Origin of the sequence: Nonomuraea sediminis (assembly GCF_018531495.1) — a bacterium.
Classification (GTDB): Bacteria; Actinomycetota; Actinomycetes; order Streptosporangiales; family Streptosporangiaceae; genus Nonomuraea; species Nonomuraea sediminis.
In genome coordinates this window covers 853628-1254967 of record NZ_JAHDTI010000003.1, presented here as the reverse complement: position 1 = coordinate 1254967, position 401340 = coordinate 853628, and the positions used below count along the sequence as shown (strand labels likewise).

Annotated in this window: 360 protein-coding genes, 4 tRNA genes, 1 rRNA gene and 5 pseudogenes (1 of these 370 running past the window's edge); 211 read left to right on the top strand and 159 right to left on the bottom strand. The window is 70.5% G+C overall.

Annotation, left to right across the window (positions count from 1 at the left end; translation table 11 throughout):
• The first annotated feature begins 183 nt into the window (after nucleotides 1-183).
• A 5S ribosomal RNA gene (gene rrf, locus KIK09_RS19855) occupies nucleotides 184-300 on the top strand.
• A gap of 667 nt (nucleotides 301-967) precedes the next feature.
• Here rrf and KIK09_RS19850 read toward each other — a convergent pair.
• Entirely contained in the window at nucleotides 968-1723 is a 756-nt protein-coding gene (locus KIK09_RS19850; protein ID WP_214320672.1) for a carbohydrate-binding protein, read from the bottom strand.
• Between the two features lie 668 nt (nucleotides 1724-2391).
• On the opposite strand from KIK09_RS19850, the gene KIK09_RS19845 reads away from it, so the two are divergent.
• From KIK09_RS19845 to KIK09_RS19750, 20 genes are all read left to right on the top strand, one after another.
• The gene (locus KIK09_RS19845; RefSeq protein ID WP_214320769.1) at nucleotides 2392-3681 is read left to right on the top strand and encodes a bifunctional folylpolyglutamate synthase/dihydrofolate synthase; all 1290 of its coding nucleotides are present in this window, start codon (nucleotides 2392-2394) and stop codon (nucleotides 3679-3681) included.
• Nucleotides 3678-4019 carry a DUF4233 domain-containing protein gene (locus KIK09_RS19840; RefSeq protein ID WP_214320671.1) on the top strand — a complete coding sequence of 114 codons (342 nt, stop codon included), beginning with the start codon at nucleotides 3678-3680 and terminating at the stop codon, nucleotides 4017-4019. The genes KIK09_RS19845 and KIK09_RS19840 overlap by 4 nt, the downstream gene beginning before the upstream one ends.
• An 11-nt stretch (nucleotides 4020-4030) precedes the next feature.
• Entirely contained in the window at nucleotides 4031-6058 is a 2028-nt protein-coding gene (locus KIK09_RS19835; RefSeq protein ID WP_214320670.1) for an ICP22 family protein, read from the top strand.
• A gap of 267 nt (nucleotides 6059-6325) precedes the next feature.
• Nucleotides 6326-6736, top strand: a complete 411-nt coding sequence (gene ndk / locus KIK09_RS19830) for a nucleoside-diphosphate kinase (protein WP_214320669.1) — start codon at nucleotides 6326-6328, stop codon at nucleotides 6734-6736.
• 838 nt (nucleotides 6737-7574) lie between these two features.
• Nucleotides 7575-8606, top strand: a complete 1032-nt coding sequence (locus tag KIK09_RS19825) for a rod shape-determining protein (protein ID WP_214320668.1) — start codon at nucleotides 7575-7577, stop codon at nucleotides 8604-8606.
• A 156-nt stretch (nucleotides 8607-8762) separates the two neighbouring features.
• The gene (gene mreC, locus KIK09_RS19820; RefSeq protein ID WP_250573264.1) at nucleotides 8763-9638 is read left to right on the top strand and encodes a rod shape-determining protein MreC; all 876 of its coding nucleotides are present in this window, start codon (nucleotides 8763-8765) and stop codon (nucleotides 9636-9638) included.
• Nucleotides 9635-10099: a rod shape-determining protein MreD gene (gene mreD / locus KIK09_RS19815; protein ID WP_214320666.1), complete on the top strand. Its 465-nt coding sequence runs from the start codon at nucleotides 9635-9637 to the stop codon at nucleotides 10097-10099. The genes mreC (KIK09_RS19820) and mreD overlap by 4 nt, the downstream gene beginning before the upstream one ends.
• Nucleotides 10096-12138, top strand: a complete 2043-nt coding sequence (mrdA, locus tag KIK09_RS19810; protein ID WP_214320665.1) for a penicillin-binding protein 2 — start codon at nucleotides 10096-10098, stop codon at nucleotides 12136-12138. Before mreD ends, mrdA (KIK09_RS19810) begins: the two co-directional genes overlap by 4 nt.
• Nucleotides 12138-13301: a rod shape-determining protein RodA gene (gene rodA, locus KIK09_RS19805; RefSeq protein WP_214320664.1), complete on the top strand. Its 1164-nt coding sequence runs from the start codon at nucleotides 12138-12140 to the stop codon at nucleotides 13299-13301. The genes mrdA (KIK09_RS19810) and rodA (KIK09_RS19805) overlap by 1 nt, the downstream gene beginning before the upstream one ends.
• A gap of 4 nt (nucleotides 13302-13305) precedes the next feature.
• Nucleotides 13306-13512 (top strand): hypothetical protein, encoded by a 207-nt coding sequence (locus KIK09_RS19800; protein ID WP_214320663.1) that lies wholly within the window; start codon nucleotides 13306-13308, stop codon nucleotides 13510-13512.
• A 20-nt stretch (nucleotides 13513-13532) separates the two neighbouring features.
• Complete coding sequence (locus KIK09_RS19795; protein ID WP_214320662.1) at nucleotides 13533-15443, top strand: TIGR03960 family B12-binding radical SAM protein; 1911 nt, start codon at nucleotides 13533-13535, stop codon at nucleotides 15441-15443.
• Between the two features lie 519 nt (nucleotides 15444-15962).
• Entirely contained in the window at nucleotides 15963-16730 is a 768-nt protein-coding gene (locus KIK09_RS19790; RefSeq protein ID WP_214320661.1) for a TIGR03936 family radical SAM-associated protein, read from the top strand.
• 140 nt (nucleotides 16731-16870) lie between these two features.
• Entirely contained in the window at nucleotides 16871-19588 is a 2718-nt protein-coding gene (locus KIK09_RS19785) for an Rne/Rng family ribonuclease (protein WP_214320660.1), read from the top strand.
• A 198-nt stretch (nucleotides 19589-19786) separates the two neighbouring features.
• Nucleotides 19787-20089 carry a 50S ribosomal protein L21 gene (gene rplU / locus KIK09_RS19780; RefSeq protein ID WP_184973140.1) on the top strand — a complete coding sequence of 101 codons (303 nt, stop codon included), beginning with the start codon at nucleotides 19787-19789 and terminating at the stop codon, nucleotides 20087-20089.
• Nucleotides 20090-20104: 15 nt separating this feature from the next.
• Nucleotides 20105-20362: a 50S ribosomal protein L27 gene (gene rpmA / locus KIK09_RS19775; RefSeq protein ID WP_068925700.1), complete on the top strand. Its 258-nt coding sequence runs from the start codon at nucleotides 20105-20107 to the stop codon at nucleotides 20360-20362.
• Nucleotides 20363-20472: 110 nt separating this feature from the next.
• Nucleotides 20473-21825, top strand: coding sequence for a GTPase ObgE (gene obgE, locus KIK09_RS19770; protein ID WP_214320659.1), 1353 nt, complete (start codon nucleotides 20473-20475; stop codon nucleotides 21823-21825).
• Nucleotides 21826-21861: 36 nt separating this feature from the next.
• The gene (proB, locus tag KIK09_RS19765) at nucleotides 21862-22971 is read left to right on the top strand and encodes a glutamate 5-kinase (protein WP_214320658.1); all 1110 of its coding nucleotides are present in this window, start codon (nucleotides 21862-21864) and stop codon (nucleotides 22969-22971) included.
• On the top strand, nucleotides 22971-24215 hold the full coding sequence (locus KIK09_RS19760) for a glutamate-5-semialdehyde dehydrogenase (protein ID WP_214320657.1): 1245 nt from the start codon (nucleotides 22971-22973) through the stop codon (nucleotides 24213-24215). Before proB ends, KIK09_RS19760 begins: the two co-directional genes overlap by 1 nt.
• A gap of 61 nt (nucleotides 24216-24276) precedes the next feature.
• Complete coding sequence (locus KIK09_RS19755) at nucleotides 24277-24453, top strand: hypothetical protein (RefSeq protein WP_214320656.1); 177 nt, start codon at nucleotides 24277-24279, stop codon at nucleotides 24451-24453.
• Between the two features lie 78 nt (nucleotides 24454-24531).
• The gene (locus KIK09_RS19750) at nucleotides 24532-26454 is read left to right on the top strand and encodes a serine/threonine protein kinase (RefSeq protein ID WP_214320655.1); all 1923 of its coding nucleotides are present in this window, start codon (nucleotides 24532-24534) and stop codon (nucleotides 26452-26454) included.
• An 18-nt stretch (nucleotides 26455-26472) separates the two neighbouring features.
• Here KIK09_RS19750 and KIK09_RS19745 read toward each other — a convergent pair whose 3' ends face one another.
• The gene (locus KIK09_RS19745; protein ID WP_214320654.1) at nucleotides 26473-27495 is read right to left on the bottom strand and encodes a M48 family metallopeptidase; all 1023 of its coding nucleotides are present in this window, start codon (nucleotides 27493-27495) and stop codon (nucleotides 26473-26475) included.
• 96 nt (nucleotides 27496-27591) lie between these two features.
• Between KIK09_RS19745 and nadD the strand changes: the two genes are divergently transcribed.
• The 3 genes from nadD to KIK09_RS19730 all read left to right on the top strand — a co-directional run bounded on the left by nadD (nucleotide 27592) and on the right by KIK09_RS19730 (nucleotide 29328).
• Nucleotides 27592-28206 carry a nicotinate-nucleotide adenylyltransferase gene (nadD, locus tag KIK09_RS19740; protein WP_214320768.1) on the top strand — a complete coding sequence of 205 codons (615 nt, stop codon included), beginning with the start codon at nucleotides 27592-27594 and terminating at the stop codon, nucleotides 28204-28206.
• Nucleotides 28207-28271: 65 nt separating this feature from the next.
• The gene (gene rsfS, locus KIK09_RS19735; protein ID WP_214320653.1) at nucleotides 28272-28667 is read left to right on the top strand and encodes a ribosome silencing factor; all 396 of its coding nucleotides are present in this window, start codon (nucleotides 28272-28274) and stop codon (nucleotides 28665-28667) included.
• Nucleotides 28668-28710: 43 nt separating this feature from the next.
• On the top strand, nucleotides 28711-29328 hold the full coding sequence (locus tag KIK09_RS19730; RefSeq protein WP_214320652.1) for a histidine phosphatase family protein: 618 nt from the start codon (nucleotides 28711-28713) through the stop codon (nucleotides 29326-29328).
• Here the strand turns inward: KIK09_RS19730 and KIK09_RS19725 are convergent.
• Nucleotides 29325-30455 carry an FAD-dependent monooxygenase gene (locus tag KIK09_RS19725; protein ID WP_214320651.1) on the bottom strand — a complete coding sequence of 377 codons (1131 nt, stop codon included), beginning with the start codon at nucleotides 30453-30455 and terminating at the stop codon, nucleotides 29325-29327. The two genes, KIK09_RS19730 and KIK09_RS19725, sit on opposite strands and share 4 nt — an antisense overlap.
• A 315-nt stretch (nucleotides 30456-30770) precedes the next feature.
• Between KIK09_RS19725 and KIK09_RS19720 the strand changes: the two genes are divergently transcribed.
• The 3 genes and pseudogenes from KIK09_RS19720 to KIK09_RS19710 form a co-directional block, all read left to right on the top strand.
• Nucleotides 30771-31667, top strand: coding sequence for a TetR/AcrR family transcriptional regulator (locus KIK09_RS19720; RefSeq protein ID WP_308164195.1), 897 nt, complete (start codon nucleotides 30771-30773; stop codon nucleotides 31665-31667).
• Between the two features lie 62 nt (nucleotides 31668-31729).
• Nucleotides 31730-31802, top strand: a tRNA-Ala gene (locus tag KIK09_RS19715).
• Nucleotides 31803-33339: 1537 nt separating this feature from the next.
• Nucleotides 33340-33636 (top strand): annotated as a pseudogene (locus tag KIK09_RS19710) (pyridoxamine 5'-phosphate oxidase family protein); the annotation flags it as partial.
• 124 nt (nucleotides 33637-33760) lie between these two features.
• Here KIK09_RS19710 and KIK09_RS19705 read toward each other — a convergent pair.
• A complete protein-coding gene (locus tag KIK09_RS19705; protein WP_214320648.1) occupies nucleotides 33761-34570 on the bottom strand; it encodes a DUF4386 domain-containing protein in 810 nt (269 codons plus the stop codon).
• A 211-nt stretch (nucleotides 34571-34781) separates the two neighbouring features.
• Between KIK09_RS19705 and KIK09_RS19700 the strand changes: the two genes are divergently transcribed.
• From KIK09_RS19700 to KIK09_RS19665, 8 genes are all read left to right on the top strand, one after another.
• Nucleotides 34782-38321, top strand: coding sequence for an AfsR/SARP family transcriptional regulator (locus KIK09_RS19700; protein WP_214320647.1), 3540 nt, complete (start codon nucleotides 34782-34784; stop codon nucleotides 38319-38321).
• A gap of 433 nt (nucleotides 38322-38754) precedes the next feature.
• Entirely contained in the window at nucleotides 38755-39957 is a 1203-nt protein-coding gene (locus KIK09_RS19695) for a GNAT family N-acetyltransferase (RefSeq protein WP_214320646.1), read from the top strand.
• On the top strand, nucleotides 39954-40688 hold the full coding sequence (locus KIK09_RS19690; RefSeq protein WP_214320645.1) for a PIG-L deacetylase family protein: 735 nt from the start codon (nucleotides 39954-39956) through the stop codon (nucleotides 40686-40688). The genes KIK09_RS19695 and KIK09_RS19690 overlap by 4 nt, the downstream gene beginning before the upstream one ends.
• A 245-nt stretch (nucleotides 40689-40933) precedes the next feature.
• On the top strand, nucleotides 40934-42427 hold the full coding sequence (locus KIK09_RS19685) for an ABC transporter substrate-binding protein (protein WP_214320644.1): 1494 nt from the start codon (nucleotides 40934-40936) through the stop codon (nucleotides 42425-42427).
• Nucleotides 42424-43395 carry an ABC transporter permease gene (locus KIK09_RS19680; RefSeq protein WP_308164194.1) on the top strand — a complete coding sequence of 324 codons (972 nt, stop codon included), beginning with the start codon at nucleotides 42424-42426 and terminating at the stop codon, nucleotides 43393-43395. The genes KIK09_RS19685 and KIK09_RS19680 overlap by 4 nt, the downstream gene beginning before the upstream one ends.
• Nucleotides 43392-44213 (top strand): ABC transporter permease, encoded by an 822-nt coding sequence (locus KIK09_RS19675; RefSeq protein ID WP_214320643.1) that lies wholly within the window; start codon nucleotides 43392-43394, stop codon nucleotides 44211-44213. Before KIK09_RS19680 ends, KIK09_RS19675 begins: the two co-directional genes overlap by 4 nt.
• Nucleotides 44210-45211, top strand: a complete 1002-nt coding sequence (locus KIK09_RS19670; RefSeq protein ID WP_214320642.1) for an ABC transporter ATP-binding protein — start codon at nucleotides 44210-44212, stop codon at nucleotides 45209-45211. The genes KIK09_RS19675 and KIK09_RS19670 overlap by 4 nt, the downstream gene beginning before the upstream one ends.
• On the top strand, nucleotides 45208-46188 hold the full coding sequence (locus tag KIK09_RS19665) for an ABC transporter ATP-binding protein (RefSeq protein WP_214320641.1): 981 nt from the start codon (nucleotides 45208-45210) through the stop codon (nucleotides 46186-46188). The genes KIK09_RS19670 and KIK09_RS19665 overlap by 4 nt, the downstream gene beginning before the upstream one ends.
• Here the strand turns inward: KIK09_RS19665 and KIK09_RS19660 are convergent.
• The 3 genes from KIK09_RS19660 to KIK09_RS19650 are packed head-to-tail and all read right to left on the bottom strand — an operon-like array spanning nucleotide 46178 to nucleotide 49149.
• Nucleotides 46178-47023, bottom strand: coding sequence for a hypothetical protein (locus KIK09_RS19660; protein ID WP_214320640.1), 846 nt, complete (start codon nucleotides 47021-47023; stop codon nucleotides 46178-46180). The genes KIK09_RS19665 and KIK09_RS19660 overlap by 11 nt on opposite strands.
• Before the next feature lie 55 nt (nucleotides 47024-47078).
• On the bottom strand, nucleotides 47079-48113 hold the full coding sequence (locus KIK09_RS19655; protein WP_214320639.1) for a DUF2207 domain-containing protein: 1035 nt from the start codon (nucleotides 48111-48113) through the stop codon (nucleotides 47079-47081).
• A 58-nt stretch (nucleotides 48114-48171) separates the two neighbouring features.
• Nucleotides 48172-49149, bottom strand: coding sequence for a helix-turn-helix transcriptional regulator (locus KIK09_RS19650; protein ID WP_308164193.1), 978 nt, complete (start codon nucleotides 49147-49149; stop codon nucleotides 48172-48174).
• Nucleotides 49150-49192: 43 nt separating this feature from the next.
• On the opposite strand from KIK09_RS19650, the gene KIK09_RS19645 reads away from it, so the two are divergent.
• A complete protein-coding gene (locus tag KIK09_RS19645; protein ID WP_214320638.1) occupies nucleotides 49193-49645 on the top strand; it encodes a hypothetical protein in 453 nt (150 codons plus the stop codon).
• Here the strand turns inward: KIK09_RS19645 and KIK09_RS19640 are convergent.
• A complete protein-coding gene (locus tag KIK09_RS19640; RefSeq protein WP_214320637.1) occupies nucleotides 49632-50405 on the bottom strand; it encodes a hypothetical protein in 774 nt (257 codons plus the stop codon). The two genes, KIK09_RS19645 and KIK09_RS19640, sit on opposite strands and share 14 nt — an antisense overlap.
• Before the next feature lie 79 nt (nucleotides 50406-50484).
• Here KIK09_RS19640 and KIK09_RS19635 point away from each other — a divergent pair, with 79 nt between their 5' ends.
• Nucleotides 50485-51246 carry an SDR family oxidoreductase gene (locus KIK09_RS19635; RefSeq protein WP_214320636.1) on the top strand — a complete coding sequence of 254 codons (762 nt, stop codon included), beginning with the start codon at nucleotides 50485-50487 and terminating at the stop codon, nucleotides 51244-51246.
• Here KIK09_RS19635 and KIK09_RS19630 read toward each other — a convergent pair.
• Genes KIK09_RS19630 through KIK09_RS19620 form a run of 3 tightly spaced genes read right to left on the bottom strand, consistent with a single transcriptional unit; the run spans nucleotide 51240 to nucleotide 54033 of the window.
• A complete protein-coding gene (locus KIK09_RS19630; protein WP_214320635.1) occupies nucleotides 51240-51689 on the bottom strand; it encodes a hypothetical protein in 450 nt (149 codons plus the stop codon). The two genes, KIK09_RS19635 and KIK09_RS19630, sit on opposite strands and share 7 nt — an antisense overlap.
• Before the next feature lie 9 nt (nucleotides 51690-51698).
• A complete protein-coding gene (gene nhaA, locus KIK09_RS19625) occupies nucleotides 51699-53495 on the bottom strand; it encodes a Na+/H+ antiporter NhaA (protein ID WP_214320634.1) in 1797 nt (598 codons plus the stop codon).
• Nucleotides 53496-53517: 22 nt separating this feature from the next.
• Nucleotides 53518-54033 (bottom strand): hypothetical protein, encoded by a 516-nt coding sequence (locus tag KIK09_RS19620; RefSeq protein ID WP_308164192.1) that lies wholly within the window; start codon nucleotides 54031-54033, stop codon nucleotides 53518-53520.
• Between the two features lie 140 nt (nucleotides 54034-54173).
• Between KIK09_RS19620 and KIK09_RS19615 the strand changes: the two genes are divergently transcribed.
• Entirely contained in the window at nucleotides 54174-54968 is a 795-nt protein-coding gene (locus KIK09_RS19615; RefSeq protein WP_214320632.1) for an SMP-30/gluconolactonase/LRE family protein, read from the top strand.
• Here KIK09_RS19615 and KIK09_RS19610 read toward each other — a convergent pair.
• From KIK09_RS19610 to KIK09_RS19595, 4 genes are all read right to left on the bottom strand, one after another.
• A complete protein-coding gene (locus KIK09_RS19610) occupies nucleotides 54965-56335 on the bottom strand; it encodes a Dyp-type peroxidase (protein WP_214320631.1) in 1371 nt (456 codons plus the stop codon). The genes KIK09_RS19615 and KIK09_RS19610 overlap by 4 nt on opposite strands.
• A 183-nt stretch (nucleotides 56336-56518) precedes the next feature.
• Complete coding sequence (locus KIK09_RS19605; protein ID WP_275956161.1) at nucleotides 56519-57490, bottom strand: lytic polysaccharide monooxygenase auxiliary activity family 9 protein; 972 nt, start codon at nucleotides 57488-57490, stop codon at nucleotides 56519-56521.
• Nucleotides 57491-57560: 70 nt separating this feature from the next.
• Nucleotides 57561-58829: a HAMP domain-containing sensor histidine kinase gene (locus KIK09_RS19600; RefSeq protein ID WP_214320630.1), complete on the bottom strand. Its 1269-nt coding sequence runs from the start codon at nucleotides 58827-58829 to the stop codon at nucleotides 57561-57563.
• Complete coding sequence (locus KIK09_RS19595; RefSeq protein WP_214320629.1) at nucleotides 58826-59503, bottom strand: response regulator transcription factor; 678 nt, start codon at nucleotides 59501-59503, stop codon at nucleotides 58826-58828. Before KIK09_RS19595 ends, KIK09_RS19600 begins: the two co-directional genes overlap by 4 nt.
• Before the next feature lie 94 nt (nucleotides 59504-59597).
• Between KIK09_RS19595 and KIK09_RS19590 the strand changes: the two genes are divergently transcribed.
• The 3 genes from KIK09_RS19590 to KIK09_RS19580 are packed head-to-tail and all read left to right on the top strand — an operon-like array spanning nucleotide 59598 to nucleotide 61009.
• Nucleotides 59598-60017, top strand: a complete 420-nt coding sequence (locus tag KIK09_RS19590; RefSeq protein ID WP_214320628.1) for a hypothetical protein — start codon at nucleotides 59598-59600, stop codon at nucleotides 60015-60017.
• Entirely contained in the window at nucleotides 60017-60583 is a 567-nt protein-coding gene (locus tag KIK09_RS19585) for a TetR/AcrR family transcriptional regulator (protein ID WP_214320627.1), read from the top strand. The genes KIK09_RS19590 and KIK09_RS19585 overlap by 1 nt, the downstream gene beginning before the upstream one ends.
• Nucleotides 60584-60640: 57 nt before the next feature.
• On the top strand, nucleotides 60641-61009 hold the full coding sequence (locus tag KIK09_RS19580) for a hypothetical protein (RefSeq protein ID WP_214320626.1): 369 nt from the start codon (nucleotides 60641-60643) through the stop codon (nucleotides 61007-61009).
• Here KIK09_RS19580 and KIK09_RS19575 read toward each other — a convergent pair.
• The gene (locus tag KIK09_RS19575; RefSeq protein WP_214320625.1) at nucleotides 60985-61479 is read right to left on the bottom strand and encodes a 2-thiouracil desulfurase family protein; all 495 of its coding nucleotides are present in this window, start codon (nucleotides 61477-61479) and stop codon (nucleotides 60985-60987) included. The genes KIK09_RS19580 and KIK09_RS19575 overlap by 25 nt on opposite strands.
• 33 nt (nucleotides 61480-61512) lie before the next feature.
• Here KIK09_RS19575 and KIK09_RS19570 point away from each other — a divergent pair, with 33 nt between their 5' ends.
• The 7 genes from KIK09_RS19570 (at nucleotide 61513) to KIK09_RS19540 (ending at nucleotide 65707) form a co-directional block, all read left to right on the top strand.
• A complete protein-coding gene (locus KIK09_RS19570; RefSeq protein ID WP_214320624.1) occupies nucleotides 61513-61875 on the top strand; it encodes a hypothetical protein in 363 nt (120 codons plus the stop codon).
• Nucleotides 61872-62252 (top strand): hypothetical protein, encoded by a 381-nt coding sequence (locus KIK09_RS19565; protein ID WP_214320623.1) that lies wholly within the window; start codon nucleotides 61872-61874, stop codon nucleotides 62250-62252. The genes KIK09_RS19570 and KIK09_RS19565 overlap by 4 nt, the downstream gene beginning before the upstream one ends.
• A 31-nt stretch (nucleotides 62253-62283) precedes the next feature.
• The gene (locus tag KIK09_RS19560) at nucleotides 62284-62742 is read left to right on the top strand and encodes an SRPBCC family protein (protein WP_214320622.1); all 459 of its coding nucleotides are present in this window, start codon (nucleotides 62284-62286) and stop codon (nucleotides 62740-62742) included.
• Between the two features lie 129 nt (nucleotides 62743-62871).
• Nucleotides 62872-64089: a CynX/NimT family MFS transporter gene (locus KIK09_RS19555; RefSeq protein ID WP_214320621.1), complete on the top strand. Its 1218-nt coding sequence runs from the start codon at nucleotides 62872-62874 to the stop codon at nucleotides 64087-64089.
• On the top strand, nucleotides 64086-64904 hold the full coding sequence (locus tag KIK09_RS19550; RefSeq protein ID WP_214320620.1) for an alanyl-tRNA editing protein: 819 nt from the start codon (nucleotides 64086-64088) through the stop codon (nucleotides 64902-64904). The genes KIK09_RS19555 and KIK09_RS19550 overlap by 4 nt, the downstream gene beginning before the upstream one ends.
• A gap of 54 nt (nucleotides 64905-64958) precedes the next feature.
• Nucleotides 64959-65177, top strand: coding sequence for a helix-turn-helix domain-containing protein (locus KIK09_RS19545; protein ID WP_214320619.1), 219 nt, complete (start codon nucleotides 64959-64961; stop codon nucleotides 65175-65177).
• A gap of 5 nt (nucleotides 65178-65182) precedes the next feature.
• Nucleotides 65183-65707 carry a Clp protease N-terminal domain-containing protein gene (locus tag KIK09_RS19540; protein ID WP_214320618.1) on the top strand — a complete coding sequence of 175 codons (525 nt, stop codon included), beginning with the start codon at nucleotides 65183-65185 and terminating at the stop codon, nucleotides 65705-65707.
• A 549-nt stretch (nucleotides 65708-66256) separates the two neighbouring features.
• On the opposite strand, the gene KIK09_RS19535 is transcribed toward KIK09_RS19540, so the two are convergent.
• Nucleotides 66257-67153 carry an RNA polymerase sigma-70 factor gene (locus tag KIK09_RS19535; protein WP_214320617.1) on the bottom strand — a complete coding sequence of 299 codons (897 nt, stop codon included), beginning with the start codon at nucleotides 67151-67153 and terminating at the stop codon, nucleotides 66257-66259.
• Nucleotides 67154-67230: 77 nt separating this feature from the next.
• Between KIK09_RS19535 and KIK09_RS19530 the strand changes: the two genes are divergently transcribed.
• Nucleotides 67231-67303, top strand: a tRNA-Ala gene (locus KIK09_RS19530).
• A 728-nt stretch (nucleotides 67304-68031) separates the two neighbouring features.
• Nucleotides 68032-68346, top strand: a complete 315-nt coding sequence (locus KIK09_RS19525) for a hypothetical protein (protein ID WP_214320616.1) — start codon at nucleotides 68032-68034, stop codon at nucleotides 68344-68346.
• 222 nt (nucleotides 68347-68568) lie between these two features.
• Here KIK09_RS19525 and KIK09_RS19520 read toward each other — a convergent pair whose 3' ends face one another.
• Entirely contained in the window at nucleotides 68569-69486 is a 918-nt protein-coding gene (locus KIK09_RS19520) for a carbon-nitrogen hydrolase family protein (protein ID WP_308164191.1), read from the bottom strand.
• Between the two features lie 158 nt (nucleotides 69487-69644).
• On the opposite strand from KIK09_RS19520, the gene KIK09_RS19515 reads away from it, so the two are divergent.
• The 5 genes from KIK09_RS19515 (at nucleotide 69645) to KIK09_RS19495 (ending at nucleotide 76440) form a co-directional block, all read left to right on the top strand.
• The gene (locus KIK09_RS19515) at nucleotides 69645-71231 is read left to right on the top strand and encodes a glycoside hydrolase family 13 protein (RefSeq protein ID WP_214320615.1); all 1587 of its coding nucleotides are present in this window, start codon (nucleotides 69645-69647) and stop codon (nucleotides 71229-71231) included.
• Nucleotides 71228-73306, top strand: a complete 2079-nt coding sequence (locus tag KIK09_RS19510; RefSeq protein WP_214320614.1) for an alpha-galactosidase — start codon at nucleotides 71228-71230, stop codon at nucleotides 73304-73306. The genes KIK09_RS19515 and KIK09_RS19510 overlap by 4 nt, the downstream gene beginning before the upstream one ends.
• Nucleotides 73307-73318: 12 nt before the next feature.
• Nucleotides 73319-74536, top strand: a complete 1218-nt coding sequence (locus KIK09_RS19505; RefSeq protein WP_214320613.1) for an MFS transporter — start codon at nucleotides 73319-73321, stop codon at nucleotides 74534-74536.
• A gap of 185 nt (nucleotides 74537-74721) precedes the next feature.
• Entirely contained in the window at nucleotides 74722-76011 is a 1290-nt protein-coding gene (locus KIK09_RS19500; protein ID WP_308164190.1) for an MFS transporter, read from the top strand.
• Between the two features lie 30 nt (nucleotides 76012-76041).
• Nucleotides 76042-76440, top strand: coding sequence for a nuclear transport factor 2 family protein (locus KIK09_RS19495; protein WP_214320612.1), 399 nt, complete (start codon nucleotides 76042-76044; stop codon nucleotides 76438-76440).
• 5 nt (nucleotides 76441-76445) lie between these two features.
• On the opposite strand, the gene KIK09_RS19490 is transcribed toward KIK09_RS19495, so the two are convergent.
• Entirely contained in the window at nucleotides 76446-77492 is a 1047-nt protein-coding gene (locus tag KIK09_RS19490) for a threonine aldolase family protein (RefSeq protein ID WP_214320611.1), read from the bottom strand.
• A 49-nt stretch (nucleotides 77493-77541) separates the two neighbouring features.
• On the bottom strand, nucleotides 77542-78441 hold the full coding sequence (locus KIK09_RS19485) for a LysR family transcriptional regulator (protein WP_214320610.1): 900 nt from the start codon (nucleotides 78439-78441) through the stop codon (nucleotides 77542-77544).
• A gap of 197 nt (nucleotides 78442-78638) precedes the next feature.
• Here KIK09_RS19485 and KIK09_RS19480 point away from each other — a divergent pair, with 197 nt between their 5' ends.
• Nucleotides 78639-79277, top strand: coding sequence for a hypothetical protein (locus KIK09_RS19480; RefSeq protein ID WP_214320609.1), 639 nt, complete (start codon nucleotides 78639-78641; stop codon nucleotides 79275-79277).
• Here KIK09_RS19480 and KIK09_RS59255 read toward each other — a convergent pair.
• Nucleotides 79274-81400: a DEAD/DEAH box helicase gene (locus tag KIK09_RS59255; protein WP_275956160.1), complete on the bottom strand. Its 2127-nt coding sequence runs from the start codon at nucleotides 81398-81400 to the stop codon at nucleotides 79274-79276. The genes KIK09_RS19480 and KIK09_RS59255 overlap by 4 nt on opposite strands.
• Before the next feature lie 122 nt (nucleotides 81401-81522).
• Between KIK09_RS59255 and KIK09_RS19470 the strand changes: the two genes are divergently transcribed.
• Nucleotides 81523-82812 carry an esterase-like activity of phytase family protein gene (locus KIK09_RS19470; RefSeq protein ID WP_214320607.1) on the top strand — a complete coding sequence of 430 codons (1290 nt, stop codon included), beginning with the start codon at nucleotides 81523-81525 and terminating at the stop codon, nucleotides 82810-82812.
• A 34-nt stretch (nucleotides 82813-82846) separates the two neighbouring features.
• Here the strand turns inward: KIK09_RS19470 and KIK09_RS19465 are convergent, their stop codons facing one another.
• Nucleotides 82847-84325 (bottom strand): FAD-binding oxidoreductase, encoded by a 1479-nt coding sequence (locus tag KIK09_RS19465; protein WP_214320606.1) that lies wholly within the window; start codon nucleotides 84323-84325, stop codon nucleotides 82847-82849.
• A 72-nt stretch (nucleotides 84326-84397) separates the two neighbouring features.
• On the opposite strand from KIK09_RS19465, the gene KIK09_RS19460 reads away from it, so the two are divergent.
• Nucleotides 84398-85363 carry an AF_0692 family protein gene (locus KIK09_RS19460; RefSeq protein WP_214320605.1) on the top strand — a complete coding sequence of 322 codons (966 nt, stop codon included), beginning with the start codon at nucleotides 84398-84400 and terminating at the stop codon, nucleotides 85361-85363.
• Here the strand turns inward: KIK09_RS19460 and KIK09_RS19455 are convergent.
• The gene (locus KIK09_RS19455) at nucleotides 85339-85731 is read right to left on the bottom strand and encodes a DUF3224 domain-containing protein (protein WP_250573260.1); all 393 of its coding nucleotides are present in this window, start codon (nucleotides 85729-85731) and stop codon (nucleotides 85339-85341) included. The two genes, KIK09_RS19460 and KIK09_RS19455, sit on opposite strands and share 25 nt — an antisense overlap.
• Before the next feature lie 19 nt (nucleotides 85732-85750).
• The gene (locus KIK09_RS19450; RefSeq protein WP_214320604.1) at nucleotides 85751-86962 is read right to left on the bottom strand and encodes an FAD-binding protein; all 1212 of its coding nucleotides are present in this window, start codon (nucleotides 86960-86962) and stop codon (nucleotides 85751-85753) included.
• A gap of 26 nt (nucleotides 86963-86988) precedes the next feature.
• Here KIK09_RS19450 and KIK09_RS19445 point away from each other — a divergent pair, with 26 nt between their 5' ends.
• Together KIK09_RS19445 and KIK09_RS19440 are read left to right on the top strand one after the other, a co-directional pair.
• The gene (locus tag KIK09_RS19445) at nucleotides 86989-87330 is read left to right on the top strand and encodes a PLD nuclease N-terminal domain-containing protein (RefSeq protein WP_214320603.1); all 342 of its coding nucleotides are present in this window, start codon (nucleotides 86989-86991) and stop codon (nucleotides 87328-87330) included.
• 9 nt (nucleotides 87331-87339) lie between these two features.
• Entirely contained in the window at nucleotides 87340-88221 is an 882-nt protein-coding gene (locus KIK09_RS19440) for an NAD-dependent epimerase/dehydratase family protein (RefSeq protein ID WP_214320602.1), read from the top strand.
• Here KIK09_RS19440 and KIK09_RS19435 read toward each other — a convergent pair.
• The 4 genes from KIK09_RS19435 to KIK09_RS57845 form a co-directional block, all read right to left on the bottom strand.
• Complete coding sequence (locus KIK09_RS19435) at nucleotides 88218-89066, bottom strand: FAD-dependent oxidoreductase (protein ID WP_214320601.1); 849 nt, start codon at nucleotides 89064-89066, stop codon at nucleotides 88218-88220. The two genes, KIK09_RS19440 and KIK09_RS19435, sit on opposite strands and share 4 nt — an antisense overlap.
• A 123-nt stretch (nucleotides 89067-89189) precedes the next feature.
• Nucleotides 89190-89999 (bottom strand): SAM-dependent methyltransferase, encoded by an 810-nt coding sequence (locus KIK09_RS19430; protein WP_308164189.1) that lies wholly within the window; start codon nucleotides 89997-89999, stop codon nucleotides 89190-89192.
• A gap of 72 nt (nucleotides 90000-90071) precedes the next feature.
• Entirely contained in the window at nucleotides 90072-90722 is a 651-nt protein-coding gene (locus KIK09_RS19425) for a response regulator (protein WP_214320599.1), read from the bottom strand.
• Nucleotides 90719-91840, bottom strand: a complete 1122-nt coding sequence (locus KIK09_RS57845) for a sensor histidine kinase (RefSeq protein ID WP_214320598.1) — start codon at nucleotides 91838-91840, stop codon at nucleotides 90719-90721. The genes KIK09_RS19425 and KIK09_RS57845 overlap by 4 nt, the downstream gene beginning before the upstream one ends.
• 131 nt (nucleotides 91841-91971) lie before the next feature.
• On the opposite strand from KIK09_RS57845, the gene KIK09_RS19415 reads away from it, so the two are divergent.
• From KIK09_RS19415 to cutA, 13 genes and pseudogenes are all read left to right on the top strand, one after another.
• Nucleotides 91972-93396 (top strand): MFS transporter, encoded by a 1425-nt coding sequence (locus KIK09_RS19415; RefSeq protein ID WP_214320597.1) that lies wholly within the window; start codon nucleotides 91972-91974, stop codon nucleotides 93394-93396.
• Entirely contained in the window at nucleotides 93339-95366 is a 2028-nt protein-coding gene (locus KIK09_RS19410) for a S9 family peptidase (RefSeq protein ID WP_214320596.1), read from the top strand. Before KIK09_RS19415 ends, KIK09_RS19410 begins: the two co-directional genes overlap by 58 nt.
• A complete protein-coding gene (locus tag KIK09_RS19405) occupies nucleotides 95363-96652 on the top strand; it encodes a serine hydrolase domain-containing protein (protein ID WP_214320595.1) in 1290 nt (429 codons plus the stop codon). Before KIK09_RS19410 ends, KIK09_RS19405 begins: the two co-directional genes overlap by 4 nt.
• Nucleotides 96653-96920: 268 nt before the next feature.
• Complete coding sequence (locus KIK09_RS19400; protein WP_308164188.1) at nucleotides 96921-97973, top strand: hypothetical protein; 1053 nt, start codon at nucleotides 96921-96923, stop codon at nucleotides 97971-97973.
• 247 nt (nucleotides 97974-98220) lie between these two features.
• A pseudogene (locus tag KIK09_RS60620) lies at nucleotides 98221-98391 on the top strand (ArsR/SmtB family transcription factor); the annotation flags it as partial.
• Nucleotides 98392-98556, top strand: a complete 165-nt coding sequence (locus KIK09_RS60615) for a hypothetical protein (RefSeq protein WP_250573258.1) — start codon at nucleotides 98392-98394, stop codon at nucleotides 98554-98556.
• Nucleotides 98553-98774, top strand: a complete 222-nt coding sequence (locus KIK09_RS19390) for a hypothetical protein (protein ID WP_214320594.1) — start codon at nucleotides 98553-98555, stop codon at nucleotides 98772-98774. Before KIK09_RS60615 ends, KIK09_RS19390 begins: the two co-directional genes overlap by 4 nt.
• A 218-nt stretch (nucleotides 98775-98992) precedes the next feature.
• Nucleotides 98993-101215 carry an MMPL family transporter gene (locus KIK09_RS19385; protein ID WP_214320593.1) on the top strand — a complete coding sequence of 741 codons (2223 nt, stop codon included), beginning with the start codon at nucleotides 98993-98995 and terminating at the stop codon, nucleotides 101213-101215.
• Between the two features lie 307 nt (nucleotides 101216-101522).
• Nucleotides 101523-102623 carry a hypothetical protein gene (locus tag KIK09_RS19380; RefSeq protein WP_214320592.1) on the top strand — a complete coding sequence of 367 codons (1101 nt, stop codon included), beginning with the start codon at nucleotides 101523-101525 and terminating at the stop codon, nucleotides 102621-102623.
• Nucleotides 102624-103138: 515 nt separating this feature from the next.
• Nucleotides 103139-103792, top strand: coding sequence for a LysE family translocator (locus KIK09_RS19375; protein WP_214320591.1), 654 nt, complete (start codon nucleotides 103139-103141; stop codon nucleotides 103790-103792).
• Between the two features lie 596 nt (nucleotides 103793-104388).
• Nucleotides 104389-104979 carry an RNA polymerase sigma factor gene (locus KIK09_RS19370; protein ID WP_214320590.1) on the top strand — a complete coding sequence of 197 codons (591 nt, stop codon included), beginning with the start codon at nucleotides 104389-104391 and terminating at the stop codon, nucleotides 104977-104979.
• Nucleotides 104972-105964, top strand: a complete 993-nt coding sequence (locus tag KIK09_RS19365; protein WP_214320589.1) for a CU044_5270 family protein — start codon at nucleotides 104972-104974, stop codon at nucleotides 105962-105964. Before KIK09_RS19370 ends, KIK09_RS19365 begins: the two co-directional genes overlap by 8 nt.
• A 765-nt stretch (nucleotides 105965-106729) precedes the next feature.
• Nucleotides 106730-107059, top strand: a complete 330-nt coding sequence (gene cutA / locus KIK09_RS19360; protein ID WP_214320588.1) for a divalent-cation tolerance protein CutA — start codon at nucleotides 106730-106732, stop codon at nucleotides 107057-107059.
• On the opposite strand, the gene KIK09_RS19355 is transcribed toward cutA, so the two are convergent.
• Nucleotides 107028-108452 (bottom strand): helix-turn-helix domain-containing protein, encoded by a 1425-nt coding sequence (locus KIK09_RS19355; RefSeq protein WP_214320587.1) that lies wholly within the window; start codon nucleotides 108450-108452, stop codon nucleotides 107028-107030. The genes cutA and KIK09_RS19355 overlap by 32 nt on opposite strands.
• A gap of 181 nt (nucleotides 108453-108633) precedes the next feature.
• Here KIK09_RS19355 and KIK09_RS19350 point away from each other — a divergent pair, with 181 nt between their 5' ends.
• The 10 genes and pseudogenes from KIK09_RS19350 to KIK09_RS60610 form a co-directional block, all read left to right on the top strand.
• Nucleotides 108634-108969, top strand: a complete 336-nt coding sequence (locus tag KIK09_RS19350; RefSeq protein WP_214320586.1) for a hypothetical protein — start codon at nucleotides 108634-108636, stop codon at nucleotides 108967-108969.
• On the top strand, nucleotides 108966-109163 hold the full coding sequence (locus KIK09_RS19345; protein ID WP_214320585.1) for a hypothetical protein: 198 nt from the start codon (nucleotides 108966-108968) through the stop codon (nucleotides 109161-109163). The genes KIK09_RS19350 and KIK09_RS19345 overlap by 4 nt, the downstream gene beginning before the upstream one ends.
• A 377-nt stretch (nucleotides 109164-109540) precedes the next feature.
• The gene (locus KIK09_RS19340) at nucleotides 109541-109897 is read left to right on the top strand and encodes a hypothetical protein (protein WP_214320584.1); all 357 of its coding nucleotides are present in this window, start codon (nucleotides 109541-109543) and stop codon (nucleotides 109895-109897) included.
• A 3-nt stretch (nucleotides 109898-109900) separates the two neighbouring features.
• Nucleotides 109901-110113 (top strand): hypothetical protein, encoded by a 213-nt coding sequence (locus KIK09_RS19335; protein WP_214320583.1) that lies wholly within the window; start codon nucleotides 109901-109903, stop codon nucleotides 110111-110113.
• A gap of 6 nt (nucleotides 110114-110119) precedes the next feature.
• Nucleotides 110120-110254 (top strand): hypothetical protein, encoded by a 135-nt coding sequence (locus KIK09_RS59245; protein ID WP_275956159.1) that lies wholly within the window; start codon nucleotides 110120-110122, stop codon nucleotides 110252-110254.
• 31 nt (nucleotides 110255-110285) lie between these two features.
• Nucleotides 110286-110474 carry a hypothetical protein gene (locus KIK09_RS19330; RefSeq protein ID WP_214320582.1) on the top strand — a complete coding sequence of 63 codons (189 nt, stop codon included), beginning with the start codon at nucleotides 110286-110288 and terminating at the stop codon, nucleotides 110472-110474.
• A gap of 15 nt (nucleotides 110475-110489) precedes the next feature.
• Nucleotides 110490-110825 carry a hypothetical protein gene (locus KIK09_RS19325; RefSeq protein ID WP_214320581.1) on the top strand — a complete coding sequence of 112 codons (336 nt, stop codon included), beginning with the start codon at nucleotides 110490-110492 and terminating at the stop codon, nucleotides 110823-110825.
• The gene (locus tag KIK09_RS19320; RefSeq protein ID WP_214320580.1) at nucleotides 110822-112651 is read left to right on the top strand and encodes a cell division protein FtsK; all 1830 of its coding nucleotides are present in this window, start codon (nucleotides 110822-110824) and stop codon (nucleotides 112649-112651) included. Before KIK09_RS19325 ends, KIK09_RS19320 begins: the two co-directional genes overlap by 4 nt.
• 342 nt (nucleotides 112652-112993) lie before the next feature.
• Nucleotides 112994-113326, top strand: coding sequence for a helix-turn-helix domain-containing protein (locus KIK09_RS19315; protein WP_214320579.1), 333 nt, complete (start codon nucleotides 112994-112996; stop codon nucleotides 113324-113326).
• Nucleotides 113323-114327, top strand: a pseudogene (locus KIK09_RS60610) (recombinase family protein); the annotation flags it as partial. The gene KIK09_RS19315 and the pseudogene KIK09_RS60610, both read left to right, overlap by 4 nt.
• Nucleotides 114328-114964: 637 nt before the next feature.
• On the opposite strand, the gene KIK09_RS19300 reads toward KIK09_RS60610, so the two are convergent.
• Nucleotides 114965-115037, bottom strand: a tRNA-Ala gene (locus KIK09_RS19300).
• Nucleotides 115038-115119: 82 nt separating this feature from the next.
• On the opposite strand from KIK09_RS19300, the gene KIK09_RS19295 reads away from it, so the two are divergent.
• Nucleotides 115120-115827: a tRNA-dependent cyclodipeptide synthase gene (locus KIK09_RS19295; RefSeq protein WP_214320578.1), complete on the top strand. Its 708-nt coding sequence runs from the start codon at nucleotides 115120-115122 to the stop codon at nucleotides 115825-115827.
• A 77-nt stretch (nucleotides 115828-115904) separates the two neighbouring features.
• Nucleotides 115905-116342 carry an EF-hand domain-containing protein gene (locus KIK09_RS19290; RefSeq protein WP_214320577.1) on the top strand — a complete coding sequence of 146 codons (438 nt, stop codon included), beginning with the start codon at nucleotides 115905-115907 and terminating at the stop codon, nucleotides 116340-116342.
• Here KIK09_RS19290 and KIK09_RS19285 read toward each other — a convergent pair.
• A complete protein-coding gene (locus tag KIK09_RS19285; protein WP_250573256.1) occupies nucleotides 116332-117756 on the bottom strand; it encodes a vWA domain-containing protein in 1425 nt (474 codons plus the stop codon). The two genes, KIK09_RS19290 and KIK09_RS19285, sit on opposite strands and share 11 nt — an antisense overlap.
• Before the next feature lie 207 nt (nucleotides 117757-117963).
• Nucleotides 117964-118506 (bottom strand): TIGR03086 family metal-binding protein, encoded by a 543-nt coding sequence (locus KIK09_RS19280; protein WP_214320575.1) that lies wholly within the window; start codon nucleotides 118504-118506, stop codon nucleotides 117964-117966.
• Between KIK09_RS19280 and KIK09_RS19275 the strand changes: the two genes are divergently transcribed.
• Entirely contained in the window at nucleotides 118505-118792 is a 288-nt protein-coding gene (locus KIK09_RS19275) for a hypothetical protein (protein ID WP_214320574.1), read from the top strand. The two genes, KIK09_RS19280 and KIK09_RS19275, sit on opposite strands and share 2 nt — an antisense overlap.
• 9 nt (nucleotides 118793-118801) lie before the next feature.
• Nucleotides 118802-119767 carry a helix-turn-helix domain-containing protein gene (locus tag KIK09_RS19270; RefSeq protein WP_214320573.1) on the top strand — a complete coding sequence of 322 codons (966 nt, stop codon included), beginning with the start codon at nucleotides 118802-118804 and terminating at the stop codon, nucleotides 119765-119767.
• On the opposite strand, the gene KIK09_RS19265 is transcribed toward KIK09_RS19270, so the two are convergent.
• Both KIK09_RS19265 and KIK09_RS19260 read right to left on the bottom strand, forming a co-directional pair.
• On the bottom strand, nucleotides 119757-120839 hold the full coding sequence (locus KIK09_RS19265; RefSeq protein ID WP_308164187.1) for a methyltransferase: 1083 nt from the start codon (nucleotides 120837-120839) through the stop codon (nucleotides 119757-119759). The two genes, KIK09_RS19270 and KIK09_RS19265, sit on opposite strands and share 11 nt — an antisense overlap.
• Nucleotides 120836-121162 (bottom strand): ArsR/SmtB family transcription factor, encoded by a 327-nt coding sequence (locus tag KIK09_RS19260; protein WP_214320572.1) that lies wholly within the window; start codon nucleotides 121160-121162, stop codon nucleotides 120836-120838. The genes KIK09_RS19265 and KIK09_RS19260 overlap by 4 nt, the downstream gene beginning before the upstream one ends.
• 89 nt (nucleotides 121163-121251) lie before the next feature.
• On the opposite strand from KIK09_RS19260, the gene KIK09_RS19255 reads away from it, so the two are divergent.
• Nucleotides 121252-121650, top strand: coding sequence for a DUF1707 SHOCT-like domain-containing protein (locus tag KIK09_RS19255; RefSeq protein ID WP_214320571.1), 399 nt, complete (start codon nucleotides 121252-121254; stop codon nucleotides 121648-121650).
• Here KIK09_RS19255 and KIK09_RS19250 read toward each other — a convergent pair.
• The gene (locus tag KIK09_RS19250; RefSeq protein WP_214320570.1) at nucleotides 121647-122759 is read right to left on the bottom strand and encodes an epoxide hydrolase family protein; all 1113 of its coding nucleotides are present in this window, start codon (nucleotides 122757-122759) and stop codon (nucleotides 121647-121649) included. The two genes, KIK09_RS19255 and KIK09_RS19250, sit on opposite strands and share 4 nt — an antisense overlap.
• Nucleotides 122760-122823: 64 nt before the next feature.
• Here KIK09_RS19250 and KIK09_RS19245 point away from each other — a divergent pair, with 64 nt between their 5' ends.
• Complete coding sequence (locus tag KIK09_RS19245; protein ID WP_214320569.1) at nucleotides 122824-125412, top strand: ATP-binding protein; 2589 nt, start codon at nucleotides 122824-122826, stop codon at nucleotides 125410-125412.
• 409 nt (nucleotides 125413-125821) lie between these two features.
• Complete coding sequence (locus KIK09_RS19240) at nucleotides 125822-126352, top strand: hypothetical protein (protein WP_214320568.1); 531 nt, start codon at nucleotides 125822-125824, stop codon at nucleotides 126350-126352.
• 177 nt (nucleotides 126353-126529) lie between these two features.
• Here the strand turns inward: KIK09_RS19240 and KIK09_RS19235 are convergent, their stop codons facing one another.
• Nucleotides 126530-127657: a hypothetical protein gene (locus KIK09_RS19235; RefSeq protein WP_214320567.1), complete on the bottom strand. Its 1128-nt coding sequence runs from the start codon at nucleotides 127655-127657 to the stop codon at nucleotides 126530-126532.
• Between the two features lie 18 nt (nucleotides 127658-127675).
• Between KIK09_RS19235 and KIK09_RS19230 the strand changes: the two genes are divergently transcribed.
• Nucleotides 127676-129799, top strand: coding sequence for a hypothetical protein (locus KIK09_RS19230; protein ID WP_214320566.1), 2124 nt, complete (start codon nucleotides 127676-127678; stop codon nucleotides 129797-129799).
• A 282-nt stretch (nucleotides 129800-130081) separates the two neighbouring features.
• Here KIK09_RS19230 and KIK09_RS19225 read toward each other — a convergent pair whose 3' ends face one another.
• Nucleotides 130082-131032, bottom strand: a complete 951-nt coding sequence (locus KIK09_RS19225) for a GlxA family transcriptional regulator (protein ID WP_214320565.1) — start codon at nucleotides 131030-131032, stop codon at nucleotides 130082-130084.
• Nucleotides 131033-131103: 71 nt separating this feature from the next.
• Between KIK09_RS19225 and KIK09_RS19220 the strand changes: the two genes are divergently transcribed.
• Nucleotides 131104-132567 carry an MFS transporter gene (locus KIK09_RS19220; protein WP_214320564.1) on the top strand — a complete coding sequence of 488 codons (1464 nt, stop codon included), beginning with the start codon at nucleotides 131104-131106 and terminating at the stop codon, nucleotides 132565-132567.
• Nucleotides 132564-133208 (top strand): aminoacyl-tRNA hydrolase, encoded by a 645-nt coding sequence (locus KIK09_RS19215; RefSeq protein ID WP_250573255.1) that lies wholly within the window; start codon nucleotides 132564-132566, stop codon nucleotides 133206-133208. The genes KIK09_RS19220 and KIK09_RS19215 overlap by 4 nt, the downstream gene beginning before the upstream one ends.
• 573 nt (nucleotides 133209-133781) lie before the next feature.
• On the opposite strand, the gene KIK09_RS19210 is transcribed toward KIK09_RS19215, so the two are convergent.
• Nucleotides 133782-134771: a DUF3616 domain-containing protein gene (locus KIK09_RS19210; RefSeq protein WP_308164186.1), complete on the bottom strand. Its 990-nt coding sequence runs from the start codon at nucleotides 134769-134771 to the stop codon at nucleotides 133782-133784.
• A gap of 735 nt (nucleotides 134772-135506) precedes the next feature.
• Here KIK09_RS19210 and KIK09_RS19205 point away from each other — a divergent pair.
• From KIK09_RS19205 to KIK09_RS19180, 6 genes are all read left to right on the top strand, one after another.
• The gene (locus tag KIK09_RS19205; protein ID WP_214320562.1) at nucleotides 135507-136448 is read left to right on the top strand and encodes a hypothetical protein; all 942 of its coding nucleotides are present in this window, start codon (nucleotides 135507-135509) and stop codon (nucleotides 136446-136448) included.
• Between the two features lie 35 nt (nucleotides 136449-136483).
• Complete coding sequence (ftsH, locus tag KIK09_RS19200) at nucleotides 136484-138496, top strand: ATP-dependent zinc metalloprotease FtsH (RefSeq protein WP_308164185.1); 2013 nt, start codon at nucleotides 136484-136486, stop codon at nucleotides 138494-138496.
• A gap of 670 nt (nucleotides 138497-139166) precedes the next feature.
• Nucleotides 139167-139769, top strand: coding sequence for a DUF937 domain-containing protein (locus tag KIK09_RS19195; protein WP_214320561.1), 603 nt, complete (start codon nucleotides 139167-139169; stop codon nucleotides 139767-139769).
• Between the two features lie 436 nt (nucleotides 139770-140205).
• Nucleotides 140206-140787, top strand: a complete 582-nt coding sequence (locus KIK09_RS19190; protein WP_214320560.1) for a Maf family protein — start codon at nucleotides 140206-140208, stop codon at nucleotides 140785-140787.
• A 17-nt stretch (nucleotides 140788-140804) separates the two neighbouring features.
• The gene (locus KIK09_RS19185; RefSeq protein WP_214320559.1) at nucleotides 140805-141539 is read left to right on the top strand and encodes an EI24 domain-containing protein; all 735 of its coding nucleotides are present in this window, start codon (nucleotides 140805-140807) and stop codon (nucleotides 141537-141539) included.
• A 204-nt stretch (nucleotides 141540-141743) separates the two neighbouring features.
• Nucleotides 141744-142808, top strand: coding sequence for a DUF4192 domain-containing protein (locus tag KIK09_RS19180; protein WP_214320558.1), 1065 nt, complete (start codon nucleotides 141744-141746; stop codon nucleotides 142806-142808).
• Nucleotides 142809-143065: 257 nt separating this feature from the next.
• On the opposite strand, the gene KIK09_RS19175 is transcribed toward KIK09_RS19180, so the two are convergent.
• A complete protein-coding gene (locus tag KIK09_RS19175; protein ID WP_214320557.1) occupies nucleotides 143066-143407 on the bottom strand; it encodes a hypothetical protein in 342 nt (113 codons plus the stop codon).
• A 134-nt stretch (nucleotides 143408-143541) separates the two neighbouring features.
• Here KIK09_RS19175 and KIK09_RS19170 point away from each other — a divergent pair, with 134 nt between their 5' ends.
• A complete protein-coding gene (locus tag KIK09_RS19170; RefSeq protein WP_250573253.1) occupies nucleotides 143542-144138 on the top strand; it encodes a DUF1707 and DUF4870 domain-containing protein in 597 nt (198 codons plus the stop codon).
• An 823-nt stretch (nucleotides 144139-144961) separates the two neighbouring features.
• Here the strand turns inward: KIK09_RS19170 and KIK09_RS59240 are convergent.
• Complete coding sequence (locus KIK09_RS59240; RefSeq protein WP_308164184.1) at nucleotides 144962-145312, bottom strand: septal ring lytic transglycosylase RlpA family protein; 351 nt, start codon at nucleotides 145310-145312, stop codon at nucleotides 144962-144964.
• Nucleotides 145313-146262: 950 nt separating this feature from the next.
• Here KIK09_RS59240 and KIK09_RS60065 point away from each other — a divergent pair.
• Nucleotides 146263-146415 (top strand): annotated as a pseudogene (locus KIK09_RS60065) (AAA family ATPase); the annotation flags it as partial.
• A gap of 453 nt (nucleotides 146416-146868) precedes the next feature.
• Nucleotides 146869-147543 carry an AAA family ATPase gene (locus KIK09_RS57825; RefSeq protein WP_308164202.1) on the top strand — a complete coding sequence of 225 codons (675 nt, stop codon included), beginning with the start codon at nucleotides 146869-146871 and terminating at the stop codon, nucleotides 147541-147543.
• A gap of 485 nt (nucleotides 147544-148028) precedes the next feature.
• Here the strand turns inward: KIK09_RS57825 and KIK09_RS19155 are convergent, their stop codons facing one another.
• A complete protein-coding gene (locus KIK09_RS19155) occupies nucleotides 148029-149555 on the bottom strand; it encodes an ATP-dependent DNA ligase (protein WP_214320555.1) in 1527 nt (508 codons plus the stop codon).
• A 333-nt stretch (nucleotides 149556-149888) separates the two neighbouring features.
• A complete protein-coding gene (locus tag KIK09_RS19150; RefSeq protein WP_214320554.1) occupies nucleotides 149889-150263 on the bottom strand; it encodes an FKBP-type peptidyl-prolyl cis-trans isomerase in 375 nt (124 codons plus the stop codon).
• A gap of 67 nt (nucleotides 150264-150330) precedes the next feature.
• On the opposite strand from KIK09_RS19150, the gene KIK09_RS19145 reads away from it, so the two are divergent.
• Nucleotides 150331-151089, top strand: coding sequence for an SDR family NAD(P)-dependent oxidoreductase (locus KIK09_RS19145; RefSeq protein ID WP_214320553.1), 759 nt, complete (start codon nucleotides 150331-150333; stop codon nucleotides 151087-151089).
• A 7-nt stretch (nucleotides 151090-151096) separates the two neighbouring features.
• On the opposite strand, the gene KIK09_RS19140 is transcribed toward KIK09_RS19145, so the two are convergent.
• Nucleotides 151097-152059, bottom strand: a complete 963-nt coding sequence (locus KIK09_RS19140; RefSeq protein ID WP_214320552.1) for a GlxA family transcriptional regulator — start codon at nucleotides 152057-152059, stop codon at nucleotides 151097-151099.
• A gap of 98 nt (nucleotides 152060-152157) precedes the next feature.
• On the opposite strand from KIK09_RS19140, the gene KIK09_RS19135 reads away from it, so the two are divergent.
• Nucleotides 152158-152538 (top strand): hypothetical protein, encoded by a 381-nt coding sequence (locus KIK09_RS19135; protein ID WP_214320551.1) that lies wholly within the window; start codon nucleotides 152158-152160, stop codon nucleotides 152536-152538.
• A gap of 4 nt (nucleotides 152539-152542) precedes the next feature.
• Here KIK09_RS19135 and KIK09_RS19130 read toward each other — a convergent pair whose 3' ends face one another.
• Nucleotides 152543-153982, bottom strand: coding sequence for a GuaB1 family IMP dehydrogenase-related protein (locus KIK09_RS19130; RefSeq protein WP_214320550.1), 1440 nt, complete (start codon nucleotides 153980-153982; stop codon nucleotides 152543-152545).
• A 78-nt stretch (nucleotides 153983-154060) separates the two neighbouring features.
• Here KIK09_RS19130 and KIK09_RS19125 point away from each other — a divergent pair, with 78 nt between their 5' ends.
• Entirely contained in the window at nucleotides 154061-154513 is a 453-nt protein-coding gene (locus KIK09_RS19125; protein ID WP_214320549.1) for a GyrI-like domain-containing protein, read from the top strand.
• A 175-nt stretch (nucleotides 154514-154688) separates the two neighbouring features.
• On the opposite strand, the gene KIK09_RS19120 is transcribed toward KIK09_RS19125, so the two are convergent.
• Entirely contained in the window at nucleotides 154689-155213 is a 525-nt protein-coding gene (locus KIK09_RS19120; protein WP_214320548.1) for a TetR/AcrR family transcriptional regulator, read from the bottom strand.
• A 91-nt stretch (nucleotides 155214-155304) separates the two neighbouring features.
• On the opposite strand from KIK09_RS19120, the gene KIK09_RS19115 reads away from it, so the two are divergent.
• From KIK09_RS19115 to KIK09_RS19090, 6 genes are read left to right on the top strand one after another with little or no spacing between them, the layout of a single operon-like run.
• Complete coding sequence (locus KIK09_RS19115) at nucleotides 155305-156525, top strand: FAD-dependent monooxygenase (protein WP_214320547.1); 1221 nt, start codon at nucleotides 155305-155307, stop codon at nucleotides 156523-156525.
• A 4-nt stretch (nucleotides 156526-156529) separates the two neighbouring features.
• Complete coding sequence (locus KIK09_RS19110; protein WP_308164183.1) at nucleotides 156530-157648, top strand: glycosyltransferase; 1119 nt, start codon at nucleotides 156530-156532, stop codon at nucleotides 157646-157648.
• Between the two features lie 11 nt (nucleotides 157649-157659).
• Complete coding sequence (locus KIK09_RS19105; protein WP_214320546.1) at nucleotides 157660-158376, top strand: hypothetical protein; 717 nt, start codon at nucleotides 157660-157662, stop codon at nucleotides 158374-158376.
• On the top strand, nucleotides 158373-158717 hold the full coding sequence (locus KIK09_RS19100; RefSeq protein ID WP_308164182.1) for a hypothetical protein: 345 nt from the start codon (nucleotides 158373-158375) through the stop codon (nucleotides 158715-158717). Before KIK09_RS19105 ends, KIK09_RS19100 begins: the two co-directional genes overlap by 4 nt.
• A complete protein-coding gene (locus tag KIK09_RS19095; protein ID WP_250573251.1) occupies nucleotides 158717-159784 on the top strand; it encodes a glycosyltransferase family 4 protein in 1068 nt (355 codons plus the stop codon). Before KIK09_RS19100 ends, KIK09_RS19095 begins: the two co-directional genes overlap by 1 nt.
• Entirely contained in the window at nucleotides 159781-160524 is a 744-nt protein-coding gene (locus KIK09_RS19090; protein WP_214320544.1) for a hypothetical protein, read from the top strand. The genes KIK09_RS19095 and KIK09_RS19090 overlap by 4 nt, the downstream gene beginning before the upstream one ends.
• On the opposite strand, the gene KIK09_RS19085 is transcribed toward KIK09_RS19090, so the two are convergent.
• The 3 genes from KIK09_RS19085 to KIK09_RS19075 are packed head-to-tail and all read right to left on the bottom strand — an operon-like array spanning nucleotide 160481 to nucleotide 163394.
• The gene (locus KIK09_RS19085) at nucleotides 160481-161638 is read right to left on the bottom strand and encodes a cytochrome P450 (protein WP_214320543.1); all 1158 of its coding nucleotides are present in this window, start codon (nucleotides 161636-161638) and stop codon (nucleotides 160481-160483) included. The two genes, KIK09_RS19090 and KIK09_RS19085, sit on opposite strands and share 44 nt — an antisense overlap.
• 2 nt (nucleotides 161639-161640) lie before the next feature.
• Nucleotides 161641-162273 (bottom strand): nitroreductase family protein, encoded by a 633-nt coding sequence (locus tag KIK09_RS19080; RefSeq protein WP_214320542.1) that lies wholly within the window; start codon nucleotides 162271-162273, stop codon nucleotides 161641-161643.
• Nucleotides 162273-163394, bottom strand: a complete 1122-nt coding sequence (locus tag KIK09_RS19075; protein ID WP_214320541.1) for a CaiB/BaiF CoA transferase family protein — start codon at nucleotides 163392-163394, stop codon at nucleotides 162273-162275. Before KIK09_RS19075 ends, KIK09_RS19080 begins: the two co-directional genes overlap by 1 nt.
• A gap of 198 nt (nucleotides 163395-163592) precedes the next feature.
• Between KIK09_RS19075 and KIK09_RS19070 the strand changes: the two genes are divergently transcribed.
• From KIK09_RS19070 to KIK09_RS19050, 5 genes are all read left to right on the top strand, one after another.
• Complete coding sequence (locus KIK09_RS19070) at nucleotides 163593-165119, top strand: serine/threonine-protein kinase (RefSeq protein WP_214320540.1); 1527 nt, start codon at nucleotides 163593-163595, stop codon at nucleotides 165117-165119.
• A complete protein-coding gene (locus KIK09_RS19065) occupies nucleotides 165116-166099 on the top strand; it encodes an NAD(P)-dependent oxidoreductase (RefSeq protein WP_214320539.1) in 984 nt (327 codons plus the stop codon). Before KIK09_RS19070 ends, KIK09_RS19065 begins: the two co-directional genes overlap by 4 nt.
• Nucleotides 166100-166229: 130 nt before the next feature.
• Nucleotides 166230-167579 carry an FAD-binding oxidoreductase gene (locus KIK09_RS19060; RefSeq protein WP_214320538.1) on the top strand — a complete coding sequence of 450 codons (1350 nt, stop codon included), beginning with the start codon at nucleotides 166230-166232 and terminating at the stop codon, nucleotides 167577-167579.
• Between the two features lie 3 nt (nucleotides 167580-167582).
• On the top strand, nucleotides 167583-168842 hold the full coding sequence (locus tag KIK09_RS19055; RefSeq protein ID WP_214320537.1) for an SAM-dependent methyltransferase: 1260 nt from the start codon (nucleotides 167583-167585) through the stop codon (nucleotides 168840-168842).
• Between the two features lie 82 nt (nucleotides 168843-168924).
• Nucleotides 168925-169725 (top strand): ArsR/SmtB family transcription factor, encoded by an 801-nt coding sequence (locus KIK09_RS19050; RefSeq protein ID WP_214320536.1) that lies wholly within the window; start codon nucleotides 168925-168927, stop codon nucleotides 169723-169725.
• Nucleotides 169726-169728: 3 nt separating this feature from the next.
• Here KIK09_RS19050 and KIK09_RS19045 read toward each other — a convergent pair whose 3' ends face one another.
• From KIK09_RS19045 to KIK09_RS19035, 3 genes are read right to left on the bottom strand one after another with little or no spacing between them, the layout of a single operon-like run.
• Nucleotides 169729-170166, bottom strand: coding sequence for a type II toxin-antitoxin system VapC family toxin (locus tag KIK09_RS19045; RefSeq protein WP_308164181.1), 438 nt, complete (start codon nucleotides 170164-170166; stop codon nucleotides 169729-169731).
• Nucleotides 170163-170453 carry a type II toxin-antitoxin system Phd/YefM family antitoxin gene (locus KIK09_RS19040; RefSeq protein ID WP_214320535.1) on the bottom strand — a complete coding sequence of 97 codons (291 nt, stop codon included), beginning with the start codon at nucleotides 170451-170453 and terminating at the stop codon, nucleotides 170163-170165. The genes KIK09_RS19045 and KIK09_RS19040 overlap by 4 nt, the downstream gene beginning before the upstream one ends.
• A 23-nt stretch (nucleotides 170454-170476) precedes the next feature.
• Nucleotides 170477-171076 (bottom strand): TetR/AcrR family transcriptional regulator, encoded by a 600-nt coding sequence (locus tag KIK09_RS19035; RefSeq protein WP_214320534.1) that lies wholly within the window; start codon nucleotides 171074-171076, stop codon nucleotides 170477-170479.
• Between the two features lie 67 nt (nucleotides 171077-171143).
• On the opposite strand from KIK09_RS19035, the gene KIK09_RS19030 reads away from it, so the two are divergent.
• The gene (locus KIK09_RS19030) at nucleotides 171144-171878 is read left to right on the top strand and encodes an MBL fold metallo-hydrolase (protein WP_214320533.1); all 735 of its coding nucleotides are present in this window, start codon (nucleotides 171144-171146) and stop codon (nucleotides 171876-171878) included.
• Here KIK09_RS19030 and KIK09_RS19025 read toward each other — a convergent pair.
• Nucleotides 171868-172299: a MarR family winged helix-turn-helix transcriptional regulator gene (locus KIK09_RS19025; RefSeq protein ID WP_308164180.1), complete on the bottom strand. Its 432-nt coding sequence runs from the start codon at nucleotides 172297-172299 to the stop codon at nucleotides 171868-171870. The genes KIK09_RS19030 and KIK09_RS19025 overlap by 11 nt on opposite strands.
• Nucleotides 172300-172418: 119 nt before the next feature.
• Here KIK09_RS19025 and KIK09_RS19020 point away from each other — a divergent pair, with 119 nt between their 5' ends.
• Nucleotides 172419-173222, top strand: coding sequence for an alpha/beta hydrolase (locus tag KIK09_RS19020; protein ID WP_214320532.1), 804 nt, complete (start codon nucleotides 172419-172421; stop codon nucleotides 173220-173222).
• Between the two features lie 39 nt (nucleotides 173223-173261).
• Nucleotides 173262-174068 carry an alpha/beta fold hydrolase gene (locus KIK09_RS19015; protein ID WP_214320531.1) on the top strand — a complete coding sequence of 269 codons (807 nt, stop codon included), beginning with the start codon at nucleotides 173262-173264 and terminating at the stop codon, nucleotides 174066-174068.
• Here KIK09_RS19015 and KIK09_RS19010 read toward each other — a convergent pair.
• Nucleotides 174058-176811 carry a helix-turn-helix transcriptional regulator gene (locus tag KIK09_RS19010; RefSeq protein WP_214320530.1) on the bottom strand — a complete coding sequence of 918 codons (2754 nt, stop codon included), beginning with the start codon at nucleotides 176809-176811 and terminating at the stop codon, nucleotides 174058-174060. The two genes, KIK09_RS19015 and KIK09_RS19010, sit on opposite strands and share 11 nt — an antisense overlap.
• Entirely contained in the window at nucleotides 176812-178347 is a 1536-nt protein-coding gene (locus KIK09_RS19005; protein ID WP_214320529.1) for a long-chain-fatty-acid--CoA ligase, read from the bottom strand. It abuts the gene before it with no gap.
• Nucleotides 178348-178466: 119 nt separating this feature from the next.
• Between KIK09_RS19005 and KIK09_RS19000 the strand changes: the two genes are divergently transcribed.
• Together KIK09_RS19000 and KIK09_RS18995 are read left to right on the top strand one after the other, a co-directional pair.
• Entirely contained in the window at nucleotides 178467-180017 is a 1551-nt protein-coding gene (locus KIK09_RS19000; RefSeq protein ID WP_214320528.1) for a GMC family oxidoreductase, read from the top strand.
• A 33-nt stretch (nucleotides 180018-180050) separates the two neighbouring features.
• Nucleotides 180051-181304, top strand: coding sequence for a cytochrome P450 (locus KIK09_RS18995; protein WP_214320527.1), 1254 nt, complete (start codon nucleotides 180051-180053; stop codon nucleotides 181302-181304).
• On the opposite strand, the gene KIK09_RS18990 is transcribed toward KIK09_RS18995, so the two are convergent.
• Entirely contained in the window at nucleotides 181279-182676 is a 1398-nt protein-coding gene (locus tag KIK09_RS18990; protein WP_214320526.1) for an FAD-dependent monooxygenase, read from the bottom strand. The two genes, KIK09_RS18995 and KIK09_RS18990, sit on opposite strands and share 26 nt — an antisense overlap.
• 90 nt (nucleotides 182677-182766) lie before the next feature.
• On the opposite strand from KIK09_RS18990, the gene KIK09_RS18985 reads away from it, so the two are divergent.
• The gene (locus KIK09_RS18985) at nucleotides 182767-183444 is read left to right on the top strand and encodes a TetR/AcrR family transcriptional regulator C-terminal domain-containing protein (protein ID WP_214320525.1); all 678 of its coding nucleotides are present in this window, start codon (nucleotides 182767-182769) and stop codon (nucleotides 183442-183444) included.
• Here the strand turns inward: KIK09_RS18985 and KIK09_RS18980 are convergent.
• Nucleotides 183386-184723 carry an MFS transporter gene (locus KIK09_RS18980; RefSeq protein WP_214320524.1) on the bottom strand — a complete coding sequence of 446 codons (1338 nt, stop codon included), beginning with the start codon at nucleotides 184721-184723 and terminating at the stop codon, nucleotides 183386-183388. The two genes, KIK09_RS18985 and KIK09_RS18980, sit on opposite strands and share 59 nt — an antisense overlap.
• Nucleotides 184724-184771: 48 nt before the next feature.
• Here KIK09_RS18980 and KIK09_RS18975 point away from each other — a divergent pair, with 48 nt between their 5' ends.
• Nucleotides 184772-185605, top strand: a complete 834-nt coding sequence (locus KIK09_RS18975) for an alpha/beta fold hydrolase (RefSeq protein WP_214320523.1) — start codon at nucleotides 184772-184774, stop codon at nucleotides 185603-185605.
• On the opposite strand, the gene KIK09_RS18970 is transcribed toward KIK09_RS18975, so the two are convergent.
• Nucleotides 185580-186575, bottom strand: a complete 996-nt coding sequence (locus KIK09_RS18970; protein WP_308164179.1) for a methyltransferase domain-containing protein — start codon at nucleotides 186573-186575, stop codon at nucleotides 185580-185582. The genes KIK09_RS18975 and KIK09_RS18970 overlap by 26 nt on opposite strands.
• A 217-nt stretch (nucleotides 186576-186792) precedes the next feature.
• On the opposite strand from KIK09_RS18970, the gene KIK09_RS18965 reads away from it, so the two are divergent.
• Nucleotides 186793-188034 (top strand): cytochrome P450, encoded by a 1242-nt coding sequence (locus tag KIK09_RS18965; protein ID WP_214320522.1) that lies wholly within the window; start codon nucleotides 186793-186795, stop codon nucleotides 188032-188034.
• Between the two features lie 442 nt (nucleotides 188035-188476).
• On the opposite strand, the gene KIK09_RS18960 is transcribed toward KIK09_RS18965, so the two are convergent.
• Entirely contained in the window at nucleotides 188477-190072 is a 1596-nt protein-coding gene (locus KIK09_RS18960; protein ID WP_214320521.1) for a chromosomal replication initiator protein DnaA, read from the bottom strand.
• Nucleotides 190073-190508: 436 nt separating this feature from the next.
• On the opposite strand from KIK09_RS18960, the gene leuS reads away from it, so the two are divergent.
• Complete coding sequence (gene leuS / locus KIK09_RS18955; RefSeq protein ID WP_214320520.1) at nucleotides 190509-192959, top strand: leucine--tRNA ligase; 2451 nt, start codon at nucleotides 190509-190511, stop codon at nucleotides 192957-192959.
• 260 nt (nucleotides 192960-193219) lie between these two features.
• Here the strand turns inward: leuS and KIK09_RS18950 are convergent, their stop codons facing one another.
• The 3 genes from KIK09_RS18950 to KIK09_RS18940 form a co-directional block, all read right to left on the bottom strand.
• Nucleotides 193220-193846, bottom strand: a complete 627-nt coding sequence (locus KIK09_RS18950; RefSeq protein WP_214320519.1) for a hypothetical protein — start codon at nucleotides 193844-193846, stop codon at nucleotides 193220-193222.
• Nucleotides 193847-193965: 119 nt separating this feature from the next.
• Nucleotides 193966-194454 carry a GNAT family N-acetyltransferase gene (locus KIK09_RS18945; RefSeq protein WP_214320518.1) on the bottom strand — a complete coding sequence of 163 codons (489 nt, stop codon included), beginning with the start codon at nucleotides 194452-194454 and terminating at the stop codon, nucleotides 193966-193968.
• An 18-nt stretch (nucleotides 194455-194472) separates the two neighbouring features.
• Nucleotides 194473-194916 carry a protein-tyrosine phosphatase family protein gene (locus tag KIK09_RS18940; protein WP_214320517.1) on the bottom strand — a complete coding sequence of 148 codons (444 nt, stop codon included), beginning with the start codon at nucleotides 194914-194916 and terminating at the stop codon, nucleotides 194473-194475.
• Between the two features lie 142 nt (nucleotides 194917-195058).
• On the opposite strand from KIK09_RS18940, the gene KIK09_RS18935 reads away from it, so the two are divergent.
• Together KIK09_RS18935 and KIK09_RS18930 are read left to right on the top strand one after the other, a co-directional pair.
• Nucleotides 195059-198202: a S41 family peptidase gene (locus KIK09_RS18935; protein WP_214320516.1), complete on the top strand. Its 3144-nt coding sequence runs from the start codon at nucleotides 195059-195061 to the stop codon at nucleotides 198200-198202.
• Between the two features lie 16 nt (nucleotides 198203-198218).
• On the top strand, nucleotides 198219-199541 hold the full coding sequence (locus KIK09_RS18930) for a hypothetical protein (protein ID WP_214320515.1): 1323 nt from the start codon (nucleotides 198219-198221) through the stop codon (nucleotides 199539-199541).
• On the opposite strand, the gene KIK09_RS18925 is transcribed toward KIK09_RS18930, so the two are convergent.
• The 7 genes from KIK09_RS18925 to KIK09_RS60055 all read right to left on the bottom strand — a co-directional run bounded on the left by KIK09_RS18925 (nucleotide 199531) and on the right by KIK09_RS60055 (nucleotide 206513).
• Nucleotides 199531-200595: a MalY/PatB family protein gene (locus KIK09_RS18925; RefSeq protein WP_308164178.1), complete on the bottom strand. Its 1065-nt coding sequence runs from the start codon at nucleotides 200593-200595 to the stop codon at nucleotides 199531-199533. The two genes, KIK09_RS18930 and KIK09_RS18925, sit on opposite strands and share 11 nt — an antisense overlap.
• A gap of 17 nt (nucleotides 200596-200612) precedes the next feature.
• Nucleotides 200613-201128 carry a DUF3995 domain-containing protein gene (locus KIK09_RS18920; RefSeq protein ID WP_214320514.1) on the bottom strand — a complete coding sequence of 172 codons (516 nt, stop codon included), beginning with the start codon at nucleotides 201126-201128 and terminating at the stop codon, nucleotides 200613-200615.
• A 114-nt stretch (nucleotides 201129-201242) separates the two neighbouring features.
• The gene (locus tag KIK09_RS18915) at nucleotides 201243-204068 is read right to left on the bottom strand and encodes a vitamin B12-dependent ribonucleotide reductase (protein WP_214320513.1); all 2826 of its coding nucleotides are present in this window, start codon (nucleotides 204066-204068) and stop codon (nucleotides 201243-201245) included.
• Complete coding sequence (nrdR, locus tag KIK09_RS18910) at nucleotides 204065-204601, bottom strand: transcriptional regulator NrdR (RefSeq protein WP_308164201.1); 537 nt, start codon at nucleotides 204599-204601, stop codon at nucleotides 204065-204067. The genes KIK09_RS18915 and nrdR overlap by 4 nt, the downstream gene beginning before the upstream one ends.
• A 208-nt stretch (nucleotides 204602-204809) precedes the next feature.
• Entirely contained in the window at nucleotides 204810-205931 is a 1122-nt protein-coding gene (locus tag KIK09_RS18905; protein WP_214320512.1) for a hypothetical protein, read from the bottom strand.
• A gap of 79 nt (nucleotides 205932-206010) precedes the next feature.
• Nucleotides 206011-206274 (bottom strand): LysM peptidoglycan-binding domain-containing protein, encoded by a 264-nt coding sequence (locus tag KIK09_RS60060; RefSeq protein WP_214320511.1) that lies wholly within the window; start codon nucleotides 206272-206274, stop codon nucleotides 206011-206013.
• A 23-nt stretch (nucleotides 206275-206297) separates the two neighbouring features.
• Complete coding sequence (locus KIK09_RS60055) at nucleotides 206298-206513, bottom strand: hypothetical protein (protein ID WP_214320510.1); 216 nt, start codon at nucleotides 206511-206513, stop codon at nucleotides 206298-206300.
• A gap of 954 nt (nucleotides 206514-207467) precedes the next feature.
• On the opposite strand from KIK09_RS60055, the gene lexA reads away from it, so the two are divergent.
• Entirely contained in the window at nucleotides 207468-208175 is a 708-nt protein-coding gene (gene lexA / locus KIK09_RS18890; protein WP_214320509.1) for a transcriptional repressor LexA, read from the top strand.
• A gap of 274 nt (nucleotides 208176-208449) precedes the next feature.
• A complete protein-coding gene (locus KIK09_RS18885; protein WP_214320508.1) occupies nucleotides 208450-208638 on the top strand; it encodes a hypothetical protein in 189 nt (62 codons plus the stop codon).
• A gap of 193 nt (nucleotides 208639-208831) precedes the next feature.
• On the opposite strand, the gene KIK09_RS18880 is transcribed toward KIK09_RS18885, so the two are convergent.
• Nucleotides 208832-209074: a hypothetical protein gene (locus KIK09_RS18880; RefSeq protein ID WP_214320507.1), complete on the bottom strand. Its 243-nt coding sequence runs from the start codon at nucleotides 209072-209074 to the stop codon at nucleotides 208832-208834.
• A gap of 38 nt (nucleotides 209075-209112) precedes the next feature.
• On the opposite strand from KIK09_RS18880, the gene KIK09_RS18875 reads away from it, so the two are divergent.
• Complete coding sequence (locus KIK09_RS18875) at nucleotides 209113-209970, top strand: PASTA domain-containing protein (RefSeq protein ID WP_214320506.1); 858 nt, start codon at nucleotides 209113-209115, stop codon at nucleotides 209968-209970.
• A 17-nt stretch (nucleotides 209971-209987) separates the two neighbouring features.
• Here the strand turns inward: KIK09_RS18875 and KIK09_RS59235 are convergent, their stop codons facing one another.
• Nucleotides 209988-212537, bottom strand: a complete 2550-nt coding sequence (locus KIK09_RS59235; protein WP_214320505.1) for a glycosyl hydrolase family 18 protein — start codon at nucleotides 212535-212537, stop codon at nucleotides 209988-209990.
• 118 nt (nucleotides 212538-212655) lie between these two features.
• Here KIK09_RS59235 and KIK09_RS18865 point away from each other — a divergent pair, with 118 nt between their 5' ends.
• The gene (locus KIK09_RS18865; RefSeq protein WP_214320504.1) at nucleotides 212656-214056 is read left to right on the top strand and encodes an MFS transporter; all 1401 of its coding nucleotides are present in this window, start codon (nucleotides 212656-212658) and stop codon (nucleotides 214054-214056) included.
• Here the strand turns inward: KIK09_RS18865 and KIK09_RS18860 are convergent.
• Nucleotides 214007-214486 (bottom strand): TIGR03618 family F420-dependent PPOX class oxidoreductase, encoded by a 480-nt coding sequence (locus tag KIK09_RS18860; RefSeq protein ID WP_214320503.1) that lies wholly within the window; start codon nucleotides 214484-214486, stop codon nucleotides 214007-214009. The genes KIK09_RS18865 and KIK09_RS18860 overlap by 50 nt on opposite strands.
• A gap of 68 nt (nucleotides 214487-214554) precedes the next feature.
• Entirely contained in the window at nucleotides 214555-215034 is a 480-nt protein-coding gene (locus tag KIK09_RS18855; protein ID WP_214320502.1) for a hypothetical protein, read from the bottom strand.
• A gap of 122 nt (nucleotides 215035-215156) precedes the next feature.
• On the opposite strand from KIK09_RS18855, the gene KIK09_RS18850 reads away from it, so the two are divergent.
• From KIK09_RS18850 to KIK09_RS18835, 4 genes are read left to right on the top strand one after another with little or no spacing between them, the layout of a single operon-like run.
• Complete coding sequence (locus KIK09_RS18850) at nucleotides 215157-216353, top strand: amidohydrolase (protein ID WP_214320501.1); 1197 nt, start codon at nucleotides 215157-215159, stop codon at nucleotides 216351-216353.
• The gene (locus tag KIK09_RS18845; RefSeq protein WP_214320500.1) at nucleotides 216353-217129 is read left to right on the top strand and encodes an alpha/beta fold hydrolase; all 777 of its coding nucleotides are present in this window, start codon (nucleotides 216353-216355) and stop codon (nucleotides 217127-217129) included. The genes KIK09_RS18850 and KIK09_RS18845 overlap by 1 nt, the downstream gene beginning before the upstream one ends.
• Nucleotides 217130-217157: 28 nt before the next feature.
• Nucleotides 217158-219593 (top strand): pyruvate dehydrogenase (acetyl-transferring), homodimeric type, encoded by a 2436-nt coding sequence (gene aceE, locus KIK09_RS18840; RefSeq protein WP_250573248.1) that lies wholly within the window; start codon nucleotides 217158-217160, stop codon nucleotides 219591-219593.
• Between the two features lie 31 nt (nucleotides 219594-219624).
• The gene (locus KIK09_RS18835) at nucleotides 219625-220701 is read left to right on the top strand and encodes a PrsW family intramembrane metalloprotease (RefSeq protein ID WP_214320498.1); all 1077 of its coding nucleotides are present in this window, start codon (nucleotides 219625-219627) and stop codon (nucleotides 220699-220701) included.
• Here the strand turns inward: KIK09_RS18835 and KIK09_RS18830 are convergent.
• Complete coding sequence (locus KIK09_RS18830) at nucleotides 220676-222058, bottom strand: MFS transporter (RefSeq protein WP_372455671.1); 1383 nt, start codon at nucleotides 222056-222058, stop codon at nucleotides 220676-220678. The genes KIK09_RS18835 and KIK09_RS18830 overlap by 26 nt on opposite strands.
• A gap of 21 nt (nucleotides 222059-222079) precedes the next feature.
• On the opposite strand from KIK09_RS18830, the gene KIK09_RS18825 reads away from it, so the two are divergent.
• The 3 genes from KIK09_RS18825 to KIK09_RS18815 all read left to right on the top strand — a co-directional run bounded on the left by KIK09_RS18825 (nucleotide 222080) and on the right by KIK09_RS18815 (nucleotide 224055).
• The gene (locus KIK09_RS18825; RefSeq protein WP_214320496.1) at nucleotides 222080-222598 is read left to right on the top strand and encodes a winged helix-turn-helix transcriptional regulator; all 519 of its coding nucleotides are present in this window, start codon (nucleotides 222080-222082) and stop codon (nucleotides 222596-222598) included.
• A gap of 86 nt (nucleotides 222599-222684) precedes the next feature.
• Nucleotides 222685-223314, top strand: a complete 630-nt coding sequence (locus tag KIK09_RS18820; protein WP_214320495.1) for a pyridoxamine 5'-phosphate oxidase family protein — start codon at nucleotides 222685-222687, stop codon at nucleotides 223312-223314.
• Nucleotides 223315-223335: 21 nt separating this feature from the next.
• Nucleotides 223336-224055 (top strand): hemerythrin domain-containing protein, encoded by a 720-nt coding sequence (locus tag KIK09_RS18815; RefSeq protein ID WP_250573247.1) that lies wholly within the window; start codon nucleotides 223336-223338, stop codon nucleotides 224053-224055.
• Here KIK09_RS18815 and KIK09_RS18810 read toward each other — a convergent pair.
• The 3 genes from KIK09_RS18810 to KIK09_RS18800 all read right to left on the bottom strand — a co-directional run bounded on the left by KIK09_RS18810 (nucleotide 224039) and on the right by KIK09_RS18800 (nucleotide 225519).
• Complete coding sequence (locus KIK09_RS18810; RefSeq protein ID WP_214320494.1) at nucleotides 224039-224209, bottom strand: hypothetical protein; 171 nt, start codon at nucleotides 224207-224209, stop codon at nucleotides 224039-224041. The two genes, KIK09_RS18815 and KIK09_RS18810, sit on opposite strands and share 17 nt — an antisense overlap.
• A gap of 324 nt (nucleotides 224210-224533) precedes the next feature.
• Nucleotides 224534-225013: an RICIN domain-containing protein gene (locus KIK09_RS18805; RefSeq protein WP_214320493.1), complete on the bottom strand. Its 480-nt coding sequence runs from the start codon at nucleotides 225011-225013 to the stop codon at nucleotides 224534-224536.
• A 62-nt stretch (nucleotides 225014-225075) separates the two neighbouring features.
• On the bottom strand, nucleotides 225076-225519 hold the full coding sequence (locus KIK09_RS18800) for a carboxymuconolactone decarboxylase family protein (protein ID WP_214320492.1): 444 nt from the start codon (nucleotides 225517-225519) through the stop codon (nucleotides 225076-225078).
• 94 nt (nucleotides 225520-225613) lie between these two features.
• Here KIK09_RS18800 and KIK09_RS18795 point away from each other — a divergent pair, with 94 nt between their 5' ends.
• A complete protein-coding gene (locus KIK09_RS18795) occupies nucleotides 225614-229102 on the top strand; it encodes a WD40 repeat domain-containing serine/threonine-protein kinase (RefSeq protein ID WP_214320491.1) in 3489 nt (1162 codons plus the stop codon).
• A gap of 17 nt (nucleotides 229103-229119) precedes the next feature.
• The gene (locus KIK09_RS18790; protein WP_214320490.1) at nucleotides 229120-232443 is read left to right on the top strand and encodes a serine/threonine-protein kinase; all 3324 of its coding nucleotides are present in this window, start codon (nucleotides 229120-229122) and stop codon (nucleotides 232441-232443) included.
• Here KIK09_RS18790 and KIK09_RS18785 read toward each other — a convergent pair.
• The gene (locus tag KIK09_RS18785) at nucleotides 232440-232892 is read right to left on the bottom strand and encodes a hypothetical protein (RefSeq protein ID WP_214320489.1); all 453 of its coding nucleotides are present in this window, start codon (nucleotides 232890-232892) and stop codon (nucleotides 232440-232442) included. The two genes, KIK09_RS18790 and KIK09_RS18785, sit on opposite strands and share 4 nt — an antisense overlap.
• Before the next feature lie 130 nt (nucleotides 232893-233022).
• Here KIK09_RS18785 and KIK09_RS18780 point away from each other — a divergent pair, with 130 nt between their 5' ends.
• The 5 genes from KIK09_RS18780 to KIK09_RS18760 all read left to right on the top strand — a co-directional run bounded on the left by KIK09_RS18780 (nucleotide 233023) and on the right by KIK09_RS18760 (nucleotide 236272).
• The gene (locus tag KIK09_RS18780) at nucleotides 233023-233766 is read left to right on the top strand and encodes an SDR family NAD(P)-dependent oxidoreductase (protein ID WP_214320488.1); all 744 of its coding nucleotides are present in this window, start codon (nucleotides 233023-233025) and stop codon (nucleotides 233764-233766) included.
• Between the two features lie 90 nt (nucleotides 233767-233856).
• The gene (locus KIK09_RS18775; protein WP_214320748.1) at nucleotides 233857-234102 is read left to right on the top strand and encodes a metallothionein; all 246 of its coding nucleotides are present in this window, start codon (nucleotides 233857-233859) and stop codon (nucleotides 234100-234102) included.
• 9 nt (nucleotides 234103-234111) lie between these two features.
• On the top strand, nucleotides 234112-234594 hold the full coding sequence (locus KIK09_RS18770) for an FAD-dependent oxidoreductase (RefSeq protein WP_214320487.1): 483 nt from the start codon (nucleotides 234112-234114) through the stop codon (nucleotides 234592-234594).
• Nucleotides 234587-235990 carry a Si-specific NAD(P)(+) transhydrogenase gene (sthA, locus tag KIK09_RS18765; protein WP_214320486.1) on the top strand — a complete coding sequence of 468 codons (1404 nt, stop codon included), beginning with the start codon at nucleotides 234587-234589 and terminating at the stop codon, nucleotides 235988-235990. The genes KIK09_RS18770 and sthA overlap by 8 nt, the downstream gene beginning before the upstream one ends.
• Nucleotides 235991-236098: 108 nt before the next feature.
• Complete coding sequence (locus KIK09_RS18760) at nucleotides 236099-236272, top strand: oxidoreductase dimerization domain-containing protein (protein ID WP_308164177.1); 174 nt, start codon at nucleotides 236099-236101, stop codon at nucleotides 236270-236272.
• Here the strand turns inward: KIK09_RS18760 and KIK09_RS18755 are convergent.
• From KIK09_RS18755 to KIK09_RS18745, 3 genes are all read right to left on the bottom strand, one after another.
• Nucleotides 236269-238221 (bottom strand): ABC transporter ATP-binding protein, encoded by a 1953-nt coding sequence (locus tag KIK09_RS18755; protein ID WP_275956156.1) that lies wholly within the window; start codon nucleotides 238219-238221, stop codon nucleotides 236269-236271. The two genes, KIK09_RS18760 and KIK09_RS18755, sit on opposite strands and share 4 nt — an antisense overlap.
• Nucleotides 238222-238285: 64 nt before the next feature.
• Nucleotides 238286-240022: an ABC transporter ATP-binding protein gene (locus KIK09_RS18750; protein WP_214320485.1), complete on the bottom strand. Its 1737-nt coding sequence runs from the start codon at nucleotides 240020-240022 to the stop codon at nucleotides 238286-238288.
• Complete coding sequence (locus KIK09_RS18745; RefSeq protein ID WP_214320484.1) at nucleotides 240022-240645, bottom strand: TetR/AcrR family transcriptional regulator; 624 nt, start codon at nucleotides 240643-240645, stop codon at nucleotides 240022-240024. The genes KIK09_RS18750 and KIK09_RS18745 overlap by 1 nt, the downstream gene beginning before the upstream one ends.
• 74 nt (nucleotides 240646-240719) lie before the next feature.
• Between KIK09_RS18745 and KIK09_RS18740 the strand changes: the two genes are divergently transcribed.
• On the top strand, nucleotides 240720-241649 hold the full coding sequence (locus KIK09_RS18740; RefSeq protein WP_214320483.1) for a DMT family transporter: 930 nt from the start codon (nucleotides 240720-240722) through the stop codon (nucleotides 241647-241649).
• 216 nt (nucleotides 241650-241865) lie between these two features.
• On the opposite strand, the gene KIK09_RS18735 is transcribed toward KIK09_RS18740, so the two are convergent.
• On the bottom strand, nucleotides 241866-242576 hold the full coding sequence (locus tag KIK09_RS18735) for a DoxX family protein (RefSeq protein WP_214320482.1): 711 nt from the start codon (nucleotides 242574-242576) through the stop codon (nucleotides 241866-241868).
• A gap of 119 nt (nucleotides 242577-242695) precedes the next feature.
• A complete protein-coding gene (locus tag KIK09_RS18730) occupies nucleotides 242696-244225 on the bottom strand; it encodes an MFS transporter (RefSeq protein WP_214320481.1) in 1530 nt (509 codons plus the stop codon).
• A 183-nt stretch (nucleotides 244226-244408) separates the two neighbouring features.
• Here KIK09_RS18730 and KIK09_RS18725 point away from each other — a divergent pair, with 183 nt between their 5' ends.
• The 9 genes from KIK09_RS18725 to KIK09_RS18685 all read left to right on the top strand — a co-directional run bounded on the left by KIK09_RS18725 (nucleotide 244409) and on the right by KIK09_RS18685 (nucleotide 257165).
• A complete protein-coding gene (locus KIK09_RS18725) occupies nucleotides 244409-246169 on the top strand; it encodes a tetratricopeptide repeat protein (RefSeq protein ID WP_214320480.1) in 1761 nt (586 codons plus the stop codon).
• Between the two features lie 15 nt (nucleotides 246170-246184).
• Nucleotides 246185-247078 (top strand): haloalkane dehalogenase, encoded by an 894-nt coding sequence (locus tag KIK09_RS18720; protein WP_214320479.1) that lies wholly within the window; start codon nucleotides 246185-246187, stop codon nucleotides 247076-247078.
• Between the two features lie 133 nt (nucleotides 247079-247211).
• Nucleotides 247212-249479: an AAA family ATPase gene (locus tag KIK09_RS18715; protein ID WP_372455670.1), complete on the top strand. Its 2268-nt coding sequence runs from the start codon at nucleotides 247212-247214 to the stop codon at nucleotides 249477-249479.
• Nucleotides 249480-249563: 84 nt separating this feature from the next.
• The gene (locus tag KIK09_RS18710) at nucleotides 249564-250550 is read left to right on the top strand and encodes an ABC transporter permease (RefSeq protein ID WP_214320746.1); all 987 of its coding nucleotides are present in this window, start codon (nucleotides 249564-249566) and stop codon (nucleotides 250548-250550) included.
• Nucleotides 250547-251455, top strand: a complete 909-nt coding sequence (locus KIK09_RS18705; RefSeq protein ID WP_214320477.1) for an ABC transporter permease — start codon at nucleotides 250547-250549, stop codon at nucleotides 251453-251455. The genes KIK09_RS18710 and KIK09_RS18705 overlap by 4 nt, the downstream gene beginning before the upstream one ends.
• The gene (locus KIK09_RS18700) at nucleotides 251452-253485 is read left to right on the top strand and encodes a dipeptide ABC transporter ATP-binding protein (protein WP_214320476.1); all 2034 of its coding nucleotides are present in this window, start codon (nucleotides 251452-251454) and stop codon (nucleotides 253483-253485) included. Before KIK09_RS18705 ends, KIK09_RS18700 begins: the two co-directional genes overlap by 4 nt.
• On the top strand, nucleotides 253482-255164 hold the full coding sequence (locus tag KIK09_RS18695) for an ABC transporter family substrate-binding protein (protein WP_214320475.1): 1683 nt from the start codon (nucleotides 253482-253484) through the stop codon (nucleotides 255162-255164). The genes KIK09_RS18700 and KIK09_RS18695 overlap by 4 nt, the downstream gene beginning before the upstream one ends.
• An 83-nt stretch (nucleotides 255165-255247) precedes the next feature.
• The gene (locus KIK09_RS18690; protein ID WP_214320474.1) at nucleotides 255248-256327 is read left to right on the top strand and encodes a winged helix DNA-binding domain-containing protein; all 1080 of its coding nucleotides are present in this window, start codon (nucleotides 255248-255250) and stop codon (nucleotides 256325-256327) included.
• 10 nt (nucleotides 256328-256337) lie between these two features.
• Complete coding sequence (locus KIK09_RS18685) at nucleotides 256338-257165, top strand: PhzF family phenazine biosynthesis protein (RefSeq protein WP_214320473.1); 828 nt, start codon at nucleotides 256338-256340, stop codon at nucleotides 257163-257165.
• 7 nt (nucleotides 257166-257172) lie between these two features.
• Here the strand turns inward: KIK09_RS18685 and KIK09_RS18680 are convergent, their stop codons facing one another.
• Entirely contained in the window at nucleotides 257173-258618 is a 1446-nt protein-coding gene (locus KIK09_RS18680) for an APC family permease (RefSeq protein ID WP_214320472.1), read from the bottom strand.
• Between the two features lie 85 nt (nucleotides 258619-258703).
• On the opposite strand from KIK09_RS18680, the gene KIK09_RS18675 reads away from it, so the two are divergent.
• A complete protein-coding gene (locus KIK09_RS18675) occupies nucleotides 258704-259369 on the top strand; it encodes a TetR/AcrR family transcriptional regulator (protein ID WP_214320471.1) in 666 nt (221 codons plus the stop codon).
• Here the strand turns inward: KIK09_RS18675 and KIK09_RS18670 are convergent.
• On the bottom strand, nucleotides 259304-259855 hold the full coding sequence (locus KIK09_RS18670) for a TetR/AcrR family transcriptional regulator (RefSeq protein ID WP_214320470.1): 552 nt from the start codon (nucleotides 259853-259855) through the stop codon (nucleotides 259304-259306). The two genes, KIK09_RS18675 and KIK09_RS18670, sit on opposite strands and share 66 nt — an antisense overlap.
• 76 nt (nucleotides 259856-259931) lie before the next feature.
• Here KIK09_RS18670 and ureA point away from each other — a divergent pair, with 76 nt between their 5' ends.
• The 3 genes from ureA to KIK09_RS18655 are packed head-to-tail and all read left to right on the top strand — an operon-like array spanning nucleotide 259932 to nucleotide 263249.
• Nucleotides 259932-260609 (top strand): urease subunit gamma, encoded by a 678-nt coding sequence (gene ureA, locus KIK09_RS18665; RefSeq protein WP_214320469.1) that lies wholly within the window; start codon nucleotides 259932-259934, stop codon nucleotides 260607-260609.
• The gene (locus KIK09_RS18660; protein ID WP_250573244.1) at nucleotides 260606-262252 is read left to right on the top strand and encodes an urease subunit alpha; all 1647 of its coding nucleotides are present in this window, start codon (nucleotides 260606-260608) and stop codon (nucleotides 262250-262252) included. The genes ureA and KIK09_RS18660 overlap by 4 nt, the downstream gene beginning before the upstream one ends.
• Before the next feature lie 16 nt (nucleotides 262253-262268).
• The gene (locus KIK09_RS18655) at nucleotides 262269-263249 is read left to right on the top strand and encodes an agmatine deiminase family protein (RefSeq protein WP_214320744.1); all 981 of its coding nucleotides are present in this window, start codon (nucleotides 262269-262271) and stop codon (nucleotides 263247-263249) included.
• Here KIK09_RS18655 and KIK09_RS18650 read toward each other — a convergent pair.
• From KIK09_RS18650 to KIK09_RS18625, 6 genes are all read right to left on the bottom strand, one after another.
• Nucleotides 263246-264097 carry a 5-oxoprolinase subunit C family protein gene (locus KIK09_RS18650; RefSeq protein WP_214320468.1) on the bottom strand — a complete coding sequence of 284 codons (852 nt, stop codon included), beginning with the start codon at nucleotides 264095-264097 and terminating at the stop codon, nucleotides 263246-263248. The genes KIK09_RS18655 and KIK09_RS18650 overlap by 4 nt on opposite strands.
• Nucleotides 264094-264714: a 5-oxoprolinase subunit B family protein gene (locus KIK09_RS18645; protein WP_214320467.1), complete on the bottom strand. Its 621-nt coding sequence runs from the start codon at nucleotides 264712-264714 to the stop codon at nucleotides 264094-264096. The genes KIK09_RS18650 and KIK09_RS18645 overlap by 4 nt, the downstream gene beginning before the upstream one ends.
• Complete coding sequence (locus tag KIK09_RS18640; protein ID WP_214320466.1) at nucleotides 264711-265466, bottom strand: LamB/YcsF family protein; 756 nt, start codon at nucleotides 265464-265466, stop codon at nucleotides 264711-264713. Before KIK09_RS18640 ends, KIK09_RS18645 begins: the two co-directional genes overlap by 4 nt.
• 19 nt (nucleotides 265467-265485) lie before the next feature.
• Nucleotides 265486-266247: a thioesterase family protein gene (locus KIK09_RS18635; protein ID WP_214320465.1), complete on the bottom strand. Its 762-nt coding sequence runs from the start codon at nucleotides 266245-266247 to the stop codon at nucleotides 265486-265488.
• A gap of 19 nt (nucleotides 266248-266266) precedes the next feature.
• Nucleotides 266267-267739: a hypothetical protein gene (locus KIK09_RS18630; RefSeq protein ID WP_214320464.1), complete on the bottom strand. Its 1473-nt coding sequence runs from the start codon at nucleotides 267737-267739 to the stop codon at nucleotides 266267-266269.
• 123 nt (nucleotides 267740-267862) lie between these two features.
• A complete protein-coding gene (locus KIK09_RS18625) occupies nucleotides 267863-268051 on the bottom strand; it encodes a hypothetical protein (RefSeq protein WP_308164176.1) in 189 nt (62 codons plus the stop codon).
• Nucleotides 268052-268299: 248 nt separating this feature from the next.
• Here KIK09_RS18625 and KIK09_RS18620 point away from each other — a divergent pair, with 248 nt between their 5' ends.
• The 3 genes from KIK09_RS18620 (at nucleotide 268300) to KIK09_RS18610 (ending at nucleotide 273019) form a co-directional block, all read left to right on the top strand.
• The gene (locus tag KIK09_RS18620) at nucleotides 268300-268869 is read left to right on the top strand and encodes an HhH-GPD-type base excision DNA repair protein (RefSeq protein ID WP_214320462.1); all 570 of its coding nucleotides are present in this window, start codon (nucleotides 268300-268302) and stop codon (nucleotides 268867-268869) included.
• A 194-nt stretch (nucleotides 268870-269063) separates the two neighbouring features.
• Entirely contained in the window at nucleotides 269064-271157 is a 2094-nt protein-coding gene (locus KIK09_RS18615) for a SpoIIE family protein phosphatase (protein ID WP_214320461.1), read from the top strand.
• 215 nt (nucleotides 271158-271372) lie between these two features.
• Nucleotides 271373-273019: an RNA polymerase sigma factor gene (locus KIK09_RS18610; RefSeq protein WP_214320743.1), complete on the top strand. Its 1647-nt coding sequence runs from the start codon at nucleotides 271373-271375 to the stop codon at nucleotides 273017-273019.
• 75 nt (nucleotides 273020-273094) lie between these two features.
• On the opposite strand, the gene KIK09_RS18605 is transcribed toward KIK09_RS18610, so the two are convergent.
• Nucleotides 273095-273658, bottom strand: a complete 564-nt coding sequence (locus KIK09_RS18605; RefSeq protein WP_250573242.1) for an ArsR/SmtB family transcription factor — start codon at nucleotides 273656-273658, stop codon at nucleotides 273095-273097.
• Between the two features lie 78 nt (nucleotides 273659-273736).
• On the opposite strand from KIK09_RS18605, the gene KIK09_RS18600 reads away from it, so the two are divergent.
• The 4 genes from KIK09_RS18600 (at nucleotide 273737) to KIK09_RS18585 (ending at nucleotide 278288) form a co-directional block, all read left to right on the top strand.
• Nucleotides 273737-275128, top strand: a complete 1392-nt coding sequence (locus KIK09_RS18600) for an alpha/beta hydrolase family protein (protein WP_214320459.1) — start codon at nucleotides 273737-273739, stop codon at nucleotides 275126-275128.
• Between the two features lie 148 nt (nucleotides 275129-275276).
• Nucleotides 275277-276008 carry a peptidylprolyl isomerase gene (locus tag KIK09_RS18595; RefSeq protein ID WP_308164175.1) on the top strand — a complete coding sequence of 244 codons (732 nt, stop codon included), beginning with the start codon at nucleotides 275277-275279 and terminating at the stop codon, nucleotides 276006-276008.
• 246 nt (nucleotides 276009-276254) lie between these two features.
• Nucleotides 276255-277640, top strand: a complete 1386-nt coding sequence (locus tag KIK09_RS18590; protein WP_214320457.1) for an APC family permease — start codon at nucleotides 276255-276257, stop codon at nucleotides 277638-277640.
• Nucleotides 277641-277646: 6 nt separating this feature from the next.
• Entirely contained in the window at nucleotides 277647-278288 is a 642-nt protein-coding gene (locus tag KIK09_RS18585; protein ID WP_214320456.1) for a GPP34 family phosphoprotein, read from the top strand.
• A 1-nt stretch (nucleotide 278289) separates the two neighbouring features.
• Here the strand turns inward: KIK09_RS18585 and KIK09_RS18580 are convergent, their stop codons facing one another.
• Nucleotides 278290-279006 (bottom strand): YaaA family protein, encoded by a 717-nt coding sequence (locus KIK09_RS18580; protein WP_214320455.1) that lies wholly within the window; start codon nucleotides 279004-279006, stop codon nucleotides 278290-278292.
• A 30-nt stretch (nucleotides 279007-279036) separates the two neighbouring features.
• On the opposite strand from KIK09_RS18580, the gene KIK09_RS18575 reads away from it, so the two are divergent.
• The gene (locus tag KIK09_RS18575) at nucleotides 279037-279717 is read left to right on the top strand and encodes a GNAT family N-acetyltransferase (protein WP_214320454.1); all 681 of its coding nucleotides are present in this window, start codon (nucleotides 279037-279039) and stop codon (nucleotides 279715-279717) included.
• A 45-nt stretch (nucleotides 279718-279762) separates the two neighbouring features.
• Here the strand turns inward: KIK09_RS18575 and KIK09_RS57800 are convergent, their stop codons facing one another.
• Nucleotides 279763-279993, bottom strand: a complete 231-nt coding sequence (locus KIK09_RS57800) for a DUF7455 domain-containing protein (protein ID WP_308164174.1) — start codon at nucleotides 279991-279993, stop codon at nucleotides 279763-279765.
• A gap of 246 nt (nucleotides 279994-280239) precedes the next feature.
• On the opposite strand from KIK09_RS57800, the gene KIK09_RS18570 reads away from it, so the two are divergent.
• Together KIK09_RS18570 and KIK09_RS18565 are read left to right on the top strand one after the other, a co-directional pair.
• Nucleotides 280240-282306 carry a DNA gyrase/topoisomerase IV subunit B gene (locus tag KIK09_RS18570; protein WP_214320453.1) on the top strand — a complete coding sequence of 689 codons (2067 nt, stop codon included), beginning with the start codon at nucleotides 280240-280242 and terminating at the stop codon, nucleotides 282304-282306.
• A 398-nt stretch (nucleotides 282307-282704) separates the two neighbouring features.
• Nucleotides 282705-283238: a pyridoxamine 5'-phosphate oxidase family protein gene (locus tag KIK09_RS18565; RefSeq protein WP_308164173.1), complete on the top strand. Its 534-nt coding sequence runs from the start codon at nucleotides 282705-282707 to the stop codon at nucleotides 283236-283238.
• Here the strand turns inward: KIK09_RS18565 and KIK09_RS18560 are convergent.
• From KIK09_RS18560 to KIK09_RS18550, 3 genes are read right to left on the bottom strand one after another with little or no spacing between them, the layout of a single operon-like run.
• Nucleotides 283167-283970: an ABC transporter permease gene (locus tag KIK09_RS18560; protein WP_250573241.1), complete on the bottom strand. Its 804-nt coding sequence runs from the start codon at nucleotides 283968-283970 to the stop codon at nucleotides 283167-283169. The two genes, KIK09_RS18565 and KIK09_RS18560, sit on opposite strands and share 72 nt — an antisense overlap.
• A complete protein-coding gene (locus KIK09_RS18555; protein ID WP_308164172.1) occupies nucleotides 283967-285472 on the bottom strand; it encodes a DUF1349 domain-containing protein in 1506 nt (501 codons plus the stop codon). Before KIK09_RS18555 ends, KIK09_RS18560 begins: the two co-directional genes overlap by 4 nt.
• Nucleotides 285469-286383 carry an ATP-binding cassette domain-containing protein gene (locus KIK09_RS18550; RefSeq protein ID WP_214320452.1) on the bottom strand — a complete coding sequence of 305 codons (915 nt, stop codon included), beginning with the start codon at nucleotides 286381-286383 and terminating at the stop codon, nucleotides 285469-285471. The genes KIK09_RS18555 and KIK09_RS18550 overlap by 4 nt, the downstream gene beginning before the upstream one ends.
• Before the next feature lie 135 nt (nucleotides 286384-286518).
• On the opposite strand from KIK09_RS18550, the gene KIK09_RS59230 reads away from it, so the two are divergent.
• Nucleotides 286519-287736 (top strand): sensor histidine kinase, encoded by a 1218-nt coding sequence (locus KIK09_RS59230; RefSeq protein ID WP_214320451.1) that lies wholly within the window; start codon nucleotides 286519-286521, stop codon nucleotides 287734-287736.
• The gene (locus KIK09_RS18540; RefSeq protein WP_214320450.1) at nucleotides 287733-288389 is read left to right on the top strand and encodes a response regulator; all 657 of its coding nucleotides are present in this window, start codon (nucleotides 287733-287735) and stop codon (nucleotides 288387-288389) included. The genes KIK09_RS59230 and KIK09_RS18540 overlap by 4 nt, the downstream gene beginning before the upstream one ends.
• A gap of 193 nt (nucleotides 288390-288582) precedes the next feature.
• Here KIK09_RS18540 and KIK09_RS18535 read toward each other — a convergent pair whose 3' ends face one another.
• Nucleotides 288583-288957, bottom strand: a complete 375-nt coding sequence (locus KIK09_RS18535) for an ester cyclase (RefSeq protein ID WP_214320449.1) — start codon at nucleotides 288955-288957, stop codon at nucleotides 288583-288585.
• 87 nt (nucleotides 288958-289044) lie between these two features.
• Here KIK09_RS18535 and KIK09_RS18530 point away from each other — a divergent pair, with 87 nt between their 5' ends.
• A complete protein-coding gene (locus KIK09_RS18530; RefSeq protein ID WP_214320448.1) occupies nucleotides 289045-289503 on the top strand; it encodes a MarR family winged helix-turn-helix transcriptional regulator in 459 nt (152 codons plus the stop codon).
• Nucleotides 289504-290048: 545 nt separating this feature from the next.
• Here the strand turns inward: KIK09_RS18530 and KIK09_RS18525 are convergent.
• On the bottom strand, nucleotides 290049-290546 hold the full coding sequence (locus tag KIK09_RS18525) for a beta-class carbonic anhydrase (RefSeq protein ID WP_214320447.1): 498 nt from the start codon (nucleotides 290544-290546) through the stop codon (nucleotides 290049-290051).
• Between the two features lie 138 nt (nucleotides 290547-290684).
• On the opposite strand from KIK09_RS18525, the gene KIK09_RS18520 reads away from it, so the two are divergent.
• Complete coding sequence (locus KIK09_RS18520; protein ID WP_214320446.1) at nucleotides 290685-290999, top strand: hypothetical protein; 315 nt, start codon at nucleotides 290685-290687, stop codon at nucleotides 290997-290999.
• A gap of 414 nt (nucleotides 291000-291413) precedes the next feature.
• On the opposite strand, the gene KIK09_RS18515 is transcribed toward KIK09_RS18520, so the two are convergent.
• A complete protein-coding gene (locus KIK09_RS18515; protein ID WP_214320445.1) occupies nucleotides 291414-291977 on the bottom strand; it encodes a thioredoxin family protein in 564 nt (187 codons plus the stop codon).
• Between the two features lie 42 nt (nucleotides 291978-292019).
• Between KIK09_RS18515 and KIK09_RS18510 the strand changes: the two genes are divergently transcribed.
• On the top strand, nucleotides 292020-292391 hold the full coding sequence (locus tag KIK09_RS18510) for a VOC family protein (protein WP_214320444.1): 372 nt from the start codon (nucleotides 292020-292022) through the stop codon (nucleotides 292389-292391).
• Here the strand turns inward: KIK09_RS18510 and KIK09_RS18505 are convergent.
• Complete coding sequence (locus tag KIK09_RS18505) at nucleotides 292377-295343, bottom strand: glycoside hydrolase family 3 N-terminal domain-containing protein (protein ID WP_214320443.1); 2967 nt, start codon at nucleotides 295341-295343, stop codon at nucleotides 292377-292379. The genes KIK09_RS18510 and KIK09_RS18505 overlap by 15 nt on opposite strands.
• A gap of 486 nt (nucleotides 295344-295829) precedes the next feature.
• Nucleotides 295830-296834, bottom strand: coding sequence for an aldo/keto reductase (locus KIK09_RS18500; protein WP_214320442.1), 1005 nt, complete (start codon nucleotides 296832-296834; stop codon nucleotides 295830-295832).
• Nucleotides 296835-296890: 56 nt separating this feature from the next.
• Between KIK09_RS18500 and KIK09_RS18495 the strand changes: the two genes are divergently transcribed.
• Nucleotides 296891-297166, top strand: coding sequence for a hypothetical protein (locus tag KIK09_RS18495; protein WP_214320441.1), 276 nt, complete (start codon nucleotides 296891-296893; stop codon nucleotides 297164-297166).
• Between the two features lie 115 nt (nucleotides 297167-297281).
• Nucleotides 297282-298472, top strand: coding sequence for an RNA-guided endonuclease InsQ/TnpB family protein (locus tag KIK09_RS18490; protein WP_214320440.1), 1191 nt, complete (start codon nucleotides 297282-297284; stop codon nucleotides 298470-298472).
• 39 nt (nucleotides 298473-298511) lie between these two features.
• Here KIK09_RS18490 and KIK09_RS18485 read toward each other — a convergent pair whose 3' ends face one another.
• On the bottom strand, nucleotides 298512-299303 hold the full coding sequence (locus KIK09_RS18485; RefSeq protein WP_214320439.1) for a scabin-related ADP-ribosyltransferase: 792 nt from the start codon (nucleotides 299301-299303) through the stop codon (nucleotides 298512-298514).
• A gap of 298 nt (nucleotides 299304-299601) precedes the next feature.
• The gene (locus KIK09_RS18480) at nucleotides 299602-300063 is read right to left on the bottom strand and encodes an SRPBCC family protein (RefSeq protein ID WP_214320438.1); all 462 of its coding nucleotides are present in this window, start codon (nucleotides 300061-300063) and stop codon (nucleotides 299602-299604) included.
• Between the two features lie 147 nt (nucleotides 300064-300210).
• Here KIK09_RS18480 and KIK09_RS18475 point away from each other — a divergent pair, with 147 nt between their 5' ends.
• Nucleotides 300211-300714, top strand: coding sequence for a hypothetical protein (locus tag KIK09_RS18475; protein WP_214320437.1), 504 nt, complete (start codon nucleotides 300211-300213; stop codon nucleotides 300712-300714).
• A gap of 179 nt (nucleotides 300715-300893) precedes the next feature.
• Here the strand turns inward: KIK09_RS18475 and KIK09_RS18470 are convergent, their stop codons facing one another.
• Nucleotides 300894-303341 (bottom strand): DNA gyrase/topoisomerase IV subunit A, encoded by a 2448-nt coding sequence (locus tag KIK09_RS18470; RefSeq protein ID WP_372455669.1) that lies wholly within the window; start codon nucleotides 303339-303341, stop codon nucleotides 300894-300896.
• A gap of 84 nt (nucleotides 303342-303425) precedes the next feature.
• Here KIK09_RS18470 and KIK09_RS18465 point away from each other — a divergent pair, with 84 nt between their 5' ends.
• From KIK09_RS18465 to KIK09_RS18455, 3 genes are all read left to right on the top strand, one after another.
• Nucleotides 303426-304250 (top strand): TauD/TfdA dioxygenase family protein, encoded by an 825-nt coding sequence (locus KIK09_RS18465; protein WP_214320435.1) that lies wholly within the window; start codon nucleotides 303426-303428, stop codon nucleotides 304248-304250.
• A gap of 524 nt (nucleotides 304251-304774) precedes the next feature.
• Nucleotides 304775-306874 carry a RecQ family ATP-dependent DNA helicase gene (locus KIK09_RS18460; protein ID WP_250573239.1) on the top strand — a complete coding sequence of 700 codons (2100 nt, stop codon included), beginning with the start codon at nucleotides 304775-304777 and terminating at the stop codon, nucleotides 306872-306874.
• Nucleotides 306875-307053: 179 nt separating this feature from the next.
• Nucleotides 307054-308238 carry an RNA-guided endonuclease InsQ/TnpB family protein gene (locus KIK09_RS18455; RefSeq protein WP_308164171.1) on the top strand — a complete coding sequence of 395 codons (1185 nt, stop codon included), beginning with the start codon at nucleotides 307054-307056 and terminating at the stop codon, nucleotides 308236-308238.
• 276 nt (nucleotides 308239-308514) lie between these two features.
• Here KIK09_RS18455 and KIK09_RS18450 read toward each other — a convergent pair whose 3' ends face one another.
• Nucleotides 308515-309408 (bottom strand): carbohydrate kinase family protein, encoded by an 894-nt coding sequence (locus KIK09_RS18450; RefSeq protein WP_214320433.1) that lies wholly within the window; start codon nucleotides 309406-309408, stop codon nucleotides 308515-308517.
• A 100-nt stretch (nucleotides 309409-309508) separates the two neighbouring features.
• Here KIK09_RS18450 and KIK09_RS18445 point away from each other — a divergent pair, with 100 nt between their 5' ends.
• Nucleotides 309509-312163, top strand: coding sequence for a bifunctional acetate--CoA ligase family protein/GNAT family N-acetyltransferase (locus KIK09_RS18445; protein ID WP_214320432.1), 2655 nt, complete (start codon nucleotides 309509-309511; stop codon nucleotides 312161-312163).
• Nucleotides 312164-312677: 514 nt separating this feature from the next.
• Here KIK09_RS18445 and KIK09_RS18440 read toward each other — a convergent pair.
• A complete protein-coding gene (locus KIK09_RS18440; protein WP_214320431.1) occupies nucleotides 312678-313397 on the bottom strand; it encodes a hypothetical protein in 720 nt (239 codons plus the stop codon).
• 221 nt (nucleotides 313398-313618) lie between these two features.
• Here KIK09_RS18440 and KIK09_RS18435 point away from each other — a divergent pair, with 221 nt between their 5' ends.
• From KIK09_RS18435 to KIK09_RS18425, 3 genes are all read left to right on the top strand, one after another.
• Nucleotides 313619-314209 carry a DUF5998 family protein gene (locus KIK09_RS18435; RefSeq protein WP_214320430.1) on the top strand — a complete coding sequence of 197 codons (591 nt, stop codon included), beginning with the start codon at nucleotides 313619-313621 and terminating at the stop codon, nucleotides 314207-314209.
• A 665-nt stretch (nucleotides 314210-314874) separates the two neighbouring features.
• The gene (locus KIK09_RS18430; RefSeq protein WP_214320429.1) at nucleotides 314875-315996 is read left to right on the top strand and encodes an alkaline phosphatase family protein; all 1122 of its coding nucleotides are present in this window, start codon (nucleotides 314875-314877) and stop codon (nucleotides 315994-315996) included.
• Nucleotides 315993-316772 (top strand): sulfurtransferase, encoded by a 780-nt coding sequence (locus tag KIK09_RS18425; protein ID WP_214320428.1) that lies wholly within the window; start codon nucleotides 315993-315995, stop codon nucleotides 316770-316772. Before KIK09_RS18430 ends, KIK09_RS18425 begins: the two co-directional genes overlap by 4 nt.
• 222 nt (nucleotides 316773-316994) lie before the next feature.
• On the opposite strand, the gene KIK09_RS60050 is transcribed toward KIK09_RS18425, so the two are convergent.
• From KIK09_RS60050 to KIK09_RS18405, 4 genes are all read right to left on the bottom strand, one after another.
• Nucleotides 316995-319757 (bottom strand): CHAT domain-containing protein, encoded by a 2763-nt coding sequence (locus KIK09_RS60050; RefSeq protein ID WP_214320427.1) that lies wholly within the window; start codon nucleotides 319755-319757, stop codon nucleotides 316995-316997.
• Complete coding sequence (locus KIK09_RS18415) at nucleotides 319754-320200, bottom strand: hypothetical protein (protein ID WP_214320426.1); 447 nt, start codon at nucleotides 320198-320200, stop codon at nucleotides 319754-319756. Before KIK09_RS18415 ends, KIK09_RS60050 begins: the two co-directional genes overlap by 4 nt.
• Nucleotides 320197-320718, bottom strand: coding sequence for an RNA polymerase sigma factor (locus tag KIK09_RS18410; protein ID WP_214320425.1), 522 nt, complete (start codon nucleotides 320716-320718; stop codon nucleotides 320197-320199). Before KIK09_RS18410 ends, KIK09_RS18415 begins: the two co-directional genes overlap by 4 nt.
• A 74-nt stretch (nucleotides 320719-320792) precedes the next feature.
• A complete protein-coding gene (locus tag KIK09_RS18405; protein ID WP_214320424.1) occupies nucleotides 320793-321791 on the bottom strand; it encodes a S8 family peptidase in 999 nt (332 codons plus the stop codon).
• 174 nt (nucleotides 321792-321965) lie between these two features.
• On the opposite strand from KIK09_RS18405, the gene KIK09_RS18400 reads away from it, so the two are divergent.
• Entirely contained in the window at nucleotides 321966-322460 is a 495-nt protein-coding gene (locus KIK09_RS18400) for a DUF3145 domain-containing protein (protein WP_214320423.1), read from the top strand.
• Between the two features lie 260 nt (nucleotides 322461-322720).
• Here the strand turns inward: KIK09_RS18400 and KIK09_RS18395 are convergent, their stop codons facing one another.
• From KIK09_RS18395 to KIK09_RS18355, 9 genes are all read right to left on the bottom strand, one after another.
• Entirely contained in the window at nucleotides 322721-324145 is a 1425-nt protein-coding gene (locus tag KIK09_RS18395; protein ID WP_214320422.1) for a carboxyl transferase domain-containing protein, read from the bottom strand.
• 136 nt (nucleotides 324146-324281) lie between these two features.
• Entirely contained in the window at nucleotides 324282-325514 is a 1233-nt protein-coding gene (fabF, locus tag KIK09_RS18390) for a beta-ketoacyl-ACP synthase II (RefSeq protein ID WP_214320421.1), read from the bottom strand.
• Between the two features lie 35 nt (nucleotides 325515-325549).
• Nucleotides 325550-325786, bottom strand: a complete 237-nt coding sequence (locus KIK09_RS18385; protein WP_214320420.1) for an acyl carrier protein — start codon at nucleotides 325784-325786, stop codon at nucleotides 325550-325552.
• Nucleotides 325787-325874: 88 nt separating this feature from the next.
• A complete protein-coding gene (locus KIK09_RS18380; RefSeq protein WP_214320419.1) occupies nucleotides 325875-326831 on the bottom strand; it encodes a beta-ketoacyl-ACP synthase III in 957 nt (318 codons plus the stop codon).
• Complete coding sequence (locus KIK09_RS18375; protein ID WP_214320418.1) at nucleotides 326828-327724, bottom strand: ACP S-malonyltransferase; 897 nt, start codon at nucleotides 327722-327724, stop codon at nucleotides 326828-326830. The genes KIK09_RS18380 and KIK09_RS18375 overlap by 4 nt, the downstream gene beginning before the upstream one ends.
• 103 nt (nucleotides 327725-327827) lie before the next feature.
• Nucleotides 327828-328952, bottom strand: coding sequence for a PucR family transcriptional regulator (locus KIK09_RS18370; RefSeq protein ID WP_214320739.1), 1125 nt, complete (start codon nucleotides 328950-328952; stop codon nucleotides 327828-327830).
• 149 nt (nucleotides 328953-329101) lie between these two features.
• Complete coding sequence (locus KIK09_RS18365; protein WP_214320417.1) at nucleotides 329102-329533, bottom strand: DUF350 domain-containing protein; 432 nt, start codon at nucleotides 329531-329533, stop codon at nucleotides 329102-329104.
• A 1-nt stretch (nucleotide 329534) separates the two neighbouring features.
• Entirely contained in the window at nucleotides 329535-330680 is a 1146-nt protein-coding gene (locus tag KIK09_RS18360; protein WP_214320416.1) for a glutathionylspermidine synthase family protein, read from the bottom strand.
• Entirely contained in the window at nucleotides 330680-331081 is a 402-nt protein-coding gene (locus tag KIK09_RS18355) for a hypothetical protein (protein ID WP_250573236.1), read from the bottom strand. Before KIK09_RS18355 ends, KIK09_RS18360 begins: the two co-directional genes overlap by 1 nt.
• A 114-nt stretch (nucleotides 331082-331195) precedes the next feature.
• On the opposite strand from KIK09_RS18355, the gene KIK09_RS18350 reads away from it, so the two are divergent.
• Entirely contained in the window at nucleotides 331196-332206 is a 1011-nt protein-coding gene (locus tag KIK09_RS18350; RefSeq protein WP_214320415.1) for a PHP domain-containing protein, read from the top strand.
• Here the strand turns inward: KIK09_RS18350 and KIK09_RS18345 are convergent.
• From KIK09_RS18345 to KIK09_RS18330, 4 genes are read right to left on the bottom strand one after another with little or no spacing between them, the layout of a single operon-like run.
• Nucleotides 332199-333389, bottom strand: coding sequence for an ABC transporter permease (locus tag KIK09_RS18345; RefSeq protein ID WP_214320414.1), 1191 nt, complete (start codon nucleotides 333387-333389; stop codon nucleotides 332199-332201). The two genes, KIK09_RS18350 and KIK09_RS18345, sit on opposite strands and share 8 nt — an antisense overlap.
• Nucleotides 333386-334078 (bottom strand): ABC transporter ATP-binding protein, encoded by a 693-nt coding sequence (locus KIK09_RS18340; protein ID WP_214320413.1) that lies wholly within the window; start codon nucleotides 334076-334078, stop codon nucleotides 333386-333388. Before KIK09_RS18340 ends, KIK09_RS18345 begins: the two co-directional genes overlap by 4 nt.
• Nucleotides 334075-335115 (bottom strand): efflux RND transporter periplasmic adaptor subunit, encoded by a 1041-nt coding sequence (locus tag KIK09_RS18335; RefSeq protein ID WP_214320412.1) that lies wholly within the window; start codon nucleotides 335113-335115, stop codon nucleotides 334075-334077. The genes KIK09_RS18340 and KIK09_RS18335 overlap by 4 nt, the downstream gene beginning before the upstream one ends.
• Nucleotides 335112-335594, bottom strand: a complete 483-nt coding sequence (locus tag KIK09_RS18330; RefSeq protein ID WP_214320411.1) for a hypothetical protein — start codon at nucleotides 335592-335594, stop codon at nucleotides 335112-335114. The genes KIK09_RS18335 and KIK09_RS18330 overlap by 4 nt, the downstream gene beginning before the upstream one ends.
• Before the next feature lie 102 nt (nucleotides 335595-335696).
• Between KIK09_RS18330 and KIK09_RS18325 the strand changes: the two genes are divergently transcribed.
• The 4 genes from KIK09_RS18325 (at nucleotide 335697) to KIK09_RS18310 (ending at nucleotide 338634) form a co-directional block, all read left to right on the top strand.
• Nucleotides 335697-336341, top strand: a complete 645-nt coding sequence (locus tag KIK09_RS18325; protein ID WP_214320410.1) for a response regulator transcription factor — start codon at nucleotides 335697-335699, stop codon at nucleotides 336339-336341.
• Nucleotides 336338-337456, top strand: coding sequence for a sensor histidine kinase (locus tag KIK09_RS18320; protein ID WP_214320409.1), 1119 nt, complete (start codon nucleotides 336338-336340; stop codon nucleotides 337454-337456). The genes KIK09_RS18325 and KIK09_RS18320 overlap by 4 nt, the downstream gene beginning before the upstream one ends.
• A 10-nt stretch (nucleotides 337457-337466) precedes the next feature.
• On the top strand, nucleotides 337467-338192 hold the full coding sequence (locus KIK09_RS18315; protein WP_214320408.1) for a helix-turn-helix transcriptional regulator: 726 nt from the start codon (nucleotides 337467-337469) through the stop codon (nucleotides 338190-338192).
• A gap of 79 nt (nucleotides 338193-338271) precedes the next feature.
• On the top strand, nucleotides 338272-338634 hold the full coding sequence (locus tag KIK09_RS18310; RefSeq protein WP_214320407.1) for a VOC family protein: 363 nt from the start codon (nucleotides 338272-338274) through the stop codon (nucleotides 338632-338634).
• 123 nt (nucleotides 338635-338757) lie between these two features.
• On the opposite strand, the gene KIK09_RS18305 is transcribed toward KIK09_RS18310, so the two are convergent.
• Both KIK09_RS18305 and KIK09_RS18300 read right to left on the bottom strand, forming a co-directional pair.
• The gene (locus tag KIK09_RS18305; protein ID WP_214320406.1) at nucleotides 338758-340263 is read right to left on the bottom strand and encodes an alpha/beta hydrolase; all 1506 of its coding nucleotides are present in this window, start codon (nucleotides 340261-340263) and stop codon (nucleotides 338758-338760) included.
• A 165-nt stretch (nucleotides 340264-340428) separates the two neighbouring features.
• Entirely contained in the window at nucleotides 340429-340884 is a 456-nt protein-coding gene (locus KIK09_RS18300) for a hypothetical protein (protein WP_308164170.1), read from the bottom strand.
• 630 nt (nucleotides 340885-341514) lie between these two features.
• On the opposite strand from KIK09_RS18300, the gene KIK09_RS18295 reads away from it, so the two are divergent.
• A complete protein-coding gene (locus tag KIK09_RS18295) occupies nucleotides 341515-341718 on the top strand; it encodes a hypothetical protein (RefSeq protein WP_214320405.1) in 204 nt (67 codons plus the stop codon).
• A 4-nt stretch (nucleotides 341719-341722) separates the two neighbouring features.
• Here the strand turns inward: KIK09_RS18295 and KIK09_RS18290 are convergent.
• The 7 genes from KIK09_RS18290 to KIK09_RS18260 form a co-directional block, all read right to left on the bottom strand.
• Nucleotides 341723-341797: transfer RNA gene (locus KIK09_RS18290), tRNA-Val, on the bottom strand.
• 16 nt (nucleotides 341798-341813) lie between these two features.
• Nucleotides 341814-342758, bottom strand: coding sequence for an ROK family protein (locus tag KIK09_RS18285; RefSeq protein ID WP_214320404.1), 945 nt, complete (start codon nucleotides 342756-342758; stop codon nucleotides 341814-341816).
• 55 nt (nucleotides 342759-342813) lie between these two features.
• Nucleotides 342814-343053 (bottom strand): hypothetical protein, encoded by a 240-nt coding sequence (locus KIK09_RS18280; protein ID WP_250573235.1) that lies wholly within the window; start codon nucleotides 343051-343053, stop codon nucleotides 342814-342816.
• An 83-nt stretch (nucleotides 343054-343136) separates the two neighbouring features.
• Complete coding sequence (locus KIK09_RS18275) at nucleotides 343137-343565, bottom strand: peroxiredoxin (protein WP_308164169.1); 429 nt, start codon at nucleotides 343563-343565, stop codon at nucleotides 343137-343139.
• A 10-nt stretch (nucleotides 343566-343575) separates the two neighbouring features.
• Nucleotides 343576-344004 (bottom strand): DUF3052 domain-containing protein, encoded by a 429-nt coding sequence (locus KIK09_RS18270; protein ID WP_214320401.1) that lies wholly within the window; start codon nucleotides 344002-344004, stop codon nucleotides 343576-343578.
• A gap of 102 nt (nucleotides 344005-344106) precedes the next feature.
• Nucleotides 344107-344514 (bottom strand): secondary thiamine-phosphate synthase enzyme YjbQ, encoded by a 408-nt coding sequence (locus KIK09_RS18265; RefSeq protein ID WP_214320400.1) that lies wholly within the window; start codon nucleotides 344512-344514, stop codon nucleotides 344107-344109.
• 9 nt (nucleotides 344515-344523) lie between these two features.
• Complete coding sequence (locus KIK09_RS18260; RefSeq protein ID WP_214320399.1) at nucleotides 344524-344706, bottom strand: DUF1918 domain-containing protein; 183 nt, start codon at nucleotides 344704-344706, stop codon at nucleotides 344524-344526.
• A 489-nt stretch (nucleotides 344707-345195) separates the two neighbouring features.
• Here KIK09_RS18260 and aceE (KIK09_RS18255) point away from each other — a divergent pair, with 489 nt between their 5' ends.
• Entirely contained in the window at nucleotides 345196-347943 is a 2748-nt protein-coding gene (gene aceE, locus KIK09_RS18255; protein ID WP_214320398.1) for a pyruvate dehydrogenase (acetyl-transferring), homodimeric type, read from the top strand.
• A 121-nt stretch (nucleotides 347944-348064) separates the two neighbouring features.
• Here the strand turns inward: aceE (KIK09_RS18255) and KIK09_RS18250 are convergent, their stop codons facing one another.
• The 3 genes from KIK09_RS18250 to KIK09_RS18240 form a co-directional block, all read right to left on the bottom strand.
• A complete protein-coding gene (locus tag KIK09_RS18250; protein ID WP_214320397.1) occupies nucleotides 348065-348478 on the bottom strand; it encodes an alpha/beta hydrolase in 414 nt (137 codons plus the stop codon).
• An 876-nt stretch (nucleotides 348479-349354) separates the two neighbouring features.
• The gene (locus tag KIK09_RS18245) at nucleotides 349355-350569 is read right to left on the bottom strand and encodes a helix-turn-helix domain-containing protein (protein WP_214320396.1); all 1215 of its coding nucleotides are present in this window, start codon (nucleotides 350567-350569) and stop codon (nucleotides 349355-349357) included.
• Between the two features lie 4 nt (nucleotides 350570-350573).
• The gene (locus KIK09_RS18240; protein ID WP_214320395.1) at nucleotides 350574-351119 is read right to left on the bottom strand and encodes a flavoprotein; all 546 of its coding nucleotides are present in this window, start codon (nucleotides 351117-351119) and stop codon (nucleotides 350574-350576) included.
• Between the two features lie 681 nt (nucleotides 351120-351800).
• Here KIK09_RS18240 and KIK09_RS18235 point away from each other — a divergent pair.
• Nucleotides 351801-353210, top strand: a complete 1410-nt coding sequence (locus KIK09_RS18235) for an MFS transporter (RefSeq protein ID WP_214320394.1) — start codon at nucleotides 351801-351803, stop codon at nucleotides 353208-353210.
• On the top strand, nucleotides 353207-353623 hold the full coding sequence (locus KIK09_RS18230) for a MarR family winged helix-turn-helix transcriptional regulator (RefSeq protein WP_214320393.1): 417 nt from the start codon (nucleotides 353207-353209) through the stop codon (nucleotides 353621-353623). Before KIK09_RS18235 ends, KIK09_RS18230 begins: the two co-directional genes overlap by 4 nt.
• An 11-nt stretch (nucleotides 353624-353634) precedes the next feature.
• Here KIK09_RS18230 and KIK09_RS18225 read toward each other — a convergent pair whose 3' ends face one another.
• The 10 genes from KIK09_RS18225 to KIK09_RS18180 all read right to left on the bottom strand — a co-directional run bounded on the left by KIK09_RS18225 (nucleotide 353635) and on the right by KIK09_RS18180 (nucleotide 364777).
• The gene (locus tag KIK09_RS18225) at nucleotides 353635-355392 is read right to left on the bottom strand and encodes an ABC transporter substrate-binding protein (RefSeq protein ID WP_214320392.1); all 1758 of its coding nucleotides are present in this window, start codon (nucleotides 355390-355392) and stop codon (nucleotides 353635-353637) included.
• 17 nt (nucleotides 355393-355409) lie between these two features.
• Entirely contained in the window at nucleotides 355410-355685 is a 276-nt protein-coding gene (locus tag KIK09_RS18220; protein ID WP_214320391.1) for a DUF2160 domain-containing protein, read from the bottom strand.
• Between the two features lie 2 nt (nucleotides 355686-355687).
• Nucleotides 355688-356497 carry a carbohydrate ABC transporter permease gene (locus tag KIK09_RS18215; protein WP_214320390.1) on the bottom strand — a complete coding sequence of 270 codons (810 nt, stop codon included), beginning with the start codon at nucleotides 356495-356497 and terminating at the stop codon, nucleotides 355688-355690.
• Entirely contained in the window at nucleotides 356494-357363 is an 870-nt protein-coding gene (locus KIK09_RS18210) for a carbohydrate ABC transporter permease (RefSeq protein WP_214320389.1), read from the bottom strand. Before KIK09_RS18210 ends, KIK09_RS18215 begins: the two co-directional genes overlap by 4 nt.
• Entirely contained in the window at nucleotides 357360-358442 is a 1083-nt protein-coding gene (locus tag KIK09_RS18205; RefSeq protein WP_214320388.1) for an ABC transporter ATP-binding protein, read from the bottom strand. The genes KIK09_RS18210 and KIK09_RS18205 overlap by 4 nt, the downstream gene beginning before the upstream one ends.
• Nucleotides 358435-359526 (bottom strand): ABC transporter ATP-binding protein, encoded by a 1092-nt coding sequence (locus KIK09_RS18200; RefSeq protein WP_214320387.1) that lies wholly within the window; start codon nucleotides 359524-359526, stop codon nucleotides 358435-358437. The genes KIK09_RS18205 and KIK09_RS18200 overlap by 8 nt, the downstream gene beginning before the upstream one ends.
• Nucleotides 359527-359618: 92 nt before the next feature.
• Nucleotides 359619-360713 (bottom strand): rod shape-determining protein RodA, encoded by a 1095-nt coding sequence (gene rodA, locus KIK09_RS18195; RefSeq protein WP_308164168.1) that lies wholly within the window; start codon nucleotides 360711-360713, stop codon nucleotides 359619-359621.
• Nucleotides 360710-362566, bottom strand: coding sequence for a penicillin-binding protein 2 (gene mrdA / locus KIK09_RS18190; RefSeq protein WP_214320386.1), 1857 nt, complete (start codon nucleotides 362564-362566; stop codon nucleotides 360710-360712). The genes rodA (KIK09_RS18195) and mrdA (KIK09_RS18190) overlap by 4 nt, the downstream gene beginning before the upstream one ends.
• A gap of 435 nt (nucleotides 362567-363001) precedes the next feature.
• A complete protein-coding gene (gene mreC, locus KIK09_RS18185; protein WP_214320385.1) occupies nucleotides 363002-363721 on the bottom strand; it encodes a rod shape-determining protein MreC in 720 nt (239 codons plus the stop codon).
• Nucleotides 363722-363745: 24 nt separating this feature from the next.
• On the bottom strand, nucleotides 363746-364777 hold the full coding sequence (locus KIK09_RS18180) for a rod shape-determining protein (protein ID WP_214320384.1): 1032 nt from the start codon (nucleotides 364775-364777) through the stop codon (nucleotides 363746-363748).
• Between the two features lie 313 nt (nucleotides 364778-365090).
• Between KIK09_RS18180 and KIK09_RS18175 the strand changes: the two genes are divergently transcribed.
• From KIK09_RS18175 to KIK09_RS18155, 5 genes are all read left to right on the top strand, one after another.
• Nucleotides 365091-366500, top strand: coding sequence for an amidase (locus KIK09_RS18175; protein ID WP_250573234.1), 1410 nt, complete (start codon nucleotides 365091-365093; stop codon nucleotides 366498-366500).
• Between the two features lie 59 nt (nucleotides 366501-366559).
• Nucleotides 366560-367876, top strand: a complete 1317-nt coding sequence (locus KIK09_RS18170; protein ID WP_214320382.1) for an FAD-binding oxidoreductase — start codon at nucleotides 366560-366562, stop codon at nucleotides 367874-367876.
• Nucleotides 367877-367922: 46 nt separating this feature from the next.
• On the top strand, nucleotides 367923-370640 hold the full coding sequence (locus KIK09_RS18165) for an AfsR/SARP family transcriptional regulator (RefSeq protein ID WP_214320381.1): 2718 nt from the start codon (nucleotides 367923-367925) through the stop codon (nucleotides 370638-370640).
• An 82-nt stretch (nucleotides 370641-370722) separates the two neighbouring features.
• Nucleotides 370723-372054, top strand: a complete 1332-nt coding sequence (locus tag KIK09_RS18160) for a M1 family metallopeptidase (RefSeq protein WP_214320380.1) — start codon at nucleotides 370723-370725, stop codon at nucleotides 372052-372054.
• A 143-nt stretch (nucleotides 372055-372197) separates the two neighbouring features.
• A complete protein-coding gene (locus KIK09_RS18155; protein WP_214320379.1) occupies nucleotides 372198-372506 on the top strand; it encodes a hypothetical protein in 309 nt (102 codons plus the stop codon).
• Between the two features lie 143 nt (nucleotides 372507-372649).
• Here the strand turns inward: KIK09_RS18155 and KIK09_RS18150 are convergent, their stop codons facing one another.
• Nucleotides 372650-373765: a dipeptidase gene (locus KIK09_RS18150; protein ID WP_214320378.1), complete on the bottom strand. Its 1116-nt coding sequence runs from the start codon at nucleotides 373763-373765 to the stop codon at nucleotides 372650-372652.
• Between the two features lie 371 nt (nucleotides 373766-374136).
• On the opposite strand from KIK09_RS18150, the gene KIK09_RS18145 reads away from it, so the two are divergent.
• Together KIK09_RS18145 and KIK09_RS18140 are read left to right on the top strand one after the other, a co-directional pair.
• Entirely contained in the window at nucleotides 374137-375033 is an 897-nt protein-coding gene (locus KIK09_RS18145) for a siderophore-interacting protein (RefSeq protein WP_250573233.1), read from the top strand.
• Nucleotides 375030-375986, top strand: a complete 957-nt coding sequence (locus KIK09_RS18140) for an ABC transporter substrate-binding protein (RefSeq protein WP_214320377.1) — start codon at nucleotides 375030-375032, stop codon at nucleotides 375984-375986. The genes KIK09_RS18145 and KIK09_RS18140 overlap by 4 nt, the downstream gene beginning before the upstream one ends.
• A 230-nt stretch (nucleotides 375987-376216) precedes the next feature.
• On the opposite strand, the gene KIK09_RS18135 is transcribed toward KIK09_RS18140, so the two are convergent.
• The 8 genes and pseudogenes from KIK09_RS18135 to KIK09_RS18100 all read right to left on the bottom strand — a co-directional run.
• A complete protein-coding gene (locus tag KIK09_RS18135; protein ID WP_214320376.1) occupies nucleotides 376217-378844 on the bottom strand; it encodes a DUF5682 family protein in 2628 nt (875 codons plus the stop codon).
• Complete coding sequence (locus tag KIK09_RS18130) at nucleotides 378841-379944, bottom strand: ATP-binding protein (RefSeq protein WP_214320375.1); 1104 nt, start codon at nucleotides 379942-379944, stop codon at nucleotides 378841-378843. The genes KIK09_RS18135 and KIK09_RS18130 overlap by 4 nt, the downstream gene beginning before the upstream one ends.
• A gap of 9 nt (nucleotides 379945-379953) precedes the next feature.
• Nucleotides 379954-381201, bottom strand: a complete 1248-nt coding sequence (locus KIK09_RS18125; protein ID WP_214320374.1) for a VWA domain-containing protein — start codon at nucleotides 381199-381201, stop codon at nucleotides 379954-379956.
• Nucleotides 381198-382529, bottom strand: coding sequence for a hypothetical protein (locus KIK09_RS18120; protein WP_214320373.1), 1332 nt, complete (start codon nucleotides 382527-382529; stop codon nucleotides 381198-381200). Before KIK09_RS18120 ends, KIK09_RS18125 begins: the two co-directional genes overlap by 4 nt.
• Entirely contained in the window at nucleotides 382529-382999 is a 471-nt protein-coding gene (locus KIK09_RS18115) for a hypothetical protein (RefSeq protein ID WP_308164198.1), read from the bottom strand. The genes KIK09_RS18120 and KIK09_RS18115 overlap by 1 nt, the downstream gene beginning before the upstream one ends.
• A gap of 75 nt (nucleotides 383000-383074) precedes the next feature.
• Entirely contained in the window at nucleotides 383075-383986 is a 912-nt protein-coding gene (locus tag KIK09_RS18110; protein WP_214320372.1) for an oxidoreductase, read from the bottom strand.
• Nucleotides 383987-384047: 61 nt separating this feature from the next.
• On the bottom strand, nucleotides 384048-384122 hold the full coding sequence (locus tag KIK09_RS60605) for a hypothetical protein (protein WP_372455676.1): 75 nt from the start codon (nucleotides 384120-384122) through the stop codon (nucleotides 384048-384050).
• Nucleotides 384123-384159: 37 nt separating this feature from the next.
• Nucleotides 384160-384555, bottom strand: a pseudogene (locus KIK09_RS18100) (flavodoxin-dependent (E)-4-hydroxy-3-methylbut-2-enyl-diphosphate synthase); the annotation flags it as partial.
• A gap of 102 nt (nucleotides 384556-384657) precedes the next feature.
• On the opposite strand from KIK09_RS18100, the gene KIK09_RS18095 reads away from it, so the two are divergent.
• The 5 genes from KIK09_RS18095 to ppk2 are packed head-to-tail and all read left to right on the top strand — an operon-like array spanning nucleotide 384658 to nucleotide 390939.
• Nucleotides 384658-385689, top strand: a complete 1032-nt coding sequence (locus KIK09_RS18095; RefSeq protein ID WP_214320371.1) for a polyprenyl synthetase family protein — start codon at nucleotides 384658-384660, stop codon at nucleotides 385687-385689.
• Between the two features lie 9 nt (nucleotides 385690-385698).
• Nucleotides 385699-386625, top strand: coding sequence for a 4-hydroxy-3-methylbut-2-enyl diphosphate reductase (locus KIK09_RS18090; protein ID WP_214320370.1), 927 nt, complete (start codon nucleotides 385699-385701; stop codon nucleotides 386623-386625).
• Nucleotides 386626-386640: 15 nt separating this feature from the next.
• Complete coding sequence (locus KIK09_RS18085; RefSeq protein ID WP_214320369.1) at nucleotides 386641-387999, top strand: family 2B encapsulin nanocompartment shell protein; 1359 nt, start codon at nucleotides 386641-386643, stop codon at nucleotides 387997-387999.
• The gene (locus KIK09_RS18080; protein ID WP_214320368.1) at nucleotides 387996-390143 is read left to right on the top strand and encodes a terpene synthase family protein; all 2148 of its coding nucleotides are present in this window, start codon (nucleotides 387996-387998) and stop codon (nucleotides 390141-390143) included. The genes KIK09_RS18085 and KIK09_RS18080 overlap by 4 nt, the downstream gene beginning before the upstream one ends.
• A 7-nt stretch (nucleotides 390144-390150) precedes the next feature.
• Nucleotides 390151-390939, top strand: a complete 789-nt coding sequence (gene ppk2, locus KIK09_RS18075) for a polyphosphate kinase 2 (protein WP_214320367.1) — start codon at nucleotides 390151-390153, stop codon at nucleotides 390937-390939.
• On the opposite strand, the gene KIK09_RS18070 is transcribed toward ppk2, so the two are convergent.
• The 4 genes from KIK09_RS18070 to KIK09_RS18055 form a co-directional block, all read right to left on the bottom strand.
• Nucleotides 390926-392077: an alpha/beta hydrolase gene (locus KIK09_RS18070; RefSeq protein ID WP_214320366.1), complete on the bottom strand. Its 1152-nt coding sequence runs from the start codon at nucleotides 392075-392077 to the stop codon at nucleotides 390926-390928. The two genes, ppk2 and KIK09_RS18070, sit on opposite strands and share 14 nt — an antisense overlap.
• An 85-nt stretch (nucleotides 392078-392162) precedes the next feature.
• Nucleotides 392163-392825 (bottom strand): response regulator, encoded by a 663-nt coding sequence (locus KIK09_RS18065; RefSeq protein ID WP_308164167.1) that lies wholly within the window; start codon nucleotides 392823-392825, stop codon nucleotides 392163-392165.
• Entirely contained in the window at nucleotides 392810-394669 is a 1860-nt protein-coding gene (locus KIK09_RS18060; RefSeq protein ID WP_214320365.1) for a sensor histidine kinase, read from the bottom strand. Before KIK09_RS18060 ends, KIK09_RS18065 begins: the two co-directional genes overlap by 16 nt.
• Nucleotides 394670-395499: 830 nt before the next feature.
• A complete protein-coding gene (locus tag KIK09_RS18055) occupies nucleotides 395500-396036 on the bottom strand; it encodes an NUDIX hydrolase family protein (protein WP_214320364.1) in 537 nt (178 codons plus the stop codon).
• Nucleotides 396037-396410: 374 nt separating this feature from the next.
• On the opposite strand from KIK09_RS18055, the gene KIK09_RS18050 reads away from it, so the two are divergent.
• Genes KIK09_RS18050 through KIK09_RS59220 form a run of 3 tightly spaced genes read left to right on the top strand, consistent with a single transcriptional unit; the run spans nucleotide 396411 to nucleotide 399788 of the window.
• Complete coding sequence (locus KIK09_RS18050; protein WP_214320363.1) at nucleotides 396411-397916, top strand: sugar ABC transporter ATP-binding protein; 1506 nt, start codon at nucleotides 396411-396413, stop codon at nucleotides 397914-397916.
• The gene (locus tag KIK09_RS59225) at nucleotides 397903-398847 is read left to right on the top strand and encodes an ABC transporter permease (protein ID WP_214320362.1); all 945 of its coding nucleotides are present in this window, start codon (nucleotides 397903-397905) and stop codon (nucleotides 398845-398847) included. The genes KIK09_RS18050 and KIK09_RS59225 overlap by 14 nt, the downstream gene beginning before the upstream one ends.
• Nucleotides 398844-399788 (top strand): D-ribose ABC transporter substrate-binding protein, encoded by a 945-nt coding sequence (locus KIK09_RS59220; protein WP_214320361.1) that lies wholly within the window; start codon nucleotides 398844-398846, stop codon nucleotides 399786-399788. Before KIK09_RS59225 ends, KIK09_RS59220 begins: the two co-directional genes overlap by 4 nt.
• On the opposite strand, the gene KIK09_RS18035 is transcribed toward KIK09_RS59220, so the two are convergent.
• Nucleotides 399783-400325 carry a YdeI/OmpD-associated family protein gene (locus KIK09_RS18035; protein ID WP_214320360.1) on the bottom strand — a complete coding sequence of 181 codons (543 nt, stop codon included), beginning with the start codon at nucleotides 400323-400325 and terminating at the stop codon, nucleotides 399783-399785. The two genes, KIK09_RS59220 and KIK09_RS18035, sit on opposite strands and share 6 nt — an antisense overlap.
• 158 nt (nucleotides 400326-400483) lie before the next feature.
• Between KIK09_RS18035 and KIK09_RS18030 the strand changes: the two genes are divergently transcribed.
• The gene (locus KIK09_RS18030; RefSeq protein ID WP_214320359.1) at nucleotides 400484-400873 is read left to right on the top strand and encodes a hypothetical protein; all 390 of its coding nucleotides are present in this window, start codon (nucleotides 400484-400486) and stop codon (nucleotides 400871-400873) included.
• Nucleotides 400874-400947: 74 nt separating this feature from the next.
• Nucleotides 400948-401340 carry the 5' portion of an SAM-dependent methyltransferase gene (locus KIK09_RS18025; RefSeq protein ID WP_214320358.1) on the top strand. It continues 405 nt past the right edge of the window, so the window shows 393 of its 798 coding nt (coding positions 1-393); the start codon lies at nucleotides 400948-400950; its stop codon lies beyond the right edge, outside the window.

Below are 401340 nucleotides of genomic sequence, written 5' to 3'. Positions count from 1 at the left end.
TGGAAGCGCGGTAACGTGTGGAGCTGACCGGTACTAATAGGCCGAGGACTTGACCACAAAGCAACGCTTGGTTTCTGCAGCGTTCTGTACTCTTCGCCGGGTCCGGAGCAGCGCGAAACCAAGGTCTTTGCTCGCGTCCACTACGCAATTCTGAGACAGCAAGCAATGGCTGTTTCGAGGGGTTGCGGTGGTTATGGCGGGAAGGAAACACCCGGTTACATTCCGAACCCGGAAGTTAAGCTTCTCTGCGCCGATGGTACTGCACTCGGGAGGGTGTGGGAGAGTAGGTCGCCGCCGCACAAATTTTCATATCGGAGAGGCCCGCCCTGGGTATGGGGTGGGCCTCTCCGCGTTTCCGGGAGTTGTCTTAGGTACCCGGGGGCCGGCCCTGTCTACGCGTGTTTCGAGGGGGCCATCCGGGGTGCGGGTGGCCTTTTCCTGTTTTCGGGGCGCCGCTCGTGCTTCGGCAGCTCAGGCGTGGGGTGGGTCGTCTACTATGGGCGGCCCTTCCGCGTTTCTGGGAACGCTCGCGTCGCGGGCTGCATGCTCTCCATGCGGCCGACCGGGGCCAGACCAGGGGGTGGGGTGGGTCGGGCGGCGTTTCCGCGGGGCCGCCCACGGTGTGAGTGACCCCTCGCGCGTTTCGATGAGGGCCGTCCACCGCGCGGGCGGCCCTTTCGTGCTTCCGGGGCACCGCTCGCGTCTCACGACGTACTCACACCGGGCCATCCCAGGTGGTGGCGTCGGCGTGCAGTTCGTTCTGAGGGCTGTCCACCGTGGGCATGCCTCCGCTGCGCTTCGGCAGGGTGCTCCCATCGGGGTCGGCCCAGGTGGTGGGGTGGGTTGGGGAGCGTTCCCCGTGGGGCTGTCCACGTTGTTCCCGTCCGTGCTGGCGCGTTGCTTGGGCGGTGGGCTCTGGGGTGTTTGTGGGGGTGGGGCCACTCCGGGGTGGGGAGTGGCCCACGGGTTACAGGCGTTGCCAGAGGGCGGGGACGTTGGGGGGTTCCCAGCCTGGTTGTGCGGTGTGGGATTGGAGGCAGCGGTAGGTGGCGCCGCCGTACGTGACCTGGTCGCCTGTTTGGTAGCTCTTGCCCGCCTGCCATGTTCCCCCAGGTGGCGGGGTGGGAGTGGTGGGCGGTGTGCCCTGGACGTTGAGGATGAAGTCGAAGGTCCCCTCCTTTCCCGAGCCAACGGTTCTGACGTTCATCAGGAGTGCGGGGTTGAAGATGGTGTCGGTGTTGTTGCGGGGCTCGCCGGGGAAGTAGAGCTGGGTCGTGAGGATGGGCTGGTGCGGGGCCTGCACCTTCACGTGGATGTGGCGGGTCCTGCCCGGGTAGAGGCCGGGCACGATGGTCGTGAGGTTGAAGGCGCCCTGGGCGTTGGTGTACTGGTGGCCGCGGAAGGTGTAGCCGACGTTGTCGTAGTTTCCGTAGGTGTCGGCCTGCCAGAAGTCCATCAGGACGTTCGCGAGGGGCAGGCAGTGCATGCCGAAGACGAAGCCGCTCACGGTCAGGGGTGTGCCGGGGCCGGTCAGGACCGTGCGCTCGGGGGAGTTCGGCTTGAAGTACGGGCCCTCCGTCTGGTCGGGCGTGAGGTCGTCGCCGTCGTCGCACGACGGGGTGGGGGTGACGGTTGCGCGCGCCGGGAACTGGCCGGCCACGAAGGGAAGAGGAGCCGCGACCAGGGCTGCCTTGAGCAGGGTCTTGCGCGAGATATCGGGCATGGATGCAACGTCGCATCCGATCGTCAAATGGAATACCCTCCAAAATTATATACGATCAGCGATATGGTTCGAGGCTCCTCGAGTGCGTTCCGCAGCGCGTGGGTGTGGCCGGGCGGGCACGGTGGAGACCCGGGCGGTTGCGGATTCGGCCGGATGCCCTTCATCCGTCGGCACGCCCTCGTCGCGCCGGCGCTGTTCATCGCGTTCGTCAACGAGTCGTGGGAGCAGCTCGCCTGCGAGGGGGCTGACGAGGCGGGTGACCGTACAGCCTGAGCGCCGGGACAAGGCGGCTGGCCGTACACCTGGTGTCTGACGACGCGGGCGCCTTACAGCCTGGTGTCTGACGACGCGGGCGCCTTACAGCCTGGTGTCTGGCGACGCGGGCGCTTGCGGCCTGGTGTCTGACGAGGCTGGTGACCGTACAGCCTGGTGCTGCGCAAGGCGGGAAGGCGTACAGCGCCAGGCTGTATGGCTCCCAGTCCGGTGATGGACAAGGCGGGGAGCTGTACGGCCTGACGCGGCTGGTGGCCCTACAGGCTGGAGTCGCACTTCGGGGGCGCGTGCGGAGCGCTGAGGGGAGGCTGCAGGGGGGATGGGCGGGCGGTGGGAGGGGGCTGTGGGGAAAGTAGGGTTGAGGGGTGGACTATCGAGCGGTTGAACGCGCGATCATGGAGCGCGGCGTCGAATGGGACTTCGAGCCGACGCTGGACCGGATCGCGGCCCTCATGGACCTGCTCGGCTCGCCCCAGCGGTCCTACCCTGTCGTGCACATCGCCGGCACCAACGGCAAGACGAGCACGGCCCGTCTGGTCGAAGCGCTGCTCCGGGAGCGGAACCTGCGGGTGGGCCGCTTCACCAGCCCGCACCTGGTGTCGATGCGCGAGCGCATCTGCGTCGACGGCGAGCCGCTGAGCGAGGAGCGTTTCGCCCAGGTCTACGAGGAGCTCGCGCCGTACGTCGAGCTGAACGACACGCAGGGCCGCCGCATCCAGTTCTTCGAGCTGCTGACCGCGATGGCGTACGCGGGGTTCGCCGACACCCCGGTCGACGTGGCCGTCATCGAGACCGGCATGGGCGGCACCTGGGACGCCACGAACGTCGCCGACGGCACGGTCGACGTCATCACCCCGATCTCGCTGGATCACACCGATCGGCTCGGGCCCGACATCGCGACCATCGCGGGCGAGAAGGCGGGCATCATCAAGCCGGGCGCGACGGTGATCCTGGCCCAGCAGGACATCGAGGCCGCGGAGGTGCTGATGCGGCGCGTGGCCGATACGGGTGCCGTGGTGGCGCGTGAGGGCATCGAGTTCGGCGTGCTCGCCCGCGAGGTGGCGATGGGCGGGCAACTGCTCACGCTGCGCGGGCTCAAGGGCGTCTACGAGGACGTCTACCTCCCCCTCTACGGCGCACACCAGGCAGGCAACGCCGCGTGCGCGCTGGCCGCCGTCGAGGCGCTGACGGGCGGCGACGACCCGCTCGACATCGAGCTGGTACGGCAGGCCTTCGCGCAGGCCTCCTCCCCGGGACGGCTGGAGATCATCCGCAGGAACCCGACGGTCGTGGTCGACGCCGCGCACAATCCCGGCGGCATGATCGCCACGCTCGACGGCCTGCACGAGGCCTTCGACTTCGCCAAGGTGATCGGCGTGGTCGCCGTCATGAGCGACAAGGACGTCGACGGGCTGCTCGAGCTGCTCGAGCCGGTGCTCGACGAGATCGTGGTCACCCGCAACTCCTCGCCCCGGTCGATGCCGGCCGAGGAACTGGCCGAGCTCGCGCTCGGTTTCTTCGGCGAGGACCGCGTCCACGTCGTCGAGCGGCTCGACGACGCCATCGACAGGGGCATCGGGATGGCGGACGCCGAGGGTGAGTTCAGCGGCACCGGCGTGCTGATCACCGGTTCGGTGGTCACCGCCGGCGACGCCCGCTTCCTGCTGAAGGCGGATGGGTCATGAATTTCCAGGTCACCCCGGGCATGCGGCGCCTGGGCGCCAGCGTGCTCGGGCTGGAGGCCATCGTCATGGGCCTCATCACCCCCGTGGCGATCAGTGTCAACGGCGTGAAGCCCGCGCTGGCCGTCACCGTCGGCATCGGGCTGCTCGTGCTGTGTCTCGTCGCCGCCGGCCTGCTCAAGCGGCCGATCGGCTACGTGCTCGGCACCGTGGTGCAGGTGCTGGCGATCTGCTCGGGATTCCTGGTGCCGACCATGTTCTTCCTCGGGGTGATCTTCGCGGCGCTGTGGATCACATCGATATTCGTCGCTCGCCGTGTCGAGGGCGTGACTTCCCGCTAAAGTCGGCCTACATGGCCGTCCCCCCAATCGAGCGGTCCGCCCAGGCGGGTCCGACATCAGACGCCAAGCTCCCCTGGCTGCTCGACGCCGTGCTCGGGCTGCTCATCGTGGCCGCCCTGCCGCTGGCCATCGTGGCGATCCCGAACACCGTCTCCGTCGTGGCCGACCTGCTCCCCGGCGACATCGACCGGCTCGGGCTGATGCGCGCCCACGGGCTGGCGCTGCCCGCGATGATGCTGACCGTCCCGCTGGCCGCGGTGGCGCTGCGCCGGATGAAGGTGGCGCACATCCTGGTCGCGGGGCTGGCGCTGCTGGCCGTGGCCGACGCCGCGGGCGGCTACGCGGGCTCGACGTTCCTGGTCGGCGTCCTGCGGGTGCTGCACGGCATCGGCGCCGGCATCCTCGTGCCCGCCACGCTGGTCGCGGCGTGGGAGAGGCCGCCGTGGCTGCGCGCGCTCTGGACGGGGATGCTCGCCCTCAGCCTGGTCTCGGCGCAGGCGCTGGCGCTCTGGCCGCTCGACGGCGTCAGGAGCTGGCGCATCACGCTCCAGCCGTACCCGCTGCTGACCGGCGTCTCGCTGGCGCTGGCCGCCGGATACTTCCTGGTCTGGCTCGTCCGCGGCGAACATGTCACGCCGAGCCCGCGCGCCAAGGAACGCAGCCGCCTGCTGCTGGCCACTATGCCCGCCGCGGTGATCGCGTTCGTGGCCATCAGCACCGCCAACGAGAACTGGAGCCCTACCCTGGTCGTCCTGGTCGCCGTGCTGGCGATCGCGGCCATGCTGGCGCTGGCGTCCATCGGCTCGCCGGAGGGCCGCACCTGGGCCTACGCCATGGTCGCGGTCGGCACGGTCGTGCTGCCCAGCGTCGCCCAGATCACCTACGTCGAGATGGGCGGTCTCGGCGGGCCCGGGCTCAAGGGGCTGTGGCTGCCGTTCTGCATCGCCGGCGCAGCCGCGGTCGCGGCCGCGATCCTGGTACGGCTCTTCGGCGGCGCGCTCACCAGGTGGCTCACGCCGCTCGGGCTGCTCGCCGTGGTCGTCGGCCTGTGCTCGGTGCGGGTGCTCGTGCCCGCGGAGAGCGGGATGATCCTCGTCATCCCGTTCACCCTGCTCGCGGTGGGCTCCGCGGTGGCGATGACCGCCGCCATGCGGCCCGCCGGGCTCGGCACCTCGCTGTTCGGCCTGGCGCTGTGCTTCCCCGGGGTGCTCGCGGGCTACCTGCTGGGCACCGGGATCCAGGTGATGATGCTGCAGGGCGCCAAATCGGCGCAGGAGCTCGTGAACGGCTTCGTCGGGGCTCTCCACCTCTGGGCGCTCATCGGCGGCTTCCTGGTGGTCGCGGTCATCGTCCTGGCCGCACTCCTCGCCCGCCGCACGGCCTCCGCCCTGCCTTACGCCCCTGGTCCTGGTACGGCGGGCCGCTCGGACCCTGGTTCCGCGGGCCTCCCAGACTCTGGTACGGCTGGCCGCTCGGACTCAGGTTCCGCGGGTTTCTCAGGCTCTGGTACGGCGGGCCTCTCCGCCCCAGGCTCGGCGGGTCTCTCAGACTCACGTACGGCGGGCTCCTCGGACTCTGGTTCGGTGGGTCATGCTGACGTGGGAGGTTTCGCGGGTGCGGAGGTTCCCGGGCCGCGGGCTCCGGAGGCCGGCCGTACCGATGATGAGGAACATGACAATGCGGACGTCATGGCGTCGGTCCGCGCCCGCGCGGGGCGTGGCGAGGCGGATGCCTTCACGCGCTCCGGTGCGGAGGGGGCCTCCAGGAGTGCGGGTGCCTTCGACGAGCCGGTGAAGTCCGGAGAGGCAAGCGCGTCGGGTGGTGCGGAGGTCTCGAAGGACGAGCCGCAAGCGGCCGAGGAGCGCCTCCCGGACAAGCCGCAGGAGGATGAGGATCGTCCCACAGGGGAGATCCCGCGGGTCCAGGGCAACGGGTCCGGGCCGGACGTGACGGACCAGGCGGGCACCGCCGAGACCACGGGACCGATCCCGCCCGTCCCACCACCCACCCAGTCACCCGAGGACGGCAGCAATCCGTGACCCCACCCGGCCCCGCGGCTCGCTGTGACGTCGCGTGGCCGGGATGACTCGTCCGAATCCGTGGCTCGGCAGTCCCGTGGCTCACTTCCTGCGCAGGTGACGTGCGCAGGCCGAGGCAGGGGCGCAGGGGGACGGGGACGGGGACGGTAAGCTGAGCGGCATCCACTAGTGACGCGCGGGCACCCCGCTCGCGCGGCGCGTCCCGCGGAGCGTAAGCCAGGCCGCCGGCTCCGCGGCCCCAAAGACCTGTTCAAAGGAGAACCTCTCGTGTCCGAGCGCACCCTTGTCCTGATCAAGCCCGACGGTGTGAAGCGTGGCCTCATCGGCGACGTGATCGCCCGCGTGGAGCGCAAGGGCCTCAAGGTCGTGGCGATGGACCTGCGTACCCTCGACGTCGACACCGCCAAGACGCACTACGCCGAGCACTCCGAGCGGCCGTTCTTCGGCGAGCTCGTCGACTTCATCACCTCCGGGCCTCTGGTCGCGATGGTCCTCGAGGGTCCGCGCGCGGTCGAGGCGTTCCGCGCCCTGGCCGGGCTCACGGACCCGGTCAAGTCCGCCCCCGGCACGATCCGCGGCGACCACGCCCTCGAGATCGGCGAGAACGTCGTCCACGGCTCGGACTCGCCCGAGTCGGCGGCGCGCGAGGTCAAGATCTTCTTCCCGGACCGCTTCTAGTCCCCTCTTCTCCGACGCGCCCGTCCAGCCCACCTACCGGCTGGACGGGCGCGTTCGCTTTCCCTCACGCCCGTACGAGGCGCAGGGGGGCGGCGCGAACCAACCCCCGTACGAGGTGCAGGGGCGGCGCGAACCAACCCCAGCTCCCGCCTAACGCCTGCCGTGTCCAGGTCGTCGTGGGCTCTTTGGGTTGGTCGCCGTCCGCATTGCGCCGGGCACGGCCGCTGAGGTGCTCGCCGACCCGGCGCAAGGGGCGTGCCGCGATTCGACCGCTCGTCTCCGCGCCGCCACGCCCACCGACACCCACCCGCGCCACCCCAGGATTCGCGCTGCCCCGGGATTCGCGCTGCCCCGGGATTCGCGCTGCCCCGGGATTCGCGCTGCCCTGGGCCTCGTGCTGCTCCGGGCCTCGTGCTGCTCCGGGACTCGCGTTGCCTCGGAGCCCGCGTTGCCTCGGGGCTCGTGTTGCCCTGGGACTCGCGCTGCCCTGGGGCTCGCGTTGCCTCGGGACTCGCGCTGCCTGGAATCCGCGCTGCCTGGAATCCGCGCTGCCTGGAACCCGCACGGCCTGGGACTCGCGCTGCCAGGCGTGGCTGGTGGGGGTGGGGTTGACGGCGTGGTGGGGGCGGGGAGTGCGGTGTAGGAGGGGGAACGGGGGGCAAGGGGGCTTTGGGGGGTGTTGCGGGGTGGGAATGGGGCAAAGCGGGGGGAAGCCGTAGGGCTCAAGATTTTTGTGGGGCACCAGGGCTCATTGCGCTCACTGGTGGGTACGTCACGTTACGATTCGAATGCGATCCGTAGTGACACGCGAACGACGTGACGGAAGGCCTCGTTCCCCATGGGCAGCAAGCTCGCCTTTCTCGGCCGCGACATGGCGGTCGACCTCGGCACCGCGAACACGTTGGTATACGTGCGCGGCCGCGGCATCGTGCTCAACGAGCCGTCTGTCGTCGCGATCAACACCGCGACCGGCAAGATCGTGGCGGTTGGCATCGAGGCCAAGCGCATGATCGGCCGCACGCCTGGCAACATCGTGGCCGTCCGCCCGTTGAAGGACGGCGTGATCGCCGACTTCGACGTGACCGAGCGGATGCTGCGGTACTTCATCCAGCGCGTGCACAAACGCCGCCATTTCGCCAAGCCGCGCATCATCATCGCCGTGCCCAGCGGCATCACCAGCGTGGAGCAGCGGGCGGTCAAGGAGGCCGGCTACCAGGCGGGCGCGCGCAAGGTCTACATCGTCGAGGAGCCGATGGCGGCGGCGATCGGCGCCGGGCTGCCGGTGCACGAGCCGACGGGCAACATGGTCGTCGACATCGGCGGCGGCACGACCGAGGTGGCGATCATCTCGATGGGCGGCGTGGTCACCAGCCAGTCGATCAGGGTCGGCGGCGACGAGCTCGACCAGGCGGTCATCACCTTCGCCAAGAAGGAGTTCTCGCTGATGCTGGGCGAGCGCACCGCCGAGGAGATCAAGATGGCGATCGGCTCGGCCTGCCCGTCCGACGACGAGTGCCACGCCGAGATCCGCGGCCGCGACCTGGTCAGCGGGCTGCCCAAGACGATCGTGGTGTCCAGGGAGGAGATCCGCAAGGCGACCGAGGAGCCGGTCAACGCCATCATCGACGCGGTCAAGACGACGCTCGACAAGTGCCCGCCCGAGCTGTCGGGCGACCTGATGGACCGCGGCATCGCGCTGACGGGCGGCGGCGCCCTGCTCAAGGGCATGGACGAGCGGCTCAGGAACGAGACGGGCATGCCCGTCCACCTCGTCGAGAACGCGCTGGACTCGGTGGCGCTCGGCTCTGGCAAGTGCGTGGAGGAGTTCGAGGCGCTGCAGCAGGTGCTGGTCCCGGAGTCCAGGCGCTGATATGACCCATGCTCACCACATCCGGCCGCCCGTCAGAGGTTCGAGCGCGAGCAGGGTGCCGGTGGGTGCGGCTGAGGGACGGCTGGTGGGTGCGGTGGGGGATCTCGGCACCCGGTTGATCGTGGGGATGCGATGAGGGACACGCACCGCGCTCGGATGATCCTTGGGGTGCTGCTGGCGGTGGCGCTGGTGACCCTGACGATCGACCACCGCTCTGGGGAGGGGTCGCCGCTGGGCGTGCTGCGCGCCGGCGGCGCCTGGCTGTTCGGTTCGGCGGAGCGGTTCGGCACCACCTTGACCAACCCGGTCGGCGGCTTCTTCGGGTCCGTCGTCAACGCGCCGAGCGCGCAGCGCGACATCCAGCGCCTCAAGGCCGAGAACGCCAGGCTCCGCTCAGATTTGGCCGCGGGCAGGCTCGACGCGAACAGGTCCGCCCAGCTCAAACGCCTGCTCGGACTGTCGGGGCTGGGCGGCTACAAGATCGTGACCGCGAACGTGGTGGCCAGGCGCGGCATGCCCGGCTTCGAGGAAGCCGTGGAGATCGACGCGGGCACCGAGGACGGGATCAAGCCGGAGATGACCGTGCTCAACGGCGACGGGCTGGTCGGCAGGGTGGTGCAGGCGGAGGCCGACACCGCGACCGTGGTGCTGATCAGCGACCCCGCCTCCTCCGCTGGGGCCAGGCTGGAGAACGGCAACGAGATCGGCGTCGTGCACGGTGTGGCGGAGAACGGCCGGCTGGTGCAGTTCAAGCTGCTCGACTCGACCGCGCCGCTGGAGCGGGGCGGCCGGATCGTCAGCTTCGGCTCCCAGCGCGGCACGCCGTACGTGCCGGGGGTGCCCGTCGGGGTGATCGAGCGGGTGGAGGCCACGCCGGGTGAGCTGACACGGATCGCCTACGCCAGGCCGTACGCGGATCTGACGGCGCTGGATGTGGTCGGCGTGGTCGTGGCGGCGCCGACGCGCGATCCGAGGGACGCGCTGCTGCCGCCGAGGGACGCGCAGCCGCAGCAGAAGGACGGCGCCCGATGATCGCCGCGCTGGTCGTGGTGGCGGCGGTGCTGGTGCAGGTGGTCGTGGTGAACCGGTTGGCGCTGCCCGGAGGCGGCGTGCCCGACCTGGTGCTGCTGGCGGTGATCGGGGCGGCGCTGCTGCGCGGCCCGGCGGCGGGCGCGGTGATCGGGTTCTGCGCCGGGCTGGTGATCGACGTCATGCCGCCGGTGGCGCACGTCGCCGGGCAGTACGCGTTCGTGCTGGCGGTCGTCGGCTACGTGGCGGGGCGCGGCGCGGGCGGCCCTGTGTCGACCGTGGTGCTGTGCGTGCTGATGGCGCCGCTGGTGGCCGCGGCCGTGGGCGGGCTGATCGGCGATCCGCGGGTGACGCTGCCCGCGCTGTTCGCCAGGGCGCCGATCGTGATCGTTTACACGCTGATCGCGGCGCCGGCCGTGGTGTGGCTGGCGACCAGGAGGAGAACGCTGGAGTACGTGACATGAGCCGGATGCGCATGCGGTTGGTCGTGCTCCAGGTCGCGGTGCTGTCGATGCTGGCCGTGCTGGGGGTGCGGCTGTGGCAGGTGCAGGTGGTGCGCGGCAAGGAGTTCGTGACCGCGGCCACCGAGACCAGGACGCGCACCGTGATGGTGCCCGCGGTGCGCGGGCAGATCCTCGACTCCTCCGGCCGCCCGCTGGTGCGCAACAAGACGGCGCTGGTGGTGTCGGTCGACAGGCAGCAGCTGCAGCGGATGCCCGACGGGGGCACGGAGGTGCTGACCAAGCTGGCGCAGGTGCTGGGCAAGCCGGTCAACCAGCTGCAGAAGCGGATCAGGTCGTGCGGTCCCGGGGTGACGCGGCCGTGCTGGCCCGGCTCGCCGTACCAGCCGATCCCCATCGACAACCGGGTGCAGACGCGTGAGGCGCTGCAGATCCTGGAGCGGCAGGAGGAGTTCCCCGGGGTCACGGCCGAGGTGCAGGCGGTCAGGGAGTATCCGCAGGGCAAGGCGGCCGCGCAGTTGCTCGGCTACCTGCAGCCGGTCACGCAGGAGGAGCTGGACAAGCGCGACGGGCTGAAGGCCGGGTTCTCCGGCGTCGACCTGGTGGGCCGTGACGGGCTGGAGTACGTCTACGACGAGGCGTTGCGCGGCAAGCCGGGGCTGCGACAGGTGCAGGTCGACCGGCTCGGCAAGGTCCTCGGGGTGGAGCAGCAGGTGCCGCCGACCAGCGGCGACACGCTGATCACCAGCATCGACGCGCGCGTGCAGAGCGTGGTGGAGAAGGCGCTGGCGGAGGCGATGAAGAGCGCGCCGAAGGCCGACGGCGCCGCGGGCGTGGTGCTCGACCCGCGGACCGGGCGGGTGATCGCGATGGCCAGCGCGCCCGGCTACGACCCGACGATCTGGACCGGGGGGATCTCCGAGCCGGAGTACCAGCGGCTGCTGTCGGACAAGTCGGGCAAGCCGTTGGTGTCGCGGGCGATCAACGGGCAGTTCGCGCCCGGTTCGACGTTCAAGGTGTCGTCGGTGTCGGCGATGCTGGCCGCCGGGTACCCGCTGCACGGCACCTACGACTGCCCCGGCTCGTACATGGTGGGCGACCGGCCGTTCAACAACTTCCACGGCATCGGGCTGGGCTCGATGAGCCTGCACACCGCGCTGGTCAAGTCGTGCGACACGATCTTCTACAAGACCGCCTACCAGCAGTGGCTGAAGGACGGCGGGCTGCACCCCAAGCGGCCGCCGAAGGAGGTCTTCGCCAACATGGCCAGGTCGTTCGGGTTCGGCAAGCCGACCGGGATCGACCTTCCGGGTGAGTCGTCGGGCCGCATCCCCGACAGGACCTGGAAGAAGGAGATGTGGCAGCAGACCAGCGCCGAGAACTGCAAGCGCTCACGCACCGGCTACCCGGAGGTCAAGAGCGCCAGCAGGGCCGCCTTCCTCAAGCGGCTGGCCTACGAGAACTGCGTCGAAGGGTTCCTGCTGCGGCCGGGTGACGCCGCCAACTTCTCCATCGGGCAGGGCGACGTGCTGGTGACGCCGCTGCAGCTGGCCAGGGCGTACGCGGCGCTGGTCAGCGACGGCAAGCTGCGCAGCCCACGGGTGGCCTGGGCGCGGGTGCGGCCGGACGGCACGCTGGTGCAGAGGATCGACCCGCCGGTGGTGGGCAAGCTGCCGATCTCGCCGAAGGACCGGGCCTACATCAAGGACGCGCTCAGCCAGGTGCCCTCCGACGGTACGGCGGCCGGCGCGTTCTCCGGGTTCCCGATGGACAAGGTCAGGATCGGCGGCAAGACCGGTACCGCGCAGGTGTGGGGCAAGGAGGACACCTCCTGGTTCGCCTCGTTCGCGCCCACGAACAACCCGCGGTTCGTGGTGGTCGTCATGGTGTCGCAGGGCGGCATGGGCGCGCAGACGGCGGCGCCGGCCGCGCGGAAGATCTATGAGGGGATCTTCGGGATCAACCGGCCGCCGCTGGTGACCGACGGAAAGCCGGTGTCGCGGCTGCCGCTGATCGCGCCGGACGGGACGGTGGCGCGGTGATGGACCGGACGCTGCACGCCCGACGCCGCTCCTTCACCGGGCGGGCGGTGGGCGCGCAGTCGACGGTGTGGCGGCTGGACGGGGTGATGCTGGTCGCGGTGGCGGCGCTGAGCGTGATCGGGACGCTGCTGGTGTGGTCGTCGACCAGGACGTGGGCGCCGGGCTCGACGGGGCTGGTCAAGAAGCACCTGCTGAACGTGGCCATCGGGGCGGTGCTGTGCGCCGTGGTGTCGATGATCGACCACCGGCTGCTGCGGGCGTACGCGCCGGTGGTGTACCTGGTGACGCTGATCGGGCTCGGGATCGTGATCACGCCGCTGGGGTCGACGGTCAACGGGTCGCACTCGTGGATCATGCTGGGGGGCGGCTTCGCCGTACAGCCGTCGGAGTTCGCCAAGCTCGGGCTGGTGCTGATGATCGCGATGCTGCTGGCGCAGCCGGGGGAGGGCAGCGACAGGCCGCGCACGATCGACATGATGTTCGCGCTGCTGGCGGCGCTGGTGACGATGGGGCTGGTGATGCTGCAGCCCGACCTCGGCACGACGCTGGTGCTTGCGGTGATCACCGGCAGCGGGCTGGTGATCGCGGGGGTGCGCAAACGCTGGATCGCGCTGCTGGCGCTGGTCGGGGTCGCGGGCGCGGTGTCGGTGTTCGCGTTCAAGCTGCTCGAGCCGTACCAGATCGCGCGGTTCACCGCGTTCCTGGATCCGAGCGTGGACCCGCGCGGCGTCGGCTACAACAGCACGCAGGCGCTGATCGCGATCGGGTCGGGCCAGGTGTTCGGCAAGGGGCTGCTTGACGGCGGGCAGACGACCGGGCGGTTCGTGCCGGAGCAGCACACCGACTTCATCTTCACGGTGGCGGGGGAGGAGTTCGGCTTCCTTGGGTCGGTGACGGTGGTGGCGCTGCTGGGGGTGGTGCTGCTGCGGGGGCTGCGGATCGCCCGGCAGTGCGAGGACCGGTTCGGCACGATGGTGGCGGGGATGATCGTGTGCTGGCTGGCGTTCCAGACCTTCGTCAACATCGGGATGACCGTGGGCATCATGCCGATCACCGGGCTGCCGCTGCCGTTCGTGTCCTACGGCGGCACGGCGACGTTCGCGAATTTGATGGCCGTTGGCCTTCTGCAAGCGATAAGGATCAGGGAACAGGCGTTTAATTAGATCTATGTTCCTGGCTTACTGCGACGAGTGCGAGGAGCGCTTCCTGCTGCCCACGAGTCACATCACCGCAGTGCACAATCTGGCGAACGGGGTCATCGCGGTGGAGATGACCTGTTACGAAGGGCACCGGATCATCGTGCTGACCGGCAATGACACCGGGGCTTGGCGGGGCGGGGTAGGAAACGACATCCCCGGACCTGCCACGGTCTGAGCGCCGCTAACCTGGTACGTATGTCTGTCGAGTCGATTTTCCCGCGCCTGGAAGGGCTGCTGCCCAAGGTGCAGAAGCCGATCCAGTACGTCGGAGGTGAGCTCAACTCGACCGTCAAGGAGTGGGACTCCGCCGACGTGCGGTGGGCGCTGATGTACCCCGACGCCTACGAGGTCGGGCTGCCCAACCAGGGCGTGGCGATCCTCTACGAGATCCTCAACGAGCTGCCCCGTACCCTGGCCGAGCGGACCTACTCGGTCTGGCCGGACCTCGAGGCGCTGATGCGCGAGCACGGCATCCCGCAGTTCACCGTGGACGCCCACCGGCCGGTGCGCGCCTTCGACGTGCTCGGCGTGTCGTTCTCCACCGAGCTGGGCTACACGAACCTGCTGACCGCTCTCGACCTGGCCGGGATCCCGCTGCTGGCGACCGAGCGCGGCGACGACGACCCGATCGTGCTGGCCGGGGGCCACGCGGCCTTCAACCCGGAGCCGATCTCCGACTTCCTGGACGCGGCGGTGCTGGGCGACGGCGAGCAGATCGCGATCGCCATCACCGAGGTCATCAGGGAGTGGAAGGCCGAGGGCTCGCCCGGCGGCCGCGACGAGCTGCTCATGCGCCTCGCGGAGTCCGGCGGGGTCTATGTCCCGAAGTTCTATGACGTCGACTACCACCCGGACGGCCGCATCAAGCGGGTCGCGCCCAACCGGCCCGACGTGCCGTGGCGCGTGCACAAGCACACGGTCATGGACCTGGACGAGTGGCCGTACCCGAAGAAGCCGCTGGTGCCGCTGGCCGAGACCGTGCACGAGCGGTTCAGCGTGGAGATCTTCCGTGGCTGCACCCGCGGCTGCCGCTTCTGCCAGGCCGGCATGATCACCCGCCCGGTGCGGGAGCGGTCGATCACGACGATCGGCGCGATGGTCGACAACGGCATCAAGGAGTCCGGCTTCAACGAGGTCGGCCTGCTGTCGCTGTCGTCGGCCGACCACTCCGAGATCGGCAACATCGCCAAGGGCCTGGCCGACCGCTACGAGGGCACCAACACCTCGCTGTCGCTGCCCTCCACCCGGGTCGACGCCTTCAACATCGACCTGGCCAACGAGTTCTCCCGCAACGGACGGCGCTCCGGCCTGACGTTCGCGCCCGAGGGCGGATCCGAGCGGATGCGCAAGGTGATCAACAAGATGGTCACCGAGGAGGACCTGATCCGCACCGTGACCACCGCCTACTCGCAGGGCTGGCGGCAGGTCAAGCTGTACTTCATGTGCGGCCTGCCCACCGAGCAGGACGAGGACGTGATGGGCATCGCCGACCTGGCCAAGAAGGTCATCAAGGCGGGCCGCGAGATCACCGGCTCGCGCGACATCCGGTGCACGGTCTCCATCGGCGGGTTCGTGCCCAAGCCGCACACGCCGTTCCAGTGGGCGGCGCAGGCCGACCACGAGACGGTCGACCGGCGGCTGAAGGCGCTGAAGGACTCGCTGCGCGGCGACCGCGAGTACGGCAGGGCGATCGGCATGCGCTACCACGACGGCAAGCCGTCCATCGTGGAGGGCCTGCTGTCCAGGGGCGACCGGCGGGTCGGCGCCGTCATCCGCGCCGTCTGGGAGGACGGCGGGCGCTTCGACGGGTGGAGCGAGCACTTCTCCTTCGAGCGCTGGATGAAGGGCGCGGCCACGGCAGGGGTGGACGTCGACTGGTACACCACCCGCGACCGCGAGGAGAACGAGGTCCTGCCCTGGGACCACCTGGACGCCGGGCTGGACCGCGAGTGGCTGTGGCAGGACTGGCAGGAGGCCGTCGGCGGCGGCGAGGTCGAGGACTGCCGCTGGACGCCGTGCTACGACTGCGGCGTCTGCCCGACCATGGGCACCGAGATCCAGATCGGCCCGACGGGCCGCAAGCTCCTCCCTCTCACGGTCGTCTAGCTCGCTGTCCTGGCCTCCTGTACGGCAGGCCGCCCCTGCCGCCAGTCGCCGTACTTCGGCCGGCCTCTGTCCAGGGAGACGCTCCTGCGGTGATGCGGGGTCGCCCGCCGTTACGGCGCACGGGCCCCACGTCCCGGGGCCGGGGTTTCTCGCCGTACAGGGCGCCGACTTCGCCGACCCGGAATCCGCCCGGGAGGCCGATGACCGGGGTGCCCGGGATCGGAGTGGCGTGGCGGCGGGCAAGTGTCCTCGACTCGCCGGAAGCGCCGGGCGCGGGTCCTCAGCCGAAGTGCGGTGGGCGGCCGGTGGCGGCGGCTTGCCGTACATGCAAGTGTTGCCTGGTATCAGCGTAAAAAAAGCGGCTTGACCGGCACCGGAAACGGGGCTGACGATCGACGGAGAGTCACGGGGTGACACAGTGTGGTGCCGGGGCGGATTATTCTGGGCGTAGGGAAACTCTGACATGGGAAGGACGACAAGGCTCTGAAACCTGTTCCCGGGCCTGCGCCCGCGCCGACGGTGCAGCGGCTTCGCGTCCGCTACGCCAAGCGCGGCCGTCTGCGCTTCACCAGCCATCGCGACATCTCGCGCGCCGTCGAACGAGCGGTGCGCCGTGCCGGCATTCCGGTGGCCTACAGCGCGGGCTTCTCGCCCCACCCGAAGATCTCCTACGCGGGAGCGGCGCCGACCGGCGTCGCCAGCGAGGCCGAATATCTCGAGATCGGCGTGACCGAGCCGTGTGATCCCGCGCGGCTGCGCGCCGACCTGGACGGCTCGCTGCCGCCCGGGCTCGACGTGGTCGAGGTGGTCGAGGCGGGCGCCGGGGGGCTGGCCGACCGTCTGGAGGCCTCGGCGTGGGAGGTGCGCCTTCCCGGCGCCGACCGGGGCGCGGCCGAGACGGCGGTGGGGAAGTTTCTCGCCGCCGGTACCGTTGAAGTGGAAAGACTGACCAAGAAGGGCCCGCGGCGTTTCGACGCGCGGGAGGCCGTGCTGAGCCTCACGGTCCCCGAGGGAACAGAAAGAACCGCAGCTCAGGTGCAAGGACAGGCGTGTGTCATACTGCGCATGGTTGTTCGGCACGTGACTCCTGCCGTTCGACCCGACGACGTGCTCACAGGGCTGCGCCTTGTGGCCGACTTCGCGCCGCCGGTCCCCCCCGAGGTGACCAGGCTGGCGCAGGGGCCGCTTGACGTACGTACCGGTGCGCTTGCCGACCCGTTCGACCTTGACCGCGACACCACGCGCGGCGGCGAAGCGGGACCGGCGGGTGAGCACGACGCCGATTAAGGAAGCGTCCCGCGTGAGCGGGACACGACCGCTGACAGGACTTGGCGCCGCACCCTCACCGAGGGGGCGGCGGACAACGAGACACGAGGGCTCCTGCGCGGCGCGGCGACGCGCCCGGGAGCTGACGGGAGAACGCCCGCATGCTCGACAACGAGCCCAGCGCCGGGGCCATCGGCCCTGACGGGGAGACAACTGAACAGCCCGAGGTGACCCCTCGCCGCCGCTCCGCGAGCCGTCCGGCCGGTCCGCCGCCGGAGCTGCCCGACGAGTCGGCAGCCGGCCCGGTGGAAACCGCGACGGCCGTGGCCGAGGCCGTGGCTGAGGCCGTGGCTGAGGCGGTCGCCGAGGAGAAGCCCAAGCGGGCCAGCAGGGCCCGCTCGACGGCGACCACGACGCGCCGCCGTACCAAGAAGAGCGAGGAAGCCGAGGCGGCCCCGGAGGTGGCCTCCGAGGCGCCCGCCGCTGAGGAGCCGGCGCCCGAGAAGAAGCGCCGCACCAGGAAGAAGGCCGAGCCGGTCGAGAGCCCGGTCGAGGCCGCCGTGGAGGAGGTCGTCGCCCAGGAGACGGCCGTTCCTGAGGCCGCCGCGCCCGAGAGCGCCGCCCAGGAGCAGGAGCCGCCCAAGGCGACCCGTGGCCGTCGCGCCACGAGGCCGGCCGCGGCGCCGCCCGAGGTCGTCGAGAAGGAGCCCGAGGCGCAGGTCGTCCTGGACGAGCTGCCCGTGGACGAGCCGCTGGACGACGAGCCCGCAGGTGAGGACCTGGACGAGGCCGAGGACAGGCCGAGCCTGCTGTCGGACCCGTTCGGCCACACCCGGATGGACGACCAGCCGAGCACCGCCTTCCAGCGCCCCTCCGCGATCTTCGCGCCGCTGTTCCAGGCGCCGGACCCGAGCCAGGCCAAGACGGTCCGGCCCGAGCCGCCGGTCGCCGAGCCGGCCGACGAGGTGGAGCCCGAGGAGGACGCCGACGTCGAGGGTGCCGACTCCGACCAGGAAGAGGAGGAGGGCGCCGGCAGGCGCCGCCGCCGGCGCAGGGGAGGCCGCGGCCGCGGCAAGACCCGCGAGCGCGACGAGGCGGACGAGTCCGACGAATCCGATGAGGAGGCGGAGGAGGAGCAGGCTGAGGAGGACTCCCAGGAGGAGGGCTCCAGCTCGCGCCGCCGCCGCAGGCGCCGCCGCCGTGGCGGTGACGAGAGCGCCGAGCCGTCCACCGACGACCCGCCGAACACCGTGGTGCGCATCCGCGCGCCCCGCTCCGGCCGCAGCTCCACGCTGGAGACCTCGGCCGACGGCGTGCAGAGCGTGCGCGGCTCGACCCGGCTGGAGGCCAAGAAGCAGCGCCGCCGCGAGGGGCGCGAGCTGGGCCGCCGCCGCCCGCCGATCATCACCGAGTCGGAGTTCCTGGCCAGGCGCGAGTCGGTCGACCGGATGATGGTGGTGCGCCGCCAGGGCGACCGCACCCAGATCGCGGTGCTCGAGGACGGCGTGCTGGTCGAGCACTACGTCAACCGCGAGGCGAGCCAGTCCTACGTCGGCAACGTCTACCTGGGCAAGGTGCAGAACGTGCTGCCGTCGATGGAGGCCGCCTTCGTCGACATCGGCAAGGGCCGCAACGCCGTCCTGTACGCGGGCGAGGTCAACTTCGACACCGCCGGCCTCGAGGGGCAGCCCAAGCGGATCGAGTCGGCGCTGAAGTCGGGCCAGTCGGTGCTGGTGCAGGTCACCAAGGACCCGATCGGCCACAAGGGCGCCAGGCTCACCAGCCAGATCAGCCTGCCGGGACGCTACCTGGTCTACGTGCCCGACGGGTCGATGACCGGTATCAGCCGCAAGCTGCCCGACAAGGAGCGCACCCGGCTCAAGACCATCCTGAAGAAGGTCATGCCGGAGAACGCGGGCGTGATCGTCCGCACAGCCGCGGAGGGCGCCTCGGAGGAGGAGCTGGCCCGCGACGTGGCGCGCCTGTCGGCGCAGTGGGAGAACATCCAGAAGAAGGCCAAGTCGGCCAGCCCGCCCGAGCTGCTGAGCGCCGAGCCGGACCTGACGATCCGGGTCGTGCGCGACGTGTTCAACGAGGACTTCACCAACCTGGTGGTGCAGGGTGAGGACGCCTGGGAGACGGTCGACGAGTACGTCAAGTACGTCGCCCCGCACCTGGCCGACCGGCTCACCCGCTGGGAGGAGGACACCGATGTGTTCGACTCCTACCGCATCGACGAGCAGCTGGGCAAGGCGCTGGAGCGCAAGGTGTGGCTGCCCAGCGGCGGCTCGCTGGTGATCGACCGCACCGAGGCCATGACGGTCGTCGACGTCAACACCGGCAAGTTCACCGGCCAGGGCGGCAACCTGGAGGAGACCGTCACCAGGAACAACCTGGAGGCGGCCGAGGAGATCGTCCGCCAGCTGCGGTTGCGCGACATCGGCGGCATCATCGTCGTCGACTTCATCGACATGGTGCTGGAATCCAACCGTGACCTGGTGCTGCGGCGGATGCTGGAGTGCCTGGCGCGCGACAGGACCAAGCACCAGGTGGCCGAGGTCACCTCCCTGGGTCTGGTCCAGATGACCCGTAAGCGGGTCGGTCAGGGCCTCCTGGAGGCCTTCTCGACGCCGTGCGACTGCTGCAACGGGCGCGGCCTGATCGTCTCGACCGAGCCGGTCGAGTCCAAGCCCGAGCCGCGTGGCACGCAGGCGAAGATGGCGGTCGAGAAGGCGGTCAACGACAAGGTGTCCGCCGCATCGTCCGCGCGTGATACGGTGACCGGTGCGCTTGACGACGTCCCTGAAGAGGACGACCAAGCCGGTCAAACTTCTGGCAGGGGGCGGCGACGCTCCCGCCGAGCCAAGTCCGCCGACTAGACAGGCGCTCCCGCGAGGGAGCGCCTCCGGTGGACAGCCCGACGTTCCGCCGGTTCGACCGGGGTCCCGATATTCGGTATCCTTGAGAATCGGTGCGTCCAGTGGCGTGCCCTGTTCGCGCGCCTACTCGGTTCGTCGGTTTCAGACAGCAGCCGAATGCCGGGCGCAGCATTCAGAAGTCAGGAGAAGGGTTCCGCGGTGTACGCGATCGTTCGTTGCGGCGGCAGGCAGCAGAAGGTCTCCGTCGGTGACGTCCTCGAGGTGGACAAGGTCGCCGGCGAGGTCGGCTCTTCGGTTTCGCTGCCGACGGTGCTCGTCGTCAACGACGGCGATGTGACCACGGAGGCGGGCAAGTTCACGGTCAGCGCCGAGATTCTCGGCGAGACCAAGGGCCCCAAGATCCGCATCCTCAAGTACAAGAACAAGACCGGTTACAAGAAGCGCCAGGGTCACCGCCAGCGGTACACCCAGGTGAAGATCACCGGTATCAACCAGGCCTGATCGGGAGTTAGAGAGATGGCACACAAGAAGGGCGCGTCGTCCACCCGGAACGGCCGTGACTCCAACGCCCAGCGCCTGGGCGTCAAGCGCTTCGGTGGCCAGCTGGTCAACGCGGGCGAGATCATCGTCCGCCAGCGCGGCACCCACTTCCACCCCGGCGACAACGTCGGCCGCGGCGGCGACGACACGCTGTTCGCGCTGACCGCCGGTCACGTGCAGTTCGGCACCAAGCGCGGCCGCCGCGCCGTCAGCATCGTGCCGGTCGCCGAGTAGTTACTTCTTAAAGGGGTGGATCCTCGTGATCCGCCCCTTTTTGTTTTGTGTACGGCAGGCCGCGGGACTGTAACGGGCAGTCACCGCGTTATGTGATCGAAGGAGGGGGCATGCCGGATTTCGTGGACCAGGTGGTCCTTCATGTGGGCGCCGGGGACGGCGGTAACGGCTGTGCCTCCATCCACAGGGAGAAGTTCAAGCCGCTGGGCGGACCCGACGGCGGCAACGGCGGCCGCGGCGGCGACGTGATCCTCGAGGTCGACCCGAACACCGCCACCCTGCTCGACTACCACCGCAGGCCGCATCGCAAGGCGGCCAACGGCAAGCAGGGCCAGGGTTCCAACCGCGACGGCGCCAACGGCCCGGACGTGGTCCTGCCGGTCCCCAACGGCACCGTGGTCAAGGACGCGAGCTCGGGAGAGGTCCTGGTGGACCTGGTGGGCGCCGGCACCCGGTACGTGATCGCGCAGGGCGGCCACGGCGGGCTGGGCAACGCGGCGCTGGCCAACGCCAAGCGCAAGGCGCCCGGGTTCGCGCTGCTCGGCGAGCCGGGCGACGCGCTGGACGTGATGCTGGAGCTGAAGAGCGTCGCGGACGTGGCGCTGGTCGGCTTCCCCAGCGCCGGCAAGTCGTCGCTGATCGCCGCGCTGAGCGCCGCCCGCCCCAAGATCGCCGACTACCCGTTCACGACGCTGATCCCGAACCTGGGCGTGGTCACCGCGGGCGAGACCGTCTTCACCGTCGCCGACGTGCCCGGATTGATCCCCGGCGCCTCGGAGGGCAGGGGGCTGGGCCACGAGTTCCTGCGCCACGTGGAGCGCTGCGACATGCTGGTCCACGTCATCGACTGCGCCACCATGGAGCCCGGCCGCGACCCGGTCTCCGACTTCGAGGTGATCGAGGCTGAGCTGGCCGCCTACGGCAAGCTGGACGGCCGCCCGCGCATGGTGGTGCTGAACAAGGCCGACGTGCCCGACGCCCGCGAGCTGGCCGACCTGGTCAGGCCGGAGTTCGAGGAGCGCGGCCTGCAGGTGTTCACGATCTCCGCCGCCACCCACGACGGACTGCGCGAGCTGACCTACGCGATGGGCGAGTGGGTGGCCGCCGCCCGCGCCACCAAGCCGGTGGAGGAGCCCACCAGGCTCGTCATCAGGCCCAAGCAGCTGGGTGAGGCGGGCTTCGCCGTACGGAAGGTCAACGACAACCTGTTCCAGGTGACGGGCGAGAAGCCGGAGCGGTGGATCAGGCAGACCGACTTCACCAACGACGAGGCGGTCGGCTACCTGGCCGACAGGCTGGAGCGGCTCGGCGTGGAGGAGGAGCTGGTCAAGGCCGGCGCAACCGCGGGCGCCGAGGTCGTGATCGGGCCGATGGAGGGCGGCTACATCTTCGACTGGCAGCCCACGCTGAACGCCGAGGCGGTCCGCCAGGGCCCGCGCGGCTCCGACAACCGGCTGGGCTGACAAAAGCCGGTTGCGCGGCTCGGTTAGGGTTTTAGGGTGCGAGATCGGATCAGCTCAGCGTCGCGGGTGGTCGTCAAGGTCGGCTCCTCGTCGCTGACCACCCCCCAAGGCATGATCGACGTCGACCGCGTGGACGCGCTGGTCGACGTGCTGGCCGCGCGCCGCAAGACCGGGGCGCAGATCGTCCTGGTCTCCTCCGGCGCGATCGCCGCCGGCCTGGGCCCGCTCGGGCTGCCGGCGCGACCGCGTGACCTGGCCACACAGCAGGCGGCCGCCTCGGTCGGCCAGGGCGTGCTGGTGGCCCGCTACACCTCCTCCTTCGCCCGGTACGGCGTGCGGGTGGGGCAGGTGCTGCTGACGGCCGACGACATGATGCGCCGATCCCACCACGCCAACGCCCAGCGCACCCTGTCGCGGCTGCTGGAGCTGGGCATCATGCCGATCGTCAACGAGAACGACACGGTCGCCACCGACGAGATCCGTTTCGGCGACAACGACCGGCTGGCGGCGCTGGTGGCGCACCTGATCCACGCCGACGCGCTGCTGCTGCTGTCGGATGTGGACGCCCTCTACGACGGCCCGCCGAGCAGGCCGGGCTCGCGCAGGCTGGCCGAGGTGCGCGGCCCCGCCGACCTGGTGGGCGTGGAGCTGGGCAAGAACGGCGCGGCCGTCGGCACCGGCGGCATGGTGACCAAGGTGCAGGCGGCCAGGATCGCCACCGGCGCGGGCGTGCCGGTGGTGCTGACCGCGGCCGCGCACGCCGCGCACGCGCTGGCGGGCTCCGACGTCGGCACCTACTTCCACCCGGACGGCCGCCACCCGGGCACCAGGCTGCTGTGGCTGGCGCACGCCACGACGGGCCGCGGCCGCCTGCACCTGGACGACGGCGCGGTCGAGGCGGTCGTGGGGCGCCGCAAATCGCTGCTGCCTGCCGGGGTGACGTCGGTGGAGGGCGAGTTCGCCGCGGGCGACCCGGTGGACCTGTGCGCGCCGCGTGGCCGGGTGGTGGCGCGCGGGCTGGTCAACTTCGACGCGGGTGAGATCCCCGACCTGCTGGGGCGTTCGACGCGGGAGCTGGCCAGCGAGCTCGGTCCGGAATATGAACGCGAGCTGATTCACCGCGACGACATCGTCATACTGGACTGATGGAGTTCCTGAAGGTGGCCCAGGCGGCGCGTCAGGCCGCCGCCGAGCTGGCCCCGTTGTCGCGGGCGCCGAAGGACCGGGCGTTGCGCGCGATCGCCGAGGCGCTGGTGGCCAGGTCCACCGAGATCATCGAGGCGAACGCCGAGGACGTGGCGCGGGCCAGGGCGCAGGGCACGGCCGAGGCCCAGATCGACCGGCTGCGGCTGGACGAGCGGCGGGTGGAGGCGATCGCCGAGGCGGTGCGCCAGGTGGCCGACCTGCCCGACCCGGTGGGCGAGGTCCTGCGGGGCAGCACGCTGCCGAACGGGCTGGAGCTGCGGCAGCTGCGGGTGCCGCTGGGCGTGATCGGCATCATCTACGAGGGCCGCCCCAACGTGACGGTGGACGCGGCGGCGCTGTGCCTCAAGAGCGGCAACGCGGTCCTGCTCAGGGGTTCCTCCAGCGCCTACCAGAGCAACACGGTGCTGGTCCGGGTCATGCAGGACGCGCTGGCCGGCACCGAGGTGCCCGCGGCGGCGGTGCAGCTGGTGCCGGGGCAGACGCGCGACTCGGTCAAGGAGCTGATGCGCGCCCGCGGCCTGGTCGACGTGCTGATCCCGCGCGGCGGCGCCTCCCTGATCAACTCGGTGGTGGAGGAGTCGACGGTCCCGGTGATCGAGACCGGCGTCGGCAACTGCCACGTCTACGTCGACGCCGACGCCGATCTGGAGCTGGCGGTCGGCATCCTGGTCAACGCCAAGGCGCAGCGGCCGTCGGTGTGCAACGCGGCGGAGACCTTCCTGGTGCACCGCGACGTGGCCGCCGCGTTCGTGCCGGCGGCGCTGAAGGCGCTGGCCGAGGCCGGGGTGACGGTGCACGGCGATGCCAGGATCGCCGAGCTCGGCCAGGTGGTGCCGGCCACCGACGACGACTTCTACGCCGAGTACCTGTCGCTGGACATCGCCGCGGCGGTGGTCGACTCGCTGGAGGACGCGGTCGCCCACATCAGGAAGTACGGCTCGGGCCACACCGACGCCATCGTGACCCGCTCGCAGGCGGCGGCGCGCCGCTTCGTGGCGCTGGTCGACTCGGCGGCGGTCGCGGTGAACGCCTCGACCCGGTTCACCGACGGGGGCGAGTTCGGGTTCGGCGCGGAGATCGGGATCTCCACCCAGAAGCTGCACGCGCGCGGCCCGATGGGGTTGCCGGAGTTGACGTCGACCAAGTGGGTTTACACCGGCGAGGGGCATCTGCGCACGTCATGACATGCCCAGGTCGGCGTGTCGCTGCCGTGGCGGCCCGCCGCAGCGGGCTTGACTTGGGCGCATGGAGCTCGTGATCGCCCTGCTGTTCTCCGCGGCCGTGCTGTTCGGCGCCGACCGCCTGCTGCTCTGGCTGGAGAAGCGTGGCCACGTCAACTGGCGCAGGAAGGGTCGCAGGGATCTGTCCGAGGAGTCCCCGTCGGGGCTGGACACCATGTTCACGGATACTTCGCAGCGGTAACTTCCGGCGCGCCGCGGGCAATACCTCCCGTCCCGGCGCTAGGGTTGTGTCCCTTATGGGCGCGCCGGGCGGGGAGGGATGGTGAGCAAGCTCGGCAAGGTCGGGCCATACAACCTCCTCGAGCGGCTCGGCCGTGGCGGTATGGGCGAGGTCTACCTCGCCAGCAGCCGCCGTGGCGATCGGGTCGCGCTCAAGGTGTTGCACGACATCGTCGACGATTCCTCGCGTATCCGGCTGGAGCGCGAGGTCCGCGCGCTGCGCCGTGTCGAGAGCCCCTATGTGGCGCGCGTGCTGGACGCCGACCTGGGCTGCGCGCGCCCGTATCTGGTGATGGAGCACATCGAGGGCCCGACGCTGCTGGAGACCGTACGGCAGAGCGGCCCGCTGGCCGTGGCCGAGCTGGTGGAGCTGGCCCAGGGGATCGCGACGGCGCTGGCGATCATCCACGCGGCCGGGGTGGTGCACAGGGATCTGAAGCCGGCCAACATCCTGATGGGGTCCGAGGGGCCGGTCCTGATCGATTTCGGCATCGCGCAGGTGCACGACGCGACCCGGTTGACGTTGACGGGCACGTTCCTGGGCACGCCCGGGTACACGGCGCCGGAGATCTTCGCCGACGAGCAGGTGGACTCGCCCGCGGACGTGCACGGGTGGGCGGCGACGGTGGCCTTCGCGGCGACGGGCCGGCCGACGTTCGGGCGTGGGACGGCCGAGGCGCAGATGTACGCGGTGCTGAACGGTCAGGCGGATCTGAAGGGCGTGCCGGCGGCGTTGCTGCCGCTGGTGCGGGCGGCGCTGAACCGGGAGCCGGGCAAGCGGCCCACGGCGGCGCTGCTGGCCGACCGGCTGTCGCGGCTGGCCAGAGCGACGGGCGCGGCGGTGCCCGCGCCTGCCGAGCCGCTGGAGCGCAAGCGTCCTGCCCGTCCCGCGGCGGAGGAGGGCAGGAACACCGGGCCGCGCAGCCGTACCCAGGACGCGGCGGCCCGCAACCGCTCGGAGGAGCAGGCGACCCCGCGACCCCGCCCCGGCGGCGAGGCGGCCACTCCGCGGCCCCGTCCCGGCGGAGAGGCCGCGGCTCCGCGAGCCCGCACCGGCGAGGCGGCCACCCCGCGCGCCAGGACAGGTGAGGCGGCTGCTCCGCGGCCCCGCACCGGTGGCGAAGCCGCGGCTCCGCGGGCTCGGACGGGTGAGGCGGCGGCGCGTGGCCGGGCGAGTGAGACGCCTGCCGTACGGTCGCGGACCGGTGAGAACGCCGCCGGGCGTGCACGGGCCGGTGAGGCGGCTTCCGGGCGTGGCCGGAGCGGTGAGGGTGTGACGGCGCGGTCGCGGGCGGAGGGTGTGACGGGGCGGGTTTCCGCGCGCAGCCGGACGGGGGAGACGCCGGTGCCCCGGGTCCGGGCCGAGGCCAAGGGCACCGGGACGCGCAGCCGTACCAGGATCAGGCGGAAGAACGACGAGCAGGCGGAGCCGGCGCCGACGGCGCTGCCCGCGGGCACGGCCGCGCTGCTGCTGCTGGCCGTGCTGGCGGTGCCGTGCGTGGTCGCGTCGGTGATCTGGCCGATCGCGACGATCGGCATCACCGGGGTGTTCGTGGTGCTGATCCGGACGATCTGGATCAGTCACTGGGTGGTGCGCAACCAGGCCTCGAAGCCGGTGCGGGTGGCGTTGCGGGTGGCGCTGTTCCCGTTCGCGCTGGTCGCGGGGGCGGCCACGGCCGCGGTGTGGCCGGGCGTGCCGATCGCGGTGGCGGCGGGGGGAGCGCTGTGGGTGACCGGCGGCGGGCAGATCCACAGCGACTGGTGGTGGCAGCAGCCCGCGCCCGTCACCGCTGCCGGGGTGGTGTTCGGCGTGCTGTGCGGCGGGTTCACCGGGCGTGAGATCGAGCGGGTCGGGGCGAAGCTGCCGGAGCTGCGCAGGGAGCGGCTGCGCGCACTGGCCGTGCTGGGCGGGTTCGTCGCCCTGTGCGCGGCGGCCGTGCGCGCGATCGCCCTCCTGCTGTGACCCTCCGGTGGCGGGGCCCTACCCCTGGCCGCCCTCGCGGCGGGAGAAGCGGTTGAAGATGCGCTCGCCGGCGCTGACGGCACCCTCGGCCACGTCGCGCAGCACCCCGATGAACGGGTCCTGCGACTCGGCCCAGGACTGGCGGTAGGACTCGGCGGCAGCCTTGACCTCGTCGGTGACGCGGGCGTTCGGGTCGTCCTCGCGGCGCGGGTAGTCGCCGCCGAGGATGCGCTCGTAGTCGCCGCTGCGCTGCCACTTGTCGAGCTCGGCCACGCGCACCACGGCGAACGGGTGGGTGGTGCCGAGCAGGTTGAGCACCTTGAGGAAGCCGTCGCGCAGGTCGCCCGCGGTGTCGTACTCCTGGTACTGCTCCAGGAACGCCTCGATGTTCATCTCGTGGGTGTAGTCGCCGCCGGCCAGCTTCATCAGCGCCCGCTTGGCCGCCTCGGGGTCCTGGCCGACGAGCAGGCCGCCGCGGTCGGAGGACAGCTCGGACTTGCGGTACCACTCCTCGAGCCCGGCCACGATCGCGCGCAGGCCGATGTAGCCGAGCGGGATCCAGGCGACGCGGGTCGCCAGGCGGGTGAGGATGTCGAGCATGGTGCGGTAGACCGCATGGCCCGACAGGATGTGCGAGGTCTCGTGGCCGATGACGAAGCGCTGCTCCTCCTCGTTCATGAGGTTGAGCAGGCCGGTGGTCACGACGATGAAGGGGTCGTCGAAGCCGATGGCCTTGGCCTGGACCTGCGGGTCCTGCTGGATGTAGATCTCGGGGATCCGGTGCAGGTCGAGGGTGTAGGCGGCGTCGCGGCCCATGTCGTAAATGGAGCGGAACTGGGTCTCGCTGACCCGTACGGCCGACGCCAGGTACATCAGGCGCAGCCGTCGCTCACTGATCAGGCCGGACATCTGCTTAAGAACGGTGTCGAACCCACTCAACTTGCGCAGAGCGACCAGCGCGGACCGGTCTGCGGGGTGTTCGTAGGCACGAGACGAGATGCCGGGCAGTTGGACGCGGTTGCGATCCGGAGTGGTCGTCATGCCCGGCATGCTACGTCGGCGGCGGGTGCGGTGCGCGTTCCTCTGCGAGGGGGGTGCCATCATGTTCTGGTACGGGTTCCGCGTAAGGTCCGTTTCATGATGAATGCGCCTGTTGTCCAGGGGGAGCGGCGGGTGGGAGTCATGGGCGGGACGTTCGATCCCATCCATCACGGCCACCTGGTCGCCGCCAGCGAGGTGGCTCACCATTTCGAGCTCGACGAGGTGGTGTTCGTCCCGACTGGCCGGCCGTACCAGAAGGCCGAGCGCGAGGTGTCGGCGGCCGAGGACCGCTATCTGATGACGGTGATCGCCACCGCGTCCAATCCGCGTTTCTCCGTGTCGCGGGTGGACGTGGACCGGCCCGGGCCGACGTTCACCATCGATACTTTGCGCGATGTTTCCGAGGTCTATGGGCCGGACGCCGACCTCTATTTCATCACCGGCGCCGACGCGCTGGGCGCGATCCTGACCTGGCAGGGCGTGGACGAATTGTTCGAGCTGGCGCACTTCGTCGGCTGCACCCGTCCGGGGCATCCGCTGCACGATCCGGGGCTGCCGGCGGGGAAGGTCACGCTGCTGGAGATCCCGGCGCTGGCCATCTCCTCCTCCGAGTGCCGCCAGCGTGTGGCCAAGGGCGAGCCGATCTGGTACCTCGTGCCGGACGGCATCGTGCAGTACATCAACAAGCGTGGACTCTACCGAGCGGGGTGAACCGGGTGAGAAGGGTAGTCTCTTAGGTGGGCCGTGACGCCAACTCAGGAGGTAAGACCCGCATCGTGACCGCTTCCGACAGAGCCGTCCAGCTCGTCAAGATCGCCGCGGAGGCCGCGGCCGACAAGCTGGCCGATGACATCCTCGCCTACGACGTGAGTGAGCAGCTCGTCATCACCGACGCGTTCCTGCTCTGCTCCGCTACCAACGACCGGCAGGTCCGCGCCATCGTCGACGAGATCGAGGACAGGCTGCGCACCGAGGCCGACGTCAAGCCCGTGCGCCGCGAGGGCGAGCGCGAAGGCCGCTGGGTGCTCCTCGACTTCCTCGACATCGTGGTGCACGTCCAGCACGAGGAGGACCGCGTCTTCTACGCGCTCGAGCGCCTGTGGAAGGACTGCCCGGCGATCCCCCTTCCGGAGAGCGTCGCGCAGGTCAACATGCAGCGGGCTCGTACGTGAGCCGCCCGTCCTTCAGGCGCGCGGCCTTCGGCGAGACACCCGCATGAGCCGCCGCATCGTCTGTCTGCGGCACGGGCAGACACTGTGGAACGTCGAGCACCGCTTCCAGGGCCACAGCGACATCCCCCTCGATGAGACCGGGCTGGCGCAGGCCACGCGGGCGGCCTCGCTGCTGGCCTCGCTCCGGCCGACGATGATCGTCTCCTCCGATCTACGGCGGGCCAACGACACCGCGCTGGCGCTCGGCCGGGTCGTGGGCCTGGACGTGTCGGTGGACAAGGACTTCCGTGAACGCGGCGGCGGCGCGTGGGAGGGCCTGACCCGCGACGAGATCGCCGCCCGGTGGCCGGTGGAGTACGCCGCGTGGGAGGCTCCCGACGGCGAGCCGGTGACCGAGGTCGCCGGCCGGGTGGGGGCCGCGTTGCGCCGGTGGGCCTCCAAGATCGACGAGAAGGGGCTGCTGGTGGTGGCCTCGCATGGTGCCGCGCTCCGGCTGGGCATCTGCGAGCTGCTCGGGTTGCCGGAGCCGCTGTGGCCGTCGCTGGGCGGGCTGGGCAACTGCTCGTGGTCGGTGCTGGAGGAGGGCCGCAAGGGCTGGCGTCTGCTCGAGCACAACGCGGGCACCCTGCCCGAGCCGATCAGCAGCGACGACTCGGCCTAGCCGTAGCTTTCGAGGGTGATGGCGTTGGCGCCCTTCGCCATCATCTTCTTCAACGGCAGGTACGGCATGAGCCGCATCGTCTGGTTCCGCATCCAGATCTGCGAGCGTTTGCGCGGGACCAGGAACTTCTCGCCGCCTTTGGCCTGCTTGTGGCAGATCTGGACGTAGGGGCGCAGGCGGCGCTCGTACGCCTCGAACGCGGCGGTGTGGTGGTCGTGCGCGGCCAGTTCCCCCGCCAGCGTGTAGGCGCCGATCACCGCCAGGCCGGTGCCCATGCCGCCCGGGCCGGGGCCGTAGCCGGCGTCGCCGACCAGGACGATTCTGCCCGCCGAGTAGTGCTCGGCGGCGACCTGGGTGGCGGTGTCGAAGTAGAAGTCGTCCGCGCGCCACATGGCCTCGAGCAGTCCGGGGACCTTCCACCGGTCGCAGGAGAACTGGTGGGCCACCAGCGCCCTGTGATCGACTTCCTGCGATATTTCGGGAGATGCGAAGTCGAGCATGACCTTGGCGTCGGCGCCGAGGCCGAGGATCGTGGCGCTCCTGCCCGGCGCGCTGTACATCAGGCCCTCGCGGTCCAGGCCGAACGTGTTGGGCGTGGTGAAGATCGCGGTGGACATGCCCAGGTGCAGCAGTTCGCTGCGGAGGGCCAGCGCCCGCACCCGCGACCGGGTCCCGTCGGCGCCCGCCACGAGGTCGAACCTGCGGGTCGCGCCGCTGTCGAAGACGACCTCGACGCCCTGCGGCGTTTCCTCCATTGCGGCTATGGAGTCGCCGAACAGGTACTCGGTGGTGTCGCGGGTCGCCTCGTACAGGATGCGGCCGAGGTCGCCGCGCAGGATCTCCACGTCGCCGCTGAACGCCTCGGTCGGCAGGCTGGACACCTTGGCGCCTGCCTCGTTGACGATGGCGATGGCGCCCATGCCTGTCTGGGCGTCGCGGATGGCCGGTAGCAGGCCCATTCTGTCGAGGACCTGGAGCTGGGGTGTGCCGCGGAAGTCGACTGCCTGGCCGCCGACGCGCAGGACTGGGGCGCGCTCCACGATGGTGGGCTGCCAGCCGTACCTGTGCAGCCAGAAGGCGAGCGCGGGGCCTGCTATGCCGGCGCCTGAGATGAGCACGGTCTTCATGTGAGTTTCCCCCTGTCTATACGCTGTACGCGAACCCTAGGGTGACGGCCTGGTTCGTGGGAGGGTGCACTAGTGCACTTCTCGCTGCGTCGGGCGGATGGTCGTCTCGGGATGGGCTCCGGGCGGTCGCCTCGGGCTGGGCGGTTGGTCGACTCGGGGCGGGTCTCGTGCTGCCTGAGTTGGTTCGGCTCGTTCGGGTGGCTTTGGGCTGTGTGGGTGGTCGGCCAGGGCGGGGCGGCTTCGGGCCATGCGGCGGCTGGTCGGGGCGGGTGGCGTCGGGTTGTGTGAGCGGCTTGTCAGGAAGGGGTGTGTGTGGTGGGTGCGCCGTATTTGCGGATTGTGGAGGAGTTGCGGCGGCGGATCGTCGAGGGGGAGCTCGGGGCGGGGGAGGCGGTGCCGTCGACGCGGCAGATCGTCAGGGAGTGGGGGGTGGCGATGGCGACGGCGACGAAGGTGCTGGCCGCGCTGCGCGAGGAGGGGCTGGTGCGGGTGGTGCCGGGGGTGGGGACGGTGGTGACGGATCCGCTGCGGGCCCGCCGTACCGGTGACGAGCTGACGAGGCAGCGGATCGTGCGGGTGGCGATGCGGGTGGCCGACCGTGAGGGGCTGGCGGCGGTGTCGATGCGGCGGCTGGCGGCGGAGCTGGACTCGTCGGCGATGTCCCTCTATCGGCACGTGGCGGGCAAGGAGGAACTGGTCCAGCTGATGGCCGATGCCGCCTATGGCGAGGAGCCGCTGCCTGCGGAGCGGCCGCCGGGCTGGCGGGCGCAGGTGGAACTGTCGCTGCGGCTGCAGTGGCGGGTGCATCGGCGGCATCCGTGGATGGCGCAGGCCGTGTCGCTGTCGCGGCCGCAGTTCATCGCGAACGGCATGGCGCACTTCGAGTGGCTGCTTCGCGCGGTCGACGGGCTCGGCCTGGACGCGCGCACGATACTGCACATCGGGATGTCGCTGGCGCAGTTCGTCGGCGGCGCGGCGGCGGCGCTGCAGTCGGAGACGCAGGCGCTGGCCGACACGGGCATCACCGACGACGAGTGGATGCGCGGCCGCTCGCGGGATCTCGGCTCGATGCTGAGCTCGGGTTCGTTTCCCACGCTGGCCAGGGTGGTGACGCAGCCCGGGGTGGAGGTGGATCTTGACTCGGTGTTCGAATTCGGGCTGATGCGGCAGTTGGACGGGCTGGCCGTACTGGTGGGGCGGGCGATTAGGTGAATCCTCCGTGAAGGCTATATGCTCTCCGAGCGCCGCAACGGGAGGACTCGGAGCGGTGACCAGGGGCTATGGCGCAGTTGGTAGCGCGCCTCCATGGCATGGAGGAGGTCTGGGGTTCGAATCCCCATAGCTCCACTCGGAGTACGGCGAGGTGTGGTCGCGCCTTTGGGCGCTTCCCCATGGTCTCCTCGTCATTTTGTCCCGGGGGATGACCCCCGGACCCCCAGCGTCTGGCCAATGGGCCTCGCTTCGCTCGGACGTATTTGATATGCGCTTGCGCCGGTTCGGGATGCTGGGTTTGGGACACGTTGGTGTCTCGTGGCTGGGTGTGCGCCTTTGACTGAGGTGGCGCTTAGCTACGGCAAGGGTGTGGCTAGGTGCCTCGTCGCGCTGGGTGTGTAGTTGGGGATTGGCTCGGCTGTTAGCTGAGGTATCGGCGCTGGGGGCGTGAGCGGCGAGTGGGTTCGTCACTTGTGTGACTTGGCGGGGGATTAGGGGTCCGTGCAGAGCCCCTTCCTGCACGGGGCTGGGCTTCCGAATTGGAGGCCCGTCGTTGTGCGGGCTCGGACTTTCCGCGAGAGCCTTGGAGCGGGATACGGGCCCGCACAGCGACACGTGTCCTGCGTGGCGCTTCTCGGGATATGGACTGCCACAGGGACATGCGTGTTGCGTGGCGCTTCGTGGGGACGGGCCCGCACAGCGACACGTGTCCGCGTAGCGCTTCGCGGGATACGGGGCTGGCACAGCGACATGCGTGCTGCGTGGCACTTCGCGAGATACGGGCCCGCACAGCGACACGAGTCCTGCGTGGCGCTTCTCGGGATATGGGCTGGCACGCGACATACGTGCTACGTGGGGCTTCGTGGGATATTAGCTGGCACAGCGACACGTGTGCTGCGTAGCGCTTCCTCTGCGGGCCGGCAGAGGTTTGGGGTTGCGGTTGGGGGTGTGTTTGTTGTGCCCCTAGGGTGGGTGCTTGGGGGGTCGTCGTTGTCCACAGGCTTGGCGATTGTGATCTCGCTGTCCACAGAACGTCGTTCGCCTCCGTAGCCTGCTCGCTCTCGAGGGCATTCTCGTACGCGCATCACACCGGTACGAGAGGAGTACGAGATGCCCGGAGGCCCGCCCATGCTGGGTTTCAGTATGGCGATCTACACCCTGGTTGGCCTGCTGGCGTGGGTCGCGGTCAAGTGGCGGGGTCGGCGATGAGTGCGACGTTGACGGTGATCGTGCCGGCGCACGATGAGAAGCGTGGGCTGCCCGCGACGTTGGAGTCCATCGTTCCGCATGCCCGGGACCACGGTGTGTATCCACGCGTCTGGAACCACGGTGTGCAGGCACGTGCTCGGAACCACGGTGTGCAGGCACGTGCTCGGAACCACGGTGTGCAGGCACGTGCTCGGAACCACGGTGTGCAAGCAGTGCTGGACCACGGCAAACAGCCACGCGTCCGGAAGAACGGCAAGATCCGGGCATGCTGGGCCCGACAGGCGGTGAGGTGTGGAAAGCAGGGAAGGAGGGTGCTGCACGCTTAGTGTGATCAGGTGAGTGATCCGAGAATTCCTGATGCGTCCACGCCCTTCGGGGAGAAGTTCCGGCGCCGTATGTCGGCGGAGAAGGTCATCTGGCTCACGACGATGGCGGCTGACGGCACTCCTCAGCCGAACCCGCGTGGTTCGTCTGGGAGGGCGACAGCGTGCTGCTGTTCACCCGGCCGGACGCACACCGACTGGACAACATCGGCCGCGACCCTCGCGTCTCGCTCAACCTCAACAGCACGCCCACGGGCGGCGACGTCGTGGTCATCACCGGCCGGGCGGAGTTCGTCGAGGGCGACCCGACCACCAGCGATGCCTACCAGGAGAAGTACGCCGACGGAATCACCCGAATCGCCGGCACGGTCGAGGAGTTCGCCAAGCGCTACCCCATCCCCATCCGAGTCCACATCGACCGAGTCCGAGGCTTCTAGCCCACGTTGTAAGAGGGCCCAGGGGAGTCGTGGGAGGGGATGGGTTCAGGGAGCCGTGATGTCCTGGGATTGGGGAGTTCCGGGGTTGGGCGTTGTCGCGGCGAAATGCATCACGTAGGAGGCGTCAATTGCCCGGCTGTTCGTGTGCTCGGCGGTTCGTGACGACGTCGACAGCATGGGCGGTGTCGACGGTATGAGCAGTGTCGACAGCATGGGCGGCGTCGACGCTATGAGCGGTGTCGGCGGCATGAGCGGTGGGCGTCGGCGACAGCGTTCTGAATCCTTTTGCCAGTAGCCAGATCGCCAGCACCATTTCGTTCAGCGCCAGCGGGAAGAAGAGAACGGAGTAGATCGTCGAGGACGGGGCCAGCAGGTTGAACATCACGAGGAAACTGTCGGCCAGGTACGGTGCCACCGCGATGAGTGCCCAGGCGGATATCCAGCGGGGGACGAGCCTCGACCGGTACAGCAGGTAGTTGAGTAGCAGGACGCTGATGCAGAAGAAGACGGCGCTGCTGGCGTGTCCCCATATTTCGTACGTCTGGGTTAATGCCTGGACGGTCGCCAGGTGGGCCGCGTTGTCTGGCGCGCTGGCGGCCGGTTGAGTGGTGGCCAGGGCCACCAGGATGAGAGGTCCGATGGCGGCGGGAAGCAGGAGGACGGCCTCAAGGATTCTGGCGACGGCATAGCCGAGTGCGGGTGCCTCGCCGTGGTTCTTGAGAACCGGGAACAGCGTCGGTGGGATCAGCGCGATCGCGACGGTCATGACCAAAGCCATGAGGGCGCCCGCCGATATTCCAGGTGCCTTGTCGGCAATGGACTGGGGTGAGTACAGGGTGTCGAGTGGCCCGAGAAGGACCGCGCTGAGCACTCCCGTGGCCGTCGCGGTGAGGAAAAGGGAACCGGTAACCCGTGCTGTCGTCTGCCTGTGCATATTCTCGCTCCGTAAGTCAGCTGCTCTTCGCCGTGATTCGGCTCCCGACCGGCCCCGGAGGGTGGCGAGCCAGGAAATCGATGGCGGCGCGCCAATGGTCGCCGACGCCGGTGTGCTGACGGTGGGGTCCTGGTGTGGGGGCGGTGGGCTTGCCGGGTGTTCGGGGGTGTGGCAATCTCGGCGGAGGTCGACATCCTGGAGCAGCCCTGTGGTGCGGATCGGTCTGCTCGGTGGTGTCCGTGTCGCTACCGAGGACGGCGAGCCGGTCGACATAGGTTCGGCGAAGTCGCAGACGGTGCTTGCGGCGCTGGCCCTGTCGCCTGGGACACCGCTGCCGGTGTCGCGCCTGGTGGAGCTCGTTTGGGGTGACGCGCCCCCGCGAACCGCGGACAAGACTCTGCAATGGCACGTGGCCCAGCTGCGCAAGAGCCTCGGTCCCGACATGATCGTGCGGGTGGGCGCCGCCTATCGCCTCGAGGTGGCGCCTGACGCGGTCGATGTGACGCGCTTTCGTCGCTGCCTCCGCGAGGGTGATCTCGACGGGGCACTCGCGCAGTGGGGCGGAACTCCTCTCGCGGGACTGGACGCGCCCGGCCTCGCGGCGGCGGTGGCCGGTCTGACCGAGCAGTGGCTGAGCGCTGTCGAGGCCGACCTCGAACGACGCGTAGAGTCCGAGCCGCGGGAGGTCATCGGCTCGTTGGCGGAGCTCGCGGAGCGCCATCCCCTCCGCGAAGGTCTCTGGGCCCTGCTGATGACAGCTTTGTACCGGGTTGGCCGCCAGGCCGACGCCCTCGCGGCCTACCAGCGGGCCCGGCACCAGCTCGTCACGCAGCTCGGGGTCGAACCCGGGCCGGGGTTGCGCGAGCTCGAGTCACGGATCCTCGACCACGACGAGCGGCTGCGCGGCCCCGCCGTACCGGAGCACGCGCCGCCCCGCCGTCCGAACGGGACAGTGACCTTCGGCTTCGCGCAGGTCGCGGGCCTGGCGACGCCTCGTGTGGCGACGGCCCGCCTGGAACAGCTCATCCGGGCGGCGGCAGACCGGCACGACGGTTACGTCTTCGCCGTCGGCACCGAGTCGGTCGGGGTGGCCTTCCATCGGGCCGATGACGCCGCCGCGTGGGCGACCCGGCTGCAACGATCGGCCGCCGACGAACGCTGGCACGACGATGTCGAGCCGGGTGCGCGGATGGACCAGCGCGCTGGCGGGTCTGGGGAGGCGGCTTCGGGGTTCGGTGTCGAGTTGGGGGTGCGGATCGGGCTGCATACCGGCGAGTCTGAGGAGGAGGTCGCGGCCGTCAGTGTGGAGTCGGGTGTGCAGGTTGGCTTGCACACTGGCGGGGCCGAAGCGGGGGTCGGTGCGGAGTCGGGTGTGCGGGTTGGCTTGCATGCCGGGGGGTCTGGGGAGCCGGGGGTGCGGGTTGGGCTGCATACCGGTCAGTCGGAGGAGGTGGGTGCGGGGTACGGCGGTGCTGCGGTGCAGGTGGCCGTGGGGATCGCTGCTGCCGGGTGTGGTGGGCAGATCTTGGCGTCGGGGGCTACGGCGGGGCTTCTTGAGCGGGGTGACCTGCGCGATCTCGGGTGGTTTCACCTGGAGGGCGACCTGCGCATCGTCCAGATCGGTGAGGGTGAGTATCCGCCGATACGGTTGCCCGGGATCCGGCAGGGCCACCTTCCCCTTGGTGTGGGCCGCCTCTTCGGTCGTGATGGGGACATGCCGGTTGTCGCCGAGGCACTCGAACGGTCCCGGGTCGTGACCCTGGTGGGACCGGGAGGAATCGGCAAGACCCAGCTAGCGCTGGCGGCGGCTCACGCGGCGTCCGGCCATCGAGGGTGGGATGCATGGCTGGTCGAGCTGGCGGAGATCACATCGCCGGAAGACGTGCCCCGCGCGGTCGCCGACGCGTTGGGCGTGGCGCAGCGTCCGGGACACACCCTGACCCAGTCGATCGTCGCGGCCCTGCGCTCGCGCCCGGCGCTGTTGGTCATCGACAACTGCGAACACGTCCTCGACGGCGCGGCCGGTCTCGTCCAGGCCGTCGTGGCGGGCTGCCCGCAGGTGCGGGTGCTGGCCACGGCACGGGAACGGCTTGCCGTACAGGACGAACAGGTTCTGGTCGTGGGACCGCTGGATCCGACAGCGGGCGCCGAGCTGTTCCACGCCCGCGCGCTCGCCGCCGATCGGACCTACGACGCGCGGGAGCACCATCGCCACGTCGAGGAGATCTGCCGGCGCCTCGATGGCATACCGCTGGCCATCGAGCTGGCCGCTGCCCGGACGATCAGCCACCGGCCGGTCGACCTCGTCGCCAGGCTCGATGATCGTCTCCGGCTGACCGGTGGCCGCCGCACCGGCGCCGCGCGGCATCGGACGCTGCGGGCCGCCATTCAATGGTCCTACGACCTGCTCACGGAGGCCGAGCAGACGCTGTTCCAGCGCCTGTCCGTCTTCACCGCACCGTTCGACCTCGGCGCCGCGCAGGCGGTCGCCGACGATCAAGAAGTCGACGACCTGCTGGGCGACCTGGTCGCGCGGTCGATTGTCACTGTTGATTTCGGACCGTACGGCCGGCGCTTCCGGCTGCTGGAACCCGTTCGCCAGTTCGCAGCCGAGCACCTGCGTGAGCGCGGTCATGCCGACCTGGCCGCCGGACTCCACGCGCGCTGGTGCCTGCGCGAAGTCACCCACATCCACGGCCTGCTTACGGGCCCGGGCGAGATCGAGGGCGTGGCTCGACTCGGCGAGCTGTGGGCGAACCTGCGGGCGGCCGTGACGTGGGCATGCGCGGATGGAGACCCGCGGCTGGCCGACGCGCTGATCCGTCCGATCGTCACGGAGCTCCCCCTGCGGGGACGGCAGGAGCTCGGCGGCTGGGCCGAGAACCTCCTGGCCGCGACCTCGGCGGAGGACCAGGACCTGCGCGCCTTCTGGCTCGTCTGGGTCGCCGAGCGCCACACCCAGAACGCCAACCCGGCAGGCTTCCGTCAGGTGGCGGACCAGTACGGCGAGCCGCGCCGAGCGCTGAGCCGCTACGCGCACGCCTACGCGACCGGCGATGGCGAGGGCCTGCTGCGGTGCCTGCCGGACGCCGTGGCCGAGCTGCGCCGCCAGGGTGAGCAGGACCTGGCGGCGTTCCTGGAGATGACGTCGGCGGGGACGCTGCTGGGCATCGGGCGTTTCGAGCAGGTCGACACGTCGGTCTCGGCCCTGGCGGATCGGTACCGGATCAACGGTCCGCCGACCCTCCTGCACTGGGCGCTGCAGACCCTTGGCTACTCCGCCTCGTTCCAGGGGCGGCAGGACGAGGCCGATCGGTGTTTCGACGAGGCGGCCCGGGTCGACATCCCTCTGGGCACGCTGTCGGCCAACAAGGCCACCGAGGCCAGATCCGTGTTCCGGCGCGGTGACCGGCCGCGAGCCTTCCGACTCCTTCGGTCTCACATCGACGAGCTGATCGAGACCGACAACGTGATCGCCGCCAGTGTCGTGTGCATCGAATTCATCAACATGATGGCCGCGATCGACCGGCTCGCGGAGGCGGCCCGCATGCTCGGGTATCTCGAGGCGGTCAACGACTTCGGCGCTCTGGCCGTGCGGACGCTCGTCTCCGAAGCCGCCGCCAAGGTCGCTGCCAGTGGGCGGCAGGGCTCGGAACCCGGGCATCACATCGACGACCGCGCCGCTCTCGGGTACATGCGTGACGTCCTCGTGGAGCTCACCCAGTCGGGAACCTCCAGAGCTTGCAGCTGATCAGGTAACGCGTGCCGGTCACGTTCGAGTCCCTGCGCGTTCGGGAGAGGGTGGGGTTGGAGTGGGCAGGTGTGGGGTGGGTGAAGGGCGGCACTCGGGAGGTCGCGCTGGGACGAGAGCGGGGCATTGCGGGCGGGGGATGAGTGGAAGGCACGCAGGGTGGGGACTGCGGCGAGTGCGGGGGTGGGATGAGCGACGGACGCGCTGAGGGGGTGGGCGCTGGGGTCAAGGCGGGAGTGGGTGGGTGGGCGGAGGTTGTGTTTGGGAAGTCGCGGTTGGGGGTGGGTGGGTTTGGGCTGGTGGGGGGTGGAGTGAGGGCGAAGGAAAGTTTCTGGGGGGTGGGTGGGGGAGAAAATTTCTTCCTGGATCTTATTGACCCGGGGGTCAACTGTGGGAAAGCCTTTCATCAAGTACCAAGGTGAGAGGACCACCATTGGCCGAGGTCGCCGTGCGGGCGTTTGCCGCAGGAGATGAGGGCTCCCTGGTCGAGGCCTGGAATCGCAGCTTGCGGGCCGACCCCACCACTCCCGGATGGTTTCGCGACTGCGTGTTGCTCGATCCGAACTTCGATCCCGAGGGGCTGCGGGTCGCCGTGGTCGACGGGCAGGTCGTCGGGTGTGCGTACGGCGTGCGGAGGCTTACCCCGCTGGCGCCCGGCACTGATCTGGAGCCCGAGGCGGGGTGGATTCCGTTCTTCTTCGTCGTGCCCGAGTACCGGGGGAGCGGGTTAGGGCGGCGGTTGGTCGAGGAGGCCGTGGCGTTCCTGCGGGGGCAGGGGCGGGTGCGGGTGGACTTCGCGTCGTATACGCCGAACTACGTGTTACCGGGGGCCGATCCCGAGGCGTACCCGGAGGGGTTCCGGCTGCTTGAGCGGCTCGGGTTCACGACGCTCTACTCTCCGGTGGCGATGGATCGGTCGCTGGTCGGCTACGTGACGCCGGACGACGTGCACGGTCTGCAGGCTCAGCGGGAGAGCGAGGGGTACGGCTTCCGCAGCCCCCGGGACGGGGAGTTGCCCGAGCTCATACGTTTCGCGGCTGACCGGTTCAACCCCGACTGGGGCGAGGCCATCCGAGCCCACAGAACACCAGCCCGCATCGTCATCGCCACTAAAGACACCAACGCCGCCAACGCCACCGAAGCTGCGAGCGCCGCCAGTGTCACCAGCGCCGCCAGCGCCACCAGCGCCGCCAAGACCACCGAAGCTGCCAAGGCCGGCAACGCCGCCGAAACAGGCAAGGCCAGCGAAGGCGCCAACTCCACCAAAACCGCCGAAGACGCCAAAGCTGTCAACGCCGCCGAAGCTGCCAAGGCCAGCGAAGACGCCAACGTCGCCGACGCCACAAAAACCGCCGAAGGCAACGACGCTGGTGGCGCGCGGATTGTGGGGTTTGCGTTGTATGGGGCCTATCGGGGGGTCGGGGAGAGGTTTGGGCCCTTCGGGGTTGATCCGGAGCTGCAGGGGACCGGGCTGGGGAAGATCCTGCTGCACCTGACGATGACGCGGATGCGGGCCGAGGGCCTGCACTCCTCATGGTTCCTGTGGACGGGCGAGCAGAGCCCGGCGGGCCACCTGTACGCGAAGGCCGGTTACACCGTGACCAGGCGCTTCCACGTGATGAGGAGGACCGGGTGAGCGGGATCCACGTGCTGGCGATCGGGGCGCACGCGGGCGACCTCGACCTGACCGCGGGAGCCGTACTGGCCCAGCAGGTGATGAACGGAGACCGGGCGACGCTGCTGCACCTGACGCTGGGGGAGCGGGGGCATCCGCGCACGCCGGTGGCCGAGTACGCCAAGCAGAAGCGGGAGGAGGCCGAGACGTTCGCCGACAGGATCGGCGCCGGAGTGAGGTTCCTGGACTACGAGGACGGGCTGCTGCCCGAGGACGACGACGTCAAGATGCGCGTCGGCGACCTGATCAGGGAACTGCGACCGGACGTCATCCTGACCCACTGGAGCGCGTCGATCCACAAGGACCACTCCCGCACGCACCGCATCGTCCAGGACGCCCGGTTCTTCGGCGGGCTGAAGACGCTGGAGCGCGAGCATCCCGCGTACTGGGCGAGCGAGCTCTACTACGCCGACAACTGGGAGGACGCCGAGGGCTTCGCCCCTGACGTCTTCGTCGACCTGCGGGAGGAGGCCTACGAGGTCTGGTCGCAGGCGATCACGGGCTACGCCTTCGCCCGCGGCGAGACCTACGGCTTCCCGTACGTGGACTACTACCGCGCGCTGACGATCGTCCGCGGCGCGCCCGCCGGTTTCCGCCGCGCCCAGGCCTTCGCCGCCCCCAAGGGCTCCCGCGACCTCCGCCTCACACATTTCGGACCGAACAACGAGAACGGCCCGAACAACGAGAACTGACGCGCCCGGGCGCGAGAGCCAAGACCAGGAGGGCTCGAGGGCGCACGGGTGAAGCACCACAGAGCGGACCGGGAAGCAGGAGGAGCTCCTCGGACCGCAGGCACAGGAAAGGCAAACCCCCCATGAGAAAAGCCCTGGTAGCCGCCGCAGCCCTACTCCTCGCCGTTTCCGCCTGCTCATCTGGAAATGGTGAAAAATCCGGACAAGGTGCGAACACGACTGGCAAGCCGCTGGTCATCCACGCCGTGGACGCCGGCACCTTCCAGGAGGATTTCAACCCCTTCCACCTGGAGAACGTGAACTTCGGCACCACCGGGATGATCTACGAGACCCTGGAGTACTTCAACAAGCTCAAACCAGGCGAGGTCACCCCCTGGCTGGCCACCAAGCACGAGTGGTCCAACGACGGCAAGTCCCTCACCTTCACCCTCCGCCAGGGCGTCAAGTGGAGCGACGGCCGGCCGTTCACCGCCGACGACGTCGCCTTCACCTTCGACACGATGAAGACGTACCCGGAGCTCAACAAGAGCGCCCTGGACGTCGCCGGCGCCAAGGTCCTGGCCCCCGACAAGGTGCGGATCGACTTCACCACCACCTCCTACGCCAAGCTCTTCAACATCGCCGGCAGCTCCGCGATCGTGGCCAAGCACCTGTTCGAGAAGGAGAACCCGGTCACCTTCACCAATCCCAAGCCGGTCGGCACGGGCCCGTACAAGCTGTCGAAGTTCAGCGCGCAGCTGTACGAGATGGTGAAGAACGACGCCTACTGGCAGCCGGGCAAGCCGCAGGTGCCCACGCTGAAGTTCCCCGCCTACACCGCCAACGCCGTGCAGAACGCGCTGCAGCAGGGTGAGCTGGACTGGGCGGGCGCCTTCGTGCCGGACATCCAGAAGATCTTCGTCCAGGGCAAGCCGGACCAGAACAAGTTCTTCTTCCCGCCCGAGGGCGTGGTCAACCTGCTGCCGAACCTGACCAACCCGGTGCTGGCCAAGCCGGAGGTACGGCAGGCCATCAGCCTGGCCGTCGACAGGGACAAGCTCGTCCAGATCGCCGAACGCGGATACACGCACGTGGCGCACCCGACGACCGTGACGATGCCGGGCGGCGAGGCCTACCTGCCGCCGGAGTACAAGGACGCCGCCTTCAAGGTCGACGTCGAGAAGGCCAAGGAACTGCTCAAGGGCGTCGACCCGGCCAAGCTGAGCTTCACCCTGCTGGTGCCCTCGCCGTTCACCGACTGGGTGAACTGCGCCCAGCTCATCAGGGAGGACCTGGCCAAGGTCGGCATCAAGGTCGAGACCAGGGGCGTCGCGTTCGCCGACTGGGTGTCCAAGGTGAACAAGGGCGACTACGACCTGTCGATCAGGGGAGCCGACGTCGGGCCGACGCCGTACGAGCAGCTGCGCTTCCTCATGTACGGCCCGCTCGCGATGCCGGTGGGCAAGGCCGGCTCAGCCAACTACGAGCGCTGGAAGGACGCGGCCACCGACAAGCTGATCGCGGACTACGCCGCCACCGAGGATCTGGCCAAGCAGCAGCAGGCCGTCCAGGGGCTCGGCAAGATCATGGTGGAGAAGCTGCCGGTGGTGCCGCTGTTCTACAGCCCCTCCTGGGCGGAGTTCCGCACCAGCAAGTACACCGGCTGGCCCAGCGAGCAGGACCCGTACGCGATGCCCTCGCCGTACTCCTCGCCCGACGCGGCGGTCGTCCTGCTGCACCTGAAGCCGGCGGGCACGTGAGGTTTCTGGCAAGGCGGCTCGGGTTCTACCTGCTGACGGCCTGGGCCGCGGTCACGCTCAACTTCCTGATCCCCCGGCTCATGCCGGGGGATCCGGTGGAGCTGCTGGTGGCGCGGATGAAGGGCAACCTGGATCCGGCCGCGATCGACGCGATGAAGCGGGCCTTCGGTCTCAGCGACGCGGGCTTGTGGCAGCAGTACTTCCACTATCTGGGCAACCTGCTCCACGGCGAGCTGGGCCGCTCGATCACGTTCTTCCCCACGGAGGTCTCCTCGGTCATCGCGGAGGCGCTGCCGTGGACGATCGGGCTGGTCGGGGTGGCCACGCTGATCAGCTACCTGGTGGGCACCTCGCTCGGCGTGCTGATGGCCTGGAAGCGGGGCACCTGGCTCGACGGGGTGCTGCCGGCGGCCACGTTCATGCACGCCGTGCCGTACTTCTGGGTGGCGCTGATCCTGGCGTTCGGGTTCGGCACGGTGCTGGGGTGGTTCCCGACGACCCGGGCCTACTCGCTGGACGTGGACCCGGGCTGGACGGGCGAGTTCGCCGGGAGCGTGGCCTACCACGCGGTGCTGCCGGCGGTGACGATCGTGGCGGCCTCGATGGCCGACCGGATCCTCGGCATGCGCAACGTGATGGTGACCACGCTCGGCGAGGACTACGTGGTGATGGCCGAGGCCAAGGGGCTGACCAGCCGCCGCGTCATGTGGTCCTACGCCGCGCGCAACGCGATCCTGCCCAACATCACCAGCTTCGCGCTGAGCCTGGGCTTCGTGGTGGGCGGCTCGGTGCTGACCGAGATCGTCTTCTCCTACCCGGGGATCGGCTCGGCGCTGCTCAAGGCGGTGGAGAACGAGGACTTCCCCCTCATGCAGGGCATCTTCCTGGTGATCTCGCTGGCGGTGCTGGTGGCCAACTTCCTGGCCGACCTGGCCTACGTGGTCCTGGACCCGAGGACGCGACAGTGAAGATCCGCATCGGTATCGGCATCCTGGCCTTCTTCGCGCTCATGGCGCTCGTGGGACCGCTGCTCGTCGGCGGTGACCCGGCCACCACCAGCAACGACGTCATGCAGGGCCCCTCGGCGGCGCACTGGCTGGGGACCACCGACACGGGACAGGACATCCTGCGGCAGGTGGTGTTCGGCGCGCGGATCTCGATGGGAGTCGGGCTGCTGTCCGCGGTCATCGCGACCGTGTTCGCCGTCCTGGTGGGCCTGGTCGGCGGGTACTTCGGCGGCGCCGTCGACGAGGTGCTGTCGGCGCTGACCAACATCTTCCTGGTGCTGCCGGCGCTGCCCCTGATCATCGTGCTCGCCGGCTACCTGTCGCAGCGCGGCGTCGCCTCGGTCGCGGTGGTGATCGCCGTCACCGGCTGGGCGTGGGGCGCGCGCGTGCTGCGCGCGCAGACCCTGTCCGTACGGCGGCGCGACTTCGTGGAGGCGGCGCGGGCAAGCGGCGAACAGCCCCTGCGGATCGTCTTCTACGAGATCCTCCCGGTCCTGATGCCCGTCATCGCCACCAGCTTCCTGGCCACCGTGGTCGGCGCGATCCTGGCCGAGGCGGGGCTGTCGTTCCTCGGGCTGGCCGACCTGTCCACGGTCAGCTGGGGCAGCATGCTCTACTTCGCGCAGACCAGCCAGGCGCTGCTGCGCGGCGGCTGGTGGTGGTTCGTGCCGCCAGGTCTGTGCATCGCGCTCATCGGCACCGGCCTGGCGCTGGTGAACTTCGGCATCGACGAGCTGGCCAATCCCCGGCTCCGCACCATCAAGGTGAAGCAGAAATGAACGTGCTGGAGATCCGCGGACTCGGCGTGGACTACCTGTCGAACACCGGAGCCGTGCACGCCGTCGACGACGTGTCGCTCGACCTGCGCCGCGGCGAGATCCTCGGCCTGGCGGGCGAGAGCGGCAGCGGCAAGTCGACGCTGGCCAACGCGGTGGCCAGGCTGCTGCGCCCACCGGCCGCGATCACCGCCGGCTCGGTGGTCTACCGGCCGCGCGAGGGCGACCCGGTCGACGTGCTCGAGCTCGGCAAGCGGGACCTGCGGGCCTTCCGGTGGAAGGAGCTGGCGGTCGTCTTCCAGAGCGCCATGAACTCCCTCAACCCGGTCGGCACGATCGGCGCCCAGATCGACGACGTGCTCCGCATCCACCGCCCCGGCATGGCGCGCAAGGACCGCCAGGAGCGGGCTGTCGAGCTGCTGCAACGGGTCGGCATCAGCGCCGACCGGCGGCGCGGCTACCCGCACGAGCTTTCCGGCGGCATGCGCCAGCGCGCCGCGATCGCCATCGCGCTGGCGCTCAATCCGGAGATCATCATCATGGACGAGCCGACCACCGCGCTCGACGTGGTGGTGCAGCGCGACATCCTGCTCGAGATCAGCGCGCTGCGCGCGGAGTACGGCTTCGCCGTCGTGTTCATCACGCACGACCTGTCGCTGCTCATGGAGATCTCCGACAGGATCGCCATCATGTACGGCGGGCGGCTGGTGGAGACGGGCACCACCGCGTCGCTGAAGCAGGCCCCGCGCCACCCGTACACGCTCGGGCTGCTGCGCTCCTTCCCCCGGCTGCACGGACCCCGCGAGGAGCTGCTCGGCATCCCCGGCACGCCGCCCGACCTGCGGTCCCTGCCGCCCGGGTGCGCGTTCCATCCGCGGTGCCGCTTGGCCATGCCGGAGTGCGCCGAGCGGCGTCCGGTACTGAAGCCGGGCCCGGAAGGGGAGGTGGCGTGCCTGCTCAACGACGGGGCGGGAGCCGTACAGCTGGAGGAGAGGTCATGAGCGGGCAGGTCATCCTGGAGGGGCGCAATCTGACCAAGCACTTCACCGTGGCACGCGGACGGCTCGGGGCGCGGCGGCCGGTGCTCAAGGCGGTGGACGACGTGTCGATCGCGTTGCGCGCGGGGACGGTCAGCGCGCTCGTCGGCGAGAGCGGCTGCGGCAAGAGCACCGTGGCGCGGCTGCTGGCCCAGGTGTATCCGCCGACCTCGGGGCAGGTGCTGCTGCGCGGGGAGCGGGTGCGGGGGTTCAGGGAGTTCAGGCGGCAGGTGCAGCTGATCTTCCAGGACCCGTTCGCCTCGCTCAACCCGTTCCACCGGGTGCGCTACCACCTGGCCAGGCCGCTGCGCATCCACGGGCACGTCCGTTCGGAGGCGCACGAGCGGGAGCTGGTGGCCGAGCTGCTCGAACGGGTCAGCCTCACCCCGGTCGACCAGTTCATGGACAAGCTGCCGCACGAGCTGTCGGGCGGGCAGCGGCAGCGGGTGGCGATCGCCAGGGCACTGGCGGTGCGGCCGGTCGCGCTGATCGCGGACGAGCCGGTGTCGATGCTGGACGTGTCTATCCGGCTCGGCGTGCTGCGGCTGCTGGAGAAGCTGGCCGACGAGAGCGGGCTGGCGCTGCTCTACATCACGCACGACATCGCCGGCGCCCGCTACTTCGCCCAGGACATCACGGTCATGTACGCCGGGCGGATGATCGAGAGCGGCGCCGCGGAGACCGTGACGCAGGAGCCGCGTCACCCCTACACACGGCTGCTGCTTGAGTCGGCGCCGGATCCCGACCGGGTCGCGCCCGCCGAGGTCAAGCGGCACGGCGAGCCGCCCAGCCTGATCGCGCCGCCGAGCGGGTGCCGCTTCCACCCGCGCTGCCCGGTCGCGCTGCCGGTCTGCTCGACCGAGGTCCCTGACAGGACCGTGATCGCCGAGGACCACTGGACGAACTGCTGGCACGTCTCGCAGTCCACGCTCACCCCGTGAGGGCCTGCCACCAGCGTTCCCGGTGGGTGGAGCGCAGCAGCCGGGTGTGCAGGCGGTGCAGGACCGTGCTGTTGTGCAGGTTGACCTCCAGCTCCGGCGCGTCCCGCAGCCGTGCCAAGGGCCGCCCGTGGCAGATCGAGCACGGGCACGCCTCCCGGCCCAGCCGCTCGACCGGCACGAACGCGAGCGGTTCTGTCACCAGCGCGCTGCGGGCGCCGCCGCGCCGCCAGCCGCCGCGCACCTCGTGCGGCTCCGGATACAGGTGCCGCAGCACCTCCCGCACGCCGACGGCGGCCCAGTCCGCCCCGGCCGCCAGCGCGCCCAGAGCCTCCACGCCCGCCGACAGCAGCGGATAGGGCAGCGGGCCGCGGCGCATGGCGGCGTCCTCGACCACCAGGGCGACCGGCCCGCCGAACGTCGTGATCGCCGTGTCCAGGGCGGGCCTGGCCTCCGCCGCCCACGAGGCGTGCACGGGCAGGACCGCGATCACGCCGTCCCAGCCGGCCGCCCGCTCCAGGATCGCGTGCAACGACCCGGTGTCGCCGCGGCCGATGTAGCCCGAGTCGGTGAGCGGCGCGGTCACGCCCGCCTCCACCTGGTCGGCTATCCACTCCGCCGACAGCCCGGCCGTCCCCGCGACCCTGGCGGACCCGGCGTAACGGCGGCGGTCGGCCAGCAGCGGGCCGTCGTAGCCCCGCCGCCGTACCATCCGGACCGCGTCGTGCGCGGCCTGGCCGGTGAACACCAGCCCGGAACCCGGGTGAGCGGCGAGCGCGGGAGCGTCGTAGACGTCGCGGGCGCTCACCTGGATCAGCAGCCGCTCACGCAGGTCCATACCGGGCTCCCCGGGCAGGGTTCTCAGAACACGAAATACCCTGCCGAAAGGCCCTTTACCAGGCGCCGCCACCTCCGCCGCCGTCTCCGCCTCCACCGCTCCCGGAGAAGGAGGACGACGACGAGGAGCTGTCTCCGCCGGACGAGGAGGAGAAACCGGTCTGGTGGTGCCGCCGGTAACGCGATCCGCCGCCGGTGCCGGCGCTGCGGAAGATGATCAACAGGGTCAGCAACGCCACCGAGGCCAGGATCGGGCCGAGGACGGACAGGACGCCGCCGGACGACGACGACGCCGACGAGGACGTCAGCGTGGCCGGGCAGCCGGTGCCGGAGTCGGTGCTCACCAGCGACCCCGAGCCCAGCGTCCGCAGGTTGGCCGCGCCGCTGCCCTTGCGCACGTCCTCGGCGGTGTCCAGCGTCAGCGCGAGCTGCTTGCGGGGGAACGCCACGTCGAGCGCGGCGGATCGCCCGCCGGGCACGTTCGTGGCGGTGGCCGACACGGTCTGCTTGGCGAAGGCGGGCTGGAGCAGCTCGCCGGGCCGGCCGAAGGCCGCGTAGGTCTCCTTCTTCTTGCCCACCCGCGGCAGTCGCACCGACACCTCGAGCCGGTCGAGCGACGGATCCCAGTTCCTGCCCCACACCGGCAGGTGCAGGAAGGCGTGGTCGTCGTAGGCGATGACGGCGCCGCGCAGCCGGTAGGCGATCCGGAAGACCCGATCCGAGCCCCCGGTCGCGGCGAAGTACCACACGACCCGGTGCACGCCGCCGCAGTCGCGCTGCGCGAAGGTGGCCGCCGGGCGGTCCACGCCCAGCTCGGCGGTGCCCTCCTCCCGGTAGGCCAGGCCGCCCTCGCTCACCGTCACGTCCTCGATCCGCGAGCGGTACGTGACCGGCAGGTCCACGTAGGCCCCGTGGCCGTCGGCGGAGAAGTGGAACGTGTGCTCCTCCACCACGCCGACCGACCCGTCCTTGGCCACGGTCGCCGTGACCGTGGTCCTGGGCAGGCTGTAGACCGTGTCACGCGCCGCGGCGGGCACCGCGCCCGCCAGGCACACCGCGAGCACTCCGGCGATCACCGTCGTCATCCGCATGCGCATCCCCTCGGGAAGTCGCGAGATGCCATCGTGACGGACGGGACTTGCGAACCGCTTAACACCCGTGCCGCCGCGCGATCTCGGCCGCCGCTGCCGCCACGCTCTCGCGCAGCTCGGGCGGCGACAGGATCTCCATCTCCCCGCCCAGCCGCAGGAACTCGCCGGTGGCGTGCGAGACCGACTCGATCGGTACGGTCACCCGCACCCAACCCGCCTCGTCAGGCTCCGAGGCGCTGGCCGCCGCCGCGCTCACCACGCCAGGCGTCATCAGGTGCCCCAGCCGCTCGAACCCGGCGGGCGACAGCCGTACACAGGCCTGGCCGCGCCGCAGGCTGGCCTCGAACTCCTCGGTGTAGGCGCGCCAGAAGCCGGCCAGGGAGAAGGAGGCGGGCCGGGTGAAGCGCGACGGCAGCGGATGCAGCGCCAAGATCTGCGAAACACGATAAGTCCGGATCTGTTCGCCGCAGCGGGCGACCACGTACCAGCGGCCCGCCTTGAGCACCAGCCCGTAGGGCTCCAGGCGCCGCTCGACCTCCTCCGGCTCGCGCCAGCGCCGGTAACGGATCTGGATGGCGTGGGAGTCCCAGACGGCGTCGGCCACCGCGGGCAGGTGCGTCACCGGCTCCGGGTCGCGGTACCAGGACGGCGCGTCCAGGTGGAAGCGCTCCTGGATCCGCCCCGCGCGGTCACGCAGCTCGACCGGCAGCGCCGCCATCAGCTTGAGCTGCGCCGCCGCCACCACCGCGCCCAGCCCGAGCTCGGCCGCCGGGCCAGGCAGCGCGGCCAGGAACAGCGACTCGGCCTCGTCGCCCGTCAGCCCGGTCAGCCGGGTCCGGTAGCCGTCGAGCAACTGGTAGCCGCCGTTCGGACCGGCGTCGCCGTACAGCGGGATGCCGGCCGTGTGCAGCGACTCGATGTCGCGGTAGATCGTGCGCGCGGACACCTCGAGCCGGTCGGCCAGCTCGCGCGCGGTCATCCTGCCACGCGTCTGCAGCAGCAGGAGGATCGAGACGAGGCGGGATGCGCGCATCATCGCTGACACTACCTGTCAGTGACTGCGGCTTACGGTCGCGCCCATGAACGATTTCGACTTTTTCGAGGGCGAGTGGATCTCGGCCAACCGCAAGCTCAGGAAGCGCCTGGCGGGCAGCGACGACTGGGACGAGTTCGAGGGCACCTCGCGCAGCTGGCGGATCTTCGACGGCGGCGTCAGCGTCGACGAGATCACCTTCCCCACCACCGGCACCAGGGGGCTGACCGTGCGCCTGTACGACCCGGCGACCGAGCTGTGGTCGATCTACTGGATCAGCAGCCTGGACCCGAAGATGGACACCAAACCGCTCGTCGGAAGCTTCGAGGGCAACAGGGGCGTCTTCTACGCCGACGACGAGCACGAGGGCACGCCGGTGCGCTGCCGCTTCATCTGGACCGTGCACGGCCCGGACGCCTGCCGCTGGGAGCAGGCCTTCTCCGTCGACGGCGAGCAGACGTGGGAGACGAACTGGACGATGGAGTTCACGCGGGCCTGACGCCGTCCATGATCTGGTCGACCGCGCGCCGCGTCACGTCGCCGTCGGGCGACAGGGCGGCGATCACGTAGGAGATCGTGTTGTCGCCCGTCGGCACCGCCACCACGCGCACGTAGGCCGGGTCCTGCCGCTGGAAGGCCAGCGTGAACGAGGCCGTCGCCGCCGCTCGCCCGCCGACCTGCAGCGCCTTGGTCTCGACGCCCTGGACCGTGCTGGTGCCCGGCAGCAGGCTGTGCGCCTGCTGCTCGGCGACCACCCGCGCCTGGGCCTGCAACTGCTCGATGCTGGCCTGGGCACCGGGCGCGCCCGGCTGCGTGAACGCCATCACGATCCCGCCGTCGCGCTTCAGCCCCGAGCTGTACGGCTGGGCCAGGCCGTCCCCGGCCTTCGTCCACCCCGCAGGGACCGGGTACGACAGGTGCGCCGCCGGGTCGGTGACCCGGGCGGCGCCGTGCGCCGCGGCGCCGGAGGAGGTGGAGCGCGGTTTGCGGGGCTCGGGCTGCCCGCCGCGCGACCACAGGATGACGGCGACCGCGGCGGCGGCCACGACCACCGCCAGCCCGCCTACGAGGACCACCCACCACCAGGCGGACCTGGATGGCTTGGCCTCGTACTGCTGGACATCGGGGAACATGTCCGGCGTGTACTCCAGGCGCCGCGTGCCCGGCGGCTCAGGCGGGGGCGGGGGCGGCTGCGGCCAGCGGTGGCGCACGGTCCGGTTGGGATCGGGCTGCTGAGGCCAGGGCTGCTGTGGCGTCATGATCCCCTCGAGCGGACGTCCGGCGCGGAAATCTACCCCGACATTGTCACATCTCGGGCGGGTGCGCCGTCCTGTCACCATGACAAGCGTTCTGGTGACAGGAGCCAGTGGCCGGCTGGGCCGGGTCCTGATCGACGTCCTGGCCCGCGAGGGGTTCGAGGTGCGTGCCGCCAGCCGTACCGCGCGGCCGTCGCAGGACGGCGTGCGGTGGGTGGTCGTGGACCTGACCACGGGGCAGGGCCTGGCGGCGGCCGTGGACGGGGTGGACGTGATCGTGCACCTGGCCACGGCGCCCTACAAGGGCCGCTACACCGACCAGGTGGAGCTGGGCGGGACCCAGCGGCTCCTGCGGGCCGCGGGAGACCGGCACGTGATCTACGTCTCGATCGTCGGCGTCGACCGCGTGCAGTGGGCCTATTACAGATCCAAGATCAAGGCCGAGCGGCTGATCGAGGCGAGCGGCGTTCCGTACACGATCGTGCGCGCGACGCAGTTCCACGAGTTCGTGGCCCAGGGCTTCACGCTGATGACACGGTTCCGTATCCGGGTCATCGATCCCGGCATCACCGTGCAGCCCGTCGACGTGCGCGACGTGGCCGCCGAGCTGGTCTCACGGATCCGCGGAGGCCCGCTCGGCGGCATCACCGAGTACGGCGGGCCCGAGGTGATCGGCGCGGGCGACCTGCTGGAGACGTGGCTACGGGCGCGCGGCAGGACCGGGCGGGTACTGCGGATCCGGATCCCCGGCAGGCTGGGACGGGCCTTCAGGGCCGGGCACCTGACGACCAGGGCCCAGCCCACGGGGAAGATCACCTGGAGCGACTACCTGGCGGGTCACTGACCCTGACCGCCGTAGGGCGGCTGCTGCGGCGGCCACCCGGGCTGCGGCTGACCCGGCTGCGGTGGCTGCTGCTGCCAGGCCGGGTTCGGCTGCTGCCACTGCTGCTGGTAGGCGGGCGCGGGCTGCTCCGCGGGGTTGGAGCGGGCCGCCACGCCGAAGACCAGCAACAGGGTCCCCACGATGTCGATCAGGATGCCGACGCCGCTTCCCAGGTAGATGATCGGTGAGGTGAACGAGATTTCGAACTCGTGCACCAGCTCCGGCAGGAACATGCCGTAGAGAACGTGCCAGAGCACGCCGACCAACATGACGATGCAGCCGAACATGCCGAGCATCGCGCCCCTGCCGCGGTGTTTCTTGGCGAACGCGGTCACGAAGATGCCCGCGATCAGAACGATGAGCTGGAGGACACCGAAACCGATAATCCAAAGAGAATTTTCCACGCGGCGACCCTACGGGGAAACGCTTGCCCGTTCCACCGCCCGGCTGATCGAAGCCAGGTCCAGCCCGCCCTGGTAGCGGACCCCGTTGATGAACAGCGTGGGCGTGCCCCGCACCCCGCTGTCGTATCCCGACCGCTCGTCGGCGGCGATCCTGGCGGCGTGGCCCGGCACGTCGGTCCACGGCTCGACGTCCAGCTCGTCGGCGTAGTGGGCCAGGTCGGCGTCGGTCAGGAAGCGCTGGTTGTCGAAGAGGATGTCGTGCATCTCCCAGAAGCGCCCCACGTCTGCGGCCGCCTCGGCCACCAGCGCCGCGGGCACCGCCCGCGGGTGCAGGGTGCGCAGCGGGAAGTGCCGGAACACGAGCCGCACCTCGGGGTGGCGCTTGCGCAGCTCCTCCAGGATCGGGTGCAGCCGCCCGCAGAACGGGCACTCGAAGTCGCCATACTCCACGATCGTCACGCCGGCGTCGTGCGGGCCGCGCACGTGGTCGCCGGGCCCGACCGGCACCGACAGCAGCTCGGGCAGCTCCTCCTCAGGCTCGGCGTCGGGCGGCGCGCACACGCCGCCCCGGTCCCAGGCCAGCCGGAAGATGAACGAGCCGAGCAGCGCCGACAGCAGCGACCCGGCCAGGATGCCGATCTTGGCCTGGTTCTGCACGGCGGGGTCGTCGAAGGCGAGGTCGACGATGAACAGCGCCACGGTGAAGCCGATGCCCGACACCGCCGCGCCGCCGAGCAGCTGGCCCCAGACCAGATTGCCGGGCAGGACGCCCCAGTTGAGCCTGAGCGGCAGCCAGGTGCCGATCGAGATACCGATGAACTTGCCCAGTATCAGCCCGGCCGCCACGCCGATGGCGATGGGCGAGGTGGCCGCCGCCCGCAGCGTGTCGGCGTCGAGCCGCACGCCGGCGTTGGCCAGCGCGAAGATCGGCACGATGACGTAGCTGCTCCACGGGTGCAGCAGCAGTTGCAGCCGCTCGTTGACCGAGACCGCCATCTTGACGCTGCGTGCCGCCTGCCGGGCAGCCTGCGCGCTCGGGTCGCTGGTGAACTCCTGCACGGCCTCGCCGGCCCGCAGCAGCTTGTGGTCGCTGGGCGCGTACACCAGCACCAGCATGCCCAGCGCGATGCCGACCAGCGTCGGGTGCACGCCGCTCTCCAGCGTCGCCACCCACAGCGCGAACCCGAGCACGATGTAGGCCGGCGCCCGCCAGATCTTCAGCCAGCGCAGCGTCACGATCGCCGCCATCAGCACCGCGGCCGTGACTAGCGCGGGCACCGACAGGCTGACCGTGTAGAAGACGGCGATGATGATGATCGCCAGCACGTCGTCCACGATGGCCAGCGTCAGCAGGAACGCCCGCAGCGGTTCAGGGCAGCGGGCGCCCACGATGGCCAGCATCCCGAGCACGAACGCGGTGTCGGTGGCGATGGGCACACCCCACCCGCCCGCGCCCGGGCCGCCGGCGTTCAGCATCAGATACAGCGCCGCCGGGACGATCATCCCGCCGAGCGCGGCCACGGCGGGGACCGCGATCAGCCGCCGGTCACGCAGCTGGCCGAGCCGTACCTCGTAGGAGATCTCCAGGCCGATGACGAAGAAGAAGATCGTCATCAGCCCGTCGTTCACCCAGTGGCGCAGGTCGAGGGAGAATTCGGCCGGGCCGAAGGACAGGCCCATCTGGATGTGCCAGAACGCCTCGTAGGTGTACCCCCACGGCGAGTTGGCCCAGAGCATGGCCAGCACCGTGGCGATCAGCAGCAGGCTGGTGCTGCCCACCTCGGTCTTGAAGAACGCCCGAAACATCCCCGAATCTCCCCCGGGCAGATCATAGCCGGATGCCCGCCACGATCTTGTCGAGGTCCCCCACCAGAGGCTGGCTGGCCATGACCGTGACGACCGTGCCCTTGCGCTCCACCCAGCCGACCAGGAGTCCCGTGCCGAGGGCGCCGTCGCCCTGCATGGTCAGCACCTTGCGCCCACCGAGCGTGGCCTGCTTCGTGTCGCCCGAGAACGTGCCCAGGTCGAAGGGGGCGTTCTTGAGCTGGGAGAGCTTGCCCGCCTTGGGCCAGCAGACCACCCGCACCCACAGGGAGCGGGCCTTGGGGTCGGTGTCGGAGCGCTTGTCGGTCCACTGGTAGCCGTACTCGGCGACGCCGTGGTGCTTGTTGACGACGACCTGGCCGCCGCTGAAGCCGGTGGGGATGTATCCGACGCGGACGCCCTTGATGGCGTCGGCACCGCGCGGGGGAGTGTCGCCCATGGCCTTGTACGAACGCTTGGCCTCGGCCTTCGAGGCGACAGGACACTGCGCGGTCGCGGCCTGGGCCGGGGTAACGGACACGATGGAGCCGGAAATCACGATTAATGCCGCTGCGGCAAGCATTTTTGTCATATCCGGTTTGACTCTCGAACATGACAGAAAGTTCATGTCGAAATCCGGCAGGCGGCTTCGTATATCCGGGTGAGAGAGAGGATCGCATCATGAAGACGCTGCTCACCGGACTGGGACTGCCGGAATCCCCCCGCTGGCACGACGGCCGCCTCTGGCTGGCCAACTGGGGCGCGGGCGAGATCATCAGCATCGACCCCGCGGGCGAGAGCCGGGTCGAGTTCACCGTCCCCACCTGGATCCCGTTCAGCATCGACTGGCTGCCCGACGGGCGGGAACTGGTCGTCGCCGGGCAGGAGCGGCTGCTGCTGCGCCGCGAGCCCGACGGCACGCTGGTCACCCACGCCGACCTGACATCGCTCGGCCAGGTGTTCAACGAACTGGTCGTCGACGCCCGCGGCAACGCCTACGTCAACGGCGCCAACCTCGTCCTGGTCACCCACGACGGCCGGGCCACCGAGGTCGCCGCCGGCCTGGCCTGGGGCAACGGCATGGCCATCACCGGCGACGGCGCCACTCTGATCGTGGCCGAGTCGCACGCCAACCGGCTCACCGCCTTCGACGTCGCGGCCGACGGCACCCTGTCGGGGCGCCGCGTCTGGGCCGACTGCGGCGACGGCTTCCCCGACGGGATCTGCCTCGACGCCGAGGGCGCCGTCTGGTACGCCGACGTGCCGAACCAGCGGTGCGTGCGCGTCCGCGAGGGCGGCCAGGTCCTGCAGACCGTCCAGGCCGACCGGGGCTGCTTCGCCTGCATGCTGGGCGACGGCACGCTGTACGTGCTCGATGCCGTCTGGCCCGGCATGGAGGAGGCGATGAAGGACCCCGGCCGCACCGGACAGGTCCAAGCGGTGGAGGTGTCAGTGCCGCACGCCGGCCGCCCCTAGAGGTGGCGCAGGTAGGCCAGCGACGGCATGAAGAAGTACTCGCCGCCCAGCATCGTGATCGTCTGGTCTACCTGCGGCTGCGGCGGCGACAGCTCCGGCTTGCCCCAGAGCTTGGGGTAGGTGACCTTCACCTCCCGCTTGCCCTGGCCGATGACCGGGTCGTGGCCGGTGCCCTCGTTCTGGAAGTTCGGGTTGTCGGCCCAGCTCTGCTGCGTGAACTCGAACTGGCTCAGCAGGCTGGCGTTGAACGCCATGAACAGCAGCCCGACCTCGCCGCTCGGGCGGACCTCCGGCGGGGAGTCGTCCCACGGGTCGTCCGTCCGCTCGCCGTAGGTCTGGCCGCGGCGGGCCATGAGCACCTCGCGGCCGAACGAGCGCGGGTTGGTCTTGCGGATGTGGCCGCTGAAGGGGCACTTCGACCCGGTGTCGGCGTCGAAGGTGAAGTCGTTGACGACCGGGCCGCCGGACGCCTTCGGCTTGAGCGTCAGCGGGGTGCCGTCCTTGAAGCGGCCGATCAGCATGGCGCCCGCCCTGTCACGGTCGGCGCCCGTCAGGCCCAGGCCGTCGGCCAGGTCGCGCTCGATCTCCTTGAACGCGCGCACGTTCTGCTCCAGCTTGCGGAAGACGAAGTAGCTGCCGAAGTGACGGCTCGGGTTCGGCGCGAGCGGGTCGGCGACCAGGATGTTGCTCAGCGGGAACGCCGGGTTCCAGTGCTGGTGCGGCTCCTTGTCCACCTCGTCCTTGACGAACAGCGGCTGGCTGCGGCCGTCGACGTATCCGAAGTGCTCGATGCCGTTGCCGTCGGGGTTGCGCATGCCCTGACCGGTCTCCTCGCCCAGCAGTCGCGCGCTCTGCGGCAGCTTGCCGACGATCTCCTCGCGCAGCTCGGCGACCGGCCCCGGCTCGGCGTCGCCGATCAGGACGACGGCGTGGATCTCCCGCTGGTAGACCTTCTCCCACTGGTCCACGGCCGGGTCGTTCACCTCGGCGATGCGCCGCTTCATGCCGTCGCGGAAGACCTTGTCGCCGAAGCGCCGCATGTCCTCCACCGAGTGCCCCAGGTCGCGGTAGCCGGCCTTGCTGAGGCCGATCCCGACGTACGGCGTGCCGCGCCGGCCGCCGCGGTCGAAGTCGCGAACCTCCTCCAGGTGCTTGCGCGCGGACTTCATCCGGGTCGTGGCGACCTCGCGCAGGAACCGCCGCCCCTCGGCCACATCGTTGAAACGGACGAACAGCACCGACAGGTGCTCGCGCACGTGCGCCCGCAGGATGTTGGGCTGCAGGTTGTCCAGCATCTCGCGGGTGTCCGCATCGAGCGTGGCCGAATCCCAGGCCAGGGGTCGTGCGTTGTTCAGGTCCACAGGCATAGCCGGTTCCTCCCGTTGGTGTGCGACGTGCCGGGCCCCCTGATCGCTATGTGTGTGACTCCTGAGGGCCCGGCAAAGTTGCGCCAACTCCGGGGGATCTTCAGCGGTTCCGCCGTCGCGCTGACGCCGGACACCTCGGGCAGGACGTGCGGGGTGAGCGCGTCGAGCACCGGGAAGTACCAGTCAGGTGACGGTGAGGGTGGTGCGGGCCAGGGCGCCGTTCTTGCAGGAGATCGTTACGGGGAAGGTGCCGGGGCTGGTGGGTTTGAGGGTGGGGGACCAGGTGACGGCCGGTGCGGTGGGAGCGTTCGTGCGGGGGGTGAAGGCGTTGGAGGTGATGGCGCGTACCTGTGAGCCGCCGCAGACCGCGGTGACCGTCACGGTCTGTCCCAGCTTGGCGGTCGTGGTGGACAGGCCGATGCCGGCGTTGATCCCGGACGGGGCCGGCTGCCCGGTGGGCGTCGGCTTCGGGGTGGCGGTCGGGGTGCCCGTGGGGGTGGGTGCGGGAGAGGGGTTCGAGCCGCCGAAGGCCACGTCGGAGCAGGAGTAGAACGCCTCGGGACTGTCGCTGCGCTGCCAGATCACATAGATCAGATGCCGTCCGGACCTGGCGGGCAGTTTGGCGTCGATGACGTACGACCCGTCGGAAAGCGCCGGGTCGGTCTTCGTGGCGAACGGCTTGGCGTCCAGGTCGGACCACTTCAGCGGCTTGGCCGGGTCGTAGCCGTCCTTGGTCAGGTACAGCTCGAAGGTGCCCTTGTGCGGCGCGGTCGCGCGGAACCTGAAGGTGTAGGCGGCCCCGGAGGTCATCGAGGTCGCCGGCCAGTCGGCGCGCGCCTGGTCGAACCCGCGGTACTTGTCGCGCCCCGCGCTGCACAGCTTGCCGTCCGGGATGATCTCGCGGTGCCGTCCGGCCGCGTTGGCGATGTTGACCTCGTTCCAGTCGTAGAGCGGCTGCGTCCCGCCCAGCTCCACGGCCTTCTTGCAGGCGGCCGACTTCGGGTTCTCCGGGCCTTCCGCGTAGCAGACCATGGTCCGGCTCGGCGGGTTGTTCATGGTGCCGTGGGCGCTGGCCGCGCCGGGCAGCAGGGAGAGCGCGAGCAGGGCGGGGGTTGTCAGCGTGATGGCGGCGATGGTCTGTCGGTTGATCTGCATGCGGACCACCCTGGACCAGGCCGTATGCCGAAAAATGGTGCTTAAGCGGCCATTAAGGTGGACTTAGAGATCATTTTAGGAGGAGCCATAACTGGACGTGGGCTCCGCCCAGCGCGGAGCGGTCCACCCGCAGCGACCCGCCTGTCGACTCGGCCAGCCGCCGCGCGATGTCCAGCCCCAGCCCGGTGGACCCGGCCCCGCTCGTCCCCCGCTCCACCGCCAGCCACGGATCGTCGATGCCGGGACCCGCGTCGGCGAACAGGACGCCCACCGAGTCCTTGCCCTCCTCCAGCGTGACCGAGAACGCCGTCCCCTCGGGCGTGTGCCGGAAGACGTTGCCGAGCAGCGCGTCCACGGCCGCGCCGAGCTCGGCCGCGGGCACCGGCACCCGCACGGGAAGCGTGGCGCCCGCCAGCTCCCACGGCCGCTCCTGGTCCTCGGCCAGCGCCGACCAGAACGCCAGCCGCTCGCGCAGCACCTGCGCCGCGTCGCACGAACGCGCCCCGCCGCTGGTCCTCCTGGCCGCCGAGATGATCGCGTCCACCTCGCCCTCCAGCCGGGCCAGCGCCTGCCGGGACTGCTCCGCCGGCGGGCCGAGCTGGTCCAGGCTGAGCCGCAACGCCGTCAGCGGCGTCCGCAGCCGGTGCGACAGGTCCGCCGCCAGCTCCCGCTCGGCCGCGAGCAGCCGCGTGACCCGGTTGGCCATCGCGTTGAAGGCCGTGGCCGCCTGCTCCAGCTCGCGCGGCCCCTCCGGGTAGATCCGCTCGCTCAGGTCGCCCGCGCCGAAAGCGGTCGCCGCCGTGCCGAGCCGCCGCGCCGACCGGACCACCCGGGCACCGAGGCGGTCACCGACCAGGACGGACCCGACCACGAGCGCCACCGCCACCCCGGTCAGCACCGCCCACGAGGCGGTCACGCCCCTGTTGAGGTCCGCGGAAGGGACGAACACCTCGATCACCGCGCCCTTGCCGCCGTCCAGCGCCACCGGCCGCAGCAGCGCGTACCCGGCGGGCAGTTCGATGGTGCTCGCCCTGGTCTGCGTCGCGGCCTTGGCGACCTCCGCGGCCGGCGCGCGGAAACGTCCCGAGGTGGCGCCGTCCCCGACCTGGATCGCCAGCAGCCCGCGCCTGCCCGCCTCGGTCCTGGCCACGGCGTGCTCCAGGTCCTGCGCCCTGGTGGTGAGCGCGAGCACCGGGATCAACGCCGACGCCTGCCGTTCGGCCTCGGCCAGAGCGCGCGCCTGCGCGGTCTCCTTGACGATCAGCGCCAGCGGCACGAGGAAGGCGAGCGCGACCATCGAGGTGACCGCCACCATCAAGGCCGCCAGCGTGCCTCTCATCGCGGTGCGGACAGCATCACGCCCACGCCTCGCACGGTGTGCAGGTAGCGCGGGTTCGCGGCGCTCTCGCCGAGCTTGCGGCGCAGCCACGACAGGTGCACGTCGATGGTCTGGTCGTCGCCGTAGGCCTGATGCCACACCTCGGTCAGCAGCTCCTTGCGGGTCACCACCCTGTCGGCGCGCGCCGCCAGGTAGGCGAGCAGGTCGAACTCGCGCCGCGTCAGCGACAGCGTCGCGCCGTCGAGCACGGACTCGCGCCGGTCGGCGTCCACCACGAGCCCGCCGACCTGGTGCACCCGCGGCGCCGCGGCCGAGCGGGACCGCCGCAGCACCGCCTCTAGCCGCGCGCCCAGATGGTCGCCGGAGAACGGCTTGACCAGGTAGTCGTCGGCCCCCGCCTCCAGCAACCTGACGATCTCGCTCTCGTCGTCGCGGGCCGTGGCCACGATCACCGGGACCTGCGACACACCCCTGATCATCCGCAGGGCCTCGGACCCGTCCAGGTCCGGGAGCCCGAGGTCGAGCACGACGGCGTCCGGCGGGCGCTGGGAGATCTCGCGCAGCGCGTCGAGCGCGCAGCCGGCGCTGCGGACCGCGTGCTGCCGCCGATGCAGCTCGTGGATGATCGCCGTGCGGACGAAATCATCGTCTTCGACTACGAGGACCGTCGCCATGCGCACCAACCGTAAAGGGACTGCCGCTACGACCGGGACTGGACACTACAGTGGAGCGGCAGTCAGATGAGTAGCTTTCCTGTTGGGAGCCTCTTTGCGTCGAGCCCTTCGCTACATCGCGATCTGGTGCGGGGCCACCGCGGTCGCCGTGTCCGTCTCGTGGTTCGGCGTTCGCGGGGTGCTCAGGGACGAGTTCGTGGACGATGTCCGGGTGGAGCCCTTCCTTGCCCAGACCGTGGCCGGCGATCATCGCGCTCCGATGGTGACGCCGACGCCCCGCCGTACCACCAGAGAGCCGGGGCCGGTGAAGGTGATCGAGGTGAAGGGTGGCGAGGTGGCCTTCAGGCTGGACGCGAACGGCTGCCGCCTGGTGTCGGCCAGCCCCCGCGCGGGCTACACCGCCAAGGTCTCGAGGAACGACGGCTGGATCCGCGTCGACCTGGCCAAGGACGGGCACGGGTCGGGCGTGTGGTGCATCGGCCACGAACGGCGCACCGACACCTGGGAGTACTGATGGCGCGCTGGGAACGGGCGAGCGGCACCAGGCAGGCGCTGCTGCGCGCCTCCCGCGAGGTCTTCCTGGCCAAGGGGTACGGCGAGGCCACGGTGGCCGACATCGTGGAGGCCTCCGGCATCAGCGTCGGAAGCCTCTACCACCACTTCGGCGGCAAACCCGGGCTGTTCTTCGCGCTGTGGGAGCAGTTCATGCGCGACCAGGAGGACCGCACCCACCGGGCGGCCAAAGCGGTCGACGGCACCACCGAGCGCTTCCTGGCCGGGGCCCGCGCCTACCTGGAGGGGTCGTGGGAGCAGCGCGACGTGGCCAGGTTGTTCCTGGAGAACGACGGGCCCGCCGAGTTCTCCACGCTGCGCAGGCAGCGCGGCTGGGACTGGATCGGCGGCAACAAGCGCCTGCTCGGCCTGGACGACAGCAGGGAGAGCCACGTCCTGGTCGTGCTGCTGACCACCGTGATGGGCGAGTCGGGCAGGGAGGTCGCCGCCTGCGAGTCCGACCGGGAGGCCCAGGTCACCATCGACGAGGTGATCAGGCTCGTGCGGCGCATGCTCTCCGCGGCGTAGCCCGACCATCTCCCCAGGGAGGATTCCCCCGAAGAGGGAAACTGCGAGCGTGAGCGCATGGAAGCACTCAGGAAGGCGCTCCGCGCGCTCTCGGTGGTCTACGCGCTCATCTTCTTCATGTTCGCGCTGCTGCACACCGGGATCACACTCGGGCCGCTGGGCGAGCCGGTGATCATCCCGGCCGTCGTCGCCGAGACGCTGTGCGGGCTCGCGCTGCTCGGCGGCGCCTACCGGGCGCGCGTCTCCTGGGACCCCATCCTGTACTCGCACGCCCTGGCACTGGGAGGCGTGCTGCTCGGGGTCCTCTCGCTGGGGCTCGGCGCGACCCCCGCGACCACGCTCAACACCTGGTACCACCGCGTCATGGCCGCCCTGCTCGGGCTCGGCCTCAGCGGCGCGCTCTACGTCTCCAGGGTGCGCAGGTAGTCGGCGGCCTCGGCCACGTGGTCCTCGGTGAAGACGCGGATGCCGTTCAGCTCGAGCAGCGCCGCGGTCACGCCCTGCCCGGGAGTGCGCCGGCCGCGGAACGTGCCGTCGTAGATCGACAGCGCGCCGCACGACGGGCTGCCCTCCTTGAGCACCGCCACCCTGATGCCGAACGAGCTCGCCACGGCCAGCGCGGCCTGCGCGCCCGCCAGGAACTCGCCCGTCACGTCGGAGCCGTCGGTGGCCAGCACCCTGGCGGCGCCCGACAGCACGGCGGCGCCGCCCACGCCGCCCTCGATCTCGGCCGCGGGGCGCGGCGTCGGCAGCCCGCCCTCGACCTCCGGGCAGAACGGCACCAGCCGCCCCTCCTCCCGCCAGGCCGCGAGCTGGGCGTCCGAGCTGGTCTTGGCCCGGCCGTCGTAGCGGACCTTGCGGCCCATCAGGCAGGCGCTGACCAGGATCCTCTCCACAGGACCGATCCTATGCACCAGTACGCTTTCCGGGTGAACTCCACCCTCGCGACGATCGTCATCGTCTGGTCGTTGCTGCTCGCGCTGGCCGCCCTGGTCTCCGCGATCCGCGATCGGGCGATGGGCATGGTCCTGCTCGTCGGCTTCGCCGTACTCGAGGTGCTGGTGCTCGTGCAGGCCGGGTTCGTGATCGCGGCCATGGCGCGCGGCGAGGGGCCCGACGCCAAGGCGCTGCTGTACGGCTACCTGGGCGGCCAGGCCGTCATCCCGCCCGCGGGGGTGTTCCTGGCGCTGGCCGAGCGCAGCAGGTGGGGGTCGGCGATCCTGGTCGTGGCCGGGTTCGCGATCGCGGTGATGACGGGCAGGCTGCTGCAGATCTGGCAGACCGGCGCATGACGACCTCCTCGATCGGCAAGGGGCCGGGCCGGGTCCTGGTCGGCGTCTACGGGCTGTTCGCGCTGGCCGCCTCCGCGCGGGCGGGCGTGCAGATCGCCACCAAGTTCGCCGAGGCGCCGCTGGCCTACTCGCTGTCGGCCTTCGCCGCCGCCGTCTACATCGTGCTCACCGTCGCGCTGGCCGCAGGGGCCCGCCGGATCGCGCTCGGCGCCCTGTTCATCGAACTGGCCGGCGTCCTGATCGTCGGTACGGCCAGCCTCATGGACCCCGCGGCCTTCCCCCACGCCACCGTGTGGTCCGGCTACGGCAGGGGATACGTGTTCATCCCGCTGGTGCTCCCGCTGGTCGGCCTGTACTGGCTGCTGCGCAGGCGTTAGCCGCCCGCCGTACCGGGCAGTAGGCGACCTCATGAGCACAATCGAGCACTCCATAGACGTCATGGTCCCCGTCAGGGTGGCCTACAACCAGTGGACGCAGTTCGAGAGCTTCCCCGAGTTCATGGAAGGGGTGGAGTCGGTCAAGCAGCTCACCTACACCCACAACGCCTGGGTGGCCGAGATCGCGGGGGTCAAGCGGGAGTTCGAGACCGAGATCACCGAGCAGCGCCCCGACGGGCGCATCGCCTGGCGGTCGGTGGATGGGCCGCGTCAGGCCGGCGTCGTCACCTTCTACCCGATCGACGAGACGACCACCCGGGTCACGCTCCAGATGGAGTACGACCCCGAGGGCTTCGTCGAGGTTGCGGGCGACTGGCTGCAGCTGGTCCGCATGCGGGTGCGGGGCGACCTGCGCCGCTTCAAGGACTTCATCGAGCCGCGCGGCGGCGAGACCGGCGCCTGGCGCGGCGAGGTCCCGCCACTCCACTGATCCATCCCCCTGGCCCCCTTTCCGATCTGGGAAAGGGGGCTTTCACCTGGACAGGAATAAAGGGATATTTCGGTCCTGTTAGGATGGTGATTCGTCCCATGATTTGATGAGTGGAGGTTTCGCGGCCGCATGAGCGTCATCGCCCAAGAGTCCAGAACCAGAACCGGATCCCTTGCCTGGCTGCTCGTGCTGGGAATCGTCCTGGCCGCGCTCAACCTCAGGACCGCCGTCACCAGCGTCGGTCCCCTGCTCGACCAGCTCGCTGCCGGGCTCGGTATGTCCAGCGTCGGCACCGGCCTGCTCACCACGCTGCCCGTGCTGGCCTTCGCCTCGGTCGGCGCGATCACGCCCACCCTGGCCAGGCGCCTCGGCGAGCACCGGCTGCTGCTGCTCGCGCTGGTCACCCTCGGCGTGGGCCTGCTGGTGCGCTCGCTGGTCGGCTCGTCGACCGTGTTCCTGCTCAGCAGCGCGCTCGCGCTGTCGGGCGGCGCGGTCGGCAACGTGCTGATCCCCACCCTCATCAAGCGCCACTTCCCCAAGCGCACCGGGATCATGACCACCGTCTACACCACCGCGCTGGCGGCCGGCACCATGCTGGCGGCCGCGGCGACGGTGCCGATCGAGCGCGCGTCGGGCGACTGGCACATCGCGCTCGGCGTGTGGGCGCTCCTGGCCGTCGTCGCCGCCATTCCGTGGCTTGCGCTGGTGCGCAATGAGCCGGAGCGGGACACCGGCCAGAAGGACTCCGGCATCCGCCGCCTCGCCGGGAGCAGACTCGCCTGGATGGTCGCCGTCTACTTCGGCACCCAGTCCATGATCGCTTACATCATGTTCGGCTGGCTAGCCACGATACTGACCGACAGTGGCTTCTCCACCGGGCAGGCCGGGCTCGTGCTGGGCATCTTCACCGCGCTGAACATCCCGGTGTCGATCGTGGTGCCCGCCGTCGCCTCCCGCTTCCGCGACCAGCGGCCGATGGTCGTGGGCCTGGTCACCGCCTACACGATCGGCTTCCTCGGCCTGTGGCTCGCGCCCGCCTCGACGGCGCTGGTCTGGGTGGTGTTCGTGGCCATCGGCATGGGTTCGTTTCCGCTCGCGCTCATGATGCTCGGCCTGCGCACCCGCACCCCCGAGGCGACCGCCGGGCTGTCGGCCTTCGGCCAGAGCGCCGGATACCTCATCGCCGGCGCCGGGCCGCTGCTCGTCGGGCTGCTGCACGAGGCCACGGGCGGGTGGGCCGTGCCGTACGCGATGATGCTCGCGGTCGTCGCCGTGCAGTTGCTGACCGGCCTGTACGCGGGGCGCAACCGCTTCCTCGAGGACGAGGCTGGGAAGATGGAGGCGTGAACTCCACCGTCGTCACCTTCCCTGAAGGCCAGGTCACCGGCCGTTCCCAGATCGTCGAGGCCGTGCCGGCGGGGGCTCGGCACGGCCTCGTCACCACCGAGACGCCCTTCCACCCGCTCGACCACACCTGGCCCGACCAGCCCGCCGACCGCGGCACGATCGGCGGGCTGCCCGTCGTCGACTGCGTGACGGCCGCCGAGTCGGACGCCGGCCTGTTCATGGGCGACGACATCCCGGTACGGCGGGGCGCCGACGGATGGCGCTGGCTCGTCGTGCACGTCGTCGACAGCCCGCTTCCCGTGGGGGAGGAGGTGGACCTGGTCGTCGACGCCGACTACCGCGCTGCCCTGTCGGCCGGGCACACCGCCTGCCACCTGGCCGCCCTCGCGCTCAACGCGGTCCTGGCGCCGCGCTGGCGCAAGGAGACGGCCACCGACGCGCTCGGCAATCCCGACTTCGACCAGACCGCGATCACCTCCTCGCGCATCACCGAGTACGGCAGCGTGGACGTGTACCGGCTGGGCAAGTCGCTGCGCAAGAAGGGCTTCTCCGCGGAAGACCTGGACCTCGCGCAGGTCGCCGGGGCCGTCAACGAGCGACTCAAGCACTGGGTGGCCGCCGACGCCCCCGTCTGGGTCGACGTGCCCGATCCGACGCTGACCGCCCGCCGTACCTGGCATTGCGCACTGCCGGAAGGCGAGGCCCACATCCCGTGCGGTGGCACGCATGTGACCAGGACGTGCCAGCTCGGCACGGTGACGGTCTCCCTCGAGCTCGAGGATGCCGCCCTCGCGATGCACACCCGCGTCCTTTGACGTTTGTGTCAGCATGTGCTGACAGTGGCGGGCTTGTCAGCATATGCTGACGGCATGAACGTAGCCGAGCTTGCCCGCGCGGCCGCCGACCGTGACGACCCCGGCACGGGGCTGGCCGCGGTCGCCGCGCTGCGCGCGCTGCTGGAAGAGCTGGAATCCATCCACGTCACGACCGCCCGCGCCCGCGGCTGGTCGTGGGAACAGGTCGCCGAAGCCCTCGGCGTACGGCGCCAGACCGTCCACCGCAAGCACGCCCGCCGTATCGGGAGGTAGTCCGCATGCTCGCCCGCTTCACCGACCAGGCCAGGCAGTGCGTGATCCACGCGGGGACCCTGGCGCTCGAGGCCCGCCGCCGCACCCTCGACCCCGACCTGCTCGTCCTCGCCCTGGCCGAGACGCGGCCCTTCACCCTGGAGTCCTTCGCCTCCACACCCGAGGCGCTCCGCCGCCTGGTCGACACCGGGCGCGACCACGAACTCCTCGCGGCCCTGGGCATCGACGCCGCCGAGATCCGCCACCGTGCCCGCCTTCACGCCCCCGGCCAGTGGCGGCTCGAACGAACCCGCCTCCTCCGCGTCACCCTCCACGGTCCTCTCGGGTCCATCCAGCTCGCGGCGCACAGCCGCAAGGTCATCGAGGTGGCCACCTGGAAACCGGGCCCCGTCACCGGTGAACGCCTCCTCTGGGGCCTCCTCGCCGACCCCGCCAACGGCGCCGCCCACCTCCTCGCCACCACGGGGACGAACCTCGAATCCCTGGTAACCGAAGCCTCCATCCCGACCCACCACCGCGCCGCCTCATAACAACCGCTCTGCATCACGACATCCACGTCGCCAACACCCGCCACGACACCCCGATCACCCTGGCCCGCGCTGGCCGCGACCCCCTCGCCCTGTTGTGCCCGTGAGCGCTCGCCGCGGCACGTCCGCCTCAGCCTCGCCCCACGCTGGTCAAGAGCGCCTGCCGCGGCACCCTCGCCCCGCGCTGCCCGTGAGCACCCGCCTCGGCGCCCCTCAGCCTCGCCCCATGCTGGTCACGAGCGCTTGCTGTGGCACCCTCGCCCCGCGCTGCCCGTGAACGCTCGCCTCGGCACTCCATACAGCCTCAGCTCGTCCTGGTTGTGAACGCCTGCCGCGGCCTCTCGCCTCGCGCTGCTCGTGAATGCTCGCCGCGACTTCCCGCGCAGCCTCGCCCCGCACTGGTCGTGAACGCTCGCCCGAGTACAGCCCTCGCGGTCCCGGTCTCACGTGCTTGGTCGCCGTGACACCGCCCTCTCTCGCTGTCTCGTCTCGCGAGGGCTGGCCCTTCGCTCTCCAAGCTCGCCGTACCGGGTGGCCTGCCGTACGGCTGGCTCAGGGGAGAGCGGGGGTGAGGTGGGAGAGTTTGTCGGGGTTGGCGAGGAGGTAGATGGTGTCGATGGCACCGTCCTTGATGTCCAGGGCCATGACCGCGACCACGCGGCCGCCGACCGACAAGACGATGGCGGGCGCGTCGTTCACCGTGGCTACGGCGAATGACATGTCGGCGAAGTCCGTCACGCTGATCGAGGCCATGAACTTGGCGATGCCGTCCGGCGTCGAGATGGAGGTGAGGAAGCGGGTGACGTTGATCGCGCCGGTGAGGGCGCGCAGCGGCGAGCGTGCCTTGCCGCCGCCGTCGCTGACCAGCGTGACCTCGCTCGACAGCAGCTCCATGAGCCCGTCGAGGTCGCCGTCCGAGGCGGCGGTCATGAAACGCTCGGTGATCTGCCGCCGCTGCCCCAGGTCCACTTGGAAGCGCGCACGTTTGTCCTGTACGTGCTCGCGCGCCCGCTTGCCCAGCTGCCTGGTCGCCGCCTCGCCCCGCCCGATCACCTGCGCGATCTCCGAGAACGGCAGGTCGAACGCCTCCCGCAAAACGAACACCGCCCGCTCCAGCGGCGACAGCGTCTCCAGCACCACCAGCAACGCCAGCTCCACGGAATCGGCCAGCTCCGCGTGCTCGGCCACGTCGGGCGCCAGGCTGATCGGCTCAGGCAGCCACGGGCCGACGTACGACTCGCGGCGCGACTTCGCCCACCGCAGCCGGTCGATCGCCAACCGCGACGTCACCCGGATCAGGTACGCCTTCGCGTCCTCCACGCTCGCCTCGTCGACCCCGGACCAACGCAGCCACGCCTCCTGCACGACGTCCTCGGCATCGGCCACACTCCCGAGGATCCGGTAGGCGACGCCGATCAACAGGCTTCGGTGCTCTTCAAAGGTCGACATGAAACCTAAGACGTACCACACGGGGCACGACGTGACACGAACGCCCTCGGATTCCGATACACTTATCCACGCATCACGGGGCTATAGCGCAGTTGGTAGCGCGCCTCCATGGCATGGAGGAGGTCTGGGGTTCGAATCCCCATAGCTCCACTCGGAGTACGGTGAGGTGTGGTCGCGCCTTCTCGCGCTTCCCCACGGTCTCCTCGTCATTTTTCCCCGGGGGATAACCCCCGGACCCCCAGCGTCGGGCCAAAGGGCCTCGCTTCGCTCGGGCGTATTTGATCTCACGCTTGCGCCGCATCGTTCTCGTGGGTGCGCTTCACCTTCGCCGCATCGGTCACGTGTCTGCGCTTGCGCTTCGCGCGATCGGCTCAGGCGTTGCTTCCAGTCGGGGCCGCAGCCCCGATCCCTGCAGCCCCGATCCCTGCAGGGCCTTCGCTTCGCTCGGACGTATTTGATCTCACGCTTGCGCCGTGTCGATCTCGTGGTTGTACGACCGCTGTGCGTGTTGGGTTCGTGGTTGTGCTTTCGTTCCTGTGGACGTAGTGGGGGTGTCGGTGCTCGCTCTGGGCATCCTGTCGATGTAGCGAGGTGCGGAGAACTCTTGGTTGAGCAGGCGTCGGGCAGTCTCGCCGGCGGTGCCGTACAGCTCGTGAGGTGGCGCGGCAGGTAATGGCGCAACGCCCCGAACTCCAGCCGCAAACGAGCTGTGACTCCCTCCAAGGCATCGCGTCTGCGCATCTGGCCCAGGGATCAATGGACGAGGCGGGACCTGGCGTTGCAGAAAACCCCTGTTCTAGAGCAGTGACCTCATAAGTTCACCGGGTTGAGGTCGAGCCGAGCCCCGGCGCACGCGTGCCCCTGGCAGGATCTCCCGCATGTTCGAAGAGAAGCTCGACGCGCTCGCGCAGTTGATGGCCGAGCACCTGGCCGCGCCGTTCCCGCCGGGCTTTCGCGGCCTGGCCATCGAAGGCGAGGAGATGGTGCTGCTCGACGCGGACGCCTACGGCTACGCCTCCGGCGTCCTCAAAGGCTCGCTCAATGAGCAGCGCCGCGCAGGCTTGATGAGGCTCACAGCGGCGTTCGAGAAGGTTCTCCCAGCGATCGACGACGAGTACGGGGCCAAGTACTACACGCACGTGCGCGACATGGTCGTGCTGGCCGCCGAAATCGAGACCTTGCGCGACAGGTAGACCTCTGACTGGGAAGTTTCACCGGGTTGGCGGTGGTGGCGGTTGGATGTGCGGTGACGTTTGTTCCGACCGCTGGAGGCGCTGTGGCTGAACCTGTCCGTGTGCGCAGACTGACCAGCCAGAAGGGGCAGCGCCTGCAACCTGATCAACCCGGCGAACCTGTGCGGTCACAGCACTAGCTAGCCGATTGTCAGCTGGCGTGCCCGAACACCCCTGTTCTAGCTAGCCGATTGTCAGACGGACGATCTCGCCCGGCTCCGGTCCTGCCTGGGCGACCAGGTCGCCACCTGGCCTCCAGAATCCCGAGCGTCCGGCCGTGTGCTCGAAGCCGCCGCCGGTCGGGCCCGCGAAGCTTGCCACCGCCACCCAGACACCGTGATCGGTGGCGATTCGCCGCGCTCTCTCTTCCTGGGTCGCCACCTCTGCCGCCTGGTGAACCACTCCAGCCGCATAGACGTCGATTCCCAGCGCGGCGGTGTCTTCAGCATGCTGCGCGATCGCCATGTCCCGGCAGATCGCCAGCCCCAGCCGCAGGCCGTCCACCTCGATCGCCTGGGGCCGCTTCCCGCCGGCGAATCGTTCCTCGCTGGCATGCACGTGGACCTTGCGGTAGGCCACTTTGGCCCCGGCGCCGTCCACCGTCAGCGTCGCGATGTACTCAAGCCCCTCGTCCTTGACCGGTGCCCCCACCAGGGCCACCGCGCCCGCCTCCGCGCAAGCCTCCACGATCGGCCCCAGTCTCGAATCTTCCACGGTGATCGCCGGAGCGTCCAGGTGGTACCCCGTAAGCGACAGTTCCGGAAATATCACCACCCTGGCCTCCGCCCTGCGCACCATCTCCGCGTGCCGTACCGCGTTCTTTTCCACGTCGTACGGCACGCATTCCGGCTGAGCCACCGCCAGCACGAGCACAAGGACCTCCGAAGAAGAAACCGCCACCACAGCCGACCCGGGTGATGGCCATCCTTTCATCAGAGACCGGCACGCCCGCGTGGCCGCCCGCCGACAAGCGGCGGTGAAGGCGAGCTTGGTCGTGGTTCGCACATAGAGGACACCGACGAGCGCGAGCAGTCCGGTCGGCCACGTCGGCCCCATCGTCAGCGGGACACCGACTCCGGCCGGCCCGAGGAGGACGGTCACCAGGCAACCAGGACCCGATCGGACCGCGCCCTGGCCGTCGACAGGGCTGCCGGGCGGGCTGGTCGTGGCGATTTTCGGGTCTGGTGTGAACGATCGAATGCCTTTAATCTGAGCCAACCTCACATTTACCGCGTGGTGCTCATAGTGGAGTTGATTCGATGTCACACCGGGAGTGGTGGCGTGACGCGGTGGTCTACCAGATCTATCCGCGCAGCTTCGCCGACGCCGACGGAGACGGCCAGGGGGACCTCGCGGGGATCCGGGCTCGCCTGCCGTACCTGGTGGAGCTCGGAGTGGACGCCGTCTGGCTGACGCCGTTCTATCCGTCGCCGATGGCCGACGGCGGGTACGACGTAGCCGACTTCTGCGACGTGGACCCCCGGTTCGGCACCCTGGCCGACTTCGACGCGCTGGTCGCCGACGCGGCCGGGCACGGCATCCGGGTCATCGTCGACATCGTGCCGAACCACTGCTCGGCCGAACACCCGTGGTTCAAGCAGGCGCTCGCCGCGGAGCCCGGCAGCCCGGCACGCGAGCGCTTCATCTTCCGCGACGAGCCGAACAACTGGCAGTCCATGTTCGGCGGTCCGGCCTGGACCCAGGTCGAGGACGGGCAGTGGTACCTGCACCTGTTCGACTCCTCCCAGCCCGACTGGAACTGGCGGCACCCTGACGTGCCCGCGCTGTTCGAGGACGTGCTCCGCTTCTGGCTGGATCGCGGTGTCGCGGGGTTCCGGGTCGACGTCGCCGGTGCGATGTTCAAGGACGCCGCGCTGCCCGACCTGCCGCCGGGCACGCCGCCCGACGCCGAGCCCTCGCCGTACTCGCACCAGCCGGAGACCCTGGCCGAGCACCGCCGCTGGCGCAAGATCCTCGATTCCTACGGTGATCGCGTCGCCATCCTCGAGCAGTGGTCGGACAACCCCGAGACCATGGCGCCCTACCTCGGCGACGGACAGCTCCAGCAGGTCTTCAACTTCACGCTGATGAGCACGCCGTGGTCGGCGGCGGACTGGCGAGCGGCGATCGAGTCGTCCGTCGCGATCACCGCGGGCAGGCCGGTCACCGCACCGTGGGTGCTGGAGAACCACGACGCTCCCCGGCTGGCGACCAGGCTCGGCGTGGACCAGTCGATCATCCGCAACCCGACCGAGGAGGCGCTGCGCGGTGAGATCGACATCGACCGCGAGCGCGGCTTACGCAGGGCGCGCGCGGCGGCGCTGATCCAGCTCGCGCTGCCCGGCTCCGCCTATGTCTACCAGGGGCAGGAGCTCGGCCTGCACGAGGTCCTGGACATCCCCGCTGACCGGCGCGAGGACCCGATCTTCACCAGGACCGCAGGCGCGATCTTCGGCCGCGACGGCTGCCGCGTGCCCTTGCCATGGAGTGGTGACGCTCCGCCGTACGGCTTCGCCGATCACCCCGTGCGGACCTGGCTGCCCCAGCCCGGCGACTGGGCCGGGCAGACCGTGGCTGCGCAGAGCGCCGACCCCGGCTCGATGCTGAACCTCTACCGCACCGCCGTACGGCTGCGCCGCGAGCACCTCGGCTCGGCACCCGATCCGGCCTTCTTCGACGCGGGGCCGGGCACGCTGGCGTTCACCAGAGGGCCCGGCTTCGCGCTGGTGGCGAACCTGGGGGAGGAGCCCGTGGCGCTGCCCGCGCACACCGGGACACTGCTGGCCAGCGGCCCCCTCGAGGGTGACCTCCTCCCCGCCGACACGGCCGTCTGGGTGAGCCGATGAGCATCGTCTTCGACGCCCGCGACCGGCTGTGGCTGCTGCGCACCCCCGCCACCTCCTACGTCCTGCGCCTGGACGAGGACGACGCGCCCCGGCACGTCCATTGGGGCGCAAGCCTCACCCTCGACCAGGCCAGACAACTCGCCGAGGTGCGCGCCGCACTCGCCGACACCGAGTCCGACCCTGGTGGTGAGGAACTCGCCGTCGAGGGCGGTCTGCGGTACGGCGTGCCGTCCCTGATCGTCCAGTACGGCGACGCCACCCATGGCGTGGAGTGGCGCTTCCTGAGTCAGCGGATCGACGAGGGACGCCTGGAGATCGTCTTCACCGATCGGCGGTACCCGCTGGAGATCACCCTGCACTACCGGGTCAGGGAGGACTCCGACGCGATCGAACGGCACGTCACCCTGCGCCACACCGGACAGGGCCCGTCGATCGAGATCCTCCGCCTGGACTCGGCCGCCTGGACCCTCCCGCCCCGCCCCGGCTACCGGCTGAGCCACGTCGTCGGCGAGTGGGGCAAGGAGTTCCAGCTCCAGCGAGGCGAACTCGCCCGCGGCGAGACCACGCTCACCAGCAGGACCGGCATCACCGGGCACGCGACCAACCCCTGGCTGATGATCGACGCGGGGGAGGCCACCGAGGAGCACGGCGAGGTGTGGAGCGCCGCGCTGGCCTGGAGCGGCAGCTGGCGGATCACCGCGTTCCGCGACCGGAGGGGCTGGGCCGGATGGTCGGGCGGGTTCGGCCACGAGGGCCTGACCTGGCGGCTGGCCCCCGGCGACGTGCTCGAGACCCCGGCCTTCACCGGCCTCTACAGCGCGGGCGGGTTCGGTGCCACCAGCCGCGGCTGGCACGACCATGTCCGCAAGCACGTGCTGCCGGCCCCCGACCGCGTCAGGCCGGTCGTCTACAACGCCTGGGAGGCCACCGAGTTCGACTACGACGAGGCGCTCCAGCTCGACCTCGCGGCCCGCGCCGCCCGGGTCGGGGTCGAGACGTTCGTCCTGGACGACGCCTGGTTCGGCGCCCGCACCCACGACGCGGCCGGGCTCGGCGACTGGTGGCCCAACCCCGGCAGGTTCCCCAAGGGGCTCGGGCCGCTGATCGGCGAGGTACGTCGGCTCGGCATGGACTTCGGGATCTGGGTCGAGCCCGAGGCCGTCAACCCGGACAGCGATCTCTACCGGCGGCACCCGGACTGGGTGCTGCACACGCCGGGGCGGCGCCGTACGGAGAGCCGCAACCAGCTGGTCCTCAACCTGGCCAGGACCGACGTGGCCGAGTGGACCCACGCCTGGCTGGACGCCCTGGTCGGCGAGAACGAGATCTCCTTCCTGAAGTGGGACATGAACCGGCCGTTCAGCGAGGCCGGCTGGCCGGGGCGCGATGATCCCGATCGGCTCTGGATCGACCACGTCAGGAACGTCTACGCGATCATCGATCGGCTCCGCGCCGACCATCCCGGGCTGTTCATCGAAGGGTGCGCGGGCGGCGGCGGCCGGGTCGACCTCGGCATGCTGGCCCGGGTCGACCAGATGTGGACCTCCGACAACACCGACGCCGCCGAGCGGGTCGCCATCCAGCACGGCTACGGCCAGATCTACCCGGCCTGCACGATGGGCGCCTGGGTCACCGACAGCCCCAATTCGGTGACGGCCCGCACCCATTGGATCCGCTACCGCTTCCACGTCTCCATGGCCGGCGCCCTCGGCGTCGGCGGAGACCTGCGGACCTGGAGCGAGGACGACCTGGCCTGGGCGGCCGCGTTCGTCGAGCAGTACAAGCGGGCCCGGCCGGTGATCCACGGCGGCACGCAGTACCGACTGGGAACGGAGGCGACGCAGTACGTCTCCACCGACGGTCGCGAGGTCGTCGTCCTCATGTACCAGCCGAGCGCGCTCGGCCGGACGCGCGCGCCGGTCAGGCTCACCGGGCTCGACCCGGCGGGACGCTATCGCGACCAGGCGACGGGGGACGTCCACCACGGCGCCGTCCTGCTCGCCCACGGCATCGGCGCGGGACTGATGCCCTTCGACGGCACCAGCGAGTTCGTCCATCTCACCCGCGTCGACTGAGCAGAGGTCGCCATGTCCACCCCCTCCCTCACCCCCACACGTCGCGTGGGGGTCGGCTGGATCTCCACCTACGTCGTCGCCGGGTTCGGCATGCAGATCGCCCTGCAGTCACCGAGCACGTTCGTCATGCCCCAGCAGATCGCGGACATCGACCCCACGGGGAAGGTCGGGGGGTACGCCTGGGTCAGCGTCATGGGCGCGGTCGCAGGACTCGTCGCCGGACCGCTGTTCGGCGCGCTGTCCGACCGCACCGGCAGCCGGTTCGGCCGCCGCCGCCCCTGGATCGTCGGCGGCGCGCTCACCTGCGCCGCCGCCTTCCTCTTCCTGGCCGCCCAGCACAGCGTGGTCGGCGTCGGGATCGGCGCACTGCTGCTGTCGATCACCATGTCCGTGCTGGGCGCCGGGTACAACACGGTCGTCCCCGACCAGGTCCCGGTCGCCCAGCGTGGCCTGGTGCTCGGCTGGGCCGCGGTGCCGCAGGCCGCTGGGTTGATCGCCGGGGGGCTGCTGCTCGCGCTCGCCTCCGGCCCAGCCGCGGGGTATCTCCTGATGGCCGCGGTCATGGCCCTGGTGATCCCGTTCGTCATGGTCACCACCGACCAGCAGCTCCCCGAGGAACAGCGCCAGCCGTTCTCGCTGAAGACGTTCCTGGCCGGCTATCGGATCGACCCGCGCCGCCACCCCGACTACGCCTGGGCGCTGGGAACCCGCTTCCTGATGAGCTTGGGGTACGGCATCGGCACCCTCTACATCCCCTACTTCCTGCAGGACGTCGTCGGCCATCCCGACGACCTGCTGACCGTCGTCGCGATCAACGGGGTCTCGGTCGTGGCGCTGTCCGTGGTCAGCGGCTGGCTGTCCGACCGGATCGGCCGCCGCAGGATCCTGGTCTTCGTCGGCTCGGCCATCATGGCGACGGCCGCGATCATGCTGGCCCTGTCGCCCACCTGGACCATGACCCTCGTGACCGCCGTGGTGCTCGGCGTCGGCTACGGCATCTACATCGGGGTCGACGGCGCCCTGATCACCCAGGTGCTGCCCGCCGCCGACGATCAGGGCAGGGACCTGGCCATCGCGGGGCTCATGGGAAGCCTGCCGTACGTGATCGTCCCTGCGGTCGCGTCGTTGATCATCACCTACCTCGGCGGTTACTCGGGCCTGTACCTGGCTTCGGCGCTCATCTCCCTGCTCGGCACCGTACTGATCTGGCGGATCAAGTCGGTGCCGTAGCCGCCCTGCTAGCGTGTGATCGTGCCTGAAGCGGACAAGGTGCGCCGTCGCTGAGAGCGGCGGCGCGAAACCCCAGTTCTCGTCGTCGCTCCTGAGCCTTGGCCAGGAGCGTCCTCGTGGCGCTCGGATTCCTCCTGTTCCGGAGCGCACCCTTGTTTGCCTTGTCCGTTCGTCAGCGTCGGCGTGTGCTTGTCGCTGATCTCATCTCCACCGCGGTGTTCCCGCTCGCGATCACCGGCGCGACGGCGATCGTCCCCGATGTGACCATGCGGTTGCCCGGCGCGGATGCCCTGGGTCCGTGGATCGTTCTCGCCTACAACGGGCTCTTCGCCGCGGCCCTGCTGCTGGCCGGGGCGACGGCGGATCGTAGCGCCCGCACCCGGTTCTTCGTCGCCGGCAACCTCGTCGTCGCGGTCACCGGGGTCCTGTCCGCCCTGGCTCCGGACCTGCTGTCTCTGGTCGCCCTGCGCGCGGTCGCCGGTGTCGGGGCGGCCATGTGCGCCGCCGGTGGATCGTCGATGCTGCTGGCCGTGTATCCGCCGGAAGAGCGGCGCCGGGTGTACGGCTACGCGGGCGCCGTGCTAGGCAGCAGCCTGGCCTTGGGGCCGGTCGTCGCCCAGGTCCTCATGGCCGCGGGAGGGTGGCCCCTTGTCTTCCTCGCGCCGGCGACCGTCGCCGCCATCGCGGCCCTGGCCACGCTCGGGCTTCCGGGTCTTCGCAGCCCCGAGGTGCCCGATGGGTTCGACCTCGCCGGGGCCGTCCTCTTCGGGGTGACGATCGCCGCCGCGGTGACGGCACTCGGCCTCGGGTCCGGCGCCCCGTGGTGGGGGCCGGCCGTACTCGTCCTCGTCGCGGTGGCCGGCGCCGTCGGGCTCGTCCGCGTGGAACGGCGTGCGGCTGATCCCGCGATCCCCGTCGACCTGTTGCGGATCCCCGCCTATCGGGCGTACGCCCTGGCGACGGGTGCCTTCATGGGGATGCTCGTGGTGGGGTTGACCGCGCTCCCTCAGCTCGGCGCCGCGCAGCGCATGGGCTCGGGCGAGGCAGCGGTCATGCTCAGCCTGCTGACCGTGCCGTCGACGGTCCTTCCGCTGCTTGCCGTACGGCTCGCGCGCCGGGGAGCGCGGGCGCTGGTGACGGCCACCCTGTTCGCGTGCACCGTCACGGCGCTCGTCCTGCAGGTCACCGACCACCCCGCCGCTCTGCTCGCCGCGGCCGGGGTCGTCGGGGTGTGTCTCGGCCTGACCGAAGGCGTCCCGGACGGGCAAGCGCTCAAGTACGTGCCCTACCAGCGGGGAGGGGCGGGCGCCGCACTGTTCAGCACGGCGCGGATGAGCTTGGAGACCCTCACCCTGGCGGCCGCCACCGGGGTGATGGCGGCTCTGGGGCCCGCATCAGGGATGGCGGTCGCCGGAGCCATGTGCCTCGTCGCCGGCGTCGTCGTCCACCGGACCGTCCCCTCCCGCGACACCTAGCCCCGGATCGAGGCGTGTTACGGTCCCGCCATGTCCAAGACTGAGATTGACGTTCTGACCGCGGAGTTCTTCGGTGCTTTCGACAACCGGGGCGGGAAGGCCGCCGACGTGGCGCGGCTGCGGAGGCTGCTCCTTCCTGGCGGTGTGATCGTGAAGACCGGGCCCGAGTTCGCGGCCTACAGCGTGGAGGGGTTCATCGAGCCTCGCGAGCGGCTGCTGAGCGAGGGGCGGCTGGTCGAGTTCTCCGAGTGGGAGACCTCCGAACGGACCGACATCGTGGGCGATATCGCGTCGCGGTTCGGCGAGTACCGCAAGTCCGGGATCCTGGACGGCGAGCCGTTCGAGGCCGACGGGACCAAGACCATCCAGTTCGTCCGCACCGAAGAGGGCTGGCGGATCGCGGCGGTCGCTTGGTACGACCAGCCGTAGCCCGATCACAAGGTCGCGAGTGCCTTGGCGGCGATGGTGATGGCGCGGTCGGTGTCGGCGGGGGAGATGTCCAGGTAGAAGACGGCTCGCACCCCGTCCGCACCGGAGGGCAGGACGTGCAGGCCCAGGCGGTGGGCTTCCTCGGCGAAGGCCGCCGCGGTGCCGCGCGTCAGCCTGAAGCGGACGATGTTCGTCTCGACCTCGGCGGGATCCAGGTCGACGCCGTCCAGCTGCGCCACCGCCTCGGCGAAGCGCCTGGCGTTGGCGTGGACCTCGGGCAGCAGGGACCGGTGTTCGCGCAGCGCGTGCAGGGCGCCGGCGGCCACGATGCCCGCCTGGCGGAAACCGCCTCCCACCTGCTGCTTGAACCGCCGGGCGCGTGCGACGAGCTCCGCGGAGCCCGCCAGGCACGAACCCATCGGCGCCCCGAGCGCCTTGGAGAAGCACACGCTCACGGTGTCGAACGGGGCACCGTACTCCTCGAGTTCCACACCCGTGGCGGCGCTCGCGTGCCAGAGCCTGGCCCCGTCGAGGTGCAGGCCGAGCCCGAGGGCACGGCCGGCGGAGGTGACCTCGAGCAGCCGCTCGAGCGGCCAGACCGCGCCGCCGCCGGCGTTGTGCGTGTTCTCCACGCACAGCAGCGTGACGGGTGCGGGGACCGTGGCCGGGAAGAAGGGGTGCGGCTGCCCCACGGCGGCGGCGACGTCGGCCGCGGTGAAGATGCCGCGGACGCCGGGAAGCAGGCGGGGCAGGACGCCCGAGTAGGCGGCCGGCGCGCCTCCCTCGAGGAGGTAGACGTGCGCGTTCTGGTCGAAGAGCACGGCATCGCCGGGTTCGGTGTGCGCGCGGATACCGACCTGGTTCGTCATGGTGCCGGTCGGCATGTACACCGCGTCCTGCTTTCCCAGCAGGGTGGCGGTCTCGGCCTCCAGCTCCTTCACGGTCGGGTCGTCGCCGTAGACGTCGTCACCGACGTCCGCCCAGGCCATCGCCTCCCGCATGGCCCTGGTCGGACGGCTGCACGTGTCGCTGCGGAGATCGATGAGTGCCATACGGACAAGTCTGGCGGCTCATATCAAGAAGAACCAGTTCCGATTTCTTCTAGAAGTCGGAAGTTGTGCTTACCAGTGCGGCCAGAACCGCCTGCACGTCCGGGCGGCGCGAGGTGCCTGTCCTGGTCAGCGCGTAGACCGTGCGCACCACCGGCGCCGCCAGGGGATGGAGGCTGATCGGGCCGTGCGCGTCGGGCAGGGCCATCTCGGGCACGAGCGCGACGCCGGCGCCCGCCGCGACGAGCGCGGCGATGACGGAGAAGTCGGTGGCCTCGGCGACGACGTCGGGGACGAAACCCGCGGCCCCGCACGCGCGCTGGATCATCTCGTGGCACGAGTGCTCCTTGGCGGGCACCAGCCAGGCGGCGTTCGCGAACCTGGCCAGGCGCGCCTTCTGTCCCGGAGCGAGCCCACGCTCGCGCGCGGCCTCCTCCGAGAGCGCCAGCAGCACCGGGTCGTCGGTGATGGCGTGCACCTCGCAGTTGGCCGGCGTCTGGCGGGGGAGCAGCGTGTAGCTGTGCACGATCGCCACGTCGACCTCCTGGTGCATCAGCGCACCCACGGCGAGATCCGGTTCCAGCTCGAGCAGCCGCAGCGAGACGCCCGGCGCCTTCGTCCAGACGGGGGCGACGAGGCTGCGGGCCGCCGAGGGGAAGGCCGCGATGCGCACCCTCCCGGAACCGTTCGCCCGAAGCGCGGCCAGCGCCGACTCCGCGGCGGCCACGTCGCCCAGGATGACGTCCGCATGCGACACGAGCAGCCGGCCGGCGGCGGTCAGCGCGAGCGTCCGACCCCGCTTCTCCAGCAGCCGCACGCCCGCCTCCCGCTCAAGCGCGGCGAGTTGCTGGGACACCGCGGGCCCGGTGAGCTGGAGCGCCTCGGCGGTGGCCGCCACCGTCCCGTAGTGCGCGAGTTCGTGCAGAAGCTTGAGCCTTCGAACCTCCAGCATAAGCTCAGCTTTCTATTCAATGGAGAACCACTAATTAGAGCTTCTCCATCGTATCGCGCACCACGGGTCACGGCCGGATGAGCTCCTCGCCACCTGGTCAGCCACCTCCGCCCAGCACGACATCCGACCCATCAGATAATGCGCATTTCCAGAGGGGCTCTCCCCGAGCTGGTCATGTGTGGCCTAGAGTGCGCGACATGATCACTAAGTGCTTGACGCTGACCGCTGCCCTGTTAGGCGGCGCGGTGCTGGCGGTTCCTCCCGCGCTGGCCGAGAGCCGAGCGCCGTCGCTCAAGCCGGCGCTGCTCGTGTCGGAGGATGTCGGCGACGACTTCGTCCCCAACGGGACCAAGAACAGGAGCCCCCTTCTCGCCAGGCACGCTCACACGAAGCCGTGCGCCAAGGCCGTCAACGGGCTGATCCCCTTCTACCGGAGCAAGACCGCGACCTGGCTGATGCGGGACGGTGTCACCGAGGGGGTGAACGAGTTCATCGTGAACGGATCCGCCGCCCAGATCGACGGGCTGGAGCGGGCGGCCAAGGTGCTGGTCCGCGACTGTGGCCACGTCAAGGCCCGTGGCGCCAGTGTCAGGGAAACGATCAACCGGCTGTCCGTCGGCAAGCTCGGCTCTGCCACGTACGGGATCAAGTTCCGGGCGCAGGAGCCGGACGCGGAGATCGGCCCGATCATGGCGGTCGACCTCGTGGTCATCAGGGACGGGAACACCATCGCGCTGGTGGAGCACAACGGCTTCTACGCCCGCTTCGAACCCGAGCTGACCGGGGACGTCGCCACGACGGCCGCGACGAAGCTCCATGAGGCGCTGAACGGCTAGCCGGTGGCCAGGCGCTGCTGTTCCTCCCTGATGATCCGCTCGGCGAGGGACTGGTCGGAGATGTCGATGGCGTCGGGGGTGGATTCGGCCAAGGTGCTGCGGCGGGCGTACTTGTCGAACAGGGCGGCCTTGGCGTGCAGGATCCGGAGGAGGCGTTCGTCGACGCTGTCGGGGGTGAGGAGGCGGTGTACCTGGACCCGGCGGACCTGGCCCATGCGGTGGGCGCGTGCCACGGCCTGGCTCTCCAGGGTGGGCTTGACCTGCGGTTCGCAGATGATCACGATGGAGGCCGCCTGCAGGTTGAGGCCGACCCCGCCCGCCTGGATCTGGGCGAGCAGCACCGCGTGGCCGGGCGCCTCGGTGAAGGCGTCGACGACGTGCTGGCGGCGTTCCGGCGGGAGGTCGCCGGAGATCGGGCCGTGCACGGCCGGGCCGAGCGAGTCGGCGACGGCGGCCAGCACGTCGCGGAAGTAGGAGAACACGACCACCTTCAGGCCGGTGACGGCGGCCTCGTCGACCAGTTCGCGCAGCCGTTCCAGCTTGGCCGACTTCTCCGGCACGGCGTAGGCCGCGCGGCGCATCGCCATGAACCGGCCCGATCCCACCGCCTCACGGTAGGCGTCGGCGTCAGCCGTACTGAACTCCTCCCATTCGTCGGCGTGGACCAGGCCGGGCAGCTCGGTGAGCACGTCCTCCTGGTTGCGGCGCAGGTAGACGGGGGCGACGGCGCGGCGGAAGGCCTGCGCCCCGGCGGTCACCTGGGGACGCAGGTCAGGCTGGAGGTATCCGACCAGGCTGCGGAACTCCTCGACCCGGTTCTCCAGCGGCGTGCCGGTCATGAACAGCACCCGGGCGACCTGGCGGCTCCAGCCCGCCACAGCCCTGGAGCGGCGGGCCTCCGGGTTCTTCACGTAGTGCGCCTCGTCCACGACGAGCAGCCCCACCTGTGGCGCCGGGTCGAGCCGGTGCAGCCCGTCGAACGTGGTCACCGCCACCCCGCCGCGTTCGAGCCAGGCCGACCGCGCCAGGTCGCGCGCGTCGCCGTGTAAGCGGTAGGCGCCCAGCGTGCTGCGGGCCTCGATCTCGCGCACCCAGTTGACCAGCGTGCTCGCCGGGCAGACCACCAGCGAGTGCGTCGTGCCGCGGGCGTGCAGGTGGGCCAGGACGGCGATGGCCTGGATCGTCTTGCCCAGCCCCATCTCGTCGCCGAGGATCACGCGCTCCTGCGCGAGCGCGAAGCGGGCGCCGAACGCCTGGTAGCCGCGCAGCGAGACCCGCCGCCTGGTGTCGTCGAGCTCCTGGCGCCGCACTCGCTCGGCCAGCTCGTCGGGCAGGAACCCCTCGGCCGCGGCCCGGTCGAGCGGCGCCAGGGCCGACAGCTCCGCCAGCAGGTTGTAGTAGTCGGCCGAGCGGAGCTCGAAGTCGATCCAGGCCTCCGCCGCGCCCGGCGGCGGGCGCAGCAGGTCGGTGGTGGCCTGCGCGAGGAGCAGCCGCGTCTCGGTCTCCTCGGCGAGCAGCTCCGCGAGCCGCGCGACGGCCTGCTCGGCGCGGGCGCGCCGCCGCCCGCCGGTCAGCATCCTGCGCCACCAGCTGCTCAGGGCCCGCGCCGCGGGGATGAGCTCCTTCAGCCGCTGCTCGAGCGCTTGGGCGGTACGGCGGGCCCGCGGCAGCTCGGGCCCGGCGGCCACCAGCACGTGCAGCGCCCCGAGCAGCCGCGCGGTCTCGACGTCCTGCTCCTCGACGTCGATGTGCACGGTGCCGGACTCCCGCGCGGCACGCGCGAGCTGCTGCGCGGCGCTCTGCGCCTGCCAACGGGTCTTCGGCCCGACTCCGGGCAGCCCCTGCAGCTCGTACGGCGTGGCGTCGAGCACGCTGAGCACGGTGGTGTATCCGGCCTCCTCCAACGCCGTCAGCCGCAACCCGCCACCGGTGACGTCCTTCAACCGGGACACGGGAATGGCCCCCAGCTCGAGCCGGGCCTGCCGATCGCGCACCGGCTCGAGCGCGGAACGCACCTCCGCGACCGCCTTGCCGTACTCGCCGAGGAGCCCGCTCGCGTTCCCGCCGAGCCGCGCCGCCCGCCGTACGAGCTGCCGGATCTCCCGGGCGGACGGTGGTGGCATGCCCCAGAAGCTATCGCCCCGCCCCGACACTTCTGAAGCGTTCATCTCGCCTTCAGTGCTTGGACACCGGGCATCTGTAGGTTTCGGGGGATCACCTGGTGTTTTGACCGATGAGGAGCGTCGTGTCGCGTTCTGTCGTCGCGGGGCTGGCTGCCGCCTCCGCGCTGTTCGTTGTCGTGCCCGGGGCGGCTCAGGCCGCGCCCGAGCCCAGAGTCGTGTCGGACGTGACGATTCCCGCGCCGCCGTTGAGCGAGTTCGAGCAGGGCCTGGTCAAGGACGACCATGGCGTGAAGCTGGGCGGTGTCGGCAGCGGGCTGTACCCCGCGCATCTCAGGGGCGAGTACTGGATGGTCACCGACCGCGGCCCGAACGGCGAGCCGAAGGTGAACGGCGAGAAGCGGCGCACGTTCCCCGTGCCCGAGTTCGCGCCGGCCATCGTCAGGGTCGCCGTCAGGAACGGCCAGACCAGGATCGCGCAGACGATCACCATCAAGAACGCCGACGGGACGCCGATCACCGGCCTGTCGAACCTGGCGGGCCGCGACGAGGTCCCCTACACCTGGGACGGGCAGACGCAGCTGTCCTACGACCCGGGCGGGCTGGACACCGAGGACATCGTCACCGACGGCCGCGGCGGCTTCTGGCTGGTGGACGAGTACGCGCCGTCGCTGGTGCACGTCGGATCGGACGGCCGGATCCTGGCGCGCTACGTGCCGGAGGGCCTGCAACTGGCCGCCAAGTACCCGGTGTACGACACGCTGCCCGCCGTGTTCGCCACGAGGCAGCAGAACCGGGGCTTCGAGGCGCTGGGCGTGTCCCGCTGGGAGCACGCGCTCTACCTGGCGGTGCAGAGCCCGCTGGCGAACCCGGACAAGAAGACCGGCAAGGCGTCGAGCACCGCCCGCATCCTCCGCGTCGACCTGCGCACCGGCCGGCCGACGGGCGAGTGGGCGTACACGATGGAGGACGTGGCCACCTTCGACCCGGCCGCCCAGCAGGGCGACATGAAGATCTCGGCGCTGAACGTGCTGAGCCCCGGCCGCCTGCTTCTTGAGGAGCGCACGGACGCCGTGGCCCGCCTCTACACGGTCGACCTGCGCAAGGCCACCGACGTGCTGGGCAGGCCGGAGACCACCCCGACGCTGGAGCAGTCGGTGCCCGCGGACGTCACCGTGGCCGCCAAGCGGCCGGCGGTGGACCTGGCCGCGATCCCCGGCCTGCCCGGCAAGATCGAGGGCGTCACCCTGGTGGACCCGCGGACGCTGGTGATCGCCAACGACAACGACTTCGGCCTGGGCACGTTCGGCCCGGACGGCAAGCTGATCGACTCCGGCGTCGCCAGCCACCTGGTCACGATCCGCCTGGCCCGCCCCATCACGGGCGCGTGGACGGCCCAGGACGACCAGGAGTGAGAGCGGCGTAGGCGTCGCCCACACGGCGAACTCCTCAGACCAGCACGCCGGGGTTGAGTATCCCGCGCGGATCGAGGGCCGCCTTGGCCGCCTTGAGCGCGAGCGCGAACGGCTCCGGCCGCTGCCGTTCGTAGAAGGGCAGGTGATCGCGGCCGACCGCGTGGTGGTGGGTGATCGTCCCGCCCATCCGCAGCACGGTGTCCGACACGCGAAGCTTGATCGAGTCCCAGGCGGCCAGCTCCTCGCCTCTGGCCGCAGGCGTGAGCACCGTGTAGTAGGGCGCGGGCCCGTCCGGGTAGGCGAAGGCGATGCGGCACGTGGCGTCCACCTCGGCCAGCACCGCCTCGTGCAGCGCGGGGAAGCGGTCCCAGGTGACCGCGGTCTCGAACGTCTCCGCGATCACCCCGAGCCCCGGCAGCGCGTTGCGCACGTACGGCATGCCGGTGAAGCTGCCCTTCCACTCCCGGTCCTGCCGAGCCCGCCCGGGTTCCCCTCCGGCGATCTCCAGGGCCCGCGCCATCAGGGCGTCGACCGGATGGTCGGCGGACTCGAACCCGACGATGAGCACGCAGTGCTTCCCGTCGCCGCCCGCGGCCAGCGCGGCCTCGCGGGCGTCGAGCAGCCGGCAGTTGGCCGGGTTCAGCCCCGACTGGGCGAGCTCGCGCACCGCGGAGACGGCCTGCTCCCATGAGGCGAACCGCACCGGCGTGGACACCTTGAAAGCCGGCCGCTGCTGCACCCGCACCCATGCCTGCGTGATCACCCCCAGGGTCCCCTCGGAGCCGAGCAGCCACCGGTCCGGCGAGGGCCCCGCGCCGGACCCCGGCAGGCGGCGCGACTCCCACACCCCGGCGGGCGTGATCGCGCGCACGGACTCGACCAGGTCGTCGATGTGGGTGTGCAGCGTGGCGTAGTGGCCGCCCGCCCGGGTGGCGATCCACCCGCCGAGCGTGGAGAACTCATACGACTGCGGGAAGAAGCGCAGCTGCAGCCCGTCGGGAAGCTGCCCGTTGAGCACCGGCCCCGCCGCGCCCGCCTGCACCAGCGCCGCCCGAGAGGCCCGGTCCACCTCGAGTACCCGGTCCATCCGGGTGAGGTCCAGGCAGATCGCCGGCCCGTCGAAGCGGGCCTCGACGCCGCCGACCACGCTGGTGCCGCCGCCTCGCGGCACGACCGGCACGCCGGAGGCCGAGGCCCACTCCAGGACACGGGTCACCTCGGACTCGTCGCGGGGCATCGCCACCACGTCGGGGGCGTTGGCGAAGTCGCCGCGGTAGGCCCTGATCAGGTCCCGGTAGGCCTGGCCGTAGGTGCGCGTCGCCCGGATGTAGGGCTCCGCCGTGCTGAACGCCGCGATCTCGGACGCGACGGGGATGCGCGGCGGCGGGAGCCGTACCGCCTCGAAGGGGACGGGAGGCTCCCAGGAGGACGGATCGCCCAGGCCCGTGGCCCGGGCGAGGTCGAGCAGCTCGGTCGGGGACGGCTCGGCACCCCAGGCCCAGTGGCTTGGCATAGGACGATTGTCATACCGAGATCCGGATCGATGACACATCCCTTTTCCCGCGGGCTCGGAAATGATCGTGGCATGCGTCGAATCGTTCCGGCTCTCGGTCTCGCTCTCCTGTCCCCTCTGGTCGCGGAGTACCTGCTGGGGGACTTCCCGATCACGTCGCTGCACTTCCTGATCATGCTCGCCCCCACGTACGGCGGGGCCACGGTGCTCATCCGCGAGGTGGCGCGGCGCGCCGGGCTGCGCTGGCCGAGCATCGTGCTGATGGCGCTGGCCTACGGGGTGTTCGAAGAGGGGATCATGACGATGTCCCTGTTCAACCCGAACTACGCCGGCCAGCACCTGCTGGACGTCGGGTTCGTCCCCGCGCTCGGGATCGGCGTGCCGTGGACGCTGTTCGTGCTCTGCCTGCACACGGTGTGGAGCGTCAGCGTGCCGATCGCGCTGGTGGAGGAGCTGGCAGGCGAGCAGCGGACAACCCCGTGGCTCGGCAAGGCAGGGCTCGGCGTGGCGGCCGTGCTTGCGCTGCTGGGCGCGGCGTTCACCACGGTCTTCTCCTACCAGATGAGCCACTTCCTGGCCTCGGTCCCGCAGCTCGTCGCCATCGTGGTGATCGTGGTGGCGCTCGTCGTGGCGGCCTTCCGGTTGCCGAGGCGTACGACGCCCGTCACGGGCACGGCGCCAAGCCCGTGGCTGGTGCTCGCGGTGACGCTGGTGGCCGGGCTCGTGTTCGAGGTGATGACGCTGATGCCCGGCCAGGCCCCGGCGTGGCTGGCGATCGTGACGCTGGTCGCCGCCGAGGCGGGCATGGCGGTCCTGGCGCTGACCTGGTCGGCCCGGCAGGGCTGGGGCGCCGGGCACCGGATGGCGCTGGCCGGCGGGGCCCTGCTGACCTACGCCTGGCACGCCTTCTTCACCGGGCCCCTCGTCCCCTCGACGCCGACGATGGATCTGGTCAGCCACCTCGTCTTCGGGCTCGGCGCGCTGGTCCTGCTCGGGCTGGCAGCGCGGAAGGCTCAGAGGGAGTACTCGAAGGTGTAGGAGTGCGAGCCGTCGGGCGCGATCTGGATGTCCATCGTGCCCCGCAGCCCGCGCAGCTCCCCGGTGCCGGAGTCGGGCACCACGCTCACCGTGAGCGACTGCTTCCCGCGGTCGCTCACGGCGTTGTGCTGGACCACGAAGCTCCCCTCGCGGCCGTCGAGCGTGCCGTCGATGCGCTCGATCGCCACGTACGAGCGGGAGTCCTCGACCTCGGTGGCCGCCACCAGCAGGGTGACCAGGCTCGTGGCCGTCAGGTCGCCGTGGAAGGTCTTGGTCATCGTGACCTGGCCGAGCTGGATGCCGTCCCGGTCGTCGTAGGGCGGCTGAGGCGTCCAGCCACCGGTTTCGAAGGTTCCCTTTGCTGTCATGCGGACGATCCTCGCAGTCTTACCTGTCATCCACTGTCAGGTATGCGCGCAGGAAGTCGTTGCCGAACTTGCCCGCCGGGTCGTACCGCCCGGCCAGCTCGCGGAACTCCTCAGGGCAGGCGGGCAGCCGGGTGAACAGCTTCCCCCAGTGCGGCCGCGGCTCCAGCGGCGCGAGCACGTCCTCCACCAGCCCGATCACCGGCAGCACCGCCGCCGTGTCGCGGACCCAGGTGAAGTGGATCGCCACGCTGTCGCGGCCGCGGAACGGGCTCAGCCACAGCTCGTCGGCCGCCACGGTCCTGACCTCCGAGATCTGCAGCACGGGTGCGAGCCTGTCGCGTACGGCCCGCAGCCGCGTGATCGCCTCGGCCGCATGCTCCCTGGGCAGCAGGAACTCCGACTGCAGCTCGTCGCCCGCGCTGCTGGGTGGGAAGTCGTGCCGGAAGTGCGGCAGCCGCTCGTGCCACGGTCCCGGCTCGCCGAGTTGCCCGGTGCAGCCGTCGGCGGGCATGCCGGGCACGGGATGCGCCTGGCGGGTGGCGGGCCGCGTGCCGTACCAGCCGTCGTCGGTCAGTTCCGTGTGGCGCTTGAGCCAGACGTGGGTGGAGCTCCAGTCGGTGAACAGGCTGACGCTGTAGCCGGTGGACATGATCTCGGCGGGGTCGAAGCCGGGCTCCAGGCCCTCCCTGACGTACTGGTGCAGCTCGAAGGCCGGTACGAGGTCGAGCGTGAGCGTCGTGACGACGCCGAGCGCGCCGAGCGCCACCACCGCGCCGGGAAAGTCCGGATCGCGGCGTTGCAGGCTGACCAGCGACCCGTCGTAGGTGACCAGGTCGATCGCGGACACGGCCGCGGACAGGCACTGGTTGGCGTCGCCGGAACCGTGGGTGGCGGTCGCGACCGAGCCGCCGATCGAGATGTGCGCCAGCGAGGCCAGGTTGGCCAGCGCGAACCCGTGCCGGTGCAGCTCCGGCGCGAGCCGCGCGTAGGTGACGCCCGCGCCGACCCGCACGCTGCCCGCCGCCATGTCCACGTCCACCTCGTACGGCATGCCGTCCAGCGCGACCAGGTCACCCGGCGAGTCGGCGACGTGGCTGAAGGAGTGGCCGCTGCCCAGCGCGTGGATCCGCGAGGCGCCGGCGATCAGGCGCTGGAGCTCGCTCAGCGACGTGGGCCGGTGGATCTCGCCCGCGCGAAAGGCTAAGTTTGCCGCCCAGTTCCTCAGCTCCATGACACGATCTTCGCAGGAGGTGCGCCGTGCTTTACCTGTCCGAGGGTCTCGGCCTGATCACGCTGGTGCTCTGGCTGTATGCCCTGTTCGATGTGATCACCACGCCCGAGGAGGCGTGCAGGAACTTACCCAAGATCCTGTGGTTGTTCATCGTGCTGCTGTTCCCGCTCGTGGGGTCGCTGGTGTGGCTGGCCGGCGGGCGGCCGCAGGCGGTGCGCAGCGGGCCGCCGAGCCGCTACCCGGAGTACGACAGGCCGGGCCGGTTCGCCGCCACCAACCCCGACGACGACGAGGAGTTCCTGCGCCGCTGCCGCGAGCGGGCCGAGGAACAGCGACGCAACGCCCCCAAGCGGCCCGATGAGGCTTAGGCTCGTCATGTGAGGGTTTTCGTCACCGGTGGCACCGGGGCGATCGGCCGTCATGCGATCCCGGCGCTGGTCGGCGCCGGGCACACGGTAACCGCCCTGGCCCGCACACCGGCCAAGGCGGCCGCGCTCGCCGAGCAGGGGGCGGCCGCGGTCACCGTGTCGCTGTACGACCGTGGGGCTCTGGCCGAGGCGTTCGAGGGGTACGACGCGGTCGTCAACCTGGCCACCGCCATCCCGCCGATGTGGCGCTTCATGAGCTCCAAGGCATGGGCGGAGAACCGGCGGGTCCGCTCCGAGGGGTCTGCCGTCGTCGTCTACGCCGCGCTCGAGGCCGGGGTCGGGCGGCTGATCCAGGAATCGGTGGCGATGGTCTACCACGACTGCGGCGGCTCCTGGATCGACGAGAGCGCGCCGGTGGACGACTATCCGCTCGCCCAGTCAAACTTCGCCGCCGAGGCCAACACCCACCTGTTCACCGCCGCGGGCGGGATCGGGGTGGTGCTGCGGTTCGGCTGGTTCTACGGGCCCGGCGCCACGCACAGCGAGCAGTTGCTCGCGATGGCCCGGCGCCACGTCGGGATGGTCCTCGGGCCGGCGGAGGGCTACGTCTCCTCCGTCCACGTGGCCGACGCGGGCGAGGCCGTCGCCGCCTCGCTGCACGCCCCCGCGGGGACGTACAACGTGGTCGACGACGAGCCCATGACCAAGCGCGACTACGCCGAGGCCGTCGCCAGGGCGGCCGGCTCGGACCTGTGGGTACGCGGGCCCGGGCGGGGCGCGCTGCTGTTCGGCGACGCGCTCACCTCGCTGACGCGGTCGCTGCGGGTCAGCAACGGCCGCTTCAAGGAGGCGACCGGCTGGGCGCCGCGCCACCCACGGGCCTTCGCCTAGATCGGCAGCGGGTCCGAACCCAGCACACGTTCGCCGTTGGCCGCCGATTCGCGTACCGCGGCGAAGCCGTACTCGGTCATCGCCGCCTCGTAGCCGGCTATCGCGTCCGTCCCCTGCGCCAGCGCGGCCGCCAGGGCGGCGGCGTCGCGCATGGCGGTGTTGGCGCCGACGCCGCCCGCCGGGCTCATGGCGTGGATGGCATCGCCGAGCAGCGTGATGTTGGTGGTGGGCCACGGGTCGATGGGGACGCTGGTGCGCAGCGTGATGGGGAAGACCGTCTCGGGGTCCCAGTGCTCGATCATGGCCCGGACGTCGGGGTGCCAGTCGCCGATGCGCTCCAGCACTTCCGCCTTCTCGGAGATGTCGGGGATGCGGCCTCCGAAGGAGACCGTCATGTAGTCCTGCGCTCCGCTGAGCCGTACCTCGGGGGCGAGCCTGGCCGCCGCGCGCTCGATGGGCTCGGGGAACTCGACGGGGCCCAGCCCGACGTACTCGCCGCCAGGCCCGACGATGGGCGTGAACACGGCGTACATCTCGTCGGTGAACAGCCCTCTCGTCTCGGCGTCGAGCGGGATGCGGCCGTAGAGCTGGTGGATACCGGTCTCCACGACGCGCGCGTGCGGCAGGTACTGGCGGCGCACGGCGGAGTTGACCCCGTCGGCGGCGACCAGCACGTCTCCGGTGGCCGTGGTGCCGTCATGGAAGTGCGCGGTGACCCTGCCGCCGGCCCGCTCCTCGTAGTGCGTGAGCCTCCTGCCGAACCGGACGTCGATCCCGGTGCCGAGGATTTCCCGCAATATCACGCGATCGACGGACACGTGGATGCCGTCCGGGTCGCGCGGCATGACATCCGTCCCTTCCTTGTGACACGACACAGAAAGGGACGTACAGGTCACACCCTGGGGTGCGGTGTTCTTGTCACCCGGACTAACCCATACCGGGCTTCGGTCTTCGCACGTCCTCGATCTTCACGCTAGCACTCCGACGCCGCCCTCGACGCGCAGCCGCGGAACCCCGTCGAGCAGCGGCACCTCGTCGTCGCCGCCCCGCCAGTCCTGCACCGGGACCAGCCCCGGCTCGAGCAGCTCGAACCCGTCGAAGAGCCGCAGCACCTGCTCGTGCGTGCGAAACACCGCCTGCGCGGGCGAGTTCGCCGTCGCGATCTGCAACTGCTTGATCGCCTCGGGGTCGCTCTCGGCCATCGTGTGCGACAGCACCAGGTGGCTGCCCGGCGCCATCCGCTCCCTGAACCTCTTCACGATCCCCGCCGGGTCCTCGTCGTCCATCACGAAGTGCAGGACGGCGAGCATCAGCACGCCCACCGGCTGGTCGAAGTCGATCAACCCGGTCACGTGCGGGTCGCTCAGGATCTCCTCCGGCTGCCGCAGATCGCCCCGGATACCGGCCACGCCGGGCTCGCTGGCCAGCAGCACGTCGGCGTGCAGCCGCACCACCGGGTCGTTGTCGACGTACACCACCCGGCACGCCGGGTTCACCCGCCTGGCCACCTCGTGCACGCTGGGCGAGGTCGGAATGCCGGTCCCCAGATCGATGAACTGCCTGATGCCCTGCTCGGCCATCTGCCGCACGGCCCTGACCAGGAAGACCCGATTGGCCCTGGCCACCAGCCGCGTGTCAGGCGCCACGGCCAGCAGCCGATCTGCCACCGCCCGATCAACGGCCAGATGATCCTTCCCGCCGAGCAAGTAGTCGTACACGCGGGCGGAACTGGGAACGGACGGGTCGACACCGGGCGGCACACGCTCGAGCTCGGACACGAACAAGATTCTATCCACCCCCATCCGCCCACGCGCCGCGCTCCGATCTTCGCGAGAGCTCGTGGGGTGGTGTCAGCGGGTGACGAGGCCGGCGTCGTAGGCCAGGAGGGCGGCCTGGGTGCGGTTGGCGCAGCGGAGTTTGGCCAGGAGGCGTGAGACGTAGCCCTTGACGGTGGTCTCGCTGAGGAAGAGCTTGTCGCCGATCTGGGCGTTGGACAGGCCTTCGCCGAGGCAGGTCAGGACCTCCCGCTCGCGGTCGGTCAGCCCGCCGACCAGGTCGCGCGCCTGGTGGCGGGCCGGTCCCGCGAGGGTGAAGGAGCTGAACAGCCGCCGGGTCAGGGCGGGGGAGACGATCGTGTGCCCCTGGACCCCGACGCGGACGATGTCGATCAGGTCCTCGGGGTCGGTGTCCTTGAGCACGAAGCCCGTCGCCCCGGCCCGCACCGCCCGCACGGCGTACTCGTCCAGGTCGAACGTGGTCAGCACGATGACCTTGGGCGCGTGGGGCAGCCCGCAGATGCGTTCGGTGGCGGTCAGCCCGTCCACGCCCGGCATGCGGATGTCCATCAGCACCAGATCGGGAGCCAGCCGGACCACCGCCTCGGCGGCCTCGGCGCCGTCGTGGGCCTCGCCGGCCACCTCGATGTCCCCGGACCGCGACAGGATCGCGCGCAGATGGGCGCAGACCATCCGCTCGTCGTCCACGAGCAGCACCCGGATCACGGGGTCACCACCGGCAGCGCCGCGGTCAGCTCGAAGCCGCCCTCGGCCGTCGGCGCCGCGTGGAGGACGCCGCCCACCAGCTCGACCCGCTGCCGCAACCCGAGCAGCCCGGTGCGGGAGGAGGCCGGCAGCACGAAGGCCTCGGTCGCGGCCACGGCGTTGCGGACGCTCACCAGCAGCGCCGAATCCTGCCGGCTCAGCCGTACCAGCACCGCCGCTCCAGGCGCGTGCTTGCGCGCGTTGGTCAGCGCCTCCTGCACCACCCGATAGGCGGTACGCCCGAGCGCCGGCGAGACCGTGATGCCCTCGTCCTGGACCAGCTCCACGTCGAGCCCGGACTCGGCGACCAGCCGCGACACGTCGACGAGCGTCGGCTGCGGGGCCAGCTCGACGGGCCCCGCGTCGTGCAGGACGCCCACCACCTCGCGCAGCTCGTCGAGCGCGCGCCGCCCGGTGGCGCGCAACTCCTCGGCGGCCTGCCTGACCTCGCCGGTCGGCGCGGCCATCCGCAGCGAGCCCGCCTGCAGCACCATCAGGCTCACGTGGTGGGTGACCACGTCGTGCATCTCGCGGGCCAGCCGGGTGCGCTCCTCCGCCCGCGCCTGCTCGGCCAGGAACCGCTGCTCGCGCTCCGCCCGCTCGGCCCGGTCGGCCAGCGCCCTGTTGAGCCTGCGCTGGCTGTCGGCGTACAGGCCGAGGACCGTGGCGGGGACGACCGCCAGCCCGCAGATCGACACCAGCTGCAACGCCAGCGAGAGGCTGTCGGCCTGCCACAGGTGCGACATCACCAGCAGCGCCAGGCCCGCGACGACGATCAGCTGCCACCGGTCACCCCGGTAGGCGCCCAGGGCGTAGAGCGCGAACGGCATCGCCAGCGGCACCTCCAGGTATCCCAGCGGGATCAGCGTCAGCACGACGGCCAGCGGGAAGCGCCGCCTGGCAAGCAACGCCGCCGCGCCGGCCACCTGCACCCACAGCCCCTGCCACGGGACGTCGGGCACCAGCACCATCGGCACGGCGCCGTTCATCGCCAGGTCGCTGGTCACGCCCACCGCGCCCACGGCGACGGAGAGCGCGAGATCACCGGCCACGCGCCTGGCCTCGGCGTACGGTCTCACACGGCCACGCTAGCCGGGCCACGCCCTGATCGGATGCGACGAAAGTAGGTGCTCGCGACCTACCTTCGCGACGCGTTCCCGCACGATCCGGGGATCGTGGCGCTCGGCCGCGCGGCGGAATCCTCGATCCCATGACGGATCCCATGTCCCGTGACGACGCCCGGGCCGTGCTCGGCGTGACGGGCAAGAACGGCGACACCGCGCCGCTCCTGCGCACGCTGAGAGAACACGGGGCCGGCCTGTCGTTCATGATCGGGCTGAGCGTTCTGGCGATCGTGGACACCTTCCAGACGCAGGCCTTCACCGTGCTGGCCCCGGAGGTGTCCGCGGGGCTCGGGATGGAGCTGGGGACCATCTCCGGCATCGTGGGCGCCCAGGGCATCGCCGCGGGCCTGGCCCCGTTCGCCGTCGCGGCGCTGCTGCGCCGCCATCCCCACCGGGTACGGCTGGCCCTGGGCACCGGCTTCGCCTGGAGCATCACCACCCTGTTCACCGGCATGGTCGGCGGCCCCGTGTCGCTGGCCGCGCTGATGCTGGTCAACGGGGCCACCACGGGCACGGTCGCGGTGCTCCACCCGCCGCTGCTGATGGACGCCTACCCGCCGGCCGCCCGGATGCGGATCATGTCGCTGTACTCGGCGTCCTCACCGCTGGCGGGCATCCTGGCGCCGCTGTTCATCGCGGGCCTGGTGTCGTGGCTGGGCATGGACTGGCGGGCGGTGTTCGTCTCGCTCGGCGCGGTGTCGGTCGTGGCCTGCGTGTGCGCGCTGCGGCTGCGCGAGCCCGTGCTCGGCCGCTGGGACGTGGCCGAGTTGCGGGCCCGCGCCGGAATCTCACCCGCGCGGGACGGTACGCCGGGGTTCCTGGCGACGGTCGGGCGGGTGATGCGGATCCCGTCCATCCGCCGGATGGCGATCGGGTTCACCGCGATCGGCGCGCTGGCCGTGCCGTACGGAGTGGTGATCTCGATCATGCTGGCCGGCGAGTGGGGGCTGTCGGCCGGCCAGCGCGGCATGTTCACCAGCGCCGCCGCGGGGGTCTCGATCGTCGCGCTGGCGCTGTTCGGCGGCAAGGCCGAGGCCGCCTACCGGGCTGGTCCCGCGCGGTTCATGGCGCTCAGCGGCGGTGCGCTCGCGCTGGCCGCGCTCGCCTTCAGCCTGTCGGCGCTGCTGCCGAACCTGTGGCTGGTGCTGGCGTTGCTGGCGCTGGGGCAGGCGCTGCTCGCCGTCATCGGGCCGTGCCTGTTCATCGGCGGGCTCTCGGTCGTGCGGCCCGAGGACAGGGCGCACGCCATGGCCGCGCTCGGGCTGATCCTCGCCGTCGGCGGGCTGGTCGGCGCGGGCCTGCTGTCACTGGCCACGGCCTTCCTCGACGTGCGAGGGGCGATGCTCCTGCTGCTCCTGCCCGCCATCGCGGGGTCGCTGTTCGTCGCGACCCTGCACAAGACCCTCATGGGCGATCTCGACGCCCTGATCGATCACGCGATTGGAGAACACGAGTGCTCGACCGATACAGAAGGGCGCAAGCCCTCCACCTCTCCCGGCACGACGGACTGATCCACCGGGCGGTGGTGGTCCCGAACTGGGAGGGCGACTCGTTCTGGTACCGGGCCGACGCCGCCGAGTGCTACCGGGTGTTCCCCGAGACGGGGGAACGGCGGCGGGTAGCGGAACCGGACGCCTCACCGCCGCCCGGCCGCTACACCGTGACCACGTGGGACGGGAATCTCCTGGTGAACGGCGAGCCGCTCACCACCGACGGCGAACCCGGCCACGCCTACGGCCTGCCCAGCGATCAGGGCGGCCTGCCGATCGTGGCCCTGCAGGCGGGCATGAGCGAGCCGCCGCTGGTGGAGTGGGCGCCGGACGGCCGCAGGTTCGTCACGCTCCGCGTCGACCAGCGGCACGTCCCCCTGCTCACCATGACGCAGTCCTGCCCGCCCGGCGGCGGTCCCCGCCCCCTGGCGCACACGCTGCACTACGAGATGCCGGGCGACCCGCTGCCCACGTTCGAGCAGATGATCTTCGACGCGGAGACCGGCGACCGGATCGACCTCGCGATCGAGCCGCTGACCTTCACCCACGACGCCCCGCTCGGCATCGGACGCGTCTGGTGGGAGGACGACGACACCCTCTGGATGCTGTACGGCACGCGCGGCTACCGAGCGGCCCGGCTCTACCGCGTCGACGCGCGCACCGGCGCCGCCGAGGTCGTGCTCGAGGAGTCCAGCGACACGATCATGAACTCGTCTCCCACGATCGTCGAGCCGCCCCTCGTCCGCACCCGCGGCGAGCAGGTGCTGTGGTACTCCGACCGGTCCGGCTGGGGCCACCTCTACCTGTACGTGAACGGCGAGCTGAAGAACGCCGTCACCGAAGGGGAGTGGCTGGTCAGGGAGCTGGTCCACGTCGACTGGGACGCCAGACAGGTGTTGTTCGTCTCAGGCGGCCACGGCTCCAACCCCTACCACCGGCGGCTCTGCCGCGCCGGCCTGGACGGGACAGGCGTCACCGTGCTCACCCCCGAGGACGCCGACCACCAGATCGCCGCCTCGCCCGACGGCCGCTGGTTCGTCGACACCCACGCCGCTCCCGGACAGGCTCCCCTCACGGTCCTGTGGGACGCGGCGGGAACCGTGATCGCGGAACTCGAGCGCGCCGATCTCGCGGCGCTCGAGCGGACGGGGTGGCGGGCGCCCGAGCCGTTCACGGTCAAGGCCGCCGACGGCGTGACCGACGTCCACGGACTGCTGCACCTGCCCGCCGGCTTCGACCCGGCAGGGAGCTATCCGATCCTCGACTCGATCTACAACGGGCCGCAGATCACCAGGCAGCTCCGCACCACGCTGCGCGGCTTCCCCGTCGACCCGTTCCTGCTCGACCCCGTGGGCGGTGCCCCGATGCTGGCGCAGCTCGGGCTGGCCGTGGTGGTCATGGACGGGCGCGGCACGCCGTACCGGTCGAAGGACTTCCACGACGTCTCCTACGGTGACCCGGCCGCGACGGCGGGCATCGACGACCACGTGGCGGCCATCAGGCAGCTGGCCGCCGAGCGGCCCTACCTCGACCTGTCCCGCGTCGGCGTCATCGGGCACTCCGCCGGAGGCGCGGCGGCGCTCCAGGCGGTGCTGCGCCACCCGGACTTCTTCACCGCGGCCGTGTCCTCCGCGGGCGACCACGACCACAGCGGCTACTACGCGATCTGGGGCGAGACCTACCAGGGCCCGCCGCCCCAGGACTACTCCGTCGGTTCGCCGCTGCCCCTGGTGGGGGAGCTGCGGGCCAAGTTGCTGCTGCTGTTCGGTGAGATGGACGACAACTGCCACCCCGGGCTCTCGCTCCGGGTCGTCAACGCGCTGATCGCCGCGGACAAGGACTTCGAGATGCTCGTGGTCCCCAACGCCGACCACGGGTACGGCGCGGCCGAGGCGCACGTGCTGCGCCGCCAGTTCGACTTCCTCACCCGCCACCTCATCGGCCAGGAACCCCCGGCCGGCCACCACCTCGACCTCGGAGGCCCGCAGTGATCAGCCAGGACGACCTGGGCGCCAGGCTCGCCGAGCTCGCCCGCAAGCACGAGATCACCGGCGCGGCCGTCGCGCTCGGCAAGGCCGGTGCCGTCGCCGAGGCCGCCACCGGCGTCCTCAGCACCCGCACCGGCGCGCCGGTCACCACCGACTCGCTGTTCCAGATCGGTTCGATCGCCAAGGTGTGGACGGCCACGCTGATCATGCAGCTCGTCGGCGAGGGCGAGCTCTCCCTGGACCAGACCGTCGCCTCCGCGCTGCCCGGCTTCGCCCTCGCCGACGTCACGGTCCGCCATCTCCTCACCCACACGGGCGGCTTCGAAGGCGACGTCTTCGTCGACACCGGCAGAGGCGACGACGCGATCGAGAAGCTCGTCGCCCTGCTCGCCGACACGCCGCGACTCTTCCCGCCCGGCGCCCTGTGGTCCTACAACAACGCGGGCTACGTCGTGCTCGGCCGCCTCGTCGAGGTCCTGCGCGGCACGCCGTACGGCATGGCCCTGCGCACCCATCTGGCCGGCCCCCTCGGCCTGACGCACGTGGCCACCTGCGCGGACGAGGCGATCCTGTACGGCACGGCGGTCGGTCACGCGGGCGGCAAGCCGGTCGGGGTCTGGTCCCTCATGCGGTCCAACGAGCCGGCCGGTTCGAGCCTGGCCATGCGCGCCCGCGACCTGCTGACCTTCGCCACTGCGCTCATGGACGGCGGCATCCTGCCGCGGCACCTGGCCGACCTGATGCGCGAGCCCCAGGTGGACCTGCCGGATCTCGGCCGCCCCGCGTCCTGGGGGCTCGGCTGGGAGCTGCGGCACTGGCAGGGCGGGACGGTGGCGGGGCATGACGGCTCCACCCCCGGCCAGGCGGCCGCCCTGCTGACCGCGCCGTCCGCCGGGGTGGCGGCCGTCCTGCTGACCAACGGCGGCGATCCGGACCCGCTGCTCACCGAGCTGCTCCATCCCCTGGTGGAAGAGCTCGCCGCCGTCAGAGCGCCCGCGCCCCTGGTTCCTCCGGCGGAACCGCTCGCCATCGATGCCGGCCGCTACATCGGGCGCTACCTGTCGGCCACGGTCGCCTGGGACGTGACGGCGGACTCCGCGGGCGCGCTCTGGCTCACCGCCACTCCGCTCGGCGTCATGGCCGAACACGGTGAGCCGCAACGCTTCCGCCTGGTGAGACTGCGTGACGACACGTTCCTGTTCACCGGGGGCGCCGTCGCCTTCATCGGGGGAGACCGCATCGAGTTCCTCCACACCGGCCGAGCCAACCCCGCGGTTCCTCGTCCGTAGCGTGACGAGCGGCCGCGTCCCCTCAGCTGCCCGAGGTGGACATCAGCGGCTTGATCAAGCACCAGCGCATCGAAAACACCCGCGTCGAGGTCGTGAAGCTGATCCACTGGGTCCGCGACACCTGCGCCCGGCTGAAGGCCCGCCACACTGATCGCCAGGCGCGCCCGCCTGCCGGCCAGGCGAGAGGAACTCCTGCGCGCCTGGCCCGGAACTCCTGGCCCGTGCCGGACGTACAGGTGCCAGTGAAGCCTTCGAAGGGAGCGTCGAGGTGGCAGCGACCCACGCCGGTGTGCGGCGATTACTGGTTGATTCGGGCGAACCGCGGGAGTGGGTGACGCCCAGGACAGATCTGGTCACGGCGCTGCTGGGCGTCTGGTTCGGCATCGGATTGATGATCGACGCGTGGGCGCACAGCAATCTGTCGGAGCTGGAGACGTTCTTCACCCCCTGGCACGCGGCGTTCTACTCGGGGTTCGCCGCGGTCTCCGGCTGGATCGGCCTGCAGGCGTGGCGCAACCTCAGGAGGGGACGGCGGGGACTGGCCGCGGTCCCCATGGGTTACCTGGCCGGGCTCGTGGCGGTGCCCGCGTTCGCCGTCTTCGGCCTGGCCGACCTGACGTGGCACACCTTGCTCGGCATCGAGCAGAACATCGACATCCTGTTCAGCCCCTCGCATTTGGGGCTGATCGTGACGATGATGCTCATCATCACCACCCCGCTCCGCTCCGCCTGGAACGCCCCCGACGTGGGCGAGCGGCCCTCGCTCGGCCGCCTGCTGCCCGCGCTGATCGGACTGGCCTTCGCGGCCACGCTGGTGTCGCTGTTCGTGTCGTACGGCAACGCCATGCAGTACGGCGCGCCCGCCATCGTCGGATCCTTCTCGGCGCACGACGGCGCCGACGGGCTCGCCTCCGCGATGGTCATCACCAACATCGTCCTGCTCGCCCCGGTACTGCTTCTGGTCCGCCAGTGGCAGCTGCCGTTCGGCAGCGTGACTGTGATCTACGCGGTGGGCGTCCTGATGCCTGGCGCGCAGACGGCCTTCGAGAACCTGCCGATCCTGCTCGGCTTCGTGGCCGCCGGGATCGCGAGCGACCTCCTGATCCGCCGGCTCCGCCCATCAGCCGAACGCCGGGCCGCATTCTGGACCTTCGCCGCCCTGTCGGCCTTCGTCACGTGGTCCCTCTACATCGCGATCGCATCGCTGACGGTCGGCAGACTGCCCGCCGTACCGGAACTGTGGACCGGCGCCCCTATCGTGGCGGGCCTGATCGGCCTGGCCCTCGGCGCCCTGTTCCTCCCCACCGCCACCCGGCCGTGATCCACATTCCCCGCCTCGCCTGCTGAGCGCGCCTCCAACGCCAAGACCGGAGGCGCGCCGCACCTGTATCCCAGGCACGAGGTTGTTGAGGTGGTTCGCGCGATCTCCTGACGTAGGCGGCGGTGAAGGCAATGTCAGCCGAGGTTGACCCGCCTGTCTGTGATGGGACGCCTTGCGCATGGCCCCTAGGAGTCGGACGCACGAAACACGTGTAAGATTCAAATGACAGGTGTAAGGAGGTTGAACGCTGACCAGTGAGGAGCTGCTGAGCGCGCTCGCGGCCATCGGTCACCCGCAGCGCCTGAAGATCATCGCTGAGCTCTCGACGAGCCGGCTGCACGTCAGTGAGCTGGCCCGGCGGCTGGGCATTTCACGGCCTCTGCTCTACATGCATCTCCAGCGGCTGGAGCAGGCCGGAATGATCACCGGCGAGCTGGAACTGTCGCCAGAGGGAAAGGCGATGAAGTTCTACGAGCTGGTGCCGTTCACGCTCCACGTCACCGCGGACACGGTCCTCGACGCTCTTCGCGCGGATGAAGCGGCCGGAAAGGAAGGACTCGACAACGTGCAGGAGAGCCGATGACGAAGGAAACACTTCTCCCCCTGGGGGTCATACTGATCTGCACCGTGGGCATCACGGTGGCTTTCGTGCTCAGCGCCAGGCTGTACCGGGCGGCCATGGCGGAGTACCGGGCGGCTGTCGACCGGATGGCCAAGCAGCAGGATCAGGTGAGCGCCCAGCTCACCGAACTGGCCGGCCGGGTCACGGAGGTGGAGCGCCTCCTGCGCAGCGTCGACTGACCTGCAGTCCCCAGCCGGCGTTTCATCTGATTCCCGGCGATGAGATCCGGGGGCGGCGAGTGCCAGCTCGCCACCCCCGTGACAGAAGTCGCGCGACCACGCCGTTTCCGGCGTGCCTTCTTGCGCACGTACCTCCAACAGAAAGGAGAGCAGTTCATGCTGCTCCCATGCAAATTCGACCGCCCGCGCGCCGCGGGGGCGCCCGGTGAGGTGCGCTCATGAGCACGACGGCGGGACGCCGGTCCCCGGTCGTGCGCATGGCCGCCTGGAGCGCGGCCCACCCGTGGCGGGCGATCACCGGCTGGCTGCTGTTCGTGGCGATGTGCCTGGGGACCGGGATCGCGGCCGGCACCAACAACGCCGGCACCGAGGACTACTGGGTCGGCGAGGCCGGACGGGCCGAGCAGATCGCCTCCGGCGTGGGCCTGCAACGCCGGCCCGAGGAGCACGTCCTGATCAGGGCCGGGACGGGACCGCTTGACCTCACTGCCGCCCGCGCCGCCGCACGGGATATCACCGCCCGGATGAAGGGGCTTGCCGAGGTCGACAGCGTCAGCCCGCCGGTACGTTCTGCCGACGGCACGACGCTGATGATCTCCGTGACGATGAAGGGCCCCGAGCTGGACGCCCGGCAGCATGTCGACCCGCTGCTCGCGCAGACCGCCGCGGCCCAGCGCGACCTTCCCGGCCTGGTCGTGGAGCAGACCGGCAGCGCCTCCATCAGCAAGGGCGTCAACCAGCAGCGCGGCGACGACCTCGCGCTCTCAGAGGCGATCTCGTTCCCGGTCACGCTGATCACCCTGCTGGTGGTGTTCGGCTCCGTGCTGATGGCCGCCGTCCCGCTGCTGCTTGCGCTTTCGTCGATCGCCGCCGCCATGGGGCTGTCCATGCTGGTCTCGCACCTACTGCCGGACGCCGGGGTCGGCAACAACGTCATCCTGCTGATCGGCATGGCGGTCGGCGTGGACTACACGCTCTTCTACCTCAAGCGCGAGCGCGAGGAACGGGCCCGCGCGGGCGGACGGCTCAGCGCGCAAGCCGTGGTGGAACTTGCCGCCGCCACGTCCGGCCGGGCGGTCGTGGTCTCGGGGCTGGCCGTGCTCGTCTCCACCGCCACGCTCTACCTGGCCGCCGACGTCGTGTTCTCCTCCCTGGCCACGGGCACCGTGCTCGTCGTGCTGGTCGCGATGGCCAGCTCGGTGACCGTACTGCCCGCGCTGCTCGTCAAGATCGGGCAACGTGCTGAACGGCGGGCCGGCCGTACGGCCCAGCGGGGTGTGCCGACGCGCCGACGGGAGCGCGGGACGGACGGCGGCCGGCTGTGGCGGGCGCTGCTGCGGCCGGCCGGCCGGCATCCCGTGCTCACCCTGGCCGTCTCTGTCCTGGCGATGATCGCCCTGGCCCTGCCCGCACTGGGTATGGAACTGCGCGTGCTCAACCGGGACAGCCACTCCCGCGAGATCCCGGCGCTGCGGATCCACGACCGGATGACCGCCGCGTTCCCCGAGTTGCAGACCCGGCACCAGATCGTCGTACGCGATGAGCGGAGCCGTACGGAACAGGTCGGCCAGGCGCTGCAGGAGCTCAGCCGGCGGGCCCAGGGCGACCCGCTGTTCGCCAAGGACGCCCCGGCCGTGCGCACCTCCGGCGACGGCCGGGTCAGCGTCCTGGAGCTGGCCGTGCCGTACAGGCTGAGCTCGGCGGAGGCGGAGCGTTCGCTGGCGCACCTCCGCAACGACTACCTGCCCGCCACGGTGGGCGCGATCGCGGGCGTGGAGTCGGCCGTCACCGGAGACGCGGCACGCAACGTGGACGACCTCGATCACGTGAACGCGAAGCTACCGCTGGTGGCCGGGCTGCTGCTGCTCGTCACTCTGGTCATGACGATGATCGTGTTCCGCTCGGTGACGTTGGGGCTGCTCGGGGTGCTGCTCAACTCGCTGTCGGCGGCAGCCTCGTTCGGGCTGGTGGTGGTCTTCTTCCAGCACGGCCTGGCGACGTCGCTGTTCGGCTTCGACCCCAGCGCCACCAGCGCGATCGGCTCCCGGGTTCCGCTGTTCCTCCTGGTGATCCTGTTCGGGCTGTCGATGGACTACCAGGTGTTCGTGGTCAGCCGCATCCGCGAGAAAGTGGCCGCCGGGGTGCCGACCCGCCAGGCGGTGCTCGACGGCATCACCGGCTCGGCGGGCGTGGTGAACAGCGCCGCGATCGTCATGGTGACCGTGTTCGCCGGGTTCGTGTTCCTGCATCTGGCCGAGATGAAACAGATCGGATTCAGCCTCGCGGTGGCCGTGCTGCTGGACGCCTTCGTCATCCGCACCACGATCCTGCCCGCGGCCATGATCCTGCTCGACCGGTGGACCTGGTGGCCCGCCAATCTGGCCCGCCGCACACCGCATCCCGTCGTCTCGGGCGAGTACGCGAGGGCGACCGTGGAGTAGCGATTGCTCGCCTTCGTTCTCCTCAAGTGACCGGAGGTGGGAAGCGGCTCGCGTCCAAACCGATCTCCGCGATGATCGTGCGAGCGACGACGAGGAGGTCATTCAGCACTCCGCCTGCTCAACCAGGCGTTCTTCCGACCTGGTGCGGCGGTTCTTGGGCCGCGGTTACGGGGCCATGGTCGAGATCCCGGACCTCAGGTGCCAGAGGGCATGACCTGATGCATACGGATACCTAACCGCCGCCAGGCGGTCGACGTTCGGATCGCGGGTATTCATGACACACAGCGCCACACCGTGGGGAATCAAAATGCCGCGATCCACATGGGGCCGCTTCTGGGCACGGTGCACCTCGGCGTGGCCTCGATTCGTCGCCCTGCTGCTGTTGGCGCCGGCCGCCTGGTTGGCCTACCTGTTCTGGCAGGTTCCGGTCGATGATCCACTGACCCTGTCGGCGTTCCTGCTCGATCGCATCTTGCAGGTTTCCACAGGCTTGATGCTGCCTCTGGCGATGTTGCTGATACTGGTGGCACCGTGGCGGATCGCCCGACCGGCGGCCGTAGTCGGCGGGGCCGTTTCCTTCGTCCTTGGTATGTCCGTTGTTTTCGCGGCACTCCGGCCTCCGGTGAAAGGGTGGCCCGTTGTGCTCGCTGTCCTGAGCGCGACCGCGGGCGCGGCGCTGCTCATCTGGGTGCTGCATCGCCTTGGCCACAGGAAGATGTCGGCCCTGCCGCTGCTCGCGCCATTGTCCCTTCTTCCGGCCTTGCAGTTCTGGCATCAGACGTCGTTTCTGCCCGCGCAGCTCAGTACGTCGTTGAGCATGGAACCGCGAGTGATCGTCCAGAGCGCGGACGGCGGGCGCATTCGCGGAGTCGTCGAGAATGCCATCCACAACAAGAGTGACGTGGCCGCCATCGTCCTGGCCAGTGGGCTGAGGATATGCTTTCGCGGATCGATCACAGCTGCGGAAAGGGGCTGTATCGCCACCCGGCCGATCGATGACCGGTCGATCGTGGATGCGAAAGCCACCACCACCTACCGCATACCTTTCGAGGCGACGCCTCCCGACAATGCAATTGTTACCTTGTACGCCAGGATATGGTATGCGCGCGCTGACCGATTGAGGATCAATTATGACAGCGGCGAAGAGCCTCGAATGGAGAAATTCGATAGATGCTCCGGCAAGGTGACCACATATCGCTTGCGCCCCGACTCCAGGCTAAAGGGCCTCGTGCAGCAGGATCGCCTGCTCGTCTACGATGAAGTCAGCGACGAAGAGGGAAGCCAGGTAACGTTCTTCCTGACGACTCCCGGCCGGCCTCTCTGTGCCTCGCCGCGCTACATTCAGGACCAGCTGGGCGTCAGAAGCTTTTGGGTCGGCTCGCAGGAATGGCTTCACACAACGAAATAGGCGAGCTCCCCGATACGGCGAAGCGAGCCACGAATCCGCTAGGCCGCAAGCGTGAGATCAAATACATCCGAGCTTGTAGATGGGGATCTCCGCGGCTGCCCTGCGCCGACGGTTGGCGATCCGGCCGCGGCGCTCGGCGGTGATCGTCGTGATCCCACCTCGGCGCACGTCGAGGTGGACGGGCGAGGGGAGAGCGCCTCACAGGCGTTATGTGAGCCTTTTCCAATCTGAAGTCGCTGGTCAGCGGGCTGGTGTGGGTGATGCGGCGGCGAGTGGTGCTGGCGGACCGTGCTGAACGCCTACGCAAGGAGCTTGCCGACATCGATACCTTCCCGACCGCCCGGCGCTGAGTGGCAAGGGCCTCCGCTGACCGGTTGTGCCAAGCCGGAGACAACCGAGGGAGCGGCCGACTCCCAGGGGCGAAGCGCCGAGCGAGCAGCGGCATCAGTCCTGCTGATGCGCAGTGAAGCAGACCGCATTGGACGTCATCGCGGCCGCGGCTTCAGGATGGCCGCATGACCGTTTTCTCTGCTATCGCCTCTTTTGCCGTAGTGGCAGGCATGCTGACCATCATGCCGGGACTGGACACCGCTCTGGTGCTACGCTCCGCCATCACCCTGGGCAGGCGCCGGGCCTTCGCGACGGCGTTGGGGATCCTCTGCGGCGTGCTCGTGTGGGGCGTGGCCGCCGCGGTCGGTGCCTCGGCGGTGCTCACGGCATCCCATCTGCTGTACGACGCGTTGCGCGTGGTCGGTGCCGGGTACCTGGCGTGGCTGGGGATCGGCATGCTCCGCCGGACGATCAAGGAGCGCGGCCGGCCCGTGTCGGGGGATGCGGCGGACGGAGCGGGAGCCACGGCCGCGGAGGCGACGTGGGCACGGTCCTGGGCGCGCGGGCTGGGCACCAGCCTGCTGAACCCGAAGAACGGCGTCTTCTACATGGCGATGCTGCCCCAGTTCATCCCCACCGACGCCCCGCATCTGCTGATGGGGGTCGTCCTGGCGACCGTGCATGACCTGGAGGGGCTGGTCTGGTTCAGCGCGCTGATATTCGGCACCCAGCTCGTCCGCCGGTGGCTGAACCGCAGCTCGGTGCAGCGGGTCATCGACGCGATCACCGGCACCGTACTCATCGGCTTCGGCATCAAGTTGGCACTCGGAGACAACTGACCAGCAGGAACGGCTGACCAGTACGAGCGCTGGTCCCCAACCCCACCACGATGGCGGTCGTCGCAACACCCCAGCCTGGGGAGTGCGATGGAGTTCGAAATCAACTGCCGCACTGGGAAGCGGTGGCGCACGGCTTGGCGCCGAACAAGGCGAAAAAGAATGCGCGACGCCCTGGTGGAGACCATGGCCACACTGTCGGCTCAGCTTGAACGATCTTCCCCAAGGGCACCGACCTGTCGGTTCACACCCGCGAGCAGCTCGGCGCCGTCGCCGCTGAACTCAACGAAAGACACTCAACTGGCGGCTGACCCAGGCGCTGAGCTTCACATTTCAATCCAGGGCGGCCGAGTAGGACGAGTGCGGCCTGAGTGATCTTTCCGATGTGCCAAGGGGCCAGACTGCGCCCGGCACAGAGCTTGCAGGTGACGGTGCGCAGGGCGTTGGCGCGCTCGCCGATGCACGCTGCCGCACCCGGCATTCTGTGTCCGACCCGACCTGATGACGCTAAGTGACACAGATCACATCTCATAGCGTGAATTCGCGGTGGTTGTACGGGCGAAAGCCGACGAACCATTGCGCAAGGACGGGAGCACCATGTGATCGCCGAAGAATCCGGCAGGGCCGACGACGCCGAATTGATCCGGCGCTCGGAACGCGCCCCGGAGGTCTTCGCCGACCTCTTCGACCGGCACGCGCCCGCATTGCGGCGCTATGTCGCCCGGCGGCTAGGGCCTTCGCTGGCCGACGACATCGTCTCCGATGCCTTCCTGGCCGCCTTCCGGCGCCGCCACCGCTACGACGCGAGCCACCCCGACGCGCGGCCTTGGCTGTATGGCATCGCCGCCCGGCTCATCAGCCGGCATCGGCGGGTGGAGATCCGCCTCTACCGGGCGCTGGTCCGCAGCGGCGTCGATGAGATCACCGAGCCATACACCGAACGCGTCGACGACCGGGTCGCCGCCCAGCAGGCCGGGCTGGCGGCGGCACTGGCGAAGCTGTCACCCGGTGACCGGGAAGTGCTGCTACTCGTGGCCTGGGCTGAGATGTCGTATGAGGATGTGGCCCGCGCGCTGGGCATCCCGGCCGGAACCGTCGCATCCCGCCTGCACCGGGCCAGAGCCAAGACGCGCCAAGCGCTCGGCGGATCCCACCCGGTGGCTACCCAACAGGAGTCCTTCGATGGATGATGACCTGCGATCGCTGCGCGAGTGGCGCGCCGAGATCCCCGAGCCGGGCCAGGAATGGATCATCCCGCAGCGCCGGCGGCTGCTGACGCGGATCCGGGGGCGCGGGCGGACACTGGGGCGCCGCCTGCTCATGGTCGGAGCGCTGGGAGCCGCCGCCGCACTCGCCGTGATCACCCTGCGGCCCGAACCGCCTGCCCCGAACCCGGCGAACACGCCGCCGGTCGTCCAGCTCGACTCCAACGTGGTGCTCGCCCACGCCGCCGAAGTGGCGGGCAGGCGCAAAAGCGCCCAGGTGCCCCTGCCGACGCAGTGGCACTACACCAAGACCCTGGACAAGCAGCCGAACTCGGACACGGTCAGGACCCGTGAGGGATGGATGCGCTACGACGGCAAACAGAGCGCCTATTTGGGTCGCGCCCGCCTCGGTCAGGAGGAAGGCAAGCTGATCATCAGAGACGTTCCCCCAGATCCGGGTGATGACGACCTGTCGCCGCAGCAGTACGACGCCAAGCTTCGCGAGCTGCCGACCAATCCGAGGAAGCTGCTGGCCAAGGTCACAGCCGATCGTCACTGGATCGACTACCCCAACGAGGAGGGCGTCCCCAAGAGCGCAGGCCCCGACGCCGACCGCGCCTATGGGGTGATCATGCTCTACCTCAGCAGGTACGGCTCGATGCCACCACGGCTGGAGGCGAGCCTGTTCCGCGCGCTGGCGCTCATTCCCGGCGTCCACATCGAGCAGGGCGTGAGCGACGCGGCGGGTCGCAGCGGCCTGGGCATCTGGCGGGAGGGAAACGGTGACACGGCCTACCGCAGGTACGACATCCTCGACCGGGCTACCTACCGCTACCTGGGAACGCGGACGGTCTGGCTGCGCGACGAGTTCCTGCTCGGCGAGGACGAACCCACCGTTCGCAAGGGCACGGTGTGGAGCACAGCCCTGCTGTCATCGGTGATCGTCGACCGCCCCGGCCAGCGAGGCTGACGCTCACCGTGCCGACGGGATGGCAGCGAAACCAGGGCTGAGCAGCAGAAGTTCCGGTAGTAGTCGCCGAAGATCCACCTGCAGGAGGGCGTCATGTTCTCAGCGTTCTCCTACCGGAACCTCCACCAGCGATCCCCAAGATCGTCGCAACACATTCCGTGTTGCGACGATCCCTGGAAACCGCCGATCCCGCCGGGGCGCAAGCGTGTAATGAGAGGCGTCCGAGCGAAGCGAAGGCCCTGCAGGGGTCGGGGCTACGGCCCGACTAGAGGCAACGCCCCAGCCGATCGCGCAAAGCGCAAGCGCAGCCACGTGACCGATGTGGTGCAAGCGGGAGATCAAGTACGTCCGAGCGGAGCGAAGGCCCTGCAGGGGTCAGGGCTGCGACCCGACTGGAAGCAACGACTGAGCCGATCGCACGAAGCGCAAGCGCAGCCACGTAACCATGTGACGCAGGTGAAGCGCAGCCACGAGAACGATGCGGCGCAAGCGTGAAATCGAATACGCCCGAGCGAAGCGAGGCCCGTTGGCCCGACGCTGGGGGTCCGGGGGTTATCCCCCGAGGCAAAATGACGAGGAGACCATGGGGAAGCGCCAAAGGCGCGACCACAGCTCGCCGTACTCCGAGTGGACCTAATGTCTGCTTACTCGAACACGGGAGCCCAGCTTGAAGCCCTTGTGGCCGCTCTACAGGACACCGCATAGGGTATGAGAGGAAAGATCACTGCGTTGCCTTGCCAACCCGGGGCGAGTCTGGAGCAGAGCATGACAGGACGTGTCCTCGTCCTAACCGCGACCGACGATCATGAGGTCGCCGTCTCATTGGCGAGGGGCGTCGTGCAGGCGCGCCTCGCCGCGTCCGCGCAGGTCATCGGTCCCAATACATCGTTCTACTGGTGGGATGGCCGCCCCGTTGAGACGGAGGAGTGGCAAATACTCATCAAGTCCACGCAAGAGCGCTTCCCGATGCTTGAGGCGCACATCAGAACGCATCACAATTATGAACTACCGGGGATTATCGCGATTGAAATCGCTGCCGGTAGTGCGGACTATCTGACCTGGATTAGTGATGAGACCCGGCAAGCTGACGTCTAGTCATCGCAAGGTCTTCCAGATATGCCTGAACCTGTGCCTGCTTGCGCCACCGGCTCAACCCAAGACCTAGCGCCTCGAACTTAGGAAGCCAGAGGCCACGTTCGGTTTCTCGCATTGCGGCAAGCCCTTCCTTGGCCAGTTCTGCCGCATCGTTTATTGATCCCTGGGCCAGATGAGCAGACGCGATGTCCTGGAGAAGAATCACGGCTCTTTTGCGGTTGGAGTTCGGAAGTTGCGCCATTACCTGCCGCGCCACCTCCTGTGCCTCTTCTAGCTTTCCTATCCCGGCGAGAATCGCGACATGGAAGCAATCTAGCCTGTGCCGATCGATGAACCGAGTCCACACTCGATCCTCTTCCGTGTCCGCCATTTGAAATACCTCGTCCGCCTGCCCCCATGACCGCAACGCTTGTGCTCGATCGCCCAGCGCGGCACTCTCTTCCGCATGTCGGGCCGCAAGCCAGGCGGTCGTGCCAGGAGAGTCAGAGGTAGGCATGAGGTCGAGCGCATCCTTGAGAATGACTCGCGCGCGACCATGGTTGCCTTTTGTGGCGTGCATATAGCTCTTGTAACCATATGAGCAGGCGACGATTCCCATGTCATTGGCTTCACGCGCCGCGCTTTCCGCAACCGTGTAGAGATGCCTTGCGGTGCCAGAGTCGCCCATGTCGCTCGCGATCCAACCCGCTAGCACACTGCTCTCGCCCGCCATGACGATAAGTTGATTCCGAGTCTCGTTGCGCGGATCCACTGGAATTGAGTTGATCAGATTGCTCAACTCGCGCAGATGCGCGGTCAATCCCTTGAATAGGGTCGCAGCAGGTATGAGTTGTTCGAGTCGATGAAATCCGTCAGACCGAGCTTTCATTTCAAGCAGGATTGAATCATCGATCGCAGAAGGCTTGGTCATCGCAAAGGTCAATCGCTGCCACGTATCGTTCTGGGCAATTGCCGCAGCGGCACCGATCTTCGCCATCAAGTCGAGCATTTCGCGGCGTTTAATTGCTTCACCCCTCCTGCCGGTTGCTTCCGCGAGCAACTGAAGGTCATAGGTGTCAATCTCTGTTCCACGCGCATTGATCGCATGAGCGATGTCGCCATCACGCTCCTGAGCCAGACCCAGCGCGCGCCGTAGCCCGCCGGGAAGGTTCAGGCCGTCCGCGATGGCCTCGAACGTGGATGCAGCCTGTGGGATCCTTTTACCCGTTTTGTACTCGCTGAGACGCCCCTGCGCAATTCCTGTCAGCGTGGCTATCTGACCTTGGGTGACCCCGTGCTTGGCCAGGATTCGGATGATCGCTCCCACGTCGCGCCGTCCGCATGCCTGCTCGAAATCCTCACGGACGAACGCGCGTTCCAGCCGTTCGGTGATGTCTCGCTGATCAAGGGCCATACGGCACTCCGGGTGTTCAGCGGTTCAGTTGGGGAGCGTGTTTCAGTCCATCACATCGTGAGATATCGCGGTGAGATTCGCCAGATCGTTTCTGATTGGAAACCTCGCAGCAGCACATCGAGTCGGTCATGCGCTCGTGTGGCTATCCCGCGCACGACGGTTAGCTCTGGGAGGTGCACGGATGGATCCGCGCAGACAGGGACCAAAGTTCGTCCCCATCAATCCGGTCAATTCGGCCGTAGAGCTACAGCGCGAGTTGGAACAGCGCGGGATCGTCAGCGATGTGCAAGCCGGATTCGGGGTCGCTCTCGTATTGGTGTGCGTCGGCTTGATCGTCTGGACTGACGGCGACCGCTTCTGGTGGCGTTCGGCGGGGAGTACTCACCGGTCACGGCCGATCTATGCATGGCACCCGGCGACCGACGCGGAGCGCGCTGCTCGTCGCATTGAGCGTCGCTATGCAGAGTTGGTCGCGACCGATCCGCTCTCTGCGGCGACCAAGGGGGTTGTCACGTGATTCTCGTGATCCCTGGCGCGGTGGGTTGCTGGGGGCCGCAGCAACTGGATCCCGAGTACGTCTACGACGAGATCATTTGGTTCTTCGGCTCTTGGCAGCAAGCTCTCGACAATCTGGACGGGCAAGCCGTGATCGAGCGGTATCTACCGCAGGGCTTCCTCCCTCCCGAGACCGGATCCGGTGAAGCGGAGTGATCCTCTCCTGACTGTGGCGGAGAGGAGTGCCCCCCGTCCTTCGCATCACCGGATCCCACGGGTACGGCAGCGCGGTTGATCTTCCGGTTCCGGGATGACCGGAAGGGCCCACACATCCCGCGCTGCCGTACCCCCTTCTCCAAGACGCCCCCGGCAGGATCGGCCGCGTTCCCCAGAGCGCGCGTTCCCCGATCCTGCCGGGGGTCTTCGCGTTCACGGCTGTGACCTGCGGTTTATCTCGCCGCGAGATCACGCTCATCTCACAGCATGATCCAAATGATCTCACTGCAAGATCTCATCGCGTGATGGGGCGAGCCCTTCCCTCAGACCTACCTTCGCATCCGTAGGTCGCCAAGAACGGAAGGGAAGTGATCTCCATGGACAACCTCAAGCGCTCCCACCGCAGGCGTCTCGTCGCCGATCTCCGCCGCTTCGCTGAGTTCGTCGAGAGTCGCCCCGACGTTCCGGCTCCCCGGGACGTGACCATCTCGGTGCACCCGCGCTACGCGGGCGACGAGACAACGACCGAAGCAGACGCCATCGCTGCGGTTGAGCAGATCGCCGCAGCGTTGCACACGCCCCTGGACGTGCAGGACGGGCACGTCACCGCCACGCTCACGTTCGGCCTGGTCACCTTCAAGGTCGTCGTGATCACGGCGGATGCGATGGCTCGTCACCGCGCCTGGTGGTCCTACCAGGACGCCGTTCGCCCCGACACGGACGAGGCGGTGTGAGCGATGGACATCCCCCTCCTCATCGTCGCACTGGCGGTGGTTCTCGCCGCCGCAACGCTGGCGCTGTTCGTGGTCCTGGTGATCTCGATCCACCGCGACGACAACCGCCGCACGCTCGACACCGCCCCCAGCAGCGCGCAGGCCCTGACACGCAACCTGCTCGGTGCCTACGCCCACCACTGCCCGCCGTCCGCCCTCTGCCCTGGAAGGAGGTGAGGCCCAATGCGAACTCTGCCCATCGGCCCTACAGGCCAGTGCCTGTGCGGTGCCCCCGCCAAGAACGGAACCCACCGCTGCGCCAAGTGCCGCGCCCGCTGGCGCTACCACCGCCGCAAGGCCCGCCACGACGGCATCTAGCCCACGACCTGACGAAAGAAGGTGAAGCCCCGTGACCGTGACCATCCCTCTCGTGCTCGTGGTCGGCGCGGTGGTGTTCGTCGCCTGGCGCTACCTCGGTCTGCGCCTGTGGCACGCCATCGCCGCCCTGGTGTTCGGCTTCCTGCTGGCCGCCACCACCCTTGCCCCCGACATCCGCCGCGTGATCCAGGCCACCCTGACCTGGATCACCGGCCACTGAGGAAGGTGATGCCTAATGACCCACTCCCACCCATATCCCTACGCTGACCTGCAAGGAGCCGCCCACCGCAACACCACCGCCGTCGAGCTGCTGGCGGCATTCGCCAAGTCCGCCCCCGCCCTGGACGACATGTGGCGGCACCTGTTCGCCGCTCTGGCCGACACCCCCACCCTGATCAACGAGATAGACCGCCTGCGCACCGCCCTGGCCGCAGCCCGTTACCAGCGGGCCAACCTGATCGCCGCCATCCGCGCCACCCTGGCCGCCCACCACGACGGCGAACACGACCCGCTGTACTACATCCGCGACGAACTGCACGCCCAGACGCACATGGGCGGTGGTGGCCGATGAACCCCCGCCACCGCACCTCCCGCTACCAGATGCGGCGCAACGCCCGCCGCATGCGCCGCTACGGCGTCCAGCCCATCGCCTCGATCACCGATGATCTCGACTTCGCACCTGTGATCATCGTGGCCATCGGGCGTGCGCTGTGGCGCTACCGCTCCGAACTCGCCCCTCTCACTCTGGCCATGCTGTGCCTGATCGGCGGGTGGATCCTGCACCGCGCCTACTCCTCCTGGTGGCCCGCTGTCCTGACCATGACCGCCCTGGTGGCGGGGGCGCTCGCGCTGTGGGGTCGCTGGGTCAACCTCACGCGCCCCATCGAACGCGGCTACGCGGCCATCACAACGGCGTTCACCGGGGCATGGCTGGCCGCCGGCACCCTGATGGGACCGTTCAGCTGGCCACTGCCCGCTGTGCTCGGCATCGGTGGCGTGCTGCTGGCCGTGCCCTGGTGGGCCCACCGACGCCGCCGCGCCCGCGTCCGCGTCGAACGCACCCTGGCGGCCTGGCCGGACATCGCCGAATCGGTCGGGCTGGCGGGTTCACGCATCCAGTCGGCGATGGTGGACCTGTGGGGCTACCGCTTCCGGCTGGCCCTGGGGCGCGGCCAGACGGTCGAGGACGCGGTCAACCGCATCCCCAACCTGGAATCCGCGCTCGGCTCCCGACGCGGCGCGATCCGGGTTCAACCGGTGCCGACCAAGCACGCCAACCGCGCCGACGTCCGGGTGATCGAGACCGACCCCCACGCCGACGCCATCACCTGGCCAGGACCGTCCATCACCTCCATCACCCAACCCGCCAAGCTCGGACTGTTCGAAGACGGAAGCCCGGTACGCGTGTCCCTGCTGCGCCGTCACGCCCTCATCGGCGGCATCGCAGGGGCAGGCAAGTCTGGCACCGTCAACGTCCTGCTCGGCGAACTCACCGCCTGCCCCGACGCGATCATCTGGGGCGTTGACCTCAAACGCGGCATGGAACTGCAACCCTGGGCAGCCTGCCTCGACCGGCTGGCCACCACCCCCCAGGAAGCCGACGCCCTGTTCGCCGACGCCGTGGCCATCCTCGACGGACGCGCCGACCACATGGCCCAGCAAGGGCAACGCACCTGGCAACCCACCCCGGACGCACCCGCCCTGATCATCCTGGTCGACGAGTACGCCGAACTCGTCGACGAAGCCCCGGACGCGGTACGGCACGCCGACTCGATCGCCCGGCGCGGCCGCGCCGTGGCGGTGCAACTCGTGGCCGCTACCCAACGCCCCTCCCAGAAGGCCATGGGCAAGGGTGCCGTCCGCTCGCAGATGGACGTCAGGATCGCGTGCCGCGTCCGCGAACAACGCGACGTGGACCTCATCCTCGGACAAGGCATGCTCAAGGCCGGGTGGCACGCCCACCGCCTCGACGCCCCAGGCAAGTTCCTGATCTCCGCCCCCGAACACGACACCCCACGCCGCGCCCGCACCTACCTCCTCGACGACAACGGCGTACAACGAACCGCCACCCAGCACGCACCTCACCGCCCACAGCTCGACCAAGTGTCAGCTGTAGCACTGGACCGCGCAGCCGAGACGACCCCAGAGCCTCTGCCTGCCGATGTACGAACCCTCGCTCGGCATGCCCGCCCGGACGGCTCGGAGGGCGCGGACAGTGCCCTCACAGCAGCCTTGGAGGATGCACCAGACGGCGGCATCACCGTGCCCGAACTCATGCGCCAGACCGGAATGAGCCGCCCCTGGGTCTACTGGCGGCTCGGCCAACTCGACCGTGACGGGAGGGTTCGCCAAGTCAGTCGTGGCCACTGGCGCATCGAAAGCGTGGACCCTCCGTAATCGTCTAATTGTCTAACGTCTCACGCGCGTCTGCGCGTAAGGGCCCAATCAGACGATTAGACAAGCCGCTAGACAATCACAGTCTGTAATCACGTTCACGGTCGCGCAGCCGAACCCCGCGCGACCGGAGAGGAGCCGCCCTTGGCTCAATCCAAGGAGGTGGTGATGCCTGACACACATCAGAGTTCACGGCAATCAACGCAAGAGCATCGACTCCGACCTACTGGCTCAGGCGCTCGCACTGATCGCACGGGACTTAGCCGAGATCGAATCTCACACGAGTGCTACAAAATCGGAACAGTCGGCGTATGGTGGAGATCCACCCCCACCACGGAGCCTCGAATGACCGACAGCTTGGGCCGCTACCTCGAAGCCGCCCGCGTCCAAGCCGGACATAGCCTGCGCCACCTGGCCCGCACCACCGGCCTACCCCTGTCGTCCCTCTATCGCATCATCAACGACGAGGTCGAACGCCCGTCCGCCGCCAACCTCATGCAACTGGCCCGCGCACTCGACCTCAACCCGGCAGAGGTCTTCGCCCGCGCGGGCATTGAGGGACCACTTACCGACCTCGACACTCTCCTACGGACGGAATATGACCTTCCCGATCAGGCCATCGCAGACATACACGCGATTATCGCCGCCAACACCACCCCGAAGGGAGAGTGCCCATGAACACCCCCACACCGACCAAGCGCGCCGTACTGTACCTTCGTGTCTCCACACGCGGCCAGGTTGATAACGACTATGACCCCGAGGGCATCTCCATCCCCGCGCAGCGCGCCAAAGCCGAAAAGACCGCCGCCGACCTGAACGCCGAGATCGTCGAGGAATACATCGAACCAGGGCGCACCGCCAAGACCGTGAGCAATCGCCCTGCGTTTCAGCAGATGATGGCCAGGATCAAAGCCCAACACGATGTCGATTACGTCATCGTCTACGCCCGTTCGCGGATGCACCGCAATACGATCGACGCGGCGATCACCAAACGGGACCTGCGTACAGCGGGCGCTCAGATGATCTCGATCATGGACTACACCGAGGACACCGCAGTCGGCAACATGGTGGCCACAGTCCTAGACGCGGTCAACCAGTACCAATCCGAAGCATCCGGGGCGGACATCGCCTACAAGATGGGCCAGAAAGCCATGCATGGTGGCACCCTGGGCCGCGCCCCGATCGGCTACCTCAACGTGCGCGACCATTTTGAAGGACGCGAGATCCGCACCGTAGCCGTAGACCCCGAGCGCGCCCCCTTCATTTGCCTGGCCTTCGAGCTGTACGCCACCGGCACCCACGACTACGAATCCATCCGCGACACCCTCACCGACGCCGGGCTCCGCATGAAGCCCACCAAACGCCACCCCGCAGGCGCACAGATCTCCATCCACAAGATCGGCACCATGCTGCAGGACCGGTACTACCTCGGCCACATCACACACAAAGGCGTCGAATACCAGGGCCGCCACGAACCGATCATCGCCCCCGACCTGTTCAACCGCGTCCAAGAGGTGCTGTTCAACGAGCACGGGGCGGGCATCCGCGCCCGCAAGCACCACCACTACCTCAAGGGCTCGATCTGGTGCCATCGCAGCAAGCATCGCCTGGTCATCATGCCTGGCAGGAGCAAGAACGGCACCCAGTACCTGTACTACATGTGCCGTGGCCGCCAAGACCGCACCTGCGACCTCCCCTACCTCCCCATCCACGATGTGGAAGAGGCAGTAGCCCACCACTACGCCACCCTCGCCGTCCCTGCACAGCTACGCGAACGCATCACTGCACGCATGGACGCCGCCCTCGCCGACAACTCCGCAACCGGCGAAGCGCTTCGCATCGAGATCAAGAAACAGCTTGCCAAGCTCGACAGCAGGGAAGACCAGTTTCTCGACCTGATCGGCGACCCTGACTGGCCACGCGAAAAGATCGCCAAGCGCCTACGCGCCATCCGCGACGAGCGCTCCACCCTCGAAGCCAAGCTCTCCCGTAGCGAACATCCCGACCTCGACCAGGGACGCACAGCACTCACGACCGTGCTGAATCTCCTGAGCAACCCCCACGAGTTGTACGGCACCGCCAACGAGACCGCCCGACGCCTGCTCAACCAAGCGTTCTTCACGCGCCTCTACATCGACGCCGACAACGCCGACCGCACGCCCGATGTCAGCGCCGACGACCCTACAGAGCCCATCGCCCCGCTCCTGCACGTCCAACGCAGAAACGGCGGTGTCCCGAAGGACACCGCCGTTCCTCAATCTTCCGCGCTACTCGCTTCCGCCCTCGAAGAGGGGTGTTCGAGTAACACGTCTTGGGTGGAGCTATGGGGATTCGAACCCCAGACCTCCTCCATGCCATGGAGGCGCGCTACCAACTGCGCCATAGCCCCGTGATACGTGCTCAAGTCTAGCCGACCCGGGGCACCCCTCTGGCCGCTCGCGGAGGGTGGTGGCGTTGCTACTGTCCGTGGCATGGGATTGATCGAGGCGACCCCTCTGACCGCCAGGTGTGGGCGGATCTTCGAGCGGAGGGAGCACGCGCTGCTCGGGGTGTCGGCGTTGAACGGGTTCTTCAGCGTCCCGGTGCTGGCCGAGTTGCTGCGGTGGGCGGGCGCCGAGTTCGACCGGGTGGACGTGCTGGTGCCGGGCACGGAGTTGGCGGGGACGCTGGTGGCCCGGGGGTATTCGCCGCAGCGGGCGCGGAAGAAGGCCAGGGAGGAGATCAACAACACCCGTAACCGGGTGGTGCGGGCGCTGGACGGCCTGGATCTGCGTGGCGTGGGGGTGTTCAGCTGGACGGATCTGATGGGCCAGCCCGCCTACGCCCGGTTGCGGGGCGAGATGGAGCGGCTGTTCCGCGAGGATTCCGCGTTCCGCGAGCACTGCGTGACCGCGGTCGCGCCGATCGTGGACGCGCCGAGCCCGTCGGGGGAGCAGGTCGCGAGCGCCGTGCCGTTCCTGCTGGCGGAGCTTCCGCTCGTGCTCGACAGCCCGTCGATTCTGGGAACGAGATCCTCGCTGTTCTGCTATCCGAAGCCCATGCCGATGGCAAATTTGCTGTTCGCCGGAATGCTCCCGGTATTTCCCGTAGCGGGGCAAGGAATTCTGACAATCCGGTTGACAGGCATTGGGGTCGATGAACACCATGATGCGGGAATGTTTCAGCGGGGTGGGACATGAATTCTCATGCGCGCAATGCCGGAAACGCCTTCGATACCAGTGATATGGGCCACGACGGCTATCTGGATCGAGAGGACATGGCGGTCGTGGCCAGATCCGTCTGCGACCGGCTGGGAATCGTCGACCCCCACCGCGCCCGCGTTTTGAAGGCCTACGAGCAGGCCTGGCTCAACGCCGTGGCCGCCATCGGCACCGACCACTTCGGCAGGATCAGCCGCAAGGCCTACGTCCGCCACGCCACCAGGGCCCCCGACCGCCTGGAGTTCGTGGCGCGGATCGTGTGGCCGATCGGCGACGCCCTGTGGGACGCGCTCGACACCGACGGCGACGAGAAGCTGTCCAAGGCCGAGTACGCCAGGCTGTGGGCGGCCTACGACGTGGTCGGCAAGACGGCCCGCAAGGCCTTCGAGCGCCTCGACGTCAACCGCGACGGCCTGCTGGCCAAGGACGAGTTCGCCCAGGCGCTCTACGACTTCTACTACCGCGACAGCGGCGGCGTCCCGATCACGGGATAGCCTGCGCCCGCACGATCAGGTCGGCCAGCTCGCCCACCTGGGGATCCTCCGACGCGCTCGCCAGCCGCCGGGCGTGCTCGCCCAGCGTGGCCAGGTCCATCCCGTAGGCGTTCCCGTCGCGCAGCTGCAGCGCGAACGCGGCGGCCACCAGGTCCACCTGCAGCCGTACCGGCGTCGAGGCCCACATCGAGTCCGACAGCTTGCTCACCTCGATCGCGTTGCTCGCCTCGGACGGGTTGCGCGTGTCGGGGTCCTGCCAGCGCACGGTCGCCGAGGCGAGCTGCCCGCGCGCCCCTGGCTTGAGCCGTACGGAGTACAGCGCGGTGACGGAGTGCCCGGGACCGATCTCGCCCCCGTCGCGGCTGTCGTCGCGGAACTCCTCGGCCGACAGCGCCCGGTTCTCGTACCCGATGAGCTGGTAGCTCTCGACCACCGAAGGGTTGAACACCACCTGCGCCTTGGCGTCGCGCGCCCGCAGCTCGATCGTGGCGGGCAGCCGGGTGGCGAAGATCTTGTCGGCCTCCTCCTGGGTGCTGACGTAGACGGCCGCGCCGTCGCCGTGGTCGGCCAGCTGCTCCATGAGCTGATCACCGTAGTCCCGCCCGACCCCGACCGTGAGCAGTGCGATCTGCCGACCCGCGTACTCCTTGACCCGGTCCAGGATGGCCTGCCACTCGGTCTGCCCCTGGTTGGCCAGCCCGTCGGACAGCAGGATGACCCGGTTCGTGGCGGCCGGACGGAACGCCTTGGCCGCCTCCTGGTAGCCGGTGACCAGCCCTGCCTCCAGGTTCGTGCTCCCCTCGATGGCCAGCCGGCCCACCGCCGCGTGCAGGTCGGCGCTCGCGGCCAGCGGCGTCATCGACGCCAGGACCCTGGCCTCGTCGCTGAAGGACACGATGGACACCTCGTCGCCCGGCGACAGCTGCCCGATCAGCGTGTGCAGCGCCTGCTTGACCAGATCGAGCCGCCCTGGCTCCGCCATCGACCCCGACACGTCCACCACGAACGTGAGATTCGCCGGTCGCCGCGCCGCGTTCTCGGAGGCGCGCGTCTGCAGCCCCACGCGCAGGATCGCCTCGCTCCCGCTCATCCGCGCCCCGTCGACCTGCACGGTGAAGCCGTCGTCGGCCGGCTGTGGGTAGTCCTGCCTGAAGGCGTTGACGAACTCCTCGGGACGGATCTGTCCCGCCTCGGGCCTGCGCCCTTCCTTGAGCGTACGGCCGGCGTAGGCGTACGAGGCGGTGTCCACGTCCAGGGCGAACGTCGAGATCTGCGCCTGGGTCGTGTCCTGCTCGGCGTTCGTCGCCGCGGCCGAGGGCTGCGGAAGGCTGTTGTGCTGCCCCGGGGCCTTCTGCGCGGAGTCCCCGCTCGATCCGGGGCCTCCGCAGGCGGCCAGCACGATGACCGCCGTCATTCCGACAGTGATGGCTAAAGGACGAAATTTCATCGTCTTCACACCTCCATGTCGTAGGACGGTCCTCGACACGAAGAAAGCCGGGCAGGAGACTCAAGCGAGCACAAACCGCGATCAACGCGTAATGCCCAACATCGAACCGTTATTTCCGCCCCATCGTGATAAAGCGGGTTAATTACGGATTGATTCCTGGCTGGGCCCGATTCGTTATCTCCACGAGGGATCGCGGCCGATGACACCGAGCAGCCGGTGCAGCGTGGCCGCGTCCTCGGGCACCTCGACCGGGTCGCCGAACGCGCCCCGCTGCCGCCCCATGGGCGCCATCTTCTCGGTGAAGGCCAGCGAGACCGCCGCGGTCTCCTCGTCCACCTCGTAGTCCTGCCCGGTGGCCACGGCCAGGTCCCACCCGTGCGCGACCATGTCGACCAGCGCCATGTTGGCCAGCACGGGCATCGGCAGCCCCATGCCCGGGCTGACGCCCTCCCACGCCTCGGGACGCTCCCAGGCGGTCAGCATCCGCGCGGCCCGCTCGGGGAAGTCGCCGTGGTACTCCTCATCGCGCGGGATCATCTGGCCGCCGGACGCCACGGACGCGAAATTCTCGGCCGCCCACTCCAGGTGGGCGATGAGGGCCCGCACGTCGTAGCTCTCGCACGGGGTCGGCAGCGCCAGCTGCTCCTCGCTCAGGCCCCGCGTCAGCGCGCCGGTCCGCTCGGCGGCGCGCCGCATCATCGGCAGCATCTCGTTCATGCGCCCCATGATGCCGGGACGGCAGGCCGCCCCACCGGCCGCCCGCCGTACAGGGCCCGATCTTTACAGTGATCTTGTACGGCGAGCCGCCGCCCCCGCCCGCCCGCCGCACTCCGGCCGGGGGCCCGCGACCGGCACTTCCGGCGAGTCGGTGACACTTGCCCGCCGCCACGGCGCAATGTCCAGCGGGCACCACGGTCCCGGGCCGCTCGCAGGGCGCGACGTGCTGCGGGCACCACGGTCCCGGGCCGCCCGCCGTACAGAGCGCTCTCAGGCGGCCGAATAGCATGCGGGCATGCTGATGCCTGGTCGCCTGCCGTCCGTGGCGGTGCTCGCGTTCGACGGGATGGCCCCGTTCGAGCTGGGCTGCGTCGTGGAGATCTTCGGGTTGCCGCGGCCGGAGCTGGACGTGCCCTGGTACACGCTGTCGGTGTGCGCCGAGACGGCGGAACCGCTGCGCGTCGTGGGCGGCTTCACGATGCGGGCCGAGCACGGGCTGGACGTGCTGGCCGCGGCCGGCACGGTGATCGTGCCCGGGGTGGCCGACGTGCGTGACGAGGTGTCGGGCGAGCTGGTCGAGGCGCTGAGGACGGCACACGGGCGGGGCGCGCGGATCGTGTCGATCTGCTCGGGAGCGTTCGCACTGGCGGCGGCCGGGCTGCTGGACGGCCGCGAGGCGACCACCCACTGGAAGTACGCCGACCTGCTGCGCAGCCGCTACCCCGCGGTCCGGGTGACCCCGTCGGTGCTCTACGTGGACGGCGGCGACGTGCTGACCAGCGCGGGCAGCGCCGCCGGGCTCGACCTGCTGGTGCACCTGGTGCGCAGGGACCACGGCGCCAGGGTGGCCAACGCGGTGGCCAGGCGGCTGGTCATCCCGCCGCACAGGGAGGGCGGGCAGGCCCAGTTCATCGAGGCCCCGGTGCCGCCGCCCGGCGGCGACGACGGCGTGGCCAGGGCGATGGCCTGGGCGCTCGGCAACCTGGCCGAGCCGCTGACGGTCGCCCGGCTGGCGCGCGAGGCGCGCATGTCGGAGCGCTCGTTCATCCGGCACTTCAAACGCCAGACGGGCACCAGCCCGCTGCGCTGGGTGATCGCGCAGCGGGTGGCCGCCAGCCTGCCGATGCTCGAGTCGTCGCAGGCGCCGGTGGAGGAGATCGGCGCCGCGGTCGGCTTCGACAGCCCGGTGACGTTCCGCCACCACTTCACCCGCGCCATGCGCACGTCGCCGTCGGCCTACCGCCGCGCTTTCAGCGCCTGAGCCGCCACAGGGACGTGGTCTCCGCCGCGCGGGCCGCGCTCAGCGGGTCGTCCTCGTCCTCCGCACGCGGGTGGTGCGGCCTGGTGTCGAGCCGGTCGACGACCTTGAACCCGTCCGCGGCGATGGCGGCCTCCAGCTCGCCGGGGGCGCGCAGGTCCAGCTGTTCGGCCAGGTCCGACATGACGAGCCAGCCTTCGCCGCCAGGCTCCAGATGGTCGTCCAGGCCGTCCAGGAAGCCGTGCAGCATGCGGCCCTTCGGGTCGTAGACGGCCTGGTCCAGGAGGGAGACGGGTTTGGCGGGCAGCCACGGCGGGTTGCACACCACGAGGCCGGCCCTGCCCGGCGGGTAGAGGTCGGCCTGCCGTACCTCCACCTGGCCAGTCAGGTGCAGGCGGGTGAGGTTGTCGCACGCGCAGGCGATCGCGCGCGGGTCGAGGTCGGTGGCCACGACGTGCTCGACGCCGCGCCTGGCCAGGACGGCCGCCAGCACGCCCGAACCGGTGCCGAGGTCGAAGGCGGTGTCCGTGGCAGGGAGCGGGGCCTGGGCGACCAGGTCGACGTACTCGCCGCGGATGGGGGAGAAGACGCCGTAGTGCGGGTGGATGCGGTCGCCGAGCGCGGGCACCTCGACGCCGCGGCGGCGCCACTCGTGCGCCCCGATCACGCCGAGCAGCTCGCGCAGCGGCCCGACCGCGGGACCCTGGCCGGCATAGGCCTCCGCGCAGGCCTGCCGCACGTCGGGAGCCCTGCGCAGCGGGATGAGGTTGCCCGCCTCGAAGGGGATCAGCAGCATGCCGAGAGTGTGAGCGCGCTGCGCCTGGGCCTGGCGGTGGCGGTGGAAGCCCGAGCCGGGCGGGGCGTGCTTGCAGCGGTGGCCCATGGCGGCCAGCAACTGGCGGGCGTTGTTGAAGTCGCCGCGCCAGAGCAGGGCGGTGCCTTCGCAGGCCAGACGGTAGGCGGTGGCGGCGGGCATCCGGTCGTCGGCGACGACCACGTCCTTCGGCGGTGGGGCGCCGAGGGCCGAGCGCCAGGGCGCTTCGTGCTGCCGTCCTGCCTCCGTCCACCGGATCACTGTCTCGAACGCCTCCCCCTGGCGATCTCCGTGCCCAGCGCGTCAAGGCGCTGCCGCCAGAACCCCCGGTAGCGATCAAGCCACTCGTCCGCTTCCTTGAGCGGCTCGGGGTTGGCGGCGTAGACCCGCTTGGTGCCCTCCGCCCGCACGGTGGCGAACCCGCTCTCGCGCAGCACCCGCAGGTGCTGCGACACCCCCGGCTGCGAGATGCCGAACTCCTCCTGGACCACGGCGCCGATCTGCCCTGCGGACAGCTCGCCGTCGGCCAGCAGCTCCAGGATCCGGCGCCGCACCGGATCCCCGAGGATGTCGAACGCGTGCATGACCCAAGCCTATATAAGTTGCCGGTGAATTATGAGCTTCCACCCGTGGGTGGATCCATCAAGCCGGATGAAGAGGTTGAATCGGATACGTGGAGGACTTTCAAGACAACGGGCTGCGGGCATCGGACGAGGACCGGGAGAAGGTCGCCGAGGCCCTGCGCGAGAACTACGCGCAGGGCAGGCTGACCCTGGAGGAGTTCGACGAGCGGTCCACCTCGGCCTACGCCGCGAAGACGCTCGGCGACCTGCGCGCGCTCACCAACGACCTGCCCGTGCCCGCCGTCCGCCCGCAGCCCGTGCCCGAGGCGCCCCCGCCGCCGCCGCGCAACCCCAACCAGCAGATGTGGTGGGTGCCGATCGTGGCGCTGGCGGTCGTGGGCGTCGCGGTGGTGTCGCTGACCTCGGGTCACGTGCACATCTGGCCGCTGTGGATCTTCGTCTTCCTGGTCTTCCGCGGCTTCGGCCGTGGCCGCCACAACCGGCCCTAGCCGTAGAACGCGCGGATGTCGTCGGCCACGAGGTCGGGCGCCTCGAGCGCGAGGTAGGCGCCGCCCCGCTCGAGCTCGGTCCAGCGGACGATGTTCGCGGCCCGCTCGGCGAAGCGGCGGATCGTGACGTCCCCCGGCGAGAGCAGCACGGCGGTGGGCACCGTCCCGCGCGGCTTGGGCGCGTACGCCCCCGGGTCGTGGCCGACGTCGTAGTACAGGTGCGCGGTCGAGGCACCTGCCCGGTTGAACCACTGCCCGCTGACGTCGGTCAGGATGCGGTCGCGCGAGAAGGCGTCCTCCGGCAGCTCGGCGGACTCGTCGGTCCACTCCTTGAACTTCTCCACGATCCACGCCAGCTGTCCCACGGGGGAGTCGGTCAGCGCGTAGGCCAGGGTCTGCGGCCTGGTCGACATGATCTGGTTGAAGCCCATCCCGTCCTGCAGGAAGCGCTGCATGGCCGCCAGCCGCCGCTGCTCGTCCTCGGTGAGCAGGGCCATCTCCGCCGGATCCTGCGAGGGGAAGACCACCCAGGCGTTGACGTGGATGCCGGCCAGCCGTTCCGGCACCTGCCGGACGAGCTCGAGTGACAGGTTCGCGCCGCCTCCGCCGCCGGCCGTGCCGTACCTGTCGTAGCCGAGCCTGGACATCAGCTCGGCGAAGGCGGCGGCGGTCCTGGGCACGTCCCAGCCGGGGCCGCTGAGCGGGGTGGAGAAGCCGACGCCCGGGTTGGTCGGCACCACGAGGTGGAAGTCGCGCGACAGCGGCTCGAGGAGGTCCAGCGCCCAGATGACGCCTCCGGGGTTGTCAGGCAGGAGCAGCAGCGGCAGCGCGCCGGGCCTGGCCGAGCGGATGTGCGTGAAGTGCACGATCTGGCCGTCGATCTCGGTGATGAACTGCGGGTGGGCGTTGAGCTCGGCCTCGGCGGCCCGCCAGTCGAAGTCGTTGAGCCAGTAGTCGGCCAGGCCTCTGAGGTAGTCCAGCGGCACGCCCCTGCTCCAGCCCTGCCCGGGGATCTCGCTCGGCCACCGGGTACGGCGCAGCCGTTCGTGCAGGTCGTCGAGGTCGGCCTGGGGGACGTCGATGCGGAATGGCTTGATTTCGGTGCTCATGGCCATGAGGCTAGGGAGGCCTCCACAAGGGGGCATGAGTCATCGGATAGGTAGTTCTCTGAGTATGTTGCTGGGCCGCGCACGTGAGCAGGGCGTGCTCGAGGAACTGCTGGCAGGGGCCGCCAAGGGCGTCAGCGGCGCGTGCGTGCTGCTCGGCGACCCCGGAATCGGCAAGACGGCGCTGCTCGACCACGCGGCGCGGGCCGCGGGCGATGCCAGGGTCATCAGAGGCATCGGGGTCGAGGCGGAGGCGGAGCTGCCGTTCGCGGCCGTCCATCTGCTGCTCGGCTCCGAGCTCGACCGGCTGGACCGGCTTCCCGCACCGCAGGCGGCGGCGCTGCGCGGGGCGCTGGGGCTGGCCGCGGCGGGTCCCGGCGACCGGTTCCTGGTCGGGCTCGCCCTGCTGTCGCTGCTGGCGGACCTGGCCGAGGACGGGCCGCTGGTCTGCCTGATCGACGACGCGCACTGGCTCGACCACGCCTCGGCGGAGGCGCTGCTGTTCGCCGCGCGGCGGCTGGACGCCGAGGGCGTGGCGCTGGTCCTCGCCTCCCGGCCCGGCTTCGACCCGCAGGGCCTGCCGGTGCTGCGGCTGGCCGGGTTGACCAAGGAGGCCGCGGCGGAGCTGCTCGACGTGCGTGATCCCGGGCTGCGGCGGCGGATCCTGGACGAGGCGCGCGGCAACCCGCTGGCGCTCATCGAACTGCCCAAGTCGCTGGCCGGCGGGCCCGACGTGCCGCTGACGGACCGGCTGCGGGCCGCCTTCGAGCAGCAGGCGGACGGCCTGTCCGCGGGCGGGCGCGCGTTCCTGCAGGTCGCGGCGGCCGAGAGCACCGGCGAGCTGGGCGTGCTGCTGGCCGTCGCCGAGCCGTTCGGCGCCACGCTCGCCGACGTCGAGGCCGCTCAGGAGATCGGGCTCGTCCGGGTGGCCGGGCGGCGGGTGGAGTTCCGGCATCCGCTGGTGCGCGCCGCCGTGTCGCAGGGAACACCGCTGGGCAGGCGGCTGGCCGTACATGAAGCCCTGGCGCGGGTGGTGGACGGCGAACGGCGCGTGTGGCATCTGGCCGCGGCCGCGATCCGGCCCGACGAACGGCTGGCGGGGGAGCTGGAGCGGACGGCGGCGAGCGCCTCGGCCCGCGCCGGATACGCCTCCGCGGCCGCCGCCTACGAGCGGGCGGCCGAGCTGAGCGTGGACGCGGCCGCGCGGGCGCGGCGGCTGACGCTGGCCGCCGAGGCCCTGGAGTTCGGCGGGCGGTTCGACCGGGCCAGAGACGTCGCCGCAGGCACGCGGGAGGCCGACGCGGAGCTGACCTCTCGCCTCATCCGGGTCCGCGCCTGCTCCGACTACGGGCAGGGCTCGCTGCCCGACGCGCACGCGCTGCTCACGCTCGGCATCGACCACATCGCCGCGACCGACCCCCGGAACGCGGCCTGGCTGCTGCTCGACGCCACCTCGCTGGTCTGGTTCAACGGCGACAGGGAGATGGCCCGGCGCACCGCCCGCCGGCTGGATGCCCTGCGGCTGCCCGCAGACGACGAGGCCGTCCCGGTGCTCCAGCTGTGCCGCTGGTTCGCCGGGCTGGCCTTGCGCACGCCGGTCGACGCGCTGCCGCCGCTGCCCGAAGTGGTGACGGCCGCCCGCGCGCTCGCCGGGCCCGACCGGCGGGGGTTGCTGCTGATCGGCGGGCTCGGGCTGGCCGAGCACGACGCCGCGACCCACGAGCTGGCCGCGCGGACCACCGTCACGCTGCGCGCGGAGGGCCGCGTCGGGGTGCTGCCGCAGGCGCTGACGTACCTGGCGGCCGTCCAGCTCAGCCTCGGCAGGCCCGCCGACGCGCACGCCCACGCCACGGAGGCCGCGCGCATCGCCGCCGACACCCACCAGCCCGAATGGGAACGACAGGCCGGGGCGCTGCTGGCCAGGATCGCCGCGATCCGCGGCGAGGAGGTCGACCCCGCCGACACCGAGGCCCGCGCGCTGCTCGACCTCGGCCAGGGCAGGGCCGAGAGCGCGCTGCTCGGCCTGGAGAGCCTCGTGTACGGCAGGGCCAGCAGCATCCCCGCCATGCGCTGCGTCCCCTACCTGGTCGAGGCCGCGGTCCGCGGCGGCCGGGCCGCCCGCGCGGCCGAACCGTTCGCCCGGTTCGCGAGCTGGGCCGACCTCCTCGGCCAGCGCTGGGCGCTCGCGCTCGCCTCACGCTGCCGCGCGCTGCTCGACGAGGGCCCCACCGCCGAGGACCACTTCACGGCCGCGCTCGTCACGCACGACAGGCCGCTGGACCGGGCGCACACCGCCCTGCTCTACGGCGAATGGCTGCGCAGGGCCCGCAGGAAGTCCGACGCCAGGACGCGGCTGGTCTCCGCGCTGGAGGACTTCGAACGGCTCGGCGCCACGCCGTGGGCCGAACGGGCCCGCGCCGAACTCGACGCCACCGGCTGGACGGCGCCCAGGAACACCGGGGTGGACCGCTTCGCGCGGCTCACGCCGCAGGAGCGGCAGATCGTCCAGCTCGCGGCGCAGGGCCTGACCAACCGCGACATCGCGGCCCACCTGTTCCTGAGCCCCCGCACCGTCGGCCAGCACCTCTACAAGGCCTACCCGAAACTGGGCGTCACCTCCCGCACCCAACTCACGGAACTCTCCCTCAACTCCTGACCCCTCCGCTTCCCCGGAAGAACCGAACCCCAACCCCGTCCTGGCCCCAACCCCGCGGCGCCCGGCGCCCGTGTACGGCGAGCAAGGGTGGGCCCGTGCGGTGATCAGCTCGGAAAGGGCGGTGTCTGCGTGACGAAGCGCCGTTGTGGCGAGCAAGTGTCCTCGACTCGCCAGAAGCGCCGGTCACGGGCCGCGAGCCCACGATGGCGGGCGGCGTATCGCCGGCTTGCCGTACAACATCGCCGGCTTGCCGTACAACATCGCCGGCTTGCCGTACAACATCGCCGGCTTGCCGTACAACATCGTCGGCTTGCCGTACAACAGATCGTCGGCAGGCTGTACAACAGAGAGAAGGCCCACAGCCGGACCGCCGCGAGAGCCCGAAGTGGGAGCGCACTATTCTGCCTGCGTGGAGCGGGTTGAGATCGACGTGCCGGTGGCGGCGGGGGTGCGGGCCGGGTGCGGGTGCCTGGCCGTGGTGGTGGTGTTCAGCGCGTGCGTGGCGGTCGTGACGGTGCTGGCCGGCTCGTCCGGTCAGGGCATCACGGCCGGCGAGATCGTGGCGATGATCGCCCTGTTCGGTGTGCTGCCCGTGGCGATCACCGCGGGCCTGTGGGCGCTGGTGGTGAAGCGGACCCGTACCTGGCTGGAGGGCTCCTACCTGGTCCGCCGAGCCACCCTCCGCACGACCCGCATCGAGCTCCCCGCAGTCGAGAACGTCTATCTGGAGACGCTGCCCGACGTACGCTCCGACGAGCGCATCCCCATCCTGGTGATCAAGGATGCCGCCAAGGGCCCCATCCGGCTGCCACTCAGATCGAAGAGCGGCTGGCTCCCACCAGGCCAACTCCACGCCCTCGCCGACCGCATCCAGGCCGGCGGCCGCCACGACGAGGTAGTAACCAAAATCCGCCACCTCGCCGACACCCTCGACTCCTAACCCACCCCTGCCTTCCGCGGCCCGCAGCCGCATCCAGGGCTCCACCCACCCTTCCCGAGCTCCCACGCGTTCTTCTCGCGCTCCTGCCGTACGGCAAGCAGCCCCACCGCCAGTCGCCACACTTCGGCTGAGCATCTCCAGGGAGACGCCCGCTGACCGGATGCCACTGTCCCGCTGCTACGACTCCCCGGGAAGCAGGCACGCGCGGGTCCCTTCCCGCCGTGCACGTTGCGCCGAGCTCCGCCGTACGCCTTCCCGCCGACCCGGCGCCTTGAGGGCGTCAAGGGTGGGTGGGGATATTTGCCTTGATTTGGGGGTGTGGGGGAGCGAATCATGGCTGGCGTGATTCGGCTGGCGTTTGGGGTCGTGGCGGGTCGGGGGCAGGCGGTCTGGGACGTGCGTGGCCGGATCGTTCAGAGTGGGTTGCCTGAGGGGGCGGCCGTGGTGCTCGGTCCTGAGGGTGGGGACGGGCGCGCGGCGGCGGGGGAGCTGGCGCGGCTGGTGGCCGAGGGCGGGGTCGTGGCGGCCGGGGCGGGGGTGGAGTTGCGGCCCGGGTTCCGGTCGGCTCGGCTGGAGGGGGCGCGCGGGGATCGGCGGGATGCGGTGCTGGCCGCGCTGCGGGTTCTGGGGATCGATGGGATCGAACGCCTGGGGGAGCGCGCGGGTGTGCTGGTGGCGCTGTTCGGCGCCGCGGCGACCAAGCCGGTGGCTGCCGCCGCGAGTAGAGCCATCGCGGAAGGCCGCTGGGCCGACCTGGACCTGGCCTCCGCCGCCAGCGACCTCCTCGAACCCGAGCAACTCATGCACCTCCTCACGACGCCGGGCGATCCGAGGCAGCTCGAAGCCACCCCGACCGATCCGAGGCAGGGCGACGCCGCCCCAGCCGACCCCGGACGGCACGAAGCCGCCTCGGCGAATCCCGAGCAGTTCGAAGCTGCCCCACGTGATCCAGAGCAGCCCGTAGCCGTGCCAGGCGATTTGGGACAGGGCATTGCCGCACCACACGATCCCGGGCGGCAGGGAGCCGCCTCGGGGGATCCCGGGCAGCTGGAAGACGAGCCGGGTGATCTCGGTCAAGGCGAAGAAGTTCCCGATGCACCGGTGCATGGCGGGCGGCTCGGAACCGGGCAGGACGATCCCGGGCAGCGGGACGTCGATCTCGGGCAGCGCGGAGATGCCGCGGCCGGGCTCGGGCGGGATGAGGATGCGGTTGGTCGTCCTGGGCAGCTCGAAGACGCGACGGATCGTCAGGGGCGTGTCGGTGGGGCTCTTGGGGTTGGGGGTGGGCTTGAGCAGGATGGGCATCGGGGGCCGGTGTCGGTGGTGGCGGAGAATCTTGGGCGGGTGCTCGAGGTGTTTCCCACGCGGCGCCGCTTGGAGCTGGTGCTCGACCTGCGGGAGCGGGTGGCGGCCGCTCAGGCGAGGAACCGGAGGACGACAAGGCTGGAGGCCGTACGCAGTCGCTTCGAGGACATGCGGAGGAGGTACGACGATCACGCCGACGAGCACTTCGTCTCCCGGCTGCGTGCCGAGCTGGGGCACGAGCCGACCCTGGCGGAGGCCGCCCGGTGGATCCCGCAGCCGTGGCAGTGGGCGCAGACAGCGCACCGGGTGATGTGCGACGCCCTGGCGGCGACCGTCCTGCTGCGCGCCGCCATCGCCGTGGCCGAGTACGGCACGCGGGCCGGACTCGAGCGGTGCGCCGCCGAGCTGACCGCGGCCGCGCCGCTGATAGGTGACGGTGAGGCGGGCTGGGCGGCCAGGCGGGTGCCGGGGCTGGCAGGCGTGCCCGCCCGCCCGGGTTGCTACGTGCGCGACCTGGCCAGGCGGCTCGGTGACACGCCGGAGCCCTTCGCCGCCCAGCGGCTGGCCAGGGCCGAGGACTACGGGGCCGTGGTCCTGGCGGCGGCCACCGAGCTGATCGCCGTCGCGCACAGCTACCTGCACGGCTGGGCGAAGACGACCCTGTCCGACTGGCGTGCCGCGGTCGGCCACACCGTGGTGCGGCCGCCGTCCGCGTGGCTGCAGCCGCCGGTGGGCGGGGGCGAGCCGCTGGTCAACCGGGCCCCGGAGGAGGAGACGGTCGGGGACCTGCTCTGGCTGGCGGACCTGGCCGACGCGCTGGCCCAGTTGCACGGGGCCGAGGCCGCGGCGGCCAACTACGGCGACCCGACCCCGTACTTCCTCTACCACCCCGACGAGCCTGACCCGATCGAGCCCCGCTACGACTCGGTCGCGCTGGCCGTGGCGGGCACCGCGCAGCTGGCCTCGTACGGCGCGCGGGCGTCCCGGCGCTGCCGTACGTGGCCGGAGCTGGTCGGGGAACTGGCCGCCAGCGCGCAGCTGTCGGAGGCACTGACGGGCACGTTCCGGCTGCCCGCCGCGCTGGCCGAGGCCGACGGCCTGCCCCTCCCGGGCACCGACCTGCGCGTCGAGTGCGCCCGCGGCGGCCGCGTGCTCGCCGAATGGGCCTCCTACATGGGCAACTGCATCGCCGGGGAGTACTACGTGATCGGCGCCACCAAGGGCGACTTCGGCCTGGTGGCGCTGCGGGCGCCGGACGGCCGGATCGTGGCCAACCTGGAGCTGCGGCCCGGCACACGGGGCTGGCGGGTGGAGGAGTTCCGTGCCCGGTTCAACGCCGATCCGTCGCCGGAGGTGGCCGAGGCCGTCACCCGGTGGGTGGGTTCGCTGCGGCCCGCCGTACCGAAGCAGGAACCTGCTGATGAGCCGACGCCGTCGCCGCGGGCGCCGGGGGTGCGGCGGTCCGGGCGGCTGTTCAGGGAGATCGCCGAGCCGCTGGCCAGGCAGGTGGCGCGTGCCATGGCCACGCCCGAGACCGAGCGCGCGCTGCGTACCCTCGAGCGCGCGCACAACCTGACCGCGCTGCGCCGCATGCCCGCCGAACGGCTCGGCCGCGCGTTCCATGACATGCCGCTGGCCGAGCTGTGGGCCGCGACGGGCGTCCGCCCGCTGCAGGCCGCGCTCGACAACCTCGATCTGACGGTACGGCTGGCGCCGCTGCTGGCCGACGCCCCGCTGCCGTCCTCGATGCGGCGGCTGGCCAGGCATCCGGACGTGGCGGCGGCCCGCTCGATGGAGCTGGTGGCCCGGAGGATCCGCCGGACGATCGGGATCCCCGCGCACCTGCGGGGAGCCGGGACCCGGGTGCTGTGCGCGCTCGTGATCGCCGCGACGGCCCGCGGCGAGGGGACGCCGATCACCGGCCCCGGGGAGACCGCGGTGCCCGGCTATCCCGCCTCCGACCTGGCCGATCCTGCCGGGCCGTGGCAGCAGGCCCTGTCCGGGGCGGTCGAACTGGGCGCCGACCTGGACGCCTTCTGGCAGCAGGTCGCCGAAACCGGACTGCTGGTCCCGGAGTCGTGGCTCGACGGCGGCTGGCCCACCCTCTGGACCCGAGCCACCCACCAAGACCGCCACCCCTAACCCACCCCCACTCAACTAGACCGACGCCACCGGCCTCCATGGGCGCCGGGTCGGCGAGACGGGGTACGGCGGAGTCCGGCGCCACGCGTACGGCGCTCTACCCGGGCGCTCCGCTGGACCCTCATCTCCGGGATCCATCGCCGTCACCGGAGCGCTCGGTTCACGCTGGGATCTGACCCGGCAGGGGGTGCCGCTCGGGTCGGGTGCCTTACGTGTTGCGTCGTCCCCGTAATTCCTGGGCCTCGGGCGGAGGACGCGAGGCCTGCCGTACAGCCGGAAGGGTCAGGGACGCCGGAAGGTGTGGCGATAGGCGAGGGGAGCGACGCCGACCGCGGCGTGGAGGTGCTGGCGGAGCGAGACCGCGCTGCCGAAGCCGGCGCGCCTGGCGACCTGGTCGACGCCCAGGTCGGTGCTCTCCAGCAGGTCCCGCGCGTGCTCCACGCGCTGCCGCGTCAGCCAGCGCGCCGGCGACAGCCCGGTCTCCTCGCGGAAGCGCCGCGTGAACGTGCGCACGCTCATCGACGCGTGCTCCGCCAGGGCCGCGAGGTCGAGCGGCGCGTCCAGGTGGGCGAGCATGTACGCGCGGGTGGCCGCGGTGCTGTTCTCGTCGGCCCCGGCGAGCGGCCGTTCGATGTACTGCGCCTGCCCGCCCTCGCGGAACGGCGGCGTCACGCAGCGCCGCGCGGCCCGGTTGGCCACCTCGCTGCCGAAGTCGCGCCTGATCACGTGCAGGCACAGGTCGATGCCCGAGGCGACGCCCGCCGAGGTCAGCACGTCGCCGTCGTCGACGAACAGCACGTTGGCGTCCAGCTTGACCGCGGGGAACATGGCCGCGAAGTGGTCGGCGTCGGCCCAGTGCGTGGTGGCGGGCCGGCCGTCCAGCAGTCCGGCGGCGGCGAGCACGAACGCGCCCGTGCAGATCGACATGATCCGCGGCCGGTTCTGCAGCGCGTCGCGCAGTTCGGCCGGGATGACGCCTTCGAGCAGTGGCGGACCGCCGTGGATGCCCGGGACGAGCACGGTGTCCGCGGTGTCGAGGATGTCCAGGTCGTGGTCGGGCAGCACGGTGTAGCCGGCCCAGCAGCTCACCGGGCGGCGGCCCGGCGAGCAGGTCACCACCTCGTAGAGCTTGTCGCCGTTCCGCGTCCGCGCCGAGCGGAACACCTGTCCCGGCACTCCCAGGTCGAGCGGCGCGAACTCGTCCAGCGCCACGACCGCGATCCGATGCACCATGGCCGGATTTTTTCACATATTGGCCGCCGGGCCACTCGCGGCGTATTTGCCGGATGAATGAGGATTGCGCAATGACCTTGACGTCCACCCGTCCTCCTCGCCTGCATCGAGCCTGGTACGTGGCCGCCGTGGCCTTCGTCGCCATCCTGGGCGCCGCCGGATTCCGTGCCACCCCGGGCGTCCTGATCACGCCGCTTCAGGAGGAGTTCGGCTGGAGCAAGGGCACGATCTCCGCCGCCGTGTCGATCAACCTGGTTCTCTACGGGCTGACCGCCCCCTTCGCGGCCGCCCTCATGGACCGCTTCGGCATGCGCCGCATGGTCAGCCTTGCGCTGCTGCTGGTGGCCGCGGGCAGCGGGCTCACCGTGCTGATGACGGCCAGCTGGCAGCTGTGGCTGTGCTGGGGCGTGCTGGTGGGGCTCGGCACGGGGTCGATGGCGCTGGTGTTCGTCGCCACGGTCACCGATCGCTGGTTCGTACGGCACCGCGGCCTGGTCACCGGGGTGCTCACGGCCGCGGGAGCCACCGGGCAGCTCATCTTCCTGCCGGTGCTGGCCGAGCTGGCGGCCGGGCCCGGCTGGCGGGTGGCGTCCCTGACCGTGACGGGTGCCGCTCTGGCCGTGGTGCCGTTGGTGTGGTGGCTGATGCGCGACCGCCCGGAAGACGTGGGAACCACCGCCCTGGGTGCCGAGCCCGCCATCTCCGACATGCCCGGATCCGGGGCCGCCGGCCGTACCTCTGCAGCGGGCACGGTGAGTGCCTCTGCGGCGGGCGGGGGGAGTGTTTCTGCAACGGGTACTGTGAGCGCTTCTCCGGCGGGTACGGCGAGCGCTTCTGCGGCGGATACTGTGAGCGCTTCTGCGGCGGGCACGGCGAGGGCCTCTTCGGCGGGCACGGTGAGGGCCGGCCGTACGGGCGTCGTGAAGGTGAACGCGGCGGTCAGGGCCGTGACCGTGCTGCGGAGTGCGGCGGGGACGCGGGCGTTCTGGTATCTGGTCGGCGGTTTCGCCATCTGCGGCGCCAGCACGAACGGCCTGGTCGGGACCCATTTCATCCCGGCCGCGCACGACCACGGCATGGCCGAGCCCGTCGCCGCGGGCCTGCTGGCGATCATCGGCGTCTTCGACATCGTCGGCACGGTCGCCTCCGGGTGGCTGAGTGATCGGGTGGATCCCAAGGTGCTGCTCGGCGTCTACTACGGGCTGCGCGGGCTGTCGCTGATGATCCTGCCGAGCCTGTTCGCCGAGTCGGCGCACCCGAGCATGCTGGTGTTCATCGTCTTCTACGGGCTGGACTGGGTGGCGACCGTGCCGCCGACCGTCGCGCTGTGCCGGCGGATCTTCGGCTCCGACGGGTCCGTGGTGTTCGGCTGGGTGTTCGCCTCGCACCAGATCGGCGCGGCGTTCGCCGCCGTGGGCGCCGGGCTCACCCGCGACCACCTGGGCGCATATGACCTGGCCTGGTTCGTCTCGGGAGGGTTGTGCATCCTGGCGGCCGGCATGTCGCTGGCCATCGGGCATGCTAGAGGGCGATGAACGACGTAGAGCTGATGGTCCTCCCCCTGGTCGTCAGGTTGGAGCGGGTCAACCCGCCCGAGCGCACGGACGCGCTCGAGGCTGCGGCGATGGCGGTGCTGTCGCTGCTCGATGATCCGGGGGAGTTCGCCGAGCCGGTGGCGGCATGGCAGTCCACCGGGAAGATCCGCAAGGTCGTGCGCCGCGCCCGCGGGGCCGAGTGGGCGCGCGTGCTCGCGCTGCCCGGCCGCACGATCGAACACCGCACGGCCGAGGTACGCGTCCACCCGCCCGTACCCCTGGACTCCTGGCCCAAGGACCTGTCCCGCCTGCAGGTCTCAGGCACCGAAATGTCCGACACAGTGCCTCCCGGCCTCGCTTCACCCCCGATCCTTTGGGAGAACCCGGAACTGACCATGTCCGCCGGTAAGGCCATGGCGCAGGCCGGCCACGCCGCCCAACTCGCCTGGTGGGCCACCTCACCCGCCGACCGAGCGGCCTGGCGCGCCCAAGGCCTGACCGTCTCGGTCCGCACAGCCTCGGTCCAGGACTTCAAATCCATGGCCGCCGCCGGCCTACCCGTCGTCCGCGACGCCGGCTTCACCGAGATCGAGCCAGGCTCCTGCACCTTCGTAGCCCAAGCCCCCTGGCTCACCCCCTAGCCCTGACCCACCCTGGCCCCTGATTCCCTTGCACCCCAGCCACTCCGCCAGGGGCCATACGATCTCGCCGGGGGCCACACGATCTCGGCATCTGGCACGCCGGTCTCGCCGGAGTCATGCGCCTTCGTCGCCCAGGCTCCCCGGCTGACCTCGTGCCCGCCCCGCCCGCTGATCCCGTGGACCCCACCCACTCCGTCCGGGGAGGGCACGCGATCTCGGCATCAGGCACGCCGGGGCGTCGCCGCCCCGGCTGATGTCCTGCTCGCACCCGCCCCGCCCGCTGATCCCCGAGCACCCCACCTATCCCGCCTACAGCCTGTGCGACCTCGGCATCTGGAATGCCTGCCTCGCCGGGCTCACGCGCATGCGTCACGTCGACCCTGTGGCTGCTCCCCACCGGATCGCCCGCAACCCCCATGATCCGGCGCCCTATGAACAGCGGAATGCCGGTGAACCTCCATCGCCCAGCCCCTGGCTCCAGGCCTGTGTGACCGGTAGCAATTGCGCCTGGTCATCGCGCAGGCCCGCTGGTTCGTAGAAGTCCATCAGCACGATGCCCTCGGGCGTGATCGGTTACGGGTTGTGGCGCAGGCTCGCCGGTTCGTAGATGTCCGCGAGCACCCCGCCTACCGGCGTGATCCGTCGTGGCGACGGGCTGTCGTAGACGACCATGAGCCTGCCGTCGTCCAGCACGGTCAGCCCTTCCGGATGGTCCTCTCCGCGTCCGTACGGCAGGTCGAGCACCGTCTCCAGTCGCTCGGCCGCAACGAAGTCGCGATCCTCGCCCACGCGCCACCGCACCACCCGCACCGGCCCGTCCAGGTCCATGGTCGGCCCGGTCAGCAACAGCAGATCCCCCTGATAAGGACACAGATCGCGCACCCCCAACCCCTCCAGGTCGAGAAAATGCTTCCGGTACGGTCGGCTCGAGCGCATCCGCGACCCACCATTGGAGACACGGAGCTCCATCTCCAGCACCACAGCCCACCCACGCAGCACCGGCCCGCGCAACCCCAGGTAGACCCGGTCATCCAGGACCGCGATGCCCTCCACGTCGAAGCCGTTGTCCTTGCCAGGAAGCTTGGTGAACGGCGCCAGGTGCGGATCGTCCGCCAACTGCTCCGCGACGTTGTCCGGGCCCGACATGATCGCGCCCTCCTGCGGTGAGTTGGTCCGCGGGTCCAGCGGCAGCCGGACCAGGATGAACCGGTTCTCCTCCCTGAGTACGGTGGCCAGCCGCTTGGCCGCCTTCTCCGGACTCGCCGACTTGACCCGGCGGCGCTTCAGGCTGTGCGAGCCCACCGCCCACAGGTGGCCGTCCTCGACCGCAAGCCCTTCGATATCGGCCTCCATGTCGCGCCCCGCGGGCAACTCGACGAAGTCGGCCAGATGGAACGTCCGCTGCCCATCGAAGCGCTCGCCCGTCCACATCAGGTGCTCAATGGTCGCCGTCTCGTCGCCCGCGATCCACAACCCCGTCCGATCCCGCCGCAGCGCGGAGAGATTGGTATGCGTCTGCGCCTCCCGAGACCCAGCGTCGAACCGCAGCTCAACCTGCCCCACCGGCACCCCAACTACCCCAGAGCCAGCCTGCAACTCCACCATTCCCCCCATCTCAACACGCGCCCCAGTTATACCCGAGCCGCCCCGACGCTCCCCTGGCTCGCCATGCACCTCAGCCCGACCCGAGCGAAGCCGAGGCACCACCAAGTCCCCAGGCTCGACATGCACCCCCAGTGTGGCCCGAGCCGGGGCCTGGCCGAAGATCCGCTGAGCCGTAGCCAGGCCGAGGCTCCGCAGAGTGCCCAGCCCGGCATGTGCCCGAGCCTGACTCCAGTGGGGGCCGGCCGAAGATCCGCTGAGCCGGAGTCAGACTGAGGCTCGGCCGAGTCTCAGTGCTTGGCGTGTACTCCCGCGTGAGCCGAACCGGAGACAGGCTGAAGTTCCGCCGAATCCCTGGGCTTGGCATGCGCCCGAGCCTCGCTTGAGCCGGACGGGGATGCGTCCTGGTCTAGGGGGCGACGTGCTCCTCGGTCGTGTCTGAGGTGGGGTCGGTCTGGTCCTCGGGAACGGCCTGCGCCCCTGGTGAAGCCGAAGCCGGGTCGATGGGAGACTCCACCTGATCCACATCGCCATGATGTCACTTCGGTAGCTTCATACGCGTAATCGCCGGATATGTCATACGCTCCCGTCGTGCTCGATGGGGACAGTGAGACCGTGGGTTCCGGTGTGAGAACCGCAGGCAAACCGGGAACTCCAGCTTCCCCGCCCAGACGCTCCCGTGTCGGTGATCTACGGATGCGGGACGTGTACCGGGGGCTCGGCGTGCTCGCGGCGGTGGCGGCAGTCGTCGCCGGCGTGATCATGTTGCTCCCGTCACGGCCGGACGAGGTCCGGGCACGGCCGATCGCCGCGCCATCGGCCGTACCTTCCCCGTCCGGCCCCACCTCCTCCCCGGGCCCGGCAGGCACGGTGCCTACGGAATCCGCCGTTCCGACGGTCTCCGGCGCCGTGCCCTCCGCCCAGGCGGGCCGGCCCACTGCCGTCCCGTCCGCGTCCGGTTCCGTGGGCACCGTTCCCTCAGCGTCCGCACCGGCCGGTGTCCCGACTGCCTCCGGATCGCCGCCCAGCGCGCTTCCCTCGGCCTCCGCCCTGATGGGGACACTGCGGCCCACGCCCACTCCCGGCGCCACCCTCGCCCCCGGCTACACCGCGATGGAGGCCTTCTACGCCGACGTCCGGATAGCCCGGATACCTGGATCGATCCAGTCCGTGCCCTCCTCCCGGGCGCCCCGCTACGTGGTAAAGGACGCCCGCACCGGCCTCGCCGTACCTCGCCTGAGCAGGCCCTGGAAGGTCTACGGACCCGCACCCTTCACCACTCGCCAGGTGCTGCCCAAGCAGCACGGCGCGGTACAGCGCGGCGTGCTCGTCAGCTGCCCGCTGCCGATCGAGCGCCAGCAGGACTGGCGCGACACCGCCCTGCTGGCCGCGCGCTGGACGCTCACGCTCCAGCCCAAGGGCGCCACGATCAGGTGGATCGCGTCACAGTCGGTCGACCGCGGCTGGGTCCTGATTTACCAGGTCAAGTACGGAAAGCATTCATCTCGGGCGGCGGTCGCGGTGCTCGACGGGGGAATGGCCAAGCCGGGTCTGGTGTTCGTTTCAGTGCCTGACACGCAGCGGAAGCATTGGGGTGATGTCCAGCGCGTGGCCTCCGGGGTGCGTGTTCTAGGCTAGAGATCATGGTTGCGGCGATTTGGGGGAGTGACGCCGTGGAAGGTGCAAACAGGCCGGGCACTGAGCCCGGGCGGCGTCGTCGCTCTGGGGCGCCGCAGGCACCGGATCGTCGCTCCGGGTCCTCGGACAAGGACAAGCCGAAGCCGCCGTGGCGCGCGGAAGGCCTGCCCGGCACGCCCGGCGGGCGCCCGAAGATCAACTGGTGGCGGTTCGTCATCACTCTCCTCGTGGTCTACGCCGCTTTCTTCGTGGTGTCGTCGTTCTTCGACACCGGGAAGGTCGAGACGGTCTCGTACACCGAGTTCGTCAAGCAGGTGAACGCCAAGAACGTCAAGGACATCTACGCGCAGGGCTTCAACATCGAGGGCGACCTCAAGGCCGCCGGGCAGAACCCTGACGCGAACAACAAGAGCTACACCAAGTTCCAGACGACCATCCCCGCCTTCGCCAACAACGATCAGCTGTCACAGCAGCTCGACAGCGCGGGCGTGATCATCCAGGCCAAGCCGATCGACCAGAGCCGCGGTTTCTGGGGCAACCTGCTGCTGTCGCTGCTGCCGGTCGTGCTGCTGGCCGGACTGTGGATCTGGATCATGCGCCGTGGCGCCTCCATGATGGGCGGCGGCGGGCTCGGCGGCCTTGGCCGCTCGAAGGCCGCCAAACCCGTCGAGGCGGGCCAGGTCCGCGTCACCTTCGACGACGTGGCCGGCATCGACGAGGTGGAGAACGAGCTCGTCGAGGTGGTCGACTACCTGAAGGATCCCGGCAAGTACCGCCGCCTGGGCGCCAAGCTGCCCAAGGGCGTGCTGCTGGCCGGCCCTCCTGGCACGGGTAAGACGTTGCTGGCCCGGGCCGTCGCCGGCGAGGCGAACGTGCCGTTCTTCTCCGCCAGCGCCTCCGAGTTCATCGAGATGATCGTCGGCGTGGGCGCCTCCCGCGTGCGTGATCTGTTCGAAGAGGCTCGCAAGGTCGCTCCTTCCATCGTGTTCATCGACGAGATCGACGCCATCGGCCGTGCCCGTGGTGGCGCCGGTGGCATCGGCGGCCACGACGAGCGCGAGCAGACGCTCAACCAGATCCTCACGGAGATGGACGGCTTCTCCGGAGCCGAAGGTGTGATCGTCATCGGCGCCACGAACCGCCCTGAGATCCTCGACCCCGCTCTGCTGCGCCCTGGCCGGTTCGACCGGACCGTGCAGGTGGGCCTGCCCGACGCGGCCGGCCGTATCGCCATCCTCGAGGTCCACACGCGCGGCGTTCCGCTGGACGGCGAGGTGAGCCTGGAGCAGCTCGCCAAGACCACGCCCGGCATGACCGGCGCGGACCTGGCCAACCTCGTCAACGAGGCGGCCCTGCTCGCGGCCAAGCGCGGCAAGGAGAAGGTCGGCACGGCCGACTTCACCGACGCCCTGGAGAAGCTCCAGCTAGGCGCTGCCCGCAGCATCGTGATGCCAGAAGATGAACGCACTCGTACCGCCTTCCACGAGGCCGGTCATGCCCTGCTCGGGATGCTCCAGCCGGGTGCCGATCCGGTCAGAAAGATCTCGATCATCCCTCGTGGCCGTGCTCTCGGCGTCACTCTTTCGACGCCGGACACGGACCGCTACGCCTACGACGAGCAGTACCTGCGCGGGCGTATCACCGGCGCGCTCGGCGGCATGGCGGCCGAGCAGGTCGTCTACGGCGTCATCACCACCGGCGCGGAGAACGACCTCGAGCAGGTCACCATGATCGCCCGTGGCATGGTCGGCCGCTGGGGCATGTCCGAGAAGGTGGGACCGCTCACGATCCTCCCCAACGACGGCCAGCAGCCCCAGGCCTCTCCTGCCACGCTGGCGATGGTCGACGAGGAAGCCCGTCGCATCGTCGACGAATGCTACGAGCGCGCCGTCCGGATCCTCACGGAGAACCGCGACAAGCTCGACGGCATCGTCGCGGCCCTGCTGGAGCACGAGACCCTCGACGAGGCCGGCGCCTATGCCGCGGCAGGCCTCTTGACCGCCGACACGTACGACGCGCCAGAGCAAGCACCCAGCAGCACCGCCTGACGCTCGGGGCGCCAGCGTCCACCGACTTCCCGGTGACCGCTGGCGCCCACCGGCACTGCCCTTTTTCAGGTTTCCTGCGTCCACATGCTCCCTCCCTCTTCGGCGCCCACCAGCAACTCCTGACCCCCGGCCCCGACGCACGCGGCATTCAGGGCCGCATGCTGGGACTACTGTTCCTCCGGCCGCGCAGAGGCGCCCGTCCCAGGACAACCACCTCGCTCGGCACATGGAGCCGCTCTGCGTCGCGGCTACGACCTCGCTCTGCACATGGAGCCGCCCTTCGCCGGGACTACGACCTCGCTCGACACACGGAGACGACCCGTGCCGGGACTACCACCCGCCTGGCACGGCGAGACGCCCCACGCCGGGACCACCACGCCGTCCGTCGGGTGGAGACGCCGCGTGGTGGGACTACTACCTCGCCCGGCAGAGATGTCGCGTGGCGGCACTACCACCCTGGCTGTGCGCCTGTGAAGGTGCAGGGGGCGCGGGGCCTTGACGCTGATAGACAGCGGCGGCGCCCGTTGGAATCCAGGTCCGACATGCCGTTCATGTCGGCAACCTGGATCGCGTCTGCATGTGTGGCTTGGTGGAGAAATAGGACAAACCGGGAAATAGATCGATTTGACGCAGGGAAGCCTCTCCTTCACCAATGATCGGGGGGACTGTCGTGTCGATCAATGACGAGCTTCTCGCGCAGCTGGGCGATCCCGGGATCCGGGAGATCGCCGGCCTCCTGGACACCGACACCGACACAGCGCGCCAGGTCGTCGAAGCCGCCTCGGGCACAATCGTCGGCGGTCTGGCGCGTAGCGCAGACAACCCGGATGGCGCGCACGCCCTGCGCGCGGCACTCGACGACCACGTGGACGCCGACCCCTTCACCGGCGACGTCGCCTCTCTGGAGCGCGACGGCCAGAGCATCCTCGGCCACGTGTTCGGCGGTGAGGGCACGGAGCAGGCGGCGGCCGGGCTCTCGCAGTTCGCCGGTCTCGACAGCAACATCCTCATGAAGCTGTTGCCCCTGCTCGCACCCATGGTCATGTCGATCCTCGCCAACCGAGCCTCCCAGCAGAACATGGACGCCGGCGCCGTGGCCGACGATCTCAACAAAGAACAGTCCGCCGTTCCTGGCGACCTCGAAGACCTCCTCGGCGGCCTGCTTGGCGGCATCTTCGGTGGCGGCGGCACCGCCATACCGCACCAAACCCGCACTGAACCCCAGGACACTGAACCCCAGGCAGCCCCGGGCACCTCGAACCCCGACTGGTAACCCAGAGGTCCCGCACCCGATCACCGCCTCGCCACAGCTATCCGCCCGCGCACCACAAGCCACGCCCTGGTGCACGTGCGACGCTCGGCGAGGCGGTCCTCTGCCGACGTCGGTGATCAGGCTGACGAGCCGGTCTTGCCCTGCTCGGAGGCAGGCGTGAGGCGAGTCCGTGCTCACGTCATAAGCCGGTCCTTCGCGTGCCGTGGTCGGGACCAGGTGCCTTCACCAACCGGCCTCCGTGCCTGCCGCAGGTCGCCTCCGCCGGCACCGGCAGTTCGGGCCCGACCTCGCGTCCCCGCACGAGGTTCGTCGACGGGTCACTCCGAGACGCGCGTACCGCGGCGCACCTGAAACGCCTGTCCACACGGGATCTACGTCGGTCAGGGCCGTTCTGGGGCGGAGTCGGGGGCGATGGGCCGACCGGTAAGCTGGGGTGGTGATCGTCCTGGCTTCTGCATCGCCCGCCCGCCTCGCCCTCCTGCGCAGCGCAGGCCTCGATCCCAAGGTGATCGTCAGCGGTGTCGACGAGGACGCGTACTCCGCCCACACGCCCGCCGCCCTGAGCCTGGTGCTGGCCAAGGCCAAGGCGGCTGCTGTCGCGGAGGGGCTGGACGAGGGACTGGTTATCGGCTGCGACTCCATTCTGGAACTGGACGGCCGGCCGTACGGCAAGCCGGGCACGCCCGAGGCCGCAACCGAGCGCTGGCGCCTGATGCGCGGCAGGAGCGGCCGCCTGGTGACGGGCCACTGCGTCATTGACGCGGCGACCGGCGCCCAGGCAGCCGAGGTCGCCAGCACGGTGGTCCGCTTCGGCCAGCCCGCGGACGAAGAGCTCGAGGCGTACATCGGTACCGGCGAGCCGCTCTCGCTCGCGGGCGCCTTCAGCATCGACGGGCGCGGCGGATGGTTCGTCGAGGGCATCGAGGGTGATCACGGCAACGTGCTGGGCGTCTCTCTGCCCCTGCTGAGGACCCTGTTTGAGGAACTCGGTTACTCGGTGACCTCTTTCTGGCGTTAGCCGGTAGCCTGCCGGGCATGCGATCATTGCGTGACTTCGTAGCCGGCGTCGGCTTCTTCGCTCAAGGCGTCGGCTGGGTTGCCAGGCACGGGCGGTGGTGGGGTTTTGGCCTTCTGCCTGCCCTGATCGCATTCGTGGTCTATGTGGGGGCGTTGATCCTGCTCGGCACCAATGCGCTCGACCTGGCACAGGTCCTCACTCCTTTCGCCGATGCGTGGGGATGGCGCGACGGCTTCCGCGTCCTGATCGGGATCGTGCTGTTTCTCGGTGGGTTGGGGCTGGCCGTACTGACCTTCACCGCGCTGACTCTCGCCATCGGCGAGCCCTTCTATGAAAAGCTGTCCGCGACTGCCGATCCGTTGCCGGACGTCGAGGAGCAGCCGTGGTGGCGAACCCTGCCACGGTCGATCAGGGACAGCCTGGTGACGCTGGGGTACGTGCTTCTCTTCTCGGTGCCGCTGTTCTTCCTCGGCTTCATTCCTGTCGTCGGTCAGACGGTCATTCCGGTGATCGGTGGCGCTGTTTCCGGGTTCTTCCTGACTGTCGAGCTCACCACGCTGGCCATGGAACGTCGCGGTCTCGCCCGTAAGGAACGCTTCGCGATCCTCCGCGCCAACAAAGCCGCCGCCCTCGGGTTCGGCGTTCCGATCTTTCTGCTCTTCCTCGTGCCGTTCGTGGCTGTGATCGCCATGCCGGCAGCCGTGGCGGGTGCCGCTCTCCTCGTGCGCGCTCGGCTCGCACCTACTTCTTAGGCGTACGCGCGAGCCGGCCTACTTCTAGTGGGCGCTTGCGGGCCCCGCTCCCGGCGCCAGGTTCGCGAGGCCGCCGCCCATAATGCCGAAGAATCGTGGCGGCGCAACCTTGGTTATCCACAGGCCCGGCCATCGGGCGTCTTTATCCACAGAACGAGATTCGACGTTCTCGCGCTTGGCCAACGCCGGGCACGCTCCTGGGCCATGACGACCAACGCCTCCGAACCCCGCCTGACCCTGGCCAGTCCCGCCGACATCCTGGCGGCCGTGCCGTACCTCGTGGGCTTCCATCCCGAGAACAGTCTCATCCTCATCGGGCTCGTGTCCGGGCTGGCCAAGATCGTCGCCCGGTGGGGGTTGCCGCTGCCGCCGGGCGCGCTGGGGCCGCTGTCGGCGCTGATCGAGCGGGAGGCGATCACGCACGCCATCGTGGTGGGCTACGGAAGAGGTGACCAGGTCACGCCTGCCGTCGACGAGCTGCGGGTGGTCGCCGCGAGATGCGGGGTCGAGATCGACGAGGCCCTCAGGGCCGATGGCGGCCGCTTCTGGTCCTACATCTGCGGTCTGGCGCATTGCTGCCCTCCGGAGGGCACGCCGTTCGACATCTCGAGCAGCCAGGTGGCGGCGGAGGCGACCGTGCGTGGGCTGGTCGCGCTTCCTGACCGGCGGACGCTGGAGCGCACCATCGCGTCGGCGAGCGGGCCGGTGCGGATGGCCATGCGCCGGGCAACCGCCGACGCGGTCGCCGACGTTCGGTCCAGGCTGGCGGCGGCCAAGGATTCCAACGAGTTCGCCGCCCAGTTCGTGGCCGAGGGCGTGGTCAGGGTTCGTGCCGCGATCGCGACGCATCTCCGTGGCGGCAGGCTGGACGACGTGGAGGCGGCCCGGCTCGGCCTGGACCTGGCGGTGATCAGGGTCCGCGACGAGGCGTGGACTCTGATGGAGGACAAGCACGCGGGATTGTGGAGAGATCTCACCCGCAGGTTGGAGCCGCGTTTCACGCCGCCGGTCGCGGCGCTGCTGGCCATGGCCTCATGGCGGTCGGGTGACGCCGTGCTGGCGTCGATCGCACTCGAACGCGCGCTTGCCATCGATCCCGGCTATTCGATGGCCAACCTTCTCATGCATGCGCTCCAGCATCTGCTGTCGCCGACGGTTCTCCGCGGACGCATGCCGACTCCGGCCGAGCTCGACACCGCCATGGGGCGTGCGAACGCCAGCTGGCTGCTTCCTCTGGTCAACGTCCTCGACGAAGCCGCACCGGGCTAGGTCAGGTCACTTGCGGTTCGCCATGCCGGGTGGATGGGATCGCTTACGGCTTGCCGTACCGGATGAGTGGGGCTAGTGCCGGCTCGCCGTACGGGGATGGTGGGAGTTACGTGCGGCTAGCCGTACGGGGATGGTGGGGTCACGCGCGGCTAGCCGTACCGGGCATCAGAGGCTTGTTTTCGCCTTGATCCTGTTGGGCAGGTCGCCTGTTCGTGCGTGATCTTCTGACGGGTGAGGTCTTCCGCAACAGCTCGCCGTTATCCCTGTTCTTCGTTGCGGCGGCGGGCGTTGTACTCACGCATGCGAGGGGGGTAGCCGGTGAGCTGAACGTCGTAGACCGGGAGCGCGAGATCCCGGGCTACTTTGCGGATCACGGCGGGTGATCCGACGCGGCGACGGGTCCACTCTCCGTCATCGGCGACCGCCACCGCTGTGGTGTCGGTGGCGAATGTCTCCGGCTCGACATAGAACTCGACGCCGCGCCGGGACTTCGCGAAGGCGATAAGCGACTCGATGTCCGCGTCTGTCGCCTCCCGGTCGAATTTGGCGACCTTCGAGCCACGCAGGCGCCGGATACCGTAGCGGTCTCGCCATCTCATGGTTCCTTTTTATATCGCGCCGCGGCCCTGCGCGTCGGGGGAAGATCTCGGGGATACCTAGGGGTTCGTCCCTGATGGCCGAGACGAGCGTTCGAGCAAGGATGAGTGCTGACTGGTCACATCTAAGGAGAGGCATGGCTCTTATGGCTGGGGCACCCACACCCCTGGGGCCCGGACAGGTGCCGCCGGCCCACCTGCGGGTCGGCAGCGAGGACCGCGAGCACGTGGTCGAGCACATCAAGGCCGCCTATGCGGAGGGCCGATTCGACAAGCTCGAGTTCGACGAGCGGCTGGAGCGCGCGATGACCGCGCGCACCCACGGTGACCTCATGCCGATCATGAATGAGCTGTACGGCGCGCGGCACGTACCCAGGCCGCGCACGATGCCACCGCCTCCGCCTCGACCCCACGGTCAGACGGAGAGCAACGAACGTCTCGGCGCCGCGGCGGCTCACGGGCTCGCGCTTGTCGGGATGCCGATCGTGGGTCCCCTGATCATGCTGATGACGGGCGGCAAGACGTCCCCGTACATCCGTCAGCACGCGTTGGAGGCGCTCAACTTCCAGCTCACCCTGATCGGGGCGACCTTTCTGCTGCCGTTCACGATCGTCGGTGTAGTGCTGCTGCCCGTCATCTGGGTGGGTGCGATTGTCCTGGCCATCGCCGGAGGGATCTCCGCCCTCTCCGAGAACCCGTTCCGCTACCCGCTCACGGTCCGCCTGCTGAAGTAGGACTTGCCCTTTTGCCTCTGGCTAAAGGCGGTACGGCTGGCCGAGCCCATCGCGGTCTGGGAGGGGATGCCTGGGGGCGGGCGCGGTGGGGGAGACACCGTGTTCTGATCTACTCGACCAGACCTCGGGCTGGAGAGTCACAGGGGAAAGAGGGCACCCGCCAGATTTAGGGCATGAGCATCGGTGGGGGCCGGGTGCCGCTGGAGTGGGAGGTGCCGAGCGCCGCTGACGGTAGCTGGGCGCTATTGCGGTAGCCAGACGCCATTTGGAGAGAGCATGCGGGCGCCGCAGTGGATGAGATGCACGGGTGTCACGGAGGCGGGACGCCAGAGTGAGTACGAGGCGCCTTTGGGCTGAGGTGTGTGGGATCTCATGGGGGTGGGACGCCAGGAAGGGTACGAGGCGCCTTTGGCTGAGGTGCGCGGGGTGTCACGGGGGCGGGACGCTGGGGTGAGTGCCAGGCGTCAGTGGAGTGTGAGAGGCGCCACTGGAGCGAGGTATGCGGGGCCGCATGGCGGTGGGACGCAAGGAAGGGTACGAGGCGCCACGGCGGCGGGACGCCAAGGGTACGAGTCGCCGCTGGATGGGGTGTGCGCGGCGCCACCCGAGTGCGGGGTACGAGGGGGTGCGGTGTGCTGCGGGCGAGTGTGTCGGGCGCTGTTGGGGTTGGGGGGTGTCGGACGCCTTGTAGGCGCTACCGAGGCGTGGTTTGGCGCACGCACCGGAGTCCGCAGCAGGAGAGAGCTGGGGCGGCGCGTGATGCCTGTGGAGTTGATGTTGCCGAGCGTGGGGGAGTGGTCCCTCGCTTCTGGCTGGGGAAGGGCTAGCGGGCGAGGACCTGGTACTTGACGGTCATGACGCCGGAGCCGGTGTTGCCGATGGCGTCGAAGGCCGCCTCGGAGAGGTCGAGGCAGCGGCCGCCGACGTACGGACCACGGTCGTTGATGCGGACGATGACCGACTTGCCGCTTGACGGATTGATGACGCGGACCTTGCTGCCGAGCGGCAGGGTCTTGTGGGCGGCGGTCATGGCCGACGGGTTGAAGCGCTCGCCACTGGCCGTCATCTGCCCCTCGTTGTAGAAGGAGGCACCGCAGGTACCGGCTGAGAGGACACGGTACTTGGGAGTGGACGGCTTGGGCTTGTGCGACTTCTTGGCCACCGGCTTCGCCACGGGAGGCTTGGGAGCGGTAGTCGCGGGGGGATCGCTGGGTGTCGAGGTCGCGGGGGTCGGCTGCCCGGTCTCGCCGGCAGACGGTGTGGCGCTCGACGGGGAGAGCGTGGGGCTCGAACTCGGAGAGGGAGTCGTGGCGGCGCCGGTCTCGGCTGCCAGGCCCATCGCGGCGGTGGGCTGCGGGTCGTCACCGTTCGAGACGGCCGCCCAGGCTGTGGTGGAGGCTGCGGCGACGACGGCGACTCCGGCTGCGACTGCTGCCCAGCGGCGCTTGCCGGGAGCCGTTATGCGGGCGAGGGGGCTCTGGTCGGAAGGGTTGCTCGAATGCTGACCCAAGGAAACCACGGTCCTAGGTAGGGGACAGGACAGGGATGGGTCCGAGCGGAAGAGGAGATCTGGGGGTGCCGCGTCGGCCGATCCCTAGGCGGGGGGTTGGGGTACCCCCGCGACGTGGACGAACATATGCGACAAACAATGGGCAAAGACAACTTAATGAGACATTCAGTGACATATCTCACTTTGGTCACATGTAGGCCCAGATCTTCGAGATTACCTTTTGGATCTTTCACATTCGGCCATATTCCGGACATCGGCAGGCCAAGCCGGAGGCCGCACATGATCCCGCCTCACAGGTCGAGGCCTTTCGTCCGGGGCCCCTGTGCGGTTGGACCCGAGCGACAGAGCCCGTGGGTGGGCGGCAGCGTGTTGAGAGCGCGCTGAGGGGAGGGCGGTGGTAGCGCACGGGGTGGATTCGGGATTGATCGGGCGTGTGCGGTCCGCGAGATGCAGGAGAAGGCTTGACCCGCGGAGGCGGGCGCGAGGGAGGCGGGCCTGAGGGGGTGGACCTTTGGGATGCAGGCCGTGGGGAAGCAGGTCCTTGAGAGGGAGGCCTTTGGGATGCAGGTCGTGGGATCCATGAGGGGGAGGGGTGGGGTGCTTATTCTGGGGCGGTGATTTCCACGGTTGCGGTTGAGGGGTACCGGTCGTTGCGGCGGGTTGTGATTTCGCTGGAGCGGCTCAACGTCGTGACCGGGGCCAACGGGAGTGGGAAGTCGAGCCTGTACAGGGCGTTGCGGCTGTTGGCGGAGTCGTCGCGGAATGGGGCTGTGGCGGCGCTCGCTCGCGAAGGTGGGTTGGAGTCCACGCTGTGGGCGGGCCCCGAGATGATCGGGCGGGCGGTTCGCGAGGGGCGCCACCCGGTGCAGGGGACACAGCGGTCCGGGCGGGTGAGCTTGCGGCTCGGGTTCACGGGATACGACCCTTCAGCCGCGATGGGGTACGGCGGAGCCGCAGGTGGTGGTGGTCGCGCGGGTGTGGGTGGCGGAGGTCGGAAGGGGGGATCACGGAGTGCTGCCGGTGTTGGGATGGGTCGGGTTGAGTTCGGGTATGCGGTTGATCTTGGGTTGCCTGTTCCGGCGGGGTCGCTGTTCGATCATGATCCGGAGATCAAGGTTGAGGTGACGTGGGCGGGGGCCGTTTTGCGGCCTGCGGCGGTGCTGGCTGAGCGGCGGGGGCCGGTGGTGCGGTTCCGGGAGCCGGGCGGGGGGTGGTATCAGGTGCCGCATGCCGTACTGCCGTTCGACAGCATGTTGAGTGAGGTGGCCGATCCGCAGCGGGCGCCGGAGCTGATGATGATGCGGGAGCGGATCCGGTCGTGGCGGTTCTACGATCACCTGCGGACCGATGCGGCGGCGCCGGCGCGGGCGGCGCAGGTAGGGACGCGTACGCCGGTGCTCAGCCACGACGGTGCCGACGTGGCGGCGGCGCTGCAGACGATCTGCGAGATCGGCGACTGCGAGGCGCTGGACACCGCGGTGGACAACGCCTTTCCCGGGAGCCGGGTGGAGGTGCGCAGCTCCGGCGGGCGGTTGGAGCTGCAACTGCGGCAGCACGGGCTGCTCCGGCCGTTGAGCAGCGCGGAGCTGTCCGACGGGACGTTGCGGTACCTGCTGTGGGTGGCGGCGCTGCTCACGCCTCGGCCTCCGGAGCTGCTGGTGCTCAACGAACCTGAGACCAGTCTCCATCCCGAGCTGCTCGAACCCCTCGGTGAGCTGATCGGCACCGCTGCCAAGAACACTCAGGTCGTGGTCGTCTCGCATTCCGAGCCGCTGGTGAAGGCGCTGGCGGGGCGGTCGGCGAACACGATCGAGCTGGTCAAGGAGTACGGCGAAACCACGGTCGCCGGCCGGGGCACGTTCGACGAACCCCTCTGGAACTGGCCCAAGCGCTGACACCACCGCGACCGTGGGGCGAGTGGTAGCCCGCAGGTGCTTGGTGATGCCCGCACGTGGTGAACGTGCGTGGGTGTGTGGTGATGCTCGCGCGTGGTGAACGTCGCGGGTGTGGGGTGATGCCTGCACGTAGTGAACACCCCGGGGGTGTGTGGTGTGCTCGTACGTGGGAAATGCGCGCAGGTGTGTGGTGGTGCCCGGATGTGGTGGTGCCCGCAGGTGCGTCGGGATGCCCGCAGGTGGTTGGGGTGCTGGTGGGTTTCTGGCTGGTGGGGCAGCTGGGTGACGGTGTGGCGGGCTGCTGAGGGTGGGTGCATGGTTTGGGTGACGCCCGCGGTGGCCCGCGGTGGTGACGCCTGGGGGTGTGTAGTGATGCCCGTGGGTGCTGGGCTTGGAGGATGGGGGCGCGGCGGGGGGTTGGTTGGGTCGCGTGGTGAGGGTGCAGGGGCTGGTGTGCGGCATGCGAGAGGGGCTCGCCGTGGGGGTTAGAGCATGAGGCAGCGGACGGTTTCTACTGTGTCGGCTTGGTCGGGGCGTTTGTCGGGGCGGTAGCGGAGTACGCGGGCGAAGCGCAGGGCCATGCCGCCCGGGTAGCGGGGTGAGCGTTGGACGCCGTCGAAGGCGATCTCCACCACCAGTTCGGGGCGCAGCTGGACCGTCCAGCCGTCCGTGGGGCCGTCGGCCAGTTCGACGAAGCGTTCCGTCTGCCAGGCGAGCAGCTCGTCCGTCAGGCCCTTGAAGGTCTTGCCGAGCATGACGAAGCCGCCGCCCTCCGGGTCGCGCGCGCCCAGGTGAAGGTTCGACAGCTTGCCCTCGCGGCGGCCGTGACCCCATTCGGCGGCCAGGACCACCAGGTCGAGCGTGTGCCGGGGCTTGACCTTGATCCATCCGGCGCCACGGCGGCCGGCGGCGTACGGCGAGGTCAGCGATTTGACGACCAGGCCCTCATGCCCGGCTTTGACCACGTCGGTGAAGAACGCCTCCGCCTTCGCCACGTCGTCCGTGACCAGGCGCGGCGTCAGCAGGCCCGGCGGGAGGGCCCGGCTGAGCCGTTCCTGCCGGTCGGAGTAGGGCAGGTCGAGCAGGTCGTCGCCGTCGACCCGGAGCGCGTCGAAGAAGAACACGCTCAGCGGGGTCTCCTCGCGAAGCTTGTCCACGTTCGTCTTGCTAGTAGCCCGGCTCGCCGTGACCTGGAACGGATGCGGCCGCCCGTCGGGCCGCAGCGCGAGCACCTCGCCGTCGAGCACAAGGTCGTCGGACGGCAGCTCGAGCACGGCCTCGACCAACTCGGGCACCTGGGAGGTGATGTCGTCGAGCGTGCGCGTGAACACCCTGACCTCGGACCCGGAGCGGTGCGTCTGCACGCGTACGCCGTCGAGCTTCCACTCCAGCGCCGCGGGCGCACCCGCCTTCTCCAGGGCGGCGGCGACATTCGGGGCGCTTCCGGCCAGCATGGGCGCGACGGCCCGGCCCACCTCGAGCCGGAAGGCGTGCAACTCCTCCACACCGCCGCTCAGCGCCGCGGCGCCGACGGCGGGCAGCCAGCCACGTAGCGTCAGCGCCCGCCGTACATCAGCGGACGGGGCGCCGGAAGCCTTGGCCACCGCCTCGATCATCACACCGTCGAGCGCGCCCTGGCGCAGCTCGCCGCCCAGCAGGCGCGTGACGAACGCTTGCTCCTGGCTCGACAGCGCCGCATAAAGCTCGGTGACCAGGGCTTTTCGCGCCGCCTGCGAGCCCTGCCCGGAGACGGCCTTGATCCTGGTCAGCAACGTGTCGACGTCGGTCAGGGTTGCCGTGGCTACGAGCTTGGGCGCCGGCAGGTCCTGCAGCGTGCGCCAGCCCACGCCGACCTGGCGCTGAGGCAGCTCGCCCGACAGGTAGGAGATCGCGATCTCCGCCTCCTCGGGGGGCACGCGGCCAAGCAGCTCGGCCAGGTGGCCGATCTTGCCCAGGCGGGCCGACGTCCGCGCCACCGCCTCGGATACCCGCACCACGTCGATCAGAAGCACAGGCCTATCGTGCCTCACCCGGCCGACAAATTTCCTCCCCGGAGGTGGGGTGTTTTGCGAGCTGGGGTGTGGTTGCTGTTGGTTTGTTGGTTTTGAGGGTGTACGGCAGGCCGGGTAGGGCGCCGACCGCCGTCGCGTGCGGGCGTCTGTCTCCGTGCGCCAGGGTTGGCTCACGGGGGGCTCGCCGTTACGAGCGATGCGTTGGGCGCTCGCCGTGGTCACGGGGCTGCTCGCCGTTCGCGCTGCGGTTTCCCGCGGAGGAGCTTCGGGGGGCTGGCGCCGATGGTGGGGGGAGGGGCCCTGGGCCGGGGGTTGGGGCCCCCGGCCGGGGGGTTAGCGGACTGCTAGGAGGTCTACTACGAAGATGAGGGTTTCGTTGGGCTTGATGCGGGGGCCGGCGCCGCGGGCGCCGTAGCCGAGGTGCGGCGGGATGACCAGCTTGCGCCGGCCGCCGACCTTCATGCCCGCCACGCCCTGGTCCCAGCCGGCGATGACGCGCCCGCCACCGAGGGGGAATTCGAAGGCCTGGTTACGGTTCCACGAGGCGTCGAACTCCTCGCCCGTCGAGAACGCCACGCCCACGTAGTGGACGCTGACGTTGTGGCCCGGCTTGGCCTCGGGGCCGTCCCCCTCGACGATATCGACGATCTCCAGGTCGGCGGGCGGGTTGCCCTCCGGGAAGTCGATTTCCGGCTTCTCGAGTGCCACAGAATGCTCCTGTTGACGATTGGAATGGTCCCGACGACTCTATGCGGTCGGGATATTGTCGTCGTCCATGGCCGCGCTTTCCCCCGATGGGATCCTGCTCACCGGGCGTGTTGCCGTGGTCACCGGAGCCGCCAGGGGGATCGGTCTGGCCATCGCCGAGGCGTTCGCGGAGTTCGGGGCGCACGTGGCGACATGTGACCGGGACCCGCAGGCGGACACGACGGCCGATCTGGCGATGACCATGGACGTGCGCGACCCGGTGGCCGTCGACGTGTTCGCCCGGGCGGTCGAGGAGCGCTGGGGCAAGGTCGACATCCTGGTCAACAATGCCGGAGGGACGTTCCACGCCGCGTTCGCCGACACCTCGGTGCGCGGCGAGCGGACCCTCGTCGAGGAGAACTTCACCCAGGTCACCGGCATGATCCGGAGGCTACTGCCGCTGATGGCGAAGGGGGGGTCGATCGTGAACGTCACCTCGAGCGAGGCCCACCAGGCGGCGCCCGGCTTCGCGATCTACGCGGCGATGAAGGCGGCCGTGGAGAGCCTCACCAGGTCGCTGGCCCTGGAGCTCGCCCCGCGCGGCATCCGGGTCAACGCCATCGCGCCCGACGCCCTGCCCACCGAGGGCGAGCTGGGCCTGCGCGCCGACGACTACGAGGACTACGAGCCCGTACGGCTCCCGCCGCTCGGCCACCTGGGCGACCCCGTAGATGCCGCGGCCGCCGCGGTGTTCCTGGCCGGAGACCTGGCCGGGTTCATCACGGGCACGACCCTCCACGTGGACGGCGGCATCCACGGCGCCGGCGGCTGGCGCCGCACACCGTAGTGAGAGCTCATGGGGCGGACTGGGTGAGGCGGTAGCGGGACGGCGGAATGCCGTAGCGGTCGACGAAGGCCTGGCGCAGGGTCTCCGCCGTGCCGAAGCCGCACCGGGTGGCGATGGCCGCCATCGGCAGGGAGGTCGAGGCGAGCAGGTGGGCGGCGGCCTCCGTGCGGGCCCGCCGTACGAACCTGCCAGGGGTCAGCCCCAGGTGCTTGAGGAACAGCCGCGTCAGGTGGCGCTCGCTCACACCCACGCCGGCGGCGAGCGCGGCCGTGGACAGGTCGGCGTCCAGATGGCCGGTGACGTGGTCGACGATGCGCTTGACCAGGCCGTTGCCGGGTGGCGGGCCCTGGGTGAACATGCTCATCTGCGCCTGGTTGCCGGGCCGCTGCAGGTACGTCACCAGGTTGCGCGCCACCTCCCTGGCCAGGTCGGCGCCGTGGTCCTCCTCGATGAAGGCCAGGGTCAGGTCCAGGGCGCTGGTGACGCCGGCGGCGGTGGCGACGTTGCCGTCCCTGATGAAGATCGGGTCGGCGTCCACGGTGATCTCGGGGTGCCGGGCGGCGAGCGTGGTCGCGTACCCCCAGTGGGTGGTGGCGCGCCTGCCGTCCAGCAGGCCGGCGGCGGCCAGCACCGCCGCGCCCGTGCACACCGACGCGACGCGGCGGCTCTCCCGCGCCAGCCGGCGGACGTGGCCGACGATCACCCGGTTGGCGGCGGCCAGCTCATGCCCGATGCCTCCGGATATGACCAGCGTGTCCAGCGGGCCCGTGATGCGTTCGAGCGCCTGGTCGCCCTGCAGCGTCAGGCCACTGGCGCAGGCGATCGGCAGGCCCGACGGCGTGGCCAGGCACACGTCGTAGAGCGGGGCGCCGCCGTGGACGTTCGCGCCGATCAGGCTCGAGGTCACGCACGCGATGTCGAGCAACTCCGCCGCGTGGTATCCGACCACGACCACCCGCCGCACGGTCATGCCCCGACCGTATGGCAGAAGGACCGAGAACCCAAGATTCCGGACCTGTCCCTCATTCCCGCTTGGGAGCGGGTACGGCGTGCCCGGACAGTTGAGCCATGCCTCAGACGTTACGGTTCGCCGTGCACTACGTGGAGATGGTCATCGCGATGTTCGTCGGGATGTTCGCGCTCGACCTGCTGTGGTCGGCGCTCGGGATCCACCTGTCCTACGCCGGGGAGCCCGAGCTCGCCTACCTGCTGATGGCCTTCGACATGTCGCTGGGGATGGCCGCGTGGATGCGCTTTCGCGGGCACGCCTGGGTGCCCACGCTGGAGATGTGCGCGGCCATGTTCCTGCCGATAGTGCCGCTGTTCCCGCTGCTGTGGCTGGGCGCCATCGACGGCATGACCGTGATGGTCGCGGCTCACGTGGCCATGTTCCCGCTCATGCTCGCCGCCATGCTCCGGCGCCGCCACGAGTACACCCACCACCACTGAAGGGCTACCAGCTCTGGTGGAGCGGCATCCCCTCGGTGTAGCCGGAGGCGCTCTGGATGCCGACGACGGCCCGCTCGTAGAACTCCTCGAGGTTCGTGGCGCCCGCGTAGGTGCACGAGGACCTCAGTCCCGCGACGATCGCGTCGATCTGGTCCTCCACGCTGGGGCGCCGCGGGTCCAGGTACATGCGGGAGGTGGAGATGCCCTCCTCGAAGAGCGCCTTGCGGGCCCGCTCGAAGGCGGAGTCCTCCGCCGTGCGGAGCCTGACGGCGCGGGCCGAGGCCATGCCGAAGTTCTCCTTGTAGCGACGGCCGTCCGCGTCCGTCCGGGCGTCGCCCGGCGACTCGTAGGTGCCGGCGAACCAGGAGCCGATCATGACGTTGGCCGCTCCGGCCGCCAGGGCGAGCGCCACGTCACGCGGGTGGCGGACTCCGCCGTCGGCCCAGACGTGGCGGCCGAGGCGGCGGGCCTCCAGGGAGCACTCCAGGACGGCCGAGAACTGCGGGCGTCCGACACCGGTCATCATGCGGGTGGTGCACATGGCACCGGGACCGACCCCGACCTTGAGGATGTCGGCACCGGCCTCCACCAGATCCCGCACCCCCTGAGCGGTCACGACGTTTCCCGCGGCGACCGGGACTCCGGGATCCAGCGCCCGCACCGCGCGCAGTGCGGAGATCATTTTCTCCTGGTGCCCGTGCGCCGTGTCCACGACCAGGACGTCGGCCCCGGCCTCGAGCAGCTCCTTGGCCTTGGCGGCCACGTCGCCGTTGACCCCGACGGCTGCCGCGATCCGCAGCCGCCCGGCCGCGTCCACCGCGGGCTGGTAGAGCGTGGCACGCAGGGCGCCGGTCCGCGTGAGGATCCCGACCAGGCGGCCGCCGGTGTCGACGATCGGCGCCAGCCGGTGCCGCCCATCGTGCAGCCGGTCGAAGGCCTGGCGCGGATCCAGCCCGGCGGGCAGCGTCAGCAGCTCGCTGGACATCACCTGCGACAGCTGCGTGAACAGGTCCACACCCTGGCAGTCGGCCTCGGTCACCACGCCGACGGGGCGGTTGTCCCAGTCGACCACGATGACCGCGCCGTGGGCGCGCTTGGGCAGCAGCTGCAGCGCCTCGGCCACGGTGTCGTGCGGCGTGAGCGTCAGCGGCGTGTCGTGCACCAGGTCGCGCTTCTTGACCCAGTCGACCACGTCGGCCACCACGTCGATGGGAATGTCCTGCGGAATCACCGCGATGCCGCCCCGGCGCGCGATGGTCTCCGCCATGCGGCGTCCGGCGACGGCAGTCATGTTCGCGACGACGATCGGGATCGTGGTGCCCGTGCCGTCGTTGGTGGACAGATCGACGGCGAGCCGTGATCCGACCGAGGAGCGCGACGGGACCATGAACACGTCGCTGTAGGTCAGGTCGTAGTGCGGCTCTTGGCCGTTGAGGAACTTCACGTTCGTCCATCTTATGCGGTGGCAGGTCAACGGTGGCTTTATGATCGGCCCGGGAGACTTATGGGGGTTGGAGGACGAGTGGACGTCGTCGAGCGAGCCGAAGTGCTGGTGGTCGGCTATGCGGTACGCACCATCAACGCGGACGAGATGGACCCGGCCAAGGCCAAGCTGCCCGGGCTGTGGCAGCGCGCGGGGGCGCCGGGGGCCTTCGCGCACGTGCCAGGACGCACCGACGAGAACCTGTACGCGGTGCTCACCGATTACGAAAGTGACCACCACGGCGCCTACACCCAGATCGTCGGCGTCGGCGTGCGGACGGTGCCGCGGCTGCCCGAGGGCATGGTGGCCGTCCGCGTCCCCGCCGGCCAGAGCCTGAGGCTCGAGGCGCGCGGCCCGATGCCGCAGGCGATCATCGACGCGTGGATGCGGGTGTGGAAGCACACCGAGTCGGGCGGCACGCCGCCGCGCTCCTTCGCCACGGACCTGGAGATCCACCACCCCGAGGGCGCCGACCTCTACATCGCCGTATAGACACAGCTCGTACGGCAAGCCGCCCGCCGCACTCCGGCTGAGGGCCCGCGCCCGGCGCTTGCGGCGAGTCGGTGCCACTTGCCCGCCGCCACGGCGTCACGTTCCCCGGGCACCGCGGTCCCGCGGGATCACGCTGTGCCTGCCGTAAAGACGTGCCTGCCGTACAGGAGAGGTTCTACGCCTGCCCGAGCGCCGCGGCGGCGGCGGCGACCGCGGCGGGCTTGACCTCCTCGGCGGGCGCGTCGGCGTACTCGACCGCGCAGTCGGCCAGCCCGCCCAGCGCCACCGTGGCGGCCACGTGCTGCGCCCGCGTCGGATCGGGGCCGAGCAGCAGCAGGATCAGCCGCCGCCGCCAGACGAACATGCGGGTGCCCAGGTCCATGTAGGACAGCGTGGACAGCTCGCGCACCATCATCCCGATCACGTCGCGGTGCCGCCAGATCAGGTCGAAGTAGTCGGCGAGCAGCTGCTGCGTGTCGCCTTGTTCCTGGCCGTCGACGAAGGACTCCATCTCCTCCACCAGCGGCTGGACGATGCTGCGCACCAGGTCGTCGCGCGAGGTGAAGTGGTAGTAGAGCGCGGGCTTGGTGATGCCCAGCTTGTCGGCGATCTGCCGCAGGCTGGTGTTCTGGATCCCCTGCTCGACGAAGAGCTTGCGGGCCACCGCCTGGATCCGCTCCTTGGTGTCGCTGCCGGCCATGAGATCAGCCTATCGCTTACCTATCGTTAAGTAAGACCTTGCGGTAGCCTCGAAAGGCCACTTACCATCCGTTAAGTAAGGAGGTTTGGTCATGAGAATTCTGGTTTCCGGCGCCAGCATCACCGGCCCCGTCCTGGCCTACTGGCTGGGGCGTTACGGCTTCGAGGTCACCGTCGTCGAGCGGGCGCCGACCCTGCGCAAGACGGGCGGTCACGCGGTCGACCTGTTCAGGCCCGCGATGGACATCGCCGAGAAAATGGGCGTGCTCGACCGCGTCCAGGCCATGAAGACGGGCACGGACTGGATCACCGTCCACCGCAAGGGCGCCAAACCGGTCGAGCTGGACCTGCGGCGCCTCTACACGGCGATCTCGGACAGGCACGTCGAGATCATGCGCGACGACCTGAGCGAGATCTTCTACGACCTCACCCGCGACAGCGCGGAGTACGTCTTCGACGACTCGATCACGGCGATCTCCGACGACGGCGAGGTGAGCTTCGAGCGCGGTCCCGACCGCCGCTTCGACCTGGTGCTCGGCGCCGACGGCCTGCACTCCAACGTCCGCCGACTGACCTTCGGCCCCGAGCAGGACTATGCCGCCTGGATCGGGGCCTACCTGGCAGTCGTCTCCATCCCCAACTACCTGGGACTCGACGGCCGCATGGAGTTGGTGGCCGAGGTGGGGAGGATGGCCGGGACCTACGGCGCCGCTCACCTCGACCACGCCCGCGCGGGCTTCTTCTTCCGCACCCCGGAGCCGCTGGAGTACCACTACCGCGACGTCGAGCGGCAGAAGCAGCTCTTGCGTGAGCACTTCGCCGGGATGGGCTGGGAGGTGCCCAGGATCCTCGGCATGCTCGACACCGCCCCGGCCTTCTACTTCGACTCGATCACCCAGCTGCGCCTGGACACCTGGACGCGCGGCCGGGTCGCGCTGGCGGGCGACGCCGGCTACTGCCCCGGCCCCGCGGTCGGCGGCAGCACCAGCCTGGCCGTGATCGGCGCCTACGTGCTGGCCGGCGAGCTGGCCCGCTTCGGCGGCGACCACACCCGCGCCTTCCCCTCCTACGAGCGCGAGATCGGCGAGTACGTACGGCAGAGCCGCGCGTTCGCCATCGGCTCGGCCAAGCGGATCGTGCCAGGGTCGCCGTTCGACCTGTGGGCGCTGGTCTCGGTGATGCGGCTGGTCAACGTGGTGCCGAACGGGATCACCCGTACCCTGGCCAAGCTCAACCGCAACGGCGTGCGGCTGCACGACCAGTTCGAGGTGAAGGACTACTCGGCCTACGAAACGGTGCGCCCCATAGGGTGATGGCGTGCGCGCCGCATACTTCGCCTTCGACCGCTTCCCCTCCAGCAAGGGCTCCGCCGTACATATCGGGCAGATGGCCGCCGAGCTGTTCTCGGCCTACGGCGGCGGCCTGCTCGGCGTGCTGGGCGGGGGCGGGCTGCCGCGCTACCAGCGCGAGGGCGACATCGAGATCGCCCGCTTCGACGAGCAGATCCCGAACCTGATCGACCGGGCGGAGGCCTACTCCGCCTGGGTGGCCGCGCACCTGCGGCCGCACCTGGGCACGCTGGAACTGGTGCACGTGCGCGATCCGTGGAGCGCGCTGCCGGTGCTCGGCCACGGGCACAAGGTCGTCTACGAGGTCAACGGGCTGCCGTCGATCGAGCTGCCGCACACCTGGCCGCACGCCGCCCCCGCCACCCTGGCCAAGCTGCGCGACCTGGAGCGGCACTGCCTCGAGGCGGCCGACGCCCTTGTGGTGCCTTCCGCCGTCATCGGCGACGCCCTCCGCAAAAGAGGGATAAATCAGGAAAAGATCTACCTGGTTCCCAACGGTGCCGACCCGGTGGACGCGCCTCCCCGGCCCGAGGACGCGCCGGAGCGGTACGTGATCTACGTCGGCGCCCTCCAGCGCTGGCAGGGCGTCGACGTGCTCATGAGGGCCTTCGCCAGGCTCGCCGACCTGACGGACCTGAGCCTGGTCATCTGCTCCTCTGTCCAGGAACGGCGGGCCAAGCCCTACCTCCGCCTGGCCGAGCGCCTCGGCGTGGACGGCAGGATCGTGTGGCGCTTCATGCTCCCGCACGAGCAGGTCGCGGGCTGGCTGGCGGGCGCCGAGGTCTCGGTGGCCCCGCTGACCGCCTGCCCCCGCAACCTCGACCAGGGCTGCGCGCCGCTGAAGATCCTGGAGTCCATGGCCGCGGGCACGCCCGTGGTGGCCTCCGCGCTGCCGGCCGTACGGGAGATCCTGGGGGAGGACGGGCGCCTCGTCGCGCCCGACCGGCCGGCGGAGCTGGCGCGGGCGATCCGGATCCTGCTGGAGTATCCGGAGGCGGCGCGGCAGATGGCCGAGCGGGCCAGGCGGCGCGTGCCGGCCTGGAGCCAGTCGCGCGAGAGGCTCGCCCAGGTTTACCGGCGTGTGTAGTGTTTCGAGCCATGTTCTGGCGGAAGACCAAGGCGGCCATCGCCGAGTTCCACCCGCTGCACCAGAAGCTGATCTGGGAGCACACGCTCTCCGCGACGCTGCCGACGAGCGAATGGTCGGCGCTGGTGGCGAGCCTTTCGCGGCACAACGAGGCGGTCCACCGGCGCAAGTGGCGGCTGCCCGCCCGCACGGAGACCGTGCTGGTACCGCTGATCAGGGTGCTGTGCGAGGACGTGGCACCCGACGGCGCGCTCGGGATCAACGCCGACCTGCGCGGCCACTCCGTGCCCGGCAAGGCGGGACCGCAGCAGCAGCTTCCCGTCCAGCGGCCGATCCGCAAGCTCGTGCAGTGGTGGGTGCAGGACCCGTGGCTGCGGGTGCGCTCGCAGCTGCGTGACGGCAGCGTGCTCGAGTTCGGCGTCGTGGACGTCGTCCGCCACCGCCGGGTCTCCAAGACCAGCCGGAGCGGCAAGTACAAGACCAAGAGCAAGTCCAAGGCCGTGCAGCGCATCTTCACCACCCGCGCGCTGGCCAAGGGACAGCCCGCCGCGCAGCCGGCCGGCGGGCCGCCGCCGTGGATCAGGGTGAAGGTCAAGCCAGGACCCAAGACCGTGATCAGGGCCAGCGCCAAGGTGCCGCTCCCGGCGGAGCGCGACCAGCTCGGCGCCATCATGACGGTCGCGACCGAGCTGTTCAGGTGGACCGGCCCCACGAGGAGGACCGCGTGACCCCGTGCCTGGTGAGCACCGGATTCTTCGTGCTCGGCCGCTGCGGGCGGCCCGCCGTGGCCGCCTGCGGGCGCTGCGGCAGGCCGATCTGCGACCGGCATGACGCCGGCGGGCTCTGCCCCGAGTGCGCCACCGCCCAGGGGTACGGCTCGCCGTACGACCCGTTCTGGACCAGCGGATACCGCACCGGCTACTACCACTTCTCCTCCACCTCCTACTCCGACCCCACCTGGTACGGCACGTTCGACGACTACGACCGCGGCGCGTTCGACCCCGACGACCAGGGCGACTTCGGCGAGGGTGACTTCGACTACGGCGGCGACGACTTCGTGGACAGCTGATGCGCCTGCTGTGGATCACGGAGCACTACCCGCCCAGCCGCGGCGGCATGGCCGAGTCGTGCGACAGGATCGTGCGCGGCCTGCGCCGGGCGGGCGTCGAGCTCGACCTCGCGCACCTGACCAGGCGCGCGCGTCCCTGGGAGGTGCGGGCCGAGTACGGCGGGCGGCTGCTGACCGTGCCGCTCGAGGACAACCCCGAGCACGCCCTGCGCCGGCTGTGGACGGTGCTGGCGGGCGAGTCGTACACCCACGTGGTGGCCTTCGGCGGGACGTACGCCCTGCTGGCCGCGCCCGTGCTGTCGGCCTGGCTGGGCGCGCCGCTGTTGACGCTGCTGCGCGGCAACGACTTCGACACCGGGGTGTTCTCGCTGCGGCGCCGGGCCGCCCTGCTCGACGCGCTGCGCGCCTCGGCCAGGGTGTGCGTGGTGGCCTCCTCCCACGCGCCGCTGGTGTCCGCGCTGGTGCCGGACGTGCCGGTCACCTGGGTGGCCAACGGGCTCGACACCGCCGACTGGGAGATCCTGCCCTCGGAGCGGGCGGCGGGCCTCGAACGGCGGGCCCGGGCGGGCAGGCGCACGATCGGGATGGTCGGGCAGCTGAAGAACAAGAAGGGCGTGGCGTTCCTGCTGGAGGCGCTGCGCGGCTACGACTTCCACCTGCTGCTCGTGGGCGAGCTCGAGGAGGGCGTGGAGATCGCGGCGGAGCACACCCGGCTGCCCTTCCTCGACCGGTACGAGTTGCCCGCCGTCTACGCCGCCTGCGACCTGGTCGCGCTGCCCTCTTTCTACGACGGGCTGCCCAACGTGGCGCTCGAGGCGGCCGCGCTCGGCATCCCGTTGCTGGCCTCCGACGCGGGCGGGCTCGGCGACCTGGTGGACGCGGAGATCGGGTTCAGGTTCCGTGCGGGCGATCCGCACGACTGCCGCGCCGCCGTGGACAGGGCCTGGCGGGCGACCGACGAGGAGCTGGCCAAGCTCGGGCTGGCCGCCGCCGAGCGGGTGCGCAGGGACTTCACGGTGGGCGCGGAGACCGAGGGCTACCTGCGGGTGTTCCGCGACCTCGCATGATCGTCTGCTACGCGCGGGGCGGCGGGCTCGGGCATCTGACGCGGATGCGGGCCTACCTGCACACCGTGCACCCCGGCGCCGAGGCCGTCATCCTGACCGAGCCGCCCGCGCCGGGGATGCTGGAGGGCGCCGCGGAGTTCGTGGTGGACGCCTTCCCCGCTGGGCTCGAGGGGGAGCTGAGCGCCTTCGACGTGCCCGCCGGGGTCGCGGTGGTGCACCTGGCGCGGCTGCTGCTGTGGGAGGCCTACCGGCCGCTCATCCCGGACGACGCGCCGCGCTTCGACCGCACCTGGCTGGTCGAGCCGGTCACGGACCCTCATCTCACGTATTTGCGCGAAATTTCGGGCGCCGTCGCCCCGCTCCACCTGGCCGACCCGCCCGCCCCCGCCGCGACCGCCCCCGCGGACTGGCTCGTCGTGCACTCCGGCCCCGACCACGAGACCCTGGAACTGGTGGCCTACGCCCGCGAATGCGCCGCGCTCGAAGGCGCCAGGCCCTCCCTGGCCCTCATCTCACCCGCCGCCCCGGACGGGCTGCCCCCCGATATCCGTCATGTCGTCATAAACCCGGCGTGGCCTTTGTTCGCGACGGCGGACCGCATCGTCTCCGCCGCGGGCTTCAACACGGTACGGCAGGCGGCCCCCCACCGTGACCGCCACCGCGTCCTGCCCTTCCCACGCCGCTTCGACGACCAGTTCACCCGCGCGGCGCGGCTGAGAGCACGACAGGGAAGGACGTGACGCCGCGCACGAACGCGTTGCGCATGATCCGTGGCCCCTCCGCGTCGGCCCAGGCCGCCGAGCCCACCCTGGCGACCCACTCCTCGAAGAAGATCTGCAGCTCCAGCCTGGCCAGCGCCGCGCCGAGGCAGAAGTGGGTCCCCAGGCCGAAGGCGATGTGGCCGCCGGGCCTGCGGGTCACGTCGAAGGTCTCCGGGTCCTTGAAGACCGCCGGGTCCCTGTTGGCCGAGCCGTACATGAGCAGGACCTGCTCGCCGCGGCGGACGAGCTGACCGTGCAGCTCGGTGTCGCGGGTGGCCGCGCGGCACATGTTGAGTATCGGCGTGGTCCACCGGATGAACTCCTCGACCGCGCCCTCGATCAGCCCCGGGTCGGCGCGCAGCCGCGCCCACTGGTCCGGATGCCTGATCAGCGCGTCGATGGCCGTCGCGATCACCGTCCTGGTGGTCTCCGCGCCGCCGTCGAGCAGCAGCAGCGCCTCGTTGGCCAGGTGCTCGTCGTCGTAGTCCGGCCTGGCCGACCACAGCGACAGCAGATCGTCGCGCGGGCAGGTGCGCCGCTCGGCGGCCAGCTCCAGCACCGCGAGCCCGTACTCCCCAGCGGCCACCGCGGCCTCGTGGGTGACGTAGCGCTCCCCGCCGCCCGCCACGATCGTGGTCTCCGACCAGTGACGCAGCTTCGGCCAGTCCTCGTCGGGGAAGCCGAGCAGCCAGCCGATCATCCGCGCGGGCAACGGCGCGGCCAGCGCGGGCACCGCGTCCACCGTGCCCTCGCGCAGCGCCGCCTCGATCAGCTCGACGACCACCTGCCGGATCCGGCCCGCGTAGCGCTCGTGCACGTAGCGCGGAGTGAAGCGGCGGTAGACCAGCCGGCGGCGCTCGGCGTGCTCGGGATCGTCCATCCCGATCATCGACGGGTCGCTCGGCAGCTGCGGCCGGTAGCCGCCGGTGCTGGTCCACAGCTTGGGATCCCGCTCGATCGTCGAGATGTCCGCGTGCCTGGAGATCCCCCACAGCCGGTTGCCCTCGTCGTGGTGGACGGGAGAGTTCTCCCGCAGCCACGCGTAGACCGGCCAGGGGTCGTTCGCGTACAGGTCGCCGTCGAGCAGGTCCATCGTCACTCCCAGAGAGGTGAGGGGATCTCGAAACCGGGCGGGGCCTCCCACCGGTTGCGGTAGGTGACCTCGTGGGCGGGGCGGCGCGGCGCCACGCCCCACCGGCCGGTCGGGTAACCGAAGGTGACCGTGCAGGCCAGCCGCCAGTTCTGGTCCGTGGGCACGCCCAGGATCCGCAGCGTCTCCTTGGCGTGGAAGAGCGCCAGGATGCTGGTCAGCGCGGTGCCGACACCGTGGGCGCGGGCGGCCAGCTGGGCGCTCCAGACGGCAGGGAAGATCGAGCCGCCGCTCGGGTCGTACTGGACGAAGGCGAACAGCATCAGCGGGTAGCTCTCGAAGTGCTCGGCCAGGTGCTCGGCGGAGGCCAGCACCTTGCGGGCCTGCTCGTCGGCGTTCTCCCTGAGCGCCTTGTAGTGCCCTTCCCACAGCTGCCGCAGCCCGTCGCGGTAGAGCGGGCCGAGTTCGGCCTTGACGGCGGGGTCGTCGACCAGCAGGAAGCGCCAGTTCTGCGCGTTGCCGCCGCTGGGGGCGCGGATCGCGGCGTCCACGATGCTGCGCTGTACCTCCGGCGGGATCGGGTCGGTCCGGACCCTGCGCATTGCCCGGGTGGTGTAGAGGGCCTCGAAGACGTCCATCAGCCCAGCACCCCCTGCGAGCGCAGCTTGGCGGCGTCCTCGGCGGGGATGCCCCACGCCGACAGGTCCTCCAGGCGGGTGGCGGGGGACAGGTCCTGGTCGGGCTCGCCGAGCAGCCGGGGCGCGGGCCTGGGGTGATGGATGCCGCCCACGTCGACGAAACTGCCGCGGGCCACGTTGTGCGGGTGCCCGACGGCCTCGGCCATCGACAGCACCGGCGACACGCAGGCGTCGGAACCCTCGAAGACGGCCTCCCACTCGGCCCGCGTCCGCTGCCTGAACTCCTCGGCCAGGCGGGCCTTCAGCGCGGGCCACTGCTTCCTGTCGTGCCGGTCGGGCAGGTCGGTCAGGCCCATGAGCGAGACCATCGCGTCCCAGAACTGCGGCTCCAGCGACCCGACCGCCAGGTACTGCCCGTCGGCCGTCTCGTAGGTGTCGTACTGCGGCGCGCCCGTGTCGAGGAGGTTCGTCCCGCGCGGGCCCCAGAATCCGCTCTGCACCCCGTGGTAGAACATCGAGAACAGGATCGCGGCGCCGTCCACCATGGCCGCGTCGATCACCCGGCCCTTGCCGGTCCGCTCCCGCTCGAACAGCGCGAGCAGCACGCCGTAGGCCAGCATGAGCCCGCCGCCGGCGAAGTCGCCCAGGATGTTGATCGGCGGGGTCGGCTTGCCGCCTTCGCGGCCGAGCATCGACAGCACGCCGGAGATCGCGATGTAGTCGATGTCGTGCCCCGCGGTCGGTGCCAGCGGCCCGTCCTGGCCCCACCCGGTCATCCGGCCGTAGATCAGGCGGGGGTTGACGGCGTGCAGGTCCTCGGGGCCGATGCCGAGCCGCTCGGCCACGCCGGGGCGGAACACCTCGATGACCACGTCGGCGTTCCTGGCCAGCTCCTTGAAGGCGGCCACGCCCTCGGGCGACTTCAGGTCGAGCCCGATGGTGTGCTTGCCGCGGTCCATGACGTCCGCGCGCGGCTTGTCGGTGACGGCCGGGACCCGGTCCACCCGCAGGACCTCCGCGCCGTGATCGGCCAGCATCATTCCGGCGAAGGGCCCCGGTGCGAGCCCGGCGAGCTCGAGCACGCGAACCCCGGCCAGCGGGCCCTGACGGGCTTCAGACATGGACATCTCCTCGAATGTAGGCCGCTATGGATTCACAAGCAAGCGCTTGGTAGAACGCTCGAGGCGCTCGCCTCAGTAGAACAACATTCGGTGTTCACCCGCAAGGCGCCTCCAGATCTGTCCTTCCCGACCTCCCACGAGAGCAGTGGGAGATATGGGAAACTTGCCCACTGTTCGGAGGGTCTACAGGGGTTGGTCATGGTTGCTGGGAATCGGCTGATCGCCGGGCGTTACCAGTTACTGCGCGAGCTCGGGCGCGGGGGCATGGGAGTGGTGTGGGAGGGTCGCGACACGCTGCTCAACCGGCCCATCGCGGTCAAGGAGGTGCTGCTGCAGGAGGGGCTTTCCCCAGGTGAGCAGGAGCGTCACCTGGTGCGTACCGCCCGGGAGGCCCGCATCGCCGCCCGGCTCAACCACCCGTCGGTGGTCGCGATCTACGACGTCGTCGAGGAGGACGGCCGTCCCTGGATCATCATGGAGTTGGTGCGCGCCCGGTCCGTCGAGGAGGTCGTGGCCGCCTCGGGCGCTCTGCCGGTGGAGCAGGCCGCCGACGTCGGCCGCCAGGTGCTCTCGGCACTGAACGCGGCTCACGAGGCGGGAATCCTGCATCGCGACGTGAAGCCCAGCAACATCCTGCTGACCGACGACGGCAGGGCGGTGCTGACCGACTTCGGCATCGCCATGGCCGAGGGCGACGCCTCGCTCACGAAGACCGGCATGGTGACCGGCTCGCCGAGCTTCCTGGCGCCGGAACGCGTCAGGGCCGCAGAGGCCGGGCCCGCCTCGGACCTGTGGTCGCTGGGTGCCACCCTGTTCGCCTCGCTGATCGGGCGCTCGCCCTTCGAACGCGGCGAACCCATGGCAACCCTGGTCGCGCTGCTGAACGAGGAGCCCGACTACCGCAGGATCCCGCCGATCATGCACCCGCCGCTGCAGGGCCTGCTGCGCAAGGAGGCGAGCGAGCGGGTCGACGCCGCCGAGGCCGATCGGCTGCTGGCCGCCGTCATCGCGGGCAGGAGCCAGGCGGGCGGCCGGCACGTGGCCCCGGCCGAGCCGCGCCGCGGCAGCCGTACGCTCATCGCGGCCCTGGCGGCGATCGCCGTGGCCGGCGGCGGGGGGACGGTCGCCTACCTCACGCTCACCGCGCCCGGCGGGGCCACGCCGCAGGTCACCCAGCAGGCGGCCACCAGCCCCCTGCCGTCCGCGCCCACCGAGGCCCCCAAGAAGACCCCGACCCCCACGCCGACTCCGACGCCGAGCAAGCCGGTGCCCCTGGTGCGCGGCTGGACCTCACCTGACGGCTGGTCGATCATGCGGCCCATCGGGTGGAAGGGCGCCAAGAAGGACGCCTACACCGAGTGGACCCGCCTGGACAGAACCGGGCACCTGGGCGTCCAGGCGCTGTACGCCAAGCTCGACGCCGCGCAGAACGTGCGCGACTCGGAGGAGGAGCTGCGGCAGTACGTCGGGGACCTGCGGACCGTGCGCCGCCGCGGGGTCACCCAGCAGGGGACCAAGGCCGTCGACTGGGAGTTCACCTGGACCGGCGGGACGGGCGGCGACCGGCCGTGGGCGGTGTCAGGGCAGCGCTACCACGAGCTGCAGCGCTCGGTCGTCGTCGGGAACACGGCCTACCTGGTGTCGTGGACCATGACCGAGGCCCAGTGGAAACGCGGCGGATCGCTGATGCGCCAGGTGATCGACAGCTTTACTGTGGGGGGATGACCCCCTGGAACCTCCTGGCCCTGCCGCCGCTGCCCGAGGACCTGATGCGGGCCGTCCTGGCTCCCCTCGGCGAGCGGGTGGAGGTGCGTTTCCCCGCCGCCCGTGATCGGGACAGCCTGCTCGAAGGGCTGGCCGAGGCCGAGATCGTGCTCGGCGACTGGTCGGGCGCGCTGGCGCTGGACGCCGAGGCGGTCGCGGCCGCGCCCAGGCTGGCGTTCGTGCAGCAGCCCGCGGTGGGCGTGGAGGGCCACGACCTGGACGCGCTGGCCGCGGCCGGGGTGCCGCTGGCCAACACCGCGGGGGTGAACGCCACCTCGGTGGCCGAGTGGTGCCTGGCCGCCACGCTGTCGCTGGCCCGCAAGCTCGGCGAGGCCGACGCCGCCGTCCGCGCGGGGGAGTGGCCGCAGCAGCAGCTGCGCCCGAGGGAGCTGGCGGGCTCGCGGGTGGGCATCGTCGGGTTCGGGCCGATCGGGGCGATCTGCAAGCGGCTGTTCGAGGCGCTCGGCTGCCAGGTGGCCTACTGGACGCGCACGCCGCGCGACGAGCCCGGCTACACCCCGCTGGACGGCCTGGTCGCCGAGTCCGACGTGCTGGTCGTGGTGATCGCGCTGTCGGAGGAGACCAGAGGCATGATCGACGCCAGGCGGATGAAGGAGGGCGCGCTGTTGGTCAACGCGGCCAGGGGCGGCGTCGTCGACCAGGCCGCGCTGGTCGCCGCGATCGAGTCGGCGCACCTGGGCGGCGCCGCGCTGGACGTGTTCGACGCCGAGCCGCTGCCGATCGACGACCCTTTGCGCAAGCTCGATCGGATCTTGCTGTCTCCGCACGTCGCGGGCGTCACCCCCGCCTCCACCGGACGGCTGCTCGCCGCTACGATGGCCAATCTCACCGCGGCGCTCGAAGGCCGGCCTGTCGAGCACGTGGTGAACGGGGTGTCACCGGTGATCACCAGGAAGTTTGGCGGTTCGCCCTCCGCGTAGGGTTATCACCTGGCACGATGATGAGTTTTCGTGCCTTTAACCACCCCGGTCTGTTCTGTCGTGTTTTGGGGAGATACGGTCTTACGGACGATCTCTACCAGCTCAAGGGGGTGCTTCCGTGGCGACATCGATGTCGACACACCAACGGGCAGTAGAGCAGATCCGGCAGTCGTACGCCGAGATTCCCGGCGACGCCGCGCCCCGCCTGGCCAAGGCCACCTCGAACCTGTTCAGGTTCCGTGACGCGGGCAAGACGGCCAGACTGTCGGCAAGGGACCTCGACGAGGTCATCAGCGTCGACCCGGTCTCCATGACGGCCGAGGTCCAGGGCATGACGACCTACGAGCACCTGGTCGACGCCACGCTGCCGTACGGGCTCATGCCGTACGTGGTGCCGCAGCTGAAGACGATCACGCTGGGCGGCGCGGTCACCGGGCTGGGCATCGAGTCGACCAGCTTCCGCGACGGGCTGCCGCACGAGTCGGTGGAGGAACTGGAGATCCTCACCGGCGACGGGCGCATCATCGTGGCGCGCGAGGACAACGAGCACAGCGACCTGTTCCGGTCGTTCCCGAACTCCTACGGCACGCTCGGCTACGCGCTCCGCATCAAGATCAGGCTTCGCAAGGTCCAGCCGTTCGTGCACCTCACGCACGTCAAGTTCACCGACGTGGACAAGTGCATGCTGGCCATGCAGGAGATCTGCGACGGGATGGAGCACGACGGCCAGCCGGTCGACTTCGTGGACGGGGTGTTCTTCACCCCCGACGAGATGTACCTCACGGTGGGCCGCTTCTCCGACCGCGCGCCGTACGTCTCCGACTACACCGGCATGCGGATCTACTACCAGTCGATCAGGAAGCGTAAGCGCGACTGGCTGACCGTCCGCGACTACCTGTGGCGCTGGGACACCGACTGGTTCTGGTGCTCGCGCGCCTTCGGCGTGCAGCAGCCGGTCGTGCGCTCGCTCATGCCGCGCCGCTACATGCGCTCCGACTTCTACCGCAGGCTGGTCGCCCTCGACCGCAAGTACGGCGTGACCGCCCGCGTCGACCGCTGGGCCGGGCGCCCGGTGTCGGAGTCGGTGATCCAGGACGTGGAGGTGCCGATCGAACGCGGCGCGGCGTTCCTGGAGTTCTTCCACGACAAGGTGGGCATGACGCCGGTGTGGATGTGCCCGCTGAAGGCCGGCTCGCGCTGGCCGCTGTATCCGCTCGAGCCGGGCAAGCTGTACGTCAACTTCGGCTTCTGGGGCATGGTTCCGCTGCCGCGCGGCCAGTTCGACGGTTACTACAACCGGCTCATCGAGAACGCCGTGCACGACCTCGACGGGCACAAGTCGCTCTACTCGACCTCTTTCTACGCCCGTGAGCAGTTCTGGCAGCTGTACAACGGCGATGCTTACTGGCCGGTCAAGCGGGAATACGACCCGAACGGTCGCCTGCTGGACCTGTACGACAAGTGTGTGCGGGGAAGGTGACAGATGGCGCTTGCAACCATCTTCGAGAAGATCGTTGGTGCGAACACCAACATCGCGTTCCATGCCTATGACGGCAGCAAGGCGGGTCCGGACGGGGCGGACATCACGATCGAGGTGAAGTCACCCATCGCGGTGGCCTACCTCGCGCAGGCGCCTGGCGAGCTCGGCCTCGCCAGGGCCTACATCTCCGGTCATCTCAACGTGCAGGGCGACATGTACACCCTGCTCGACCGGATGTGGAACATCACCACCAACGACCTGAGTTTCCGCGAAAAGGCGGACGCTGTGCGGTCGCTGGGGATGAAGCCGCTCCTGATGCGGGTGCCGCCGCCCCCGCAGGAGATGCGCCAGAGCGCGCTGGCCAGGCTCGGCTCCCGTCACGCCAAGCAGCGTGACGCCGAGGCGATCCACCACCACTACGACGTGTCCAACCGCTTCTACGAGTGGGTGCTCGGCCCGTCCATGGCCTACACCTGCGCGGTCTTCCCCGAGGAAGCCTCCTCGCTGGAGGAGGCGCAGTTCACCAAGTTCGACCTGGTCGCCAAGAAGCTCGGCCTCGAGCCCGGCATGCGCCTGCTCGACGTCGGTTGCGGCTGGGGCGGCATGGTCATGCACGCCGCCAAGCACTACGGCGTCAAGGCACTCGGCGTCACGCTGTCCAAGCAGCAGGCCGAGTATGCCCAGCGCGCCATCAAGGAGGCGGGCCTGGAGGACCTGGCGGAGGTCCGCCACATGGACTACCGCGACGTCTCCGAGACCGGCTTCGACGCGGTCAGCTCGATCGGCCTCACCGAGCACATCGGCAAGGCCAACGTGCCGTCCTACTTCGAGTTCCTGTACGGCAAGCTCAAGCAGGGCGGGCGCCTGCTCAACCACTGCATCACCCGGCCGACGGGCACGGAGAAGACCTTCAACAAGGGCGGCTTCATCAACCGCTACGTCTTCCCCGACGGCGAGCTGGAGTCGGTGGGCTGGCTGGTCAGGCAGATGGAGGACCTCGGCTTCGAGATCCGCCACGAGGAGAACCTGCGCGAGCACTACGCCAAGACGCTGCGCCACTGGTGCGACAACCTGGACGCCAACTGGGCGGACGCCGTCCAGGAGGTCGGCCTCGGCACGGCCCGCGTCTGGGCGCTGTACATGGCCGGCTGCATCGTCGGCTTCGAGCGCAACAAGATCCAGCTCCACCAGGTCCTCGGCGTCAAACTCGACGACACCGGCGGGTCTGGTGTTCCTCTCCGTCCCTCGGTCACCTGGCCGTAAGGACTCTGTTACGGCAAGCCGCCGCAACCGCCGGTCGCCGCACTTCGGCTGAGCGCCTCCAGGGAGACGCTACTCCTGAAGGGTGACGCATCCCGCCGTTACGACTCCGCTCCACCCATGTGGGGCGGAGTCGTTTTCGTATGCCACACGGCTGCTCGACAGCCTGAACGCGCGCAACGGGCAGACCCTGCGCGAGCTGTGCGCAGGGCTGGACATGGCCCGGCAGTCGGTGAGCAAGCATCTGGCGCTGCTCGAGGCGGCCAACCTGGTCACGACCGTGTGGCGGGGCAGGGAGAAGCTGCACTACCTCAACGCCGAGCCGATCAACGCGATCGCCGAGCGCTGGATCAACCAGTACGACCGCGCCCGGGTGCAGGCACTCGCCGACCTCAAGACGGCACTGGAGGACGAGAGCATGGGCGACACCGAGTTCGTCTACACGACCTACATCAGAACCACCCCGGAGCGGCTCTGGCGCGCGCTGACCGAGCCCGCCTTCACCAGCCGCTACTGGGGCGTCACCTTCCACACCGACTGGAAGCCGGGATCGGCGATGGCCTGGGAGGAGCGCGAGGGCAGGATCGAGGACCCGGAGCAGGTCGTCCTGGAGTCCGAGCCCTACACCAGGCTGTCCTACACCTGGCACACCTTCACCCCCGAATGGGCCAAGCGGGCGGGCTTCGACGACGACCGGCTGGCCGAGTTCGCCGCCGAGCCGCGCTCGAAGGTGACCTTCACCCTCGAGCCGGTCGGCGACCAGGTCAAGCTCACCGTGGTGCACGACGGCTTCGAGCCGGGCAGCAAGGTCCTGCGGGCCATCACCCAGGGCTGGCCGCAGATCCTGTCCGACCTGAAGAGCCTGCTCGAGTCCGAGGGTGACTGACCATCACCGCGGGCGCGCGTCCGGATGCGTGACAGGAAAGACGGGGACGAGAGAATCCAGATCCTTGAAGTCATCAGGATTGACCGTGTAGAGAGGGAGCTGATTGACGGAGGCGATTGCCGCGATCATCAGGTCCACTCTGCGCGGTTTCGGATTACGCCCGGCGGCAATGGTCGCGGCCACGATGTGGCCGTAGCGCCGGGCGGCACGAGTGTCGAAGGGGAGCGGGTCGAAGAGCGCTTCGGCGTTCTGCAGGCGCTCGATGCGCTTGGCGCGCTCGTCGGGGTCAGTGGCGAAATGCGGGCCCGCGGCGAGCTCCGCCATCGTCACCGCCCTGATGACGATCTCTGCCGGTAGCTCGGTGACGTTGAGTTCGTCCAGAAGGATCAGCATATTTGTGTCGATCAACCCTCGTTCGGGCGCAACCTCGATGCGTATCACGGCGCAAATTCTCCGCGGCGGTGCGCGCGGTCGTAGGGATCGTAGATGGTGTCATCCACCGGCTCACTGGAGACCGGACCCGTCAAGCCGCGGAATGCGGCCAGGACCTCGTCTCGCGGGACGAAGGTACGTCGGTGCGCCGCTCGATGAGGAACGAGGTCGGCGATCGGTGCCCCGTCCACGGTGATCGTGAACGCGTGTCCCTCGCGTACGTCCCGAAGGACGCGGCTCACGTGATTGCGCAGCTCGCGCTGCGGTATCTCCGGAAAATCCGAGTGCGCCGCCATAGCTCGAACGTACAACGGATGTGCTACGGGTGGTGCGGCGTCTGCTGGAGGCTCGCGAGGGCGCGGTCGACCAGGTCCTCGACCGGGGGCCACGGGAAGCCGGGCTTGCTGACGCGTAGCGAGACGATGCCGTGCAGCGAGATCCACAGGCTCGTCGCCGCGGCGTGCGGATCCCCCTGCACCAGCGGCGAGACCGCCTTCAGCAGCCCGTCGAAGGTGGTCGCGCCGGGGGAGTCGGCGTAGCCGACGCCGATGCGGGCCGTGGCCCGCGACTCGAACAGCAGCCGGTAGTGCCCGGGATGGGCCAGCCCCCACGCGCAGTAGGCCAGGCAGCGCGCCCGCAGCGCCGAGGCGGGCGTGGCGCCCGCGGCCGTGTCCATCGCCTGGTCGAGCTCGTGGAAGCGGCGCGCGATCACCTCCCTGATCAGCTCGGTCTTGTCGCCGAAGTGCAGGTAGACCGACTGGGGCGCGGCGCCGACCGCGCGGGCGACCCCGCGCAGCGACAGCAGCTCGTCCACCGGCGCGCTCACGGCGCCGTAGGCATCCTCGATCATGCCGCCGGCGGCCTCGATCAACTCCTCGCGCAGCCTCGAGCCCTCGCCGCGCCGGTTCTTCTCCCGCATGCCTCCTATATTGACACATGTCAGCAGATGGGCGTCTACTTACGGGTGTCTACCTAAGGAGCGCGTCGTGTCCCTCACCTTGACCCGCGTCGTCCACTCGTGCGTGCTGCTCGACTTCGACGGGGTGACCTTCCTGACCGACCCGTGGTTCTCCGAGCGGCGTGGCTACCTGCACGGCGAGCCGCTCGCCTGCACCCCTGACAAGCTGCCCGAGCTGGCCGGGGTGCTGGCCACGCACGGCCATTACGACCACTACGACCTGGAAGCCTTCGCCGCGTATCCGTCGCGGGACGTGCCGATGGTGGTCAAGCGGGGCATCGGCGACCAGGCCCGGGACAAGGGCTACACCCACGTGGTCGAGCTGGACGCCTGGGAGAGCGTCGAGATCGCCGGGGCGCGGATCACCGCGGCGCCCGCCAGGCATGCCGTACCGCAGGTCACCTTCGTCGTGGAGAAGGACGGCACGACCGTGTTCTTCGGGGGTGACACCATGCGCATCCCCGAGCTGGACGAGGTCGCCAGGCGCTTCCCCGAGATCGACCTGGCGCTGATGCCGGTCAACGGCCTGTACATCAGGCCCGCGCTCAACCGACAGGTCGTCATGAACGCCGAGGAGGCCGCCGAGCTGACCGCCGTGCTGCGGCCGCGGGTGGCGGTGCCCATCCACTACGCCTTCACCGCCGGACGGGTGCGCGACAGGCTCCTGCTCGGCTACGACGGCACGCCTGAGCGCTTCGCCGCCGCCGTGCCCGAGGGGATCGAGGTCCGCGTGCTGGCGACGGGCGAACCGCTCACGATCTGAGCTCGTCGGTGGCCTCCTGGTAGGCCGTGGCCGCGCGGCCGAAGTAGTCGAAGAGCACGGCCCGCTGCTCCTCGTCGTAGCTCATCAGCACCTCGGCCAGCCGTCGCCGCGTGCCCTCCAGGACCTTGTCCAGCCCGGGCGGGGTGCCCACGCTCTCCACGATGACCTTGCGCCGGTCGGCCGGATCCAGGACCCTGCGCACGCAACCCGCCTTCTCCAGCCGGTCGATGAGCCGGGTGGTGGCCCCCGTGGTCAGCCCGGTGCGGATCGCCAGCTCGCCCGAGGTGAGCGGACCGGCCAGATCGAGCAGGTTGAGCGCGTAGTAGTCGGTGGCGTTAAGCCCGGCCGCCTCGGCCGTGGCCAGGCTGTTGAGCACCATCGCGCTGAGGTAGCGCCGGAACATCTCGCTGGGATTCGACACGCCCGCACCCTTCTTACATCTGCATCAATCAAGACACTGCATATAGGAAGGTATCATGCCGTGAACATCTAGCGTGAACACGCGATGGCAAGAGCGACCGCGAATCCTATGGTCGAACCATGTCTGACATCGAGCAGATCGAGAGGGCCAATGCCTCCGGTCGTACGCCGGTGGTCTTCGTGCACGGCCTCTGGCTGCTGCCCAGCAGCTGGGACCGCTGGGGCGCGCTGTTCGCCGAGAACGGGTACGCGCCCGTGGCCCTGTCGTGGCCCGACGACCCCGACACGGTCGAGGAGGCCAACGCCCATCCGGAGGTCTTCGCCAACAAGACCGTGGGTCAGGTCGCCGACCACCTCGAAGCCCTGATCGGCAAGCTCGACAGGAAGCCCGCCGTCGTCGGCCACTCCTTCGGCGGGCTGCTCACCCAGATCCTGGCCGGCCGGGGCCTGTCGGCGGCCTCGGTGGCGATCGACCCCGCGCCCTTCCGCGGCGTGCTGCCGCTGCCCATCTCCGCGCTGCGCTCGGCCTCGGTGGTGCTCGGCAACCCCGCCAACCTGCACCGCGCCGTCCCGCTCACCTACGAGCAGTTCAGGTACGGCTTCGCCAACGCGGTCAGCGAGGAGGAGGCCAAGCAGCTCTACGACACCTTCGCGGTGCCCGCACCCGGCGCCCCGCTGTTCCAGGCCGCCTCGGCCAACCTCAACCCGTGGACCGAGGCCAAGGTCGACAGCAAGAACCCGGATCGCGGCCCGCTGCTGATCATCTCCGGCGAGAAGGACCACACCGTCCCGTGGGCCATCGCCAACGCCTCCTACAAGAAGCAGAAGCGCAACGAGAACGCGGTCACCGAGATCGTCGAGATCCCGGGCCGCGGCCACGCGCTCACCATCGCGGCTGGCGCGAAGTCGCCGACACCGCACTGACCTTCATCCGCCGATTCATCTGATCACCAGGGGGACACCATGGGATTCGTCACGACCGCCGACGGCACCGAGATCTTCTTCAAGGACTGGGGGAGCGGGCAGCCCGTCGTCTTCAGCCACGGCTGGCCGCTCAACTCCGACGCCTGGGACAGCCAGGCGCGTTTCATGGCCGAGAACGGCTACCGCGCCATCGCCCACGACCGCCGCGGGCACGGCCGCTCCGGCCAGCCGTGGAACGGCAACGACATGGACACCTACGCCGACGACCTGGCGCACCTGATCGAGACGCTCGACCTGCGCGACGCCGTGCTCGTCGGCCACTCGACCGGCGGCGGCGAGGTCGTCCGGTACCTCGGCCGCCACGGCAGCGCCCGGGTATCGAAGGCGGTGCTGCTCGGCGCCGTGCCGCCGCTGATGCTCAAGACCGAGGCCAACCCCGAGGGCCTGCCGATCGAGGTGTTCGACGGCATCCGCGCCGGCGTGCTGAACGACCGCTCGCAGTTCTACCAGGACCTGAGCGCGTCGTTCTACGGACCCGGCGTCTCCCAGGGCACGCGGGACTCCTTCTGGCTGATGAGCATGGCCTGCGGGCTCAAGGCCGCCGTCGACTGCGTCAAGCAGTTCTCCGAGACCGACTTCACCGCCGACCTGGCCGGGATCGACGTGCCCGTGCTGGTCGCGCACGGCGACGCCGACCAGATCGTGCCGATCGCCGACTCCGCGCTCAAGTCGGCCGAGCTGATCAAGGACGCCACGCTCAAGGTGTACCCGGGGGCGCCGCACGGCCTGTTCGGCGACTTCGACGCCGCCTTCAACGCCGACCTGCTGGCCTTCGTCAGGGGTTGAGCCCAGAAGTGTGCTCGGTCAGCACCACCCGGGCCAGCTGCACCCGGGAGGTGACCGACAGCTTGCGGAAGATCGAGGTCACGTGGGTGTTGACCGTGTGCGGCGAGATGAACAGCTCGGCCGCCGCCGACCTGTTCGTGTGACCCTCGGCGATCAGCACCGCGACCTTCCGCTCGGTGGGCGTCAGCGAACCCCAGCCCTGGACCGGCCGGATCTGCCTGGGGGCCTTGCGCCTCCCGGCTCCGGCCGCGTCCAGGTGGGCCTGGGCCCGGGCCGCCTCGCCGTACGCGCCGAGCCGGGTGAAGTCCTCGGCCGCCTGCCTGAGCTCGGCCACGGCCTGCCGCTTGTCGCCCAGGGACAGCAGCGCCCTGCCCAGGTCCGCACGGGCGTCGGCGAGCGGCAGCGGCCGCGAGCCCCGCTCAAGCAGGGCGACCGCGTGCCGCAGCGACTCGGGCTCCTCGCGCACCAGCCCCGCCACCTGCGCCGCCTGTCCCGTGGCGCTCGCCACGCCGGGGTTGTGTGCGGCGTACTCGGCCGCCTGCGCGGCCAGGTCCTCGGCGAGCGCGCGATCGCCCGCGCGCAACGCCAGCCGTACGGCGGGCGCCAGCCACCCGCGCGGCAGCCGCCAGCGCGTCACCGGCGCCGCCACCTGCCGCAGCAGCGCGGGATCCGCGGCCAGGACCGCCTCGAGGAAGGCGACGGCCGCCTGGTCGCCCTCGTCCTGCTTGCCCGCCAGGGCCTTCTTCGCCTCCTCCAGGCAGGTGTGCGCGGCCTCCGCGTCCCCGCGCAGGCGGGCCACCCAGCCGCGCAGGACGCGCGAGCTCACCCCGTGCACGGTCTCCATCAGGTCGTCCTCGAGGCGTTCCAGCGTCACCAGGTCCGCCTCGGCGTCGTCGAGCCGGCCGAGCCCGAGGCTCTGGCCGGCCCTGACCCAGGCCAGCATCAGCGGCCGCCGCTGCGCGTCGTCGCGCATCCCGGCCAGCAGGTCGCCGCTGGTCGCCAGGTCGTCCACGTGCTGCAGCGCGAAGATCTCCTCCAGCGCGAACGCCTGATCCGCCCTGCGCAGCTCGGTGAAGTGCGCCAGCGCGCCCTGGCAGTCGCCGTCGTTCAGCGCGATCTCGCCGAGCGCGAGCAGCGAGGTGATCCGCGCCCGCCGGTCGTCCACCTCGCGCGCCCTGGCCAGCGCCGTCTCGCCCGCCACCCGCGCCGCCGCCAGGTCCCGTGAGCGTGACAGCGCCAGCGCGTGCAACGCCTCCAGCCGGGCCTCGACCCGCGGGCCCGCCCCACCGCGCGCCAGCGCCTCCTCGGTACGGCACCGCAGCTCGGCGGCCTGGCTCAGGCTCCACAGGGATCCGCCGAGCGCGGCCTGCAACCGTCCCGCCACCTCGGCCGGCGGATCCTGGGCGAGCATCCCGTCGCCCAGCCCCACCGCGTCCCTGTCGCGACCGGCCCTGGCCAGCACCATGATCGCCTGCTCGCCCACCTCGAAGCGCAGCGTCCCCGCCCTGGGCGCCAGCTCAAGCGCGCCCGTCACGTAGTAGGTGGCCAGGTCGGGCATCAGGGCGAGCACGTCGTCGGCGGCCCTGCGCAGCAGCGCGATCGCCCCCTCGTCGCCGGGGACGGCGCTCTCCAGCACGTGGTAGGCGGCCTCGGTGACCCGGTGCGAGGACGCCAGCAGGTCGGCCGCCTGCCGGTGCACCGCCTTGCGGGCCGAGGCGGGGATGCCCGCGTACACGGCCAGGCGCAGCAGGTCGTGACGGAAGACCAGCCGATCGCCGTCGTCGTCGAGCAGCCCGCCCCTGATGGCCGCCTCCAGCGCGTCGAGCAGCTCCGACGGCTTGTGCCCGCACAGCTCGGCCGCGTCGGCCACGGCGAAACGCCGCCCCAGCACGGCCCCGATCTGCAGCAGCCGCAGCGTCGTCGCGGGCAGGGACTCCAGCCGCCCCCGCACGGCCGCCACCATCCGCTCGGGCACCGCGTGGATCCGCTCGTGCGCCAGGCTCGCCCGGATCTCCGTGGGAACCCCCGCGCGAGGCTCGGCGGAGACCGGGGTGAGCGGCGAGTGGGACGCCAGGGCCGTCAGCAGCTCGACGGCGAGGAACGGGCTGCCGCCGGTGCCCCGCAGCAGCTCCGCCGTGCCGGCGTCGGCAGGAGTCCCCAGGATGTCGGCCGCCAGCTGCGCGATGGCCGTGCTCGACAGCGGCCCGAGGAGGATCCGCTCGACGGGCAGGTCCCTGGCCACCCCGGCGGCGATCTCGGCCGCGGGCCCGCCGTGCTCGTCGCGGCTTGCCAGTACCCAGAGCACGGGCGAGGATCGCAGGCGGGCGGGCAGGACGCGCAGGGCGAAGAGGCTGAGCTGGTCGGCCCACTGGACGTCGTCGACGGACACCAGAATCGGCGCGGCGAGCGCGCGCGTCTCGAGATGACCGGCCAGCTGCTCCACCAGCCACAGCCGCTGTTCGTAGCCGACAGACAGCCGTTCCAGCGCCGAGGCGGGGAGCAACGGCCGCAGCGAGGCCATGAGCGTCGACAGCGGCGCGACCGCGTCCAGATCCTCCGCCTTGCCGCGCGCGACGGCGAACCCGGCCGCCGCGCCGTACTCCTCGACCGCGTCGAGCAGGGACGTCTTGCCGATCCCAGGCTCTCCGCGGACGAGCGCGAACGCGGCGGCGCCGGTGCCGGTGACGCCGTCTGCCAGGCGACGAAGGAGGCCGAGCTCGGCCTCCCGGCCACGCAGTGTCAACTAGCGGAGCTCGCGTTTGAGGATCTTGCCGGTGGCGGTCATCGGCAGCGCGTCGCGGAACTCCACGATGCGCGGGTACTTGTAGGCTGCCATGTTCTCCCTCGCCCAGGCGATGAGCTCGTCCTCTGAGAGGGTAGCGCCCGGGGTGCGGATGACGTACGCCTTGATCTCCTCGCCGTGCGACTCGTGCGCCACCCCGAGGACCGCGGCCAGGGAGACGGCCGGGTGCGTCATCAGGACCTCTTCGAGCTCGCGCGGGTAGACGTTGAACCCGCCCCGGATGATCATGTCCTTGGCCCGGTCGACGATGGCGTAGTAGCCGTCGGCGTCGCGGGTGGCGACGTCGCCGGTGCGGAACCAGCCGTCGTTCATCACCTCGGCGGTCGCCTCGGCCCTGCCGTAGTAGCCCTTCATGATGTTGTGGCCGCGGATGGCGATCTCGCCGGGGCCCTCGCCCTCGATCGTCTTCCAGTCGGGGTCGATCAGCTTCATCTCCACGCCCCAGATGGGCGTGCCGATCGTGCCGGGCTTGGTGGGCCGGCCGAGCTGGTTGAAGCTGGCCACCGGCGAGGTCTCCGACAGCCCGTACCCCTCGAGGATGCCGATGCCGAAGGTCTTCTCGAAGTCCTTGAGCACCTCGATCGGCGAGGAGGCGCCGCCGGCGACGGCGACCCTGAGCGTGGTGGGCACCGCGGCGCCGTCGGCGTGGATCTTCGTCAGCATCGCCCAGTAGTTGGTCGGCACGCCCGCGAAGAACGTGACGCCCTCCTTGACCATGAGCTCGAGCGACTGGCCCGCCTCGAACCTGGGCAGCAGCACCACGGTGGAGCCGCGCAGGAAGCCGGTGTTCATGACCACGGTCTGGCCGAAGGAGTGGAACAGCGGCAGCACCGCCAGGTAGACGTCGCCACCCTCGGTCCTGGGGAACATCTTGTCGCAGACCAGCGCGTTGACCAGCATGTTCTGGTGGCTGAGCTCGGCGCCCTTGGGCTGGCCCGTGGTGCCGGAGGTGTAGAGGATCACCGCGGTGTCGTCGGGGGAGGTCTGCACGGTCTGGAACTCGCCGGGCATGCCGCCGAGCGCGGCCCAGATGGACTCGCCGTACTCCGACTCGGTCGCCAGCGGCGTGGCGGGCAGCACGAAGAAGTGCTCGCAGCCCTGCGACGCCTCGAACCCGGCCTTGCCCCGCTCGCCCAGCGGCAGCTCCGGCGTGCCCTCGAAGCAGAACAGCGCCTTGGCGTCGCTGTCGTCGAGGTGGTAGGCGATCTCGCGCGACTGCAGCAGCACGTTGAGCGGGACGACGGTGGCCCCCGCCTTGAGGATCCCGAAGTACACGAAGGGGAAGTAGGGCAGGTTGGGGCAGGCGAGCGCCACCTTGTCGCCCCGGCCGATCCCGCGAGAGACCAGCAGGTTGGCCACCTGGTTGGCCACAGTGTCGATCATGGAGTACGGCAGGCGCATGTCGCCGAAGACCAGGGCGGCGTGGTCGGGCGCGTTCCGGGCGCTGTCCTCGAGGACCGTCGACAGGTTCAGCATGACGTCATCTAAGCAGGACTCCATACTGACCGGTAGGTAACGCCGGTTACAGATGCGTATGGACTCGCCTGCTCCCCTGGAGTAAGCAAGTACCAAGTTACATACCCCCTGGAGGGCCCATGGAGTACGACTACGTGATCGTCGGTGCGGGATCGGCGGGATGCGTGTTGGCCAACAGGTTGTCGGCGGACTCGGGGGTGTCCGTGGCCCTGGTCGAGGCGGGTGGCCAGGACGACAAGCTGGAGATCCGGATGCCGGCCGGGTTCTCCAAGCTGTTCAAGACCGACTACGACTGGAACTACTCCACGGCCAAGCAGGCCGAGCTGTCGGGCAGGGAGCTGTACTGGCCGCGCGGCCGGGTCATCGGCGGCTCGTCGTCGCTGAACGCGCAGATGTGGGTGCGCGGGCACCGCCGCGACTACGACCAGTGGGGGATCCCCGGCTGGACCTATGACGACGTGCTGCCCTACTTCACCAGGGCCGAGCACCGGGTGGGCAGCAACCAGGGCGGCGTCTACGGCACCTCGGGCCCGCAGGTGATCTCCGAGCTGCGCAGCCCGAACGTCACCACCGCCGCCTTCCTCCAGGCCTGCCAGGAGCTCGGCTACCAGCGGCTGCCCGAGCTCAACGGCGCCTCCAACGAGGGCTACAGCCCGACCCCCGTCACGCAGAACCGCGGCCGCCGGTGGAGCGCGGCCGACGCCTACCTGCGTCCGGCGCTCAAGCGCCCCAACCTCACCGTGATCACCGGCGCGACGGTGGACCGGGTCGTCTTCGACGGCACGCGCGCGATCGGGATCGAGCACGGGGGTGGCGCCCAGGTCAGGGCCCGCCGTGAGGTGATCCTGTCGGCCGGGGCGATCGGCTCGCCGTACCTGCTGATGCGGTCGGGGGTGGGCGCGGCCGACGAGCTGCGCGACGCCGGGGTGGAGATCGTGCACGAGCTGCCCGAGGTGGGCAAGAACCTGCAGGACCACCTGTCGAGCGGGGTGTTCGTCGAGTGCAGGCAGCCGGTGACGCTGGTCAAGGCCGAGTCGATCGTGCAGCTGTTCCGCTACCTGGTGCTGCGGTCGGGGATGCTCACCACGAACGTGGGCGAGGCGGTCGCGTTCATCAGGACCTCGCAGGAGGAGCCGGCGCCGGACATCGAGCTGATCTACGCGCCTGGGCCCTTCATCGACCACGGGCTCACGCCGCCGACCGGCCACGGGCTGACCGTCGGCGTGATCCTGCTGCAGCCGGAGAGCCGCGGCAGGGTCGGGCTGAACGGGCGCGACGTGGTGATCGACCCCGCCTACCTGTCCAAGGAGGCGGACGTGAAGCGGATGGTCGCCGGGCTGAAGGCGGCCAAGCAGGTCTTCGCCACCAAGGCCATGAAGCAGTGGGCGGGTCCGCCCATGGCGCCCTACTCCAACCCCGAGAGCGACGAAGAGCTGGCCCAGTGGGTCCGCGACCGCGCCGAGACGCTCTACCACCCGGTGGGCACCTGCCGCATGGGCACCGACGCCGACTCGGTCGTCGACCCGTCGCTCAAGGTCCGCGGCGTCGAGGGCCTGCGCGTGGTCGACGTGTCGATCATGCCGACGCTCAACCGCGGCCACACCCACGCCCCCGCCATCATGATCGGCGAGAAGGCGTCCGACCTGATCGCGAAGGGCGGCGTGGCTTGACGTAAGTAGTTACTTGCGCGAATCATGTGGGGCATGACGGTCTCCGCCGATGTCGACCTGTCCCAGATCCCCTTCTGGGGGTTGCCCCAGGCCGAGAGGATGGACGCGTTCCGCCGGCTGCGCGCGCTCGACCGGCCCGCGTTCGTCCCGGAGCAGTACCTGCCGTTCATCGGTGGCGGGCCGGGCTACTACGCCCTGGTACGGCATGCCGACGTGACCGAGGCGAGCAGGAACGCGGCCGTCTTCAGCAGCGAGCCGTGCTCCAACAGCATCCCCGACATGCCCCGCTGGCTGGCGGTGTACTTCGGATCCATGATCAACATGGACGATCCCAGGCATGCCCGGCTGCGCAGGATCGTCTCGCGGGCCTTCACCCCGAAGATCCTCGGCAAGATGGAGGAGGACCTGGCCGTCGCGGCCGCGGAGATCGTGGACGAGGCGGTCAAGGAGGGGCCGAAGGACTTCGTCGCGCAGATCGCCGCCAAGCTCCCCGTCCGCGTGATCTGCGACATGATGGGGATTCCGCCGAAATTTCATGACATGGTGTTGCGGCGGACCAACGTCATCCTCGGCAACGCCGACGCCGAGTACACCGGCATCGACCCCGAGCTGAGCCGCCTCAACGTGGGCAAGGGCCTGCTCAGGCTGCTGCACGCCGGCTACAGCCTGAACCGGATGGCCGCCCGCCTGGGCGACCAGCGCCGCAAGCATCCCACGGGCGACCTGGTGAGCCTGCTGGTCAACGGCGAGGAGCACCTCACGCCGCAGGAGCTGGGCTCGTTCTTCATCCTGCTGGTCGTGGCCGGCAGCGAGACCACCCGCAACGCCATCGCCTACGGGCTCAAGCTCTTCACCGACCACCCCGAGCAGCGCGAGCTGCTGCTGAGCGACTTCGACGGCCGCATCGTCAAGGCCTGCGACGAGATCATCCGCTATGCCACCCCGGTGATCCAGTTCCGCCGGACGCTCACCCAGGACTTCGAGATGAACGGCCAGCAGTACAAGCAGGGCGACAAGGTGCTGCTGTTCTACAACTCCGCCAACCGCGACGAGGCGGTCTTCACCGATCCCGACGCCTTCGACATCACCCGCGACCCCAACCCTCACGTCGGCTTCGGCGGCCCGGGCCCGCACTACTGCCTGGGCGCCCACCTGGCCAGGCGCGAGATGACCGTGATGTTCCGCGAGCTGTTCACCCGCCTGCCGGACATCAGGTCCGTCGGCGAGCCCGACTTCCTGCTGTCCAACTTCATCAACGGCATCAAGCACCTGGGGTATACGCACTAGCCACGAACCCGTCCGGCCGCACGAGCAGCGCGCCGTACGGCCAGCCCTCGACGACGTGCACCGGCACGTCCGCCTCGACGGGCTCCGCGCTGATCACGCAGTAGCGGCCGTCGACCAGGTCCAGCGTCGAGACCCCCTCGCTCACCCACACGTGCGGGACCCGGGAGCCCACCGAGCCGTCCAGGTCGAGGGCCACGTCCTCGGTGGAGGGCAGGTCCTCGATCCCCGAGCCGTACCGGTAGCCCAGGTGCACGATCGGCGCGTTCACCGCCCCCGCGCGGGCCCTGGCCTCCGCGTTCGACCCGAAGTGCAGGGTGATGTCCTGCGCCCGCAGCAGCGACTGCGACAGCGCCAGCTGCGCCACCGGCCGCCGCTCGTCGTGGTAGGTCTCCAGCAGCGACTCCCGCGCCTGGCCCCGCAGCACGAGGGCCAGCTTCCAGGCCAGGTTGTGCGCGTCGGCCACCCCGGTGTTCATGCCGAACGCGCCCACCGGCGGCACGGCGTGCGCCGCGTCCCCGACCAGGAACACCCGCCCGTCGGAGAAGCGGTCTGCCACCTGCCCACGCGCGCGCCACCGCAGCGTGCTGAGGATCTCCACCTCCAGCTCGGGATCCCCGACGGCGGCCCTGATCAGCTCGGCCGACGGCTCGAGATCGGTGTGGAAGGTCCACTCCTTCTCCCCGTCGATCGTCACCAGGATCCCGGCGGCCTCCGGGGCGGTGATCTCGCACAGGCCGAACGGCTGGCCGCCGGTCACGCCGCTCAGGTCGGCGCTGAACAGGATGTTGTGCAGGTTGGGCCCCAGCACGCCCGGCCCGGTCACGCCGACGCCCAGGCCCTCGCGGACCGTGCTGCGCACGCCGTCGGCCGCGACCAGGTAACGGGCGCGGATCTCCCGCTCGCCCCCGGGACCCCGCACCAGCGCGGTCACGCCCTCGCCGTCCTGGGTGAAGGAGATCAGCTCGGTGCCGTACTCCACCCGGGCGCCGCGGGTGCGGGCCGCGTCGAGCAGGACCCGGTCGAGCCGGTTCTGCGGGCAGACGCCGCGGATGCGGGCGGGGGTGTAGCTCAGGTCGCCCATGAGCTCGGCCCGTGATTGCGCCTGCCTGTCACGTAGTCCCGCTCCCGCCAGCGTGCCGGCGGTGAGCTTGCCGAAGGTCGCGGTCATGTTCACGGCGACGGCGTTGACCGCCTCCTCGAGACCGAGCTCGCGCAGGATCTCCATGGTCCGCGGGCCCACGCCGGTGGCGCGGGGGTGGATCTGCGGGCCCGGCTCCCGCTCCACGACCAGCGCGCCGACCCCGTGGCGGGCCAGGCAGGCCGCGGCCATCAGGCCCACGGTGCCGCCGCCGGCGATCAGGACGTCCTCCATGACGAGCTCCCCTCATTTGTGGGAACATTGTTCCCGTGAATGGGAACACTGTAACCACATCGCTAGGATGCTGACCAGAGGGGGTGGCGCATGACCCTGGTGTGGAGCCGCGAGCCGTACAGTCCCAGGCGGCAGGCCATGAGCGTGGAACGGATCGTCGCGGCGGCGGTCGCGATCGCCGACGCGGAGGGGCTGGCGGCGGTGACGATGCGCCGTGTGGCGGCCGCGCTCGAGTCCGGCACGACCTCGCTCTACCGCTACGTGGCCAACCGCGACGAGCTGCTCGACCTCATGGTCGACGCGGTGCGCGGTGGCCCGGCGGCCAAGCCGACCGGCGACTGGCGGGCCGACCTGGCGCGCCTCGCCCGCGCCCAGCGCGAGCTGCTGCTACGGCATGCCTGGCTGGGCGGCGTGCTGGCCACCAGGCCCGCACTCGGGCCCAACTCGCTGCGCCACATGGACCGCGCGCTGGCCGCCGCCGGAGGGCTGACCGGCGACATCACCGAGGCCGGCATGGCGATGGGGCTGATCTTCGACTACGTGCTCGGCGCGACCTCGCGCGAGCTGGCCGAGACCCAGGAGCGGTTGCGGACCGGGCTCGACCAGGAACAGTGGCGCTCCACCGTCGCCCCCTACATCCGCCAGGTGCTCGAAAGCGGCGACTACCCGCACTTCGCCCGGCGCGTGGTGGAGGCCGACGACCCGGACTTCACTGCTCAGTTCGAGTACGGTCTGGACTGCCTGCTCCGAGGCCTGTCCCGCGACTGACCCGCCGCCGCACCAACGCCACCGGCAGCAGGGCGCCGAGCAGCGCCAGCGCGGCGGCCACCAGCAGCATCCGCGACACACCCGAGCCGTACGGCGCGGCCAGCACGGCCACCCCGACCGCGGTGCCCAGTTGCTTGAACGTGTTGACCATCCCGGTGGCCATGCCGACCCGGTCCATGGGCGCGGTCAGGCCGACCTGGTTGGCCACCACGTTCCCGGCGCCGAGTCCCAGCCCGCCGACGAACAGTCCGATCATGATGGGCGTCCACCGGTCGGCGGCCGGGATCGCCATGACGACCAGCGCCACCGCGATCAGAGCTGGGCCCGCCGCAATGAGCACGCCCATCGGCCAGCGGTGCAGCACCTTCCCGACCGCCACGGGGCCGATCACCGCGGCCACGCTGAAGGCCAGGAACCGCACCCCGGCCTCGACCGGGCTCGCGTGCAGCGGACCCTGGACGTACAGCGTCAGGTAGGTGAAGGCGCCGAGCAGCGCGGCCAGCATGAGCAGCGTGGTGGCCGACCCGATCGCGAAGACCGGGTTCCTGAACAGCCCGAAGTCGACCATGGGGTTGCGGGCACGCAGCTCGGCCAGCACGAACACCGTCAGCAGCACCAGCCCGCCCGCCAGCAGCCAGGGCAGGTCGTGGATCAGCGCCGGGATGATCGCGAACAGCGCGGCGCTGACCAGCACGATGCCCAGCGGGTCGAGATGCCCCTGCCCGCGCGACTCCGGCACCCGCTGCCGCAGCGCGACCAGGACGAACGCGCCGATCGGCAGGTTGATCAGGAAGATCGCCCGCCATCCGAACGCCGCGGTGAGCGTGCCGCCGACGACCGGGCCGAGCGTCATCGCCAGCCCGGACACCGCGCTGAAGATCCCCAGCGCCTTGCCCCGCTCGGGACCCTCCGGATAGACCGCCCCGATCAGCGGGGTCGTGGTGCCGTACAGCGCGGACGCGCCCAGCCCCTGCACGCCTCTGGCGATGTCGAGCAGCACCGCGTTCGGAGCCAGCGCGCACGCCAGCGAGGCCAGCGTGAAGATCGACACTCCTACCGCGAGCAGCCTGCGCCTGCCGTAGCGGTCCGCCAGCACCCCGGCAGGCAGCAGCACGGCCGCCAGGGTGAGGGCGTAGGCGTCGACGACCCACTGCACCTCAGGAAGTGAGGCCTTCAGCTCACCGCGGATGTTCGGGAGGGCGACGGTCACGGCGGTCAGGTCGACGACGACGAGGACGATGGTCAGGGATGCGAGCGCAAGTACCCAGCCTCGGCGCATGATTTCAGTGGTACTCCTGCGGCGGGTCGAATGCTAGGTTTCGCAGGCATGGAGATCAGGACGATTCATGCCAACGGCATGGAGTTCGCATATCTGACCGTAGGGGATGGGCCGCTGGCCTTGTGCCTGCACGGCTTCCCCGACTCCGCACACACCTGGCGTCACCTGCTGCCCGAGCTGGCCCAGCGCGGCTACCGGGCGGTCGCGCCGTTCATGCGCGGCTACGCGCCGACCGAGGTGCCTGCCGACGGCGCCTACGAGCGCGCCGCGCTGGCCGCCGACGTGCTGGCCCTCCACGAGGAACTGGGCGGCGACGACGACGCCGTGCTGATCGGCCACGACTGGGGCGCGCTGACCGCCTACATGGCGGCCGACCGCTTCCGCCGCGCCGTGACCATGGCGGTGCCGCCGCCCGACGCCCTGGCCACCTTTTTCCTGGACTACGCCCAGCTCAAGCGGTCCTTCTACATCTTCCTGTTCCAGACCGCGCTGGCCGAGCCCGCCGCCGCCGCGCCCGGCTTCCTGGAGTCGCTGTGGGCAGACTGGTCGCCCGGCTACGACTTCGCGCAGGACGTGGAGTTCGTCCGGCGCAGCCTCGCCGAGCCCGCCAACCTGTCCGCCGCCATCGGCTACTACCGGGCCATGCTCGGCACCACGCCGCCCTCGGGCCGCTACCCGGAGCCGGCGCCCGCCTCGAGCACGCCGATCCTGTACCTGCACGGGGCCCAGGACGGCTGCCTGGACCCCGGCATGGCCAAGGACGCGCTCGGCCACCTGCCTGCCGGCTCGCGCGTGGAGGTGGTGGCGGGCGCCGGTCACTTCCTGCACCTGGAGCGGCCCCGCGAGGTCGGCTCCCTCATCCTCGACTGGCTGGCCTCCTGAGGACCGCGATCACCGGGTGACGCCCTGACAGGCTCACCTCGACGACCCGCCGCACGGCGAAGCCCCGCGGGAGCTCGCCGTGCACCAGCGCCACGGCCAGCCCGCCGGGCGTCAGCACCCGGCGCACCTCCCGCCACAGCAGCCCGGGATCGGCGGCCAGCAGCCCCGCCGGCGGCACCTGGCGGTCCCACGGCGGGTTCACCAGCACCCGGTCCACGCTCGCCCCTGGCAGCGGGATCCGCCCCGCGTCGGCTCGGATCCAGGCGGGTTCGCTTCTGCCTGCCGTACCGGCGTTGAGCGAGGCCGTCGCGACGGCCCGCGGACTGTGGTCGAGGCCGATCAGGCGGACGTGCGGGGCCAGGTGCGCCGCCTCGATGAGCGTGGTGCCCGCACCGCAGCACGGGTCGAGCACCGTGCGGGCCCCGTCCAGGCGGGCCAGCTCGGCCATCGCGGCGGCCAGCGGCGGATGCAGCGTGCCGGGAAGGGCTCCTGTCTTGTACGGCCTGCGGTGCAGAGGCCGGTCCGCCAGGCGGCGCGCGATGACCGCCCGCTCGCCCTCGATCGTGACCCGCCACGACGCCAGCCCCTCGGGCGGCCTGCCGCCGTCCCTGCGCGAGTGGTACGGCCCGCCGAGCCGGGACCCGACGGCGTCCTCGACGTCGAACCGGGTGTAGTTGCGCCGCCCCACGAACGAGGCGGACACCTCGTGCGCGAGCGCCGGTCCGCCGATGCTCGCGGCGGCGCGGGCCAGCCGGTCCAGCGCCGCCCGCTGCCTGCCGACGCCGTCGACCACGGCCGCCACCAGCAGCACGTCGTCGGCCAGGCGCAGCGCTCGCGGATCTCGCCGCGGTTCGAACCAGACCTCGCGATGGCGCAGTTCAAGCACCGCGCCGATGTTCAACCGGATGATCTCCGCGGCCACCAGGGGCTCGATGCCATGCACGGCCCTGGCCACGGCAAACGTGTGCACGTGTCCTTCTCCCACGACGCGACCCGGGGCGGCCTGTGGCCGTCCCGCATCACCGGCGGTGGTTCACGCCGCGACCCGCCGGCGGACCGTCAGCGTCGGAAGAAGAAACTCATGCGACCACGGTAGCGGGGGCGATCAACCGGTTTTCCGCGAAGGTACGTACGGTGTACGTCGCAATCTATTGACGTAAGTGGTTACTTTTCCCAATGATGGGCTCATGAGCGTCGTGGACTTCGATCTTTCGGACCAGGAGTTCTGGGCCAAGCCCATGGACGAGAGGGAGGAGGCGTTCCGGAGGTTGCGGGCGCTGGACAGTCCCGCGTTCTTCGAGGAGATGGAGGTCACCTTCGCGCCGAAGGGGCCCGGCTACTACGCGCTGACCCGGCATGCCGACATCGTCGAGGCCAGCCGTAACCCCGAGGTGTTCTGCTCGGGCGACGGCGGCGCGACGAACATCCCCGACATGCCCGCCGAGTTCACCGAGTACTTCGGCTCGATGATCAACATGGACGACCCGCGGCACGCGCGGCTGCGCAGGATCGTCTCGCGGGCGTTCACGCCCAAGATGATCAAGCAGTTCGAGGCCGACGTGGAGACCGCCGCCACCCGCATCGTCGACGACCTGCTGGTCAAGGGGTCCGGCTGCGACTTCGTCACCGAGGTGGCCGCCCGCCTGCCGCTGAAGATCATCTGCGACATGATGGGGATCCCCGAGAAGGACTACCAGTTCGTCTTCGAGCGCTCGAACGTCATCCTGGGCGGCTTCGACCCCGAGTACGCCACCGGCGACATGGACCAGGTGGCCGAGCAGCTGCTCAACGCCGGCCTGGAGCTGCAGCAGCTGGTGCAGGACCTGGCGGCCTACCGCGCCGACCATCCCACGGGTGACCTGACGTCCTCCCTGGTCAACGCCAACCTCGACGGTGAGCGGCTGACGCTGCAGGAGCTGGGCTCGTTCTTCATCCTGCTCGTGGTGGCAGGCAACGAGACCACCCGCAACGCCATCTCCTACGGCCTGCGGCTGCTGACCAACAACCCCGGCCAGCGCGCGCTCTGGCTGGAGGACATCGACGGCCACGCGGCCGGCGCGGTCGAGGAGATCGTGCGCCTGGCCTCGCCGGTCAACTACATGCGCCGCAAGCTCACCCGCGACTTCGAGATGAACGGGACGCTCTACCGCAAGGGCATGAAGGCCGTGCTGTTCTACTGGTCGGCCAACCGCGACGAATCCGTCTTCGCCGACCCGCTGGCCTTCGACATCCGGCGCGACCCCAACCCGCACGTCGGGTTCGGCGGCCCCGGCCCGCACTTCTGCCTGGGCGCCCACCTGGCACGCCGGGAGATCACCGTGATGTTCCGCGAGCTGCTGCGCCGGGTACCGCGGATCGAGGGCGGCAAGCCGGATCGCCTCTACTCCAGCTTCATCAACGGCACCAAACACATGACCTGCACCTTCTAACCAAAGCACCAACCCACCGAACGCGACACCCGCCTCCGGCCTGCGGGCCGACCCGTGGGGACCGATGCCGGGCGGGGTGCGCCGCGGCCGGGCGCCGGTTCACGGCCCCCTGCCGGGACCCGTGGGCTTGGCGCCGGGTCGGCGGGTTGTGGGACGGCGGAGCTCGGCGCCCTCGTACGGCGGGCAAGGTAGGCCCCGGCGCGAGGGCTACGTCTCGCTGTACGGCGAGCGGTGGGGGACCGTGGTGCCCGCTTGACGATGCGCCGTGGCGGCGGGCAAGCGTCCCCGACTCGCCGGAAGCGCCGGTCGCGGGCCCTCAGCCGGAGTATGGCGGGCGGCCGGTGGGGAGGGCCCGCCGTACAAGGTCACCGTGAAGTTCGGGCCCTCGGCCGAGGTACGGCGGGCGGCCGGTGGTGGCGGCCCGCCGTGCAGGATGAGAAAGCTACGGCGTGGTCTTGAGGCGCTTGAGGATGGTGTTGATGTCCGGGAGGAGCTGCTTGCTGTCGGACGGGACGGACATGTAGACGATCGACGGCAGGTCCGAGCCCGTGTCCACGGCGGCGGCCAGGATGACGGTCTTGGTGTCGCCCGAGGTGAGCTCGTAGGCGATCGCGCGGCCCTTGATGCCCTTGAGCTGCTGCTGCCCGAGCTTCTTGACCGTGTTCGGCTGCGGGAAGAAGCGCTTGCGGGCGTTCAGCACGACCTGCTTGATGACCGGCTCCAGCTGGTCGGCCGAGGTGAAGGACGAGGCGAACTTCTGCGGCAGCGGACCCGTCAGGATCTGGGCGGCGCTGTTGGGACCCGTGGGGGAGAACTGGCGGGTGTCGAAGCCGTACGTGGCCTTGACCGTGGCGCGCTGGTCGAGCTGCCAGGTGCCGCCCAGGCGGGGCACGGTGAGCTTGGCCAGCGAGTCCGTGACCGTGCCCGTGACCGGGGCCGCCTTGCCGGGATAAGTCGGGATCTTGGGGATCGTGGACACCGGCTTGGTGGGGGAGCTCTTGCCCGTCGGGGTCGCCTTGGCGGCCGGGGTGTTCGACGGGGTGGGGTCGTCGCTGGACAGGGGGCCCGCCAGGAACGCCCACGCGAGCGCGCCGATGAGGGCGATCGCGACCGACCCGGCCAGGGCGTAGATCCAGATGGGCTTGCCCGGCGGGTCGTCGTCGAGCGACTCCTGATCGCCCATCGCCTGGTAGTTGTCGCCGAAGACGGTGTTCCAGAGCTCCTGCTGGCGCTCGGGAGGAGGCGTGCGGGAGCCGCTGATCTGCCCGGCCGTCACGAAAGGACGGTCGGGGTCGGACGGGTCGCGGCTGAGGTTCGACCCCGGGCGTCCCTGGGGGTCCATCCCGTGCTCGGGCGGCATCGGGGCCTGCCCGGGGTGCTGGGGCATCTGCGCGGGCGGCTGGCCGTAGGCCTGCGGGTCGCCGTAGGCCTGCGGGTCCTGACCGGGCCGCTGCCCGTACACGTGCTGGTCCTGCGGGTAGGCGTGCTGGTCCTGCTGCCCGTACCCATGCTGGTCCTGGGGGTACGCGCGCTGGTCCTGCTGCCCGTACCCATGCTGGTCCTGCGGGTATGCGTGCTGGTCCTGGGGGTACGCGTGCTGGTCCTGCCCGTACCCGTGCTGGTCCTGGGGGGATGGCTGGCCGTGCAGCTGCTGGTCCTGCGCGGTGGGCGCGCCGTAGACATGCGTGTCCTGAACGGGCGGCGCACCGTACACGTGCGTGTCCTGGACAGGTGGCGCGCCGTACACGTGCGTGTCCTGGGTCGGCGGCTTGCCGTACGCGAGCTGGTCGGAGGGCAGGGACGTCGGCGGGGAGGCCGGACGCTCGAGCGAATCCGGCTGCTGCGGCCAGGGCGCGGGGGTGGACAGGTTCGACCATGAGTTGTCGCGGGCCGGCGGCTTCTCCCACGCGGGCACCGGGTCCTTGACGACCGGCTCCGGCCAGGAGGGCAGCGGAGCCTCCGGCCACGAGGTGGGTACCTCGGGCTGGGATTGCTCGGGCCAGGACGGTGGCAGGTGTCCGGAATTCTCCGTTGCCATTACTGCCGTACCTCCCGAGGTTATGTCCTGATTTGACGCATCGGGCATGATCTCACGGGTCCCAGGGGGTTCCGCAGGGAAACGCGCGAAGCCGTGCGGATCGGTCGGCGGGTCCTGCATCGGCAGGTGGGCCGTCGATCGGTCTGGTTCGGCAGGATGCGCCACGGTGACGAGAGTAATCTAATGGGACATATGATGTCATAACGGGTAGATCAGGATCAGGTCTCGCAAGACCTGAAGCGTCTATTGTGCCCGGCAGGCTCGATCGAGTATCGGCATTCGGTGGAAGACGTGCGCTAGGCTTGACCTATGCGTTCCGCGACCCTGCTTCTTAGCGGGCCGCGACGGCCCTAGGTCTTCCCGCCGTCGCGGCTGCCCCTCGTTGTGTGCGCGAGGGGTTTTCTTATGGGGTCAACCAAATCAGAAGGACACCGCCGTGAGTGAGTACGATCCGCAGGCGCTGCAGGCCAAGTGGCAGCAGCGGTGGGAGGAGATGGACCCGTTCCTGGCGAGCGAGGACGCCGCCGACACCCGGGAGCGGCGCTACATGCTCGACATGTTCCCCTACCCCTCCGGCGACCTGCACATGGGTCACGCGGAGGCCTTCGGACTCGGAGACGTCGTCGCACGCTACTGGATGCAGCGCGGCTACAACGTCATGCACCCCATCGGGTGGGACTCCTTCGGCCTGCCCGCCGAGAACGCGGCGATCAAGCGCAACGCGCACCCGGCCGAGTGGACGTACGCCAACATCGACACGCAGGCGTCCTCCTTCAAGCGTTACGGCATCGCCTTCGACTGGTCGCGCCGCCTGCACACCAGCGACCCCGACTACTACCGCTGGAACCAGTGGCTGTTCACCCGCTTCTTCGACCGCGGGCTGGCCTACCGCAAGGGCGGCCTGGTCAACTGGTGCCCCAACGACCAGACCGTGCTGGCCAACGAGCAGGTCGTCAACGGCAAGTGCGAGCGCTGCGGCGCCGACGTCGTCCGCCGCGAGCTGACCCAGTGGTACTTCAAGATCACTGAGTACGCGCAGCGCCTGCTGGACGACATGGACCAGCTGGAGGAGGGCTGGTCGGAGCGGCTGCTGACGATGCAGCGCAACTGGATCGGCCGCTCCGAGGGCGCCGACGTCCAGTTCGTCATCGAGGGCCGCGACGAGCCCGTCACCGTCTTCACCACCCGGCCCGACACGCTGTACGGCGCGACGTTCTTCGTCGTGGCGGTCGACGCGGCGCTGGCCGAGGAGATCGTGACCGACGAGCACCGCGCCGAGTTCGAGGCCTACCGGGCTGAGGTCGCCAAGCTGAGCGACATCGAGCGGCTGTCGACCGACAAGGAGAAGACCGGCGTCTTCCTGGGCCGCTACGCGATCAACCCGGTCGACGGCGAGCGCATCCCCGTCTGGGCGGCCGACTACGTGCTGTCCGACTACGGCCACGGCGCCATCATGGCGGTGCCCGCCCACGACCAGCGCGACCTGGACTTCGCGCGGAAGTTCGGCCTGCCGGTCAAGGTCGTCGTGCACACCGGCCTGGCCGACCCGGGCGAGACCGGCGAGGCGACCCCCGGCGAGGGCAAGCTGGTCAACTCCGGCCCGCTGGACGGGCTGACCAAGGCCGACGCCATCCGCAAGATCATCGAGGTCCTGGAGAAGGACGGCCGCGGCCAGGGCACGGTCAACTTCCGGCTGCGCGACTGGCTGCTGTCGCGGCAGCGGTTCTGGGGCACGCCGATCCCGATCATCCACTGCCCCGACTGCGGCGAGGTCCCCGTCCCCGACGAGCAGCTGCCGGTCACACTGCCCGACATGCGGGGCGAGGCCCTGGCACCCAAGGGCATCTCGCCGCTGGCCTCGGCCACCGACTGGGTCAACGTCGAGTGCCCCAAGTGCGGCGGCCCGGCCAAGCGCGACACCGACACGATGGACACCTTCGTCGACTCGTCCTGGTACTTCCTGCGCTACACCTCGCCCGGCTACAACGAGGGGCCGTTCGACCCCGAGCAGGTGCGCAAGTGGATGCCGGTCGACCAGTACGTGGGCGGCATCGAGCACGCCGTGCTGCACCTGCTGTACTCCCGCTTCTTCACCAAGGTCCTGTACGACATGGGCCTGGTGGAGTTCACCGAGCCGTTCAAGCGCATGATGAACCAGGGCCAGGTGATCAACGGCGGCAAGGCCATGTCGAAGTCGCTGGGCAACGGCGTCGACCTGGGTCAGCAGATCGACGACTTCGGCGTCGACGCGGTCCGCCTGACCATGGTCTTCGCCGGCCCGCCCGAGGACGACATCGACTGGGCGGACGTCTCGCCCGCGGCCTCGCAGAAGTTCCTGGCCCGCGCCTTCCGCGTGATGGACGAGGTCGCCGCCGAGCCGGGCGTCTCCTTCGCGGACGGCGACCTGGACCTGCGCCGGTTCACCCACCGCACGATCGACGAGGTCACCGGCCAGGTCGAGTCCTACAAGTTCAACGTGGCCGTGGCCCGCATGATGGAGCTGACCTCGGCCGCCCGCAAGGCCATCGACTCGGGCCCCGGCGCGGCCGACCCGGCCGTCCGCGAGGCCGCGGAGGCGCTGGCCGTCATGCTGTCGCTGGTCGCGCCGTACACGGCCGAGGAGGCCTGGGAGCGCCTGGGCCACCAGGGCTCGGTCGCCTTCGCCGGCTGGCCCACCGCGGACCCGGCGCTGCTGGTGCAGGAGTCGATCACGTGCGTGGTGCAGGTGGCGGGCAAGGTCCGCGACCGGCTGGAGGTCTCGCCGGACATCTCCGAGGCTGACCTGCGCGCGCTGGCGCTGGCCTCGGACAAGATCCAGCCCTACCTGTCGGGCGAGCCCCGCAAGGTCATCGTCCGCGCCCCCAAGCTAGTCAACATCGTCCCCTAGGCTTTTCGGCTTCCTGACCACAGCGCCCGGCTTCGGCTGGGCGCTGTGGCATTTTCCTGGGCTGTTGTACGGCAAGCCGCCCCACCGCCCCCCGCCGTAGCGGGCCCCCGCCCGTCCAAGGTCGCCACTCCAGCGGCGCCCCTCCCCGCCGCCACGACCACACGGAAACCGCCGCGCCGGGCAACCCCCGGCGCCACGGTCGCATGTGGATCGGGCCCCTGCAGCCGTGCCTGTCCACGGTGGCCGTTGTGGCGGGTAGGTCAGCGCCGGGGGCGGCGGAAGGTCAGGATCGAACCGGCGCCGAGCAGGACGCCCCCGGCGATGAACCCGGCGCCGACCCATGGCAGAGAGGGCTGGGTGGCAGCGGTCTCGACGCGCCCGCCGACCGAGGGGGATCCGTCGGCGTTCAGCGCCACCAGAACCCGGTCGCCCTGCTGCGCCTTCGCGTCGAACTGCAGGGTCAGCGGCCCTGACCCCTCGCTCCTGGCCGTCCAGAACCCGGCCTGCCCCGGCGGCGTCGCGGGCGCGTGGCCGGGATGCCGCGTGAAGGTGACCCCCTTGCCGGTGTTCTCGTGCCCGGTCGTGTAGGCCACCCCTTCCAGATACCTGTTCAGATCCTCGGGCTTGGCCAACCCCACGAACGCGACCCCGCCGGACGGGATCACCCGGATGCGCACCTTGTCCAGCGCCCCCAGGAACACGCTCCCCGTGCTCCAGTCGTACGGATCGGTGGTGATCGCATACCCGTCCGTCTGGTAACCCGCTTTGCCCAGATCGGCGAACCCGCCGTCACCGGGCATCGACAGGATGAACGCGCCTATGCCCACGAGGCTCACCGCCCCCAACGCCAGCACGCTCCCACCCAGCTTCGCCGCCAAACGCTTCACGGCCTCTCAGCTCCTTCGCCTTATCAGTCACCGGAGCTTCGATACTAATCACAAAACTCTAAACTTGAGACATCATGTCTCAAGCAGAAAAGCCGAGACGGACCACCAGGGAGGAGCGGTCAGAGCGGCTTGGACATGACGAGCTCGTGCGACGAGCCGTCGGGGGTGGGGCTGCCGAGGATGTCCGTCTGCTTGAAGCCGAGGCGGCGATACAGCGCGATCGCGCGGGAGTTGCCTGGCATGACGGCCAGCTCGAGGGTGTGGGAGCCGCGTTCGAGCGCCCACGCGGCGACCGCCTCGACGAGGCTGTCGGCCACGCCCCTGCCGCGGGCGGCCGGGCTCACCCACATCGAGACCAGCTCAGCCGTGCCCTCGCCGGACCCGGGGACCCCGCTGGCCATCCCCATGGGTGTGCCGTCGAGCAGGGCGACGAGGTTGTGGGAGCCGCGCATGGACAGGCGGGCCCGCCAGCGCCCCTCCTGGTCGCCGTCACCCGACCAGTCCGCCAGCGTGGACCCGAACGCGTAGGGCGCCTCCGCCAGAGCCGCCAGCCGCAGCTCCCGCCACACGCCCCAGTCGTCCTCACTCAGCACCCGCAGCTCGATCACACCAGGTACGTTACACAGTCACGATCGACCGGCGAACCAGCCGATCCACCGGCGCTGCCAGGGGGTCTCCACCGCGCGGTGATGGTGCTGAGCGCGCACCCAGGCCAGCGCCTCCTCGGGCGTGAGCCCGTCGAGGGTGGCCAGGCACGCCAGCACCGTGCCCGTCCGCCCGACGCCCCCGTTGCAGGCGACCTCGACCGCCTCGCCCGATCCTGCCCGCCGGTGCAGCTCCACGATGGCACGGGCAGCCTGGTCACGGTCGCGGGGGAGTAGGAAGTCCGGCCAGGCGACCCACTCGTGCGGCCAGCTCAGTCCGGCCTCGTGACGCCGTTGGAGCCGGGCGGAACCCAGGTAGAGGGCGTAGTCGGGCACCGCGCCCGCGGGCATGGGATGCCGCAGCCGCCGCCCGCGCACCCACGCTCCACCGGGCAACTCGATCGCTCCGGGCAAAGGTGACGCCATCCACGGGCTCCTTCCAGTAGACATGGATCAACGACGAGATCCTCCAGGCGTGGAGGGCTCGGATCGACCGGCTTTCGCCGAGAGCGCACCCTGCGGAAAAGTCACGGCGACCACCACGCCGCTCCCGCATTAGGGTTCAGCTGTGACAAATGGCGCTTACCTGAGACATCCGCATCTGCACGACGACCTGGTGACCTTCGTCGCCGACGACGACGTGTGGCTGGCACCGGTGACGGGCGGCCGGGCCTGGCGCTTCACCGCCGACCGTACCCCGGTCTCGCACCCGAGGTTCTCCCCCGACGGCAGCCGCATCTCCTGGACCAGCACCCGCGAGGGCAACCCCGAGGTGTTCGCCGCCGAGATCGACGGTCCCGAAGGCGAGCGGCTGACCCACTGGGGCAACGCCACCACCGGTTCCCGCGGATGGAGCGCCGACGGAGACGTCCTGGCCGTCACGGCCGCGGGCGAGGGCGGCCGGGCACGGACCTGGGCCTACGCGGTGCCCCTCGACGGGGGTCCCGCCGCGCGCCTGCCGTACGGGTGGGTGAGCGACGTCGCCGTCCAGGGCGGCAGGACGGCCACCGTCTCGGCGATGTGGCGCGAGCCGTCGCAGTGGAAGCGCTACCGCGGCGGCACCGCGGGCAAGATCTGGGTGGACGCCGAAGGCGACGGCGAGTTCACCCGGCTGTTCGACGACAGCATCGCGCAGTACTGGTCGGTCATGTGGGTCGGCGACAGGGTCGCCTTCCTGGCCGACCCGGACGGCACGGGCAACCTGCACTCGGCCCTGCCCGACGGCTCGGACCTGCGCAGGCACACCGGGCACGAGGAGTTCTACGCCCGCCACGCCGCCACCGACGGCACGCGGATCGTCTACAGCCACGCCGGTGACCTGTGGCTGATGGAGAGCCTGGACGCCGAGCCGTACAAGCTGGACATCAAGCTCGGCGGGCCCCGGCCGGCGCGGGCCAAGCGGCCCGCGCCGAACCGCGTCGGCGGGTTCTCGCCCGACGCGACCGGACGGGCCAGTGCGGTGGAGATCCGCGGCACCGCGCACTGGGTGACGCACCGCGACGGCCCCGCGGGAGCGCTGCGGGTGGAGCCGGGCGTGCGGGTACGGCTGCCGCGCACGCTCGACGCCGACGGCCGCGCGCTGTGGGTGTCGGACGCGACCGGCGAGGACGCCCTGGAGCTCGGCACACCGGGCGGCGAGATCAGGACGCTGGCCGCGGGCGAGCTGGGCCGGGTGCTCGAACTGGTCGCCGCGCACGACGGCAAGCACGCCGCGGTCGCCACGCACGACGGCCGCCTGCTCGTCGTCGACCTCGAAACGGGCGACCTGCGCCGGCTGGACCACACCACCCAGGGCGACATCCGTGGCCTGGCGTTCTCGCCGGACTCGGCCTGGCTGGCCTGGGTGCACCCGCATCACGAGCCGCTGTCGCAGATCAAGATGGGCCGCGTGGACGGCACCTCGACGCTGGAGGTGACGCCGCTCAGGTTCGCCGACTACGACCCGGTCTTCACCAAGGACGGCAAGCACCTGGCGTTCCTGTCGATCAGGACGTTCGACCCGGTCTACGACGCGCACGTGTTCGACCTGTCCTTCCCGGCGGGCTGCCGGCCGTACATCGTGCCGCTGCAGGCCACCACGCACTCGCCGTTCGACCCGAGCCTGCAGGGGCGCGGGTTCAACGGCGAGGACGACAAGAAGCCCGACGACAAGAAGGACGACGACACGCCGCGCACCGAGGTGGACCCGGAGGGGCTCGCCTCGCGCGTGGTGCCGGTGCCGGTGCCCGCGGGCCGCTACGACAACCTGCGCACCGCCAAGGACGCGCTGCTGTGGCTGCGCCACCCGCTGACCGGCCAGCTCGGCGACGGCACGGAGCACAACCACGAGATCGTGCTCGAACGCTACGACCTGAAGAAGCGTGCCAAGAGCGAGCTGGGCAAGGAGTTCCGCTCGTTCGAGGTCAGCGCCGACGGCTCGCGGCTGGTCGGCAACGGCAAGAACGGCCTGCAGACCCGCTCGGCCGCCGAAGGCGACGAGGTCGTCACCATCGACCTGGACCGGATCACCGTCCAGCTCGACCCGGTGGCCGAGTGGCGTCAGGGCTACCGCGAGGCGGGCCGGCTCATGCGCGACCACTTCTGGCGCGAGGACATGAACGGCGTCGACTGGCAGGCCGCGCTCGACCGCTACGCGCCGCTGGTCGAGCGCATCGGGGCCTACTCCGAGCTGATCGACCTGCTCTGGGAGGTGCAGGGCGAGCTGGGCACCTCGCACGCCTACGCCCGTGCCAACGGTGCGGGCGTCGACCCCAAGCGCCGCCAGGGCCTGCTCGGCGCCGACCTGGAGCGCGACGCCGACGGCGCGTGGCGGGTCGCCCGCATCCTGCCGGGCGAGTCGTCCGACCACGACGCGCGCTCGCCGCTGCTCGCGCCGGGCGTCGCCGTCCGCGTGGGCGACGCGATCGTCGCGGTCGGCGGCCGCCCCGTCGACGCCGTCCGCGGCCCCCTGCCCCTGCTGGCCGGTACGGCGGGCCAGCCCGTCGAGCTGACCGTACGGCCGGCCGGGGGAGGCGAGGCACGCCGCGTGGTGGTGACCCCGATCGCCGACGAGACGCAACTGCGCTACCACGACTGGGTGGAGGGCCGCCGCGCCTACGTCCGCGAGGCGTCCGGCGGGCGGCTCGGCTACCTGCACGTGCCCAACATGGTGGCCTCCGGCTGGGCCCAGTTCCACCGCGACCTGCGCACCGAGATGGCCCGCGAGGGCCTGATCGTGGACGTGCGGGAGAACGGCGGCGGCCACACCTCCGAGCTGGTGCTGGAGAAGCTGTCGCGCAAGGTCACCGGCTGGGCCCGGGCCCGCGGCTACGAGCCGATGCGCTACCCGGAGGACTCGCCGCGCGGCCCGATCGTGGCGGTCGCCGACGAGTTCGCCGGATCCGACGGCGACATCGTCAGCGCCGGGATCAAGAACAGGGGCATCGGCCCGCTGGTCGGCACCCGCACCTGGGGCGGCGTCATCGGTATCGACTCCCGGTACGCGCTGGTCGACGGCACTGTGGTGACCCAGCCCCGTTACTCCTTCTGGCTGGACGGGCCCGGCTGGGGCGTGGAGAACTACGGCGTCGACCCGGACGTCGAGGTCGTCATGACCCCGCAGGACCGGGCCGCGGGGCGTGACCCGCAGCTGGCCAAGGCCGTCGAGCTGGCGTTGGCGGCGCTGGAGGAGCACCCCGCCGTCACGCCTCCGGAGCTGCCGCCGCTGAGCTGACCCGTCGCTCTCGCGAGTGGCCGGCGACCGCGCCTGCACGGGAATGCAGGCGCGGTCGCGCTCTCGTCCATTCCGGCTGCCCGCAACGCGACCCTCGTCTGATCACAAAATGGACACAGCGCTGATATGTCATGACTCGCTGTGTGACGGTTGGTCAATGGGTCGGACATCACTCGCCTTCAGCCAGCAAGGCCTGAACGCCGCCGGATTCAACGCGGACCGCATCGCCCATGATCTCGGGGAGATCCGCGCGAACGCCAACTGGCGTGGCGAGCTGATCTGGGGAGCGCTGGGCCTGCTCGGGGAGCCCGCCAGAACGCGGCACAACCGCCAGCGCGCCGACTTCCTGGAGGAGGTCCGGCGTGGCGTGACCTCGGCGGAGGGCATCGCCCGCAACCTCGCGGCCAACGCCAGGGGCTACCAGAAGGTCACCGACGCCAACCTGGCCCTGCTCGCGGACGGCTCGCGGACGGCTGCCGATGAGTACGACCGCAGGGAGCCCGGCGCTGGGTTGATCCCCCCGGACAAGGATTTGTCCGACGACGTGTTGCGCGGCTTCGATAAGGACTCCTTTGAGAGCGTGCACTTTCAGGACACGAAGGGCTGGCAAGCCGCCGTGCTGGGCGCCGTCACCGCAGGAACGCTTTTCAGCCTGCCGAGCCTGGACGCCCGCGCGCAGGGGCTGGGCAGCGCCAGCTCGTGGGGGATCAAAATGCCGGAGGCGGAGGCCGCTCGCATCGCGAAGATCAGCGCCAGGGCGGACAACTACGTCAAACTGGGCGCCAGGACGTGCGTGAGCGGGGCCCTCACCCTCATGCTCTGGTTCTCGATGATCACCGTGGACGACGAATCCATCGACGAGGCGCTCCTTGCCTGGCGCGACGAGGCCGTGCAACTGTTCGACATCTTCGGCACCAACGCCGTCGACACCGGCGAACTGCTCGCCAGGGTGTGGAGCGGTGATGCCATGAACGCCGCCGACAAGAAGATCAGGGACTTCATCACCGCGGGCGTGCAGCTCGCCGACGATGCGCTGGGTCGCTTCTACGGCCTGCAGGAGGCGGTCAAGCAACTGAACAGGGTCTACGACGCGATGTTCTATCTGGTGGTCGCCGAGGTCATGATCATGGCCGCCCTGGCGGTGTTCAAGGTGAACCCCGCGGCGGTCTATACCTTGGAGCTGGTCGGCAGGAGGCTGTTCATGGCCATGCTCACCGTGCGGGGGCTCGCGGCCGCCGTCCTCGCGGGCCTGATGTACCACAATGTGGGTCGAGACCACGGGATGCCGCTCGCTGACGGGATTCCCGCCGACGTGCGGTTCCCGACGTTCAGCGCGTGAGCCGGTCGAGGATCTCGGCCAGGACGGGCTCGGTGGTGGCGAAGTTCAGCCGGACGTGGCCCTCCCCGCCGGGTCCGAATGCCGATCCGTCGCTGAGCAGGACCTTCGCCTCGCGTTCCAGGGTCTCCGCGTTCCGCTCCGAGGGCAGCCAGGCCAGGTAGGTGGCCTGCGGGATCCGGTAGCCGGGCAGCCGGGTCGCGATCGTCCTGCGGTTGCGGTCGAGGAGGTCCAGCGTGCTCGCCAGCCACTTGTCGCCGTGCCGCCACGCGGCGATCGTGGCCTCGACGCCGAACAGGTTGGCCGAGCCGTACAGGAAGGGCGGTTGCTGCTCCAGGGCGCTGCGCAGCTCGGGCATGCCGAGGTGGGCGACCGAGCAGCGGATGCCGCCCAGGTTGAACGCCTTCGTGGCCGAGGTCAGCGTGACCGTGCGCTCGGGCAGCAGGGTGGCGAAGGGGATGTGGCGGTTGGGGGCGTAGGTCAGGTCGGCGTGGATCTCGTCGGCGATGACCAGCAGGTCGTGGCGCTCTGCCTGCTCGGCGAGCACTTCCAGCTCCTGCCGGGTGAAGACCCTGCCGGTGGGGTTGTGCGGGTTGACCAGGAGCAGCACGCGGCAGCTCGCCAGGTCGGGGGAGCCGGAGCGCCAGGTCTCGCCGTCGGGCTCGAACTGGATCGGGTGCAGACGGCGCTTCATCGTCTCGATGGTGCCGAGGAAGGGATGGTAGGCGGGGGTGTGCAGGGCCACGCCGTCGCCCGGCCGGGTCCAGAGGTGGAGGAGCACCTGGAGGGCCTGGTTGATGTCGGAGTAGGTGCGGACGTGTCCGGGGTCGGGCTGCCAGCCGTACCTGGTGGTCATGCGGTCGGCGAAGGCCTCGGCGAGCGGGGAGACAGTCGCGTCGTCGAGCCAGTTGGGGTAGCCGAGGTCGCCCTCGGCGCGGTGCCTGAGCACCTCGACGACCTCGGGGGCGGTGGGGAGGTCCATGTCCGCCACCCAGGCGGGGATCACTCCGTGGGCTGCTCTTGACCACTTCAGGCCGTCACGCTGGTACTCCGTCACGCACACATTCTAGAAATTTACCGACATATCGCCCATAGCCGGGCATGGCTGACCCGCCTGGAGCGCGCCTGATACGAGCGCGCGCACACTGCCAGCGCGCCGCCGATCCCGCAGAAGGCCAGAACGGCGGCGACGACGAGCCAGCTCGTGGGCCCCTGGCGGCCATCTCCGCCACCCGCCAGTGTGAGCACCGCGGTGAGCACGCCGTACGGAAGCAGCGCGGTCCCCGGCCATGCCACGCACAGCAGGATCCGGCGCGGCAGCCGCAGGCCCCACGGGCGGGACAGCGCCAGCAGCAGTACGGCTCCCGCCACGGCCAGAGCCGCGGTGAAGTCGACACCGTGATGCTCCAGCCAGATCACGGCCGCGGGCGCGCCGTTGCGCCGGAACTCCTCAGCCAGGTCGAACCCCGGCGGCAGGCCTGCCCGCCCGCCGCAGGCCCAGTACGTCTTGATCGCCGCATACGGCGCGAGCGCCGCGATTCCCGCCCATGCGGTCCGGCGAACCGCGGGAGTCGGCTCCGAGAAGGTCATGGTCCGACACTTCCGGAACGGCAGGCAGGACGACTCCCCTCATCGAACCAGCCCGTTCCCCCACACGGGGGAGGGGGTGCCGGTGAGCACCGGCACCCCCTCCGTCGCTGAAGGTCAGCTGCAGCCGCTGGTGGAGCCGCAGCCCTCACAGACGTAGCAGCTGCCCGCGGGGCGCATCTTCGTGCCGCAGGTCATGCAGAGCGGGGCGTCGGCCGTGAAGCGCTGGTGGCTCTCCAGCGTGAGCTCCTTGACCGGCTCGGGCTTGGGCTGCTGCGCGACCGTCCCCTGGGGCTCGATGGGCGCCGACTGGGCCAGCATCTCCTTGTCCACGACCTCCTGCAGCGCCGCCGGGTCCTCGCCGCGCTGCTGCGCCGCGCGCTCGGCCGCCGAGAAGATGCCCAGGGCCGCCCGCTCGTCGAAGGGCAGGTGGTCGAGCGCCAGGCGGCGGAAGATGTAGTCCATCACCGACGTGGCCATCCGGATGTCCGGGTCGTCCGTCATACCGGCGGGCTCGAAGCGCATGTTGACGAACTTGCTCATGTACGTCTCGAGAGGCACGCCGTACTGGAGCCCTATCGAGATCGCCACCGAGAAGGCGTCCATGACGCCCGCCAGCGTGGAGCCCTGCTTGGACATCTTGAGGAAGACCTCGCCGAGCCCGTCGTCGGGGTAGGACGAGGCGGTCATGTAGCCCTTGGCGCCGCCGACCGTGAAGCGGGTGGTCATGCTGGGACGCTGGTTGGGCATCCGGCGCCTGGTGGGCCGGTTGACCTCGATGACCTTGACCTCGGGCTCGGCGGCGGCGGTGGACTGCTCCTCGGCCTTCGGCTTGGCGTTGGACAGCGGCTGGCCGACCTTGCAGTTGTCGCGGTAGACCGCGAGCGCCTTCAGGCCGAGCTTCCAGCCCTCCAGGTAGACCTGCTCGATGTCGTCGATCGTGGCCGACTCGGGCAGGTTGACCGTCTTGGAGATGGCGCCCGACAGGAACGGCTGCGCGGCCGCCATCATCCGGACGTGACCCATCGGCGCGATCGCCCGCTCGCCCATCGCGCAGTCGAACACCTCGTAGTGCTCGTGCTTGAGGCCGGGGGCGTCCACGACGTGGCCGTGCTCGGCGATGTACTCGACGATGGCCTCGATCTGCTCCTGCTGGTAGCCCAGCTGCTTGAGCGCCCGCGGGATCGTCTGGTTGACGATCTGCATCGAGCCGCCGCCGACTAGCTTCTTGAACTTGACCAGCGCCAGGTCGGGCTCGATGCCGGTGGTGTCGCAGTCCATCATCAGGCCAATGGTGCCGGTCGGGGCCAGCAGGCTCGCCTGGGCGTTGCGGTAGCCGCTCTTCTCGCCCAGCTTGAGGCACTCCGACCACTGGCGCGATGCCTCGGCGTGGATCTTGCCGTCCATCGAGCCGATCGTGCGCAGGTTGTCGTTGGATGCGGCGTGCTTGCGCATGACCCGCTTGTGCGCGTCGGCGTTGCGGGCATAGCCGTCGTACGGGCCGACCACACCAGCGAGCTCGGCGCTGCGGCGGTAGGACACGCCCGTCATCAGCGAGGTGATGGCGCCGGCGACCGCGCGGCCGCCGTCGGAGTCGTAGGCGTGGCCGGTGGCCATCAGCAGCGCGCCCAGGTTGGCGTAACCGATGCCGAGCTGGCGGTAGGCGCGGGTCGTCTCGCCGATCTTCTCCGTCGGGAAGTCCGCGAACGTGATCGACACGTCCATCGCCGTGATGATCAGCTCGGTGAGCTTCACGAAGTTGGCCACGTCGAAGGAGTTGTCGTCCTTCAGGAACTTCAGCAGGTTGATCGAGGCGAGGTTGCAGGAGGAGTTGTCCAGGTGGACGTACTCCGAGCACGGGTTGGACGCGGTGATCCGCCCCGTCTCCGGGGTGGTGTGCCAGTCGTTGATCGTGTCGTCGTACTGCACGCCCGGGTCGGCGCACTCCCACGCCGCCTTGGCCATCTTGCGGAACAGCTCCTTGGCGGCGACGGTCTCGATCACCTCGCCGGTCAGGCGGGCGCGCAGGCCGAACTCGGCGCCCTTCTCCACCGCGGTCATGAACTCGTCGGAGACGCGGACGGAGTTGTTGGCGTTCTGGTACTGGACCGAGACGATGTCCTTGCCGCCCAGGTCCATGTCGTACCCGGCGTCGCGCAGCGCGCGGATCTTGTCCTCCTCGCGCGCCTTGGTCTCGATGAACTCCTCGATGTCGGGGTGGTCCACGTCGAGCACGACCATCTTGGCGGCCCGCCGCGTTGCGCCGCCCGACTTGATCGTGCCCGCGCTGGCGTCGGCGCCGCGCATGAACGACACCGGGCCGCTGGCCGTACCGCCGCTGGACAGCAGCTCCTTGGAGGAGCGGATGCGCGACAGGTTGACGCCCGAGCCCGAGCCGCCCTTGAAGATCACACCCTCTTCCTTGTACCAGTCGAGGATCGACTCCATCGTGTCGTCCACGGCCAGGATGAAACAGGCGCTGACCTGCTGCGGCGACTTGGTGCCTACGTTGAACCAGACCGGCGAGTTGAAGGCGAAGACCTGGTGCGTCAGGGCGTACTTCAGCTCGTGGTCGAAGATCTCGGCATCCTCGTCGGTGGCGAAGTAGCCGTTCTCCACCGCGGTCCTGGTGTACATGCCGACGACGCGGTCGACGAGCTGCTTCAGGCTCCACTCGCGCTGCGGCGTGCCCACCGCGCCGCGGAAGTACTTGGTCGTCACGATGTTGGCCGCGTTGATCGACCAGAAGTCGGGGAACTCGACGCCCCGCTGCTCAAAATTGATCGAGCCGTCGCGCCAGTTCGTCATGACGACGTCGCGGCGCTCCCACGTGATCTCGTCGTACGGATGCACTCCGGGCTTGGTGAAGATCCGCTTCATCTTCAGACCCTTGCGCGGCTTCTTACCGCCGCGTGCCACCGAGCCGCTGGCCGTCTCCGTCATGACTCCCCCTTCTCGCCTTTACTGGCCGAGTCCGTCGCACCCTGCACCTTGCGATCCGCACGGGGATCTCCAGGTGTCCGGTTCGACTCCCTCTCCACCTTCAACTGTTCGATCTCGGCCTCGAAGTCCGCCAGGCTCTCGAAACCGCGATATACCGATGCGAACCGCAGGTACGCCACCTCGTCGAGCTCCCGCAGCGGGCCCAGGATGGCCAGCCCGACCTCGTTGGACGGGATCTCCGCCGCGCCCTTGGCCCTGATGGCCTCCTCGACCCGCTGCCCCAGCTGGGCCAGCGAATCCTCGGAGACGGGCCGGCCCTGGCAGGCCCGCCGTACGCCCGCGACCACCTTGTCCCGTGAGAAGGGCTCCGTCACCCCGCTACGCTTGCTCACCATCAGCAACACGGTCTCCTGCGTGGTGAACCTGCGCCCGCATTCCGGGCAGGTCCGCCGGCGCCGGATGGCCGCGCCGTCCTCCGTCGAGCGGCTGTCGATGACCCTGGTGTCCGGGTGCCGACAGAACGGACAGTGCACGCTCACGCCTCCTCGGGACGTGCGTAAAGCACGGTCCACGGAACCACAAGTTGTGGTGAACCTACATCGGTGTAACTACTAGATGTTGTGGTTTCCAACCTAGAAGTGCGCGACCATGAACGCAAGTTGACCGCCCCCATCGGGCCGAAGTCGCTGATCAGGGGTGCCCCACGCAGCACGTCGGGCGTGTCGTCCCCCGAGCCTCCGTTCAGGCGACGGCGATCCGCGGGAAGTCGGTCTGGGGTACTCCGTCCGGCGGCGGCAGGATCTGGCCGCCGTCGAGCTCGGCGTAGCGCATCCACAGCATTGGCACCGCCACCAGCGCCACCGCCGCCCCGATCGCGGCAAGGCCCTTGGTGACGCCGCGCAGTAAGAACCGGCCGATCGCCTCCTTGGCCGCCAGCGCCATCGGATACGTCCGGCTGAGCCATGCCAGTGTCGCGAGCGTCACCATCAAGCCGGAAGTGAGGTAGAAGACGGCGTCGTGCACCAGGTTGAGCGTCTTGATGGCCTGCTGCAGGCCCTGAACCTGGCCGAGAGCGGTGGCGAAGCGCTGGGAGCCGGCCGTCATGAAGTCGCGCACGACGGCCTCGGCGGCGTCTCTCGCCTCGCCCTCCCAGGCCTTGGCGATGACGTCCCTGGCGTCCAGCCCGCCGAACATCCGCTGCAGGTCCTGGGCGGTGCCCCACCAGTAGTCGACGGCACGCGTCAGGTACTCGTCCTCGGGTGAGACCGCGGCGGTCCACAGTCCCGCGGCGACCGCGGCGATGGCCGACATGCGCGCGGCACCGGTCAGGAGCGCGGCCGTGCGCTGGCTGACCCCGGCGAACCGCGCCACCACGGCAGCGCCCGCGCCGATGGTCGCGCCCGCGCCGAGGGCGGCGATCTGCTGGCCTTTGCCCTCGTACAGCCGGTTTTCGGGCAGGGTGTGTATCCCGTCGACCGTCCAGAACGGGTCGGTGACCAGCTCATCTCCCCGGGGCAGCTCGATGTTCTGCTCGAAAGCGGTCGGATAGTGCGTGTAGTCGGGCAGCCGCGTCAGCTCCCTGATCGCCGCGTTGTCCGACTCGAGGTAGCCGTAGTCGTTGAGCCGCACGACCGAGAACATCTGATAGGCGGAGACCGACCCCTTGCTCAGGTCGTCGCTCATCTTCTGGAGGACTTCGTTGTGCTTGCGGCGCGCAGGCTCGCCGATCAGGCCCAGCGCCGCGAACGGCAGGCCGTCGAAGTGGTCGTGCCTGGACAACCGGGAGAGCTCTTCGTGCATCGCGTCGAGCCTGAGCCCGGAGTCGCGCATTGAGTTGTGATCGAACCCGAGTGTCTTCTCCATGATCCGACCCTCTCAAGGCCCTGCTTTCACGAGCCTTTCACGAGGTCGAGGTACTGCATTCATGTTAGGTAGCCTCGTCTCACCGGCCGGGCACGTACAGCCGCGTGCCCGGGCGGATCAGCGAGTCACCCAGCCCGTTCAGCCGGACGATCTCGGCGACCACCTTGGCCGGGTCGTCGCCGTGATCGACGTTCTGAGCGATCTTCCACAGCGTGTCCCCCTCGTCGACCACCACCCACGGCAGCCCCGCATGACTGGGCGTCGCGCCCCCCTGCGCCGCCCACCCCGCCGCCCTGGCCCCCGCGAAGAACACCCCCAACGCCACCACAACAAGGAACCCCACAACCACAACCCGCCCCCGCCGCGTCAACCGCACCGCCCCGCCCCCACGCCCCACCTGCCCCCGCGCCCCACCCTGCGCGCCCGCCCGCCGCCCGCCGAGCCCACCGCCCCGAGCGCCCGCCCGCCGCCCGTCGAGCTCACTACTCCGAGCCCCTGCGCGCCGCCCGCCACTCCGAGCGCCCGCGCGCCGCCCGCGGAGCCCTTCGCCCCGAGCGCCCGCCCGCCGCTCGCCGAGCTCACTACTCCGAGCGCCTGCGCGGAGCCCGCCGGGCCAGCCCCGCGCGCTCACGCGTCGCCCGCTGGGCTCACCGCCTCGAGCACCTGCGGGCCGCTGTCCGTCTGGCTCGCCACTGTGCCACGGCCTGTCCGCCATGTCGTCGACGCCGGACCTCGACCCGCCGCCCGCGATGCCTCGCCTCGCGCTGCCCGCCGCGTCGCCGGTGCGCCGCCGTGCCCCGCGATCCGGCCGCCCCCTCGAGTCGCCCTGCAGTACGGCGGGTCGTCGCGAGCCCGCGTCCGTGCCTCCCTGGCGTACGGCGGGTCGTGGCGAGTTCGCGGCGGTGTCGCCCTGGCGTACGGCGGGTCGTCGCGAGCTCGTGGCGCCCTGGCTTACCGCGGGCTGCCCGAAGGTCGTGGCGGTGGCGTCCTGGAGTGCGGCGGGTCGCCGTGAGTCTGTGGTCGCGCCGCTCTGGGGTACGGCAGGCCTGCGCGGGCTCGTGGGCGCGCCGCTCTCCCGGACCCTGGCGGGGCCCGCCTTCCTCGGCCGGGCGACTCCAGGGAGGGAGCGGCGGGTGGTGCCTGCCGTACGGGGGGAGTCCGCGTGGGTCGGCGGGTCGGTGAGCCGCGCGCTCCCGTTGCGCGGCTCGGGGACCAGCCACAGGCGGCGGCCCGTGGGGCGAGGGGGCGCAGGGCGCGTCTCGCGGGTGAGGTCGGCCAGGAGAGTTAGCTGCGCGTCGTCGTTCGGGTGTGTGATTGTGGTTGTTCGCACGGCTGACCTCCCGCAAAAAGGCCGATCAAAGATCGTCAAATCGAACACGGTGTCGATCGAACTCCCGTACGATGTTGTACACCACGTCGCTGACAATTTCGAGGAAGACTCGAACAATTGTTTGAAGATGATCTTCAGCGGCGATACGGTTGCTGTGTGCGACATCAGGACCACGGACCGGGAGGTCCACCGGCGAGGAGGAGAGCATGAGCGAGCGGGATGACGGCAACGGGGTCAGCGACCTCGCGGTGCGCCGGCGAGATTCGCTGGGGCTCACCCCGAGGCAGCGCAAGATCCTCGAGGTGATCCGCGACTCGGTCCAGCAGCGCGGTTACCCGCCCTCCATGCGCGAGATCGGCGAGGCCGTCCAGCTGACCAGCACGTCCAGCGTGTCGCACCAGCTGACGGCGCTGCAGCGCAAGGGCTACCTGCGGCGCGACCCGCACCGTCCGCGCGCGCTCGAGGTGCGCCTGCCGGGCGAGCCTGTGCTGTGGGTCGACCCCGACGCCGCCGACGACGAAACCGCGGTCAGCCGCCCCACGGCCGCCTATGTCCCGCTCGTCGGCCGCATCGCCGCCGGTGGCCCGATCCTGGCCGAGGAGAGCGTCGAGGACGTCTTCGCGCTGCCCAAGCAGCTGGTCGGCGAGGGCACGCTCTTCCTGCTCCAGGTCACGGGTGACTCGATGATCGAGGCCGCCATCGCCGACGGCGACTGGGTCGTCGTCCGGCAGCAGCCGGTCGCGGAGAGCGGCGACATCGTGGCCGCGATGATCGACGGCGAGGCCACGGTCAAGACGTTCAAGCGCAAGGACGGCCACGTCTGGCTGGTCCCGCACAACCCGAACTACGACCCGATCCCCGGCGACGAGGCCAGCGTCCTGGGCAAGGTGGTCGCCGTCCTCCGCCGCCTCTGACCCTCCCGGCTGTCCGGGCGCGCGCCCCCCGCTCGGCGCGCGCCCCAGCCGCATAGGTGCATACGGCCCGCGCCGCCCGAGGGGGTGCGACGCGAGCCCTCACGGAGTTCTGAGGCACGCCCGCATGCCAGACAGGGGCGCCATACCCACCTGCGGCACGCCCTGCGCGCAGCTTGGGACGCGGCGCCAGCCTGCGGGGTTACGCCCTCCGCCGCCCTGCTCGCGCGTCAGATAGAGCGCGGTGTCAGTCTGCGGCGTCACAGCCCACGCAGCTATGCCCGCGCGCCCCCTTTACGATGCGGACCCGCCTGACCCGGCCTTCCCCGGCGCGCCCGTCGAGCTCGCGATCGCCTGCGACAGCCACGGCAGTGCCGGTGAGACGGTCACGACGAAGGCCGACGGCGTCGATCACTGCTGGTCGAAAGCGTTCCTGCCGCTGTCGTGGGGCGTTGACATGGGGTGATCCGCGGGCTCTTCTGAAGGCGGCGGCTCCGCGGGGGCCGCGGGAGGGGAGGGGACATGGGGGAGCTTTACATTCCGTACCAGGGCGGAATGGACTACGGCGTCGGGATCGACACGCCGAGCGCCAACAAGAAGGCGCTGGCCGCCATGGGCGAGCCGAACGAGGTCCAGGGCGCCGCGGGCAGCATCCTGACCTACAGCATGCAGCTGCTGAAGACCGAGGAGGACCTCCAGACGCATCTGGGGATCTCGGCCTCGGCCTCGGGCGGGGTCGGGCTGTTCAGCGCGAGCGCCAGGATGAGCTTCTCGCGCGACCAGAAGATCCACTCCTCGGCGGTGTTCTTCGCGGTCCGGGCGACGCTGCAGCTGGCGTTCTCCTCCATCCGCAACCCGACGCCCAACCCGGCGGCGGTCGCGCTGATCAACGACGGCGACATGGACCGCTTCCGCGGGGTGTTCGGCGACATGTTCGTCCGTGGGATGCAAGCGCGGCGGGTTCTTCGTCGGCATCTGCCGGATCCAGACCAAGGACAGCACCGAGCAGCAGAGCCTGTCGGCGACCGTCAGCGGGGGATACGCCACCTTCTCCGCCTCCGGCGGGTTCAGCTCCGACTTCAAGAACGCCCTCAGCAGCAAGAGCATCTCGATCAACGTGTACGCCGAAGGGGGCAAGGTCGCCACGAAGCAACCGGGGAGCCTGGAGGAGCTGCAGGCGATCTCGCAGGCCTGGCCGGCCACGGTACGCGAGGAGGCCGTGCCGTACTCGGTGCTGCTCGACTCGCACGAGATCCTCAACCTGCCGCGCACGCCGAACTTCATCGACCTGGAGCATCAGCAGGACGTGCTGGTGCGGTGCGCGCGGCTGCGCAACCGCGACTGGCAGTTGCTCGAGGACATCGACTACATCCTGGCGCACCAGGACCAGTTCGTCGGCGTGGACGAGGCGGCGCTGGCCAAGCTGCAGGCGGACGCGTCGGACGACCTGGACACGATCGCGGCGGCGGCCTCGCACGCGCTCAACCACCCCAAGGAGGCGGCCTTCCCCGACGGGCTCAAGGTGCTCGCGCCGCACCTTCCCGCCCGCGTGGCCGGTCTGGCGCCGCCGCCGCAGCTGGTCCAGGTCCCCAACCTGATCGGCCAGAACATGGAGGCCGTCCAGACCGACCCCGAGTGGGCGTGGGCCCGTGCGCTGTTCAACATCGTCGGCGACCGCATCGCGGTGCCCGAGCCCCACGGCCGCCCGTGGGTCGTGCGCCAAGATCCTCCGGCGGGCGTCTCGGCCCCCAAGGGGAGCGTCCTGATGATCTACGTCGAACAGGGGACCGAGGACTAACCCGCCGGAGGACGGGACTACTTCAGGCCTGCGTCCAGGGCGGTGGTGAGGGTGCCGGTGTCTCCGGACATCTCCCAGATCATCGCCCCGAGCAGGTTCTTGCCGCGCAGCCAGGCCGTCTTCTTGCCGATCGACCAGGTGTCGTCGAAGGTCCACCACTGGCCGTTGTTCCCGGTGTAGCAGAAGGTGGCGACCGCCTGCTCGTCATGGCGCACCGTGCAGCCGGGCACCGAGGCGACCAGGTTGCTGTAGCCGCGCGTGCCCGCCTCCTCCTGGAACTGGCCGGGCGCCGCGCCTTGGGCCGCCTGCCACTCGCCGAACTTGCCGCCGTCGGTGACCTGCTGCCAGCCGCGGCCGTAGTAGGCCAGGCCGATGGTCAGCTTGCGCGGGTTCACCCCCGCCTGCAGGTAGACGTTGACCGCGTTCTCGACGCTGAAGTGGAAGGAGTAAGGGTCGTCGGTGTCCTGGTAGAGGTTGCCCTGGTGGCCGGTGCGGTTCGGCTCCCATGAGTTGTCGCTGCCCGCGCCGTGGAAGTCGTAGCCCTGGATGTTGAAGATGTCCAGGGACCTGGCGACCTCGGGCAGGTCCCAGCCGGCGGCGATCTTGGCCGGGTCGGCCGGGGTGAAGGCCGTGAGCTGGTAGCGCTTGCCCGTCTGGGCGGTCAGCGCGTCGAGCTGGCGGCGGAACTCGGCCAGCAGCAGCGTCAGGTTCGCCTTGTCGTTGGGTGAGACGTGGTTGCCCGCGTGCCCCTCGGCGCCCGGCCACTCCCAGTCGACGTCGATCCCGTCGAAGATGCCGGCGGCCGTGCCCGGCCCGCCGTAGGTGTTGTAGACGGGCAGGTTGCCCTTGATGTAGGTGTCGATGCAGGAGGTCACGAACTTCTTGCGCGAGGCGTCGGTGGCCGCCACGTCGGAGAAGTACTTGGAGTAGGTCCAGCCGCCGATCGAGATGAGCACCTTCAGGTCCGGGTGCTTGACCTTGAGCTTCTTGAGCTGGTTGAAGTTGCCCTGCAGCTTGTCCCACCCGGAGTCGGCCACGCCGTCCACCGACTGCGCCGCGCTGAACGGCCGGCCGTAGTCGGCCTCGGCGTCGCCCGCGCCGTCGCCCTGCGAGGGGTCCTGCGGGTTCTGCGTGGTGCCCTTGGTGACGCCCTGCAGGCAGGTCAGGTTGACCGGGTCGATGTTGGCGAAGGCGTAGTTGATGTGGGTGAGCTTGGCCGCGTTGCCGGTGGTCTCGAGGTTCTTCACGAAGTACTGCCGGCCGTAGATACCCCATTGCACGAAATATCCGACCCGGGCATAGCCCGTCTCGACCACGTCCGACGTCGTCACCGACACCGCGGCGGAAGCGGCCGACACGTTGTCGTAGAGATCCCGCGCCCGAACGGTGAACGAATAGGCGGTCGAAGGCGACAAACCCGAAATGGTCGCCGTGGTGCCCATGATGGTCGCCGCGACAGAAGTCCCGACGTAGACGTCGTAGTTGGCGATACCGCTGTTGTCGGTGGAGGCGTTCCACGCGAGGGAGACCGTCGACGAGGTCTTGCCCGTCGACCGCAGCCCGGAGGGCGCGGACGGTGCCTGCGTGTCGTCGGAAGGGTTGTTCGTCTTCACCGTCAGCGGCGAGGAGGCGGCAGACAGGTTCCCCTTGCGGTCCTTGGCCTTGACGGTGAACGTGTAGGACGTGTTCGGCGTCAGCCCGGTGATCGTCGCCGAGGTGCCGGTCACCTCCGTGCCGTTGGAGATCACGTAGCTCGTGACCGGGAGACTGCCGGGGGTGGCGGCGTCCCACGCCAGCGAGACCGTCTTGGTCGTCTTGACCGGTGAACGCAGGTTCCCCGGCGCGCCTGGCGGCACGTCAGGCGTCCCGTCGCAGTTCACGTCGTTGACGCGGCAACTGGTCGGCTGGGCGCCGGCAGTACTGATCGTGAAGGTCGGGCTGTACGGCTCGGTCGAGCCGCCCGCCGCGACGGTCGTGTTGTAGTAGACGGGGGAGAGCGTGACGGTCCGCCCGCTCTGCGAGATCGTGCCGTTCTGCGCGTTGGAGGCGGTCACGCCCGCGGGCAGGTCGAAGACGACCGTCCAGCCGTTCAGCGCGGAGGTCGTGTTGTTGGCGATCACGAACTTGGCCGAGGTGCCGCTGACGGTGTAGGTCGCGCTGACGGGCGGCGGGGGAGGCGGGTCGCTGCCCGTGCCGTCGCAGTTCGCGCCGTTGATCGTGCAGCTGGTCGGTTGTACGGCGGAGCTGAGCGTGACCTTGGGGCTGTAGGGCTCGGTGTTCTTGCCCGCTCCGAGCGAGTTGATGTAGTAGGTGGGGGTGAAGGTGACCCTGGTGCCCGCCTGGGTGATGGTCCCGTTCTGCGGGTTCGAGGCGGTCACACCGGAGGGCAGGTCGAAGACCAGGCTCCACCCGGTGACCGTGGTCGTGCCCGGGTTGCTGACGACGAACGTGCCGGTGGTGCCCGACAGGCTGAAGGTCGCCAGCAGGCGGGCTGCCGCGTGGGCGGGGACGGTGCCGAGGGCGATGATCACGAGGACGGCGATCAGGGGGGTGACTAATCGGCGCACGTGGGAGGACCTTTCTTTAAAGAAAGTTTCCTAACAATTACGTGGATGGTAAGCCCGAGTCACGTCTCCCGCAAGGCCCGTCCTAGGCTGGGACGGCCGCCTGATGGGGGGATTTTTCGTGAAGTACGGCCGGATGCTCGCCGTCCTGCTCTCGGCCTGGTTCATGGCGCAGTTCGACTTCTTCGTGGTGAACGTCGCCGCGCCCGCCTTCCAGCACGAGCTCGACGCGGGACCGGCCGCGCTCGAACTGATCGTGGGCGGCTACGCCTTCACCTACGCCACTGGCATGATCACCGGTGGCCGCCTCGGCGACAGGTACGGCTACCGCCGGCTGTTCGTGATCGGGGTGGCCGCCTTCACGGTCGCGTCCCTGCTGTGCGGCCTGGCCATGAACCCGGTCCAGCTGGTGATCGCCCGGCTGCTCCAGGGCCTGGCGGGCGCGGCCATGGTCCCGCAGGTGCTGGCGATGATCTCGGCCGTCTTCCCGCCCGGCGAGCGGGCCCGCGCCATCGGCTGGTACGGGGTGGCGGGCGGCCTCGGCTCGATCGCCGGCCAGGTGCTCGGCGGGTTGCTGCTGACCGCGGACCTGTTCGGGCTCGGCTGGCGGGTGATCTTCCTGATCAACCTGCCGGTCGGCCTCGTCGTGATCGCGCTGGCCCTGCGCGTGCTGCCCAGGGTGGCGCACAGGCCGGCCAAGCTCGACCTGCTGGGCGCGGCCGGGCTCGCGATCGGGCTGGCGCTGATCCTGGTCCCGCTCGGCCTGGGCAACAGCGCGGGCTGGCCCGCCTGGACGTGGATCTGCCTGGCGGCGAGCATCCCGGTGCTGGCACTGACGGCCCGCTGGCAGTACGTGCTCGGGGCCCGTGGCGGACAGCCCGTGCTCGACCTGGCGCTGCTGAAGGTCCACTCCTACCTGGCGGGCGTCGGCGCGATCACCGCCTTCATGGCCTACTTCGCCTCGTTCATGTTCACCCTCACCCTGCTGCTGCAGGGCGGCGAGGGGCTGGACGCCTTCCACGCCGGGCTCGCGTTCGCGCCGATGGGCGTGCTGTTCTCGGTCACCTCGCTGCTGGGCACCCGGCTGGTCAGGGCGTACGGCCTGCGGATCGTGATCCTCGGCGGCCTGATCACCGCCTCGGGCCTGGTCATGATCGCGGTCGCGGACGGCGCCGGGCTGCCGTGGATCATGGCGGGGCTGATGCTCGTGGGCACCGGCAACGGGCTCGTGCTGCCGCAGCTCATCGGGGCCGCGCTGGTCGAGGTCGCGCCGCACCAGGCGGGCATCGGGTCAGGGTTCCTGTCGACGGCGCAGCAGTTCGGCGGTTCCGGCGGGGTGGCGGTCATCGGCGCCGTGTTCTTCGCGGCCTCGGCCGGAGGCGACTACGTGCGCGGCATGCGCACCTCCGTGCTCGTCGACCTGGGACTCATCCTGCTGGTGATCGCCATGGTCGCCTACAACGCCCACCGCGCTAGCGTGCGTCGAGCGCGGTCCCGTACAGACGCGAGGCGCGAAGCCTGATCACCAGCCGCCGGTCGGCGACCATCTGCCGCAGGAAGGCGGCCTGGTCGACGGGCTCGGCGAAGCCCGGCGACATTGCCAGCAGCTCCCTGCCCACCTCGTCGCCCGGTTCGGTGCTCTCCGGGGAGATCTCCGCCTCGCCCTCGGCCACGGCGAAGGCCATGAAGTCGGCGCTGGCCACGTAGAGCGCGGCCCTGGGGTCCTTCTGGAGCTGGCGTACCTTGGCCCGGCCCGCGACCGTGGAGATCCGCACGACCCGCTGCTCCGGATCCCAGTTGTAGATCACGGTGGACAGGTTCGGATGGCCGCTGGACTTGTTGGTGGCGAGCGCGCCGAACGTCTGCGAGGCCAGGAGCCTGGACAGCTCCTCGTCCGTCCCCACCCGCGGCCCCGGACCCTGCCCAGGCCCGTACGTCTGCTCTTCGGACATGTCCGGACTCTATAGGGCATGTACGGCAGGCCGCGCACCAAGGCGCGGCCTGCCGTACAACGCGGACGTCAGGACGGGGTGGAGCAGTTGTCCCAGTTCGTGCGACCCCCGTAGGCGGCCTTGCCGTCAGGGCTCTCGATCGTGCCCCAGTACTTCACGCAGCGCGGCGCGTACTCGCGGACCGGGCCCGCGTAGTACTGGTAGTTGCCCGCGTCGATCCGCTTGATCGGGTCCTGCTTGGTGTCCTTGATCGGCTTGGGCTGCACGATCAGGGCGGCGCCCGTCGTCGTCTTGGACCCGGTGTAGCGGGTCTTGAGCGTGACCACGCAGTTGGACTGCTTGGCGCGGTTGTACAGCAGGTAGACGCGGCCGTAGGTGGCGCCCCTGTACTGCACGGGCCTGCTGCCGTCATGGGTGACCCGCCCGTATCCGGAGCCGCAGACCCCTTCCGGCGTGTAACGCGCGGCGATGGCCTGGGCCGGGCTGGCGATGAAGCCCCCCACCGCCAGCGAGGCCGCCACGGCGACGGTCGTCACGGACTTGCGCATGAACTTCCCCTCGGACTTGACTGAAGATCTAAACAACCATGCCCGAAATGTGGTTAATGGGTCCAGTCAATGTCCGGAATCCGCCGTCCAGGAGCTCCAGCCAGGACGATAGGTTGCGATCCATGAACGTTGCCATTACCGGGGGATACGTCGTCCCCGTCGTGGGCGATCCGATCGACGGTGGAACGGTCCTCATCCAGGACGGGAAGATCGTGGCCGTCGGCGCGGACGTGGAGGTTCCCGAGGGCGTACCGGTCGTGGACGCCGGCGGCGGCTGGGTGCTGCCGGGCTTCGTGGAGTCGCACGGGCATGTGGGCGTGCACGAGGAGGCCGACGGCTGGGCCGGCCACGACACCAACGAGATGACCGACCCGAACGGCGCCCGCCTGCGCGCCCTGGACGCCATCAACCCGGCCGACCTGGGCTTCGCCGACGCGCTGGCGGGCGGCGTCACCACTGTGGTGATCAAGCCGGGATCCGGCAACCCGATCGGCGGGCAGACCGTGGCGGTCAAGTGCTGGGGCCGCACCGTGGACGAGATGGTGGTCCGCGAGCCGGTCAGCGTGAAGAGCGCGCTGGGCGAGAACCCCAAGCGCGTCTACGGCGACCAGAAGAAACTGCCCTCCACCCGCCAGGGCGTCGCCGCGGTGATCCGCGACGCCTTCATGAAGGCCCAGGACTACCGGGCCAAGCGGGAGTCCGCCCAGCAGGAGGGCAAGCCGTTCGACCGGGACGCCACGCTCGAGGTGCTCGTCAGGGTGCTCGACGGCGAGCTGCCCTGGTGCCAGCACACCCACCGCGCCGACGACATCGCCACCGCGCTGCGCCTGGCCGACGAGTTCGGCTACCGCCTGGTGATCAACCACGGCACCGAGGGTCACCTGCTGGCCGACCTGCTCGCCGAGCGCGACATCCCGGTCATCATCGGCCCGCTGTTCACCAGCCGCTCCAAGGTGGAGCTGCGCAACCGCTCGCTGCGCAACCCGGGCATCCTCGCCCGCGCCGGGGTACGGCTGGCCATCACCACCGACCATCCCGTGGTGCCGATCCACTTCCTGGTCCACCAGGCCACGCTCGCGGTCAAGGAAGGGCTGGACCGCGACGAGGCGCTGCGCACGATCACCATCAACCCCGCCAGGATCCTCGGGCTCGACTACCGCGTCGGTGCGCTCACGCCCGGACTCGACGGCGACGTGGTCATCTGGTCGGGCGACCCGCTGGACGTCATGAGCAGGGCCAACAAGGTTTTCATCGCCGGTCGCGAGGTGTTCTCCGACGGCGAGGTGGCAGACCCCTACTACCGAGAAGGAACGAACTGATGGCATCGCTTGAACGACCGAACGCCGTGCTGGACTACTCCGAGGAGGGTGGCGGCCCGCTGGCGGTCTACGCCCACGGCGCCGCGCTGAGCAGGGAGGCGGAAGACCGCTTTCTCAACGACTGGGCGCCGTTCGTGGCCATGGGGAACCGGTTGGTCCGCTACGACGCCAGGGGCCACGGCAGGTCGACCGGGCGGCCGGAGGCGGACGACTACCGTTTCGAGGTCTTCGCCGACGACCTGATCGCGCTGGTCGACGGCCTGGGTGGCGGGCCCGTCAACGCGCTGGGCTCCTCGCTCGGCACGGCCACGACGCTGCACGCCGCGGTCAAGGCCCCCGACAGGTTCCGTGCGCTGGTGCTGATGATCCCGCCGACGGCCTGGGAGACGCGGCCCGCCCAGCAGGCGATCTACCGCCAGGGCGCCGACGTGGTCGAGAGCAAGGGGATGCTGGGTCTGGCAGAGCTGCTGGGCGGCGCCGCCGGGCCGGAGATCTTCGCGCAGGGCCCCGCACTGCCGATGCCCGACGTGGCCGAGAGCCTGCTGCCCGCGGTGATGCGCGGGCTGGGCCAATCCGACCTGCCGGCGCACGAGGAGGTCGCCAAGATCACGCTCCCCACGCTCATCCTGTCCTGGGCCACCGACCCGGGCCATCCGGTCTCCACGGGTGAGAAGCTCCACGAGCTGCTGCCCAACAGCGAGTTCCACGTCTCCATGACCGTGGACGACGTCCGGACCTGGACCACGAAAGCAGCGGACTTTCTGAGCACCCAATGATGGGATGATTGGGTGTTTAATAGGAAGTATGACGGAAGACCTGGACCCTCAGGAGACCGCGGAGTGGCTCGAGTCGCTCGAAGCGGTCCGGCGGGTTGCCGGCCCCGACCGGGTCGAGTACCTGCTGCGGAGGCTGGCCACGAGCACCCGCTACCTGAACACCGTGCCCACGGCCGAGGAGCCCGCCTACCCGGGTGACCTCGAGCTGGAGGAGCGGATCGCCGCCTACGACCGCTGGAACGCGGCGGCGATGGTGAGCAGGGGCAGCAAGCTGGGGCTGGGTGGCCACATGGCCACCTACGCCTCGGCCGCCTGGCTCTACGAGGTGGGCTTCAACCACTTCTTCCACGGCGTCCACGACCAGGTGTACTTCCAGGGACACGCCTCGCCGGGCATCTACGCGCGGGCGTTCCTGGAAGGCCGGTTGAGCGAGCAGCGGCTCGACCTGTTCCGGCGCGAGACCGCCGGCGGCCTGTCGTCCTACCCGCACCCGCGGGCGATGCCGGACTTCTGGCAGTTCCCCACGGTGTCGATGGGCCTGGGACCGCTGAACGCGGTCTACCAGGCCCGCTTCAACCGGTACCTGCACAATCGCGGCATCAAGGACACCAGCGCGAGCCACGTCTGGGCCTTCCTCGGCGACGGCGAGATGGACGAGCCGGAGTCCACCGCCGCGCTCACGCTGGCCGCCCGCGAGGGGCTGGACAACCTCACCTTCGTGATCAACTGCAACCTGCAGCGGCTCGACGGTCCGGTCCGCTCCAACACGCGCATCGTGCAGGAGCTGGAGAGCGTCTTCCGCGGCGCGGGCTGGCACGTGGTCAAGGCGCTGTGGGGCGTCGACTGGGACCCGCTGCTCGAGTCGGACGAACTGGTGACCAGGCTCGGCGAGGTGCCCGACGGGCAGTTCCAGACCTTCGCCGCCTCCGATGGCGCCTACATCAGGGAGCACCTGTTCCGCGGCATCCCGACCGGCCTGCCGGACGAGGAACTGCGCAGGATCGTCGGCGGCTCCCGCGCGGGACACGAGCCGCGCAAGGTGCACGCGGCCTACCGCAAGGCGCTGGCCAACCAGGGCGCGCCCACGGTCGTCCTGGTCCAGACGGTCAAGGGCTGGACCCTAGGCGCGGGCGTGGAGTCCCGCAACGCCAACCACCAGATGAAGAAGCTCACCGCGGAGGAGTTCCGCGACATGGGCGACCGCCTCGGCCTCGCCGTCCCGGAATTCCAGGACTACCCGCCGTTCCTGCACCCTGGTCCTGATTCGCCGGAGGCGCGCTACTTGGCCGAGCGCAGGGCGGCGCTCGGGGGGCCCATCCCGGCCAGGAAGAGCGTGCACGCCGCGCTCCCGCCGGCGGGCGACAAGCCCTTCCAGGCGCTGGCCAAGGGCTCCAAGCAGCCGGTGGCCACCACGATGGCCTTCGTCCGCCTGGTCAAGGACCTGATGAAGGAGCCCGAGACCGGGCGGCGCTGGGTGCCGATCGTCCCCGACGAGGCGCGCACGTTCGGCATGGAGTCGCTCTTCCCGACCGCGAAGATCTACTCGCCGCTCGGGCAGCGCTACGAGGCGGTCGACCGGGAGCTGCTGCTGGCCTACAAGGAGGCCACCGACGGCCAGATCCTCATCGAGGGGATCACCGAGGCCGGCTCCATGGCCAGCTTCACCGCCGCCGCCAGCAGCTACGCCACGCACGGCGAGCCGATGATCCCGTTCTACATCTTCTACTCGATGTTCGGCTGGCAGCGCACGGCCGACCAGATGTGGGCGCTGGCCGACCAGCTCGGACGCGGGTTCCTCATCGGCGCGACGGCCGGCCGTACGACCATGACGGGGGAGGGGCTGCAGCACGGCGACGGGCACTCGCACCTGATCGCCTCGACCAACCCCGCCGCGCTGGCCTACGACCCGGCCTTCGCCTACGAGGTCGGCGTGATCGTCCGCGAGGGCCTCAGGCGGATGTACGGCGTGCGCCCCGAGAACGTCTTCTACTACCTGACGCTCTACAACGAGCCGCTGCCCCAGCCCGAGATGCCGCCCGGCGTCGAGGAGGGCATCATCAAGGGCGTCTACCGCTACTCTGCGGGCGGCGGGCAGGCGCACATCCTGGCCAGCGGCACCGCCATCCACTGGGCGCTGGAGGCCCAGCGGCTGCTCAGGGACGAGTACGGCGTGGGCGTCGACGTCTGGTCGGTCACCTCGTGGAGCGAGCTGCGCCGCGAGGCCATGGCCACCGACGGCGTGCCGTACATCACCCAGGCGCTGGCGGGCACGCAGGGCCCGGTCGTCGCGGTCAGCGACTGGATGCGGGCCGTGCCCGACCAGATCAGCCCGTGGGTCGACCGGCCATGGACCTCGCTCGGCACCGACGGCTTCGGCCTGTCGGACACGCGCGAGGCCGTGCGCGAGCACTTCGGCGTCGACCCGAGGTCGATCGCGGCCGCGGTGATCAAGGCCGTCAAGTAGTCGTCAAGCCGGCCGGGGGAGAGTTGCCGGTATGACTCTCCCCTATCGTCCGAGCAAGGCGCTGGTGATCGGGCTGTGCGTCTCCAGTGCGCTGGCCCTGGTCGTGCTGGTGCTCATGCTGCTGAAGGGCGGGCCCGTCGGCTTCGCCGTGTCCGCGCTGCTCGCCGTGGCGCCGCTGCCGGGGCTGCTGGCGGCGGTGCTCTCACTCGACCGGCTGGAGCCGGAGCCGAAGCTGCACCTGTCCTTCGCCTTCACCTGGGGCGCCGGTGTGGCGATCGTGCTCGGCATCGTGCTGACGCTGGTGGGTGAGGCGCTGTTCGCCAGGGCGGGGCTCGGCGAGCAGGCCGTGGACGATGCAGGCACGGTGTTCCTTGCGCCGGTGATCGAGGAGGCGCTCAAGGGGTCGGCGCTGTTGCTGCTGCTGTTGCGGCGCCGCGAGATCGACGGGCTGACCGACGGCATCGTCTACGCGGCGATGGCCGGGCTCGGGTTCGCCGCGGTGGAGAACGTGGGCTACTACCTGGGCGCCTTCGGCGAGGTCGGCGTCGGCGGCGCGGTCGGCCTGTTCGTGCTCAGAGGGCTGATCGACCCCCTCGGCCACTCCATCTACACCTCGATGACCGGGCTCGGCGTGGCCTACGCGCTCACCCGGCGAGGTCCGTTCAGGTTCGCCGCCGTGCCGCTCGGCTACCTGGGCGCGGTCCTGCTGCACGGGCTCTGGAACGGTGCGGCCTCCACGGGCTCGCTGCCGCTGCTCGGCGGCGCCTACCTGGTGATCATGGCGGTGCTGGCGGGCCTGATCGCCGTCACGGTCGCCGAACGCCGCCGGCTGCTCGGCCGGGTCGCCGCCTACCTGCCCGGCTACCAGCCGACCGGGCTCGTCACCCCGCAGGACGTGACCATGCTCGGCACGCTGGCGGGCCGCAGGCAGGCCCGCCGGTGGGCCAGGGGAGCCGGGCTGGGCAAGGCCATGGGCGCCTACCAGCAGGCCGCCACCGAACTCACGCTGCTCCACCTGCGCGCCGAGCGGGAGGGCGCCGACCCGCGCCGCTTCACGGCCGAGCGTGACGCCCTGCTGCACGTCATGGCCGGCGCGCGACGCTGGTAGCGCGCGTGCTCCCCAGGGCGACCACCGCGGTCAGCCCGGTCAGCGCGATGCACGCCACGACCGCCACCGTGGCGCCCTCCTGCACGCCGAACCCGCCCACCGCCAGCGCGACCCCGGCCGCGCCGAGCGACGAGCCGATGTAGCGGGCGGTGTTGTTGGCCCCCGACCCCATGCTGACGCGGTGCGCGGGGACGCTCTCGATGGCCAGGTGCGTGATCGAGGAGTTGATCAGCCCCGACCCGACGCCGCTGACCAGCAGTCCGGCCAGGACCATCGGCAGCGACAGCGAGGAGCCGACCCCGATCAGCCCGCAGAACCCCAGGGCCGTCAGCACCATCCCCGAGGCCAGCCGCCCGCCCGCCGCCAGCCGCACGTGCCTGGTCAGCAGCGAGGCCACGAACGACGTCCCCGACCAGACGAAGAACAGCAGCGCGGTCGTCATCGGCGTCATCCCGTAGGCCTGCTGCAGCACCGACGGCAGGAAGCTGAGCAGCCCCACGATCGCCGCGCCCACGACCAGCGCCCCGCCCGTCGACACCAGGAACAGCGGCCGCCTGAACAGCTCCAGGTCGATCAGCGGCTCCCCGCGCCGCCGCTCCACCAGCACGAACGCCGCGATCAGCACGACCGCCACCAGCAGCGCGATCTCCACCACCGGCCGCGACCAGCCCAGCCGGCCCTCCGTCACACCCGCGAGCAGCGCGGCTACGCCCAGCGTGAGCAGCACGACCCCGGGCACGTCGAACCTGCGCGGCTCGGCCGCCCGCGACTCCTCCAAGGTCCGCGCCGACACCGCCGCGAGCGCCACCGCGGCCGCCGCCATCAGCCAGTACACCGCCCGCCAGCTCGTCACCGTGGCCAGCATTCCCGACACCAGCGGACCCACCGCGGTGCCCAGCCCGATCATCGCCCCGTACCTGCCGGTGGCCCGCACCCGCTCGGTGCCCGACGGGTAGGCGTGGCCCACGATGCCCAGGCTCGCCGCCAGCATCGCCGCGCTGGCCCCGCCCTGGACCAGGCGGGCGGCCACGAACAGAGGCACCGCCGTACTCACCGCGGCGACCAGGCTGGCCACGGCGAGCACGCCGGTGCCGGCGAGCAGCACCCGCCTGCGCCCGTAGTCGTCGGCCAGTCCACCCGACACCAGCAGCAGCGACGACAACCCCAGCGCGATCGAGCCCAGGATCCACACCGGGCCCGTCGGGCCCGCGCCCAGATCCTGCGCCGTCCGCGGCAGCGTCACCATCGGCACCGTGTAGTTCGTCAGCACCAGCAGCGGCGCCATCGAGGCGACCGTCAACGTCCGAGTCGGTTCAGTGATTGAACTCTTCATGTGCCGCACGCTAGCACGGTTCAATGAATGAACTAAAGTGGGGTCATGGCGCTCGGGAAGAACTACGAAGGCCAGGACTGCTCGCTGGCCAAGGCCCTGGAAGTGATCGGCGAACGGTGGACGCTGCTGGTCCTGCGCGACGCGATGTACGGCGTGCGGCGCTACGGCGACTTCCTGGCCCACCTCGACCTGCCCAGGGCCGTCCTGTCACAGCGCCTGGCGACGCTGGTCGAGGCCGGGATCCTGGAACGGCGGCGCTACCAGGACAACCCGCCGCGCGAGGAGTACGTGCCCACGCCGATGGGCAGGGAGCTGTGGGTGCCGCTGCTCGGGCTGTCGCAGTGGGGTGAGCGGCATCTGACCGGCGCGGGTCCGCGGCGGATGTTCTTCCACCATGCCTGCGGGACCCGGCTGGACGCGGTGTCCTTCTGCGAGCGCTGCGCCGTACGCGTCCCCGTGCAGGACGTGGAGGTGCGCCCGGGTCCCGGCCTGGAGCGCAGCCGTCAGGACCGCGTCAGCCTGGCGCTCCAGGAACCGCACCGCATGCTCGACCCCATCCAGTGACTCCGCCCGCCGGCGAATCTCCTGGCCCCAGCCTGCCTTTGTGTTTTATCTCCTGACAAAATGGGGTCAACGCGAAGGGAGATCGCATGAGCTGGGTGGAGATCGAATCCGAGGCCGAACTGCGCGACCTGCTGGGCGAGGTGATGCCCAGGGCCGCGAACAAGGAACGGCAGCGCCTGCACCCACGCGACAGGGACTGGCTGGCCGCCTCCCCGTTCTGTCTGATCGCCACGTCGGACGACGAGGGCAACTGCGACGTCTCTCCCAAGGGCGACCCTGCCGGGTTCACCTACGTGATCGACGACAGCACGATCGCCATCCCCGACCGCCCCGGCAACCGCCGGGCCGACGGCTTCCTCAACGTGCTGAAGAACCCGCACGCCGGCCTCATCTACCTGGTCCCCGGCCGCCGCGAGACCCTGCGCATCAACGGCCGCGCCCGCCTGGTCCGCGAGGCGCCGTTCTTCGACGAGATGATCGTCAAGGGCCACCGCCCCGACCTGGCGCTCGTCCTGGAGATCGACACGATCTTCTTCCACTGCGCCAAGGCCTTCATGCGCTCCCATCTGTGGGAGCCTGAGTCCTGGGAGCCCGACGTGCTGCCGTCGCACGCCGTACTCGTCAAGGAGATTCAGACGACGCCGGAGTCGCTGGAGGAGCTGCAGGCCTACTATGCAGACGCCTCCTACGCCAAGAAGCTCTACGCCCCCTCCTGACCAGTCTGGAGAACTATCGCTTTGTGGGGACCTGTACCCTCCGCGCCCGATGGCTGGACGATCGGCGGCTGGCCGCTGCGGCGCAAGAAGAAGGCAGGGACGGAATCCTTCCAGATCGACTTCACGGTGATGAACGCCACGCACGACGCGCTGCGCCGGGACCTCGAGCACATCGCGACCATCACCGCGCGTCTGTCTGACGATCCCTGCCGGGTGCTCGGCACGGCCGCCGGGTGGGAGATGTTCAAGGCCCACCTGCGCATCCACCACCTCGCCGAGGACCGGCTGCTGTGGCCGGTGATGCGGCGGGCGCTGGCAGGCAGGCCTGACGATCTGGCGTTGCTGGAGGAGCTGGAGGCCGAGCACGCCGCCGTCGACCCGCTGCTGTACGCGATCGACGCGGCCCTGGCCGACCGCGAGGGCGGTCTCGGGCGACTCGCCGGCCTGACGGACGCCCTGTTCACCGGGCTGAGCGAACACCTGGGCCACGAGGAGTCGGAGGTGCTCGCGCTGATCGACGCGACGCTGACCCAGGAGGAGTACGCGCCCTTCGACGAGGCGCACCGGCGCAGCGCCGCCCGCTTCGTCCCGTGGCTGCTCGACGGCGCCGGCAAGGAAGCCTCGGCCCGGATCCTGGCCGCCCTCCCCGAGCCGGTACGGCAGGCCTACGCGCAGGAGTGGCGCGAGGCCTACGCCCGGCTGGACCGCTGGAGCGGAGGGTCGGTCAGGCGGCTGGAGTAGGGCCGCCGGGGAAGCGGATCACATTGCGACCGCTGTAGGCGCGCAGGTCGACGACCTTGGAGTCGGTGGCGGCGGGCCTGCGGCGGCTCGCGCCGCGGATGTCGCGCACCTTGTGCCTGGCGATGTGTGGCGGCACCACCACAAGCTTCTTCATACAGCGGGCCCCCCGGCGTGATGTTTCTGTTACCTATGTTATCTACAGATACTGCCGTAAGGTCGCTGTAAATCGCGTATTTCAGTACGGAAGTCGCCGTCCCGAGGGAGAGCGCAGGTCCAGATCCGTGCTCCGGTCCGGGCGTCGTTTGACCGGCGACTTGGCGATTCTGATCCGCTTCATGGTCTCTGCCCCCTCTCGGTGGTCACCTTGACTGTGCGTCCGGCCGCTTGACGGCCGCTTGGCGGGCAGTTGCAGCGGGCTGCCCGCCGTTTGCGACAACCTAGCCGGGCTTGACCGGGGCGCTCAACGCATTTCTACGGGTCACTGCATCAGCCAGGCCTGCTCCGACGTGTTCTTGCACGGCCACTGGATGGCGTACTTGCCCGGCCTGGCCTCGCCCCGCCCGATGGCCAGGCACTGGCCGGTCGCCCTGTTCTGCAGGCGCTGCAGGTCGTCGTAGACCCACTCCTGCTCGAGCCCGCCGTCGGTGCACGGCCACTGGACGGCGGCCTTGGCCTTCTGCGTGGAGCCGTGCGGGATGGCCAGGCACATCCCGGTCTTGGCGTTCACCAGGCGGTGGTCGCGGAAGATCCAGAGCTGGTCCTTCAGCCCGTTGCAGTTCCACTGGATGACGCGCTTGCCCGCGCGGACCTCGCTCTTGCCGACGGCCAGGCACAGGCCGGTGGCCCCGTTGACCAGGCGCGAGCGGGAGGCGGCAGAGGCGGCGGAGGCGGGGACGGCCGTCGCGGACAGGACCGCGACGGCCGCCGTCGCCACTGTGAGGAGCTTGATGGGAGACACGTTCTGCCCTTCGTCGGGGGTAACTGATCACTCTGACGCGGGCGTCTCCCGTTTTGTTGCGATCAGCTGCCAGGCGTCAGCCGCGTCGTCACGCCGATGCGGTTCCACGCGTTGATCATCGCCACGGCCACCACCAGCGCGGCGAGCTGCGGCTTGCTGTAGTGCTCGGCGGCCTCCTGCCACACCGCGTCGGGCACGGCCTCGCGGTCGGCCAGGCGGGTGGCCTCCTCGGTCAGCGCGAGCGCGGCCCGCTCGGCCGGGGTGAACAGCGGCGACTCGCGCCACACAGCGGTGTGCCAGAGCCGCTCGTCGCTCTCACCGGCCTTCTTGGCGTCACGGCTGTGCATGTCGACGCAGAAGGCGCAGCCGTTGATCTGGCTGGCCCGGAGCTTGATCAGCTCGATCGTGCTGTGCGGCAGTTCGCTGCCCGCCAGGAACTCCTCGACGGCGATGAAGGCCTTGTAGGCCTCCGGCGCGAACTGGGCCACGTTGATCCGCTGGGTCATCTGAAACCTCCAAGAGAATGTGGAACGACAGCAGGACGGGACAGCCTCCCGGTTTGTGACAACTTTTCGGACAGGAACGGGCATCTAACCCGCCGTGGAGCCGTTGATCGCAGGAGACCCGCAAAGCATTGGGGACTATTGGCTGTCCGGACGCCTGGGGGCGGGCGGCCAGGGCGTCGTGTACGAGGCCTACGGGCCCGACGGCGAGCGGGTCGCCGTCAAGGTGCTGCACGCGGCCGACCACGACCGCAGCCGCGAGCGCTTCGCCAAGGAGGCGCTGGCCGCCGGGCGGGTCGCCTCGTTCTGCACGGCGCGGGTGCTCGCCGCCGATCTGGAGGGGCGCAAGCCGTACATCGTCAGCGAGTACGTGGCGGGGCCGAGCCTGCGCAAGGCCGTCACCGAGGGGCGCCGTTTCACCGGCGACGACCTGCACCGCCTGGCGGCCGCGATCGCGACCGCGCTGACCGCCGTGCACGACGCCGGCGTCATCCACCGCGACCTCAAGCCCGACAACGTGCTGCTCAGCCCCGACGGGCCGCGGGTGATCGACTTCGGGATCGCGCGGACCCTGGACATGTCGCTGACCAGGACCGGCGAGGTTTCTGGCACGCCCAGCTACATGGCGCCCGAGGTGTTCACCGGGCATCGGGCGGGCGCGGCGGCCGACGTGTTCGCCTGGGGCGCGGTGCTGCTGTTCGCCGCCACCGGCCGCGACCCGTTCTCCGCCGACAACCTGGGCGGGATCATGCACCAGGTGCTGTCGTCCCAGCCGGACCTGCGCGGGCTGCCGCCCCTGCTGGCCTCGCTCGTCGGCGCCGCCATGGACAAGGACCCGGCGGCCAGGCCCGCCGCCCGTGACCTGCTGCTCGCGCTCGTCAGCGGCAACGGCGCCGACACCCGCGGCCTGCTGGATGCCGGCAGCCGCACCGCGCGCGGCGTGCACGTGCCCGACAGGCCCGACCCGGCGCTCGGCACGATCGCCGAGGACGCCTACGGCGCGTTGCCGCCCGAGGACCGCGACCTGGCCGCCGAGGTGTTCCTGCGCCTTGTGTCCGTGGGGGAGGACGGTCACGAGACCGGCCGGTGGGCCACGCGCGACGAACTGCTCGGCGGGCGCCCCGAGCGCGAGGCCGTGGCGATCGAGCGCATCCTGCGCGCCTTCTCCTACGTGGTGACCACCAAGGACGAGGCGGTGGCCCTGTCGCGGCCCGCCCTGTTGCGGGCCTGGCCGCGGCTGCGGATGTGGGTGGACGCGGATCGCGACGGCCTGGCCGTACTGGGGCAGATCTCGGCGGCGGCGCGGCACTGGGCAGACCACGGGCGCAGGGACGGCGACCTGCTGCAGGGCAGCCGGCTGGAGGAGGCGCTGAGCTGGGCGGCCACCGGGCGGCGGAACGTGACGCTGACGCCGAGGGAGCGCGACTTCCTGCAGGCGGGCACCGGGCTGACCAGACGGCGCGCCCGCCGCAGGACGCTGACCACGACCGGGCTGGCAGGCCTGCTCGTGGTGGCGCTGGCCGCCGGAGGCGTGGCCGTCTACCAGGGCAGGCAGGCCGCCGCGCAGCGCGACGTGCTGGCCGCCAAACAGGTGGCGGGCGAGGCCGACCGGATGCGGACCACCGACCCGGCCAAGGCGATGCTGCTGAGCGTGGCGGCGTGGAAGGTGGCGCCGCAGAGCGATGCCCGTTCCGCGCTGACGGCCTCCGCCCAGCAGCAGGAGACCGCGGTCTTCCACGACCCGTCCGCGACGGGTGGCGCGCAGCGGGCGCTCAGCCGCGACGGCCGCACCATGGTCAGCGTCAGCGACGGCGGCGTCAACGTCTACGACGTGCGCACGGGCAGGCGCACCGGCGGCTGGCAGGGCCTGCGGCTGACGGGCACCTTGTCGACTCCGCCGCGCCTGAGCCGCACGGGCCGCTACCTCGCCCAGAGCACCACCGACAAGCTGGGCGTCTGGGACATGCGCACCGGCAGGCAGCTGCTACAGCAGCGCCTGCCGGAGGCCAGCTTCCCCCTCCTGCCGACCTGGGGCGAGCGCGAGGAGATGCTCACCATCAGCTTCGAGGGCGACAACCTCCACCGCATCATCGACGTCGAATCCGGCAAGCAGATCACTGCTCCTCCCGAAGGCGGCCCCAGCGGCTTCCACGACCCGATCGTCGACCCCACCGGCAGGCACCTGCTGGTCCCGGGGGAGAAGCTGCACGAGCTGGCGCTGCCGAGCCTGACCGAGGAGCACCGTCTGCCGGACTGCCACAAGTATCCGGAGGCCGTGGCCTTCAGCCCCGATGGCAGGAAGCTCGCCTGCGGGTACGACCTGATCAAGTTCGTCGACGCCGGCACGGGTCGCGAACTCAACCCGAACGGCGACGGCATCGACTGCACCTTCTGCAAGGGCGGGGCGGTGCTGCGTTTCAGCCGCGACGGCCGCTACCTGCTCGGGTTCTCCGACCGCGACCTGGCCGTGTGGGATGTGGCCACGGGGCGCGACCTGCTCGTCTACCGCGCCGAGGGCGATTTGACCGATGTGGCCTTCGACCCGGACGGCAAGACCGTGCGGTACCTGATGGACGACGCGGTGGTCAGCGTCGACTTCGGCCCGCAGACCGAGCGGGTGCACGTGATCCCCGGCCACAGCCAGCTCAGCGCGAACGGCAGGATCGCGGTGCTGACCCCGGACGACGACAGCAAACAGATCCAGGTCTGGGACGTGCGCACCCGCAAGGTCCTGGGGTCACTGCCGATGACGGGCAACCCGGGGGCCATGATGTCGATCGACGCCTCGGGCACGCGCATGATCACCGTGGGTGACGACGTGCGGCTGTGGGACCTGACCACGCGCAGGAAGCTGTGGACCGTGCGGCTGCCCGAGGACAACGGCAGCGCGGCCGAGGCGTTCTTCGCCCCCGACGGCAAGAGCATCGCGATGACCATGCACCAGGGCGAGATACCGCTCTTCCACAACTACGTCATGGCCGCGGCCGACGGGCACGTCCTGCATCACTACGAAACCCGGATGGAGATGGGCCCGATCACCTCCGACGGCCGCACCTTCGCTTCCAGCGCCGGCAGGCTGGCGGAGGTGGCCACCGGCAAGCAGGTCGGCGGCGACTTCGGCGGAGCCGGCGCGCTGGTGCTGAACGCCCGCCGCGGTCTGATGGCCGGAGGGCTGGACCGCTACGGCCGGCTCGGCCTGTGGGACCTGCACGGGCCCAGGCGGCTGAGCCCCGCCCTGCCGAGAGCCGCCGGCGAGGTGCAGTACACGGCCTTCTCTCCCAGCGGCGACCTGCTGGCCACGGTCACCAACTCCGGGCTGCTGCAGGTGTGGGACGTCGACGGCAGGCGGCGCCTGGGCAACTCCTACAACCTGCATACCATCAACCCCGACCCGATCGCCTTCAGCGCGGACGGCGCTACGCTCTACGCGCCCGCCGAGGGAGTCGTGCACGAGGTGGCCGTCGATCCGTCCCGGCTCGTGCAGCGGGTGTGCGCCCGCACCGGGCACACGCTCGACGAGGCGACCTGGGCCCAGTACTTCCCCGGCAGCGCCTACGTCGACGTCTGCCCAACCAAACAGGGGTGACGGGAGTCCAACCCAGCATGGGGAGCGCGCTGATCGACGGGGATCCGACCAGGCTGGGTGGCTACTGGCTGTCCGGGCGGATCGGGACGGGCGGCCAGGGCGTCGTCTACGAGGGCTACGACCCCGAGGGCACCCGGGTCGCGATCAAGGTGTTGCGCGGCGACCCCGACTCCCAGCCCGAGCTGCGCGGCCGGATGGCCAAGGAGGCGGTGGCGGCGCAGCGGGTGGCCACCTTCTGCACCGCCCGCGTGCTCGACGCCGACCTCGAAGGGCCGCGGCCCTACATCGTCAGCGAATACGTCGAGGGCCCCAGCCTGCGCGCGGCCGGGCGCCTGTTCGCAGGCGGCGATCTGCACCGCCTGGCCACCGCGATCGCCACCGCGCTGACCGCCATCCACGACGCCGGCGTCGTCCACCGCGACCTCAAGCCCGACAACGTGCTGCTCGGCCCCGACGGCCCGCGCGTCATCGACTTCGGCGTGGCCAGGACGCTGGAGATGTCGCTCACCGCTACCGGCATGGTCGCCGGCACACCCAGCTACACCGCGCCCGAGGTGTTCTCCGGCGAGCGGGCGGGCGCCCCGGCCGACGTGTTCGCCTGGGGCGCGGTCATGCTGTTCGCCGCCACCGGCAAGGACCCCTTCACCGCCGAGGCGCTCGGCGCGGTCATGCACCGGGTCCTGTCGCACCAGCCCGATCTGAGCGTGCTGCCCGAGCCGGTCCGCCGTCTGGTGGGCGCCGCCCTGGCCAAGGACCCCGCCGAGCGGCCGACCGCGCGCGAACTGCTGCTCGCGCTGGTCAGCGGCGACGGCAGGCTCGACACGGCGCGGCTGCTGGCCCAGGGCGCCGGCGACTCCGAGCAGGTCGGCAGCGTCCCCGGCCGCGACCCGGCGCTCGGCGTGATCGCCGAGGACGCCTACGCCGCGCTCAGCCCGGCCGCCCGCGAGCTGGTGCCCGAGGTGTTCCTGCGCCTGGTCACCGTGACGGGCGAGGGCGAGCTGACCCTGCGCGAGGCCGACAGGTCCGAGCTGCCCGCGGGCGCCGACGAGGTGCTCGGCGCCTTCTCCTACGTGGTCACCGGCGCCGACCGGGTACGGCTCGCGCGGCCCGCCCTGCCGATGGCCTGGCCCCGGCTGCGCGCCTGGATCGAGGCCAACCGCGACGGCCTGGCCGTGCACAGGCAGATCTGGGCGGCGGCCGGGCGCTGGCAGGGGCACGGCCGCAGGGACGCCGACCTGTTCCAGGGCAGCACGCTGGACGACGCGCTGCGCTGGGCCGCCACCGAGCGCCGCAACATCACGCTCACCCCGGCCGAGCGCGACTTCCTGGAGGCGGGCGCGGCCCTCACCCGGCGGCGCGGCCGCAGGACCCGCCTGTTCTCGCTCGCCCTGGCAGGACTGCTGCTGCTGGCGCTGGTCGCCGGCGGGCTCGCCGTACGGCAGGGCGTCCAGTTGTCCGGGCAGCGCGACGAGGCGGACTCGGCGCGGCTGGCCGGGCTGGCGGGGACGCTGCGCGGCCGGGACCCGGTGGTGGCGGCGCTGCTCAGCGTGGCCGCCGGGCGGCTCGCACCCACGGACGAGGCACGCGCGGCGCTGGTCGACTCGGTCGCGGGCCGGGTGAGCGGCACCTTCCACGACCCGGCCACCGGACCCGACGTGGTGCGGGCGCTCACTTCCGACGGCCGCTCGCTGGTGAGCGTCAGCCCCGGTGAGGTGCGCGTGTGGGACCTGGCCTCGGGCAGGCGCGCGGGCGGTTTCACCGGGCTCGGCCTGGACGGCAGGACGCTGCGGGCGGCGGCTTCCGACGGCAGGCTGGTTGCCGTGGCAGACGACCGCAGCGTCGGCGTGTGGGACCTGGCCACGGGCCGCCGGGCGGCCGCGCCGGTGATCGAGGCCGACGCGAACACCGACCTGGAGATCCACTTCGACCAGGGCTACCTGGTCATGCTGCTGGGCGGCGCGACGAGCGTCTACGACACGCGCGCCTGGCGCAGGACCGACCTGCCCGGCTCAGGCGTGGCCGTCCACCCGGGCGGCGACTACGCCGTCGGCGTCAACACCGGTGGCCTGGAGCGCTGGGCGCTGCCCTCGGGCAGGAAGGAGAAGGGGTACGGCGGCCACGTGCCCGTCGTCGCGTTCAGCCCCGACGGGAAGCTGCTGGCCAGGCCCGACCGCGACTCGCTGTCCATCATCGACGCGGCCACGCGCAAGGAGACCGGCTTCGTGCCGGTGTGGGAGCGCGACGCCAGACCGCTGTTCGCCGGCAACGGCCTGCTGGTCTCGCTCGGCAGGAACGTCGAGCTGTACCGGGTGTCCGAGCCCGACTTGCCGTTGACCACCTTCGCCACGGGCGTCGAGGTCTCCGGCGCGGCCCCGATCCCCGGCGGGCTGCGCCTGCTGGCCGACGACACCGTGCTCACCGTCCCCTTCGGCGACACCACGACGCGCGAGATCTACGACGAGGTACGGCTCAGCCGCGACGGCAGCCTGCTGGCCACCCACGAGGCCGACTCGCCGAAGATCAGCCTGGGCGGCCGGACCTTCGAGTCCGCGCCGCTGCCCACCTACGACATCACGATGACCTTCAGCCCCGACAACCGCTACCTGGCGATCAAACGCCCGGACGACGTCGTCGTCCGGGACACGGCCACGCTCAAGCAGGTCGCCAAGCTGCCCGCGGCCGACAGGGTGCTCTTCGCGCCCGGCGGCCTGTGGACCGAGACCGACAAGGACCTCAGCCTGTGGCGCGTGCCGGGCGGCGGCCGCGTCAAACGCCTGGCCAAGCCGCGCCTGCTCGCCTGGACGATCGGCGCGCAGGGCCGCCCCGTCGGGCTGGAGGACACCCGCTTCCACCTCGTCGACCTGGAATCCGGGCGCGCGCTCGGCCCCCGGCTCGGCTTCCCCGTCGGCGTGGACGACCTGTGGTTCAGCGACGACGCCGGGCTGCTCGCCGCCGAGGCCGACGGCAAGATCAGCCTGTGGGACACCCGCACCGGCCGGCGGGTCGGCAGGCAACTCCCCGTCGGCGACGCGGCCTGGGGAGCGGCCTTCTCGGCCGACGGCCGGCTGTTCGCCTTCATCGGGCAGGACGCCTCGCTGTCGCTGTGGAACGTCGCCGACGGCGAGCCCATCGGAGCGCCGCTGTCACTGCCCGGCTCGGCCAGGTCGGTGGCCTTCACCGCCGACTCCGTGCTGGCCATCGGGCGCTCCGGCGTCACGACCAGGCTGCCGGTGGCGGTCGGACCGCTGATGAGCGCGGTGTGCCGGCGGGCCGGCCGGTCGCTGACCGAGGCGGAGTGGCGGCAGTACCTGCCGGGGCGGGACTACCAGCGGGTCTGCTAGCCCTGGCAGTTGCCCCAGGAGTTGCGACCGCCCCAGGCCTCGACGCGGCCGTCGGGGGTGCGCATCCAGCCGGTGTACTTCACGCACTTCCAGGCGCCGCGCAGGTGGCCGGTCTCGGCGTAGAAGCGGTAGTTCTGGACGTCCTCCGACCTGGCGCCGCCGCGGACCTCCAGCGAGGCGCCGACGAGCGTGCGCTTGCCGACGAACTCCGACTTCACCGCGGCGACGCAGTTCTGGCCGCTGCGCTTGCTGTACATCAGGAAGACGTGCCCGAAGACGTCGCCGTCGCGGGTCCTGATCTCCCGGTGGCCGTCCTTGACCCGGTGGAAGCCGGGACCGCAGATCCGTTCGGGGCTGTAGGGCGCCGAGGCGGCCTGCGCGGGGGTCGCGGTGGCGAATCCGGTGGTGACGAGCAGGCTGGCGGCCGCGATGACCGTTCGCGTGAACACGTGAATCCCTTCGGCCGGGTACAGGCGTTCAACGATCTTTACTGGGACATGACCTCATGTGCAAGGGAATGTAGTGATTTGTGGGGCTCGGGTTCATGATCGCTTGCGGCTCGTGCCTAAGGTGAATGTCATGAGATTTCGTGATCGAGTGGTGTTGGTGACCGGTGGCGGCTCCGGGATCGGGCAGGCCACGGCCCTGGCCTTCGGCAAGGAGGGCGCCACGGTGGTGGTGGCCGGCCGTACCGAGGAGACCCTGGCCGAGACGGTGGAACTGGTCGGCGGCGGGGCGAGCCTGGTGGTGGCGGATGTGACCGACGAGGCGGACGCCGCGCGGATGGTGGACACGGTCGTCGAGCGGCACGGGAGGCTGGACATCGCGTTCAACAACGCCGGCATCGGCGCCCCCGGCAGGCTCGCCGACCTGGACAAGGAGACCTGGGACCGGGTGCTCGCGGTCAACCTGACCGGCGTGTGGCTGTCGATGAAGTACGAGATCCCCCGGATGCGCGAGCAGGGCGGCGGGGTGATCGTCAACGCGGCCTCCACGCTCGGGGCGCACCGCCGGGCGCCGGGCATGGGCGCCTACATCGCCTCCAAGGCGGCCGTCAGCGCGCTGACCAGGACGGCGGCGCTGGAGTACATCGGCGAGGGGATCAGGATCAACGCCGTCAGCCCCGGCCCGTCCGACACCCCGATGTCCAAGCGGCCGGGCGAGAGCGAGGCCGACAGGGCCGAGCGGCTCAAGGTCGCCAACCCCAGCGGCCGCGTCGCCACGCTCGACGAGATCGCGGGTGCCGTGCTCTACCTGGCCTCGCCCGAGGCGGGCTACGCGGTCGGCACCGACCTGGTCGTCGACGGCGGCAGCGCGGCTTGACCGGGGCGGCTTGAATATGGCGATCCGTTGGGGAAAGCGGGACCTCGATGCGGGTATCTCCCCGGCGGACCGACATTCGAGGGGATGACCATGGCCGTCTGTGAGACGTGTGGCAACGAGTACGACATGGCGTTCGAGGTGCACGCCCAGGGCGCGGTGCACACCTTCGACTCCTTCCAGTGCGCCATCCAGGCGATGGCGCCCATCTGCGAACACTGCGGCGCCAAGGTGATCGGCCACGGCGTCCAGGTGGAGCAGCACTGGTACTGCTGCGCCCACTGTGCCCGCCAGGAAGGCGCCAGGCAGATCGTCGACCGGGAACCGATACTCGCTTAATGTGAGGACGTGTCCGACTTTGACGTACTCGTCGTAGGCTCCGGGCCCGGCGGGCAGAAGGCGGCCATCGCCGCGGCCAAGCTCGAGAAGCGGGTCGCCGTCGTCGAGCGCCGCAACATGATCGGCGGGGTGTGCATCAACACCGGCACCATCCCGTCCAAGACGCTGCGCGAGGCCGTGCTCTACCTGACCGGCCTCAACCAGCGCGAGATGTACGGCCAGAGCTACCGCGTCAAGGACGTCGTCGACGAGCTGGGCAGGGACGTCAAGGTCAGCGCCGAGAAGATCATCATCGCCACCGGGACCTGGCCCGCCCGGCCCGCGTCCGTGGAGTTCGACGGTGAGACGATCATCGACTCCGACGGGATCCTGTGCCTGCCCGCCGTACCCGACTCGCTGGTCGTCGTGATCGGGATCGTTCTCTCCCTTGTTCGTTCGTGTTGTGATCGCTTGAGTGGGCTCGCGGGTCGGGAGGTCTGCTTCGATGTATGACTTCGATCTCCTTGTCCTCGGGTCCGGTCCTGGAGGACAGAAGGCGGCGATCGCCGCGGCGAAACTCGGCAAGCGGGTCGCGGTGGTCGAGAGGAAGCACATGCTGGGTGGTGTGTGCATCAACACGGGGACGATCCCGTCGAAGACGCTGCGGGAAGCTGTCCTCTATCTGACGGGCCTCAATCAGCGAGAGCTGTACGGCGCGAGCTATCGGGTGAAAGAGGAGATCACGGTCGCGGATCTCGGAATGCGCACGCAGCACGTGATCGGCCGGGAGATCCAGGTCATCCGGAGCCAACTGGGCCGCAACCACGTGACGGTCCTGCAGGGCACCGGGCGGTTTCTGGACGCCCACACCATCGGAGTCACCGGAGACGAGGAGAGGAAGGTCACGGCCGAGAAGATCGTGATCGCCACGGGGACTTCGCCGGCCCGCCCGTCCAGTGTGGAGTTCGACGACAAGATGGTTATCGACTCGGATGCGATCTTGCATCTCGAGCGGGTGCCCGAGACCCTCGTGGTCGTCGGAGCCGGCGTCATCGGCATCGAGTACGCCTCGATGTTCGCAGCTCTCGGCACCAAGGTGACCGTGGTGGAGCGCCGTGAGCGGATGCTGGAGTTCTGCGATCTGGAGATCGTGGAGGCGCTCAAGTACCACCTGCGCGACCTGGCCGTCACATTCCGTTTCGGGGAGAACGTCGCCGCGGTCGAGCAGCGGCCTCGCGGGGCCTTGACCGTTTTGGAAAGCGGCAAGAAGATCCCCGCCGACTGTGTCATGTACTCGGCGGGACGGCAGGGCAAGACGGCCGAGCTGAACCTGGAGGCTGCAGGGCTGGCCGCCGACGAGCGGGGCAGAATCCAGGTGGACGAGAACTACGCCACCGCCGTCCCGCACATCTACGCGGTCGGCGACGTGATCGGCTTCCCCGCGCTGGCGGCCACTTCGATGGAGCAGGGCAGGCTGGCCGCCCAGCACGCCTGCGACGAACCGGTGGCGGAGATGCAAGAGCTATCGCCCATCGGGATCTACACCATCCCAGAGATCAGCTTCGTCGGGAAGTCCGAGGACGAGCTGACCCGAGACAAGATCCCGTTCGAGGTGGGCATCTCGCGCTACCGGGAGCTGGCCCGAGGGCAGATCATCGGCGACTCGTACGGAATGCTCAAACTGCTCGTCTCATCGGAGGATCGGCGGCTGCTCGGTGTCCACGTGTTCGGCACGGGCGCGACCGAGCTTGTCCACATCGGGCAGACCGTCATGGGATGCGGCGGGACGATCGACTATCTGGTCAACGCCGTGTTCAACTACCCGACGCTCGCGGAGTCGTACAAGGTCGCCGCCCTGGACGCCATGAACAAGATGCGGGTGATCGCTCGACTGACAGCTGAGCTGTGACCAGCCCTGCCCAGGCGTCGTGACGTTCGGCTATAGGGAGCCTTCCGGCGCCGACCGCGCAGGGTACTCCCCTTCGTGTCGTCCTCTTCCTTTCGCCCACCCTTCGAGGTGGGTATCTCGCGTTACAGGGAGCTGGCCCGCGGGCAGATCATCGGCGACACGTACGGCATGCTCAAGCTGCTCGTCTCGCCCGAGGACCGCTCCCTGCTCGGCGTGCACGTCTTCGGCACCGGCGCCACCGAGCTGCTGCAGCTGCGCCGGGTCGCCAAGTTCGAGCTCTAGTCCACTTCGGCCACCGCCTGGGCGAACTGGGCCGAGTACAGCCGGGCGTAGGCGCCGCCCTCGGCCAGCAGCGACTCGTGCGTGCCCTGCTCGACGATCCGCCCGTTCTCCATGACCAGGATCAGGCTGGCGTCGCGGATCGTGGACAGCCGGTGGGCGATCACGAAGCTGGTGCGCCCCTCGCGCAGCGAGTTCATCGCCCGCTGGATGAGCACCTCGGTGCGGGTGTCGACCGAGCTGGTCGCCTCGTCCAGGATCAGGATCGCCGGCTCGGACAGGAACGCCCGGGCGATCGTGATCAGCTGCTTCTCGCCCGCGCTGACCGTGGCGCCCTCCTCGTCGATCACCGTGTCGTAGCCGTCGGGCAGCGTGTGCGCGATGCGGTCCACGTGGGCCGCCTCCGCGGCGGCCTCGATCTTCTCGCGGGTGGCGCCTTCCGCCCCGTAGCCGATGTTCTCGGCGATCGTGCCGCCGAACAGCCAGGTGTCCTGCAGCACCATGCCGATGTTGTTGCGCAGCTCCTCCCTGGACATCTCGGCGATGTCGACGCCGTCGAGCGTGATACGGCCACCGGTCACCTCGTAGAAACGCATGATGAGGTTGACCAGGGTCGTCTTGCCCGCTCCCGTGGGGCCGACGATGGCCACGGTCTGCCCGGGCTCCACGGTCAGCGACAGGTCCTCGATCAGCGGCCGGTCCTCCGCGTAGCTGAACGACACGTTCTCGAACGCCACCCGGCCCCTGAGCTCGGCCGGCCGCGCGGGCTGGTCCGGCTCGGGCGACTGCTCCTCGGCCTCGAGCAGCTGGAAGACCCGCTCGGCCGAGGCGATGCCCGACTGCACCATGTTCGCCATGCCGGCCACCTGGGTCAGCGGCTGGCTGAACTGTCGCGAGTACTGGACGAAGGCCTGCACGTCACCCAGCGAGATCGAGCCGGAGGCCACCTTGAACCCGCCCACCACGGCGACGAGCGCGTAGTTGAGGTTGCCGATGAACATCATCGCCGGCTGGATCATCCCGGAGATGAACTGGGCGCGGAAGCTGGAGGCGAACAGGGCGTCGTTGTGCTTGTCGAAGGTCTCGGCGGCCTCCTTCTGCCTGCCGAACACCTTGACCAGCGTGTGCCCGCCGTACATCTCCTCGATGTGGCCGTTGAGCTTGCCCGTCGACGACCACTGCTTGATGAACTGGGGCTGCGACCGCTTGCCGATCGCCGCCGTGACGTAGACCGACAGCGGCACCGAGACGAGCGCGATGAGCGCCAGGATCGGCGAGATCCAGAACATCACCACCAGCACCGCCACGACCGTCAGCACGGAGTTGATGAGCTGGCCCATCGTCTGCTGCAGCGACTGGGCGATGTTGTCGGTGTCGTTGGTGGCGCGGCTGAGGATCTCGCCGCGCGGCTGGCCGTCGAAGTAGCTCAGCGGCAGCCGCGCCAGCTTGGCCTCGATCTGCCCGCGCAGCCGGAACGCCACCCGCTGCACCACGATCGTGGTCAGCCGGAACTGGACGATACCGAGCAGCGCCGCCACCAGGTAGATCGCCAGCACCCAGGCCAGCACCTGGGCCAGCGCGGTGAAGTCGATGCCCCGACCCGGCACCACGTCGATCGACGACACCAGGTCGGCGAACGTGCCCTGGCCGCGGGCGCGCAGCCCCGCCACGGCCTGCTCCTTGGTGATCCCGGCGGGCAACCGGGCTCCGATGATGCCGGAGAAGATCAGGTCCGTGGCGTGACCGAGGATCTTGGGGCCCGTCACGGTCAGCGCGACGCTGACCGTGCCGAGGGTGAGGACGACGGCCAGCAGCGCGCGCTCGGGGCGCAGCAGCCGCAGCATGCGGCGCAGCGTGCCGCCGAAGTCCAGGGCCTTCTCGGCAGGCCCGGACAGCATCCTGGCCGGCCCGAAACTGGGCTGAGGCCGACGCGGGGGTGCCTGCGTGGTCATGAGCCCTCCTTCGTCGGTCTCATGACCAAGGTGCTGTGCTTATTGATGACCTCGACAAGCTCGGTCATGCCGCGGCCTCCTGTTCGGTGAGCTGGGACAGCACGATCTCTCGATATGTCGGGCAGGTGGTCATGAGCTCGGTATGGGTGCCGCTGCCGACCACGCGGCCGTCGTCGAGCACGAGAATGCGGTCGGCGTCGCGGATCGTGTTCACCCGCTGGGCCACGATGACGATCGTGGCGTCCTCGATCTCCTCGGTCAGCGCCGCGCGCAGCCTGGCGTCGGTGGCGTAGTCGAGGGCGGAGAAGGAGTCGTCGAACAGGTAGATCTCCGGCCTGTGCACCAGGGTCCTGGCGATGGCCAGGCGCTGGCGCTGACCGCCGGAGACGTTCGTGCCGCCCTGGGAGATCGGCTCTTCCAGGCCGCCGGGCATCGCCTCGACGAAGTCGCGTGCCTGGGCCACCTCCAGGGCCCGCCACAGCTCCTCGTCGGTCGCGTCCGGCCTGCCGTACCTCAGGTTGGAGGCGACGGTGCCGGAGAAGAGGTAGGGCGACTGCGGGACCAGGCCGACCGCCCGCGACAGCGCGGCCGGGTCGAGCTCGCGCACGTTCACGCCGTCGACCAGCACTTCGCCCGCCGTCGTGTCGAACAGGCGGGGGATCAGGTTGAGCAGCGTCGTCTTGCCGCTGCCCGTGCTGCCGATGATCGCGGTCGTACGGCCGGGCCGTGCCGTGAGGCTCACGCCGCACAGCACCGGCTCCTCGGCGCCCGGGTAGCGGAAGTCGACCGAGCGCAGCTCCAGCTCGCCGAGATGTCTTTCCGGCGTGACGGGGTGCGCGGGCGGGTCGACGGTGGGCTCGGTGTCGAGGATCTCCTCGATGCGCTCGGCGCAGACCTCGGCCCGGGGGATCATCATGAACATGAACATCGCCATCATCACCGACATGAGGATCTGCATCAGGTAGGAGATGACCGCGGTCAGCGCGCCCACCTGCATGGACCCGTCGGCGATGCGATGGCCGCCGAACCACACCACGGCCACGCTCGAGACGTTCACCACCAGCATGACCGTGGGGAACATCAGCGCCATCAGTCGTCCGACCCGCAGCGACACGTCGGTCAACTGGTCGTTGGCCGCGCGGAAGCGCTCGCGCTCGTGCCGGTCGCGGACGAAGGCCCTGATGACCCGGATGCCGGTGATCTGCTCGCGCAGCACCTGGTTGATCCGGTCGATCCGCTCCTGCATGGTGCGGAACAGCGGTCGCATCCTCACCACGATCACGCTCACGATGGCGATCATCAGGGGAAGCACGACCAGCAGCAGCGACGACAGCCCCACGTCCTGGCGCAGCGCCAGCACGATGCCGCCGACGCACATGATCGGCGCCGCCACCACCATGGTGAACGTCATCAGCACGAGCAGCTGGACCTGCTGCACGTCGTTGGTGGTCCTGGTGATCAGGGACGGCGGGCCGAACCTGTTGACCTCCTGGGCGGAGAAGTCCTGCACCCTGCGGAAGATCGCGGTCCGCACGTCGCGGCCAAAGGCCATCGAGGTCCGCGCGCCGTAGTACACGGCCACGATCGAGCAGATGATCTGGACGAGCGTCACGCCGAGCATGAAGAACCCGACGCGCATGATGTAACCGGTGTCGCCCTTGACGACACCGTTGTCGATGATGTCGGCGTTGAGCGTGGGGAGATAGAGCGTGGCCAGCGTCTGCACGAACTGGAAGAGCACGACGAGCGTGATTTCTTTCCCGTACGGTCTGAGCTGGCCCCGCAAGAGACGGAGCAGCATCAAGATGCGCTTTCTGTCGAAGGAGTGGGGGAGGGCCGCAGGAGCAGCCCGTCGAGCAGCACGGAGACGATCTCCTCGTCGTCCATGTCTCCGAAGTCGCCGCCAAGGCCGAAGCCGCGGTGCACGGTCACCGCGACCAACATGAGGAGGAGGTGCGCCGCGCCCTCGGGAGAGCGGCGCAGCAGGTCGCGGTCGGGTTCGATCAGGGCGGCGATCGCCGTCCCGATCCGGCGCCGGTTGTCGAGCATCCGCTCGCGCAACCCGGCGTCGTGCGTCGACAGGTCCCCGGACGCGACGAGAAGCTTGGCGTTGGCGCTCATCCCTGCCCGCAGCAGCGTGACCGCCTCACGCAGCCGGGCGCGCAGTTCCAGCCGCGTGCCGATGGCCGCGAGCGCGTCCACCGCCGGCTGAGCGTCGAACGCGCTCATCAGCGCCGCCCGCAGCAGCGATGCCTTGTCGGGGAAGACGCCGAAGATCGTGCCCTCGGCCACGCCCGCGGCCTCGGCGATCTGGCGGGTGCTCACCGTGGTGCCGTGTTCGCGCAGCAGGGGGAGCGTGGCGGCGATGAGCGCGGCACGGCGGTCTTCTGGGGCCATGGCCGGCACCCTTCGCCTCTTGGTCATGCGGACAAGTCTAATGAGCGAGTACTCACTCGTTCAAATGGTTATTTGTCGGGCCTGACCGCTACGCTCCATCCGTGCTCAAACCTTGGTTGCCCGGTTTCCTGCTGCTCGCCGCCATCTGGGGCAACAGCTTCTTCTTCATCAAGGTCGCCGTGGAGTCCCTGCAGCCGCTGCAGGTCTCCTTCGGCCGGATGGCCATCGGCGCGCTGGTGCTGCTGCTGGCCGTACTGCTCAGCGGCAAGCGGCTGCCGAGCGACCCGCGCCTGTGGGGACACTTCCAGATCGCCTCGATCGTGCTCACCACCCTGCCCTTCACCCTCTTCGCGTACGGCGAGCAGTACGTGTCCTCCGTGGTCGCCGCCATCTGGAACGCCACCACCCCGCTCTGCACCCTCGCCTTCACCCTGCTGCTGCGCACCGAGAAGGCGACCCGGGGCCGGGTGGCGGGCCTCGGCCTCGGCTTCGCCGGCGTCATGGTCGTGCTCGGGGTGTGGCAGCCGATGGCGGGCGGGCAACTCGGCGGCAGCCTGGCCTGCTTCGGCGCCGCCGCCTGCTACGGGCTCGGCGGGGCCTACATGGGCCGCTTCATCACCGGCCGCCGCCCCGAGCCGCCCGTCGTCCTGGCCGCCGGCCAACTCCTCAGCGGCACGGTCCAGCTTGCCGTGATCACCCTGCTCGCCGGGGTACCTCTGGTGGACCTGCACGCGCCCGCCCCGGTCTGGTGGAGCCTGCTCGGCCTCGGCGGCCTCGGCACCGGAGTGGCCTACCTGCTCCTCTACTGGGTCCAGGTCCGCGCCGGCGTCACCACGACCTCCACGGTCACCTACCTGCTCCCGGTCTTCGCGGCCATCTCAGGCGTGGTCATCCTGGGCGAACACATCAGCTGGAACCAGCCGGCCGGAGCCCTCGTCATCCTCGCCGCCATCGCCCTGACCCAACGCACCCGCCGCATTCCCACCCCGCAACCCGCCCCTGACTCCGACAGCCCCACCGCCCGCGCCTGAGGCGACCGACCGCAACCGCGAGCAACTCTCCTCCGCGGTGTTCTCCCGCCACGGGCGCCGGTCGGGGGCCCGCAGCGACCGGTCGCTCCCCTTGCGCCCCATGGCCTGCGCGCCCGGGGTGGCGACCTGTTACGCGCACGACAAGTCGCCCCTGCGGCGGCCTTTCGCCTGTACGGCGAGCTTGCGCCCCGGGCGAAGACGGCTCTCCGGGGCACGTCAGTCGGTGGAGGACTGGCGACGGCCGCGGGGCGCGGGCTTCTTGCGCCCCGCCACCAGCGTGTCCCCAGGTGCGGGCGATGCGGCGGGCTCGTCGGGGTCGGGCCGCCGCGAGGGCCGGGGGTGGGGAGCCGTGTCCTCCAGGTTCGGCTCGGTCTTGGGCTTGCCCGCCCGTGGCCTGTCCGCGGCAGGTTCCGCATCCGGGGCGTCCGTTTTGCCGCCCTTGGCCCTGTCCGAGCCAGGGTTGTCGGGATCGCGCAGGGAGGCGATCACCCGGTCCGCCTCCGTGTCGGCCGCGAACTCGCTGGCCGCCTCCGACTCCCTCCGCCTGATCACCACCATGTGGTCGACCGACACCCGCCCCGCCCCGACCACCGCGAGCAGCAGGGACGCGGCGCCGAGCAGGATGAGCTCGTTCAGGCTGATCGGGTTCAGCGGCCGCGCCACCACGAAGACGGCCAGCGCCTCGGTGAACAGGATCAGCCCCACAGCCGTGACGGCCAGCCCCGCGATCAGCAGGGCCCCGCCGATCAGCTCGGCCAGCATGGTGGCGGTCGCCCAGGCGCCGGGCACGGGCGCGCCCTGGTTCGCGAAGTCCACGCCGGTGGCGGTCAGACCCCGCTCGAGCTTGGTCCACCCGTTGGCGAAGAAGATGCCGCCCACGCCGACGCGGGCGACTAAAGCAGCAAGATCACGGAGAGCCTGTCTCACGGTATTTGTCTGCCCTAATCGCGACATCACACACCTCACTCACTCTTGACCAGCACAAACACCCCCACCCCCGGCGCCCGCACCCACCTCGAGCCCATGGGGGCCCGGGACGGGCATGGTCAGTCGCGGCGGAGGAGGGTGGCTACCGCAATCGCTGTGAGGGTGAGCAGGACGACGCTGACGACGACCGTCGTGTGGAGGGCGTCGACGAAGGCCCAGCGGGCCGCGTCCAGCAGGCGGATGCCGGCGCTGCCGCCGACCTCGTCCGCCACGTGGGCGGCGCCCGCGAGCGACTGGCGGGCCTTGTCCATCCCGTCGGACGGCACCCCGGCCACCGCGCGGAGCCCGGGGGAGTAGACGATGGCGGTGATCGTGCCGAGGACCGCCACGCCGAGCCCGGCGCCGAGCTCGTAGGCCGTCTCCTCGATGGCCGCCGCGCCCCCGGCCTGGGACTCGGGCGCCGCGGCCATGATGGTGTCGGAGGCCGCGAGCAGCGCCACCTGCACGCCGAACCCGATGCCCACGAAGCAGATCGCGAGCATCACGGAGTGTCCCTCGACCCCCCAGCTCAGCGTGGGCGTCAGGGAGAGCGCGACGAGCCCGAGCCCGCCGCTCATGGTGGCCCGCATCCCGATCCGCGGCAGGATGTGCGCCGCCGCGAGCCCGCCCGTGATCGCCGACAGCACCAGCGGCAGCATCCGCACCGCCGCCCGCACCGGGCTGTCGCCCAGCACGAGCTGCAGGTACTGCGCCAGCATCAGCTGCAGCCCCACCAGCGAGAAGACCCCGAGCAGCACCCCGGCCACCCCGGTGGTGAACGCGCGCCGCCTGAACAGCCCGATCTGCAGCAGCGGGTACGGCAGACGCCGCTGCCGCAGCACGAACCAGGCCAGCAGCCCCACCCCGGCAAGGAAGACCGCGACGGAGGCCCAGAAGGGCAGCAGCGAACCCGCCCCCGCCTCCTTCAGCCCGAAGGCCAGCGCCAGGATCCCGAGCACGGACAGCGCCGCGCTGAGCCCGTCCCAGGGAAGGTCGGCCCGCCGGGGCGATTCGGGCAGCAGCCGCGCGGCCGCGGGCAGCAGCACGATGAGGATCGGCACGTTGATCAGGAAGACGGCGCCCCACCAGATCTCGACGAGCACGCCGCCGATGAGCGGCCCCACGGCTGCGCCCGCGGCGGCGACGGCGCTCCACACACCGAGCGCGAGGGCCCGCTCGCGCCGGTCGGTGAACACCTGGCGGATCAGCGAAAGCGTGGCCGGCATGATCATGGCGCCACCCACGCCGAGCAGCGCCCGCGCCAGGATCAGCATCAGGGCGCTGGGCGCGAAAGCGGCCCCCAGCGAGGCCACGCCGAACAGCACGAACCCGGCCAGCACCAGCCGTTTGCGCCCGTAGCGGTCGCCCAGCGTGCCGAACATGATCAGCAGGGGCGCGACGACCAGCGAGTAGATGTCGATGATCCACAGCAGTTGGATCGACGAGGGCTCGAGCGCAGCCGTCAGCGCGGGGACCGCGATGTGCAGGACCGTGGCGTCGACCGTGATCAGCAGCAGGCTCAGGCAGAGCAGGACGAGGATGGACCAGCGGTTGTCCCGCTGGGTCCCTGCGGCACGCTGTTTGAGGGGCGCGGCCTGTGTGACGGTCATGGACCTCCCTAGTGCCCCGATCCGCTCACCCTGGTCCGCTGAAGCATGCGTGGCAGCTTAGGCCATGTCACTGCTTCGGTATAGCGGTATCGAATGATCCGGGCGCGCCCCGCACCTCTCTAGAGAGATACAGCCATATGTCGGGATCTATCCTTCTTCGGACGGCCAGCCGATCATGGGTTAGTGGGGACCGACGAAACAGGCGAAAAAAGCGACGATCCAGACAGATCCCCCCGTGAATGGTGCACACTCGGCGCGGCCGAACTCGACAAGGGACATCCCGACGCCGCCCTGGCCGCGGCCCAGCGCGCCGCCGACCTCGATCCCGCGAGCGAATGGGCCCACCGCCTGATCAGCCTCGCCCTGGAGCGCATGGGCCGCGACCAGGACGCCGTCGCTCCCGCCGAGCAGGCCGTCCGGCTCGCGCTCGGCTCCTGGCCCGCCCGTCTGCGCCTGGCCGCCGTCCTTCGCCGCGTGCCGGGCCGCTGGGACGAGGCCGTACGGCAGGCCGAGCTGGCCCACCGCTTCGCCCCGGAACGCCCGGAACCGCAGGTGCTGCTCGGCGACCTGGCCCTGCTGCGCGGCGAGCACGCCAAGGCCAGACGCGCCTACCTCAAGGCGCTCAAGGCCGACCCCGCCCACCCGCAGGCCCGCGTCAACCTGGGGCTCACGCTGCTGCGCTGGGACCGCCCGCGCGCCCACCACGACCCCGCCTGGCCGATCGACCCGCGCGCCAGCGGCCGCGCCCGCCGCGCGCTGGAGGTGTGGTCACGCCAGGCCCGCCTGATCGTCGCGGTGGCCACGATCGCCATCGCCGCGGCCGCGCTCGGGTTCGACAGGGGCGGCCAGGGCAAGCTGTTCGGCTTCGCCGTACTCGTCCTGCTGGTGGTGATCACGGTCAGGCGGGCGCGCAGGGTGGGGGTCTGGGCCTACGTGCCGGCGATGCTGGCGCGCGACCCTTGGCTGGGCACGGCGGTGGTGTCGGCGACCGTGGCGGTGCTGGCGTTCGCGCTGTGGCTCGGGCTGGCGGCGATGCCCGAGGTGCCGAGCGCGCTCGACCCCGTCTGGACGGGTTTAGGCGGCATCGTGATCCTCGGCTGGCCGGTCCTGGCGGGGCTGCGCGCGCTGGCCGACACCTGGCGCGGCCGCCCGCTGAAGGCGCTGGCCGAGTTCGCGCGGGCGCGGGGCGAGCGGGTCGCGCGCCGCGACACCGGCGTCACGCTGTGGATCGTGACAAGCCGGGCATGGACCGCCCTGGTGCCGCTGGTGGCAGGCGCGCTGGCCGTCGAGCCGCGGGCCGCGGTGGCCGCGCTGGCCGTGCCGTACCCGCTCATCGGGGCCTATCGGCGCGCGCGGTACGGCGAGGACAGGTGGCTGGTCGTGGCGATCGCGCTGGTCGCGCTCGCGGCAGTGGCCAGCGCGGCGGGCGGCGTGTTCTGCCTGGTCAAGGGGCAGGGCTGGGGGCAGGTCGAGTCGTGGGCCTGGCGGCTCGGGCTGGCCGCGCTCGCCGGGGTCGTGGTGGTGTTCGTACTGCGCGCCACCCGCGCCTGGTGGCGCGGCGCTCCGGGCCCGTGGCGCGCGTCGTTGATCATGGCCGACCGCCCGATGGGCGACTCCCCGTCGGTCGCGCTCAATCCCGAGGTACGGCAGGCCTTCGCCTACGCCAGAAGCGTCGTGCTGTCCTACGGCGACCCGCTCGGCCCGCGGGTGGTCGGCGCCGTGGCCTCGGTCAGCCAGGCGGGAGAGCTGCGCGTCATCGCCGAGGCGGAGGCCATCGAGGCGATCGACGCCGACCCCCGGGTGGCGGTGTTCGCGGCGGACCCGCTGCAGCGCAGGTTCTGGGTGGAGGTGCGCGGCATCGGCCTGGCCGACGACGACCTGCTGCGGGTGACACCCAAACAGGTGCTGGTCGGCGAGTTCCCTGGGCGGCACCAGAGGCGGTAGCTAGAATCTTGTTCTATGCGAACCCTGCGCACTCCGGACGAGCGCTTCGCCCACCTGCCCGACTTCCCTTATGAGCCCCGCTACGCCGAGGTCTCGGGCATCAGGATGGCCTACGTCGAGGCGGGACCCGCCGACGGCGACCCGATCGTCCTGCTGCACGGCGAGCCGAGCTGGTCCTTCCTGTACCGGTACGTCATGCGCGAGCTGGCTGCCGCCGACCTACGCGCGATCGCGGTCGACCTGGTCGGCTTCGGCCGCTCCGACAAGCCCGCCGAGGTGGCCGACCACACCTACGCCAGGCACGTCGAATGGACGGGCGAACTGCTGCTCGGCGCGCTCGGCCTGGACCGCATCACCATGGTCGGCCAGGACTGGGGCGGACTGATCGGCCTGCGCATCGCCGCCGAGCACCCCGAGCGGATCGCCAGGATCGTGGCGGCCAACACCGGCCTGCCCACGGGTGACATCCCGATGCCCGAGGTGTGGCACCGCTTCAAGGACGCGGTCAGCAAGGCCCCCACGCTGGACATCGCCAGGTTCGTCCAGTCGGGATGCGCCACGAAACTGACCGACGAGGTCCGCGCCGCCTACGACGCGCCCTTCCCCGACGAGACCTACAAGGCGGGCCCGCGCGCCATGCCCGGCCTGATGCCCGCCACGCCCGACAACCCGGCCTCGCCCGCCAACCGGGCCGCCTGGCAGGTCCTCACCACGCTCGACGTGCCGTTCCTGGTGGCCTTCTCCGACGGAGACCCGATCACGGGCGGGATGGCTCCGGTGCTGATGAAGTCGATGAAGGGCGCCCAGGGGCTGGCCCACCCGGTGATCAACGGCGCGGGCCACTTCCTGCAGGAGGACGCGGGCGCGGAACTCGGCCGTCACATAGCCGTTTTCGTGACCTCCACCTAGCGTGTCAGGTCCGCCCATTCGGGGGTCCCGTGCGGTATAACCGGGGGCGGACCGGGGAGGCGTGATGCGTGAGTCCGACAGGGCCCAGGCCGCGGGGAGGGCAGCGGCAAGGGATCTGTTTGAACAGGTGCGGATGCGCTATTTCACGATTCCTCCCGCGGTGCGGCGAGTGATGTACGTGGGCGTCCTGATCCTGTCCGTGGGCCTGGCGGCCGCGCTGAGCTGGCCGCTGTTCACCACGTTCCTCCTCACGCTGGCCGGGCTGGCCTTCCTGGCGCTGACCCTGCGCTTCCCGCGGGCGGCCGCCACCGCGGTGGTCCTGCTGGGCTGGGGCACGCTGGGCTTCCTGACCTTCTACCGCCTCTTCCCCGCCGGGTCGATGAGCCCGACGCTGCTGCTGGCGCTCGCGCTGCCGGTGGCCGCGGCGGCCCACCTGATCCGCTGGGTGCCGCCGTGGCTGACCACGCTGATGGCGCTGGCGCCCGCCGGGGTGCTGGCCGTCGTCCTGGCCAGGGTCGCCGAGTGGCCCGCCGTCTGGTCGGCCTGCGCGGTGGCCTTCGCCGTGCTGGTCTACCGGTTCCTGGTGGCCCGCCGTACCAGGGCGGAGATGAGCGCAGAGGAGCAGGTGCGCGTCCGGGTGCGCGAGGGGCGGCCCGACCAGCAGGCCGAGCGGCAGAGCGGGCCGCCGCAGATCTCCGTGGAGGATGCGCTCGCCGAGCTGGAGAGCATGATCGGGCTCGCGCCGGTCAAGGAGCAGGTGCGTTCGATCGCCGCCTCCATCGAGGCGTCGCGGCTGCGGGCCGAGGCCGGATACGTCGCGGGGACGCCGACCAGGCACTTCGTGTTCGTGGGGCCGCCGGGCACGGGCAAGACCAGCGTGGCGCGCACGCTGGCCAAGATCTTCTACGCCTTCGGCCTGCTGGAGACGCCGTACGTGGTCGAGGCGCAGCGCGCCGACCTGGTCGGCGAGTTCCTCGGCGCCACCGCGATCAAGACCAACGAGCTGGTCGACAGGGCGCTGGGCGGGGTCCTGTTCATCGACGAGGCCTACGCGCTGGTCAACTCCTCCGACGGGCAGCCCGACAGGTTCGGCGCCGAGGCCGTGCAGACGCTGCTCAAGCGGGCCGAGGACGACAGGGAGCGGCTGATCATCATCCTGGCCGGCTACGAGCAGGAGATGACGGGCTTCCTGGCCTCCAACCCCGGGCTCGGCAGCCGCTTCGCCACCAGGGTGCGCTTCCCCAGCTACTCGCCAGGCGAGCTGGGCGAGATCACCGCGCTGCTGCAGTCACGGCGCGGCGACAGGATGGCGCCCGAGACCGCGGCCGCGCTGCTCGGGCTCTTCGAGGACGTGCAGCGGCGCGGACTGGTCGACGAGCTGGGCAACGCCAGGTTCGTGCGCAGCCTGGTCGAGGCGGCCGCGCAGGCCCGCGACGTGCGGGTCGTCGGCGCGGGCGGCACCCCCACCACCGAAGACCTGGTCACCGCCAGGACCGAGGACATCACCAAGGCCTTCAACGAGCTGACCGCCCGCTTCCGCGGCTACCAGGCCACGCCGACGCTGGAGGAGGCGCTGGCCGACCTGGACAGGATGGCCGGGCTCGAACCGGTCAAACGGCAGGTGCGCGCGATCGCCGCCCAGCTGCAGGTGGCCAGGATGCGCCAGGAGCGCGGGCTGCCCACGCCGCCGCAGACGCGGCACTTCGTCTTCGTCGGCCCGCCCGGCACGGGCAAGACCACCGTCGCCCGCGTCGTCGGCCGCATCTTCGCCGCGCTCGGCCTGCTGGCCAGGCCCGACGTGGTCGAGGCGCAGCGGGCCGACCTGGTGGGCCAGCACCTGGGCGCCACCGCGATCAAGACCAACGAGCTGGTCGACAGGGCGCTGGGCGGGGTGCTGTTCATCGACGAGGCCTACAGCCTGGTCAACCCGGGCTACGCCGGTGGCGACGCCTTCGGCGCCGAGGCCGTGCAGACGCTGCTCAAGCGGGCCGAGGACGACCGTGACAGGCTCGTCGTCGTGCTGGCCGGATACCAGCGCGAGATGGACGCGTTCCTGGCCACCAACCCCGGCCTGGCCAGCCGCTTCAACCAGCGGGTAGCCTTCCCCAGCTACACGCCCGAGGAGCTGGCGGAGATCGCGGTGCTGCTGGCCGACAAGTCCGGCGACCGCTTCGACGATGAGGCGCTGGGCGACCTCGAAGAGGTCTTCACCTGGGTGTGCGACCAGGGCCTCATCGACGGGCTGGGCAACGGGCGCTTCGCCAGGTCGCTGTTCGAGCGCGCCGCCATGCGCCGCGACGTACGGCTGGCCGCGGTCGGCGGATCGGCCAGCTCGGCCGAGCTGACCACCATCACCAGCGAGGACGTGCGCACGGCCGTCGACGAAATCTCGGGAAGGTAAGCAGACCTCCCCTTGACGCTTCCCTGAAACCTCTCGGTTGCGTGGTGTAGCACTATGGCTACAGCCGTGTCTGGAGGGGGGATGATGGCGGGGTTTCTGGCGCGCCGACTGGTCAATTACCTCGTGCTCGTCGCGGTCGCCGCCAGCCTCGCCTACATGCTCGCGGCCACCGCCCTCGACCCCCGCTCCAACTACGCCCAGCGCACGCCCACGCCGCCGCCCGAGGTGGTCGACGCCACCCTGACCGCGCTCAACCTCAACGACAAGACGCCGCTGCTGCAGCGGTACGCGACCTGGGCGAGCGGGGTGCTGCACGGCGACTTCGGCAAGACCGTCACGGGCGGCTCGGTCAACGAGGACCTGAAGCGGCGCATGGGCGTGACGTTCCGGTTGGTCCTGCTGGGGGTAGTCTTCGGCAGCCTGCTCGGGGTGTTCGTGGGCGCCTACGCCGCCGTCAAGCAGTACGGGTGGTTCGACCGGCTGTCGGCGGGGCTGTCGTTCCTGGTCCTGGCCATCCCCGTGGTGGTGCTGGCCAACGTGCTGATCCTGGCGGGCACCTGGGCCAACGAGAACATCTTCGGCTTCCAGCTGTTCCTGGTCAGCGGCGAGTACAGCGTCGGGCTCGACACCGGGTTCTGGGGCTCGCTGGTCGACCGGCTGCAGCACCTGATCCTGCCGACGATCTCGCTGTCGCTGGCGCTGATCGCCGTCTTCAGCCGCTACCAGCGCAACATGATGCTCGACGTGCTCGGCGCCGACTTCCTGCGCACCGCCATGGCCAAGGGGCTGAGCAGGCGCAGGGCGCTGACCAAGCACGCGCTGCGCACCGCGCTCATCCCCGTCGTCACCTACTTCGCCTTCACCTTCGGCGCGCTGCTGACCGGCGCCACGTTCACCGAGAAGATCTTCGGCTGGCACGGCCTGGGTGAGCAGCTGATCAACTCGATCTTCAGCAACGACGTCAACACCGTGGCCGCGATCTCCCTGCTGGCCGCGGTCTCCGTGCTGATGGCCTCGCTCGCCTCCGACGTGCTGCACGCCGCGCTCGACCCGCGGGTGAGGGCGGGATGATGCTTCCCGAGGAGGAGCTGGCGGAGGAGCTGTCGACCCGGGCGCCCAGGGCGCCGTCCCGGCTGCGCGTGGTCGCCAGGCGGTTCTTCCGTTCGCGGCAGGGGCAGGTGGGCTTCGCCGTACTGGTGCTGATGTTCCTGCTCGCCTTCGTCGGGCCGCTGTTCAGCCCGTGGAGCTACACCGACAAGGACTTCACCGCGTTCCTGCAGCCGCCCTCGAGCGAGCACTGGTTCGGCACGCTGCAGACCGGCGCCGACGTCTACGCGGTCACGCTGCGCGGCATGCAGAAGTCGCTGATCGTGGGGCTGTCGGCGGCGCTGGTGTCCACCGCGCTCGCGGCGTTCGTGGGCGCCTTCTCCGGCTACTTCCTGGGCTGGACCGACCGGTCCCTCACCTGGTTCACCGACCTGCTGCTCGTGCTGCCCGCGTTCCTCATCCTGGCGATCATGTCGCCGCTGTTCGGGGCCGGGCAGTGGCCGCTGTTCGTGATCATGCTCGCGCTGTTCCTGTGGATGGTCACCTCGAAGATCATCAGGGGGATGACGATCTCGCTCAAGCAGCGGGAGTTCGTCCAGGCCGCCCGCTTCATGGGCGTGACCCCCGTGGCGATCATCGTGCGCCACATCATCCCGAACCTGTCGTCGCTGCTGATCGTGGATGCCACGCTGAACGTCAGCGCCGCCATCCTGACCGAGACGTCGCTGTCGTACTTCGGCTTCGGCATCCAGCCGCCCGACGTCTCCTTCGGCACGCTGATCGCCGACGGCTCGCAGACCGCGGTCTACGCGCCGTGGACGTTCTGGTTCGTCGCCGGGCTGCTGGTGATCACGGTGCTGGCGGTCAACCTGATGGGCGACGCGCTGCGCGACGCCTTCGACCCGGCCTCGGCGCGGAGGCGCGGATGAGCCGCGTGCCCGAGCCGGTGCTCGAGGTCGACGACCTGCGCGTGTCCTTCGGCGACGTGCAGGCCGTGCGCGGGGTGAGCTACTCCGTACGGCAGGGCGAGGTGCTCGGCATCGTCGGCGAGTCCGGGGCGGGTAAGTCCGTCGCCGCGGCCGCGATCATGGGACTGCTGCCGCCCAGCGCCACGGTCACCGGATCCGTCCGCCTGCACGGCAAGGAACTGCTCGGCGCCCCGGAGAAGGAGCTGACCAGGGTCCGCGGACAGGGCATCTCGATGGTGTTCCAGGACCCGCTGTCGGCGCTGACCCCGGTCTACCGGGTGGGCGACCAGATCGCCGAGGCCGTACGCGTCCACCGCAAGGTGACCAAGGAGCAGGCCGCGGTCAAGGCCGTCGAGCTGCTCGACCTGGTCGGCATCCCCAACCCGGGCCAGCGCGCCCAGGACTTCCCGCACGAGTTCTCCGGCGGGATGCGCCAGCGCGTGGTCATCGCGATGGCCATCGCCAACGACCCCGACGTGATCATCTGTGACGAGCCCACCACCGCGCTGGACGTCACCATCCAGGCGCAGATCCTCGACGTGCTCAAGACCGCGCAGCGGGAGACGGGCGCCGCCATCGTCATGATCACCCACGATCTGGGGGTCGTGGCCGGATTCGCCGACCGGGTCCTGGTGATGTACGCGGGGCGGGCCGTCGAGGTCGGCGACGTGGACGACATCTACTACCGCACCCGCATGCCGTACACCGCGGGCCTGCTCAACTCGATCCCCAGGATCGACAGGGGAGAGCGGCAGCCGCTCGTGCCCATCGAGGGCAGCCCGCCCTCGCCCGCGGCGCTGCCGCCCGGCTGCCCGTTCGAGCCGCGCTGCCCGATGGCCGTCGCCGCGTGCACGCTCGACGAGCCAACGCTGGCCCGGATCGGCGAGGGGCACACGGCGGCCTGCATCCGCTGGGCGGAGGTCAAAGGCCGGCCGCCGGGCGGGCGCGTCGCGGCCGAGGGGGAGAGGACGACCCGCGCGGGCCGACCGGACCAGCCGGTTCTGGAGGTCGACCGGCTGGTCAAGGAGTACCCCCTGCTGCGCGGGGCGGTGTTCAAACGCAGGGTCGGCACCGTGCACGCCGTGGCCGGCGTCAGCTTCGACATCCGCGAGGGGGAGACGCTCGGGCTGGTCGGCGAGTCGGGCTGCGGCAAGACCACGACGCTGCTGGAGGTCCTGGAGCTGGTCAAACCGCAGGTCGGCCGGATCGTGGTGCTCGGCCAGGACACCGCGCGGCTGAACGCGGCCGGCCGGATGGCCGTCAGGCGCGACCTGCAGGTGGTCTTCCAGGACCCGCTGGCCTCGCTCGACCCGCGGATGACCGTCTACGACATCCTCGCCGAGCCGCTGCGCACCCACGGGCGGCACGACCCGGGCCCCCGGGTGAGCGAGCTGCTCGGCCTGGTGGGGCTCGAACCCGCGCACGCCGCCCGCTACCCGCAGGACTTCTCCGGCGGCCAGCGCCAGCGCATCGGCATCGCCAGGGCGCTCGCGCTCGAACCCCGCCTGGTGGTGCTCGACGAGCCCGTCTCGGCGCTCGACGTGTCGATCCAGGCCGGGGTGATCAACCTGCTCGGTTCGCTGAAGTCGAGGCTGGGCCTGTCGTACCTGTTCGTGGCGCACGACCTGGCGGTGGTGCGCTACATCGCCGACAGGGTCGCCGTCATGTACCTGGGCAGGATCGCCGAGATCGGCGCCGTCGACACCGTCTACGACGCCCCCATGCACCCCTACACGCAGGCGCTGCTGTCGGCGATCCCGGTGCCCGACCCGGAACGCGAGCGGTCGCGGCGGCGGATCCTGCTCGAAGGGGACCTCCCCAGCCCGGCCAGCCCGCCCTCGGGATGCCGCTTCCGTACCCGGTGCCCGCTCTTCCGGACGCTCGGCGACGCCGAGCGCGCCCGCTGCGTCAACGAGGAGCCCGAGGTCCGGATTCTGGGCGCCGACCATGGCGTGGCCTGCCATTACGCTAAGCAGGAGGGGATTCTATGAAACGCGCATGGCTCTTGGTGGTCGCGGCGGCGCTGATCCTGTCGGGCTGCGGCCGGCCGCAGCCCCCGCAGGGAGGCGAATCCGGTCCGGGCGCTCCGCCCTCGCTGAAGGCCTTCGACATCAACCCGCAGCCGCGTGACAAGGTCAAGGACGGCGGCACGCTGCGGTGGGGCATCAACGAGTTCCCCACCCAGTGGAACAGGAACCACATCGACGGCAACCTCGCCGTGGCCGCCCAGGTCAGCAACGCCCTCCTGCCCTCGCCGTTCCGCTCCAACGAGAAGGCCGAGATCTCGCCCGACCCCGACTACCTGGTCGACGCCAAGATCACCGACCAGGACCCCAAGCAGGTCATCACCTACACGCTGAACCCGAAGGCCAAGTGGTCCGACGGCAAGCCGATCACCTGGGAGGACTACCAGGCCCAGTGGAAGGCGCTCAACGGCAGGAACCCGGGCTTCCGCATCGTCTCGAGCACCGGATACCAGGACATCGAGAGCGTCGCCAGGGGCAAGGACGACTACGAGGTCAAGGTCACCTTCGCCAGGCCCTTCGGCGACTGGAAGTCGCTGTTCGGGCCGCTGATGCCCGCCTCGACCAACCAGACGCCCGACTCCTTCAACAACTCCTGGCTGAACAAGATCCCGGTCACGGCCGGGCCGTTCAAGTTCAAGGCCTTCGACCAGACAGCCAAGACGATCACGATCGTCCGCGACGACAACTGGTGGGGTGACAGGGCCAAGCTCGACCAGATCATCTACCGGGCCTCCGAGCAGGACTCGCTGATCAACGCCTTCAGCAACGGTGAGCTCGACATCACCGACATCGGACCCTCCGCGCCCGACTACGCCCGCGCCAAGGCCACCTCTGGCGCCGTCGTACGGCAGGCCGCCGGGCCCGACTTCCGCCACTTCACCTTCAACGGCGAGAGCGACCTGCTCAAGGACGTCAAGGTCCGCCAGGCCGTCCAGCTCGGCATCAACAGGCAGGCCATCGCCCAGTCGGACCTGCAGGGCCTCGGCTGGCCGATCACGCTGCTCAACAACCACTTCTTCATGAACACCCAGGAGGGCTACCAGGACAACGCGGGCCCGCTCGGCGCCTACAACCCCAACCAGGCCAAGCAGTTGCTGGACGCGGCCGGGTGGAAGCTCAGCGGCAACGTCAGGCAGAAGGACGGCAAGAACCTGGAGCTGCGCTTCGTCATCCCGTCGGGAATCCAGGTGAGCAAGTCCGAGGGCGAGCTGGCGCAGAACATGCTCGCGCAGATCGGCGTCAAGCTGAACATCCAGGCCGTGCCCGGCGATGACTTCTTCAGCAAGTACGTCATCCCCGGCAACTTCGACATCACGGCGTTCTCCTACATCGGCACGCCGTTCCCGATCTCCAGCAGCTACGGCATCTACGCCAACTCGCCCAACGGCAAGACGTGGAACGCCAACTTCGGCCGCTCGGGGTCGCAGGAGATCGACGACGCGATGAACAAGGCCGGGCAGGCGCTGGACACCGCCACGGCCCACGAGTACATCAACACGGCCGACAAGCTGATCTGGCAGGAGGTCAACGTCCTGCCTCTCTACCAGCGCCCGCAGAACGAGGCCGTCAAGAACACCCTGGCCAACATCGGCGCCCGCGGCTTCTACGACCTCCGCTACCAGAACATCGGCTTCGTCCAGTAGCCCTTCTCGCGTCTCCTGTGCGGCGGGGGCCTGCCGTACAGGAGGGATGAATTTCGTCGGCCCGGGCGTGTAGAAGTATGGGCATGACTCTGGCTTTGAGCTGGGCGCAGGTGCTGGGGTGGCGGCTGCGGCGGCAGTTCGTGAGCGGTGCCGGCGGGCCTGACGCGGTCGCGATCGCGCGGCGGCTGTGCGGGGTGCAGGCGCAGGTGGCCTCCTCCGCGCACCTGGCGGTGGCCGTGCGCAGGGCAGCGCCCGACGCGGGGGAGATCGACCGGCTGCTCTGGCAGGACCGCGCGCTGGTCAAGACGTGGATCATGCGGGGCACGCTGCACCTGGTGCCCGCCGACACGCTGGCCGACTACTGCTCGGCGCTGGGCACGCTGCGGTTCTGGGAGAAGGGTTCGTGGCAGCGCGGCCACGGCGTCACCGCCGAGGAGATCGCCGCGATCATCGAGGCGGTGCCCAAGGCGCTCGGCGACCAGCCGCTGACCCGCGAGGAGCTGGTCGACGCGGTCGTCACGGTCACCGGCGACGACCACCTGCGTGAGGCGCTCACCTCGGGGTGGGGCGCGCTGCTCAAGCCGCTGAGCCGCCTGGGCGAGCTGTGCTACGGCCCGCCGCGCGAGGGCCGCGTGACGTTCGTCGCGCCCCGGCTGTGGATCCCCGGGTGGACCGCCTTACCGCCGTTCGAGGAGGCCGGCGTACGGCTGGCCCGCTCCTTCCTGGGCGCCCACGGCCCCGCCACGCCGGACATGTTCGACAAATGGCTGTTCGGGGGAGTGGTGCGCAAGTCGGTGCTGAAGGGCTGGTTCCGCGACCTGGGTCCCGAGCTGACCGAGGTCGAGGTGGACGGGCAGACCCTGCTGGCGCTGTCGTCCGACGTCGATGACCTCGCCGCCGCGCGGCCGTCGGAGGAAGTGCATCTGCTGCCAGGCTTCGACCAGTACATCCTGGGCGCGCCCCGCGATCTCGAGCCGCTGCTGCCCGCCGCGGTGAAGGCCAAGGTCAGCCGCCAGGCCGGCTGGATCTCGCCCGTCGTGATCCACCGCGGCCGGGTCGCCGGGGTGTGGGAGCCGCGCGACCTGTCGCTCGAGCTGTTCGAGCCGGTGCCCCAGGAGCTTCTGGACTCCGCGGTCGAGCGGGTCCGCGGGCTGCTCGGGTAGCGTCGTGGCCATGCCGCGCCGATTCCGCCAGGTCGATGTGTTCACCTCCACCCCCTACCTGGGCAACCCGCTGGCCGTCGTGCTCGACGCCGAAGGGCTGACCGACGAGGAGATGCAGCGTTTCGCCGACTGGACGAACCTGTCGGAGACCACGTTCCTGCTGCCGCCGTCCACTCCCGAGGCCGACTACCGGGTGCGGATCTTCACACCCGCCTCCGAGCTGCCCTTCGCCGGTCACCCGACGCTCGGCACCTGCCACGCCTGGCTCGAGTCCGGCGGCGAACCGCGCGACCCCGACAGGATCGTCCAGGAATGCGGCGCCGGCCTGGTGCCGATCCGGCGCACGAACCCGGGCCTGGCCTTCGCCGCGCCCGCCCTCCTGCGCTCGGGCCCGGTCGAGGAGTCGCTGGTGGAACACCTGGCCACCCTGCTGGGGATCCCCCGATCCGACATCGTCGACGCCCAGTGGGCCGACAACGGCCCCGGCTGGGTGGCGGTCCTGCTCTCATCGGCGGAGGAGGTCCTGGCTCTCCGGCCGGGTGTGGTCGACCTCGACATCGGCGTGGTCGGCCCCCACCCGCCCGGCTCGCCCCAGGCCTTCGAGGTGCGCGCCTTCTACCCGCACCACGGTGCCACCGCCGAGGACCCGGTCACCGGCAGCCTCAACGCCTCCCTCGCCCAGTGGCTCCTCGCCACGGGCCGCGCCACGGCCCCCTACGTCGCCGCCCAGGGCACCGCCCTCGGCCGCGCCGGCCGCATCCGCATCACCGCCGACGCCACAGACGTCTGGGTCGGCGGCGACACGGTCACCTGCGTCAGCGGCGAGGTCGCCCTGTGACCCGGAATCAGGCGGAGTCCGAGACGGCGGCCACCACCGGCGCCAGCCGTTCTTGCGGCCGCCGGACCACCAGGTAGGCAAGGCCGCCACCGATCACCACGGCCCCGCCGATGAAGGCGGCCCACACCTGGTACCAGGGCGCACCGGGCGGCGCCAGCACCTCGCGCGGCCACCACACGTTGACCAGCTCGAAGCCGGTCCACAGCAGCGCGAGCACGGTCAGCGCGGTGCGTCCGGGAGAGCGCGGCAGCAGGCCACGCGCTCTTCCGGCGAGCGCGGCCACCGCGACCAGGAAGAACGGCAGGAAGGTGGCCGCGGTGCCGAAGGAGATCAGGCTCCCGATGGCGCTGCTCTCCAGCCCGAACAGCAGCCCTGCCGCGCTGATGAGGCCTCCGGTGACCAGCCCGCCGATCGGCGCCTGCCGTGCGTTGACCCGCTTGACGAACCGCGCGAAGGGAAAGACGTCGTCGCGGGCCAGGGAGTACAGCCCGCGCGCCGCGCCGCCCTGCGAGGCCATGGCGCAGGCGAGGAAGCTGGTCAGCACGACGATCACGAAGGGTTTGTCGGACCAGGAGCCGAAGCCGTGCACGACCGCGGTGGTGACCGGGTCGAGGTCGCGACCCGCGGCCACGGCGGCCGGATCGGGGTGCGCCACGCCGACGGCGACCGCGTTGAGTATGACGACCGAGCCGACGCTGAGCAGCGCCCACCACATGGCACGCGGCACCTGGCGGGAGGCGTCCTTGGTCTCCTCGGCGGTGGAGACGCAGGCGTCGAAGCCGATGAAGGCCCAGCCGGCGACCGCGATGACGGCGAGGAAGGCCGAGAAGGTCGAGCCCGACAGCTCCTCGGCGCCCAGCGTCCGGGTGAGCAGCGCGAAGGGATGCTGCCTGAAGACCAGCAGCAGCGCCAGCCCGACGAGCACCGAGGCGACGGCCTCCGCGGCGATGCCGAGCCCGACGAACAGGCGCAGCACGTTGATCCCGTAGGCGTTGACGAAGGTGGCCAGGACGACGACGCCGATGGCCACGGCCACCAGCCCGCCGGGCGTGGGCTCGACGCCCACGAGCGCGAAGACCCAGGGCGCGGCCAGGTATGCGACGGTGGTGTTGCCGAACATCACGGCGAACTGCCACACCCAGCCGCCGAGCCACCCGTAGGCCGGCCCGACGAGCCGCCTCCCCCACTGGTACGGCCCGCCCGCCAGCGGCCAGCGAGCCACCAACTCGGCGTAGACGTACACCACGAGCAGTTGGCCCAGGAGCACGAACGGCAGGGTCAGCACCCAGGCGGGCCCCGCGAGCGTGGTGCCGACCTGCGCCACCGAGTAGAGCGCGACCACGGGGGCCACGACGGCGAAACCCATGGTGATGTTGCCCAGGACGGACAGGCTGCGGCGCAGTTCCTGCCGGTAGCCGAGGGCGTGGAGCTGATCGGTGTCGTTCAAGGGCACCTCACGGAGCGTAAAACTAACGTTGTTAGCTACGGCACGATAAGCGCCTTCCGCCGGTTTGGGAAGCCCGTATTCTGGCCAGATCATGCCGAGACCCAGTCAGGCCCTGCTGAGCCGCGAGATCATCGCCCGCGCCGCCCTCGACATGCTCGACGAAGAGGGGGTCGAGATGCTGACCATGCGCGCGCTCGCGTCCCGCCTCGGCGTGAAGGGCGCCTCGCTGTACAACCACATCGCCTCCAAGGACGAGCTGCTCGACGCCGTCTCGGAGCTGGTCAACGAGGAGATCGACCTGCGCCCGCTCGACCGGCCCGACTGGCGGGAGGGCGTGGCGGAGTACGCCCGCGGCTACCGGCGCGTCTGGCTCGGCCACCCGAACACGATCGCGCTCATCGCCCGCCGCCGGGTGGCCGCGTCACGGGCACTGCTGGGCTACGAGAAGCTGATGGCCGCTCTGGTCGCGGCGGGATGTACGGCGAGCCTGGCCGCCGAGGTGTCGGCGGCGGTCGACTACCTGGTGCTGGGTTCGGCCGTGGAGACCTACACCGCGGGTTTCGACCGCGCCCCCGCGGACTACCGCCCGAGCTACCCCACGCTGGCCGCCGCGCTCGAGGACTCGGCCCGGCTCGACGAGCGCGGCTTCGAACTGGCCCTGGGCCTGCTGCTCGACGGGCTGGCGGCCAGGCTAGAGCTCTCTGCGCATGGCGGCCAGGGCGGTCTCGCGGGCCCAGCCCGCGTCTCTGACGCCTAGCAGCACGTCGCTGCTCAGCCCGTCCATCATCCGGCAGTGCCGGGCGGCGAAGTCCTCGGCGTCGAGCGCCGGCGACAGCTGCCTGACGATGCCGGCCAGCTCGCCCGACCAGGAGTGGAAGAACCCGTCCAGCCTGGCCAGCGTCTCGGCGTCGCCCGGCGGCCTGGCGATCACCTGGGCCCACAGCCGCCACCGCACGTCCTGCGCGCTCCTGGGCAGGTACAACTCGACCAGCCGGACCAGCGCGTCCGGCGGAGTGAGTCCCGCCAGCTCGGCCCTGCGGCGCTCGTCCAGGTCGGCCTCGCTCATCAGCAGCGTGGCGACGATGATCCGGTCGCGGTTGCCGAAGTAGTACAGGACGTGGCCGGTGCTCATGTCCGCCCTGTCGGCGACGTCCTTGACACGCAGCCGGTCGAACCCGACCTCCTCGATGGCCTGCAGCGCGGCCTGCAGGACGTGGGCCCGCATGTCCGGTCGAAGTCTCACGTTCCCACGCTACCGACACACGGGTTAGACTCGCGCTCAAATCTTGAGCTCCGCTCTAACTTTCCGGAGGAACGCCGTGAGACTCACTCCCACGGAGCGCGACCGGCTGCTGCTGTTCACCGCGGCCGAGCTGGCCCGCGCCCGGTTTGCCCGAGGGCTGCGGCTGAACGTGCCGGAAGCCACCGCGCTGGTGTGCGACGCGGTGTGCGAAGCCGCCCGCTCCGGCGCCCGGCTGGCCGACGCCATCGAGGCGGGCCGCTCGGTGCTCGGGCCTGACGACGTGCTGCCCGGCGTGCCGGACATCCTGACCGAGATCCAGGTCGAGGCCGTCTTCGACGACGGCTCCCGGCTGGCCGTGGTGACCGACCCCTTCGGCGGCGGCTCGCTCGGCGAGCACGCCCCCGGCGCGGTGCTGCCCGCCGTACACCCGGAGCCGGTGCTCGACAGCGTCGAGGTGGCCGTGACCAACACCGCGACGGTGCCGATCAGCGTCACCTCGCACTTCCACTTCTTCGAGGTCAACCCGCGCCTGAGCTTCGAGCGGGCGCTCGGCTACGGCCGCCGGCTGGCCGTGCCCGCCGGCTCCACGGTCCGCTTCGACCCCGGCGCCACCCGGACGGTCGCGCTGACGCCGATCGGCGGCGCCCGGGTGGCGATCGGCTTCGCGGGCCTGGTGGACGGGCCGCTCGACGCGCAGGGCGCGTTCGAGTCGGCGATGGAGCGGGCGCGAGCCTGCGGATATCTGGGGGCATGATGAGCCTGTACGGCTACCGCACCGGCGACAGGGTACGGCTGGGCGACTCCGGTCTCGTGGTCGAGGTCGAGCACGACTCGCAGCTGCCCGGCGAGGAGTTCCTGGCCGGGTTCGGCAAGACCGCGCGCGACGGGCTGCATCTGAAGGCCGCCTCGGTGCGCGAGACCTGCGACCTGGTGATCAGCAACGTGCTGATCCTGGATCCGATCCTGGGCGTGCGCAGTGCCTCCATCGGCATCCGCGAGGGACGCATCCACGCCGTCGGCCGCGCCGGTAACCCCGACACGCTCGACGGCGTGGACGTGGTCGTCGGCACCGGCACCACGATCGTCTCCGGCGAGGGGCTCATCGCCACCGCCGGCGCGATCGACACGCACGTGCACCTGATGTCGCCCCGGATCATGGAGGCGTCGCTCGCCTCCGGCGTGACCACGATCATCGGGCAGGAGTTCGGGCCCGTGTGGGGCGTCGGGGTGAACTCGCCCTGGGCGCTGCGCCATGCCTTCAACGCCTTCGACGCCTGGCCGGTGAACATCGGCTTCCTGGCCCGCGGCTCCTCCTCCGACCCCGCGCCGCTGGTCGAGGCGCTGGTCGAAGGAGGCGCGTCCGGGTTCAAGGTGCACGAGGACATGGGCGCGCACACCCGGGCGCTCGACACCGCGCTGCGCGTGGCCGAGGAGCACGACGTGCAGGTGGCGCTGCACACCGACGGGCTGAACGAGTGCCTGTCGGTGGAGGACACGCTCGCCGTGCTCGAGGGCAGGACCATCCACGCCTTCCACATCGAGGGCTGCGGAGGCGGGCACGTGCCCAACGTGCTCAAGCTGGCCGGCGTGCCCAACGTGATCGGCTCCTCCACCAACCCCACGCTGCCCTACGGCAGGGACGCGCTGGCCGAGCACCACGGCATGATCGTCTCGGTGCACGGGCTCAAGCTCGACCTGCCCGGCGACGCCGCGCTGGCCCGCGACCGGATCAGGGCCGGCACCATGGGCGCCGAGGACGTCCTGCACGACCTGGGCGTCATCGGCATCACCTCCTCCGACGCCCAGGGCATGGGCCGCGCGGGTGAGACCGTGCGCCGTACCTTCGCCATGGCGGGCAAGATGAAGGCCGACCTCGGCGCGCCCGACAGGAACGACAACGAGCGGGTGCTGCGCTACCTGGCCAAGCTCACGATCAACCCGGCCATCGCGCACGGGCTGGCGCACGAGGTCGGCTCCCTGGAGGCCGGCAAGCTGGCCGACATCGTGCTGTGGCAGCCCGCCTACTTCGGCGCCAAGCCCCAACTGGTGCTGAAGGCCGGCTTCCCCGCCTACGGCGTGACGGGCGACCCCAACGCCTCCACCGACACCTGCCAGCCGCTGGTGCTCGGCCCGCAGTTCGGCGCGCACGGCGCCACCGCCGCGGACCTGTCGGTGGCCTTCGTCGCCCAGGCCGCGGCCGACGGCGACCGGATGCCCACCAGGCGGCGCCGCGTCGGCGTGCGCGGCACCCGCGGCATCGGCCCCGCCTCGCTGGTGCGCAATGCCAGGCTCGGCCACGTCGAGGTCGACCCGTACGGCCTGGTCACCCTCGACGGCGACCCCCTGCACGCGGAGCCGGCCGATTCGGTCTCCCTCAACCGTCTCTACTTCCTCTAAGGAGCCCCTCGTGTTCATGCCTCCTGAGTGGCGGCCGCACCGCCGTACCTGGATGTCCTGGCCCGTCGGCTACGTGCTGCAGACCCCCGAGGAGTCCTACCGGGCCTGGTCGTCGGTGGCCAACACGATCGTCGGCCACGAGCCGGTCACCATGCTGGTCGACCCGTCGGAGAAGGCGTCGGCCGCCGCCTGGCTCGATCCCCGGGTGGAGGTGGTGGAGCAGCCACTGGACGACTGCTGGCTGCGCGACAACGGCCCGACCTTCGTCGAGCACGAGGGCGCGCTGCACGGCGTCGACTGGACCTTCAACGGCTGGGGCTGGGCACCGTACGAGAAGGACGACCAGGTGGCGGCGTCCGTATTGGACCGGATCGGCGTTCCCCGGCACCGGACCGGCATGGTCGGCGAGGGCGGCGGCATCCACGTCGACGGCGAGGGCACCGTACTGGTCACCGAGACCGTGCAGCTCGACCCGCGCCGCAACCCCGGATGGACCAAGGCCGACGCGGAGGCCGAACTCCGCCGGCTGCTCGGGGTCCAGAAGGTCATCTGGCTGCCGCGCGGGCTGACCGCCGACTACGGCGGCTACGGCACCAACGGCCACGTCGACCTCCTGGCCTGCTTCGCGCGGCCCGGCCTGGTGCTGTGTCACGTGCAGCCTGATCCGCTGCACCCCGACTACGAGGTCACGCGCGAGAACCTGGCCATCCTGCGCGCCTCGACCGACGCCAGAGGCCGGCCGCTGGATGTCGTGGAGGTGCCCGCGCCCACCGTCACCGAGGCCGACGGCAAGCTCGTCGACTACTCCTACATCAACCACTACCTGGCCAACGGCCTGGTCCTGCTCTGCTCCTTCGACGACCCCAGAGACGCCGAGATCGCCGGGCAGTTCGCCGAACTGTTCCCCGGCCGGGCGATCGAGTTCGTCGACGCCCGGGCCATCTTCGCGCTGGGCGGCGGCATTCACTGCATCACCCAGCAGGAGCCGCTCCTCTAGGCGTGCAGGGTGAAGCGGACGGGGGTGCCGGGGGGAAGTTGGGCGGCGATGGGGAGGTCGCAGGTGCGCAGGACGGCGATGACGGGGTAGCCGCCCGTGGGCGGGTGGTCGGCGAGGAAGACGATGGGCTGCCCGCTGGGCGGGACCTGGATCGCGCCGGGGACCATGCCCTCGCTGGGGAGTTCGCCGGTCCGGGAGCGGGCGAGCCCGGGGCCCGAGAGGCGGACGCCGACGCGGTTGCTGTCCTGGGTGACCCGGTAGGGCGAGCCGCACAGGGTCGCGAGCGCGCCCGGGACGAACCAGTCGTCCCGGGGTCCGGGGACCACGCGCAGCACGCCGGGTGGGGGTTCACCGGGCGGGGCGAGGTCCGCGACGATCTCCGAGCGCCCGGGGACGCCCACGGGCAGCGCCGTGCCGGGGCGCAGGGGAGCGGGGCCCAGGCCGGAGAGCGAGTCGGTGGAGCGGCTGCCCAGGACCGGCTCGACGTCGATGCCGCCACGGACCGCCACGTACGTCCGCAGACCCCACCGGGGCGCGCCGAAGGCCACCACACCGCCCGGCGGGACCCAGAACGGCACGCCGCACCCGCCCGCCGCGGAGGGCGGGACGGACAGCGGGCAGGGGGCGCCAGTGACCGCGATCCAGGCGCCGGAGCGGAAGGCCAGGCGCGCCCCGCCGTAGGTCAGCTCGATCCCCGCCAGGCCCTCGGGGTTGCCCACGAGCCGGTTCCCCAGCCGCAGCGAGACCGCGTCGGCGGCGCCGGAGTGCGGGACCCCGAGATGGGCGTACCCGGGGCGCCCCAGGTCCTGGACGGTCGCGTAGGGCCCGGGCGCGAGCACCTCGATCATGCGGCCTCGAACCGCACACGCATCCCCGGGCGGAACAGCGACGGCGGGTCGGCGCGGACGTCCCACACCCGCAGCGAGGTTCGCCCGAGCAGCCGCCACCCCCCGGGCGACGCGCTCGGGTACACGGCCGAGTACGGCCCGGCGATCGCCACGGACCCGGCGGGGACGGACGTCCGCGGCGTCGCCAGCCTGGGCACGTGCAGCACCGGATCCAGCCCGGTCAGATAGGCGAACCCGGGCGCGAACCCCAGCCACCCCACGACCAGCTCCCGTCCGGTGTGCCGCGCCACGACCTCCTCCACCGGCACCCCCGCCTCGGCCGCCACGTCGGCCAGATCGGCCCCGTCGTAGACCACCGGCACGACCACCGCCTCGCCGGCCTCCGCGGGCTCGCCGCCAGGAGCCGGTGACGCGAGGGCCAGCAACGCCTCCAGCTGGACCCGCAACCGCGCGGGGTCCACCCCGGGCGCCACCACCAGCACCGTCGACGGGCCGGGGACGATCTCCACCACGCCCTCGGGCCGCTGCTCCCGCAGCAGCGCGTCGAGCCGGTGTGACTCCTCGAGCCCCGCGGTCTCAACCAGCAGCCCGTGTTCCCCGGCAGTCCTGATGCTCACGCGAACGCCTGGAGGGCCACCCCGGCCCCCAGCAGCGCGTCGCGTACGGCCTGCGCGAGCCGTACCGCGTCGGGAGTGTCACCGTGGACGCAGATGGACCGGGCGGAAACCGGCACCTCGGTGCCGTCCTGGGCGGTCACCGTGCCCGCGACGGCCATGCGGACGGCGCGCGCAGCGACGGCCTCGGCGTCGTGGATCACCGCGCCCTCCTCGCGCCGCGGCACCAGCGTGCCCGCGGCGGTGTAGGCCCGGTCGGCGAAGGCCTCGGCGACCGTGGGCACCCCCTCGGCCGCCGCCGCGGCGTGCACCGCGGAGCCGGGCAGGGTGAGCACGGGCAGCGCGGGGTCGTAGTCGGCCACGGCGTCGATCACGGCCGCGGCCTGCACCTCGTCGCGGACGATGCGGTTGTACAGCGCCCCGTGCGGCTTGACGTAGGAGACCCGCCCGCCCATCGCCCTGGCGATCCCGTCGACGGCGGCCAGTTGGTACAGCACCTCGGCGCAGAGCTCCTCGGGCTCCATGTCCATCTCCCTGCGCCCGAAGTGGGCCAGGTCGCGATAGGAGACCTGGGCCCCGATCGCCACCCCGCGGTCGACGGCGGCCGCGCAGGTGCGCCTGATCGTCACCGGGTCGCCGGCGTGGAAGCCGCAGGCGACGTTGGCGCTCGTGACGATGTCGAGCAGCGCCAGGTCGTCGCCGAGGTGCCAGATGCCGAAGCCCTCGCCCAGGTCAGCGTTGAGGTCGATCACCATGACACCATCATGGCAGTGGCTACCTCGGCGCGACGAACAACGTCTGGGTCGCCGTGCCCACCTCGCCGGAGACGTCGTAGAGCGTGGTCTGGGTCAGCCCGCGCCCCGACGGTCCCGTCCTGGTTTCCGCGTCCAGGCAGATCCACTCGCCCGCCGGGGGACGGAACAGCGAGATCACCAGATCGACGTTGACGAAGAGATATTTTGCGAAATCCAGGGTGGGGCTCACGCCGTTGCCGCTGTCGGCGAACAGGACCAGCCGCTCCAGCGGCGTGATCTCCTCGCCCTCGACCAGCGGCACTCTGACCCGACCCCACACCGTGGCCGGCCCCGGCACGAAGGCGTCGCCGCTGACGAAGCGCCAGTCCACGGCCCTGCCGTACCCGAAGCCCGTCGCCAGCCATGAATCGCTGGAATTTTCAGGAATGGGGAGAGGCGCCTGCCGGGCACCCGACGGCGGCGTCTCGGCCTCGCGGATGCGCCACGCGGTCGCCCGGGCGTACTCGCGGGAGCCCGACCACACGCTGGCCGACAGGCACTGGACGCGCTTGCCGTCGCGGATCACGTCGGTCCGCACGCTCAGCTCGCCCACGGGCACGGGACCGAACACGTCCACGGCCAGCCGCGACAGCTCCAGCCCTGGCCGCGGCGCGGTCTGCGCCAGTTCGTGCACGATCAGCGCGGACATCGGGCCCATGTGCTGCGAGCCGGTGTCCCACGGCCCCTGGGTGTGCTCCGAGGCGAGATAACGACCGGCCCCGAGCGGCGAGTACATCGACATAGAACAATATTCTACGAGACTAGATCTCGTCGGGGATGTCCGCGATGTCGTCCAGGGCGGCGGCCAGCTCCTCCGGGTCGCCGCCGATCCGCTCGGCGATCTCGATCAGCACGTGCAGCACGTCGTGCCGGTCGTGCCCCAGGTCGAGCAGCCGCTGCGCGGCCTCCCACAGCTGCGGCGGATCGCCCTCCCACAGCCGGGTCGCGATCTCCTCGTGCCAGGCCAGGTGCTCCTCGTCGACCGCGCCGACGTGGTCGATCTCCAGCAGCGTGCGCCGGTCGGCCTCGTCGGCCGGATTGAGGTCGTCCAGATACACCCCGCCGTGTGTGCCCGTCAGGAAGGGGAACGCGAACACCCTCCTGGCCAGCGCCGACAGGTCGCCGTCAGGCAGCAGCCGCTCCAGCAGCGGCCGGTCGAGCCCGAACGAGGTCGGATCGCGGTAGGCCTCGGGGAACTTGCCCGTCGCCTCCCACACCGCGTCCAGCGTCGCCTTCAGCCCCTGCTCGGGCAGCGCGGTACGGCGGGCCGCGAAACGCACCCACGCCGACAGCGCGTGCGGCATCGCCTCCTGCTCGGCCTGGCTCAGCATCACCTTGCGCGGCAGCCAGTCGAGCAGGAACGTCTCGCACTTGGTCGGGCTGACCCGCAGGGGACGCCCGAAGTCCTGCTCGCAGCCGTAGTCGATGATGTGGTCGGCGCAGCGGGAGGCGGCCGACGGGTCCGACAGGTGCTCGGCCGCGTCGGAGGCCAGGAACTCGGCGGCCAGCATGGCCCGCCGTTCACGGCTGTAGGGGGCCTCGATGTGCAGCGGCGCGGGCCGCTTGCGCCCCGGCGGCAGCGCCTTGAGCCGGGAGCGGGCGAAGGCGTGATAGGCGCTGTAGCTGTCGCTGACCGGCGGCGGCGTCTTCGGCTCGCCCGTGGCCTTCATCGCCGACTCGAGCAGCGCCCTGGCCTGCTGCGGCTCGATCTCCTCGAACAGCAGCATCGGGTTGCCCGCGGCCTCCGCCCTGGCCTGCTCGAGCAGCTTGTCGACATGTGAGGACACCCAGGCGTCGCGCGCCATCCCCGACATGTTGTGGTCGACGACCATGACCAGCGCGTGCCGGTCCTGCCCGCTGTAGGCGAACGTGCAGATCACCGTGTCCTGGTCGCCGTAGGCGTCGCGGGAGACCCAGCAGCCGGTCGGCTTGACCGCGCCGACCCGGTCGGCCCAGCCGGGGCGCGCCACGCCCGACTCCATCATCGCCAGCGCCGCGCCCTCCGCCTTGGCGCCCTGGCGTGCCGTACCGAGATACGCCAGGCAGATCAGCAGCGTCAGCGACGCGGGAGTGCCCGCCTTCGCGGCGAAATCCACCAGACCTTCGCCCAGGACCTGCTCCACGTCGCCGCCATGCACCCGCCTGCCCCACCAGGCGCCGATCATGTCGGAGACCATCAACTCCGCGTCAAGGGGGCTGCGAACGGCGAGCAGCTCGCGGGCCGCCTGCACCATCTCCTTGAACACATCGTCTGGCGGGGTGCTCTCCCGGGGTTCTCGTCGGTGTCGGCGCACGCCCTCACTCTCTCGCATTCCAGGCGTAAACGGCGCGTTTAACGCGGCCTGGTGACCCCGATGTTACCGGGGGTTCCGCGGCGGAGGTGCCGAGTTGACGATGGCGAGCAGATGCTCACGCGCGATGCGCTCGACGACGTCGGGCGTCGCGTCGATGCCGAGGTGAGCCGCGCACGCGCACACGTCTGCGACACATCGGTCGATCGTGTCGACGGGCACGGTCAGGAACTCTTCGGCCAGCCGAAGACTCACCGGCTCCCTGGGGAAGCGTGTGGCCAGAGCGAGCATAGACGTGAGATTCCTCTGGAAGCCCGAGGGCAAACCCCCCGGGAGCGGACGCAGGGCGACTTGCGTTCTCATTCCATCCGTTCTCGGGCGGGTGTCAAGCCTCCATGCGGCCTGTCTTCGTTTCTCGTTATGTGGCAGGGGTTCCCTCGTCTGGTCGGGCGTGCCCGACCAGACGACGAACGGGAGAGCGCCATTCGTGCGAAGCTGTCTTCATGCGCATCCAGCTCGCCCAGCGGACCGAGGCCGACGCACTGCTCGGCCGCAGTCCGCTCGCCCTGCTCGTCGGCATGCTGCTTGATCAGCAGATCCCGATGGAGTGGGCGTTCACGGGTCCGTACACCATCTCGGAGCGGCTCGGACACGACCTGACGGCCGAGGAGATCGCCTCCTACGACCCGGAGGCGTTCGCCGCGCTGCTGGCCGAGAAGCCGGCCGTGCACCGCTATCCCAAGTCGATGGCGGCCCGTGTCCAGCAGTTGGCCGCCTACCTCGTCGAGCACTACGACGGGAAGCCCGACAGGATCTGGGCAGAGGCCGCCGACGGCAAAGACTTGTTCAAGCGGCTGCAAGACCTTCCGGGCTACGGCAAGCAGAAGGCACAGATCTTCGTCGCGCTGCTCGGCAAGCAGCTCGGCGTGGAGCCGCCCGGCTGGCGCGAGGCGGCGGGGGCCTACGGTGAGCAGGGCTCGTTCCGGTCGGTGGCCGACGTGGTCGACGACGAGAGCCTGGGCCGCGTACGGTCCACCAAGCAGGAGGCCAAGCGGGCGGCCAAGGCAAAGTAGCCTGATCTTGCTGCGCAACGTGGAGCGATTTTGACAGGATGCGTTGACCGTATGGCGGCTGGGGCTTCCGTCCATGCATGCCCATCGCCGATGATGTACTGCAGAATCCGGTCGCCCGGAGCTGCGCTACGCCGATACACAGTTATGGAGATGTGCCGCGTGGGAGACCCTGGCACGCGACGGAGGTGCCGATCATGAGCGCCGAGACCTCCGTTCCTCGTCCCCGGGAGTCGGATGTGGACATCTCAGACTCCGCCCTCTTCAAGGGCCTGCTGTCTGAGGCGGAGTTCGCCTTCGCCTTCTTCACCGCTGACGGCAAGTTCCAGCGCGTCAACGACGTGTTCACCGACGTCGTCGCCGTGCCTGCCGACCGGCTGGCCGGGCGCACCCCGGCCGAGACCTTGACAGCCGATCTCAACCAGCTGATCACGCACGCCGTCCAGGCCGTGGTCGAGAGCGACGCGCCGGTCACCGAGGGACGCGTCCGCGTGCGCACCCCCGACGGCAACAACCAGCAGTGGTCACTGTCCTTCTCGCCCGTGCACGACGCCGAGGGCGAGCTGCGGGCGGTCGCCCTGGTGGGGCTGGACGTGACCGAGAGCCGCCAGACCGAGGAGGATCTCCGCCGCAGCGAGGAGCGCTACCGCTCGCTGGTGGAGGCCCAGTCGCAGCTGGTCTGGATCACCTCGCCCACCGGCGCCGTCGTCGAGGACGCGCCGCAGTGGCGCGCGATCACCGGCCAGGGTCTGGAGGAGTACCTCGCCCACGGCTGGCTCGACGTGGTGCACCCGGAGGAGCGCCAGCAGACCGAGGAGGCCTGGCGCGAGGCGCTGCGCGGCCGGACCATGTTCGAGTGGAACTACCGGGTCCGCACCCGGGCCAGCGGCTACCGGCACTTCGAGGTGCGCGCCGTACCGATCATCAGGCACGGCAGGGTCGTGGAGTGGGTCGGCGCGAACACCGACGTCACGCCGCAGCGCGAGGCCGAGGAGATGCGCGGCAGGCTGACCGACCAGCTCGGCGCCGCCGCCCTGCGCACCGCGAGGCTGCAGGGCGCCACGGCCATGCTGGCCGAGGCGCTGACGGTCGAGCAGGTCATGCAGGTCATCGTCGACGTGGGCCGCACGGCCCTGGCCGCCGACCGCTCCGCGGTCGCGCTGCTCGACACCGACAGGGCCGCGCTCAAGCTGATCAACGGCGAGGGCGTCCCCGAGGCCTCGGGTACGGCGGGCGAGGAGATCCCGCTGTCGCACTCCAGCGTGATGACCATGGCGGTCAACAGCCGCAGGCCGGTGTTCGCCGAGTCCCCCGAGTCGCTGAAGGCCCAGCTGCTCGAGGCGGGCGGCGACGAGGAGGTGCTGACCAGCTACCTGGCCCACAGCGACGAGCGGGCCTGGGTGGGCCTGCCGCTGCTCGCGGCGGGCCGGGCGCTGGGCGCGCTGCGCTTCTCCTTCACCAGGCCGCAGAAGATCTCCCAGGAGGACGGCGTCTTCCTGGAGGCGCTGGCCGGCCAGTGCGCGCTGGCCGTCGAGCGGGCCACGCTGTTCGAGCGCGAGCACCGCACCGCCGAGACGCTGCAGCGCAGCCTGCTGCCCGACCGCCTGCCCGTCGTCAAGGGGCTGGTGCTGGCCCAGCGCTTCCGTTCCGGCAGCCGCCACGTCCAGGTGGGCGGCGACTGGTACGACGCGTTCGTGCTGCAGGACGGCCGGGTCGCGGCCGTCGTCGGCGACGTCATGGGCAAGGGCGTCAAGGCCGCGGCGGGTATGGGCCGCATCCGCAACGCGATGCGGGCGCTGGCCCTGACCAATCCGCCGCCCGCGGCCGTGCTGACCGGTCTCGACCGGGTCTTCGAGGCCACCGAGGAGGAGGAGCAGGTCACCACGCTGGCCTACATGGTCGTCGAGCCCGTCACCGGCGAGGGCACGCTGGCGCTGGCCGGTCACCCGCCACCCGTGCTGGTTTCTCCTCAGGGCACGGCGATCCTGTGCGACGCCGAGCCCGGTACTCCGCTAGGCTGGCCGACCAGCCGCAGGCAGTTCCGGTTCGTGGTGCCGCCCGGCCATACAGCCGTGCTCTACTCCGACGGTCTCGTCGAGAACAGGAAGCGCGGGCTGGATGCCGGACTGGCAGAGATTTGCAGTGTTGTGACCGAAGCTCCGCCTGAGGTGGTCAGTAGTCCGCATATGTTGTTGGACTTCCTGGTTGACCGGATGTTGTCTGGATATGAACAGGATGATGACGTTACCGCCCTGGCCATTCACGTACCGCCAGCCACGAAGAGTGACTGAATGAATCAGTCATAAGGGTTGCTTTCGGGTATCAGTGGCGCGCTTACGTACGCACTACTGTCCGGGTCGGCCTAGGGTGGAGGTCAACCGCCGGGAGGTGGCCGTATGGAGTGCGTGGTCGTGCCAGAATGCTGAGCAGGTCCGTCAAAGCTCCAGACGATCCCCCACCGGCCATCTGGGTCCATTGTCGCCACGTGTTCGTTCGAGAGGTGTTCGTGTCGCCTGCAAGTTCGACTCGCTCGAAGCCACAAGAGCTGAACGAGCCCGTCATTCAGCGACTGCTCGAGCGTGGGCGCTCGCAGGGTTTCCTCGAGTCTGAGGATGTCCGTCAAGCCTTCGAGGAGGCGGACATCCCCATGTCGCACGCCGCCGCGTTCTTGCGGAACCTCAGCAAAGAGGGCGTGACCGTGGTGGTGACCGCCGCGGATTCGGCTGCGCCGAAGAAGTCTCGTGGTCCAGCAAAGCGCCGCACCGCTGCCCCCGTCAAGACCAAGGCCGCAGCGGCCGCCAAAGAGCAGCAGCCCGAGACCGTGACCGCGGTCGTGGGCACCGTCGAAGCCGAGCCGGCCGCCAAGAAGCCGGCCCCTGCCAAGAAGGCCGCGCCCGCGGCCAAGAAGGCGGCGCCCGCGCCGCCCGCCAACAAGGCCAAGCCTGACAACGCTGGGCCTGCCGACTCCAAGGCCGAGACCGACGAGGAAGAGGACCTCGAGCTCGACGGCGACGTGGAGCTGGAGGACCTCGAGGACATCGAGGTCGACGACGAGGAGATCGTCGCCGAGGACGACTCCGACGACAGCGACGGCGGGGACGACTCCGACGACTCCGAGGAGTCCGAGGACGGGCCCAAGCCCGCCGAGGTGGCCGCGGTCGAGAAGGTCGAGGACGAGGTCCTCATCCTGTCCGACGACGACGATGACGCCCCGGTCGCCCAGGTGGCCGCCGCCGGCGCCACCGCCGACCCGGTCAAGGACTACCTCAAGCAGATCGGCAAGGTCCCCCTGCTCAACGCCGAGCAGGAGGTCGAGCTCGCCAAGCGCATCGAGGCCGGCCTGTTCGCCGAGGAGCAGCTCGGCGGCGGCGAGACCGACAGCCTGCCGGTCGACGTCCGCGCCGAGCTCGAGTGGATCGCCGAGGACGGCCGCAGGGCCAAGAACCACCTGCTGGAGGCCAACCTCCGTCTGGTGGTCTCGCTGGCCAAGCGCTACACCGGCCGCGGCATGCTCTTCCTGGACCTCATCCAGGAGGGCAACCTGGGCCTGATCCGCGCGGTGGAGAAGTTCGACTACACCAAGGGCTACAAGTTCTCCACCTACGCCACGTGGTGGATCCGGCAGGCGATCACGCGTGCCATGGCCGACCAGGCGCGGACCATCCGCATCCCGGTCCACATGGTCGAAGTGATCAACAAGCTGGCCCGCGTCCAGCGGCAGATGCTGCAGGACCTGGGCCGCGAGCCCACGCCGGAGGAGCTCGCCCGAGAGCTGGACATGACCCCCGAGAAGGTGGTCGAGGTCCAGAAGTACGGGCGCGAGCCCATCTCGCTCCACACCCCGCTGGGTGAGGAGGGCGACAGCGAGTTCGGTGACCTCATCGAGGACTCCGAGGCCATCGTCCCGGCCGACGCCGTCAGCTTCACGCTGCTGCAGGAGCAGCTGCACTCCGTTCTCGACACGCTGTCGGAGCGCGAGGCGGGCGTCGTGTCGATGCGCTTCGGCCTCACCGACGGGCAGCCGAAGACGCTGGACGAGATCGGCAAGGTCTACGGCGTGACGCGCGAGCGCATCCGTCAGATCGAGTCCAAGACCATGTCCAAGCTCCGTCACCCGAGCCGCTCCCAGGTCCTGCGCGACTACCTGGACTAAGGGCAACGGCTTCACGTTTCACAGTCGGTATGGGGGGGAGCCTTGGCTCCCCCCATACCGCTGTCCGCGCGCCGCCTACTCCTGCTCGGATGAGTCCCAGGGAAAGGCGAGCAGGCGCACCATGACCGCGCGCGCGTCCGGGGCCGCGTCGCGATGGCTGTATTTGCGCAGCAGCGCGATGTACTCCTCGAAGAAGGCGTCCAGCTCCTGCGCGCTCACGTGCGCCATCCCCCGCGAGGCCTTCGCCCACGCGGGATCCCGCAGGTAGGCGGCAGGGAAGCGGTCGAGCAGCTCCCGCTCCTCCGCCATCCAGGCCTGGTGGAAGGCCTCCAGCGCCGGGCGGTCCTGCGGGGCCAGTTGGTCCGGCGTGGGCAGGCGGATGTCCCTGGTCGCCTCCACCCTGCGCCACCAGCGCTCCCGGCCGGTGGAGCGCTCGGGGATCTCCTCGATGAACCCGTACTTCTCCAGCTGCCTCAGGTGGTAGCTGGTCGTGCCGGTCTTCGCGCCGAGCAGCTCACCCAGGGTCGTCGAGGTGGCAGGACCGCCGGACAGATGGCGCAGCATCGTGCGGCGCATCGGGTGGGTCAGCGCCTTCAGCCTGTCGGCGTCGTCGACCAGGTGGCCCGTCTCATCCTTCATGATGAGCATGCTAATACTGCAGAGGGATATCTGCAGACTTAGCTTTGCCGAGACTTCTCTGCAGATTACTCTCGGCATATGCGAATGATTCGATTGCTCCTCGCGTCCGTCGTGCTCCTGGGCCTCGCCGCCACGCCGGCAGCCGCAGCGTCAGAACCGGTCAGCTCCGAGATCACCTTCCGCGGAGACGGCGGGATCGTCCTGCACGGCACCGTGCTGACCCCGGCGGGCTCACCGGACCGGCACCCCGGCATGGTCCTCGTGCACGGTGCGGGGGAGGGGACCCCGCGCACCAAGCTGATGGGCGAGGCCGTCGCGTTCGCCCGCACGGGCATGTCGGTGCTCGTCTACGACAAGCGGTCGTCCGGCTACTCGCTCTTCCACCGGGACTACGGGCAACTCGCTCGGGACGCGCTCGGCGCGGTGGCCGCCCTGCGCGCCCAGCCCGGGGTGGACCCGGCGAAGGTCGGCATCTGGGGCCTGAGCGAGGGCGGCTGGGTCGCGCCGCTGGCCGCCTCGCAGTCCTCGCAGGTCGCCTTCGTCGTCACGGTGGGCGGCAACGCCCTGGAGCCGCTGCGCCAGCAGACCTGGGCCACCGCCGCGGGCCTGCGCAAGGCCGGAGTGTCCGGGTCGCTGGTCGACCGCGCCGAGCCGAACCTGTACCGCGTGATCGCCGACGGCGGCCTGTTCCCCGAACCCTGGTACTCGCCGGGTCCGGTGCTGGAGCACGTCAAGCAGCCGATGCTGGGCATCTGGGGCGCCGACGACCTCCTCACCCCGCCGCAGGAGACCCCGCCGCTGCTCGCCGCCGCCCTGGAGCGCGGCGGCAACCGGCACTACACCCTGCGCTACGTGCCTGACGCCGACCACGCCGCCCATCAGAGCCCCGACCACGGCGTGACCCGGCTGCCCGCGCTCGCGCCCGGGTACGCCCAGCTGGTCGGCGACTGGGTCCGGTCGGTGTCAGCCGGCCGGCTCCCGACCGCCCAGGCCCCCGACCCGCTGCCGAAGCAGGCCTCGCTGAGCGTGCCCGTGCCGCGGCCTGCCTGGTGGGAGTCGGCGTTCGCGCAGCTCGCCGTCCTCCTTTTGATGATCGTCGCGTTCGCGGGCTACCCGGTGGTAGCGCTGGTCCGCCGCGTCCGCGGGCGGGTGCGGCCGGCCGTCGGGCGGTCGCCCCGAGTGCTGGCGGCCGCCGGGCTCGCCACGGTGGCCGGGTTCCTCGGCTATCTCGTCCCCGTCCTGATGAGCGGGGCCAAGCTCGCCTCGCCGGGCCCGCTCCTCGCCGGGCGCCCGGTGATCTGGCTGGCGCTGCAGGCGCTCGCGGTCACCGTCGTGATCGCCACCGTGCTGACCTGGGTGGTCAGGCGCCGATCGGAGGCGTCCGGGGAACGCGTCCGGCTCACGCTGCTCGCCGTCGGCGGGACCGCGTTCGTCCCGTGGGCCCTCTACTGGGGATTGCTCCTGCCCTGACGGGACTGTTCGGCAGGGACGAAGAGGTCGGCCGGCGTTCTCGGGCCTACCTGGAGGTTCGCGACGGGTCGTTTGACAGCCCCTTGACGCTACTCGGTAGATCGACTAGATGTCGGGGAGTCTGTCGATCACTTCATGGGAGGGCACTGTGTCCAGGAGAGGTGCTTTACGGATCGCGGTGGTGGCGGTGGCCGCGGGAGCGGTGGTGGGAGCGGGGCTGCCCGCCGGTGCCGCCGATCGGCCGCCGAGGACGACGCACGGACCGTGCGGCTACACCGAGACGCCGGACGATCCAGCCGTCAGGAAGGTGCCGCTGCCGCCCGACCCGCGGCACACGCCGACCCGCCCGGTCTCCGTCGTGCTCAAGACCAACCACGGCGACATCGGGCTGGCGCTCGACCCGGCCAAGGCGCCGTGCACCGTACAGAGCTTCGTGCATCTGGTGCGCCACCGCTTCTACGACGCGACCTCCTGCCACCGGCTGACCGCCTACGACCGGCTGAAGGTGCTGCAGTGCGGCGACCCGAGCTTCACCGGCGAGGGCGGCCCCGGATACAAGTTCAAGGACGAGCTGCCCACCGACCTGCCGCCGTGGCCAGGGGATCCGACCGGCGCGCGCAGGACGTACGCCAGGGGCGTGCTCGCCATGGCCAACGCCGGGCCCGACACCAACGGCAGCCAGTTCTTCCTGGTGTACGGGGATTCCGGGCTGCGGCCGAACTACACGATCTTCGGGACCGTGGACGGGCCCGGGCTGGCCGCCCTGGACGAGATCGCCGCGGGCGGCATCCAGCCCGAGCCCGACGGGCCCACGCCGCCGGTGGACGGCAAGCCGGTCCTCCCGGCCGACATCCAGGACGCCTGCGTCACCCACCCCTGACGGGCACGGCCCCCGGCGCCGGGGGCCGCGCAGGCCAGGGATCGACTCGGAACCCGACAGCTCGGGAGGCCAACCGGGATCTTCTGGATGCCCGGCCGGATAGGGCATAGAGGCACCTCGCGGCGATGTGGCCGCATATCGCGGAGTTGGGCGGTATGCGGCCAACCTGGGGTTTGATCTGGTGTGGAGTGACGCGTGTGCCTAAGGTTGCCTCCGTTGGTTGTGCACCCCCCCGAGAGGCGACCCATGGCGACGTCCTTATCTGAGTTCGGCTACAAGCAGGAACTGAGCCGATCCCTGAGCTTCACGGACCTGATGTTCTACGGTCTGATCTTCATGGTGCCCATCGCACCGATGGCGATCTTCGGGCAGGTGTTCCAGGCTTCCGGCGGGATGGTCGCGCTCGCCTACCTCATCGGCGTGGTCGCGCTCACCTTCACCGCCGCCAGCTTCGGCCAGATGGTCAAGGCGTTCCCGCTGGCGGGCAGCGTCTACAGCTTCGCGGGGCGGGCCATCCACCCGGGCGTCGGGTTCCTGGCGGGGTGGGCGATCCTGCTGGACTACCTGCTGGTGCCGAGCCTGCTCTACCTGGTCGCCTCCACCTCCATGCACGCCGTGGTGCCCGCCGTACCGGTATGGGTGTGGCTGGTGCTGTTCGTGGTGTTCAACACCACCGTCAGCCTGCTCGGCATCAAGATCACGGCCACGGCCACCAAGGTGTTCCTGATCTGCGAGCTGGTGGTGCTCGGGCTGTTCCTCGCGGTCGGGGTGTGGGCGCTGCTGAGCGGGCGCGGCAACGGGATGTCGTTCGAGCCGCTGTTCAACTCCGGCACGTTCTCCGTGTCGGTGATCTTCGGTGCGGTGTCCGTGGCGGTGCTGAGCTTCCTCGGGTTCGACGGGATCGCGATGCTGTCGGAGGAGACCCGCGGCGAGTCGCGGGAGATAGGCAAGGCCATGGCGGCCGCGCTCGGGCTGGCCGGGCTGCTGTTCATCGCGCAGACGTGGGTGGCCGCGCTGCTCGCTCCGAACACGGCCGACCTGCTCGCGCACGGCACCGAGCGTTCCAATGCCTTCTTCGACATCGCCTCGTCGGCGGGCGGCGGCTGGCTGGGCGGTGTGACGGCCGTCGCCACGGCCGCGGCCTGGGGGATCGCCGACTCGATGGTGGCGCAGGTGGCGACCTCCCGGCTGCTGTTCGCGATCGCGCGTGACGGGCAGCTGCCGCGCTTCCTGGCCAAGGTCTCGCTCAAGCGGCTCGTGCCCGTCAACGCGATCCTGCTGGTCGGTTTCCTGGGGCTGGTGCTGCCCGGTGGCCTGCTGGTGTTCACCGACGACCAGGGCATCGGCGTGCTGACCACGCTGATCAACTTCGGGGCGATGATCGCGTTCATGGTGCTGCACGTGTCGGTCATCGCGCACTACCTGATCAGGAGCGGGTCGAAGGACTACTGGCGGCACCTGATCTCGCCGGTGATCGGCTTCGTGATCCTGGCCTTCGTCGTCTGGAACGCCAACCTCGCCGCCCAGATCGTCGGCCTGATCTGGCTGGCCCTCGGCGTGGCGATCCTGGGCATCCTCTACGCGGCCGGCCTGAAGCCCAGGCTGGCCGGACTGTCACACGAACGGCTCTGACAGAACATGGAACGTCTCCCGCTGCCGTACGACCTGTTCCTCATCGCCCACGGCGAGAAGGGAGCGCCCTCCATCCACGTCCCCACCCTGGGCGCCGGGCTGGCCGCCGCCATGCTGGCGGACCTCGCCCTGCTCGGCGCCCTGGCCTTCGAGGGGCACACCCTGGTGCTCGGCGCCGGGCGGCCCGGTCCCGCCCAGCTGCAGGACGAGGCCTGCATGCGGCTGCTGGCCGCGGTGCCTCAGCAGCGGATGCCGATCGTGCAGTGGCTGGCCGTCCTGTCCGGCGACATGCTCGAGTCGACGGCCCGCCAGCTGGACACGCTGGGGCTCATCCAGACGACGGTACGGCGGCGCCTCATCGGAACCTCGATCCGGTACGTCCCCGTCGGCCACGGGCCGCTCACGGTCGCCATGGCCCGGGTCAGGCTGCCCGTCATGGGCCACGAGCAGCCCACGCCGGCCGACCTGGCGCTGTGCGAGCTCGTGCGGCTGCTCCGCCTGGAGGACGCCCTCTACCTGAGCGACCGCCCCGCCGAGATCAGGGCCCGCCTCGCCGATCTGACGCAGGCCACCCAACCGGCGATCGCCCAGATCATGAAGGCCCTGGAGTCCTACATCGCCAACCAGGCCACGGCGATCTACCGCTGACTCACTCCACGGTGACGTCGATCCTGCCCGGCGCGAGCCGTACGGCATAGCCCAGCTCATCAAGCAGCTTGGCCAGCTCGTCAGGGGTGGCCGGGTCGGCGGGGTTCTCGAGCAGCGCGCGGGCCACCTCGCCGCGGGTGGCCTTGGCCATGTGGCTGACGACCTTGCCGTCGCGCAGCACGCGGACCCCGACCGCGCGCTCGCCGGGCTTCCACGCGGCGGCGTACGTCGAGGAGCGCAGGTCCACGACCAGGCCGGGCAGCCGGTCGAGCTCCTTGGCCACGAAGGGGCGCCAGAAGGCGGCCAGACCGCCGAGCGGCGGCAGCGTGACACCCATCGACAGGCGGTAGGGCGGGATCCGGTCGGTGATCCGCAGCACGCCCCACAGGCCGGAGAAGATCAGCACCGACTCCTCGGCCCTGGCCAGTGCCTCGGGGGACAGGGTCGCCAGGCCCAGGTTGTCGTAGAGCACGCCCGTGTACAGCTCGGCGGCGGGCAGCGTGGGCGCTGTCTTCAGCGCCAGGTTCTTGGCCAGCTCGGGCGCCTGGCCGGGCGACAGGCCGAGCACGTCGAGCGCGTCGCGGCGGCGCGAGGCCTTGACCAGCGCGCTCACCACGCGCCTGCGGGCCCGGTCGAGCGTGGGGAAGGACAGCTCGCCGACGGCGGGACCGTTGCCCTCGGCGGCCTTGCCCTCGGACGGCGGCAGCAGGATCAGCACGATTCCGCAGCTTAACGCTAGGGTTCCGGCATGCGTGACTACGACAGCCTGATAGACGAGGCCTGGCCCGCCTTCGAACGGGAACGTTCCCGCGGCTGGACCTTCCGATACGCGGGAGGTGTCACGAAACGGGCGAACTCCGTCCTGCCCTTGGGAGAGCGCGGCGACGTCGAGGCCGCCGAGGCCTTCTACGCCGCCCGCGGCCTGCCGTGCGCGTTCTCGATGGGTCCAGGCGTCGCCGAGGAGCTCGACGCGGAACTGGAGAGCAGGGCATACGGCCTCGTCGACCCCACGCTGATCATGGCGGGCTCACCCCAGGGCGAGCCGCGGCACCGGGTCAGGGTCGAGGACGAACCCTGGGACGGCTGGCTGGACACCTGGTGGTCGGTGGACGGCCGCTACGCCGACGGCCTGGAGGCGGCCCGACGCATCTGCACGGGCGTCAAGGCGCGCTACGCGGCCGTCGAGGAGGACGGTGTGGCGCTGGCCGTGGGCCGAGGCGTCCCGCAGGGCGACACGGTCGGGATCTACTGCATGGCCACGCTGCCCGCCGCGCGCCGCCGCGGGCTGGCCTCCAGCGTGCTCCGCGCCCTGGTACGGCAGGCGGAGCAGGCCTATCTGGTCACCACCGCGTCGAACCCGGCCGCCCAGGCGCTGTACAGGAGCGAGGGGTTCGAGGTCCGGGATCGCTACCACTATCGGGTGAAATGAGAAACGGCGGACCCAGGAAGGGCCCGCCGTACCTCGTATATGTGGTTAGCGTTCCTCGTTGGTGGCGGTTGCAGGGGTTTCGCTGAGCCGAGCCGACTCGTCCAGGATTTCGGCGCCCTTTTCGCGCAGCGCTGCCACGTGCTGACGCCCATGATGGGCGCAGAACAGCAGCTCCCCACCCACAGGCAGGGTCGCGCGAATGTAGGCCTGGGCGCCGCAGCGGTCGCAACGGTCGAGGGCCGTCAGCGGCTTAACGGGGGCGAGAGCTCCAGTCACGTATCGCCTTTCGGGTCACCCCCGCCGAAGCGAGGATCTGGCGTCAGTCACTTGAGACAACATCTAACCGGACAGAGACGTTCCCAACCGCTACCCGACTACGCCGAGAGCGGAATGTATCCCAAAGTAATGACGATCAGCCGGTTGGTAACGGCAAACCGTCAGTGATGGCAAGCTTGTACGCGCGTAGGCGGGAAGAACGGTAGGCTACGCACTGGTGTTCGATCCTTGACCAGAGGAGCTGGAGTGACGGTTGTGGAGGCGGGTTACACGGCTCGTCACCTGTCTGTGCTTGAGGGCCTCGAAGCGGTCCGCAAGCGCCCCGGCATGTACATCGGGTCCACCGACAGCCGTGGGCTCATGCACTGCCTCTGGGAGATCGTGGACAACGGCGTCGACGAGGCGCTCGCAGGGCACTGCGACCGCATCGAGGTCGAGCTCTACCCAGACGGCTCCATCGAGGTGCGCGACAACGGCCGGGGCATTCCCGTCGACGTCGAGCCCAAGAGCGGCCTGGTCGGAGTCGAGCTCGTCTATACCAAGCTGCACGCGGGCGGCAAGTTCGGCGGCGGCGCCTACGGCGCCTCCGGCGGCCTCCACGGCGTCGGCGCGTCCGTGGTCAACGCCTTGTCGGCGCGCGTGGACGTCGCGGTCGACCTCGACGGCCGCGTGCACGAGATCAGCTTCCGCCGTGGCGTCACCGGCGTCTTCGACGGTCCCGGCCCCAACGCGAAGTTCAAGAAGAAGTCCGGGCTCCGGATCGGCGACACGCGCCCCAAGAACGTCACCGGCACCCGCGTGCGCTTCTGGGCCGACAAGCAGATCTTCCTGCCCGACGCCGAGGTCTCGCTCGACGAGATCCACGTGCGGCTGCGGCAGACCGCGTTCCTGGTGCCCGGTCTGGCCCTGGCCGTCTATGACAGCAGGCACGAGGAGCGCGTCGAGGAGGAGTTCCGCTTCGACGGCGGCATCTCGGAGTTCACCGAGTTCCTCGCCCGCGACGAGGCCGTCTGCGACGTGCTGCGCCTGCAGGGCGTGGGCCACTTCCACGAGACCGTGCCGGTGCTCGACGACCAGGGCCACATGACGCCCACCGAGGTGCAGCGCGAGCTCACCGTCGACGTGGCGGTGCGCTGGGGCAAGGGCTACGAAAGCACGATCCGCTCGTTCGTCAACGTGATCGCCACCCCCAAGGGCGGCACCCACCTGACCGGTTTCGAGCGCGCGCTGGTCAAGACGCTCAACGAGCAGCTGCGCGAGACGCGGCTGCTGAAGAACGGCGACGACCCGGTCACCAAGGAGGACATCCTCGAGGGGCTGACCGGCGTGGTGACCGTGCGGGTGCCCGAGCCGCAGTTCGAGGGCCAGACCAAGGAAGTGCTCGGCACCTCCGCGGCCACCAGGATCGTCTCCCACGTGGTCTCCCGCGAGCTCAAGCAACTGTTCGACAACCCGCCGCGGGGCATGAAGCAGCCGCTGCGCGCCGTGCTCGAGAAGATCGTGGCCGCCGCCAAGGCGCGCATCGCCGCCCGCGAGCACCGCGACAACCAGCGCCGCAAGTCCGCGCTGGAAAACTCCGCGCTGCCCGCCAAGCTGGTCGACTGCCGCAGTGACGGTGTCGACCGCAGCGAGCTGTTCATCGTCGAGGGCGACTCGGCGCTGGGCACCGCCAAGCTGGCCCGCGACTCGGAGTTCCAGGCGCTGCTGCCGATCCGCGGCAAGATCCTGAACGTGCAGAAGGCGTCCGTCGCCGACATGCTCAAGAACACCGAGTGCGCCGCGATCATCCAGGTGGTCGGCGCCGGGTCGGGCCGCTCGTTCGACATCGAGGCGGCCCGCTACGGCAAGATCATCCTGATGGCCGACGCCGACGTCGACGGCGCCCACATCCGCTGCCTGCTGCTGACGCTCTTCCACCGCTACATGCGGCCGATGGTCGAGGCGGGGCGGGTCTTCGCCGCGGTGCCGCCGCTGCACCGCATCGAGCTCACCAACCCCGGCAGGGGGCAGGACAAGTACATCTACTGCTACTCCGACGCCGAGCTGCACAAGGTGCTCGCCGGCCTGGAGCGGCGCGGCAAGCGCTGGAAGGACCCGGTGCAGCGCTACAAGGGTCTGGGCGAGATGGACGCCGACCAGCTCGCCGAGACCACGATGGACCCGCGCCACCGCATCCTGCGCCGGGTCCGCATCGAGGACGCCGAGGCGGCCGAGCGCATCTTCAACCTGCTCATGGGCAGCGACGTGGCGCCCAGGCGCGAGTTCATCGTCAGCAGCGCCGCCGAGGTCGACCGCGACCACATCGACGCCTGACCACCACCGAAACGCCGGCCTTCATGGCCGGCGTTTCGCATTCCAGAGGTACGGCGCCGCCGGCCCGAACCCTTGAGATCAGCCAAGCAGGCTCGCTCCCGGACCCCGCACACCGTTGCGTGGGCACACCACCTGGTGCGCGATCCCAGCTTCGCGGGCGGCGTGCGTATCGCCTGGGCGGTCACAGGCGGGAGCGGTGGGCCCGAGCGCACCGCCTGGATTCGCGGCGAGCTTCCGCTACATACCGTCACATAGGAAATGCATCGCAAATCTATCGATACGGCCTGCCACGATGGCGGACATCGGGAGATCGCCGGAGCCTGATGACGCGCCGCGAGGGGGCGGCGCCTCGCGTATCGTCCTCCGCACTGGCAGCATCGCACCCGAAAGAGGAGGTCATGATGCTTGATGAGCCCCGCAGCAGGGAGCAGCGCAGGATGGACACCCTGCACCGGCTGGCCAACGACGTGGACTGCTGGGTGGCGACCGCCGGCGAGTCCCCATATCTGATACCGCTGTCGTTCCTGTGGGACGCCGGCACCCTGCTGATGTCGACCCCTGAGTCCAGTCCCACGGGGCGCAACCTGCGGGCCCGCGGCACGGTGCGCGTCGGCCTTGGCCCCACCCGTGACGTGGTGCTGATCGAGGGCACCGTCCAGGTGGTGACGATCGCCGAGCTGCCGCAGGCGGTCGGTGACGCGTTCGCGGCCAAGACCGGGTTCGACCCGCGCCGGCTGGCCACGCCGTACCTGTACTTCCGCATCCTTCCGCGGCGGATCCAGGCCTGGCGGGAGGTCAACGAGCTGCCGGGGCGCGACCTGATGCGCGAGGGCCGCTGGTTGACCGCCACCGGCTCCGTCCTAGGCGTCGCGATGACGGAGAAGGAGGCCGCCGCCCAGCAGGCCGGCGCCGGCCCATGCGGTCATCACTGACAGGCCCGCCCACGGGCTGATCGGCCAGGAGGCCAGGTCGCGGGTCACCTGGATGGCCAGGCCCGCGTTCATCGGGGTGACACGGAAGATCAGTGTCCGCAGGTCGGCGTCTGGGATCATGAACAGCAGCAGGGGCAGGAAGAGCAGGCCCAGGGTCACGCCGATGGCCGCGGCGGAATCCCTGACCATGACCCCCACGCCCAGGCTCAGCAGCCCGATCAGCACCAGGTAGAGCACCGAGCCCGCCGCCGCGCGCAGTGTCGGCCCGTCGGTCAGCGACAGCGGCGGGTAGCCGTGCTCGGGGGTGAAGCCGTTGCCGGGCAGCAGCAGCCGCCCGGCGGCCAGTGCTCCCAGCACGGCCGCGACCGCGGTCGCCAGGATCGGCCCGGTGACGACGGCCGCCTTGGCGGCCAGCAGCGTGCTCCTGCGCGGCAGCGCGGTGAGGGTGGTACGGATCATGCCGGTCGCGTACTCGCCCGAGACCGCCAGGATGGCGAGCATCGCGACGGCCACCTGCCCGACGGCGACGCCGGTCAGGCTGATCTTGACAGGGTCTTGGAGGCAGCCGGTGCGCGGGCACGCGTCCGGGAACGTCAGCGCCGAAGACGCCGCGCTCACGGCCACGGTCAGCGCCACGACCCCGAAGAGCAGCCACCAGGTGCCGCCGCCGCCGGTCCACAACTTCGTCCATTCCGCCCGTAGTGCCCACGCCATGCGTGACCGCCCGTTCATGCGTCCCTCCGGCGCAGGCGGTGGACGGCGAAGGCCAGGGCGAGGGCGGCGTAGCCGCACATGACGGCCATGCCGCCCCACGGCGACAGCGGATAGTAGCCATCGGAGGGCGCGTAGTAGGCCGGCACCTGCGGATACTCGATCATCGTCTGCTGGATCGCGAACCCGGCAGCGGGCGTGAGCCGCAGCAGCCACTGCGCGGCCGGCATCGGCAGCACCGACGCGGTGGCCAGGATCTGCGGCACCACGATCACCGCGATGGCCGCGACGACGGCCGCCGCGCTGCGACGGAACAGCGCCCCGAGTGCGAGCGCGAACACGGCCGAGATCCCCACCAGCGCCGCGGTGCCCAGCACCAGCCGCACCTGGGTCGGCGCGGAGACCGGCAGGATGTGGGTCCCGTTGCCCTCCAGGATCGCCGTGGACACCGGCACCACGATCGCGGCGGCCACCAGCCCGGCGGCGAACGCGACCGAACCGATCACCGCCGCCTTGGCCAGCAGCGCCCGCTCCCGCCGCGGGCCGGCGATCAGCGTGGTGCGGATCAGCCCCCGCCGGTACTCGGCGGTGATGAACAGCACCGCCACCACGATCACCACGATCAGCCCGGCCAGCAGCCCGGTCAGTGTCTGCGCCGGGGTCGGCCCGCCCTCGGCCCCCAGGGGCGCGATGTCACCGGAGCCCGTTACGGTGAACGTGTCGCCCGACTGGACCAGCCCGCCCGGGTGGTGGTACTTCTCCCAGTCGGTCACATTCCTGGTGCCGCCCACCTCATCGCGCAACCACGCGCTCCCCGACGTCTCGCCCTGCACCGTGACGTGGTCGAACTCGGCGGTGGTCTGCGTGAAGCGCATCTGCGCGATGGAGCCGCCCAGCGACTGCTGTTTCACGGTCAGGTCGCCGGGCGAGTTCGCGAACAGCCCGATCTGCGCCGTTTCCGGCAGCCCTGCGAGGCGAGCGGTGCCGATCTGAGTCCAGGCGGCTCCGTCGGCCGATTCGTAGCCGGTGATCGTGTCGCCCTGGCGCGTGAGGCGGAGCCAGCGCGGCGCGGTGCCCGGCCTGCCGGCCGTGTCCTCGGTGAAGTCGTGCTGCATCCGCACGCCGTGGCCGCCGGTCATCGTCACCGCCGCGTAGGTGGAGCCCTGCTTCGTGCTCTCCTTGACGATGATCCCGGCCTTCGCCCACGGGACCAGGCCCTTGACGATCTGGTCGTGGTTGGGCGGCGGATAGGTGATGATCCCGGTCATCGAGGTGATCCGGGCCGTGATGCTCCCGTCGCCGGTCAGCGGCTGGTGCACGAAGTAGAACCGATCGTTCACCCCTTCCCCGCCCGGCCCCACGGGGATGGCGGGACAGGGGACCTCCTTGGTGCCCTGCATGCAGGAGCTGTGGCTGCCCGCCGCGTACAGCAGCCCGAGCAGCACGATGACCAGTACGGACACCGCCATGCCGACCACCCAGCCGCGCACGGTCCTGAACTTGGTCCATTCCGCCCGGATCACGACGCCGCCCTGAACTCGACGGCGTCCCTGGTGAGCTCCATGTAGGCCTCCTCGAGCGTCGCCCGGTGCGCGGCCACCTCGGAGAACGGCACCCGGCCGCGGCCCAGCAGCGCCACGACCTGCTCCGACGGCATCCCGGTGACGGTCACTGTGTCGCGGCCGGTCGCGGCCACGGTGGCGCCCGCGTGCGCGAGCGCGGCCATCGCCTCGTCCCGCGCCGACGTGCGCAGCGTGACCCTGCCGCGGGAGGCCGTCGCGATCAGGTCGGCCACGCTGGTGTCCGCCACCACCCGGCCGCGGCCCACCACCACGAGATGGCCGGCGGTGTCCTCCAGCTCGCTCATCAGGTGGCTGGACACCAGCACGGCACGACCCTGCTCGGCCAGCGACCGCAGCAGGCCCCTGATCCACACGATGCCCTCCGGGTCGAGCCCGTTGAACGGCTCGTCCAGCATGAGCACCGGCGGGTCGCCGAGCAGCGCCGCGGCGATCCCGAGCCGCTGCCGCATGCCGAGGGAGTAGCCGCCTGCCCTGCGCCGCGCCGCCGGGCCCAACCCGACCAGTTCGATCACCTCGTCCACCCGGCCTGCGCCCAGCCCCTGCGAGTGCGCGAGCCACAGCAGGTGGTTGCGTCCCGTCCTGCTGGGCTGCAGCGCCGCGGCGTCAAGCAGCGCCCCCACGTGGCTCAGCGGCCGCCGCAGGCTCTGGTACGGCCTGCCGCCCACCAGCGCGCGCCCTTCGTCCGGCGCGTCCAGCCCGAGCACCACCCGCATCGTGGTGGACTTGCCCGCGCCGTTCGGTCCGACGAACCCGGTCACCTGCCCCGGCGCGACCGTGAACGACATGCCGTCCAGCGCCAGGGTGCGGCCGAAGCGCTTGCGCAGCCCGGCGACCTCGATGATTGCTTCCATGCCAGGCAGATTAGGGACGCCCGCCACCCGCGGTCGTCACGGCGCGGAGCGATCTTCGCCGTCGCTGGCGTGAGCTACGGCTCCTCCCTCGTGCGAGGGATGCCCCAGGTCCTTGCGTCGGTGACAATGACACTCGTGCACGAATGGGTCGAGAGTGGACGGCGGATCGCCGTGGTCGGCGCGCTGCTCGCCCTGTTCGCGGTCGCCGAGTCGATCGCGCAGGCCCGCACGACCCGGCTGGCCTCCCTCATGGGCGACTACTCCGAGACGGTCCCCGCCGGGTACCCCCTGCCGCACTCGCTGACCCCGCCGCCCGCCGACGGCGGCAACGTCACGCTCTACTACGTGATCTTCCCGTTGCTCGCGCTGGCCACCACGCTGCCGGTCGCGGTGCTGCGGGAACGGGGCGCCGCCCTGGTCGTGTCGGCCGCGGGCGTGCTGTCGCTGACGGCCTTCCAGACGCTGACCGTGGCGGGCGCGGCCGCCCAGCTGATCGCCGGCTACCGCCTCGGGTTGGCGGGCTCACGGCTGTCGGTGCTGCTCGCCGTACCGTTTCCGCTGCTCGCGGTGGTGGGCGGGCTGGACGGCGAGGCGCGCGTGCTGACGCTCGTGCTGGCCTCGCTCGGCCCGGCCGCCGCCCTGGCAGGCCTGGTACGGCGAGCCAAGGGGGAGGCGTCGGAGAGCGCGGCCGCCCGGCAGGGCATCGCCGACTCCCTGCTCGAGCACACCGCCAGGGGCGAGCGGGCCAGGATCGCCCGCGAGCTGCACGACGTGGTCGCCCACCACATCTCCATGGTCGCGGTGCAGGCAGAGACGGCCAGGCTCACCACCCCCGGCATGCCGCAGGCGGGCGCCGAGCGGCTGTCGGCCATCGGCGACACGGCGAGGTCCGCGCTGACCGAGATGCGACGGCTGCTCGGCGTGCTGCGGGAGGACGCCGAGGCGGAGCCCGACGTGCGGCGGCCTCAGCCGGGGCTGCGGGAGCTGGGGGAACTGATCGACGAGTCGCGCGACGCGTCGGGGTCCGCGGTCCGGCTGATCCTGAGCGGATCGCCCGCGCTGCTGGACCCCGGCGTCGAGCTGGCCGCCTACCGCATCGTCCAGGAAGCCCTCACCAACGCCCGCAGGCACGCGCCGGGCGCCGCCGTGGACGTGGAGCTCCACTACGCCGGCGACGCCCTGCACCTGCGCGTCCGCGACAACGGCCCTGGCCCGTCCACCGAGGCCGACACAGGACATGGGCTGGCAGGGATGCGGGAACGGGCGGTCGCCGTCGGCGGCGAGCTGTCCACCGCCGCCGACCCCGGCGGCGGGTTCCTGATCCAGGTCCGCCTCCCGGGAGCGTCCGCATGAGCGTGCGGATCGTGGTGGCCGACGACCACCTGGTGGTGCGGACCGGCTTCGCCGAGCTGCTCAACACCCAGCCCGACTTCGAGGTCGTCGCGACGGCCTCCGACGGCGCCGAGGCGGTGCGCGTGTGCCGCGAGCTGTCGCCCGATGTGGTGCTCATGGACATCCGCATGCCCGTCATGGACGGCATCGAGGCCACCAAGCGGCTCGGCGACGGGCCGCGCGTGCTCATCCTGACCACCTTCGACCTCGACGAGTACGTCTACGACGCGCTGCGCGCCGGTGCCAGCGGCTTCCTGCTGAAGGACGTCACCGCCGAGCGCCTGTTCGACGCCGTGCGCGTCATCGCCGCGGGGGAGGCGCTGCTGGCGCCGTCGATCACCCGGCGCCTGATCGACGAGTTCGCCCAGCTGCGCCCCCAGCCCGAGGCCGTCGCCACCGCCGGCCTGACCCCGCGCGAGACGCAGGTGCTGCGCCTGGTCGCCGAGGGCCTGTCCAACCCGGAGATCGCCGGCCGCCTCACGGTGACGGAGGAGACCGTGAAGACCCACGTCAGCCGGGTGCTGAACAAGCTCGGCCTGCGCGACAGAACCCAGGCCGTGGTCGCCGCCTACGAGTCGGGCCTGGTCGTGCCACGACACCATCGGCCCGGATGAGCACCCGCATCCTCTTGCCGACCGGCACCGGCGTGATCGCTTGGCGCCTTGTCCGGCGGCCACCCGGGACCGGGGGTCGTGGGTCCCGGGCGGCGTGACGGTGAGCAACCCCGCATCTCCTGAGGAGCGTCTCCCTGGACGGGGCCCAGCCGGAGTGCGGCGACTGGCGGTGGGGTGGCTTGCCGTACGGGGGCTAAGCAGCCCTGAAGAGGGAGCTGACGTCGATGACGGGCACCACCTCCGAGACGCGGCCGTCCTCGAAGCGGAAGAAGACGCAGGCGCGGATCTCCAGCGGCCCGCCCGTGGGGGCGAAGCCGAAGAAGTCGCCCTGGTGCGTGCCGCGCAGGGTCCAGCGGGTGGCGGCGCGGTCGCCGTCCGAGATGACGTCCTCGATGTCGAAACTCAGGTCGGGTACGGCGGAGCGGAGGTACTGCGCGGTCTCCTTGATGGCCTGCGGTCCGGTCGAGCCGCGGCCGCCTTCGAAGGCGGGGGAGACGATCTCGTCGGCCACCTCGAGCCTGTTCTGGTTGAGGATCTCGTCGTAGAAGCGCATGACGATGTCTTTCATCGTGACATCCTTCCGGTAACCTAGTGGCTAGAGAATTGGATCTCTAGTTTTCCTAGACACTTGGCACGCTAAGGAGTTGGCGGCGGGATGTCAAGCCGTGCTGAAGCGATCAACGGGCTGCTCGACGCGCTGCGGCGGGCCAACGTGCTGACCGTGTCCATGAGCCAGGCCGCAGCGGAGCGGATCGGGATCAACACCACCGACCTGCACTGCCTCAACCTGCTGAGCAGCGGCCCGCTGACGGCCAGCGAACTCGCCAGGCAGGCGGGCATCACCACGGCGTCGGTCACGGGCGTGATCGACCGGCTGGAGGCCGTGGGCTACGTCCGCCGCGAACGCGACACCGCCGACCGCCGCAAGGTCGTGGTGTCACTGAACCTGGAACGCACCGCGTCCGACGTGGTGCCGATCTTCGCCCCGCTCATCAAGTCCTGGCGCGCGGCCATGTCGGACTACACGGACGAGGAACTCGACCTGATCAAATCCTTCCTCACCAAAACAGAAACCATCTTCACCACCGAAATCACCAACCTCCGCACCCGCTAACCCCGACCCGCTCCCTGTCTGTCCCCGCGCGTACGCCTCCACGGGCACGCCTCGCGGACGCGCCTCCACGCGTACGCCCCGCGGGCGCGCGTCTGCGGGCGCCGGGTCGGTGGGATGTTGTACGGCGGAGGTCGGCGCCTTGTACGGCGGGCGGCCGGGAACCCCGGTGCCTGCGACAGGAAGGGCTGCGAGGTGGCGGTCAGGCGGGGCCGGGGGACGGGGGTTCCGTGCGGCGTGGCGGTGGGTGACTGTCATCGACTCGCCGGAAGCGCCGCCCGCGGGTCGCCGGCCGAAGTGCGGTGGGCGGCCGGTGGGGCGGCATGCCGTACAGGGTGAGCGTCTTGCCCTGGGGTGTACCGCATGCCTGGGCGAGGTGAGCGTCTTGCCCCTGGGCCGGGTGAAGGTCCTGCCCTGGGATGTACGGCACGCCTGGGCGAGGTGGGCGTCATGCCCTGGGCAGGGTGAAGGTCCTGCCGTGGGATATACGGCACGCGTGGGCGAGGTGAGCGTCCTGCACTGGGCAAGGTGAGGGGGTTGTCTCGGGGTTAGGGGATGGCGATGGGGAGGAGTTTTCCGGTGCGGACGTCGTAGATGGCGCCGGCGATCGGCATGTCCTCGGGGAGGAAGGGGGTGGTGCGGATGCGGGTGAGGTCGTGGCGGAGGGCGGCGTCCTGGTCGGGCACGGTGTGGAACTCCAGGCTGCGGGTGTCCACGCCGCTCTTCTGGGTCAGTTCGTGCACGTCGGCGTCCGTGACCTTGGACATGCCGCAGTCGGTGTGCGGCATGACGAGGACGCGTTCGACGCCCAGCAGGTAGACGGCGAGCACCAGCGTGCGCAGGACGTCGTCGGTGACGCGGGCGCCGGCGTTGCGCAGGATCTTGGCGTCGCCGGGCTTCAGGCCTAGCAGGCCGAGCGGGTCGATGCGGGAGTCCATGCAGGTGACAACGGCCAATCCGCGTGCTGCCCGCCCGGTGAGATGGGAGTCTTCGAACGTTTCCGCATATTTCGCGTTAGCGGTGAGTAGGTCGTCAAACGGACTCATGACATAGATAGTCCCGCATGCCTCATTGGTGGGCTTTCGCGGGGGTGCGACAGGCGGAGTTGTGCCAAGGTCCCACGATCAACGCTCACTTTGCGTGATGATGTCGTAGCCCATGGTATGTGATCGAAGAAGGTTGTCGTGAGTAGGTCCGAATCGCTCGCCTCTTACCTGCGCGCCCAGGCCCGCCGCCGCCTCGACCGGGTGGAGTCCAACGACGACGGCCGCAACGCCAGGGCCGCGCTGGCGCTGCTCGACGCCGCCGCCTACGCCGCCGGCCTGCCCGACGACGACCCGCTCATCCTGCTCCTCGACCGGGCCGGCTGCTACGGGCCGCTCGGCTGCGAGGACTTCGACCCCGGCGACTCCGGCCGCCGCCTCATCCGCGACTGGCCCGGCGGCCAGCCCCACGAACTCCTCCTCGCCATCCCCCACGCCACCACCGCCCACACCTGACCCCTTCCACGTACGGCACGCCACCCCCAAGGCCGCGCCCGTCACGCCACCCCCAAGGCCGCGCCCGTCACGCCACCCCCAAGGCCGCGCCCGTCCGCCACCCCCGAGGCCGCGCCTGTCACGCCACCGCACGGACTCGTACGGCGGGCCCCGCCGTGGTGGCCTACGACGCCCTGTACGGCCGTCGCTGCCATGGCGTTCTGTACGGCGGGTCGTTGCGGGGTTCAAGGCGCGCTCGGGGCTACGTGCGACGGTCGCTGCGATGGCCCGCGGCGCGTACGGCGCGAGGTACGGCGGGGGCGTCAAGGCGGGCCTGCCGTACGGCGGAGGCGTCAAGGCACGCCTGCCGTACGGCAGAGGCGTCAAGATGGGTCTGCCGTACGGCGGAGGCAGGTTGTGGTGTGGGAGAGGGAATCAGGCTGGTGCGTTGCCTGGCTTCCACTTGATGCTGCAGCCGATGGATGGGATCTGGTCGGTGTCGACCGGGGCGCCGGTGAGGAGCGCGTCCACGGCCTGGCGGAGTGACTCGCCGGTGACCGGGGTGTCGTTGCGTGGGCGGGAGGCGTCGAACTGGCCGCGGTAGGCGAGCTTGAGCGCCGAGTCGTACAGGAAGAAGTCCGGCGTGCACGCCGCCCGGTAGGCCTTGGCCACCTCCTGGGTGTCGTCGAGCAGATAGGGGAAGGTGAACCCGGCGCGGACCGCCTGCTCGGCGAGGTGCGTGGCGTCGTCGTCGGGGTAGTTGACGTTGTCGTTGCTGCAGATGCCCACCGCCGACAGGCGCGAGCCGTACTCCGCGACCATGGCCCCGAGCCCGTGCTCGATGTGGCGCACGTAGGGGCAGTGGTTGGACAGGAAGATCACGAGCGTCGCGGGCGAGCCCTTGAGGTCCGTCAGGGAGACGCTCCCGCCGTCGATGGCTGTGAGATCGAAGTGCGGAGCGGGAGTACCGAGAGGGACCATGAACGAGTTGGCAGCCATGACACCATTCTTGCCGCCACGAGCCACGATAAAAGGGGTCCTATGAATGCCATCGCGAGGTATCGCACGACCGTCCTGGATTGCCCTGATCCGCGGGCCTTGGCGGAGTTCTACTCCAAGCTGCTCGGCTGGCCGATCGTCTCGGTGGAGGACGACTGGGTCGTGGTCAGCGACGGCGGGTCGCCCAAGCGGCTGGCCTTCCAGCTGGCCCCCGACCACCAGCCGCCGGACTGGCCGAGCAACGAGCGACCCCAGCAACTGCATCTCGACGTGACCGTGGACGATCTGGACGTGGCCGAGAAGCAGGTGCTGGAGATCGGCGCGGTCAAGCACGAGTACCAGCCGAGCGAGGACGATCAGTTCCGCGTCTTCCTCGACCCGGCCGGTCACCCGTTCTGCCTATGCCGCGACTGACTGGGCCAGCAGGTCCACCGCCTTCCTGAGGTTGCCGGAGGCGAGCTCGTGGTCGGCCAGGGCCTGCAGGTCGGGGCGTTTGCCTCCGGCCTGCGCCAGGTCCCTGGCCACCGAGACGACCGCGTCGTCCTGGGCGTAGGCGTCGGTGTGCGACTTCTCGAGCAGCGACGCGGCCGTGGCCAGCGCGGTGAAGCCGGGGTCGTGCCGGAGCACCGCCGCAGCCGCCTTCGACGGGCCGTCACCGCGGGCGAGGACCGCCCGGGCCGCGGCGAGCCGGTCGCGCGCCGAGTCGGTCCGCAGCCCCCAGCCGTAGGGGAAGAGCGGGTCGTAGGTCCCGTCACCCACGTTGATCGGCAGCTGGGCCTCCGACCTGAACCAGGTGAAGGGCAGCCTGCCGGTGTACGGCACGGCCCCGAACAGCGGGTCGGCCACCCCGGCCCCCTCGGTGCCCGGCAGCCACGAGGCCACCAGCGCCGTGACGCGCGACAGGTCGCCGAGCACCAGCGGGCGCCCCGAGACCACCAGCACCACGCACTTCAGCGCCCCGCACACCCGGTCGACCGCGGCCCTGTCGGCCGCCGACAGGTCGAGCGTGTGGCCGTTCACGCCGACGTCGCCCATGCCCTCCGCGTACGGCTTCTCGCCCACGACCACCACGCCGACGTCGTGACCCGCGGTGGGCGTGGAGGCGTCGGCCGAGTACGTCACGGACGCCGCCCGCGCCCTGATCGCCTGCAGGATCGTGGTGCCCTGCGTGATCGGACCCGAGGAGCCCTGCCAGGTGATCGTCCACCCGCCGGTCTGGTTGCCCAGGTCGTCGGCGTTCGACCCGGCCACGTAGACCTTGGCGGACGGCGCCAGGGGCAGCAGGTGCCCGTCGTTCTTGAGCAGGACCTGCGACTCGGCGGCAGCTGTACGGGCGACCGCGCGGTGCGCCGCGGAGCCCACCTCGCCCGACCGGTCCGCGTAGGGGTGCTCGAACAGCCCCAGGCGGAACTTCTGCGCCAGGATCCTGGACACCGCGTCGTCGATGCGCGAGACGGGCACCCGGCCGGCGGCGACCTCGTCCTTCAGCGTCGACTCGAAGCTCTGGAACGCGTACGGCACCATGATCATGTCGAGCCCGGCGTTGATCGAGGTTCGCACGTCGCTCGGGTAGTCGCCGGGGATCTGGTCGATGGCCTGCCAGTCGCTGATCACGAAACCCTTGAAGCCGAGCCGGCCCTTGAGCACGTCGGTGATGAGCTCCTTGTTCGCGTGCATCTTGGTCGGGCCGACGCTGGAGTAGGAGGGCATGACCGCGCCCACCCCGCGCCTGACCGCCGCCTCGAACGGCGGCAGGTGGATCGCCTCCAGCTCCGCCCTGCTGCCCGTGAAGACGCCCTGGTCGATCTTGTAGTCGCCGGTGGTCGAGGTGCCGTAGGTGGTGCCGCCGTCGCCCACGTAGTGCTTGGCCGTGGCCAGCACCCCCTGGCTCTGCAGCCCGTCGATGATCGTCGTCATCCGGGAGACCAGCGCCGGGTCCTCGCCGAAGGACTCGTAGGCCCGGCCCCAGCGGTCGTCGCGCGACACGCACACGCACGGCGCGAAGGCCCACGGGACGCCGGTGGCCTTGACCTCGGCCGCGGTGATCCTTCCGGATTTCTCGACCAGGTCCGGGTCGCGCGTGGCGCCCATCCCGACGTTGTGCGGGAAGATCGTCGCGCCGTAGACGTTGTTGTGGCCGTGGACCGCGTCCACGCCGTAGATCAGCGGGATCTGCAGGCGCGTCTGCCGGGTTCTGAGCTGGAAGGCGTCCACCATGTCGGCCCAGCCCTTGGGCGTGTTCGCGGCCGGGGTCGATCCGCCTCCCGACAGCAGCGACCCCAGCAGGTAGGTGGCGATGTCGCCCTGCTTGCCCAGCGCCTGGCGCTCGGCCTGGGTCATCTGCCCGATCTTCTCCTCGAGTGTCATCCGCTTGAGCAGATCCGCCACCCGATCCTTGATCGGCATTTTTCGCGACAGGTACGGCAGGCCATGCGCGTTGATCACGACCACTGGGGCCTCCTGCGGCGGGCGGGTCCCGGCTCCCGACAGCTCGATCGGGATCGTCTCGGCCGTCTCGGCCGCGCCGTCACCCAGGGTCTGGATCGTGCCGGTCTTCGTGGCTCCCGAGGCGGTCCCGGCCGGGAACGTCAGCGTGCCCTGGGCGGGGGTGTAGTCCTGTCCGGGGGTGGCGGTCCCCGTTCCCGTCCGATAGTCCACGGCGAGGTCGGCAGGCAGCGGCTTTCCGTCGAACGTGGTCACCGTCACGCCCACCCGGGCGGATCCGGCCTCGTCCACCGGGTAGACGGGCGCGTCGGTGCTCAGCCTGACGGGTCTCGGCGGTGCCGTGCCGTACACCTGGACGTCGTCCCAGAGCAGGGTGCCCGAGGTGGTCGGCAGGCGCATCGCGTAGCCCCACATCGCGACCAGGTCCAGCTCGCCGTCGGTGGGCGCGCCGCCCGGCTGGTAGTCGGTGCGGCGGGTGAACTCCGTGAACGGCACCTTGATCTGCCGCCAGCTCGCCGAGGTGTCGGTGAACGACGACTCGAACAGCTCCGAGCTGCCCGCCCCCGCGCCGCCGTCCTTGATCTCGAACGCGACCTTCTGTCCTGACGCGGTCCCCTTCACCCAGAACGAGAATCCCTCGTACGGTGACCAGTCCTGAGCCGTGGTCAGGTCGTGCGACCAGCCGCCCCACTGGGAGACGTGGTAGTCCACCTTCAGCACCCGCCCACCCCGCTCGGTGTCGGCCTGCACGGCCAGCGCCGGTGTGGACGGCCCATCGTTCCCCCAGGCGAACACGCCGGGCGGCAGCCCGTCGCCCTCGAAGTCCGTGATCGTCAGCGGGGGTCCGGCCTCGGCCCGGGCCGGTGGTGCGACGAGGAGCGCGGCTACGAGCGTGAGCGCCGCGCATAAGCGAGTACGCACAGAACCTCCAGTGTCGGCGAGAGAGCGCTCTCTCACCGACCCAACCACAACTCCCACCCCCCGACGACCCCCATCCCCCGAGACGTGTACGTCGGCGCGCTCTTACGGCGCCCCGCGTGGCATGCGCCCACCCGCGCTTCTCGTGCGGTGATGGGCAGAGGGCGCGCCTCAGGTCGAGCGTCCGTGAACGTGGCGCGGTCCGGGGCCCGCGCCACGCCTCCGCGCGCCGGGTCGGTGGGGTGGTGTGCGGTGAAGGTCGGTGCGCTCTTACGGCGCGCGACGCGGAACAGCCCCGCCCGGGCCCGCACCGCACACCCCGCGACCGGTCGAGGCCTCGCCTCCCGCGCCGGGTCGGTGGGGTGGTGTGCGGTGGAGGGCGGCGCGCTGTTACGGCGCGCAGCGTGGCATGCGCGCGTGCTTCTCGTGCGGTGATGGGCAGAGGGTGCGCCCCAGGGCGAGCGTGTGTGGGCGTGGCGTGGTGCGGGGTTAGCCGGCGTAGCCTTCGGTGCCTGCTGTGTTGAGGTGGGATCTCTGGGTGGGGGTGAGGTCGAGGTCGACGGCGGCGAGGCTCTCCTCGAGTTGGGCCACCGAGGAGGCGCCCACCAGGGGGATCATCGGCACGTCGCCGCCCATCAGCCAGGCGAGAACCACCTGGTTCACCGTCGCCCCTGTCTCCCGGGCCACCTCGCGCAGCGCGGCCAGCCGGGCGGGGTTGCCCGGGTGGTCGAAGTCCACGCCCAGCGGCTTGTCCTGCCGTACGTAGGCACCGCCGAGCAGCGGAGAGTAGGTCACCAGGGCCAGCGAGGGATTCTCCCGCACGTAGCTGAGCAGGTCGCCGCCCGTCACGCCGACGTTCCCGTCGGGGGAGCGGAGCGTGGGCAGGTCGGTGCGCGGGCGCAGGTAGCTGTGGTGGTACTGGAGCACCTCGTAGCCGGGGAGCCCGGCCTGCGCGGCCAGGTTCCTGGCCCGCTCGACCCGCCACGCCCAGTGGTTGCTGGCCCCGAGCAGACCGGCGCCGCCCGAGGCGACCAGTTCGGCGAGCGCCTCCACGGTCTCGCCGAGCGGCGCCGACGGGTCCTCGACGTGGGTGTAGAGCAGGTCGAGCCGGTCCACGCCCAGCCGTTCCCTGCTGCGCTCGGACTCCTCCCTGATCACCTTGGCCGACAGTCCTTCGATCTCCCGCGAGCGCTGCCTGGCGGGCGCCAGCGGACGCCCGCCGAGCTTGGTGGCGATCACGACCTCGTCGCCGATGCCCCGGCTGCGCCGCCACCGGCCGAGCAGCGTCTCGCTCTCGCCGCCCTGCGTGCCGTTCACCCAGAAGGCGTAGTTGTTGGCGGTGTCGATGAAGCTTCCCCCGGCTTCGACGTACCGGTCGAGAATCGCGTACGAGGTCGCCTCGTCCGTGGCGGTGCCGAACAGCATGGCGCCCAGGCTCAGCACGCTCACCCTGCGCTGCGTGCGCGGGTCCGTCCCCAAGATCCGATATCGCATGGGCCCGAGTCTGCCCGCTGGACCGCACTCCAGGTCAACCCGGTAGTGTCGAGGCCATGGCAGGGGGGATCAACGTCTCGTACCAGGACCTTCACGACGCCCGCGACGAGCTGATCAGGATCGGCCAGTCGCTGCACGGGCACGTCAGTGCGTTCGAGCAACTCGACCCGTGGGGTGAGCTGGACACGCTCGTCGGTTCGCTCTACAGGTCGGTCACGCAGGATGCGCTCGACACCTACGCCTCGCGCGCCGCCACGATGCGGGACGACGGCCTGCGGGTGGGCAGGATGTCCACCACGCATCGCGACGCCGACGACGCCAGCGCGATCTGAGTCACCAGACGCCTCCAGCGTGGAGGCCCCGTCCTTGAGGGCGGGGAGGAAGCGCGGAACGGTCGGATGCTTTGGTCTTCCGGTTTTGTCGGTGCCGGTCGGTAGGTTGCTGGGCGTGTCCCGCTACCGGCTGCAGCCCGCGCCTGTTCAAGAGGCGGCGCTGTTGGAGCATTGCGGGCACGCCCGATATGTGTGGAATCTCGCGGTTGAGCAGCACCAGCATTGGAAGCCGGGACGTAAGAGCGCGCCGGGGTTCGCTGAGCAGTGCCGTCAGCTGACTCTGGCGCGGGCGGGGTTCGCGTGGCTTCGGGCAGGGTCGATCGTGGTGCAGCAGCAGGCGTTGAAGGACTTCGCCCAAGCCATGGCCAACTTCTTCGGCGGCACCCACCGGCGCCCGACCTGGCGCAGCCGCGGCCAGGGCGAGGGGTTCCGGATCGTCGCGGTCAAGGCGGGTGACGTGCGCTGTCTGTCCCGCCACGTGGGCGAGGTGAAGATCCCGAAGGTGGGGTGGGTGCGGTTTCGCTGGTCGCGTGCCGTACCGGACGCAGTGAAGTCCTACCGGGTCACCCGCGACCGTGCAGGGCGCTGGCATGTGGCCTTCGCCGCCATCCCTGAAGCGATCCCCGCACCGGGCACGGGCCAGATGGTGGGCGTGGACCGGGGCGTGGCCGTGTCGGCTGCGCTGTCCACCGGCGAGAGGCTGAAGGCGCCGGGTCTTCGCGGGAGCGATAGGCGCCGCCTGTTGCTGTTGTTGCGCAGGATGGCCCGGGCCGGACGCGGCTCCAATCGGCGCGTCAAGGTCAAGGCGGCGATCGCGAAGCTGAAGGCGCGTGAGGTGGATCGGCGCAGGGACTGGGTGGAGAAGACCTCCACCGACCTGGCCCGCCGTTTCGACGTGATAGTCGTCGAGGACCTGAAGATCCGCCGTATGACCAGGTCGGCGAAGGGCACTATCGAGCGGCCAGGCAGCAACGTGGGTGCCAAGGCCGGGCTCAACCGCGGCATCCTCGCCGCGGCGTGGGGACAGCTCGTCCAGCGGCTGGAGGACAAAGCCCCCGGCCGGATCGTCAAGGTCAATCCCGCGTACACGAGCCGGCGGTGCTCGGCGTGCGGGATCGTGGATGCGAAGGCGCGTGAGAGCCAAGCCGTCTTCGCCTGCCGGTCCTGCGGATACGCCTGCAACGCTGACGTGAACGCGGCTCGCAATATCGAACACGCGGCAGGGCATGCCGTGTCTGCGCGGGAAGGGCCACGGGTTGCCGGGCCGGTGCACCGCGAACCTCGACCTGTCCTCCTCTCAGCGTGAGATGGGTTGGAATCCCCCGCCTCCGGGCGGGGGAGGATGTCAAGGCCGGAAGTGCGGGTTGGCGATGTACTCGCCGAACTGCCCGGTCTCCGGATCGTAGGGCCGGGCGCCCCGGATGAAGCGCCCCTCGATGCCGCCGGGGAAGGCGACCTCCCGCTGATGGGCCGTCCGCAGCGCGCTGCCCATGGTCTTCTCCAGGTCGATCCCGCCCGGCGCGTCCACGTCGTAGAGGTACTTGGTGGGGAAGATGTCCATCGGATTGTCGAGCCTGGTGGTGCTGACGAACGCCGACTCCTCGAACCGCAGGTGCGACTCCAGGTCGGTGTTGGCCGGATTGCGGGGATGGAAGCCTGGCCCGAACACCTCATCCGGCGCGCGGTCGTCGGCCCGCCGCAGGATGAGCCGGTCGCTGCGGTAGATGGGCTTCGGGGTGATGGCCCGCACGTTGACCGACCTGTTGGCCGCCGCCCGCAGCGGATCCGGCTTGACGCCCAGCCGGGCCTTGCTGCGCGCCAGCAACTCGGCCGCCTTCTCGAACGGTGCCACGACCAGCCGCTTGAGCATCCCCACGATCCGCCGCAGCGTCTGCCGCATGGCCACGCGCGTCACCAGGACCGACATCGGCAGCGAGGCCAGTGACGCCCCCATCGACACCGCCGACGCGCTCAGGGCTCTGGCGATCCGTACGGCCAGCCGTACCAGCGCGGCGATGATGCCGACCTTCCACGCCAGCACCAGCGCCCCGCCCACGACGCACGCGCCGCCGATCAGCAGCGCCACCCTGGCGTGATCCCCGCCGTCCTCGGCGGACACGGCCATGCTCTCGCGCATCGCCGCCACATCCGCCCCGTCGTTACGCGCGAACACCCGCCCCGCGGCGTCCCCCGCATCCGTGTGGTGCTGATGGAGTGTTCCACCCAAGGAGACCCAGTGCCACCCCGAAGTGCCCAGCCTGTCCTCATTCACGGCCGGCCACTCGTAGCCGGTCATACTCATCGCAACGGTAAGTTGCCTAGGCAGTTGCAGACTCATCCCCCGACAGGCACCCCATTCATCACTTGGAGCACTACAGCCTAACGAACCACCTAAGTCACCCTATAGCTGGAAATGCTGTACGGCGGGCCGCGCCTCAGCCCCGAGACGCGGCCTCGGTCAGCTCCTTGATGTGCCGATTGCGCAGCAGGATGAGCCGGGCCATGTACCGCCGCAGCACCAGAACCTCCGCGAGCGCCCCCGCCGGCCCGAACGGCGCCGAGAACTCGACCACGTCCCGCATGACCGTGCCCCCGCCGGCCGCCTCGAAGTGGTGCTCGTGATACCAGCGCCGGAACGGCCCGGCCACCTGCTCGTCCACGAACGAGACCGGCCTGTCGTGCCCGCTGATCGTGGAGGTCAGCCGCCACCTCACCCCGAAATGCCGCGCCACCCACGTCACCTGATCGCCCAGCGCCAGCATCCCCTCGGTGACCCCCGCCACGGCCCGCTCACCCGAGGCATGCATCGACGACGTATGCACCTCGACGGACAGCGACGCGTCAAAGACCAACTCCCGCGGCGCCCGAATCTCCGTGACAACCTCGAACCGAGACATGCGCCAGATCCTAGGCACCCCCATCACACCCGGCCGCGGCAACGTCTCCGAGAACCTGGTCCCGCCAGGCGTTCGCCTGATCCAAGATCCGCTCGCCGCGTTCCCCGGCTTGCCGTCGTCGAGATCTCCTGTGGAACGCTGGCCGGTATGAACACCGATGCGTCGGCTGTCTCCGAGCGACTCGACCGCATCCGCGCTCTGCTGGCCGGTTTGACAGGTCCCCTCGGTAACGGCGAGATGCGCGCCTGGACGAACCTCGGTGATGCGCAAAGCATGCCGCTTGAGGTGTTCCGCCTGATGGGCGACCTGGGTTTGTTCGAGCGCTGGTACCCCGATGTGCCCGTCGACGTCCCGGATACCCCTGACGAACTCAGCAGCCGCCTCGGCGAGATCGACCAAGCCGGGGCGCTGCGTCGGCTGGTCAGCATCGCCTCGACCACGCTGGCCTACCACTCGCGTGGGCGCTACGACGAGGCCAAAGCCAGGCAGGTGTTCGGCTCGCTGCTCCGCCTGCTTGGACATGGGACCCACTGGTGGACCAACACCGACCTCACCAGTTGGAACCCCGTGACGCGACATGTCTTCGACGCGGTCGTGATCGGGGTCGGTAACGGGGTGATCGTCACTGTTCTCGCGTTCGACGAAGACTGAACCAAGCCAGGCAGGCTGGAAGGCGAGCCGGTGACGGGGCGGGCTCGGGGATCTGAGCTACGCCTGCTGCCCGCCTTGGCGCGGGTGCAGGGGTGCACCCCTGCCAAGGGGGTGTGGGGGAGCTTGGCGCTCCCCCACGAGAACAGCCCGAGCCGCGAAAGCCGGAAAGCGAGGGCCCATTAGGCGCCCAGGGAGCCTCCGACGGCGCCGATGGTGTGGGTGAGGCGGACTCCTGAGCCGTCTCGGCGGCCTATCTCCGTGGGGAGGGGGATGGGCTTGCCGGTGGACGAGACGGCCTTGGCGGGCGCCGGGCCTGCCCAGGCGAGCAGGAGGACGTCCTCTCCCTTGAGGAAGCGCTGGGCGCGGACGCCGCCGGTGGCGCGGCCCTTGGCGGGGAACTCCGCGTAGTCGGAGACCTTGCCGCCGCCGACCTGAGTGCCCGGCAGGGCGGTGGAGGAGCCCGCCACCGTGACCACCTGGGCGGGACGCGCGGGGTCGACCACGCCGAACCAGATGACGGACGCGTCACCGTCGAGGCGGATCCCGGCCATGCCTCCGGCCGGGCGCCCCTGCGGGCGGACCTGGGAGGCGGGGTAGCGGAGCAGCTGGGCGTCCGAGGCGATGAACACCAGGTCGTGATCCTCGGACTCGAGCTCGACGGCCCCGACCACGCGGTCGCCGTCCTTGAGGGTGATCACCTCGAAGTCGTCGCGGTTGCCCGGGTATTCGGGCACCACCCGCTTGACCACGCCCTGCGCGGTGCCGAGCGCGAGCCCTGGCCCGTCGGGATCCAGCGAACCCAGCCCGACCACGATCTCGTCGGGTTCCAGGGACACGTACTCGGACACGGGGTGGCCGCCCGAGACGGACGGCGGGTTCGCCGACGGAGGCAGCGTGGGCAGGTCGACCACGTTCACCCGGATCATGCGGCCCTGCGACGTCACCACGCCCACGTTGCCGCGCACCGAGCTGCGCACCACCGACACCAGCACGTCGTGGGCGGTCCGATCGCCCTCGCCCGACAGGGGCTCGGCGTCGCTGGTGCGCGCCAGCAGGCCGGTGGACGACAGCAGCACCAGGCACGGGTCGTCGGCGACCTCCAGGGACACGGTCGCGTTGCGCTCCACGCCGGACGACTCGAGCAGCACGGTACGGCGCGGCGTGCCGTACTTCTTGGCCACCTCCGCGAGCTCGCCGGAGGTCACCTGACGCAGCCGCGTCTCGGAGGACAGGATCTCGGTCAGCTCGGCGATCTCGTCGCTCAGCACCGCCTTCTCGCGGTCGAGCTCGAGCTTGTCGAACTTGGTGAGGCGGCGCAGCGGCGTGTCGAGGATGTAGGCGGCCTGGATCTCCGACAGGTCGAACACCTCCATCAGGCGGCTGCGCGCCTGGGCGGAGTCGTCGCTCGAGCGGATGACCTGGATGACCTCGTCGATGTTGAGCAGCGCGATGATCAGGCCGTCGACCAGGTGCAGGCGCTCCTGCCGCTTGCGGCGCCGGTATTCGGAGCGGCGACGGACGACCTCGAGGCGGTGGTCGACGTAGACCTGCAGCAGTTCGCGCAGGCCCAGCGTGCGCGGCTCGCCGTCGACGAGCGCCACGTTGTTGATGCCGAAGGTCTCCTCCATCGGCGTGAGCCGGTAGAGCTCCTCAAGCACCGCTTCGGGGATGAAGCCGTTCTTGATCTCGATGACCAGGCGCAGGCCCTTGTGCCGGTCGGTGAGGTCCTTCAGGTCGCTGATGCCGGCCAGCCGCTTGGAGGTCACCAGCTCCTTGATCTTGGTGACCACGCGCTCGGGACCGACGTTGTAGGGCAGCTCGGTGACGACGATGCCCTTGCGGCGCGGGGTGATCTGCTCGACGGTGGCCTTGGCGCGCATGCGGAACGTGCCGCGCCCGGTCTCGTAGGCGTCGCGGACGCCCTGCAGGCCGATGATCGAGCCGCCGGTCGGCAGGTCGGGGCCAGGCACGAAGCGCATCAGCTCGTCGAGCGTGGCCTCGGGCTTCTTGATCAGGTGACGGGCGGCGGCCACGACCTCGCCGAGGTTGTGCGGCGCCATGTTCGTGGCCATGCCGACCGCGATGCCGGTGGTGCCGTTGACCAGCAGGTTGGGGAACGCCGACGGCATGACCGTGGGCTCGGTCTCCTGCCCGTCGTAGTTGGGCTTGAAGTCGACCGTGTCCTCGTCGAGCGACTCCACCATGAGCATCGCCGGCGGCGCGAGCCTGGCCTCGGTGTAACGCATGGCGGCGGGCATGTCGTCGGGGGACCCGAAGTTGCCGTGGCCGTCGACCAGGGGGAGGCGCATGGAGAACGGCTGCGCCAGCCGTACCAGGGCGTCGTAGATGGCGCTGTCACCGTGGGGGTGCAGCTTGCCCATCACGTCGCCGACGACGCGCGAGGACTTGACATGGCCCCGGTCGGGACGCAGCCCCATCTCGCTCATCGAGTAAAGGATGCGGCGCTGGACGGGCTTGAGGCCGTCGCGGGCGTCGGGGAGGGCGCGCTGGTAGATGACCGAGTAGGCGTACTCGAGGTAGCTGGCGCGCATCTCGGCGGACACGTCGATGTCGACGATCCGCTCCTCGAAATCCTCCGGCGGGGGTGCTGTCGTGCGTCGGGCCATGTCGAACATTGTGCCGAAGAAGCGCGGGTGCCCGCGACACGAATCGTACTTGACCAAGCAATTGCTTGGTTATATGGTCCGGGCATGATTGAGTTTCACCCCGTGACCAAGCACATCGGCGCCGAGGTGAGCGGCGTCGATCTGCGCAAACCGCTTTCCCAGGAAGAGGTGGCGACGCTCCGGGAGGGGTGGCTGAAGCACCTCGTGCTGTTCTTCCGCGACCAGCACATCGACGACGAGCAGCATCTGCAGTTCGCGCTGAACTTCGGCTCGCTCAATCACCCGGCCTTCAAGAAGGACTCCGACAGCCCCATCCACGTGCTCGACCAGACCTCGCCCAAGGGTGAGGGCGGGGACGAGTGGCACAGCGACAACACCTTCGAGCCGACGCCGCCGATGGGCTCGCTGCTGCGCTGCGTCCAGCTGCCCAGCGTGGGCGGCGACACCTGCTGGGCCAACACCTACCTGGCCTACGAGTCGCTGTCGAAGCCGCTGCAGCGCCTGTGTGACGAGCTGACGGCCGTGCACGACATCACGATGTCGATGAAGAAGGCCATCTCCAAGGGGCACCCGTTCGACCTGGCGGAGATCCAGGCCAAGTGGCCGCCGATCGAGCGTCCCGTGGTGCGGGTGCACGCCGAGACGGGGCGCAAGGCGCTGTTCGTCAACCGGGCCTCGACCACGCGCCTGGTCGGCCTGTCCGACCGGGAGAACGAGGCGCTGCTGCCGCTGCTGATCGACCACATCCGCTCGCCCGAGTACCAGTGCCGCCTCAAGTGGGCGCCCGGCACGCTGGCGTTCTGGGACAACCGGCCCACCCAGCACTACGCCGTCGCGGACTACACCGAGCGGCGCCGCATGCACCGCGTCACCGTCAACGCCTTCCCCGAGCACACCGACAAGTCCTGATCTTTCGCGGTGATCCTGTACGGCGGGCCGCCGCACCCGGCCGCCCGCCGACGTCCGCCGAGGGCCCGCGACCGGCGCTTGCGGCGAGTCGGCGCCGGTTTCTCGCCGTCACGGCGCCTCGTGACGCGGGTACCACGGTCCCCCCGGCCCCGGCGCCCTGTGCGTTCCGTTTCCCGGGCACCACGGCCCCCCGTCGCCCGCCGCACAGGGCGCCGGACCACCGCCGCACACCTCCCCACCGACCCCGGCGCGGTGAAGCCCACCCGCCGGCGAGAGAAGACCCGGGCGGCCCCTGGCGTGCCAAGGACCGTGGGATGTGGGTGACGAAGCGGCGTAACGGCGCGCAACCCCGCATCACCGCAGGAGCGTCTCCTGGACAGTGCCGAGCCGGAGTACGGCGGGTGGCGGTGGGGCGGCTTCGCCGTACGACAGCAGAAGCATCCGGGGCGGTCTCGCCGTACAAGAGCAGCGAGCAAACCTGCAAGAGGAGAAAAGCGTCGGCGGGAGATGGTAACAAGGAGCACATGATTGACGCCCCCGATGCCGGGATGCTGCGGGAAGAGGCCGAGGAGCGGCTGCGCGCGCTCGCCGGCGACCACGCGCGGCTGCGCGAGGACCAATGGGCCGCCATCCAGGCGCTGGTCGTGGACCGGCGCAGGGTGCTGGTGGTGCAGCGCACAGGATGGGGCAAGTCGGCCGTCTACTTCGTGGCGACCGGGCTGCTGCGCGACATGGGCGAGGGCCCGACCGTCATCGTGTCGCCGCTGCTGGCGCTGATGCGCAACCAGATCGCCGCCGCCGAGCGGGCCGGCATCCGCGCCGTGACGATCAACTCGGCCAACCCCGAGGCGTGGGAGGAGATCTACGGCAGGGTCGCCGACGGCGAGGTCGACGTGCTGCTGGTCAGCCCCGAGCGGCTCAACAACCCGGACTTCCGCGACAACGTGCTGCCCGAGCTGGCCGAGAGCGCCGGGCTCGTCGTGGTCGACGAGGCGCACTGCATCTCCGACTGGGGTCATGACTTCCGCCCCGACTACCGCAGGCTGGCGACGCTGTTCCGCGAGCTGCCGCCCGGGATCCCGGTGCTGGCGACCACGGCGACCGCCAACGCGCGGGTGACGCGCGACGTGGCCGAGCAACTCGAGGCGACGGGGGTCGACGAGGCCGTCGTGCTGCGCGGCCCGCTGGAGCGCGACAGCCTGCACCTGAGCGTCGTACGGCAGGCCACGGCCGAGCAGCGCCTGGCGTGGCTGGCACAGACCCTGCGCGAGCTAGAGGGTTCCGGCATCGTCTACACGCTGACCGTGGCCGCCGCCCACGAGATCGCCGGCTACCTGCGCGAGCAGGGCCACGAGGTGGCCGCCTACTCCGGCCAGACCGACCCGGCCGAGCGGCTCGAGGCCGAGGAGGCGTTGCTCAACAACAAGATCAAGGCGCTGGTGGCCACCAGCGCGCTCGGTATGGGCTTCGACAAGCCGGACCTGGGGTTCGTCGTCCACGTGGGCGCCCCGCAGTCGCCGGTCGCCTACTACCAGCAGGTCGGCAGGGCGGGGCGCGGCGTGGAGCGGGCCGAGGTGATCCTGCTGCCCGGCACCGAAGACCGGGACATCTGGGCCTACTTCGCCTCGCTGGCCTTCCCGCCGGAGCCCGTGGTGCGGGCCACGCTGGCCACCCTGGAGGCGGGCGGCGTGATGTCGACCCCGGCGCTGGAGACCGCGGTCGACCTGAGCCGCAGCCGCCTGGAGATGATGCTGAAGGTCCTGGACGTCGACGGCGCCGTCAGGCGGGTCAAGGGCGGCTGGGAGGCCACCGGCCAGCCCTGGGAGTACGACACCGAGCGTTACGCCCGCATCGCCGCCGAGCGCAGGGCCGAGCAGGAGGCGATGCTCGGCTACCAGACCACGACCGAGTGCCGCGAGGAGTACCTGCGGAAACACCTCGACGACGAGGCGGCCGCACCGTGCGGGCGCTGCGACAACTGCACGGGCAACCACCGCTCGGCCGAGGTCTCCGGCGGGGCCGTCGACGCCGCCAGGCAGCGCCTGGCCAGGCCGGGCGTCGAGGTGGAGGCGCGCAGGCAGTGGCCGACCGGCCTGGCCGACCTGTCCGGCAGGATCAAGCCGGAGCTGGGCGCGGAGCCGGGGCGGGCGCTCGGCCGCCTGACCGACATCGGCTGGGGAAACCGGCTGCGCGAGCTGTTCAACGGCCCCGACCAGGCGATGGCCGACGACATGTTCAAGGCCGTGATCCAGGTGCTGTCGTCGTGGAGCTGGCAGGAGCGGCCGGTGGCCGTGGTCAACGTGCCCTCCTCCTCGCGGCCGTTGCTCGTGCGCGGGTTCGCCGAGCGGCTGGCGTCGGTGGGGCGGCTGTCGTATCTGGGCGAGCTCGGCTACCGGGCGGGGCCGCCCGGACGGCAGTTCAACAGCGCCAAGCGGGTCCAGGCGGTCCGCGGCACGCTGGCCATGCCGCGCGAGCTCGGCGCCGCGATCGCCGGCTGCGGCGGTCCGGTGCTGCTGATCGACGACCGCATCGACACCGGCTGGACGATGACGCTGGCCGCCGCCCTGGTACGGCACGCCGGCGCCCCCGCCGTGCTGCCGCTGGCGCTGGCCACGGTCAGCTGACGCCCATCAAGTTCTCCCGAGGGGACCGTCGTCTTCAGGCGACGGGGGAATCGGGAGCGGGATGGCTGTCAAGGCCCGAGTGTGTGGTGATCTGCGAGATTCGCGCATCCAAGTCTCCTTCCGGGTTTGTCGGTGCCGACCGGTAGCGTTGATCACTGCGGTTCGGGTTGGGGGTGGGTGTGCGCAGGTCGTTCAAGTTCCTGCTGCGCCCCACCAGCAGGCAGGCCGCCGCGTTGACGGCATGCCTGGAGGACCATCGGGTGCTTTACAACGCTGCTCTCGAACACCGTCGTACGGCCTACCGCAGGGCGGGTGTGACGGTTGGGTACGGTGACCAGTCCGGCGAGTTGAAGCACATCCGGACCGAGGACCCCGACGGGCAGGCCCGGTGGTCGTTCTCTTCCCAGCAGGCCACGCTCCGCAGGCTGGACAAGGCGTTCCGCGCGTTCTTCGACCGCGTCAAGGCCGGTCGCACGCCCGGGTTCCCGCGTTTCAAGGGGCGGGGCTGGTTCGACACGGTGGAGTGGCCCAAGGACGGCGACGGCTGCCGGTGGGACTCCCAGCCTCACCACCTGAGCGCCACGTTCGTGCGCCTTCAGGGCGTCGGGCAGGTGCGGGTGCATCGGCACCGTCGTGTGCTGGGCAGCGTCAAGACGATCAGCGTGAAGCGGGAGGGCTCCCGCTGGTTCGTCGTGCTGTCGTGCGATGAGGTGCCCGCCCGGCCTCTGCCGGCGACGGGTGCGGTAGTGGGCGTGGACATGGGTGTTGCCTGGCTGGTCACCACCAGCGATGGCCGGCACGTGGCCAATCCGCGTCACCTTGCCGCGACCGCCGACCGTCTCGCCGCCGCACAGCAGGACCTTGCTCGCAGGAAACGCGGCTCCAGGCGGCGCCGAAAGGCCGTTGCGCGGATTGCTGCGCTTTACGCAAAGGTGCGCCGTCAGCGTCTTGACGGGGCCCATAAGGCGGCGCTCGCGCTGATCCGCGACTACGACGTGATCGTGCACGAGGATTTGCAGATCGCCAACATGACCCGGTCGGCCTCCGGCACCGTGGACGCGCCCGGCACCAATGTGGCCCAGAAGTCGGGTCTCAACCGTTCGATCCTGGACGCGGGTTGGGGGGTGTTCCTGACGGTCCTCGCGCACAAGGCTGAAAGCGCCGGTCGAGAGGTGATCGCAGTGAACCCCGCCAACACCTCCCGCGCCTGTGCCCGATGCGGGCACTGCGTGAAGGAGAACCGTGTCACCCAGGCCGAGTTCCGATGTACGGCATGCGGGCACGAGGCGCACGCCGACGTGAACGCGGCGATCAACATCTTGAGGGCAGGGCTTGCCCTTCGCCAGGCTGCGGAAGCGGCTTAGCGAGAAGCCGCCTCCTCCAGGAGGCGGAGGAGTCACCTGCCTCCCTCACCTCCACGCCCGCCCACGCCACGCGGACCACGGAGATCCCACGATAAGGCGTGGAAATCACCACGCCAAGGCAGCTCGTGGCCCCCGGATCCCGAGCGCCGTTGCGGCGAGCAACACTCACCCCATGAGGGAAACGCCGGACACGCGGCGCCGGCGCACGACGGCGGGCGGCGGTGGCGCGGCCTTGCCGTACGGGCCGTTCGGTGTGAGAAAGCTCTTTGCCGGAAGCTAGAGGCGGGGGCGGGCGCCCAGGTGGGCGATGGCCTTGGCGGCCAGGTGGCACCCGGCGGTCAGCGATTCCGCGGGCGGCTTGCCCTCCAGCCATGGGGGCAGGAACCCGGCGCAGAAGGCGTCACCGGCGCCCGTGCCGTCGACGATCCGGTCGACCGGCTCGGCCGCCACGTGCACCGGGTCGGGACGGCCGTTGGTGTACCAGAGCGCGCCGTCGGCGTTCATCTTGATCACGACCTGCGGGAACCAGGCCGTCAGCACCTTGGCCGCGGCCTCGGGCTCCTCGCGCCCGGTCAGCACCTTCGCCTGGTCGGCGTTGGCGAACAGCAGCTTGGCGCCGTTCGTCCACTCCAGGAACGGCTCGGCCCCGGTGCGCTCGAGCGGCGCCGAGGAGGAGCAGTCGACCGAGATGGACATCCCCGACCTGCGCGCCATGTCGAGCGCGGCGAACCCGGCGTCGCGGGAACCCTCGTTGATCAGCGTGTAGCCGGACAGGTGCAGGTGGCCGCCGCCGTTGAACAGGTCGCGCGGCAGGTCCTCCGGCGACAGCGCGGCGTTGGCGCCCGGGTCGGACAGCATCGTGCGCTCGCCCTTGTGCGTCACGAGCACCACGCAGGTGCCGGTGGGACGCTCGGGATCCATCACCAGGCGGGCGTCGACGCCGTAACCCATGAGCTCCATGTCGCGGTTGCGCCCGGTGATGTCGGCGCCGCGGCGGCCGATGAACGCCACCTCCGCGCCCTCCACCGCGAGCCACGAGGCGATGTTCGCCCCGGATCCGCCACCGTGCATCGTCACGATCGCCGGAGTGTCGCTCGCTCTGGCGAGCGCATAACGGGCGCGAGCGACCGCGTCGGTCATGAGATCGCCCACCACGACGACCCGCGTCATGATGCCACCACCTTGCTGCCTTCAGAACGAGCCTGGCCACGGCAAAAGTAACAGCTCCCAGCCTGCTCGTGGGCCGGACCTCGGACACTGGCACCCTTCGATGCACAAGCGTTGCCCAATAGCGCCTGCAGGTACGCTCGGGACTGTGGAGGCTCAGTATCCGGCTCACTGGGAGGCTGACGTCGTCCTGGCCGACGGCGGCACCGCTCACGTGCGCCCGATCCGGCCCGCCGACGCCGACCGCCTCCTGGCTTTTTACTCGCGTTTGTCAGACGAATCGATCTACTTCCGGTTCTTCGGCCCGCGTCCGCGGCTGAGCGATCGCGAGGTCACCCGGTTCACCACCGTTGACTACGTCAACCGGGTCGCGCTGATCGCCACGATCGGCACCGAGATGGTGGCCGTCATCCGCTACGACAGGACCGGTGAGGGCGAGGCCGAGGTCGCCTTCCTCGTCGAGGACGCCCACCAGGGCCGCGGCGTCGCCTCCGTCCTGCTCGAGCACCTGGCCGCGACCGCCCGTGAGAACGGCATCCAGCGCTTCATCGCCGACGTGCTGCCCGCCAACATGAAGATGATGGGCGTGCTACGGCAGGCCGGATACACCGCCGAGAGCCGCTTCGCCGACGGCGTGGTGCGCATGACGCTCGACCTGACCCCGACGCAGACCGCCGCCGAGGTGACCACCGCCCGCGAGCACAGGGCCGAGGCCAGATCCATCGGGCGGCTGCTGTCGCCCGGCTCGGTCGCCGTGATCGGCGCCTCCCGCGAGCCCGGCGGCGTCGGCCAGACCGTGTTGCGCAACCTGCTGGCCGCCGACTTCACCGGGCCCGTCTACCCGGTGCACCGCGAGGTGCGGGCCGTGGCGGGCGTGCGCGCCTACCCGAGCGTGAGCGCCATCGATGGCGACGTCGACCTGGCCGTCGTGGCCGTGCCCGCCGACGGCGTGATCGACGTCGTCAAGGAGTGCGCGGAGAAGGGCGTGCACGGGCTGGTCGTGGTCTCCTCGGGCTTCGGCGAGACCGGCGCCGAGGGGCGCGCCCGCCAGGACGAGCTGGCCCGCCTGGCCCGCGCCTACGGCCTGCGGGTGGTGGGGCCCAACTGCCTGGGCATCGCCAACACCGACCCTTCGGTCAGGCTCAACGCCACGCTGGCCGCCACCGTGCCCGGCCGGGGCAGGGTCGGCTTCTTCAGCCAGTCGGGCGCCCTGGGCACCGCGCTGCTGCAGCGGGTGGCGCAGCGGGGGATGGGCATCTCCACGTTCGTCTCGGCGGGCAACAGGGCCGACGTGTCGGGCAACGACCTGCTGCAGTACTGGGAGGAGGATCCCTCGACCGAGGTGATCCTGCTCTACCTGGAGTCCCTGGGCAATCCGCGCAAGTTCACCCGCCTGGCCCGCCGGATCTCCCGCAGCAAGCCGATCGTGGTGGTCAAGAGCGGCGGCACCCCCGTCAGCCACTCCGCCGAGTCGCTGCGGCTGCCCGACTCGGCGATCAGCTCGCTGTTCTCCCAGTCCGGGCTGATCCGGGTGGACGACCTGATCCAGCTCTTCGACGTCGGCCAGCTGCTGGCCTACCAGCCGTTGCCCGCCGGGCCGCGGGTCGGGCTGGTCACCAACTCCGACGCGCTCGGGCTGCTCGCCGTCGACGCCTGCGTCACGGCCGGGCTGGAGCCCCGGCCGCCGGTCAACCTGGGCGCCGCGGCCGGAGCCGCCGAGTTCGGCAAGGCCCTCGCCGACGTGCTGGGCTCGGCCGAGGTGGACGCGGCCGTGGTGGTGTACACACCGCCGATCCCCGGCGCGGCCTCCGACGTGGCGGCCGAGCTGCTGCGGGTCTCGCACGACTCGGGCAAGCCGGTGCTCGCCACCTTCGAGGGGCATCTGGGGATGCATCCCGATCTGCGGGTCGGCGACGGGGCCACGCCGTCGCGAGGTTCGATCCCCTCCTACGCGGCGCCGGAGGAGGCGGTCAGAGCCCTAGCCCAGGTCGTGAAATATGCCCAATGGCGGGCGCAACCGGTCGTGCCGCCGCCCGCGCTCGAGGACATCGACACCGCGCGCGCCAAGGCCCTGGTCGAGCGCCACCTGAATGACGGCGAATGGGACGCCGCCCAGCTCCTGGCCTGCTACGGGCTCGACGTCTGGCCCGCCGACCTCGTCCGCTCGCCCGAGGAGGCGGTCGAGGCCGCCGGACGCCTGGGCTGGCCTGTCGTGCTCAAGGTGGCCGACCCCGACGCCTCCCGCCGCGCGGGCACCGTACGGCTCGGCCTGGCGGGACCCGACAGCGTCCGCCACGCCTACGCCGAGTTCGCCGCCCAGCTCGGCGACGACGTGGAGCTGGCCGTACAGCGGATGGCGCCCCAGCCCGCGGTGCCCACGGTGGTCAGCGTGGTCGAGGACCCCGCCTTCGGCCCCGTCGTGTCGTTCGGCCTCGGCGAAGTCACCGCGCGCCTCCTGCTCGACCAGGGCTACCGCCTCGCCCCCCTCACGACCGAGGACGCCGCCGGCCTGGTCCGATCGGTCCGCGCCGCCCCCCTGCTGTTCGGCGAGTACGGCTACCCACCCGTGGCCGTATCCGCCCTGGAGGACCTCCTCGTCCGAGTAGGCCGCCTGGCCAGCGACCTCCCTGAAGTATCCCGACTCGACCTCGACCAGGTCCTCGTAGGCGAATCCACCGTCATAGTCCTGTCCGCCCGAGCCCACCTCCGCACCCCCACGGCCCCCCGCCAAGACACGGCCCCCCGCCGCCTCTCCTAATCCCCACCCCGCAGGTGCATCAGAGTCTGAGGGCCCAGGAATGCACGGCGGGCCAGGGGGACCGTGGGTCACGCTTCCAGGCGCCGGGTCGGCGAGAAGGTGCACGGCCGAGGTCGGCGCCCGCGTACGGCGGTCTGCCCTCACCGCGCCGGGGTCGGCGAGAAGGTGTGCGGCGGTTGTCCGGCGCCTTGTACGGCGGGGCAGGGGGACCGTGGCTGCCCATGGTCACGTGTCCAGGCGCCGGGTCGGTGAGGAGGTGTGCGGTCGAGGTCGGCGCTCGTGTTCGGCGGTCTGCGCTCACCGCGCCGGGGGCGGTGAGGTGGTGTGTGGTGGTTGTTCGGCGCGTTGTACGGCGGGGGAGAGGGGCCGGGGTGCATGGTTAACGAAGCGGCGTGGCGGTGGGCAAGTGGCATCGACTCGCCGGAAGCGCCGGGCGCGGGTCCTCGGCCGTAGTGCGGCGGGCGGCCGGTGGCGGCGGCCCGCCGTACAAGGTGATGTGGTTGTGAAGGAAACGCTACGGGTTGGGGCCGGTGACGACCATGTAGCCGTCGTTGATGGAGATGGAGCAGCCCTCCGAGCACTCCTCCGGGAGTTTGACCGGGCCGTTGCCGGTGGGCTTGAGCTGCATGAAGGCGTCGGACTCGCCCGCCAGGGAGCCGCTGGTGGTGTGGGTGACCTTGGAGCCGTTCGCGGTGGCGGCCCAGCTGACCTTGATCGGGGTGGAGAGCCTGGTGACGTTGGGGTTCTTCACTATCGGCACCAGCGGGCCGTTGTCGGTGAAGCGGACGGACACGGTCAGCGTCCCGGTGTCGGAGACGGCGATCTCCACGTGCCGCTTGGCGGTCGTGTCCACGGCGTGGTCCGGCTGCTTGCCGGGGATGTAGGTGTAGCCGGGGGAGGTCACGGTGTCGCGGAGCACGCGGCCGGGCACGCTGACCGCGACGTCGCAACCCGTGGCGGCCTTGGCCAGGCAGAAGCTGGGTTCGGAGCTGAAGTGGAGTTCCTCGTCCGGCTTGATGTCCCACAGGTACAGGTCGAAGGCGACCCTCAGCCCGCGCACGTCGGTCTGGTTGAGCGTGAGCGTGCCCGCGATGCCCTCCACGCACGTCCCCTTGGTCGAGGAGGAGATCACGCACGGCGCCGCGGCGCGGGCGGGCGCGCTTGAGGTCACGAAGGACAGTCCGGCCAGGAACGCGGTCATGGCGGTGAGGCCACGGAGGCGTTCGTAGTTCATTTCAATTCCCCCGAGGATATTCGTTGAGAATGCCCGCACTCAGTGCAACAGGCCTGGTCTCCGCCCTAATCGATAGCCAGCTCCACCTGATCACAAACCGGGGAAAGAGGCGGCGGCGGGTAATTGTTGGCTTGGCCATTCCGCGTTATATGGATTAAAGATGTTATCTAGCGTTATGTCCGGTGGGTGAGCGCACTGCGCGGTCCTGGCAGGATGGAGCCATGAGGGAAACCCGAGTCTCCGCTGCGGGCCTGCGCGAAGCGATCGAGCGCAGCGGCTACTACCCCGACCTCGTCACCGACGCGGTCGAATCCGCGCTGGGCAAGGAGGCCGTGACAGCGTTCGTGGTCCACCACGAGGCGACCTTCGACCCGGCGATGGAGGTACGCAGGCACGTCACGGTCCTGGTCCTGTCGGCCACCAGGCTGCTGGTCTGCCACACCGACGAGCACCCGGCAGTCGAGGGCGTGTCCACCTCCCACGCCTCCACCACCACCGAGGCGGTCAGGCTCAGCCGCATCCAGTCCGTCGCGGTCACGCGCGTCGTGCCGGACCCGGCCTCCTACGTCCCCGGCGTCGCGCCCACCGAGGCCACGCTCACGATCGGCTGGGGTGCCATCTCCCACGTCGACCTCGAACCCGCCACCTGCGGCGACGAGAACTGCGAGGCCGACCACGGCTACACCGGCGCCATCACGGCCGACGACCTCTCGCTCCGGGTCAGCGAGGCCGCCGACGGGCCCGAGGCGGTCTCCCACGTCCTCGCCTTCGCCAAGTCCCTCTCGGAAGCCACCGCCCGCGCCGCCTCCTGACCTCCCCTCACGCGGCCTCCCCCCAACCCCGCCGACGGGCGCTCCCCCACGCGCGTTTCCCACCGCCACCCCCGCTCCACCAGGCCGACCCGTATCCGCGTCGCCCCCACTGCCTGCGTAGTCCTCCGCCCGGCCTCGCCTCCCGCGTCCGCCGCCCGCACGGCGCCTCACCCCGCCTCTCGCGCCCGCCGACCGCGTCCCGCTTCGCGCGCTCGCCGACCGCGTCCCGCTTCGCGCGCTCGCCGACCGCGTCCCGCTTCGCGCGCTCGCCGACCGCGTCCCGCTTCGCGCGCTCGCCGACCGCAGGGTGCCTCACCCCGACTCCCCGCACGCGCCGACCGCATGGCGCCGAGCCCCGCCGCACCCCTCCTCGCCGCACCGGCGCCTCGTTGCACGGCTTCCCAACGACGACGCCAGGCCCAGCGCTGGGGAGGAGATGTACGGCGGGCCAGGGGGACCGTGGTGCCCGGAGAACGATGCGCCGTGACGGTGCGCAAGGGGCATCGACTCGCCGGAAGCGCCGGGCGCGGGCCCTCAGCCGAAGTGTGGCGGGCGGCCGGTGGCGGCGGCCCGCCGTACGAGAAGCTCCTCAAAGCCGTGCGAGGGCTGGTCAGGTGCGTGCGGGAGCTCGTCAAGGAACGGGACAGCAGGGCTAGGATCGGCGCATGGGCGAGCCGGTGGTGCCGCGTTACGGGTTGGGGTCGTTGGCCGATGCGTCCGGGTCTGTGCTGGCCGCGCTGGGCGGAGGCGGGAGCAACGCCCTCGGCCTGGCGGCCGTCGATCGCGTGTGCGTGTTCCTGGTCGACGGGCTGGGCGCTGAGTTGCTGCGGGTTCACGGCGACAGGGCGCCGTTCCTGGCGAGCCTGGACGGCAGGACGCTGACCGCGGGCTTCCCCGCGACGACCGTGACGAGCCTGTGCTCGCTTGGCACGGGCATGGCGCCGGGCGAGCACGGGATGCTGGGCATGATGCTGGCCGTCCCGGGTGCGGGCCACCTGTTCAACTGCCTGCGCTGGACGCTGCCCGGCGGGGCGATGATGGATCCCGCGGTGTGGCAGCCCGCCGACACGGTCTACCAGCGCGCCGCCGCGGCCGGCATCGCCGCCGGATATGTCGGACCGGCCCAGTTCGAGGGCACCGGCCTGACCGAGGCCGTCTTCCGCGGCGTCCGCTACCTGCCCGCCGACTCCGTGGACGACCGCATTGCAGCCGTACGGCACGCGCTCCAGGAACCCCGCGCCCACGTCACCGTGTACTACGGTGACCTCGACGCCGCGGGCCACCTGGTCGGCTGGGGCGACGAGGAGTGGCTGCGCCACCTGGAGATCGTCGACCGCATGGCCGAACGCCTGGCCGAGGCCCTGCCACCAGGCTCGGCCCTGTACGTGACCGCCGACCACGGCATGGTCAACGCCACCCGCAAGATCGACGCCGACACCACCCCCGCGCTCATGGAGGGCGTGTCCCTGCTCGGCGGCGAGGCCAGGGCACGACACGTCTACGCGGAAAAGGGCGCCGCACCCGCCGTACTCGAGGCCTGGCGTGAGACCCTGGCCGCAGACGCCTGGGTGGTGTCGCGCCAGGAGGCGGTCGAGTCGGGCTGGTTCGGACCCACGGTCCGCGACGCGTGGCTGGAGCGGATCGGTGACGTCGTGGCCGTGCCGTACACCGACCTGGCCATCACCGCCTCGGCGAGCCACCGCATCGAGGCCCTGTTCACCGGTTTCCACGGATCGATGACAGCGGCCGAGCAGTACGTGCCCTTCCTGGAGGTAACCACCCGATGAGCCCGCTGATCACGCTCGACGACCTCGGCGACGCGACCCTGCTCGACGTCCGCTACCGGCTCGGCGGGCCGCCCGCGCACGGGCTCTACCTCGAAGGTCACATCCCCGGCGCGGTCTTCTGCGACCTCGACGCCGACCTGGCCGCGCCGCCCGGCCCCGACGGCAGGCACCCGCTGCCCGACGCGGCGAGCTTCCAGGCCGCGATGCGCCGCCTCGGCGTGTCGAACGGCCGCCGCGTCGTCGTCTACGACGACCAGGGCAACCTGTTCGCCGCCCGCGCCTGGTGGACGCTGCGGTACTTCGGCCACCAGGACGTCCGCGTACTCGACGGCGGCCTGCAGGGCCCGCTGGTCCAGGACGAGCCGGAGATCGCCGAGGGCGACTTCACCGCCAGGCCCGGCGGCATGCCGATCCTGACCGCCGACGAGGCCGCCGCCCTCGCGGCCGCCGGGACGCTGTTCGACGCCCGGGCGGGGGAGCGCTACCGGGGCGAGGTGGAGCCGATCGACCCGGTCGCGGGCCACGTCCCCGGCGCGGTCAGCGCGCCCACCACCGAGAACCTCGGCCCTGACGGCCGCTTCCTGTCCTCGCGGACGCTGCGCGACCGCTTCACCGCGCTGGGCGCCGGTGACCGCGTCGGCGCCTACTGCGGCTCCGGCGTCACGGCCGCCCACGAGGTCCTCGCCCTCGAGGTCGCCGGCCTCCCCGCCGCCCTCTACGTCGGCTCCTGGTCCAACTGGGTATCCGACCCGACCCGCCCGGTCGCCACAGGCTGATTCCCTTTTCTTAGTGCCGGGGGCTTCATCTTGTGCCGAGGGCTTCATCTTGTGCGGAGGGCTTGATTTTGTACGGCGGGCCGCCGCCACCGGCCGCCCGCCGTACTCCGGCTGAGGACCCGCGCCCGGCGCTTCCGGCGAGTCGATGCCAGTGCCCACCGCCACGACGCTTCGTTCTCCGGGCACCACGGTCCCGCTTCACCGCCTTACAAGGCCGGGGTGTTAGGAGGGGGATGTTATGGGGAGGTCGGCGGCGCCGAAGCAGGTGAAGGCCTGGACGGTGGTTTTGGTGGAGGCGGTGGCGAGGGCGTGGGCGGGGGGTTGGCCGGCGGCGAGGAGTTCGTGGAAGAGGGTCATGACCGCCAGGGCCTCGTCGTCGCGGACCGGGATCATGCCGGCCACGACGCAGGACGTGCCGCGTGACAGGAATGTTCCCGCCAGGCCCAGCGGCGCGCCCTCGGCGGGGGTGCGGGCCATGCCCGAGTCGCAGGACGACAGCACGACCAGGCCGGCGGTCCTGGGCAGGCGCAGCAGGTCGTAGGCCATGAGCGGGCCGTCATCCAGCGTGATCCCCGACAGCAGCGGGCTGCGCGAGTCGAAGACGCCGTGTGCCGCCAGGTGGAAGACGTCCGCCCTGGCCAGCCCGGCGAGGACGTCCGCGCGCCGCCCGGGCACCACGGCCCCGCCCGCATACCCGCCGACCACGTGATCCACCTCGGCCTGCGCGTACTCCAGCCCGGGCCCGAAAGCCCCGAGCACCAGCGGCGCCACCCGCGGCGTCACGGCCGAACGCGCCCGCAGCCACCCGGCCGCGCTCGCCGTCACGCTCACCGGCCTGTCGTGCAGGTACGGCAGGGCCGCCCACGGCAGCGTGTGCAGCGGACCGGCGGGCACCACCACCAGTTCCCGGCCGTCGAGCTCCGCCCGCAGCGGCCCGAGCACGAGCCGTTCGACCTCACGGGCCGCGGCCGCCACGTGGGAGGCGGCGTGCGTGGCGTCGCGCAGGCTGGTGCGCCGCATGGCGTAACGGAGTTGGACGACCGCGTCGGTGACCTCGTCCACCGCCCCGAGCCGCCGCAGCGCGATGCCGTGCGAGGTGATCGCCACCGCCAGCAGGCGGCCACCGTCGACCATGTACTCCACCAGCGCCGCGTCGCCCAGCGCCTGCCGTACCCGGCAGAGGTCGGAGACGCCGGGGCCGGAGGAGGACGCGACGGCCCGCCAGCGTTCGGCCCATTCGAAGACCTCTTCGGCCAGCCCGCCGTGGATCGCCAGCCCGAGCCCGAAGGAGGCCAGCCGCTCGCCCGCCCGCGCCACATGAGCCCGCAGCGCCGGGTCCTCGAACGCCTCCACCTGGCATCCCACCTCGGCCAGCCCGTCGCGCACCGCGCGGAAGGCGCTGGCCGTGTCCTCCTGCAGGGCCGCCTCCAGCGCCAGCGCGTGCTGCCTGACCAGCGCGGGCACCTGCGAGGACGGCCGGTCCAGATGGGCGGCCTGGGCCGCGGAGGCCAACGGCGTGGAACCGTCACGGGGCGCGGCCTCGCGATGCCGGTCGTCGCAGATCAGCCGGTCGAGCTGGGCGGAAGCGGTGGGATGGTCGTCCAGCTCCAGCGCCACCTCGGCCGCCACCAGCCGCAGCGCCGCGGCGGCCGCGACGTGGGCGGACTCGGACTCCAGCTCGTCGGCGCAGGTCACCAGCTCGTCGAGGAGCGCGCCGGTGTGCTCCTCCAGATCCAGCCGGGCCCGCAGCACGACCTCGGCGGCCAGCGGCAGCCACGCGTCGCGATCCTGACCCGCCAGGTCCCGGGCGGCGCGCCGCGCCACCGCCAGCGCCTGCCTGGCATCGCCGGTGAGCAGCTCGACCTGGGCCAGCTTCAGCCTCGCCTCGGCCAGCGCGACATGCGCGCCTGCCGCCTCCAGATCGGGTACGGCCAGGCTCAGCATGGCCCTGGCCTCGCCGGGCAGATGGGCGGCCAGCAGCGCCCCGGCGAAGTCGGCCCGCATCGTGGCCAGGCGCTCGGGGAAGCCGAACAGCGTGTCCTCCGCCTCGCGGTACCGGGCGAACGCGGTCGCCAGGTCGCCCCGCCGTACCGCGAGGAAGGGCAGGTTGGCGGCGGCGAGCCGGCCGAGGTAGTCGAGGCCCGCCTCGGCGGAGATCTCGCGGCAGGCGGTGATGTCGGTCAGCGCGGTGTCCCAGTCGCCGCGGTAGGCGTGCACCAGGCCCCGGTTGAGCAGGCCGCCCGCCAGGAACCGCCGGTTGTCGATGCTGGCCGGCGCCGCCGCGAGAGCCTCCAGCGAACGGTCGCACGCGGCCACGGCCTCGACGTGGCGGCCCAGGTGGGCCAGCGCGACGGCGCGCTGCGTGTCGAGCTTGGCCCGGTCGAGCGGCGACAGGTAGGCCCAGGCCAGCGCCGCCACCCTGAGCGCCTGCAGCGGGTGTCCGCGCTCGGTCCTGACCGTGACGAGCGACAGCCTGGCCTGCGCGACGCGCTCGGCGGGGGCGCCCTGCGTGGCGATCGCCCGCCGCAGGTGCCGCTCGGCGCCGTGCAGGTCGCCCAGTTCCCTGGCGGCCAGCGCCATCCCGCGCAGCGCCACCACGGCGGCCTCGACGTCCCGCTCGCGTTCTGCGCGCGCCAGGACGGCGCGGGCCTCACGCAGCGCCTTCGGCGGATCGATGATCGCCCGCACGACCGCCATCTCCGCGGCCCCCACCAGCCCCGCCGACGCTTCTGTCCGGGAGCGGGCAGGCGGCCCCACGTCCGGCTCGTCGGTCGAGGTGCGCGCCGAAGGAATACGCGGGGACCCGGGAAGGTCGAAGCCTGGCGTGGAGATCTCGGCAGGCGCATCAGGCGGGTGGGCGTCCGAGGAGGACCGGCGCGCGGCGGGCACGGACGAGCCAGGAGCGGGAGAGGACGCCTTGGGCAGCGCGAAGGACCCCGCAGCGGTCTGCCGCGGGCGGTTCGACGGGGTCTTCTCGGCCGTCACGGGCGTATACGCACCCACCGGGTCTGGACAGGCGCGTGATCACGCCGATGGCAGACGACGCTGAGCCACCCAGGCGGCAGTCCGGTAGCGGCGAACTGCCCGGTCAGCCCGAGCGGCCGGGAGAGCGTGAGATGCGGCGTGCGGACGTCGACGTGGGCGCCCTCCCCGGGCGGCGGAGAGACCTGCCCCGCGATGTCGATGAGCCCGTCGCCGACGCTGACCTCCAGGTCGAAGACGAGGTCGGCGGCCGAGAAGCGGATCAGGCGCGGCCCGGAGCCCCCGCGGACGCCGCCCCCGGAGGGGGACTCGACGGGCGTGGCGGTGACCGCGTGGGGCACCCGCAGCGCGAACGTGTTGCGCGCCGTGGCGGACACGTGCGCGGGAATCGGATCGTTCCCGGCGGCGAGCCGGAGCGCCGCCAGCAGATACTCGTCGTTGCTCATTGCACCGTCTCCTGTGGTGAGATCAGGGTGCGCAGCCGTTCAAGGCAGCGAGCCCGGGTGGGCCCGACACTGCCTGGTGGGAGCCCCAACCGTGTCGCGAGTTGCCGCTCGCCGACGGCGACCAGCTTCAACATCGACCGGCATGGCTCGTGGAGAGAGGAGACCGCCTGCCACAGCCTCTGGCCGGTGTCGGCGTCGAGGACCTCGGCGGCGGGATCCGGTTCTGACACCGGTAGGTAGGAAGGGAGCCCGGGCACTTCCTTCCGGAGGATCAGCAGCGCTTCGCGCCGTGCCGTGGTGGTGAGCCAGGCGCCGACGCCCGCCGGATCCTTGATCGTGTGAAGATTTTCGAGCAGCCGCAGCCAGGCGCCCTGCACGGCGTCCGCCGCGTCGGCCTCGCCGAGCCCGCACGCGCGGACAGCGGCCCACAGGCGAGGACCGAACCGGTTGGTCAGCTCGACCCACGCCGCATGGTCGCCGTCGGCCGCCGCGTCGAGCAGTACCGCTGGATCGCGCATGCGGGCCTCCTTCGCCGTGCGCCACGGGAGGCGATCCTGCCTCCTCGTGATGGGCCGAGGACTGAGCGTAAACTCTACAGAGTCCACGGGATGGCAACCCCCAGATCGGGAATTTGCCGGGAGTCCCGCATCAAGTCCTCCGCCGCCTGCTTGGCCGTACGGTCACCGGCCCGTGCCGCCACGGCCCCGGCGACCAGCGCGGTGGCGAAGGAGGTCCCGCTCCACGCCGCGTAGCCGGAGAACCCGGGGAAGCTGCTGGTCAGCCACTCGCCGGGAGCCCAGGCGTCCACCCACCGCCCGAAGCCGGAGAACGGCGCCCTGCGCTCCCCGGCGGCGTCCAGCGCCCCCACGCCGACGACCCCCGGCAGCGCGGCGGGCCAGAACGGCCGGTCGGAGGCGGTGTTCCCCGCGCAGGCGACGGCGACCGTGTCGGAGAGGGCTCCCAGCGCGTCGGCCAGCAGCGGCGGCGGCCTGTCGTCGAAGCTGTGGCAGCCGAAGGACAGGTTGAGCACCTGGGGCGGGCGCTCGCGCATCCGGTTGAGCGCGCGCACCACGCCGGCCTCGTCGCCCACGCCGTCGCCGTCGAGCACCCGGGACACCTTCAGCACGGCTCCCGGCGCCGCGCGCAGCAGCAGCCCGGCGATGAACGTGCCGTGCCCGGCCTGGGCGCCCTCGGAGGCGTCGGCCGCCTCCTTGCCGAGGTTGCGGTACCAGCGGCTGCCCGACCACCACGGGTGCTCGGCCACGCCGGTGTCGAGCAGCGCGACCACGGCGGAGGTGCGGTCCCTGCCCGGTTTGAAGGCGATCTTGGGCGTGGGGAAGGGCCGCGAGGCGGGCCCGCCGAAGAACAGCGGCTGCCCGGCGAGTACGTGGTTGGGCGAGGCGCGGAACCCCTTCTCCCGCAGATCCACCGCCAGTTCGCACGGGTCGACACCGGGCGTCAGACGGATCACGCAGAAGCCGTCCGCCTCCGCCACGGCCTGGGTCCAGCGGGCGGTCGCGGACAGGGCGCTGCGGTCGGTCAGCAGCTGGCCTGGCCGGATGAGCGCCTCGCCGACGGATTGGAGGTCCATGAGGCGGTATCTTTCCGCGATCGTCCGTGTGTCACGTGTCACCTTCGCAACAACTTGGTATGGCCCCCCTCTGGTGTCGGATAGCGACCGACGGTAGTCTCTCCCTAGTCACTTGTGATCATCCTGGGGCGAGGCCGTTGGGGAAGGCGCACCTCGTACCGATCGGGAGGTCCGGTGTCTGCTCGTGGCGTGCTCTACGTCCACTCGGCTCAGCCCGCGCTGTGCCCTCATATCGAATGGGCGGTCGCGGGTGTCCTCGGCGTGCCTGTCGACCTGACGTGGACGCCGCAACCAGCCGCGCCCAACGTGGTGCGCGCGCAGGCGGAGTGGGAGGGTCGCCCCGGCATCGCAGCCGCCATCACGTCCTCCCTCATGGGCTGGCAGCGCATCAGGTTCGAGATCACCGAGGACGCCTCGCAGGGAGTCGACGGCTCCCGCCACGCCTACACGCCCACGCTCGGCGCCTTCAGCGCGGTCATCGGCGCGGCGGGCGACATCATGATCCCCGAGGACAGGCTGCGCACGGTCATGCTGATGTCCGCCCAGGGCCGCTGCTCACTGGAGGACGAGCTGGACAGGATGCTCGGCCGCCCCTGGGACGAGGAGCTCGAGCCCTTCCGCTACGCCGGCGACGGCGCGCCTGTCCGCTGGCTTCATGCGGCTGTTTGATCATTCTGTACGGCAAGCCGCCCAACCCGCCTCCCGCCGTCGCCCGCTGAGGGCGCGCCCAGGCGCTGCTCCCGTGGTGGACGGGTGACCCGCCTCAACGGCGCACGTGACCCAGGCACCAGGAAGAGACGACGCCCCGGACTTCACACCGAACAGGCCCCCACATCACCACCGGCGATGTGGGGGCCTCTTCGTTGAAGAACTCCAAACGGGTGAACGAACCCCGAACGGGTGAACGAACCTAGAGCGGGTGAACGAGCCTAGAGCGGAATGTTGCCGTGGGCGCCCCTGGCTGGGGTGGCCTGGGCGAGGAGCTTGGCGATCGCGCCGCGCGTCTCCTCCGGCTTGATGACCTCGTCGATCACGCCCAGCTCCTGCGCGCGCTCCAGCCCACCGGCCAGGCGCGAGTGCTCCTCGGCCAGCCGCTGCTCCAGCTCGGCCCGCTCCTCCTCGGGGGCGGCGGCCAGCTCGCGCCGCTTGAGGATGCGCACCGCGGCCACCGCGCCCATGACCGCGACCTCGGTCGTCGGCCAGCCGAAGACCTTGGTGGCGCCCAGCGCGCGGGAGTTCATCGCGACGTAGGCCCCGCCGTACGCCTTGCGCGTGACCAGCGTGACCCGCGGCACCGAGGCCTCGGCGAAGGCGTGCAGCAGCTTGGCGCCGCGGCGGACCACGCCGCCGTGCTCCTGGCCGACACCGGGCAGGTAACCGGGCACGTCCACGAGGACAACCAACGGCACGCCGAACGCGTCACACATACGAACGAAGCGGGCGGCTTTCTCGGCGGACGTGGCGTCGAGGCAGCCGCCGAGCCGCAGCGGGTTGTTGGCGACCACACCGACGGTCCGGCCGCCGAGCCGGCCGAGAGAGGTGACGACGTTCGGCGCCCACTTGGGGTGCAGTTCGATGCCGGGCTCGTCGAGCAGGCCGTTCACCAGCGGCTTGACGTCGTAGGCGCGGCGCGGCGACTCCGGCAGGAACGCGGAGAAGTCGACCTCCTCGACGCCGGAGGTGCGCACCCGGCCCTGGTGGCCGAGCAGCGTGGCCAGCTCACGGGCCTTGAGGTAGGCGTCGGACTCGGTCTTGGCGACGACGTGCACGACGCCCGAGCGCTTGCCGTGCGGCTCGGGCCCGCCGAGCGCGGCGCTGTCGACGTCCTCGCCGGTGACGCTGCGCACCACGTCGGGGCCGGTGACGAAGATCCGGCCGGAGTCGGCCAGGATCACCAGGTCGGTCAGCGCGGGCCCGTAGGCCGCGCCGCCGGCCGCGGGGCCGACGACCACGGAGATCTGCGGGACGAGGCCGGAGGCCTTGGTCATCGCGGCGAAGACCCGTCCGACGGCGTGCAGCGACTCGACGCCTTCGGCGAGTCGCGCACCACCGGAGTGCCAGATCCCGATGACCGGCACCCGCTCACGGACGCCCACGTCGTAGGCGTGCACGATGTGCTCGCAACCTTCGCTGCCCATCGCGCCGCCCTGGAAGCGGGCGTCACTGCAGAACGCGACGACGGGAACACCCTCGACGCGGCCCATGGCGGCGAGGACGCCGCTCCTGTCCTCTGGAGTGATCAACCGCAGCGAGCCTTCGTCGAGCAGCGCGCTGAGACGGACGACGGGATCGCGGGGATCGGCGGGCTCCTGCTCGGAGCCCTCCGTCACCGCCCGGTTGTCGAGCACCGTCATGAGCCCTCCTTCGCCGATCTCATGACCAAGCCGATCTCATGACCAGGCTGATCTCACGACCAAGCCGGATCTCACGACCAGGCTGATCTCATGACCAAGGTGCCGTGCTCATCGATGACCTCGACAAGCCCGGTCATCACGCCCCTTGGAACACGACGGTCACGTTGTGGCCACCGAACCCGAAGGAGTTGTTGACCGCCGCGATGTCGCCCGAGGGCAGCTCGCGGTTCTTGCCGTAGACGAGGTCCACGTCGATGCCGTCGTCGAGGTTGTTGAGGTTGATGGTGGCCGGCACGATCCGCTCCTGCAGAGCCTTGATCGTGAAGACGGACTCGATGCCGCCCGCGCCGCCGAGCAGGTGACCGGTCATCGACTTGGTCGAGGTGACCAGCGGGTGCCCGCCGATGGCCTTGGCCACGGCCTGCACCTCGATCACGTCGCCCGCGGGCGTCGAGGTGGCGTGCGCGTTGACGTGCTTGACGTCCTGGCCGGTGATGCCCGCGTCGTTGAGCGCCTGGGTCATCGCCATGCTGATGCCCCGGCCCTCGGGCTCGGGCTTGGTGATGTGGTAGCCGTCGGCCGAGTAGCCGACACCCGAGGCGTAGGCGTAGACGCGCGCGCCGCGCGCCTTGGCGTGCTCCTCGGACTCCAGCACCACGATGCCGGCGCCCTCGCCGAGCACGAACCCGTCACGGTCGCGGTCCCACGGTCGGGAGGCGCCCTGCGGGTCGTCGTTGCGGGTGGACATGGCCCTCGCGGCGGCGAAGGCGGCGATGTTCAGCCCGTGGATGGCGGCCTCGGTGCCGCCCGCGACCACGACGTCGGCGCGGCCGGACCTGATCATGTCCATCGCGTAGCCGATGGCCTCGGCGCCGGAGGCGCAGGCCGACACGGTCGCGTGCACGCCCGCCTGGGCGCCCAGGTCCAGCCCGATCCAGGCGGCCGGGCCGTTGGGCATGAGCATCGGCACCGTGAAGGGCGACAGCCGGTTCCAGCCGCGCTCCTTGTAGGTGTCGTAGGCCGACAGCGTCGTGTTGATGCCACCGATGCCGCTGGAGACCACGACGCCCAGCCGCTCGGGCGCGATCTCGGGGGCGCCCGCGTCCTGCCAGGCCTCGCGGGAGGCCACCATGGCCAGCTGCTCGCTGCGGTCGAGCCGCCGGGCCTCCGGCCTGGGCAGGATCTCGGCAGGGTCGACCGCGGCCGTCCCCGCGAACTTCACGGGGACGGTGTCGATCCAGTCTTCAGCCAGTGTCTGGACACCCGACTGACCGGCGAGGAGCGCCGACCAGGATGAGGTGACATCCCCACCGACGGGCGTCGTCGCGCCTAGCCCGGTGACGACGACACGTACCCGGTTCGCACTCACGTTCTTGCGCTCCCTTTCGATCAGTTGAGCGGATTTCAGTTCTGGATGAAGTTGAGGACGTCCTTGACCGTCTTCAGGTTCTTGAGCTGGTCGTCGGGGATCTCCACGCCGAACTCGTCCTGGGCGGCCACGGCGATCTCGACCATCGACAGCGAGTCGATGTCGAGGTCGTCGACGAAGCTCTTCTCGGGGGTAACCTCGGAAGCCGGGATGCCGGTGATCTCGTTGATGATCTTGCCGAGGCCCTCGAGGATCTCCTGCTCGGTCGCCATGTCGCTAGTTCTCCTTCGATTCATTTTCTGGTTTCTGTACGGCTCCCGCCGCACAAGCTGTGCTGTACGGCGCCAGCCGTACAGGATCCTATGGAATCTCGATGACCTGGCCCGCATAGGTCAGGCCCGCACCGAAGCCGAGCAGCAGGGCCAGGCCTCCGGAGCGCACCTCGCCGCGCTCGATCATGCGCGAGATCGCGAGCGGGATCGAGGCGGCCGAGGTGTTGCCCGCGTGCACGATGTCGCGGGCGATGACGGCCTGGTCGGCGCCCAGCTTGCGGGCGATCGCCTCGATGATGCGCAGGTTGGCCTGGTGCGGCACGAACGCCGTCAGCTCCGACGGGTCGACGCCGGCGCGCTCGCAGGCCTCCTTGGCCACCGGGTGCAGCGCGGTCGTGGCCCACCGGAACACGGTCTGGCCCTCCTGGCGGAGGAAGCTGTCGCGGTCGGCGATCGCGATCGCCTCGGACTTGTCGCCGGCACTGCCCCACACGACCGGGCCGATGCGCGGCTCGTCGGACGGGCCGACCACCGCGGCACCCGCGCCGTCGGCGAAGATCACGGCGGTGGACCTGTCGGTCCACTCGACCCACTGCGACAGCTTCTCGGCGCCGATCACCAGCACGTGGCGGGCGGCGCCGCCGCGCACGGCAGCGCTGGCGGTGGCCAGCGCGTAGCAGAAGCCCGCGCAGGCGGCGTTGACGTCGAACGCGCCGGGAGAGTCGATGCCCAGGCGGTGGGCGACGACGGCGGCGGCGTTCGGGATCTGGCTCTCCAGCGTGCACGTGGCCACGATCACCAGGTCGATGTCCTCGGCGGACAGGCCGCTGGCCGCCAGCGCCTTGCCGCCCGCCTGGGTGGCCATGTCCTCGAGCGACTCAGCGGGACCGGCGACCCTGCGCTCCTTGATGCCGACCCTGGACTGGATCCACTCGTCGTTGGTGTCCATGTTCTTGGCCAGGTCGTCATTGGTGACGATGGTGGAGGGCTGGTAGTGGCCGAAGGCCAGTACCCGGGCGCCGGGGGTGATGTCGGGAATCCTCACTTGATCAGCTCCCTGGCCGCGTCGAGGTCGTCGGGGGTCTTCAGCGCCACGGTCTCGACGCCTTTCAGCCCGCGCTTGGCCAGGCCGGTCAGCGTGCCGCCGGGCAGCAGCTCGATCATCTTGGTCACACCGAGCTCGGCCATCGTGGCCATGCACGCGTCCCACCTGACCGGGGCGCTGACCTGGGCGACCAGGCGCTCCATCAGGTCGGTGCCGCTGGTCACGAGCTGACCGTCGGCGTTCGACAGCAGTTTGACCTCCGGGTCGGACGGGCTGATGGCCGAGGCGGCCGCACGCATGTCCGCCACAGCCGGAGCCATGTGCTCGGTATGGAAGGCGCCGGCGACCGAGAGCGCGATGAGCCGCGCCCTGGCGGGTGCCTCTTCCTTGAACGCTGCCAACTGCTCGAGTGTTCCGCCGGCCACGATCTGGCCCGCGCCGTTGATGTTGGCGGGGGTCAGGCCGTGCTTGGCGAGGGCGGCGAGCACGTCGGCCTCCACCCCGCCCAGCACGGCGGTCATGCCGGTCCGGGTGACCGCGGCGGCCCTGGCCATGGCCTGTCCGCGCTCGCGGACCAGGGCCAGCGCCTGCTCGGGGGTGATCACCCCGGCCAGCGCGGCCGTGGCGAGCTCGCCGACGCTGTGGCCGGCAAGCAGGTCGGGCTCGGCGCCGAGCGCCTGCGCGGAGGCCAGGGCGGCGGCCACCAGGAGCGGCTGGGCGACGGCGGTGTCGCGGATCTCGTCGGCGTCGGCGGTGGTGCCGTAGGCGATCAGGTCCAGCCCGGCGACCTCGGACCAGGCAGCCAGCTGGTCGGCGAGACCGGGCAGTTCGAGCCAGGGGGCCAGGAAGCCCGGAGTCTGGGCGCCTTGGCCCGGAGCGACGAGTACAAGCACGAAACCCACCATGCCCTGTAGGTGTTCGACACGCGGATAGAGATCCGTACGAACTTTGTCCGGGGTCTTTTGTAGGAAGCCCACAGTGGGGGTTTCCGGCTTGTTACGTTAGGGCGCGCCACGTTTCCGCGCCTTCCGAGAGCCTGCCGAGGATGAGGCCCACCTGCAGGGTGAAGGCGGACCTGCCTTCCGTCGGCAGGTAGCCGGTGAGCTCGGTGATCTTCTTGAGCCGGTAGCGGACCGTGTTCGGGTGGACGAACAGCAGCCGGGCCGTGGCTTCGAGCGAGGTGCCCTGTTCCAGGTACGTGGCAAGGGTATCCAGCAACGGCGTGCCCGCCAAAGGCAGATAGACGTGCTCGACCAGCTGCTGCCTGGCGTCCTCGTCGCCGTCCAGCGCCCGCTCGGCCAGCAGCTCGTCGGCGTGCACCGGCCGGGGCGCGTCGGGCCAGCCGGAGGAGGCCTTCAGCCCGGCCAGCGCGGCTTTGGCGGAGCCCGCGGCGTGGTGCAGGTCGGACACCTCGGGCCCGATGACGATCGGTCCGGGGCCGAAGCGGGAGACCACCTGCTTGGCGGCGTCGTCCACGCTGTCCGCGCCGCCCACGATCACGATCAGCCGGTCGGCCTGGACCCCGGCCAGCAGGTCCATGCCGATGCGCCGGCCCTTCTCGCGCAGCCCGTCGATGACCGCCCGCGGGTCGTCGCCGGGGGCCTGCCCGGCGATCACCACGACGGGGGAGGACGTCCAGCCCAGCGCGGCGGCCCAGGAGTGCAGGCCGTCGTCGACCTCGCCCCGCACCAGCGCGTCCACGATCAGCGCCTCGAGGCGGGCGTCCCACGAACCCCTCGCCTCGGCCTCACGGGCGTAGACGTGTGCGGCGGCGAAGGCCACGTCCCTGGTGTAGCGGAGCATGGCCTGCTCGAGCTGGTCCTCGCCGCCGGGGGAGGCCAGCTCGTCGGTCTGGGCCTCGACCACCTCGACGACGATCCTGATGATGTCGACGGTCTGCTGGAGGGAGATCGAGCGCTTGAGCTCCCGCGGCGCCGTACCGAAGAACTCGATGCTGGGCGTGGGGCGGTCCTCGCCGGCGTGCTGGAACCACTCCACGAACGAGGCGATGCCCGCCTGGGCGACCAGCCCGACCCAGGAGCGGTCCTCCGCGCTGAGCGCGCGGAACCAGGCGAGCTTGTCGTCCATGCGGGCCATGGCGGCCGTGCCGAGAGAGCCCATGGCCCGCTCAAGCCTTCTCGTGGTGTCCTCGCGCGTCCGATCGCTCACAGCTCTAAGAGTGCCAGGTCGCCGGGGGTGCGCCAGTCATGAGGTTGTGCAGGCTTGTGTCGACATAGCTGTGCCATATCGACATATGTCGTCAGATTTCGTTAGATGACGGCGATCGCGGTGATGAGGCCGATCGCGATGTGGGTGGCGGCCAGGAGCCGCGCGCCGGGCTGCAGTTCCTGCTCCTTGACCAGTTCGCGCACCTTGACCCCGACCACGGAGTCGAACACCAGCATCGCCACGGCCTGCACGATGATGCCCACCAGGCCGAACACCACGGTGCCCGCCAGGCCCTCGGTGAGCTTGCCGCCGGAGGACCAGATGGAGGCGGCCACGATCAGGCCCACCGCGATCAGCGTGGAGGTGGCCAGCAGGGTGGCGTTGGCGTTGCGCTCGGTCTTGATGATCGTGCTCAGCTTGCCGGGGATGACGAGGTCGATCACGTAGAAGCCGACGATGAGCAGGACGACGCCGACGGCGGCGTAGGCGGCGATGGCGCCCGCGCCGCGGGCAAGGGTCTCGACGAGGGTCATGTCATGGCTCTATTCGGTGGGGGACGAAGGAGGAGGTGTCATCGGTGATCAGTCCGGTGGTCTCGCGGATGCCCAGGCCGGCGGGTTCGTCGGCCACGACCCAGGCACCCAGCACGGGCCGCTGCCCCTCGAACTCGGGCAGCGCCTCGAACGCCTGGTACATGTAGCCTTCCCGACCGTACTCGCCGGGGGTCGCAAGATCCATGCCCGGCGCGACGATCCGCATGGACGCGCCCTCCCTGCCCAGCAGCGGTTTCGCGATATATGCGGACATGTCGCGTGGGCCGTCGAGGTAGGCGGGCAGCAGGTTCTCATGGCCGGGGAACAGCTCCCACAGGACGGCGAGCAGCGCCTTGTTCGACAGCAGCGTCTTCCACAGCGGCTCGATCCACGTCGAGTGCCGTACGGCGTGCCGCCCGAACGGCTCGGCGAGCATCCACTCCCACGGGTAGAGCTTGAACACCGAGCGGATCATGCGTTCCTCGACGTCAACGAAGCGCCGGTTGAGCTCGTCCCAGCCGATGTCCTCCATGGCCAGCGCGATCGTGTTCAGCCCCGCCAGTTCGGCCGTCTCCTGCAGGTAGGCCAGCGTCATGGCCTCCTCGCCCGTCTCGTCCAGGCTGGTCCAGGCGAAATGGGTGGGGCCGGGCGGCAGCCGTACCTCCTTCCAGCGGTCGACGAGGCGCTCGTGCACCGAGTTCCACTGGTCGGAGTCGGGGTGCGTGTCCTTGAGCCAGAACCACTGCACGACCGACGACTCCACCAGCGCCGTCGGCGTGTCGGCGTTGTACTCCAGCAGCTTGGCCGGGCCCGTGCCGTCGTAGCGCAGGTCGAAGCGGGCGTAGACGTAGGGGTCGCGGCGCTGCCAGGACCTGGCCACCTCCTCGTGCGCCCACTCGGGGATGGCGAAGTCGTCGAAGCGGCCCGTCGTGACCACGTGGTCGACCGCCTGCAGGCACATGCCGTGCAGCTCCTCGACCTGCTCCTCCAGGGATTCGATCTCCTCCAGGGAGAAGACGTAGTGGACGGACTCGTCCCAGTAGGGGCGGGTCAGCCCCTCCGGGTGGGCGGCCCGGTGATAGGCCAGGCCCTGGCTCTCGATCGTCTTCTCCCAGCCGTCCCTGGGCGTCCCGTGCTCGCGGCGCATCAGCCGCCGCCGCCCCAGTGGCTGCCGAAACCGCCGCGCTGGATGCTGCGGCCGGTGCGGCTGGAGATGGTGACGTCGGAGGGGCGGTAGGTCGAGCCCCGCAGCACGCGGGTGCCGATCCTGGTGCCGCCGTAGTACCAGTGGTAGGCGCCGTGCGAACCGCCGTAGAAGCCGCTGCGGCCGTTGTCGTCGTCGCAGAACTGGTCGTCCACGACCTCGTAGGACCCGTCCGTCTGCTGGTTGCTCATGTCCACGCAGTCGGCGGTGACCTCCTCGCTCTGCTGGGCCGCGCAGTAGCCGACCAGGACCAGGGACACCACGCCGATCGCCGACAGCGCGATCACCTTGGATGCCTTGATGGCCTTGACGGGTGGGGGAGGGGGAGGGGGAGGTGTTTCCATCGAGCTCCAGTCGGTCGGCCGAACAGCCTAGCGGTGGCCGTTGCCGGTCTACAACGGGTCGCTTTATCTCCGCTTAACGGGCAAGTGTTCAAAATGGTGCCGTTTAATCGGGATATGGATCCTGCCGAGGCGCTCCGCGAGATCGCGTTCCTGCTCGAGCGGGCCGCCGAGCCCACCTACCGCGTGCGCGCCTTCCGCAGGGCCGCCGACGCCGTGGAACAGCTGCCGCGCGAGGACCTGGAGCTGCTGGTCGGCTCGGGCGGGCTGGCGGGCGTGCCGGGCATCGGCAAGGTCACCGCCCTGGCGATCACCGAGGCGCTCGACGGGCAGGTGCCCACGTACCTGCGCAGGCTGCGCGACACCGCGGGCACGGACCTCGACGAGGAGACCAGCGCGATCAGGTCGGCGCTGCGGGGCGACCTGCACAGCCACTCCGACTGGTCCGACGGCGGGTCGCCGATCGAGGAGATGGCCGCGGCGGCCAAGCAGCTCGGCCACTCCTACCTGGCGCTCACCGACCACTCGCCCCGCCTCACGGTCGCCAACGGCCTGTCGGCCGCCCGCCTGCGCCGCCAGCTCGACGTCGTGGCCGAGCTCAACGAACGGCTTGCCCCCTTCAGGATCCTGACGGGCATCGAGGTCGACATCAACCCGGACGGCAGCCTCGACCAGGAGCCCGAGCTGCTGGAACGGCTCGACATCGTGGTCGCGAGCGCGCACTCCAAGCTCCGGATGAACCGCTACGAGATGACCCGGCGCATGGTCACGGCCATCGCCAACCCCGTCGTCACGATCCTCGGGCACTGCACGGGCCGCATCGTCAAGGGAGGCACCAAGCGCGGCGGCCTGCGCCCGGAGTCGGAGTTCGACGCGGAGCTGGTCTTCGAGGCCTGCCGCAGGTTCGGGGTCGCCGTCGAGATCAACTCCCGCCCTGACCGGCTCGACCCGCCCAAGCGGCTGCTGCGCCAGGCCTTCGAGATGGGCTGCGACTTCGCCCTCGACTCGGACGCCCACGCGCCGGGCCAGCTGGACTGGCAGCGCCACGGCTGCGAACGCGCCGCCCGCTGCGGCATCCCCGCCTCCCGGATCATCAACACCCGCGCCCTCGAAGCCCTGCTCAGGTAGTGGTGAGCGCGGCCGTCGGGGAGAGGTGCGAGGCACGGACGGCAGGATAGAGGCCGGCGAGCGTGCCCGTGGTGAAGGTCGCCGCCAGGGCGGCGGCGATGGACCACGGGGGGATGGCGGTCGGCCAGTCGTGGGCCAGGGCGTAGAGGGTGGTCGCGAGGGCGCCGAGGAGGGCGCCCGCCGCACCGCCCAGCGTGGACAGCAGCAGCGACTCGGTCAGGAACTGCGTGCGGATCTGACCGCGGGTGGCGCCGAGGGAGCGGCGCAGGCCGATCTCCTTGCGGCGTTCCAGGACCGAGATGACCATGGTGTTGGCCACGCCCACCCCGCCCACCAGCAGCGCCACCGCGCCGAGCCCGAGCAGGAGGCTGGTGAAGGCGCCCGCGGCGGCGGCCTTGGCGGCAAGCGCGTCGGACGGGCGGCTGACGTCGACCTCCTCCGGGTGTTCCGGGCTGACCGTGCGCGGCAGCAGCCCGCGGACCGTCTCCACCGCCTCGTCGGCGGACCGTTCGTAGATCGTCGTCGGGTGCCCGTCGAAGGCCAGATAGCGTTGCGCGGCCGCGAAGCCGACCAGGGCGGACCGCTCGATCTCCGGCGCGAGCGGCATCGGCCCCAGGATGCCGACCACCGTGAACCACCGGTCGCCCAGCCACACCCGCAACCCCGTCCGGCTCAGCCCCAGCCTCGAGGCCGCCTCGGCGCCCAGCACCACGGCAGGCTCGCGGGCCGTGGCCGCGTTCAGCCAGGCGCCCTTGACGACGGCGCCCTCCAGCGTCGCCAGCAGCTCGGGCGTCGCGGCCTGTACGGCGATGCCGCCCGTGACCGCCTCGGGGATGAGGCTCGTACGGCGGATCGTGGCCTCGACCTTGCCCGTGGCGGACGCGGTGCGGACCCCGTCGATGCGCCCGACCATGGCGACCGACGTGGCGGGCAGCTCCGCCTCCTCGCCGAACAGCGTCCTGCCGGGCGAGACGGTGAGCAGATTCGTGCCGAGGCGGTCGAGTTGACGCAGCAACTGCTCGCGGGAGGAGGAGGAGATGCCGACCACGGCGATCATCGTGGCGATGCCGATCGCGATCCCGAGCGCCGACAGGAACACCCTGGCCGGCCGGGTCCGCAACCCCACCGCCCCCACCCGCAGCACGTCGGCCGCCCCCAGCCGCGCCGGTCGCAGCTCGCTCATCTCGTGACTCCATCGGAAAGATCGGAAGAACCGGAAAGCGCGCGGCCGTCGCGGACGCGGATCTGGCGGGGGCACCAGGCGGCGATCTCCGCGTCGTGGGTGATCACCACGACCGTCGTCCCCGCCTCGTGCAGGTCGGACAGGATCCGCAGCACCTCCGCGCCGGAGGCCGAGTCCAGGTTGCCGGTGGGCTCGTCGGCCAGCAGCAGCGGCGGGTCCCCGACGACCGCCCTGGCGACCGCCACCCGCTGCTGCTCCCCGCCCGACAGCTGGTGCGGCCGGTGCCGCAGCCGGTGCCCGAGCCCCACCCGCTCGAGCGCCACCGCGGCCCTGGCCCGCCGGACCCGCAGGGGCAGCCCGCTGTAGAGCAGGCCGTCGGCCACGTTGTCCAGCGCCGGCACCCCGGGAGCCAGGTGGAACTGCTGGAAGACGAACCCCAGCCGCCGCGACCGCAGCGCCGACAGCTCCCGATCCGACAGCGCCGCGACGTCGTACCCGGCAATGCGCACGGTGCCCGTCGTGGGCCGGTCGAGGGTGCCGATCAGCTGGAGCATGGTGGACTTGCCCGACCCCGACGGCCCGACGATGGCCACCAGCTCCCCGGCCGCGATCGTCAGGTCCACCCCGCGCAGCGCGTGGACGTTCCCCGCGTAGACCTTGGACACGCCCGCGAGCTCGACGATGTTCACGACGCGGGCACCCCCACCTTCATCCCGGGCGCCAGCCCGCCGCCGGACACCTCGACCATCCCGCCGCCGAACACCCCGACCCGGACGGGCACGATCGCGGACGAGCCGCCGGAGACGACCTCCACGCCGAAGCCCGTGCGCGTCGCCAGCAGCGCCTCCAGCGGTACGGCCAGCACGTTCCTGCGCGGCGGCCCGCTCAGCTCGACGTCCACCGGCGCCTGGTCGAGCCGGGTGCGCGGGATCTTGCGCAGCGTGATCTCCAGGTCCATCGTGGTGCGGTCCTGTCCGCGCACCTCCTTGGCCACCGTGCCGACCGTGGTGATCCGCCCGGCGACCCGCTCGCCGCCGGGCAGCGTGACGGTGCACCTGGCGCCCTTCCTGGCCAGCTCCTGGTCGCCGGTGTCCAGGTCGACGTGGACGATCCGCTCGGTGTCGCTGACGAGGAGCACCTCCTGCCCGGGACGCGCCCGCTCGCCCGCCTCCGCCCGCGCGCTGGTCACCCGGACCGCGCCGGGCAGGAACACCACCTGGCCGGAGTCCACCCGCCCGGTCTCCGGCAGGTCGTGGTCCTCCTGCCAGCTCTTGACGGCCAGATAGGTGGCGTAGGAGAAGTGCTGGTCGACGGTCACCGAGTAGCCGAGCGCCGCCAGGTTCCGCTCCAGTTGCTCGACGTCGGGACCGTCGCTCACGCCCGTCGCCAAGGCCCGGTAGAGCGGTAGCTTGCCGTACATGAGGGTGACGGGCTTGCGGTCGACGCGCAGCAGCGGGCGCCCGCGGCGGATCACGGCCCCTTCGTCGGGGACCCAGGTGACGGTTCCCGCGGCGTCGGTCGTCACGCGGCGCGAGCCCGAGTAGGTCAGCGAGCCGTCGACGGTCTTGGTGTCGACCAGGTCCTGCCTGGTCACCGTCGCGGTGGCGGACGCGGTGCGCGCGGCGGTGCCGGCGGTGGGGGCCGCCGCGGTGCCGCGCAGGTTCCAGACGACCAGCGCGGCGGCCGCCACCCCGAGCAGTCCCGCGCCGGCGATCACCTTCCTCATGACAGCAGACCGCCCGGCGCGAACTCCTTGCACGCCTGCTGGGCCTCCTTGACCTTCGACTCGGGCGTGCCGGCCGGGATGTTGATCTCGATGCGCCCGTCGGAGGACGGATCGGGCATGTTGATGCCGTGCTCGCGCATGCACTGCGCGAACTTGATCATCTTGTCGTGCTCCTTGGGGTCGATGCCCTTGCCCTTCTCGCCGACGGCGCCCTTCATGAACTGCTTGCACGCCTCCTGCGCCTTCTGGACCTTCTGCTCCTCGCCCTTGCGGGCCATGATCCGGATTCCCTCGCCGGGCTTGGGGTCCTGCATGTCCACGCCGTGCTCGCGCATGCACTGGGCGAACTTGAGCCCCGCAGCCTCCCGCGCGTCGCCGCTCGCCGAGGCGGTGGGCTGGGCGCTGTTCGCGGCCGGCGAGCCGCACGCCGCCAGGGCGAAGGCCAGAACGGGTACGGCCAGCGTCGATCGCAACCTCATTGATCTCTCCTTCCGGTGTGAGGCCACGAAAGCGGAGCAGGTGCTAAACACAGATAAGGCGGCTTACCCGCGGCTAACACCCGCTGCGGCACGCTCGTCGGCATGAGGGTGCTCGTGGTCGAGGACGAGGAAGAGATGGCCGACGCCGTGGCGCGCGGCCTGCGGCTGCACGCGATGGCGGTGGACGTGGCCTACGACGGCAGGCAGGCGCTCGAGCGGGCCTCCTACGTCGACTACGACGTGGTGGTGCTCGACCGCGACCTGCCGGAGGTGCACGGCGACGAGGTCTGCGGCGAGCTGGTCAACCGCAACCGGATCCTCATGCTGACCGCCGCCGGGCTCGTCCACGACCGGGTCGACGGGCTGGCCCTGGGCGCCGACGACTACCTGGTCAAGCCGTTCGCGTTCGCCGAGCTGGTGGCCAGGGTGCGGGCACTGGGCCGCCGTACCTCCAGGAAGCCCCAGGGGGTGCTCGAGCGGGCGGGCATCAGGCTCGACCCGGCCCGCCGTACCGTGAGCAGGGACGGGCGGGAGATCACGCTGAACCGCAAGGAGTTCGACGTGCTGCGCGAGCTGCTGCTCGCGCAGGGGGGCCTGGTCACCTCGGCCGAGCTGCGCAGGAACGTCTGGGACGAGTTCGCGGCCGAGGGCACGGGCGTGCTGCGGGTGACGCTCACCTCGCTGCGCAGGAAGCTCGGCGAGCCGCAGCCGATCGAGAACGTGCCGGGCAAGGGGTACCGGCTGTGAGCAGGCTCGGGCTGCGCATGCGGCTCACGCTGCTGTACGGCGTGCTGTTCTTCGTGGCCGGGTCGGTGCTGGTGTGGCTGAACTACGCGCTGACCGCCCGCGCGCTCGAGCAGCAGTTCACCGTCGACATCAAGAAGGTCCAGCAGCTCCCCGGCATGCCGGCGCTGGGCAACGTCATCTCCCAGCAGACGGACGTGAGCCAGCGGGCGACCAGCGTGCTCAGCGAGACGCTGCGCAACTCGCTGGTCACCATGGTGCTGGTCGGGATCGTGGCGCTGGTGCTGGGTTACCTGGTGGCCGACAGGGCGCTGAAACCCCTGGACCGGGTGACCGAGACGGCCGAGCGGCTGTCGGAGAGCAACCTGCACGAGCGGATCGCGCTCAAGGGCCCCAACGACGAGGTCAAACGCCTGGCCGACACCTTCGACGGCATGCTCGACCGGCTGCACCGCGCTTTCGACGCCCAGCGCCGCTTCATCGGCAACGCCTCCCACGAACTGCGCACCCCGCTGGCCATCAACAGGACCGTGCTGGAGGTCGCGCTTGAGGAGCCGCACGCCTCCGAGGACCTCAAGGTGACTGCCAGGTCGCTGCTGGGCACCAACGCCCGCTACGAGCGCCTCATCGAGGGGCTGCTGCTGCTCGCCCAGTCCGAGCAGGAGCTGACCGTGCGCAGGCCCGTCGAGCTCACCCACGTCGTGAAGACCGTGCTCGACCAGCCGCTGCGCAAGCCGTCCGTCACCGTGCACGAGGACCTGAGCCCCGCGCTGGTGGAGGGGGATCCGCTGCTGCTCGAACGGTGCGTGTTCAACCTGGTGGAGAACGCCGCCAAGTACAACGTGCGCGGCGGCGACATCTGGATCACGCTGCGCGAGGGCGTGCTGACCGTGGAGAACACCGGGCCGGCCGTCCCGCCGTACGAGGTGGAGGAGCTGTTCGAGCCGTTCCACCGGCAGCAGGGCGAACGGGTCAGGTCGGTGCGCGGCGCCGGGCTGGGGCTGTCCATCGTCCGCGCCATCGCCGTCGCCCACGGCGGAACGGTCACCGCCGAGCCGCGCGCGAAGGGCGGCCTGGCCGTCAGCCTGCGCCTGCCGATTGTCGGTGGCGCGGCGTAACGTCGCAAGCGTGAACCGTACCGATCGGCTCTACGCGTTGGTCGAGGAGCTGCGCGCGATCTCCCCCAGAGCCAGGTCCGCCAGGGAGCTGGCCAAGCGCTTCGAGGTGAGCAAGCGCACGATCGAGCGCGACATCACCGCGTTACAGGAGTCCGGGGTGCCCATCTACGCCGAGCCGGGCCGCACGGGCGGATACGCCATCGACAAGAAGATGTCCCTGCCCCCGCTGAACTTCACCCCGGCCGAGGCGGTGGCCATCGCGGTCGCGCTCAGCCAGGCAGGGGAGCAGCCCTTCGCACGGCAGGCGCGCAGCGCGCTGCGCAAGGTCGTGGCCGCCATGCCGGGCCCCGAGGGCGACCTGGCCAGGGAGCTGGCGCGGCGCGTCATGCACATGACGCCCGCCGACCCGGGCGTGGAGATCCTGCCGCTGGGCGGGGAGGGCATCTCGCGCGCCATCGAGGAGGCGCTGCTGCGCAGGAGGGTGCTCAAGCTCGACTACGTGGACAAGAACGGCACGCTCACCTCGCGCGAGGTCGAGCCCGGCGTGTTCCTGGGCGGGCGCGGCGGCTTCTGGTACCTGGTGGCCTGGTGCCGCCTGCGTGACGACGTGCGCGTCTTCCGGCTCGACCGCATCGCCGCCGCCGTGGTGAGCGCCGAGCGCGCCCCCGACCGGCCGCTGGAGGGGTTCGCCAGCGACCTGCCCGAGATGATCGTCCACGGCACGGCGCTCGATTAGTCGATCGAAAACACCGACATAGGGTTGTCGCATCCGTCACATATCGTGCTCTTGTTCGAGAAAGTTCGAGGAGGGCCTGATGGACAACACAGTGACGTGGTTCGAGGTGGCGACCGACGACCCCGACGGCGCGCAGCGCTTCTACGGCGGGCTGTTCGGCTGGTCGGTCGCGCCGAGCGACACCGACGTCATGGACTACCGGATGATCACCTATCCGGGTGGGGAACGCCCGTCGGGCGGCATCTTCAACACCAAGGGCGAGTTCCCCAGCCACGCGGTCTTCCACGTGCAGGTGGCCGACGTCGAAGTGGCCTGCGCGCAGGCCGAGTCGCTCGGCGGCAAGGTCGTCCACAAGGTCGTCGACGACGGCGCGGGCACCGACTTCGCCTACCTGCACGACACCTCGGGCAACCTCTTCGGAGTGTTCCACCCGAGGTCATAAGCGGTCGTGCGCCCCCGGGCAGGCACCGGCGACTTCCCGGCCGGATGCCGCACAACCGGGGGCTGGGACGACCTCACACCCCTGGGCCCGCCGCCGACCGCCGAGCGGCGGCGCGTCCAGGGGTCACTTCGTGCCGCAGGTGGTGCCCTGCTTCGGCACCGTGCCGTTGAGCAGGTAGGCGTCGACGACGTTCTGCACGCACTTGTCGCCCGACAGGTACGCGCCGTGGCCCTCGCCCTTGTAGGTGACCAGCGTCGCGGTCTTGAGCTGCGAGGTCAGCTTGGGCGCCCACTGGTACGGCGTGGCCGGGTCGCCCGTGCCGCCCACCACCACGATCGGCCCCGAGCCGGTGGCGTCGACGTGCCTGGCCTGGTTGCTGCCCGGCACCGGCCACAACCGGCACAGCCCGCCTGCGCCCTCGCTGCCGAACAGCGGCGAGATCTTCAGCGAGGCCGCCTCGGACTTGCGCAGTTCCGCCTCGCTCGGCCGCTCCGCCGAGTCGACGCACGTGATCGCGGGAAAGCTGGTCATCTCCGTGGTGTAGGTGCCGTCCTGCTTGCGGCCGGCGTAGGTGTCGGCCAGGTACATCAGCCCTTCACCCTGCCCGTGCATCGCCTGGTTCAGCGACTGCTCCAGGAACGGCCAGCTCAGCTGCGAGTACAGCGCGGCGGCCAGGCCGGTGGAGGCCAGACCCTGGGTGAGCTCCCTGGTGCCGACCTTGATCGGCTGCGTGACCAGGTCGTTCATCAGCTTGTTGACGTTGGCGTCCGCCTCCTGGACGGTCTTGCCGAAGGGGCAGCCGTCCTTGACGCACGACTTCAGGAAGCTCTCGTAGGCCTGCTGGAAGCCGGCCGTCTGCGCCAGGTTGCGCTGTTCGAAGTTCACGGTCGGGTCCAGCGGCGCGTCCAGCACCGTCTGGCCCACCAGCTTCGGGAACAGGGTGGCGTACACCGCGCCGAGCTGCGTGCCGTACGACATGCCGAAGTAGTTGAGCTTCTCCTCGCCGAGGGCGGCGCGCAGGCGGTCCATGTCGCGCGCGGCGTTGACCGTGCCGACGTACGGCAGCAGCTTGCCCGAGTCCTGCGCGCACAGCCGCGCGAACTCCTTGTTGGCGGCCGTGCTCTCGGCCCTGGTCTTCTCGTTGACGGGGATGGTGTCCATCGAGACCCAGCGATCCATTTCGGCGCTGGTGCCGCAGCGCACACCGGCGCTGCGCTGCACCCCGCGCGGGTCGAAGCTGACCAGGTCGTACTGGGTGTTGAGGCGGGGAAACGCCTTGGCGGCCTGGGCCATCGTGTCGACGCCCGAGGCGCCAGGCCCGCCGAAGTTGAACACCAGCGAGCCGAGCCGCTTGCCAGGACCAGTGGCGGGGATCTTGATGACGGCCATCTCGATCGTGCCGGCCTCGGGTTTGGCGTAGTCCAGCGGCACAGCCAGCTTGCCGCACTGCATCGTGCTCTCCTGCCGGGTCGGCGTCTGGCCGCCCGGCCGGGTGACATCGGTGCACGGGCCCCAGGCGATGCCCCCGGAGTTCGTCGCGCTGGGCAGCATGGCCTGCTGCTGCGGGTGCTGGCTTGAGCAGGCGACGACCGCCACGGTCAGCGTGACGGTGGTCAGGACGTGACGCATAGACACATTCTTCCCCTCGGCTGTGCTGGGGGAGGTATGCCCCACCATACGGGGTAACGGGGTGAGGCGGCACGCACCCCTCCTGACGCGCCGCCTCACCCCTTCACACGAGCGAGCCGACAGGTCATGACGCGGTTCCCCGGAAAACCTGGCGGCGGTGGTGGATTAGTTGGTGCAGTCCTGGTTCTTGAGGTCCAGGCTCACGGAGTAGATCTTGTTGTGGTCGAGGAGGAAGCGGTAGTAGGCCTTGGGGTTGCCGGGGACGCTGGTGTAGAGGTTGTCCTTGCTCTCGCTGGCGGACGTCTCCAGCTTCGGATACGCCTTGCGCAGTTGCTTCCTGGTGGAGCCGATCCCGATGCCCTCGGGGGTCTTCACGCCCTTGGGCGCGTCGATCATCGCCACGCCGAGCTTCTTGGAGATGTAGATGCCGACGGCGTCGCGGCCTGTCGGGTGCGCTTTCAGGTCCCAGCCCGAGCACATGCTGGCGCCCTGCTTCGCGACGATCTTGCCGGTGGCCTTGGCCTGCTTGGCGCTCATCCCCAGCCGCACGCCTCCGTAGCCGAACGGCCCCAGGGCCTCGCTCCGGTGAGAGCCGGCGGCCGAGGCCGCATTCGCCGTCACGACACCTGTCAGCGCGACGCTCGCGGCGAGGGCCCCCACGATCGCCGTACGCCGCACCCGCCGGATGGATGTGCTGTTTTCTCGCCCCGTAGTAGTCATGTCACGTTCGACCCTTGATCAGAGTCAAAGGTTCGCTACTGGCGTGGACAGGCCGCTGGCTGTACGCCGGCCACTCCGCCACCGAGCCCGAACGGCGCGATCTACGGCGGCCAACCACGCCGTGGCGATCGTACGGGCGGCATCTGTGCGGCGGTACGCCGAAGCAGCATGTCCCATCATGGTTGTTGTGGTCGAGGAGCCTCTCAGCAAACCTCAGCGATCCCAAGCTCACCGCCACCCGTCGCCGCCACGCCCAAGCCGCTATCGCCTGGGCCACAGCTGACCGCGAACTTGTCCACCAGCACAAGGCGCTCCTGCTATCTGCACTGGAGTGAAGCACAGGCCGTGAAGAGACACGACCCCTCTGCTTCGCCCTCCAACCGATGGATGGGGTCCGTCATGCCGATGATCGATGGCACTTAGGTGCTTCGACGAGTGTCGGCGCACCATGGCGACCGTACGGCAGCATCGGTGTGGCGGCGTGGCAACCCCGGCCGGAGCGTTCGGTGCGTACCGCGGAGCTGGCGTGCGGTGGCCCGGCCCGGTGTCTCGCTGCTGTCCGACTTCGGCATGCGGATCGAGGACATCTCACGGCTGGTCGGGCACCGGAACACCGTCGTCACTGAGACGGTCTACCGCCAGAAGATCCAGCAGGGCGTGCAGCGCATGGACAGCCTCTTCAGTGGCTCAGTTGGTCACTCAGCGCCGCATAAGAAGATCAGGAAGGAGGTGTAAGACCTGGTGGACGATACTGGGTTCGAACCAGTGACCCCTCGCTTGTAAGGCGAGTGCTCTACCGCTGAGCTAATCGTCCTGAGCGGCACTACACCTTACGACACCAAAGGCTCCGACCGCACATCCAAAACCCAGCCGGGGCCGAGGTCCGGGCGGCCGGCGGCGCGCCAGCCGAGGAGGGCGGCACCGAGCATGCCGGCGTCGACGCCGAGCGCCGCGGGCACCAGCGGGGGCGCGTCGCGGAAGGTCAGGCGCTTGACCAGGCGGGTGCGGACCGGGTCGAAGAGCGCGGGACCCGCCTCGGCCAGGCCGCCGCCGAGGACGATCTGCGAGGGGTCCAGCAGCAGCGTGTAGGTGGCCAGCGCGAGCGACAGTGCCTCGACCGCCTCGTCCCAGACCTCGATGGCGACGGGATCGTCGGAGGAGACCACCTGCTCGGCCTTGACCGGCTCCGCGAGCCCCGCCCGCAGGCTGTAGCGGCGCCCGACGGAGGCCGCAGAGGCGTAGGTCTCCAGGCAGCCGAACTGCCCGCAGGCGCACTGCTCGCCGTCGGGGAAGACCGGGATGTGCCCGATCTCGCCGCCCCACCCCGAGGCTCCGCCGTACGGCTCGCCGCGCAGGATCATGGCACCGGCGATACCGGTGCCGATCGGTAGGAACAGGAAGTCGGAGACGCCGCGCCCGGCGCCCAGGACGCTTTCGGCGAGCCCGCCGGTCTGGACGTCGTGGCCCAGCATGACGGGGATGTCCAGCGTGGTGAAGTCCGCCGCGGGCACGTCACGCCAGCCCAGGTTCGCCGCGTACACCGCGGAGGACGGCGAGACCAGGCCGGGTACGGCCAGCCCCACGCCTACCGGCACGCCGTCGCCGGCCTCGGCCAGGTCCCCGACGAAGGTCCGGATCGCGGACACGACCGCGTCAGGGCCCTCGGCTCGGGGGGTAGGGCGACGCTCGCTCAGCAGGACGGCGCCGGACTCGCTGACGAGGCCGCCCTTCATGGACGTGCCACCCACATCCAGCGCGACGACGAACGAACTCATTGCGGACACGAAAGGAGACGATAGCGCAGGTCAGCAAATGTCCGGAAAAATCTCGTCAAGCTCGTCCCAAGACGCGATTCAGTGCCGCCTCCACCTCGGCGGACAACCCGGGTGGAGCACCAACCTCCACGGGCCCGAAGGACTGCGCCAGCCGTACAGATCCGCACGAACGGCATTCGACCTCGCCCAGCCGGCAGATCAGCGCCTGGGAGCCGCAGGTGGCGCACGAGTCGAGGTCGAGGTCGTGCAGCAGCTGACAGTCCGGGCAGATCAGCACCTGGGTTTCCTGGCGCACCCCGCGCTTCCACGGGCTGGCGCCGCGGACTGGGTCCGTCTGCCGGGCCCCGCAGCGGTAGCAGGGCATTGGTTCCCTCCGTTTTACGAGATGTCGGCGAGTGCCTTGAGGTAGTCGGCGACGTCACGGGCTTCGCCGATCGGATTGACCACCGACCAGCGGATCACGCCCTCGTCGTCGATGATGAAGGTCCCCCGTCGAGCGAGCCCCTTCGTCTCATCGAACACACCGTACGCCCGCGCGACCTGTCCGTGTGGCCAGAAATCGGAGAGCAGCGGGAATGCGTAACCCTCCTGATCCGCCCAGGCACGGTGGGTGAAGATGGAGTCCACCGAGACTGTGAGGATCTGGGCGTCGGCGTCGAAGTCGCGCAGCGCCGACAGCTCGCTCTGGCACACACCGCTGAAGGCCAGCGGGTAGAAGACCAGCACGACCTTCCTGCCACGGAAGTCGGAGAGTCGAACGGGAGTGCCGTGCTGGTCCTGCAGCTCGAAGTCCGGAGCGAGGTTCACGGACCTCAGGCTAACGCTTGCCCTTTGGTGCGACGAGTCTGGTCCCCGACCAATCGGGTGCGGCGGAGATGCTGCTCGTCTGCGAGAGACCCGCGGTAGCGGCATCCTCCCCGATGTCGCTCGGCTCCACGTGGCCGTCACGGCCGGCCTTGGGAGTCAGCAGCCAGATCTGGCCGCCCTCTGCGAGGCCTCGCATGGCATCACTCAGAACGTCGAAGAGGTCGCCGTCACCGTCGCGCCACCACAGCAGCACCACGTCGACGACGTCGTCGGTGTCCTCATCGAGAAGTTCGTTGCCGGTCAGGCTCTCGATGGACTCGCGAAGCTCATCGTCGCTGTCCTCGTCCCAACCGATCTCCTGCACCACCTGACCCGGCTTGAGGCCGAGTCGTTCGGCCAGGCCGCGCTCGCCCTGCGCCTGACCCGCGGTCGCGCTCACTTGTATCCCTCCTGGTATGGGTGTATCGCTTCGGGACAGTCCACACGCTGTGACCCTCAGTCGTCAACGGTCGCCACGGGTACGGCCTTCGGCGAGCCGAAGTCAACCGGACAAAAACGACAAGCGAACCTGACGTTGCGGATTGTCAACGTTCAGGTCAACGAGGGCCACGGACTGCCAGGTGCCCAGCGCCATCCGCCCGTCCAGCACCGGAATCGTGGCGTAGGGCGGGACCAGCGCGGGCATCACGTGTGACCGGCCGTGACCACGCGTGCCATGGGCGTGGCGCCACCGGTCGTCGGCGGGCAGCAGATCCTCCATGGCGGCGAGCAGGTCGTCGTCGCTGCCCGCGCCGAGCTCGATCACCGCGATCCCGGCCGTGGCATGCGGGACGAAGACGTGCAGCAGCCCGTCGCCGCCCTGAGCGCGCACGAAATCCGCGCACTGCCCCGTGATGTCGTGCACTGTCTCGTGCGCCCCGGTCGTCACGGTGATGATCTGCGATCTCACACGACGATTCTACTGGTGCACCACGACACAATCCGGGCCGGGAAATACCAACCCCGTATGGCCGTCGTCGAACCGCACGATGTACGGCGGGCCGCCGTCCACACCCTGTACCTCGATGATCTCGCCGCCCCGGTCCCGTTCCCCAACGGTATTCCCGTGCATCAGGAGCCGGTCGCCTACCGTCGCGTTCATACCTCCAGATTGGTACGGCGAAGCGCATTCGAAAAGCCCTCCCACGCGGGAGGGGATTTGCTGACCGAAAAGTTACGCTGCGCGGGTACGCCATCCCGCCATCACTGAACGTCACTGTACGGTTACCCGTCCGCGCGCCGTGGCGGCGACTGGGGCCGAGGGGACGTTCGCGACAGGTGGTCATGAACCCCGGCGGCTAGACTGACGCGGCGCATCGCGCCCAGGGGGTGTCGCCCTCGTAACCTCGGGGGATCCTTCAAGGCATGTGGGCGAATTTTCGTAGGTTTTCCCGTCTTGTTAAATTGCGGCACCGATGTACTCTTGGCGTTTGATTCGTCCGACCATCGGTGGTCTAGGCCACCGGTACCACCCCTACCTGTGGGGACACCTTGGTTACCGGTGAGTAGAGATGCACTTTCTACGACCAGCGACCAGGATGGAAGGCGACCCACACCATAGACATCAGTCCACCTCGGAAGGCGAGACCCAGTGGCTTCCGGACGCCAGCGTTTCTCGATCATCAGCGACGGCCTACCCAGCCAGCTGCCTGATGTCGACCCCAGCGAGACCAACGAGTGGCTCGAGTCGCTCGACAATGTCGTCAAGACGGAGGGCCGCACCCGGGCCCGCTACCTGATGCTCCGCATGCTGGAGCGCGCCCGCGAGCACCAGGTCGGCGTGCCGGGCCTGCGCAGCACCGACTACATCAACACCATCCCGCCGGAGCGCGAACCGTGGTTCCCGGGTGACGAGCACGTCGAGCGCCGCATCCGCGCCTACATCCGCTGGAACGCGGCGATCATGGTCTCCCGGGCCAACGCCCGTACCAACGTGGGTGGCCACATCGCCACCTACGCCTCGGCCGCCTCGCTCTACGAGGTGGGCTTCAACCACTTCTTCCGCGGCAAGGACCACGGCGAGTCGGGCGACCAGGTCTTCTTCCAGGGCCACGCCGCGCCCGGCATCTACGCCCGCGCCTTCCTGGAGGGCCGCCTCAACGAGGCGCAGCTCGACGCCTTCCGCCAGGAGCTGTCGCACGGCTTCCACGGCCTCCCCTCCTACCCGCACCCGCGGCTCATGCCCGACTTCTGGGAGTTCCCGACCGTCTCCATGGGCCTGGGCCCGATCGGGGCGATCTACCAGGCGCGCTTCAACCGCTATCTGCTCAACCGGCAGATCAAGGACACCTCGCGCAGCCACGTGTGGGCGTTCCTCGGCGACGGCGAGATGGACGAGCCCGAGTCGCTGGGCGCGATCGGCCTGGCCGCCCGCGAGGAGCTCGACAACCTCACCTTCGTCATCAACTGCAACCTGCAGCGCCTGGACGGCCCGGTGCGCGGCAACGGCAAGATCATCCAGGAGCTGGAGTCGTACTTCCGCGGCGCCGGCTGGAACGTGATCAAGGTCGTCTGGGGCCGCGACTGGGACCCGCTGCTGGCGGCCGACGTCGACGGCGTGCTGGTCAACCGGATGAACACCACGCCCGACGGCCAGTTCCAGACCTACAGCGTCGAGTCGGGCGAGTACATCCGCGAGCACTTCTTCGGCGGAGACCCGCGCCTGCGCAAGATGGTCGAGCACCTGACCGACGACGACATCCGCAAGCTGTCGCGCGGCGGCCACGACTACCGCAAGGTGTACGCGGCCTTCAAGGCGGCCCGCGAGCACGTCGGCCAGCCGACGGTCATCCTGGCCCAGACCATCAAGGGCTGGACGCTGGGCAAGGACTTCGAGGCCCGCAACGCCACGCACCAGATGAAGAAGCTCACCAAGGCCGAACTGAAGGAGTTCCGCGACCGGCTGTACCTGCCGATCCCGGACTCGGCCCTGGAGGCCGACCTGCCGCCGTACTTCCACCCGGGCGAGAACGACCCCGAGATCGAGTACATGAAGGAGCGGCGCGCGGCCCTGGGCGGCGTGCTGCCCAAGCGGGTGGTACGCGCCAAGCCGGTCAAGCTGCCCGGCGACGAGGTCTACAGCCAGTTCGGCAAGGGCTCGGGCAAGCAGCAGGTGGCCACCACCATGGCGTTCGTGCGCCTGCTGAAGGACCTGATGCGCGACAAGGAGATCGGCCACCGCTTCGTGCCGGTCATCCCGGACGAGGCCCGCACCTTCGGCCTGGACGCGATGTTCCCGACGGCGAAGATCTACTCGCCGCACGGCCAGACCTACGAGGCCGTCGACAGGGAGCTGCTGCTGTCCTACAAGGAGGCCGTCCAGGGCCAGATCCTGCACGAGGGCATCAGCGAGTCGGGCTCGATGGCCTCCACGATCGCCGCAGGCACCGCCTACGCCACGCACGGCGAGCACATGATCCCGGTCTACATCTTCTACTCGATGTTCGGCTGGCAGCGCACCGGCGACCAGATGTGGCAGCTGGGCGACCAGATGGGCCGCGGCTTCCTGCTGGGCGCCACGGCCGGCCGTACCACGCTGAACGGCGAGGGCCTGCAGCACGAGGACGGCCACACGCCGCTCATCGCCTCGACGAACCCGGCCGCCGTCTCCTACGACCCGTCCTGGGCCTTCGAGGTGGCCCACATCGTCAAGGACGGCCTGCGCAGGATGTACGGCGAGCAGCCCGAGGACGTCTTCTACTACCTCACGGTCTACAACGAGCCGTACCTGCAGCCGGCCGAGCCGGCCGACCTGGATGTGCAGGGCCTGCTGAAGGGCCTGTACAAGTTCGCCGGCTCGCCCCGCCAGGACGGCCCCAAGGCCAACATCCTGGCCTCGGGCGTGGCGGGCCCGTGGGCCATGGAGGCGCAGCGGCTGCTGGCCGAGGAGTGGGGCGTCTCGGCCGACGTGTGGTCGGCGACGTCCTGGACGGAGCTGCGCCGCGACGCGCTGGCGGCCGAGGAGCACAACCTGCTCAACCCCGACGCCGAGCAGCGCGTGCCGTACGTCACCGAGGCGCTCAAGGACGCTCAGGGGCCGTTCGTGGGCGTGAGCGACTACATGAAGGCCGTGCAGGACCAGATCGCGCAGTGGGTGCCAGGTGAGTGGTCCTCGCTGGGCACCGACGGGTTCGGCCTGTCCGACACCCGCTCGGCGTTGCGCCGCCACTTCCACGTGGACGCCGCCTCCATCACGCTGGCCGTACTGACCGCGCTGGTCAAGCGGGGCGAGCTGGACGGCGAGGTGCTGCGTGAGGCGATCGCCCGTTACCACCTGAAGAACGGCGTCACCGAGGCCGGCGGCGCCGAGAGCAACGACACCCAGTCGATGGGCGTCTGAGGGATTTCGCGTCCGGTCACCCCGCCGTTCCCTCGGTACGCGGTGACCGGACGCTTCACCCTTCCCTCGTGACATTTGATGCCAGAAGGGACGCGAGAGTTCTCCGTTCGCCGCGCAAGATCTAGAGGTACTCGCGGGGAAAGGGTTCCAGCGGGTCGTCAGGCCTGTCAGCCCAGCTCCACCAGTGGTGGTCGCCTGGGCAGGTCCAGCGCCCGCGGCAGGTCCGCGTGCCGTCGTCTTCACGGAGCATCATGTAGAAGCCGCCGAAGGACAGGTGCTGGTCGCACGACGGGCAATGCGGGGGACCTTCGCCGGGTTCGGTCATGAGGAGCAAGTCTCCACGACACCAGCTCAGGTGCGCGAGGGCCGCGCTCGGGCTTTCCAGGTGACCGTAGTAGCCCGTGTCGGGGACCACGGCGTACTCCCAGCCCGGTATCTGGTCGGCCACCTCGCGGCCCAGGTGGGGCGGGGTGAGGCGGTCGTGTTCGAAGGTGACGACCAGGGGAGGAGTGGGCCATGGGAGGCACCGGCCCACGAGCAGGGGGTACGGCAGCGCAGGATCGGCGGGTCATTCCAGCCACCCGGCGGGCCGGACGATCGACCGCGCTGCCGTACCCGTTGAGGGTGCGGTGATGCGAGGTACGGGGGCATCCCCTCCATCCCCTCGGAGAGGACACTCCGCATCACCACACCCCGTCTAGGGAGATGTGTGACTGCCCTTCAGGCGGGCGGCCAAGTCATCCAGGCTGTTGGCAAGCAGGATGTGGCGCGAGCCATGTAGCGGGTCCCGGCAGCTCTGCCAGCAAGACTGCACCGCGTACCACCGGCCCAAGCTGCAGAAGATCTCCCAGCGCCTGCCGTAAACGGCCTGCAGTGCCGCGAGCGTCCCGCTCACACCGGCGCTCCTGTCATCGGCTGGGGAAGCGGGTGCGTCTCCCGGAGGTGCGCGTAGCGGGCAGCGATCCGTCCTGCTGCTCGTTCGGGCTCGGTGGCGGAATGGTTGGCGTACAGCCAGCGGCCCGTCCGCGAGCGACGCCCTGTCCACCACCAGTACCAGAAGCCGTCCGTCCACACGACGAGCCCGGCCCACACCGACACCAGGGCGAGCCCGCGCCCTTCGTGGACATCGGCGGATACCCCTCTGGCCGCAAGGGCCGCGCGTAGTTGATCAGCGGTCGCTGGTGCGGAGAGGGGCGGGATCCCGGCGGGTCCAGGGGTGAGGCCGATCGGTTGAACTTGCTCGGGGCAACAGGAGCACTGATCCCGCGCGGGTCTCTGTTCGTGCCACATGGCGTTCCCTCCTGGTGGGGGGCGTGGCCTCTGGTCACGCCACGCAGGAGGAACCGTAGGTGGGGATCATCGTGGGGACCCGTACTGATGTGGAGGTCAAGAAGCCGCACAAAAGTGCGGGTCAGACGATGCCCGCCCGGTGAGCCAATCCCCGAAGCTGTGGGGTGCTGGCGCGGTGTTCCCGCTTGAGCAGTTGAGTCATGAGCTCTCGTGGACGCCCGCCGTAACGGACGAGTTCAGGGGAGAGTCGTTCGGCTTCGAGCAGCATGTTGACCGATGCGGCGTCCTTGCGTTGCAGGGCATAGGCGCGGGCGAGGTCCAGATGTACTTGTGCCCTGCGTCCCACCAGACCGTCGGAGATCTGGGCCAGGTTGAGCGTCTCGCCCTTGCTGATCGCGCGCCGGGTGTCGCCGAACTCGACGGCTGCCGAGATCTCGTGAATGGTCACGTTGGTTGTGCAGAAGGCTGTCCAGAAGTCGTTGCGGTCCTCTCCGAGCGTGTCGGCGACTTGCCCGGCCCGGGACAGGAAGGTGCGCACCGCGGCCTGGTCGTACGTGGCAGCGGCGGCGGTGACGGCCACCAGGTAGAGCGCGCCGACGATCGGCAGGGCGCGCATCGTGGGACGCCTGGTGGCGCTCAAGAGCGCGTCTGCCGCCTGGAGGGCCAGGTGCAGCGCTCGTTCGCTCTCACGGAGTCGCACCAGGACGTATCCGAGACGGTATGCGCTCACGGCGGCTAGGAGGGATCTGTCCGCCTCCTGCGCGGCGGCCAGCGAGCGATCAGCGGCTACCCAGGCCAGCTCAGCCTCTCCCACGCGGCGCAGTGTTGTGGTGGCGGCGTGGTAGGTCAGCGAGCGAAGGGTTTGATACTCGCGGCGTTGGGCGGCGGGAGCGTGACGGCTGCCCAGTTCGGTGGCCACGATCAGGCGGGGCAACCGCCTGCCGACCTCGTCGTAGCGCGTGGCCTGGTAGAGCCGGTTCACTCGGCGGATCTCATGCCGCAGCCACACGACGCTCTCAGGGAGCCCTTGCGTGTGCCGGGGGTCGATGAGCGAGGCAAGGCCGTCGTAGCCCATCATCGCGTGCCGGATTGCCGATGTGGCCTGGTAGCGCGTCATCGCGTTCGTCTTCTTCACGGTGAGTTCGTCCACGGACAGCCCGAGGATCTCGGCGAGGGCGCTGATCACGGTGTGGTTGTCGACGGCGCGTTGCCCACGCTCCACCTGACTCAGCCAGCTCTCGGAACGGCCGACGAGACCGGACAGGACGGCTTGGGACAGTCCACGGCGACGACGTGCCCGCGCGATCCGCTGACCGATCTCCTTGCGGGCGTCCATGCCATCACCCCTGCGTCTGTTGCCCTCCGACAACGGCGTCCAGCTCCTGCATGATTCGTTCCCAGGATGGCATGCGGGATTGCGGCGGGGCCGCCGGATCGAACAGGACCCGGACGCCCATCTCCTGAAGGGTGTCCAGGCTGCGCTGGAAAGCCACGTGCCGGGCGAGCGCTTCCTTGAGCAGTGGTACCGTCAGGATCGGCACGCCGAACCCCATCACCTCGCACAGCAGTCCGATGGCGAAGGTGTCGGCGATGCCGTACGCCCACTTGTTGATCGTGTTGAACGTGGCCGGAGCGACGATCACCGCGTCGGCGGGCGGCAGGCCCTTGGGATCCTGCGGCATCCGGTACGTGCTTCGCACCAGGTTCCCGGTCAGGCGCTCCAGCTCAGGGACGTTGACGAACCGCTCACCCATCGGCGTAGCCACCACGTGCGCCTGCCACCCCGACGCCTGCGCCAAGGGGATCAAGCTGTGGAGGTCGGCGGCGGCGGGCGCGGCACACGCGATCACGTAGAGAACGCCGCGCGAGCCCTCGTGGGGTTCCATGTGCGTGATCCTAATGAGAGGGTGATCCGGACTCGCTGGGCGTGGCGCCGACCAGGGGAATGGCCTCCGAAGTGTCCCGGCTCAATCGAGTTGGCGTAGAGGCATGGCTCTGGCCTGCTATACGCCAACTCTGGTGAGACGCCTGGGCACACGGTTGTCTCATCCAGGGTGGCGCGCGGGACGTTTCGTCTCATCGAGCCTGGAGTCGTAGCCCGGGGGTGGCGGGGTGGCGGTCATTTGCCGGGAAGACGAACCCGGTCAACAGGACTGCCATCAATCCAAGGGCCGGTAACGCCACATCCATCCCGCCATCGTCGCACCCGCCTCCACAACTGAACAGATCAAGGAATGCGCCGCCTCTAATGAGATTCAGCCATATCGAGTGAGACAAGACACGAAGTGAGTAACGAACTGAGTGACAATCGCCCCGGTCGGCCATGGATCGTGGAGGACCGCCCGGGACTGTAAGTCCAGGTGGAGGCGGAATCGTCCATGATCCCGCCTCTCCATGACGCCCCTTGCATTTCTCAGCCCCGTAGCGATCACGCTGCGGGGCCTGCTTGTTGTTGGTGGCGGGTCGCGCTCGCCATGGACCGGCGGCCCCTCGAGGACGTTCCGTGCGGAGGGGGGATAGTATGACATCTACAACTATTGTAGATCTGTAACGATCTTGGAGTGTGCTTGTCCGAGCTCACCAAGGGGCGGCGCCTGTTCGTGCTGGCCATCTGCTGCATGAGCCTGCTGATCGTCAGCCTCGACAACACCGTCCTCAACGTCGCCCTCCCGTCGATGCGGCGCGAGCTGAACGCCTCCATCTCCGGCCTGCAGTGGACCATCGACGCCTACCTGGTCGTCCTGGCCTCGCTGCTCATGCTGTCGGGAGCGACCGCCGACCGGGTCGGCAGGAAGCGCACGTTCATGGTCGGGCTGGCCGTCTTCACGCTCGGCTCGCTGCTGTGCAGCCTGGCCCCGGGCCTGGGCTGGCTGGTGGCCGCGCGCATCGTGCAGGCCGTCGGCGGCTCCATGCTCAACCCGGTCGCCATGTCGATCATCACGAACGTCTTCACCGAGCCGCGCGAGCGCGCCAGGGCGATCGGCGTGTGGGCGGGCGTGGTCGGGATCAGCATGGCCGCGGGGCCGATGATCGGCGGGCTGCTGGTGGACAGCGCGGGCTGGCGTTCGATCTTCTGGCTGAACCTGCCGATCGGGATCGCCGCGCTGGCGCTGACCGCGTGCTTCGTCCCGGAGTCCAAGGCGGACAAGGCGCGCAGGCCCGACCCCGTCGGGCAGCTGCTGATGATCGTGCTGCTCGGCTCGCTGACCTACGGCATCATCGAGGCGCCCCGGCTGGGCTGGACCTCGCCGGTCATCCTGGGCTGCGCGGCCGCAGCCGTGATCGCCCTGGTGGCGCTGCCGCTGTACGAGCTCAGACGCGCCGAGCCGCTCATCGATCCGCGCTTCTTCCGCAGCGCGCCCTTCAGCGGGGCCACGGTCATCGCGATCTCCGGTTTCGCCGCGCTGGGCGGGTTCCTGTTCATGAACAACCTCTACCTGCAGGACGTGCGTGGCATGTCGGCGCTGCACGCCGGGCTCTACATGCTGCCGATGGCGGCGATGACAGGGGTGTTCGCGCCGCTGTCCGGCAGGGTGGTAGGCAGCAGGGGGCCGCGCCTGCCGCTGCAGTTCGCGGGCGTGACGATGATGGCCAGCGCCGTGCTGTTCGCCGTGTTCGACGCGGAGACCAGGACCTGGCTGCTGTTCGCCGCCTACGTGCTGTTCGGCATGGGGTTCGGGGCGATCAACGCGCCCATCACCAACACGGCCGTCTCGGGCATGCCGCGCTCGCAGGCCGGCGTGGCCTCGGCGGTGGCCTCCACCAGCCGCCAGGTGGGCCAGGCGCTCGGTGTGGCGCTGATCGGGGCACTGCTGACCGCGGGCATGTCCGCGCCCGGCGCCTCCTTCGTGCAGGCCAGCCGCCCGGCGTACTGGGTGCTGGCCGTGTGCGGCGCGCTCGTGCTCTTGCTCGGTACGGTTACCACGCGCAGCAGCGCCGAGGTGTCCACGCGCGAGATGGTGGTGAGCAGCCGATGACCGACCCAGCGGCCAGGGCCTGGAAGAACCTGCGGATCCTGCTGCAGGAGCGCGGTGACCGCAGGCGGGAGGTCACCGAGGCGCTCGGGATGAGCTTCTTCAGGATCAAGGCGCTGCGCGCGATCGCCAGGCAGCCCATGACGCTGCGCGATCTGGCCGACTCGCTGCTCACCGACCGGCCCTACACCTCGCTGGTCGTCGAGGACCTGGCCAGTCGCGGCCTGGTGGAGCGCACGGCCAACCCGGCGGACCGCCGCTCCAAGATCGTCACGGTCACGGAGGCGGGCGCCGAGACCGCCGCGGAGGCCGAGCGCATACTCAACCAGCCCCCGGCCGCCCTCTACGACCTGCCGGAGGCTGACCTGGCAGCGCTCGACCGCATCGCCGCCCACCTGATCATGCTCACGAGTTGACAGCGGCGCCCTCAACCCCACTGGGCGAGGAGCTTGTCGTAGTCGAGGGTTTCGGGCTTGCCTCGCTCGTCGGCGAGTTTGGGGGCGGGGGCGCCCGGCTGGTCGAGCCAGTACTGGGGATCCCGCTCGGGGTTCAGCTTGGGGGCGCAGGCGCCGCCGTAACCCCGGCGTTCCAGGCGGGCGAGGATGTCGTCCTGCTGCTTGGCGAGGTTGTCCATGGACTGCTGCGCGGTCGTCTCCCCGGTGACCGCGGTGGCCACGTTCTGCCACCACAGCTGGGCCAGCTTGGGGTAGTCGGGGACGTTGGTGCCCGTCGGGGTCCACTGCTTGCGCGCGGGTGAGCGGTAGAACTCGATCAGCCCGCCGTACTTGTCGGCGTTCTTGGCGAAGTAGTCGCTTCTGATGTCGGAGTCGCGGATGAAGGTCAACCCCTTGATCGACTTCTTCAGCGAGACCGTCTTGGACGTGACGAACTGCGCGTACAGCCAGGCGGCGGCCCTGCGGTCCTGGGGGGTGTTCTTCAGCAGGGTCCAGGATCCCGCGTCCTGGTAGCCGAGTTTGTTGCCGGTCTTCCAGTAGACGCCGTGCGGGCTGGGCGCCATCCGCCACTTGGGGGTGCCGTCGGCGTTCACCACCGGCAGCCCTGGCTTGGTCATGTCGGCGGTGAACGCGGTGTACCAGAAGATCTGCTGGGCGATGTTGCCCTGCGCAGGGACCGGGCCGGATTCGCTGAAGTTCATTCCGGCGGCTTCTTTGGGGGCGTACTTCTTCAGCCAGTCGACGTACTTGGTGAGCGCGTAGACGGCCGCGGGGCCGTTGGTGTCGCCGCCGCGGGTCACCGACGAGCCGACCGGGCGGCAGTTCTCCACCCGGATTCCCCAGTCGTCGACCGGCAGGCCGTTGGGCAGGCCGGGGTCGCCGTTGCCTGCCATGGACAGCCACGCGTCGGTGAACCGCCAGCCGAGCGAGGGATCCTTGCGGCCGTAGTCCATGTGGCCGTAGACCTTCTTGCCGTCGATGGTCCCGTTGCCGTTCACCTTGTTGGTGAAGAAGTCGGCGATGTCCTCGTAGGCGGCCCAGTTCACCGGGACGCCGAGGTCGTAGCCGTACAGGCTCTTGAACTGCTTCTTGATCTCCGGGTCGGTGAACCAGTCGTAGCGGAACCAGTAGAGGTTGGCGAACTGCTGGTCGGGCAGCTGGTACAGCTTCCTGTCCGGGCCCGTGGTGAAGCTGGTGCCGATGAAGTCGCCGAGGTCGAGCGTGGGGGAGGTGACCGCCTTGCCTTCCCCGGCCATGTAGTCGGAGAGCGGGAACACGTAGTCGCCGCGTGAGTGGGTGCCGATCAGATCCGAGTCGTTGACGTAGGCGTCGTAGATGTTCTGGTTTCCCTGGATCTGGGTCTGCAGCTTCTCGATCACGTCGCCCTCCTGGATCAGGTCGTGCTTGATCCTGATCCCGGTGATCTCCGTGAACGCCTTGGCGAGCTGCTGCGACTCGTACTCGTGCGTCGTGATCGTCTCCGACACGACGTTGATCTGCATCCCGCGGTACGGCGCGGCCGCCTTGATGAACCAGTCCATCTCGGCGAGCTGCTGGTCCTTGGACAGGGTGCTCGGCGTGAACTCGCCGGACACCCACCTCTGCGCCGCGGCCTTCCCCGCGGCCTCGGTGTAGTCGGTCTTGCGGCTGTCGTCGCCGTTTCCCGTGCATCCGGGCACCAGCAGGGCCAGTACGGCGAGGCCGATCGCCGTGGTCCTCGTTGACGGCATGGCCTATCCCTTCTGTGTCATCCCCATCTCCCGATCACCAGCACGACGAGCAGCGCGCACCCCAGTGCGAGCCACATCGACAGGTCGGTGAGGGCGATCCACCCGGCCAGCACGACGGCGGCGCTGATCAGGCCGATGTACAGCCGGTCTCCGCGATCGGTCTCGATGCGGAGGAAACCGCGCCGGGCCACCGGCGGCGAGAGCTTGGCCCACACCGCCATCGCGCCCAGCAGGAGCGCCAGCCCGGCGAACACCAGCGCGGTGGGCGGGGTCCACACCATCCACTCGAGCATGGTCAGACCCTCCCCAGAGAGAAGCCTTTGGCGATGTAGTTGCGGACGAACCAGATGACGATCGCGCCGGGAATGATGGTCAGCACCCCGGCCGTCGCGAGCAGCCCCCAGTCGACGCCCGCCGCGCTCACGGTCCGCGTCATGGTGGCGGCGATGGGCTTGGCGTTGACGGAGGTGATGGTCCTGGCGATCAGCAGTTCGACCCAGCTGAACATGAAGCAGAAGAACGCGGTGACCCCGATCGCCGAGCGGATCATGGGCAGGAAGATACGCACGAAGAAGCGCGGCAGGGAATAGCCGTCGATCGCCGCGGTCTCGTCGATCTCGCGCGGTATCCCGGACATGAATCCCTCCAGGATCCACACGGCCAGCGGCACGTTGAACAGCATGTGCGCGATGGCGACGCCCAGATGCGTGTCGAACAACCCGACGCTCTGATAAATCTGGAAGAACGGCAGCAGGAATACCGCCGGTGGCGCCATGCGATTGGTCAGCAGCCAGAAGAAGAGATGTTTGTCGCCGGCGAAACGGAAACGCGAGAACGCGTACGCCGCGGGAAGCGCCACCACCAGCGAGATGACCGCGTTGATGGACGTGTACCCGATGGAGTTGAGATAGCTCGAATACCAGGCGGAATCCGTGAAGAACGTGTGGTAATTGTCCAGCGTCGTCCGCTGCGGTATCAGCGAGAAACTCCCGAGGATGTCCTCGTTGGGCCTGATGGACATGCCCACCATCCACAGCACGGGAAGCATGAGCGTGGCCGCGTACAGCCAGAACACCGCACGGGCCCACGGCAGCCTCGCTCTCATCGCCCGCTCCTGGTCAGCACGGTGAAGAAGACGTAGGACACGATCTGCACGATGAGGAAGTACAGCAGCGAGAACGCGCCCGCCGGCCCGAGGTCGAACTGGCCGACGGCGATCTTCGACAGCAGGATGCTCAGGAACGAGGTGGCGTTGCCCGGCCCGCCGCCGGTCACCACGAACGGTTCGGTGTAGATCATGAAGCTGTCCATGAACCGCAGCAGGATCGCGATCGTCAGCACCCCGCGCAGCCGCGGGAGCTGGATGTGGCGGAAGGTCGCCCACCCGGACGCGCCGTCGATCTGGGCGGCCTGGAAGTACGGTTCCGGGATCGACCGCAGCCCCGCGTAGGTCAGCAGCACCACCAGCGGGGTCCAGTGCCACACGTCCATCAGCAGGACCGTGATCCAGGCGTCGGTGGAGTCGAGGGTGTAGTTGAAGTCGATCCCCAGCACGTTGTTGATCGACCAGCCGCCCAGCCCGATGTCGGGGCGGGCGAAGATCTGCCAGATCGTCCCCACCACGTTCCACGGGATGAGCAGCGGAAGCGCGACGACGACCAGGGCCACGGACACCCACACGCCGCGGCGCGGCATCGCCACCGCGATCGCCACGCCCAGCGGGATCTCCACCAGCAGCACCTGGGCCGAGAACAGCAGGGTCCGCACGAAGGCGGCCCTGACCTCGGGATCGCGGGAGACCGAGCGGAACCACTCCAGCCCCACGAAGATCCGGTCGCTCGGGGAGAAGATGTCCTGCACGGAGAAGTTCACGACCGTCATCAGCGGGATCACCGCCGTGAACGCGACCGACACCACCACGGGCAGCACGAGTAGCCAGGCCCGGTTGTTCCTGCGCCGTTCGGTGGTCATGCCAGGTCCAGGGCCGCGACCGAGCCGCACCTGACGGCGTCCCTGAACAGGAACGTCCGATCCGGGGCGAAGCCGAAGAACTCCACGGCGCCGGCCGGGTAGGTCGAGTCCGCGCCGACCTTGGCGACGAACCCGTGATCGCCCGCCCTGGCGTGCACCAGGTTGTAGGCCCCCATCCGATCCGTCCCCGTCACCCGCGCCTCGAGCCCGGGTGTCCGGGCGGCCCCGACCTGCACGAACTCCGGGCGGACGCCGACGTTGACGGGCCCCGGTGGGAGGCGGTCCACGGTGCGTCCCAGCGCCGCCCGTCCGACCCGTACGACGCCGTCGGCGATCTCGGCGGGCAGCACGTTCATCCCGGGCGAGCCGATGAAGTGGCCGACGAACTCGTGCGCGGGCGACAGGAACAGCTCGCTGGGCTCCCCGGCCTGCACGATCGCCCCGTCGTTGAGGACGATCACCTCGTCGGCGAAGGTCAGCGCCTCCGTCTGGTCGTGGGTGACGTAGATCAGGGTGTGCCCGGTGTCGCGGTGGATCTCCTTCAGCTTGCTGCGCAGCGTCCACCTCAGCGCGGGGTCGACGACGGTGAGCGGCTCGTCGAGCAGCACCGCCGCCACGTCGGAACGCACCAGCCCGCGGCCCAGGCTGACGATCTGCTGCAGGCCCGGATCCAACCGGCGCGACCTGCGATCGAGATGATCGTGCAGTCCCAGCAGCCGCGACACCTCGCGCACCCGCTGGTCGACCTCGGCCTTGGGGAAGCGCCGGTTCCGCAACGGGAAGGCGAGGTTGTCGTAGACGGACATCTCCTCGTACAGCACGGGGAACTGGAACACCTGCGCGATGTTGCGGGCCGCGGTCGGCACCTTCGTCACCTCGCGGTCGTCCAGCCAGATCCGGCCGGTCGTGGGGGTGAGCAGGCCCGAGATGAGGTTCAGCAGGGTCGTCTTGCCGCAGCCGCTGGGACCGAGCAGCGCGTAGGCCCGGCCGCTGCGCCACGTCCAGGTCAGCCGCTCGATGGCCCACGTACGGCCGGCGTCGTAGCTGTGCCCGACGCCTTCGAGGCGGATGTCAGCCATGCAGATCGACCTCCGGCGCGGACTCGGCGAGCAGGCGTCCGCCGCTCTCGTCGAACACGAAGACGTGCGCCGGGTCGACGTAGGCCAGGGCCGGCTCCCCGGGCTCGAAGCGCCGGGTGCCGGGCAACTGCGCGACCAGGTGCCTTTCTCCGGCCACCAGCAGGTGGAGGAACGTCACGCCGCCCGTCACCTCGGCCAGCCGTATCTCCGCGGGGAACTCCAGCGCGCCGGGACCGCCCGCCGCGATGCTCACCTGGTGCGGGCGTACGGCGAGCACCACCTGCCGGCCGGAGACCTGCGCGCGCGGTGCGGGGAGCCAGGCGCCCAGGCACTCGATCCTGCCCTCGCGCACGACGCCGGGCAGCAGGTTCAGCGGCGGGTCGCTGAGCGTCGCCGCGACGTGGAGCGTCGGCGGATGGCGGTACATGTCCGCGACGTCGCCGACGCGCTCGATCCTGCCCTGGCTCAACACCACCGTCGGCGCCGCGAACGTCAGCGCCTCGGCCGGGTCGGCCGTGGAGTAGAGCACCACCCCGGGCGAGTCGCGGAACAGGTCCTTCAGATCGGCCCGCAGCCGCTCGCGCAGCTTGTAGTCGAGGTTGGCCAGCGGCTCGTCCAGGAGCAGCACGTCGGCCGGCCGGGCCAGCGCCCTGGCGATCGCCGTGCGCTGCTGCTGGCCGCCCGACAGCTCCGCCGGTCTGCGGCCGAGCAGGTCGCCGATGCCCATCAGTTCGGCGACCTCGCGGACCCGCCGGTCGATCTCGCCTTTGGTGCGGGTGCGGGCCTGGCGCAGCGGGGAGGCGATGTTCTCGTAGACCGACAGCGACGGATAGTTGATGAATTGCTGGTAGACGAAGGCGACCGACCGCTTGCGCGCGGAAATCGAGGTGACGTCTTTTCCATTGACGATGACGCGCCCGCCGGTGGGCGAAACGAGCCCGGCCGCCACCCGCATCAGAGTGGTCTTTCCCGCGCCCATCGGGCCGATGAGCGTGGTCATTCCATCGGATAATTCCAGGTCGATATCGTCGAGCCAGATCTCGTCGCGCCGCCGTACGCAGATGTCCTCGAGAATCAGCGTCAACCGGCCCCGTCCTTTCCGTCGGAGCACTTACCCATCCATCTAACATGATCTACAAAAATCTGCAACGGGTGTTGTCGGGCTGGAATTATCCTTCAGAAATGCGCCAGGGTGGTGCTGCCGCGATGGATCGACTGCAGCACGCCGGTGGCGACCAGGACCGCGGTGGTGGCCGAGCCGCCGTAGGACACGAACGGCAGCGGGACCCCGACGATCGGCACCAGCCCCAGCGTCATCCCCAGATTGACGAACGCCTGCACGCCCAGCCAGCACACGATCCCGGCCGCCGCCACCGTCCCGAACGGCGTCTCGGCGCGGCCGGCGATCCGCAGGCCGCGCCAGAGCACCAGGGCCAGCAGCGCCAGGATCGCGCCGGCGCCGGCGAAGCCGAGTTCCTCGCCGGCCACGGTGAAGATGAAGTCGGTGTGCTGCTCGGGCACGAACCCGCCGCCGGTCTGGTCCCCGTTGAACAGCCCGCGGCCGAACGCCCCGCCGGAGCCGATCGTCACCAGCGCCTGGTGCGCCGTGTACCCGGCGCCGAGCTGGTCGTTGGAGGGTTCGGCGAAGGCCATCACCCGCTGCACCTGGTGCGGCCGCAGCAGTCCGACCTGCCAGGCCAGCACCGCCGCCGCGACCCCCGCGGCGACGAACGCGAAGATCCACCGCAGCGACACCCGCGACAGGAAGGTCGCGCCCATCGCGGTCGCCGCCAGGATCAGGACGGTGCCGAGATCGGGCTGCAGCGCGATCAGCCCGGCCGGCACCGCCGCCACCACCATCGCCAGCAGCAGCTGCGGGAGGCGGGGCCGGTGCTGCCCGTCGGGCAGCTCGCTCAGAATCGTCGCCAGTCCCAGCACCAGGGTCAGCTTGGCCAGCTCCGACGGCTGCAACTGCAGTCCGAACAGCGGGATCCAGGAACGCGCCCCGTTGACGGTCCTGCCGATCGGCGTGATCACGAGCAGGAGGCCGACGCACACGAGCAGGTAGGCGACGGGGGTGTAGGCGCGCAACAGCCGGTGGTCGACGAACGTCAGCCCCACCATCAGCGCCAGCCCGAGCGCGATGCTCAGGCCCTGCCGGATCAGGTACTCCCGCGGCTCCCTGGCGGCCGCCCCCACCAGCACCATGCCCACCACGCACAGCGCGATGGACGCGATGCACAGCACCCAGTCGAAGCGAGGCCTGGTCACCGGTAGATCCCCTCCCAGATGCGCCTGACGGCGGGGGCGGCGGCCGAGGCTCCCGTCCCGCCCTGAGAGATCATCACCACGACGGCCAGCCGCGGCTTGGCGGCCGGGGCGAAGGACGCGAACCAGGAGGTGTCACGCTTGCCGTACGACTCGGCAGTGCCGGTCTTGCCTGCGATGGGATGCTTGTCCAGGTCGAAGCCGTGGAAAGCGCCGGCCGCGGTGCCGTCGCGCGGCACGTCTGACAGCGCCCTGCGGATGTAGGCCAGCACCTTCCCGGAGACCGGGAGCCTGCCCACCACCGGCGGGGTGATCGTGCGGACCGTGCGGCCGTCCGGCGCGACCACCGCCTTGGCCACGCGCGGGCTGAACAGCTTGCCGCCGTTGGCCAGCGCCGCGTACGCCCGCACCAGCTGCAGCGGCGTGACCAGCACGTCGCCCTGGCCGATCGCGAAGTTGGCCGCGTCGCCCGCGCGCCAGCGGTATCCCTCCAGGCACTGCTCCTTGGCGATGGCGGCCACGTAGGCCGAGCGCCGCTTGTCCTTCTTGCAGTTGATCGCCTTGGTCGCCAGCCACGTCGCCCGCTTCCACCTGCGGTCGGGTACCCGTCCCGCGGCCTCGCCCGGCAGGTCGACGCCGGTCGTCCTGCCGAAGCCGAACGCCTTGGCGTTGCTCGGCATCAGGTCCCTGCGGCCCTTCAGCCACAGCTCGTAGGCGAAGCGGTAGAAGATCGTGTCGCAGGAGGCCGACAGCGCCCTGTGCAGGTTCATCGTGCCCAGCGCGATCCCGTCGAAGTTGCGGAACGACCTGTCGCCCACCATGTAGGAGCCTGGGCAGGAGTAGGTGCCGTTCAGGTCGTAGCCCGCGCGCACGGCCGCGGCGGTCGAGGTGATCTTCCAGGTGGAGCCGGGGGGCCACTGGCCCTGGATCGCGCGGAAGGCCAGCCTGCCGCGCAGCTTGCGGTATTCGGCGGTCGAGATCCCGCCGGTCCAGACGCTGGGGGAGTAGGTGGGGTATCCCGCCATGGCGACGATGCGCCCGGTGCGGACGTCCATCACCACGGCCGCGCCGGAGTCGCCGCGGGCCTTGGTCACCGCCGTCCGCAGCGACCGCTCCACGATCTGCTGTATCCCGGCGTCGATGCTGGTGACGAGCGTGTTCCCGGCGACCGGGCCCACCTCGGAGACCGTGCGCACCACCTGTCCCGTCGTGTCGACCACGACCTGGCGGCTGCCGGCGCTCCCTCGCAGGTCGGCGTCGTAGACGGCCTCGAGCCCGTCGCGCCCTTCCAGCCCCACCCCGGTGGCGGGATCGAGCTCGCCGCCTGGCGCGATGTACCCCAGCAGGTGCGCGCCCAGGCTGTCGTAGGGGTACTGCCGCACCGGCAGCAGCTCGGCGCTCACCCCGGGGAAGAGCTCGGGCCGCTCGGCGATCTGCAGCGCCGACCGACGGCTCACCTGCTCGGCGACGGGAATCGACTGGTACGGCGAGCCGGGCCAGCACGGCCGCCGCACCCCCGCCTCGCACAGCCGCACCCGCGAGGCGAGCTCCTGGTACGGCAGGCCGAGCGCGCCCGCCAGCCGCTCGAGCACGGCCCGCCCCCCGTCACGCTGGTGGGTGAGCGCGACATAGTCGACCGACACCACCATCGCGGTCCGGTTGCGCACCAGCGGCCTGCCCCGGCTATCGACGATCTCCCCACGCACGGGCGGGACGACGACGTGCCGGATATGCGACTCGGTGGCGGCTTTGGCGTAGCGGTCGCCTGAGCGGATCTGCACGTCCCACAGCCGCCCGAGGACGATGAGCATCAGCGAGGCGAACAGGATGTGCAGCACCAGCAGCCGAGGACGCATTGAAGATCCTGTTCAGGAGAATCCAGACAGGGAGGGCGGCGATGACGGTGTACGGCACGGCCAGCGGCAGCACCTGCCTGGCCTGCGGCCACACCACCTCGGCCCCGTGCAGCAGCGTGTGCAGCCCGAAGAGCAGCACGAAACCACCCGTCACCCCGGCCGCGAGCGCGTGCGCGGGCTCCAGCCGGCCGCCCACGTAGCCGAGCAGGCACAGCACCAGGGCGCTGTGACCGACCGGGGGCACCGCAGGAGGGATGACGTCCAGCGCCAGCCCGAGCGCGAACCCGGCCACCGCGCCGGTGACCGGGCCGCGGATGCGGCCCAGCGCCAGCGCGACCGGCATGCTCAGGTCCGGCGTCACCCCGCCGGGCCACGGCAGCCGGTTGACCAGCATGACCTGCAGCAGGGGCACCAGCACGACCACCAGGGCGATCCTCATGACGGCACCACCACGCCCACCACGTCGAGCGCGGTGAAGCGGGCCGCGGGCCGCACCAGCGCGGTGCGGGTCAGCGGGTCGGAGCCGGACTCGACCTCGGTCACGGTGCCGATCGGCACGCCGGGCGCGTACGGCAGGGCCTTGCGGGAGCCGAAGGTCACCACCTGCTGGCCGGGGCGCACGTCGGCGCGGGAGTTGAGCACGCGCAGCCGCAGCAGCCCGGTGCCGCGCAGCCCCGTGCCGGTGACCGTGCCGATCTCGCCGCTGCCGGCCAGCCGGGCGCCGATCGTCGCGGTCGCGTCGGTTGCCAGCAGGACCGTGGCCGTATCGGGTCCGACGGCGATCACCCGGCCGATCAGCCCGTCGCGGTCGAGCACGGTCAGGTCCTGGCGCACCCCCTGGCGGGTGCCCGCGTCGATGGTGACGGTGTCGGCGTATCCCTGCCGCCCGCCGTACGCGACGACCTGAGCGGTCACCGTCCCCTCGCGGACCTGTTGGGGCGGCGAACCCGTCCACAGCGCGGCCCTGAGCCGGGTGTTGTCCTGTTCCAGCGCCCTGACCTGGGCGTCGGTCGGGGCGCGGCCGAGCAGCCGCTCAACAGGACCGGCCAGGGTCGCGCCCGCCGAGGTCAGCGGGTCCAGGCCGAACAACGTGTCCGAGGCGATCAGTACCACGGCGGCCGCGACCAGCGCGCCGGCCACCAGGCGCCCCCGCATGACGTCCACTTCCTCCCGAGCTCGTCAGTGACGCGGCGCCGGCACGAAGACCTCTTGAAGCCGGCTGAACTGCTCGATGCAGTGCCCGGCGCCGAGTACCACCGAGCGAAGGGGGTCGTCCACCAGCTTGATCGGCATGCCGGTGGCCTCGGCCAGCCGTACGTCCAGGCCGCGCAGTAACGCTCCGCCACCGGTGAGCGCGATGCCCGTATCCATCAGGTCGCCCGCCAGCTCCGGCGGGCACTGGTCCAGCGTGGTCTGCACGGCGTCGACGATGGTGTTGAGCGGCTCGCTCATCGCCTCACGCACCTCCTGGGCGGTGATGCGCACGTTCTTGGGAAGTCCGGTGACCAGGTCGCGGCCCCTGATCTCGGTGTCGGGCTCGTCGGAGGCGGGGCTGGCCGAGCCGATCCGCATCTTGAGCTGCTCTGCGGTCCGCTCGCCGAGGAGCAGCGCGTGCTCCTTCTTGATGTGCGAGATGATCGCCTGGTCGAGCTCGTCGCCGCCGATCCGGATCGAGCAGGCGGTCACGATGCCGCCCATCGAGACCACCGCGACCTCGGTCGTGCCGCCGCCCACGTCGACCACCATGCTGCCGGCGGGCTCGTGCACGGGAAGTCCGGAGCCGATGGCCGCGGCCATCGGCTCCTCGATGAGGTACACGCGTCTGGCGCCCGCCTGCAGCGCGGCCTCCTTGACCGCGCGCTGCTCCACGCCGGTGGTGCCGCTGGGCACCGCCACCACGACGCGCGGCTGCACCAGATAGCGGCGGTGGTGCACCTTGAGGATGAAGTAGCGCAGCATCCGCTCGGCCACCTCGAGATCGGTGATCACGCCGTCCTTGAGCGGCCGGATGGCGGTGATGTAGCCGGGTGTTCGCCCGATCATCCGTTTCGCTTCGGCTCCCACGGCCACGATCCGGTCGTTACGCGTATTGATCGCGACGACCGACGGCTCGTCGAGGACGATCCCCCGATCGCGCACACAGACCAGAGTGTTCGCGGTTCCAAGATCGACCGCCATGTCACGTCCGAGAAACGGCAGGCTCACAGGCATGGGACAACACCCGCCTTGCGGCATATCGGATTTTTGCAACGCTTAGGCGGGCATGCCCCACCAGACCCTCTCTAAACTGCGGTTATTCGATTGTTAGCTGGAAGATCCACCTCGTCCTGAGGGCGTCCAGGACCGTACGGCGGGCCTCGTCGAGGCCGGTCCCGTCGGAAAATCGGTCGACGATCCGCGGCGGGGATGCCAGCATGGCGGCGATGTACCGAGCGTAGAAGTCCTTCGATCACCGGCAGAAACCTCTGGCGGCGCTGAGCGCTGCCCTTCTCCTGATCGAAGAAACGGACTTCATCACATGGACATGCACGAATACGCAAGGTACGACGCCGTCGGCATCCACGAGCTCATCGGCTCGGGTGAGGTGACCGCCGGCGAGGTGGAGGCCGCCGCCCGGCAGGCGCTGGACCAGGTGAATCCTTCAGTGAACGGCCTGACCGTGCCGGTGTTCCCCGCCGCGCTCGACCACGCCTCCGTCGGACCCCTCGCAGGGGTTCCCTTCCTGATCAAGGATCACGGGCCGGTGGCCGCGGGCGTGCCGTTCTTCCTCGGCAGCCGCGCCATCCCGGGCGTGGTCCCGCAGCGCGACACGGAGCTGATGGCCCGCTTCCGCGCCGCCGGGCTGGTCACGCTGGGCCTCACCACGGTGCCGGAGCTGTGTCTCAGCTTCTCCACCGAGTCGGTCAAGCACGGGCCGACCCGCAACCCGTGGGACCTGTCCCGAGGCGCCGGCGGGTCGAGCGGTGGCGCGGCCGCCCTGGTCGCGGCCGGGGCCGTGCCCGTGGCACACGCCAGCGACGGCTCCGGGTCCATCAGGATCCCGGCGTCGTGCTGCGGGCTGGTCGGGCTCAAGCCCAGCAGGGGCCGGATCACGCCCGGACCTGACGCGGGCGAGGCGATGCTCGGCATGGCCTACGAGTTCGCCCTGACCCGCACGGTGCGCGACACCGCCCACCTCCTGGACGCCGTCCACGGCCCGGGCATCGGCGACAGGTACACCGCACCGCCTCCGCGCCGTGACTACGTGTCCGAACTCGGCACCGATCCCGGCAGGTTGCGGGTGGCGGTCACCACCAAGGCCTGGTCGGGCGTGGCGGTCGACGACCAGGTCGCCGCGGCGACGCTCCAGGTCGCCCGCGTGCTTGAGGACCTCGGGCATCTCGTCTCCGAGTCGAGCCCCGTCGTCGACTGGGACTCGGTCATGCGATCGCAGGTCGCGGAAGGCATCGCCATCACCTCCAAGCTCCTCCTGGCGCCCAGGCAACCGGATCCGGCCAAGCTGGAGGCGGTCTCGCGCCGCTTCGTGGAGCTGACCAGGGAGTTCAGCGCGCTGGACCTGCTGGCGGGCCTGGACGCGCAGAACCTGCTGACACGGTCGGTCAGCGCGTACCTCACGGAGTACGACCTGCTCGTCACACCGACGCTCGGTCAGCTCCCGGCCACGCACGGCACGCTCGACTACCACGACCCCGCGCACACGGTGGCGACCTGGCTGGAATCCCTGATCGCCTACGGCCCGTTCACCACGCTCTTCAACGCCTCGGGCCACCCGGCCATCAGCCTCCCGCTGGGCCACAGCGCCGAGGGCCTGCCCATCGGCGTCCAGTTCGTCGCGCCGTACGGCCGCGAGGACGTGCTCATCCAGATCGCCTCCCAGCTGGAGCAGGCCATGCCGTGGAAGGAGCGCACCCCGCCGGTCTTCGCCGGATCTTGAACCCCACCTCAAGCAGCCTCTAATCCAACCTCAAGCGGCTTCTGGCATAAATGGGTCACGTGAGTGACATCGACATGACAGTGAAGCAGTTGCGGGAACTGGTCGCCGGCCCGGTGCTCGGGCCGGACGACCAGGGGTTCGAGGCCGAGGCGGTCACGTTCAACACGACCGTGAACGCGCGGCCCGCGCTCGTCGTGGGCGCGCTGGACCGGCAGGACGTGGCCGCCTCGGTACGGTTCGCCGCAGAGCAGGGTCTCGCGGTGGCCGTCACGTCCACCGGGCACGGCGCGGTTCCCGGCGGCATGGACGGCGCCCTGGTGATCAACACCTCCCGCATCAGGGAGATCTCCGTCGACCCGCAGGCCAGAACCGTGCGGATCGGCGCGGGCAACCGCTGGGGCGAGGTGGTGGAGGCGTGCGCGCCGTTCGGGCTGATGCCGCCCGCCGGTGCCGCGCCCGGCGTGGGGGTCGTGGGTTACCTGCTGGGAGGCGGGCTCAGCCCGCTCGGCCGCGTCTTCGGCTTCGCCGCCGACCACGTGCGCGCCCTGGAGATCGTGACCGCCGACGGGACGCACCGGCGGGTGGACGCCGAGCAGCACGAGGACCTGTTCTGGGCGCTGCGCGGCGGCGGTGGCGGGCTCGGCGTCGTGACCGCCGTGGAGGTCGGCCTGTTCCCCGTCTCCAGCCTGTACGGCGGGACCGTCTTCTACCCCGGTGAGCACGCCGCCGACCTGCTGCGCGCCTTCCGCGACTGGAACGACGGGCTGCCCGACGCGGCGTGCGGCTCGCTGGCGCTCCAGCGGCTCCCCGACGTGCCGCAGCTGCCCGAACCGCTGCGGGGGCGGTTCGTGGTGGCGCTGCGCTTCGCCTACCCGGGCGACCCGGCAGAGGGGGCCAGGCTGCTCGCGCCGATGCGGGCCACCGCCGAGGCGATCATCGACACCGTCGGGGAGCTGCCGCTGACCGCGTTCGGCGCCATCCACAACGACCCGACCGAGCCGATGCCCGTCTGGGACCGCGGCGACCTGCTGCCCGCGCTGCCGGACGGGGCGATCGACGCGCTCCTGTCGGCCGCGGGCCCTCAGGCGGCCGACGCCCCCACCCTGGTGGAGCTGCGCAGGCTGGGCGGCGCGCTCGCCCGCGCGCCCCGGCAGGAGAACGCGCTCGGCGTGCGGGACGCCGCCTACACCCTGTTCGTGGTCGGCGCGCCGGGCGCACCGTCCGGGCCGGGCTTGTTCGCGACCATGGCGCCTTGGACGCTCGGGGCAGGGCTGCCCACGATGCGCGGCGAGGCCCCGGTGGCCACGACGCCCGAGGTCGCGGCCAGGCTCGCGAAGATCAAGGCCACCTGGGACCCGGCGGGCTTGCTGCGCTGACCGCACCTCCGGCTACCATCCTTGCGGCACGTAGCAAGGGGTGGGGATGGCCGAGGTCAGTGTTGGAGTGCTCGGGCCGATGACCGCGACGGTCGCGGGACGGCCCGTCTCACTGGGTGGGCCACGGCAGCGGGCCGTGCTCGCCGTACTGGTCGCGGCCCGCGGCGGCGCCGTCTCCGAGGACCGGATCCTGCACGAGGCGTGGGGCGAGGACGCCGCGGTCGCCACGGGGACGCTGCACGCGTACGTCTCGATGCTCCGCCGCGTCCTCGAGCCCGGGCGCCCGGCAGGGGCGCCCGCCAAGGTGCTGGTCAGGGAGGGCAACGGCTACCGGCTGTCCGCCGACCGGGTCCAGGTGGACGCCGAGACGTTCACCGACCTGGCGGCGCGGGCCGAGCGGGCCATGCGCGAGGGCAGGCACCCGGCGGCGGCGGGCCTGCTCACCGAGGCCCTCGCCCTGTGGCGGGGCGAGGTCCACGAGGCCCTCCCGCTGTCCGAGCGTGCCCGCCTCGAGGCGGTACGGCAGGCCGCCACCGAGAACCTGTACGAGACCAGGCTCGCGCTCGGCGACCACGCCGCGCTGGTCGGGGACCTGGACAAGCACACCCGCACGCACCCGCTGAGCGAGCGCGGCTGGGAACTGCTCGCCCTGGCCCTGTACCGCAGCGGCAGGCAGGCCGACGCGCTCGCCGCGCTGCGCGAGGTGCGCGACATCCTCGGCCGCGAGGTCGGCCTGGACCCTGGCCCGTCGCTGCGCCGGTTGGAGGCGGCGATCCTCGCCCAGCACGCCGAGATCGCACCCCAGGAGCCCGCCCCGCCGCGCGCGGGGAACCTGCCCAACCCGCTGTCACGCTTCGTCGGCCGGCCCGGCGAGCCCGCGCGGATCGGCGCGCTCGTGTCCGAACACCGGCTCGTCACGCTCACCGGCCCCGGCGGCGTCGGCAAGACCCGCCTGGCCCTGGAGAGCGCCCGCGAGCGGTCCGACACCGACGGGCCGTGGCTGGTGGAGCTGGCCGGACTCGAGGACCCGGCCGCACTGCCGGCCGCGCTGGCGGGTGCCCTCGGTATCCTGGGCGCCGCCACCGTCGACCGGCTCGCCGAGGTGCTCGGCGGCCGCGAGATCCTGCTGGTACTCGACAACGCCGAACACCTGCTGCAGGCCGTACGGCAGGCCGTGCGAACCCTGGCCGGCCGGACGCCGGGCGTGCGGATCCTGGTCACCAGCCGCGAACCGCTCGGCCTGCCCGGCGAGGTGGTGTACGAGGTCAGGCCGCTGCCCGCCGAGCAGGGACACGAGCTGTTCCTGGCCCGCGCGGCGACCAGCGTCCCCGACTGGACGCCGGGCGCCGCGGAGGACCGGCTGATCCGGCGCCTGTGCTACGACCTGGACGGACTGCCGCTGGCCATCGAGCTGGCCGCCGCGCAGTGCCGCGTGCTCTCGCTCGAGCAGATCGCGGGCGAGCTCGACGACCGGCTCACCGTCCTGCACAACGGCGCCGAGCCCGGCAGGCACCAGACGCTGTGGCGGACCGTGGAGTGGAGCCACGCCATGCTCACCGGCGGCGAGCGGGAGGTCTTCCACCGGCTGAGCGTGTTCGCCTCCCCCTTCGACCTGGAGGCGGCCGCCGCCGTGTGCGGCAGGCCGGTCTTCGCCGAGCTGAGCGCGCTGGTGCGCAAGTCGCTGGTGAGCGTGGAGGCGGGCACCGACCCGCGCCGCTACCGGCTGCTCGAGACCATCAAGCTGTTCGCACGCAGCCGCATCGACGCCGGGGCGCGCGCCGCGCACCGCGCCTGGGTGCTGGCCGAGGCGGAGGCCGCCGCGCCGCACCTGCGCGACCACCTGGCCGGCGACCACCTGGCCCGGCTGCACGCCCGGCTGCCCGAGCACCGGCTGGCGTTCGCCTCAGCGGTGCAGGAGGGCGACGGCGACTACGTCGTGCGCCTGGTCGGCCTGCTGCACTGGGTCTGGTACCGGCACGGGGTCGTGGCCGAGGGGCTGAGCTGGGTCGCCACCGCACTCGAGCTCGGCAGGGAACGCCTGGGACCGGTCCACCTGGCCAGGTCCGGGCTGTGCTACCTCGCGGGAGACTTCGCCACCGCGGCCGAGGCCTCGCGCCGGGCGGCCGAGGCGGGCGAGACTCAGGCGTTCGTCCACGGACCCCTGTTCGAGGCCCTCAGCGGCGCCCCCGGCGCGTTGGAACGCTCCCGTTCCGCCCTCACCCGAGCACGCCGTACAGGAGTGCGGTGGCTGGAGGCCGAGGCGCTCATGGTGCTCGGCATGCTCCTGCGCATGGCGGGCAACACGGGCACGGCGCGGCAGCGGCTCGCCCAGGCGGCGACGATCGCTCAGGACTGCGGGCACGGGTTCGTCCGCGCCTCGGTCGACTGGATGATCATGAAGATCGACCTGGAGTCGGGCGACCATCACAGCACGGTGGACCGTGGCGCCGCCATGCTGGCCGGCCTGGACGGCGAGGGTGACGTGACGTCATGGCTGGTCGGCGTCCACTGCATGGCCGCCGCCGTCGCCGTGGCGGGCGACCCCACCAGGGGAGCCATGCTGCTGGGCGCCGCGACCGAGCTCGGCTCCCGGATCGGCTTCTCACCCGAGGAGATGGACCCCGTGGACGCCCCGCACCAGGCCGCTCTGGTCCGGGCCGCTCTGCCGGACGGCAGCTTCGACCACTGGTTCCAGCGGGGCCGCTCGCTGTCCAGGTCCGAGGTCCGCGCCTTGGTCGCGATCGGGGCTCATAACACTTCCTGACAGTGATATTGACTCGGATGACCAAGGAAGTTACGTTGCGTCGGCATATCGGGGGCACCAGCCTTACTCAAGGAGCGAGCCCATGATCCGAAGAACACTGACGTTCCTCACGATCGCCGCGTTATTACTCGCCGGACTCCCCGCGGCCGCCCACGCGGCCGACGCGACCCGCACGCCGGGCTCGCCCTCGTACACCGTCACCCTCACCAGCAACTCCTCCGGCACCACCTGGACCGGCCACGAGAGCGTCGCCTTCACCAACCTGTCGGCCGATCCCCTCACCGAGGTCTACCTGCGGCTCTGGGACAACTACCACGGCAGCTGCCCATCCACGCCGATCACGGTCACCAACGTCACCGGCGGCACCCCGAGCCCGCTGAGCGTCTCCTGCACGGCTCTCAAGATCACGCTCCCCGCTCCGCTCGCCCAGGGGCAGGGCGGCTCGGTCGGCTTCGACCTCGGCATCGTCGTGCCCAGCGGCGCCGACCGGTTCGGCCATGACGGCGCCTACAACTTCATCGGCAACGCGCTGCCCGTGCTTGCCGTACGGGATGGCGCCGGGTGGCACCTGGACCCGTACACCAACAACGGCGAGTCCTTCTACCAGCTCGCCAGCGACTACAGCGTCACCCTCGACCACCCGAGCTCGCTGCTCGTGCCCGCCACCGGCACCTCCGTGGACACGCCTGGCAGCGCCGGCCGTACGATCACGACCGCGACCGCCTCGCACGTGCGCGAGTTCGCCTGGGGGGCCGGGCCGTTCACCAAGACCACCGGCACGACCAGCACGGGCGTCACCGTGAACGTCTACCGCGTCAGCGGGATCAGCTCCGGCAGCGCCAACTCGATGATGAACACCGCCAAGAACGCGCTGGTCGCCCATGCCGGCCGCTTCGGCGCCTACCCTTACGGCGAGGTCGACGTCGTCCTGGACAACAACTTCTGGTTCGGCGGGATGGAGTACCCGGGGTTCATCCTCGACCTGGTCAGCTCCACCGCGCTGGCGCACGAACTGGCCCACCAGTGGTGGTACGGCATCGTCGGCGACGACGAGTACAACACCCCGTGGCTGGACGAGTCCTTCGCCGACTATTCGACCGACCTGTACCGGAACATCAGCGGCACCAACTGCTGGAACAGCGTCACCTGGTCGTCCTCGGCCGAGAGGATCAGCAACTCGATGGCCTACTGGGACGCCCACTCCAGCAGGTACGGCACGGTCGTCTACACCTACGGCAAGTGCGCCCTGCATGACCTGCGCCGCCTGATCGGGTCCTCGACCATGCAGACGCTGCTGCACGACTACGCCGCCTCCCACTGGTACGGCATCTCCACCGTGGCCGACTTCAAGGCCGCCGCCCAGGCCGCCACCACGGTCGACCTGACATCCTTCTGGACCACCCACCGCATCTAGACGACCTCACGCCCGGGCCCCGCGGCATGCGGGGCTCGGGCGTTTCCCCGCATGATCGGGACGAGTGCACCATGCGCCCGGGACACCTCCGGGCGGAACCTCTGGCTGTCCAACCGGGAACCAGTCCAGAGGAGATTCAGCTCATGAGCGTCCAAACCACGGTCCCCTGGACCGGCGCGGCGACGGTCCTGCTGGGTACGGGCCTGTGCTGGGCCGCGGCGGCGATCACCAACCCGGCGTGGACCCGGTCCGGATCGCCGCCGGTCGGGCTGGCCCTCACCTTCGACATCCTGGCCATCCCGTCCTGGCGGGGACCGTGCTGGTGCGGCTGCTCCTGGCCCGCCCGGTCGCGCCGCGGCTTGCGTGAAGCGGTGCGGTCCTGCTCACGGGCGCCGTGGCCGGGCATGGCCCGCGTCAGCGCGCATTGCGGTGGCAGAGGAACAGCGCTGTGAGGCCTCCCTCGTGGGCGAGGGCCGTTGCGTCGGCGACGTTGCGTGGACACCGTCTGCGGGCGTGGACCGGCGTGGTTGGTGGCAATGGCTACGCCCCTGGCCCGGTGCGTCCTTCAGGTGGGCCAGGGGGTTGGCTGGTTGGTCTACCTTGTGGGGTCGGCTGCGGATTCGGCTGCTCGCATTACTCGGAGTACGTTGCGGCCGGCCAGTTTGGCCAGGTCCGTGTTGGACCAGCCGCGCTCCGACAGGGCCTTGAACAGGCGGGGGTAGCCGGAGACGTCCTCCAGGCCGGCCGGGAGCCCGTCGCAGCCGTCGTAGTCGCCGCCGATGCCCACGTGGTCGACGCCCGCCACCTCGCGCAGGTGCTCCACGTGGGCCACCACCTGCTCCAGCGTCGCCAGGGGCATGGGGTGCTGCTTGGCCCACTCGGCCAGGAACGGCCGGAAGACCGACAGGTCCGACGGCCGGATCCCGGTCTCGCGGGCGGCCTCGGTCGCCTCGGCCCGCCAGTCCCAGCGTTCCTGGGAGACGAAGTCGGGGGCGAAGACCGTCATGCACACGCCGTCGTTGGCGGCCAGCGTCGTCAGCACGTCGTCGGGGACGTTGCGCGGGGCCGAGCACACGGCGCGCGCCGAGGAGTGCGAGAAGATCACCGGCGCCCTGGTGACGCGCAGCGCGTGCCGCATCGTGTCGGCCGAGACGTGCGACAGGTCGACCAGCATGCCCAGGCGGTTCATCTCCAGCACGACCTGCTCGCCGAACTCCGACAGCCCGTTGTGCACCGGTTCGTCGGTGGCCGAGTCGGCCCACGGCGTGTTGTCGTTGTGCGTCAGCGTCATGTACCGCACGCCCAGCGCGTACAACATCCGCAGTACGGCGAGCGAGGAGTCGATCGAGTGGCCGCCCTCCGCGCCCATCAGCGAGGCGATCCTGCCGGAGGCGAAGACGCTCTCCACCTCGTCGGCCGTGGTGGCCAGCGCCAGCCGGTCGGGGTAGCGGCGCACCATCCTGAGGACGCAGTCGATCTGCTCCAGCGTGGCGGTCACCGCCGCGCCGCCCGTCAGCGTCGAGGGCACGAACACCGACCAGAACTGGCCGCCCACCTGCCCGGCCGCCAGCCTGGGCAGGTCGGTGTGGGTGTGCTCGGAGGTGTCACCGGCGATGTCGATCTTGTCGAAGTCGTACCCGGCCAGCTCGCGCATCGCCCACGGCAGGTCGTTGTGGCCGTCGATCAGCGGGTGTTCGCGTAGGAGTTCCATGCTGGTGAGCCAATCACGACTTGCGTGTGAAAGCTTTCGTGCGGATGTCCAAACCCTGTGCGCGCCGCTCGTCACCTTCCACACCCCACCGCTCCCTGTCCGCGCCGGGCTTGATCGCTCAGGCAGGGCATGGCGTCAACCAGCCCACGCCGCGCGCGTGAGCTCCGAGACCGGCGCCCGTTTGCGCGCCTCGCGGCTGGATGCCTGGCGCCTTGACGGTTTGGTCGGGCGGGGCCGGTGTCGGGCGGCTCGGGTCGTGGGTGTTCGGGTGCGTGGGCGGGGAGGTGCGGTGGCGGGCGAGGGGAGAGTGGTCTTTCTGGGGTTTGGATATTAGGTTAGGCTCACCTAAGTTTCTGGAGTGAGGAGTGGTGATGATCGAGCCCTTCCGCATGTTCGCCGTGCGGGTGGAGAGGGTGCGGCGGTTGAGTCCGACGTTCCTGCGGGTGACCTTCACGGGTGAGGACCTGCATCTGTTCGCCGACAACGGGTTCGACCAGCGCATCAAGCTCATCCTGCCGGTGCCCGAGCACGGCCTGGCGTACGTGCCCACCGGCCCCGACTGGTTCACCCAGTGGCGCTCGCTGCCCGACGACCGCCGCAACCCCATCAGGACCTACACGATCCGCAAGGTACGGCACGCCGAGCGCGCCATCGATGTGGACATGGTCATGCACGCCGACGGCGGCCCCGCCGCGCGCTGGGCGGAGACGGCCCGCGAGGGCGACGCCGTCGTGGTCCTCGGCCCCGACGCCCGGTACGGCGAGCGGCACGGCGGCCTGGAGTTCCACCCGCCCGCCGACACCGGCGCGGTACTGATCGCCGGGGACGAGACCGCCGTGCCCGCCGTCTGCGGCATCCTCGAGGGGCTGCCCCCCGGGATCGAAGGCGAGGCGCTGCTCGAGGTGCCCCACGCGGACGACGTCCTGGAGACCCGCACCCGCAGCGCCGTCAAGGTCACCTGGCTGGCGCGCGGCGACGCGCCGCACGGCGAGGCGCTCATCGCGGCCGTCCGGTCCGCCGCCGACCGGCTGCTGCCCCCGCAGGCCGAGCCGGGCTCGCTGCCGGAGGTCGACGTGGACGCCGAGCTGCTGTGGGAGGTGCCCGACGAGGCGGCCATGCCGTACGGGCCGCTCTATGCCTGGCTGGCCGGAGAGGCGGCGGTGATCAAGACGCTGCGTCGGCACCTGGTCGCCGAGCGCGGGATGGATCGCCGCAGCGTGGCCTTCATGGGCTACTGGCGGCACGGCCGCGCGGAGATCGACGCATGATCTCTCGCCGCGGGCTGCTGACCGGCGGCGCCCTGCTGACGCTGGCGGCCTGCGGGCAGCAGCGGCGCCCGGCCGCCTCCACGGGCCCGTCCCGCTGGACCTTCACCGACGACCGCGGCAGGAAGATCGACCTCCCGGTACGGCCGAGCCGAGTCGTAGCCCAGGCCGGCGCCGCCGCGACGCTGTGGGACTTCGGCGTGCGGCCCATCGGGATCTTCGGCCCGCACCGCCTCAAGGACGGCGGCAAGGACCCCGAGGCCGGCGACGTCGACGTCACCAAGGTCGAGACGATCGGCAACGTGTGGGACGAGTTCAACGTCGAGAAGTACGCGGCGATCAACCCCGAGCTGCTGGTGGCCGGGATGTATCTGCGCCAGGAGCTCTGGTACGTGCCGCAGAAGTCCAGGGACACCATCGAGCAGGTCGCGCCCACCATCGGCATCCAGCAGCAGGGCAAGAGCGGCGACCAGCTCATCAGCCGGTACGAGCAACTGGCCGTCGCACTCGGCGGGCACGCCGACGAGGCCGCCAGGGCCCGCTTCCGCGCCGCCGAGGCGGACCTGGTCAAGGCGGTGGCGGACAAACCCCGCAAGGTGCTCTTCTGTGCCGCCTCGCCCGAGTCGTTCTGGGTGTGCGACCCGCGCGGCTTTCCCGATCAGAAGTACCTGCTGGCCAAAGGACTCGACATCGTGGTGCCGGACAAGACCGACGAGGGCGGCTACTACCAGTCGCTGAGCTGGGAGAGCATCGACCGCTACGCCGCCGACGCGATCTTCGCCGACGCCCGCAGGCAGTCGATGCGGCTGCAGGAGATCGCCAGGAAGCCCACCTGGGGCAAGCTGCCCGCGGTCCGCGCCGGGCACGTCTACCCCTGGCGGGCCGAGATGCGCTTCAGCCACCAGGGATACACGGCCCTGCTCGAGGAGCTCACCGCGAACCTGCGAAAGACCTGAACAGCCAGGAGCGTACGGCGAGGCCGCCTGATCCCCGCGCCCGGCGAGACCTGGCGCCGACCGGGTTCCCGAGGAGGGCGGCGACCTCACCCATCTGAGCGTCGCCACCCTCGCCTCGGCATGCGAGGCCACCTTCCGGCCCACCCGACCAGGCCCACCGACCAGGCCCACCGACCAGGCCCACCGACCAGGCCCACCGACCAGGCCCACCGACCTGAGGCCCGCCTCGGTCAGGGGGTGACGAGGTGGGCGATCGCGTCGACCGCCTCAGGGTGCCGGGACACCAGCGCCCTGGCCGCGAGGATCCCGGCGCCCGCGTCGGGCTCCGGCGCGGCCCAGGCGGTGGGGTCGCAGCCGAGGAGGGACGCGATCGCCTCCGTGGCCACCGGATATTTCGCGAGAAATCCGGTAACCGGCCGGGCTGCCGTCGCGCGCCGGTCGCCGACCTCGGGCCGCTCCCACGGCGGAACCCAGGAGTCCAGCGCACCCAGCCCGGCGGGGAACGTCCGCCCTGCCTCCCGCACCAGCACGGGCACCAGCTCCCCGGCCTGATCCCGCAGCGTCCCGAGCAGCTTGGGCAGCCACGGCAGCAGCACGGGATCCGGCAGCTCCGCGAACGCCCGCGACAGCACCTCCACCACGAACGGCGCCAGCGAAGGCACCGGCTCGAGCGCCTGCACGAACCCCGTGATGTACAGCGGGAACGACGGCACCACCAGCGGGTTGGCCAGCAGCTCCGCGCACCGCTCACGCAGCTGCGCCAGCGGCAGCAGCCCCAGCTGCGACTCGGCGCCCCACAGCAGCGCCACCTTGGCGGGCGCCACCGGATGCGACTGCTTGACCGCCAGCTCCAGCTGCGTCCGGTCGCACCCGAGCGTCAGCGCCAGGCTCTCCATGCTGAACAGGAACCCCAGCATCGCCGCGACCTGCCGAACCCCGGTGTCCTCCGACACGAACGCGCTAGGCAGCAGCGTGCAGTAGTGCGCGTACCCGGCGGTGACGAAGTCCTCGCACCACCCGGGCAGCCCGGAGGAGTAGTAGGCCAGCAGCCGCCGGATCCGCCGCAGCACCTCGGGCGCCTCGTCCACGGTCCGCTCGGCGGCCAGCAGCTCGACCGCCCGCGCGCCCAGCTCCTCGGTGAAGCGCGAGCCGCCCAGGTACAGGATCGAGTCCTCGACCGCCTCGAGCGCCGTGGCGGCCGTGGCCTTGGGCGACCAGACGGCCTTGCGCAGCCGCTGCTCGAGCACCTGCTCCAGGGTGACGCCCTCGTAGCCGAGCTCGATGATCGAGCGCTGGTGCCGGCCGAGCGCCAGGTCCCAGCTCTCCTGGATCGAGCGCTCGCCCAGCCGCCGCGACCCCATGATCGGCCGGACCGCGTCGTCGGGCAGCAGGTACCGCAGCATCCACAGCACCCGGGAGCACGGCTCGAGCTCCGGCTCGGCGGCCAGGTCGAGCAGCGCCCGGTGGATCGTCCGCTTGGTCAGGTCGAGCCCGAGCGGCTCCAGCCGCTCGAAGACGTCACGGGCCAGCGGCGGCAGTGACTCGTAGCCGACCTCGCCGTATCTGTCGCCGCCCAGCAGGATCTCGCACAACCGCCGCACATCCCGCCGCCCTGGCACGACGTCCTTCTCGATGCAGGTGACCGCCGCGTCCTGGAAGTCGTACGGCGTGGGCCGCTTCCTGCCCCGCATCCCGGCCAGCAGGATCGAGGTCTCGTAGACGGCGATGGCGTCGGCGGTGGAGGCCAGGTAGCCGTTGCGCCGCGCCAGCCGTACCAGATCGACACACCAGCCGAGCAGTTCGGCCTCGTCGAAGCCGTCCAGCGCGGGCGGCTGGGTCAGGAAGCCGGACAGCCGGTCCTCGACCTCGGCGTCGGGCGCGGGCAGGCCGAGCGGCTTGGCCTTGCCTCCCAGGCGGAACGGCGCCAGGCCGGTGCGTTTGACCGCCTTGTCCCAGGTGGCCGCCGCGATGGAGACCGAGCCGGGCGCCAGCCCGAACTGGTTCTCGATCGCCGAGTGGCTGGAGGGGATGAGCCCGTAGAGCCACTTCGTGCCGCCGCGCGGGCTGATGTCCAGGTGCTCGCGTATCACCGGGCTGGCGGCGTGGAAGGCGCCGCACACGTACAGGCAGGAGTCGGGGTCGGCGCCGGTCGCGGCCAGGTGTTCGCGCATCCGCGTCCACATGTACCGTTCGCGGTCCTCGTCCACCTGGTTGCCCTCGGGCCGCAGGCGGCGGAAGAGGCTGCCGACCATCACCATGACCTGGCGGTAGGTCTCGTAGTCCGCGCCGGACAGCGGCTGCTCGACGTACTGGTCCCACCACTCAGACCAGTGTCTGACCTTGCCGTGGTGGAGCAGGTGCTCCTCCAGCGCGGCGAAGCCGGGACGCAGGTCGCCGATCTCGATCGCGACGTCCCCGTCGCGCGCCTCCCACTGGAAGACGTGGTCGACCGAGCGGTCCACCAGCACGATCTCCACGCCGGGCGTGTCCAGCGCGTAGGCGATGGCCTGGTACTCGGCCGAGGACTCGGTGATGGGCGCGATCACGCTCAGCGGCGCCCATTCCTGCGGGAAGCCGTCCACCTCGGTGGCGAAGGCCTGCAGGGCCACCGGCAGCTTGCAGGTGCGCAGCTCCTCCAGCAGGGGCCGTAGGTCCTCGCAGAGCTCCAGGTAGATGACCTTGGGCTGCTTCTCCCTGAGCCTGCGCACCATGGCCAGCGCCGAGGCGGGGGAGTGGTGGCAGACGGGGAAGATCTCCAGCTCGGCGTCCAGTGCCTGCTCGACGTCGTCGATCAGGCCCGCGCCGAACGCCGCGGCGGCGCCGCGCAACTGCTCGCGCAGGGGTTCGAAGGGGCTCATGAGAGCGTCGAGATCGCCTGACGGCCGCCCTCGAGGAAGGCCGGCCACTCGCCGCCGTCCTTCTTGCTGCGCGGCTCGACCACTCCGTGCCAGTACTTGTTGAGTATCGCCAGGTCCTCAGGAGTACGGCGGGCCAGCGACCCGACCATCGAACCGGCCAGCGTCGACGCCCGCAGCGTCCGGTCGCCGAAGAAGTGGCTGTGCAGGATCGCGTCCTCCAGCACGCCGATCTGCTCGGCGGTGGACAGCGCCGACTCGAGCCGCTCGTCGTCGCTGGTGGCCGAGTCGGCCGCGGCCCGCAGATCGGCGAAGCTCTGCAGCAGGATGTCCAGCAGCGTGGGCGGCAGCTCCAGGTCGATCTGGTGCCGCCTGAGCAGTTCGGTCGTGCGGAAACGGACGATCTCCGCCTCGCTCTTCTTGTTCGTCACTACCGGGATGCGCACGAAGTTGAAACGCCGTTTCAGCGCCGAGGACAGGTCGTTGACGCCGCGGTCGCGGCTGTTGGCGGTGGCGATGATGGAGAAGCCGGGCTGGGCGAAGACGATGTTGTCGTCGTCGAGCTCGGGGATCGAGACGTACTTCTCCGAAAGGATCGAGATCAGCGCGTCCTGCACGTCGCTGGTCGAGCGGGTCAGCTCCTCGAAGCGGCCGATCACGCCCTGCTCCATCGCGGTCATGATGGGGGAGGGGATCATCGAGGCGCGCGACTGGCCCTTGGCGATGACCATCGACACGTTCCACGAGTACTTGATGTGGTCTTCCGTGGTGCCCGCCGTACCCTGCACCACCAGCGTCGAGTTGCGGCAGATGGCGGCGGCGAGCAGCTCGGCGAGCCAGCTCTTGCCGGTGCCGGGGTCGCCGATCAGCAGCAGGCCGCGGTCGGAGGCCAGCGTGACGATGGAGCGCTCGACGAAGCTGCGGTCGCCGAACCATTTCTGCGGGATTTCCCGCTCCAGGCCGTCGGCGCGCTCGGAACCGAGCACGAAGATCCTTACCATGCGCGGGCTCAGCCGCCACGAGAACGGTTTGGGGCCGTCGTCGATCGACTCCAGGTAGTCGAGCTCGTCGGCGTACTTGACTTCTGCGGGGGCGCGCAGCACTGGCGTCTCCTAGGTGAGGAAGTTCTTGAGCTCGTGGACGAGCTTGTTGATGTGTCCGGAGATGACCGGGGTGCCGAGGTCCTTGAACCGCTGGCGGAACCAGGGGTTCACCTCGGCCTGGCCGGAGCTGTTGACCGAACCGACCGGGATGAACCGGACGCCCGACCTGTGCACGGCGGTGATGCCGTCGAACAGCGGCTGCGATCGGTCGAACTCGTAGAAGTCGGAGATCCACACCATCACGGTGTTGCGCGGATCGGCGATCTTGGGCTGGGCCATCGCCATCGCGACAGGGCCGTCGTTGCCGCCGCCCAGCTTCGTGCGCAGCAGCACCTCGAACGGGTCGTGCACCCACGGTGTCAGGTCGATCGCCCGCGTGTCGTAGGCGATCAGGTGCACGTCAACCCGGGGCAGCCCGGCGAAGATCGAGGCCAGGATCGTGCAGTTGACCATCGAGTCGACCATCGAGCCCGACTGGTCGACCACCACGATCAGCCGCGCGGGGGTGGTGCGGCGGGCGGTCTGCTTGTAGAAGAGCCTGTCCACGTACAGCTTCTGGTCTTCGGGTGACCAGTTGGTGAGGTTCTTCCAGATGGTCCGGTCGAGGTCGAGGTTGCTGAAGACCCGTTTGGGCGGGACCGACCTGTCGATCTCGCCGGCGGTGGCCTTCTCGACCTGCGTGCGAAGCACCTGGGCGACCTCGTCGACGTAGCGGCGGATCAGCGCCTTGGCGTTGGCCAGCGCCACGCCCGACAGGTTCGACTTGTCGCGCAGCAGCTGCTCGACCAGCGACATGCTGGGCGTGAGCTGCTTGGCCAGGGAGGGGTCGGCGAGCACCTCGCGCAGGTGCATCCGCCTGACCAGGTCGCCCTCCATCTCGGCCAGCTGCCCCGCGTCGGCGCCCACGGCCTGCTCCAGCCAGCCGGCGTCGTTCTTCCAGCCGGCCAGCTGGGTCGCGGTGACGGTGCCCGATCCGGTGCAGAAGACGTTCAGCAGCAGCTTGGACACCAGCGCGGCGTTGCGGACCTGGTCGGGCCCGTCCAGCGTGCGCAGCTCCGCGGCCAGCTCAGGAAAGCGCTGCACGAGATTGTCGACAGAGATGCCGGGGTCGAGCACCGCCGCGGGCAGCCCGATGTCCTCGACGACGGCCAGACTCGCGCTCTCCAACGCGGCCTGCTCCTCGCCGCCGAACAACCGCGCAAGCAGCCGCCAGTACAACACCTGCCGCCGATTGGCCGTGTCAGTGTGGTCGCTCATCGCCTCAGCAGCCGTCCCGCTCGTTCCTTGAGTACGGCTACCGCGTCGCCCTTGGCCGCCTGGAGGGCGAGGTCGCCGTTGTGCGCCGCCTTGGACTTGCCCTGGACGGCCAGCGGCTGCAGCCGCCACCCGGCGTCCCAGCGCAGCAGTCCGATGCACGCGGTCGAGGCCGTCACCAGCTTCGGCGTCAGCGGTCCCGCGGCGGGCAGCCGGTCGAGGTCGAGCGCCAGCTCGTGCCCGTCCAGGTGGAGCACGCCGTCCTTGACCTTGTATCCCTCGACGAGCACCGGCTCGGCGATCCGCACCGGGTGCCGCTCGAGCGGCGCCACCGCGGGGGCGGTCGCCTCCGCCAGCCGTACCCTGGCCGTGGCGAACGGGTCGGCGGGGTCGCCCGCCTTGGCCGCGGCCTCGTCCCAGACGAGGTCGCCGCCCGGAAGCAGTGTCATCCCTTCGATCTCGATCGCCAGGTGCCCTGCCAGCGCTCCCAGCAGCACGGGGTATCCGCCGAGCAGCGACCACACGGCGGGCCCCGCGATCGTGTCGACCTTGGCGGCCGCCACGCTCGCCCGCACCACCCGCCCGCCGGGCTCCAGGATCCCGTGCACCTGCACCTGGACGGCCGTCGCATGCTCGTGCACATCCACGCCCAGCACCAGCAGCCGCCCCGACACGCTCTCACCACCCGCGCCCGCGCTTGAGGTGGTCGCGTGGGTGAGCAGGACGGCGCGTGCCCAGAGGTCGCCCCAGCGCCGCTCGGGGATCTCGGCCATGGTCGCCACGGGCGCCGAGGCCCGCAGCTCCGCCGCCAGCCCGTCGAGCAGGACGGCCATCCGCCGCGCCCCTGGGTCGCCCAGCAGCGCCTCGATCGTCTGATCGGCTGCGGTCACCAGATCGTGGTCGACCCCGCGCCACCCAGCGATGGCCACCTCCCGCAACCACGCGGCCGCCCCGGCCCGCCCTCCGAAGCCAGCTTGTGCGGCGGACCCGGCATCCCAGGGTGAGCGGGTGCGGGTGAGGGAGGTGTCGAGGTGGGCCAGGAGGGCGTCGTGGATGGCGCCGAGCAGGGCCGACCGGGCGCCGGCCAGCGCGACCAGGTGCTCGTCGGTGACCGAGCCGGCCACGATCTTCTCCGCGGCCTCCAGCGCCCGCTCACCCAGTGGCGTGCCCGCCATCGCGGAGGCCAGCCCGGTCAGCGCCGCGACCTGCTCCTCGCCGAGCCGCGCGAGCCCGTGCACCAGCACTCCGTCGAACCCGGACACGACCTCGAGCGCCTCGCCGACCCCGGCGGGCATCTCGCCGGTCAGCGCCGAGAGCTGCACACCCATCATCAGCGCACCCCTCCCGAGTCGGGGAACCACTGCATCTCCGGAAGCGGCGCCGTGGTCGAGGGCACCTCCAGATAGGCCAGGTGGCGCAGGAAGCGGCTGAAGACGACCGCCGCGGCCGCCGGCTCGTGGGACCCGCTCAGCGCTCTCATGAGGTCGCCGTCCTCGGCGACCTCGACCCGCAGGTAGCGGGCCACGCGCGGCAGGCCGTACTGCACGATCGCCTCGTTGGCCAGCGCGGTCAGGTGCTTGCATGGCGAGCCGCGCAGCCCGCCGCACGGCCGGTTGTTGTTGGTGCTGCACGTGTAGCCGTGGGTGCCGGCCGCGATCGAGGAGACGTAGACCCGCTCGATGTCGGACCCGCTCGACACGACTCCCTGCAGCCGCCCGTCGGCCAGCTCGACGAAGGGGACCTTCGCCAGTTTCCGCGGCCGCACCGGCGGCACCACGCGTGTGACGCTGCGTTCACGCACGTCCAAGCCACGACCTCCAGTCGGAAGGAAGATCAATGTGGCAGGAATCTAGCCAACGCGACCGACAGTTTTGATCTAGTCGGAGATCTGGTCGAAGGAGTAGCGCACCCCGGTCAGCTCCTCCGAGACCGACCACAGCCTGGCGGCCGCGTCCTCGTCGTGGGAGGCCGCCGTCGAGGAGACGATCGTCGGGTAGCCGCGTCCCTCGCCGGGCCCGTCGGGCCCCACGTACGACCCGCCGGGCAGGTCGGGCACCGTGGCCGCGTACAGCAGCGGCAGCGCCCCGCGCTCGGCGCTCTGCGCGAACAGCAGGTTGGCCAGCCACATCCCGGCCTGCTCGAGCCGGTTGCCCGACAGGCGGGGCCCGGCGCCCTGCAGGTTCGTGGCCGCGTAGCCGGGGTGCGCCGCCACGCTCGTCAGGCTGCCGCCCGCGCGCCGCTGCAGCTCGTAGGCGAACAGCAGGTTGGCCAGCTTCGACTGCGAGTAGGCCTCCCACTTGCGGTAGGAGAGCTCGGAGTTGAGATCGTCGAAGCGCATCGTGCCGCGCTTGTGCATGGTGCTGCTGACGGTCACCACGCGCCCGCCGCGCAGCCGCGGCAGCAGCAGCCCGGTCAGCGCGAAGTGCCCGAGATGGTTCGTGCCGAACTGCATCTCGAAGCCGTCCGCGGTCTTCCGGTACGGCAGCGCCATCACCCCGGCGTTGTTGACCAGGATGTCGACGTCGTCCTTCACGCCCTCGGCGAACTGCCTGACCGAGGCCAGATCGGCCAGGTCGAGCCGTGTCACCTCGATGGAGGCCTGCGGCGCGGCGTTGAGCATCCGGTCGCGGACCTCGGCTCCCTTGCCGGTGTCGCGGACGGCCAGCACGGTCGCCGCGCCCCGGCGGGCCAGCTCACCCGCCGCGATCATCCCGATGCCGCTCGAGGCTCCGGTCACGATCGCCGTCTTGCCCGTCAGATCTGGTATGTCCGCCGCGGTCCATCCCATGGCCGGCTCCCGTCGAGATCGCTAGGTGCTCGCCCCGCCATTCTGCCTCGTGTGGCGCGAATCAAGGCATGGGCCCGAACACCGGCGCTGCCACGCACGAGACGCCCTCGGTGAACTCCTCCAGCGCGTAGGCCACGCCCTGCCGCCCGACCAGCCGCAGCTCGTGCTCGAGCAGCGCGCTCGACCATGGCCTCCGGGGTGGCCTTGCCGTACTTGCGCAGCAGGCGCGGGTCGAACGAGCCTGCGTTGACGCCGATCCTGATCGGCGCGCCGGCTTCTGACGCCAATTGTGCGATTTCTCGAATCTTATCGTCAAATTTCCGAATGTTTCCGGGATTGACCCTGACGGCGGCGCATCCGGCCTCGATGGCGGCGAACACATAACGCGGCTGGAAGTGAATATCCGCCACCACCGGAATTTGAGATTTTTTCGCGATTTGCGGTAATGCGTCGGCGTCATCCCGCGAGGGCACGCCCACCCGCACGATCCGGCAGCCGGCTGCGGCCAGCTCGGAGATCTGCTGCAGGGGGCGTTGCTCATTGCCGAAGTGTGCGCCGAATCGCGACATAGAGAAAACATCCGTTCCACTCTGTAGGATGCCTCTTTAACTTTATGTGGTCGATCAATAACTTCTCGTTTGTCGGCGGTGGGGAACGTGGGGAGGGCGTCGATGAGCACGGTCCGCGACCGGGTCGACCGAAGGCTGGTGCAGTTCCTGGACGTGCACCCTGCCCCCGTCGCCGATCCCGAGGTGGTCGCCGCGCACCAGGTGCTGCGCGAGTTCATCCTCGGCGACGGCAAGCGGATCAGGCCGCTGCTGTGCTACTGGGGCTGGGTGGGCGCGGGCGGCGCCGACTGCGCGGAGCTCATCAGCGCCGCCGCCTCGCTCGAGCTGTGCCACGCGGGGCTGCTCATCCACGACGACATCATGGACGCCAGCGAGGTACGGCGCGGCCGCCCCACCGTGCACCGCGCGCTGGCGGGCATGCACGCCGGTCCCGCCGCCAACGCCTTCGGCAGGGCCGCCGCCATCCTCATGGGCGTGCTCGCGCTCGGCTGGTCCGACGAGCTGTTCGCCACCAGCGGCGTCGAGCCGCACCGGCTGCGCAGGGGCCACGAGCTGTTCACCGCCATGCGCACCGAGGTGATCGCCGGTCAGTACCTGGACGTGATGTCGCAGACCGGCGCCGACACCACCGTCGACCGGGCCTACACCGTCATCCGCTACAAGACGGCCAAGTACACCGTCGAGCGCCCCCTGCAGATCGGCGGCGCCCTGGCAGGGGGCGACGAGGAACTGCTCGAGGCCTACTCCAGCTTCGGCGTGCCGCTGGGGGAGGCCTTCCAGCTGCGCGACGACATCCTGGGCATGTTCGGCGACCCCGAGGTCACCGGCAAGTCGGCGCTCGACGACCTGCGCGAGGGCAAGCAGACCGTGCTGATCGCGTACGCGACGCGCTACGGCTCGCGCGCCGAGACCGAGCACCTGCGGGCCTGGCTCGGCGACCCCAAGCTCACCGAGACGGTCGCCGACGAGCTGCGCCAGATCGTCGTCGACACCGGAGCGCTGGCCCAGGTCGAGCAGATGATCGACGAGCGGGCCGGCACCGCCTTATCCGCGCTCGCCGACGCCCGCATCACGGCCGAAGCGGCGGCCGCGCTCACCGAACTGGCAGACCGAATCGCGCACCGGACTCGCTGAGGAGACCTCATGGGACGCGTCCTGCTCGCCGCACCCCGCGGATACTGCGCCGGGGTCGAACGTGCCATCGCCACCGTGGAGGAGGCACTGCGCCGCCACGGCCCACCCGTCTACGTACGCAAGCAGATCGTGCACAACACCTCGGTCGTCGCCGACCTCACCCGCCGCGGCGCGATCTTCGTGGAGGAGCTGGCCGAGGTGCCCGAGGGCGCGCTCGTCGTCTTCTCCGCCCACGGCGTCGCCCCCGCGGTCAAGCGCGAGGCGGCCGAGCGCGGGCTCAGGTCGATCGACGCCACCTGCCCCCTGGTGACCAAGGTCCACAGAGAGGCCGTACGGCTGGCCGAGTCGGGACACGAGGTGATCCTCATCGGCCACGCCGAGCACGAGGAGGTCGAGGGCACCGTGGGCGAGGCCCCCGAGCGCATCCACGTGGTCGACCCCGCCAGGCCCGACGAGCTCGTCCTGCCCCGCCACGCCAAGGCAGGATGGCTGTCGCAGACCACCCTGTCGGTGGACGAGACGCTGGCCACGGTCGCCCGCCTGCGCGAGCGCCACCCCGGCCTGGCCGACCCGCCGAGCGACGACGTCTGCTACGCCAGCCAGAACCGGCAGGAGGCCATCGCCGGGCTCGCGCCCCGCTGCGACCTGGTCCTCGTGGTCGGCTCGCCCAACTCCTCCAACTCCAGGCGCCTGGTCGAGGTCGCGCTGTCGGCGGGCGCGCCCGCCGGGCACCTGATCGACACCGCCGCCGAGGCCGACGAGGCGTGGCTGGAGGGCGTGACCACCGTGGGCGTGAGCGCGGGCGCGTCCGTGCCCGAGTACCTGGTCGCCGAGCTGCTCGAGTGGCTGGCGGCCCGCGGCTACGCCGACGTGGAGACCGTCACGCGCACCCAAGAGACCCTGACCTTCGCTCTTCCCAGGGAAATCCAGAGATAGGTGGTGTCCTCGCAGATGACAGAGACCGGACAGCTCAGCCTCGGTACCGCTGCCGCGCGCAACCTGGCCACGACCACCAAGACCGTCCCGCAGATGCAGGAGATCACCTCCAGGCACCTGCTGCGCCTGCTGCCGTGGGTGCAGCCCACGGGCGGCGCCTACCGCGTCAACCGGCGCCTGACCTACGCCGTGGGCGACGGCCGGGTGACGTTCACCAACACCGGGGCCGAGGTCAGGGTGATCCCCGCCGAGCTGTGCGAGCTGCCGCCGCTGCGCGGCCTGGACGACGGCGACGTGCTGGCCGCCCTGGCGGGGCGCTTCGTGCAGCGGGAGCTCGAGCCGGGCGACACGCTGGTCGCGGCGGGCACGCCGGTCGAGGACGTGGTGCTGATCGCGCACGGCAAGATCACCAAGCAGACCGAGGGCGCCTATGGCCACACCGCGACCTCCGGCCTGCTCGCCGACGGCGACCACCTGGGACACGAGCTGTTCACCGGTGATTCGCCCGCGTGGGGGTTCACCGCCGTGGCGGCCACCGCGTGCACGGTGCTGACCCTGTCCAGGCAGGCCTACCTGGAGCTGCTCGAGGCCAGCCCGGAGCTGCGGTCGCATCTGGAGGGGCGCGCCGACCCGCCCGGCGACGGCGAGGCCGAGATCGCGATGTCGGCCGGGCACGTGGGCGAGGTGGCGCTGCCGGGCACGTTCGTGGACTACCAGCAGGCGCCTCGGGAGTACGAGCTGAGCCTGGCGCAGACCGTGCTGCGCGTCCACACCCGGGTGGCCGACCTGTACAACGAGCCGATCAACCAGACCGAGCAGCAGTTGCGGCTCACGATCGAGGCGCTGCTCGAGCGCAAGGAGAACGAGCTGGTCAACAACCGCGACTTCGGCCTGCTGCACAACGCGGACCTGAGCCAGCGCATCCACACCAGGAGCGGGCCACCCACACCGGACGACCTGGACGAGCTGCTCGCCACGGTGTGGAAGGACCCGGCGTTCATCCTGGCCCACCCGAAGGCGCTGGCCGCCTTCGGCCACGAGTGCAACAGCCGCGGCCTGTATCCGGACGCCGTCGACGCCGGCGGGTATCAGGTGACGTCGTGGCGCGGGGTGCCGATGTTCCCGTGCGACAAGATCCCTGTCTCGGCGCGGGGGCTGACGTCGATGATGGTGATGCGGGTGGGGGAGAGCGACCAGGGCGTGGTCGGCCTGCACCGGGTCGGGCTCACCGATGAGTACAAGCCCGGCATTTCCGTCCGCTTCATGGGCATCAACGACAAGGCGATCATCTCCTACCTGGTGTCCACGTACTACTCCTGCGCCGTGCTGGTCCCCGACGCGCTGGGGATCCTGGAAAGCGTCGAGATCGCATGAGAACGGAGCAGGCGTTCCGGCTTCCCGAGTTCTACACGCCGTATCCGGCGCGGCTCAATCCGCACGTCGAGCGCTCCAGACAGCACACGACGGCCTGGGCCGCGCGGATGGGCATGCTGTCGTCGCGCAAGCCCGACGGCGGCCTGGTCTGGGACGAGGCGGCGCTCGAGGCGATGGACTACGCGCTGATGTGCGGCTACACCCATCCCGACTGCGACGGGCCCACGCTGGACCTGATCACCGACTGGTACGTGTGGGTGTTCTTCTTCGACGACCACTTCCTCGAGCTGTTCAAGCACTCCCGGGACCTGGCGGGCGCCAGGGCCCACCTGGAGCGGCTCGAGCTGTTCATGTCCGACGACCCGCCCGAGCCAGGGAACCCGGCCGAGGCGGGGCTGGCCGACGTGTGGGCGCGCACGGTGCCCGCGATGTCGGCCGGCTGGCGGCGGCGCTTCGTCACCAGCACGCACAACCTGATGGTCGAGTCGATGTGGGAGCTGGAGAACATCGACAGGGGCCGCGTCGCCAACCCGATCGAGTACGTCCAGATGCGCCGGCGCGTGGGCGGCGCACCCTGGTCGGCCGGTCTCGTCGAGTACGCCGTGGGGGCCGAGGTGCCCGACGCGCTGGCCCCCACCAGGCCGCTTCGGGTGCTGTGCGACACGTTCGCCGACGCCGTGCACCTGCGCAACGACCTGTTCTCCTACCAGCGGGAGGTGCGCGAGGAGGGCGAGAACTCCAACGCCGTGCTGGTCTTCGAGCGCTTCTTCGACCTGCCGACGCAGGAGGCGGCCGACCTGGTCAACGACCTGATGACCTCCCGGCTGCAGCAGTTCGAGAACACCGCGCTGACCGAGATCCCCGCGCTGTTCGCCGACCGGCTCGTGGCGCCGGACGAGCAGGCCGCGGTGGCGCTGTACGTCAAGGGGTTGCAGGACTGGCAGGCGGGCGGGCACGAGTGGCACATCAGGTCCAGCCGGTACATGAACGCGGCCGCCGTGGTCGGCGGGGGCCCGTCGGGCCTGGTGTTCGGCGCGGAACGCCGGGTGCGCCAGCACCGCTACCTGCCCTTCGAGCCGGTCGGCCACCTGCCCGTGCCCGGCCTGCGCATGCCCTACGACTACCGCGTCAACCCGCACCTGGACGCCGCCCGTGCCGGCTCCCTGACGTGGGCGCGGCGGATGGGGCTCCTGGGCGACGGCGGGCTGTGGGACGAGCGGCGGATGTCCGGGTACGACCTGGCGTACTGCGCCGCGATGATCGACGCCGACGCCACGCCCGAGGGGCTGGGCCTGACCGTCGACTGGCTGACCTGGGGAACCTACGCCGACGACTACTATCCGGCCGTGTTCGGCGCCGCCCGTGACCTGGCGGGGGCGCGGCTGCTCAACGAGCGGCTGGCCGCGTTCATGCCGCTGCACGGCGAGCCGGTGCCCGAGCCGCTCAACCCGGTCGAGCGCGGCCTGGCCGACCTGTGGCCGCGCAGCCGCGAGCGGCTGGAGCCCAAGGCGCGCGCCGCCTTCCGCTCGACGGTGGAGGACATGCTGGAGAGCTGGCTGTGGGAGCTGGTCAACCGCGCGCAGCACCGCATCCCCGACCCGATCGACTACGTCGAGACGCGCCGGCGCACGTTCGGCAGCGAGATGACGCTCGCGCTGGCCTGGCTGACCTGCTGGCAGACGGTCGACCCTGCGCTGCGCGACACGCGGGTGCTGCACGAGCTGGAGACCGCCGCCGAGGACTACGCCGTGCTGGTCAACGACCTGCACTCCTACCAGAAGGAGGTCGAGTTCGAGGGCGACCTGCACAACATGGTGCTGGTCGTGCAGCACTTCCTCGACGTGGACCGCTGGCGGGCCGCGCAGGTGGTGGCCGACCTGGTCAACGCCAGGATGGCGCAGTTCGAGCACATCCTGGCCCGCGACCTGCCCGCGTTCCTCGACGGGCTGGACACGGACAGGCACGAGGTGCTCACCCGGCACGTGAGCCTGCTGCGGGACTGGATGTCCGGCATCCTCCAGTGGCACCGCACCTGCGGCCGCTACAACGAGGCCGAGCTGCGCCGCGCCCGCGGGTTCTCCTTCAAGCCCACCGGGCTCGGCACGTCGCTGGCCCATCCGCTGCTCACGATGCGCGGCCTATGATCCCGGTATGGGGAAACTGCCGCGCAAGCCGTACGAGAAGGAGCTTCTCCGCCTGCAGGGGGAGCTGGTCAAGCTGCAGGAATGGGTGAAAACCGAGGGGCAGCGGCTGGTCATCATCTTCGAGGGGCGCGACGCGGCGGGCAAGGGCGGCACGATCAAGCGGGTCGCCGAATATCTCAACCCGCGCGTCGCGCGGATCACCGCCCTGCCCGCGCCCACCGAGCGTGAGCAGACGCAGTGGTACTTCCAGCGCTACATCGCTCACCTTCCGGCGGCGGGAGAGATCGTGCTGTTCGACCGTAGCTGGTACAACCGGGCCGGGGTCGAGCGGGTCATGGGTTTCTGCACCCAGGAGGAGTACACCCGGTTCCTGCACCAGTGCCCGATCTTCGAGCGGCTGCTGGTGGAAGAGGGGATCCTGCTGCGCAAGTACTGGTTCTCGGTGAGCGACGAGGAGCAGGAGCGGCGCTTCCGCGACCGGCTCGACGACCCGATGCGGCGCTGGAAGCTGTCGGAGATGGACCTGGAGTCGATCACCCGCTGGGAGGAGTACTCCCGCGCCAAGGACGAGATGCTCATCCACACCCACATCCCCGAGGCTCCCTGGTACGACGTCGAGAGCGAGGACAAGCGCCGCGCCAGGATCAACATGATCACCCACCTGCTCTCGACGATCCCCTACACCGAGGTACGGCGGGCCAGGCTGAAGCTGCCGGACCGGCCGCCGAGCGAGGGCTACCGCCGGCCGCCGCGGCTGGACAACAGCGTCCCCGACGCCGCCGCTAGCCTTTCGTGAGGAAGTCCGTCAGCAGGCTGCGGTAGAGCTCGGGCCGTCCGTTGGCGATCGAGTGGCCGGCGCCGCGGACGTAGACGTACTTCGCGCCGGGAATCGTGCGGCGGTAGTCCTCGGTGACCTCGGGCCTGAGGTAGTCGCACTCGCCGCGCACGATCAGCGTCGGCACGTGGACCGTGCGCAACTTGGGCCGCGGATCCGGCACGGTGCCGGCGTCGGCCGAGGTCAGCTGGTTGGCGTAGAAGCCGGGCAGGTTGCCGTGCGCGGGGGCGGGCGCGGCGCCCGGGCAGTTCGTGGTGTCCTTGGCGGCCAGCAGCATCGCGCGGAAGTAGGAGTCGGCCTCGGCGTCGCCCACGAGCGAGTGCGCGGCGGCCGGGTTGAGCTGCAGCAGCACCGACTGGAGCAGCACCCTCGGGCCGCTGGTCAGGTCGTCGACCTGCTCGGTCTGCTGCGGGGTCAGGTGGTCGAAGGGGCTGCCGGGGCCGTTCGGGTAGAGCGGCTCCCAGATGGCGCCCGGCGAGGTCAGCACCGCCCTTTCCACCCGGTCCGGGTGCGCGGCCAGGTACTGGGCGATCAGCGTGCCGCCCCAGGACCTGCCCACCAGGATGACCTTCTCGGCGCCCAGGCGCTGCCTGATCGCGTCCAGGTCGGCCACGTGCCTGGCCACGGTGTAGGCCTTCACGTCGGCCAGCCGTGACGAGCGGCCCGCGCCCACCTGGTCGTAGGCGTACACGTCGAAGCCCTTGGCCGCCAGCTCAGGCCCCGCGTCGGGGACGCCGTCACCCGGGGTGCCCGGCCCGCCGTGCAGGATGAGCACCGGCGTGCTTCTCGGCGTCCCCACCGCGGGCACCTTCACGTAGGCGATCCGCGACCCCGTCGGCAGGTCCCAGTACCGCGCGGCCGCCGGCGTCCCGCTCGTCGCCGGGTAAGGCCACAGGAACAGCAGCCCCAGCGCGACCGGCAGCACGATCGCGTACGGCCAGCGCAGGCGGGTCCGCCTGGCGAACCACCACCCGGTGGCCGCCGTGGCCAGCAACCCGGCGGAGACGAACACGACCGCGTACGGGATCAGGAACGCGAGGGTCAGCAGGACCACGGCTCCCGCGAGCGGGGCCACCACAATTCCGGCCAGCAATCTCATACCCGGAACGCTAGGAATCGTCGCGGCGCTTCTCGTCCTGCCGGCGGACGGTCCTGCACCCCCGCCGCGCGGCGGGGTACCCGATCTACGTGGCGGGTGTGATCAGCCCCGACTCGTAGGCGGCGATGGTGGCGTGCAGGCGGTTGCGGACTCCGAGCTTGGTCAGGACGGCCGCCACGTGGTCCTTCACCGTGGCGGGGCTGAGCCGCAGCGCGCCGGCGATCTCGGCGTTGGACAGCCCGCGGGCCACCAGCGTGAGCACCTCCCGCTCGCGCGGCGTCAGCCCGGGCAGGCTCGCCGGACGCGGCGGCTCCGGCTGCGCGGTGAAACGGTCGATGAGCCTGCGCGTGACGGCGGGGTCCACCATCGCCTCGCCCGCCGCCACGAGCCGGATCGCCTCGATCACCCGATCCGGCGGCGAGTCCTTCAGCAGGAATCCCGCCGCCCCCGCGCGCAACGCCGAGAAGACGTACTCGTCCAGCCCGAACGTCGTCAGCACCACCACCCGCGTCCCCGGCGCCTCGGCCACGATCCGCGCCGTGGTCCTCAGCCCGTCCATCACCGGCATCCGCACGTCCACGACCGCCACGTCCGGCGCCAGCTCCCGGACCAGCGCCAACGCCGCCTCCCCGTCGCCGGCCTGCCCCACGACCTCCAGGTCGTGCTCGGCGTCCAGCACGGCCGCGATCCCCGCCCGGACCACGGCCTGGTCATCGGCCACGACGATCCGCGTCACCCTGGTAGCCACACACTCGCCTTACCGTCGTCGTTCACGGACACCCAGCCGCCCGCCGCGTCCGCGGTCCTGGCCAGCCGTTTCATCACGCCTCTCCCCGGGGCTCCGGCCACGAGCAGCCCGTCTCGGGTCCTGGAGACGTCGAGCTCGGTGGCTCCCTCGGCCAGCAGCGTACGCGCGGTCGCGAAGGCCATCACCTCCACCGGCGGCACCACCGCCCCCCTGCCGCTGTAGCGCACCACGGCGTTGGACCGGGCTGCCAGCAGCCGGATCCCGTCCAGCGACGGCGGCGGCTCCGCGTCGCCGACGTGCCGCAACTCCTCCACGAGCTCCCGCAGCGAGGCCAGCGCCGCCCGCGCCGCCACGCTCACGCCCTCCAGGTCCCCGTCGTCGGCCGCCGCCACGATCGCCTGGGCCTGCCGTACGGCGGTGCCGTGCAGCCCTGCCGCGATCCTGCCCCGCTCGGCCCGCGCCGCCGCGGCCCCTGCCCGCCCCACGCGCTCACGCTCCCCTTCGAGCCGAGTACGGCGCCGCCCCCGCGACCGCGCGGCGAGCACCCCCGCCCCCCACGCCGCGAACGCCGGCACGGCCACCCCCACCGCCAGCACCGCCCACACGGCAACCCGATTCCCCACGATCCCCGGCCCGCACGCCAACGCCAGCCCCCCGACCACGGCCACCCCCACCGGCCCCAGCACACCCCCCGCCCTCATCACGACCGGCCGCCGCACACCCCGGCCCGCGCCGTACGCCCCCATGGCGTAGACCAGCGCCAGCTCCACCCAGCAGGACCACAGGAACACATCCCCCGCGGGCTCTCCCACTCCGGTCACCAGTAACACCGGATAGACCGCGAGCGCCACCGCCAACCCCCACCTGGGCGCCCGCCGCCGCCACCCCAGCGGTACGGCATGCAGGGCGAACAGCGGCAACACCTCCACCCCACCCGGCGACAACAGACTGGACCCCACCGACAAAGCGACGGCCAGCGCCACCAACGCCCAGTCGGACGCCTGCCGCCCCCGCCACCCACCCCGCCGCACCCGCACATCCCCCGCCCGAACCGGCACCTCCGCCCAAACCCTGAACTCCCCACCCCCCACAAACCCAGCCCCGAACCGCCCCCCACACTCCCCAACCACCCCCGCCAACCCCCCCAACCCAAACCCCCCACCCACGTCTGCCGCGTCGCTCCGCGCCCCCCTCAGCTCACCTGCGACCTCGGCGCCCACCCCCTCGCTCGGCGCTCCCACAAGCCCGGACCACCCGCCTGGGACGTCCGCGCCGCCTCCCACCGCCTCTGCTGGTCCAGCCGGCTCACCTACGACCCGCGCGTTCGCTCTGTCACCCGTCGGGCTGCTCCTGAAGCCGTGGGTTTCCTCGAGGCCGCGCCCCTCGGCGGCATGAGATTCCGTGCGTTCCGGGGTCTGGTCGGGTCGTGTGCCGCTGGTGATCTCGACGTGGACGTGGTCGCCATCGGTCGTGAGGGACACGTGGACCTGGGCGCCGCGGGCGTAGCGGAGGGCGTTGGTGAGCGCCTCCCTCACCACGCGGTACGCGACCCGCGCCACCTCGGGCGGTGCCGCGTCGACCTCCCGCCGATAGCTCACCTCCTCGACAGGCCACCCGGCGACCAGCGCGTCGACCTCCTCGAGCGAATCCCCAGCGGGGAACTCCCCGAGCTCACGTACGGCGAGCCGCCCCGCCTCCCCGGCATGCCGCAACGCCTCGCCCACGAGCCCCGCATCCCGCAGCCGGAGCGCGGCGGACGCCCCCACGGTCACCCCGGTGAGCCGGTGCGCGGCCGTGTCGTGCAGCTCCGCCGCGTATCGCCACCGCTCGACGTCCGCCGCCATACCTGCCATCCCGGGAACGCCCTCCCGGTAGGCGGCCAGCGCCCGCCGCCGGGCATGCCCGCGCCGTCCCCATCAGCGCCCACAGCGAGGCCCCGAACCCCGCCGCCACGACGCCGACCCCCAGGACGCCCCGCGCATCCATCCCCACCACCGCGGCGACCACCATGGCCCCCACCACCGTGACCCCCACCGCGGACCCCGCCACGCCGGCCGTGCACCGAAGCGCCAGCCCGTACAGCACCCAACCCACGGCAACCAGCGCCACCCACCACATACCGCCCAGCGTAAATCGCCCCACCCCACCCTCCATCCCCCACACCACCCGGCTTCCCCCTGGTGTGCGGGGGAGCGGCGCGGGGTGCGCGCGACGAGCGGGATGCCCGGCGCCTGGGTGACGTGCCTCGTGCGTGTGGCGAGTGGCGCCTCGCCGCAACACGGGACGGCAACGCGGGCGGGCGGGCGGCACGGCGTGCGCGGTGGCGGCGGTGCTGTGTGTGCGCGGGAGTGGTGCGGCGTGCACGGGCTGAGTGACGCGGCGTGTGCGGGGGAACGGCACGGCGTGCGCGGCGGCGGGCATTGCTGTGCATGCACGGGCTGAGTGGTGCGGCCTGTGCGGGGGAACGGCGCGGGGTGTGTGGGCCGGGCGGCGCGGCGTGTGCGGGGGAACGGCGCGGGTGTGTGGGCCGGGCGGCGCGGTGTGCGCGGGTGGCTTGGGCGCGTGGTGGGAGGGGGATGGGGCTTCGCCGTGCACGGGGGGCGGAGGTGTGGGTGGGCGTGGCAAGGGGGCGGCCGGCCTGGTTGGGCGAGCGCCGGGTGGGGTGGGGGAGAGGTCAGGTGAGGCGGCCGACGTGGGCGAGGGCCTGTTTGAGGAGGGTGCCCTGGCCGCCGGCCATCTCCTGCTGTACGGCGGGCGAGGCCGCCTCCTCCGGAGTGAACCACACGAGGTCGAGCGCGTCCTGGCGCGGGCGGCAGTCGCCGGCGACGGGGACGATGTAGACCAGCGACACGGCGTGCTGCCGCGGGTCGTGGTAGGGCGTGACCCCCTGCGTCGGGAAGTACTCGGCGACCGTGAACGGCTGCGGTGACACCGGCACCTGCGGCAGGGCCACGGGGCCGAGGTCCTTCTCCAGGTGGCGCAGGAGGGCGTCGCGGATCCGCTCGTGGTGCAGGACGCGGCCGGAGACGAGGGCCCGGCTGACCGTACCGTCCGAACCGATGCGCAGCAGGAGCCCGACGTGGGTCACGACGCCGGTCTCGTCGACGCGCACGGGCACGGCGTCGACGTACAGGATCGGCATGCGCCCCCGGACCGACTCCAGCTCATCCGGAGCAAGCCACCCGGGCACGGTTTCGGTCTTTTCGGTCATTGGCCGATCATACTTGCCCGCCAACCACGCGCGCTGATCGAACGCCTGTTACTCACGGTAACGGTTCACTCAGGTTTGCGTGATGGTTCAGAGGTGTGATTGTTGCCTGATTGCGACCGAATGCCCGGTTGTGGGGGGTAACGTCGGCCTGCCGTACCGGGGCCTGGAGGCGATCCTGACCACTGAACGTGAACCCTTGCCGCAGCGTGAGGAAGCCGTGCGCTGCGCGAGCGAGGAGAACGGACGCCGTTGCGTGCTGCCCCCCGAGCATCAGGGCGAGCACGTCTATCCGCCCTTTACCGCCGCATAAGGGTCTCAAGAGACGCCTCCGGGCATGACCGCAGCAATTCCAGCGATCAAGCCCGGAGAGAGCGATGCCCGCCGAGATCCTCCGCGTCGAGGGCCTCCGCAAGGAGTTCCCGGGCGTGGTCGCGCTCGACGGGGTGGACTTCTCGCTGAAGCAGGGCGAGGTGCACGTCCTGCTGGGCGAGAACGGCGCGGGCAAGAGCACGCTCGTCAAGATCCTCTCGGGCGCCTACCGTCCGGACGCGGGCGTGATCCAGGTCGACGGCAAGCCCGCGCAGATCAAGGGCACGACCGACGCGCAGCGCCTCGGGATCGCCACGATCTACCAGGAGTTCAACCTGGTCCCGCAGCTCAGCGTGGCCGAGAACCTGCTGCTCGGCCGCCCGCCGCGCAGGCTCGGGCTGGTCGACGTCAGGCGGATGCGCACCCAGGCCAGGGAACTGCTCGAGCGGGTGGGGCTGCGGATCGACCCGCAGGCCAAGGTCGGCACGCTGGGCATCGCCAGGATGCAGATGGTGGAGATCGCCAAGGCGCTCTGCCTGAACGCGCGCATCCTGATCATGGACGAGCCGACCGCGGTGCTCACCACGGACGAGGTGGAACGGCTGTTCGCGATCGTCAGGCAGCTGCGCGAGCAGGGCGTGGCGGTCATCTTCATCACCCACAAACTCGAGGAGATCCCGCAGGTCGGCGACCGGGTGACGGTGCTGCGCGACGGGCGCTCGGTGGGCGAGGTGCCCGCTACCGCCGACCAGGACGAGCTGGTCAGGCTCATGGTCGGGCGGCCGATCGACCAGCAGTACCCGCGCAGGTCCCAGCCGCCGGGCGAGCCGCTGCTGAAGGTGCGGGGCCTGACCAGGGCGGGCGGTTTCGCCGACGTCTCGTTCGTGGTGCGCGCGGGCGAGGTCGTGGGCCTGGCGGGACTGATCGGCGCCGGGCGCACCGAGGTGGCCAGGGCGGTGTTCGGCGCCGACCGCTACGACTCCGGCGAGGTGTCCGTGAACGGCGAGCGGCTGCCGCCCGGCGACGTGCACGCCGCCATGGAGGCGGGACTCGGCCTGGTGCCCGAGGACCGCAAGGGCCAGGGCCTGGTGCTGGGCGCGGACGTGGCGGAGAACCTGGGCCTGGTCACGCTCGGCCGCTTCACGCACGCGGGATTCGTCGACCGCGCCGGCCGGCGCAAGGCGGCGGGGGACATGGCCGGGCAGCTCGGCGTCCGGATGAGCGGCCTGGGCCAGGAGGTCCGCACGCTTTCGGGCGGCAACCAGCAGAAGGTCGTGATCGGCAAGTGGCTGCTGGCCGAGGCGGGCGTGCTCATCCTCGACGAGCCCACGCGCGGCATCGACGTGGGCGCCAAGGTCGAGATCTACCAGCTGATCAACTCACTGACCGCCTCCGGCCACGCCGTACTGATCATCTCGAGCGACCTGCCCGAGGTCATCGGCATGAGCGACCGGATCCTCGTGATGGCCAGGGGACGGCTGGTCGGCGAGGTGCCCGCGCGGGAGGCCACCCAGGACCTGGTGATGGCGCTGGCCGTGGCGGACGTGGAGGACGCCCGTGTCGAGAAGTAGGGTCGGAGCCTGGCTGTCGGAGAACGGCGCCCTGATCGCACTGGTCGTGCTCTGCGTCCTGCTGTCGCTGCTGTCGTCCGACTTCCTGACCCTGACGAACCTGCTCAACGTGGGCGTGCAGGCCGCGGTCACCGCGATCCTGGCCTTCGGCGTCACCTTCGTGATCGTCACCGCCGGCATCGACCTGTCGGTGGGCTCGGTGGCCGCGCTGTCGGCGATCTGCCTGGGCTGGGCCGCCGGCGACGCCGGCCTGGCCTGGCCGCCGGCCACGCTGCTCGCCCTGGTCGTGGGGCTGGCCTGCGGCCTGGTCAACGGCGCTCTGATCGCGTACGGCAAGCTGCCCCCGTTCATCGCGACCCTGGCGATGCTCAGCGTGGCCCGGGGCCTGGCTCTGGTGGTCTCCCAGGGCAGCCCGCTGCCCATGCCGGACGCCATCGCCAACCTGGGCGGCAACATCGGGGGGTTCCTCCCCATCCCGGTCGTGGTCATGGTCGTGATGGGCGTCATCACCGCGGTCGTGCTGGCCCGCACGTACTCGGGCCGGGCCATGTACGCGATCGGCGGCAACGAGGAGGCGGCCCGCCTGTCCGGGATCAACGTCAACGCCCAGAAACTCATCACCTACGCCCTGTCCGGGGTGTTCGCCGCGGTGGCCGGGATCGTCCTGGCCAGCCGCCTGGCCTCGGCACAGCCGCAGGCCGCCGCCGGTTACGAGCTGGACGCCATCGCGGCCGTCGTGATCGGCGGGGCGAGCCTGTCGGGCGGCAAGGGGCGGGCGTTCGGCACGTTCGTCGGCGCGCTCATCCTCGCGGTGCTGCGCAACGGCTTGAACCTGCTGTCGGTGTCCGCCTTCTGGCAGCAGGTCGTGATCGGCGCGGTGATCGCGCTGGCCGTCCTGCTCGACACAGTGCGAGGAAGGAACAGGATATGAGGCTCTTGATCGTCGCAACGGCCGTGCTCGCGATAGGCGGCCTGGGCGCTTGCTCGTCGCCCCAGCAAGGCGCGGGCGGAGGGTCGGCGGGCGGCGGCAACGTCAAGGTGGGCCTGTCGATCAGCACGCTGAACAACCCGTACTTCGTGCAGCTGCGCGCGGGCGCCGAGGCCAAGGCCAAGGAGCTGGGCGTGTCGCTGACGACCACGGACGCCCAGAACGACGCCTCCCAGCAGGTCAACCAGGTGCAGAACTTCACCAGCCAGGGCATGAAGGCGGTCATCATCAACCCGGTGGACTCCGACGCCGCCGCGCCGGCCGTGAAGGTGGCCAACCGGTCGAGCATCCCGGTGATCGCGGTGGACCGCGCGGTCAACGGGGCCCCGGTCGCGCAGACCATCACCTCAGACAACGTGGCGGGCGGCGCGCTGGCGGCCGACCAGCTGGCCAAGCAGCTCGGCGGCAAGGGCCAGGTGGCGGTGCTGCAGGGTGTGCCCGGCACGTCGGCGGCCCGCGACAGGGGCGCCGGGTTCGCCGCCGGGATCAAGAAGTATCCGAACATCAAGGTGGTGGCCCAGCAGCCGGCCGACTTCGACCGGACCAAGGGCCTGGACGTGATGACCAACATCATGCAGTCCAACCCCGGCATCACCGGCGTCTTCGCCCAGAACGACGAGATGGCGCTCGGCGCGATCAAGGCGCTCGGCTCGAAGGCGGGCAACCAGGTCAAGGTCGTCGGCTTCGACGGCACGCCCGACGGGCTCAAGGCGGTCCAGGCGGGCACCATGTCGGCCACGGTCGCCCAGCAGCCCAAGCTCCTGGGTGAGGAGTCCGTGATCAGCGCGGTGTCCACCGCCAAGGGGCAGAACGTCCAGAAGGTCGTGCACGTGCCGGTGAAGGTCGCCACGAAGGAGAACGTGCAGGACTTCATGACCTCATGACAGCGCCTCGATCGCCCTGGCCACCAGGACGGCCCGCCGTTCCCTGGTCCTGGCCTTGAGCAGGGGGAGGATGACCGCGTACCGCCCGGTCCTGTCGAGCGCGCCGAACGCGGCGGCGGCAGCGGGCTCGGCGGCCAGGGCGATGGCCAGGTCCTCGGGGACCGTGGCCGTGGCCTGCGAGGCGTAGGCAGCATCCCACCGCCCGTCGGCCTTGGCCGCCTCGATCTCGGCGTGGCCGGGCGCCCGCATCCGGCCCTCGGCGATCAGCACCTCGGCCCGGTCGACGTTGATCCGCGACCACGGGCTGCCGGACCGCCGCGGCGAGTAGCGCTGCAGGAAGTACGACGCGTCGTGCCCCATGCGGTGGCTGTCGATCCAGCCGTAGCACAGGGCGACCTCGAGCGTCTGGGCCGAGGTGGGGGAGGTCCTGCCGGAGCCCTTCTTGGCGATCAGGAGCCAGGCCTCACCGGCCTCCTCGTGGTGCTCTGCCAGCCAGGACTCCCACTGCGCCGCGTCATCGAAGGTCAGATACGTCATGCGGCCACGCTAACCGGCCTTGTGGAAGCTATGGTTCCTCAATGCGTGACCGACCGGCGGACGCGGATCGGACGTGAAGTGGGCGCGGAACGGTCTCAAGACCGGCTATCCCGGCGGCCTACCTTCCTGGCATCAACCACCACGGAAGGAGCACTCCGATGACCGTTCGCCGTTTCGCCGCCGGTGCCGCCCTCGCCACCGCCGCAGGGCTCGGCCTGCTGACGATCTCAGGCCCCGCCTTCGCCGGCGGCATCAGCGTCTACAACCGCACCGTCCACCCCGGCGGCGAGGTTTGCGTCGGCGCGCACGCCGACAACTCCGTCTACGCCAGCGGCAACGCCAACAGCCCCGGCCTGAAGTTCAAGCTCATCGGGCAGAGCGGCCTGGTCGTGACGGGCACCGGCTCGCCCGGCCCGGTCACCGCGTGGGCCGCCCAGACCCAGTCCGGCTGGTACAACTGGCAGGGCGCCGGCGACTACACCGCCTGCGCCAAGAACAACGGCACCCAGGACGTCTTCCTCAGCTCGCTGATCATCACCACGTCCTGAGCGGAGGCCGCCCGCCGTGCCTTCCGGGGCGTACGGCGGGCGGCATAGGGTTGGCCTGATCGTAAGGAGGGCCGATGTCCGCGGACGACCCGATGGCCAGGATCGACACCAGCAAGCCGCACTCCGCGCGTGTGTGGGACTACCTGCTCGGCGGCAAGGACAACTACGCGGCCGACCAGGAGGCCGGGGAGACCCTGCTGCGGGTGTTCCCCGACTTCGCGCAGGTGGCGCGGCTGCAGCGGGAGTTCCTCAAGCGGGCCGTGACCTACCTCGTCTCCGAGGCGGGCGTGCGGCAGTTCCTGGACATCGGCACGGGACTGCCCACCGCCGACAACACCCACGAGGTGGCCCAGCGTCTGGCGCCGGAGTCGCGCGTCGTCTACGTCGACAACGACCCGCTGGTGCTCGTGCACGCCAGGGCGCTGCTGACCAGCGTGCCCGCGGGCGCCACCGACTACATCGACGCC

What these genes read in the sequence shown, in the direction of transcription:
- KIK09_RS19850 (WP_214320672.1), bottom strand. Translation starts at nt 1,723, where the DNA reads ATGCCCGATATCTCGCGCAAGACCCTGCTCAAGGCAGCCCTGGTCGCG.
- KIK09_RS19845 (WP_214320769.1), top strand. Translation starts at nt 2,392, where the DNA reads ATGGAGCGCGGCGTCGAATGGGACTTCGAGCCGACGCTGGACCGGATC.
- KIK09_RS19840 (WP_214320671.1), top strand. Translation starts at nt 3,678, where the DNA reads ATGAATTTCCAGGTCACCCCGGGCATGCGGCGCCTGGGCGCCAGCGTG.
- KIK09_RS19835 (WP_214320670.1), top strand. Translation starts at nt 4,031, where the DNA reads ATGGCCGTCCCCCCAATCGAGCGGTCCGCCCAGGCGGGTCCGACATCA.
- KIK09_RS19825 (WP_214320668.1), top strand. Translation starts at nt 7,575, where the DNA reads ATGGGCAGCAAGCTCGCCTTTCTCGGCCGCGACATGGCGGTCGACCTC.
- mreC (WP_250573264.1), top strand. Translation starts at nt 8,763, where the DNA reads ATGATCCTTGGGGTGCTGCTGGCGGTGGCGCTGGTGACCCTGACGATC.
- mreD (WP_214320666.1), top strand. Translation starts at nt 9,635, where the DNA reads ATGATCGCCGCGCTGGTCGTGGTGGCGGCGGTGCTGGTGCAGGTGGTC.
- mrdA (WP_214320665.1), top strand. Translation starts at nt 10,096, where the DNA reads ATGAGCCGGATGCGCATGCGGTTGGTCGTGCTCCAGGTCGCGGTGCTG.
- rodA (WP_214320664.1), top strand. Translation starts at nt 12,138, where the DNA reads ATGGACCGGACGCTGCACGCCCGACGCCGCTCCTTCACCGGGCGGGCG.
- KIK09_RS19800 (WP_214320663.1), top strand. Translation starts at nt 13,306, where the DNA reads ATGTTCCTGGCTTACTGCGACGAGTGCGAGGAGCGCTTCCTGCTGCCC.
- KIK09_RS19795 (WP_214320662.1), top strand. Translation starts at nt 13,533, where the DNA reads ATGTCTGTCGAGTCGATTTTCCCGCGCCTGGAAGGGCTGCTGCCCAAG.
- KIK09_RS19785 (WP_214320660.1), top strand. Translation starts at nt 16,871, where the DNA reads ATGCTCGACAACGAGCCCAGCGCCGGGGCCATCGGCCCTGACGGGGAG.
- rpmA (WP_068925700.1), top strand. Translation starts at nt 20,105, where the DNA reads ATGGCACACAAGAAGGGCGCGTCGTCCACCCGGAACGGCCGTGACTCC.
- obgE (WP_214320659.1), top strand. Translation starts at nt 20,473, where the DNA reads ATGCCGGATTTCGTGGACCAGGTGGTCCTTCATGTGGGCGCCGGGGAC.
- KIK09_RS19760 (WP_214320657.1), top strand. Translation starts at nt 22,971, where the DNA reads ATGGAGTTCCTGAAGGTGGCCCAGGCGGCGCGTCAGGCCGCCGCCGAG.
- KIK09_RS19755 (WP_214320656.1), top strand. Translation starts at nt 24,277, where the DNA reads ATGGAGCTCGTGATCGCCCTGCTGTTCTCCGCGGCCGTGCTGTTCGGC.
- KIK09_RS19750 (WP_214320655.1), top strand. Translation starts at nt 24,532, where the DNA reads ATGGTGAGCAAGCTCGGCAAGGTCGGGCCATACAACCTCCTCGAGCGG.
- KIK09_RS19745 (WP_214320654.1), bottom strand. Translation starts at nt 27,495, where the DNA reads ATGACGACCACTCCGGATCGCAACCGCGTCCAACTGCCCGGCATCTCG.
- nadD (WP_214320768.1), top strand. Translation starts at nt 27,592, where the DNA reads ATGATGAATGCGCCTGTTGTCCAGGGGGAGCGGCGGGTGGGAGTCATG.
- KIK09_RS19730 (WP_214320652.1), top strand. Translation starts at nt 28,711, where the DNA reads ATGAGCCGCCGCATCGTCTGTCTGCGGCACGGGCAGACACTGTGGAAC.
- KIK09_RS19725 (WP_214320651.1), bottom strand. Translation starts at nt 30,455, where the DNA reads ATGAAGACCGTGCTCATCTCAGGCGCCGGCATAGCAGGCCCCGCGCTC.
- KIK09_RS19705 (WP_214320648.1), bottom strand. Translation starts at nt 34,570, where the DNA reads ATGCACAGGCAGACGACAGCACGGGTTACCGGTTCCCTTTTCCTCACC.
- KIK09_RS19670 (WP_214320642.1), top strand. Translation starts at nt 44,210, where the DNA reads ATGAACGTGCTGGAGATCCGCGGACTCGGCGTGGACTACCTGTCGAAC.
- KIK09_RS19665 (WP_214320641.1), top strand. Translation starts at nt 45,208, where the DNA reads ATGAGCGGGCAGGTCATCCTGGAGGGGCGCAATCTGACCAAGCACTTC.
- KIK09_RS19660 (WP_214320640.1), bottom strand. Translation starts at nt 47,023, where the DNA reads ATGGACCTGCGTGAGCGGCTGCTGATCCAGGTGAGCGCCCGCGACGTC.
- KIK09_RS19655 (WP_214320639.1), bottom strand. Translation starts at nt 48,113, where the DNA reads ATGCGGATGACGACGGTGATCGCCGGAGTGCTCGCGGTGTGCCTGGCG.
- KIK09_RS19650 (WP_308164193.1), bottom strand. Translation starts at nt 49,149, where the DNA reads ATGATGCGCGCATCCCGCCTCGTCTCGATCCTCCTGCTGCTGCAGACG.
- KIK09_RS19645 (WP_214320638.1), top strand. Translation starts at nt 49,193, where the DNA reads ATGAACGATTTCGACTTTTTCGAGGGCGAGTGGATCTCGGCCAACCGC.
- KIK09_RS19640 (WP_214320637.1), bottom strand. Translation starts at nt 50,405, where the DNA reads ATGACGCCACAGCAGCCCTGGCCTCAGCAGCCCGATCCCAACCGGACC.
- KIK09_RS19635 (WP_214320636.1), top strand. Translation starts at nt 50,485, where the DNA reads ATGACAAGCGTTCTGGTGACAGGAGCCAGTGGCCGGCTGGGCCGGGTC.
- nhaA (WP_214320634.1), bottom strand. Translation starts at nt 53,495, where the DNA reads ATGTTTCGGGCGTTCTTCAAGACCGAGGTGGGCAGCACCAGCCTGCTG.
- KIK09_RS19615 (WP_214320632.1), top strand. Translation starts at nt 54,174, where the DNA reads ATGAAGACGCTGCTCACCGGACTGGGACTGCCGGAATCCCCCCGCTGG.
- KIK09_RS19610 (WP_214320631.1), bottom strand. Translation starts at nt 56,335, where the DNA reads ATGCCTGTGGACCTGAACAACGCACGACCCCTGGCCTGGGATTCGGCC.
- KIK09_RS19605 (WP_275956161.1), bottom strand. Translation starts at nt 57,490, where the DNA reads ATGCAGATCAACCGACAGACCATCGCCGCCATCACGCTGACAACCCCC.
- KIK09_RS19600 (WP_214320630.1), bottom strand. Translation starts at nt 58,829, where the DNA reads ATGAGAGGCACGCTGGCGGCCTTGATGGTGGCGGTCACCTCGATGGTC.
- KIK09_RS19595 (WP_214320629.1), bottom strand. Translation starts at nt 59,503, where the DNA reads ATGGCGACGGTCCTCGTAGTCGAAGACGATGATTTCGTCCGCACGGCG.
- KIK09_RS19585 (WP_214320627.1), top strand. Translation starts at nt 60,017, where the DNA reads ATGGCGCGCTGGGAACGGGCGAGCGGCACCAGGCAGGCGCTGCTGCGC.
- KIK09_RS19580 (WP_214320626.1), top strand. Translation starts at nt 60,641, where the DNA reads ATGGAAGCACTCAGGAAGGCGCTCCGCGCGCTCTCGGTGGTCTACGCG.
- KIK09_RS19565 (WP_214320623.1), top strand. Translation starts at nt 61,872, where the DNA reads ATGACGACCTCCTCGATCGGCAAGGGGCCGGGCCGGGTCCTGGTCGGC.
- KIK09_RS19560 (WP_214320622.1), top strand. Translation starts at nt 62,284, where the DNA reads ATGAGCACAATCGAGCACTCCATAGACGTCATGGTCCCCGTCAGGGTG.
- KIK09_RS19555 (WP_214320621.1), top strand. Translation starts at nt 62,872, where the DNA reads ATGAGCGTCATCGCCCAAGAGTCCAGAACCAGAACCGGATCCCTTGCC.
- KIK09_RS19545 (WP_214320619.1), top strand. Translation starts at nt 64,959, where the DNA reads ATGAACGTAGCCGAGCTTGCCCGCGCGGCCGCCGACCGTGACGACCCC.
- KIK09_RS19540 (WP_214320618.1), top strand. Translation starts at nt 65,183, where the DNA reads ATGCTCGCCCGCTTCACCGACCAGGCCAGGCAGTGCGTGATCCACGCG.
- KIK09_RS19535 (WP_214320617.1), bottom strand. Translation starts at nt 67,153, where the DNA reads ATGTCGACCTTTGAAGAGCACCGAAGCCTGTTGATCGGCGTCGCCTAC.
- KIK09_RS19525 (WP_214320616.1), top strand. Translation starts at nt 68,032, where the DNA reads ATGTTCGAAGAGAAGCTCGACGCGCTCGCGCAGTTGATGGCCGAGCAC.
- KIK09_RS19515 (WP_214320615.1), top strand. Translation starts at nt 69,645, where the DNA reads ATGTCACACCGGGAGTGGTGGCGTGACGCGGTGGTCTACCAGATCTAT.
- KIK09_RS19510 (WP_214320614.1), top strand. Translation starts at nt 71,228, where the DNA reads ATGAGCATCGTCTTCGACGCCCGCGACCGGCTGTGGCTGCTGCGCACC.
- KIK09_RS19505 (WP_214320613.1), top strand. Translation starts at nt 73,319, where the DNA reads ATGTCCACCCCCTCCCTCACCCCCACACGTCGCGTGGGGGTCGGCTGG.
- KIK09_RS19495 (WP_214320612.1), top strand. Translation starts at nt 76,042, where the DNA reads ATGTCCAAGACTGAGATTGACGTTCTGACCGCGGAGTTCTTCGGTGCT.
- KIK09_RS19490 (WP_214320611.1), bottom strand. Translation starts at nt 77,492, where the DNA reads ATGGCACTCATCGATCTCCGCAGCGACACGTGCAGCCGTCCGACCAGG.
- KIK09_RS19485 (WP_214320610.1), bottom strand. Translation starts at nt 78,441, where the DNA reads ATGCTGGAGGTTCGAAGGCTCAAGCTTCTGCACGAACTCGCGCACTAC.
- KIK09_RS19480 (WP_214320609.1), top strand. Translation starts at nt 78,639, where the DNA reads ATGATCACTAAGTGCTTGACGCTGACCGCTGCCCTGTTAGGCGGCGCG.
- KIK09_RS59255 (WP_275956160.1), bottom strand. Translation starts at nt 81,400, where the DNA reads ATGCCACCACCGTCCGCCCGGGAGATCCGGCAGCTCGTACGGCGGGCG.
- KIK09_RS19465 (WP_214320606.1), bottom strand. Translation starts at nt 84,325, where the DNA reads ATGCCAAGCCACTGGGCCTGGGGTGCCGAGCCGTCCCCGACCGAGCTG.
- KIK09_RS19460 (WP_214320605.1), top strand. Translation starts at nt 84,398, where the DNA reads ATGCGTCGAATCGTTCCGGCTCTCGGTCTCGCTCTCCTGTCCCCTCTG.
- KIK09_RS19455 (WP_250573260.1), bottom strand. Translation starts at nt 85,731, where the DNA reads ATGACAGCAAAGGGAACCTTCGAAACCGGTGGCTGGACGCCTCAGCCG.
- KIK09_RS19450 (WP_214320604.1), bottom strand. Translation starts at nt 86,962, where the DNA reads ATGGAGCTGAGGAACTGGGCGGCAAACTTAGCCTTTCGCGCGGGCGAG.
- KIK09_RS19435 (WP_214320601.1), bottom strand. Translation starts at nt 89,066, where the DNA reads ATGCCGCGCGACCCGGACGGCATCCACGTGTCCGTCGATCGCGTGATA.
- KIK09_RS19415 (WP_214320597.1), top strand. Translation starts at nt 91,972, where the DNA reads ATGACGGATCCCATGTCCCGTGACGACGCCCGGGCCGTGCTCGGCGTG.
- KIK09_RS60615 (WP_250573258.1), top strand. Translation starts at nt 98,392, where the DNA reads ATGATCACCGGCGAGCTGGAACTGTCGCCAGAGGGAAAGGCGATGAAG.
- KIK09_RS19390 (WP_214320594.1), top strand. Translation starts at nt 98,553, where the DNA reads ATGACGAAGGAAACACTTCTCCCCCTGGGGGTCATACTGATCTGCACC.
- KIK09_RS19385 (WP_214320593.1), top strand. Translation starts at nt 98,993, where the DNA reads ATGAGCACGACGGCGGGACGCCGGTCCCCGGTCGTGCGCATGGCCGCC.
- KIK09_RS19380 (WP_214320592.1), top strand. Translation starts at nt 101,523, where the DNA reads ATGCCGCGATCCACATGGGGCCGCTTCTGGGCACGGTGCACCTCGGCG.
- KIK09_RS19375 (WP_214320591.1), top strand. Translation starts at nt 103,139, where the DNA reads ATGACCGTTTTCTCTGCTATCGCCTCTTTTGCCGTAGTGGCAGGCATG.
- KIK09_RS19365 (WP_214320589.1), top strand. Translation starts at nt 104,972, where the DNA reads ATGGATGATGACCTGCGATCGCTGCGCGAGTGGCGCGCCGAGATCCCC.
- cutA (WP_214320588.1), top strand. Translation starts at nt 106,730, where the DNA reads ATGACAGGACGTGTCCTCGTCCTAACCGCGACCGACGATCATGAGGTC.
- KIK09_RS19355 (WP_214320587.1), bottom strand. Translation starts at nt 108,452, where the DNA reads ATGGCCCTTGATCAGCGAGACATCACCGAACGGCTGGAACGCGCGTTC.
- KIK09_RS19350 (WP_214320586.1), top strand. Translation starts at nt 108,634, where the DNA reads ATGGATCCGCGCAGACAGGGACCAAAGTTCGTCCCCATCAATCCGGTC.
- KIK09_RS19340 (WP_214320584.1), top strand. Translation starts at nt 109,541, where the DNA reads ATGGACAACCTCAAGCGCTCCCACCGCAGGCGTCTCGTCGCCGATCTC.
- KIK09_RS19335 (WP_214320583.1), top strand. Translation starts at nt 109,901, where the DNA reads ATGGACATCCCCCTCCTCATCGTCGCACTGGCGGTGGTTCTCGCCGCC.
- KIK09_RS59245 (WP_275956159.1), top strand. Translation starts at nt 110,120, where the DNA reads ATGCGAACTCTGCCCATCGGCCCTACAGGCCAGTGCCTGTGCGGTGCC.
- KIK09_RS19325 (WP_214320581.1), top strand. Translation starts at nt 110,490, where the DNA reads ATGACCCACTCCCACCCATATCCCTACGCTGACCTGCAAGGAGCCGCC.
- KIK09_RS19320 (WP_214320580.1), top strand. Translation starts at nt 110,822, where the DNA reads ATGAACCCCCGCCACCGCACCTCCCGCTACCAGATGCGGCGCAACGCC.
- KIK09_RS19315 (WP_214320579.1), top strand. Translation starts at nt 112,994, where the DNA reads ATGACCGACAGCTTGGGCCGCTACCTCGAAGCCGCCCGCGTCCAAGCC.
- KIK09_RS19295 (WP_214320578.1), top strand. Translation starts at nt 115,120, where the DNA reads ATGGGATTGATCGAGGCGACCCCTCTGACCGCCAGGTGTGGGCGGATC.
- KIK09_RS19290 (WP_214320577.1), top strand. Translation starts at nt 115,905, where the DNA reads ATGGCGGTCGTGGCCAGATCCGTCTGCGACCGGCTGGGAATCGTCGAC.
- KIK09_RS19285 (WP_250573256.1), bottom strand. Translation starts at nt 117,756, where the DNA reads ATGACGGCGGTCATCGTGCTGGCCGCCTGCGGAGGCCCCGGATCGAGC.
- KIK09_RS19275 (WP_214320574.1), top strand. Translation starts at nt 118,505, where the DNA reads ATGCGCCCCATGATGCCGGGACGGCAGGCCGCCCCACCGGCCGCCCGC.
- KIK09_RS19280 (WP_214320575.1), bottom strand. Translation starts at nt 118,506, where the DNA reads ATGAACGAGATGCTGCCGATGATGCGGCGCGCCGCCGAGCGGACCGGC.
- KIK09_RS19270 (WP_214320573.1), top strand. Translation starts at nt 118,802, where the DNA reads ATGCTGATGCCTGGTCGCCTGCCGTCCGTGGCGGTGCTCGCGTTCGAC.
- KIK09_RS19260 (WP_214320572.1), bottom strand. Translation starts at nt 121,162, where the DNA reads ATGCACGCGTTCGACATCCTCGGGGATCCGGTGCGGCGCCGGATCCTG.
- KIK09_RS19250 (WP_214320570.1), bottom strand. Translation starts at nt 122,759, where the DNA reads ATGAGCACCGAAATCAAGCCATTCCGCATCGACGTCCCCCAGGCCGAC.
- KIK09_RS19245 (WP_214320569.1), top strand. Translation starts at nt 122,824, where the DNA reads ATGTTGCTGGGCCGCGCACGTGAGCAGGGCGTGCTCGAGGAACTGCTG.
- KIK09_RS19235 (WP_214320567.1), bottom strand. Translation starts at nt 127,657, where the DNA reads ATGCCCATCCTGCTCAAGCCCACCCCCAACCCCAAGAGCCCCACCGAC.
- KIK09_RS19225 (WP_214320565.1), bottom strand. Translation starts at nt 131,032, where the DNA reads ATGGTGCATCGGATCGCGGTCGTGGCGCTGGACGAGTTCGCGCCGCTC.
- KIK09_RS19220 (WP_214320564.1), top strand. Translation starts at nt 131,104, where the DNA reads ATGACCTTGACGTCCACCCGTCCTCCTCGCCTGCATCGAGCCTGGTAC.
- KIK09_RS19215 (WP_250573255.1), top strand. Translation starts at nt 132,564, where the DNA reads ATGAACGACGTAGAGCTGATGGTCCTCCCCCTGGTCGTCAGGTTGGAG.
- KIK09_RS19205 (WP_214320562.1), top strand. Translation starts at nt 135,507, where the DNA reads ATGCGGGACGTGTACCGGGGGCTCGGCGTGCTCGCGGCGGTGGCGGCA.
- KIK09_RS19185 (WP_214320559.1), top strand. Translation starts at nt 140,805, where the DNA reads ATGCGATCATTGCGTGACTTCGTAGCCGGCGTCGGCTTCTTCGCTCAA.
- KIK09_RS19180 (WP_214320558.1), top strand. Translation starts at nt 141,744, where the DNA reads ATGACGACCAACGCCTCCGAACCCCGCCTGACCCTGGCCAGTCCCGCC.
- KIK09_RS19175 (WP_214320557.1), bottom strand. Translation starts at nt 143,407, where the DNA reads ATGAGATGGCGAGACCGCTACGGTATCCGGCGCCTGCGTGGCTCGAAG.
- KIK09_RS19170 (WP_250573253.1), top strand. Translation starts at nt 143,542, where the DNA reads ATGGCTCTTATGGCTGGGGCACCCACACCCCTGGGGCCCGGACAGGTG.
- KIK09_RS19145 (WP_214320553.1), top strand. Translation starts at nt 150,331, where the DNA reads ATGGCCGCGCTTTCCCCCGATGGGATCCTGCTCACCGGGCGTGTTGCC.
- KIK09_RS19140 (WP_214320552.1), bottom strand. Translation starts at nt 152,059, where the DNA reads ATGACCGTGCGGCGGGTGGTCGTGGTCGGATACCACGCGGCGGAGTTG.
- KIK09_RS19135 (WP_214320551.1), top strand. Translation starts at nt 152,158, where the DNA reads ATGCCTCAGACGTTACGGTTCGCCGTGCACTACGTGGAGATGGTCATC.
- KIK09_RS19120 (WP_214320548.1), bottom strand. Translation starts at nt 155,213, where the DNA reads ATGGCCGGCAGCGACACCAAGGAGCGGATCCAGGCGGTGGCCCGCAAG.
- KIK09_RS19115 (WP_214320547.1), top strand. Translation starts at nt 155,305, where the DNA reads ATGAGAATTCTGGTTTCCGGCGCCAGCATCACCGGCCCCGTCCTGGCC.
- KIK09_RS19105 (WP_214320546.1), top strand. Translation starts at nt 157,660, where the DNA reads ATGTTCTGGCGGAAGACCAAGGCGGCCATCGCCGAGTTCCACCCGCTG.
- KIK09_RS19095 (WP_250573251.1), top strand. Translation starts at nt 158,717, where the DNA reads ATGCGCCTGCTGTGGATCACGGAGCACTACCCGCCCAGCCGCGGCGGC.
- KIK09_RS19090 (WP_214320544.1), top strand. Translation starts at nt 159,781, where the DNA reads ATGATCGTCTGCTACGCGCGGGGCGGCGGGCTCGGGCATCTGACGCGG.
- KIK09_RS19085 (WP_214320543.1), bottom strand. Translation starts at nt 161,638, where the DNA reads ATGGACCTGCTCGACGGCGACCTGTACGCGAACGACCCCTGGCCGGTC.
- KIK09_RS19080 (WP_214320542.1), bottom strand. Translation starts at nt 162,273, where the DNA reads ATGGACGTCTTCGAGGCCCTCTACACCACCCGGGCAATGCGCAGGGTC.
- KIK09_RS19075 (WP_214320541.1), bottom strand. Translation starts at nt 163,394, where the DNA reads ATGTCTGAAGCCCGTCAGGGCCCGCTGGCCGGGGTTCGCGTGCTCGAG.
- KIK09_RS19070 (WP_214320540.1), top strand. Translation starts at nt 163,593, where the DNA reads ATGGTTGCTGGGAATCGGCTGATCGCCGGGCGTTACCAGTTACTGCGC.
- KIK09_RS19065 (WP_214320539.1), top strand. Translation starts at nt 165,116, where the DNA reads ATGACCCCCTGGAACCTCCTGGCCCTGCCGCCGCTGCCCGAGGACCTG.
- KIK09_RS19060 (WP_214320538.1), top strand. Translation starts at nt 166,230, where the DNA reads ATGTCGACACACCAACGGGCAGTAGAGCAGATCCGGCAGTCGTACGCC.
- KIK09_RS19055 (WP_214320537.1), top strand. Translation starts at nt 167,583, where the DNA reads ATGGCGCTTGCAACCATCTTCGAGAAGATCGTTGGTGCGAACACCAAC.
- KIK09_RS19040 (WP_214320535.1), bottom strand. Translation starts at nt 170,453, where the DNA reads ATGGCGGCGCACTCGGATTTTCCGGAGATACCGCAGCGCGAGCTGCGC.
- KIK09_RS19035 (WP_214320534.1), bottom strand. Translation starts at nt 171,076, where the DNA reads ATGCGGGAGAAGAACCGGCGCGGCGAGGGCTCGAGGCTGCGCGAGGAG.
- KIK09_RS19020 (WP_214320532.1), top strand. Translation starts at nt 172,419, where the DNA reads ATGTCTGACATCGAGCAGATCGAGAGGGCCAATGCCTCCGGTCGTACG.
- KIK09_RS19015 (WP_214320531.1), top strand. Translation starts at nt 173,262, where the DNA reads ATGGGATTCGTCACGACCGCCGACGGCACCGAGATCTTCTTCAAGGAC.
- KIK09_RS19005 (WP_214320529.1), bottom strand. Translation starts at nt 178,347, where the DNA reads ATGCTGAACCTGTCGACGGTCCTCGAGGACAGCGCCCGGAACGCGCCC.
- KIK09_RS19000 (WP_214320528.1), top strand. Translation starts at nt 178,467, where the DNA reads ATGGAGTACGACTACGTGATCGTCGGTGCGGGATCGGCGGGATGCGTG.
- KIK09_RS18995 (WP_214320527.1), top strand. Translation starts at nt 180,051, where the DNA reads ATGACGGTCTCCGCCGATGTCGACCTGTCCCAGATCCCCTTCTGGGGG.
- KIK09_RS18990 (WP_214320526.1), bottom strand. Translation starts at nt 182,676, where the DNA reads ATGGAGGACGTCCTGATCGCCGGCGGCGGCACCGTGGGCCTGATGGCC.
- KIK09_RS18985 (WP_214320525.1), top strand. Translation starts at nt 182,767, where the DNA reads ATGACCCTGGTGTGGAGCCGCGAGCCGTACAGTCCCAGGCGGCAGGCC.
- KIK09_RS18980 (WP_214320524.1), bottom strand. Translation starts at nt 184,723, where the DNA reads ATGCGCCGAGGCTGGGTACTTGCGCTCGCATCCCTGACCATCGTCCTC.
- KIK09_RS18975 (WP_214320523.1), top strand. Translation starts at nt 184,772, where the DNA reads ATGGAGATCAGGACGATTCATGCCAACGGCATGGAGTTCGCATATCTG.
- KIK09_RS18965 (WP_214320522.1), top strand. Translation starts at nt 186,793, where the DNA reads ATGAGCGTCGTGGACTTCGATCTTTCGGACCAGGAGTTCTGGGCCAAG.
- KIK09_RS18960 (WP_214320521.1), bottom strand. Translation starts at nt 190,072, where the DNA reads ATGGCAACGGAGAATTCCGGACACCTGCCACCGTCCTGGCCCGAGCAA.
- KIK09_RS18940 (WP_214320517.1), bottom strand. Translation starts at nt 194,916, where the DNA reads ATGGCGTCACCTTTGCCCGGAGCGATCGAGTTGCCCGGTGGAGCGTGG.
- KIK09_RS18920 (WP_214320514.1), bottom strand. Translation starts at nt 201,128, where the DNA reads ATGACCTTCTCGGAGCCGACTCCCGCGGTTCGCCGGACCGCATGGGCG.
- KIK09_RS18915 (WP_214320513.1), bottom strand. Translation starts at nt 204,068, where the DNA reads ATGACGGAGACGGCCAGCGGCTCGGTGGCACGCGGCGGTAAGAAGCCG.
- KIK09_RS18905 (WP_214320512.1), bottom strand. Translation starts at nt 205,931, where the DNA reads ATGGAGAAGACACTCGGGTTCGATCACAACTCAATGCGCGACTCCGGG.
- lexA (WP_214320509.1), top strand. Translation starts at nt 207,468, where the DNA reads ATGAGCGAGCGGGATGACGGCAACGGGGTCAGCGACCTCGCGGTGCGC.
- KIK09_RS18885 (WP_214320508.1), top strand. Translation starts at nt 208,450, where the DNA reads ATGCCCGCGCGCCCCCTTTACGATGCGGACCCGCCTGACCCGGCCTTC.
- KIK09_RS18880 (WP_214320507.1), bottom strand. Translation starts at nt 209,074, where the DNA reads ATGTCGCCGTCGTTGATCAGCGCGACCGCCGCCGGGTTGGGCGTCGGG.
- KIK09_RS18860 (WP_214320503.1), bottom strand. Translation starts at nt 214,486, where the DNA reads ATGTCCGAAGAGCAGACGTACGGGCCTGGGCAGGGTCCGGGGCCGCGG.
- KIK09_RS18855 (WP_214320502.1), bottom strand. Translation starts at nt 215,034, where the DNA reads ATGCGCAAGTCCGTGACGACCGTCGCCGTGGCGGCCTCGCTGGCGGTG.
- KIK09_RS18850 (WP_214320501.1), top strand. Translation starts at nt 215,157, where the DNA reads ATGAACGTTGCCATTACCGGGGGATACGTCGTCCCCGTCGTGGGCGAT.
- KIK09_RS18845 (WP_214320500.1), top strand. Translation starts at nt 216,353, where the DNA reads ATGGCATCGCTTGAACGACCGAACGCCGTGCTGGACTACTCCGAGGAG.
- aceE (WP_250573248.1), top strand. Translation starts at nt 217,158, where the DNA reads ATGACGGAAGACCTGGACCCTCAGGAGACCGCGGAGTGGCTCGAGTCG.
- KIK09_RS18835 (WP_214320498.1), top strand. Translation starts at nt 219,625, where the DNA reads ATGACTCTCCCCTATCGTCCGAGCAAGGCGCTGGTGATCGGGCTGTGC.
- KIK09_RS18825 (WP_214320496.1), top strand. Translation starts at nt 222,080, where the DNA reads ATGGCGCTCGGGAAGAACTACGAAGGCCAGGACTGCTCGCTGGCCAAG.
- KIK09_RS18820 (WP_214320495.1), top strand. Translation starts at nt 222,685, where the DNA reads ATGAGCTGGGTGGAGATCGAATCCGAGGCCGAACTGCGCGACCTGCTG.
- KIK09_RS18810 (WP_214320494.1), bottom strand. Translation starts at nt 224,209, where the DNA reads ATGAAGAAGCTTGTGGTGGTGCCGCCACACATCGCCAGGCACAAGGTG.
- KIK09_RS18800 (WP_214320492.1), bottom strand. Translation starts at nt 225,519, where the DNA reads ATGACCCAGCGGATCAACGTGGCCCAGTTCGCGCCGGAGGCCTACAAG.
- KIK09_RS18790 (WP_214320490.1), top strand. Translation starts at nt 229,120, where the DNA reads ATGGGGAGCGCGCTGATCGACGGGGATCCGACCAGGCTGGGTGGCTAC.
- KIK09_RS18780 (WP_214320488.1), top strand. Translation starts at nt 233,023, where the DNA reads ATGAGATTTCGTGATCGAGTGGTGTTGGTGACCGGTGGCGGCTCCGGG.
- KIK09_RS18775 (WP_214320748.1), top strand. Translation starts at nt 233,857, where the DNA reads ATGGCCGTCTGTGAGACGTGTGGCAACGAGTACGACATGGCGTTCGAG.
- sthA (WP_214320486.1), top strand. Translation starts at nt 234,587, where the DNA reads ATGTATGACTTCGATCTCCTTGTCCTCGGGTCCGGTCCTGGAGGACAG.
- KIK09_RS18755 (WP_275956156.1), bottom strand. Translation starts at nt 238,221, where the DNA reads ATGACCACGCAGGCACCCCCGCGTCGGCCTCAGCCCAGTTTCGGGCCG.
- KIK09_RS18750 (WP_214320485.1), bottom strand. Translation starts at nt 240,022, where the DNA reads ATGCTGCTCCGTCTCTTGCGGGGCCAGCTCAGACCGTACGGGAAAGAA.
- KIK09_RS18745 (WP_214320484.1), bottom strand. Translation starts at nt 240,645, where the DNA reads ATGACCAAGAGGCGAAGGGTGCCGGCCATGGCCCCAGAAGACCGCCGT.
- KIK09_RS18730 (WP_214320481.1), bottom strand. Translation starts at nt 244,225, where the DNA reads ATGACCGTCACACAGGCCGCGCCCCTCAAACAGCGTGCCGCAGGGACC.
- KIK09_RS18720 (WP_214320479.1), top strand. Translation starts at nt 246,185, where the DNA reads ATGCGAACCCTGCGCACTCCGGACGAGCGCTTCGCCCACCTGCCCGAC.
- KIK09_RS18715 (WP_372455670.1), top strand. Translation starts at nt 247,212, where the DNA reads ATGCGCTATTTCACGATTCCTCCCGCGGTGCGGCGAGTGATGTACGTG.
- KIK09_RS18710 (WP_214320746.1), top strand. Translation starts at nt 249,564, where the DNA reads ATGGCGGGGTTTCTGGCGCGCCGACTGGTCAATTACCTCGTGCTCGTC.
- KIK09_RS18705 (WP_214320477.1), top strand. Translation starts at nt 250,547, where the DNA reads ATGATGCTTCCCGAGGAGGAGCTGGCGGAGGAGCTGTCGACCCGGGCG.
- KIK09_RS18700 (WP_214320476.1), top strand. Translation starts at nt 251,452, where the DNA reads ATGAGCCGCGTGCCCGAGCCGGTGCTCGAGGTCGACGACCTGCGCGTG.
- KIK09_RS18695 (WP_214320475.1), top strand. Translation starts at nt 253,482, where the DNA reads ATGAAACGCGCATGGCTCTTGGTGGTCGCGGCGGCGCTGATCCTGTCG.
- KIK09_RS18690 (WP_214320474.1), top strand. Translation starts at nt 255,248, where the DNA reads ATGACTCTGGCTTTGAGCTGGGCGCAGGTGCTGGGGTGGCGGCTGCGG.
- KIK09_RS18685 (WP_214320473.1), top strand. Translation starts at nt 256,338, where the DNA reads ATGCCGCGCCGATTCCGCCAGGTCGATGTGTTCACCTCCACCCCCTAC.
- KIK09_RS18675 (WP_214320471.1), top strand. Translation starts at nt 258,704, where the DNA reads ATGCCGAGACCCAGTCAGGCCCTGCTGAGCCGCGAGATCATCGCCCGC.
- KIK09_RS18660 (WP_250573244.1), top strand. Translation starts at nt 260,606, where the DNA reads ATGATGAGCCTGTACGGCTACCGCACCGGCGACAGGGTACGGCTGGGC.
- KIK09_RS18655 (WP_214320744.1), top strand. Translation starts at nt 262,269, where the DNA reads ATGCCTCCTGAGTGGCGGCCGCACCGCCGTACCTGGATGTCCTGGCCC.
- KIK09_RS18650 (WP_214320468.1), bottom strand. Translation starts at nt 264,097, where the DNA reads ATGATCGAGGTGCTCGCGCCCGGGCCCTACGCGACCGTCCAGGACCTG.
- KIK09_RS18640 (WP_214320466.1), bottom strand. Translation starts at nt 265,466, where the DNA reads ATGGTGATCGACCTCAACGCTGACCTGGGCGAGGGCTTCGGCATCTGG.
- KIK09_RS18635 (WP_214320465.1), bottom strand. Translation starts at nt 266,247, where the DNA reads ATGTCGATGTACTCGCCGCTCGGGGCCGGTCGTTATCTCGCCTCGGAG.
- KIK09_RS18630 (WP_214320464.1), bottom strand. Translation starts at nt 267,739, where the DNA reads ATGGTGCAGGCGGCCCGCGAGCTGCTCGCCGTTCGCAGCCCCCTTGAC.
- KIK09_RS18620 (WP_214320462.1), top strand. Translation starts at nt 268,300, where the DNA reads ATGCGCATCCAGCTCGCCCAGCGGACCGAGGCCGACGCACTGCTCGGC.
- KIK09_RS18615 (WP_214320461.1), top strand. Translation starts at nt 269,064, where the DNA reads ATGAGCGCCGAGACCTCCGTTCCTCGTCCCCGGGAGTCGGATGTGGAC.
- KIK09_RS18605 (WP_250573242.1), bottom strand. Translation starts at nt 273,658, where the DNA reads ATGAAGGATGAGACGGGCCACCTGGTCGACGACGCCGACAGGCTGAAG.
- KIK09_RS18600 (WP_214320459.1), top strand. Translation starts at nt 273,737, where the DNA reads ATGCGAATGATTCGATTGCTCCTCGCGTCCGTCGTGCTCCTGGGCCTC.
- KIK09_RS18590 (WP_214320457.1), top strand. Translation starts at nt 276,255, where the DNA reads ATGGCGACGTCCTTATCTGAGTTCGGCTACAAGCAGGAACTGAGCCGA.
- KIK09_RS18585 (WP_214320456.1), top strand. Translation starts at nt 277,647, where the DNA reads ATGGAACGTCTCCCGCTGCCGTACGACCTGTTCCTCATCGCCCACGGC.
- KIK09_RS18575 (WP_214320454.1), top strand. Translation starts at nt 279,037, where the DNA reads ATGCGTGACTACGACAGCCTGATAGACGAGGCCTGGCCCGCCTTCGAA.
- KIK09_RS18565 (WP_308164173.1), top strand. Translation starts at nt 282,705, where the DNA reads ATGATGCTTGATGAGCCCCGCAGCAGGGAGCAGCGCAGGATGGACACC.
- KIK09_RS18560 (WP_250573241.1), bottom strand. Translation starts at nt 283,970, where the DNA reads ATGAACGGGCGGTCACGCATGGCGTGGGCACTACGGGCGGAATGGACG.
- KIK09_RS18550 (WP_214320452.1), bottom strand. Translation starts at nt 286,383, where the DNA reads ATGGAAGCAATCATCGAGGTCGCCGGGCTGCGCAAGCGCTTCGGCCGC.
- KIK09_RS18540 (WP_214320450.1), top strand. Translation starts at nt 287,733, where the DNA reads ATGAGCGTGCGGATCGTGGTGGCCGACGACCACCTGGTGGTGCGGACC.
- KIK09_RS18535 (WP_214320449.1), bottom strand. Translation starts at nt 288,957, where the DNA reads ATGAAAGACATCGTCATGCGCTTCTACGACGAGATCCTCAACCAGAAC.
- KIK09_RS18530 (WP_214320448.1), top strand. Translation starts at nt 289,045, where the DNA reads ATGTCAAGCCGTGCTGAAGCGATCAACGGGCTGCTCGACGCGCTGCGG.
- KIK09_RS18525 (WP_214320447.1), bottom strand. Translation starts at nt 290,546, where the DNA reads ATGAGTCCGTTTGACGACCTACTCACCGCTAACGCGAAATATGCGGAA.
- KIK09_RS18515 (WP_214320445.1), bottom strand. Translation starts at nt 291,977, where the DNA reads ATGGCTGCCAACTCGTTCATGGTCCCTCTCGGTACTCCCGCTCCGCAC.
- KIK09_RS18510 (WP_214320444.1), top strand. Translation starts at nt 292,020, where the DNA reads ATGAATGCCATCGCGAGGTATCGCACGACCGTCCTGGATTGCCCTGAT.
- KIK09_RS18500 (WP_214320442.1), bottom strand. Translation starts at nt 296,834, where the DNA reads ATGCGATATCGGATCTTGGGGACGGACCCGCGCACGCAGCGCAGGGTG.
- KIK09_RS18495 (WP_214320441.1), top strand. Translation starts at nt 296,891, where the DNA reads ATGGCAGGGGGGATCAACGTCTCGTACCAGGACCTTCACGACGCCCGC.
- KIK09_RS18485 (WP_214320439.1), bottom strand. Translation starts at nt 299,303, where the DNA reads ATGCGCGAGAGCATGGCCGTGTCCGCCGAGGACGGCGGGGATCACGCC.
- KIK09_RS18480 (WP_214320438.1), bottom strand. Translation starts at nt 300,063, where the DNA reads ATGTCTCGGTTCGAGGTTGTCACGGAGATTCGGGCGCCGCGGGAGTTG.
- KIK09_RS18475 (WP_214320437.1), top strand. Translation starts at nt 300,211, where the DNA reads ATGAACACCGATGCGTCGGCTGTCTCCGAGCGACTCGACCGCATCCGC.
- KIK09_RS18470 (WP_372455669.1), bottom strand. Translation starts at nt 303,341, where the DNA reads ATGGCCCGACGCACGACAGCACCCCCGCCGGAGGATTTCGAGGAGCGG.
- KIK09_RS18465 (WP_214320435.1), top strand. Translation starts at nt 303,426, where the DNA reads ATGATTGAGTTTCACCCCGTGACCAAGCACATCGGCGCCGAGGTGAGC.
- KIK09_RS18460 (WP_250573239.1), top strand. Translation starts at nt 304,775, where the DNA reads ATGATTGACGCCCCCGATGCCGGGATGCTGCGGGAAGAGGCCGAGGAG.
- KIK09_RS18450 (WP_214320433.1), bottom strand. Translation starts at nt 309,408, where the DNA reads ATGACGCGGGTCGTCGTGGTGGGCGATCTCATGACCGACGCGGTCGCT.
- KIK09_RS18445 (WP_214320432.1), top strand. Translation starts at nt 309,509, where the DNA reads ATGCACAAGCGTTGCCCAATAGCGCCTGCAGGTACGCTCGGGACTGTG.
- KIK09_RS18440 (WP_214320431.1), bottom strand. Translation starts at nt 313,397, where the DNA reads ATGAACTACGAACGCCTCCGTGGCCTCACCGCCATGACCGCGTTCCTG.
- KIK09_RS18435 (WP_214320430.1), top strand. Translation starts at nt 313,619, where the DNA reads ATGAGGGAAACCCGAGTCTCCGCTGCGGGCCTGCGCGAAGCGATCGAG.
- KIK09_RS18430 (WP_214320429.1), top strand. Translation starts at nt 314,875, where the DNA reads ATGGGCGAGCCGGTGGTGCCGCGTTACGGGTTGGGGTCGTTGGCCGAT.
- KIK09_RS18425 (WP_214320428.1), top strand. Translation starts at nt 315,993, where the DNA reads ATGAGCCCGCTGATCACGCTCGACGACCTCGGCGACGCGACCCTGCTC.
- KIK09_RS18415 (WP_214320426.1), bottom strand. Translation starts at nt 320,200, where the DNA reads ATGAGCAACGACGAGTATCTGCTGGCGGCGCTCCGGCTCGCCGCCGGG.
- KIK09_RS18410 (WP_214320425.1), bottom strand. Translation starts at nt 320,718, where the DNA reads ATGCGCGATCCAGCGGTACTGCTCGACGCGGCGGCCGACGGCGACCAT.
- KIK09_RS18405 (WP_214320424.1), bottom strand. Translation starts at nt 321,791, where the DNA reads ATGGACCTCCAATCCGTCGGCGAGGCGCTCATCCGGCCAGGCCAGCTG.
- KIK09_RS18395 (WP_214320422.1), bottom strand. Translation starts at nt 324,145, where the DNA reads ATGACGGTGCTCGACAACCGGGCGGTGACGGAGGGCTCCGAGCAGGAG.
- KIK09_RS18385 (WP_214320420.1), bottom strand. Translation starts at nt 325,786, where the DNA reads ATGGCGACCGAGCAGGAGATCCTCGAGGGCCTCGGCAAGATCATCAAC.
- KIK09_RS18370 (WP_214320739.1), bottom strand. Translation starts at nt 328,952, where the DNA reads ATGGGCTCTCTCGGCACGGCCGCCATGGCCCGCATGGACGACAAGCTC.
- KIK09_RS18365 (WP_214320417.1), bottom strand. Translation starts at nt 329,533, where the DNA reads ATGACCCTCGTCGAGACCCTTGCCCGCGGCGCGGGCGCCATCGCCGCC.
- KIK09_RS18360 (WP_214320416.1), bottom strand. Translation starts at nt 330,680, where the DNA reads ATGCGCCGCGAGCACGGGACGCCCAGGGACGGCTGGGAGAAGACGATC.
- KIK09_RS18355 (WP_250573236.1), bottom strand. Translation starts at nt 331,081, where the DNA reads ATGGAAACACCTCCCCCTCCCCCTCCCCCACCCGTCAAGGCCATCAAG.
- KIK09_RS18350 (WP_214320415.1), top strand. Translation starts at nt 331,196, where the DNA reads ATGGATCCTGCCGAGGCGCTCCGCGAGATCGCGTTCCTGCTCGAGCGG.
- KIK09_RS18345 (WP_214320414.1), bottom strand. Translation starts at nt 333,389, where the DNA reads ATGAGCGAGCTGCGACCGGCGCGGCTGGGGGCGGCCGACGTGCTGCGG.
- KIK09_RS18335 (WP_214320412.1), bottom strand. Translation starts at nt 335,115, where the DNA reads ATGAGGAAGGTGATCGCCGGCGCGGGACTGCTCGGGGTGGCGGCCGCC.
- KIK09_RS18330 (WP_214320411.1), bottom strand. Translation starts at nt 335,594, where the DNA reads ATGAGGTTGCGATCGACGCTGGCCGTACCCGTTCTGGCCTTCGCCCTG.
- KIK09_RS18325 (WP_214320410.1), top strand. Translation starts at nt 335,697, where the DNA reads ATGAGGGTGCTCGTGGTCGAGGACGAGGAAGAGATGGCCGACGCCGTG.
- KIK09_RS18310 (WP_214320407.1), top strand. Translation starts at nt 338,272, where the DNA reads ATGGACAACACAGTGACGTGGTTCGAGGTGGCGACCGACGACCCCGAC.
- KIK09_RS18305 (WP_214320406.1), bottom strand. Translation starts at nt 340,263, where the DNA reads ATGCGTCACGTCCTGACCACCGTCACGCTGACCGTGGCGGTCGTCGCC.
- KIK09_RS18285 (WP_214320404.1), bottom strand. Translation starts at nt 342,758, where the DNA reads ATGAGTTCGTTCGTCGTCGCGCTGGATGTGGGTGGCACGTCCATGAAG.
- KIK09_RS18260 (WP_214320399.1), bottom strand. Translation starts at nt 344,706, where the DNA reads ATGAACGCGACGGTAGGCGACCGGCTCCTGATGCACGGGAATACCGTT.
- KIK09_RS18245 (WP_214320396.1), bottom strand. Translation starts at nt 350,569, where the DNA reads ATGGACGCCCGCAAGGAGATCGGTCAGCGGATCGCGCGGGCACGTCGT.
- KIK09_RS18240 (WP_214320395.1), bottom strand. Translation starts at nt 351,119, where the DNA reads ATGGAACCCCACGAGGGCTCGCGCGGCGTTCTCTACGTGATCGCGTGT.
- KIK09_RS18230 (WP_214320393.1), top strand. Translation starts at nt 353,207, where the DNA reads ATGACCGACCCAGCGGCCAGGGCCTGGAAGAACCTGCGGATCCTGCTG.
- KIK09_RS18225 (WP_214320392.1), bottom strand. Translation starts at nt 355,392, where the DNA reads ATGCCGTCAACGAGGACCACGGCGATCGGCCTCGCCGTACTGGCCCTG.
- KIK09_RS18220 (WP_214320391.1), bottom strand. Translation starts at nt 355,685, where the DNA reads ATGCTCGAGTGGATGGTGTGGACCCCGCCCACCGCGCTGGTGTTCGCC.
- KIK09_RS18215 (WP_214320390.1), bottom strand. Translation starts at nt 356,497, where the DNA reads ATGAGAGCGAGGCTGCCGTGGGCCCGTGCGGTGTTCTGGCTGTACGCG.
- KIK09_RS18210 (WP_214320389.1), bottom strand. Translation starts at nt 357,363, where the DNA reads ATGACCACCGAACGGCGCAGGAACAACCGGGCCTGGCTACTCGTGCTG.
- KIK09_RS18205 (WP_214320388.1), bottom strand. Translation starts at nt 358,442, where the DNA reads ATGGCTGACATCCGCCTCGAAGGCGTCGGGCACAGCTACGACGCCGGC.
- mrdA (WP_214320386.1), bottom strand. Translation starts at nt 362,566, where the DNA reads ATGCGTCCTCGGCTGCTGGTGCTGCACATCCTGTTCGCCTCGCTGATG.
- mreC (WP_214320385.1), bottom strand. Translation starts at nt 363,721, where the DNA reads ATGCGGGGGCGCCTGGTGGCCGGCGCGCTGGTCGCGGCCGCCGTGGTA.
- KIK09_RS18180 (WP_214320384.1), bottom strand. Translation starts at nt 364,777, where the DNA reads ATGCCTGTGAGCCTGCCGTTTCTCGGACGTGACATGGCGGTCGATCTT.
- KIK09_RS18175 (WP_250573234.1), top strand. Translation starts at nt 365,091, where the DNA reads ATGCACGAATACGCAAGGTACGACGCCGTCGGCATCCACGAGCTCATC.
- KIK09_RS18165 (WP_214320381.1), top strand. Translation starts at nt 367,923, where the DNA reads ATGGCCGAGGTCAGTGTTGGAGTGCTCGGGCCGATGACCGCGACGGTC.
- KIK09_RS18160 (WP_214320380.1), top strand. Translation starts at nt 370,723, where the DNA reads ATGATCCGAAGAACACTGACGTTCCTCACGATCGCCGCGTTATTACTC.
- KIK09_RS18155 (WP_214320379.1), top strand. Translation starts at nt 372,198, where the DNA reads ATGAGCGTCCAAACCACGGTCCCCTGGACCGGCGCGGCGACGGTCCTG.
- KIK09_RS18150 (WP_214320378.1), bottom strand. Translation starts at nt 373,765, where the DNA reads ATGGAACTCCTACGCGAACACCCGCTGATCGACGGCCACAACGACCTG.
- KIK09_RS18145 (WP_250573233.1), top strand. Translation starts at nt 374,137, where the DNA reads ATGATCGAGCCCTTCCGCATGTTCGCCGTGCGGGTGGAGAGGGTGCGG.
- KIK09_RS18140 (WP_214320377.1), top strand. Translation starts at nt 375,030, where the DNA reads ATGATCTCTCGCCGCGGGCTGCTGACCGGCGGCGCCCTGCTGACGCTG.
- KIK09_RS18135 (WP_214320376.1), bottom strand. Translation starts at nt 378,844, where the DNA reads ATGAGCCCCTTCGAACCCCTGCGCGAGCAGTTGCGCGGCGCCGCCGCG.
- KIK09_RS18125 (WP_214320374.1), bottom strand. Translation starts at nt 381,201, where the DNA reads ATGAGCGACCACACTGACACGGCCAATCGGCGGCAGGTGTTGTACTGG.
- KIK09_RS18120 (WP_214320373.1), bottom strand. Translation starts at nt 382,529, where the DNA reads ATGATGGGTGTGCAGCTCTCGGCGCTGACCGGCGAGATGCCCGCCGGG.
- KIK09_RS18110 (WP_214320372.1), bottom strand. Translation starts at nt 383,986, where the DNA reads ATGGGATGGACCGCGGCGGACATACCAGATCTGACGGGCAAGACGGCG.
- KIK09_RS18095 (WP_214320371.1), top strand. Translation starts at nt 384,658, where the DNA reads ATGAGCACGGTCCGCGACCGGGTCGACCGAAGGCTGGTGCAGTTCCTG.
- KIK09_RS18090 (WP_214320370.1), top strand. Translation starts at nt 385,699, where the DNA reads ATGGGACGCGTCCTGCTCGCCGCACCCCGCGGATACTGCGCCGGGGTC.
- KIK09_RS18085 (WP_214320369.1), top strand. Translation starts at nt 386,641, where the DNA reads ATGACAGAGACCGGACAGCTCAGCCTCGGTACCGCTGCCGCGCGCAAC.
- KIK09_RS18080 (WP_214320368.1), top strand. Translation starts at nt 387,996, where the DNA reads ATGAGAACGGAGCAGGCGTTCCGGCTTCCCGAGTTCTACACGCCGTAT.
- ppk2 (WP_214320367.1), top strand. Translation starts at nt 390,151, where the DNA reads ATGGGGAAACTGCCGCGCAAGCCGTACGAGAAGGAGCTTCTCCGCCTG.
- KIK09_RS18070 (WP_214320366.1), bottom strand. Translation starts at nt 392,077, where the DNA reads ATGAGATTGCTGGCCGGAATTGTGGTGGCCCCGCTCGCGGGAGCCGTG.
- KIK09_RS18060 (WP_214320365.1), bottom strand. Translation starts at nt 394,669, where the DNA reads ATGGCGGCGGACGTCGAGCGGTGGCGATACGCGGCGGAGCTGCACGAC.
- KIK09_RS18055 (WP_214320364.1), bottom strand. Translation starts at nt 396,036, where the DNA reads ATGACCGAAAAGACCGAAACCGTGCCCGGGTGGCTTGCTCCGGATGAG.
- KIK09_RS18050 (WP_214320363.1), top strand. Translation starts at nt 396,411, where the DNA reads ATGCCCGCCGAGATCCTCCGCGTCGAGGGCCTCCGCAAGGAGTTCCCG.
- KIK09_RS59220 (WP_214320361.1), top strand. Translation starts at nt 398,844, where the DNA reads ATGAGGCTCTTGATCGTCGCAACGGCCGTGCTCGCGATAGGCGGCCTG.
- KIK09_RS18035 (WP_214320360.1), bottom strand. Translation starts at nt 400,325, where the DNA reads ATGACGTATCTGACCTTCGATGACGCGGCGCAGTGGGAGTCCTGGCTG.
- KIK09_RS18030 (WP_214320359.1), top strand. Translation starts at nt 400,484, where the DNA reads ATGACCGTTCGCCGTTTCGCCGCCGGTGCCGCCCTCGCCACCGCCGCA.